Origin of the sequence: Microbacterium kyungheense, assembly GCF_006783905.1 — a bacterium.
GTDB lineage: Bacteria > Actinomycetota > Actinomycetes > Actinomycetales > Microbacteriaceae > Microbacterium > Microbacterium kyungheense.
In genome coordinates this window covers 1-455,142 of record NZ_VFPE01000002.1, presented here as the reverse complement: position 1 = coordinate 455,142, position 455,142 = coordinate 1, and the positions used below count along the sequence as shown (strand labels likewise).

At 70.2% G+C, this 455,142-nt stretch carries 429 protein-coding genes, 8 tRNA genes, 1 other RNA gene and 4 pseudogenes (1 of these 442 only partly in view); 196 read left to right on the top strand and 246 right to left on the bottom strand.

What is annotated here, in order from left to right:
- Together ilvA and FB391_RS08795 are read right to left on the bottom strand one after the other, a co-directional pair.
- Window positions 1-674, bottom strand: partial view of a threonine ammonia-lyase gene (gene ilvA / locus FB391_RS08800; RefSeq protein ID WP_141894061.1) — the 5' portion only. It extends 577 nt beyond the left edge of the window; only the first 674 of its 1,251 coding nucleotides appear in the window; the start codon lies at window positions 672-674; its stop codon lies beyond the left edge, outside the window.
- A complete protein-coding gene (locus tag FB391_RS08795; protein ID WP_141894060.1) occupies window positions 671-1,861 on the bottom strand; it encodes an AI-2E family transporter in 1,191 nt (396 codons plus the stop codon). Before FB391_RS08795 ends, ilvA begins: the two co-directional genes overlap by 4 nt.
- A 120-nt stretch (window positions 1,862-1,981) precedes the next feature.
- Between FB391_RS08795 and FB391_RS08790 the strand changes: the two genes are divergently transcribed.
- Together FB391_RS08790 and FB391_RS08785 are read left to right on the top strand one after the other, a co-directional pair.
- Window positions 1,982-3,289: a winged helix-turn-helix domain-containing protein gene (locus FB391_RS08790; RefSeq protein WP_246093429.1), complete on the top strand. Its 1,308-nt coding sequence runs from the start codon at window positions 1,982-1,984 to the stop codon at window positions 3,287-3,289.
- A gap of 9 nt (window positions 3,290-3,298) precedes the next feature.
- Entirely contained in the window at window positions 3,299-3,790 is a 492-nt protein-coding gene (locus FB391_RS08785) for a hypothetical protein (RefSeq protein ID WP_141894059.1), read from the top strand.
- 6 nt (window positions 3,791-3,796) lie between these two features.
- Here FB391_RS08785 and FB391_RS08780 read toward each other — a convergent pair whose 3' ends face one another.
- The 5 genes from FB391_RS08780 to FB391_RS19665 form a co-directional block, all read right to left on the bottom strand.
- Entirely contained in the window at window positions 3,797-4,894 is a 1,098-nt protein-coding gene (locus FB391_RS08780; protein ID WP_141894058.1) for a DNA glycosylase AlkZ-like family protein, read from the bottom strand.
- A 9-nt stretch (window positions 4,895-4,903) separates the two neighbouring features.
- Window positions 4,904-5,470: a LemA family protein gene (locus tag FB391_RS08775; RefSeq protein WP_141894057.1), complete on the bottom strand. Its 567-nt coding sequence runs from the start codon at window positions 5,468-5,470 to the stop codon at window positions 4,904-4,906.
- A gap of 82 nt (window positions 5,471-5,552) precedes the next feature.
- Window positions 5,553-6,866, bottom strand: coding sequence for a D-arabinono-1,4-lactone oxidase (locus FB391_RS08770; RefSeq protein ID WP_141894056.1), 1,314 nt, complete (start codon window positions 6,864-6,866; stop codon window positions 5,553-5,555).
- Window positions 6,863-8,110: an alanine racemase gene (locus FB391_RS08765; RefSeq protein ID WP_141894055.1), complete on the bottom strand. Its 1,248-nt coding sequence runs from the start codon at window positions 8,108-8,110 to the stop codon at window positions 6,863-6,865. Before FB391_RS08765 ends, FB391_RS08770 begins: the two co-directional genes overlap by 4 nt.
- A 108-nt stretch (window positions 8,111-8,218) precedes the next feature.
- Window positions 8,219-8,368, bottom strand: coding sequence for a hypothetical protein (locus FB391_RS19665; protein ID WP_185843010.1), 150 nt, complete (start codon window positions 8,366-8,368; stop codon window positions 8,219-8,221).
- A 115-nt stretch (window positions 8,369-8,483) separates the two neighbouring features.
- Between FB391_RS19665 and FB391_RS08760 the strand changes: the two genes are divergently transcribed.
- The 5 genes from FB391_RS08760 (at window position 8,484) to arfA (ending at window position 14,356) form a co-directional block, all read left to right on the top strand.
- Complete coding sequence (locus FB391_RS08760; RefSeq protein ID WP_141894054.1) at window positions 8,484-9,530, top strand: LacI family DNA-binding transcriptional regulator; 1,047 nt, start codon at window positions 8,484-8,486, stop codon at window positions 9,528-9,530.
- 92 nt (window positions 9,531-9,622) lie between these two features.
- The gene (locus FB391_RS08755) at window positions 9,623-10,960 is read left to right on the top strand and encodes an extracellular solute-binding protein (protein WP_141894053.1); all 1,338 of its coding nucleotides are present in this window, start codon (window positions 9,623-9,625) and stop codon (window positions 10,958-10,960) included.
- Entirely contained in the window at window positions 10,957-11,904 is a 948-nt protein-coding gene (locus FB391_RS08750; RefSeq protein ID WP_141894052.1) for a carbohydrate ABC transporter permease, read from the top strand. The genes FB391_RS08755 and FB391_RS08750 overlap by 4 nt, the downstream gene beginning before the upstream one ends.
- The gene (locus FB391_RS08745) at window positions 11,904-12,809 is read left to right on the top strand and encodes a carbohydrate ABC transporter permease (RefSeq protein WP_141894051.1); all 906 of its coding nucleotides are present in this window, start codon (window positions 11,904-11,906) and stop codon (window positions 12,807-12,809) included. The genes FB391_RS08750 and FB391_RS08745 overlap by 1 nt, the downstream gene beginning before the upstream one ends.
- 23 nt (window positions 12,810-12,832) lie before the next feature.
- Window positions 12,833-14,356, top strand: a complete 1,524-nt coding sequence (gene arfA / locus FB391_RS08740) for an arabinosylfuranosidase ArfA (RefSeq protein WP_141894050.1) — start codon at window positions 12,833-12,835, stop codon at window positions 14,354-14,356.
- A gap of 35 nt (window positions 14,357-14,391) precedes the next feature.
- Here the strand turns inward: arfA and FB391_RS08735 are convergent.
- The 9 genes from FB391_RS08735 to FB391_RS08695 all read right to left on the bottom strand — a co-directional run bounded on the left by FB391_RS08735 (window position 14,392) and on the right by FB391_RS08695 (window position 21,912).
- Window positions 14,392-14,464 (bottom strand) — tRNA-Leu (locus FB391_RS08735).
- A 72-nt stretch (window positions 14,465-14,536) separates the two neighbouring features.
- On the bottom strand, window positions 14,537-15,967 hold the full coding sequence (locus FB391_RS08730; RefSeq protein ID WP_141894049.1) for an NAD(P)/FAD-dependent oxidoreductase: 1,431 nt from the start codon (window positions 15,965-15,967) through the stop codon (window positions 14,537-14,539).
- A 33-nt stretch (window positions 15,968-16,000) separates the two neighbouring features.
- Window positions 16,001-17,299: a S8 family peptidase gene (locus tag FB391_RS08725; RefSeq protein WP_185843009.1), complete on the bottom strand. Its 1,299-nt coding sequence runs from the start codon at window positions 17,297-17,299 to the stop codon at window positions 16,001-16,003.
- On the bottom strand, window positions 17,296-17,811 hold the full coding sequence (locus tag FB391_RS08720; protein ID WP_141894047.1) for a DUF501 domain-containing protein: 516 nt from the start codon (window positions 17,809-17,811) through the stop codon (window positions 17,296-17,298). Before FB391_RS08720 ends, FB391_RS08725 begins: the two co-directional genes overlap by 4 nt.
- A 58-nt stretch (window positions 17,812-17,869) precedes the next feature.
- Complete coding sequence (locus FB391_RS08715) at window positions 17,870-18,424, bottom strand: FtsB family cell division protein (RefSeq protein ID WP_246093428.1); 555 nt, start codon at window positions 18,422-18,424, stop codon at window positions 17,870-17,872.
- 31 nt (window positions 18,425-18,455) lie between these two features.
- Window positions 18,456-19,736, bottom strand: coding sequence for a phosphopyruvate hydratase (eno, locus tag FB391_RS08710; protein WP_141894046.1), 1,281 nt, complete (start codon window positions 19,734-19,736; stop codon window positions 18,456-18,458).
- Window positions 19,737-19,839: 103 nt separating this feature from the next.
- Window positions 19,840-20,508, bottom strand: coding sequence for an O-methyltransferase (locus tag FB391_RS08705; RefSeq protein ID WP_141894045.1), 669 nt, complete (start codon window positions 20,506-20,508; stop codon window positions 19,840-19,842).
- Window positions 20,509-20,539: 31 nt separating this feature from the next.
- Window positions 20,540-21,544, bottom strand: coding sequence for a DUF1648 domain-containing protein (locus FB391_RS08700; protein ID WP_141894044.1), 1,005 nt, complete (start codon window positions 21,542-21,544; stop codon window positions 20,540-20,542).
- On the bottom strand, window positions 21,541-21,912 hold the full coding sequence (locus FB391_RS08695) for a GntR family transcriptional regulator (RefSeq protein ID WP_141894043.1): 372 nt from the start codon (window positions 21,910-21,912) through the stop codon (window positions 21,541-21,543). Before FB391_RS08695 ends, FB391_RS08700 begins: the two co-directional genes overlap by 4 nt.
- 84 nt (window positions 21,913-21,996) lie before the next feature.
- Between FB391_RS08695 and FB391_RS08690 the strand changes: the two genes are divergently transcribed.
- Window positions 21,997-22,467, top strand: coding sequence for a PaaI family thioesterase (locus FB391_RS08690; protein ID WP_141894042.1), 471 nt, complete (start codon window positions 21,997-21,999; stop codon window positions 22,465-22,467).
- Between the two features lie 18 nt (window positions 22,468-22,485).
- Here FB391_RS08690 and FB391_RS08685 read toward each other — a convergent pair whose 3' ends face one another.
- A complete protein-coding gene (locus FB391_RS08685) occupies window positions 22,486-23,247 on the bottom strand; it encodes a helix-turn-helix domain-containing protein (protein WP_141894041.1) in 762 nt (253 codons plus the stop codon).
- Window positions 23,248-23,354: 107 nt separating this feature from the next.
- Here FB391_RS08685 and FB391_RS08680 point away from each other — a divergent pair, with 107 nt between their 5' ends.
- Window positions 23,355-23,858 carry a VOC family protein gene (locus tag FB391_RS08680; protein ID WP_141894040.1) on the top strand — a complete coding sequence of 168 codons (504 nt, stop codon included), beginning with the start codon at window positions 23,355-23,357 and terminating at the stop codon, window positions 23,856-23,858.
- Between the two features lie 18 nt (window positions 23,859-23,876).
- On the opposite strand, the gene FB391_RS08675 is transcribed toward FB391_RS08680, so the two are convergent.
- Together FB391_RS08675 and FB391_RS08670 are read right to left on the bottom strand one after the other, a co-directional pair.
- Entirely contained in the window at window positions 23,877-24,686 is an 810-nt protein-coding gene (locus tag FB391_RS08675) for an SGNH/GDSL hydrolase family protein (protein WP_141894039.1), read from the bottom strand.
- Window positions 24,687-24,757: 71 nt separating this feature from the next.
- Window positions 24,758-25,201 (bottom strand): YdeI/OmpD-associated family protein, encoded by a 444-nt coding sequence (locus FB391_RS08670; protein WP_141894038.1) that lies wholly within the window; start codon window positions 25,199-25,201, stop codon window positions 24,758-24,760.
- 79 nt (window positions 25,202-25,280) lie between these two features.
- Here FB391_RS08670 and FB391_RS08665 point away from each other — a divergent pair, with 79 nt between their 5' ends.
- Window positions 25,281-26,534 (top strand): APC family permease, encoded by a 1,254-nt coding sequence (locus FB391_RS08665; RefSeq protein ID WP_246093427.1) that lies wholly within the window; start codon window positions 25,281-25,283, stop codon window positions 26,532-26,534.
- Here the strand turns inward: FB391_RS08665 and FB391_RS08660 are convergent.
- From FB391_RS08660 to nhaA, 5 genes are read right to left on the bottom strand one after another with little or no spacing between them, the layout of a single operon-like run.
- Complete coding sequence (locus FB391_RS08660; protein WP_141894036.1) at window positions 26,521-27,060, bottom strand: hypothetical protein; 540 nt, start codon at window positions 27,058-27,060, stop codon at window positions 26,521-26,523. The genes FB391_RS08665 and FB391_RS08660 overlap by 14 nt on opposite strands.
- Window positions 27,057-27,338: a hypothetical protein gene (locus tag FB391_RS08655; protein ID WP_141894035.1), complete on the bottom strand. Its 282-nt coding sequence runs from the start codon at window positions 27,336-27,338 to the stop codon at window positions 27,057-27,059. The genes FB391_RS08660 and FB391_RS08655 overlap by 4 nt, the downstream gene beginning before the upstream one ends.
- A gap of 49 nt (window positions 27,339-27,387) precedes the next feature.
- A complete protein-coding gene (gene hisS, locus FB391_RS08650; protein ID WP_221886302.1) occupies window positions 27,388-28,656 on the bottom strand; it encodes a histidine--tRNA ligase in 1,269 nt (422 codons plus the stop codon).
- Between the two features lie 31 nt (window positions 28,657-28,687).
- Window positions 28,688-29,395 (bottom strand): nucleoside triphosphate pyrophosphohydrolase, encoded by a 708-nt coding sequence (locus FB391_RS08645; protein ID WP_141894033.1) that lies wholly within the window; start codon window positions 29,393-29,395, stop codon window positions 28,688-28,690.
- Complete coding sequence (gene nhaA, locus FB391_RS08640) at window positions 29,350-30,510, bottom strand: Na+/H+ antiporter NhaA (protein ID WP_141894032.1); 1,161 nt, start codon at window positions 30,508-30,510, stop codon at window positions 29,350-29,352. Before nhaA ends, FB391_RS08645 begins: the two co-directional genes overlap by 46 nt.
- Window positions 30,511-30,677: 167 nt before the next feature.
- On the opposite strand from nhaA, the gene FB391_RS08635 reads away from it, so the two are divergent.
- The gene (locus FB391_RS08635; protein ID WP_141894031.1) at window positions 30,678-33,350 is read left to right on the top strand and encodes a phosphoenolpyruvate carboxylase; all 2,673 of its coding nucleotides are present in this window, start codon (window positions 30,678-30,680) and stop codon (window positions 33,348-33,350) included.
- A gap of 4 nt (window positions 33,351-33,354) precedes the next feature.
- The gene (locus tag FB391_RS08630) at window positions 33,355-34,572 is read left to right on the top strand and encodes an aminoglycoside phosphotransferase family protein (RefSeq protein ID WP_141894030.1); all 1,218 of its coding nucleotides are present in this window, start codon (window positions 33,355-33,357) and stop codon (window positions 34,570-34,572) included.
- A gap of 18 nt (window positions 34,573-34,590) precedes the next feature.
- On the opposite strand, the gene FB391_RS08625 is transcribed toward FB391_RS08630, so the two are convergent.
- Entirely contained in the window at window positions 34,591-35,190 is a 600-nt protein-coding gene (locus tag FB391_RS08625) for a gamma carbonic anhydrase family protein (protein WP_141894029.1), read from the bottom strand.
- 161 nt (window positions 35,191-35,351) lie between these two features.
- Between FB391_RS08625 and gdhA the strand changes: the two genes are divergently transcribed.
- Both gdhA and FB391_RS08615 read left to right on the top strand, forming a co-directional pair.
- Complete coding sequence (gene gdhA / locus FB391_RS08620) at window positions 35,352-36,704, top strand: NADP-specific glutamate dehydrogenase (RefSeq protein WP_246093426.1); 1,353 nt, start codon at window positions 35,352-35,354, stop codon at window positions 36,702-36,704.
- A 210-nt stretch (window positions 36,705-36,914) separates the two neighbouring features.
- Window positions 36,915-37,112 (top strand): hypothetical protein, encoded by a 198-nt coding sequence (locus FB391_RS08615; protein ID WP_141894027.1) that lies wholly within the window; start codon window positions 36,915-36,917, stop codon window positions 37,110-37,112.
- Between the two features lie 44 nt (window positions 37,113-37,156).
- On the opposite strand, the gene mfd is transcribed toward FB391_RS08615, so the two are convergent.
- Window positions 37,157-40,801, bottom strand: coding sequence for a transcription-repair coupling factor (gene mfd, locus FB391_RS08610; RefSeq protein ID WP_185843008.1), 3,645 nt, complete (start codon window positions 40,799-40,801; stop codon window positions 37,157-37,159).
- Between the two features lie 80 nt (window positions 40,802-40,881).
- On the opposite strand from mfd, the gene FB391_RS08605 reads away from it, so the two are divergent.
- Both FB391_RS08605 and FB391_RS08600 read left to right on the top strand, forming a co-directional pair.
- Window positions 40,882-41,475 (top strand): hypothetical protein, encoded by a 594-nt coding sequence (locus tag FB391_RS08605; protein WP_141894026.1) that lies wholly within the window; start codon window positions 40,882-40,884, stop codon window positions 41,473-41,475.
- 94 nt (window positions 41,476-41,569) lie between these two features.
- The gene (locus FB391_RS08600) at window positions 41,570-42,541 is read left to right on the top strand and encodes an IS481 family transposase (RefSeq protein WP_141892304.1); all 972 of its coding nucleotides are present in this window, start codon (window positions 41,570-41,572) and stop codon (window positions 42,539-42,541) included.
- A 38-nt stretch (window positions 42,542-42,579) separates the two neighbouring features.
- Here the strand turns inward: FB391_RS08600 and pth are convergent, their stop codons facing one another.
- The 4 genes from pth to FB391_RS08580 all read right to left on the bottom strand — a co-directional run bounded on the left by pth (window position 42,580) and on the right by FB391_RS08580 (window position 45,107).
- A complete protein-coding gene (gene pth / locus FB391_RS08595; RefSeq protein WP_141894025.1) occupies window positions 42,580-43,167 on the bottom strand; it encodes an aminoacyl-tRNA hydrolase in 588 nt (195 codons plus the stop codon).
- Between the two features lie 58 nt (window positions 43,168-43,225).
- Window positions 43,226-43,987, bottom strand: a complete 762-nt coding sequence (locus FB391_RS08590; protein WP_141894024.1) for a hypothetical protein — start codon at window positions 43,985-43,987, stop codon at window positions 43,226-43,228.
- Complete coding sequence (locus tag FB391_RS08585) at window positions 43,984-44,430, bottom strand: DUF6114 domain-containing protein (RefSeq protein WP_141894023.1); 447 nt, start codon at window positions 44,428-44,430, stop codon at window positions 43,984-43,986. The genes FB391_RS08590 and FB391_RS08585 overlap by 4 nt, the downstream gene beginning before the upstream one ends.
- A gap of 83 nt (window positions 44,431-44,513) precedes the next feature.
- Window positions 44,514-45,107, bottom strand: coding sequence for a DUF6230 family protein (locus FB391_RS08580; RefSeq protein ID WP_141894022.1), 594 nt, complete (start codon window positions 45,105-45,107; stop codon window positions 44,514-44,516).
- Between the two features lie 157 nt (window positions 45,108-45,264).
- On the opposite strand from FB391_RS08580, the gene FB391_RS08575 reads away from it, so the two are divergent.
- The gene (locus FB391_RS08575; RefSeq protein WP_141894021.1) at window positions 45,265-45,903 is read left to right on the top strand and encodes a TetR/AcrR family transcriptional regulator; all 639 of its coding nucleotides are present in this window, start codon (window positions 45,265-45,267) and stop codon (window positions 45,901-45,903) included.
- A gap of 68 nt (window positions 45,904-45,971) precedes the next feature.
- Here the strand turns inward: FB391_RS08575 and FB391_RS08570 are convergent, their stop codons facing one another.
- Window positions 45,972-46,607, bottom strand: a complete 636-nt coding sequence (locus FB391_RS08570) for a 50S ribosomal protein L25/general stress protein Ctc (protein ID WP_141894020.1) — start codon at window positions 46,605-46,607, stop codon at window positions 45,972-45,974.
- 266 nt (window positions 46,608-46,873) lie between these two features.
- Here FB391_RS08570 and FB391_RS20080 point away from each other — a divergent pair, with 266 nt between their 5' ends.
- Entirely contained in the window at window positions 46,874-46,996 is a 123-nt protein-coding gene (locus tag FB391_RS20080; protein WP_281286420.1) for a hypothetical protein, read from the top strand.
- Here the strand turns inward: FB391_RS20080 and FB391_RS08565 are convergent.
- The gene (locus FB391_RS08565) at window positions 46,981-47,490 is read right to left on the bottom strand and encodes a gluconokinase (RefSeq protein WP_246093425.1); all 510 of its coding nucleotides are present in this window, start codon (window positions 47,488-47,490) and stop codon (window positions 46,981-46,983) included. The two genes, FB391_RS20080 and FB391_RS08565, sit on opposite strands and share 16 nt — an antisense overlap.
- Window positions 47,491-47,735: 245 nt before the next feature.
- Between FB391_RS08565 and gndA the strand changes: the two genes are divergently transcribed.
- Window positions 47,736-49,226 (top strand): NADP-dependent phosphogluconate dehydrogenase, encoded by a 1,491-nt coding sequence (gene gndA / locus FB391_RS08560; RefSeq protein ID WP_281286429.1) that lies wholly within the window; start codon window positions 47,736-47,738, stop codon window positions 49,224-49,226.
- Window positions 49,227-49,293: 67 nt separating this feature from the next.
- On the opposite strand, the gene FB391_RS08555 is transcribed toward gndA, so the two are convergent.
- Entirely contained in the window at window positions 49,294-50,610 is a 1,317-nt protein-coding gene (locus FB391_RS08555; protein WP_141894019.1) for an FAD-binding oxidoreductase, read from the bottom strand.
- 110 nt (window positions 50,611-50,720) lie between these two features.
- On the opposite strand from FB391_RS08555, the gene FB391_RS08550 reads away from it, so the two are divergent.
- Window positions 50,721-51,710 carry an SDR family oxidoreductase gene (locus FB391_RS08550; protein ID WP_141894018.1) on the top strand — a complete coding sequence of 330 codons (990 nt, stop codon included), beginning with the start codon at window positions 50,721-50,723 and terminating at the stop codon, window positions 51,708-51,710.
- Between the two features lie 21 nt (window positions 51,711-51,731).
- Here FB391_RS08550 and FB391_RS08545 read toward each other — a convergent pair whose 3' ends face one another.
- Together FB391_RS08545 and FB391_RS08540 are read right to left on the bottom strand one after the other, a co-directional pair.
- Complete coding sequence (locus FB391_RS08545; RefSeq protein WP_141894692.1) at window positions 51,732-52,457, bottom strand: ABC transporter ATP-binding protein; 726 nt, start codon at window positions 52,455-52,457, stop codon at window positions 51,732-51,734.
- Between the two features lie 72 nt (window positions 52,458-52,529).
- Window positions 52,530-54,005 (bottom strand): ABC transporter permease, encoded by a 1,476-nt coding sequence (locus FB391_RS08540; protein WP_141894017.1) that lies wholly within the window; start codon window positions 54,003-54,005, stop codon window positions 52,530-52,532.
- Between the two features lie 200 nt (window positions 54,006-54,205).
- On the opposite strand from FB391_RS08540, the gene FB391_RS08535 reads away from it, so the two are divergent.
- Window positions 54,206-54,934 carry a response regulator transcription factor gene (locus tag FB391_RS08535; protein WP_141894016.1) on the top strand — a complete coding sequence of 243 codons (729 nt, stop codon included), beginning with the start codon at window positions 54,206-54,208 and terminating at the stop codon, window positions 54,932-54,934.
- Window positions 54,931-56,472 (top strand): sensor histidine kinase, encoded by a 1,542-nt coding sequence (locus FB391_RS08530; protein ID WP_246093424.1) that lies wholly within the window; start codon window positions 54,931-54,933, stop codon window positions 56,470-56,472. The genes FB391_RS08535 and FB391_RS08530 overlap by 4 nt, the downstream gene beginning before the upstream one ends.
- Here the strand turns inward: FB391_RS08530 and FB391_RS08525 are convergent.
- The 8 genes from FB391_RS08525 to FB391_RS08490 all read right to left on the bottom strand — a co-directional run bounded on the left by FB391_RS08525 (window position 56,459) and on the right by FB391_RS08490 (window position 65,372).
- Window positions 56,459-58,021, bottom strand: a complete 1,563-nt coding sequence (locus FB391_RS08525) for an FAD-dependent oxidoreductase (RefSeq protein ID WP_141894015.1) — start codon at window positions 58,019-58,021, stop codon at window positions 56,459-56,461. The genes FB391_RS08530 and FB391_RS08525 overlap by 14 nt on opposite strands.
- A gap of 4 nt (window positions 58,022-58,025) precedes the next feature.
- Window positions 58,026-58,580 (bottom strand): MOSC domain-containing protein, encoded by a 555-nt coding sequence (locus tag FB391_RS08520; RefSeq protein ID WP_246093423.1) that lies wholly within the window; start codon window positions 58,578-58,580, stop codon window positions 58,026-58,028.
- Window positions 58,577-59,476 (bottom strand): FAD:protein FMN transferase, encoded by a 900-nt coding sequence (locus tag FB391_RS08515; RefSeq protein WP_141894013.1) that lies wholly within the window; start codon window positions 59,474-59,476, stop codon window positions 58,577-58,579. Before FB391_RS08515 ends, FB391_RS08520 begins: the two co-directional genes overlap by 4 nt.
- A 2-nt stretch (window positions 59,477-59,478) precedes the next feature.
- Window positions 59,479-59,955, bottom strand: coding sequence for an FMN-binding protein (locus FB391_RS08510; protein WP_141894012.1), 477 nt, complete (start codon window positions 59,953-59,955; stop codon window positions 59,479-59,481).
- A 68-nt stretch (window positions 59,956-60,023) separates the two neighbouring features.
- Window positions 60,024-62,780, bottom strand: a complete 2,757-nt coding sequence (locus tag FB391_RS08505) for an HAD-IC family P-type ATPase (RefSeq protein WP_141894011.1) — start codon at window positions 62,778-62,780, stop codon at window positions 60,024-60,026.
- 49 nt (window positions 62,781-62,829) lie between these two features.
- On the bottom strand, window positions 62,830-63,864 hold the full coding sequence (locus FB391_RS08500; protein ID WP_141894010.1) for a ribose-phosphate diphosphokinase: 1,035 nt from the start codon (window positions 63,862-63,864) through the stop codon (window positions 62,830-62,832).
- Window positions 63,839-65,299: a bifunctional UDP-N-acetylglucosamine diphosphorylase/glucosamine-1-phosphate N-acetyltransferase GlmU gene (gene glmU, locus FB391_RS08495; protein WP_141894009.1), complete on the bottom strand. Its 1,461-nt coding sequence runs from the start codon at window positions 65,297-65,299 to the stop codon at window positions 63,839-63,841. The genes FB391_RS08500 and glmU overlap by 26 nt, the downstream gene beginning before the upstream one ends.
- Before the next feature lies 1 nt (window position 65,300).
- Window positions 65,301-65,372, bottom strand: a tRNA-Gln gene (locus FB391_RS08490).
- Between the two features lie 79 nt (window positions 65,373-65,451).
- Here FB391_RS08490 and FB391_RS08485 point away from each other — a divergent pair.
- Window positions 65,452-65,958 carry a MarR family winged helix-turn-helix transcriptional regulator gene (locus FB391_RS08485; RefSeq protein ID WP_141894008.1) on the top strand — a complete coding sequence of 169 codons (507 nt, stop codon included), beginning with the start codon at window positions 65,452-65,454 and terminating at the stop codon, window positions 65,956-65,958.
- An 8-nt stretch (window positions 65,959-65,966) separates the two neighbouring features.
- Here FB391_RS08485 and FB391_RS08480 read toward each other — a convergent pair whose 3' ends face one another.
- The 9 genes from FB391_RS08480 to FB391_RS08440 form a co-directional block, all read right to left on the bottom strand.
- Window positions 65,967-66,449: an SRPBCC domain-containing protein gene (locus FB391_RS08480; RefSeq protein ID WP_141894007.1), complete on the bottom strand. Its 483-nt coding sequence runs from the start codon at window positions 66,447-66,449 to the stop codon at window positions 65,967-65,969.
- Window positions 66,446-66,814, bottom strand: coding sequence for an ArsR/SmtB family transcription factor (locus FB391_RS08475; RefSeq protein ID WP_141894006.1), 369 nt, complete (start codon window positions 66,812-66,814; stop codon window positions 66,446-66,448). Before FB391_RS08475 ends, FB391_RS08480 begins: the two co-directional genes overlap by 4 nt.
- A gap of 127 nt (window positions 66,815-66,941) precedes the next feature.
- Window positions 66,942-67,412, bottom strand: coding sequence for an NUDIX hydrolase (locus FB391_RS08470; RefSeq protein WP_246093422.1), 471 nt, complete (start codon window positions 67,410-67,412; stop codon window positions 66,942-66,944).
- Window positions 67,405-68,034: an HAD family hydrolase gene (locus FB391_RS08465; protein WP_141894005.1), complete on the bottom strand. Its 630-nt coding sequence runs from the start codon at window positions 68,032-68,034 to the stop codon at window positions 67,405-67,407. The genes FB391_RS08470 and FB391_RS08465 overlap by 8 nt, the downstream gene beginning before the upstream one ends.
- A gap of 19 nt (window positions 68,035-68,053) precedes the next feature.
- Window positions 68,054-68,890: a phosphotransferase gene (locus FB391_RS08460; RefSeq protein ID WP_185843006.1), complete on the bottom strand. Its 837-nt coding sequence runs from the start codon at window positions 68,888-68,890 to the stop codon at window positions 68,054-68,056.
- A gap of 1 nt (window position 68,891) precedes the next feature.
- Window positions 68,892-70,709 (bottom strand): ABC-F family ATP-binding cassette domain-containing protein, encoded by a 1,818-nt coding sequence (locus tag FB391_RS08455; protein ID WP_141894003.1) that lies wholly within the window; start codon window positions 70,707-70,709, stop codon window positions 68,892-68,894.
- A gap of 74 nt (window positions 70,710-70,783) precedes the next feature.
- Window positions 70,784-72,163, bottom strand: a complete 1,380-nt coding sequence (locus FB391_RS08450) for a GNAT family N-acetyltransferase (RefSeq protein ID WP_141894002.1) — start codon at window positions 72,161-72,163, stop codon at window positions 70,784-70,786.
- Window positions 72,164-72,207: 44 nt separating this feature from the next.
- A complete protein-coding gene (locus FB391_RS08445; protein ID WP_141894001.1) occupies window positions 72,208-73,137 on the bottom strand; it encodes a 4-(cytidine 5'-diphospho)-2-C-methyl-D-erythritol kinase in 930 nt (309 codons plus the stop codon).
- On the bottom strand, window positions 73,134-74,201 hold the full coding sequence (locus tag FB391_RS08440) for an aldo/keto reductase (RefSeq protein WP_141894000.1): 1,068 nt from the start codon (window positions 74,199-74,201) through the stop codon (window positions 73,134-73,136). Before FB391_RS08440 ends, FB391_RS08445 begins: the two co-directional genes overlap by 4 nt.
- 184 nt (window positions 74,202-74,385) lie before the next feature.
- Between FB391_RS08440 and FB391_RS08435 the strand changes: the two genes are divergently transcribed.
- Window positions 74,386-75,996 (top strand): stealth family protein, encoded by a 1,611-nt coding sequence (locus FB391_RS08435; RefSeq protein ID WP_141893999.1) that lies wholly within the window; start codon window positions 74,386-74,388, stop codon window positions 75,994-75,996.
- Here the strand turns inward: FB391_RS08435 and FB391_RS08430 are convergent.
- Complete coding sequence (locus tag FB391_RS08430; protein WP_141893998.1) at window positions 75,920-76,855, bottom strand: phosphodiesterase; 936 nt, start codon at window positions 76,853-76,855, stop codon at window positions 75,920-75,922. The two genes, FB391_RS08435 and FB391_RS08430, sit on opposite strands and share 77 nt — an antisense overlap.
- Window positions 76,856-76,986: 131 nt before the next feature.
- Entirely contained in the window at window positions 76,987-77,847 is an 861-nt protein-coding gene (gene rsmA / locus FB391_RS08425) for a 16S rRNA (adenine(1518)-N(6)/adenine(1519)-N(6))-dimethyltransferase RsmA (protein ID WP_141893997.1), read from the bottom strand.
- Between the two features lie 127 nt (window positions 77,848-77,974).
- On the opposite strand from rsmA, the gene FB391_RS08420 reads away from it, so the two are divergent.
- Together FB391_RS08420 and FB391_RS08415 are read left to right on the top strand one after the other, a co-directional pair.
- Entirely contained in the window at window positions 77,975-79,438 is a 1,464-nt protein-coding gene (locus FB391_RS08420) for a sugar porter family MFS transporter (protein WP_141893996.1), read from the top strand.
- A 44-nt stretch (window positions 79,439-79,482) separates the two neighbouring features.
- Window positions 79,483-80,817, top strand: coding sequence for an MFS transporter (locus FB391_RS08415; RefSeq protein WP_141893995.1), 1,335 nt, complete (start codon window positions 79,483-79,485; stop codon window positions 80,815-80,817).
- A 24-nt stretch (window positions 80,818-80,841) separates the two neighbouring features.
- Here the strand turns inward: FB391_RS08415 and FB391_RS08410 are convergent, their stop codons facing one another.
- The 5 genes from FB391_RS08410 to FB391_RS08390 form a co-directional block, all read right to left on the bottom strand.
- Window positions 80,842-81,399, bottom strand: a complete 558-nt coding sequence (locus FB391_RS08410; RefSeq protein WP_246093421.1) for a GNAT family N-acetyltransferase — start codon at window positions 81,397-81,399, stop codon at window positions 80,842-80,844.
- Entirely contained in the window at window positions 81,396-81,920 is a 525-nt protein-coding gene (locus FB391_RS08405; protein ID WP_141893994.1) for an NUDIX hydrolase, read from the bottom strand. The genes FB391_RS08410 and FB391_RS08405 overlap by 4 nt, the downstream gene beginning before the upstream one ends.
- A 9-nt stretch (window positions 81,921-81,929) precedes the next feature.
- Window positions 81,930-82,841 carry a TatD family hydrolase gene (locus FB391_RS08400; protein WP_141893993.1) on the bottom strand — a complete coding sequence of 304 codons (912 nt, stop codon included), beginning with the start codon at window positions 82,839-82,841 and terminating at the stop codon, window positions 81,930-81,932.
- Window positions 82,841-84,421 (bottom strand): methionine--tRNA ligase, encoded by a 1,581-nt coding sequence (gene metG / locus FB391_RS08395; RefSeq protein WP_141893992.1) that lies wholly within the window; start codon window positions 84,419-84,421, stop codon window positions 82,841-82,843. Before metG ends, FB391_RS08400 begins: the two co-directional genes overlap by 1 nt.
- Window positions 84,422-84,509: 88 nt before the next feature.
- Window positions 84,510-85,523 carry a LacI family DNA-binding transcriptional regulator gene (locus tag FB391_RS08390; protein WP_141893991.1) on the bottom strand — a complete coding sequence of 338 codons (1,014 nt, stop codon included), beginning with the start codon at window positions 85,521-85,523 and terminating at the stop codon, window positions 84,510-84,512.
- 207 nt (window positions 85,524-85,730) lie between these two features.
- Between FB391_RS08390 and FB391_RS08385 the strand changes: the two genes are divergently transcribed.
- The 5 genes from FB391_RS08385 to FB391_RS08365 all read left to right on the top strand — a co-directional run bounded on the left by FB391_RS08385 (window position 85,731) and on the right by FB391_RS08365 (window position 93,854).
- A complete protein-coding gene (locus FB391_RS08385) occupies window positions 85,731-87,743 on the top strand; it encodes a beta-galactosidase (protein ID WP_141893990.1) in 2,013 nt (670 codons plus the stop codon).
- Window positions 87,744-87,780: 37 nt separating this feature from the next.
- Window positions 87,781-89,013 (top strand): sugar ABC transporter substrate-binding protein, encoded by a 1,233-nt coding sequence (locus FB391_RS08380; RefSeq protein WP_141893989.1) that lies wholly within the window; start codon window positions 87,781-87,783, stop codon window positions 89,011-89,013.
- Window positions 89,014-89,166: 153 nt separating this feature from the next.
- On the top strand, window positions 89,167-90,783 hold the full coding sequence (locus FB391_RS08375) for an ABC transporter permease subunit (protein WP_141893988.1): 1,617 nt from the start codon (window positions 89,167-89,169) through the stop codon (window positions 90,781-90,783).
- On the top strand, window positions 90,783-91,706 hold the full coding sequence (locus tag FB391_RS08370; protein ID WP_141893987.1) for a sugar ABC transporter permease: 924 nt from the start codon (window positions 90,783-90,785) through the stop codon (window positions 91,704-91,706). Before FB391_RS08375 ends, FB391_RS08370 begins: the two co-directional genes overlap by 1 nt.
- 45 nt (window positions 91,707-91,751) lie before the next feature.
- Window positions 91,752-93,854 (top strand): glycosyl hydrolase 53 family protein, encoded by a 2,103-nt coding sequence (locus FB391_RS08365; protein WP_141893986.1) that lies wholly within the window; start codon window positions 91,752-91,754, stop codon window positions 93,852-93,854.
- 18 nt (window positions 93,855-93,872) lie between these two features.
- Here FB391_RS08365 and rsmI read toward each other — a convergent pair whose 3' ends face one another.
- Window positions 93,873-94,691 (bottom strand): 16S rRNA (cytidine(1402)-2'-O)-methyltransferase, encoded by an 819-nt coding sequence (rsmI, locus tag FB391_RS08360; protein WP_141893985.1) that lies wholly within the window; start codon window positions 94,689-94,691, stop codon window positions 93,873-93,875.
- Window positions 94,692-94,750: 59 nt separating this feature from the next.
- Here rsmI and FB391_RS08355 point away from each other — a divergent pair, with 59 nt between their 5' ends.
- Entirely contained in the window at window positions 94,751-96,349 is a 1,599-nt protein-coding gene (locus tag FB391_RS08355) for a dolichyl-phosphate-mannose--protein mannosyltransferase (protein ID WP_246093419.1), read from the top strand.
- Between the two features lie 15 nt (window positions 96,350-96,364).
- On the opposite strand, the gene FB391_RS08350 is transcribed toward FB391_RS08355, so the two are convergent.
- The 3 genes from FB391_RS08350 to FB391_RS08340 are packed head-to-tail and all read right to left on the bottom strand — an operon-like array spanning window position 96,365 to window position 99,612.
- Window positions 96,365-98,215, bottom strand: a complete 1,851-nt coding sequence (locus FB391_RS08350; protein ID WP_141893984.1) for a thioredoxin domain-containing protein — start codon at window positions 98,213-98,215, stop codon at window positions 96,365-96,367.
- Window positions 98,216-98,242: 27 nt separating this feature from the next.
- On the bottom strand, window positions 98,243-99,079 hold the full coding sequence (locus FB391_RS08345; RefSeq protein WP_141893983.1) for an aldo/keto reductase: 837 nt from the start codon (window positions 99,077-99,079) through the stop codon (window positions 98,243-98,245).
- Between the two features lie 56 nt (window positions 99,080-99,135).
- The gene (locus tag FB391_RS08340) at window positions 99,136-99,612 is read right to left on the bottom strand and encodes an ArsR/SmtB family transcription factor (protein WP_141893982.1); all 477 of its coding nucleotides are present in this window, start codon (window positions 99,610-99,612) and stop codon (window positions 99,136-99,138) included.
- 567 nt (window positions 99,613-100,179) lie between these two features.
- On the opposite strand from FB391_RS08340, the gene hrpA reads away from it, so the two are divergent.
- The gene (gene hrpA / locus FB391_RS08335; protein WP_141893981.1) at window positions 100,180-104,097 is read left to right on the top strand and encodes an ATP-dependent RNA helicase HrpA; all 3,918 of its coding nucleotides are present in this window, start codon (window positions 100,180-100,182) and stop codon (window positions 104,095-104,097) included.
- A 48-nt stretch (window positions 104,098-104,145) separates the two neighbouring features.
- On the top strand, window positions 104,146-105,087 hold the full coding sequence (locus FB391_RS08330; RefSeq protein ID WP_141893980.1) for an NADP-dependent oxidoreductase: 942 nt from the start codon (window positions 104,146-104,148) through the stop codon (window positions 105,085-105,087).
- A gap of 22 nt (window positions 105,088-105,109) precedes the next feature.
- On the opposite strand, the gene FB391_RS08325 is transcribed toward FB391_RS08330, so the two are convergent.
- Window positions 105,110-105,964 carry a sulfurtransferase gene (locus tag FB391_RS08325; protein ID WP_141893979.1) on the bottom strand — a complete coding sequence of 285 codons (855 nt, stop codon included), beginning with the start codon at window positions 105,962-105,964 and terminating at the stop codon, window positions 105,110-105,112.
- Between the two features lie 115 nt (window positions 105,965-106,079).
- Between FB391_RS08325 and FB391_RS08320 the strand changes: the two genes are divergently transcribed.
- Entirely contained in the window at window positions 106,080-107,468 is a 1,389-nt protein-coding gene (locus tag FB391_RS08320) for an O-acetylhomoserine aminocarboxypropyltransferase/cysteine synthase family protein (protein ID WP_246093418.1), read from the top strand.
- Here the strand turns inward: FB391_RS08320 and FB391_RS08315 are convergent.
- Window positions 107,441-108,769 carry a M20/M25/M40 family metallo-hydrolase gene (locus FB391_RS08315; protein ID WP_141893977.1) on the bottom strand — a complete coding sequence of 443 codons (1,329 nt, stop codon included), beginning with the start codon at window positions 108,767-108,769 and terminating at the stop codon, window positions 107,441-107,443. The genes FB391_RS08320 and FB391_RS08315 overlap by 28 nt on opposite strands.
- A 35-nt stretch (window positions 108,770-108,804) precedes the next feature.
- On the opposite strand from FB391_RS08315, the gene FB391_RS08310 reads away from it, so the two are divergent.
- Both FB391_RS08310 and FB391_RS08305 read left to right on the top strand, forming a co-directional pair.
- A complete protein-coding gene (locus FB391_RS08310; RefSeq protein WP_141893976.1) occupies window positions 108,805-109,797 on the top strand; it encodes a Gfo/Idh/MocA family protein in 993 nt (330 codons plus the stop codon).
- Between the two features lies 1 nt (window position 109,798).
- Window positions 109,799-110,677: an NYN domain-containing protein gene (locus FB391_RS08305; protein ID WP_141893975.1), complete on the top strand. Its 879-nt coding sequence runs from the start codon at window positions 109,799-109,801 to the stop codon at window positions 110,675-110,677.
- Between the two features lie 33 nt (window positions 110,678-110,710).
- Here FB391_RS08305 and FB391_RS08300 read toward each other — a convergent pair whose 3' ends face one another.
- Both FB391_RS08300 and FB391_RS08295 read right to left on the bottom strand, forming a co-directional pair.
- On the bottom strand, window positions 110,711-111,538 hold the full coding sequence (locus FB391_RS08300) for an alpha/beta fold hydrolase (protein ID WP_141893974.1): 828 nt from the start codon (window positions 111,536-111,538) through the stop codon (window positions 110,711-110,713).
- A gap of 1 nt (window position 111,539) precedes the next feature.
- Entirely contained in the window at window positions 111,540-112,925 is a 1,386-nt protein-coding gene (locus FB391_RS08295; RefSeq protein WP_141893973.1) for an FAD-binding oxidoreductase, read from the bottom strand.
- 88 nt (window positions 112,926-113,013) lie between these two features.
- Between FB391_RS08295 and FB391_RS08290 the strand changes: the two genes are divergently transcribed.
- From FB391_RS08290 to FB391_RS08260, 7 genes are all read left to right on the top strand, one after another.
- A complete protein-coding gene (locus tag FB391_RS08290) occupies window positions 113,014-114,252 on the top strand; it encodes an ROK family transcriptional regulator (RefSeq protein WP_185843005.1) in 1,239 nt (412 codons plus the stop codon).
- Between the two features lie 9 nt (window positions 114,253-114,261).
- Window positions 114,262-115,374 (top strand): sugar ABC transporter substrate-binding protein, encoded by a 1,113-nt coding sequence (locus tag FB391_RS08285; protein WP_141893972.1) that lies wholly within the window; start codon window positions 114,262-114,264, stop codon window positions 115,372-115,374.
- 16 nt (window positions 115,375-115,390) lie between these two features.
- The gene (locus FB391_RS08280; RefSeq protein WP_141893971.1) at window positions 115,391-116,353 is read left to right on the top strand and encodes an ATP-binding cassette domain-containing protein; all 963 of its coding nucleotides are present in this window, start codon (window positions 115,391-115,393) and stop codon (window positions 116,351-116,353) included.
- Window positions 116,350-117,597, top strand: a complete 1,248-nt coding sequence (locus tag FB391_RS08275) for a sugar ABC transporter permease (RefSeq protein ID WP_185843004.1) — start codon at window positions 116,350-116,352, stop codon at window positions 117,595-117,597. The genes FB391_RS08280 and FB391_RS08275 overlap by 4 nt, the downstream gene beginning before the upstream one ends.
- A gap of 296 nt (window positions 117,598-117,893) precedes the next feature.
- Window positions 117,894-118,973 (top strand): sugar ABC transporter substrate-binding protein, encoded by a 1,080-nt coding sequence (locus FB391_RS08270; RefSeq protein WP_141893970.1) that lies wholly within the window; start codon window positions 117,894-117,896, stop codon window positions 118,971-118,973.
- A gap of 105 nt (window positions 118,974-119,078) precedes the next feature.
- The gene (locus FB391_RS08265; RefSeq protein WP_141893969.1) at window positions 119,079-119,921 is read left to right on the top strand and encodes an ATP-binding cassette domain-containing protein; all 843 of its coding nucleotides are present in this window, start codon (window positions 119,079-119,081) and stop codon (window positions 119,919-119,921) included.
- Window positions 119,918-121,189, top strand: a complete 1,272-nt coding sequence (locus tag FB391_RS08260; protein WP_141893968.1) for a sugar ABC transporter permease — start codon at window positions 119,918-119,920, stop codon at window positions 121,187-121,189. Before FB391_RS08265 ends, FB391_RS08260 begins: the two co-directional genes overlap by 4 nt.
- Window positions 121,190-121,254: 65 nt before the next feature.
- Here FB391_RS08260 and FB391_RS08255 read toward each other — a convergent pair whose 3' ends face one another.
- Window positions 121,255-121,947, bottom strand: coding sequence for an NAD-dependent deacylase (locus tag FB391_RS08255; protein WP_141893967.1), 693 nt, complete (start codon window positions 121,945-121,947; stop codon window positions 121,255-121,257).
- A 37-nt stretch (window positions 121,948-121,984) separates the two neighbouring features.
- A complete protein-coding gene (locus FB391_RS08250; RefSeq protein ID WP_141893966.1) occupies window positions 121,985-123,520 on the bottom strand; it encodes a CitMHS family transporter in 1,536 nt (511 codons plus the stop codon).
- 148 nt (window positions 123,521-123,668) lie between these two features.
- Between FB391_RS08250 and FB391_RS08245 the strand changes: the two genes are divergently transcribed.
- Together FB391_RS08245 and FB391_RS08240 are read left to right on the top strand one after the other, a co-directional pair.
- Window positions 123,669-125,354, top strand: a complete 1,686-nt coding sequence (locus tag FB391_RS08245; protein WP_141893965.1) for a sensor histidine kinase — start codon at window positions 123,669-123,671, stop codon at window positions 125,352-125,354.
- Window positions 125,351-126,007, top strand: a complete 657-nt coding sequence (locus FB391_RS08240) for a response regulator (protein ID WP_141893964.1) — start codon at window positions 125,351-125,353, stop codon at window positions 126,005-126,007. The genes FB391_RS08245 and FB391_RS08240 overlap by 4 nt, the downstream gene beginning before the upstream one ends.
- A 22-nt stretch (window positions 126,008-126,029) precedes the next feature.
- Here the strand turns inward: FB391_RS08240 and FB391_RS08235 are convergent, their stop codons facing one another.
- The 4 genes from FB391_RS08235 to FB391_RS08220 form a co-directional block, all read right to left on the bottom strand.
- Entirely contained in the window at window positions 126,030-127,571 is a 1,542-nt protein-coding gene (locus tag FB391_RS08235) for an ATP-dependent DNA ligase (RefSeq protein WP_141893963.1), read from the bottom strand.
- A gap of 31 nt (window positions 127,572-127,602) precedes the next feature.
- Window positions 127,603-128,370: an LLM class flavin-dependent oxidoreductase gene (locus FB391_RS08230; RefSeq protein WP_141893962.1), complete on the bottom strand. Its 768-nt coding sequence runs from the start codon at window positions 128,368-128,370 to the stop codon at window positions 127,603-127,605.
- Window positions 128,367-129,236 (bottom strand): LLM class flavin-dependent oxidoreductase, encoded by an 870-nt coding sequence (locus FB391_RS08225; protein ID WP_141893961.1) that lies wholly within the window; start codon window positions 129,234-129,236, stop codon window positions 128,367-128,369. Before FB391_RS08225 ends, FB391_RS08230 begins: the two co-directional genes overlap by 4 nt.
- A 63-nt stretch (window positions 129,237-129,299) precedes the next feature.
- Complete coding sequence (locus FB391_RS08220; RefSeq protein ID WP_141893960.1) at window positions 129,300-131,855, bottom strand: ATP-dependent Clp protease ATP-binding subunit; 2,556 nt, start codon at window positions 131,853-131,855, stop codon at window positions 129,300-129,302.
- Between the two features lie 186 nt (window positions 131,856-132,041).
- Here FB391_RS08220 and FB391_RS08215 point away from each other — a divergent pair, with 186 nt between their 5' ends.
- Window positions 132,042-132,410: a VOC family protein gene (locus FB391_RS08215; RefSeq protein WP_141893959.1), complete on the top strand. Its 369-nt coding sequence runs from the start codon at window positions 132,042-132,044 to the stop codon at window positions 132,408-132,410.
- A 9-nt stretch (window positions 132,411-132,419) separates the two neighbouring features.
- Here FB391_RS08215 and FB391_RS08210 read toward each other — a convergent pair whose 3' ends face one another.
- Together FB391_RS08210 and FB391_RS08205 are read right to left on the bottom strand one after the other, a co-directional pair.
- Complete coding sequence (locus tag FB391_RS08210) at window positions 132,420-132,884, bottom strand: DUF3817 domain-containing protein (protein WP_141893958.1); 465 nt, start codon at window positions 132,882-132,884, stop codon at window positions 132,420-132,422.
- 57 nt (window positions 132,885-132,941) lie between these two features.
- Window positions 132,942-133,373 (bottom strand): MarR family winged helix-turn-helix transcriptional regulator, encoded by a 432-nt coding sequence (locus FB391_RS08205; RefSeq protein WP_141893957.1) that lies wholly within the window; start codon window positions 133,371-133,373, stop codon window positions 132,942-132,944.
- Between the two features lie 23 nt (window positions 133,374-133,396).
- Here FB391_RS08205 and FB391_RS08200 point away from each other — a divergent pair, with 23 nt between their 5' ends.
- Window positions 133,397-134,506, top strand: coding sequence for a class I SAM-dependent methyltransferase (locus FB391_RS08200; RefSeq protein ID WP_141893956.1), 1,110 nt, complete (start codon window positions 133,397-133,399; stop codon window positions 134,504-134,506).
- 202 nt (window positions 134,507-134,708) lie between these two features.
- On the opposite strand, the gene FB391_RS08195 is transcribed toward FB391_RS08200, so the two are convergent.
- From FB391_RS08195 to FB391_RS08180, 4 genes are read right to left on the bottom strand one after another with little or no spacing between them, the layout of a single operon-like run.
- Entirely contained in the window at window positions 134,709-135,902 is a 1,194-nt protein-coding gene (locus tag FB391_RS08195) for a glycoside hydrolase family 1 protein (RefSeq protein WP_141893955.1), read from the bottom strand.
- 46 nt (window positions 135,903-135,948) lie between these two features.
- Window positions 135,949-136,842 carry a carbohydrate ABC transporter permease gene (locus FB391_RS08190; RefSeq protein WP_141893954.1) on the bottom strand — a complete coding sequence of 298 codons (894 nt, stop codon included), beginning with the start codon at window positions 136,840-136,842 and terminating at the stop codon, window positions 135,949-135,951.
- Window position 136,843: 1 nt separating this feature from the next.
- Window positions 136,844-137,764 carry a carbohydrate ABC transporter permease gene (locus FB391_RS08185; RefSeq protein WP_342778184.1) on the bottom strand — a complete coding sequence of 307 codons (921 nt, stop codon included), beginning with the start codon at window positions 137,762-137,764 and terminating at the stop codon, window positions 136,844-136,846.
- A complete protein-coding gene (locus FB391_RS08180) occupies window positions 137,761-139,035 on the bottom strand; it encodes an extracellular solute-binding protein (protein ID WP_185843002.1) in 1,275 nt (424 codons plus the stop codon). The genes FB391_RS08185 and FB391_RS08180 overlap by 4 nt, the downstream gene beginning before the upstream one ends.
- A gap of 172 nt (window positions 139,036-139,207) precedes the next feature.
- Between FB391_RS08180 and FB391_RS08175 the strand changes: the two genes are divergently transcribed.
- The gene (locus FB391_RS08175; protein WP_141893951.1) at window positions 139,208-140,200 is read left to right on the top strand and encodes a LacI family DNA-binding transcriptional regulator; all 993 of its coding nucleotides are present in this window, start codon (window positions 139,208-139,210) and stop codon (window positions 140,198-140,200) included.
- Window positions 140,201-140,277: 77 nt separating this feature from the next.
- Here FB391_RS08175 and nrdF read toward each other — a convergent pair whose 3' ends face one another.
- From nrdF to nrdH, 4 genes are read right to left on the bottom strand one after another with little or no spacing between them, the layout of a single operon-like run.
- A complete protein-coding gene (gene nrdF, locus FB391_RS08170; protein WP_141893950.1) occupies window positions 140,278-141,252 on the bottom strand; it encodes a class 1b ribonucleoside-diphosphate reductase subunit beta in 975 nt (324 codons plus the stop codon).
- 30 nt (window positions 141,253-141,282) lie between these two features.
- On the bottom strand, window positions 141,283-143,415 hold the full coding sequence (gene nrdE / locus FB391_RS08165) for a class 1b ribonucleoside-diphosphate reductase subunit alpha (RefSeq protein WP_141893949.1): 2,133 nt from the start codon (window positions 143,413-143,415) through the stop codon (window positions 141,283-141,285).
- 5 nt (window positions 143,416-143,420) lie between these two features.
- A complete protein-coding gene (gene nrdI, locus FB391_RS08160) occupies window positions 143,421-143,867 on the bottom strand; it encodes a class Ib ribonucleoside-diphosphate reductase assembly flavoprotein NrdI (RefSeq protein ID WP_141893948.1) in 447 nt (148 codons plus the stop codon).
- 4 nt (window positions 143,868-143,871) lie between these two features.
- Window positions 143,872-144,105, bottom strand: coding sequence for a glutaredoxin-like protein NrdH (gene nrdH, locus FB391_RS08155; RefSeq protein WP_141893947.1), 234 nt, complete (start codon window positions 144,103-144,105; stop codon window positions 143,872-143,874).
- Between the two features lie 349 nt (window positions 144,106-144,454).
- Here nrdH and FB391_RS08150 point away from each other — a divergent pair, with 349 nt between their 5' ends.
- Entirely contained in the window at window positions 144,455-145,663 is a 1,209-nt protein-coding gene (locus FB391_RS08150; protein ID WP_141893946.1) for an MFS transporter, read from the top strand.
- A gap of 12 nt (window positions 145,664-145,675) precedes the next feature.
- Here the strand turns inward: FB391_RS08150 and FB391_RS08145 are convergent, their stop codons facing one another.
- Window positions 145,676-146,080 (bottom strand): pilus assembly protein CpaE, encoded by a 405-nt coding sequence (locus tag FB391_RS08145; RefSeq protein WP_141893945.1) that lies wholly within the window; start codon window positions 146,078-146,080, stop codon window positions 145,676-145,678.
- Between the two features lie 66 nt (window positions 146,081-146,146).
- On the opposite strand from FB391_RS08145, the gene FB391_RS08140 reads away from it, so the two are divergent.
- The 6 genes from FB391_RS08140 (at window position 146,147) to FB391_RS08115 (ending at window position 153,299) form a co-directional block, all read left to right on the top strand.
- Window positions 146,147-146,902, top strand: coding sequence for an alpha/beta fold hydrolase (locus FB391_RS08140; protein WP_141893944.1), 756 nt, complete (start codon window positions 146,147-146,149; stop codon window positions 146,900-146,902).
- A gap of 43 nt (window positions 146,903-146,945) precedes the next feature.
- Window positions 146,946-148,118, top strand: a complete 1,173-nt coding sequence (locus FB391_RS08135; RefSeq protein WP_141893943.1) for an acyl-CoA dehydrogenase family protein — start codon at window positions 146,946-146,948, stop codon at window positions 148,116-148,118.
- Window positions 148,119-148,132: 14 nt separating this feature from the next.
- A complete protein-coding gene (locus FB391_RS08130) occupies window positions 148,133-149,404 on the top strand; it encodes a DUF445 domain-containing protein (protein WP_141893942.1) in 1,272 nt (423 codons plus the stop codon).
- Window positions 149,405-149,413: 9 nt separating this feature from the next.
- A complete protein-coding gene (locus FB391_RS08125) occupies window positions 149,414-150,319 on the top strand; it encodes an agmatinase family protein (protein ID WP_141893941.1) in 906 nt (301 codons plus the stop codon).
- On the top strand, window positions 150,316-150,786 hold the full coding sequence (locus tag FB391_RS08120; RefSeq protein WP_141893940.1) for a SixA phosphatase family protein: 471 nt from the start codon (window positions 150,316-150,318) through the stop codon (window positions 150,784-150,786). Before FB391_RS08125 ends, FB391_RS08120 begins: the two co-directional genes overlap by 4 nt.
- 113 nt (window positions 150,787-150,899) lie before the next feature.
- On the top strand, window positions 150,900-153,299 hold the full coding sequence (locus tag FB391_RS08115; protein ID WP_141893939.1) for a LamG-like jellyroll fold domain-containing protein: 2,400 nt from the start codon (window positions 150,900-150,902) through the stop codon (window positions 153,297-153,299).
- A gap of 541 nt (window positions 153,300-153,840) precedes the next feature.
- Here the strand turns inward: FB391_RS08115 and hutI are convergent.
- From hutI to hutH, 3 genes are read right to left on the bottom strand one after another with little or no spacing between them, the layout of a single operon-like run.
- Complete coding sequence (gene hutI, locus FB391_RS08110) at window positions 153,841-155,010, bottom strand: imidazolonepropionase (RefSeq protein ID WP_141894685.1); 1,170 nt, start codon at window positions 155,008-155,010, stop codon at window positions 153,841-153,843.
- Window positions 155,011-155,015: 5 nt separating this feature from the next.
- Window positions 155,016-156,719, bottom strand: coding sequence for a urocanate hydratase (gene hutU, locus FB391_RS08105; protein ID WP_141893938.1), 1,704 nt, complete (start codon window positions 156,717-156,719; stop codon window positions 155,016-155,018).
- Window positions 156,720-156,721: 2 nt separating this feature from the next.
- Entirely contained in the window at window positions 156,722-158,308 is a 1,587-nt protein-coding gene (hutH, locus tag FB391_RS08100; protein WP_141893937.1) for a histidine ammonia-lyase, read from the bottom strand.
- 52 nt (window positions 158,309-158,360) lie between these two features.
- Between hutH and FB391_RS08095 the strand changes: the two genes are divergently transcribed.
- Entirely contained in the window at window positions 158,361-159,161 is an 801-nt protein-coding gene (locus FB391_RS08095) for an IclR family transcriptional regulator (RefSeq protein WP_246093416.1), read from the top strand.
- Window positions 159,162-159,164: 3 nt separating this feature from the next.
- Here FB391_RS08095 and FB391_RS08090 read toward each other — a convergent pair whose 3' ends face one another.
- Window positions 159,165-159,638, bottom strand: coding sequence for a YbaK/EbsC family protein (locus FB391_RS08090; RefSeq protein WP_141893936.1), 474 nt, complete (start codon window positions 159,636-159,638; stop codon window positions 159,165-159,167).
- A 218-nt stretch (window positions 159,639-159,856) separates the two neighbouring features.
- Between FB391_RS08090 and FB391_RS08085 the strand changes: the two genes are divergently transcribed.
- The 4 genes from FB391_RS08085 to FB391_RS08070 all read left to right on the top strand — a co-directional run bounded on the left by FB391_RS08085 (window position 159,857) and on the right by FB391_RS08070 (window position 165,383).
- Complete coding sequence (locus FB391_RS08085) at window positions 159,857-160,933, top strand: Glu/Leu/Phe/Val dehydrogenase family protein (RefSeq protein WP_141893935.1); 1,077 nt, start codon at window positions 159,857-159,859, stop codon at window positions 160,931-160,933.
- A 105-nt stretch (window positions 160,934-161,038) separates the two neighbouring features.
- Window positions 161,039-162,631 carry an AMP-binding protein gene (locus tag FB391_RS08080; RefSeq protein ID WP_141893934.1) on the top strand — a complete coding sequence of 531 codons (1,593 nt, stop codon included), beginning with the start codon at window positions 161,039-161,041 and terminating at the stop codon, window positions 162,629-162,631.
- A gap of 37 nt (window positions 162,632-162,668) precedes the next feature.
- Window positions 162,669-163,451 (top strand): ZIP family metal transporter, encoded by a 783-nt coding sequence (locus FB391_RS08075; RefSeq protein ID WP_141893933.1) that lies wholly within the window; start codon window positions 162,669-162,671, stop codon window positions 163,449-163,451.
- A 33-nt stretch (window positions 163,452-163,484) separates the two neighbouring features.
- A complete protein-coding gene (locus tag FB391_RS08070; RefSeq protein ID WP_141893932.1) occupies window positions 163,485-165,383 on the top strand; it encodes a heavy metal translocating P-type ATPase in 1,899 nt (632 codons plus the stop codon).
- Window positions 165,384-165,448: 65 nt separating this feature from the next.
- Here FB391_RS08070 and FB391_RS08065 read toward each other — a convergent pair whose 3' ends face one another.
- Window positions 165,449-166,744: an HNH endonuclease signature motif containing protein gene (locus tag FB391_RS08065; protein ID WP_246093415.1), complete on the bottom strand. Its 1,296-nt coding sequence runs from the start codon at window positions 166,742-166,744 to the stop codon at window positions 165,449-165,451.
- A 395-nt stretch (window positions 166,745-167,139) separates the two neighbouring features.
- Between FB391_RS08065 and FB391_RS08060 the strand changes: the two genes are divergently transcribed.
- Window positions 167,140-168,087 carry a TM2 domain-containing protein gene (locus FB391_RS08060; RefSeq protein ID WP_221886300.1) on the top strand — a complete coding sequence of 316 codons (948 nt, stop codon included), beginning with the start codon at window positions 167,140-167,142 and terminating at the stop codon, window positions 168,085-168,087.
- Between the two features lie 72 nt (window positions 168,088-168,159).
- Here FB391_RS08060 and FB391_RS08055 read toward each other — a convergent pair whose 3' ends face one another.
- The 4 genes from FB391_RS08055 to FB391_RS08040 all read right to left on the bottom strand — a co-directional run bounded on the left by FB391_RS08055 (window position 168,160) and on the right by FB391_RS08040 (window position 173,613).
- Complete coding sequence (locus tag FB391_RS08055) at window positions 168,160-169,389, bottom strand: MFS transporter (RefSeq protein WP_141893930.1); 1,230 nt, start codon at window positions 169,387-169,389, stop codon at window positions 168,160-168,162.
- Window positions 169,386-169,997, bottom strand: a complete 612-nt coding sequence (locus FB391_RS08050; RefSeq protein ID WP_141893929.1) for an ArsR/SmtB family transcription factor — start codon at window positions 169,995-169,997, stop codon at window positions 169,386-169,388. Before FB391_RS08050 ends, FB391_RS08055 begins: the two co-directional genes overlap by 4 nt.
- A gap of 115 nt (window positions 169,998-170,112) precedes the next feature.
- Window positions 170,113-172,143: a glycosyl hydrolase family 28-related protein gene (locus FB391_RS08045; protein ID WP_141893928.1), complete on the bottom strand. Its 2,031-nt coding sequence runs from the start codon at window positions 172,141-172,143 to the stop codon at window positions 170,113-170,115.
- Window positions 172,144-172,362: 219 nt separating this feature from the next.
- Entirely contained in the window at window positions 172,363-173,613 is a 1,251-nt protein-coding gene (locus tag FB391_RS08040; RefSeq protein WP_141893927.1) for a glutamyl-tRNA reductase, read from the bottom strand.
- Window positions 173,614-173,633: 20 nt separating this feature from the next.
- On the opposite strand from FB391_RS08040, the gene hemE reads away from it, so the two are divergent.
- The 9 genes from hemE (at window position 173,634) to FB391_RS07995 (ending at window position 183,018) form a co-directional block, all read left to right on the top strand.
- The gene (gene hemE / locus FB391_RS08035; RefSeq protein ID WP_141894682.1) at window positions 173,634-174,689 is read left to right on the top strand and encodes a uroporphyrinogen decarboxylase; all 1,056 of its coding nucleotides are present in this window, start codon (window positions 173,634-173,636) and stop codon (window positions 174,687-174,689) included.
- Window positions 174,682-175,896: a protoporphyrinogen/coproporphyrinogen oxidase gene (locus FB391_RS08030; RefSeq protein ID WP_141893926.1), complete on the top strand. Its 1,215-nt coding sequence runs from the start codon at window positions 174,682-174,684 to the stop codon at window positions 175,894-175,896. The genes hemE and FB391_RS08030 overlap by 8 nt, the downstream gene beginning before the upstream one ends.
- A 59-nt stretch (window positions 175,897-175,955) precedes the next feature.
- A complete protein-coding gene (hemQ, locus tag FB391_RS08025; protein WP_141893925.1) occupies window positions 175,956-176,654 on the top strand; it encodes a hydrogen peroxide-dependent heme synthase in 699 nt (232 codons plus the stop codon).
- Window positions 176,651-177,577, top strand: a complete 927-nt coding sequence (gene hemC, locus FB391_RS08020; RefSeq protein ID WP_141893924.1) for a hydroxymethylbilane synthase — start codon at window positions 176,651-176,653, stop codon at window positions 177,575-177,577. Before hemQ ends, hemC begins: the two co-directional genes overlap by 4 nt.
- The gene (gene hemB, locus FB391_RS08015) at window positions 177,574-178,545 is read left to right on the top strand and encodes a porphobilinogen synthase (RefSeq protein WP_425462942.1); all 972 of its coding nucleotides are present in this window, start codon (window positions 177,574-177,576) and stop codon (window positions 178,543-178,545) included. The genes hemC and hemB overlap by 4 nt, the downstream gene beginning before the upstream one ends.
- Window positions 178,542-179,855, top strand: coding sequence for a glutamate-1-semialdehyde 2,1-aminomutase (gene hemL / locus FB391_RS08010; RefSeq protein WP_141893923.1), 1,314 nt, complete (start codon window positions 178,542-178,544; stop codon window positions 179,853-179,855). Before hemB ends, hemL begins: the two co-directional genes overlap by 4 nt.
- 112 nt (window positions 179,856-179,967) lie before the next feature.
- Entirely contained in the window at window positions 179,968-180,681 is a 714-nt protein-coding gene (locus tag FB391_RS08005; protein WP_141893922.1) for an ABC transporter ATP-binding protein, read from the top strand.
- Window positions 180,678-182,003, top strand: a complete 1,326-nt coding sequence (locus FB391_RS08000; protein ID WP_141893921.1) for an FtsX-like permease family protein — start codon at window positions 180,678-180,680, stop codon at window positions 182,001-182,003. The genes FB391_RS08005 and FB391_RS08000 overlap by 4 nt, the downstream gene beginning before the upstream one ends.
- Window positions 182,004-182,058: 55 nt before the next feature.
- On the top strand, window positions 182,059-183,018 hold the full coding sequence (locus FB391_RS07995; protein WP_141893920.1) for a magnesium transporter CorA family protein: 960 nt from the start codon (window positions 182,059-182,061) through the stop codon (window positions 183,016-183,018).
- 30 nt (window positions 183,019-183,048) lie between these two features.
- Here the strand turns inward: FB391_RS07995 and FB391_RS07990 are convergent, their stop codons facing one another.
- Window positions 183,049-184,275, bottom strand: a complete 1,227-nt coding sequence (locus FB391_RS07990) for an MFS transporter (RefSeq protein ID WP_141893919.1) — start codon at window positions 184,273-184,275, stop codon at window positions 183,049-183,051.
- Window positions 184,276-184,345: 70 nt separating this feature from the next.
- On the opposite strand from FB391_RS07990, the gene FB391_RS07985 reads away from it, so the two are divergent.
- Together FB391_RS07985 and FB391_RS07980 are read left to right on the top strand one after the other, a co-directional pair.
- The gene (locus FB391_RS07985; RefSeq protein ID WP_141893918.1) at window positions 184,346-185,047 is read left to right on the top strand and encodes a GntR family transcriptional regulator; all 702 of its coding nucleotides are present in this window, start codon (window positions 184,346-184,348) and stop codon (window positions 185,045-185,047) included.
- Between the two features lie 84 nt (window positions 185,048-185,131).
- Window positions 185,132-185,722, top strand: coding sequence for a hypothetical protein (locus tag FB391_RS07980; RefSeq protein ID WP_185843001.1), 591 nt, complete (start codon window positions 185,132-185,134; stop codon window positions 185,720-185,722).
- An 81-nt stretch (window positions 185,723-185,803) separates the two neighbouring features.
- Here the strand turns inward: FB391_RS07980 and FB391_RS07975 are convergent.
- From FB391_RS07975 to galU, 4 genes are all read right to left on the bottom strand, one after another.
- Window positions 185,804-185,876 (bottom strand) — tRNA-Ala (locus FB391_RS07975).
- Window positions 185,877-185,943: 67 nt separating this feature from the next.
- The gene (locus FB391_RS07970; RefSeq protein ID WP_141893917.1) at window positions 185,944-186,915 is read right to left on the bottom strand and encodes a large exoprotein; all 972 of its coding nucleotides are present in this window, start codon (window positions 186,913-186,915) and stop codon (window positions 185,944-185,946) included.
- Window positions 186,916-187,000: 85 nt separating this feature from the next.
- Window positions 187,001-187,630, bottom strand: a complete 630-nt coding sequence (locus FB391_RS07965) for a GNAT family N-acetyltransferase (RefSeq protein ID WP_141893916.1) — start codon at window positions 187,628-187,630, stop codon at window positions 187,001-187,003.
- A 23-nt stretch (window positions 187,631-187,653) separates the two neighbouring features.
- A complete protein-coding gene (galU, locus tag FB391_RS07960) occupies window positions 187,654-188,541 on the bottom strand; it encodes a UTP--glucose-1-phosphate uridylyltransferase GalU (RefSeq protein ID WP_141893915.1) in 888 nt (295 codons plus the stop codon).
- An 80-nt stretch (window positions 188,542-188,621) separates the two neighbouring features.
- Here galU and FB391_RS07955 point away from each other — a divergent pair, with 80 nt between their 5' ends.
- Genes FB391_RS07955 through mscL form a run of 3 tightly spaced genes read left to right on the top strand, consistent with a single transcriptional unit; the run spans window position 188,622 to window position 189,973 of the window.
- The gene (locus FB391_RS07955) at window positions 188,622-189,218 is read left to right on the top strand and encodes a 5-formyltetrahydrofolate cyclo-ligase (protein ID WP_141893914.1); all 597 of its coding nucleotides are present in this window, start codon (window positions 188,622-188,624) and stop codon (window positions 189,216-189,218) included.
- Between the two features lie 21 nt (window positions 189,219-189,239).
- On the top strand, window positions 189,240-189,512 hold the full coding sequence (locus FB391_RS07950) for an FmdB family zinc ribbon protein (RefSeq protein WP_141893913.1): 273 nt from the start codon (window positions 189,240-189,242) through the stop codon (window positions 189,510-189,512).
- Between the two features lie 47 nt (window positions 189,513-189,559).
- Window positions 189,560-189,973: a large conductance mechanosensitive channel protein MscL gene (gene mscL, locus FB391_RS07945; protein ID WP_141893912.1), complete on the top strand. Its 414-nt coding sequence runs from the start codon at window positions 189,560-189,562 to the stop codon at window positions 189,971-189,973.
- 13 nt (window positions 189,974-189,986) lie between these two features.
- Here mscL and FB391_RS07940 read toward each other — a convergent pair whose 3' ends face one another.
- A complete protein-coding gene (locus FB391_RS07940; RefSeq protein ID WP_141893911.1) occupies window positions 189,987-190,187 on the bottom strand; it encodes a hypothetical protein in 201 nt (66 codons plus the stop codon).
- Window positions 190,174-193,902, bottom strand: coding sequence for an AAA family ATPase (locus FB391_RS07935; protein ID WP_141894680.1), 3,729 nt, complete (start codon window positions 193,900-193,902; stop codon window positions 190,174-190,176). Before FB391_RS07935 ends, FB391_RS07940 begins: the two co-directional genes overlap by 14 nt.
- A gap of 209 nt (window positions 193,903-194,111) precedes the next feature.
- On the opposite strand from FB391_RS07935, the gene FB391_RS07930 reads away from it, so the two are divergent.
- The 3 genes from FB391_RS07930 to FB391_RS07920 all read left to right on the top strand — a co-directional run bounded on the left by FB391_RS07930 (window position 194,112) and on the right by FB391_RS07920 (window position 196,204).
- Entirely contained in the window at window positions 194,112-194,717 is a 606-nt protein-coding gene (locus FB391_RS07930) for a methylated-DNA--[protein]-cysteine S-methyltransferase (RefSeq protein WP_141893910.1), read from the top strand.
- Between the two features lie 131 nt (window positions 194,718-194,848).
- Entirely contained in the window at window positions 194,849-195,772 is a 924-nt protein-coding gene (locus tag FB391_RS07925; protein WP_141893909.1) for a helix-turn-helix transcriptional regulator, read from the top strand.
- A gap of 81 nt (window positions 195,773-195,853) precedes the next feature.
- Window positions 195,854-196,204, top strand: coding sequence for a histone-like nucleoid-structuring protein Lsr2 (locus tag FB391_RS07920; protein WP_141893908.1), 351 nt, complete (start codon window positions 195,854-195,856; stop codon window positions 196,202-196,204).
- A gap of 64 nt (window positions 196,205-196,268) precedes the next feature.
- Here FB391_RS07920 and pntB read toward each other — a convergent pair whose 3' ends face one another.
- Both pntB and FB391_RS07910 read right to left on the bottom strand, forming a co-directional pair.
- A complete protein-coding gene (gene pntB / locus FB391_RS07915) occupies window positions 196,269-197,690 on the bottom strand; it encodes a Re/Si-specific NAD(P)(+) transhydrogenase subunit beta (RefSeq protein ID WP_141893907.1) in 1,422 nt (473 codons plus the stop codon).
- Window positions 197,687-199,240 (bottom strand): Re/Si-specific NAD(P)(+) transhydrogenase subunit alpha, encoded by a 1,554-nt coding sequence (locus FB391_RS07910; protein ID WP_141893906.1) that lies wholly within the window; start codon window positions 199,238-199,240, stop codon window positions 197,687-197,689. The genes pntB and FB391_RS07910 overlap by 4 nt, the downstream gene beginning before the upstream one ends.
- Window positions 199,241-199,399: 159 nt before the next feature.
- On the opposite strand from FB391_RS07910, the gene FB391_RS07905 reads away from it, so the two are divergent.
- The 3 genes from FB391_RS07905 (at window position 199,400) to FB391_RS07895 (ending at window position 200,188) form a co-directional block, all read left to right on the top strand.
- Entirely contained in the window at window positions 199,400-199,600 is a 201-nt protein-coding gene (locus tag FB391_RS07905) for a hypothetical protein (protein ID WP_141893905.1), read from the top strand.
- Between the two features lie 133 nt (window positions 199,601-199,733).
- The gene (locus tag FB391_RS07900; RefSeq protein WP_141893904.1) at window positions 199,734-200,015 is read left to right on the top strand and encodes a Fe-S cluster assembly protein HesB; all 282 of its coding nucleotides are present in this window, start codon (window positions 199,734-199,736) and stop codon (window positions 200,013-200,015) included.
- A 101-nt stretch (window positions 200,016-200,116) separates the two neighbouring features.
- Window positions 200,117-200,188, top strand: a tRNA-Arg gene (locus FB391_RS07895).
- Window positions 200,189-200,396: 208 nt separating this feature from the next.
- Here FB391_RS07895 and FB391_RS07890 read toward each other — a convergent pair.
- The 3 genes from FB391_RS07890 to FB391_RS07880 all read right to left on the bottom strand — a co-directional run bounded on the left by FB391_RS07890 (window position 200,397) and on the right by FB391_RS07880 (window position 203,140).
- On the bottom strand, window positions 200,397-201,527 hold the full coding sequence (locus FB391_RS07890; protein ID WP_141894679.1) for a tyrosine-type recombinase/integrase: 1,131 nt from the start codon (window positions 201,525-201,527) through the stop codon (window positions 200,397-200,399).
- Window positions 201,528-201,789: 262 nt separating this feature from the next.
- The gene (locus tag FB391_RS07885; protein WP_141893903.1) at window positions 201,790-202,089 is read right to left on the bottom strand and encodes a hypothetical protein; all 300 of its coding nucleotides are present in this window, start codon (window positions 202,087-202,089) and stop codon (window positions 201,790-201,792) included.
- A 187-nt stretch (window positions 202,090-202,276) separates the two neighbouring features.
- Window positions 202,277-203,140 carry a hypothetical protein gene (locus tag FB391_RS07880; RefSeq protein ID WP_141893902.1) on the bottom strand — a complete coding sequence of 288 codons (864 nt, stop codon included), beginning with the start codon at window positions 203,138-203,140 and terminating at the stop codon, window positions 202,277-202,279.
- Between the two features lie 540 nt (window positions 203,141-203,680).
- On the opposite strand from FB391_RS07880, the gene FB391_RS07875 reads away from it, so the two are divergent.
- Window positions 203,681-204,517 (top strand): restriction system modified-DNA reader domain-containing protein, encoded by an 837-nt coding sequence (locus FB391_RS07875; protein ID WP_141893901.1) that lies wholly within the window; start codon window positions 203,681-203,683, stop codon window positions 204,515-204,517.
- 39 nt (window positions 204,518-204,556) lie between these two features.
- Entirely contained in the window at window positions 204,557-205,138 is a 582-nt protein-coding gene (locus FB391_RS07870; RefSeq protein WP_141893900.1) for a hypothetical protein, read from the top strand.
- Window position 205,139: 1 nt separating this feature from the next.
- Here the strand turns inward: FB391_RS07870 and FB391_RS07865 are convergent, their stop codons facing one another.
- Window positions 205,140-205,376 (bottom strand): hypothetical protein, encoded by a 237-nt coding sequence (locus FB391_RS07865; protein ID WP_221886291.1) that lies wholly within the window; start codon window positions 205,374-205,376, stop codon window positions 205,140-205,142.
- 242 nt (window positions 205,377-205,618) lie between these two features.
- Between FB391_RS07865 and FB391_RS07860 the strand changes: the two genes are divergently transcribed.
- On the top strand, window positions 205,619-206,710 hold the full coding sequence (locus tag FB391_RS07860; protein ID WP_141893899.1) for an SRA domain-containing endonuclease: 1,092 nt from the start codon (window positions 205,619-205,621) through the stop codon (window positions 206,708-206,710).
- Here FB391_RS07860 and FB391_RS07855 read toward each other — a convergent pair.
- The 3 genes from FB391_RS07855 to FB391_RS07845 all read right to left on the bottom strand — a co-directional run bounded on the left by FB391_RS07855 (window position 206,707) and on the right by FB391_RS07845 (window position 209,463).
- Window positions 206,707-207,111, bottom strand: coding sequence for a (deoxy)nucleoside triphosphate pyrophosphohydrolase (locus FB391_RS07855; protein WP_141893898.1), 405 nt, complete (start codon window positions 207,109-207,111; stop codon window positions 206,707-206,709). The two genes, FB391_RS07860 and FB391_RS07855, sit on opposite strands and share 4 nt — an antisense overlap.
- A gap of 219 nt (window positions 207,112-207,330) precedes the next feature.
- The gene (locus FB391_RS07850; RefSeq protein ID WP_246093413.1) at window positions 207,331-208,902 is read right to left on the bottom strand and encodes a DNA recombination protein RmuC; all 1,572 of its coding nucleotides are present in this window, start codon (window positions 208,900-208,902) and stop codon (window positions 207,331-207,333) included.
- 90 nt (window positions 208,903-208,992) lie between these two features.
- Window positions 208,993-209,463, bottom strand: coding sequence for a hypothetical protein (locus FB391_RS07845; RefSeq protein WP_141893897.1), 471 nt, complete (start codon window positions 209,461-209,463; stop codon window positions 208,993-208,995).
- 155 nt (window positions 209,464-209,618) lie between these two features.
- On the opposite strand from FB391_RS07845, the gene FB391_RS07840 reads away from it, so the two are divergent.
- The 8 genes and pseudogenes from FB391_RS07840 (at window position 209,619) to FB391_RS20175 (ending at window position 223,986) form a co-directional block, all read left to right on the top strand.
- Window positions 209,619-209,969 (top strand): helix-turn-helix domain-containing protein, encoded by a 351-nt coding sequence (locus FB391_RS07840; RefSeq protein WP_185843000.1) that lies wholly within the window; start codon window positions 209,619-209,621, stop codon window positions 209,967-209,969.
- A complete protein-coding gene (locus FB391_RS07835) occupies window positions 209,966-211,984 on the top strand; it encodes a DEAD/DEAH box helicase (protein WP_141893895.1) in 2,019 nt (672 codons plus the stop codon). Before FB391_RS07840 ends, FB391_RS07835 begins: the two co-directional genes overlap by 4 nt.
- Window positions 211,985-211,997: 13 nt before the next feature.
- Window positions 211,998-212,672 carry a hypothetical protein gene (locus FB391_RS07830; RefSeq protein WP_141893894.1) on the top strand — a complete coding sequence of 225 codons (675 nt, stop codon included), beginning with the start codon at window positions 211,998-212,000 and terminating at the stop codon, window positions 212,670-212,672.
- Window positions 212,672-213,304 carry a hypothetical protein gene (locus FB391_RS07825; protein WP_141893893.1) on the top strand — a complete coding sequence of 211 codons (633 nt, stop codon included), beginning with the start codon at window positions 212,672-212,674 and terminating at the stop codon, window positions 213,302-213,304. Before FB391_RS07830 ends, FB391_RS07825 begins: the two co-directional genes overlap by 1 nt.
- An 11-nt stretch (window positions 213,305-213,315) precedes the next feature.
- Window positions 213,316-214,422, top strand: a complete 1,107-nt coding sequence (locus FB391_RS07820; RefSeq protein WP_185842999.1) for a hypothetical protein — start codon at window positions 213,316-213,318, stop codon at window positions 214,420-214,422.
- 14 nt (window positions 214,423-214,436) lie between these two features.
- On the top strand, window positions 214,437-217,523 hold the full coding sequence (locus FB391_RS07815; protein ID WP_141893891.1) for a helicase-related protein: 3,087 nt from the start codon (window positions 214,437-214,439) through the stop codon (window positions 217,521-217,523).
- A 2-nt stretch (window positions 217,524-217,525) separates the two neighbouring features.
- Window positions 217,526-220,855, top strand: a complete 3,330-nt coding sequence (locus FB391_RS07810) for a type ISP restriction/modification enzyme (RefSeq protein WP_141893890.1) — start codon at window positions 217,526-217,528, stop codon at window positions 220,853-220,855.
- Window positions 220,856-221,245: 390 nt separating this feature from the next.
- Window positions 221,246-223,986 (top strand): annotated as a pseudogene (locus tag FB391_RS20175) (AAA family ATPase).
- Window positions 223,987-224,497: 511 nt separating this feature from the next.
- Here FB391_RS20175 and FB391_RS07800 read toward each other — a convergent pair.
- Together FB391_RS07800 and FB391_RS07795 are read right to left on the bottom strand one after the other, a co-directional pair.
- Entirely contained in the window at window positions 224,498-225,652 is a 1,155-nt protein-coding gene (locus FB391_RS07800) for a hypothetical protein (protein ID WP_141893889.1), read from the bottom strand.
- A gap of 18 nt (window positions 225,653-225,670) precedes the next feature.
- Window positions 225,671-226,324 carry an SHOCT domain-containing protein gene (locus FB391_RS07795; RefSeq protein WP_141893888.1) on the bottom strand — a complete coding sequence of 218 codons (654 nt, stop codon included), beginning with the start codon at window positions 226,322-226,324 and terminating at the stop codon, window positions 225,671-225,673.
- Between the two features lie 634 nt (window positions 226,325-226,958).
- Here FB391_RS07795 and FB391_RS07790 point away from each other — a divergent pair.
- From FB391_RS07790 to FB391_RS07785, 3 genes and pseudogenes are all read left to right on the top strand, one after another.
- Window positions 226,959-228,158, top strand: a complete 1,200-nt coding sequence (locus FB391_RS07790) for a Fic family protein (protein WP_246093411.1) — start codon at window positions 226,959-226,961, stop codon at window positions 228,156-228,158.
- A gap of 56 nt (window positions 228,159-228,214) precedes the next feature.
- Window positions 228,215-228,394, top strand: a pseudogene (locus FB391_RS20155) (AAA family ATPase); the annotation flags it as partial.
- 31 nt (window positions 228,395-228,425) lie between these two features.
- A complete protein-coding gene (locus FB391_RS07785) occupies window positions 228,426-229,028 on the top strand; it encodes a hypothetical protein (protein ID WP_246093495.1) in 603 nt (200 codons plus the stop codon).
- A 220-nt stretch (window positions 229,029-229,248) separates the two neighbouring features.
- Here FB391_RS07785 and FB391_RS07780 read toward each other — a convergent pair whose 3' ends face one another.
- Window positions 229,249-229,488, bottom strand: coding sequence for a hypothetical protein (locus FB391_RS07780; protein ID WP_141893886.1), 240 nt, complete (start codon window positions 229,486-229,488; stop codon window positions 229,249-229,251).
- A 346-nt stretch (window positions 229,489-229,834) separates the two neighbouring features.
- On the opposite strand from FB391_RS07780, the gene FB391_RS07775 reads away from it, so the two are divergent.
- The 3 genes from FB391_RS07775 to FB391_RS07765 all read left to right on the top strand — a co-directional run bounded on the left by FB391_RS07775 (window position 229,835) and on the right by FB391_RS07765 (window position 233,383).
- Window positions 229,835-230,608 carry a hypothetical protein gene (locus FB391_RS07775; RefSeq protein ID WP_141893885.1) on the top strand — a complete coding sequence of 258 codons (774 nt, stop codon included), beginning with the start codon at window positions 229,835-229,837 and terminating at the stop codon, window positions 230,606-230,608.
- Window positions 230,609-230,741: 133 nt separating this feature from the next.
- The gene (locus tag FB391_RS07770; protein WP_141893884.1) at window positions 230,742-232,910 is read left to right on the top strand and encodes a GNAT family N-acetyltransferase; all 2,169 of its coding nucleotides are present in this window, start codon (window positions 230,742-230,744) and stop codon (window positions 232,908-232,910) included.
- Window positions 232,907-233,383: an ASCH domain-containing protein gene (locus tag FB391_RS07765; protein WP_141893883.1), complete on the top strand. Its 477-nt coding sequence runs from the start codon at window positions 232,907-232,909 to the stop codon at window positions 233,381-233,383. The genes FB391_RS07770 and FB391_RS07765 overlap by 4 nt, the downstream gene beginning before the upstream one ends.
- Window positions 233,384-233,449: 66 nt before the next feature.
- Here the strand turns inward: FB391_RS07765 and FB391_RS07760 are convergent, their stop codons facing one another.
- Complete coding sequence (locus tag FB391_RS07760; RefSeq protein ID WP_141893882.1) at window positions 233,450-233,764, bottom strand: hypothetical protein; 315 nt, start codon at window positions 233,762-233,764, stop codon at window positions 233,450-233,452.
- Window positions 233,765-233,804: 40 nt separating this feature from the next.
- On the opposite strand from FB391_RS07760, the pseudogene FB391_RS07755 reads away from it, so the two are divergent.
- The 3 genes and pseudogenes from FB391_RS07755 (at window position 233,805) to FB391_RS07745 (ending at window position 236,571) form a co-directional block, all read left to right on the top strand.
- Window positions 233,805-234,991, top strand: a pseudogene (locus FB391_RS07755) (IS3 family transposase).
- A 458-nt stretch (window positions 234,992-235,449) separates the two neighbouring features.
- Window positions 235,450-235,887 carry an alternative ribosome rescue aminoacyl-tRNA hydrolase ArfB gene (gene arfB, locus FB391_RS07750; protein ID WP_141893881.1) on the top strand — a complete coding sequence of 146 codons (438 nt, stop codon included), beginning with the start codon at window positions 235,450-235,452 and terminating at the stop codon, window positions 235,885-235,887.
- Window positions 235,888-236,172: 285 nt separating this feature from the next.
- Entirely contained in the window at window positions 236,173-236,571 is a 399-nt protein-coding gene (locus FB391_RS07745; RefSeq protein WP_141893880.1) for a hypothetical protein, read from the top strand.
- Window positions 236,572-236,631: 60 nt separating this feature from the next.
- On the opposite strand, the gene bsh is transcribed toward FB391_RS07745, so the two are convergent.
- Together bsh and FB391_RS07735 are read right to left on the bottom strand one after the other, a co-directional pair.
- Window positions 236,632-237,513: a choloylglycine hydrolase gene (bsh, locus tag FB391_RS07740; protein ID WP_281286419.1), complete on the bottom strand. Its 882-nt coding sequence runs from the start codon at window positions 237,511-237,513 to the stop codon at window positions 236,632-236,634.
- Between the two features lie 106 nt (window positions 237,514-237,619).
- A complete protein-coding gene (locus tag FB391_RS07735) occupies window positions 237,620-238,006 on the bottom strand; it encodes a DUF7882 family protein (RefSeq protein ID WP_246093410.1) in 387 nt (128 codons plus the stop codon).
- Window positions 238,007-238,185: 179 nt separating this feature from the next.
- On the opposite strand from FB391_RS07735, the gene gadC reads away from it, so the two are divergent.
- The gene (gadC, locus tag FB391_RS07730; RefSeq protein ID WP_221886289.1) at window positions 238,186-239,676 is read left to right on the top strand and encodes a glutamate/gamma-aminobutyrate antiporter GadC; all 1,491 of its coding nucleotides are present in this window, start codon (window positions 238,186-238,188) and stop codon (window positions 239,674-239,676) included.
- Between the two features lie 40 nt (window positions 239,677-239,716).
- Window positions 239,717-241,111: a glutamate decarboxylase gene (gene gad, locus FB391_RS07725; protein WP_141893879.1), complete on the top strand. Its 1,395-nt coding sequence runs from the start codon at window positions 239,717-239,719 to the stop codon at window positions 241,109-241,111.
- Between the two features lie 326 nt (window positions 241,112-241,437).
- Here the strand turns inward: gad and FB391_RS07720 are convergent, their stop codons facing one another.
- The 3 genes from FB391_RS07720 to FB391_RS07710 are packed head-to-tail and all read right to left on the bottom strand — an operon-like array spanning window position 241,438 to window position 245,466.
- Window positions 241,438-243,504: an iron ABC transporter permease gene (locus tag FB391_RS07720; RefSeq protein WP_141893878.1), complete on the bottom strand. Its 2,067-nt coding sequence runs from the start codon at window positions 243,502-243,504 to the stop codon at window positions 241,438-241,440.
- 32 nt (window positions 243,505-243,536) lie between these two features.
- The gene (locus FB391_RS07715) at window positions 243,537-244,571 is read right to left on the bottom strand and encodes an iron-siderophore ABC transporter substrate-binding protein (RefSeq protein ID WP_141893877.1); all 1,035 of its coding nucleotides are present in this window, start codon (window positions 244,569-244,571) and stop codon (window positions 243,537-243,539) included.
- Between the two features lie 37 nt (window positions 244,572-244,608).
- Window positions 244,609-245,466 (bottom strand): ABC transporter ATP-binding protein, encoded by an 858-nt coding sequence (locus FB391_RS07710; protein WP_141893876.1) that lies wholly within the window; start codon window positions 245,464-245,466, stop codon window positions 244,609-244,611.
- Between the two features lie 102 nt (window positions 245,467-245,568).
- Between FB391_RS07710 and FB391_RS07705 the strand changes: the two genes are divergently transcribed.
- Entirely contained in the window at window positions 245,569-246,630 is a 1,062-nt protein-coding gene (locus FB391_RS07705; RefSeq protein ID WP_141893875.1) for an epimerase, read from the top strand.
- Here the strand turns inward: FB391_RS07705 and FB391_RS07700 are convergent.
- Window positions 246,564-247,088, bottom strand: a complete 525-nt coding sequence (locus FB391_RS07700; RefSeq protein ID WP_141893874.1) for a pyridoxamine 5'-phosphate oxidase family protein — start codon at window positions 247,086-247,088, stop codon at window positions 246,564-246,566. The genes FB391_RS07705 and FB391_RS07700 overlap by 67 nt on opposite strands.
- Window positions 247,042-247,539 carry a GNAT family N-acetyltransferase gene (locus tag FB391_RS07695; RefSeq protein WP_141893873.1) on the bottom strand — a complete coding sequence of 166 codons (498 nt, stop codon included), beginning with the start codon at window positions 247,537-247,539 and terminating at the stop codon, window positions 247,042-247,044. Before FB391_RS07695 ends, FB391_RS07700 begins: the two co-directional genes overlap by 47 nt.
- Before the next feature lie 17 nt (window positions 247,540-247,556).
- On the opposite strand from FB391_RS07695, the gene FB391_RS07690 reads away from it, so the two are divergent.
- The 3 genes from FB391_RS07690 to FB391_RS07680 all read left to right on the top strand — a co-directional run bounded on the left by FB391_RS07690 (window position 247,557) and on the right by FB391_RS07680 (window position 248,832).
- Window positions 247,557-248,120, top strand: coding sequence for a helix-turn-helix domain-containing protein (locus tag FB391_RS07690; RefSeq protein ID WP_141893872.1), 564 nt, complete (start codon window positions 247,557-247,559; stop codon window positions 248,118-248,120).
- Window positions 248,121-248,250: 130 nt separating this feature from the next.
- Window positions 248,251-248,580 carry a hypothetical protein gene (locus FB391_RS07685; RefSeq protein WP_141893871.1) on the top strand — a complete coding sequence of 110 codons (330 nt, stop codon included), beginning with the start codon at window positions 248,251-248,253 and terminating at the stop codon, window positions 248,578-248,580.
- A 33-nt stretch (window positions 248,581-248,613) separates the two neighbouring features.
- A complete protein-coding gene (locus tag FB391_RS07680; RefSeq protein ID WP_141893870.1) occupies window positions 248,614-248,832 on the top strand; it encodes a DUF2188 domain-containing protein in 219 nt (72 codons plus the stop codon).
- Window positions 248,833-248,841: 9 nt separating this feature from the next.
- Here FB391_RS07680 and FB391_RS07675 read toward each other — a convergent pair whose 3' ends face one another.
- The 4 genes from FB391_RS07675 to FB391_RS07660 form a co-directional block, all read right to left on the bottom strand.
- Entirely contained in the window at window positions 248,842-252,282 is a 3,441-nt protein-coding gene (locus FB391_RS07675; RefSeq protein WP_141893869.1) for an error-prone DNA polymerase, read from the bottom strand.
- A gap of 12 nt (window positions 252,283-252,294) precedes the next feature.
- Window positions 252,295-253,983: a Y-family DNA polymerase gene (locus tag FB391_RS07670; protein ID WP_141893868.1), complete on the bottom strand. Its 1,689-nt coding sequence runs from the start codon at window positions 253,981-253,983 to the stop codon at window positions 252,295-252,297.
- Window positions 253,980-254,750 (bottom strand): hypothetical protein, encoded by a 771-nt coding sequence (locus FB391_RS07665; protein WP_246093408.1) that lies wholly within the window; start codon window positions 254,748-254,750, stop codon window positions 253,980-253,982. Before FB391_RS07665 ends, FB391_RS07670 begins: the two co-directional genes overlap by 4 nt.
- A 70-nt stretch (window positions 254,751-254,820) precedes the next feature.
- Entirely contained in the window at window positions 254,821-255,720 is a 900-nt protein-coding gene (locus FB391_RS07660; protein WP_141893867.1) for an EamA family transporter, read from the bottom strand.
- 39 nt (window positions 255,721-255,759) lie between these two features.
- Here FB391_RS07660 and FB391_RS07655 point away from each other — a divergent pair, with 39 nt between their 5' ends.
- Window positions 255,760-256,281, top strand: a complete 522-nt coding sequence (locus tag FB391_RS07655) for a MarR family winged helix-turn-helix transcriptional regulator (RefSeq protein WP_141893866.1) — start codon at window positions 255,760-255,762, stop codon at window positions 256,279-256,281.
- Window positions 256,282-256,302: 21 nt separating this feature from the next.
- Here the strand turns inward: FB391_RS07655 and FB391_RS07650 are convergent, their stop codons facing one another.
- The 4 genes from FB391_RS07650 to FB391_RS07635 form a co-directional block, all read right to left on the bottom strand.
- On the bottom strand, window positions 256,303-256,800 hold the full coding sequence (locus FB391_RS07650) for an HNH endonuclease (protein WP_141893865.1): 498 nt from the start codon (window positions 256,798-256,800) through the stop codon (window positions 256,303-256,305).
- A 362-nt stretch (window positions 256,801-257,162) separates the two neighbouring features.
- The gene (locus FB391_RS07645; protein WP_141893864.1) at window positions 257,163-258,068 is read right to left on the bottom strand and encodes a M23 family metallopeptidase; all 906 of its coding nucleotides are present in this window, start codon (window positions 258,066-258,068) and stop codon (window positions 257,163-257,165) included.
- A gap of 248 nt (window positions 258,069-258,316) precedes the next feature.
- On the bottom strand, window positions 258,317-259,018 hold the full coding sequence (locus FB391_RS07640) for an iron-dependent transcriptional repressor DtxR (protein WP_018172527.1): 702 nt from the start codon (window positions 259,016-259,018) through the stop codon (window positions 258,317-258,319).
- A gap of 205 nt (window positions 259,019-259,223) precedes the next feature.
- Window positions 259,224-260,057, bottom strand: a complete 834-nt coding sequence (locus tag FB391_RS07635) for an endonuclease domain-containing protein (protein WP_246093407.1) — start codon at window positions 260,055-260,057, stop codon at window positions 259,224-259,226.
- Window positions 260,058-260,359: 302 nt separating this feature from the next.
- Between FB391_RS07635 and serC the strand changes: the two genes are divergently transcribed.
- Window positions 260,360-261,475 (top strand): phosphoserine transaminase, encoded by a 1,116-nt coding sequence (serC, locus tag FB391_RS07630; protein WP_141893862.1) that lies wholly within the window; start codon window positions 260,360-260,362, stop codon window positions 261,473-261,475.
- A gap of 112 nt (window positions 261,476-261,587) precedes the next feature.
- Here serC and FB391_RS07625 read toward each other — a convergent pair whose 3' ends face one another.
- The gene (locus FB391_RS07625) at window positions 261,588-262,244 is read right to left on the bottom strand and encodes a TetR/AcrR family transcriptional regulator (RefSeq protein WP_141893861.1); all 657 of its coding nucleotides are present in this window, start codon (window positions 262,242-262,244) and stop codon (window positions 261,588-261,590) included.
- Window positions 262,245-262,438: 194 nt separating this feature from the next.
- On the opposite strand from FB391_RS07625, the gene FB391_RS07620 reads away from it, so the two are divergent.
- The 6 genes from FB391_RS07620 to FB391_RS07595 all read left to right on the top strand — a co-directional run bounded on the left by FB391_RS07620 (window position 262,439) and on the right by FB391_RS07595 (window position 270,242).
- Window positions 262,439-264,094 (top strand): ABC transporter substrate-binding protein, encoded by a 1,656-nt coding sequence (locus tag FB391_RS07620; RefSeq protein WP_141893860.1) that lies wholly within the window; start codon window positions 262,439-262,441, stop codon window positions 264,092-264,094.
- 74 nt (window positions 264,095-264,168) lie between these two features.
- Entirely contained in the window at window positions 264,169-264,993 is an 825-nt protein-coding gene (locus FB391_RS07615) for an ABC transporter ATP-binding protein (RefSeq protein ID WP_141893859.1), read from the top strand.
- Complete coding sequence (locus FB391_RS07610) at window positions 264,990-265,799, top strand: ABC transporter ATP-binding protein (protein WP_141893858.1); 810 nt, start codon at window positions 264,990-264,992, stop codon at window positions 265,797-265,799. The genes FB391_RS07615 and FB391_RS07610 overlap by 4 nt, the downstream gene beginning before the upstream one ends.
- Window positions 265,796-266,875 (top strand): ABC transporter permease, encoded by a 1,080-nt coding sequence (locus FB391_RS07605; protein ID WP_141893857.1) that lies wholly within the window; start codon window positions 265,796-265,798, stop codon window positions 266,873-266,875. The genes FB391_RS07610 and FB391_RS07605 overlap by 4 nt, the downstream gene beginning before the upstream one ends.
- A gap of 2 nt (window positions 266,876-266,877) precedes the next feature.
- Window positions 266,878-267,927, top strand: coding sequence for an ABC transporter permease (locus FB391_RS07600; RefSeq protein WP_246093406.1), 1,050 nt, complete (start codon window positions 266,878-266,880; stop codon window positions 267,925-267,927).
- Window positions 267,924-270,242: an exo-beta-d-1,3/1,6-glucosidase gene (locus FB391_RS07595; protein WP_141893856.1), complete on the top strand. Its 2,319-nt coding sequence runs from the start codon at window positions 267,924-267,926 to the stop codon at window positions 270,240-270,242. The genes FB391_RS07600 and FB391_RS07595 overlap by 4 nt, the downstream gene beginning before the upstream one ends.
- A 115-nt stretch (window positions 270,243-270,357) precedes the next feature.
- Here the strand turns inward: FB391_RS07595 and FB391_RS07590 are convergent, their stop codons facing one another.
- Together FB391_RS07590 and FB391_RS07585 are read right to left on the bottom strand one after the other, a co-directional pair.
- The gene (locus FB391_RS07590) at window positions 270,358-271,212 is read right to left on the bottom strand and encodes a DUF3027 domain-containing protein (RefSeq protein ID WP_342778180.1); all 855 of its coding nucleotides are present in this window, start codon (window positions 271,210-271,212) and stop codon (window positions 270,358-270,360) included.
- Entirely contained in the window at window positions 271,196-271,579 is a 384-nt protein-coding gene (locus tag FB391_RS07585; RefSeq protein ID WP_018172537.1) for a cold-shock protein, read from the bottom strand. The genes FB391_RS07590 and FB391_RS07585 overlap by 17 nt, the downstream gene beginning before the upstream one ends.
- Before the next feature lie 188 nt (window positions 271,580-271,767).
- On the opposite strand from FB391_RS07585, the gene FB391_RS07580 reads away from it, so the two are divergent.
- From FB391_RS07580 to FB391_RS07570, 3 genes are read left to right on the top strand one after another with little or no spacing between them, the layout of a single operon-like run.
- The gene (locus FB391_RS07580; protein ID WP_141893855.1) at window positions 271,768-272,031 is read left to right on the top strand and encodes a multidrug ABC transporter ATPase; all 264 of its coding nucleotides are present in this window, start codon (window positions 271,768-271,770) and stop codon (window positions 272,029-272,031) included.
- A 4-nt stretch (window positions 272,032-272,035) separates the two neighbouring features.
- Window positions 272,036-273,760 (top strand): helicase-associated domain-containing protein, encoded by a 1,725-nt coding sequence (locus FB391_RS07575; RefSeq protein ID WP_141893854.1) that lies wholly within the window; start codon window positions 272,036-272,038, stop codon window positions 273,758-273,760.
- Window positions 273,761-273,812: 52 nt separating this feature from the next.
- Window positions 273,813-275,471, top strand: coding sequence for a DNA repair helicase XPB (locus FB391_RS07570; RefSeq protein WP_141893853.1), 1,659 nt, complete (start codon window positions 273,813-273,815; stop codon window positions 275,469-275,471).
- Window positions 275,472-275,525: 54 nt separating this feature from the next.
- On the opposite strand, the gene FB391_RS07565 is transcribed toward FB391_RS07570, so the two are convergent.
- Both FB391_RS07565 and FB391_RS07560 read right to left on the bottom strand, forming a co-directional pair.
- The gene (locus tag FB391_RS07565; RefSeq protein ID WP_141893852.1) at window positions 275,526-276,410 is read right to left on the bottom strand and encodes an alpha/beta fold hydrolase; all 885 of its coding nucleotides are present in this window, start codon (window positions 276,408-276,410) and stop codon (window positions 275,526-275,528) included.
- The gene (locus FB391_RS07560) at window positions 276,407-277,345 is read right to left on the bottom strand and encodes an alpha/beta fold hydrolase (protein ID WP_141893851.1); all 939 of its coding nucleotides are present in this window, start codon (window positions 277,343-277,345) and stop codon (window positions 276,407-276,409) included. Before FB391_RS07560 ends, FB391_RS07565 begins: the two co-directional genes overlap by 4 nt.
- A gap of 103 nt (window positions 277,346-277,448) precedes the next feature.
- Here FB391_RS07560 and FB391_RS07555 point away from each other — a divergent pair, with 103 nt between their 5' ends.
- Entirely contained in the window at window positions 277,449-278,000 is a 552-nt protein-coding gene (locus FB391_RS07555; protein ID WP_141893850.1) for a TetR/AcrR family transcriptional regulator, read from the top strand.
- A gap of 30 nt (window positions 278,001-278,030) precedes the next feature.
- Here FB391_RS07555 and FB391_RS07550 read toward each other — a convergent pair whose 3' ends face one another.
- From FB391_RS07550 to folE, 4 genes are read right to left on the bottom strand one after another with little or no spacing between them, the layout of a single operon-like run.
- Window positions 278,031-278,738 carry a pyrimidine reductase family protein gene (locus tag FB391_RS07550; RefSeq protein WP_141893849.1) on the bottom strand — a complete coding sequence of 236 codons (708 nt, stop codon included), beginning with the start codon at window positions 278,736-278,738 and terminating at the stop codon, window positions 278,031-278,033.
- A gap of 1 nt (window position 278,739) precedes the next feature.
- On the bottom strand, window positions 278,740-279,633 hold the full coding sequence (gene folP, locus FB391_RS07545) for a dihydropteroate synthase (protein WP_141894672.1): 894 nt from the start codon (window positions 279,631-279,633) through the stop codon (window positions 278,740-278,742).
- 5 nt (window positions 279,634-279,638) lie between these two features.
- On the bottom strand, window positions 279,639-280,877 hold the full coding sequence (locus FB391_RS07540) for an NAD(P)/FAD-dependent oxidoreductase (RefSeq protein WP_141893848.1): 1,239 nt from the start codon (window positions 280,875-280,877) through the stop codon (window positions 279,639-279,641).
- A 34-nt stretch (window positions 280,878-280,911) separates the two neighbouring features.
- The gene (gene folE, locus FB391_RS07535; RefSeq protein WP_141893847.1) at window positions 280,912-281,502 is read right to left on the bottom strand and encodes a GTP cyclohydrolase I; all 591 of its coding nucleotides are present in this window, start codon (window positions 281,500-281,502) and stop codon (window positions 280,912-280,914) included.
- Between the two features lie 98 nt (window positions 281,503-281,600).
- On the opposite strand from folE, the gene FB391_RS07530 reads away from it, so the two are divergent.
- The 4 genes from FB391_RS07530 to FB391_RS07515 all read left to right on the top strand — a co-directional run bounded on the left by FB391_RS07530 (window position 281,601) and on the right by FB391_RS07515 (window position 285,275).
- Window positions 281,601-282,287 (top strand): helix-turn-helix transcriptional regulator, encoded by a 687-nt coding sequence (locus tag FB391_RS07530; RefSeq protein ID WP_141893846.1) that lies wholly within the window; start codon window positions 281,601-281,603, stop codon window positions 282,285-282,287.
- A 64-nt stretch (window positions 282,288-282,351) separates the two neighbouring features.
- Window positions 282,352-283,044: a response regulator transcription factor gene (locus FB391_RS07525; protein ID WP_018172550.1), complete on the top strand. Its 693-nt coding sequence runs from the start codon at window positions 282,352-282,354 to the stop codon at window positions 283,042-283,044.
- 153 nt (window positions 283,045-283,197) lie between these two features.
- Window positions 283,198-284,832 carry a sensor histidine kinase gene (locus FB391_RS07520; protein WP_185842998.1) on the top strand — a complete coding sequence of 545 codons (1,635 nt, stop codon included), beginning with the start codon at window positions 283,198-283,200 and terminating at the stop codon, window positions 284,830-284,832.
- 155 nt (window positions 284,833-284,987) lie between these two features.
- Window positions 284,988-285,275 (top strand): WXG100 family type VII secretion target, encoded by a 288-nt coding sequence (locus FB391_RS07515; protein WP_141893844.1) that lies wholly within the window; start codon window positions 284,988-284,990, stop codon window positions 285,273-285,275.
- An 85-nt stretch (window positions 285,276-285,360) separates the two neighbouring features.
- Here FB391_RS07515 and groL read toward each other — a convergent pair whose 3' ends face one another.
- From groL to FB391_RS07490, 5 genes are all read right to left on the bottom strand, one after another.
- Entirely contained in the window at window positions 285,361-286,980 is a 1,620-nt protein-coding gene (groL, locus tag FB391_RS07510) for a chaperonin GroEL (RefSeq protein ID WP_141893843.1), read from the bottom strand.
- A gap of 216 nt (window positions 286,981-287,196) precedes the next feature.
- Complete coding sequence (locus FB391_RS07505) at window positions 287,197-287,397, bottom strand: cold-shock protein (protein WP_045298154.1); 201 nt, start codon at window positions 287,395-287,397, stop codon at window positions 287,197-287,199.
- Between the two features lie 131 nt (window positions 287,398-287,528).
- A complete protein-coding gene (locus FB391_RS07500) occupies window positions 287,529-288,098 on the bottom strand; it encodes a LytR C-terminal domain-containing protein (protein WP_141893842.1) in 570 nt (189 codons plus the stop codon).
- Between the two features lie 73 nt (window positions 288,099-288,171).
- Entirely contained in the window at window positions 288,172-288,414 is a 243-nt protein-coding gene (locus tag FB391_RS07495) for a DUF3263 domain-containing protein (protein ID WP_141893841.1), read from the bottom strand.
- 9 nt (window positions 288,415-288,423) lie between these two features.
- A complete protein-coding gene (locus FB391_RS07490) occupies window positions 288,424-289,473 on the bottom strand; it encodes a DUF2332 domain-containing protein (protein ID WP_141893840.1) in 1,050 nt (349 codons plus the stop codon).
- 90 nt (window positions 289,474-289,563) lie between these two features.
- On the opposite strand from FB391_RS07490, the gene msrB reads away from it, so the two are divergent.
- Together msrB and FB391_RS07480 are read left to right on the top strand one after the other, a co-directional pair.
- A complete protein-coding gene (msrB, locus tag FB391_RS07485) occupies window positions 289,564-289,968 on the top strand; it encodes a peptide-methionine (R)-S-oxide reductase MsrB (RefSeq protein WP_141893839.1) in 405 nt (134 codons plus the stop codon).
- Window positions 289,968-290,504 carry a nitroreductase family protein gene (locus FB391_RS07480; protein ID WP_141893838.1) on the top strand — a complete coding sequence of 179 codons (537 nt, stop codon included), beginning with the start codon at window positions 289,968-289,970 and terminating at the stop codon, window positions 290,502-290,504. Before msrB ends, FB391_RS07480 begins: the two co-directional genes overlap by 1 nt.
- 12 nt (window positions 290,505-290,516) lie before the next feature.
- Here the strand turns inward: FB391_RS07480 and bcp are convergent, their stop codons facing one another.
- The 3 genes from bcp to FB391_RS07465 form a co-directional block, all read right to left on the bottom strand.
- Entirely contained in the window at window positions 290,517-290,990 is a 474-nt protein-coding gene (bcp, locus tag FB391_RS07475) for a thioredoxin-dependent thiol peroxidase (RefSeq protein WP_141893837.1), read from the bottom strand.
- A gap of 41 nt (window positions 290,991-291,031) precedes the next feature.
- Window positions 291,032-291,892, bottom strand: a complete 861-nt coding sequence (locus FB391_RS07470; protein WP_425462952.1) for an HpcH/HpaI aldolase/citrate lyase family protein — start codon at window positions 291,890-291,892, stop codon at window positions 291,032-291,034.
- 168 nt (window positions 291,893-292,060) lie between these two features.
- Window positions 292,061-293,026 carry a DMT family transporter gene (locus FB391_RS07465; RefSeq protein WP_246093405.1) on the bottom strand — a complete coding sequence of 322 codons (966 nt, stop codon included), beginning with the start codon at window positions 293,024-293,026 and terminating at the stop codon, window positions 292,061-292,063.
- 73 nt (window positions 293,027-293,099) lie between these two features.
- On the opposite strand from FB391_RS07465, the gene FB391_RS07460 reads away from it, so the two are divergent.
- Both FB391_RS07460 and FB391_RS07455 read left to right on the top strand, forming a co-directional pair.
- Window positions 293,100-293,762: a hypothetical protein gene (locus FB391_RS07460; RefSeq protein ID WP_141893836.1), complete on the top strand. Its 663-nt coding sequence runs from the start codon at window positions 293,100-293,102 to the stop codon at window positions 293,760-293,762.
- Window positions 293,763-293,809: 47 nt separating this feature from the next.
- Window positions 293,810-294,085 (top strand): hypothetical protein, encoded by a 276-nt coding sequence (locus FB391_RS07455; protein ID WP_141893835.1) that lies wholly within the window; start codon window positions 293,810-293,812, stop codon window positions 294,083-294,085.
- Window positions 294,086-294,110: 25 nt separating this feature from the next.
- On the opposite strand, the gene FB391_RS07450 is transcribed toward FB391_RS07455, so the two are convergent.
- Both FB391_RS07450 and FB391_RS07445 read right to left on the bottom strand, forming a co-directional pair.
- Window positions 294,111-294,183 (bottom strand) — tRNA-Thr (locus FB391_RS07450).
- Between the two features lie 56 nt (window positions 294,184-294,239).
- A complete protein-coding gene (locus FB391_RS07445; RefSeq protein WP_141893834.1) occupies window positions 294,240-295,190 on the bottom strand; it encodes a thioredoxin domain-containing protein in 951 nt (316 codons plus the stop codon).
- A gap of 252 nt (window positions 295,191-295,442) precedes the next feature.
- Between FB391_RS07445 and FB391_RS07440 the strand changes: the two genes are divergently transcribed.
- Window positions 295,443-296,546 (top strand): ABC transporter ATP-binding protein, encoded by a 1,104-nt coding sequence (locus tag FB391_RS07440; protein ID WP_141893833.1) that lies wholly within the window; start codon window positions 295,443-295,445, stop codon window positions 296,544-296,546.
- Between the two features lie 89 nt (window positions 296,547-296,635).
- Entirely contained in the window at window positions 296,636-297,946 is a 1,311-nt protein-coding gene (locus tag FB391_RS07435; protein WP_141893832.1) for a DUF4032 domain-containing protein, read from the top strand.
- Between the two features lie 14 nt (window positions 297,947-297,960).
- Here FB391_RS07435 and FB391_RS07430 read toward each other — a convergent pair whose 3' ends face one another.
- Genes FB391_RS07430 through cysS form a run of 3 tightly spaced genes read right to left on the bottom strand, consistent with a single transcriptional unit; the run spans window position 297,961 to window position 301,055 of the window.
- Window positions 297,961-298,605: an NAD(P)-dependent oxidoreductase gene (locus FB391_RS07430; RefSeq protein ID WP_141893831.1), complete on the bottom strand. Its 645-nt coding sequence runs from the start codon at window positions 298,603-298,605 to the stop codon at window positions 297,961-297,963.
- A 25-nt stretch (window positions 298,606-298,630) separates the two neighbouring features.
- Entirely contained in the window at window positions 298,631-299,635 is a 1,005-nt protein-coding gene (gene rlmB / locus FB391_RS07425) for a 23S rRNA (guanosine(2251)-2'-O)-methyltransferase RlmB (protein WP_141893830.1), read from the bottom strand.
- Window positions 299,628-301,055, bottom strand: coding sequence for a cysteine--tRNA ligase (cysS, locus tag FB391_RS07420; RefSeq protein ID WP_141893829.1), 1,428 nt, complete (start codon window positions 301,053-301,055; stop codon window positions 299,628-299,630). The genes rlmB and cysS overlap by 8 nt, the downstream gene beginning before the upstream one ends.
- 73 nt (window positions 301,056-301,128) lie before the next feature.
- Between cysS and FB391_RS07415 the strand changes: the two genes are divergently transcribed.
- Window positions 301,129-302,055: a DMT family transporter gene (locus FB391_RS07415; protein WP_141893828.1), complete on the top strand. Its 927-nt coding sequence runs from the start codon at window positions 301,129-301,131 to the stop codon at window positions 302,053-302,055.
- A 46-nt stretch (window positions 302,056-302,101) separates the two neighbouring features.
- Window positions 302,102-302,569 carry a GNAT family N-acetyltransferase gene (locus FB391_RS07410; protein ID WP_141893827.1) on the top strand — a complete coding sequence of 156 codons (468 nt, stop codon included), beginning with the start codon at window positions 302,102-302,104 and terminating at the stop codon, window positions 302,567-302,569.
- 4 nt (window positions 302,570-302,573) lie between these two features.
- Here FB391_RS07410 and ispD read toward each other — a convergent pair whose 3' ends face one another.
- Together ispD and FB391_RS07400 are read right to left on the bottom strand one after the other, a co-directional pair.
- Window positions 302,574-303,755: a 2-C-methyl-D-erythritol 4-phosphate cytidylyltransferase gene (ispD, locus tag FB391_RS07405; protein WP_141893826.1), complete on the bottom strand. Its 1,182-nt coding sequence runs from the start codon at window positions 303,753-303,755 to the stop codon at window positions 302,574-302,576.
- 89 nt (window positions 303,756-303,844) lie between these two features.
- Window positions 303,845-304,327 carry a CarD family transcriptional regulator gene (locus tag FB391_RS07400; protein WP_018172589.1) on the bottom strand — a complete coding sequence of 161 codons (483 nt, stop codon included), beginning with the start codon at window positions 304,325-304,327 and terminating at the stop codon, window positions 303,845-303,847.
- Window positions 304,328-304,489: 162 nt separating this feature from the next.
- On the opposite strand from FB391_RS07400, the gene FB391_RS07395 reads away from it, so the two are divergent.
- Entirely contained in the window at window positions 304,490-304,957 is a 468-nt protein-coding gene (locus FB391_RS07395; protein ID WP_141893825.1) for a DNA modification methylase, read from the top strand.
- A 100-nt stretch (window positions 304,958-305,057) separates the two neighbouring features.
- On the opposite strand, the gene FB391_RS07390 is transcribed toward FB391_RS07395, so the two are convergent.
- Both FB391_RS07390 and FB391_RS07385 read right to left on the bottom strand, forming a co-directional pair.
- Complete coding sequence (locus FB391_RS07390; protein WP_141893824.1) at window positions 305,058-305,741, bottom strand: response regulator transcription factor; 684 nt, start codon at window positions 305,739-305,741, stop codon at window positions 305,058-305,060.
- Window positions 305,738-307,000, bottom strand: a complete 1,263-nt coding sequence (locus tag FB391_RS07385; RefSeq protein ID WP_141893823.1) for a sensor histidine kinase — start codon at window positions 306,998-307,000, stop codon at window positions 305,738-305,740. Before FB391_RS07385 ends, FB391_RS07390 begins: the two co-directional genes overlap by 4 nt.
- 169 nt (window positions 307,001-307,169) lie before the next feature.
- Between FB391_RS07385 and phoU the strand changes: the two genes are divergently transcribed.
- Window positions 307,170-307,853: a phosphate signaling complex protein PhoU gene (phoU, locus tag FB391_RS07380; protein ID WP_141893822.1), complete on the top strand. Its 684-nt coding sequence runs from the start codon at window positions 307,170-307,172 to the stop codon at window positions 307,851-307,853.
- Window positions 307,854-307,935: 82 nt separating this feature from the next.
- Here phoU and FB391_RS07375 read toward each other — a convergent pair whose 3' ends face one another.
- Window positions 307,936-308,685 (bottom strand): phosphoglyceromutase, encoded by a 750-nt coding sequence (locus tag FB391_RS07375; RefSeq protein WP_141893821.1) that lies wholly within the window; start codon window positions 308,683-308,685, stop codon window positions 307,936-307,938.
- Window positions 308,686-308,756: 71 nt separating this feature from the next.
- Between FB391_RS07375 and FB391_RS07370 the strand changes: the two genes are divergently transcribed.
- Window positions 308,757-309,575, top strand: coding sequence for a class I SAM-dependent methyltransferase (locus tag FB391_RS07370; protein WP_141893820.1), 819 nt, complete (start codon window positions 308,757-308,759; stop codon window positions 309,573-309,575).
- An 8-nt stretch (window positions 309,576-309,583) separates the two neighbouring features.
- Here FB391_RS07370 and FB391_RS07365 read toward each other — a convergent pair whose 3' ends face one another.
- The 4 genes from FB391_RS07365 to FB391_RS07350 all read right to left on the bottom strand — a co-directional run bounded on the left by FB391_RS07365 (window position 309,584) and on the right by FB391_RS07350 (window position 312,852).
- On the bottom strand, window positions 309,584-310,696 hold the full coding sequence (locus tag FB391_RS07365; protein ID WP_185842997.1) for an FUSC family protein: 1,113 nt from the start codon (window positions 310,694-310,696) through the stop codon (window positions 309,584-309,586).
- A gap of 7 nt (window positions 310,697-310,703) precedes the next feature.
- On the bottom strand, window positions 310,704-311,807 hold the full coding sequence (gene ygfZ / locus FB391_RS07360) for a CAF17-like 4Fe-4S cluster assembly/insertion protein YgfZ (protein WP_141893819.1): 1,104 nt from the start codon (window positions 311,805-311,807) through the stop codon (window positions 310,704-310,706).
- Window positions 311,807-312,409 (bottom strand): nitrobindin family protein, encoded by a 603-nt coding sequence (locus FB391_RS07355; RefSeq protein WP_141893818.1) that lies wholly within the window; start codon window positions 312,407-312,409, stop codon window positions 311,807-311,809. Before FB391_RS07355 ends, ygfZ begins: the two co-directional genes overlap by 1 nt.
- A 152-nt stretch (window positions 312,410-312,561) precedes the next feature.
- Entirely contained in the window at window positions 312,562-312,852 is a 291-nt protein-coding gene (locus FB391_RS07350) for a hypothetical protein (protein ID WP_141893817.1), read from the bottom strand.
- A gap of 154 nt (window positions 312,853-313,006) precedes the next feature.
- Between FB391_RS07350 and FB391_RS07345 the strand changes: the two genes are divergently transcribed.
- From FB391_RS07345 to pstB, 7 genes are all read left to right on the top strand, one after another.
- Window positions 313,007-313,705, top strand: coding sequence for a response regulator transcription factor (locus FB391_RS07345; protein WP_141893816.1), 699 nt, complete (start codon window positions 313,007-313,009; stop codon window positions 313,703-313,705).
- Between the two features lie 46 nt (window positions 313,706-313,751).
- Window positions 313,752-315,917: an RNA degradosome polyphosphate kinase gene (locus tag FB391_RS07340; protein ID WP_141893815.1), complete on the top strand. Its 2,166-nt coding sequence runs from the start codon at window positions 313,752-313,754 to the stop codon at window positions 315,915-315,917.
- A complete protein-coding gene (locus tag FB391_RS07335) occupies window positions 315,914-316,852 on the top strand; it encodes an NUDIX hydrolase (RefSeq protein ID WP_141893814.1) in 939 nt (312 codons plus the stop codon). The genes FB391_RS07340 and FB391_RS07335 overlap by 4 nt, the downstream gene beginning before the upstream one ends.
- A gap of 162 nt (window positions 316,853-317,014) precedes the next feature.
- Window positions 317,015-318,145, top strand: a complete 1,131-nt coding sequence (locus FB391_RS07330) for a phosphate ABC transporter substrate-binding protein PstS (RefSeq protein ID WP_141893813.1) — start codon at window positions 317,015-317,017, stop codon at window positions 318,143-318,145.
- A gap of 152 nt (window positions 318,146-318,297) precedes the next feature.
- Window positions 318,298-319,317 (top strand): phosphate ABC transporter permease subunit PstC, encoded by a 1,020-nt coding sequence (gene pstC / locus FB391_RS07325; RefSeq protein ID WP_141893812.1) that lies wholly within the window; start codon window positions 318,298-318,300, stop codon window positions 319,315-319,317.
- Window positions 319,314-320,417, top strand: coding sequence for a phosphate ABC transporter permease PstA (gene pstA, locus FB391_RS07320; protein ID WP_141893811.1), 1,104 nt, complete (start codon window positions 319,314-319,316; stop codon window positions 320,415-320,417). The genes pstC and pstA overlap by 4 nt, the downstream gene beginning before the upstream one ends.
- 18 nt (window positions 320,418-320,435) lie before the next feature.
- Window positions 320,436-321,215, top strand: coding sequence for a phosphate ABC transporter ATP-binding protein PstB (gene pstB, locus FB391_RS07315; RefSeq protein WP_141893810.1), 780 nt, complete (start codon window positions 320,436-320,438; stop codon window positions 321,213-321,215).
- Between the two features lie 12 nt (window positions 321,216-321,227).
- Here pstB and FB391_RS07310 read toward each other — a convergent pair whose 3' ends face one another.
- From FB391_RS07310 to FB391_RS07285, 6 genes are all read right to left on the bottom strand, one after another.
- On the bottom strand, window positions 321,228-322,115 hold the full coding sequence (locus FB391_RS07310; RefSeq protein WP_141893809.1) for an aminodeoxychorismate lyase: 888 nt from the start codon (window positions 322,113-322,115) through the stop codon (window positions 321,228-321,230).
- 372 nt (window positions 322,116-322,487) lie between these two features.
- Complete coding sequence (locus FB391_RS07305) at window positions 322,488-323,318, bottom strand: type IV toxin-antitoxin system AbiEi family antitoxin domain-containing protein (protein WP_141893808.1); 831 nt, start codon at window positions 323,316-323,318, stop codon at window positions 322,488-322,490.
- Between the two features lie 267 nt (window positions 323,319-323,585).
- Entirely contained in the window at window positions 323,586-324,224 is a 639-nt protein-coding gene (locus tag FB391_RS07300) for a DNA-directed RNA polymerase subunit beta (RefSeq protein ID WP_141894668.1), read from the bottom strand.
- Between the two features lie 100 nt (window positions 324,225-324,324).
- Window positions 324,325-324,732: a VOC family protein gene (locus FB391_RS07295; RefSeq protein WP_141893807.1), complete on the bottom strand. Its 408-nt coding sequence runs from the start codon at window positions 324,730-324,732 to the stop codon at window positions 324,325-324,327.
- Between the two features lie 53 nt (window positions 324,733-324,785).
- Complete coding sequence (locus tag FB391_RS07290; RefSeq protein ID WP_141894667.1) at window positions 324,786-325,133, bottom strand: helix-turn-helix transcriptional regulator; 348 nt, start codon at window positions 325,131-325,133, stop codon at window positions 324,786-324,788.
- Between the two features lie 98 nt (window positions 325,134-325,231).
- Window positions 325,232-325,849, bottom strand: coding sequence for an anti-sigma factor domain-containing protein (locus tag FB391_RS07285; RefSeq protein ID WP_141893806.1), 618 nt, complete (start codon window positions 325,847-325,849; stop codon window positions 325,232-325,234).
- Between the two features lie 193 nt (window positions 325,850-326,042).
- On the opposite strand from FB391_RS07285, the gene FB391_RS07280 reads away from it, so the two are divergent.
- Entirely contained in the window at window positions 326,043-327,515 is a 1,473-nt protein-coding gene (locus FB391_RS07280) for a serine/threonine-protein kinase (RefSeq protein ID WP_141893805.1), read from the top strand.
- Window positions 327,516-327,528: 13 nt separating this feature from the next.
- Here the strand turns inward: FB391_RS07280 and FB391_RS07275 are convergent, their stop codons facing one another.
- Genes FB391_RS07275 through FB391_RS07265 form a run of 3 tightly spaced genes read right to left on the bottom strand, consistent with a single transcriptional unit; the run spans window position 327,529 to window position 330,667 of the window.
- On the bottom strand, window positions 327,529-328,305 hold the full coding sequence (locus FB391_RS07275) for an anti-sigma factor (protein WP_141893804.1): 777 nt from the start codon (window positions 328,303-328,305) through the stop codon (window positions 327,529-327,531).
- Window positions 328,305-328,907, bottom strand: coding sequence for an ECF RNA polymerase sigma factor SigK (gene sigK, locus FB391_RS07270; protein WP_185842996.1), 603 nt, complete (start codon window positions 328,905-328,907; stop codon window positions 328,305-328,307). The genes FB391_RS07275 and sigK overlap by 1 nt, the downstream gene beginning before the upstream one ends.
- A 32-nt stretch (window positions 328,908-328,939) precedes the next feature.
- Complete coding sequence (locus FB391_RS07265; RefSeq protein ID WP_141893803.1) at window positions 328,940-330,667, bottom strand: cytochrome c biogenesis protein DipZ; 1,728 nt, start codon at window positions 330,665-330,667, stop codon at window positions 328,940-328,942.
- Window positions 330,668-330,868: 201 nt separating this feature from the next.
- Here FB391_RS07265 and FB391_RS07260 point away from each other — a divergent pair, with 201 nt between their 5' ends.
- The gene (locus FB391_RS07260; RefSeq protein WP_141893802.1) at window positions 330,869-331,531 is read left to right on the top strand and encodes a fasciclin domain-containing protein; all 663 of its coding nucleotides are present in this window, start codon (window positions 330,869-330,871) and stop codon (window positions 331,529-331,531) included.
- Between the two features lie 70 nt (window positions 331,532-331,601).
- Here the strand turns inward: FB391_RS07260 and FB391_RS07255 are convergent, their stop codons facing one another.
- The gene (locus FB391_RS07255; protein WP_141893801.1) at window positions 331,602-331,865 is read right to left on the bottom strand and encodes a hypothetical protein; all 264 of its coding nucleotides are present in this window, start codon (window positions 331,863-331,865) and stop codon (window positions 331,602-331,604) included.
- A gap of 595 nt (window positions 331,866-332,460) precedes the next feature.
- Here FB391_RS07255 and FB391_RS07250 point away from each other — a divergent pair.
- The 4 genes from FB391_RS07250 to narI are packed head-to-tail and all read left to right on the top strand — an operon-like array spanning window position 332,461 to window position 339,270.
- Window positions 332,461-336,165, top strand: a complete 3,705-nt coding sequence (locus tag FB391_RS07250; protein ID WP_141893800.1) for a nitrate reductase subunit alpha — start codon at window positions 332,461-332,463, stop codon at window positions 336,163-336,165.
- Entirely contained in the window at window positions 336,165-337,856 is a 1,692-nt protein-coding gene (gene narH / locus FB391_RS07245; protein ID WP_141893799.1) for a nitrate reductase subunit beta, read from the top strand. Before FB391_RS07250 ends, narH begins: the two co-directional genes overlap by 1 nt.
- On the top strand, window positions 337,853-338,476 hold the full coding sequence (gene narJ, locus FB391_RS07240) for a nitrate reductase molybdenum cofactor assembly chaperone (RefSeq protein WP_141893798.1): 624 nt from the start codon (window positions 337,853-337,855) through the stop codon (window positions 338,474-338,476). The genes narH and narJ overlap by 4 nt, the downstream gene beginning before the upstream one ends.
- Window positions 338,476-339,270, top strand: coding sequence for a respiratory nitrate reductase subunit gamma (gene narI, locus FB391_RS07235; RefSeq protein ID WP_141893797.1), 795 nt, complete (start codon window positions 338,476-338,478; stop codon window positions 339,268-339,270). Before narJ ends, narI begins: the two co-directional genes overlap by 1 nt.
- 3 nt (window positions 339,271-339,273) lie before the next feature.
- Here the strand turns inward: narI and FB391_RS07230 are convergent, their stop codons facing one another.
- From FB391_RS07230 to FB391_RS07200, 7 genes are all read right to left on the bottom strand, one after another.
- Window positions 339,274-339,660 carry a PRC-barrel domain-containing protein gene (locus FB391_RS07230; protein WP_141893796.1) on the bottom strand — a complete coding sequence of 129 codons (387 nt, stop codon included), beginning with the start codon at window positions 339,658-339,660 and terminating at the stop codon, window positions 339,274-339,276.
- Window positions 339,647-340,063, bottom strand: coding sequence for a hypothetical protein (locus tag FB391_RS07225; protein ID WP_141893795.1), 417 nt, complete (start codon window positions 340,061-340,063; stop codon window positions 339,647-339,649). Before FB391_RS07225 ends, FB391_RS07230 begins: the two co-directional genes overlap by 14 nt.
- Complete coding sequence (locus FB391_RS07220; protein ID WP_141893794.1) at window positions 340,060-341,289, bottom strand: NRAMP family divalent metal transporter; 1,230 nt, start codon at window positions 341,287-341,289, stop codon at window positions 340,060-340,062. The genes FB391_RS07225 and FB391_RS07220 overlap by 4 nt, the downstream gene beginning before the upstream one ends.
- The gene (locus FB391_RS07215; RefSeq protein ID WP_141893793.1) at window positions 341,286-341,687 is read right to left on the bottom strand and encodes a translin family protein; all 402 of its coding nucleotides are present in this window, start codon (window positions 341,685-341,687) and stop codon (window positions 341,286-341,288) included. Before FB391_RS07215 ends, FB391_RS07220 begins: the two co-directional genes overlap by 4 nt.
- Window positions 341,688-341,804: 117 nt before the next feature.
- Window positions 341,805-342,254, bottom strand: coding sequence for a GNAT family N-acetyltransferase (locus tag FB391_RS07210; RefSeq protein ID WP_141893792.1), 450 nt, complete (start codon window positions 342,252-342,254; stop codon window positions 341,805-341,807).
- A 33-nt stretch (window positions 342,255-342,287) separates the two neighbouring features.
- Window positions 342,288-342,875 (bottom strand): isochorismatase family protein, encoded by a 588-nt coding sequence (locus FB391_RS07205; RefSeq protein ID WP_141893791.1) that lies wholly within the window; start codon window positions 342,873-342,875, stop codon window positions 342,288-342,290.
- Entirely contained in the window at window positions 342,872-345,154 is a 2,283-nt protein-coding gene (locus FB391_RS07200; RefSeq protein ID WP_141893790.1) for an MMPL family transporter, read from the bottom strand. The genes FB391_RS07205 and FB391_RS07200 overlap by 4 nt, the downstream gene beginning before the upstream one ends.
- 94 nt (window positions 345,155-345,248) lie before the next feature.
- On the opposite strand from FB391_RS07200, the gene FB391_RS07195 reads away from it, so the two are divergent.
- Window positions 345,249-346,205 carry an EamA family transporter gene (locus tag FB391_RS07195; protein WP_141893789.1) on the top strand — a complete coding sequence of 319 codons (957 nt, stop codon included), beginning with the start codon at window positions 345,249-345,251 and terminating at the stop codon, window positions 346,203-346,205.
- Between the two features lie 30 nt (window positions 346,206-346,235).
- Here FB391_RS07195 and FB391_RS07190 read toward each other — a convergent pair whose 3' ends face one another.
- Both FB391_RS07190 and FB391_RS07185 read right to left on the bottom strand, forming a co-directional pair.
- Complete coding sequence (locus tag FB391_RS07190; RefSeq protein ID WP_141893788.1) at window positions 346,236-346,634, bottom strand: hypothetical protein; 399 nt, start codon at window positions 346,632-346,634, stop codon at window positions 346,236-346,238.
- A gap of 60 nt (window positions 346,635-346,694) precedes the next feature.
- Window positions 346,695-346,766, bottom strand: a tRNA-Thr gene (locus FB391_RS07185).
- Between the two features lie 226 nt (window positions 346,767-346,992).
- On the opposite strand from FB391_RS07185, the gene FB391_RS07180 reads away from it, so the two are divergent.
- The 3 genes from FB391_RS07180 (at window position 346,993) to FB391_RS07170 (ending at window position 349,698) form a co-directional block, all read left to right on the top strand.
- Window positions 346,993-347,895, top strand: a complete 903-nt coding sequence (locus FB391_RS07180; RefSeq protein ID WP_141893787.1) for a MetQ/NlpA family ABC transporter substrate-binding protein — start codon at window positions 346,993-346,995, stop codon at window positions 347,893-347,895.
- A gap of 77 nt (window positions 347,896-347,972) precedes the next feature.
- Window positions 347,973-349,046, top strand: a complete 1,074-nt coding sequence (locus tag FB391_RS07175) for a methionine ABC transporter ATP-binding protein (protein ID WP_141893786.1) — start codon at window positions 347,973-347,975, stop codon at window positions 349,044-349,046.
- Window positions 349,039-349,698: a methionine ABC transporter permease gene (locus FB391_RS07170; protein WP_141893785.1), complete on the top strand. Its 660-nt coding sequence runs from the start codon at window positions 349,039-349,041 to the stop codon at window positions 349,696-349,698. The genes FB391_RS07175 and FB391_RS07170 overlap by 8 nt, the downstream gene beginning before the upstream one ends.
- 15 nt (window positions 349,699-349,713) lie before the next feature.
- Here the strand turns inward: FB391_RS07170 and FB391_RS07165 are convergent, their stop codons facing one another.
- From FB391_RS07165 to FB391_RS07125, 9 genes are all read right to left on the bottom strand, one after another.
- Window positions 349,714-351,288 (bottom strand): alpha/beta hydrolase, encoded by a 1,575-nt coding sequence (locus tag FB391_RS07165; RefSeq protein ID WP_141893784.1) that lies wholly within the window; start codon window positions 351,286-351,288, stop codon window positions 349,714-349,716.
- On the bottom strand, window positions 351,285-352,460 hold the full coding sequence (locus tag FB391_RS07160; RefSeq protein WP_141893783.1) for a DNA polymerase III subunit delta': 1,176 nt from the start codon (window positions 352,458-352,460) through the stop codon (window positions 351,285-351,287). The genes FB391_RS07165 and FB391_RS07160 overlap by 4 nt, the downstream gene beginning before the upstream one ends.
- Window positions 352,461-352,835: 375 nt before the next feature.
- A complete protein-coding gene (gene tmk, locus FB391_RS07155) occupies window positions 352,836-353,480 on the bottom strand; it encodes a dTMP kinase (protein WP_141893782.1) in 645 nt (214 codons plus the stop codon).
- The gene (gene topA / locus FB391_RS07150) at window positions 353,477-356,194 is read right to left on the bottom strand and encodes a type I DNA topoisomerase (RefSeq protein WP_141893781.1); all 2,718 of its coding nucleotides are present in this window, start codon (window positions 356,192-356,194) and stop codon (window positions 353,477-353,479) included. The genes tmk and topA overlap by 4 nt, the downstream gene beginning before the upstream one ends.
- Window positions 356,195-356,262: 68 nt before the next feature.
- Window positions 356,263-356,568, bottom strand: a complete 306-nt coding sequence (locus FB391_RS07145; RefSeq protein WP_246093404.1) for an Rv3654c family TadE-like protein — start codon at window positions 356,566-356,568, stop codon at window positions 356,263-356,265.
- Between the two features lie 52 nt (window positions 356,569-356,620).
- Window positions 356,621-356,977 (bottom strand): TadE family type IV pilus minor pilin, encoded by a 357-nt coding sequence (locus FB391_RS07140; RefSeq protein ID WP_246093403.1) that lies wholly within the window; start codon window positions 356,975-356,977, stop codon window positions 356,621-356,623.
- The gene (locus FB391_RS07135) at window positions 356,977-357,216 is read right to left on the bottom strand and encodes a DUF4244 domain-containing protein (protein WP_185842995.1); all 240 of its coding nucleotides are present in this window, start codon (window positions 357,214-357,216) and stop codon (window positions 356,977-356,979) included. The genes FB391_RS07140 and FB391_RS07135 overlap by 1 nt, the downstream gene beginning before the upstream one ends.
- Window positions 357,217-357,256: 40 nt before the next feature.
- Window positions 357,257-358,213: a type II secretion system F family protein gene (locus tag FB391_RS07130; protein ID WP_246093402.1), complete on the bottom strand. Its 957-nt coding sequence runs from the start codon at window positions 358,211-358,213 to the stop codon at window positions 357,257-357,259.
- Complete coding sequence (locus FB391_RS07125; protein WP_246093400.1) at window positions 358,210-359,349, bottom strand: TadA family conjugal transfer-associated ATPase; 1,140 nt, start codon at window positions 359,347-359,349, stop codon at window positions 358,210-358,212. Before FB391_RS07125 ends, FB391_RS07130 begins: the two co-directional genes overlap by 4 nt.
- Window positions 359,350-359,769: 420 nt before the next feature.
- Between FB391_RS07125 and acs the strand changes: the two genes are divergently transcribed.
- Window positions 359,770-361,764 carry an acetate--CoA ligase gene (acs, locus tag FB391_RS07120; RefSeq protein ID WP_141893779.1) on the top strand — a complete coding sequence of 665 codons (1,995 nt, stop codon included), beginning with the start codon at window positions 359,770-359,772 and terminating at the stop codon, window positions 361,762-361,764.
- A 72-nt stretch (window positions 361,765-361,836) separates the two neighbouring features.
- Here the strand turns inward: acs and FB391_RS07115 are convergent, their stop codons facing one another.
- Both FB391_RS07115 and sp36 read right to left on the bottom strand, forming a co-directional pair.
- Window positions 361,837-362,304, bottom strand: coding sequence for a RidA family protein (locus FB391_RS07115; protein ID WP_141893778.1), 468 nt, complete (start codon window positions 362,302-362,304; stop codon window positions 361,837-361,839).
- A 2-nt stretch (window positions 362,305-362,306) separates the two neighbouring features.
- Complete coding sequence (sp36, locus tag FB391_RS07110) at window positions 362,307-362,522, bottom strand: Sp36 family protein (protein WP_141893777.1); 216 nt, start codon at window positions 362,520-362,522, stop codon at window positions 362,307-362,309.
- 110 nt (window positions 362,523-362,632) lie between these two features.
- Here sp36 and FB391_RS07105 point away from each other — a divergent pair, with 110 nt between their 5' ends.
- The 4 genes from FB391_RS07105 (at window position 362,633) to FB391_RS07090 (ending at window position 367,318) form a co-directional block, all read left to right on the top strand.
- On the top strand, window positions 362,633-365,446 hold the full coding sequence (locus FB391_RS07105; RefSeq protein ID WP_141893776.1) for a transglycosylase domain-containing protein: 2,814 nt from the start codon (window positions 362,633-362,635) through the stop codon (window positions 365,444-365,446).
- Window positions 365,446-366,384, top strand: coding sequence for a metallophosphoesterase (locus FB391_RS07100; protein ID WP_141893775.1), 939 nt, complete (start codon window positions 365,446-365,448; stop codon window positions 366,382-366,384). Before FB391_RS07105 ends, FB391_RS07100 begins: the two co-directional genes overlap by 1 nt.
- A 29-nt stretch (window positions 366,385-366,413) precedes the next feature.
- A tRNA-Pro gene (locus FB391_RS07095) sits at window positions 366,414-366,490 on the top strand.
- A gap of 51 nt (window positions 366,491-366,541) precedes the next feature.
- The gene (locus FB391_RS07090) at window positions 366,542-367,318 is read left to right on the top strand and encodes an HAD-IIB family hydrolase (RefSeq protein ID WP_141893774.1); all 777 of its coding nucleotides are present in this window, start codon (window positions 366,542-366,544) and stop codon (window positions 367,316-367,318) included.
- Between the two features lie 82 nt (window positions 367,319-367,400).
- On the opposite strand, the gene FB391_RS07085 is transcribed toward FB391_RS07090, so the two are convergent.
- Together FB391_RS07085 and FB391_RS07080 are read right to left on the bottom strand one after the other, a co-directional pair.
- Window positions 367,401-368,786 carry an alpha-hydroxy acid oxidase gene (locus FB391_RS07085; protein WP_141893773.1) on the bottom strand — a complete coding sequence of 462 codons (1,386 nt, stop codon included), beginning with the start codon at window positions 368,784-368,786 and terminating at the stop codon, window positions 367,401-367,403.
- 17 nt (window positions 368,787-368,803) lie between these two features.
- Window positions 368,804-369,583, bottom strand: coding sequence for a FadR/GntR family transcriptional regulator (locus FB391_RS07080; protein ID WP_425462941.1), 780 nt, complete (start codon window positions 369,581-369,583; stop codon window positions 368,804-368,806).
- Window positions 369,584-369,708: 125 nt separating this feature from the next.
- On the opposite strand from FB391_RS07080, the gene FB391_RS07075 reads away from it, so the two are divergent.
- Complete coding sequence (locus FB391_RS07075; protein ID WP_141893772.1) at window positions 369,709-370,539, top strand: DUF1295 domain-containing protein; 831 nt, start codon at window positions 369,709-369,711, stop codon at window positions 370,537-370,539.
- A gap of 18 nt (window positions 370,540-370,557) precedes the next feature.
- Here the strand turns inward: FB391_RS07075 and FB391_RS07070 are convergent, their stop codons facing one another.
- The 6 genes from FB391_RS07070 to FB391_RS07045 form a co-directional block, all read right to left on the bottom strand.
- Window positions 370,558-371,205, bottom strand: a complete 648-nt coding sequence (locus FB391_RS07070) for a thymidine kinase (protein ID WP_141893771.1) — start codon at window positions 371,203-371,205, stop codon at window positions 370,558-370,560.
- Between the two features lie 54 nt (window positions 371,206-371,259).
- Entirely contained in the window at window positions 371,260-373,296 is a 2,037-nt protein-coding gene (locus FB391_RS07065; protein WP_141893770.1) for a DUF2207 domain-containing protein, read from the bottom strand.
- A gap of 31 nt (window positions 373,297-373,327) precedes the next feature.
- The gene (locus tag FB391_RS07060; protein ID WP_141893769.1) at window positions 373,328-374,842 is read right to left on the bottom strand and encodes a malate:quinone oxidoreductase; all 1,515 of its coding nucleotides are present in this window, start codon (window positions 374,840-374,842) and stop codon (window positions 373,328-373,330) included.
- Window positions 374,843-374,969: 127 nt separating this feature from the next.
- Window positions 374,970-376,040, bottom strand: coding sequence for an aspartate-semialdehyde dehydrogenase (locus tag FB391_RS07055; protein ID WP_141893768.1), 1,071 nt, complete (start codon window positions 376,038-376,040; stop codon window positions 374,970-374,972).
- Window positions 376,041-376,418: 378 nt separating this feature from the next.
- Window positions 376,419-376,934, bottom strand: coding sequence for a GNAT family N-acetyltransferase (locus FB391_RS07050; RefSeq protein ID WP_141893767.1), 516 nt, complete (start codon window positions 376,932-376,934; stop codon window positions 376,419-376,421).
- A gap of 5 nt (window positions 376,935-376,939) precedes the next feature.
- A complete protein-coding gene (locus FB391_RS07045) occupies window positions 376,940-378,226 on the bottom strand; it encodes an aspartate kinase (protein WP_141893766.1) in 1,287 nt (428 codons plus the stop codon).
- 163 nt (window positions 378,227-378,389) lie between these two features.
- On the opposite strand from FB391_RS07045, the gene FB391_RS07040 reads away from it, so the two are divergent.
- A complete protein-coding gene (locus FB391_RS07040) occupies window positions 378,390-378,878 on the top strand; it encodes a hypothetical protein (protein WP_141893765.1) in 489 nt (162 codons plus the stop codon).
- Window positions 378,879-378,884: 6 nt separating this feature from the next.
- Here FB391_RS07040 and FB391_RS07035 read toward each other — a convergent pair whose 3' ends face one another.
- The 3 genes from FB391_RS07035 to FB391_RS07025 form a co-directional block, all read right to left on the bottom strand.
- Window positions 378,885-379,814 (bottom strand): DMT family transporter, encoded by a 930-nt coding sequence (locus FB391_RS07035; RefSeq protein ID WP_141893764.1) that lies wholly within the window; start codon window positions 379,812-379,814, stop codon window positions 378,885-378,887.
- A 117-nt stretch (window positions 379,815-379,931) separates the two neighbouring features.
- Complete coding sequence (recR, locus tag FB391_RS07030) at window positions 379,932-380,525, bottom strand: recombination mediator RecR (protein WP_141893763.1); 594 nt, start codon at window positions 380,523-380,525, stop codon at window positions 379,932-379,934.
- Between the two features lie 3 nt (window positions 380,526-380,528).
- Window positions 380,529-382,829: a DNA polymerase III subunit gamma and tau gene (locus tag FB391_RS07025; RefSeq protein ID WP_141893762.1), complete on the bottom strand. Its 2,301-nt coding sequence runs from the start codon at window positions 382,827-382,829 to the stop codon at window positions 380,529-380,531.
- 71 nt (window positions 382,830-382,900) lie between these two features.
- Between FB391_RS07025 and FB391_RS07020 the strand changes: the two genes are divergently transcribed.
- A complete protein-coding gene (locus FB391_RS07020) occupies window positions 382,901-383,572 on the top strand; it encodes a YdeI/OmpD-associated family protein (RefSeq protein ID WP_141893761.1) in 672 nt (223 codons plus the stop codon).
- Between the two features lie 24 nt (window positions 383,573-383,596).
- On the opposite strand, the gene FB391_RS07015 is transcribed toward FB391_RS07020, so the two are convergent.
- From FB391_RS07015 to ffs, 5 genes are all read right to left on the bottom strand, one after another.
- Complete coding sequence (locus FB391_RS07015) at window positions 383,597-386,119, bottom strand: glycoside hydrolase family 65 protein (protein WP_141893760.1); 2,523 nt, start codon at window positions 386,117-386,119, stop codon at window positions 383,597-383,599.
- Complete coding sequence (locus FB391_RS07010; RefSeq protein WP_141893759.1) at window positions 386,116-386,841, bottom strand: HAD family hydrolase; 726 nt, start codon at window positions 386,839-386,841, stop codon at window positions 386,116-386,118. The genes FB391_RS07015 and FB391_RS07010 overlap by 4 nt, the downstream gene beginning before the upstream one ends.
- A gap of 24 nt (window positions 386,842-386,865) precedes the next feature.
- Window positions 386,866-388,092: an acetate/propionate family kinase gene (locus tag FB391_RS07005; protein WP_141893758.1), complete on the bottom strand. Its 1,227-nt coding sequence runs from the start codon at window positions 388,090-388,092 to the stop codon at window positions 386,866-386,868.
- Window positions 388,093-388,097: 5 nt separating this feature from the next.
- Window positions 388,098-390,242, bottom strand: coding sequence for a phosphate acetyltransferase (gene pta / locus FB391_RS07000; RefSeq protein WP_141893757.1), 2,145 nt, complete (start codon window positions 390,240-390,242; stop codon window positions 388,098-388,100).
- 52 nt (window positions 390,243-390,294) lie between these two features.
- Window positions 390,295-390,391: signal recognition particle sRNA small type (gene ffs / locus FB391_RS06995), an RNA gene on the bottom strand.
- Between the two features lie 208 nt (window positions 390,392-390,599).
- Here ffs and FB391_RS06990 point away from each other — a divergent pair.
- From FB391_RS06990 to FB391_RS06975, 4 genes are all read left to right on the top strand, one after another.
- Window positions 390,600-391,607 carry an AAA family ATPase gene (locus FB391_RS06990; protein ID WP_141894660.1) on the top strand — a complete coding sequence of 336 codons (1,008 nt, stop codon included), beginning with the start codon at window positions 390,600-390,602 and terminating at the stop codon, window positions 391,605-391,607.
- A 34-nt stretch (window positions 391,608-391,641) separates the two neighbouring features.
- The gene (locus FB391_RS06985; RefSeq protein ID WP_141893756.1) at window positions 391,642-392,901 is read left to right on the top strand and encodes a DUF58 domain-containing protein; all 1,260 of its coding nucleotides are present in this window, start codon (window positions 391,642-391,644) and stop codon (window positions 392,899-392,901) included.
- Window positions 392,888-395,161 carry a transglutaminase TgpA family protein gene (locus FB391_RS06980; RefSeq protein WP_141893755.1) on the top strand — a complete coding sequence of 758 codons (2,274 nt, stop codon included), beginning with the start codon at window positions 392,888-392,890 and terminating at the stop codon, window positions 395,159-395,161. Before FB391_RS06985 ends, FB391_RS06980 begins: the two co-directional genes overlap by 14 nt.
- 42 nt (window positions 395,162-395,203) lie before the next feature.
- Window positions 395,204-395,290 (top strand) — tRNA-Ser (locus tag FB391_RS06975).
- A 286-nt stretch (window positions 395,291-395,576) separates the two neighbouring features.
- Here the strand turns inward: FB391_RS06975 and FB391_RS06970 are convergent.
- Together FB391_RS06970 and FB391_RS06965 are read right to left on the bottom strand one after the other, a co-directional pair.
- Window positions 395,577-396,815: a tyrosine-type recombinase/integrase gene (locus tag FB391_RS06970; protein WP_141893754.1), complete on the bottom strand. Its 1,239-nt coding sequence runs from the start codon at window positions 396,813-396,815 to the stop codon at window positions 395,577-395,579.
- A 13-nt stretch (window positions 396,816-396,828) separates the two neighbouring features.
- Complete coding sequence (locus tag FB391_RS06965; RefSeq protein WP_141893753.1) at window positions 396,829-397,407, bottom strand: helix-turn-helix domain-containing protein; 579 nt, start codon at window positions 397,405-397,407, stop codon at window positions 396,829-396,831.
- A 129-nt stretch (window positions 397,408-397,536) separates the two neighbouring features.
- On the opposite strand from FB391_RS06965, the gene FB391_RS06960 reads away from it, so the two are divergent.
- The 7 genes from FB391_RS06960 (at window position 397,537) to FB391_RS06930 (ending at window position 403,110) form a co-directional block, all read left to right on the top strand.
- On the top strand, window positions 397,537-397,716 hold the full coding sequence (locus FB391_RS06960) for an excisionase family DNA-binding protein (RefSeq protein ID WP_141893752.1): 180 nt from the start codon (window positions 397,537-397,539) through the stop codon (window positions 397,714-397,716).
- A gap of 22 nt (window positions 397,717-397,738) precedes the next feature.
- A complete protein-coding gene (locus FB391_RS06955; protein ID WP_141893751.1) occupies window positions 397,739-398,449 on the top strand; it encodes a hypothetical protein in 711 nt (236 codons plus the stop codon).
- A gap of 256 nt (window positions 398,450-398,705) precedes the next feature.
- A complete protein-coding gene (locus tag FB391_RS06950) occupies window positions 398,706-399,104 on the top strand; it encodes a DUF6855 family protein (RefSeq protein ID WP_141893750.1) in 399 nt (132 codons plus the stop codon).
- Between the two features lie 210 nt (window positions 399,105-399,314).
- Window positions 399,315-400,580 carry a COG4705 family protein gene (locus FB391_RS06945; RefSeq protein ID WP_246093399.1) on the top strand — a complete coding sequence of 422 codons (1,266 nt, stop codon included), beginning with the start codon at window positions 399,315-399,317 and terminating at the stop codon, window positions 400,578-400,580.
- On the top strand, window positions 400,577-401,323 hold the full coding sequence (locus FB391_RS06940) for a phosphatase PAP2 family protein (RefSeq protein ID WP_141893749.1): 747 nt from the start codon (window positions 400,577-400,579) through the stop codon (window positions 401,321-401,323). The genes FB391_RS06945 and FB391_RS06940 overlap by 4 nt, the downstream gene beginning before the upstream one ends.
- 126 nt (window positions 401,324-401,449) lie before the next feature.
- Window positions 401,450-402,115, top strand: coding sequence for a response regulator transcription factor (locus FB391_RS06935; protein WP_141893748.1), 666 nt, complete (start codon window positions 401,450-401,452; stop codon window positions 402,113-402,115).
- Window positions 402,112-403,110, top strand: coding sequence for a sensor histidine kinase (locus FB391_RS06930; RefSeq protein ID WP_246093398.1), 999 nt, complete (start codon window positions 402,112-402,114; stop codon window positions 403,108-403,110). Before FB391_RS06935 ends, FB391_RS06930 begins: the two co-directional genes overlap by 4 nt.
- A gap of 71 nt (window positions 403,111-403,181) precedes the next feature.
- On the opposite strand, the gene FB391_RS06925 is transcribed toward FB391_RS06930, so the two are convergent.
- The 12 genes from FB391_RS06925 to FB391_RS06865 all read right to left on the bottom strand — a co-directional run bounded on the left by FB391_RS06925 (window position 403,182) and on the right by FB391_RS06865 (window position 413,707).
- A complete protein-coding gene (locus tag FB391_RS06925) occupies window positions 403,182-403,595 on the bottom strand; it encodes a PepSY domain-containing protein (protein WP_141893747.1) in 414 nt (137 codons plus the stop codon).
- 101 nt (window positions 403,596-403,696) lie between these two features.
- Entirely contained in the window at window positions 403,697-405,034 is a 1,338-nt protein-coding gene (locus tag FB391_RS06920; protein WP_141893746.1) for a sensor histidine kinase, read from the bottom strand.
- On the bottom strand, window positions 405,024-405,701 hold the full coding sequence (locus tag FB391_RS06915; protein ID WP_141893745.1) for a response regulator transcription factor: 678 nt from the start codon (window positions 405,699-405,701) through the stop codon (window positions 405,024-405,026). Before FB391_RS06915 ends, FB391_RS06920 begins: the two co-directional genes overlap by 11 nt.
- Window positions 405,702-406,599: 898 nt before the next feature.
- Entirely contained in the window at window positions 406,600-407,052 is a 453-nt protein-coding gene (locus FB391_RS06905; RefSeq protein ID WP_141893744.1) for an HTH domain-containing protein, read from the bottom strand.
- A 78-nt stretch (window positions 407,053-407,130) separates the two neighbouring features.
- A complete protein-coding gene (locus FB391_RS06900) occupies window positions 407,131-407,685 on the bottom strand; it encodes a hypothetical protein (RefSeq protein ID WP_141893743.1) in 555 nt (184 codons plus the stop codon).
- A gap of 419 nt (window positions 407,686-408,104) precedes the next feature.
- Window positions 408,105-408,647: a hypothetical protein gene (locus FB391_RS06895; RefSeq protein WP_141893742.1), complete on the bottom strand. Its 543-nt coding sequence runs from the start codon at window positions 408,645-408,647 to the stop codon at window positions 408,105-408,107.
- Window positions 408,648-408,667: 20 nt separating this feature from the next.
- A complete protein-coding gene (locus FB391_RS06890; protein WP_185842994.1) occupies window positions 408,668-409,204 on the bottom strand; it encodes a matrixin family metalloprotease in 537 nt (178 codons plus the stop codon).
- 994 nt (window positions 409,205-410,198) lie between these two features.
- Window positions 410,199-410,615 carry an arsenate reductase ArsC gene (locus tag FB391_RS06885; RefSeq protein WP_141893740.1) on the bottom strand — a complete coding sequence of 139 codons (417 nt, stop codon included), beginning with the start codon at window positions 410,613-410,615 and terminating at the stop codon, window positions 410,199-410,201.
- 39 nt (window positions 410,616-410,654) lie between these two features.
- Window positions 410,655-411,554, bottom strand: a complete 900-nt coding sequence (locus tag FB391_RS06880) for a metalloregulator ArsR/SmtB family transcription factor (protein WP_141893739.1) — start codon at window positions 411,552-411,554, stop codon at window positions 410,655-410,657.
- A gap of 46 nt (window positions 411,555-411,600) precedes the next feature.
- Window positions 411,601-411,879 carry a hypothetical protein gene (locus FB391_RS06875; RefSeq protein WP_141893738.1) on the bottom strand — a complete coding sequence of 93 codons (279 nt, stop codon included), beginning with the start codon at window positions 411,877-411,879 and terminating at the stop codon, window positions 411,601-411,603.
- A 2-nt stretch (window positions 411,880-411,881) separates the two neighbouring features.
- Window positions 411,882-412,394 (bottom strand): GNAT family N-acetyltransferase, encoded by a 513-nt coding sequence (locus FB391_RS06870; RefSeq protein ID WP_141893737.1) that lies wholly within the window; start codon window positions 412,392-412,394, stop codon window positions 411,882-411,884.
- Window positions 412,391-413,707 carry an NAD(P)-binding domain-containing protein gene (locus FB391_RS06865; RefSeq protein ID WP_141893736.1) on the bottom strand — a complete coding sequence of 439 codons (1,317 nt, stop codon included), beginning with the start codon at window positions 413,705-413,707 and terminating at the stop codon, window positions 412,391-412,393. The genes FB391_RS06870 and FB391_RS06865 overlap by 4 nt, the downstream gene beginning before the upstream one ends.
- Before the next feature lie 86 nt (window positions 413,708-413,793).
- Here FB391_RS06865 and FB391_RS06860 point away from each other — a divergent pair, with 86 nt between their 5' ends.
- On the top strand, window positions 413,794-414,144 hold the full coding sequence (locus FB391_RS06860) for an ArsR/SmtB family transcription factor (protein WP_141893735.1): 351 nt from the start codon (window positions 413,794-413,796) through the stop codon (window positions 414,142-414,144).
- The gene (locus FB391_RS06855; RefSeq protein WP_141893734.1) at window positions 414,141-414,818 is read left to right on the top strand and encodes an aquaporin; all 678 of its coding nucleotides are present in this window, start codon (window positions 414,141-414,143) and stop codon (window positions 414,816-414,818) included. Before FB391_RS06860 ends, FB391_RS06855 begins: the two co-directional genes overlap by 4 nt.
- A 504-nt stretch (window positions 414,819-415,322) precedes the next feature.
- Here the strand turns inward: FB391_RS06855 and FB391_RS06850 are convergent.
- Complete coding sequence (locus FB391_RS06850) at window positions 415,323-415,595, bottom strand: DUF6458 family protein (RefSeq protein WP_221886288.1); 273 nt, start codon at window positions 415,593-415,595, stop codon at window positions 415,323-415,325.
- 322 nt (window positions 415,596-415,917) lie between these two features.
- Between FB391_RS06850 and FB391_RS19900 the strand changes: the two are divergent.
- Window positions 415,918-416,285: pseudogene (locus tag FB391_RS19900) on the top strand (DUF6855 family protein).
- Window positions 416,286-416,322: 37 nt separating this feature from the next.
- Here the strand turns inward: FB391_RS19900 and FB391_RS06840 are convergent.
- The 4 genes from FB391_RS06840 to FB391_RS06825 all read right to left on the bottom strand — a co-directional run bounded on the left by FB391_RS06840 (window position 416,323) and on the right by FB391_RS06825 (window position 418,866).
- Complete coding sequence (locus FB391_RS06840; RefSeq protein ID WP_141893733.1) at window positions 416,323-416,766, bottom strand: cupin domain-containing protein; 444 nt, start codon at window positions 416,764-416,766, stop codon at window positions 416,323-416,325.
- A gap of 16 nt (window positions 416,767-416,782) precedes the next feature.
- Window positions 416,783-417,121 (bottom strand): carboxymuconolactone decarboxylase family protein, encoded by a 339-nt coding sequence (locus tag FB391_RS06835; RefSeq protein ID WP_141893732.1) that lies wholly within the window; start codon window positions 417,119-417,121, stop codon window positions 416,783-416,785.
- Window positions 417,122-417,271: 150 nt separating this feature from the next.
- Window positions 417,272-418,255, bottom strand: a complete 984-nt coding sequence (locus FB391_RS06830; protein ID WP_141893731.1) for a TIGR03557 family F420-dependent LLM class oxidoreductase — start codon at window positions 418,253-418,255, stop codon at window positions 417,272-417,274.
- A gap of 212 nt (window positions 418,256-418,467) precedes the next feature.
- Window positions 418,468-418,866, bottom strand: coding sequence for a hypothetical protein (locus FB391_RS06825; protein WP_141893730.1), 399 nt, complete (start codon window positions 418,864-418,866; stop codon window positions 418,468-418,470).
- 82 nt (window positions 418,867-418,948) lie between these two features.
- Here FB391_RS06825 and FB391_RS06820 point away from each other — a divergent pair, with 82 nt between their 5' ends.
- Entirely contained in the window at window positions 418,949-419,383 is a 435-nt protein-coding gene (locus FB391_RS06820; protein WP_141893729.1) for a VOC family protein, read from the top strand.
- Window positions 419,384-419,454: 71 nt separating this feature from the next.
- Window positions 419,455-419,811: a DUF6804 family protein gene (locus tag FB391_RS06815; RefSeq protein ID WP_141893728.1), complete on the top strand. Its 357-nt coding sequence runs from the start codon at window positions 419,455-419,457 to the stop codon at window positions 419,809-419,811.
- Between the two features lie 11 nt (window positions 419,812-419,822).
- Here FB391_RS06815 and FB391_RS06810 read toward each other — a convergent pair whose 3' ends face one another.
- The gene (locus FB391_RS06810; RefSeq protein WP_141893727.1) at window positions 419,823-420,206 is read right to left on the bottom strand and encodes a nuclear transport factor 2 family protein; all 384 of its coding nucleotides are present in this window, start codon (window positions 420,204-420,206) and stop codon (window positions 419,823-419,825) included.
- A 94-nt stretch (window positions 420,207-420,300) separates the two neighbouring features.
- On the opposite strand from FB391_RS06810, the gene FB391_RS06805 reads away from it, so the two are divergent.
- From FB391_RS06805 to FB391_RS06790, 4 genes are all read left to right on the top strand, one after another.
- Window positions 420,301-420,969: a winged helix-turn-helix transcriptional regulator gene (locus FB391_RS06805; protein WP_185842993.1), complete on the top strand. Its 669-nt coding sequence runs from the start codon at window positions 420,301-420,303 to the stop codon at window positions 420,967-420,969.
- The gene (locus FB391_RS06800; protein WP_141893725.1) at window positions 420,966-421,331 is read left to right on the top strand and encodes a hypothetical protein; all 366 of its coding nucleotides are present in this window, start codon (window positions 420,966-420,968) and stop codon (window positions 421,329-421,331) included. Before FB391_RS06805 ends, FB391_RS06800 begins: the two co-directional genes overlap by 4 nt.
- 9 nt (window positions 421,332-421,340) lie before the next feature.
- Entirely contained in the window at window positions 421,341-422,276 is a 936-nt protein-coding gene (locus tag FB391_RS06795; RefSeq protein WP_141893724.1) for an RNA polymerase subunit sigma-70, read from the top strand.
- A gap of 66 nt (window positions 422,277-422,342) precedes the next feature.
- On the top strand, window positions 422,343-422,906 hold the full coding sequence (locus FB391_RS06790; RefSeq protein WP_141893723.1) for a dihydrofolate reductase family protein: 564 nt from the start codon (window positions 422,343-422,345) through the stop codon (window positions 422,904-422,906).
- Between the two features lie 79 nt (window positions 422,907-422,985).
- Here the strand turns inward: FB391_RS06790 and FB391_RS06785 are convergent, their stop codons facing one another.
- Entirely contained in the window at window positions 422,986-423,510 is a 525-nt protein-coding gene (locus FB391_RS06785) for a TetR/AcrR family transcriptional regulator (protein ID WP_141893722.1), read from the bottom strand.
- Between the two features lie 96 nt (window positions 423,511-423,606).
- Between FB391_RS06785 and FB391_RS06780 the strand changes: the two genes are divergently transcribed.
- A complete protein-coding gene (locus tag FB391_RS06780) occupies window positions 423,607-424,320 on the top strand; it encodes an MBL fold metallo-hydrolase (protein ID WP_141893721.1) in 714 nt (237 codons plus the stop codon).
- A gap of 88 nt (window positions 424,321-424,408) precedes the next feature.
- Here FB391_RS06780 and FB391_RS06775 read toward each other — a convergent pair whose 3' ends face one another.
- The 3 genes from FB391_RS06775 to FB391_RS06765 all read right to left on the bottom strand — a co-directional run bounded on the left by FB391_RS06775 (window position 424,409) and on the right by FB391_RS06765 (window position 427,664).
- Window positions 424,409-425,800 carry an FAD-binding oxidoreductase gene (locus FB391_RS06775; RefSeq protein WP_141893720.1) on the bottom strand — a complete coding sequence of 464 codons (1,392 nt, stop codon included), beginning with the start codon at window positions 425,798-425,800 and terminating at the stop codon, window positions 424,409-424,411.
- 84 nt (window positions 425,801-425,884) lie between these two features.
- Window positions 425,885-426,376 carry a bifunctional nuclease family protein gene (locus FB391_RS06770; RefSeq protein ID WP_141893719.1) on the bottom strand — a complete coding sequence of 164 codons (492 nt, stop codon included), beginning with the start codon at window positions 426,374-426,376 and terminating at the stop codon, window positions 425,885-425,887.
- Between the two features lie 70 nt (window positions 426,377-426,446).
- Window positions 426,447-427,664, bottom strand: coding sequence for an MFS transporter (locus FB391_RS06765; protein WP_141893718.1), 1,218 nt, complete (start codon window positions 427,662-427,664; stop codon window positions 426,447-426,449).
- Window positions 427,665-427,788: 124 nt separating this feature from the next.
- Here FB391_RS06765 and FB391_RS06760 point away from each other — a divergent pair, with 124 nt between their 5' ends.
- From FB391_RS06760 to FB391_RS06745, 4 genes are all read left to right on the top strand, one after another.
- Entirely contained in the window at window positions 427,789-428,241 is a 453-nt protein-coding gene (locus FB391_RS06760; RefSeq protein WP_141893717.1) for a MarR family winged helix-turn-helix transcriptional regulator, read from the top strand.
- 60 nt (window positions 428,242-428,301) lie between these two features.
- On the top strand, window positions 428,302-429,330 hold the full coding sequence (locus FB391_RS06755) for an LLM class flavin-dependent oxidoreductase (RefSeq protein WP_141893716.1): 1,029 nt from the start codon (window positions 428,302-428,304) through the stop codon (window positions 429,328-429,330).
- A gap of 120 nt (window positions 429,331-429,450) precedes the next feature.
- The gene (locus tag FB391_RS06750; protein WP_141893715.1) at window positions 429,451-429,807 is read left to right on the top strand and encodes an SPW repeat domain-containing protein; all 357 of its coding nucleotides are present in this window, start codon (window positions 429,451-429,453) and stop codon (window positions 429,805-429,807) included.
- Between the two features lie 67 nt (window positions 429,808-429,874).
- The gene (locus FB391_RS06745; RefSeq protein WP_141893714.1) at window positions 429,875-430,492 is read left to right on the top strand and encodes a TetR/AcrR family transcriptional regulator; all 618 of its coding nucleotides are present in this window, start codon (window positions 429,875-429,877) and stop codon (window positions 430,490-430,492) included.
- A gap of 39 nt (window positions 430,493-430,531) precedes the next feature.
- Here FB391_RS06745 and FB391_RS06740 read toward each other — a convergent pair whose 3' ends face one another.
- Window positions 430,532-430,996, bottom strand: coding sequence for an ASCH domain-containing protein (locus tag FB391_RS06740; RefSeq protein ID WP_141893713.1), 465 nt, complete (start codon window positions 430,994-430,996; stop codon window positions 430,532-430,534).
- A 32-nt stretch (window positions 430,997-431,028) separates the two neighbouring features.
- On the bottom strand, window positions 431,029-432,726 hold the full coding sequence (locus FB391_RS06735; RefSeq protein WP_141893712.1) for a Na+/H+ antiporter: 1,698 nt from the start codon (window positions 432,724-432,726) through the stop codon (window positions 431,029-431,031).
- Window positions 432,727-432,888: 162 nt separating this feature from the next.
- Here FB391_RS06735 and FB391_RS06730 point away from each other — a divergent pair, with 162 nt between their 5' ends.
- Window positions 432,889-433,224, top strand: a complete 336-nt coding sequence (locus FB391_RS06730) for a cupin domain-containing protein (RefSeq protein ID WP_141893711.1) — start codon at window positions 432,889-432,891, stop codon at window positions 433,222-433,224.
- A gap of 7 nt (window positions 433,225-433,231) precedes the next feature.
- On the opposite strand, the gene FB391_RS06725 is transcribed toward FB391_RS06730, so the two are convergent.
- The 5 genes from FB391_RS06725 to FB391_RS06705 all read right to left on the bottom strand — a co-directional run bounded on the left by FB391_RS06725 (window position 433,232) and on the right by FB391_RS06705 (window position 437,160).
- Complete coding sequence (locus tag FB391_RS06725; RefSeq protein ID WP_246093397.1) at window positions 433,232-433,738, bottom strand: GNAT family N-acetyltransferase; 507 nt, start codon at window positions 433,736-433,738, stop codon at window positions 433,232-433,234.
- A gap of 209 nt (window positions 433,739-433,947) precedes the next feature.
- Complete coding sequence (locus FB391_RS06720; protein WP_141893710.1) at window positions 433,948-435,027, bottom strand: DNA glycosylase AlkZ-like family protein; 1,080 nt, start codon at window positions 435,025-435,027, stop codon at window positions 433,948-433,950.
- Window positions 435,024-435,647, bottom strand: coding sequence for a dihydrofolate reductase family protein (locus FB391_RS06715; protein ID WP_141893709.1), 624 nt, complete (start codon window positions 435,645-435,647; stop codon window positions 435,024-435,026). The genes FB391_RS06720 and FB391_RS06715 overlap by 4 nt, the downstream gene beginning before the upstream one ends.
- A 131-nt stretch (window positions 435,648-435,778) precedes the next feature.
- Window positions 435,779-436,564 (bottom strand): 23S ribosomal RNA methyltransferase Erm, encoded by a 786-nt coding sequence (gene erm / locus FB391_RS06710; protein WP_141893708.1) that lies wholly within the window; start codon window positions 436,562-436,564, stop codon window positions 435,779-435,781.
- Between the two features lie 233 nt (window positions 436,565-436,797).
- Window positions 436,798-437,160 carry a winged helix-turn-helix transcriptional regulator gene (locus FB391_RS06705; protein ID WP_185842992.1) on the bottom strand — a complete coding sequence of 121 codons (363 nt, stop codon included), beginning with the start codon at window positions 437,158-437,160 and terminating at the stop codon, window positions 436,798-436,800.
- A 109-nt stretch (window positions 437,161-437,269) separates the two neighbouring features.
- Between FB391_RS06705 and FB391_RS06700 the strand changes: the two genes are divergently transcribed.
- Window positions 437,270-438,145, top strand: coding sequence for an SDR family oxidoreductase (locus tag FB391_RS06700; protein ID WP_141893707.1), 876 nt, complete (start codon window positions 437,270-437,272; stop codon window positions 438,143-438,145).
- A 79-nt stretch (window positions 438,146-438,224) separates the two neighbouring features.
- Here the strand turns inward: FB391_RS06700 and FB391_RS06695 are convergent, their stop codons facing one another.
- Window positions 438,225-438,626, bottom strand: coding sequence for a PPOX class F420-dependent oxidoreductase (locus tag FB391_RS06695; protein ID WP_141893706.1), 402 nt, complete (start codon window positions 438,624-438,626; stop codon window positions 438,225-438,227).
- Between the two features lie 74 nt (window positions 438,627-438,700).
- Here FB391_RS06695 and FB391_RS19895 point away from each other — a divergent pair, with 74 nt between their 5' ends.
- Window positions 438,701-439,279, top strand: a complete 579-nt coding sequence (locus tag FB391_RS19895; RefSeq protein WP_246093396.1) for a DUF2510 domain-containing protein — start codon at window positions 438,701-438,703, stop codon at window positions 439,277-439,279.
- A 5-nt stretch (window positions 439,280-439,284) separates the two neighbouring features.
- On the opposite strand, the gene FB391_RS06685 is transcribed toward FB391_RS19895, so the two are convergent.
- Window positions 439,285-440,016: an NUDIX hydrolase gene (locus FB391_RS06685; protein ID WP_141893705.1), complete on the bottom strand. Its 732-nt coding sequence runs from the start codon at window positions 440,014-440,016 to the stop codon at window positions 439,285-439,287.
- A 37-nt stretch (window positions 440,017-440,053) separates the two neighbouring features.
- Window positions 440,054-441,349 (bottom strand): M18 family aminopeptidase, encoded by a 1,296-nt coding sequence (locus FB391_RS06680; RefSeq protein ID WP_425462951.1) that lies wholly within the window; start codon window positions 441,347-441,349, stop codon window positions 440,054-440,056.
- A 255-nt stretch (window positions 441,350-441,604) separates the two neighbouring features.
- Here FB391_RS06680 and FB391_RS06675 point away from each other — a divergent pair, with 255 nt between their 5' ends.
- The 7 genes from FB391_RS06675 (at window position 441,605) to FB391_RS06645 (ending at window position 447,774) form a co-directional block, all read left to right on the top strand.
- A complete protein-coding gene (locus FB391_RS06675) occupies window positions 441,605-442,573 on the top strand; it encodes an aggregation-promoting factor C-terminal-like domain-containing protein (protein WP_141893703.1) in 969 nt (322 codons plus the stop codon).
- Window positions 442,574-442,644: 71 nt separating this feature from the next.
- On the top strand, window positions 442,645-443,322 hold the full coding sequence (locus tag FB391_RS06670; RefSeq protein ID WP_141893702.1) for a response regulator transcription factor: 678 nt from the start codon (window positions 442,645-442,647) through the stop codon (window positions 443,320-443,322).
- A gap of 5 nt (window positions 443,323-443,327) precedes the next feature.
- Complete coding sequence (locus tag FB391_RS06665) at window positions 443,328-444,329, top strand: sensor histidine kinase (RefSeq protein ID WP_246093395.1); 1,002 nt, start codon at window positions 443,328-443,330, stop codon at window positions 444,327-444,329.
- Window positions 444,330-444,429: 100 nt separating this feature from the next.
- Window positions 444,430-444,963, top strand: coding sequence for a hypothetical protein (locus FB391_RS06660; protein ID WP_141893700.1), 534 nt, complete (start codon window positions 444,430-444,432; stop codon window positions 444,961-444,963).
- A 30-nt stretch (window positions 444,964-444,993) separates the two neighbouring features.
- Window positions 444,994-446,400, top strand: a complete 1,407-nt coding sequence (locus FB391_RS06655) for a ferredoxin reductase family protein (protein ID WP_141893699.1) — start codon at window positions 444,994-444,996, stop codon at window positions 446,398-446,400.
- A 19-nt stretch (window positions 446,401-446,419) separates the two neighbouring features.
- Window positions 446,420-446,983 (top strand): FMN-binding protein, encoded by a 564-nt coding sequence (locus tag FB391_RS06650; RefSeq protein WP_141893698.1) that lies wholly within the window; start codon window positions 446,420-446,422, stop codon window positions 446,981-446,983.
- A complete protein-coding gene (locus FB391_RS06645; RefSeq protein WP_141893697.1) occupies window positions 446,980-447,774 on the top strand; it encodes an FAD:protein FMN transferase in 795 nt (264 codons plus the stop codon). Before FB391_RS06650 ends, FB391_RS06645 begins: the two co-directional genes overlap by 4 nt.
- A 1-nt stretch (window position 447,775) precedes the next feature.
- Here the strand turns inward: FB391_RS06645 and FB391_RS06640 are convergent, their stop codons facing one another.
- Genes FB391_RS06640 through FB391_RS06610 form a run of 7 tightly spaced genes read right to left on the bottom strand, consistent with a single transcriptional unit; the run spans window position 447,776 to window position 454,134 of the window.
- Window positions 447,776-448,120 (bottom strand): DUF2200 domain-containing protein, encoded by a 345-nt coding sequence (locus FB391_RS06640; RefSeq protein WP_141893696.1) that lies wholly within the window; start codon window positions 448,118-448,120, stop codon window positions 447,776-447,778.
- A 42-nt stretch (window positions 448,121-448,162) separates the two neighbouring features.
- Window positions 448,163-448,963: an amidohydrolase family protein gene (locus FB391_RS06635; protein ID WP_141893695.1), complete on the bottom strand. Its 801-nt coding sequence runs from the start codon at window positions 448,961-448,963 to the stop codon at window positions 448,163-448,165.
- Window positions 448,960-449,709, bottom strand: a complete 750-nt coding sequence (locus FB391_RS06630; protein WP_141893694.1) for an amidohydrolase family protein — start codon at window positions 449,707-449,709, stop codon at window positions 448,960-448,962. The genes FB391_RS06635 and FB391_RS06630 overlap by 4 nt, the downstream gene beginning before the upstream one ends.
- Window positions 449,706-450,923, bottom strand: coding sequence for an aminotransferase class III-fold pyridoxal phosphate-dependent enzyme (locus tag FB391_RS06625; protein ID WP_141893693.1), 1,218 nt, complete (start codon window positions 450,921-450,923; stop codon window positions 449,706-449,708). The genes FB391_RS06630 and FB391_RS06625 overlap by 4 nt, the downstream gene beginning before the upstream one ends.
- 15 nt (window positions 450,924-450,938) lie before the next feature.
- On the bottom strand, window positions 450,939-451,964 hold the full coding sequence (locus tag FB391_RS06620; RefSeq protein ID WP_141893692.1) for a Gfo/Idh/MocA family protein: 1,026 nt from the start codon (window positions 451,962-451,964) through the stop codon (window positions 450,939-450,941).
- Window positions 451,961-452,956 carry a Gfo/Idh/MocA family protein gene (locus FB391_RS06615; protein ID WP_141893691.1) on the bottom strand — a complete coding sequence of 332 codons (996 nt, stop codon included), beginning with the start codon at window positions 452,954-452,956 and terminating at the stop codon, window positions 451,961-451,963. Before FB391_RS06615 ends, FB391_RS06620 begins: the two co-directional genes overlap by 4 nt.
- On the bottom strand, window positions 452,953-454,134 hold the full coding sequence (locus FB391_RS06610) for an ROK family transcriptional regulator (RefSeq protein ID WP_141893690.1): 1,182 nt from the start codon (window positions 454,132-454,134) through the stop codon (window positions 452,953-452,955). The genes FB391_RS06615 and FB391_RS06610 overlap by 4 nt, the downstream gene beginning before the upstream one ends.
- 203 nt (window positions 454,135-454,337) lie before the next feature.
- Here FB391_RS06610 and FB391_RS06605 point away from each other — a divergent pair.
- Window positions 454,338-455,142, top strand: an 805-nt coding sequence (locus FB391_RS06605) for an ABC transporter substrate-binding protein (RefSeq protein ID WP_141893689.1), incomplete at its 3' end; no start/stop codon positions are given.

The window sequence follows — 455,142 nt, the reverse complement described above, 5'->3', positions numbered from 1 at the left end:
GGCGGGTAGGCCGCGGAGTTCTCGGCCTGGACGCCGATGATCCGGATGCTGCGTCCCTCGGCGGCGGCGCGGGCCTTCGCCGCGGCGGCCACGCCGGCGATGAGGCCGCCGCCGCCGATGCCGAGCACGATGGTGTCGAGGCCGGGCACCTCATCCATCAGCTCGAGCCCCAGCGTCCCCTGGCCCGCGATCACATCGGGGTGGTCGAACGGGTGGATGAAGACCGCGCCGGTGCGCTCGGCGAACTCCGCCGCCAGCCGCAGCGGCGTCTCGACGGTCGCGCCTTCCAGCACGACGTCTGCGCCGTAGCCGCGCGTCGCGAGCAGCTTGGGCACGGGCACGCCCAACGGCATGAAGATCGTCGCGGGGATGCCGAGCGCCTTCGCGGCCAGCGCGACGCCCTGCGCGTGGTTTCCGGCCGAGGCGGCGACGACGCCGCGGGCGCGCTCCTCGGGCGTCAGCCTCGACAGTCGGTACGTCGCGCCGCGGATCTTGAACGATCCCGTGCGCTGGAGGTTCTCGAGCTTGAGGTGCACCGGCACGCCCAGCAGGTCAGACAGATGCTGCGACTCGTCCAGCGGCGTGTGCGAGATCACGCCTTCGAGGGTGGCGGCGGCATCCTCGAAGTCCGCCAGGGTCGGTCGATGGACGGCGGACGAGGGGGTCGTGCTCACGAACGGGCTCTCCTGGTTCGGGGGACGGTGCTCCAGATGAGGTCGCCGGTGGGTCTCGCGCCGGTCTGCCAGGACCGCTCGCCGATGTACACCGCGACGACGTTGACGAAGGCGGCGAGCGGGACGGCGAACAGCGCGCCCGGGATGCCGGCGATCATCGCTCCGCCTGCCACCACGAGCACGACGGCCAGCGGGTGGACCTTGACCGCCGAGCCCATGAGGAGGGGCTGCAGCACGTGTCCTTCGAGCTGCTGCACGCCGAGCACGACCACCAGCATCCACAGCGCGATCCACGGGCCGTTGTAGACCAGGGCGAGGAACACCGCCACCGCTCCGGTGACCACCGCGCCGACGATCGGCACGAAGGCGCCGAGGAACACCAGCACCGCGACCGGGATCGCCAGGGGGACGCCCAGCAGGGCCGCACCGAGGCCGATGCCGATGGCGTCGATCGTGGCGACCAGCAGCTGCGTGCGCGCGTAGTTGACGACGGTGATCCAGCCTGCACGGCCGGCTCCGTCCGCGGCGGGCCGCGCCTTCTTCGGGAAGAGGCGCAGCGTCCACCGCCAGATGCCGGCGCCGTCGGCCAGGAGGCACAGCAGAATGAAGAAGGCGAGCACCGCCCCGGTCGCGACATGGCCGAGGGTCGAGCCGATCGCGAGCGCGCCGCTCCACAGCAGCTCGGCCTGCTCCTGCAGGAACCCACCGGCCGTGGCCAGCCAGCCGTCGATGTCCGTCTCGGAGATGTCGAAGGGGCCGCTCAGCAGGTACTGCCGGAACTGCTCGACGGCTGCCGCGGTGCTCGCCTGAACCGAAGGCCACTGCGCCATGATCTGCCACACCACGAGCCAGAGGAGTCCGGTCACGATGGCCAGCGTGCCGACGACCGAGATGACGATCGCGAGCCAGCGCGGCACCCGGTGCCGCAGCATCCAGGCGAATGCGGGCCACAGCAGCGCCGTGATGAGGATGGCGATGAGCAGCGGGATCACCAGCAGCTTCAGCTGGATGACGAGCCACACCGCCACGCCGATGGCCGCGGCCACGACGAGGAACCGCCAGGAGTAGGCCGTCGCGACCTTGAGCCCGTGCGGCACCGAGGCGGACGTCTCGGTGGAGACGATCCTGCCGCGATCGCGGATCGCATCGAACAGCGAGCCTCGGGACTTGTCATCGGAGCCGGTCATCGCGCCATCTCCTCGTTCGCCCGTTCCGCACCATTGACACAGTCTAGGCGCGTCGCATTCCGTGGCGGTCATGAACCGGGGCGGGTCCGGGTGTCGGAGGCCGCGGCTAGTCTGGCGCGCGTGAAGTCCACGCTGAGCGCCGCAGAGGCGCGCCGGGTCGCCCTCGCCGCACAGGGGTTCGCGCGCGCGCGTCCCGAGGCCGCCGGCACACGGCAGCTGAACGCGGCGCTGGCGCGCATGGCGACGCTGCAGATCGACTCCGTCAACGTGTTCGCCCGCTCGCACTACATGCCGCTGTTCGCGCGCGTCGGGTCGTACGACACGGCCGCGCTCGACCGTCTGCTGTTCGCCCGCCGCGCGCCGTACGTGGAGTACTGGGCGCACGTCGCCGCGTTCATCCCGGCATCGGACTGGGGCCTGTTCCGGTTCCGCATGGACGCGCTGCGCGACAAGTACGGCAGCGAGCCCGGCGGCTGGTTCGACACCCACCGCGACATCGTGGACTGGGTGCGCGCCGAGCTCGCCCATCGCGGACCACTGCGCCCTGCGCAGATCGAGCACGACGCGAAGAAGGGGGCACGAGGACCCTGGTGGGACTGGGACGTGGTCAAGCGCACGCTGGAGCACCTCTGGCTCTTCGGCGATGTGGCGATCGCGGGGCGTCGCGGCTTCGAGCGGCGCTACGCGCTCGCCGAGCACGTGATCCCACCCGCTGCCCTGGAGGCCGACATCCCGCGCGAGGACGCCGTGCGCGAGCTCGTCGGCCGCGCGGCGAAGGCGTACGGCGTCGCGACGGCCGCCGACCTGGCCGACTACTGGCGCATCGCCGACCGCAGAGCCGTGCTCGCAGCCGTCGGCGATCTCGTCGATGCAGGCGAGCTGCACCCCGTCACCGTGCAGGGCTGGACGACGGCGGGCCGCCCCGCACCGGCGTGGCTGCATCGCGACGCGACGGTGCCGCGCCGGATCGACGCGGCCGCCATCCTCACGCCGTTCGACCCTGTCGTGTGGTTCCGCGATCGCGCCGAGCGCCTGTTCGACTTCGAGTACCGCATCGAGATCTACACCCCCGCACCCAAGCGGCGGTACGGGTACTACTCGCTGCCGGTGCTCATCGGCGACGACATCGTCGGCCGAGTCGACCTGAAGGCGGACCGCGCCGCGTCCACCCTGCGCGTGCAGTCGGCGTGGTGGGAGCACGGCAGCCCCGCGGATGCCGCACCCCTCCTCGCCGAGCAGCTGCGGCTCGCGGCATCCTGGCAGGGTCTCGACAGCATCTCGGTGTCGCGCTGGGGCGATGCGACCGATGATCTCGCCCGCGTGCTGCCCGAGGCCTCGCGCCACGAGGCCGGACCGTCGGCTGCCGTCCCCCTGGCAGAGGACGAGCCCGCGGTCGACGAACTCGCCGACGAGGAGCTCGCGGGTTAGCGTGGAACGGTGAAGCGCAGCGCGATCGTCGGGCTCGTCGCCGGCGGCGCCGCACTCCTCGTCGCCGGTGCCGGAGTCGCGTGGTGGCTGACGCTGGGCACCGGCCCCACCGGCAGCACACCGACGCCCTCCACGCCGGCGTCGGCCTCCCCCACTCCCCCGTCCGACCCGCTGGTCGCGATGCAGGAGCAGCTGGATGCCTACGCGGACGCGTGCGCCGAGCCGGCCGCGTCCGTGCCGGAGCACTGCGGAATCGTCGTGCCCTGGGCGGCAGACCTCGCGGAGCTGTCGGGGGTCGCGTTCCGCATCGAGCAGTACCCCGTCGTCGCGCTCTCAGCCGACGGGCGGTCGTTCGACGCGACCGGCGGCGTCCTGGTGGCGACGGCCACCGGCACGACGCGCGACGGCACCCCGGGCGCCTTCACCTATCGGACCGACGAGTGGGCGTTGCGGGGCGAGGTCAGCGCCCGGGACGACCAGACGATCCTGTCGGTGCGCTGACGCGCGTCATCCGAACCCCGCACCCACCGGCGCGAGTCCGAGCCACCGCGCGAGGTCACGGATCTCGGCCTCCACCGCTCCCCGGGTTCCATCGTCGAACGGCTCGTCCTCGTGGAGGGCGTGGATGCGCAGCACACCGGCCTTGCGATCCGCCTTGGCGTCGAGCTTGCCCACGAACCGGTCGCCGTGCAGGACGGGCAGCGCGAAGTACCCCCACCGCCGCTTCGCGGCGGGCTTGTACATCTCCAGCACGTACTCGTACGCGAACAGCTCTTCCAGGCGGCGCCGGTCGAACACCGCGCGGTCCAGCGGCGAGAGGAGCGCCGTGCGGGGCACGAAGTCGTCGGCGGCCGCCAGCGCCTCGGGATCGACCCGCCACACGCCGTCGACGCCGTCGACAACCGCTTCCTCGCCCAGTTCGCCCACCGAGATCGGCTCGATGGGCTGCGCCAGTCCCTTCGCGCGCGCGATCCCGAACGCCGCGAGCCGGCGCTCGGCGCGCTCGCGGGCGGCATCCTCGTCCGACACCTCCGGCACCTCGCGGGGATAGACCCGGTCCGCCACGTCGAACAGGCGGCCCGCGGCGTCACGCGACGCCACGGCCACATCACCGCACAGCACGAGCAGCTCCAGCAGCTGCTGGCTGTTGCGGTTGTTCGTCCAGCCCGACGACCGCCACGAGACCTGCGCCGTGTCGGGGACCTCGCTCGCGTGCAGGGGCCCCTCGGCGCGCAGCCGGGCCAGGGTCTCGCGTCGGAAGGCGTCGTTGGCGGCCAGCCACTCGCGTGCCTGGGCGGACTCCGGTCGCCGCCGCATCTCGGGCAGCAGCAGCGGCAGATCCGTCATGGCGCGGTAGAACCCGCCCCACTCGAACACGGCCCGGTCCTCTTCGAACAGTCGCACCAGATCGGCTGGCTGGTACGGCCAGCCGAGCCTGCTCCACAGGATGAGGTCGACGCTCGGCGCGATCGCCGAGGTCGGGTCGATCGGCAGGATCGTCAGCGCGTCGATCGTCTCGACGACGCCCGCCGGGCGTTCGGCCGTGAGCAGCTGCCCGTGCAGGGCGATGCGACGGGCCTGCTCACGCGTCAGCCGATGGACCATGCCTCGACGTCAGAACTGCACGCGCGGGGGCTCCGAGATGGCGGCGCCGTCGATGACCTCGAAGAACTCGCGCTCGTGGAAGCCCAGATTGCGGGCGAACATGTTGTTCGGGAACACCTTGATCTTGGTGTTCAGCTCGCGCACACCACCGTTGTAGAAACGGCGCGAGGCCTGGATCTTGTCTTCGGTGTCGACGATCGACTGCTGCAGCTGGAGGAAGTTCTGGCTCGCCTGCAGCTGCGGGTAGGCCTCGGCGACGGCGAAGAGCGACTTCAGCGCCTGCTGCATGTGCCCCTCGGCGACGCCCGCGTCCGCGGGGCCGGCGACCGACAGCGTCTCGGCGCGGGCGCGCGTCACGTTCTCGAACACGGCCTTCTCGTGCGCGGCATACCCCTTGACGGCTTCGATGAGGTTCGGCAGCAGATCGGCACGACGCTTCAGCTGCACCGTGATGTCACTCCACGCCTCATCGACGCGCACATTCAGCTGGACGAGGGAGTTGTACGTCGCCCAGAGGTAGATGCCGGCGATGACGACCAGCGCCACCACGATGAGGACTGGAATCAGCCATTCCATTGCCGAGTCTCCGTTCGATAGTGCCCTCATCCTATCGACGCACGCACGCGCGGCATGAGCGCGGGCTGTGGACTCTCAGCCGTTACCCACCGAGCACCCGGTCGAGGTACGCGTTGCGGAACAGCCGCTCGGGGTCCAGTCGATCGCGCAGTGCGACGAAGTCGTCGAAACGCGGATACCGCTCCCGCAGCACGTCGGCGCCGAGGGTGTGCATCTTGCCCCAGTGCGGACGCCCGCCGTACCCCAGCATGATCTGCTCGACGGCCTCGAAGTACTCCGTCGGATCGTCACGCCAGTACCGGTGCACGGCGATGTACCCGGACGCGCGGCCGTGCGCGGTCGACAGCCAGCGATCGTCGGCGGCCGCGAAGCGCACTTCGACCGGGAAGCCGATGCGCCAGCCGCGCTCGTCGATCAGGGAGCGCAGCGCGTCGAACGCCGGACGGACGTTCTCGACCGGCAGGGCGTACTCCATCTCGCGGAAGCGCACCGACCGGCTCGTCGCGAACACCCGCGCCGAGCCGTCGGTGAACTCGCGGTCGCCCCAGACCTTCGCCGACAGCCGGTTGATCGGCGGCACGAGCCCTGGGATCAGCTTTCCCGTGGTGCAGGCCACCTGGTGAAGACCGCTGCCGACGAACGCGTCGTCGATCCACTTGCCGACCGGCGACAGCGGATGCCGCGGCGCCGACTCGGGCAGTCGCGTGTTGGTCTTCGTCATCGCGCGGTCGGTGTGCGGGAACCAGTAGAACTCGAAGTGATCGGCGGCGGCGACCCGGTCGTCGAGCCCTGCCAGCACGACCTCCAGCGTCTCGGGCTGCTCGAGCGCATGCAGCACGAACGCCGGGACGCACTGCAGCGTCACTTCGACGAGGATGCCGAGCGCGCCGAGGCCGAGGGCCACCGCCGGGAGCAGTTCGGCGTTCTCGCTCTCGTCGATCCGCAGCAGCTCGCCGGATGCCGTCACGAGCGTCGCGCCGACGACCTGGGTGGCGATGCCGCCGAAGCGGGCACCGGTGCCGTGCGTCCCGGTCGAGATCGCGCCGGCGACCGACTGCCTGTCGATGTCGCCGAGGTTCTCCATCGCGAGACCGTACGGTGCCAGTAGTGCGGGGATCTGGTGAAGCCGTGTGCCCGCGAGCACCGTCACGCGCTTGCGCTCCGCGTCGACCGAGACCAGCCCGCTGAGGTCACGCAGCTCCAGCAGCACCCCGGGGGCCACCGCGATGCCGGTGAAGCTGTGTCCGGCGCCGACGGCCTTGATCGGCAGACCCCGCACCGAGGCGGCCACCACGGCGCGCTGCACCGCCTCGACGGTGCGCGGGAACTCGATCCGCTGCGGTCTGACCGACTCCGAGCGCCCCCAGTTGCGCCACACTCCTCCTGGACGTGTCACAGGAACGCCTTCCCCTCGCCGCGATACGTCGCGATCGTCCCCCTGAGACGGCTGCCGTCGACCACGTGATAGCGGTCGACGCGTTCGGCCAGCTCTCCGCTCTTCGAGTGGCGCAGCCACACCCGGTCGCCCACGCGCAGACCTCGGGCGGCGTCGCCGCGCAGCGGCGTCTGCACCTCGCCAGCGCCTTCGCGTGGCACGGTGCGCAGCCCCTCCGGCCAGACGGCACGCGGCTGGCGGGACTCCAGCGCGGGGCCCGACGCGATCCAGCCGCCGCCGAGGACGGTGGCGATGTCGGGCGCGGGCTTGCGGACCACCTCGAGGGCGAAGGCCGCGGCCGGGGCGGGATCGAACGCGCGGTAGCCGTCGAACAGGTGCCCCGCCAGCAGCCCGCTGCCGGCGGTGACCTCGGTGACGGCCTGATCGGATGCCGTCATCTCCAGCGATCCGGTGCCGCCGCCGTTGACGAACTCGAGCGGGGCGATGTCGCGCAGGGCGGCGACGATGGCGGCACGGCGTTCGAGCAGCTCGGACCCGGAGCGTCGCTGCATCCACCGGATGACGGCATCCCCCGATCCGGTCGCATCGCCCTGCCCGGCGATCTGCGCCTCGTACATCATCAGGCCGACGAGGCGGAAGCCCTCGCGCGCCGCGATCGAGCGGGCGAGCGCGGCGACCTCGGGGGCATCGTGCACCGGCGAGCGGAACACGCCGATGTGACCGAGCGCGGGCGCGCGCCACGACGCGTCGGCGTCGATGGCCACCCGGATCTCGGGCCGCGAGCCCGGCGCGGCGATCGCGTCGACGAGATCGAGCTGAGCGAGGTCGTCGACCATCAGCGTGATGCGGGATGCAGCGACCTCATCGGCCGCGAGCGCGGCGAGCGCCGCGCGATCCACAGTCGGGTACCCGAGCACGATGTCGTCGTGTCCGGGGGCGCCGTCGCGATCCTGCGCCAGCCAGAGCGCCTCGGGGAGCGTGAACGCGAGGATGCCCTGGTAGCCGGGAAGGGCGAGGACGGCGTCGATGACCTCGCGGACGCGCACGGACTTGCTCGCGACGCGGATGGGCACGCCGCCGGCGCGCACCACGAGGTCGAGGGCGTTGTAACGGAGCGCTTCGACGTTGATCGCGGCGACGGGGCCGCTCACATCGGCGAGAGCGTGACTCATGGCGCCCCAGTAGGACGCGGAGTGGCTCCACGGCTTCGTCGCCGTGGGGGTGGACAGCAGATCGAGACTCATACGGCTCGCTTCGGGTGCGCGCGCATCGCTCCAGGATAGGGCCCCGTCCGACCGTCCGATGACGGGCGAGCACCCCGATGACCCCGCGCGTCCCGCGGGAGAAGGGGATCAGCCGGCGCGGCGCTCCGCGCGCTCCTGCTCGACCTCTTCTTCAGCCCCGTAGACGGCGATGGGCGGCGCGCCGAAGATGAGGGCGACGAACTTCCACAGCCAGCCGCTCCTCGGAGCGTCCTGCGGGGTGCCCTTCTGCTCTTCCATCTCGGCCTCCTTGCGTTTTCCCCCAGGCTAGCGCTCCATTCAGACATACTCGAGGGGCCTCGCGACTCCACCGCGGCGCGGGCGCACTCCGCCAAGCCGCCGCTAGGCTGGCGCGATGACCGGAGCGCCGTCCGCTCGGGCGACCATGAGGGATGTGGCCGCCCTCGCGGGGGTGTCGCCCAAGACCGTGTCGAATGTCGTCACCGGCACGATCCCGGTGCGTGAGAAGACGAGGGCCAGAGTCGAGGCGGCGATGGCCGAACTCGACTTCGTGCCGAACCTGAATGCGCGAGGGTTGCGCAACGGCCGCTCCGGCGTGATCGCGGTGGCCCTTCCCGATCTCGCCACGGCGTACTCGGCAGAGCTCGTCCACCTCATCGTCGCCGCGGCACATGCGCGGGGACTGGCCGTGCAGATCGAAGAGACCGCCGTCGAGCCCCAGCGCGAGGATGAGCTCCTCCGCCGCGCGAGAGCGCACCTCGTCGACGGACTGATCCTGAACCCCATTCGCTTCGAAGACAGTGTGCTGCGCTCGGCGGGCCGCCTGCCGCCCGTCGTCGTGATCGGCGAAGTGGAGCAGACCAGGGCCGATCAGGTCCGCATCGACAGCCGTCGGGCGGCCGCCGACGCGACGAGGCACCTGCTCGCGCACGGGGCGCGGCGGATCGCCGTGATCGGCGCCGACGACGATGCGTCCATCGCGACGGCCACCAGCCGGCTTCGTCGCGAGGGCGTGCACGATGCCCTGCGTGAGGCCGGACTCACGAGCGATCCGGCGCTCGAGGTCAATCAGCTCCCCTGGTCGATGGTGGCCGGAGCGCGGGCCACGCGCATCCTGCTGGAACGCGGGGTCGGCTTCGACGGCGTGGTCGCGCTCACCGACTCGCTCGCCCTCGGTACCCTGCATGCGCTGCATGACGCCGGCATCCGCGTCCCCGACGACGTGATCATGACCGGCTTCGACGACGTGGAGTTCTCGAAGTTCACGGCACCCTCGCTCACGACGATCGCCTTCGATCGGCGTGCCTTCGCCGAGGCCGCCATCGGCCTGCTCGAGTCCCGCATCGACGACGGCACCGCCGCCCCGCGCGCGGTGACGCTGTCGCACGCCCTGATCGAGCGCGCGAGCACGGCGGGCAGGCCTGCGGGCTATCGCCCGTGATGCGCCGGGTCGCGTGCGGAACCGGCTCTTGCATCCTGAATTACCACGATGTAAACATGTAGCCACCCCCGCCCGGTCACGAAGGAGTGACGATGACGCCCCCGCTCGATCTGTCTCGAAGGCAGTTCCTCAGCGCAGCCTCCGCTGCCGCCGGAGCCGCCCTGCTCGCCGGCTGCGCCGCAGGCGCACCGACGGGTCCCACACCACAGACGCTCCAGTTCTGGCATCTGCTGTCCGGTGGCGACGGTGTCACCATGTCGCAGCTCCTCCAGAACGTCAACGATGCGCAGAACGACTTCCGCATCCGCCCGACGGTGCTCGCCTGGGGCACCCCGTACTACACCAAGCTCGCCATGGCGGCCGCCGGCGGGCGCGCCCCTGACGTCGCGATCATGCACGCGACCCGCACGGTCGGGTGGGCCCCGGGCGGGCTGCTGGACCCGTGGGATCTCGACCAGCTGGCCGAGCTCGGCGTCGACAGCTCCACCTTCCCCCAGCCGATCTGGGACAAGGGGGCCGTCGACGGCAAGCACTACAGCATCGCCCTCGACGCGCATCCGTTCATCGCGATGTTCAACACCGACATCTGCGACACCGCGGGAGTGCTCGACAGCGACGGGAAGCTCACCGAGACCTCGAGCCCCGAGGAGTTCCTGGACCAGCTGCGCGAGATCGGCGGCGCCGCCGACGGCCACGCTCTCTCGTACGGCTACCTCGGCGACGGCGCGCAGATGTGGCGCCTCTTCTACACCCTGTACTGCCAGCACGGGATCGCGATGGAACTGCCCGAGGGCGGCAAGGCCGTCATGGACAAGGATGCCGCGATCGAGTCGCTCAGCTACATGCGCACCCTGCTCGACGGCGAGATCGCCGCGACCCAGGCCGACTACGGCACCGCCGTGGCCGAGTTCGCCACCGGCAAGAGCGGGATGCTGTTCACCGGCGTGTGGGAGCTGCGCACGATGCAGAACGCCGAGCTGCCCTTTGATGCGACGATGATCCCGACGCTCTACGGCACCGCCGCCGCGTACGCCGACTCGCACTCGTTCGTCCTGCCGCGCCAGGCCAGTGCGGACGCACATCGACGCGATCTGACGTACCAGTTCGTTGCCGACATGCTCAAGGGCTCGTTCGGGTGGGCCGAGGCCGGCCACATCCCCGCGTTCCTGCCGGTGACCGAGTCGGCGGAGTACGCCGAACTGGTTCCGCAGGCCCACTACGCCGACGCGGCGCAGCACGTGGTGTACGACCCGACCGCGTGGTTCACCGGCTCGGGCTCGAACTTCCAGGGCGAGTTCGGCGCCGCCGTCCAGAACGTGCTGCTCAGCGGCGACGACCCCGCTGCGGCGATCGACCGGTTCGAGTCCCGCGTGAACACCTTCCTGAAGCAGCCGAACCCGGCAGATCCCGAAGGGACGTCCCGGTCATGACGACTTCCGTCACCTCCACGCGCACCATCGTCACCGGCCGGTCATCCGTCCGCACCCAGCGGGCGGGCTCCCGCCACCACCGCGACCAGCTGGTCAGCTGGGCGTTCGTCGCACCGTTCCTCGTCGCGTTCCTCCTCTTCCTCGTGTGGCCGATCGTCCACGGCATCTTCCTCAGCTTCACGAACCAGTCCCTGACCGGGGCCGGCGGTGATCTCGTCGGCTTCGCCAACTACGCCGAGGCGCTCACCGACCCGGTGATGTGGCGGTCGATGTGGAACACCGTGTGGTTCACCGTCCTCTCGACGGTGCCGCTCGTCCTCATCGCGCTCGTCATGGCCGCGCTGGTGGATCGCGGCCTGCCGGGTCAGTGGCTGTGGCGCCTGTCGTTCTTCATGCCCTACCTGCTGGCATCCACCGTCATCTCGCAGATCTGGGTGTGGATCTTCAACCCGCAGATCGGCGCGGCGAACAACATCCTGAAGTTCTTCGGGCTGCAGCCCATCGCCTGGCTGCAGAACCCCGACACGAACATGCTCGCGATCGTGATCGCGACGGTGTGGTGGACGGTCGGGTTCAACTTCCTCCTGTACCTGGCGTCGATGCAGAACATCCCCGCCCAGCAGTACGAGGCGGCATCCCTCGACGGCGCCGGCGCGTGGCGGCAGTTCTGGTCCATCACGCTGCCGCAGCTCGGACCGGCGACCGTCCTGATCGTGCTGCTGCAGGTCCTCGCGTCGCTGAAGCTCTTCGACCAGGCGTACCAGATGCTGGGCGGGGTCGCGAGCGACACCACACGCTCCATCGTCCAGTACATCTACGAGACGGGCTTCGTCGGCTACCGGTTCGGGTACTCGGCGGCCATCTCGTACATCTTCTTCACCCTCATCGTCATCCTGGGCGTCGCGCAGGCGCTGATCACGCGTCGCCGGAAGGAGCAGTTCTGATGTCCACCGCCACCCTCACGCCCACCGAGACGATCGTCTCGGCCAAGCCGCGCGGGCGCGGCCACCTGCCGGGCCAGAACCCGTTCGGGCCGCTGCGCATCGCCGCGTTCGTGGTGCTGCTGCTGATGGCGATCGGCTGGCTGCTCCCGTTCCTCTGGGCCGTGGCGACCGCCTTCAAGACCGAGCCGGACGCGGCATCGGGCGACCCGTCGTGGATCGGTGCGTCGGGTCCGACGCTGGATGCCTTCACGGCGATCCTGTCGCAGGGCAACGTGTACATCTGGGCGTTCAACAGCCTCCTGACATCCGTGCTGATCACCGCCATCACACTGGCGATCTCGGCGCTGGCCGCCTACGCGTTCTCTCGCCTCGACTTCGCCGGCCGCCGGTGGCTGTTCGTCGTGATCGTGGCCTCGATCGTGGTGCCGCCCCAGGTGCTGATCATCCCGCTCTTCTATCAGATGCTGACCTTCAACCTGGTGGACACGTACTGGGGGCTCATCCTCCCCCAGATCGTCGCGCCGGTGATGGTGTTCATCCTGAAGCGGTTCTTCGACGCGATCCCCATCGAGCTCGAGGATGCGGCCCGCGTCGACGGCGCAGGACGGTTCCGGATCTTCTGGTCGATCGTGCTGCCCCTGTCTCGCCCGATCCTCGCGTCGGTGGCGATCTTCGTGTTCATCGGCGCGTGGAACAACTTCCTGTGGCCGTTCCTCGTCATCAACGACACCACGCTGATGACGCTCCCCGTCGGGCTCCAGACCGTGATCAGCGCGTACGGCGTGCAGTACGCGCAGATCATGGCCCAGGCGGTCCTGGCGGCACTCCCGCTCATCATCGTGTTCATGATCTTCCAGAAGCAGATCGTCAAGGGCGTGGTCACCAGCGGCTTCGGCGGCCAGTGACCCCCCTTTCCCAGAGGAGAGCAATGCCTCAGTCCCGCATCACCATCGACCGCGACTTCACGATCGGAGACGTGCCGCGCCGCCTCTTCGGCTCTTTCGTGGAGCACATGGGAAGGTGCGTGTACACCGGCATCTTCGAGCCCGGGCATCCCCGCGCCGACGAGCGCGGCTTCCGCACCGATGTGCTCGAGCTGGTGCGCGAGATGGGTCCGACCGTGATCCGGTACCCCGGCGGCAATTTCGTGTCGGGGTACCAGTGGGAGGACGGCGTGGGCCCGGTCGCCGAGCGTCCCGTCCGCATGGACGGCGCGTGGCACACGATCGAGACCAACGCGTTCGGGCTGCACGAGTTCGTCGACTGGGCGCGCGCGGCCGATGTCGAGATCATGGAGGCGATCAACCTCGGCACCCGCGGGGTCGAGGAGGCGCGCTCCCTCGTCGAGTACGCGAACCACCCGGGCGGGACCTACTGGTCGGACCTGCGCCGTCGCAACGGCGCGGAGCAGCCGTTCGACATCAAGCTGTGGTGCCTGGGCAACGAGCTGGACGGCCCGTGGCAGATCGGCCACAAGACGGCGGCCGAATACGGGCGCCTCGCGCAAGAGACCGCCAAGGCCATGAAGCTCGTCGACGACTCGATCGAACTGGTGGCCGTGGGCTCGTCCAACCGCGGCATGCCCACGTTCGGCACCTGGGAGCACACGGTGCTCACGCACGCGTACGACGAGGTCGACTACATCTCGATGCACGCGTACTATCGCGAAGCCGACGGCGACGCCGCCTCGTTCCTGGCCGAAGCGGTCGACGTGGATGCCTTCATCGACGGCGTCATCGCCACGATCGACGCGGTCAAGGCCGCCGGCAAGCACACCAAGCAGGTCAACATCTCGTTCGACGAGTGGAACGTGTGGGACTTCGACCGCTACAACGACGCAGAGGCGGCCGAGATCGCCGCATCCGGATGGCGGGAGCATCCGCGGCTCATCGAGGACACGTACAACGTGACGGATGCCGTCGTCGTGGGCACGTTCCTGAACAGCCTGCTGCGGCACGGCGACCGCGTGCGCATCGCCAACCAGGCTCAGCTCGTGAACGTGATCGGGCCCATCCGCTCCGAGCCGGGCGGTGCGGCATGGCGGCAGACGACCTTCTGGCCCTTCGAACGGATGGCGCGGCTCGCCAGGGGCCGCATCCTGCAGCTCGCGGTGTCGTCGTCGCAGATCGCCACGAACCGCTACGGCGATGTCGACTCGGTCGACGCCGCGGCGACCTATGACGAGAGCACCGGCCGGGTCGTCGTCTTCGTGGCCAACCGTGCGATCGACGAGTCCAACGACCTGACGATCGAGCTGCACGGGATGGGGTCGCTGCGGGTGGTCAACGCCGAGACGCTCACGATCCCCGAGGGGGGCGACCGCCTGACGACGAACCTCGAGGGCTCGCCGGACGCCGTCCACATGGTGCCCCTGGCCGCCGCGGAAGTGGTCGACGGTGCGGTGCGGGCCACACTCCCGCCGCTGTCGTGGACGGTCCTCGAGCTCGCGTGAGCGGGCGCGACCGCCCAGGACGGCGACCGCTGCCGTACCCCCGGTGGGACTCGAACCCACACTGAAGCGATTTTAAGTCGCCTGCCTCTGCCATTGGGCTACGGGGGCGGGAGGCCGTCCGCGAAGACGCGAATGCCGCAGGCTCATCTTGTCAGACGAGACTGCGGCATTCGCGGTTGCTCAGTTGGCGGCGACCTTCTCGGCGTCGGCGGCCTTCTTCGCGGGAGCCTTGCGCGCGGGCGCCTTCGCGGCCGGTGCGGCCGGCTCGGCGGGCGCCTCGACGGGCTGCGGCGGACGCGGGCGCGCGGCGAACTCTTCGAAGACGTACCGCGGGTTCTGCACCGTCGACAGGTTGACCAGGTCGCGACCGAGCCAGAAGTTGTTCCACCAGCCCCACAGGACGCGCCACTTGCGCTCCCACGAAGGCATGGCGAGGCCGTGGTAGCCGCGATGCGCGAGCCAGGCGATCCAGCCCTTGAGGGCGAGGTTGCCCGACTGGAAGACGCCGACCCACAGGCCGAGGCCCGCGACGGCGCCGAGGTTCTTGTGGAAGTACTGACGGGGCAGCTCACCGCGGAGCACCGCGACCAGGTTCTTGGCGAGGAGCTTCGCCTGGCGGACCGCGTGCTGCGCGTTGGGCACGCAGTAACCGCCCACACCGCCGCCGGACAGGTCGGGAACGGCCGACACGTCACCGGCGGCCCAAGCGCCCTCGACGAACTCGTCCTCGGTGCCCACGCGCAGGTCGGCGCGGGTGCGGATGCGGCCGCGTTCCTCGACGGGGAGGTCGCCGCCGCGGACGACGGTCGGGTTGGCCATGACGCCCGCGGTCCAGATGATCAGGTCGGTCGGGATGACCTCGCCCGTCGACAGCTGGACGTTGCCGTCCACGGCGCCCTGCACCTGCGTGTCGAGGTGAACCGACGCCCCGCGCTTGGCGAGGTTCTTCAGCACCCATTCGCTCGTCTTGAGCGACACCTCGGGCATGATGCGCCCCATCGCCTCGATGAGGTGGAAGTGCGTGTCGTCGAAGGTCAGCTGCGGATAGCTCTTGACGAGCGAGGATGCCAGCGAGCGCAGCTCGGCGAACACCTCGATGCCTGCGAAGCCGCCGCCGACGACGACGACCGTGAGCAGGCGATCGCGCTCGGGGCCGGCAGGAAGCGTCGAAGCCTTGTCGAAGTTCGACATCAGCCGGTCACGGATCGCGACAGCCTCTTCGATCGTCTTGAGGCCGATCGCGTTGTCGGCGATGCCCGGGATCGGGAACGTGCGCGACACGGCACCGGCCGTGACGACGATCTGGTCGTACTCGAACTCGTACGGCGCGCCGGCGATGGGCGTGATCGTCGCCGTCTTGTGCGCGTGGTCGATGCCCGTGACCTTGGCGGCCACGACGTTCGTGCGCTTGAGGTGGCGGCGCAGCGCCACGACCGCGTGGCGCGCCTCGATCGAACCGGCGGCGACCTCGGGGAGGAACGGCTGGTAGGTCATGTAGGGCAGCGGGTCGACGATCGTGACCTCTGCCTCACCCTTGCGAAGATGCTTCTCGAGCTTCCACGCGGTGTAGAAGCCTGCGTATCCGCCGCCGACGATAAGGATCTTTGGCACGGTGTTGCTCACGGTGGGGACTACTCCTGGATGTCAGCGGCTCGGCGTGCGGGACGCCAATCGGATGCGTCGGACAGCAGCGGTGACGCCGAGCGCCACCAGTATAGCGGCCGCCGTGAGCAACGTGAGCGGCAGCGTCCCGTACAGGACGGTGTCGCGGTCGGGCAGCAGCGGTGACGACGCGCGCGTCATCGCGTCGGCCTTCGGCAGCGGGGGGATCTCGGCAGACGGTGCCGATTCTGTCGGCAGCGGCGCCGACTGCGCCCGGCGGTACAGCCGCACCCAGTCCTTGAGGCTGCCCATGGGATTCGCGTCGACGCGCGCGACGTTCGCCGACACCGCGGCGGCGGCATCGACCAGTCCGAAGCCGTACAGCAGCTTGTCCGCCGGGTCCGTGCCGACCGGGTGCGCGGTCTTGACGATGCGGTTGATGACGTTGTCGGCGTCGAGCTCGGGATGCGCAGCCCGCACCAGAGCGGCGATGCCGGCGACGATGGGCGCCGCGCCGCTCGTCCCGTCCCACGAGACCACGGTGCCGTCGGCCGAGACGCCGACCAGTTCCTCGCTCGGCGCCGAGACCCCGATCGTGATGCCCTGGGTCGACGCGTCCACGCTCGCCTTGCCGGCACGGTCCACGCCGCCGACGGTCAGCACGCCCGGGATCGTGGCGGGCGCGCCCACCTTGGTGGTGCCGCTCCCCCGGTTGCCGGCAGCCACCACGACCACGACGTCATGATCGAACGCGTACTGGAACGCCTCGTCCCAGCTCTCCGGCCAGTCGGGCACGTTCGTCGTCAGCGACATGTTGATGACGTCCGCGCCGTTGTCGACCGACCAGTGGATCGCGTCGACGATCTGGTCGGCGAAGGAGCGTGTCGCCGACGACCCGAAACCCACCGACACCGCCAGCAGCTGCGCCTCGGGCGCGACCCCGATCACACCGGTGTCGGGCCCCGTGCCCCGGCCTGCGGCCAGCGAGGCGACCCAGCTGCCGTGATCGGCGTCGACCGCGCCGACCGGCGTACGGCCGTCGGGCGAGCCGGCACCCGACACGTCCGTCCCAGCGCTGACGGCGCCGTCGAACTCGCTCGTGCCACGGCCGATGCCGGTGTCGACGATCGCGATCTTGACGCCGGCGCCCCGCGTGGTCTGCCACGCTTCGGCGATGCCGTAGTCGTTCAGCCAGTACTGCGCCGCACGGACCGCGTCCTGGCCGGCTGCGCCGGGCGGGGAGGCCTCGGGGGTCGCCGCCTGAGCCGTCGCCGGTGCGCCCGCGACGAGCGTCGTCGCGACGGCGGCAGCGGCGATCGCGCCCAGGAGGCGACGGATCATCCGGCCGATCCCGGCTGGGCGCACACGCAGCGGTCGGGCGACCACGACGAGAGCTGCAGCGCGCGATCCCCGATCGGGTTGACGCCCGGCCCCGCGGCGAGCGCGTGGCCGGCCAGGGCGTGCAGGCATTTGACGCGTGTCGGCATGCCGCCCGCCGAGATGCCGGCGATCTCTTCGGGTTCGCCGTACACGGCGCGGTCGCGCAGATACGCCTCGTGGGCGCCCTGGTACGCCGCCGCGACCTCGTCGTCGGCCAGCTCCTCCGAGAGCTCGCGCATCACATGGTCGGCTTCGAGCGTCGACATCGCCGCCGTCGCGGCGGGGTGCGTCAGGTAGTAGAACGTCGGGAAGGGCGAACCGTCGGGCAGCCGGGGCGAGGTCGCCACGACGGTCGGGTTGCCGCACACGCAGCGCGCGGCGATGCCGATGACCCCGCGGGCGGGACGCCCGAGCTGCTCGCGAAGCACGGCGAGGTCGGCGTCGCGGACAGGGGGGAACGGCGGGGTCGTCACGATTCCAGGCTACCCAAGGCGCCTGGGACGCGGCTGGACCGTGACCGTGTGCGACGGCTCAGGGGATCGGCGTGCCGCCGGTGGGTGCGGGATCGGTCGGCGTGACATCGGGGACGCCGAACGTGACGGGGGCGACGGTCTGGGCGAGGCCCGCCTCGGTGACCGAGCGCACCAGCTGCGACATCCAGTCCGTCTGCGCCGCCTGGACCTCGTCGCTCACGGGCGCCTGCTCCTGGGGTGCGAGCTCCGGCGGCAGATCGTTGTCGACGAGGTACACGACCTCGCCCGGCTTGACGTAGTACAGACGCTCACGCGCCTGCGTGGTGATGTAGGCCGGGTCCTGCCACCGCTCGCGCTGTGCTTTGAGGTCGGCGACCTCGTCGCGGCTGAGCTGGACCGCCGCCTCGAGCGCGGCGATCTGCTGGCGCTGGTCGACATACGTCCCGATCGTCGGCACCAGCACGAACGCCGCGAGCACGACGAGGCCCAGCATGATGGCCATGAAACCCGAGAGCCGGATGCCGCCGAGCCAGCCCCGTACGTCTACGGGGCGCCGACCGGCCACCGGGCGCCGGCGGGAGGGACGAGAAGGGGGAGCCGTCGTCTTGGCCACGGCTCCCCCCTCTCGTACGTCGTTCTGCGCGTCAGCCCTTGAAACGGGGGAACGCTCCGCGACCCGCGAAGACCGCGGCGTCGCCGAGCTCTTCTTCGATGCGCAGAAGCTGATTGTATTTCGCGACACGCTCGCTGCGAGCGGGCGCGCCGGTCTTGATCTGACCGCAGTTCACGGCGACCGCCAGGTCGGCGATGGTGGTGTCCTCGGTCTCGCCGGAACGGTGCGACAGCATCGAGCGGTAGCCGTTCTGCGTCGCCAGGGCCACCGCGTCGAGCGTCTCGGTGAGCGTGCCGATCTGGTTGACCTTGACCAGCAGCGCGTTCGCGACACCGAGGTCGATGCCGCGCTGCAGGCGCTCGGGGTTGGTGACGAACAGGTCGTCGCCGACGAGCTGCACCTTGGTGCCGAGCTCATCGGTGAGGGCCTTCCAGGCGTCCCAGTCGTCCTCGGCGAGGGCGTCCTCGATCGTGACGATCGGGTAGTTCTCGACCAGGTCGGCGAAGTAGCCGGTCAGCTTCTCGGCCGACCACGCCTGACCCTCGACGGTGTAGACGCCGTCCTTGAAGAACTCGGTGGCGGCGACGTCGAGACCGACGGCGACGTCCTTGCCGGGCGTGAAGCCGGCCTTCTCGATCGCCTTCATGAGGAAGTCGAGGCCCTCGCGGTTGCTGGGCAGGTCGGGCGCGAAGCCGCCCTCGTCGCCGAGGCCGGTGGCGTAGCCGGCGGCCTTCAGCTCGCCCTTGAGCACGTGGTACACCTCGGTGCCCCAGCGCAGCGACTCGCGGTAGGTCTCGGCGCCGATCGGCGCGAGGAAGAACTCCTGGAAGTCGATGCCGTTGTCGGCGTGCTCGCCGCCGTTGATGACGTTGAACAGCGGCACGGGCAGGACGTGCGCGTTGGGGCCGCCCAGGTAGCGGAACAGCGGCAGGTCGGCCGAGTCGGCCGCGGCCTTGGCGACGGCGAGCGAGATGCCGAGGATCGCGTTGGCGCCCGTGCGCTCCTTGTTGGAGGTGCCGTCGGTCTCGTTCAGGATCTCGTCGATGACGCGCTGCTCGCTCGCCTCGACGCCCTCGATGGCCGGGCCGAGCTCGTCGATGACGGCGTCGATCGCCTTCAGGACGCCCTTGCCGCCATAGCGGCCCTTGTCGCCGTCGCGCAGCTCGTACGCCTCGAAAGCGCCGGTCGACGCGCCGGAGGGGACGGCCGCCCGCTGGACGATCCCGTCGTCGAGCAGCACCTCCACCTCGACGGTCGGGTTTCCGCGCGAGTCGAGGATCTCGCGCGCGCCTACAGCCTCGATCTGTGCCACAGGGGGTCTCCTTGTTCGTGGAGTGGGTGGTTCTCGGAGCGTCGTCGGTCCGCGGCCAGTCTAGTGAGGTGGGGTGCCGCGCCTCAGGTCGGATGACGTGCGGTCACACGACCAGCGCCACCGCGATCCCGTCGTAGCCCTTCGCATCGAGTGTCTGCAGGGCCGTGGCGTCGAAGCGAGGGTCGCGGCCCAGCATCTCCAGACCCCGCTGGACGCCGATGATCTGGGGGTTCTCAGTGGCGGGATTGGCCACCTCTCCGCCGCGCACGGCGTTGTCGACCATGACGACGGTGCCGGGGCGCCCGAGTCGCGCCGCCCAGTCGAGGTAGATCGTGTTGGACTCCTTGTCGGCGTCGATGAAGACGAGGTCGAAGGGCTCGCCGCCTTCGAGCGTCGGCAGCACGTCGGCGCCGCGCCCGACGCGGATCTCTACCCGATCGCCGACGCCGGCCCGCTCGAGGTTCGCGCGCGCGATGTCGGCGTTGCGTGGTTCGGCCTCGATCGTCACGACGCGGCCGCCCTCGGGAACGGCACGCGCGAGCCAGATCGTCGAGTACGCGCCGAGCGTGCCGATCTCGAGCACGCGTCGTGCTCCGGCCATGCGGGCGAGCAGATGCAGCAGCTTGCCGTTGACCGGCGCGACCTCGATCGCCGGCAGCCCGGCGTCGTTCTGCTCCTCGACCGCGCGCTCCAGGCCGGGGTCGTGGCCCACGAGCAGTTCGGTCAGGTAGGTGTCGACGCGGCGCCAGGTGTCAGGGGTGGGGTCAGCCATGCCCCCAGCAAAACCGGCGCCGCGCCGGGCGTCAAGGCCTGGCCGCCGTCCGCTGGACCAGAGCCTCCAGCAGTGCGGCGGCGGTCTCGGCGTCGTCGACGGTGACGACCAGCCGTCGCCCGCTGCCACGCGTGACCTCCAGGGCCTCGCCGGTGCGCAGCACGATCCCGAAGCGGCGACCCTGCGGCGCGATGCGAAGTCCCCAGCCGCCGAACTCCCCCATCGGGTTCACGTGCACGCGGGCGGCGCCGACGACGTCCGAGAGGGGCACACGGAAGCGAGGGATGCCGAGCACGGAATCGACGGCGAGACCGGTGTCGTCCACGCGGACGTGGAACGCGAGCGTGGTCGCGGCGAAGAACACCAGGAGCACGGCGGCAGCGGTGAGCAGCCACGCGAGGGCGGGGCTCGCGCCCGTGACCCACGCCACGACGGCGGCCACCGCGACGAGCACGACGGCTGCGACGATGGCGACCGCCGCGGCCGTCGACATCGAGATCGTCCGCATCCACAGGACGCGTTCGTTCGGCCCGAGTGCGAGCGGCGCGGCTGACGGCGACGGCAGGGCCGCCTGCGCCGTCTTCGGCTGCAGGAACCACGCGGCGACGCCCACCACGGCGGCGGCGATCAGCGACGCGGCGAGGGCCGCCCATACCGTCGGCGCCTGCGCGGCGTCGAGCCCCACCTGCATCACCAGCGACCAGGTGAGTGCGACGCTGACGAGCAGCGACACCGCCGCGGCGCTCGCGCCCATGAGCCGGTATGTCGGCCCGCGGTCGCCGCGACGCAGGCCGCCCAGCGAGGTGAGCGCCATCAGCAGCGGGAGCCCGAGACCGAACAACGCGGTCATGAGAGGCTGCGTCCACGCCGGTGCGAAGCCGTCCGCCTCGCCCGCGGCGTTCCAGTGCACCGCGATGGTCGACGGCGACTGCGCAAGAGCGATCAGCTGGATCGCCACGGCCGCGGCGACGACGACGACCGGCAGCCAGACGGCGACCAGGACGAAGCGGCGGACGGCGACGTCGGGGCGGGTCATCGGTGCTCCTTGGGTTCGGCACGACCGGCCTCTTTCACGAGGGCGGCCAGAGCGTCGGGGGCGAGTCCCGCCGCGCGCGCCCGCGCGACGAGGTCGAGGATGTCGTGGTGGAGGTCCTGCAGCGCTGCCGCCTGGGCGGTCACGGCCGCGCCACGCCCTCTGCGCAGCTCGACCAGACCCTCGTCGCGGAGGTCCTGATAGGCGTGCAGCACGGTGTGCACGTTCACTCCGAGCGCCGACGCGATGTCGCGGGCGGCCGGAAGCCGGTCGCCGGCGCGAAGGCGGCCGGCGGCGGCATCCGCCCGCACGGAGGCGGCGATCTGCGCGAACAGCGGCGCATCGCTCTCGGGATCGATCCTCACCAACACAGACTTATTCTATGACAACTAGAACAATTGTGTGCAAGCGCCAATCGACGGCGCGCGCAGCGGCGCCTCCGCCATGCTGGGCGCATGCGCGTGACTCCCCGCCGGCTCGCTGTCGGCATGAGCCTGTGGATCCCCAACCTGTTCAGCGGCATCCGCGTGCGACGCTTCTCGGACGACTGGACCAGCGCCACCGTCGAGCTGCACGTCAACGTCTTCACCCGCAATTACGTGAAGACGGCCTTCGGGGGCTCGATGTCGGCGATGACGGACCCGTACTACTTCATGCTCGTGATGCACCAGCTCGGGCGCGACTACGTGGTGTGGGACACGCGCGGCGAGATCGAGTTCGTCAAGCCGGGCCGCGGCGTGCTCACGGCACGCTTCGAGGTGCCGCGCGAGAAGGCCGAAGAGCTGCGCGAGCGCGCCCGCGGCGGTGCGAAGGTGCTGGAGTGGTTCGCGACCGACATCACCGACGCATCGGGGGACGTCGTCGCCCGTGTGCGCCGCGAGGTGTACGTCCGCGAGAAGAAGCGCGTGACGGCCGCGCAGTCGTAGCGGTCGCCGTCGCAGCGGTCATCGTGCGTCGCGGTAGTCCGAGGCGGTGAAGCCGAGCACGGCGCGGAAGTCGTTCGCGAGGTGCGCCTGATCGGCGTAGCCGAGGTCTGCGGCGATCGCGGAGAGCGACGCGGCCGGGTCGTCGCGCACGCGCTGTGCGGCCTCCTGCAGGCGGCGGCGGCGGATCATCGCCGCCGGAGGAAGCCCGACCGTGCGATGCGCGAGGCGCTGCAGCGTACGTGCCGACACGTGCAGCCGCTCGGCCGCATCGTCCAGGCGCAGGATCGCCGGATCGTTCATCAGCAGGCCTGCCATCGCGTTGGCCAGTCGCGCCTCGGGCGTGAGCCGGCCCACGCGGGCGACCAGCCAGGTCTCGACGGCGTCGGCCGCCGCCTGCACGTCGGGCATCGCCGCGGCCACCGCCGCCTGCAGGGCCGGCTCGGCGAGCACGACATGGGCGTCGGCGAGATCGGCCGGGGACGCGATGAGCTGCGCCAGCGCGGCGGGCCGCAGCAGCACGCCCACCGCCCAGCCGCGCCCGCGCAGGACGCGCTCGCCCGCCCGCGTCGTGACGCCCCACAGCGTGACGCCGTCCGGTTCGATCGCGAGATTGGCGGCGGGATACGGCAGCACGGCCTGGCACGACTCGACGCCGTCGGGCAGGTCCCACTGCGGGATCCAGTACCACTCGACGAGATCGGATGCCGCCTCCCCCGGCGCCAGGCGCGTGAAGCGCGGCAGCCGATCGGGGTAGAGCACGCCGCGGTGGGGGTCTGTCACGCCGCCACGTTAGCGGCGGGCGCCGACAGTGCGCGGCGCGCCGTCGCCGCGCAGGTTGTCGCGAATCTGCAAGCCGTGGCATCCACCCCTCCGCGACCATCGGATGCATGACCACAGAGAACACCACCGGCGTGACCGGTGTGCACACGACCGACGGCCGTCCGAACTCGGCGACCAGCCTCACCCCCTTCCTCGCGATCCGGGGCGCCAAGGAGGCCATCGACTTCTACCGCGACGTCTTCGGCGCGCGCGTCACCGACGTCACCGAATTCGACGGGCTCGTCGTGCACGCGGGGCTCGACTTCGGGATCGGCCTGCTGCAGGTGGGCGAGCCGTCGCCCGAGTACGGCCTCGTGCCGGCCCCGGAGGGCGACGCGGACTGCTACTCGCTGGGGATCTACGTCACCGACGTCGACGCGGTGACCGCACGCGCGGTCGCCGCGGGAGCGACGGTGCGCGAAGAGCCGTCGACGTTCGTCTCGGGCGACCGGTTCTCGAGCGTGCGTGACCCGTTCGGCGTGCGCTGGTCGATCATGACGCGCGTCGAGGACCTGTCCGAGGACGAGAGCGCCGCCCGCGTCGCGGAGTGGGCGGCCTCATACGCGGGCTGATCCGGACAGGACGGCGGCTCACCCGTCGCCGTCCCCGAGCGCCGCGATCACCGCGGGCAGCAGCGCCTCGGCGGTGCGGCGGTAGCCCAGGGCGCTCGGATGGAACCGATCGAGGCTGAACATCTCGTCGGGCTGCGTGACGAAGAACGGGCCGACCGCACGTCGCAGCGACACAGCACGCGCGCCGAGTCGCGTGGCGGCATCCGCCTGGGCATCCGCGAGCTGGCGCGACAGTCGCGACCCCAGCGCGCGCAGCGGCTGCGGCACGGGGCGCAGCGCGCCGAGGTCGGGGCAGGTCCCCACCACGACGGCCGCGCCCCGTGCCTGCAGTCTCGCGATCGCCTCTTCGAGCTGCCCGATCGACACCGGCACCGGGATGCGGTGCGTGACGTCGTTGCCGCCGACGACGATCACCGCGGCCTCGGGCCGGTAGCCGGCGGGGAGGCTGTCGACCTGGGACGCGAGCATCGAGGTCTCGGCGCCGACGACGGCGGCCGTCCGCAGTCTCACCGGACGCCGTTCAGCGCGGGCGAGCCCCTTCGCCAGGCGCGCCCCCAGCGTGTCTTTGCGCCGTTGCGCGCCCAGTCCCGCCGCGATCGAGTCGCCCAGCACCACCAGCTCCCGCGGCGGACCGTCGAACCGCCGGCCCCACACCCGGTCGGCGTCGAGGGCGTCTTCGCCGAGCGGCTTGCCGATGCGGCGTCGGGCGACGGCGGCCTGACGCGTCAGCACCGCGCGCCCGCCCAGCGCCACCAGCCCGGCGCCGACCGCGATCCCGGCGACGCCGAACACGACGGACCGGGGCACGACGTCGCGCGGGCGAGACATGCCACCATGCCACCCCACGCGCGTGAACGGATGCCGTCACGCCGGTGACCGTCCGGTGGCCCGGGCGGCGGTCAGGAGGCGGTGAGCTCCTCGACGGCCGCAGCGACACGGCGTTCGCGGGTCTCGGGGCGCTTGGCCTCGGCGACCCCGCGCGCGAGCTCCTTGCGGCGGCTGAACGACAGCGCGTCGAAGGCGGCCCGCGCCCTCGGGTCTGCGGCGAGCGCCGCGGCGAGGTCATCGGGAACCTCCACCTCGCGCTCCGCGGTGTCCAGGGCCACCGTGGCGTCGACCTCGTCGCCGATGTCGACGCCCAGCTGTCCGCGCACCGCCTTGGACAGTCCGATGACGTTCTTGCCGTCCATGACGGCCAATCGCACCCGCGCGGTGTTCCCGCCGATGCCGACGACGACGGCGGCGCGCTTGCCGCCGCCGAGCGCGTCGACCTGGGCGTCGGTCAGCTCGATCGCCGTCGCGGGGCCGAACGGCACGAGCACCGTGTGGATCTGCAGCGTCATGCGACCATCCTGTCCGACCGGGCGCCTCCGGCGCGAGAGGTGCGGGACCCGTTCGCCGCGGGGCGCTAATGTTCCGCCCGTGACCATCCCCTCCCTGCAGCGCCGCCTGGGCCTCGGCGACGCGGTGTTCATCGGTCTCGGGTCGATGATCGGCGCCGGCGTGTTCGCCGTGTGGGCGCCGGCCGCGGATGCCGCCGGCACGGGCCTGCTCGTCGGCCTCGCGATCGCGGCCCTCGTCGCCTTCGGCAACGCGACCTCGTCGGCGCAGCTCGCCGCGGCGCACCCGACGTCCGGCGGCACGTACGCCTACGGCCGCGCCGAGCTCGGTCCGTGGTGGGGGTTCATCGCCGGCTGGGGGTTCGTCGTCGGCAAGATCGCCAGCTGTGCGGCGATGGCGCTGACGTTCGCCGCCTATGCGGCGCCCGCCGGCTGGGAGCGTCCCGTCGCCGTCACGGCCGTCGCGGCGCTGACGGCGGTGAACGCGTTCGGCGTCACCCGCACGGCGGGCGCAGCACGCGTGATCGTCGTGATCACCCTGGGCGCCCTGGCCGCGGCTGTCACCGCCGCGTTCGCCGGCGGCGCTGCCGCCGACCCGGTCACCGTCGCGTCGCTGTGGACGGGCGGCGCCTACGGCATCCTGCAGTCGGCGGGACTGCTATTCTTCGCCTTCGCCGGGTATGCGCGCATCGCCACGATGGGCGAGGAGGTGCGGGATCCGCGCCGCGTGATCCCCCGCGCGATCGTGGTGGCGTTCCTCATCGCCCTGGCCGTGTACGCCGTCGTCGCCGTGGCGGTGCTCACCGCCCTCGGACCCGCGGGGGTCGCGGCATCGACGGAGCCGGTCGCCGAGGCCGCCGCGCGCTCCGGCTGGGCGTGGATCGGGGTGGTCGTGCGGGTCGGCGCGGCCGCCGGGTCGCTGGGGGCCCTGCTCGCCCTCATCGCCGGCGTGAGCCGCACGGCGTTCGCGATGGCCCGCGAGCGCGACCTGCCGACGTTCCTCGACCGCGTGCATCCCGGACGACAGGTCCCGCTGCGCGCAGAGCTCGCCGTCGGCGCGATCGTCGTCGCACTGGTCGCAACGGTCGATCTGCGGGGGGCGATCGGCTTCTCGTCGTTCGGCGTGCTGCTGTACTACTTCGTCGCGAACGTCGCCGCGTTCCGGCAGCGGGGCGCCGCGCGGCGGTACCCGCCGGCCCTGCAGGTGATCGGAGGGATCGGATGCCTCGTCCTGGCAGCCACCCTCCCCTGGCCTGCTGTCGTGGCGGGTGTGGCCGTCGTCGCCATCGGGGTCTGCTACCGGCTCGTGCGCCTGCGGAGCATCAGCCGGCGGTGACGGGAGGGATGCCGCGGTCGCGCACCAGGTAGATCCACGGGAATGCGCGACACCCCACCTCCCAGCCGTCGGCGGTCTCCGCCGCGAGCGAGGACCGCCACAGGATGCGGCGATGCTCCCATTGGGTGTCGGTGCGGACCATGCGGTGCGAGAGCACGTCGGCCTCCACGGTGTGCCACCCCGCCTGACCAGCCAGCTCCAGCTCGGCCATCTCGTCGAAGGCGGTCACCGGTCCGAGCCATCGCTCGTCGTCCGGCGCGGCATCGCGTGCCGGCGGCGCACCCGATCCGAAGCGCTGCTGCGCGGCCTGGCGCGTCATGCCGAGTTCGCCGCCGATGCGGGCCCAGCTGACGCCGCCGGCGCGGGCGGCTGTCACGGCACGCTGGAGCAGCTCGCGCACCTCGCCCTCGGCGCGAGCTCCGGCGGCGATGAGCGCGAGGTGGTCGGCGTCGGTCAGCCGATCCTCGGCGGAGATGCCGGCGTCGGCCAGCACCGCCCGCCCGACCACGTCGGAGAGGTCGCTCACTCCTGACCGTCGCGGCTCGGAAGCCACGCGCCCCCGGGCGCGGTGGCGCCGCGCCCGGCCTTGCGCAGGCCGTTCGCGTAGCCCCAGACGTACATGCCGATGGCGACCAGGCCCACGCCGACGCCCATCGCCGCCCCACCCCCGACGCCGCCCCAGTCGAGCCCGACGCCGAGGACGAGGACGACGAGGCCGGCGACGATCACGCCGACGGCGCCGCCGATGACGCCGCCGAAGACGCGCGCTGAGGAACTGGCATGAAGGGTGCGTGGGGTGCTCATGCTGTCAACGTAGCATTGACATCTCTGGACTGTCAACCAATGCTTGACATCAGGCGAGCGGCTTGACCTCGAGCCCCTCCGCCGCGGTTCCGGCACTCACGGTGGCGAACGAGGTGTAGCCGTCGGCCGCCGCGCGCTCCAGCAGCGCCTTGAGGTTCTTGGTGCGGTGCTCCAGGCGCACCCGCGAACCCTGGCGCACCAGAGCGGCCTTGACCGCCAGCAGTTCGGACTCGGGCACGTCGCGGTCGTGGACCAGCACGATCGCGTGAGCGGCCGCGTCCGCACGCTCGGAGACGAGATCGACGATGCGCTCGAAGCCGATGGAGAAGCCCACAGCCGGGACGTCCTGCCCGAGGAAGCGCCCGATCATGCCGTCGTACCGGCCGCCGCCGCCCAGGGAGTAGTCGACCGACGGGTGGGCGAGCTCGAAGATCGTGCCGGTGTAGTAGCCCATTCCGCGCACGAGGAACGGGTCGAACACGAGCGGGATGTCGCCGAGCGGGCCGTCCGTGCCGCGCGCTGCGGCCACTGCCTCGCCGATGCCGATGAGGTGGCCGACGATGTCGTCGGGTGCGCCCGACGGAAGGGCCTTGCGGATCTGACGCTCGCCGTAGGGGTTGTACTCCATCGTCATCGGCCGCCGCACGAAGGCCGCGAACGCGTCCACCGCCGCGGTCGTCGCGCCCCGCTCCCGCAGTTCGGCGACGATGCCGTCCGGACCGATCTTGTCGAGCTTGTCGATCGTGATGAGCACACCCGGGCGCTCGGCGGCCGCGAATCCGAAGCTGTCGAGCATCCAGTCCAGCACGCGCCGGTCGTTGATGCGGATGCGGCCCCCCTCGAGCCCGAGCGCGTCGAGGGTGTCGAGCGTCGCGACGGCGAGCTCGGCCTCGGCGCGCGCCGAGGCGTCGCCGATGATGTCGATGTCGCACTGCACGAACTGGCGGTAGCGGCCCTTCTGCGGCCGCTCGGCACGCCAGACCGGGGCGATCTGGATCGAGCGGAAGACCGACGGCAGCTGCCCGCGGTTGCTCGCGTAGAAGCGCGCCAGCGGCACGGTGAGGTCGTAGCGCAGACCGAGGTCGGTCAGCTCGGCGGGCTCGTCGGCGGCCGCGCGGATCGCTTCGGCGTCGAGGCCGCGCTTGAGCACGTTGTACGCGAGCTTCTCGTTGTCGCCGCCGATGCCGGCGTGCAGCCGGGAGTACTCCTCCATGACCGGCGTCTCGATCTCGTCGAAGCCGTGCGCGCGGTAGCGCTCGCGGATGACGGCGAGGACGCCCTCGCGGCGGGCCTTGTCAGCGGGGAGGAAGTCGCGCATGCCGCGCGGCGGGTTCACGGATGCCACGGGTCTATCTTTCCAGAGCCTCCGGTGCTGCTTCGGCGGCGCGGATCCCGCTCTCCAGGCGCCGCAGCCGCTCGCGGAGCGCGCGCTCCGCGTCCCAGCCGTTCGCGCGGGCGGTGGCGACCAGCGCGAGCAGCGCGTCGCCGAGCCCGGCTTCGTCCACCGGCGCACCGCCGTGCGCGCTCGGCGCCGGAGCGAGGCCGACCTGGGACGCCTTCGACAGCAGCTTCTGGGCGAGCGCGAGGCTCGGCATCCGTTCGCTCACGCCGTCGAGGACGCTCGTGCGCGCGCTCTTCTCCGCGGCTTTGGCGGCGTTCCAGTGCACGAGAACCTCTTCGGGCGTGGTCGCCACGGCATCGCCGAACACGTGGGGATGCCGCCGCACCATCTTGTCGGTGAGCCCGCGCGCGACGTCGTCGATGTCGAACGGCTCGTCGGGGTCGCGCGAGGCGATCTCGGCGTGGAACAGCACCTGCCACAGCAGGTCTCCGAGCTCTTCGCGCAGCTCGCCGCGCGATCCCTCCTCGACCGCGTCGATGAGCTCGGCGCTCTCTTCGACGAGGTAGGGGACGAGCGCGCGGTGGTCGATCTGCTGCGTCCACACGCAGCGGTCGCGCACCGCGCGCATCACGAGCGCGGCCTCCCGCAGCGCATCCGGGTCGGTCGGGACTACGCGGTCTTCGGGGCGCTCGCCGTCAGGCGTCGATGGTGCCATGCCCGCCACGATACGAGCACCGCGGCCAGGATGAGCGAAACGACCGACCCGGCGAGCACGCCGAGCGTGGCCTGATCGCGCAGCGGGGGTTCCCCGGCGAAGGCCAGCTCCGACAGCAGCAGCGACACCGTGAACCCGATGCCGCCGAGCGCACCGGCCGCCAGCAGGTCCGCGAAGCTGAGGGGCGGCGGTCCGCCGCGGTGCCCGATGCGCAGCGACAGCCAGCCGAGCAGCGAGATGCCGATGACCTTGCCGACGGGGAGTGCCACCAGCACGCCCCAGAACGCCGGCGACAGCTGCGACATCGGCACGGCGGGAATCGCCACCAGCGCCGCTGAGAACGCGAACACCGGAAGCACGACGACGTTCACCCACGGCTCCAGCTCGTGACGCACGCGCAGCGCCGGCCGCTGGGCCATCGCCAGTCCGAGCACGACGCCCGCGATCGTGGCGTGCACCCCCGAGAGCACGAAGAGCACCCACGTCGCGACGGCGAGCAGTGCGAGCACGATCGCGATCAGCACGCGGGCGCGGCTGTCGAGCTGGCGGCTCAGGATGCCGAACGCCACGACCGCGACGGCGGCACCGGCGAGCGCCGCGATGTTCACGCCGGAGGTGAAGAGCACCGCGATGAAGACGATGCCGACGATGTCGTCGAGGATCGCGAGGGCGAGCAGGAACACGCGCAGCCCCGAAGGCAGCCCCTTGCCGAACACCGCGAGCACGCCGAGCGCGAAGGCGATGTCGGTGGCGGTGGGGATGGGCCAGCCCGCTGCGGCATCCGATCCCCACGCGATCACGGCGTACAGGACGATGGGCAGCACGACACCCCCCGCGGCGGCGATCGCCGGCTGCAGGGCCTTGCGCGCCGAGTTCAGCTGGCCGCTGGTGAGCTCGTACTGCAGCTCGACCGCGACCACGAAGAAGAAGACCGCCAGCAGGCCGTCCTTGATCCAGTGCGAGACGCTGAGCTCGAACACCCCGGGGATGCCGAGCTCGGCGTGCATGACGGCATCCACCGACCCGGCGGCGGGCGAGTTCGCCACGATGAGGCCGAGAGCGGCCGCGGCGAGCAGGACGATGGCGGGAAAGCGGGCAGAGCGAAGAAGAGACATCTGGCCTCCGTGAGGGCGTTCGCGGGTCGGCGCGTGCGGTCGACAAGGACGTGCCGACCAGACTTCCCGGCTCTCCGCGGGCCAGTCTACCGAGGCCGCTCCCCCTCCCGTCGTCACACAGCGTCCGCCGTGACGGCGAGCCGACGAGGCGGCGTTAGCCTGGACTGATGCGCGAACTCACCAACACCGAAGCGATCGACCTCGTCGGGCGATTCGAGGCGGAACAGGGCATTCCCGAGAGCATGCGCGGCGACGTGCGCCTGCTGGGGACGCTCCTCGGCCAGGTGCTCCGCGAGAGCGGCTCCGAGGGCCTGTACGAGGACGTCGAGCGTCTGCGCACCGCGACGATCCAGGCGTACACCGACGAGACGCCCGAGGCGTTCGCGCGTGCCGCCGCGATCGCGGACTCGTTCACCGTCGCGCGGGCGGACGAGGTCGCCCGCGCGTTCACCGCCTACTTCCACCTCGTCAATCTCGCGGAGGAGCACCAGCGCGTGCGGGTGCTCCGTGAGCGCAACGGCCGCCCCGAGCGCGGCGAGGCAGCCGACACCGTCGCCTCGGCGTACGCGCGCCTGGCCGCCGAGGTGGGCGACGAGGCCGCGCTGCAGCACCTGCAGAACATGCGGTTCCACCCCGTCTTCACGGCGCACCCCACCGAGGCGCGCCGCCGCGCGGTGTCCACCAGCATCCGGCGCCTCGCCGCCCTGCTCGGCGAGCACGACCTCGCCCAGAGCGGCGGCGCCGACGAGCGCCGCGCGGAGCGGCGCATGCTCGAAGAGATCGACACACTGTGGCGCACCGCGCCGCTGCGCCCCGAGAAGCCGTCGCCGACGGACGAGGTGCGCGCGGTCATGGCCGTCTTCGACGACACGCTCTACACCGCCGTCCCGCACGTCTACCGCCGCATCGACGACGCCCTGCAGGGGCTGGATGCCGGCGGCAAGGCCCCCATCGTGCGCCCCTTCGTGCGCGTGGGCTCGTGGGTCGGCGGCGACCGCGACGGCAACCCGTTCGTGACGGCATCCGTCACCCGCAAGGCGTCGGCCATCGCCAGCGAGCACGTCCTGCTCGGTCTCGAGCACACCGCCAGCCGCATCGGCCGCACCCTCACCCTCGATGCGGCGACGACGCCCCCGAGCGAGGCCGTCGTCGCGCTGTGGCAGCGCCTGCGCGCGGCCGACGAGGACGCCGCGAAAGACATCGCCAAGCGCTCGCCCGACGAGCCGCACCGTCGCATCATGCTGCTCATCGCGCGCAAGATCGATGCGACCCGCAAGCGCAACGCCGACCTCGCGTACCGCGACCCCGAGCACCTGCTCGCCGACCTGCGGACGGTGCAGGACTCGCTCGTGCAGGCGCGGGCGCCCCGGCAGGCGTACGGGCACCTGCAGCAGCTGCTGTGGCAGGTCGAGACGTACGGCTTCCATCTGACCGAGCTGGAGGTCCGTCAGCACTCCGCGGTGCACGCCAAGGTGCTCGCCGAGCTGGAGTCGGGCGCACCGCGCAGCGAGCTGGCCGAAGAGGTGCTCGACGTCATCCGCACGATCGCCTTCCTGCAGGAGCGCTACGGGCCGCGTGCCGCCGGCCGGTACATCGTCTCGTTCACACAGTCCGCGGACGACCTCGCCAACGTGCACAAGCTCGCCCGCTTCGCGGTCGGGCCCGAGGGCACGCCGCCCGTGCTCGACGTCATCCCGCTGTTCGAGACCTTCGCAGACCTGCAGGCCGCCCCGCGCATCCTCGCCGAGATCGTCGACCATCCCGAGTTCGCCGCGCGCCTGGACGCGACCGGGCGCCGGCTGGAGGTCATGCTCGGCTACTCGGACTCGTCGAAGGACGTGGGCCCGGTCGCCGCGAACCTCGCGCTGTACCAGGCTCAGGCCGAGATCGCCGCGTGGGCCGACGAGAACCGCATCGAGCTGACGCTCTTCCACGGCCGTGGCGGCGCCCTGGGGCGCGGCGGCGGTCCCGCCAACTCGGCGATCCTCGCGCAGCCGCCGCACTCGGTCGACGGCCGTTTCAAGCTCACCGAGCAGGGCGAGGTCATCTTCGCCCGCTACGGCGATCCCGCCATCGCGATCCGTCACATCGACCAGGTCGCCGCGGCGATCCTGCTCGCCTCGGCGCCCTCCAACGAGGAGCGCAACCGCGCTGCCGCCGAGAGGTACGCCGACGTCGCCGCGACGATGGACACCGCCTCGCGCGAGCGCTTCTTCTCGCTCGTGAAGGCGCCCGGCTTCGCGCCGTGGTTCGCCCGCGTCACGCCGATGGAAGAGATCGGGCTGCTCGCGCTCGGCTCGCGCCCGGCCCGGCGCGGCCTGTCGGTCGAGTCGCTCGAAGACCTGCGGGCGATCCCGTGGGTGTTCGCGTGGACACAGGCACGCATCAACCTGGCCGGCTGGTTCGGCCTGGGCACGGCGCTGGAGACCGTCGGCGACGAGGCGCTGCTGCAGCGGGCCTACCAGGAGTGGCCGCTGCTGCGCACGCTCATCGACAACGTCGCCATGAGCCTCGCCAAGACCGACGACCGCATCGCACGCCACTACCTCGAGCTGGGCGACCGCGACGACCTCGCCGCCCTGGTGCGCGACGAGATGCAGCTCACCCGCGACTGGGTGATCCGCGTCACCGGCGGCACCGAGCTGCTCGGCAACAAGCCGGTGCTGCAGCGCGCCGTCAAGATGCGCAGCCCGTACGTCGACGCGCTGTCGCTGCTGCAGCTGCGCGCCCTCCGCGCCCTGCGCGAGGCGCCGCAGGACGCGCCCGTCGATCCGGAGCTGCAGCGCCTGCTGCTGCTGTCGGTGTCGGGCGTCGCGGCCGGCCTGCAGAACACCGGGTGAGCCGGTGAGCACAGCCGCCGGGCTCTCGGTCCGGCTGGTGCTGGTGCTCCCCGGCGGCACGCCGCTCGGGGTGACGGCGCCGTTCACCCTCTCGCCCGACGCGGACGCGGGGTCCGACCAGGACGGGGACTGGCGCGAGGCGCCCGCGGTCATCACCGCGGCCCGCGGCGCGCTCGGGATCACGCCGACGCTGCTGCGGCTCGCGCGCGTGACGCCGCGCGACGGCGGGCGGCCGGAAGAGGTCGTGTACGTCGCCGAGGTCCCCGAGCGGCCGAACCTCGCGCTGTACGACGGTGATGCCGCGCTCATCGCCGATGCGCGCCTGCGCATGGCGTGGGCGAAGCCCGGCGGCCCGAGCCGGTACCTGGTGTGGGCGCAGGCCGCGCTCGCCGCCGAGGGCATCGCCGTCACCGGCGAGCCCGAGCAGACGCGGACGTGGAACCTCTCGGCACTGTGGCGGCTGCCCACCGACATCGGGATCGTCTGGCTCAAGGCCGTCCCGCCGTTCTTCGCGCACGAGGGTGCGGTGCTCGAGCGGCTCCAGGCGTTCGCGGTGCCGCGTCTCCTCGCCCGGACGGACGACGCCGTCCTGCTGGCCGACGTGCCCGGCGACGACCGCTACGGCGCGGCGGCCGACACCGCACGCCGGATGATCGACCTGCTCGTCGGCATCCAGTCGTCCGTCGACCCGTCGACGCTGCCGCCGATGCCGCACTGGACCCCCACGTCGCTCACGCCGGCGGCCGAGCGCACCCTCGCTCTCGCCGACGACGTCGACGCGGGCGATCGGGCTTCCGTCGCCGGCCTCATCGCCCGGCTGCCGCGTCTGCACGCCGACCTCGCGGCCTGCGGGCTGCCCGACACTCTCGTGCACGGCGACTTCCACCCGGGCAATCTGCGCGGCGACGACGACCGCCTGATCCTGCTGGACTGGGGCGACAGCGGCATCGGACACCCCCTGCTGGATCACGCGGCCTTCATGGAGCGGATGCCGGCGGCCGCGGCATCCCGGCTCACGACACACTGGGCCTCCGCGTGGCGCACGGCCGTCCCGGGGTCCGACCCCGAGCGGGCGCTGGAGCTGCTCGCACCCTACGGCGCGCTGCGCCAGGCGACCCTCTACCGCGGCTTCCTCGACCGCATCGAGGCGTCCGAGCAGATCTACCACGCGGCCGATCCGACCACCTGGCTGCGACGCACCGCGGCGCTCGAACGCGGCTGAGGCCAGGCGTCGAGAGGCTCAGTCCACGCGGCGGTCGTCGGCGTGGCGGGCGAGACTGCGGCCGTAGCGCTCGGTGAGCTGGACCATGAGGTCGGGCGTCTCGCGGTCGAGGCCGAACACGTAGCCCGGAAAATCGAGCTCGCGCTGCGCAGCCCAGATCTCGTCGTGGCGGTCCGGCGGCAGGATCTGCAGCGGGTCGCCGACCGCGACCCACGCGATGGGCACCGTCGTGTCGGCCGGCAGCGTCGTCCGCAGGTGCACGACCGCGTTGATGCGCACCTCGCTGCGCGCTCCGATGCGGGCCCCGTTGAACACCCGCGTGCCGGTGGCGAGGAACACCTCCTCCTCGATCACCGCGCCCGACACACTCGCCATCGGACCGACCAGCACGTGATCGGCGATGTGCACCGGATTGGTCGAGGTCGCCCGGATGAGCGCGTTCTCCATGACGATGACGTTCGACCCCAGAGTGATCGCGCCGCCCTCGGCGGTGATCACCGCGCCGTGAAGGATCTGACAGTCAGGCCCGATCTCGACGTCGCCGCTGATGACGGCGGTCGCCGCCACCACCGCGGTCGGATGGATGCGGGGGCCTGCCCCGAGGTGTTCGAAACGCATCGTCGCCCGTCTCCTGCTCTCGTGGACCGGATGCCGCCAGCGTAGCCGTCGCACAGGACGTCACACGTGCGAGCACGGTCCGCACGGTATGTAGGGTGAAAAGGCGCCGACGACGTCGCCCTCTCTGCTGGCCTTCCGAAAGCACCACCCCCATGTCCTCAGTGACCACTCTGACCTCCAACGACACCGTCCGGCTCGTCCTGGACACGGTCGAAGCCCGCAACCCGCACGAGCCCGAGTTCCTCCAGGCCGTCCACGAAGTGCTCGAGTCGATCGCACCGGTGCTCGACACGCATCCCGAGTTCGTCGACGGCGGCATCCTCGAGCGCATCGTCGAGCCCGAGCGCCAGATCATGTTCCGCGTCCCGTGGATCGACGACGCCGGCCGCCTTCAGGTCAACCGCGGCTACCGCATCCAGTTCTCGTCGGTGCTCGGCCCGTACAAGGGCGGTCTTCGCTTCCACCCGTCGGTCAACCTGTCGATCATCAAGTTCCTCGGCTTCGAGCAGATCTTCAAGAACGCGCTCACCGGCCAGGGCATCGGCGGCGCCAAGGGCGGCAGCGACTTCGACCCGCACGGCCGCTCCGATGCCGAGATCATGCGCTTCTGCCAGTCGTTCATGAGCGAGCTGTACCGCCACCTCGGCGAGCACACCGACGTGCCCGCCGGAGACATCGGCGTCGGCGCATGCGAGATCGGCTACCTCTTCGGGCAGTACCGCAAGATCACCAACCGCCACGAGTCGGGCATGTTCACCGGCAAGGGCGTGCAGTGGGGCGGCGCCGAGGTGCGCACCGAGGCCACCGGCTACGGCGCGGTCTTCTTCGTCGAAGAGATGCTGGCCGTGCACGGCGAGACCCTCAACGGCAAGCGCGTCGGCGTCTCGGGCTCGGGCAACGTCGCGATCTACGCCATCGAGAAGGCGCACCAGCTCGGCGGCACCGCCGTCACCGCCTCGGACTCCTCGGGCTACGTCCTGGACGAGGCGGGCATCGACGTCGACCTGCTGCGCCAGATCAAGGAGGTCGAGCGCGGCCGCATCTCGGACTACGCCGCTCGTCGCCCGGGCGCCACCTATGTCGAGGGCGAGCGCCCCTGGCGCGTGCCGGTCGACGTCGCGATCCCCTCCGCCACGCAGAACGAGCTCGACGGCGACGACGCGCGCGCACTCGTCGCCAACGGCGTGCGCGCGGTCGCCGAGGGCGCCAACATGCCCTCGACCCCCGACGCCGTCGAGGTGCTGCAGGCGGCCGGCGTGCTGTTCGCGCCCGGCAAGGCGGCCAACGCCGGCGGTGTGGCCACTTCTGCGCTCGAGATGAGCCAGAACGCCGCACGCCAGCGCTGGAACTTCGACGACAGCGAGGCGAAGCTGCGCGCGATCATGGGCAACGTGCACCACGCCGCCTTCACCGCGGCCGAGAAGTACGGCCGCCCGGGCGACTACGTCGCGGGCGCCAACTGCGCCGGGTTCGAGCGGGTCGCGCACGCGATGCTCGCTCAGGGCGTCATCTGACGCGGAACGCTCACAGACGGAGGACCGGATGCCGCGGCATCCGGTCCTCCGTCGTTTGTGCGCCGCTGCGCCGGGACCGTCTGGTAGCGTCGCCGCCGTGAAGATCGGGATGGTGCCGGACGCGCAGCGCGGCACGACAAGGGAAGGCGACCCGACCGGTTCGTGATCCGTCCATCCCTCTTCGCCCCGACAGCGAGAGGGGGTGGATGCATGAGCGAGCAGACCCTCGCGGCCGGTGACGTGATCACCGCGACCGTGACCAAGGCCGTCCCGTTCGGCGTTCTCGTGGAGTGCGCCGGCGTGCCGGGACTCGTGCGCGGCATGGCGGCCGATCCGGGCGTCGAGCTGCGCGTGCGCGTCGTCGAGTACGACGCCGCGCAGCAGCGGTTCTCGGCGACGCGGGAGTGACGCGATGCGGGGCGCCCGTCGGGGGCGCCCCGCATCGTCCGTGCTCAGGCGCCGGCGACCGTCGCGGTGTCGGGCTTCTGCTCGGGCCACAGCTGATCGAGCAGCTGCGCGACCCACGCGATCAGCTCGGCGTCCCCGAGCGGCTCCCCACCCGCGCTCGGCAGCGGCACGACCATCGCCTCGCCGTTCGCCACGAGCTTCGCCTTCGGGTGCAGGCGCTGCAGGCGCACGCGCATCGAGTCCGGCAGGTTCGCGGGGGCCACGCGCAGGTTCGGCCCCATCGCGACGACGTCGGCCAGCCCGGCCTGCGCCGCCCGGCGCCGCAGGCGCGCGATCGCCAGCAGGCCCTCGACCTCCGCGGGGGGTTCGCCGTAGCGGTCCGTGAGCTCTTCGACGACCAGGTCGATCGCATCGGCGCCGTCGGCGGACGGCGCGGTCGCGGATGCCGCCGCAGAGAGCTTCTGGTACGCCTCCAGCCGCAGCCGCTCGCTGTCGATGTACGACTCGGGGATGCGCGCCTGCACGGGCAGCTCGAGGCGCAGCTCGGTCGGCCCCTCGGCCTCTTCGCCGCGGAAGGTGGCGACGGCTTCGCCGATCATGCGCAGATACAGGTCGAAGCCGACGCCGGCGATGTGGCCGGCCTGCTCCGCACCCAGCAGGTTGCCGGCACCGCGGATCTCGAGGTCCTTGAGCGCGACCTGCATGCCCGAGCCGAGGTCGTTGTTGACCGCGATCGTCTCGAGCCGGTCTGCCGCCGTCTCGCTGAGGGGCTTCATGTCGTCGTACAGGAAGTACGCGTACGCCCGCTCACGGGCACGGCCCACCCGGCCGCGCAGCTGGTGCAGCTGGCTGAGGCCGTACTTGTCGGCACGGTCGATGATGATCGTGTTCGCGTTGGAGATGTCGAGGCCGGTCTCGATGATGGTCGTCGAGACGAGGACATCCGCCTTGCGCTCCCAGAAGTCGTCGACGACCTGCTCGAGCTGGTGCTCCCCCATCTGCCCGTGAGCGACGGCGATCCGCGCCTCGGGCACGAGCTCGGCGAGCTCGGACGCGACACGCTGGATCGACTGCACACGGTTGTGGACGTAGAACACCTGCCCCTCGCGCAGCAGCTCGCGGCGGATGGCGGCGGCGATCTGCTTGTCGTTGCGGGGACCGACGTACGACAGGATCGGGTGGCGGTCCTCGGGCGGGGTCTGCAGCGTCGACATCTCGCGGATGCCGGTGACCGCCATCTCGAGCGTGCGCGGGATGGGCGTCGCACTCATCGCCAGGATGTCGACGTTCGTCTTGAGCTTCTTGAGGGCGTCCTTGTGCTCGACGCCGAACCGCTGCTCCTCATCGACGATCAGCAGCCCGAGATCCTTGAAGACGACCTTCTCGGTGAGGATGCGGTGGGTGCCGATCACCATGTCGACGGTGCCGTCGGTGAGTCCCGCCAGGGTCTCGCGCGCGTGCTTGTCGGACTGGAATCGCGAGAGCGGTCGCACCTTCACCGGGAACCCGGCAAACCGCTCGGCGAAGGTCTCGAGGTGCTGCTTGACGAGGAGCGTCGTCGGCACCAGCATCGCCACCTGCTTGCCGTCCTGGATCGCCTTGAACGCGGCGCGCACCGCCACCTCGGTCTTGCCGAAGCCGACGTCGCCCGACAGCAGCCGGTCCATCGGGATCGGCTTCTCCATGTCGGCCTTGATCTCGTCGATCGTCTGCAGCTGATCGGGCGTCTCGGCGAACGGGAACGCCTCTTCGAGCTCGCGCTGCCAGGGCGTGTCGGGACCGAACGCGTGCCCCTTGGACGCCATGCGCGCCGAATAGAGCTTCACGAGCTCGACGGCGATGTCGCGCACCGCCTTGCGCGCCTTGCTCTTGGCCTGCGCCCAGTCGCTCCCGCCCATCTTCGACAGCGTCGGCGCCTCGCCGCCCACGTAGCGCGACAGCAGGTCGAGCTGGTCGGTGGGGACGAAGAGCTTGTCGCCCGGGTAGCCGCGCTTGGACGGCGCGTACTCGAGCACGAGGTACTCGCGCACGCTCTTGACCGCGTTGCGCCCGCCGCTGGACACCTCGCGCTGCGTGAGCTCGACGAACTTGCCGATGCCGTGGGTGGCGTGCACGACGAAATCGCCCGCCTTGAGCTGGAGCGGGTCGACGACGGCCTTGCGGCGCGACGCGAGCTTCTTGACCACACGGGTGTCGCCGCCGATCGTGCGGCCGTAGAACTCGGATTCGGTGATGACCGCGAGCTTCGCGCCGGGCGCCTCGAAACCCCGCTCGAGCACGCTGACGACGACGTGGGCCACCCCGGGCTCCGGCGCGTGCAGCACCTCGTCGACCTTGCGCGCGGCGATCCCGCGCTCGGCGAGCACGTCGCGTGCGCGCTCCACGAGGCCGGTCCCGGAGGCCGCGATCACGACCCGCCAGCCGTCCGACAGCAGCGCGCCCACGTGGTCGGTCGCGCCCTCGACGTTCCCCTGGAACGACGGCACCGCCGTGCCCGGCACCCGGATGGCGGCCGCGGCCTCCAGCGCCACGTCGATGTCGGTGCTGATCGGGGCGTCGAGCAGGCCCTCGGCGACGGCATCGGCCGCACCGGAGTCGAAGGCGCTGAGGGTCCACCATACGCCGCCGCGGCCATGTGCCGCCTCGCGCAGCTCGGGCAGCGACAGGAAGTCGCCCGCACCGAGGTCGACGGGCGTCGACGCGCCGGCGGTCGCCGCGCTCCAGGCGGCGTCGAGGAACTCGCGGTTCGTCTCGCCCAGCGTGATCGCGCGGGTGACGGCGCGTTCCGGGTCGAGGAGAGCGACCGAGGCACCCTCCGGCAGATAGTCGACGAGCGTCACCAGCTGGTCGACCACGGCGGGCAGCAGCGACTCCATGCCCTCGACGGGGATGCCCTCGGACATCTTCTCGAGCATGCCGGCGAGCCCGGGGAATTCGTCCTTCAGCTGGCGGGCACGCCCGCGCACGGCATCCGTGAGGAGCAGCTCGCGGCTGGGCATCAGGGTGACGTCGCTCACCTCGCCGGGCAGCGAACGCTGGTCGGCCACCGAGAACGCGCGCATCTCGTCGACCTCGTCGCCGAAGAACTCGACGCGGTACGGGTGCGGCGCGGTGGGCGGGAACACGTCGAGGATGCCGCCGCGGACGGCGAACTCGCCGCGCCGCGAGACCATGTCCACCCGGTGGTAGGCGAGCTCGACGAGGCGCGCGACCACGTCTGCGAGCTCCTGCCCGCGGCCGCCCCGGACGAGTTCGACGGGGTCGACGTCCGCGAGCCCGGCCGCGAGCGGCTGCAGCGCTCCGCGCACGGACGCCGTGACCACGAGCGGCGTGGTGGCGTCCCAGCGGGCGATCCGCGCGATGATGTCGAGCCGGGCTCCCACCGTCTCGGTGCTGGGGCTCAGCCGCTCGTGCGGCAGCGTCTCCCACGCCGGGAAGTGCAGTACCTCCGAGCCCGGCAGCAGCGCTCCCAGCGCCGGTCCGAGGGACTCGGCGCGGCGCCCGGTCGGCGCGATGAGCAGCACGACGGGCGGCTTGCCGCCGGCGCGGCGCTTCTCGAGCAGCGCGGCGAGCAGCGGCGCATCGAGTCCTTCGACGAGTGAGAAATCGGCATCGACGGATGCCGCGGCCACCGCGTCCCGGAAGGCTTCCGCCTGTTCGAGGGCGCGCACGATCCCGGGAACTGTCACCGCACGAGTCTACGGCGCCGCGCCGACATCGCGGCCCGCCCGCCCCGGCCGGACGGCGGGGCGCTCCTATGATGAGTCGCGTGACCACCCCTGACGCCCCGCAGAACCCGCCCGCTCCCCCGGGAGCCTGGGTCCCGCCGGCCGCCCCGCCGTTCGGGCCGCCGCAGGGCGCATCCGTGCCGCAGCATCCCGGTGCGCCGGTCGCTCCGGCGGGTGCGTACGCACCGCCCCAGGGCTATGCCCCGCCGCAGGGATACGGGATGCCGGCGGCCCCGGCACCTGTCCCGCGCAGCGGCGCGCTCGGTCTCGTCGCCCTCGTGCTGTCGCTGGTCGCGACCATCGGTGCCGGTCTGTTCGGCGCGATCGCGAGCTTCAACATCGGACTCGGAGCGGGAAAGGGCCTCGCCGGCCTGCCCATGGACGGAAGCTGGGACTGGTCGATCCTCACGCCCGTGCGCGACTGGGTGCTGCTCGGAGAGGTCTCGTTCTGGGTGGGCACCGTCATCGGCATCTGGGCCCTGGTGCAGGGCATCGTCGCCACCGTCACCAGACGGGGGCGTGGCGCCGGCATCGCCGCCATCGCGATCGCGGCCGTCGGTCCGCTCGTGTTCGGCGGTCTCGTGCAGGGGTTCCTCACCGCCGGCCTGGCCGCGGGCACCGGCATCGGCGGCTAGCTGTACCCGGCTGGGACGTTGGTGACGTTCTTGTGGGGTGAGGAGACCTCCTGGCTTAGTGGAGCTGTCTAGTTCTTCGCTGCCAGGAGGTCTCGTGTCTCACGCTAATGCCCGGCTCAATGTCCGGGGCAGAGTTCTGCTCGTCGAGCGGGTGCTGATGCAGCATCGCCCAGTCGCTCACGTCGCCAAAGAGCTCGGAGTGTCGCGTCAATGCGCGCACCGCTGGGTCAACCGGTTCCGGGCTGAGGGTGTCGCCGGTCTCAGCGACCGCTCCTCGCGTCCGCATTCCATGCCGCGACGAACACCACTGGAGGTAGAACTGCGGGTGGTCGCGGTGCGCCGTCAGCTGCGGCAAGGCCCCGACCGCCTCGCCATGGTGACCGGTGTCCCCGCACGCACTGTCACCGCGATCTTGCGCCGACATCACGTGCCACGTCTGGTCGAGTGCGACCCGCTGACCGGGGCCGTCATCCGGGCGTCGAAGACCACCGCCGTCCGCTACGAACGCGCCCGAGCGGGCGAGCTGGTCCACATGGACGTGAAGAAGCTGGGCCGCATCCCCGACGGCGGCGGTTGGCGGGCGCACGGCAGATCAGCCGGCGACACCGCCGCGCACAAGAAAGCGCGGATCGGGTTCGACTACGTCCACTCGCTCGTCGACGATCACTCCCGACTGGCGTACTCCGAGATCCACCCGGACGAGAAGGGCGCCACCTGCGCCGCGTTCCTCGCACGGGCCGCCGCCTACTTCCGCGACCACGGCATCGCTCGCATCGAGCGGGTGATGACCGACAACCACTTCAGCTACCGGCTCTCCACCGACGTCCGCGATGTGCTCACCTCGCTGGGCGCCAAACATGTCCTCATCCGCCCGCACTGTCCGTGGCAGAACGGCAAGGTCGAACGACTCAACCGCACCCTGCAGACCGAATGGGCCTACCGGCAGGTCTTCACCTCGAACGACCAACGCGCGGCCGCCCTTGCGCCCTGGATCGAGCAGTACAACACTCAGCGATACCACTCAGCCATCGGCGGCACCCCACTCAGCAGGGTGTCACCAACCTGACTGCCGGGTACAGCTAGCCGCGCGCTCTGCGCCCCGGGTCAGGCCCGGGGAGCGTGGTGCTTCTGCTGGGCGGCGAGGAGCCCCTCCTCGACGAGCTGCTCGACGGCGTCGGCCGCGTCGCCGACGAGGATCGGGAGGTTCTTGCGCTCGGTCGCACCGAACGGGTCGAGCACCCAGTCTGCCGGGTCCTGCCGGCCGGACGGGCGGCCGATCCCCACGCGCACGCGCGGGAACTCCGGGGTGTCGAGAGCCTTCGCGATGTCGCGCACGCCGTTGTGACCACCGTGTCCGCCACCGACCTTGAGCTTGATCGTGTCGAACGGGATGTCGAGCTCATCGTGCACCACGACCACGTGGGACGGGTCGATGCCGTAGAACTTGGCGAGCCCCGCGACGGGGCCGCCCGAGACGTTCATGAAGGTGTTGGCCTTGGCGAGGATGATCTTCGGGCCGCCGGGTCGCAGCCATGTCTCGACCACGCGCGCGTTCGCCTTGTGCGCCTTGAACGTCTCGCCGCGTCGCCCCGCGAGCTCGTCGACGACGAGCTGGCCGACGTTGTGGCGGGTCAGCTCGTAACGGGGCCCCGGGTTGCCCAGCCCGACGACGAGCCAGGTGTTCTCGGCCATCCCGACGTCCTCTCCGGCGCGCGCCGGAGTGGCCGCGAGCCCCCACGAGCGTACCCGCTCAGAACGTGGCCTGATGCGAGTCGTCGTAGGCGATGCCGTCGGCGAGCATGCCGCGCAGGGGCAGGGTCAGGCGCGTCAGCGAGGCGAGCTCGTCGGCGGTCGGGGTCGTCAGCGTGTCGATCAGTCGTTCCGTCCCGTCGGCGAGGATGCCGCGGATCGACGGCGTGTAGACGACCACGTGTCCCTCGATCGTGAGCGTCGTCGCGGTGTTGCGCAGGCCCCCGTCGCCGGCGGGCACGTCGAGCCGGAAGCCCTGGACGACGATGCGGTCGGCGCTCAGCCGGATCGCCCGCTCCATGGTGCCGTCCGCCAGCCGCACGCTCACGATCGCGATCCCGCTGAGCCCTTCGATCGACAGCCCGTCGCCCGAGAGCGTGGCAGGGTCTCCGGTGAACACCGGCGCGCCCTCGTCGAGCGGCGCCAGCGGCAGCCCCTCCGGCTCGGCCGGCGCTTCGTCGCCCTCCGGCGGGGTCGATGCCTCTCCCCCGGGGTCTTCACGGGGCTCTTGGGTGGGGGACGTCTCGGTGCCCGGCGTGAGCGTCGGCGTCGGCGTCGGGGTGTCCACCGGATCCGCGCCAGGCGCCGGGACCGCGCAGTCGCTCAGGCCGAAGAGCGGCCCGAGCGGGTTCGGGATGAGGCATCCCGCCTCCGCCCCCGCGCGCGTCACCGGAACGGCGGACGCTGCCTGACCCGTGCCCGCCACCAGCAGCAGCACCAGGACTGCCGCGGCGGCAGACCGCACCGTGGTCGCCCGCCTCACGCGTGCCCCTCCGCGGCGGGTGCGGCATCCACGTCCTCGGCCGCCGCGGCGCGGCGGGGCGCCCACGAGACGACCATGACACCGCCGACGCAGCCGAGGACGAAGCCCACGAAGAAGCCGCCGAGGTTGACCGCGACGAGCGAGTAGACGGAGCCGACGAGGACGATCACGCCGTAGAAGATGCGGTGCGCGGGCATCACGACGGCGAGGATGCCCGCCAGCGCGATGACGATCGGCAGGATCGTGGCCTGCATGCCCTCGATGCCGACGTGCACGCGGATGTTGCCGAGGTCGAGCTGTGTCGACAGCAGCATCGCGAGGGCGCCGAGGACGGCGATGCCGCCGCCGATGACCGGTCGAGACCGGAACCAGGTCGCCGCTCGACCGGGAGCCGCTTCGTCGCGGTCCGGACTGTCGGGGGTGTGCGGATCGGTGGGGTGCATCCGGGACTCCTTCGTCGTCGTGCGGGGTGCGGGGCGGGCAGCCGGTGCCCGCCCCGCGGGTCAACGCCCTCGCGGGCGCCGGGTCAGAAGCACTCCTGGCCGTTGGTGAGCTGCAGGTGCAGGCCGTTGAGCGTGAAGACGCCGGCCTGCGTGCTCCAGGCCGTCTGCTTGAGGCCCGTGATCTTGATGGTGTCGGCGTCCTGGGCGAACCCGCCGGCCTCGCCCTTGGCCGGCGTGTTGACGGTGGACGCGTCGACGCCGATGCGGATCTTGCCGAACGTGGCGTCGCCTTGAAGGTCTGTGAGGCCGATCTGCAGGTCGGTCGCCGTGGCCGGGTTGCCGCCGCCGCCCGCCGAGATGAGGAGACCGACCTTGCCGAGCGGCGTGTCGGTCACGACGGACTGGCAGAGGTCGGACAGCGAGGCGGTGCCGATGTTCGAGATCGCGACCGGGTGGGGTGTGCCGTTCTTCTCCGCAGCGACGCCCGCGTACTGCGAGAACGCCGTGCCGTCCAGCGAGGCCGCCGCGATCTTGAACTGACTCCCCGAGACCGCGAACGAGACCGGCACCGCGCCGTTGGCGACGCCGGTCATGACGAGGCTCGCGGCGATGCCGACCGGGACCGCCGCGATGACGACCCGGCCGAGGCGGGTGCCCTTGAGCGAAGGGAACTTCATAGATCCTCCTTGATGCAGTGAAGTCGGCGGCGATGCACCGCCACGGCGACATTACGGACCTTGTTGACTATCCGTCAATAGCTATTCACTCGGAGTCAATAACGATCGCGTCTCCGCGGTGCGACGGGCGCCGGGGGTGCGCAGCTAGTCTCGGAGCATGGCAGCGAGCGTCGAGGAGTCGCCCGCCGTGCGACGCGCACGGCTGTCGCCCGAGGAGCGCCGCGCTCAGCTGATCGCGCTCGGCGTCGCCGCCCTCGCCGAGCACCCTCTCGGCGAGTTGAACATCGAGATCCTCGCCGCGGATGCCGGCGTGTCGCGCGCCCTGCTCTTCCACTACTTCGGGTCTCGCCAGGGATTCCAGCGCGAGGTCGTCCGGACCGCCGGCGACAGCATGCTCCAGGCGACCGAGCCCGACCCGGGCCTTGCCCCTCTCCCCCGGCTGACCGACACGCTGCGCCGCACCGTCGGGTTCGTGCGCGCACACGCGGGGACCTTCTCCTCCCTCGTCCGCGGCCCCGCCAGCGGCGACCCGCAGATCCGCGCCGTCGTCGAGCAGGCCCGCCTGCTGCAGACCGAGCGCGTCGTCTCGCTGTTCCGCGAGCTCGGCGCCGAGCCGTCGCCGCGCCTGCTCATCGGCCTGCGGGGATGGCTGGCCTTCACGGAGCAGGCGCTCGTCGACGCCGCGATCGGCGAGCAGCTCACCGACGACCAGCTCGTCGATCTGCTCCAGGATTCGCTCCACGGCATCGCCGAGCGGCTCGAGCCCGCGGCATCCCGCGTCCTCTTCGGCGCGTGAGCGGCCGCGCCCGGACACGACGAAGGCCCGCCGCGACCGGACGGTCGTGACGGGCCTTCGTGACGGGATTACTCCGCGGCGGGCTCTTCGGCGGCCTCGGACTGCTCGGCGGCAGCCTCCGCGTCGGCCTCGGCGATCTCGTCCTCGGCGGCGATGGTCGCGGCCGGGACCGAGATGGCGACGATCAGCAGCTCGGCGTCCGCCACCAGGGTGGAGCCCTTGGGCAGCTTCAGGTCGCCGGCGGTGATGTGCGCGCCCTCCTCGAGGCCTTCCACGTCGACCTCGATGTGCTCGGGGATGTGCGTGGCCTCGGCCTGGACGGTGACAGTGGCGTTGTCGAGGTTGGCAATGGTGCCGGCGAACGGCTCACCCACGACGACGATCGGGACCTCGATCTCGACCTTCTCGCCCTTCTTCACGACGAGGAGGTCGATGTGCTCGATGATCTGGTGCACCGGGTCCTTCTGGACATCCTTGACCAGCGTCAGCTGCGACTTGCCGTCGAGGTCGAGCTCGAGCACGGCGTTGGCGCGACGGATGAGCAGCGACACCTGGTGGCCGGGAAGAGCGACGTGCACCGGGTCGGTGCCGTGGCCGTAGATGACCGCGGGGATCTTGCCGGCGGCGCGGAGGCGGCGGGCGTAGCCCTTGCCGAAGTTCTCGCGGAACTCGGCCGCGACCTTGTTGTCGGTCTCAGTCGACATGTCTTCTCCTTGCGGGGCGCATGGCCCCTTATCTGCTGGCCTGCGCGGAGCGGGCCCGGGTATGAGGGCGGCAGTTCTGCCTTTTCGACTCGAACGCGCGCGCGTGAGGAAAGCCCCAGGGGCCGGCTCCACCGCGTCGATCACGGATGCCGCATCCCACCGCGAACGGCGGGCGCGAGGCATCCCTCGCCGAAGTTCGACACGAGTCTACCAGCGCCCCCGCTACGATGAAGAACGCACCTGCTTCCCCGCCCACGGAGGACCCCATGGAATACGGCTTCTGGTCTCACGCCCTGCTCTGGCTGATCGGCGCGATGGCCCTGGTCGGCGCCGTCGGGACGGTCCTCGCGTTCTGGGGCCTCGGCCGGGACGCCTACCGCAAGGACTGACGCGCGCTGAGGGCCGCGCGGATCCGGTCCACCACCTCGGCGGGCTCCGCGTCGTTCACCACAGCGGCACCCGCCTCGTCGTCCCCGAGGTGCTCGAGCGCATCCAGCTGCGAGTCCAGCAGCGAGGACGGCATGAAGTGCTCACGCGTCGTCATGCGCCGCGCCAGCTCGCCTCGGTCCACACGCAGCTCGACGAACCACGCATCCGGTGAGATCGCCCGGATCCGGTCGCGGTAGCGGCGGGCCAGCGCGGAACACGCGATCACCGCGCCGTCGGCGTGCCGGCGCAGCTCCGCCGCGACGACATCGAGCCACGGCATCCGATCGTCGTCGTCCAGCGGCGTACCGGCCGCCATCTTCGCGACGTTCTGCGCCGGGTGAAGGTCGTCGGCGTCCACGAACGGCAGGCCGAGCAGCTGTGCAAGCTCCGCGCCGATGACGCTCTTGCCCGACCCTGCGGGGCCCATCACCACGATGCGGGGTGCCGTCTTCACGCGCCCACGCTACCCGAGGCGCGCTCACAACCGTCCGCGTCACGGCGTGACCGGCCGGCCATACGGTGTAACACGCATCAGCAAGACTCTAGGCTGGATGAAGTCCCACGATCTCAGGAGCAAGCGTGTCCTCGAATGACTCCTCGCCCGTCGGCGAGCAGGCCCAGACGAATATCTCGACCGACCAGGACCAGGCGCCGGACGAGGCGACGACAGCCCACGAGTCGGCACCGGCACCCGAGGATGTGCCCCGCCCGGCTCCGGCTGCGGAGGGCCCCGAGGGCACTGCCGCGGCGACGACCGCCAACATCGGCGTCGTGGGTCTCGCGGTGATGGGATCCAACCTCGCGCGCAACCTCGCCTCGCGTGAGGGCAACACGGTCGCGGTGTTCAACCGCAGCCGTGCCAAGACCGACGAACTGGTCGCCGAGCACCCCGAAGCGGGCTTCGTCCCCGCGTTCTCGTACGACGAGTTCGCCGCGTCGCTGCACAAGCCCCGCACCGCCGTCATCATGGTCAAGGCCGGCGCGCCCACCGATGCGGTCATCGACTCGCTGCTCGAGGTGTTCGAGCCGGGCGACATCATCGTCGACGGCGGCAACGCGCTGTTCACCGACACCATCCGCCGCGAGAAGGCCGTCCGCGAGACCGGCGTCAACTTCGTCGGCATGGGCGTCTCGGGCGGCGAGGAGGGCGCGCTGCTCGGCCCGTCCCTCATGCCCGGCGGCTCGGACGAGTCGTGGGTGACCCTCGGCCCGATCCTCCGCTCCATCGCCGCCGTCGCCGAGGGCGAGCCGTGCGTCACGCACGTCGGCCACGACGGAGCCGGCCACTTCGTGAAGATGGTGCACAACGGCATCGAGTACGCCGACATGCAGCTGATCGCCGAGGCGTACGACCTGATCCGCCGCGGCACCGGCAAGACCCCCGCCGAGATCGCCGACGTCTTCGCCGAGTGGAACCGCGGCGAGCTCGAGTCGTACCTCATCGAGATCACCGCCGAGGTGCTGCGCCAGGTGGATGCCGAGACCGGCAAGCCGCTCGTCGACGTGATCCTCGACCAGGCCGGCGCCAAGGGCACCGGCGCGTGGACCGTGCAGACGGCGCTCTCGCTCGGCGTGCCCGTCTCGGGTATCGCCGAGGCGACCTTCGCCCGCTCGCTGTCGTCGCACCTCGAGCAGCGCGAGATCTCGCGCGATCTGCCGGGCCCGAACGAAGGCTTCACCGCCGACGACGCCGACGCCTTCATCGAGCAGGTGCGCCTCGCGCTCTACGCATCGAAGATCGTGGCGTACTCGCAGGGCTTCGACGAGATCCGCGCCGGCGCGGCCGAGTACGGCTGGAACATCGACCTGGGAAAGATCGCGTCGATCTGGCGCGGCGGCTGCATCATCCGCGCGCGCTTCCTCAACCGCATCACCGACGCGTACGCCGAGACGCCCGACCTGCCCGTGCTGCTCACGGCGCCGTTCTTCGTCGACGTGTTCACCCGCGCACAGGACGCCTGGCGCGAGGTCGTCGCGACCTCCGCGAAGGTCGGCATCCCCGCTCCCGCGTTCTCGTCGTCGCTCGCGTACTACGACGGCCTGCGCGCCGAGCGCCTTCCCGCCGCCCTCATCCAGGGGCAGCGCGACTTCTTCGGCGCACACACCTACAAGCGGGTCGACAAGCCGGGCACGTTCCACACGCTGTGGTCGGCCGACCGCACCGAGATCGAGGCGGAAGACACCCACTGACGCCCACGTCGCACGCCTGAGGGCGGGTTCCCCACGGGAACCCGCCCTCAGGCTTTGCGTGTGTCGGTCAGGGCTGCACGTTGTGGTTGCGGCAGAAGATGTTCGCCGGGTCCCACTCGCGCTTGACGGCCGCCAGGCGCGCCATCGTGGCCGGCGGATACATGCGCGCCGCGACGGTCGCATCGGCGGACGCGATGAAGTTGCCGTAGACCCCGGCCCCCTTCGCCTCGATCGCGGCCCACGCCTGCACCGCGGCCTCGCGCGCGTCGGCGTCGAGCATGCCGGGCACGTCGAAGGCACCGGCCATCGCGAACCACGTCGCGTGCCGCGCCGGAAACGGCGTGGCATCCTGCGCCACGTCGCCGTACGCGCCTCCGAGCGAGCGCAGCAGCACGACCGATGCGGGGTTCTGCGCACGGAAGCCGACGAGCCGGTCGATCACGTCGTCGTCGAGCACCGGAAGCAGCGTGTTGCCTCCGACGAAGCCGGGCATCGGGTGTTCGGGATCGAACTCCGGCGCCTCCATGAGCACATCGGGGTAGTCCTGCGCGCCGAACTCGCGCTCGGTCACGCCGGGGGCGCCGGCGAGCGGCGCGAGTGCGGCGCGGGCGGCGGCCCCGTCGGTGCCGGCCCAGACGGCGGTGATCGACGCGCCCGCCGGCGCGTTCGGGTCCATCGCCGGGACGTCCATGTACGTCACGGTGAGCTCGCGCGGCGCGGTGGCGAGCAGGTCGCGCAGCACCCGCAGGATCGGGCGCGCGTCGCCCTGGACGCCGTACACGCCCACCACCACTCCCGCCAGCGCGTGCGCCTCGAAGTCGAACCGCGTGACCACCCCGAAGTTGCCGCCGCCGCCGCGCAGGGCCCACATCAGCTCGGGATGAGACGCCTCGGAGACCTCGACGACCTCGCCGCCGGCGGTCACGAGCTCGGCACCGACGAGCTGGTCGGCCGCCAGGCCCCACGCGCGCACCATCCAGCCGATGCCGCCCCCCAGGGTGAGCCCGCCGACCCCGACCGAGGCGGTGTCTCCGGAGCTCAGGCCGAGGCCGTGCGCGGCGAGCTCATGCGCCACGGCGCCCCATTGCGCGCCGCCCCCGACGTGGACGCGGGTGCCGGCGACGGAGATGTCGTCGAGGGCGGAGATGTCGAGCGTGAGACCGCCCGGCACCCCTCCCCATGCGCTGTGACCGCCGCCGCGGATCATGACCTCGAGCCGCTCGGCGGCGGCGTAGCGCAGGGCGCCGCGCACATCGTCGACGCTGTCGGCGCGGATGACGGCGGCGGGCTCCCCGATGCCGGAGTGGAATCTGCGGGCGGACTCCCAGTCGGGGTCGCCCGGACGGATGACGGCAGTGCTGACGTTCGACTCGTCGATGCTCATGGGGGACACAGTAGGACCGTGCGCCGACATCGCTCCAGCGTGTTCGCTGACCGCGAGCCGGGGAATGCCGCCGTGGCCCGGTGTCGGCCGCGGCGGCTAGGCTCGCCAGCGTGACGAGCATCCTCTACATCGGCGGTACCGGGACCATCAGCGCGGCGTGCGTCCGCCGCTCCGTCGCCCTCGGGCATGAGGTCACGGTCCTCAATCGCGGGAGCGCCCGCCGGCCCCTCCCGCCCGAGGTGCGGGTCGTGCAGGCCGACATCCGCGACGCCGCCGTCGTGCGTGCGGCGCTGGGCGACCGGCGGTTCGACGTGGTCGCCGAGTTCCTGGCGTTCACCCCCGAGCACATCGCGACCGATCTCGACCTGTTCGAGGGCCGCACCGGCCAGTACGTGTTCATCAGCTCGGCGTCGGCGTACGAGAAGCCGCCGCGGCGCCTGCCGGTGACCGAGTCCACGCCGCTGCGCAACCCGTTCTGGCGGTACTCGCGCGACAAGATCGCGTGCGAGGACCTGCTCGTGGCCGCGCACCGCGACCGCGGACTGCCGGTGACGATCATCCGCCCCTCGCACACGTACGACGAGCGGATGCTGCCGACGCTGGGCCACTGGACCGACATCGCCCGGATGCGCGAGGGTCGGCCGGTCATCGTCCACGGCGACGGCACGAGCCTGTGGACCATCACGCACAGCGACGACTTCGCGGTCGCCTTCACGGGGCTGCTCGCCAATCCCGCCGCCATCGGCGAGGCGTTCACCATCACCGGCACGCACGCGCCGACGTGGAACCAGATCTACGGGTGGCTGGCCGACGCGGCGGGTGTGGCATCCCCTGATCTCGTCCACGTGGCCTCCGACACGATCGCGGCGTTCGCGCCCGATCTCGGGCCGACGCTCATCGGCGACAAGGCCCACTCGATGGTGTTCGACGTGTCGAAGGTGCAGCAGCTGGTGCCCGAGTTCCGCACCACGGTTACGTTCGACGAGGGTGCGCGACGCATCCTCGCGTATTACGACGCGCACCCCGAGTCGCAGCACATCGACGAAGACCGCGATGCGCTGTTCGATCGCATCGCGGCCTTCGCCCGCTCGGCCGGCTGAGCGCCCGGCCCGTCCGCCTGCTCAGCGCGTGATGTCGCGCACCGTGCCCTTGTCCAGCCGCAGGCGACGACGGGCGCGGCGGGCGACCGCCGAGTCGTGCGTCACGACGATGAGCGTGAGCCCCTCGTCGTTGAGCTTCTGCAGCACCGAGAGGATCTCGTCGCGCATGCTCTCGTCGAGGTTGCCGGTGGGCTCGTCGGCGAGCAGCACGCGGGGACGCTTGACGATCGCCCGGGCGATGGCGACGCGCTGCTGCTGACCGCCGGAGAGTTCACCGGGACGGTGATCGCCGCGCTCCGCGAGGCCGACGTGCGCGAGAGCCTCGGTGACCCGCGCCGTGCGCTCGGCCTTCGTCAGGCCGAGGGGCTCCAGCGCCATGTCGACGTTCTCGTGCGCGGTCAGGGTGGGAATGAGGTTGAACCCCTGGAACACGAACCCGATCTCGTGGGCGCGGATCCGGCCGAGCTTCCGGTTGTTCGCCGTCGCGATGTCGAGATCGCCCAGGTGGACCGCCCCGGTCGTCGGCCGGTCGAGCGCGCCGAGCAGCTGCAGCAGCGTCGATTTGCCGCCGCCGGTCGGTCCCTGGATGGTGACGAAGTCCCCCGCCTCGATCTCGAGGTCGACGCCGGCGAGCGCCTTCACGACGCGGCCCTTCTGGGTGTACGTGCGGGTGACGCCTTCGAGGCGGTAGAGCGCCTCCGGCGCGGCGTCGGGAGCCGGAGCCGGCTCGGCGTCGATCATGGTCATGGCGTGGTCTCCCGGTTCTGGAGTGGGTGAAGTGGATGCCGCCTCGCGGCGCGTCAGGTCGGTCATGGCCGCTCAGCCGACCGATCGCAGGGCTTCGGCGGGACTGAGCCGGGCGGCGCGCCAGCCGCCGAATGCGCCGGCGACGAGTCCGCCCAGGACCGCGATGCCGACAGCGGCGACGACCACCCAGACCGTGACCGGTGCCTGCAGCACGATGTCGGTGGTGGTCTGCTGGACGGCGCCCATGAAGCCGCCTCCCCCGCCCGGACCGCCCATCTGCGGGCCGCCGTCGCCGAACGACTCGGACGAGGGCGCCGCCGAGATCGTCGGCGAGATGAGGTTGATCGCCAGGATGCCGGCGAAGCCGATCACGAGGCCGACGACGCCGCCGATGAGCCCCTGCACGACGGACTCGCCTGCCACCTGGCCGACGACGCGGCCGTTGGACCAGCCGATGGCCTTGAGCGTGCCGAACTCACGGGTGCGTCGCGAGACGCCCGAGATCGTGAAGAGGACGGCCAGCACGAGCGCGACCGCCAGCACGATGAGCGACAGCCAGGTGCCGAGGTTCGTGATGAGCGAGGTCGCGCTGGAGAGCGAGCCCGAGACGGTCGAGGCGAGGTCGGACTGCGAGCTCACGGTCGCGTCGGGCAGCGCGGCCTGGAGGGCCGTCTGCACCGACGAGATCGCGTCGGCGGATTCCGCCTGCACGTACACCGTCGAGATCACGTCTCCGGCACCCGAGAGCTCCTGGGCGACGTCGAGCGGGATGTAGACGTTCGCGGCGGTGTCGGCCTCGTCCGAGGTCGACCCGACCAGTCCGACGACGGTGAAGTCCTGGCCGCCGATGTTGACGGTGTCGCCGACGGCGAGTTCCGCGGTCGTGGCGTAGGTGGCGTCGAGCACGGCGCTGTACGCTCCCGCGTCGGCGGCCTCCAGGCCGCGCCCGTCCGTGACCTCGACGGCCGACAGCGGGCCCACGGCGTCGGCGGACGGGTCGATGCCCAGCACGGTGAACGAGTCGACGCCGAACGATCCGCCGCCGAAGCCGCCACCACCGCCGTTCTGCTGCTGCGTCGGCGGCTGGACGTCCGTGGACGACCCGTCACCGCCGTCGGCGGGCCGCTGCGGCAGCTCCCCCGAGAAGGTCATGTTGGTGAGGCTGAGCGCAGCGGATGCCGCGGAGACGCCGTCGACCGCTGTGACGGTGTCGAGCGTCGACGCGTCGAGGGTCGCGCGCATCGGCTCGGTCACCAGACGCGACTGGTTCAGTTCGGTGGTGCCGTCGTCCGAGGTCTCGCCGCCGTCCTGTCCGAACTCGAAACGGGGCCCGCCACCCTGCCCCGGCTCGGCCTGGGCACCCGACACCGTGAGGTCGGTGCCGACGCCGTACACGGACTCGAGCGCCTTCGCCTGTGCGGCGCTGACCCCTGCGGCCAGGGAATTCACGATCATCACGAGTGCGATCGCGATCGCGAGGCCGGCGGCCACGATGATCGTCTGCTTCTTGCGGCCGGCGAGCTCCCGCCGCAGATAGGTCATATACATTGCTGTCTTCGGGTCTCCTCCCGGCGGGCAGGATGCCGGCCGTCGTGAGGACGCTACGGAGAGCACTCATGCGCGTCACCAGCGGCAGCTATGAGGAACGTATGAGCTCCGGCATCCCTCGTCGTCCGACGGTGCAGGTTCACAGCAGGCCCATAGCGCGCTCCATAGCAACCGCATAGGAAGGCGTTCACAATGGACGCATGACCAGCCCCGCGCCCACCCTCCTGCGTCCCGACGGCTCCAACCTCCGCGTGCTCGTGGTGGACGACGAGCAGATGCTCACCGACCTGCTGTCGATGGCGCTGCGGATGGAGGGCTGGGACGTGAAGACGGCGGGCTCGGGATTCGAGGCGCTGCAGACCGCGCGCGAGTTCGCCCCCGACGCGATGGTGCTCGACATCATGATGCCGGACCTCGACGGCATGGCGGTGCTGCAGCGTCTGCGGCAGTCGGGCGACGATGTGCCGGTGCTGTTCCTCACCGCGAAGGATGCCGTGACCGACCGCGTGGCGGGGCTCACTGCCGGCGGCGACGACTATGTGACGAAGCCGTTCAGCCTCGAAGAGGTCGTGGCGCGGCTGCGCGGGCTCATGCGCCGTGCCGGCACCGCGCATGCGGCGGGTGCCGAGCCGATCCTGCGTGTCGCCGACCTCAGCCTCAACGAGGACAGCCACGAGGTGGAGCGCGCCGGCACCGAGATCGAGCTCACCGCGACCGAGTTCGAGCTGCTCCGCTACCTCATGCGCAACCAGCGTCGCGTCGTCTCGAAGGCGCAGATCCTCGACCGGGTCTGGAACTACGACTTCGGCGGCCGCTCCAGCGTGGTCGAGCTGTACATCTCGTACCTGCGCAAGAAGATCGACGCGGGGCACGAGCCGCTGATCCACACGGTCCGCGGCGTCGGGTACATGATCAAGGCGCCGCAGTGACGACAGACACCCACGAACAGATCGATGCGAAGCCGGCCGCCCCGGCGAAGCCCGCGAAGAAGGCGCGTGTCCGCAGGCCGTGGACGTTGCAGCGCAAGCTCATCGCGACCGTCGTGTCGATCACGTCGTTCATCCTCGTGCTGGTGGCCGTGGCGACGAGCGCGATCCTCGCGGGTGTGCTCGAGCAGCAGCTGAACGAGAACGTCCAGTCCGCCGCGCGCCGCGCCGCCGTCATGCTCTCGGCGCCGGGGGTCAGCGGCATGACCGCCGAGCAGGTGCTGACCGAGCAGCCGCAGCTGCCGGGCTTCTTCCTCGCGATCGACGTGCCGCCGAACGACGCGAACGCGGCCGTCACGACCTCCGACGGCGTCGTCGCCCTCGACGACGCGCAGATGACGCAGATCAGCAGCAGCCTCCGCGGACAGCACGGGCAGCTCGTCGTGACGATCGACGGTCTGGGGACGTACCGCGTCGAACCGCTCTCGTCCGGCGGGTCGGTCGTCGCCCTCGTCGGCCTCTCGCGCGACGACGTCGCTGCGACCATGACGCGCATGCTCACGACCATCGTGCTGCTGACCGTCGGCGGCCTGATCCTGCTGTCCGTGGCGACCGCGTGGACCATCCGCGCGGGGCTGGCACCGCTGCGCGCCGTCGCCGACACGGCCGCGCGCGTGTCCAACCTCAAGCTCGACCAGGGCGACGTGACCATTGCCGAGCGCGTACCCGATGCGCAGGCCGACCCGCGCACCGAGGTGGGTCGCGTGGGCTCCGCGCTCAACAGCCTGCTCGATCACGTCGACGAATCCCTCACGGCCCGGCAGCGCAACGAGGAGCGGATGCGGGCCTTCGTCGCCGACGCGAGTCACGAGCTGCGCACGCCGCTCGCCTCGATCCGCGGATACTCCGAGCTGTCGCTCAAGGCGCTCGGCCGCGACCACGCCGCCACGACCATCGACACCACCGAGGCGTCGCTGGAGCGCATCCAGGCGCAGTCGCTGCGGATGACCTCGCTCGTGGAGGACCTGCTGCTGCTCGCGCGGCTCGACGAGGGCCAGGAACTCGTCTACGGCAGCGTCGACCTCACCCGCCTGGCGATCGACGCGGTCGGCGACGTCCGCACGACCGGCCCGGACCACGAGTGGGTGCTCGACCTCGGCGATGAGCCGGTGACGATCGCCGGCGACATGGGACGCATGCAGCAGGTCGTCACGAACCTGCTCGCGAACGCCCGCACCCACACGCCCGCAGGCACCGTCGTGACCGTGCGCGTGGCGCGCGACGCGGGCGACGCCGTCCTCACCGTCCACGACGACGGACCGGGCATCGACCCCGCGATCAAGGACGAGCTGTTCGAGCGCTTCGCCCGTGGCGACCGGTCACGCGCGCGCCACACCGGCGGCACCGGTCTCGGGCTCTCGATCGCGCGGGCCATCGTCGACGCGCACGGCGGCAGCATCCAGGTGCGCAGCGCCCCCGGCGACACGACGTTCGAGGTCCGGTTGCCGACGCGGCCCGCCGACGAGGTCAGTAGCCGCTGAAGGCGTCGGTCGTGATCGAGCGGGCGCGCTCCAGCGCGGGCGCGAGATCGGCGATCAGCGCCGCGGGACCCGAGATGTAGGCATGGCGTGACCCGATGTCGGGCACGACGCGCATCAGGCCGTCCGCGTCGAGCCGCACGCCCTGGGCCCACTCCCAGTGCCGCGGAAGGTCTGCCGGCCGATCACGCGTGAATACGACGACCCGAGCCCCCGAGGCCTCGATCTCGTCGCGATAGGCCAGTTCCGAGGCATCCGACGCGACGTACACCAGCACGATGTCACGGTCGGCCGCCGACGCCGTCGCCTGCCGCAGCTGCGACACGAAGGGCGTCACGCCGATGCCCGCCGCGACCATGAGGACCGGGGCCGCATCGCGCTTGGGCAGAAGGAAGTCGCCCCACACGCCGGTGATCGCGAGGGCGTCGCCGGGCTTCACCTGCGCGAGCGCCTGCTTGTACGAGCTCAGCGCCTTCGCGCTCTTGCCCTCCTTGAACGCGACCTTCAGCAGCGGCAGGTCGGCGGGCGCCGAGGCGATGCTGAACTCCCGCCGGGTGCCGCGCGCGTCCGGGTGACGGTGCGGCACCTCCAGTTCGAGGTACTGGCCGGGGAGGAAGGCGAGCCGGTCGTGCACGCGGAACGTGAGCTCCTGCACCGTGGGCGTCGGCTCCGCGCGCGACACCAGGGTGAGACGCACGGCGGTGCGCACGGCGAATGCGAAGGCGACGAGGTTGCCGATCAGCAGGGCGCGCTCCTGGCCGAGCGTGATGTCGCCGACCGGGATGGGCCAGCCGGCGAGCACGCCGACGACCGCGGCCACCGTGAACTGCTGCCACCGGCGCGGCGGAAGCGTCAGCGGCTCGGAGAGCATGAAGGCGCCGAGGAACAGGAACGGCGAACTGAACAGCGCGATCGACAGCAGCTGCCATGTGTCGACGAGGGATCCGGACGCCGTCAGCAGCGCGGCCGTGCGCAGCACGAACACGGCCACGGCGATCACGAGGAACACGGCGATCACGCGCACCTTCTCGGTGCGCACGAGCACCGCGAGGCCGAGGAGGACCACCGGAGCGGCCAGCGCGGGTGTGCCGACCCACCACGACGGCGCGCCCAGCGCGGGCCACGCGAGGCTCAGCAGCGTCAGCACGGTGGCGCCCACGGCCGCCGGGTTGAAGATGTGACGCCCGCGCCACGCCAGCACGTACTTCGAGAGCGACGCGACGGCCGCGGCGATGGCGATGCCGGCCAGGCCCGCGACCTCGAGCGTGGGTCCGAGCACGAACAGCAGGATGTGCGCCGTGATGAGCGAGGACTCCAGGCGCCAGGGAAGGTTCAGGACACGCTGGGCGGCGGCATCCACCGCCACGCAGACGGCCGCCAGCACCACCAGCGTCACGACGAGCTGCAGCGGATCGGGGCCGACCAGGCCGAAGAACGACAGCAGGAGTGCCACCACGGCGAGCGCCGCGAGGGCGAAGTACACGAGCCGGTACATCGAGAGGCGGCCGAGCACCGCGAAGACGCGGTTCCAGAGCGCAGTCAGAGTTCCCATCGCGTCACACCGGCTGCAGAGGCTCGTGGCGGCCCGCCGGCGGGATGACGCGGATGCCGTCGCCCGCGCGCACCGTGCCGCCGGCGAGGACCACCGACATGACGCCCGCGAGGCGCACGGTCTCGCCGGCGTCGTCGACGTACACGAGCTCCTTCATGAGCCCGTCAGAGGCGCCGTTGATCTGCGCGCAGGGGTTGCGCAGGCCGGTGATCTCGATCACCGCCTCGTCGCCGATCTCCAGCCGCGTCCCTCGTGCGAGACCCAGCAGATCCACACCCGCGGTCGTGATGTTCTCGCCGAGCGCACCCGGCGTGACGACGTGGCCGCGTGCGGCCATGTCGTCGAAGAGCTCGGCGTGCATCAGGTGGACCTGCCGCAGATTGGGCGCCCCGGGGTCGCGCTTCACGCGAGACAGGTGCTGGACGGTGACGCCGGCGTGAGCATCGCCTTCGACGCCGAGCCCGGCGATCAGGGTGATGGTGTCACGCGTCGGCTTGCTGAAGCGATGCGCGTCGTCGCGGGAGACCGCGACGACGTGTCCGGAGAGAGACTCGGTCACGATTCCACGGTATCTGCTCCGAGGAAGAGGTCGGCGCGGCACCCGGGAGACCACTCGACGGCGCCGTCGGTCGTCATGCGCACCCATTCGACGCCCCACTCGTGGGCCAGGCGCGGTCCCCCGTCGAAGAACAGCGCGGTCGCGACGGCGTCCGCCGTCATCGCGTCACCCGCGACCGCCCACGTCGCCGCGTAGGCGCGCACCGGCTGACCGGTACGCGCGTCGAGCACGTGGTGCAGGGTGGTGCCCGTCGCCGACGGCCACGCACGCCGGTTGGTCGCGGATGCGCACAGTGCGGCATCCGTCACCTCCCAGACCCCGATCGCGCGGCGCGGGTCGAAGGGGTGCTCCAGGCCGATGCGCCGACCGTGTCCGCGCACCGCGAGGTCGCCGCTCGCGTCGACGACGACATCGCCGGGGACGGAGGCCGCCACGACGGCCAGCACGAGGTCGACGAGGCGTCCCTTGCCGAGCGCGCCGACGTCGATCGTCGCCGGCTCCGTGAGCGCGAGGACGCCGTCCTGCCACGTCAGCCTTGCGCTCCAGTCGGCAGGCGCCGGCTGAGCCCCGCGGTCGCGCAGCGACGAGGCGGCGTCATAGCCGAGGGCATCGAGGGATGCCCCGACCAGCGGGTTCACGGCGCCCCGGGTGGCTGCCGAGAGCGCCGACAGCGCGTCGAGCATCGGCGCGGCGTCAGGCGGCGCGGGAAGCGCCCCGCCCCGGCGGGCGAGCGCGCTGACGGCGGAGTCGGACCGGAAGCGGGACCAGGTGCGGTCGAACTCGTCGACGGTCGCGGTGACGGCCGCGCGGAGCGGGGCCGGCAGCTCCTCGTCGGTGACGATCTCCCACGTCGTGCCGATGGCCTCGAAGCGCCACGATGCGGGCGCCCCGGCCATGCTCAGCCCGCCGCCTCGGACTTGATCGTCTCGATGGCGTCGTTGAACCCGCCGCTGGTGAGCGACGAGCCGGCGACGCGGCTCACCTGGAGGTCGTCGATGTCCTGCCCGACGACCACCGCGGCGATCCCGCCGATGAACTTGCCCTGATACTCCTCGGACTCCCGCTTCTGCGGGTTGCCGGTGACCTCGACGTCGGTGACGATGTCGTCCTTCAATGTGACGGTGACCGAGATGGTCTCCACCGATTCGGGCGTCGGGTACGAGCCTTCTGCCGTGTACGTGCCGTCGGCGTACGTGCCGGTGCCCGTGCTCGCCGAGCTGTCGCCCGTCGAGTCGTCGGTCGAGGAGGAGCCCGTGGACGGCTCCTCCGCCTCCGACGCGGTCGGCGCGCAGCCGGCCAGCAGAGCGATGCCGGCCGCCGCGGTGAGGGCGGCGCCGGCGCGGACGGGACGTGTGGCGAGTGCGGTGCGGATCATGACGGTCCTCCTGGCTCGTAGTCAGCGGGCGCAGATGTATGCGCCCGCAAGCATCCTCCCAACCCGTCCTATGAAGTGCCTTTGAGTGACCGCGTGTGACGCGATGACCGCGTCCGCCGCGCCTTGAGCGCCTCGACCGCGAGGAAGATCGCGATCGACAGGCCGATGGGAAGGATCCAGGATGCCGCCGGCAGTGGCCGCGACTCGAACAGCAGGTTCATGAACGGCACGTACGTGTAGACCACCTGCAGGACGACCAGTGCGAGCGCCGACCACCACACCGCGCGGTTGCCGCGCAGCACGTCGAGCGTGAGGCTCGAACGCGACAGGAACCGGCAGTTGAACAGGTACGCCAGCTGCCCGAACGCGAGCATCAGCACGGCCTCGGTGCGTGCGAACTCCACGTCGACGCCTGTCGCCGCGACACCGTAGAAGACGCCCATCGTCGCGCCGCCGATGAGGAGCGACACGACGATCACGAACCCGAGCTCGCCGCGATCGATGATGGGGCCGCCGCTCGCACGGGGCGGGCGCTGCATGATCCCGCGTTCGGCGGGCTCGTAGGCGAGCGCGAGCGACAGCGTCACCGCCGTCACCATGTTGACCCACAGCACCTGCACGCTGGTCACCGGCAGCGCGAGGCCGAACACCACCGCGATCAGGATCACGAGGGACTGCGCGCCGTTGGTGGGCAGCAGGAAGACGATCGACTTGCGCAGGTTGTCGTAGATGCGGCGGCCCTCGGCGATCGCGCTGCGGATCGTCGCGAAGTTGTCGTCCGCGAGCACGAACTCGGCGGCCTCCTTGGTCGCCTCGGTGCCCTTGATGCCCATGGCGATGCCGACGTCCGCCCGCGTCAGGGCCGGTGCGTCGTTGACGCCGTCGCCGGTCATGGCGACGACCTCTCCGTGCGACTGCAGCGCGCGCACGATGCGGATCTTGTGCTCGGGGCTCGTGCGCGCGTACACGTCAACGTCGCGGACCACCTCCCGCAGCTGCTCCTGGCTGAGCGCCTCGAGCTCCGCGCCCGTGAGCACGTCCGCGTCCGGGCCGGCGAGCCCCATCTCATGCGCGATCGCGAGCGCCGTGCCGGCGTGGTCGCCGGTGATCATCTTGACGCTGATGCCGGCCGCATGGCAGTCGGCGATGGCCTCGATCGCCTCGGGCCGCGGCGGGTCGACGATGCCCCACAGCCCGAGGAACTCCAGGTCGACGAGGTCGTCGAGCGCGAACTCGTCGGTGGTCGCGCGCACCGGCTTGCGGGCGGCCGCGAGCACCCGAAGCCCCTGGGAGCTGAGCTCATCGAGCGCCTTCTCCCAGAACGCGAGGTCGAGCGACTCGGAGCCGTGCGCGCCGCGCTGCGTGAGGGAACGTTCCAGCAGCCGGTCGGGCGCGCCCTTCACGAGGATCGCGCGCGAGACCTCCCCCTCGCCGCCCCCGGTCCGAGCCGCCTCGTTGAGCGTCGCCATGAGCTTGTGCGCCGAGTCGAACGGGATCACCGCGACACGGCGCCCGCCGGCGGAGCCCACGCCGCCCTTCATCGCGGCGACCTTGAGGGCCCCCTCGGTCGGCTCGCCCACGAGCGACCAGGTGCCGTCGTCGCCCTGCACGATGTGCGCGTCGTTGCACAGCGTCGCCACCGACAGGATGGCGGCGAGATCCCCCGAGCCGGCGGCATCGTCCGCGACGCCGACGGCGCGGATGCCGCCCTCGGGCGAGTAGCCCAGACCCGTCACGTCGTACTCGCCGACCGGTGTGACGATCCGCCGCACCGTCATCTCGTTCTTCGTCAGCGTGCCCGTCTTGTCGGAGCACACCGTCGTGACCGAGCCGAGCGCCTCGACCGCCGGGAGTTTGCGCGTGATCGCGTTGTGGCGGGCCATCTGCTGCACGCCGATCGCCAGCGTGATCGTGACGAGCGCCGGCAGCCCCTCGGGGATCGCCGCGACGGCGAAGCCGATGGCCGCCGAGATCAGCTCGTCGAACGGCATCCCGTGCAGGAAGCGGCCGATCATCAGCATGATGGCCGCCATGCCCAGGATGACCACCGTCAGGATGCGGCCGAAGCCGTCGAGCTGACGCGTCAGCGGTGTGGCGAGCGATCCGGCTTCGTCCGAGAGCGCCTGGATGCGGCCGATCTCGGTCGCGACGCCCGTCGCAGTGACCACGCCCTGCCCCTGGCCGGCGCTCACGATCGTGCCCGAGAACGCCATGGAACCGCGATCGCCCACGCCCGCGTCGACCGGCACAGGGTCGGTGGACTTCGACGAGGGCACCGACTCCCCCGTCAGCGCCGCCTCATCGATCCGCAGCCGGAACGCCTGCACGAGCCGCAGGTCGGCGGGCACCTTGTCGCCGGGCATGAGGCGCACCAGGTCACCGGGCACGAGATCGACCGCCGGCACCGTGACCCATCCGCCGTCGCGTTTGACCGTGGCATCGGCCGACAGCATCCCCCGGATCCCGGCGAGTGCCTTCTCAGCGCGTCCCTCCTGGATGAATCCGATGACCGCATTGATGATCGCGACCGCCATGATGACCCAGAAGTCGAGCCAGTCGCCCATGAGCGCCTTGATGACCGCGGCGCCCAGCAGGATGTAGATCAGGGTGTCGTTGAAGTGCACCAGGAACCGCACGACAGCGGGCTTGCGCTCGGGCTCGGGCAGCCGGTTGGGGCCTGCGAGCTGCAGACGCTCCTCGGCCGCCTCGGCGCCCAGTCCCCCGCCGCCGGTCTGCAGGTGGGTCAGTACGTCGGCCGTGGTCAGCGCCCACGGGCGCGGCACAGTCAGGCGGGCCTCTGTGAGCGGTGCGGGGGTCTGCGACATCGATGCTCCATCCGTCTGCCGCCCCCTACGGCCGTGATCCGCTGCGGGGTCAGGCGGCCCCGTCGAACATGCTGGTGACGGAGCCGTCCTCGAACACCTCGTGGATCGCTCGCGCGAGCAAGGGGGCGATAGGCAGAATCGTAAGCGTCGAGAACCGCTTCTCGTCGGGGATCGGCACCGTGTCGGTGACGACGACCTCGTCGATGGCGGGGCTCTGCAGCCGCGTGGCCGCAGGATCGCTGAAGATGGCGTGGGTCGCGGCGACGATGACCTTGACGGCGCCGTTCGCCTTGAGCGCCTCGGCGGCCTTCACGATGGTGCCGCCGGTGTCGATCATGTCGTCGACCAGAAGGCACACGCGGCCGTCGACCGCACCGACGATCTCGTTGACGGTGACCTGGTTGGCGACGTTCGGGTCGCGGCGCTTGTGGATGATCGCCAGCGGGGCGCCCAGGCTGTCCGACCACTGGTCGGCGACGCGCACGCGGCCGGTGTCGGGCGACACGACGGTGAGGCGCTCGCGGTCCTCGGCGCTCAGCGTGTTCTCGAAGTACTCCAGCAGCACGGGCTTCGCGAACAGGTGGTCGACGGGCCCGTCGAAGAAGCCCTGGATCTGCGCGGCGTGCAGGTCGACGCTCATGACGCGGTCGGCGCCGGCCGTCTTGAACAGGTCGGCGACGAGGCGCGCGCTGATCGGCTCGCGGCCGCGGCCCTTCTTGTCCTGCCGGGAGTAGGGGAAGTACGGCGCGACGACGGTGATGCGCTTGGCCGACGCGCGCTTGGCGGCGTCGAGCATGATGAGCGTCTCCATCATCCACTCGTTGACCGGCGGACCGAAGCTCTGGATGAGGAACAGATCGCACCCGCGGATCGAGACCTCGAAGCGCGTCAGGATCTCGCCGGACGCGAACGTGCGGTACTCGGTGGGGACGAGCTCGGTGCTCAGCTGCTCGGCGACCTGCGTCGCGAGCTCGGGGTGCGAGCTGCCGCGTGCGACGACGAGGCGCTTCTTCGTCTTCGCGACGAGTCCGGGGGCGATGTCATTCGCCCGGTCGAGTTCAACGGTCTTCTTCTTGCGCGCCATCGTCCGCCTTCTGTGCGCTGCGGGCCTGGGCTGCGACGTCCGCCGCCCCGGTACCCGGTCTGTTCTTCTCGACCCACCCCTCGACGTTGCGCTGAGGGGCGACGCTGAGAGCGAGGGCGCCGGCGGGAACATCCTTGCGGATGACCGCCCCTGCCCCGGTCTTCGCGCCGTCTCCGATCCTAACGGGCGCCACGAAGACGTTGTGCGACCCGGAGTGCACCTCGTCGCCGATCTCGGTGCGGTGCTTCGTCAGGTCGTCGTAGTTCGCGGTGATCGCACCGGCGCCGAGATTGACGTGACGGCCGATCGTCGTGTCGCCGATGTACGACAGGTGGGGCACCTTGCTGCCCTCGCCGATCGTCGAGTTCTTCGTCTCGACGAAGGTGCCGATCTTGCCCTTCTCGCCGAGCTCCGTCCCCGGACGCAGGTAGGCGAAGGGCCCGACCGTCGCTTTCGCCCCGATGATGGCGAACGTCGCGTCGGTGCGGGTGACGGTGGCGTCCTCGCCGACCTCGCAGCCGACCAGGCTCGTGTCGGGACCGACGATCGCGCCGGCGCCGATCGTCGTGGCGCGCAGGATGTGCGTGTTGGGCAGCACCGTGACGTCGGGAGCGAGCGTCGCATCGACGTCGATCCAGGTCGTGGCCGGGTCGATGACCGTCACGCCTTCGAGCTGCCAGTGGCGCACCGTGCGGGCGTTGAGCAGACGGCCGACCTCGGCGAGCTGAACGCGGTCGTTCACGCCGAAGGTGACGGTGACGTCGTCGACGACGGATGCCGCCACCCGGCCGCCCTCCTGCCGCACCAGTCCCGCGACATCCGTGAGGTACTTCTCGGCCTGCGCGTTGTCGGTGCCGATCGCGGGCAGGTGGGTGCGCAGCGTGTCGGCGCGGAACACGTACATGCCGGCGTTGATCTCGCGGATGGCGCGCTCGGCGTCATCGGCGTCCTTCTGCTCGACGATGCGCGCGACGTCGCCGTCGGCGTCGCGGACGATGCGGCCGTAGCCGTTCGCGTCGTCGACGACGGCCGTCATGAGCGTCACGGCGGCGTCGGCGGCGCGGTGGGCGGCGACGAACGACGCGAGCGTGTCGGCATCCACGAGGGGGCAGTCGCCCGACAGCACCAGGACGTCGCCGTCGAACCCTGCGAGCTGGTCGAGCGCGAGCTCGACGGCGCGGCCGGTGCCGGGGATCTCGTCCTGGTCGACGACGGCGGCATCGGGCGCGAGGTCCGCGATCGCCGTCGCGACCAGCTCGCGCTCGTGGCGCACGACGACGAGCGTGCGCTCGGGCGTCAGCACGGCTGCCGCGCGCAGCACGTGCCCGACGAGCGGCTGACCGCCGATGCGGTGCAGCACCTTCGGGATCGAGGACTTCATGCGTGTCCCCTGCCCGGCGGCGAGGACGATGACGGCGAGTGCGGTGTCGGTCATGCTCCGCCGCCAGGATTCGAACCTGAACCTCACAGCTCCAAAGGCTGTCGTGCTGCCGTTACACCACGGCGGAACGCGGCGTCCGGTCGCCCGGACCCGCCCGTCAAGTCTGCCAGACGCGACGCGGGGCCCTCCGTCGCGATAATGGACGGATGACGGCGCAGAGTGACGAGGTCGACCGCATCGTCGAGGCATGGATCACCCAGCGCCCCGACCTCGACTTCTCGCCGCTCGGCGTGCTGTCGCGCGTGGACCGGCTCTCGCGCCACCTCGACCGCGCACGGCGCGACGCGTTCCGTCGCAGCGACCTCGAACCGTGGGAGTGGGATGTGCTGTCGGCCCTCCGCCGCGCGGGCGATCCCTTCCAGCTGAGCCCCAAGCAGCTGCTGCAGCAGACACTCGTCTCCAGCGGCACGATGACCAACCGCATCGACCGTCTCGTCGGGCGCCGCCTGGTACGGCGCGAGGCCGATCCCGCCGACGGGCGGAGCGTGCTGGTGACCCTGACCGACGAGGGCAGGATCCGGGTGGATGCCGCGATCACGCGTCTCGTGGATGCCGAGGCCGTGCTGCTCGAGTCGCTCTCGCGCGCCGACCGCGACCGCCTCGCCGCGCTGCTGCGCAAGCTGAGCCTCGGGTTCGACGTCGCCGGCGCCTGACGACGCGCTCAGGCCGCGCGCGACTCGGCGAGCGCGGCGAGCGCCTGGGTCACGGCGCCCCAGCCGTCGAAGAAGCCGAGCTGCTCGTGACGATCCCGCGTCGCCGGGTCGGCATGCCGCACCACCACGCGGTACTCGGTGCCGTCCGGGTGCTCGTCGAACACGATCTCGGCCGTCATGGCCACGGGCTCGGGCGATGCGGGGTGCCAGCTGCTGTCGATCGCGTTCGAGAACACGATCCGCGCGCCGTCGTCCACGACCAGGAACACCCCGTCGGTGTGCGGGACGAACGCCGACCCGTCGTCGCTCATGCTGGTGACGAATGCGCCGCCCGGGCGCACGTCGAGCTTCTCGACGCGTGCGACGGTGGGCGCGGGCACCCACCACTGGGCCAGCTGGGCGGGGTCGGTCCAGGCCCGCCACACCACGTCGCGCGGGGCGCGGATCACGCGGTCGAGGGTCAGGTCGAGGCGGGGATCGATGTCGGTCATGACTGCTCCTGGGATTGGCGGTTCGTAGAGGATTCGGGGATCCCGGGGGACCCGGTGACGAAGTCGGCGAGGCGGTCTGTGCGCTCCTCCCACACACGCCGCTGCTCGGCGAGCCAGCCGTCCACGAGCGCGAGCCGTTCGGGGTCGAGCGTGCACATCCGCACACGACCGGACTTGGCGGTCCTCACCAGTCCGGACGCCTCGAGCATCCGCACGTGCTTGAGGAACGACGGCAGCGTGATCGCGAACGGACGAGCCAGTTCGCTCACACTCGCGGGCCCCTCGCCCAGGCGCCGGATCACCGCGCGGCGGGTGGGGTCGGCGAGGGCGACGAACACCTCGTCGAGCGGCGCATACTTAGCCATACGGGTAAGTATGCGCCTGCCGATCACTTAGCGCAACGGCAAAGCTTTGCCGCGCGGTCTCGGCTGCGCCCTCACCGGCCACCCGCATCCGAGCGGTCTCGCAACCGAACGTGTGGTCCCCCGTCCCTCACACCTCGTGGGCCAGCGGGAACCAATGCCTCTCGGCCAAGGGCGACCCGTAGCCCAACGGGAGCCACACGCCGTCGACGACCGGCATCCCGTCGACCCGCCACACACCGAAGTAGGCCGAGGGGACGGGCCAGGGATAGTCGGAGGCTGCTCGCACCACGGTGTTGCGGACGGCGCCCACGAACTGTGCCCGACCGCCGGGCCCGGCGATCTCGTCCACCAGCTCGCCGACCGCTCGACGCCCGCGGGGGTCGGCGGCTCCGACCGCCCGCGTGGGGATGTCCAGCTTTCCGGCGCCGTCGCGCGGCACGCAGAACGCGCGTCCGCCGTCGACGATGAGGACGCGGACCAGGCACATCGGCGCGGGCGGCTCCGTTGCGCAGACGACGTCCGCCCGCCCACCGGGTGGCAGCCAGGGCGCTGACGAGTAGCTGTGGAGCAGCATCTCGTCAGCGCGGGGCTCATCCATCGAGCACCCGCTCCAGCTGCCCGAGCGCACGGATGCTCACGACGTCGCCGTCCGAGAGCGCCTGGTGCCCTCCCTCGAAGTGCACGAACCGCGTGCCGAGCTCGCGGGCGATCTCGAGATCATGATCGGTGTCGCCGATGAGCAGCACGTCGGCCGGCTCGTACCCGGTGCCCTCCAGCCACGCGGCGATCACGTCCCGCTTCGAGGCGCGGTGCGCGTCGGTGATGCTGAGGATCCGGTCGAACGAGCCGGCAAGTCGGTGCGGGCGAAGCTGCGCTTCCAGGAGCGGCGCGAGCGTCGCGGACGCGAGCACCTGCGCGATCCCCCGCGAGCGCACTCGGTCGAGCGCCTCTCGTGCACCTCCGTGCAGCGGCACGTCGGTCGTGTCCGCGGTGAGCAGCTCCAGGTACCGGTCGACCGCTGCCCGGTACTCCCCCGGTTCTATGCCGACGTCGGCATAGAACAGGTCCAGTGGGAAGCGGAACACCGCGCGATAGGCGGCGGCGTCCGCGATCCGTGGCCTGCCGAAGTCGGCGAGCATCAGATTCATCACTCGCAGGCATCGCGCCACATCGTCGAGCAGCGTGCCGTTCCAGTCCCAGCACACCGCCTTCACCGTCATCGCGCCAGCGTAGCCGTGGTCACCGACGTGACTCCCGCCGGACGAAGTTGCCGAGCGCGTGGTCGCGCAGCGGAACGTCTGCCGCGAGTTCTGCGGCCGCTGCCACCTGCAGCGCAAGCACGCGCTTGATCGCCGCTGCCCGACGCATGCGCGCCGGCGAGAAGTCCCGGGCGAGATCCGCCGCCGGGTAGAAGCCGATCAACGGTGCGAGATCGGTCTCGGGCTCACCCACACCGGCGTTGTCGGGGTCGATGAGGGCCGCACCGGCCGTAGCGAGCAGGATGTTGTGCGGCCCGAGATCCCCGTGCACCGCCACCGCCGGCTCCGGAGCATCGTGCACGACGATCTCCACTGCGGTGCGGACCGCCCGCCGCAGCCGAGCGTCCCACCCCGCGGTGATCTCGTCGACGATGGTCGGCCACATGTCGCCGCCGCACCACGCCCGCGGTCCGAGCGACGGCGGCAGCAGCGGCGGGACGACCGACGCGAGCTCTTCCAGCAGCGGCAGCAGCACGCCGCGGTCGACGTGCCAGTCGCCGTGTCGCATGGGCTCGCCGGCCATGAGCTCGCACGAGTAGGCAGACCATCCGTCGCCGTGGACCGCACCGCGCGCGATGCCCGGCGTACGAACCGCGAGAGGCAGCCTCGAGAACCATCGCATCGCGTCGGCCTCCCTCGTCACCGCCTCGCGGTGATCACCGCCCACGCGCACGCGCAGCACGCCCGATCCGCCGCACAGTGCGACGAAGTGGAACGCGCCGTTCACCCACGTCGCCCGTTCGAGGTCGGTGTCGGGGAAGGCCGCCGACAACGCGTCGAGCACCGTGCCAGGCAGGCCCGCGAGCGTGCGGCCCACGTCAGCCGATCTGCTCGGTGAGCTCGAACCAGCGCTCCTCGACGCCGTCGCGCTCCTTCTCGAGATCGGTGATGCGTGCCATCTCGACGCCGAGGCCGACGTAGTCGGACTGATCGTGGTCGGCCAGCGCCGTGCGGGCCGCGCCGATCTGCGACTCCAGCTTCTCCAGGCGGCGCTCCAGCGCAGCGACCTCCTTCTGCGCGGCGCGCAGCTCGGCTCCCGACAGCGAGGGGGACGTGGATGCCGGGGGCCCGGCATCCACGGCCCTTCCGGTTCCTGAGCCTGTCGAAGCGCGTTCGCTCAACGACCGCGCTCTGAGTCGCAGGTACTCGTCGACGCCGCCGGGAAGGTGGCGGAGGTGTCCGTCGAGGATCGCGTACTGCTGGTCGGTGACGCGCTCGATGAAGTACCGGTCGTGCGACACGACCAGGAGGGTGCCGGGCCAGGAGTCCAGGAGGTCCTCGATGGCAGCCAGCATGTCGGTGTCGAGGTCGTTCGTGGGCTCGTCGAGGATGAGCACGTTGGGCTGCTCGAGGAGGATCAGCAGCAGCTGCAGGCGCCGCTTCTGCCCGCCCGACAGGTCCTTGACCGGCGTGGACAGCTGCGCGCTCTGGAAGCCCATGCTCTCCAGCAGCTGTCCAGGGGTCAGCTCCTGCGCCTTCGAGCCGCTGCCGAACGTGTACGTCGTGCGCAGCCGCGAGATGACGACGCGCACCGGGTCGTCGAGGTGCTCCTCGAGCTCGTCGAGGCGCTGCGTGAGCGTCGCGACCTTCACCGTCTTGCCGCGCTTGACCCGGCCCGCCGTGGGCTCGACGTCGCCCGCGACCAGGCCCAGCAGCGTCGACTTGCCGGCGCCGTTGACGCCGAGGATGCCCGTGCGCTCTCCCGGGGCGATGCGCCACTCGACGGGATGCAGCACCTCGCGGCCGTCGTACGACACCGCCGCGTCGAGCAGGTCGACGACATCCTTGCCGAGGCGGGAGACGGCGAGCGAGCGGAGCTCCGTCGCGTCGCGGATCTCGGGCACGTCGGCGATGAGCACGTTGGCCGCGTCGATGCGGAACTTCGGCTTCGACGTGCGGGCGGGGGCGCCGCGGCGCAGCCACGCCAGCTCTTTGCGCGCGAGGTTCTGGCGGCGCTGCTCGATGACCGCGGCCTGGCGGTCGCGCTCGACGCGCTGCAGGATGTACGCCGCGTAGCCGCCTTCGAAGGGCTCGACGATGCGGTCGTGCACCTCCCATGTGGTGTTGCAGACCTCGTCGAGGAACCATCGGTCGTGGGTGACGACGAGCAGGCCGCCCTGACTGGCGGGCCAGCGCCGCTTGATGTGGTCGGCGAGCCACGCGATCGCCTCGACGTCGAGGTGGTTGGTGGGCTCGTCGAGGAAGATCACGTCGTCGTCGCCGACGAGCAGCGCCGCGAGAGACACGCGCCGGCGCTGCCCACCCGACAGACCGGCGATCGGGCCGTCCCACGCGAGGTCGCCGAGCAGCCCCGCGATCACCTCCCGGGTGCGCGCATCACCCGCCCAGTCATGCTCGGGGCGGTCGCCGACGACCGCCTGGCGGACGGTCATCGCGTCGTCGAGCGTGTCGGACTGGTCGAGCACGCCCACGCGGACACCTCCGCGCACCGTCACCCGACCGCTGTCGGGCTGGAGCCTGCCTGCCAGCATCGCGAGCAGCGAGCTCTTGCCGTCGCCGTTGCGGCCGACGACGCCGATGCGATCGCCCTCGTCGATGCCGAGCGACACCCGATCGAAGACGACCTTGGTCGGGAACTCGAGGTGCAGGGCTTCGGCCCCCAGAAGATGTGCCATGTCCCTTCCAGGCTAGGCGAGTGCAGCACCCCCGCGCGCCGCACTCCGGCGCACGCGAGTGCCCGCTCGCGACTTCAGTACCAGATGCTGAGGCGGGGCGCCGTGTGCCAGCCCAGCACCCGGCTCGCGGTCGCGACGGCTTCGGACGAGCGGGATGCCGCGTCGCCGTGCTCCACCCAGACACGGCCTGCGGCTGCCAGGGTCGCGACCGACACCCCGCCGAGGTACGTCGCCGACAGTTCGGCGACGCCGAGGCGCAGGACGACGGCATCCACCGACTCGCCGTCGTCGAGACGACGGACGCGGCCCGTCCCTTCGGCGGAGGTCTCGAGCAGGTAGCGTCCTGCCGCGATGCCGAGCGGATCCGACACGTCCAGCACCAGGCGACCCGCTGCGGCGTAGCGGCGCGTCTCGAGCGCCGCGACGACGTCGAGGATGCGGACGTACTGGTGGTCGCGGATGCTGATCTTCGCCGCACGCTGGTCCGCGATCATCCACAGCAGCGGCTCGTCGACCGCGAGGTTCTCGGCGTTGACCTCGGCGACGAGATCCAGCTCGAGGAGGAAGCGCCACAGCGCCGCGTACGCGTCGTCCGTCTCGGCCACGAGATAGTGGACGCGCACGGTCCCCTTGGTGAAATCGGCCTCGTTCTCGTGGACGGCGTAGACCGCGGCGCCGCGGACCTCGCCCGCCGCATCGGCGTACTGGATCGCGCGCTTCTCACCGGTCCGCTCCGCGGCGGGATTCGTGCCGGCGAAGAGGTCCCAGAAGCTGCCCGCGATGTCGATCTCGCCCGCCGAACCGCGCCGGACGCGGTCGTGCAGCACCGGCATGAGCTCGCGCACGCGATCGCGCGGGATGAAGTCGACGCGGCCGTCCGGTCGCGGGCCGGTCCACGCCGCCCGCCTCGTCTCGATCGTCCACGCCGCCGCCGCGGCGGCGGGCGCGAAACCGTACCGTCCGTACAGGGGGGACTCGCTGACCGTGAGCATCGCCACCGGCACTCCGGCGTCGCGCGTGGCGCGCAGCTCGCCCTCGAGCATCGACCGGGCGACACCCCGGCGGCGGTGGGTCGGCGCCACGGTGACGGACGAGATCGCGCACGACGGGATCACCGCGCCGCCGGGCACGGTGAGCTCGCCGATCCACGACGCGATCGTCGCGACCGGTGCATCGGTCACGGGGGCCTGCGGGTCGTACACGCCGGTCACGCGGCGGTAGCCGCTGCGCTCGCGCGAGGCGGCGACCTGCTCGGGCGACCGCTCCGCGTCCTGGAAGCCTCGCGCTGCGGACTGCAGCCAGCCCGCATAGTCGTCGCCGTCGACGGCGACGCGGCGGTAGTCCAGTCCACCCGCCGCGAGTCGCAGGCGCGACTCCTCGTCGACCGCGCCGGCGCGGAACGCCGCGCGGTCGGACTCCGCCGCGCCCTGCGGTGCGCTCTCGGACGTGCTCATGGATGTTCCTCTCGAAGACGGTGAGTGGATGCCTCGGCCGCCGCTCAGGCCGGCACCACGCGAGCGCCGGCGACGGGCCCGTGCACGTGGAGCGCCTCGTATCCCGCCGCTGACAGTGTGATCTGCAGTTCCAGCGCCGACTCGGGGTCGACGGTCAGGAACGCCAGTGTAGGACCCGACCCCGACACCATGCCCGCGAGCGCTCCGGACTCCTCGCCCAGCTCCAGCGCCTGGCGCAGTTCGGGCCGCAGCGACAGCGCAGCCACCTGCAGGTCGTTGCGGGTGTGCTCCGCGAGCGCGATGGGATCCCCGGCGCGCAGCGCGTGGAGAACACCCGCCGCGACCTCGGGCACCGCGCCGGACGTCCGGATGTCGGGGCGGGTGCGCAGCTCGTCGAGGTGCGCGTACACCTCGGGTGTCGACAGCCCGGCGTCGGAGGGCACCACCACCCAGTCGAAGCGTCCCTTGGCCAGGGCGGGGCTCAGCTGGTCGCCGCGGCCGGTGCCGATCGCCGTCCCGCCCATGAGGGCGAAGGGCACATCGGCCCCCAGGCGTGCCGCGAGCTTGTGCAGCTCGGCCGTGCCGAGCTCCGCACCCCACAGCGCATCGCACGCGACGAGGGCGGCCGCGGCATCCGCGGATCCGCCGCCCATCCCTCCCGCGACCGGGACGTGCTTGACGATGTCGAGGTGCACCCCGCCGGTGTGCCCGATGCGCTGGGCGACCAGGCGAGCGGCGCGCACCGCGAGGTTGCGGTCGTCGGCGGGCACCCCCGAGACGTCGACCGTTCCCGAGATCGAGACCGTGAACTCGTCGGACGGCGAAGCCCACACGTCCTCGAACAGCGAGACCGCCTGGTACGCCGAGGCGACGTCGTGGTATCCGTCGTCCTGCACGCCGCCGACCTCGAAGAAGAGGTTGAGCTTGCCGGGCGCCCGCACGCGGACGCCCTCGGCGGCGAGAGCCTGGCTCACCGGTTCGCCGATTCCGCCCAGAGGTCCACGTCGATGCCGTCCGACAGGGCGTCGATCCGCTCCTGCTCCTCCGTCGTGAAGGCGGGGCCGTCCAGCGCCTTGAGGTTCTCGTCCAGCTGCGCCGGCCGGGACGCGCCGATGAGAGCGGATGCCACCACGGGATCGCGCAGCACCCACTGGATCGCCATCTGGGCGAGCGACTGCCCGCGCTCCTTCGCGATCACATCGAGGCCACGGAGCGTCGCGAGCCCCTTCTCGCTGAGCGGGCCCTTCGGCAGCGATCCGCGCTGCTGCGCGCGCTCGGCCGTCCCGCCCCCGAGGTACTTGTCGGTGAGCAGACCCTGGGCGAGAGGCGTGAACGCGATGGCGCCCATGCCCTCCTGCTTCAGCACACCGGTGAGCCCGTCCTCGACCCAGCGGTTGAGGATCGAGTACGCGGGCTGGTGGATGACCAGGGGCGTGCCCAGCGAGCGGGCCACCGCGGCGGCCTCGGCGGTCCGCTCCGCGCTGTACGACGAGATGCCGACGTAGAGCGCCTTGCCCTGGCGGACGAGCGTGTCGAGGGCGCCGACCGTCTCTTCGATGGGGACGTCGGGGTCGACGCGGTGCGAGTAGAAGATGTCGACGTAGTCGATGCTCATGCGCGTCAGCGACTGCTCCGCGCTCGCGAGGAGGTACTTGCGCGAGCCGCCGTTGCCGTAGGGGCCGTGCCACATGTCGTAGCCGGCCTTCGACGAGATGATCAGCTCGTCGCGGTACGGCGCGAAGTCCTCGCGCATCATGCGCCCGAAGTTCGTCTCGGCGGTGCCGTACGGCGGGCCGTAGTTGTTCGCCAGGTCGAAATGCGTGATGCCGCGGTCGAACGCGTGACGCAGCAGCCCCCGCTGGTTGTCGAACGGGATGTTGTCGCCGAAGTTCCACCACAGGCCGAGCGACACGGGCGGGAGCGTGAGACCCGAGGTGCCGACGCGGCGGAAGTCGGAGCCGGCGTAGCGGTCGTCGGCGGCGGTGTACGGGCGGTGGAGGTCTCCGCCGCGGGACAGATAGCGGTCGTCTTCGGTCACCGGTCCAGGCTATCGGCGTCGGCCGTCGTTCGCAGGGAGCCGCCGACCCGTTCCTCACTGCACATCGGCGACCCGGTTGTCAATGGGCACCCCCGGAAACGTCGTCGTAACGGAGGCTCCTTATCGTTTCCTCACCGGCGCATTCGTCGCCGGCCACCGGCGGGACCGCCAGAAGGAGGTACGCATGACTCTCTTGTCTGCGCTGTCGCACACCGCTGCACCCTCGAGCGTGCTCCTGGACCGGGGTGATGTCGTCGTCGACCGCGGGATCCTGCACCTCGTGCACGACGACGTCGCGCCGCACGAGGCGCGGGAGGCCGACCTGCTGCTGGTCGCCGACACCCTGGAGGCTGCGGGCGTCGACCTGCTCCTCATCCGCCACGACCGCTCCGAACCCGCCCTCGTCGTCGACACCCGGCAGCGCGAGGTCGCCCTGGAAGCCCTCGCCGCCGTGTGCACGCGCGAGCCGCTGTACCTGAAGTCCAAGGGGCGCGCGCCGGCGCTCGCGTGCGATGCCGAGCCGACCGGTGACGGTCCCTCGTTCGTGCGCCTGTACCGGCCGCGCATCACGGCATCCGGATCGCTGCGGTACGGGCCGTCGCTCGGCGTGCCGCTGGAGTTCTGGCGGTTCGGCGCCGACGTCGTCCAGGCGCCGCGCGACAACGCGCTCACCCGGCGGCACACGCCGGTCGAGGACATCGCATATGCCGACGTCGAGCGGCACGGGCGGACCTGGCGCACGATCGCCGGCATGTTCGACCCGCACCCGCTGGATGTCACCGAAGACATCGACATCGTCTTCTCGTGGGTCGACGGGTCCTCCAGCGAGTTCCAGCGTCAGCGTGCCGCGCAGCTGTCGGCGTACCAGGTCGGTCAGGGTGACGACGGCCCCGCGCGCTACCGGCAGGTCGACGAGCTGCGCTACGCGCTGCGCAGCGTCCACATGCACGCGCCGTGGATCCGCCGCATCTTCATCGCCACCGACTCCCCCGCGCCGGCATGGCTGCGGGAGCACCCCAAGGTCACGATCGTGCGCAGCGAGGAGTTCTTCGCCGATCCGGCGGTGCTCCCCACGCACAACTCGCACGCCGTGGAAGCGCAGCTGCACCGCATCCCCGGGCTCGCCGAGCACTTCCTGTACTCCAACGACGACATGTTCTTCGGCCGGGCGGTGGACCCGGGCATGTTCTTCACGCCCGGCGGCGTCACCAAGTTCGTCGAGTGCGAGGTCCGCATCGGCGCCGGCGATCCGGCGCTGCACCGCAGCGGCCACGACAACGGCCTGCGCGTGAACCGCGCCCTCCTGCGCGGGCGGTTCGGACGCACCATCGTGCGCGACCTCGAGCACTGCGCGGCGCCGCTGCGCAAGAGCGTCATGGCCGAGCTCGAGCAGGCCTTCCCGGACGACTTCGCGCGGACAGCGGCATCCCGGTTCCGCTCGGCGACGGACATCTCGGTGACCAACAGCCTCTACCACTACTACGCCCTGCTCACCGGGCGGGCCGTGGCCACGCGGGCGCCGCGCGTGCGCTACGCGCAGACGACCATGGCATCGGGCGTGCGCCTGATGGAGCGACTGGCCGAACGCCGGGACGCCGACATGTTCTGCCTCAACGACGGCGGAGAGGCCGAGGTGCCCGAAGAGATCCGCGTGCAGGCGATCCGCGGCGCGCTGGAGCGCATGTTCCCGGTGCGCGCGCCGTGGGAGCGCGACGAGCTCAGTGAAGCACGGGAATCGGCGCGGTCGGCGCATCCCTCGGTGCGACGATCGGCGCAGTCTCACCCGACGGCATGATGCCCGCGGCGCGCAGGCGCCGCTGCGACTCCTCGGCGTCGATGTGCTCCAGGGTGCGGGGGACGTCGATCGGCACCACCGAGTGCACGACGGTCCGGTCGTACACGTGCACGAGATTGAACGCCCGCGCGCCGTCCTGCGGCCGTGTTCCCCCGACCGGGACGGTCAGGTCCTGCGCGTAGCACGTGGAGGATGCCACCGACACCGGGATCCCCGCGAACGTCGCGAAGGTCGAATAGTGCAGGTGGCCCGCGATGATCCCGCGAACGTCGGTGCCGCGCAGCACCTCGGCCAGACGGTCCTGGTCGCGCAGCTCGACGCTCGCCGCGAGCGGCAGGACGCTGGGCACCGGCGGGTGGTGCATCGCGAGGATGGTCCCGAGCGGCGCGGGCGTGGCGAGCACCCGGCTCAGCCACGCGAGCTGAGCGTCGCGGAGCTCGCCGTGGTGGCGGCCGGGGACCGTCGTGTCGAGCGTGACCACGCGCAGACCGTCCAGCTCGTCCACGCGGTCCACGGGGCGGAGGTCGGCCGCCTCGTCCAGCAGCGCCGGACGGAACGCGGCACGGTCGTCGTGGTTGCCCATGACCCACAGGATGCGCGCGCCGATCCGCGCGGCGAACGGCTCGACGAGGGCACGCAGCCGCTCGTAGGCGAGCGGTTCGCCGAGGTCGACGAGGTCACCGGTGAAGACCACGGCATCGGGCCGCACGCCGCTGGCCTCGATGACGCGGATCGCCGACGCCAGATGCTCCTCGCCGTCGACCGTGCCGAACAGCTGCGGCGTGGACGGCGCGCGGAGGTGGGTGTCGCTCAGGTGGAGAAGGACGCGTTCGGGGGCCGGGTACTCGGCGGTGCGCATGGCTGATGACTCCGGTCCGCCGGGTGGCGAGCTGCCTGTGTAACCGGACCGGCGAACGCTCGCAGGTTACCCGACGCGCCCGAACAGAACCCGACGACGCGGTGGAGATCCGCCGAACGCCCGGTGACGGGTCACGCCGGCGCGCTCACGCCCGCCGCCTGCGCGATGCGCACGTAGTCGTCGACGGTGAGCTCTTCGCCGCGCGCCGTCGGCGCCACCCCGGCGCGCTCCAGGACGACGGATGCCTCGGCCGCCGTCCCTCCGAGCACGCCTGAGAGCGCCTGCCGGAGCATCTTGCGACGCTGCTGGAAGGCGGCGTCGACGATGCGGAACGTGCGCACGCGCAGCTCCTCGTCGCCGCGCGGCTCGGCGTCGCGGTGGAAGCCGACCAGCACGCTGTCGACGTTGGGCACGGGCCAGAAGACTTGGCGCGAGACGGTGCCGGCCAGCCGCCACGGGCCGTACCAGGCGGCCTTGACGCTGGGGGCGCCGTAGGTCTTCGATCCTGGCGCGGCGGCGAGACGCTCGCCGACCTCCGCCTGGACCATGACGACCCCGCGCTGCAGGCCCGGGAAATGCTCCAGGAAGTGCAGCAGCACCGGCACGCTGACGTTGTAGGGGAGGTTCGCGACCAGCACGGCCGGATCGCCCGGCAGCTCGGTGACCCGCAGCGCATCGGCGTCGACGACCGTCAGGGCGCCGTCGGCGACGCCGTGCGAGGCGGCGGTCGCGGGCAGCCGCTCGGCGAGGCGGTGATCGATCTCGACGGCGGTGACCGATGCGCCCGCCTCGAGGATCGCGAGGGTCAACGAGCCGAGGCCGGGCCCCACCTCGACCACGCGGTCGCCCGGCTGCACCTCGGCGACGTGCACGATCTTGCGCACGGTGTTGGCGTCCACGACGAAGTTCTGCCCGAGCTTCTTGGTCGGGGTGACGTCGAGGTCGGCGGCGAGCGCGCGGATCTCGGCCGCGCCGAGCAGTGTCACGGGCATGCCTCCACAGTACCGACGGGATGCCGGCGGCCGCGGCATCCACCCGCCGTCCACGTCGCTCTGGCACATGCCGACTCGCGCGCGCAAGGCCTCGCACCGGTCCCGGGCGACCGCTAGCGTGACCACCATGAACACGACCGGCACGATTCCGGCGGACGCCTTCTCGCTCCGCAGCCCCTACGGCCGTCGCGCGATCGGACTGTCGGTCGCAGCCGCGGTGGGCGGCTTCCTGTTCGGGTTCGACTCGTCGGTGATCAACGGCGCCGTCGACTCGATCTCGAAGGACTTCGCCCTCAACGACGTCATCACCGGCTTCGTCGTCGCGATCGCGCTGCTCGGCTGCGCGGTCGGCGCGATCATCGCGGGCAACCTGTCGGACCGCTGGGGCCGGCTGCGCGTGATGTTCCTCGGCGCCATCATGTTCTTCGTCTCGTCGATCGGGGCCGGTCTCGCGTTCTCGCCGTGGGACCTCGCGCTGTGGCGCGTCATCGGCGGTCTCGGCATCGGCATCGCGTCGGTCGTCGCCCCGGCGTACATCGCCGAGATCGCACCGCGGCAGATCCGCGGCGGCCTCGCCTCGCTGCAGCAGCTCGCGATCACGCTCGGCATCTTCGCGGCGCTGCTGTCGGACGCGCTGCTCGCGAACGCGGCCGGCGGCGCCGACAACGTGCTGTGGTTCGGGCTCGAAGCCTGGCGGTGGATGTTCCTCGTCGGGGTGATCCCGTCGGCCGTGTACGGCATCCTCGCGTTCACCCTCCCCGAGTCGCCGCGCTTCCTGCTCTCCAAGGGCCGTCGCGATGAGGCGCGGGCGATCTTCGCGCGCCTCATGCCGCCCGCGGACCTCGATCAGTCCATCCGCGAACTGCAGAACGCCATCGAGGCCGACCGCAAGAACTCCGGCGTCTCGATTCGCGGCCCGGTGCTGGGCCTGCAGCGGATCGTGTGGGTCGGCATCATCCTGTCGGTGTTCCAGCAGTTCGTCGGCATCAACGTGATCTTCTACTACTCGACGAGTTTGTGGCAGTCCGTCGGCTTCGACGAGAGCGACTCGTTCACCATCAGCGTCGTCACGTCGATCACGAACGTGCTGGTCACGCTCATCGCGATCTTCCTGGTCGACCGCGTCGGCCGTAAGCCGATCCTGCTCACGGGCTCGGTGATGATGACGGTCTCGCTCGGTCTGATGGCCCTGTGCTTCGTGTTCTCCGAGACGAACGCCGACGGCGCCGTGACGCTCCCCGCCCCGTGGGGTCCGATCGCGCTCATCGCGGCGAACGTGTTCGTCGTCGGCTTCGGCGCCTCGTGGGGTCCGCTGGTGTGGGTGCTGCTCGGCGAGATCTTCCCCAGCCGGATCCGCGGCAAGGCGCTGGGTGTGGCAGCGGGCGCCCAGTGGATCGCGAACTTCCTCATCACGATCTCGTTCCCGGCCATGTCGTCGTGGTCGCTGCCCCTCACGTACGGCATGTATGCGCTGTTCGCGGCGCTGTCCTTCATCTACGTCCTCTGGCGCGTACCCGAGACGAAGGGCATGGACATCGAGCAGACCGAGACCCTGTTCGTGCACCGCAAGGACGCGCCCGCGACCAGCTGAGGCCGACGCGCTGGCGTGGGCTCCTGGTCCCATAAGATGCTGGGATGCCCTCGCTCGGCGAACTGATCGCTCCACGCCGCCTGGGCAGGGACTTCCGCTGGCTGCTGGCGTCGTCGTGGACCAGCAACCTCGGCGACGGGATCGCGCTGTCGGCCGCGCCGCTGCTCATCGCGTCGATGACGTCGTCGCCGGTGCTGGTGGCATCCGGTGCCATGATGCAGTTCCTGCCGTGGCTGCTGTTCGGCCTCCTCGCCGGGTCGGTCGCCGACCACCACGACCGGCGCCGGCTCGTGATGCTCGCCAACGGCCTCCGGGCCGTCATCGTCGGAGCGCTGGTGGTGTTCCTCGTGACGGGGCACGCGAGCGTGTGGATCGTGCTCGCGACGGCGTTCCTGTACGGCACCGCCGAGGTCTTCGCCGACTCCGCCGGCAGCACGCTGCTGCCCATGATGGTGCGCCCCGCCGACCTCGGCATCGGCAACGCCCGCATGCAGGCCGGCTACCTGGTCGCCAACCAGCTCGCCGGGCCACCGCTGGGCGCCTTCCTGTTCGCGGTGGGCTCGTTCTGGCCGTTCCTGCTGCAGATCCTGTGCGTGACGCTCGCGGTCGTGCTGATCTCGCGGATCTCGCACACCCCGATCCCCGAGAAGGATGCCGGCGCCACCGGTGCCGCGACGGTGAACGCCGACGGCACCCCGGTGAAGCCGCATCCGATCCGCGAGGGTCTCCGGTGGCTGCGTCACAACGCGCCGGTGCGCACGCTCGTGCTCATCATCCTGGTGTTCAACGTCACGTGGGCCGCGCCCTGGAGCGTCCTGGTGCTGTACGCCACCGAGCACCTGCACATGGGCGCCATCGGCTACGGCGCCCTCACCACCGCGTCGGCCCTCGGCGGCATGGTGGCGGTCTTCTCGTTCGGCTGGCTCGAGAAGCACGTGTCGTTCTCGACGCTCATGCGCGTGTGCCTGTCGCTGGAGGTGCTCATGCACCTGTCGTTCGCGCTCACGACGAACGGCGTCGTCGCCCTGGTCATCATGTTCGGCTTCGGGCTCTACGCGTTCGTGTGGGGCACGATCTCGACGACGGTGCGCCAGCGCCTCGTGCCGATCTCGCTGCAGGGCCGCATCGCGTCGGTCAACATGGTGGGCGTCTTCGGCGGTCTCGTCATCGGACAGCTGCTGGGCGGCCTCATCGCGCAGACCTGGGGTCTGACGGCGCCGTGGTGGTTCGCATTCGCGGGCTCGTTCGTCACCCTGCTGCTGGTGTGGCGGCCGATCCGCAACATCGCCGCGGCCAAGCCTGTGCTGGATGCGGACGAGGCGGACGACGTCGCCGACAAGGATGAGCCCGGGGCAGGCGGGCGCCCGCTGATCGACTGACCGCGCCCGGGGTCTCGGACCGGTTCAGCCCTGGAGCCCGCCTCCGCCGTCCAGGAATGCTCGCAGGAGCAGCCCCACGCCGCCCTCGAACTCCACCCCGGTCAGCCGCGGCGCCCGCAGCACCTCGGTGAAGCCCCACCGTGTGTGCAGCTCGATCGACGCACGGTTCTGCACGTTCACGACGTAGAACGCCTCGTCGCTGCGCGCCCCGATCCACTGCAGGCGGGCATCGGTCAGCGCTGTGGCGATGCCGCGTCGACGCCACGCCGGATCGACCGTGATCCCGGCGAGGTAGTGCCCGGCCGGAGCAGGATCGGCCACGTCGAGGTGATGGTGGGTCTTGGCCCATCCGGCCACGGCCGGCCCCTCCGCGCCCTCCAGGACCGCGACCAGCACGCAGCGGTCGGGATCGGCGATCGCGCGGCGGTAGCCCTCGGCGCTGCCCACCGATCCCGCCGAGCGACCGGCCGCGAGCTCGATCCGCAGGATCGCCTCGACATCGCCCCTCGTCGCCGGTCGCAGCGAGACAGGCGCGGCGGGCCGGCCGCCGGCGTCGGGCTCATACGTCGCGAAGCCGGTCACGGCGCCGCCCGGTCACCCCGCACGGCCGCGACCAGGTCCGGCCACATCGCGTCGAGGCGTGCCACCCACGGCCCGGCGAAATCGGAGCGGTAGCGCGCCCGCACGTCGTCGAGTGTCACCCACTGCGAGGCGGCGACCTCGTCGGGGTCGAGCATCAGCGTCCGCGGGTCGACGTCATGGGCGACGTACAGGTCGAACAGCGCGGAGCGCTCGAGGCAGCGCCCGACGAACACCAGCGACGCGCTCGACGCGCGCAGCCCGGTCTCTTCCCGCAGCTCGCGTGCCGCCGCCTCGCGGCTGGTCTCGCCCGCCAGGGCGCTGCCCGCCGCGAACTCCCACTCCAGCGCGAAGTCCTTCACGGCCGCGCGCTGCGAGATCAGGACCCGTCCGTCCTCGCGCACGGCGCACACCGACGACACGACGTGATACTGCCCCGAGGGAAGACCCGGGTCGCCGCGGCGATGAGTGATGCCGAGAGGGATGCCGGCGGCATCCGTCACGTCCCACAGTTCGTCGTCCACGGACCGAACCTAGTCCTCGAACGCGCCGTACACCTCGAGCGTGTTCGCGGCGACCTGCGCGCACAGCTCGTCGACGTCGACGCCGAGCTCCGCCGCCATGAACCGCACCGTGACCGGGACGAGGTACGGGGCGTTCGGGCGTCCGCGATGCGGCGTCGGCGTGAGGAACGGCGCGTCGGTCTCGACGAGGATGCGATCGCGAGGGATCACCGCGAGCGCGTCGCGCAGGTTCTGCGCGTTCTTGAAGGTGACGTTGCCGGCGAACGACAGCCAGTACCCGCGCTCCCCCGCCACGCGCGCCATGTCGGCGTCGCCCGAGAAGCAGTGGAACACGGTCCGCTCCGGCGCGCCGACGCGCGCGAGGGTCTCGAGCACGGCGTCATGCGCGTCGCGGTCGTGGATCTGCATCGCGATGCCGTGCTTGTTCGCGAGCGCGATGTGCGCCTCGAAGCTCTCGAACTGTGCCGGGCGTCCGTCGTCGTCGGTGCGGAAGAAGTCCAGACCGGTCTCGCCGATCGCCCGCACGCGCGGCTGCGCGGCCAGTTCGTCGATGACGCCGATCGCCTCGTCGAGGCGGCCGGCTGCGGCGTAGGCGGGCGCCTCGTTCGGGTGGATCGCGACGGCCGCGAGGACGCGGGGATGGGATGCCGCGGCCCACGCCGACCAGCGGCTCGACTCGATGTCGCCGCCGGCCTGCACGACGCCGATCACGCCGGCTCCGCCCGCGCGCGTCAGCTGCTCGTCGAGCGACAGACCGACGCCGTCCTCGATCTCGAGGTGCGCGTGGTTGTCGTACACCGGCACCGCGAGGGGCTCGGGCGCGTCGGGGTAGCTGACGTCGCGCGAGCCCTTCTCGCGCGTGCGGACGTACTGCGAGGGGTCCGCCCCCTCCGCCGGGTACGGCACGGGCGCCTCGGTCATCAGGCCGTCTGCTCGACGCGCGGGAACAGCGGCGCGAGGCCGTTGACCGACGTGCCGGGCCTCAGCACACCCCAGCCGCCCGCCTCGCGCAGCGGCTGGTCCTGCAGCCGGCCGAGCGACTCCGCCGCGCCGAGTGCGATCCAGAGCTTCTCGGTGGACTGCGGCATCACCGGCGACAGCAGGACAGCGAGCGCGCGCAGGCCCTCGGCGGCCGTGTACAGCACGGTGCCCAGACGCGCGCGCTGCGCCTCGTCCTTGGCGAGCGCCCACGGCTCGTTCGCCGTGATGTACAGGTTCAGCGCGTCGACGATGGTCCAGATCGACGAGATCGCCTCGTCGATGCGGAAGCGCTCCATCGCCGCGTCGGCGGCGGTCGCGGCATCCGCCACCGTCCGCTGGATCGCCAGGTCACCCTCGAGATAGTCGGCCGCAGGCGGCACGACGCCTTCGAAGTACTTCTCGATCATGGCGGTCGTGCGCGACGCGAGGTTGCCGAAGCCGTTGGCGAGCTCGGCCTGATAGCGGGCAGACAGGTCCTCCCAGGAGAACGAGCCGTCCTGACCGAACGCGATCGCCGACAGGAAGTAGAAGCGGTAGGCGTCCGAGCCGAAGACGTCGGTGATCTCGGTGGGCGCGATGCCGGTGAGCTTCGACTTCGACATCTTCTCGCCGCCGACGAGCAGCCACCCGTGCGCGAAGACGCCGCGCGGCACCTCGAGGCCCGCGGCCATCAGCATCGCGGGCCAGATGACCGCGTGGAAGCGCAGGATGTCCTTGCCGACCACGTGGTACGCGGGCCACCGGCGCGCGAACTCCTCGGGGTCCGTCCCGTAGCCGATGGCGGTGGCGTAGTTCAGCAGCGCGTCGACCCACACGTAGATGACGTGCTGCTCGTCCCACGGCACCGTGATGCCCCAGTCGAACGCCGAGCGCGAGATCGACAGGTCCTTCAGGCCGTTCTTCACGAACGAGACGACCTCGTTGCGGGCCGAGTCGGGGCGCACGAAGTCCGGGACCGTCGCGTACAGCTCCAGCAGCTTGTCCTGGAACTCGCTCAGCTTGAAGAAGTAGTTCTTCTCCTGCAGCAGCTCCAGCGGCTTCGAGTGGATCGCGCAGACCTTGAGGCCCTCGAACGCCCCCGTGCCGTCGACGATCTCGGACTCGGGCTTGAACTCCTCGCAGCCGACGCAGTACAGCGCCTCGTACTCGCCCGCGTAGATGTAGCCGCGGTCGTAGATGGCCTGCACGAACTGCTGCACGCGCTCCTCGTGGCGCTGCTGGGTCGTGCGGATGAAGTCGTCGTTGGCGACGTCGAGCGTCTTCAGCAGCGGGAACCACGACTCGGTGACGAGCTTGTCGACCCACTCCTGCGGCGTCACGCCGTTGGCCGAGGCGGCGCGCATCATCTTCTGGCCGTGCTCGTCGGTGCCCGTGAGCATCCAGGTGTCGTCGCCCGCCTGGCGGTGCCAGCGCGCGAGCGTGTCGACCGCCACGGTCGTGTAGCCGTGGCCGATGTGGGGCACGTCGCTCGGGTAGTAGATCGGCGTCGTGATGTAGAAGGACTGGCGGCCGGAAGTCACCAGGAGAGTCTAGTTCGAGTGGATGCCCCGCCCGGCGCTGTGACCACGGCCCCGGATCCACGCCCGCCCGGCGGGACGAACGTAACAGTCAGGCGCTGCCCCGGACCACCAGCGTCGTGGGCAGCGTGATCGGCTGGGGCTGTGCGCCGGCGATGACCTCCAGCAGGAGCGAGACCATCTCGTCGCTGATGCGCTCCCACGGCTGGCGCATCGTGGTGAGCGGCGGCTCGTGCGTGGCGGCGAGGCCGGAGTCGTCGAAGCCCGCGACCGCGATGTCCTCGGGCACCCGCAGTCCTGCTCTGCGCAGTGCGGCGATCGCGCCGGCGGCCATGAGGTCGCTCGCGGCGAACACCGCGTCGATGTCGGCGGAGCGCTCCAGCAGCGCCGTCATCGCGACCGCCCCGGACTCCTGGCTGTAGTCGCCTTCCTCGACGAGGGCGGCGTCGAAGTCGTCCCCCATCTCCTCCTCGAAGCCGACGAGCCGGTAGCGCCCGCCCGGCGTGTCGTGGGGCCCGGCGATCATGGCGATGCGGCGGTGCCCCCGCGAGCGGAGGTAGCGCGTCATCTCGCGCGCCGAGCCGATCTCGTCCACCGACACGGTCGGGACGTGCGCGCTGTGCCCGAGAGGGATGCCGCAGCAGACGGTGGGCACGCCGGCCTCCAGCAGCTGCTCGAGCAGCGGGTCCGCCTCGTGCGACGAGATGAGCAGCACGCCGTCGACGTGGCCCGCGCTGACGAAGGTCGCGACACCGGCGCGTTCGGCGGGCGTGCCCGCGACCAGCAGCACGAGGGTCATCGACCGCTGGGCGAGCGCCTCGGCCGCGCCGCGCAGCAGCAGGGCGAAAGTCGGGTCCTGGAAGAGCAGGTGCTGCGGCTCGGTGAGCAGGAACGCGAGCGAGCCCGCCCGCCCGGTCGCCAGGCTCCGTGCGGCGTGGTTGGCGGTGTAGCCGGTGCGGCGGATCGCGTCCTCGACGGCCGAGCGCGCGTCCGGCGACACCCAGTGCCCGCCGTTGATGACACGCGAGACAGTTCCGCGCGAGACCCCCGCGGCCGCTGCGACGTCGCGGATCGTCGGCTTGCGCCGTGCGGTCGTCTCTTCCACGACGAGTGACTCTACCGGGCTCCGGGCAGGAATCGCCCGCCGACACGATGACCACCTGTGACCGGTCACAGTTGCGTAACGGTTGCCGACGGGACCGTGCGGTGCGGGATCCGCTCGAGCAACACTGTGACCGGTCACAGTCGCTGTGGCCAGCCGCCCCGGCCACGGCCGGCGCACGAGCCCTGCACCCGACCCGATGGAGCGTCCATGACCTCGCCCGACCCTTGGCCCGAGATCCGGGGAATCGCGTACGGCGGCGACTACACCCCCGAGCAGTGGCCGAAAGAGGTGTGGCGCGAAGACGTCGCCCTCATGCGGGAGGCCGGGGTGAACCTCGTCAGCGTGGGCATCTTCGCGTGGGCGCTCATCGAGACCTCCGAGGGCGTGTTCGACTTCGCGTGGCTGGACGAGCTCCTCGACCTGCTGCACGAGAACGGCATCTCGGTCGATCTCGGCACGCCGACCGCGTCGCCCCCGGCCTGGTTCTTCGCACAGCACCCCGACGCCCGCGTCGTCACGCGCGACGGCGTCACGCTGGGCTTCGGCGCCCGCGGCATGGCCTCTCACTCCTCGCCCGCGTACCGTGCGGCCGCCGTGCGCATCGCGTCCGCGCTGGCCGAGCGCTACGGCGACCATCCGGCCGTCGTGCTGTGGCACGTGCACAACGAGTACGGCGTACCCGTCGGCGAGGACTACTCCGAGCAGTCGGTGCGCGCCTTCCGCGGGTGGCTGCAAGACAGGTACAGCACTCTCGACGGCCTCAACGCCGCGTGGGGCACCGCGTTCTGGGGCCAGCACTACGGCGACTGGGATCACGTCGGCGCGCCCGCCGCCGCGCCCTCCGTCGTGAACCCCGCGCAGCGCCTGGACTTCGCGCGCTTCACCGACCACCAGCTGCGGCAGTGCTTCATCGCCGAGCGCGACGCGATCCGCGTCCACGCGTCGCAGCCGATCACGACGAACTTCATGGCCAACCAGAGCTGGACGACCGACATGTGGGCGTGGGCGCGCGAGGTCGACATCGTCTCGGACGACCACTACCTCGTCGCCGCCGACCCCGAGGGCGAGATCGGCCTCGCGATCGCGGCAGACCTGTCGCGCTCGGTCGGTGGGGGCAAGCCGTGGATCCTCATGGAGCACTCGACGTCGGCCGTCAACTGGCAGCCGCGCAACGTGGCCAAGCGCCCGGGCGAGCTGGCCCGCAACTCGCTCACCCACCTCGCTCGCGGCGCCGACGCCATCCTCTTCTTCCAGTGGCGCGCATCGCGCTCAGGTGCCGAGAAGTTCCACTCCGCGATGATCCCGCACGCCGGGACGACGTCGCGGGTCTGGCGCGAGGTCGTCGAGCTCGGCGACGCGCTCGGGCGCCTGGACGAGGTGCGCGGCTCACGCGTGGCCGCCGACGTCGCCGTGCTGTGGGATTTCGAATCGTTCTGGGCGCAGGATCTGGAGTGGCGTCCGTCGGTGGACGTGTCGCACGCCGAGCGCATCCGCTCCTTCTACGAGCGCCTGTGGCGCGACGGCATCACGGTCGACTTCGCCCTGCCGGGTCAGGACCTCTCGGGCTACAAGCTCGTCGTCGCCCCTGCGCAGTATCTGCTCAGCGCCGCGGATGCCGCCAACCTCACGCGCTACGTCGCGTCGGGCGGGACGCTGGTCGTGTCGTTCTTCTCCGCCGTCGTGGACGAGAACGACGCGGTGCCGCCGGGCGGCTTCGTCGCGCCCCTGCGCGAGGCGCTCGGCGTCGTGGTCGAGGAGTTCCTGCCGCTGCGCGAAGGAGCCCGGCACGCCGTGCAGTGGCGCGGTGCGGCATCCCTCCTCGCCGACGCCTGGCAGGAGGACGTCGTCCTCGAAGGCGCCGAGGCCGTCGGCACGTATCTCGACGGGCCGGGCGCCGGCGGCGCCGCGATCACCCGTCACCCGCACGGCGCCGGTGTCGGCTGGTACCTCAGCACCCGATTGGATGCCGCCGCCCTGCGCACCGTGATGAGCGAGGTCTACGCCGACGCAGGCATCGTTCCGGCCGCGCACCCCGAGGGCCTCGAGGTCGTCGTCCGCCGCGGCGACGGCGCCGACTTCGCCGTCGCGATCAACCACCGCGACGAGCCCGCGGCGTTCGCGGCGACGGGCGTCGAGCTGCTCACCGGTTCCGCCGTGGACGGCACCCTCACCGTGCCGGGCGGCGGCGTGGCCGTCGTCCGCCTGGAACCCACCTCCTGACCCACACCTCCTGCATCACCCAACCGAAAGGAACACCATGCGCAAGCAGATCGCATTCGGAGCGCTGGCGCTCGCGGCAGCGGTCGTCCTCGCCGGCTGCGCCGGCGGATCGGCCGACGACGGCGACGACAGCAACGCCGACGGCAAGGGCGCCGAGCTCGTCATCTGGACCGACGAGGAGCGCCAGGCCGCTGTCAAGGACGCCGCGAAGGCGTTCGAGGACGAGACCGGCGCCACCGTCAAGATCGTCAAGAAGAACTTCGAGGACCTCCGCAACGACTTCATCGCGCAGGTCCCCACCGGCAAGGGCCCCGACATCACCGTCGGCGCCCACGACTGGCTGGGCGCACTCGTGGCCGCCGGCGTCGTGGACACCATCGACCTCGGCGACAAGGCGTCGGAGTTCGAGCCCGTCGCCCTCGAGGCGATGACGTACGACGGGCAGCTGTACGCCCTGCCGTACTCGCTGGAGACGATCGCCCTCGTGCAGAACGCGGACCTCGTCGGCACCGACGCCCCCGCGACGTGGGACGACATGATCCAGAAGGGACTCGCCGCGGGCACCGAGCGCCCGTTCGTCATCAACACCAACGGCGAGACCGGCGACGGCTACACGATGTACGGCTTCCAGACCTCGTTCGGCGCCCCCGTGTTCGTGCAGGATGCGTCGGGCTCGTACACGACCGAGGTCGGCATGGGCGGCGCGGCGGGCGAGGCCTTCGCGCAGTGGCTCGGAGCCAACGGCAAGAACGGCACGGGCTACATCTCCACGACCGTCGACTACGACATCAACAACGAGCTCTTCAACACGGGCAAGGCGCCGTACACGATCCAGGGACCGTGGGCGATCAGCGCGTACCCGGACGTGAAGAACATCGTCGTCAACCCGATCCCGTCCGCGGGCGGCGAGCCGGCGGCGCCGTTCGTCGGTGTGCAGGGCTTCTACCTGAGCGCGCAGTCGAAGAACAAGCTGCTCGCGCAGTCGTTCCTCGTCGACTACCTCGGGACGGAGGAGGCGCAGCGCGCCCTCTACGAGGCCGACCCGCGCATCCCGGCGTGGTCGACGCTGGCCACCGAGGTCGCCTCCGACCCGATCATCGCGGGCTTCCTCGCGTCGGCGCAGAACGGCGTGCCGATGCCGAGCATCCCCGAGATGGGCTCGGTGTGGGACCTGTGGAACGCCGCCCAGTCGCAGATCATCAACGGCGCCGACCCCGTGTCGACGTGGAACCAGATGGTCACCGACGTCGAGACCGCGGTCAAGGGCTGAGCCCGCTGACCATCGGTCGCTGAGCGTGCCGAAGGGCGCTTGAACGAGCTCAGCGACCGGTCCCCGGCTCCGGGAGGCGGGCGAGTGCCTCTCCCCGTCTCCCGGACTCCATTCCCTCCCCTTCGCCAGACATCCTTCGACAGGAGCACCCCCATGACGGTGGACGCACCTCCGGCACCGCCGGCGACCACGGACGCCCCGCACCGCGAATCGCACGCGCGCCGCTGGCGCGGCCCCGGCTGGGGGTTCCTGGTCAAACTCGCCCTGATGGCCCTCGTGAACGCCTTCGGCGTCATGACGCTGCTGAGCGCCTTCCGCGCCGAGTCGTGGGTCGTCTTCGGCGGGATGCTGGTGCTGCTGCTGGCCGCCGACATCGTGTACTTCACGCGCCGGGCGCTGCCGCTGAAGTACCTGGTGCCGGGTCTGGTGTTCCTGCTGGTCTTCCAGGTGTTCATCTTCGGGTACACCGCGTACATCGCGTTCACGAACTACGGCACCGGCCACGCGGGCACGCAGGAGCAGGCCGTCGAGGCGGCCCTCATCCAGGGCGAGCGCCGCGTCGAGGACTCCCCTACCTACCCGCTCTCGGTGCTCCAGCGCGGTGACCAGCTCGGCTTCGCGATCGTGGACGACGGTGACGTGCTCGCGGGAACCGTCGACGAGCCGCTCCGCGAGGCGCGCGGGGCCGAGATCGGCCAGGCGGGCACGCCCACCGAGGTGCCCGGCTGGACCGTCGTGCCGAAAGCCACGGTCATCACCGACGCCGAGCTGCAGGCGCAGATCGCGGCGCTGCGCGTGCCCGTCTCCGACGACCCGAACGACGGCTCGATCCGCACGCGTGACGGCTCGACCGGCGCCGTCTACGAATCGACGCTGGTCTGGGATGCCGACGCCCAGACGATCACCGACACCACGACGGGCACCGTCTACACCGCCGACGACCGGGGGTCGTTCGTCGCCGAGGACGGCTCGGCCCTTCCCGCCGGCTGGTACGTCAACGTCGGGTTCGAGAACTTCCTGCGGATCTTCACCGACCCCGCCCTCGCCGGCACGCTGCTCTCGGTCACGGTCTGGACCTTCGTGTTCGCGACGCTGTCGGTGCTGCTGCCGTTCGCGCTGGGACTGATCCTCGCCATCATCTACAACGACGCGCGCATCAAGGGACGCCGGTTCCTGCGGACGCTGTACATCCTCCCGTACGCGTTCCCCGCATTCATGTCGGCGCTGCTGTTCCGCGGCATGTTCAACGCAGAGTTCGGCGTGATCAACGACCTCTTCTTCTTCGGCGCCCACATCAACTGGCTCGGCGACCCCTGGCTGGCGCGCGCCGCCGTCGTCTGGGTGAACCTGTGGCTCACCTATCCGTACTACTTCCTGGTGTGCACGGGCGCTCTCCAGGCGCTGCCGCAGGACACGCTCGAAGCAGCCGCGATCGACGGCGCCGGGCGCGCCCGGCAGCTGCGCTCGATCATCCTGCCGCTGGTGCTCGTGGCGACCGCGCCGCTGCTGATCTCGTCCTTCGCGTTCAGCTTCAACAACTTCACCGTCATCTACATGTTCAACAACGGCGGGCCGTCGATCCCGGGCGCGCCGTACGCCCTCGGCGCCACCGACATCCTCATCTCGGCGATCTACGACATCTCGGGGGTGTCGGGCGGCGCGGCCGACTACGGCCTCGCGAGCGCGCTGTCGATCCTCGTGTTCGCGGTGGTCGGCGGCATCTCGGCGATCGCGTTCCGTCAGACCCGCAAGCTCGAGGAGTTCCAGTGATGTCCACCGCCACGAGCGTCTCCGCCTCCCCCACGACCGCCGCGCCCGCACCCGCGCGCGACCCGCGTCGCGCCGCGCGCCGTCGGCGCTGGGTGCTGGAGGTCGGCTGGAAGTACCTGCTCGCGATCGTCGTCGTCTTCTACGCGATCTTCCCGCTCGTCTACGTGCTGTCGGCCGCGCTCAATCCGCACGGCACGCTGGCGGCGAGCAACGCCCTGTTCAGCGTCGTCGACCTGTCGAACTTCTTCGCACTGGGTCAGACGCAGTTCTGGACGTGGGCGGGCAACACGCTGCTGATCGGCGGCATCTCGTCGATCGGCGCGGTGCTGATGGGGGCGGCGGCCGCGTACGCGTTCTCGCGCTTCCGCTTCTCGGGCCGCCGCGCCGGCCTCACCGGGCTGCTCATCATCCAGATGTTCCCGCAGGCGCTCGCGTTCGTCGCGATCTTCCTGATGCTGCTGACCCTCGGCGAGGTGGCGCCGGCGCTGGGCCTCAACTCCAAGATCGCGCTCATCTGCGTGTACCTGGGCGGCGCGCTGGGCGTCAACACGTTCCTCATGTACGGCTTCTTCAACACCGTGCCGATCGAGATCGACGAGTCGGCCAAGATCGACGGGGCGACCCACGCCCAGATCTTCTGGCGGCTCATCATGCCGCTCGTGACGCCGATCCTCGCCGTCGTCGCGCTGCTCGCCTTCATCGCCGCGTTCGGCGACTACATCATCGCCAAGATCGTCCTCGTCTCGGAAGAGAACTGGACGCTGGCGGTGGGGATGTACCAGTGGGTCTCCAACCAGCTCGCCTCGAACTGGGGGCTGTTCGCGGCGGGTGCCGTGATCGCCGCGATCCCCGTGCTCGTCCTGTTCCTGTCGCTGCAGCGCTACATCGTCGGCGGCCTCACGGCGGGGTCCGTCAAGGGCTGACCCCGTCACGCCGGTGCGCCCGGCATCCATGCAGTTCAGAGAGGAATGCGAACGTGCAGCGTTGGACTTCGAGAACGCGCAGGGCGGTGCTCGCCGCGGGGATCGCCGCGACACTGGTCGCCGGCGCCGCGGGGGGTCGACGTCTCGACCGTCCTCTCGCTCGAATCGAGCGGCGTGGTGTTCCGGGATGCCGCCGGCCGGCCGGCCGACATCTTCGAGGTGCTGGCCGACAACGGGGTGAACTCGGTGCGCATCCGGGTGTGGAACGACCCGTTCGACGCGTCGGGGCGCGGCTACGGCGGCGGCACCGTCGACGTCGAGCGCGCCGTCCAGATCGGTCAGCGGGCGACCGCGGCGGGCCTGGACGTGCTCGTCGACTTCCACTACTCCGACTTCTGGGCCGACCCGGCGCGCCAGCTCGCCCCGAAGGCGTGGGCGGCCCTCGATGACGCGGTCACCGTCACCGCGCTCCACGACTTCACGGCCGATGCGCTGCAGCGGTTCGCGGACGCCGGCGTGGACGTGCGCATGGTGCAGATCGGCAACGAGACGAACAACGCCATCGCCGGTCACACGCGCGCAGGCCGCGCCATCGATGAGCAGTTCGCGGCGCTGGTGTCGGCCGGCAGCGCCGCCGTGCGGGAGGTGCTCCCCGGTGCGCTGGTGGCCGTCCACTTCACGATTCCCGAGACCTCCGGGCGCTACGCCGAGTACGCGGCGGGCCTCGCCCGGTTCGGCGTCGACTACGACGTCTTCGCGAGCTCGTACTACCCGTACTGGCACGGCACGCTCGCCAATCTGACCGACGTGCTGTCGCAGGTCGCCACGACGTACGGCAAGAAGGTCATGGTCGCCGAGACCAGCTGGGCCCGCACCCTCGAGGACGGCGACGGCTACCCGAACGTGATCGGCGCGAGCGGGACCACCAGCCAGTACCCCGTCAGCGTGCAGGGGCAGGCGTGGGAGCTGCGCGACGTGATCGCGGCGGTCGCGGCCGTCGGCGACGCCGGCGTGGGCGTGTACTACTGGGAGCCGGCCTGGCTCCCGGTCGGGCCCGCCGACCAGGTCGAGGCGAACCGCCTCCTGTGGGAGCAGTTCGGCTCGGGATGGGCGTCGAGCGCTGCGAGCGCGTACGATCCGCTGCACGTCGGCGACTCGTACGGGGGCTCGGCGTGGGACAACCAGTCGCTGTTCGCCTGGGACGGCACGCCGCTGGAGTCGCTGCGCACGTTCTCGTACGTCCGCACCGGTGCGATCGCCCCGCGCGCGGTGGTCTCGGTCGAGGACGTCGCTCTCACCGTCGTCGACGGATCGCCGGTGGAGCTGCCTGCCGCGATCACCGTCGCCTACAACGACAGGACGACCGAGCAGCAGACTGTCACGTGGAGCGCCGCCGCCGACTGGATCCGCGGGCCCGGGAAGTACGAGATCCCCGGCAGGACGGCATCCGGTCTCGCCGTCGTCGCCGACGTCACGGTCGCCGCGGCCGACCACGTGGTCAACGGCGGGTTCGAGGATGCCGACATGGGCACCTGGCGGCTCACCGACCCCGCCGCGCGGCAGGAGACCGCAGATGCGGCGGCCGGCGATCACGCCGTCACATTCTGGAGCGGGTGGGCCTACCATACCTCGGCGTCCCAGACCGTGACGGGCGTGCCGGCAGGGACCTACGTGCTGCAGGCCACCACTCAGGGGACGAACAGCCCCGGGACCGATACGCGCACGCTGACGGCCCGCACCTCCGAGGGCACGTGGAGCGCACCGCTGGAGTTCACGGTCTGGAACGACTTCCACACCGCGTCGGTGCCGGGGATCGTCGTGGGCGCCGACGGGGTGGTCGAGATCTCGGCGGACTTCGCCCTCTCGGCGGGCGCCTGGGGCGTGCTCGACGAGGTGCACCTGATCGACGCGGCCTCGGCGGGTGGCGCGCAGCCGGTCGACAAGACAGCCGTCGAGCGGGCCCTCGCGACCGCGGCGGCCGTCGATCGCGCCCGCTACACGGACGCGTCGCTCGCGCAGCTCGACGAGGCCGCGGCGGTGGGCGAGGTCGTGCTCGCGGCGTCGCGCGCCTCCGATCGCGACGTCAAGGACGCCGCCAAGCTCATCGTCAAGGCCGTCCACCAGCTGAAAGCAGTGAAGAAGCGGTAGCGCCCGCCCTGGTCGTACCTAGCCGCGCACGGCGAGCGCCGCCTGATACAGCTCGCGGCTGGAGTGTCCGGTGAGTCCGGACACTTCGGCCGCGGCATCCTTCAGCCGCACTCCGTCGCGCACGAGCTCGAGCACCTGCGTGACCGCGTCGGGGAACGCCACCCCGCGCGCGGGGGCACCCGCCACGACGATGACGAGCTCGCCGCGGACGCCGCCCTCCGCCCACGAGACCAGTTCGCCGAGCGTGCCGCGCGCGACCTCCTCGTGCAGCTTCGTCAGCTCGCGGCAGACCGCGGCGCGCCGGTCGGCGCCGAACTCCGCCGCCATGTCCGAGAGAGTGGATGCCACACGCGACGGCGCCTCGAAGAACACCATCGTGCGGGGTTCGGCCGCCAGGGCCCGCAGCGCCGTCGTGCGCTCCCCCGCCTTGCGCGGCAGGAAGCCCTCGAAGCTGAAGCGGTCCGTCGGCAGACCCGACACCGCGAGCGCCGTCACGACCGCGCTCGGGCCCGGGATCACGGTGACCACCACGCCTGCCTCGGCCGCGGCGGCCACCACGCCGTAGCCGGGGTCGCTCACCGTCGGCATGCCGGCATCGCTCAGCACGAGGACGTCCTGGTCCCGGGCGAGCTCGACGAGCTCGGGCGCTCGATCCTTCTCGTTGTGGTCGTGCAGCGCGATGAGTCGCGGTCGGTTGGCGACGTCGAGGGCGGCCAGCAGGCGCTGTGTCGTGCGCGTGTCTTCGGCGGCGACCACGGTCGCAGCCTCCAGCGCCTCGACGAGCCGGCGGGACGCGTCCCCGAGGTTGCCGATGGGGGTCGCCGCGAGGATGATCACCGCTTCAGCCTAGACGCGGCTCTCAGCTTCGGCAGGGGCCGCCGCCTAGACTTGGCGGCGTGACGGACGCCCCGCGGCCCGCTGTCGACCAGCACAGTGCCGACCAGCCTGCCGCGCCCCTCCTGCCTCCCTCGCGTCCGAGCATGTATGACCGGTTCGCGGCGCGGGTCACGACGGATCCGCGAGCACAGCGCCTGTACCGCTGGCTCGGCCCCGCCCTGGTCGTGGTGCTGGCCGGCGTGCTGCGGCTGTGGAACCTCGCAGCGGCGCACGACCTCATGAACCAGTTCGACGAGACGTATTACGTCAAGGACGCCTGGTCGATGCTGCATCTCGGCTACGAGGGCTCGTGGCCGTCGGACGGGAACGCGAGCTTCCTCTCGGGCGACCCGAACGTCTTCACCGCCAACCCCGCGTTCGTGGTGCATCCGCCCCTCGGCAAGTGGATCATCGGGCTCGGCATGCTCGTGTTCGGGCCCGACTCGGGCTGGGGCTGGCGCATCACGACCGCCCTGCTCGGCACGGCGTCGGTGCTCGTGCTGATGCTCATCGCCAAGCGCCTCACACGCTCGACGACGTTCGCCGTCGTGGCGGGCCTCCTCATGGCCGTGGACGGCCTCGCGATCTCGATGAGCCGCGTCGCCCTGCTCGACACGTCGCTCACGTTCTTCGTGCTCCTCGCGTTCCTGCTCGTGCTCCGCGACAGAGAGCGGACGATGGCGCGCATCGCGACGACGGTCGCCGCCCGCTATGACGGCGACAGCCCGCCGTCGTGGGGTCCGATCCTGTGGAACCGGCCGTGGATCATCGCCGCCGGGGCGGCGCTGGGCGCTGCGAGCGCCGTCAAGTGGTCGGGTGCCTGGGTGCTGGCAGGCCTCGGCGTCTACCTCGTCGTCACGGACGCGCTCGCGCGGCGCCGCGCCGGCGTCCTGCTCTGGCCGACGGATGCCGTGCGCCAGGGCCTTGCGACGTTCGTGCTCCTGGTCCCCGTCGCCCTCGTCGTCTATCTCGCGTCGTGGACGGGGTGGCTCGTCACCGACGGCGGCTACGACCGCCACGCGGGCAGCAGCGCGCTGGAGAGCCTGTGGCTCTACCACGAGGCGATGTACCGCTCATCGGCGGGGATCACGGGCGGCCACGCGTATGCGAGCCCGGCGTGGCAGTGGCCGCTGCTGATGCGCCCGACGGGCGTGTACTGGCACCTCGACGGGCTCAGCGTGAACGGCTGCGATGCCGCCAACGGCTGCGCGCAGGTCATCTCGACCATCCCGAACCCGCTCATCTGGTATGCGGGAGTCGCGGCGGTGCTGTACCTCGCGTACCGCTTCTTCGTGGTGCGGGACTGGCGCTACGCGCTCGTGCTCACGGGTGTCGCCGTCACGTACGTGCCGTGGCTGTTCCTGCCGACGCGCACCGTGTTCCAGTTCTACACGGTGCTGATCCTCCCGTTCATGCTGCTCGCGCTGACGTTCGCGCTGCGAGACATCGCCGGCCCACCGGACGCGCCGTCCTACCGCCGCCTGACCGGGCAGCGTCTGGTGCTCGTGTTCCTCGGTGTGGCGCTGGCGCTGTCGGTGTTCTGGTACCCCGTGATCTCGGCGATGACCGTGACCTACGACTTCTGGCACCTGCACGCCTGGATGACGGGCTGGATCTGACGCCTGCCCGCCGGCTCAGGGCACGAGCGCTGCGGGGTCGGTGACCGGCAGCCGACACACGAAGTCCCGGCAGTCGTACGCGGTCGGCAGTCCGTCGCGGACACTCTTGTCGGCGAACAGCCCGAATCCCGCGGCGGCCCAGGCGTCCGCCTGCTCCGGCGTCACGACGGCCACGAGGTCGGCCGGGATGCCGCGCGCCACGGCCGCGAGCTCGGCACCGGGATCGGGTGTCACGACCACGAGGTGGCGGGGCGCGACAGCGAGCGTCGCTGCGACCCGCAGCAGCGCGCCGTACGCGAGCGGCTGCGCCAGCGCCGCGGGCGCGTGTTCGGCGACGAGGCCCTCCGCACGCTCTCGGTATGCTCCGTCGGCGCCCAGCAGCCACAGGAGCGCGGACGCGCCGGCGAGCGCCGCGGGGCCGGACGGCTCGTCACCGTCCGACGCAGCGTCCGGGGCGCCGATCCCCTGCTGCGCGAGCACGGGGTCGCCGCCGCCGGGCGGCGCCGGCTCGACGCCGCCGTCGAAGCAGGCGTCGACGAGCTCGCGCGCCCGCACGGCGTACGCGACTTCTCCGGTGGCGACGGCGAGCGCCGCGAGTCCGCCCGCGACCTGGCCGTAGTCGGCGAGCGTGCCGGGCGAGCGCGACGCCACCTCGTCGAGCGACGCGCGCACGAGCCGCCCGTCCGCGGCGACGTTGGCCTCGAGCACCGCATCGGCGGCCCACCGTGCCGCCTCGATCCAGGCGGGCTCGCCGAACGTGGCGCCTGCGCGGGCGAGGGAGGCGATGGCCAGGCCGTTCCAGCCCGTGACGACCTTGCCGTCGACAGCCGGGGGTTCCAGACCGGCACGGCCGGCGGCATCCGTCGCGTAGTAGCCGCCTTCGCTGCGGGCGCCGTCGATCCAGGACTCGGAGTCCTGCGCCGCGCCGAACCCGCCGCCGGGCTGCTGCAGCACGTCGATCAGGAACCCTGCGATGCCGCGGACGACAGCCGGCCGCGGCGGTGTCGCGTCGAGCGCGACGTCGAGCAGCTGCGCGTTGTCGGTGAGCATGCGCTCGTAGTGCGGGACGCTCCAGTCCGGGCGCGTGGCGTACCGGAAGAACCCGCCTTCGACGGCGTCGCGCAGCGGCGAGTCCGCCATCGCGGTCAGGGCGCGATCGGCGACGGCGGATGCCTCGGCCGCACCGTCCCTGACGACCCGGGTCTGCAGGAACCGCAGCGCGGTCGCGATCGGGAACTTGGGCGCCGCGGCCTGGGGATCGCCGAATCCGCCGTACCGTGGATCCTCGCGCGCGGCGAGGGCACGGGCGGCGCTCTGCAGCTCGGCGGCCTCCGGCGTCCGCCTCGGCCGGTCGCCGGCGGCGGTTCGCGCCTCGGCGAGGGCGCCGGCGATCGCGTCGGCCGTCTGGTCGATCTCGTCGCGGCGCTCGCGCCACGCCTCGTCCACGGCGGCCAGCACCTGCCGGAACGCGGGGATGCCCGCTCGCGGCACGGGCGGGAAGTAGGTGCCTGCGTAGAACGGGCGTCCCTCGGGGGTCGCGAAGACGGTGAGCGGCCAGCCGAGGTTCGCAGTGAAGGCGGATGCGGCGGCCATGTAGGCGGCGTCGACCTCGGGATGCTCTTCGCGATCGACCTTCACTGCCACGAACCCCGCATCGAGGTCGGCGGCGGTGGCGGCATCCTCGAACGACTCCCGCGCCATCACGTGGCACCAGTGGCACGTCGAGTAGCCGATCGACACGAGGACGGGCACGTCGCGACGCCGCGCCTCGGCGAATGCCTCCTCACCCCACGGGTACCACGCGACCGGATTGCCCGCATGGGCTCTCAGGTACGGGCTCGTGGCGTGCGCGAGGCGAGGGTTCACGGCATCCGCTCCATCACACGGCGAGGATCAGTTGACCTCGTCGGGATGCGAGCTCACGCGGCCCGAGCCGTCGCCCGCGTCCATGGCGTCGATCGCCGCGATCTCGTCGGTGGTCAGGTCGAAGTCGAACACGTCCAGGTTCTCTTCCAGACGCTCACGGCGCACCGACTTGGGGAAGACGATGAAGCCCTTCTGCAGGTGCCAGCGCAGCACGGCCTGCGCGGGCGTCTTGCCGTGGGCGGCGGCGGCGGCGACGACGGGCTCCGCGGCGAAGAGGTCGTACTTGCCCTGGCCGAGGGGACCCCACGACTCGATGCGGACGTCGTGCGCGGCGGCCCAGTCGGTGATGTCGCGCTGCTGGTACGCGGGGTGCAGCTCGATCTGGTTCACGGCCGGCACCACTCCGGTGGCCGCGACGATGCGCTCGAGGTGCGGCACGAGGTGGTTCGAGACGCCGATGCTGCGGGCGAGGCCCTGGCCGCGCAGTTCGACCAGCTTCTCCCACGCGTGGACGTAGTTGTCGTGCGCCGGCGCCGGCCAGTGCACGAGGTACAGGTCGACCCGGTCGAGGCGGAGCTTGTCGAGGCTCTCGGCGAGCGCGGCGTTCGGCTCGTCGCCGGCCTGGCGGTCGTTCCAGAGCTTGGTCGTGATGAACAGCTCGTCGCGCGCGATGCCGCTGGCGGCGATGGCCGCCCCGACGCCCTCTTCGTTGCCGTAGATGGCCGCCGTGTCGATGTGGCGGTAACCGACCTCGAGCGCCTCGCTCACGGCGCGCTCCGTGTCGGCCGGCGGCACCCGGAACACGCCGTAGCCGAGCTGCGGGATCTGGTTGCCGTCGTTCAGGGTCACGCTGGGGACTGTCATGGTCTCCAGCCTAGGCGCCCCTCGGCGGGGCCGGGCGGCGTCGGCTGACGCCGCAGTCAGGGAGCGTCACGCGAGATCCCGAGCGGATGCTGCCAAGGCGGCGCGTCATCGGGCGAGGGGATCTCAGGGAACACCGAACGTCTGCCGCGATGCCCGCGACGCGACGGTCGCCCGGGACCTTTGAACGGCACCGCGGGCCCTCGTGCCCATGCGGCGAGCGAGTCCCTCAGGCAATTCTCCTCGGCATCCCAGCCGATCGCCGTCTCGTATTTGGCGCGAAGATCGGCCACGGTGTCTTCGAGCGACTCGAGCCCGCTGCGATCGAGTCGGTACCACCGCCACTTCTCCTCGGCACGGACGTCGACGAGGCGGGCATCCCGCAGGAGCCGCAGGTGCTTGGACACCGCCGTCCGGCTGATCCGGAACTCGCGGCCGACCGCGTCCGCCAACTGTCCCGACGTGTGCTCACCGCTCGCAAGCACCTCGACGAGCCGCCTCCGCACGGGATCGGCGAGCGCTTCGAACGGATGCATGCGCCGACGCTATCGATGCATCGCCGCGCCCGCGGCGGCGCAGCTGCCCGTTGTGGACAGCCCGGCCCGGGCGCGCTGCTGGGGAGGAGACCGCCGTCGCGTTTCGGCCAGGGCGTATGTCTGAAAAGACCGATGAACCTCCTGCTCACACGTGCTCCGGCCGCGGTGCAGATCGTCGACGGATTCGAACTCTTCGTCCGTTGGTGGCCCGCCCCGTGCTTCCACGCGCGTCGATGAACTTCCGGTTCACACAGCTACCTGCCACCGCCGCTCGGCGCGCTGCCGGCCCCGCCTTGTCGCCGTGTGAACCGAAGGTTCATTGACCGCCCACCCATGGCGCGCGTGTGAGCGGGAAGTTCACTGACCCGCGATCAGACCACCTGATGCGAACCGAAAGTTCACTCACACTGGCCCACCACCGCGCGTCGTGCCACCCAGAAGTTCAATGCGTTTTTCAGAGGTACCCGCTGCGCCGCGACGAAGACACGCCGGCCGAGCCGGACGATGCATACTGCCGTCCCACCCCACTGGGGAAGAGTGGCCGACGACGCGATACGATCGAAGGCTATGTCTGCGCCCGCACCCGTCATCTCATATCCGCCGGAGCTTCCTGTCAGTGCGGCGCGCGACGAGATCGCGCGGGCGATCCGCGACCACCAGGTCGTCATCATCGCGGGTGCGACCGGCTCAGGCAAGACGACGCAGCTGCCGAAGATCGCGCTCGAACTGGGCCGCACGCGCATCGCCCACACGCAGCCGCGCCGCCTCGCCGCCCGCACGATCGCCGAGCGCGTGGCGGAGGAGCTGCGGGTGCCGCTCGGCACGACCGTCGGCTACAAGGTCCGCTTCACCGACAAGGTGTCCGCCGACACGAGCATCGCGCTCATGACGGACGGCATCCTGCTCAACGAGATTCACCGCGACCGGCTGCTGCGCCGCTACGACACGATCATCGTCGACGAGGCGCACGAGCGCTCGCTCAACGTCGACTTCCTGCTCGGCTATCTGCGCCGCATCCTCACGAAGCGGCCCGACCTCAAGGTCATCATCACGAGCGCCACCATCGACCCCGAGAGCTTCGCGAAGCACTTCGCCGAGCCCGACGGCACGCCGGCGCCCATCATCGAGGTCTCCGGCCGCACGTTTCCCGTCGAGATCCGCTACCGCGCGCCGCAGAAGCCGGCGAAGGGTGAGGACGACTCGGACGACGTCGACGGCATCACGTCGGCGCTGCGCGAGCTCGACCGCGAGCCCTCCGGCGACGTCCTGGTGTTCCTCCCCGGCGAGGCCGAGATCCGCGACGCGGCAGACGCGGTCCGCGGCCTGTACGCCCGCGACGCCGCGCCGACCGAGGTGCTGCCGCTGTACGGCCGGCTGTCCGCGGCCGAGCAGCACCGCGTGTTCGAACCGTCGCAGGTCGCGGGCGTGCGCCGCCGCGTCATCCTGGCGACCAACGTCGCCGAGACGAGCCTCACGGTGCCCGGCATCCGCTACGTCGTCGACACCGGCACGGCGCGGATCTCGCGCTACAGCAACCGCAGCAAGGTGCAGCGGCTGCCGATCGAGCCGGTGTCGCAGGCGTCGGCCCAGCAGCGGTCGGGTCGCGCCGGCCGCACCAGCCCGGGTGTGGCCATCCGCCTGTACGCGGAAGACGACTTCACCGCCCGGCCCGAGTTCACCGAGCCCGAGATCCTCCGCACGAGCCTGGCGTCGGTCATCCTGCAGATGCTGTCGCTGGGGTTCGGCGACATCTCGTCGTTCCCGTTCCTGACGCCGCCCGACTCGCGCGGCGTGAAGGCGGCGTTCGACCTGCTGGTGGAACTCGGCGCGGTGCGCTCCGGTCGCGACCACCACGCGCTCACGGATCTGGGCCGCGAGATCTCGCGACTGCCGATCGATCCGCGGTTCGCGCGCATGCTGATCCAGGCGCGGCGCACCGGAGTGCTCCGCGACGTCCTCGCGATCGTCGCCGGCCTGTCCATCCAGGACGTGCGCGAGCGCCCCGAAGAGCGCCGGGAGGAGGCCGACCGGCTGCACGCGCGGTTCACCGACCCGACGAGCGACTTCCTGAGCCTCCTGAACCTGTGGAACCACCTGCAGGAGAAGCAGGCCGAACTCGGCTCGAGCGCGTTCCGCAGACTCTGCCGCTCCGAGCACCTCAACTACGTGCGTGTGCGCGAGTGGGCGGACGTGCACCGGCAGCTCAGCGCCCTCGTCGGGGTGCCCCGGCGAGGCAGCGACGACAGCGGCGCAGCGGATCCCGATGTCGTGCACAAGGCGATCCTGTCGGGCCTGCTGTCGCAGCTCGGCGTGCTGGACGATCGCTCGACGGCCCGCACCGCCGGCCGTGGCCCGTCCGGTGGCGACGCCAAGCGTCGCACGCCTCCTGCCGAGTACCTGGGTTCGCGCGGCACGCGGTTCGCCATCTTCCCCGGCTCGGGGCTTCGTAAGCAGCGCCCGCAGGCGGTCATGGCCGCGGAGGTCGTCGAGACGAGCAGGCTGTTCGCGCGCACCGTCGCGGCGATCGACCCCGAATGGGCCGAACCGCTGGCGGGCGATCTCGCCAAGCGCTCGCTGAGCGAACCGCACTGGTCGAAGGCGTCGGGTGCGGCATCCGCGTACGAGAAGGTGACGCTGTTCGGCGTCGAGATCATCCCGAAGCGGCGGGTGCAGCTCGCCCGGTTCGACCGGCCGTTCGCCCGCGAGCTGTTCGTGCGCCACGCGCTCGTCGAGGGCGAGTGGGACACCTCGCACCTCGACAAGCGTCTCACCGCGTTCGAGCGCCGCAACCTCGATCTGCGCCGCCGCCTGGAGAAGATCGAGGAGCGCGAGCGCCGCCGCGACATCCTCGTCGGCGATGAGGCGGTGTTCCGGTTCTACGATGCGCGGCTTCCGCAGGACGTCTTCGACGCCCGCTCCTTCGAGGCGTGGTGGAAGGATGCCGCCACCCGCACTCCGCGCCTGCTCGACATGACGGAGGCCGACCTGGTCGACGCGGCGTCGCGCGGCGACGAGCGGGACTTTCCCGCCCGCTGGCGCCAGGGCGACCAGGTGCTCTCGCTCGCCTACCGGTTCGAGCCGGGTGCCCCCGACGACGGCGTGACCGCGGTCGTCCCCCTCGCTCTGCTCGCGCAGCTGCGTCCGGACGGCTTCGACTGGCAGGTGCCGGGCATGCGCGACGAGCTCATCACGGCTCTGCTGCGGTCGCTGCCCAAGTCGATCCGCCGCCACGTGGTGCCGGCAGCCGACTGGGCGGCGACGTTCGCCGCAGATCTGGCCGGCCTCGGTCCGGAGGCGCACGACGGGCTGCCGCCGACGGGCCTGCGCGACGCCCTCGCCGCCCGCATCCAGCGCGTGGCGAACCAGCCTGTCGCGGCGGCGGACTTCGAGCTCGATCGCGTGCCCGGCCACCTTCTGGTGTCGTTCCGGGCCGTCGACGAGCGCGGCCGCACGGTGGGGTCGGACCGCGACCTCGCGACGCTGCAGGCGCGGCTCTCCGACCGCGCCCGCGCCTCGGTGTCGCGATCCCTGAACACTCCCCCGCGGCCGGCGGGCCGTACGGCGGGACCGGCTCACTCCGCACCCGCGGGACCCACTGGCCCCGCCGGCCCCGCGTTCGCCGAGCGCACCGGTCTCACCGAGTGGACGTTCGACGACCTCCCCGAGGTCGTCGACACGAAGGTCGCCGGCGGCGTGGTGCGCGGCTACCCCGCGCTCGTCGACGAGGGCTCGTCGATCGCGCTGCGCATCGAGGCGACGCCCGAGGCCGCGACGCGCGCCACGCGTGCCGGCGTGCGCCGGCTGGTGCTGCTGGCGGTGCCGTCGCCCGTCGCCTACGTGCTCGACCACCTGACGTCGCCCGAGAAGCTCGCGCTGGCGGCATCCCCGTATCCGTCCGCGAAGGCGCTTGTCGAGGACTGCCGCGTCGCGGTGGCGGATGCCGTGATCGCGCGCGTCGCGCCCGACGCGGTCGTCCGCACCCGGGTGGGGTTCGAGGCGGTCCGCGACGCGCTGTCGGCGGTGATCGTCGACGAGCTGTTCCAGACCGTGTCGCTGACCGCTCGCATCCTGACCGCGGCGCGGAACGTGGAACGCGCCATGCGCGACGCGAACTCGCTGACGCTGCTGGGCGCGCTGAACGACGTCAAGGCGCAGCTGGGCGGTCTCGTGCATCCGGGGTTCGTGTCCCGCACCGGCACCGCGCGCCTGGCGCACCTGCCACGGTATCTGCGCGGTGCGCTCGAGCGCGTGAAGACCCTGCCCGACAACCCCGGACGCGACCGCCAGCGCATGACCGAGTTCGAACGCGGCGCAGCGCTGTATGCCGAGGCGGGCGGGACGATCCCCGTCCCCGCCGACGCGCCGACGGGGATCGTGCACACGCGGTGGCTGCTCGAGGAGTATCGGGTGAGCCTGTTCGCGCAGGCGCTCGGCACCGCCGAGCCCGTGTCGCTGCAGCGCATCGGCAAGGCGCTGCGCGAGTGATCGACGGCGCGCGGGAATGACGGGCCGCCCGGGAGGATTTCACACGACATGACCAGAGCCATCGCGTACACCGAGTTCGGGGGCCCCGAGGTCCTGCACGAGATCGAGGCCCCGCCGGTCGACGCCGGACCCGGAGAGGTCGCGATCCGGGTCGAGGCGGCGGGCGTCAACCCGATCGACGCGAAGCTGCGCGCCGGCCTGCGCGCGTCGGCCGCGATCGTCGAGCCGCGTCGCGTCGGCAACGACGGTGCGGGCGTCGTCACCGCGGTCGGGGACGGCGTCGACGGCCTCCGCGTGGGCGAGACGGTCGTGTTCGGCGGCGCGCACGGCGCCTACGCCGACGCGGTCGTCGTGCCCGCGGGCAATGTCTACCCGCGTCCGGCGAACGTGAGCGCGGCCGAGGGCGCCGCGCTGGGGATCCCGGTGGGCACCGCGTACCAGACGCTGCGCTCGCTGGCCGTCGGCCCCGGCGACACGCTGCTCGTGCACGCGGGTTCGGGGGCGGTCGGGCAGGCCGTCATCCAGTTCGCCGTGCTGTGGGGCGCGACCGTCATCGCGACGGCGTCGCCCGCGCGGTTCGAGCGGCTGCGCGCGCTCGGCGCGATCCCGGTCGCGTACGGGGACGGCCTCGCCGGCCGCGTGCGGGAGGCGGCGCCGCAGGGCGTCACGGTCGCGATCGACGCCGCCGGGACCGACGAGGCGCTGCAGACGTCGCTCGAGCTGGTGCCCGACCCTCGTCGCATCGCGACCCTGGTGCGGGGGGCGGATGCCGGCGGCCTCGGCATCCGGGCCTTCTCGGGCGGCTCCCCCGAACCGCTCACCCCTCAGCAGCAGGCCTGGCGCGCGGAGGCCGTGCCGGTGGCCCTCGCGCTGCTCGCGGCGGGCGCCTTCTCGGTCGAGCTCGGACCCGAATTCGCCCTCGCCGACGCGGCAGAGGCGCACCGTGCCGTCGCCGCCGGTGCGCACGGCAAGATCACGCTGGTGCCCTGAGCCGGCATCCCGCCGCGGCCGCTCAGATCGTGCCGGTGACGTCGGCCGGAGCGGCTCCGGTCGCGACCGGGCGTCCCGGGGTGTTCGACCACTGGCTCCACGAGCCCGGGTACAGCGCCAGCTCCCGTCCGGCCAGCTCGGCGGCGAACACCGCCTGCGCCGCGGTGACGCCCGAACCGCAATAGGCAGCCGCCGCCACCCCGGGCACGACTCCCACCGAGGCGAAGAGCTCGGCCAGGGCGGCGGCATCCACGAACCGCTCGCCGTCCATGTACGCGGTCGTCGGCAGATTCACGGCGCCGGGGATGTGACCGGCGACCGGATCGATCGGCTCGACCTCTCCGCGGTAGCGCTCGGCCGCTCGCACGTCGACGAGCACGCCGGCGTCGGGGAAGCCGGCGGCGTCGTCGATGGACAGGACCGGCTCTGCGATGGCGTGTACGGCGGCGTCCCCCGGTTCGGGCTCGACGGCGCCGGATTCCAGCGCGAACCCGGCGTCGATCCAGCCTCGCAGGCCGCCGTCGAGCAGCCGCACATCGGCGATACCCGACCGCGTCAGCACCCACCACGCACGCGACGCGCCGAGGGCGCGCGCATCGTCGTACACGACGACGGTGTCGCCGCTCCGCAGCCCCCAGCGCCGCACGGCCGCCTGCAGATCAGTGAGCGCGGGGAGCGGATGCCGTCCCTCCTGAGGCGCACCGTGACGCGAGAGCTCCGACTCCAGATCGACGTACACCGCGCCCGGCACGTGGCCGGCGGCGTGATCGTCGCGACCGTCCGGCTTGTCGAGCCGGTAGCGCACGTCGAGCACGCGGACGGGCGCGCCGGCGGCGAGGAGGAGGTCGAGTTCTGCGGGGGTGATGAGCTGCGCCACAAGTCCATTGTGTCCCGCGCGCGACTACTCCTCCGCGCGGGCGCCCGGGGCGCGGGTCGCAACAGTACGACACACGAAGGGGTCTCGCGGGCGGCCCGGCCCGACAATGGGTGCCATGCCTGAAGCCACTCGTCCCGCCGTCCCTCGCTCGTTCGCGACGGCGCAGGTGCAGGCCGGGTTCGTCTCGGGCCTGGCCGAGAACACCGCCGTGCCCTCGATCCACCAGTCCAACGGCTTCGAGTTCGCGTCGCTGAGCGAGGCGCGCGACCTGTTCGCCCTCCGCAAGGACGGCAACATCTACAGTCGCGCGGCCAACCCCACCGTGCTCGTCTTCGAGCGCCGCGTCGCGGAGCTCGAAGGCGGCATCGGCGCGGCGGGTGTCGCATCCGGTCAGGCCGCCGTCGCCGTCGCGCTCCTCGCCCTCGCCAAGCAGGGCGAGCACATCGTCGCGGCGCGCCAGCTCTACGGCGGCACCGTCGACCTCCTGCAGGACACGTTCGCCGACTGGGGCATCGAGGCGAGCTTCGTCGACCAGGACGACCTCGCCGCGTGGCAGGCCGCCGTGCGCCCCACCACGCGGGCCCTGTTCGCCGAGTCGATCTCGAACCCGATCGCCCAGGTGCTCGATCTGGGCGCGGTCGCCGCCGTCGCGCGGCGCGCGGGCGTGCCGCTCGTCATCGACAACACCGTCGCCACGCCCTACCTCCAGCGCGCGAAGGACTTCGGCGCCGACATCGTCGTGCACTCCGCGACCAAGTTCATCGGCGGGCACGGCACGTCGCTCGGCGGGGTCGTCGTGGACCTCGGCACCTTCGACTTCACGGCGGAGCCCGAGCGCTGGCCGCAGCTCACGCACACCTACCCGCGCGTGCCCGACGGCAGCCTCGTCGAGCGCTTCGGCGCCACCGCGTCGCCGTACATCGCGCTGGTGAAGACGAAGTACGTGCACGACCTCGGGCCGTCGCTGTCGGCGTTCAACGCGTTCCAGCTGCTGCAGGGCCTGGAGACCCTCGACCTGCGCATGGAGCGGCACACGGCGAGCGCCCTCGCGGTGGCGGAGTTCCTCCAGACGCACCCCGCCGTGGCCCGCGTGCACCACCCGGGGCTGGCATCGAGCCCGTGGCACGCGAACGCTCAGACCTACCTGCCGCGCGGCGCCAGCTCGGTGTTCGCGTTCGACCTGCACGCGACCGGCGACGCCGATGCCGACTTCCGTCTCGTCGAGGACCTCATCTCACGACTGCAGGTCATCCGCCTCGTCGCCAACATCGGCGACGCGCGCAGCCTCGTGGCGCACCCCGCGTCGATGACGCACAGCCACATGTCGCCCGCACAGCTGGCCGAGGCGCACATCTCACCGACGACGATCCGGCTGTCGATCGGGCTGGAGGACGCGCGCGACATCGTGGACGACCTCCGCCGCGCGCTCGACGGCGTCGTCGCCTCCGCTCCCGCCGAGACGGCGGGCGCGGAGCGTCAGCTGGCCGAGAGCAGCTCGCGGTAGAACCCGATCCCCCGCAGCCACACCTCGACGCGGATGCGCTCGTCGTGCGCGTGCAGCGCGTCGCGCTCGGCACGCGTCAGGTGGAACGGCGTGAAGCGGTACACGTGATCCGAGATCGCGGTGAACCATCGGCTGTCGCTCGCGCCCAGCTGCAGGTAGGGCAGCGTGACGACGTCGCCGCCGAGGGATGCCGCCACCGCTGACGCGATGCGCCGCCAGGCGTCTCCGTGCCACGGCGACACGGGCGAAGGGTCCGAGCCGTGGGCGAGGGTCACCTCCACCGCCGGGTCGGCGACGACGCGCCGCACGCGCTCCGTCGCGCCGGCGACGGTGTCGCCCGTCAGCAGCCGGATGTTGACGGTCGCCGTCGCCGAGGTCGCCAGCACGTTGTCGCCCGGGGCGCCGCGCAGCCGCGTCGTCACGGCCGTGGTGCGCACGCTGGCGTTCATCTCGGGACCGAGCCGCGACAGGACGCCCGCCACGAGCGGCCCGGTCACCGCCAGGCTGCGGAAGAGCGCGCGCAGCGGCTGGGGCGCGTGGGGCGCGACGGTCGAGAGCATCGCACGGACCGGCGGTGCGAGACGCGTGGGGAAGGGATGCCGGTGCAGCCGGTCGATGGCGCGTGCGAGGCGTGCGGTCGCAGGGTACGACGGCGGGGTGGATGCGTGCCCGCCGCCCTCGCGGGCGGTGAGATGGAGTGTCATGACGCCGCGCTCGGCGACGCCGACCATCGCGGTCGGCACGACGACTCCGGGGATCGCGCCGTCGACGACCGCGCCGCCCTCGTCGAGCACCAGTCCAGGACGGACGCCGCGCTCGCGCAGCAGCGCCACGATCGCCTGCGCGCCGCCGCCCGCGGTCTCTTCGTTGTGGCCGAACGACAGATACACGTCGCGGGCGGGGGTGAAGCCCTCGGCGACGAGCTGCTCGACCGCCTCGAGGACGGCCACGAGGGACCCCTTGTCGTCGATGGCCCCGCGCGCGTGGAGGACGGCATCCTCCCCGTCGCCGACGATCTCGGCCGCGAACGGGTCGTGCTCCCAGTCGTCGGGCACCACGGGGACGACGTCGAGGTGCGCCATCAGGACGAGCGGATCGTCCGACCGGGCGCCGACCCAGTGGAACAGCAGCGAATGCCCGTCGACGCGCTCGCGGGTGAGTGTCTCGTGCAACGCCGGGTACAGCCGCTCCATCGCCGCGGCGAAGTCGTCGAACACGGCCCAGTCGGTCTCGGACTCGTCGGCGTGCGACACCGTGGGGATGCGCAGCAACTCGCGGAACCGGTCGACGGAGGGATTCACCCCACGAGCATATGCGTCCCGATAGCCTCGGATTCATGACTTCACAGGCATCCCTCCGCTGGGGCATCCTCGGCCCCGGCGGCATCGCCCGCGCCTTCACCAGTGACCTGCGCACGGCCGGGCTCGACGTCGTCGCGGTCGGCTCGCGCCGTCTCGAAGCGGCCCAGGCATTCGCCGCGGACTTCGGCATCCCGCACGCCCACGGCTCGTACGAGGACCTCGTGGCGGATCCCGACGTCGACATCGTCTATGTCGCGACACCGCACCCCATGCACGCCGCGAACGCACTGCTCGCCCTCGAGGCGGGCAAGCACGTCCTCGTCGAGAAGCCGTTCACGCTCACCGCCGACGAAGCGGCCGCCGTGCGCGACGCGGCCGCGGCCCGCGGCCTCCTCGCGATGGAGGCGATGTGGACCCGCTACCTGCCGCACATGATCCGCATCCGCGAGATCGTCGCCTCGGGAGTGCTCGGCGAGCTGCGGGCCGTCACAGCCGACCACACGCAGCTGATCACGAGCGACCCCTCGCATCGCCTCAATGCCCTCGAGCTCGGCGGCGGCGCCCTCCTCGACCTCGGCGTCTATCCCGTGTCGTTCGCGTGGGACATCCTCGGCGAACCGCTCTCCATCGTCGCCTCGGCTCGTCTCGGCGAGACCGGTGCCGACACCGAGGTGGCCACGATCATGGCGCACGCGTCGGGCGCGCTGTCGACCACGCTGTCGGCATCCCGCGCCGCCGGACCCAACGCGGCCTCGATCATCGGCACCGAGGCCCGCATCGACATCGACCGCGTCTGGTACACCCCGACCTCGTTCCGTGTCGTCGCGCCGGACGGGCGCGTGCTCGAGGAGTACCGCTCCGACATCGAGGGCCGCGGAATGCAGTACCAGGCGCTCGCGGCCGAGCGCATCATCGCGGCGGGTGGCACCGATTCCGAGGAGCTGCCCATCGACGAGACCGTCGCGATCATGGCGACGCTCGACGAGATCCGCTCGCTCATCGGCGTCCGCTACCCCGGGGAGGACTGACATGGCCGATCTGCAAGGCGCACGCGTCGCCGTCTACCTCGACTTCGACAACATCGTGATGTCGTGGTACGACCGCGTGCACGGCAAGAACTCGTACTCCCGCGACCGGCAGAAGATCGCGACGGACCCCACCGATCCCGCCATCGCCGAGCGCCTGGCCGCGGCGACCATCGACGTCGGGGCGATCATCGACTACGCGACCTCGTTCGGCACCCTCGTACTCACGCGGGCGTACGCGGACTGGTCGTCGCCCGTGAACGCGGAGTACCGCTCGCAGCTCGTCGCCCGGGCCGTCGACCTCGTGCAGCTCTTCCCCGCCGCGGCGTACGCGAAGAACGGCGCCGACATCCGCCTGGCCGTCGATGCCGTCGAGGACATGTTCCGCCTTCCCGATCTCACGCACGTCGTGATCGTCGCGGGCGACTCGGACTACGTCCCGCTCGCCCAGCGGTGCAAGCGGCTCGGCCGCTTCGTCGTGGGCGTCGGGGTGGCGGGATCCACCGCGAAGTCCCTCGCCGCCGCGTGCGACCAGTTCGACTCGTACGACGCGCTGCCCGGTGTGGCGGCGCCGCCGACGGGGAAGAAGGATGCCGCGCCCGCCGGGTCCTCGCGGGGCGGACGCCGCGCGAAGAAGGCGCCGGCCGACCCGGTCGAGAGCCTCCTCGAGCGCGCGCTCCGCCTGGAGAGCGACAAGGAGGGCGTGGAGTGGCAGCACGCGTCGGCCGTCAAGAGCCTCATCAAGCGGCTCGATCCGTCCTTCAGCGAGAAGGGGCTCGGCCACAAGAGCTTCTCGGAGTTCGTGAAGGCGCACCCCGACGTCGCCGAGGTCGACGAGTCCGGCAACATCGTCCTCATCCGGCTCGCGCCCTCGCGGCGCTGACGTCCGGGCGCCCCACGGGCGCGCCCGCGACCGCTACGACGTCGCGGTGCGCGCCGGGGCGGTCCGGGCGAGGAACTCCAGCACGCCGGCGTTGAAGGCCTTCGGCTGTTCGATGTTCGCCGCGTGACCGTCGCGCGCGATCACCGCCGACTCGCCCCGAGCGGCCAGCGCGGCGGCCGCTGCCGCGTGCGAACTCGGCCAGAACTCGCTGTCGGAGCCCGCGACGAACAGGATCGCGGGCTCCGCCGCGGCGATCACCGGCCGCCAGTCCGCCGTGGCGTGGTCGGCGAGCAGCGCGAGCTCCCCCGGCGACAGTTCGCGCTCGCCGTCCTTCATCGCCCGCAGCAGCCTGATCAGTCGCATGCCACGGCGCAGCAGCGGGGTGCCGTGACCGGTCTCGGGGATGCCCTCGGCGAAGTAGGTGTCGACGTTCGCGGACGTGTAGCCGTAGAACCCGTGCGGCCAGTCGGCGGTGTTGAGCATCTTCGGGGTCTGGTCCACCGACACGATGGCCGCCACGCGTCCGGCGCCCTCGGCATCCAGATACGACCAGACGGTGCTGGCACCCATCGATCCGCCGATGAGCACCGCGTCACGCAGGTCGAGCAACTCCATGACGTCCCGCAGATCGCGTCCTCGACGGGCCATGTCGACCCCGGTCGCCGGGCGCTCGCCCTCGCCGTGCCCTCGCAGGTCGACCGTCAGCACGCGGTAGCCGGCGGCCGCGAGCGCCGGGACCTGATACCTCCAGCTCGTGGCGGGGGCCTTGAAGCCCGCGAGCAGCACGACCGGTCGTCCTGTCGGGTCGCCGGCGTGCGCGTAGTGCAGGCGGACGCCGTCGTCGGCACGGATCTGGGGCATGTCATCCTCCGTTCGGGAAGGCCTTGCCGGGGTTGAGGATCCCGGCGGGGTCGAGCGCGTGCTTGATCGCATGATGCATCCGCTGCACGACGGGGCTCAGTTCCTCAGCGGCGCCCGGGAGCTTCAGCAGGCCCACGCCGTGCTCTCCGGTGACGGTGCCGCCGAGGGCGCGGCAGTCGTCGACGATGCGGTCGAACGCCGCCTTCGCGCGGGCCCGCGCGTCGTCGTCGCCCTCGGGAGCGATGATGAGCGGGTGCAGGTTGCCGTCGCCCGCGTGGGCGATGTTGGCGATCACGACGTCCGCCTCGGCCGCGGTGGCCTCGATGCGCGCCAGCATCTCGGGCACGGCGCCGCGCGGCACGCAGACGTCCTCGGTGAGCACGGGTCCCAGGCGCTCCAGCGCCGGGTACGCGAGCCGCCGCGCCGCGAACAGCCGGTCGACCTCGTCCGGATCGACGGCGCGCTCCACGCGGCTGCCGCCCGCACCCCGGAACAGGGCCTCGACCTCGGCCGCCAGCTCTTCGCCGCGCGCTCCGGGCTCGTCGACCTTGGCCAGCAGCAGCGCCCCCGCCGCCTCGGGCAGCACCCAGCCCTGCCACTCGGCGACGGCATGAAGGCACGTGCGATCGATCAGCTCCAGCGCCGAGGGCACGATGCCCGCGGCGGTCACCGCCGACACGGCCCGTCCGGCGTCCGCGAGCGTCCGGAAGTAGCCGACGACCGCCCGCTCCTCGCGGCCGCCCAGCGGACGCAGCTTGACGGTGACGTCGACGATGATGCCGAGGGTGCCCTCGGATCCGACGAACAGCCCGGTGAGGTCGTACCCCGTCACGCCCTTCGCCGTCGTCCGCCCGAGTCGTGCGACCGTGCCGTCCGCGAGGACGACGGTCATCCCCAGCACGTAGTCGCGCGTCACGCCGTACTTGACGCAGCAGATGCCGCCGGCGTTGGTGGCGACGTTGCCGCCGATGGTCGAGATCGCCTGACTCGCGGGGTCCGGCGGGTACCAGAGCCCGTGCGCGGCGACGTGCCGGCGCAGGTCGTCGTTGAGCACACCGGCTTCGACCACGGCGAAGCGCTCTGCGGCGTCGACGGCGAGGACGCGGTCCATGCGCTCGAGCGAGAGCACGATGCACCCCTCGACCGCATTCGCTCCGCCCGAGAGCCCGGTCCCCGCGCCGCGGGGGACGACCGCGACGCCGTGGGCGGCGGCCACCATGACGGTCGCGACGACGTCGTCGAGGGAGGATGCGAAGACGGCGGCGGCCGGAAGACCGAAGTCGGCCCACTCGGCGTCGTCGTGGCTGAGCAGGTCGAGCGTCTCGCGCTCTGTCGTGACGGCGTCTGGCGGCAGGACGGCGCGGAGCGCCTCGGCGATGGGGGGCATGGCATTTCCGATGCTAAGCCCCCCGGCGCCGTGCACCGTCCCACGGGCTTCCGGGCCCCGAAAACGGCCGTCCGGTACAGTGTGACCCGTGGCACGCCGTCAAGCTCCGCCGGGCTCGCAGACCTCGCTGCGCGAGGCGAATCGCGCGCGCGTCGTCGAGTCGCTGAAGCGTCACGGCCGCCTGACGCAGATCGAGCTCGCCGGCAGCACCGGCCTCTCGCCGGCGACGGTGTCGAACATCGTCAAAGAGCTCACCGCCTCGGGGCTGCTGCACACGTCGTTCACCACCAGCAGCGGCCGTCGCGCGACGCTCGTCTCGCTCGCCCGTAGGCTCGGGCTCGTCGCCGGCGTGCACTACAGCTCGCGGCACCTGCACATCGCCATCGCCGACACGGCTCGAACCATTGTGACGCAGTCCTCGCTGCCGCTGCCGCTCGACCACCGGCACGACTCCGAGCTCGACCGCCTCGCGCTGCTCCTCGGCGACATGATGGAGTCGCTCGGCGGATCGCTCCCCGACCTGCTCGCCGTCGGACTGGCGCTTCCCGCACCCATCGACCCACGCACCGGCATGGTGTCCACCCCGGGTCTGCTGCGCGGGTGGGAGGGCGTCGACGTGGCGGAGTCGCTGTCCGCCCGCATCGGCCGCCCCGTCTACGTCGACAGCGAGGCCAACCTCGGCGGCCTCGCCGAGGCGCGCGAGGGGAACGGCCGTTCGGCGGCATCCACGGTCTTCATCCGCGTCGGGCACACCATCAGCGCGGGTCTGGTGGTCGAGGGCGATCTGTTCCGCGGCGTCAACGGCAAGGCCGGGCAGATCGGGCACGTCACGCTCGACGAGAACGGGCCCATCTGCCGCTGCAGCAACCGCGGCTGCCTCGAGACCTACGCGGGCGGTCCGGCGCTGCTGTCGCTGTTCCCGCCGAGCGAGGGCATGCACCGCCTGGGCGATCTGCTGCAGGCGGCCGAGGCGGGCGACGGGAGCGCACGCCGCGTGATCGCCGACGCCGGCCGGCACATCGGCATCGCTGCCGCGAGCCTGTGCAACCTGTTCGACCCTGAGCTGATCGTCGTCGGCGGCGAGCTCGGCCAGGCCGGCGAGATCCTCATGGCGCCGATGCGGCACTCGCTCGAGCGCACCGCACTGCCGTCGGCCGAGGGACTCCCCGAGATCGTCGGCGCCTCGTTCGGCGAGTGGGCCGAGACCCGCGGCGCCATCGCCATCGCCCTCGACCACGTGACGGTGCTCGAAAGCGGGGCCGGGCTCGACAGCGGAACCGGGCTCGACACCGGGACTGGTACGGCGTCCCTGCCGATCACGGCTTAGGCTCTTCCGATGCTTGTTCCGCGACTGCCCCGGCCGCGACGCCGCCCGGCGCCCGCGCACCGTGGGCTGCGTCGCGCGCTGGCGGCGGCATCCACGATCCTCATCGGCGCGGCCCTGCTGTCGGCGTGCACGGCGACCCCGGGGCCGAAGGGCACGCCCGACGACTCGACCATCGCCCTGCTGCTGCCCGACGCCAAGACCGCGCGCTACGAGACCTTCGACCGGCCGCTGTTCGAGGAGCGCGTCGAAGAGCTCGGCGACTACAAGGTGCTGTACGCCAACGCCGATCAGGACGCCGCGAAGCAGCAGCAGCAGGCGGAGTCCGCGCTGACGGCGGGCGCCGGCGTGCTCGTGCTCGATCCCGTCGATGCCAATGCCGCGGTCAGCATCGTGACGTCGGCGAACTCACGGGGTGTGCCGGTCATCTCGTACGACCGGCTCATCGCCGGCGGCGACCTGGCCTACTACGTGTCGTTCGACAACGAGAAGGTGGGCGTGCTGCAGGCCACCGCGTTCGTCGACGGCGTGCGCGACCGCGGCGAGGGCAGCGGCATCCTCATGGTCAACGGCTCGCCCACCGACAGCAACGCGGCGCTGTTCAAGGACGGCGCGCACAGCATCATCGACGACAGCGGCCTGACCGTGCTCGCGGAGTTCGACACCCCCGGCTGGAACCCCGAGAAGGCGCAGGAGTGGGTGTCGGGCCAGATCGCGCAGCACCGCGACCAGATCGCCGGCGTCTACGCCGCCAACGACGCGACGGCGGGCGGAGCGGTGGCGGCGCTGCGGGTCGCGAACGTCAGCCCGTGGCCGATCGTGACCGGGCAGGATGCCGAGCTGTCGGCGATCCAGCGACTGCTCACCGGCGACCAGTACATGACGGTCTACAAGGCGATCAAGCCGCAGGCGCGCCTGGCGGCCGAGGTCGCCGTCAAGCTGCTGCACGGCGAGACCGTGAGCGCGCCGCTGGAGATCCAGGGCACCCCGTCGACGCTGCTCGACCCTGTGGCCGTCACCGTCGACAACATCATGCAGACCGTCGTCGCGGACGGGTTCTGGACCGTGGACGATATCTGCACGCCGGCCTACGCCGATGCGTGCGAAGCCGCGGGCATCGGATAGGGTCCGGAGGATGTCGATGACGCACCCGCGGGCGGGACGATCGCGCGAACGCGTGCTGACGATGCGCGGCATCGGCAAGCGCTTCGGCGCAGTCAAGGCGCTCACCGACGTCGACTTCTGGGTCAACGAGGGCGAAGTGGTGGCCCTGGTCGGCGACAACGGCGCCGGCAAGTCCACGCTCGTCAAGGTGCTCGCCGGAGTGCATCCGCCCGACGCCGGCACGATCGAGTTCGACGGCGAGCCCGTCGAGATCGACTCGCCCGCCGACGCCCAGGACCTCGGCATCGAGACGATCTTCCAGGACCTCGCACTGTGCGACAACCTCGATGTGGTCGCCAACCTGTGGCTCGGCCGCGAGCTGCGCGACGGTGCCACGCTCGACGAGGTCGACATGGAGCAGCGCACGTGGACGCTGCTGCGCGAGCTCTCGGCCAAGATCCCCTCGGTCCGGGTCCCCGTCGCCTCGCTGTCGGGCGGTCAGCGTCAGACCGTCGCGATCGCTCGTTCGCTCATCGGCGAGCCGCGCGTCGTGATCCTCGACGAGCCGACCGCCGCCCTCGGCGTCGCGCAGACCGCCGAGGTGCTGAACCTCATCGAGAGGCTGCGCGAGCGCGGCCACGGCGTGATCCTCATCAGCCACAACATGGCCGACGTGCTCGCGGTCGCCGATCGCGTGGTCGTGCTGCGCCTCGGTCGCAACAACGGCGTGTACAACGTCGCCGACGTCACGAGCGAGACGCTCATCGCCGCGATCACCGGGGCCGTCGACCACACCGGCGCGCGGTGGACGCCGCCGGCGCCGACGCCCCCGTCCGCGCCCCCGCCGGGCCGCGGACGGCCGGCTGCGACGCCGGAGCCCGCGCCGGCCGAGGAGGCCGCCGCCGACCCGGCGTCCGCGGACGGCGACACCGGCGGAACGGTGATCCGGATGCCGCGCACGGGCTCGCGGCGTCTCCCCCGCGAGGACGGTCCCCGGTGAGCGCGCGCGGCGACGAGCGGCTCGTCGAGCCCAACGCCGACGAACGGCTGCTCAGCGGCAGCGGCATCCGCAGCCTGCTGGAGGCGTTCGTGGCCCGCGTCCGGGGCGGCGACCTCGGCGCCGTGCCGGTGGTGCTCGGCATCATCGTCATCTGGACGGTGTTCCAGGCGCTCAACCCGGTCTTCCTCTCCAGCGAGAACCTCGTCAACCTCACGATGCAGTGCGCGGCGATCGGCACGATCGCCCTCGGCGTGGTGGTGGTGCTGCTGGTCGGCGAGATCGACCTGTCGGTCGGCTCGGTCTCGGGGCTCGCGGCCGCCGTGCTCGCAGTCACCTTCGTGCAGCTGGAGTGGAACCTCGTGCTGTCGCTCGTGGCCGCGCTGGCGATCGGCTGCCTCGTCGGGCTGCTCTACGGCTACCTGTTCACCCGCTTCGGCCTGCCGAGCTTCGTCATCACGCTCGCGGGCCTGCTCGGATTCCTCGGTCTGCAGCTGTGGGTCCTCGGGGAGACGGGATCGATCGCCATCCCGTTCGACTCGTGGATCGTGCAGTTCGCGCAGCAGCTGTTCCTGCCGCCGTGGGCGGCGTACACCCTCGCCGTCGCCACGGTGGGCGTGTACGCCTGGTCGCGCGTGCGACACGCGCAGCGGCGTGCGGCCGCCAATCTCGTGAGCCAGGGCTATGCGTCCATCGCGGTGCGCAGCGGCGCGCTCATGGTGTTCCTCGTCGCGGCGATCTGGTACCTCTCGCTCGATCGCGGCGTCGGCGTCATGTTCCTGTTCTTCCTCGCGCTCGTGGTCGTGATGAACTTCCTCCTGACGCGCACGCGGTGGGGCCGTTCGGTGTACGCCGTCGGCGGGTCGGTCGAGGCCGCGCGTCGCGCCGGGATCCGCGTCGACCGCATCTACCTGTCGGTCTTCGCGCTGTGCTCGACGCTCGCCGCCGCAGGAGGCATCCTGGCCGCCGCGCGTCTGGCCTCGGCCAATCAGAGCTCCGGCACGGGCGACGTCAACCTCAACGCGATCGCCGCGGCCGTCATCGGCGGCACGAGCCTGTTCGGCGGTCGCGGGTCCGCGTTCTCGGCTCTCGTCGGCATCGTCGTGATCCAGTCGATCTCGTCGGGGCTCACGCTCCTCAACCTGGATTCGTCGGTGCAGTTCATGGTCACCGGCGTCGTCCTCGTCCTCGCGGTGATCGTGGACTCCCTGTCACGCCGCACGCGGGCGGCGACGGGACGCGCCTGAACGTCTCGATGGGCGCTGCCTTCACTTGACGAACACGGTGGGGCCCGGCATCCATCACCCCACCCACTTCACTGCGCAGAACTCGCCGAATGGATGCCGCAGCCCGTGCATTCTGCTCGGTAAGCGTTGTCTCTGCGAGACGTCCACGTCGCCGACACGCACGCGGACCTGTGCGTTGCCAAAGCGTTACGTTCAAGACTTGACGATAAGAATCGCAATGATCGATGATCACTTTCAGCGATGAACGCAGGGACGCTCCTGGGTCACCCGCTCGCTTCAATGACGAAAGGCGCAAGATGAAGAAGTCTTCACTCCTGGCTGTGGCCGCCCTCACGGGCGTGGCAGCCATGGCTCTCGCTGGCTGTTCCAGCAGCGGCAACGACGGCAACGGGGGCAGCACCGACGCCGGTGCCGACTCGCAGGGTCGCGCGTGCGTGATCCTGCCCGACGCGGCGTCCTCGCCGCGCTGGGAGAACTTCGACAAGAAGTACCTCCAGGACGGTCTGGAGGCTGCCGGGTTCGAGGCTGACATCCAGAACGCCCAGGGCGACGTCAACAAGTACTCGACGATCGCCGACCAGCAGCTCACCAAGGGCTGCGGCGTGATGCTGCTCGTGGATTACCAGGGCGCTGCCGAGGCCGTCGCCGAGAAGGCCAAGGGCGAAGGGATCCCCGTGATCGCCTACGACCGCCCCTTCACCGGTGCGGACTACTACGTGTCGTTCGACAACGTGAAGGTCGGCGAGCTCGAGGGTCAGACCGTTCTCGACGGCCTCGAGGCCGCCGGCAAGGACCCGGCGACGGCTGTCGTCGTGTACATGGGCGGCGACCCGACCGATGGCAACGCCGCGATGTTCCACGACGGTGCCGCGCAGGTCATGGAGGCCGCGGGCATCAAGCCGGCCGCCGAGCCGACCGGTGTGTGGGACCAGGCCAAGTCGCAGACCAACTTCGAGCAGGCGCTGACCTCGCTCGGCGGCAAGGTCGACGGCGTCTGGGTCGCCAACGACACCAACGCGGCCGGCGTCATCAAGGTCCTGCAGGACAACAACCTGACCGGCGTGGCCGTGTCGGGTCAGGACGCGAACGTCGCGGGCCTGCAGAACATCCTGCTCGGCTGGCAGACCGCCACGGTCTACAAGCCGGTCAAGGACGAGGCGACCGCCGCGGTCGACACCGCCGTGGCCCTGCTGAAGGGCGACAAGCCCTCGGCCACCGCCAAGCTCGACGACGGCACGCCCTACATCCAGGTCACGCCGATCCTCGTCGGCCCTGACAAGGTCAAGGACGTCGTCGCAGCCGGCGACGCGGCGTACGACGACGTCTGCACGCCCGAGGTGCAGGCGGCCTGCGAGCAGTACGGGGTCACCAAGTAAGGTCCCGCTGCACGGCGAGGGCGTCGCGTCGACAGGCGCGGCGCCCTCGTATGCACGAACCCCACAGCACTCCGCAACAATCGCCAGACCCGCAAGGAAGCGAGCATGTCAGACACCATTTCCCCACCCGCGGTGGACGCCCCCGTCGGCGTCGGCGCGGAGCCGATCATCAAACTGGTCGGAGTCAAGAAGTCGTTCGGCCCGGTGAGCGTCCTCAAGGGCGTCGACCTCGTCGTCCGCCCCGGCCGGGTCACCGCTCTCGTCGGCGACAACGGCGCGGGTAAGTCCACCCTCATCAAGGGCCTCGCCGGCGTGCAGCCGTACGACGAGGGAGAGGTGCTCATCGACGGCACCCACCGTGATCTGCACGCGCCGCGGGACGCCGCCGGACTCGGCATCGAAGTCGTCTACCAGGACCTCGCGCTGTGCGACAACCTCGACATCGTCCAGAACATGTTCCTCGGCCGCGAGGAGCTCTCGTTCGGCACGTTCGACGAGGGCCGCATGGAGAAGGAGGCCTCCGACACGCTGCGGTCGCTGTCGGTGCGCACCGTCAAGTCCGTGCGTCAGAAGGTCTCCAGCCTCTCGGGCGGCCAGCGCCAGACCGTCGCGATCGCCCGCGCCGTGCTCAAGAAGGCGCGTGTGGTCATCCTCGACGAGCCGACGGCCGCACTCGGCGTCGCGCAGACCGAACAGGTGCTCAACCTCGTCCAGCGGCTGTCCGAGCAGGGCGTCGCGGTCATCCTCATCAGCCACAACCTCGCCGACGTGTTCGCCGTCGCCGACGACATCGCCGTGCTCTACCTCGGCCAGATGGTCGCGCAGATCCCGACCTCCGAGACCACGCGAGACGACATCGTCGGGTACATCACCGGCACCAAGACCCCGCAGGGTGGCGTCGACATCATCGACACCTCCACCATTCGCACCGAAGGAGGCGCGGAATGACCAGCAGCACGACCCGGACCGAGGCGGCACCCGACCCCGTCTCGAGCGATCTCATCGGAAGCGGCGTCGAGGGCGGGCTCGTCGACCAGCTCTCGGCCTGGTGGCAGCGCGTGCGGGGCGGCGACATGGGCGCCCTCCCCGCGGTCGGCGGCCTCGTCGTGCTCGGCATCCTGTTCTCGATCCTGAGCCCGTACTTCCTCACCGAGCGCAACTTCGCCAACCTCATGAACCAGGCGGCGACGCTCGTCGTGCTCGGCATCGCGCTCGTGTTCGTGCTGCTCCTCGGCGAGATCGACCTGTCGGCCGGTGTCACGGGCGGTGTGGGCATGGCGCTGTTCGTGGTGCTCAACTCGCAGTTCCACGTGCCGTGGCCGCTGGCGCTCCTGATCGGCTTCGGCTTCGGCTTCGCCACCGGCGCGCTCATCGGCTTCTTCGTCGCGCGTGTCGGGATCCCCTCGTTCGTCGTGACGCTCGGTCTGTTCCTCGGGTTCCAGGGGCTCGCGCTCGTCGTCATCGGCGCGGGCGGTCAGTTCCGCCTCGAGGTGCCCGAGCTGATCGCGCTGCAGAACGGCAACCTGCCGGTGTGGGGCGGCTGGGCGATGCTCGTCATCATGCTGCTCATCTCGGGCGGCACCGCGTTCTGGGATCGCTCGCGCCGCTCGCGTGCCGGCGTGCCGAACCGCGCGCTGTCGCTCGTGTTCATCAAGCTCGCGGCCATCGCGGTCGGCGGCGGCATCGTCGTGTACTTCCTCAACCAGAACCGCGGCCAGTCGGTCGTCGAGGTCGCGGGTGTGCCGATCGTCGTGCCGATCGTCCTGACGCTGCTGTGGCTCGGCACCTTCCTGCTCGACCGCACGAAGTTCGGCCGCTACCTGTACGCGATCGGCGGCAACGCCGAGGCCGCCCGCCGATCGGGCGTCAAGGTGCGCTGGATCAAGTGGTGGGCGTTCGTCATCTGCTCGGCCCTGGCCGTGTTCTCGGGTCTGCTGAGCGTCGCGCGCGTCGGCGCGGTCGACGCCACCGTCGGACGCGACATCGTGCTGTCGGGCGTCGCGGCCGCCGTCGTCGGCGGCGTCAGCCTCTTCGGCGGACGCGGCCGGCTCGTCCACGCGGCGATCGGTGCGCTGGTGATCGCGACGATCACCAACGGCCTCGGCCTGCTCAACCTGCCAGCCGGCATCAACCTGCTCGTCACCGGCGGCGTGCTGATCCTCGCGGCGACGGTCGACGCGCTGTCGAGGGTGCGCTCCGGAGGGGTGCGCATGTAGCGCGAGCAACAGACGCGAAGAGCGCCGGGTGGACCGCCTCCACCCGGCGCTCTTCGTCTGCGCGGTCACCGCTGCGCCAGGACCTCTTCGACCCAGGCGGGCACCAGAGCGCCCGCGCGTCCGGCACGCGCGTCGTCGAACGGCACCACGGGATCGCTCGGCTCGAGGTTCAGCTCGACGGTCCGGGCACCGAACGCGGCGGCGAGGGCGACGTATCCCGCCGCCGGGTACACCTCCCCCGAGGTTCCGATCGACACGAACACGTCGCACGCGACGACCGCCTGCTCGATGCGATCGAGGCCGTAGGGCATCTCGCCGAACCAGACGACGTCGGGGCGCAGCATCCGCTCGCCGCACCGCGGGCACCGGGGCCGATCGATCAGGTCGCCCTGCCACTCCGGCCGGGCGTCGCACGCCAGGCAGCGGGCGCGCCGGAGTTCGCCGTGCATGTGGATGAGGTTGCGGCTGCCCGCGCGGTCGTGCAGATCATCGACGTTCTGGGTCACGACGAGCAGCTCGTCGCCGATCGCGCCCTCCAGGCGGGCGAGCGCGCGGTGAGCGGCGTTGGGTGCGACGGATGCCAGGGCCCGGCGTCGTGCGTCGTAGAACGCCAGCACCGCCTCGGGGTCGGCGTCGTAGCCCGCGGGCGTCGCGACGTCCTCGATGCGATGGCCCTCCCACAGCCCGTCGGGCCCCCGGAAGGTGGGCACGCCGCTCTCGGCCGAGATGCCGGCGCCGGTGAGCACGACGATGCGCATGCGCCCAGTCTGGCGCATGCGCATCGTGCGGCCGGAGCTACGCGAACAGCGGGATAGCGCCGACCAGCACGCCGACGGCGAGCATGGCGAGCGACACCACGGTCGCGCGCCACAGCACCTTCTTGTGGTGGTCGCCCAGGTTGACGCTCGCCAGAGACACGAGCAGCAGGATCGCGGGCACGAGCGGGCTCTGCAGGTGCACCGGCTGCCCGGTGATCGATGCGCGGGCCATCTCGACGGGCTCGATGCCGAAGTGCGCGGCGCTCTGCGCCAGCACGGGGAGGATGCCGTAGTAGAAGGCGTCGTTCGACATGAAGAACGTGAACGGGATCGACAGGATGCCGGTGATCACGGCGAGGAACGGCCCCAGTGAGGCCGGGATCACCGACGTGATCCAGGTGGCCATCGCGTCGACCATCCCGGTGCCGTTGAGGACGCCGACCAGCACGCCCGCCGCGAGCACCATCGAGACGACCCCGACGATGCTGGGTGCGTGGGCGACGATCTCGTCGGCCTGGCTCTTCAGCTTGCGGAAGTTGACCATCAGCGCGATCGCCGCGCCGACCATGAACACGTACGCGAGGGGGAACACGTCGAGCACGAGCAGCACCATCACCGCGATCGTCAAGGCGAGGTTGAACCAGATGAGCTTCGGCCGCAGCGTGGCCCGGTTCGGGTCGAGCATCGTGTCGGCCATCGCGGTGTCGTCGCGGTCGAGCACCGCGGTGGCGGCGACGGCCCCGCGGCCGCCTGCGACGGTGACGATGTTGCCGGTGCGCAGGGTGGCGCGCGCGCCGGGCTTCGCGTCGGCCGGGCGGAAGATGCGGGGAGCCGGCGACGCTCCGCCCGCTCCCCCGCCGCTCAGGCGGGCGCTGTCGATCCGGCCGATGCGCTTGCGCTCGCCGAGGCCGAGGAACCAGGCGAAGGTCAGTGCGATCACGAGGCCCGCCGCGAGCGAGGGGAGCATCGGCACGAAGATGTCGGTCGGCTCCAGACCGAGCGCCGTCGCCGCGCGGACGGTCGGCCCGCCCCACGGCACGATGTTGAGCGTGCCGTTGACGAGACCCGCCACGCACGTGAGCACGACGGGGCTCATCCCGAGCCGCAGGTAGATCGGCAGCATCGCGGAGGTCGTGATGATGAACGTCGTCGAACCGTCGCCGTCGAGCGACACGGCGCCCGCGAGGATCGCCGTGCCGAGGACGACCTTCGCGGGGTCGTCGCCGAGCAGGCGCGTGATGACGCGGATCAGCGGGTCGAACAGGCCGACGTCGATCATGATGCCGAAGTACATGATCGCGAACATGAGCAGCGCCGCCGTGGGCGCCATGCTGCCGATGGCGTCGATGATCATGTCGCCGAGGCCCAGTCCGGCGCCCGCGAAGAGCCCGAACGCGGTCGGCACCACGATGAGCGCGACCATGGGGGTGAGGCGCCGCGTCATGATCAGCGCCATGAACACCAGCACCATCGTGAAGCCGAGCGCGACGAGCACTCCTTCCGGTGGCAGGAACGCCGTGTCGTAGCCTTCGGCGTCGTCCGCCGCTTGCAGGATCGGGATGACCGCGTGCATGTGTCGACTCCTTCGTCGTGTCGTGCAATCCCGCGAGGTTAGGCGGAGCGGACCCGGCGGCGCGCGCTAACCCGCATTGCGTCGCGTTCTGCGCGTACCGCGTGTTCTGCGCATTGTGCTCACGATCGACGCGAGGCACAGTGGTCCCATGCGCTTCGCGACCCGCCTGCTGCTCGTCCAGCTGGCCACGGTGACCGCCGTCGTGGCGGTGTGCGTCGCCGTGTTCGGGTGGCTGGGTGTGCGGCAGCTCCGGTCCGAGTCCGAGGCGTCCGCCCTCAACATCGCCCGCACGGTCGCCGAGGACCCCGACGTGCGCGCACTGGTCGCCGGGTACTCTGCAGATCCCGGAACCCCGGATGCCGCCGACCTCCGCGACGGCACGCTGCAGCAGATCGCCACCGCGGTGGCGGCGCGCACCGATGCGCTGTTCGTCGTGATCACCGACGATCACGGCATCCGGCTCGCCCACCCCAACCAGGAGCTGCTGGGTCAGGTCGTCTCGACGCCCTTCGCCGAAGTGCTGAAGGGGCACGAGGTGGTCGACTGGGAGGTGGGCACGCTGGGCGAGTCGGCGCGCGCGAAGGTGCCGATCTTCGGCGCCGACGGTGCGTCCCCGGTTGGTGAGGTGAGCGCCGGATTCGAGCGGGCGAGCGTCTTCGACGATCTGCCCGCGCTCGTGCTCACCATCGCAGTCGCCGCGGGCGGCGCTCTCGCGCTGGCGACCCTGGCGACGCTGCTGCTGCGCCGTCGCTTCGAGCGGCTGACGCTCGGGCTGCAGCCGGAGGAGCTCGTCTCGCTCGTGCAGAACCAGGCCGCGGTGCTCGACGGCGTCGGCGACGGCGTGATCGCGATCGACCCCGACGGTGTCGTGAGGGTCTGCAATCGTGCAGCGGAGCGGATGCTGGCGGTCGACGCGCCGGTCGGCCGCGCCTTCGACGACCTGGGCCTGCCCGACGAGCTGCGGCGCGGCGTCCGCGAGGGCGGGAACGGCGTGGAGGCCGTCGTCGGGGACCGCGTGCTCTATGTCGACACGCGCCCCGTGCGACGTGATGCGCGCGCCCTCGGCCACGTCGTGGTCGTGCGCGACCGTACCGACGTGGAGGCGCTCGCGGGGCGCCTGGAGACGGTGCGCGCGATGACCGACGCCCTCCGGGTCCAGCGGCACGAGTTCGCCAACCGCCTCCACGTCGCCGCGGGTCTGCTCGATGCCGGGCGCGTGGACGACGCCCGCGGGTTCCTCGGCGAGCTGACGGCCCGCGGCGCGGTCGACTTCGCCGTCGACGGCATCGAGCGCGTATCCGACCCGTTCCTGCAGTCGCTCGTGGGCGCGCTGGCCGTGACGGCGCGCGAGCGCGGCGTCACGGTGCGTATAGCGCCCGACACGCTGCTGCTGGGCGAGTTGGCCGAGGCCGAGGACACCGCGGCGATCCTCGGCAACCTCGTCGACAACGCGGTGCGGGCAGCAGTGTCGGCAGGGGGCCCCGCATGGGTCGAGGTCGCGCTGTTCGGAGACGGTGACGACGTGGTGGTGACGGTGACGGATTCGGGGCCGGGGGTGACGCCCGGACGCGATCCGTTCGCTGCCGCCGGAGACCGCCCGCACCCGGATGCGGACAACGCCGCCGACACCGTCCATGGGCACGGGTTCGGACTGCCGCTGTCGCGGGACCTCGCTCGCCGTCATGGCGGCGACGTATGGCTCATCGATCCCGGCGGCGCGGCGCACCGCGCCCCGCGCGGTGCCGTGTTCGCCGCGCGCATCGCCGGCGCGCTGCGCCGGGCAGGCGCTCCGGCGGACGCAGCCGCGTCGGCCGATCCGAAGGAGGACGAATGACCGACCCCATCCGCGTCCTGGTGATCGACGACGACTTCCGTGTCGCGGGTCTGCACCGCGACATCGCCGCGGCGCGGCCGGGCTTCACCGCACTCGACCCGGTGCACTCGCTGGGTGCGGCGCGCCAGGCCATCCGCAGCCATGCGCCGGATCTGCTGCTGGTGGACGTCTTCCTGCCCGACGGCGACGGCGTCGATTTCGTCGCCGGTGCCGCCGTCGACGCGTTCCTGCTGTCGGCGGCGACGGATGCCGCCACCGTGCACCGTGCGCTGCGCGCCGGCGCGCTGGCGTACCTGACGAAGCCCTTCGAGCCGCGCCTGCTCGCGGACCGACTGGATCGCTACGCCCGCATGCGCAACGTGCTCAGCACCGATCGCGCGCTCGGACAGGAGCAGATCGACCGTGCGCTCTCGATCATGCACGGCGGGGCCGAGCCCGCGTCGGTGTCGCGCTCTGCGACCGAGCAGCTCATCCTCGACGGTCTGGGCGACGACGAGGCCTCGGCGGCCGAGATCGCCGACCGCGTGGGGATCTCGCGCGCGACGGCGCAGCGCCACCTCTCCGCACTGGCGACCCGCGGCCAGGTCGAGGTGCGCCTGCGCTACGGCACCACCGGCCGCCCCGAGCACCGCTACCTGGCTGCCCGGCGCTGATGGGCCGGGCGCCGGTTCCGGATCAGGCTCGCAGGAGTCCGCGCAGCGTCTGGATGGTGTCGGCGTCCTCGGGGCGCTTGTCGGGACGGTAGCCCTTGACGCGCGCGAACCGCAGCGCGACGCCGCCGGGGTACCGCGCGGACCGCTGGACGCCGTCGATCGCGATCTCGACCACGGTCACAGGGCGCACGTGCAAGGCGTACGCCGAACGATGGGTCTCGATCGTCGGGAAGTGCTCGGTCTGCCAGCGCAGGGTCGCATCGGTGAGGCCCTTGAACGTCTTGCCCACCATGACGAAGCCGCCGGGCTCCCCGAACTCGCCGGCGGGGTCCAGCGCTCCGAGGTGCAGGTTCGAGAGCTGGCCGGTACGCCGCCCCGACCCCGGCTCGACCGCCAGCACCACGAGGTCGTAGGTGAGGACCGGCTTGACCTTCAGCCAGCTCTTGCCGCGCCGCCCGGCCGCGTAGGGCGCGTCGATAGCCTTGACCATGACGCCCTCGTGGCCCGCGGCGAGCGCCTCGCGCGAGAACTCCTCCGCCCGCACGGGGTCGTCGGTCACGATGCCGGGCATGCGCGCGTCGCCGGCGACGCGCGAGAGCGCCTCCAGCCGCGCAGACAGCGGCTCGTCGATGAGGTCGCGTCCGTCGAGATGGAGGATGTCGAAGAACCACGGGCGCAGCACCGCGGCCGCCTCGGTCTCGGAGCCGAACCGCGCCATGGTGTCCTGGAAGGGCCGGGGGCCGCCGTCCTCGTCGAGCGTGAGCGTCTCGCCGTCCAGGATCACGCGCTCGGCAGGCAGCGCGCGCACGGCCTCGACGATCTCGGGAACGCGGTGGGTGATCTCGGCGAGGCTGCGCGTGTAGACGTGCACATCGTCGCCGTCGCGATGAACCTGGATGCGGGCGCCGTCGAGCTTGTACTCGACGGATGCCGCGACCGGCCGCCCGTCGGCGGCGAAGCCCGTCAGCGCGTCGGTTGCGCTGCCGGCCGTCGCGGCGAGCATCGGCATCACGGGTCGGCCGACCTGGAGGCCCACCGCGTCGAGCTCTTCGGTGGTGCCCGTCAGCGCCAGTCGTGCGGTCTCGCCGACGTCGCCCGAGAGCATGGCCGCGCGGCGGACGGCGGCCGGCGCGCGCTCGGCGGCCTTCGCGACCGCGTCGAGCAGGACCCCCTCGAGCGCGCCCGTCCGCAGCTCCCCCAGGATGATGCGCACCACGAGGTCCCACTCCTCCGACGTCGCCAGGGCGGCGAGCGAGCGCAGCTCTGCGGAGCGCGTCGCGACGGAGCCGGGTCCGTCGGCCCCCGCGAGGCGGTCCAATGCCGCATCGACCTCGAGGATCGTCAGCGACGGATCATCGGCGTGCGGCAGGTCGAGGTTCGCGACGCTGCGCCAGCCCACGCCCAGCCTCCCCTGCCGCGGCGAGGCGAGCAGGAACCCGATCGCGGGCGCGACCTCGTCGGCGTCGAGTCGGCGCAGCACATCGGCGAGCACGGCGACCTTGGCCAGACGCGACGACGTCGCCGCGACGGCATCCGTCGCCGTCACGAGTTCCTGCAGCAGCATGAGGGGATTCTCGCACCGGTCGCCGACACGCCTACAGTGCGGCGGCGGCAGCGGCAATGAAGGACAGGTAGGCGTCCACGGTGTCGTCGGCCACGATCGCACGCAGCACGACCTCGTCGACGACGTCGCGATACGCCGCGAGACCGTCGGCGACCTCATGGGGTCTCAGCACGGTGTCGACGGCGGCGATCCCCAGCCGTTCGAAGTTGGCCGCGTACGCCGGGTAGCCGGCATACCGGTCTGCCTCGGCATCCAATCGCGCGATCGCCGCGGGGTCGGTCGCGGCGCGCACGTACAGTGCGACATGCGCGTCCGGCGCGAGGTCGTGGGCCTCGTGCGCCTGCGACCGGGCGGCCTGCGGCGTGAGCCAGCTCAGCAGCACGCCGTCGGACGCCGTCACCGCGAGCCGCCGCATCCTCGGGCCGAGGGCGCCGACGACGATGCGAGCCTGCGACTGCACCTCCAGCGCGGCCGCCGCTTCTTTCACGCGCGCGAGGGCCCCCGCCGCTCGCGCGCCCGATCCGATGCCCAGCACCAGCCGGTCCTGCGGGAGCCCGTGTTGCGCGACCCGGTCGAGGATCTCGTCGGTGCTGCGCCGATCGACCGGCAGCACCCCGGTGGCGAGCACCAGGCGGTCCGTCACGCGCGCGGCGGCCGCGAGCACGCCCAGCGCGTCCGCGCCCGGGGTGTCGTTGACCCACAGTGCATGAAAGCCCGCCCGCTCCACCTCGGGCGCGAGGCGTGCGGCGACGTCGGCGCCGGCTGCGGCGGCGATGCCGATCGAGACGACGGCGCTCATGCGCCCGCCGTGATCCGCGCGACCTCGCCGGCCGCGGCGTAGAACTCGGCGATGTCGCCCCGCGACGCCGGCAGCAGCACGACGTCGTCGACGCCCGCGTCGAAGAAGCGCCGGGCGCCTGCGGCGACCTGCGCGGGATCCCCCCACAGTGCGCGCTCCGCCGGGTCGGGCTTGTCGCCCACGTCCGCGATGGCGCGCGCTTCGGCGTCCGCGCCGAACGCGGTGACCACATAGGCGACGACATCGTGGTCGTCGCCCCGGCCGGCCTGGGCACGGGCCTCGCGGATCGCGGCGATCGCGCTCCGGTACTCCGCCGCGGTGTGACCGCTGTCGAGCACCGTGCCATCGGCCACCTCGCCGCTCACACGCAGCGTCTTGGGGCCCTCGGCCGCCGCGTACACCCGCGGCGGCGTCGACGGCGGGTAGTCCAGCTGCACCGCGTCGAGCGTGACATAGCGGCCCGCCGTCGTCACCCGCTCACCGGCGACCAGGCCGCGCAGCGCGGGGACGTACTCGCGCATCAGGGTCAGCGGCGAGGCGACGCGCGCCCCGGCCTGCCCCATCCAGTCGAGGACGCCGTGCCCCACGCCCGGTAGGAGGCGACCGGGGAAGAGCCGTTCGATCGTCGCGATCTCCATCGCCGTCGCGGCGACGTTGCGCAGCGGCATCGGCGCGATGCCGACCCCGATGCGCAGCGCCTGCGTCCAGGCGAGAGCGGCACCCACCGTCGCGAACGCCGACTGCCGGAAGCAGTCCTCCCAGATCCACAGCTCGGGCACACCGGCCCGCTCCGCCGCGATCACGGCGTCATGGAACTCGTCCGGCGTATGGGTGTACGGGTTGAAGATCGCACCGATGCGGCTCATGGTCCCACTCTGGCAGGACCCGCCGACACCCGCGATGCGGACATCGCGGGTGCCGGACGCGGATCAGGCCGCGGTCGCGAACGGCGCGGCGGCGAGCACGGTCAGCGCGCCGGCGGCGGCATCCACCGTCACCGTGCCGCCGTCCACCAGCGCACCCGTCACGAACAGGTCCGCGATGCGGTCGTCGACCTCGCGCTGGATCAGGCGGCGCAGCGGCCGGGCGCCGTACTCGGGCTCGTAGCCGTTGTCGGCCAGCCATGCCACGGCCTCGTCGGTGACGACCAGCCCGACGTCCCGCTTGGCGAGCCGGGCATCGGATGCCGCCAGCAGCAGTCGCACGATGCTCTGCAGCTGCGGCTTCTCGAGCTTGCGGAACAGCACGATCTCGTCGATGCGGTTGAGGAACTCCGGCCGCATCGCCTCGCGCAGCTTCGCGAACACGCGGTCGCGCAGGTCCTTCTCCGAGCCGAAGCCGGTCGATCCCCCGCCGTCGGCGAGGAAGCCGATGGCGCCGCCGCGCGAGGCGAGGAACTCCGACCCGAGGTTCGAGGTCATCACGACGACCGTGTTGCGGAAGTCGACCGTGCGACCCTGGCCGTCGGTCAGACGCCCGTCGTCCAGCACCTGCAGCAGCAGGTTGAACACGTCCGGGTGCGCCTTCTCGATCTCGTCGAACAGCACGATCGAGTACGGGTTGCGCCGCACGCGCTCGGTGAGCTGGCCGGCCTCGTCGTAGCCGACGTATCCGGGAGGGGCCCCGACGAGGCGCGACACCGTGTGGCGCTCGCCGAACTCGCTCATGTCGAAGCGGATCACGGCGCCCTCGTCGTCGAACAGCGACGCCGCGAGGGCCTTCGCGAGCTCGGTCTTGCCGACACCGGTGGGTCCGAGGAAGAGGAACGACCCGACGGGACGACGTGCGTCGCCCATTCCGGTGCGGTTGCGGCGCACGGCCTTGGCCACAGCGGTCACCGCGTCGTCCTGGCCGATCACGCGATCGTGCAGCTCGTCCTCCAGCGAGGCGAGGCGCTCGCGCTCCGTCTCGGTGAGCCGGTTGACCGGGATGCCGGTGGCCCGGCTGATCACGGCCGCGATCTCAGGCTCGTCGACGATCGCGGCGGTGGTCGTCGCGGCACCGGAGGCGGTCGCCCGCTCCAGTCGCTCCTGCACCTCGGCGATCTGGTCCCGGATCTGCGAGGCCTCTTCGTAGTGCTCCGCCGAGACGGCGGCGTTCTTGTCGGCCTCGAGGGTCGCCAGACGCTCGACGAGCGCACTCACGTCGACCTTGGCGCCCAGGCGCAGCCGCAGGCGCGCACCGGCCTGGTCGATGAGGTCGATCGCCTTGTCGGGCAGCACGCGCTCGGTGAGGTACCGGTCGCTCAGCTCCACGGCGGCGCGCAGCGCCTCGTCGGTGTAGACGATGCCGTGGTGCTCCTCGTACGCGGGCTTGAGCCCCCGCAGGATGAGGACGGCGTCCTCGATCGAGGGCTCGCCGACGCGCACCGGCTGGAAGCGGCGCTCCAGCGCCGGGTCCTTCTCGATGACGCGGTACTCCTTGAGCGTCGTCGCGCCCACGAGGTGCAGCTCGCCACGCGCGAGGCGCGGCTTGAGGATGTTGCCGGCGTCCATGCCGCCGTCACCCGCACCACCCGCGCCCACCACGGTGTGCACCTCGTCGATGAAGACGATGAGCTCACCCTTGCGGGCCGAGATCTCGTCCATCGTCTTGGTGAGGCGCTCCTCGAAGTCGCCGCGGTACCGGGTGCCCGCCAGCATCGCCGGCAGATCGAGCGCGACGACGCGCTTGCCGATCAGCTGCTCGGGCACGTCGCCGGCGATGATCGCCTGGGCCAGACCCTCGACGATCGCCGTCTTGCCGACGCCGGCCTCGCCCACCAGCACCGGGTTGTTCTTGGTGCGGCGGCTCAGGATCTCGATCGTCTGCTCGATCTCGTCGGCGCGTCCGATCACGGGGTCCAGCTCACCGGATGCCGCGCGAGCGGTCAGGTCGGTGCCGTAGGTGTCGAGCATCGGAGAAGCGGATGCCGCGACATCCCCCTCTTCGTCCCGCGCGGTCGTCCCGGACGGCGCGACCGTCTCGCGGGCGCCCTGCGTGAGCGCCTCGGCGGTCACCCCGGCGCGTGCCAGCACCTGGCCGGCGGGCGTGTCCTGCGCGAGGACGAGGGCGAAGAACAGGTGCTCGGGGTCGACGTAGGTCGAGCCGGACGAGCGCGCGACCTGGAAGGAGTGGAACAGAGCACGCTGCACCGAGGGCGTGATCACCGCGCCGTCGACGTCGGCGGCACCGGATGCCGCAGGCAGGCGCTCCTCGGTGGCGCGGACGATCGCGTCGGGGTCGGCGCCGATGCCGCGGATCGCCTCGCGGGCGGGCTCCTCCGCGGCGAGGATGCGCAGCACGTGCAGCGCGTCGAGCTCGAGCTGACCGCGGTCGAGCGCGTACTTGCCGGCGCGCTGCAGCAGCTCCTGCGTCCGCGCCCCGAGGAACCGGCTGAGGTCGATCGAACGCTCCGCGCGGGCGCGCTCGCCGGCGAGGTAGCGCGCCAGGAAGTCGTCGAACGCGCTGCCGTCACCGGGCTGGGAGTTGAAGTCTTCGGGCATTCCGTCTCTCCTGAAACTTGAGTGGACAGGCATCAAGTTTCGAACTTGACACATGCGATGTCAAGTTCAACAGGAGGAGCTCACAGGTATTCCCCCGCCCGCGAAACAGTCCGTCACGCGCGCATGTCGGCACCGCGGCGTAGCGTCGCAGACGGAGGGGATCCGACAGCGACGAGAGGGACAACCATGGACTGGAAGATCGAGCTCATCTTCGTGCCGGTCAACGATGTCGATCGCGCAAAGGAGTTCTACGAGCGCATCGGCTGGCACGTCGACCACGACCAGAGACCGTTCGAGGGCCTGCGCTTCGTGCAGGTGACGCCGCCTGGGTCCGCCTGCTCGATCGCGTTCGGCACGGGCCTCGGGATCGACCTCGCGCCCGGCCAGCAGAAGACGGTGCAGCTCGTGGTCGGCGACGCCGACGAGGCTCTGGCGCATCTGAAGAGCGTCGATGTCGACGCCCGCGGCGTCGACGAGCAGGCGTGGGGCCGCTTCGTGCAGTTCGACGACCCCGACGGCAACAGCTGGACGCTGCAGCAGCTGCCGCCGCGCTGAGCGTCGGCCTCAGTCGCGCCCGCCGGGCGGGCCGATGAGCAGCAGCACAGCGAACAGGGCGATCACGGCGAGGGCGATGAGCGCCCCGAGCACCCACGGACGACGCAGGAACCACCGCATCAGGCGGTCGTGCCAGCGGCCGTCACGGGGGTCGTCCGTCGCGTCGAGACGCCACGCACCCGCGAGGCGGCCGGTGCGCTGCAGCCACAGCTCGGCGGGGATCGTGGCGTAGGGCACGACGGCACTCACGAGGGCGACGATCGTGGGGACGGCCCGCCAGCGGTTGTTGAGGGCGACGAGGAGCACGGTGGCGCCGTACGACAGGAAGATGAAGCCGTGGATGCCGCCGCCGATGGTGACGCCGAGCGCCCAGTCGGTCGTCGCCCGGATGATCAGGCCGGCGATGAGGAGCGTCCACGAGATCGCCTCGGCGATCGCGAGCGCACGGAAGAGGGTGTGAGGATTGCGGAACACACCTTCAGCCTAACTGAAACAGCTTCAGGCTTTCTGAAGGTCCGCCGAGCGCGGGAGTCAGCCGTGGTCGAGACCGAACGGCTCCTCATGCAGCCCCTTGAGCGCGGCTGCCAGCGCCGGCGCACCCGACGCGAGCCCCTCGTCGAGCGCCGCGAGCCGCTGCTCAGCGGCGCGCAGCATGTCTCCGCCGCGCTCGGTGACGCGCAGGTCGGACGCCGCTCCCGCGTGCGCGGTCGCGTCGGCGACGAGACCGTCGGCGACGAGCGACTGCACCGCCGTGTGCGCGGACTGTACGGTGATCTGCGAGCGCCGCGCGAGCTCGCTGAACGAGATCCCGGGCGTCGAGCGGATGTGCGCGAGCAGCCCGTACTTGCGCGTCGTCAGGCCGAGGTCGCGCAACTGCGCGCCGAGGTGCGCATCCCAGACGCTCGCGACGGTGAGGAGCGAGATGACGGGACTGAAGGGACGCTCGGACGACACGCGCTTCATGCTAGCCCCGCTACCGTGGGACGGTGACGTTCCCGCTCGACGACCTGCGCCGGTGGCCCGACGTCGAGGCGCCCGGTCTCGTCGCGGTGGATGCCGCCGACCGGCTGATCCTCGACGAATCCGCTGCCGCCCGCACGGGCCTTCCCGCGGGGCGCCTCGTCGTGGTCGGCGACGCCTATGGTGCGCTCGCCCTCGGGGCGGCATCCGGCGGCGCCCGCGGCATCCGCGTGCACCAGGATGCGCTCACCGGTGAGCGCGCGCTGCATGCCAACGCCGAACGCCTCGGGCTGGCGGACGCCGTGGCGTCGCTGCCGCTGGACGCGGCGCTCGCGCAGGGTGCCCAGGTGGTGCTGCTGCGGCTCCCCCGCGCGTTGGACGCGCTGCGCGACATCGCGGGACTGATCGCCGCGCACGCGGCGCCGGAGGTCGTCGTCTACGCCGGCGGGCGTCTCAAGCACATGACCGTCGCCATGAACGACGTGCTCGGCGCGCACTTCACGCGCGTGGACGTCAGTCATGCGCGGCAGAAGTCTCGCGTGCTCATCGCCCGAGGCCCGGTCGCCGGGCGCGACCCGGCGCCGGCGCGCGAGAGCCACGGTGACCTCGTGGTGTGCGCGTACGGCGGTGCGTTCGCCGGCGCGGCCGTCGACATCGGCACCCGGTTCCTGCTCGACCACCTGCCCGCCACAGTCCCGTCGGACGGCACCGTCGTCGATCTGGCGTGCGGCACCGGGGTCATCGCGACGACGCTGGCTCTGCGGCATCCCTCGCTCCGGATCGTCGCGTGCGACCAGTCGGCGGCCGCCGTCGCCTCGGCACGCGCGACGACGGAGGCCAACGGCGTCGGCGACCGCGTCGAGGTGCTGCGCGACGACATGCTGGGAACGCAGGCCGACGGCTCGGCCGCCTTCATCGCGCTGAATCCGCCGTTCCACTCCGGCGCCGCGGTGCACGAGGGCATCGCGCCACGCATGTTCGCCGATGCCGCGCGCGCGCTGCGCCCCGGCGGCGAGCTGTGGGTCGTGTGGAATTCGGCGCTGCGCTACCGGCCGGCGTTGGAGCGGATCGTCGGGCCGACCCGCCAGATCGCCCGCAACGCGAAGTTCACGATCACCGCGTCGACGCGCCGCTGACGCGCCAGAACGGGCGTGTCCCCGATGACCGGGGGGCCGACGCGAGATGCCGGCTCCCCCGGTAGCCACAAGCTCGGGACTCGCGGCCGGGGCCGCCGGACCGGGGCTCCGGCATATCCCCGACTGAGAGACGCGCAACCCGCGCAGTTATTACGCGGGATCGCCCGATTCTCACGCGAACCTCACGTGGCGCTCGTCGATCTCAGCCCACGGGGATCACATTGCGCTGCGCGAGGTCGCCGAGCCACCCCAGGCTCGGCTTCGGCGTGCGGGCGAACGTCTCGTGGTCGACGGCGATCAGGCCGAACGTGGGACGGAAGGACCCCCACTCGTAGTTGTCGAGCAGCGACCAGTGCAGGTATCCGCGCACGTCGCAGCCGTCGGCCATCGCCGCGGCCATGCCCGCCAGCGCGCCGGTCGTGTAGTCGATGCGGCGGGAGTCGTCGGAGGTGGCCATGCCGTTCTCGGTGACGAGCATCGGGATGCCGCCGGTGACCTCGCGGGTGTGCCGGAGCGCGTGGCCCAGCGCCTCGGGGTAGTACTCCCACCCGGTCAGCGTGCGCTCGGTGCCCTCGGGCCACGGCTGCGGCCCGTACCCCAGCTCGTCGTCGGTCGGCCCGATGATGGTGCGCAGGTAGGACTGCACGCCGATGAAGTCGTCGTTCCGCGACTGCTCGAGGAAGAAGTCCTCGCGCCAGTACTGCCATTCGTCGCGCTGCTCCTCCCACCCGGGCACGGCCTGGAACACCTGGTTCGCCACGGTCCACCCCGATCGGATGCCGCCCACGCCGCGCAGCACCTCGGTCGAGGCGTGGTGCGCCTCGGCGATCGCCCGCGCCACGAACGGGGACGGGCCGGGGAAGTTGACGCCGTTCTCGGTGTCGATGCGCGCCTCGGTCTGGTTCACCATCATGTTCGGCTCGTTGATCGTGACGACGAGGTCCACGTCGTCGAGGATCGTGGCCGCGATCTCTGTGAAGCGCCGGAACCGGTCCGTGCTCTGCTCGGCGTACCAGCCGCCGGAGTGATCCCACCACCGCGGGAAGGTGAAGTGGTGCAGCGTCACGATCGGCTGCACGCCGTGGTCGCGGCACGTGTCGATCATGCGCCGGTAGTGCGCGAGCTGCGCACGCGAGACCACACCCTCCTCGGGTTCGATGCGCGACCACTCCAGCGAGAACCGGTACGCGGTGAGACCGGCCTCCGCCAGCAGCGCGATGTCTTCGGGGTACCGGTGGTACGAGTCGCACGCGTCACCCGACGGCTCCGGGATCTCGGTGCCGGGGGCGTACTCGTTCTCCCAGTGCCCGGTGTTGACGTTGCCGCCCTCGATCTGGTGACCGGCGGTGGCCGCTCCCCAGATGAACCCCTCGGGTGCGGCGATGACACTGCTCATGAATGCGGATTTCCTTTCGTAGGGACGGATGTCGCGGGATCCCGGGTCACTTGATCCCGGTCAGGGCGATCCCCTGGATGAAGTGGCGCTGCATGGCGATGAAGAGGATGAGCACCGGGACGACGATGAGGAAGGACCCCGCCATCTGGAGCCCGTAGTCGGACCCGTGGCCGCCGGCCTCGGCCGAGAACAGCGCCAGCGACACCGGGAGGGTGTACATCGAGTCGTCCTGCGAGATGATCAGCGGCCACAGGAAGCCGTTCCACGACCCCATGAAGGTGAAGATCGCGAGCGTCGCCAACGGCGCCTTGCACAGGGGCAGCACGATCTGGAAGAACGTGCGGAACTCCCCCGCGCCGTCGATCCGCGCCGCGTCCAGCAGCGAATCGGGGATCTCGAGCATGAACTGCCGCATGAGGAAGACGCCGAACGCGCCCACCATTCCCGGCAGGATCAGCCCCCAGTAGGTGTTGACCATCCCCAGGTTCGCGACGAGCACGAACTGCGGGATCAGGGTGACGATGCCGGGAACGAACAGCGTCGACAGCACGACGACGATGATCACGTTCTTGCCGGGGAAGGTCATCTTCGCCAGCGCCCAGCCCACCATCGACGAGAACAGCAGGGTCGTGGCGACGGTGACCGCCGCCAGGAACACCGAGTTGAAGAACGGGCGTGCGATGTCGAACTCGAACAGCCACGCACGGAAGTTCTCGAGGGTGGGATGCTGCGGCCACCAGGTGACCGGGCGCGCCATGATCTCGGCCTTCGTCTTGAAGGCGCCGAGCACCATCCAGACGAACGGCAGCACGGTGGCCGCGAGGCCGACGGAGAGCACGATCAGCACCGCGAGGTCGCCCCAGCGGACGGGCTTGCGCGGCGGGCGGGGCTGCGGGGGCTCGGTCGCCGCGACGGCGACCGTCTCGAGGGTGGTGGTCATGTCAGGTCCTCTGGCGGAAGAAGCGGAACTGGATGAGCGCGAGGATGCCGACGAGTGCGAACAGCACGTAGGCTCCGGCGGCGCCGACCGAGTAGTTGCCGTACTTGAACTGGTTGTAGACCTGCAGCGCGATCGAGGTGGTCGACTCCAGCGGCCCGCCGTTGGTCATGACGAAGGGCTCGTCGAAGAACTGCATGTAGCCGGTCGTCACGAGGATCGTGTTCAGCAGGATGGTCGGCATCATCATGGGGATCGTGACGCGGAAGAACTTCTGGACGGCGTTCGCACCGTCGATCGAGGCGGCTTCGTTCACGTCCGCGGGGATGCCCTGAAGCCCCGCGAGGAAGATCACCATCGAGGCGCCGATGTTGCGCCACACGGCCATGATCGTGATCGCGAGGAGGGCCGTGTTCGGATCGCTGAGCCAGTTCGGCCCCGCGATGCCGAGCCACCCGAGGATCGTGTTGATGACCCCCGTGTTCTGGTACATGATGCGCCACACGACCGCGACGGCCACGATCGTCGTGATGACGGGCGTGTAGTAGCCCACGCGGAAGAAGGTCGCCACCTTGCGGCTCACGGAGTTGAGGAGCACCGCCAGCACCAGCGCGAGGAACAGCGTGGCCGGCACGCCGACCACGACGAACATCAGCGTGTTGAACAGTGCGCGCTGGAACGACGGGTCCGTCAGGACCGTGACGAAGTTCTCGAACCCGACGAAGTTGACGTTGAACGGGTTGCGGATGTCGCGCGCCCGCAGGTCGGTGAACGACATCGCCAGCGAGCTGACGAGCGGGATCAGACCGAAGACCCCGAACGTGAGGACGAACGGCGCGACGAAGACCCACGCGATGAGGGCCGAACGGCGCCGCTGCGCGGCCAGGGAAGAGACCTTCCCCGGCCGCGCCTGCACGGATGTCACCACCCGAAGCCGATCTTGTCGGCCTCGGCCTGGATCTGCTTCGCCGCATCGGTGCCCGAGATCTCGCCGCGCGCGACCTGCTCCGAGTACTTGCTGATGAGGTCGGAGATCTGCGACCATGCCGGATAGTTGGGCGTCGCGACCGTGTTCTCCAGCTGCTCGGTGAGCGTCTTGGTCACGGGGTTGTCCTGGATCGGCGCGTACTGGCCTGCCGCGACGTTCGCCGGGAGCTCGCCCTGCAGGTCGTACCATGCCTCCTGCTGGTCCTGCTCGCCCAGCCACGACAGCAGCGACCAGGCTGCGGACTTGTTGTCGGATGCGGAGAAGACGCCGAGGTTGCCGCCGCCGATGTACTGGTCGTTGTTGCCGCCGGGACCCGTCGGCGACACGGTGTAGCCGACGGAGTCCATGGTGAAGCCCTCCGGCGCGGTGCCCCCGTCGATCTCGTCCTGGTAGATGTCGAGCATCCAGGGACCCGAGATGAACATCGGCGTGCCGCCGTTCTCGAACGTGGCATCGGTGTCGCCCAGTGGTGCCTCGCCGCGCTGGAAGTAGCCGCCGTAGTAGTCGAGCGCCTCGACGAACTCCGGGGTGTCGATCGTCCATGCGTCGCCGTCGGTCATCTGCCCGCCCGCCTGAGCGTCGAACGGCACGATGACCTGCGCCGGCTGCTCGGTCGGCTTGGGAAGGCTGAGCCCGAACGTTCCGCCCGGGCGCGAGGCGAACGCGGCGGCCATCGCCTCGGTCTCTTCCCACGTGGTCGGCGCCGAGAGCCCGAGCTCGGTCGCGATGTCCTTGCGGTAGAAGAGGAACCGGGTCTCGACGTACCACGGCATCGCGTAGAGGCCGTCCTCGCCCGTCGCCGAGTCGACGGCGGCAGGATAGAAGTCGTCGGCGTCGTACACCCCGTCGGGCACCGGGTCGAAGCCGCCCATGCCGATGACGGTCGCCGTCTGGTCGGCCCCGGTCATGATGATGTCCGGCCCCTTGCCGGCCGCCGTCGCCGTCTGCGCCTTCGTGATGACCTGGTCCCACGGGACGTCGGTGACCTTGATGGTGGCATCCGGGTTCGCCTTCAGCCAGTCCTTCGTGAGCTTCTCCAGGTTGTCGGCGTGCCCGCCCGCCGTCCAGATCTCGACGGTGCCCGAGGCTTCGCCTTCTTCTGCCGGGGCGGCCGATGATCCCTCGGCGGCGCCGTCCGCGCTGCGACCGCAACCGGACAGGACCAGGACGGCGCCGAGCGCCATCGCCGTGATCGCCGTGAATCGCATCCGTTGCATGCTCACTCCCTTGTGTGATTTCGATACGAAAGCTCGAAATTTCGTGCCTCAGGGTGAGACTATAGAGCGAAAGTCCGGCGCGAGTCCAGCAGAAGCCGCGAAATGGTCCAGCGATCGTTACCGATAACCGCTAGCATTTTCCGAAAGTTGATCCGGAGGAACCATGGCAGTGCAGCTCGCCCAGATCGCGACCGAAGCAGGCGTGTCCATCCCGACGGTGTCGAAGGTGCTCAATTCGCGCCCCGACGTGTCGCGCGCGACGCGCGACCGCGTGGCCGCCGTGCTGGAGCGCCACGGCTACGAGATCCGGATGCGGCCGCGCATGGCGACGGGCTTTCTCGACATGCGGGTGGTCAATCTCGACCAGGCGTGGTCCGAAGCTGTCGTGCGGGGCGCCGCCGAGGGCGCCAAGGGCCACGGCAAAGACCTCGTCCTGGCCGTGGAGCCGGACCCTGAGGACTGCGACGACTGGGTCATGCACGCGCTGGAGCGGGGGTCCGACGGCGTCCTGAGCGTGGTCGCAGTCCCCAGCGCCGAGGCGCGGCAGCAGCTCGCGGAGGCCGGCGTCCCGCTCGTCGTCGTCGATCCCCTGCACCGGACGCCCGAGGGCGCCTACTCCATCGCCGCGACGAACTTCCAGGGCGCCTTCGATGCCGCGGAACACCTGCTCCAGCTCGGTCACCGGCGCATCGCGACGATCACCGGCCCCCTCGATCAGGACAACGGGATCGCGCGCCTGGCGGGCTTTCAGGCGGCGATGCAGCAGGCGGGTGTTCCGGTCGACGACGACCTGGTGATCCGCACGACGTACGGGATCGACCAGGGCTACGACGCGACCCGGCTCCTCCTCACGCGCGAAGAGCGGCCGACGGCGATCTTCGCGGCGAGCGACGACAGCGCGCTCGGCGCGATCCGTGCTCTCCGCGAGCACGATCTGCGCATCCCGGACGACATGTCGATCGTCGGCTTCGACGACCTCCCGCACTCGTCGTGGATCGATCCGCCGCTCACGACGATCCGCCAGCCGCTCGCGCAGATGGGCAGCGCGGCGATCGACGTGATCGTCCGCGTCCGTGCCGGCCAGCACCCCGCCGCGCGCACCGAGCTGTCGACGACCCTCGTGGTGCGTTCCTCGACCGCGCCGCTGCACTCCTGACGCCGCTGCGCGTCATAACGGAAGAGGGATGCCGCGAGCGCGGCATCCCTCATCTCAGCGTCGTTCAGGCGGTGGGCTCAGAAGTCCCAGTCCTCGTCCTCGGTGGCTTCGGCCTTGCCGATCACGTACGACGAGCCCGAGCCCGAGAAGAAGTCGTGGTTCTCGTCGGCGTTCGGCGACAGGGCCGAGAGGATCGCAGGGTTCACGTCGGTGACCGTCGCGGGGAACATCGCCTCGTAGCCCAGGTTCATGAGGGCCTTGTTGGCGTTGTAGTGCAGGAACTTCTTGACGTCCTCGGTCAGGCCGACGCCGTCGTAGAGGTCCTGCGTGTACTGCACCTCGTTGTCGTAGAGCTCGTAGAGCAGCGAGAACGTGTAGTCCTTGATCTCGTCGCGCTTGGCCTGACCGATCGTCTCGAGTCCGCGCTGGAACTTGTAGCCGATGTAGTAGCCGTGCACGGCCTCGTCGCGGATGATGAGGCGGATGAGGTCGGCCGTGTTCGTCAGCTTCGCCCGCGACGACCAGTGCATCGGCAGGTAGAAGCCGGAGTAGAACAGGAACGACTCCAGCAGGGTCGAGGCGACCTTGCGCTTGAGGGGCTCGTCGCCGCGGTAGTACTCCATGACGATCTGAGCCTTCTTCTGAAGGTTCGGGTTCTCGACCGACCAGCGGAACGCCTCGTCGATCTCTTTCGTCGAGCACAGCGTCGAGAAGATCGACGAGTACGACTTGGCGTGCACCGACTCCATGAACGCGATGTTCGTGTACACCGCCTCTTCGTGCGGCGTGATCGCATCCGGGATGAGCGACACCGCGCCCACCGTTCCCTGGATCGTGTCGAGCAGGGTGAGGCCCGTGAACACGCGCATCGTCAGAGTCTGCTCTTCGGGGGTCAGCGTGTTCCACGACTGGATGTCGTTCGACAGCGGCACCTTCTCGGGCAGCCAGAAGTTGTTCACGAGGCGGTTCCACACCTCGAGGTCCTTGTCGTCCTGGATGCGGTTCCAGTTGATCGCCTGGACGTGGTCCAGGAGCTGAAGCTTCTCGCTCATCGTTCCTTCTCGGAGAATCCGGTCAGTCCGTCACAGGGTGCAGGAGACGCACTCGGTCATGTCGGTGCCCTCCAGCGCCATCTGACGGAGGCGGATGTAGTAGATCGTCTTGATGCCCTTGCGCCAGGCGTAGATCTGAGCCTTGTTGATGTCGCGCGTGGTGGCGGTGTCCTTGAAGAACAGCGTCAGCGACAGGCCCTGGTCGACGTGCTGGGTGGCGGCGGCGTACGTGTCGATGACCTTCTCGTAGCCGATCTCGTACGCGTCCTGGTAGTACTCCAGGTTGTCGTTCGTCATGAACGCCGCCGGGTAGTAGACGCGACCGAGCTTGCCTTCCTTGCGGATCTCGATCTTCGCCGCGATCGGGTGGATCGACGACGTCGAGTTGTTGATGTACGAGATCGAGCCGGTCGGCGGCACCGCCTGCAGGTTCTGGTTGTAGATGCCGTGCTGCTGGATCGAGGCCTTCAGCGCGCGCCAGTCATCCTGCGTGGGGATGTGGTGGCCAGCAAACATCTCCTTGACCTTCTCGGTCGCGGGCACCCACTCCTGCTCGATGTACTTGTCGAAGAACTCCCCCGACGCGTACGTCGAGTCGGCGAACCCGTCGAAGGTCTCGCCCCGCTCGATCGCGATCTTGTTCGAGGCCGTGAGGGCGTGGAACAGCACCGAGTAGAAGTAGATGTTCGTGAAGTCGACGCCCTCTTCCGAGCCGTAGTACACGTGCTCGCGCGCCAGGTACCCATGCAGGTTCATCTGCCCCAGGCCGATCGCGTGCGACCGGTCGTTGCCGTCCTCGATGGAGCGCACCGAGCGGATGTGGCTCTGGTCGCTCACCGCCGTGAGGGCGCGGATGCTGGTGTCCACGGTGCGGGCGAGGTCGCCGCCGTCCATCGCCAGGGCGATGTTGAGCGAGCCCAGGTTGCACGAGATGTCCTTGCCGATCTGGTTGTACGACAGGTCCTCGTTGAAGGTGGTGGGCGTGTTGACCTGCAGGATCTCGGAGCACAGGTTGGACATGTTGATCCGGCCCTTGATCGGGTTGGCTTTGTTCACCGTGTCCTCGAACATGATGTACGGGTAGCCCGACTCGAACTGGATCTCGGCGAGCGTCTGGAAGAACTCGCGCGCGTTGATCTTCGTCTTCTTGATGCGCGGGTCGTCCACCATCTCGCGGTACTTCTCGGTGACCGAGATGTCGCCGAACGGCACGCCGTAGACGCGCTCGACGTCGTACGGCGAGAAGAGGTACATGTCCTCGCCGTTCTTGGCGAGCTCGAACGTGATGTCGGGCACGACGACGCCGAGCGAGAGCGTCTTGATGCGGATCTTCTCGTCGGCGTTCTCGCGCTTGGTGTCGAGGAACCGCATGATGTCGGGGTGGTGCGCGTTGAGGTACACCGCGCCCGCGCCCTGGCGCGCGCCGAGCTGGTTGGCGTACGAGAAGGAGTCTTCGAGCAGCTTCATCACGGGGATGATGCCGCTGGACTGGTTCTCGATCTGCTTGATCGGCGCACCCGACTCACGGATGTTCGACAGCAGCAGCGCGACGCCGCCGCCGCGCTTGGACAGCTGCAGCGCGGAGTTGATGCCGCGGGCGATCGACTCCATGTTGTCTTCGATGCGCAGCAGGAAGCACGAGACGAGCTCTCCGCGCTGCGCCTTGCCGGCGTTGAGGAACGTCGGGGTCGCGGGCTGGAAACGGCCCGAGATGATCTCTTCGACGAGGGCGGTGGCGAGCTTCTCGTCACCGTCGGCCAGCGCGAGGGCGGTCATCACGACGCGGTCCTCGAAGCGCTCGAGGTAGCGCTTGCCGTCGAAGGTCTTGAGCGTGTAGCTCGTGTAGTACTTGAACGCGCCGAGGAAGGTCTCGAAGCGGAACTTCTTGGAGTACGCGAGGTCGTTGAGCTTCTGGATGTACTCGAACGAGTACTTGTCGAGCACCGCGCCCTCGTAGTACTCCTTCTCGACGAGGTAGTCCAGACGCTCCTTGAGCGAGTGGAAGAACACGGTGTTCTGGTTCACGTGCTGCAGGAAGTACTCCCGCGCCGCGCGCTTGTCGGCGTCGAACTGGATCTGGCCGTTCGCGTCGTACAGGTTGAGCATCGCGTTGAGGGCGTGATAGTCCATGCCCTCGAAGCGTGCCTCCGTCTTGAAGTCCATCTGCGTCAGAGTTCCCACCATCGTTCCAATCCCGCGCTCACGCGTTCCACATCTTCAGGCGTGCCGAATACCTCTAGCCGGTACAAGTGCGGCACGTGGCACTTGCGGCTGATGATGTCGCCGGCGATGCAGAAGTGCTCGCCGAAGTTGGTGTTCCCTGCGGAGATCACTCCGCGGATGAGGCTGCGGTTTCGCTCGTCGTTGAGGAACCGGATGACCTGCTTGGGAACGGCGCCCTTCTCGACACCCCGCCCCTGGCCTCCGCCATAGGTGGGTGTCACGAGGACGTACGGCTCGTCGACCATGAGCGCCGGATCCGTCGAATGCAGCGGAATCCGGACCGCCCGTGCGCCGAGCTTCTCGATGAAACGCGCGGTGTTGCCCGACACGCTCGAGAAGTAGACCAGCAGCGGTGCGCTCGTCGCGACGCGCTGCGCCACGAGAGCAGACATGATGTCAGCTCAGACGCGCGGCGAGCTCGTCGATCTTGTCGGGACGGAAGCCCGACCAGTGGTCCTCATCGGTGATGACGACCGGCGCCTGGAGGTAGCCCAGCGCCTTGACCTGCTCGAGGGCCGTGGGGTCCTCCGAAAGGTCGTGGACTTCGTACTCGATGCCCTTCGAGTCGAGGGCACGGTAAGTCGCCGTGCACTGCACGCACGCGGGCTTGGTGTAGACCGTGATCGCCATGTCGATTCTGCTCCCGTCGTTCCTTCTCCGGCAGTCCCCCCGCCGGGAGACCAATACTACATATGGGTACCGACATCCGTAAGCACCACAAGGGCTAGTAGTTACATCGGTGTGATTTTCCACCGTTCTCCCCATGTACAACACAGGTTCTCCACGGATTCATCCACAGCCCGGAGGCTCTCGAAAAGGCCGTGATCACAGGGGTTTCGGGAGCCCCGGCCGCATCCCTCCACAGCCGCGACGGTAGCCGCGGGGTCCGACATCGGATTCGGCTGTGGAGAACGTCCCCGGCGTGTCGCGCACCCCGTCGGCGTGTCGCCGCCCCACGGCGGTGGCGTAACGTTGTCTGGTGGCCGGCTACGGGGATCTTCTGCGCACTCCCGGCGTCCTGCGCATGATCTCGTCGCAGCTGGTCGCGCGCTTCCCCAACGGGATGATCAGCCTCGTCATCCTCCTGCACATCGAGGGGATCACCGGCTCGTACGGCGCGGCCGGCGTCGTGCTCGCGGCGGTGTCCATCGGGCAGGCGATCGCCGGCCCCGTGACGAGCCGCTGGATGGGCCGCTGGGGCATGCGACGGGTCCTGACGCTCACGACGCTCGTGTCGGCGGCATCCCTCCTCGGCATCGCGTTCCTCGTCGCGCCGGTGCCGATGTACGTCGTACTGGGGTTCATCGCGGGCATGTCGACGCCGCCGATCGTGTCGGCCGTGCGCACCATCTATCCCAAGCTCGTCAACTCGAAGCAGCTGACCGGCCTGTACTCGCTCGACGCCTCGCTGCAGGAGATCATCTGGATCCTGGCGCCCGTGCTCATCACGTTCGTCGCGACCCAGGCGGGGACGGTCGTGGGCCTCGTGCTGGTCGTCGTGATCCTGCTGTCGGGCTGCGCGTGGTTCATCCTCTCGCCCGAGGTCGGGCGCGTGCGCATCCCCCGCAGCAAGCGGTCGCTCGGCAAGGTGCTCGCGCGCCCGCCGATCCTGCTCGCCACGGTCATCGGGTTCCTGCTCATCGGCTCGTTCTCGGCGGTCGAGGCCGCCGTCGTGGCGACGTTCTCGCACGGCGGCGTCGAGGCGGGGGTCGTGCTCGCGGTGTTCTCGGTCGGCAGCCTCGCCGGCGGCCTCGCGTTCGGGCACCTGCCGATGGGGCGGTGGGCGATGGTGCGACGCCTCTCCGTGGTGGCGTTCGGTCTCGCGCTCACGACCCTGTGGGTGAACGTGTGGTGGATCGGCGCGACGCTGTTCGTGGCGGGCATCGGCATCGCGCCGGCTCTCGGCGTGCTCTCGGCCATGACGACGGCCAGCGTGAAGTTCAGCGACACCGCCGAGGCGTTCGGCTGGGTGGGCACCGGACAGCTCATCGGCGCCGCGGTGGGCTCCGCGGTGGCCGGATTCCTCATCGACGGTCCCGGCGGCGTCACCGCGGCATACACCGCAGCGGCCGCCTTCTGCACGCTGGCCCTGGTAGTCGCACTCGTGTTCGTGCGGCACCAGCCCGACCTGCGCGAGCGTGGCGCGAGCCCGATCCCCGACACCGAGCCGGTCCAGACGATCGGGTGACGTGCGGTCGTCTCACGCGAGGCGACGGAGCAGCTCCAGCACGGCGAGGGCGTAGGCGTCGGCGGGCTCGGGATGCTCGAACACCTTGCGGTCGCCGGCCACGACGATCTCGACCTCGTGAGTGTCGGGCAGGCGCCGCAGCGTGCGGAACGCGCCGCGCAGCAGCTCCCGCAGCTGATGCTCGTGCGGCAGCCACAGCGCGTCCTCGAGCGCGACGGAGTCGAGCGCCCACTCCGTGGTGCCGTTGAAGGCGAGGATGCGGCCGGTCGGGTATTCGCGCGGCTCGATGGTCATCTCGCTGACCGTGAAGACGTCGGCCTCGAATTCCGGTTCGTCGAGCTGGAAGCGGTCTCCCGAGCTCGGGTGCCACACCAGTCCCGCGTCGCGCAGGGCCATCGCCAGTTCCGTCGAGATCACGCCAACCTCCGCTTCCATCCTGCCGTGCGCACGGGGTGGGCGGGGCCGCGCTCCTAGGCTGATCGCATGCCTACGCCTCTCACCCTCCCCCGGCTGTCGTGGGGCTCAGCCGCCTCCGAGCGTCGTGCGCTCCTCGTTCACGGCCTCGGCTCGACCGGGGCGCTGATGTGGCGCTACGGGGTCGCCCTCGCCGACGCCGGGTGGCACGCCGACGCGGTCGACCTGCGCGGTCACGGCGCGGCGCCCCGCGCGCTGGATTACACGCTCGCGGCGTACGCCGCCGACGTGGCGGACGCCCGGCCCGCGGGCGGCGGGCCGTGGGACCTCGTGATCGCCCACTCGCTCGGCGGCGCCGCGGCCATCGCGGCCGCCGCCGACGATCCCACGTGGACGCGGCGGCTGGTGCTCGTCGACCCGGCGATCGCGCTGCAGGCGGACGACCGCGCGAGCATCGGCGCCGGGCTCATGGCGGCGTTCGCCGACCCGACGCAGGACGCGGTGCGCCGCGCGCATCCGCACTGGCACGAACAGGACGTCGAACTCAAGGCCCGCGCGTCGCAGGTGAGCAGCCGCTGGGCGGTCGAGCAGACGACGGTGCAGAACCCGCAATGGGATGTGACGGATGCCGCACTGCGCGTGTCGGTCCCGGTCGATGTCATCGCCGCGGGCGTCGGGTCGATCTTCCGCGGCACGCCGGCCGAGTCCGCGGTGGCCGGCAACCCCAGCTTCCGCCGCACGGTCGTCGTCGAGGGAGCCGGGCACTCCCCGCATCGCGACGACCCGGAGGCGACGATCGCGGCGCTGCACGCCGTGCTCGGGTGACCTCCTCCTCGCCTGAGCCGCCGGGCGGGGGAAGAATGGCGGGGTGACGTCCTTCGATCCGACACAGCTCCTTCCCGACGACCTGCTCGAGCGGCTCCGCGCGCGGGCGGCCGTGCACGACCGCGAGAACACGTTCCCCGACGACGACCTCGCCGACCTGAAGGCGGCCGGGTATCTCGCGATCCTCGTGCCGGAGGAGCTCGGCGGTGCGGGACTGGGCCTGGCCGAGGCATCCCGCCTGCAGCAGCGCCTCGCGGGTGCCGCGCCCGCGACCGCGCTCGCGATCAACATGCATCTGGTGTGGACCGGCGTGGCCAAGGTGCTGGCCGATCGCGGCAGCGACGCGCTGCGCTTCGTGCAGGAGGGGGCGGCCGCGGGAGAGGTGTTCGCGTTCGGCATCAGCGAAGCGGGCAACGACCTCGTGCTGTTCGGCAGCGGGACCGATGCCACACCGCTTCCCGACGGCGGGTACTCGTTCACTGGCACGAAGATCTTCACGTCGCTCTCGCCGGTGTGGACGCAGCTGGGCCTGCACGGACTCGACACGTCCTCGGACGACGCGCCGCGCATGGTCTATGCGTTCGTGCCGCGGTCGGAGGTCCAGACCGGCCGTGTGGTCGTGCGGGACGACTGGGACACCCTCGGCATGCGCGCCACGCAGTCGCGCACCACTGTGCTGCGCGACGCGGTCGCGCCCGCCGACCGGGTCGTGCGGCGTCTCGCGCCCGGACCCAATCCCGATCCGCTCGTGTTCGGGATCTTCAGCGTGTTCGAGCTGCTGCTGGCCTCGGTGTACACCGGCATCGCCCGACGGGCGCTCGAGCTCGCCGTGGCGACAGCCGCCAAGCGCACGTCCAAGCGCACCGGCAAGGCCTACAGCCAGGACCCCGACATCCGGTGGCGCATCGCCGACATGGCGCTCGCGTACGACGCGCTGCCGCCGCAGCTCGAGGCGCTCTCGCGCGACGTCGACGACATCGCCGACCACGGTTCGCAGTGGTTCGCGCTGCTCGCGGGCGTCAAGCACCGTGCCGTCACGGCGGCGAAGGCGATCGTCGACGACGCGGTCCTCGTCGCCGGCGGCTCGTCGTACTTCTCGGGCAACGAGCTCGGCCGCCTCTACCGCGACGTGCTCGCCGGCCTGTTCCACCCGTCCGACCCCGAGTCCGCGCACTCGACGGTCGCGACGGCCTGGCTCGGACCGGTCGAGGACTGAACCGGGGGCCCGACATGACCCGCACGCCGACGCAGTTGCTGAGCCCCGCGGACCAGGAGCGCCGGCGAGCGCTCCGGAGCATGAAGGGCGTCGCGCTCGGCGCGCTGATGTTCATGGCGGCGCTCTTCGCGTTCTCGTTCGCGTTCCAGCAGGAGGTGCCGGCGCTCGCCTACCTGCGTGCGGCGGGCGAGGGCGGGATGGTCGGAGCGCTCGCCGACTGGTTCGCGGTGACGGCGCTGTTCCGGCATCCGCTCGGGATCCCCATCCCGCACACCGCCATCATCCCGAGCCGCAAGGACGAGATCGGCCGGACGCTCGGCGAGTTCGTCGAGACGGAGTTCCTGCGGGGCGACGTGGTGCGCACGAAGCTGGTCGAGACGCCGATCGCGGCACGGCTCGGCGAGTGGCTGCGCACCCCCGCACACGCCGAGCGCGTCGCCGCCGAGGCGTCCGTCATGGCGTCGAGCGTCCTTCAGGCGCTCAGCGACGACGACGTCCGCGACGTCATCGAAGAGCTCGCGCGCGAGCACCTCATCGCTCCGGAATGGGGGCCGCCGCTCGGCGAATGGCTGCAGCGCATCGTCGACGCCGGCGCGCACCGCGGTGCCGTCGACCTCGCCGCCGACAGCATCGCCGCCTGGCTCGCGGCCAACCACCGTGCCTTCACCGGGCTCGTGTCGCGCCGCCTGCCGTCCTGGGTGCCCTCGGTGGCGCACCGGTTCGTCGACGACACGGTCTACAACGAGGCGGTCAAGTTCGTCGGCGCGGTGCAGCGCGACCCGCGGCATCCTGCCCGCATCGCGATCGACGGCTACCTCGAGCGGCTCGCGGCGAACCTCCAGAACGACCCGGCGACGATCGGCCGGTTCGAGGACGCGAAGCTCGCGGTGTTCGACAGCCCGCGCGTGCGCGAGCTCGCCGCCGAGGCCTGGACGACGGCGAAGACGGGCCTGCTGCGCTCGCTCGCCGACTCCGAGAGCGGGCTCCGCCGCCGCGCCGTGACGGCCCTCGCCGAGATCGGCGAGCGGATGACGACGGATGCCGCCCTGCAGCGCCGCGTGGACGAGTGGGTGACCGACGCCGCCGTCTTCCTCGTCGACCGGTACCGGCACGACATCGCGTCGATCATCACCGACACCGTGGAGCGGTGGGACCCCGCCGAGACGACCGAGAAGATCGAGCTCATGGTCGGCCGCGACCTGCAGTACATCCGTCTCAACGGCACGATCGTCGGCGCGCTGGCGGGCGTCGCGATCTTCACCGTGGCCCACGCCCTGCTCGGGTAGCGTTCAGTCGTGGCGCTTCCTCACGATGACCTCTGGCCGCGCGCCGGCGCGTGGCCGCCCGCTGATCCCCTCGCCGACGCGTTGTGGGATGCCGTCCTCCTGGGCGTCCCGGCCCACCGGACCTCGCTGTCGCCGACGGGGGCGCACGCGACGCCCGCGGCGATCCGCGAGGCCCTGCGGCGCTACAGTCCCACGCTGCTCGGACCGCCACCGGTCGACCTCGACGCGGTGCTGCGGATCGCCGACGCGGGCGATGTCGCCGATCCGGACGGACCGGAGGGCGAGGCATCCGTCCGCTCCGCCGTCGCGGCGCTGCGCGAGCGCGCCGACCTCGTGGTCGCACTCGGCGGCGACAACTCGCTGACGTACGGCGTCGCACAGGGCGCGGAGGCCGACGGCCTCATCACGATCGATGCCCACTTCGACCTGCGCGACGGCGTCTCGAACGGCTCCCCGGTGCGGCGCCTGGTCGAAGACGGCCTCGACGGCCGGCGCATCGTGCAGCTGGGCATCGCCGACTTCGCGAACTCGGCGGCCTACGCGCAGCGCGCCGCCGACCTCGGGATCACGGTCGTGACGATGGACGAGGTGCGCCGCCGAGGCGCCACCGAGATCGTCGCCGACGCGCTGGAGATCGCGGGGGCCGGAGGCGGCGCGATCCACCTCGACATCGACGTCGACGTCTGCGACCGCGCGGTGGCGCCCGGATGCCCCGCATCGGTGCCCGGCGGGCTCCAGGCGTGGGAGCTGCGGGCGCTCGTCCGTGCCGCGGCCTCCGACCCGCGTCTGCACAGCGCCGACATCGCCGAAGTGGATGCCACGGCCGACGCCCCGGACGGACGCACGGTGCGCCTCGCGGCGCTGTGCGTGCTGGAGCTGCTCGCGGGGCTCGCCTCCCGCCGGAGCGCGTCGTGATCCGCCTGGCGCTGGTGCGCCACGCCAAGTCCGACTGGGGCGACGCCGCGCTCTCGGACCACGACCGGCCCCTCAACGACCGCGGCATGCGGGACGCGCCCGTGATGGCCGCCCGGCTGGCGGCGACCGGGTTCCGCCCCGACGTGATCCTCGCGAGCACGGCGGTGCGCGCCCGTACGACCGCCGAGGCGTTCGCGGCGGAGCTCGGCGTCGCGGTCTCGCTCGACCCGGAGCTGTACGGCGCGCCGGCAGGCGCACTGCTCGCCGCGGCGGCGGCGACCGGAGCCGCGTCGGTGATGGTCGTCGCCCACGATCCCGGGATGAGCGTCCTGGCGGGGCGGCTCTCGGGCGACGGCATCGGCCACATGCCCACGTGCGCCGTCGCGACCTTCACGTGGACGCAGGACGACTGGGACGTCGCGGCCGCGCTCGACCCGGACGACTGGACCTTCGACACCCCCCGCTGATCCGGTCCCGTCCGTCCGGTCGGGAGGCGGTCTGCTCGCTTTACATCGTTGTACTTTGGCTCTACATCGTTGTAGATTGCCGTCATCCCGTCCAACGCCGAACAGGAGATCCCATGCCGAGTCCCTCCCGACCCCGCATCCGTCCGTCCACCGTGCCCCGCACCGTCGTCGCGCTGGCGACCGCCGGCCTGATCGTCGGAGGCGCCGTCGCGAGTCCCGCGTGGGCGAAGACGCCGACCGACCCGCCCGCTCCCGTGTTCGAGGACGTCACCGTCCACGACCCCTCGATCGTCACGTCGGGCGACGACATCTGGGTGTTCGGGTCCCACGGCGCTTCGGCGCACACGCAGGACCTGATGTCGTGGACGCAGAACACCGTCGACCTCTCGCAGAATCCCGACAACACGCTGTTCGACGACATCTACGCCGACCTCGCGGAGACCTTCGAGTGGGCGCAGACCTCGACGCTGTGGGCGGCCGACGTCATCCAGCTGCCCGACGGCCGGTTCGCGATGTACTACAACGCGTGCGAGGGCTCGTCGCCGCGCTCGGCGCTGGGCCTCGCGACGGCCGACGCCGTCGACGGCCCGTACGAGAACCAGGGCATCCTGCTCAAGAGCGGCATGCAGGGCGAATCCGAGAACCCCGGCGAGACGTACGACGCCCGCGTGCATCCCAACACCGTCGATCCCGACGCGTTCTACGACGCCGACGGGCAGCTGTGGATGGTCTACGGCTCGTACTCGGGCGGGATCTTCCTGCTGAAGATGGATGCCGCCACCGGCGAGCCGCTGCCCGGTCAGGGCTACGGCACCCATCTCGTGGGCGGCAACCACAGCCGCGTCGAGGCCCCCACGATCCAGTACGACGCCGAGACCGGCTACTACTACCTGTACCTGTCGTTCGGCGGTCTCGGCGTGACCGGCGGGTACGACGTCCGCGTCGCACGCTCGAAGGACGTCGCCGGCCCGTACCTCGACGCGCAGGGCAACGACATGCGCGACGTCAAGGCCGACCCGACGCTGCCGCTCTTCGACGACGTGTCGATCCAGCCGTACGGCGTCAAGCTCATGGGCGGGCATCTGTTCGGGCGCGAACTCGGTGACCCCGGCACGGGCGTCGGCACCGGCTACGTCTCTCCCGGTCACACGTCCTGGTATCAGGACCCGGCCACCGGCCGCATGTTCATGGTCTTCCACGCCCGCTTCCCCGGCACGGGCGACCTTCACGAGGTACGCGTGCACCAGATGTGGATGAACGAGGACGGCTGGCCGGTCGTCTCGCCGATGCGCTATGCGGGAGAGACGGCGGGCAAGGTGAAGCGCGACGACGTCGTCGGCACCTGGCAGCTGGTCGACATGGGCAAGGACATCACCGCGACGGCGGCCACGGCATCCGACATCTCCCTCGGCAAGACGGGGCGGATCACGGGCGCCGTCGACGGGACCTGGCGGCTCACCGGTCAGCACACGGCCACCCTCACGGTGGGCGGCGACGTCTACCGGGGCGTCTTCGCGCCGGTGTGGGACCCGGACCTGCAGTCGTGGTCGACGGGGTTCACCGCGGTGTCCGAGAAGGGTGTGACGCTGTGGGGCCGGAAGACCATCGAGGTCACCGGCGAGGACGCCGTGGACGCCGTCGTCGCGGACCTGTCGCTCGGCGACACGTCCGGGGTCACCGTCGACCTCGACCTGCCGACGAGCGGCACCGGCGGCACCACGATCGCCTGGACCTCGTCGGACCCCGCGGTCGTCGGGTCCGACGGGACCGTGACCCGGCCCGGGATCGGCGAGCCCGACGCGCACGTCACCCTGACCGCGACTGTCACCAACGGCGCGTCGGCGGCATCCGTCCCGTTCGCGATCACCGTGCTGGCACGCACCCCGGGTGTGCTGGCAGGCGCCTGGTCGTTCGACGGCACGCTCGCCGACGCGGCCGGCGCCTTCGCCGACGCGGCACCGACCGGCGCGCGCATCGATACCGCGGCGACCGCGCCCGCCGCGTTCGTGGCCGACGGCGTCGACGGCCAGGCGCTGCACCTCGACGGCACCGCCGGGGTGCGCCTGCCCGATGCGCTCGTGCAGGGACCGTCGTACTCGGTGAGCATGTGGCTGCGGCCGTCGGCGCTCACCGCCTACACGACGGCGTTCTTCGCGGCCGCGAACCCCGACTCGTGGGTCAGCCTCGTGCCCCGCGGGCATGACGGGGTCGGCGGCTCGACCATGCTGTGGTCGGGCACCCGCTGGTACGACGCCGGCACCGGTCGCAGCCTGCCGATCGGCGAGTGGTCGCACGTCGCGTTCGTCGTCGACGGCGGCGCGGCGTCGGTGTACGTGGATGGCGAGCTGCGGTTCCAGGGCACCGGGTTCCCCGACGTGCTGTCAGGCGGCGGCAACGTCTTCGCTCTCGGCGTCAACTGGTGGGACGCCCCGTTCCAGGGCGACGTCGACGAGCTGACGGTGTGGCGTTCCGCGCTCTCGCCGGACGACGTGGCCGAGCTCGCGATGCGCTGATGCGACCCGGGATGCCGCCGCACGAGGCGCCGGCGGCATCCCGTGGCTCACTGGTTCACGGCGGTCCGTCGCGTGACCGCCGGAGACCACTACTCGGAAATCGCCATTGAACTTCCGGCTCGCGCGTATCGAGTCCCATCTGGGACCACTGAACCTGCGGTTCACACGCGTCGGACCGCCCGCGCTCATCGTTGAACCTCGGGTTCGGACGCGTCGTCGGCATCACGCCCGCGCACATCGCTGAACCTCCGGTTCACATGCGTCGGACCGCCCGCGCGCATCGTTGAACCTCTGGTTCGCACGCATCACAGAACTTCCGGCTTCACACGTGGCCTCGACTATCGACATGTGACCCGGAAGTTCAGCATCCACAGCATGTGACCCGGAAGTTCAGCATCCACAGCATGTGACCCGGAAGTTCAGCATCCACAGCATGTGACCCGGAAGTTCAGCATCCACAACGTGTGAACCGGAAGTTCAACGCGTTCTCAGAGTGACCCCGCTGCTGCGCCCGGATGCGGATGAACAAGGGGCGCCGGGGTCACAGCCGGTCGCCGCCGAGCCACACCCCGTGTACGAGGGGCACGCCGGGGCGGTACGCGAGATGCACGCGCGTGGGCGCGTCGAGCATCACGAGATCGGCGCGCGTGCCGGGGGCGAGCGCGCCCACGTCGGTGCGGCGCAGCGCGCGTGCTCCTCCGGCGGTCGCCGCCCACACCGCCTCTGCCGGGGTCAAGCCCATCTCGCGCACGGCGAGAGCGATCATGAGCGGCATCGAGCTGGTGAAGCTCGACCCGGGGTTGCAGTCGCTGGCCAGCGCCACCGTCACCCCTGCGTCGAGAAGGCGCCGGGCGTCGGGGTAGGGCTGCCGCGTCGAGAACTCGACTCCGGGCAGCAGCGTTGCGACGGTGTCGCCGGCGGCGAGCGCTGCGACGTCCTCATCCGACAGGTAGGTGCAGTGGTCGACGGATGCGGCGCCCATGGCGACCGCGAGCTGCACTCCACCGCCGGGTCCGAGCTGGTTGCCGTGCACGCGCGGCAGCAGCCCGTGAGCGACGCCCGCCGCGAGGATGCGGCGGGACTCTTCAGGAGTGAACGCCCCGCGCTCGCAGAACACGTCGATCCAGCGGACGTGCGGCGCGCATGCCCGCAGCATCTCGTCGCACACCAGGTCGACGTACTCCTCTCGGCGATCGGCGTACTCGGCGGGCACGACGTGCGCGCCGAGATACGTCACCTCGGACGTGGCCTCGGCCGCGATCCGCGCCAGCCGCGCCTCGTCGGCGACTGTCAGCCCGTAACCGGTCTTGACCTCGAACGTCGTCGTCCCCTGCGCGTGCAGCTCACGGGTGAACCCCTTCAGTCGCGCCCGGAGCTCTTCGTCGCTCGCTGCCCGGGTCGCGGCGACGGTCCGTCGTATGCCGCCGGCCGCATACGGCGTCCCCATCATGCGGGCCTCGAACTCGTCCGTGCGGTCGCCCCCGAACACGAGGTGCGTGTGGCTGTCGACGAAGCCGGGGATGACGGCCCGGCCGCCGGCATCCACGGTTCTCACCCCGCCGGCGAGCGGCGCATCCGACGCGGGTCCGACCCACGCGATGCGGTCGCCCTCGAGGAGCACCGCGGCGTCGCGCAACGTGCCGAGCGCGTCGCCGTCACGGGCGACGTTGGTGGTCAGCTCGCCGATGCCGGTGATGAGCGTCGCAGTCACGGGGCTCACTCCCCCAGCATCGGCACGGTGAGGCCGCGCTCGCGGGCGACCTCCTTCGCCCGGTCGTACCCGGCGTCGACGTGCCGCATGACGCCGGTGCCGGGATCGTTGGTGAGCACGCGCTCCAGCTTCTCGGCCGCCAGCGGCGTGCCGTCGGCGACGGTGACCTGGCCGGCGTGGATGCTGCGCCCGATGCCGACGCCGCCGCCGTGGTGGATCGAGACCCACGACGCGCCGGACGCGGTGTTGAGCAGCGCGTTGAGCAGCGGCCAGTCGGCGATCGCATCGGAGCCGTCCGCCATGGCTTCCGTCTCGCGGTAGGGCGAGGCGACCGAGCCGGCATCCAGGTGGTCGCGGCCGATCACGATCGGGCCCGCGAGCTCGCCCGAGGCGACCATCTCGTTGAACTTCAGCCCGGCGAGGTGGCGCTCCTTGTACCCCAGCCAGCAGATGCGGGCCGGGAGCCCCTCGAAGTGCACGGCGTCGCCGGCCTTGTCGAGCCAGCGCACGAGCCCCGCGTTGTCGGGGAACAGCGCCTTGACGGCCTCGTCGGTCTTGCGGATGTCTTCGGGGTCGCCCGACAGCGCCACCCAGCGGAACGGGCCGCGGCCCTCCGCGAACTGCGGGCGGATGTACGCGGGCACGAAGCCGGGAAACTCGAACGCCCGCTCGAAGCCGCCCAGCTTCGCCTCGGCGCGGATCGAGTTGCCGTAGTCGAAGACCTCGGCCCCGGCATCCTGGAAGCCGACCATGGCGGCGACGTGCTTGGCCATGCTGCCCCGCGCCCGGGCGGTGAAGCCCTCGGGATCGCGGGATGCCTCGGCCTTCCAATCCGCGAAGGCGATGCCGACGGGCAGGTAAGCGAGCGGGTCGTGCGCGCTCGTCTGGTCGGTGACGATGTCGACGGCGAGCTCACCGGCCCGCTGACGGAGCAGGACGTCGCCGAAGACCTCGGCGGCGTTCCCGACGACGCCGACGCTGCGAGCCTCGCCGGCCTCCTTCGCGGCGACCACCCGGGCCAGCGCGGCATCGAGGTCGGTCGTGTACTCGTCGAGGTACCCGTGCTGGACGCGGCGGGCCAGGCGGGACTCGTCGACGTCGACGATGAGCACCGCCCCGCCGTTGAGGGTCACCGCGAGAGGCTGCGCTCCGCCCATCCCCCCGGCACCGCCGGTGAGGGTGAGCGTGCCCGACAGGTCGTCGCGCCCGAGCGAGCGGGCGACGGCTGCGAAGGTCTCATAGGTGCCCTGCAGGATCCCCTGCGTGCCGATGTAGATCCACGACCCGGCGGTCATCTGGCCGTACATCGTGAGCCCCAGCGCCTCGAGGCGGCGGAACTCGGGCCACGTGGCCCAGTCGCCCACGAGGTTCGAGTTGGCGATGAGCACGCGCGGCGCCCACTCGTGCGTGCGGAACACGCCGACCGGCTTGCCCGACTGCACGAGCAGCGTCTCGTCGGGCTCGAGCTCGTCGAGGGTGCGCACGATCGCGTCGTACGCCTCCCACGAGCGCGCGGCACGGCCGGTGCCGCCGTACACGACGAGGTCTTCGGGGTGCTCGGCGACCTCGGGGTCGAGGTTGTTCATGAGCATGCGCTTGGCGGCCTCGGCGCCCCAGCTCTTGGCGGTGCGCTCGGGTCCGCGCGGGGCGCGGACGGCGTGCTCGCCGAGGCCCCGCGGGCTCTCGGTGGTGGTGTCGGCGGTGGTCATCGTCACTCCTTCGTGGTGGTTTGCAGGGCCGCCCGCGCGACGGCGCCCGACGCGACGAGCGCGGTCACGGCCTCCATCTCGACGGACAGGAACCGGTCGGGTCCGGGGCCGCCGGCGACCGTGCGTACGAGGTCGCGCACGGCGCCGGTGGCGGCGCCCGGCTGCAGCGGCGCGCGCAGGTCGAGGGCGCGTGCCCCGGTGAGCACCTCGATCGCGAGCACGCGGGCGAGCCCGTCGAGCGCGCGTCGGAGCTTGCGGGCGGCCGCCCAGCCCATCGAGACGTGGTCCTCCTGCATCGCGGACGACGGGATCGAGTCGACGGATGCCGGCACCGCCAGACGCTTGAGCTCGGACACGATCCCGGCTGCCGCGTACTGGGCGATCATGAGGCCCGAGTCGACGCCGACCTCGTCTGCCAGGAACGGCGGCAGCCCGTTGCTGCGGGTGCGGTCGAGCGCGCGATCCGTGCGGCGCTCCGAGATGCTCGCGACGTCGGCGACCGCGATCGCGAGGAAGTCCAGCACATAGGCGACCGGGGCGCCGTGGAAGTTGCCGTTGGACTCGACGCGTCCGTCGTCGGTGATGACGGGGTTGTCGATGGCCGCGGCCAGCTCGCGCGATGCGATCAGCGCCGCGTGATCGGCGGTGTCGCGCGCGGCGCCGTGCACCTGCGGCGAGCAGCGCAGCGAGTAGGCATCCTGCACGCGCGTGCACACGGCGGGGTCGCGGTGCGACGCGACGATCGGCGACCCGGCGAGCACCGCCCGCAGGTTGGCGGCCGACACGGCCTGGCCGATCTGCGGTCGCAGCGCCTGCAGGTCGGCGGCGAACACGGCGTCCGTTCCGAGCTGCGACTCGACCGACATGGCGGCTGCGACGTCGGCGGTGTCCAGCAGCACCGACAGGTCGTGCAGTCCGAGCAGCAGCATCCCGAGCATGCCGTCGGTGCCGTTGATGAGGGCGAGCCCCTCTTTCTCGCGCAGCACGAGCGGAGCGATGGATGCCGCACCCAGCGCATCGGCGGCATCCATCTCGACCGCCTCATCCGGTTGCTGAGCCTGTCGAAGCACCCGCACGCGCCCCTCGCCCATCGCGGCGAGCGCCACATGCGCGAGCGGCGCGAGGTCCCCCGAGCAGCCGAGTGAGCCGTACTCGCGGACGATCGGCGTGATACCGGCGTCGAGCATCGCCGCGTACGTCTCGACGACGACAGGCCGCACGCCGGTGTGCCCGGTGGCGAGCGTCTGCAGCCGCAGCAGCATGAGGGCGCGGACGACCTCGCGCTCCACCTCGGGTCCGGTGCCGGCGGCGTGCGAGCGGATGAGGCTCGCCTGCAGCTGCAGTCGGCGCTCCGGGGCGATGAACGTCGTGGCGAGCGCGCCGAAGCCGGTCGAGATGCCGTAGTGCGGTTCCGGGTCGTCGGCGAGCCCTTCGACGAGGGCGCGGGTGGCGGCGACACGCGCCAGCGCCTCGGGCGCGATCTGGACGCGCGCTCCGTGGCGGGCGACGGCGACGACGTCTGCGGGGCGCAGGGGTGCGGCGCCGACCGTGACGGGGAGCCCCACCGTTTCGACAAGCTCAGTGGTCATGCTCTGATTCCACACCGGGCGCGTGGCGGAGGACAGCGGCTCGTGCCATCCTGTGTCTGTGATCCCAGACAACGCGTCGACGGTGCACCGGCCGCAAGTGCCGGCGGCCGATCAGACGCTGCGGATCCTGTCGTTCCTCGCCCGTCAGCGCGGGCCCGCACCCGCGCGCACGATCGCCACGGCGCTCGGCCTTCCCCGCTCGACCGTCTATCACCTGCTCGCGACGCTGCAGCAGCACCAGTTCGTCGTGCACCTGCCCGAGGATCGGCGGTGGGCCCTCGGCATCGCGGCGTTCGAGCTCGCCGGGGGCTACTCGCGTCAGGAGCCTCTCGCGCGGCTCGGGCGCCCGGTGCTCGCCGAACTCGCGGATCGCACGGGCGAGAGCGCGCACCTCGCCGTCATGCACGGTCGCGATGTGCTGTACATCGTCGAGGAGCGCGCGCCGCGCCGGCCCGCGCTCGTGACGGACGTGGGCGTGCGCCTGCCCGCGCACCTGACCGCGACCGGCCGGGCGATGCTCGCAGCGCTCCCCCGCGAGCAGGTGCGCGCCCTGTTCCCCGACGCGGCGGCCTTCGCCGATCGCACGGGCCGCGGTCCGCGCAGCCCTCGCGAGCTGCGCGACCTGCTGCGCGAGGTGCGCACGCGCGGCTTCGCGCACGAAGACGGCGAGGTCACCCTGGGCATGCGCTCGGTCGGTGTCGCCGTGCGCGAGACGTCGGACTGGCCCGTCGCGGCGATCGCGCTGACCTGGCCCGCGGACGACGCCGACGCCCGCGCCGACGAGCTCGCGGCGCGTGCCGCAGCTGCCGCGGTCGAGCTCGAGCGCCGCATCGGGCGAGCCAGGCCGGCGTAGGCGTCAGTCGACTTTCGACACCGTGCCGCCGGTGAGGCGCACGAGCTCGTCGTAGGTCAGCGGGAAGACGGTGTGTGGCGTGCCGCCCGCAGCCCAGATCTCGGGGTACCGCGCGAGCTCCTCGTCGACGACCGTCGTGAGCGGCGCGGGGTGGCCCGCCGGCGCGACGCCGCCGATCGCCTGCCCGGTGGCCTCGCGGACCTGTTCGGGGTTCGCGCGCTGGATCCTGCCGCGTCCGAGGCGCTCGGCAAGCGCCGCCGTGTCGACGCGGTGCGCACCGCTGGTCATCACGAGCAGCGGCTCGCCGTCGCACATGAAGACGAGGCTGTTGGCGATGGCGCCGACCTCGACCCCGAGCGCCTCGGCAGCGAGGACGGCCGTGGCGGCGGCATCCGGAAGGACGACGATGTCGCCCGGGATCCCGGCGGCGCGGAGGGCGTCGTGGACGAGCTGACTGCGTGCGGGGAGGACGGTCACGGCGACAGCCTAACGAGCGGCGCACTCTGCGGCGGCCTGCGCATCGCCTGCCCGCGAGACCGCGCGATCTGCCCAATCGCCGGACGCACGGTTGAACAATCCGCAGCATCGGTGTGAAATGAAAGTGGATGCCGCGACGCAGCGTCATCCGCTGCGACGCGCCACCCGCGCTCTCAGCACACCCCGCGGCCCACGAAGCCCGCCGAAGGAAGCACGCAATGACGCACACCACCCTGCCCCTGCCCGATTTCGCGCACGAACGGGTGGAGGTGATCACGGGACGACGCAGCGGCCTGTTCATCACCGTCGCGCTGCACTCCTCGGTGCTCGGCTCCGCACTCGGCGGGGCGCGGCTGTGGACGTACCCCCACTGGAGCGACGCTCTCGGCGACGCCCTGCGGCTGTCCGCCGCGATGACGCTCAAGAACGCGGCCGCCGGACTCGACGCGGGCGGCGGCAAGTCCGTGATCGCGCTGCCGCCGGGCACGGTGCTGGACGACGACCGCCGTCGTGACGCGTTCCTCGACCTGGGCGACGCCGTCGAGTCGCTGCACGGGCTGTACCGCACGGCCGAGGACGTGGGCTCGACGACGGACGACATGCTCGTCGTCCGCGAGCGCACCGAGCACGTCGTCGGCCTGCCCGATGCGGTGGGCGGGTCGGGCGAGCCCGCCGGTCCCACGAGCCTCGGCGTGTACGAGTCGCTGCGGGCCACGCTGGAGCGTGTCGCGGGCACCGCCGACGTCGCCGGGCGGCGCATCACGATCTCCGGTCTCGGGCAGGTGGGCAGCCGCCTGGCCGTGCGCCTGTCGGCCGAGGGGGCGCAGCTCACCGTGACCGACGTCAACCCTGCCAAGCGCGACCTCGCCGTCGAGCTCGGCGCGGCGTGGGCGGAGCCGGGGTCGGAGCACCTGGTCCCCGCCGACGTGTTCGTTCCTGCGGGCATCGGCGGCCTCCTCACCGACGAGGTCATCGATGCGCTCGACGCGAAGGCGGTGTGCGGGCCGGCGAACAACCCGCTGGCCGACCACAGCGGAGCCTCGCGCCTCGCCGGGCGCGGCATCCTCTACGCCCCCGACTTCGTCGTGAACGCCGGCGGCGTGATCTACCTCGACCTCGAGGCGAAGCAGCGCGGCACGCGCGCCGAGATCATGGGCCGCGTCGCGCAGATCGGCGACACCGTGCGCCGCATCTTCGACGAGGCCGAGGCGCGGGGCGTGACGCCGCTGGAGGCCGCCGAGGGTCTGGCGGCCGAACGGCTCGCTGCGGGCGGACGGCAGGCTGTGCTCGCCTGACACCGCGTCCCACCCGATACGGGATCGCGTTCCACAGTCGCCGCGCGAAGTGGCATGATGGGCGGAACCCGCGCCGCGCGACCCGTACCGATCAAAGGAGATCCGGTGTTCACCAGTACCCATCCCGATGTCGAGATCCCCGAACTCAGCGTCTACGACTACCTGTTCGCGACGCTGACCGACGAGGACCTCGGCCGCGTCGCCCTCGTCGATCCGGCGACGGGCGCCGAGACGACGTACGGTGCGCTGCGGATGCAGATCGACCTGTTCGCCGGAGCGCTCGCCGCGCGCGGCGTCGGGCTCGACACCGTCGTGGGGCTGCTGTGCCCGAACGTGCCCGCGTTCGCGACGGTGTTCCACGGCATCCTGCGCGCCGGAGCGACGGTGACGACGATCAATTCGCTGTACACGGCGGGCGAGATCGAGAAGCAGCTGAAGGATGCCGGCGCCACCTGGCTCGTGACGGTCAGCCCCCTTCTCCCCCAGGCCGTCGCGGCGGCCGAGGCCGTCGGCATCCCCCACGAGCGGGTCATCGTGCTGGACGGCGCGGCCGGCCACCCGAATCTGCGCGAACTGCTCACCGAGGGATCCCCCGCGCCCGAGGTGTCATTCGACCCGGCGACGCACGTCGCGGTGCTGCCGTACTCGTCGGGCACGACCGGCATCCCCAAGGGGGTCATGCTGTCGCACCGCAACCTGGTGGCGAACGTCGCGCAGTGCGTGCCCAACATGAACCTGGATGCCTCGGACCGCGTGCTGGCGGTGCTGCCGTTCTTCCACATCTACGGCATGACGGTGCTGCTGAACCTCGCGCTGCGCAAACGGGCGAGCCTGGTCACGATGGCGAAGTTCGACCTCGTCGAGTTCCTCACCAACATCCAGAAGTACCAGTGCACGTACCTGTACATCGCGCCGCCCATCGCGGTGGCCCTCGCCAAGCACCCGATCGTGGACCAGTTCGACATCTCGAGCGTGCACACCGTCTTCTCGGGCGCCGCGCCGCTGGACGGCGAGACCGCCGAGGTCGCCGGACGCCGCATCCACGCCCGGTTCCTGCAGGGCTATGGCATGAGCGAGCTGAGCCCGGTGTCGCACGCGATGTACTACGGACGTGACGACGAGCCGGTCAGCTCGGTGGGCGGGATGCTGCCGAACACGGTCAACAAGCTCGTCGACACCGAGACCGGCGAAGAGATCACCGAGATCGGGCCCGACGGCGTGACGAAGCCGGGCGAACTGTGGGTCAAGGGACCGAACGTCATGCTCGGCTACCTCAACAAGCCCGATGCGACGGCCGAGACGCTCGACGCGGACGGGTTCCTCCACACCGGCGACGTCGCGGTCTACCACGAGGGCGGCTACTTCTCGATCGTGGACCGGGTGAAGGAGCTCATCAAGTACAAGGGCTACCAGATCGCTCCCGCCGAGCTCGAGGCGCTGCTGCTCAGCCATCCGAAGGTGATGGATGCCGCCGTCATCGGCGTCCTCGACGACGACAAGCAGGAGATCCCGAAGGCGTTCATCGTCGCCGCTCCCGAGTCCGGACTGACCGAGGACGAGGTGATGGCGTTCGTGGCCGAGCAGGTCGCGCCGCACAAGAAGGTGCGTCGCGTCGAGTTCATCGACGCGATCCCGAAGTCCACCGCCGGCAAGATCCTCCGCAAGGATCTGCGCGCCCGCGAGACCGCGGCGGTGTGATCCCGGCGCGGCGACCAGGGCCCGCTAGGTTGACGCCATGGAGGGTCTCTGGCTCGCCGCGCTGAGCGGCCTCATCGGCGGCGGGACGCTGCTCGTCGGGGCGGGGGTGGCGTGGTTCGTCGACATCCCGCAGCGCGTCGTCGCCGGCATCATGGCGCTGGGCGCCGGCGTGCTGATCTCGACGCTGGCGTTCGAGCTCGTCGAGGAGGCCGCCGACGACGGCGGACTGGTTCCGACCACCGTGGGCTTCCTGGGCGGGGCGATCCTGTACATCGTCGCGGATCAGCTCATCTCCCGGCCGAGGAAGCGCAAGCCCGTCGCCGGCGTCGACGGCGACGGCAGCGCGAACATCGTCGCCCGGCGTGCCGGCGGCGCCGGGGTGGCGGGCGGCGCGGGCCTCGTGATCGCGGTGGGGGCGCTCATCGACGGCATCCCGGAATCCATCGTGATGGGCCTGTCGGTGCTGCAGGGCGGCATCAGCATCCCGATCGTTGCGGCGATCGCGATCAGCAACTTCCCCGAGGGCCTCGGGTCCACCGCCGCACTGAAGCGCGGCGGCAGCTCCGGACGCTACGTGGCGCTGCTGTGGTGCGGCATCGCGCTCGTGACCGTCGTCGCGTCGGTGCTGGGGTTCGTGGCGTTCCAGTCGGCCTCGCCGAGCCTCATCGCTCTCATCACGACGATCGCCGCGGGCGGCCTGCTCGCGATGGTGTGCAACACGATGATCCCCGAGGCGTTCGACGAGCAGCACGCCCTCACCGGCCTGTGGGCGACGATCGGCTTCCTCGGCGCGTTCCTGCTCCACGAACTCGCCGGCTGATCCCGGCGCACTCCCTGTGCCAGGGTGTGAGGCATGAGGTTCCTGCGCTGGTTCGTGCGATTCCCCGTGGTGTGGCTCACGATCATCGTCCTCATCGTCGTGCTGACCCTGGGCGCCGCCGGATACGAGCAGACGACGAAGTGGATCGCGATCGTCTACGTGAGCCTGGTCATCGCGTGGACGCTCCTCGGGATGGTGCGCGACGTGCTGCGCGGCCATGTCGGCCTGGATGTGCTGGCGGTCGTCGCAATGGTCGCCACCCTCGCGGTCGGCGAGTACGTGGCCTCCCTCGTGATCGTGCTGATGCTGTCAGGCGGCGAGGCCCTGGAGGATTACGCGAGCCGCCGCGCGAAGCGCGAACTGACCTCGCTGCTGGACCGCTCGCCGCAGGTGGCGCACGTGCTCGTGCACCCGCAGTCCGACAGCGACGAGGTGCAGGACGCGGATGCCGCCGACGTGCGTGTCGGCGATGTGCTGCTGGTGCGGCCCGCCGAGATCGTCCCGGTCGACGGCACGCTGCTGAGCGAGGACGGCTCGTTCGACGAGTCATCGCTCACGGGCGAGAGTCTTCCGGTGAGCCGGTCGGCCGGCGACGAGGTGCTGTCAGGCTCGGTCAACGGGTCGCGAGCGGTGCGCATCCGGGCGCTGCGACGCAGTGCCGACAGCCAGTACCAGCAGATCGTCGAACTGGTGAAGCAGGCGCAGGAGGATCGCGCTCCGACGGTGCGGCTGGCCGACCGTTTCGCGATCCCGTTCACGGCGGTGTCGTTGGTGATCGCCGGAGCGGCGTGGGCGATCTCGGGCGATCCGACGCGCTTCGCGGAGGTGCTGGTGCTGGCGACGCCGTGCCCACTGCTGATCGCCGCGCCGGTCGCGTTCCTCGGCGGCCTGTCGCGGGCGGCCAAGGCGGGCATCATCGTCAAGGGCGGTGCCGTCATCGAGCAGCTCGCGCGGGTGCGCTCGGCGGCCTTCGACAAGACCGGCACGCTCACCGAGGGCCGCCCCGACCTCGTGGCGGTCGAGCCGGCGGCCGGCTTCGGCGAGGACGAGCTGCTGACGCTCGCGGCGTCGGCCGAGCAGTACTCCAGCCATGTGCTGGCCGACGGGATCCGACGCGCGGCGGCGGGGCGCGGCATCCACCTGCTGTCTGCCGTCGAGGCTCACGAGGTCGCGACGAACGGCGTGACGGCGCAGATCGACGGACGCACGGTCGTCGTCGGCAAGCCCGCGTACGTCGCGTCGCTGGCACCCGACACGGTGCGCCGGGGAATCCGCGAGGGCGAGGCCGCGGCCTACGTCGCCGTGGATGGACGCTTCGCCGGCACCCTCGTGCTCGCCGACGACCCGCGTCCCGAGTCGCGCGCGGTCGTGACGTGGCTGCGCGACACCGGCGTCGAGCGGATCGCGATGCTCACCGGCGATGCGCAGGCGACCGCGGATGCCGTGGCGCGCGAGGTCGGGATCACCGATGTGCACGCCGAACTGCTGCCGCCCGAGAAGGTGCATCTGGCCGCGCAGCTGCGGCCGCGCCCGGTGATGATGGTCGGCGACGGGGTGAACGACGCACCGGTGCTGGCCGCGGCCGACATCGGCGTCGCGATGGGGGCGAAGGGTTCGACTGCGGCGGGCGAGGCCGCGGACGCCGTCGTGCTGAAGGACTCGCTCGTCGGCATCGCCGACGCCGTCTCGATCGGTCGCCACACGCTGCGCGTGGCCTACACGGCCATCTGGATCGGCATCGCGCTCAGCATCGGGCTGATGCTCGTGGCGACGACGGGGGTGATCCCCGCTGTGGCCGGTGCCCTCATCCAGGAAGGCGTCGATCTCGCGACGATCCTCTACGCCCTGCGCGCGCTCACGGGGCCCGCGACGGGGCTTGTCGTTCCGGCGCCCGCAGCACAGGAGCGCGCAAGCGTCGGCGAGGCCGCGTAGCCACAGTTCTCGTGGGCCGCGTCGGCGTAGGCGCGCCTGACGTCCTCACCGCGCGAGGATCTCGTTCAGAAGGGCGGGGCGGGTTCTGCTGCGGTCGCGGTGAAGACGGGGACGGGTCGTTCGGGTTTCACCAGATACCGGCGGCCGGTCGGTGACGTCCACTCGATCACCCCGCCCGAGCCGGGGATCTGTCTGACCTGCCAGGCGGTGTTTTCTTTCACCAGATGGTGGCCCTTGCACAACGGGGTCGTATTCTCCACGCTCGTCTGCCCGCCGTCGGTCCAGCGCACCTGGTGGTCGACCTCGCACCGCGAGGCGGGCATCACACACCCCGGCGCCATGCACCGCCCCGCCCGCCACGTCACCAACCGACGCAACGCCGCCGGCGGTGCGTACCGGTCCCGCCCGACGGACAGCACGATGCCGGTCTCGGGGTGGGTGAGCACCCGCATCCACTTCCCGTCCCCACCACACAGCTCCCGCGCCCGCGACACCGGCACCGGCCCCACCCCCTCCACCACCGGAAGATCCGATGCCGTGCCACCGTCCTCGTCCAGCAGCGTCAGCACGGGAACGGTCACCACCACCTGCGCGCGGATCCCCGACACCGCCGCCGGAACATGCTCGGTGGACCCGTCTATGAGCAGATCACACACCACATCGGTGCGGATCTGCTCCAGTGTCCGCTCGTCCCCGGCCGCCTTGATCGCCTTGGCCATCGCGGTCGCCCGATGCTCGATCGCGTACAACTCCACCAACGGGGCATGCACCCACAGATCCCCCATGCCATCCGCCCCCGGCTGCACCGCGATCCGCCGCCCCGCCGACGCCCGGGCGTACCGGTCCTCGAACGAGCCGGCCTGCATGGCGGCGACCCGGTCCCGCAGTCGCCGGCGGAACACGTTCACCGGCTCCGTCTCCGCCCACGCCACAGCCTCGACCGCGAGCGCCTCGCCGGCGTCCGCGGGCAACTCCCCCAGCAGATCCACCAGCACCTCGGCATGCTTCTCGGTGATCCGGCCACCGGCCAGCGCATCCCACGCCGCCGGGTACGACCGCACCAACGCCTCGGCCACCACGATCAACCGACCCGCCGCATACTCCGAGACCCGCATCGCCGCCGCCAGCTCCAACCGGATCGACCGCTCCACCAACTCCACCTCACCCGCCCCGAACCGCCGCGCCCGCCCAACCAGCTCCCGCCGCATCGCATCCACCCGCGCATACCGCTGCGCCACGAACACCGACACCATCGTCGACGCCTCCACCACCAGATCCACCGCATCCGGAACCGGCGGCACGAACCCCTCCAGGTCCGGATCATCGCCCCCACGAGGGAACGTCTCAGCAGTATCGATCATACAGACATTTTAGAACATAGTTTCGAGTCAGACAAGACGAGAACCGAAGAAAGGCGCAGGCCAGCAGCCTATTCCCGCCCATCGTCGCTATGTTGATGCCGAAGAGCACACACGACACGGACCTCTGACTCCCCGCGGCCCGTGCCCGCCTGGCACGGAACAACACACGAGAATGCGAGCATTCGATGTCGAACGACACTCCGGTCGGCCCAGAACAACCCACCCCTCCTCCTTCACCCACGCCGCCGCCTGCGTATGCACCGTCGGCACCTTCGCCGTCGGCACCTCCGCCCTACGCAGCGCCCGCGCCCGCGGCTTCCCCGCCCGGAGCACCCGCCGCAGCACCTCCGCCTCCCGCCCCCGGCCAGCCCGCCGTCGAAGGGTCGAAGCAATTCATCGCGACGTGGCTCTTCGCCTGGCTGCTCGGCGTGCTCGGCGTCGACCGCTTCTATCTGGGGAAGGTCGGTACCGGCATTCTCAAGCTCATCACCCTGGGTGGATTCGGGATCTGGTGGCTGATCGACCTGATCCTGGTGCTGGCCGGCGCACAGCGCGACAAGGCCGGATACGCGCTGGCGGGCTACCAGCAGTACAAGAGGATCGCGTGGATCGTCACCGGCGCCCTGGTGCTGCTCGGTATCATCACGGGGTCGATCAGCGGGGCCCTCAACGGCAATCGTGCCGACGATCCTCCCGCCTCTCAGGTACAGCCGAGCGAGCAACCCGCCGGCGACGAGACTCCGGCCGCCGACGAGCCCGCGGAGGAGCCGGCCGATGAGCCGGCCACCGCGGCGACGTGGGCGAACGACACGTGGGGCGAGTTCAGCCCGGTTCACCAGGAGGGCGCCGGTGACAGCGTCGTGGCCCTGCCGGCCGGCGTCACCGGTGGCATCGTCGTGGCCACGCACAACGGTCAGAGCAACTTCGCGATCAGCGTGCTGGACGCCAACAACGGCTCCACCGGGGAACTACTCGTCAACACGATCGGTCCCTACCAGGGCACAACGGCGTGGGGTATCACGGCGCTCGGCGAAGGCGTGAATCTCCAGGTCACCGCCGACGGTGCGTGGACGATCGACATCCAGCCGATGGGGTCGGCCCCCACACTCGCGCCGAGCGGTGCCGGCGACGCAGTGATGCTGTACGACGGCGGTGTCGGCACACTCACGGCGACCCATGACGGGTCCAGCAACTTCGTCATCACCGAAGACAACGGCGACATGTTCCACATGGGTCTGCTCGTCAACGAGATCGGCGCCTACTCGGGCACCGTACCCCTTGCGAAGGGACCATCCGTCATCGTCGTGCACGCCGATGGAAACTGGACGTTGACCGTCGGCTGACGCCGAAGACAGAAGACCGAAGACACCGAGTGGATGCCGCCACCCGGCCGGGTGGCGGCATCCACTCGTCGTTCACGCCGCCGCGGGCTGAACCAGCGCGACGCGGCGGGCCAGGAGCGCTGTGGCCGCTCCGAGCACGACGGCGACGACCGACACCCAGATCAGCACACGGAAGTCGACGACCGCGAGGAGCGCCGCACCGACGACCGAGGCGAGCGTCTGCGGCACGTTGATCACGACGTTGGCCGCCGCGCCGGTGCGTCCCTGCAGCGCATCCGGTGTGAGCCGCTGCCGCAGCGTCGCGAAGGCCACCACCGTCAGCGGGATGCCGAGCCCCAGCACGAACATTCCGGCAGCGCCGGCGACCACCGAGCCGAACGCCCACGGGATGCTTCCCGCCGCGACCAGCAGCAGTCCGAGCGCCGCCGTGCGCCCTTCGCCCCAGCGCGTGACGAGCGTCGCCGAGAGCACACCGCCGAGGACGGCGCCCGCACCCTGGATGGGAACGAGCACGCCGATCGCGGCGGGGTCGGCGTGCATCGCGTCCAGGGCGGGGAACACGACGATGTTGAGCAGGCCCGTCGCCCCGAAGCCGATCGCCACGGCGATCGTGACGACCCGCAGGCTCTGCGGCGAGAAGAGCTGCACGAACCCGGCGGCGAGCTCGTGGAAGTATCCGCGCCGGGCCTCGCGCACCGGCGCGGCGGCGCCGACGGGGAGCCCCGCGACGACCACGGCCGCCACGCCGAAGCACGCCGCGGTGGCCACGATGACGGCGGGGGCGCCCAGCCAGACGTACAGTGCGGTGCCGATGAGCGGCGACACGAGCCGCAGCGCGTTGTCGATCGTCGAGAGCACGCCGTTGCCCGAGGCGAGCTGATCGTCGCGCAGCATCGCGCGGATGATGCCGGACTGCGCGGATCCCGTCACATAGCCCGCGGCGCTGTAGACCACCATCACCGCGTACACGAGCCACAGCTGCTCCGCGCCCGACACCAGCAGGAGCGACAGCAGCACGGGGACGAGGACGGCGTTGTTGATGACGAGCAGCCGGCGGCGCGGCATCCTGTCGGCCATCATGCCGATGAAGGGCGCGAGGATCGCGGGGACACCGAGGGCGACGAACACGAATCCCGCGGCGATGTCGGAGCCCGTGAGCTCCTTCACCCACACCGCGATCATGAGGTACAGCGCACTGTCGCCGAGGTTCGTCGCCACCCAGGCGCCGGCCAGCCGCGGGAATCCGGGCGCCGACCACGCGAGAGGAAGACGGAGGCCGCGCCGTGCGGTCGTGCCGGTCATCGCTGCGCCTCCGGCTCGGTCCCGGCGGCGGAGGCAGGGTCCACGGGGTCGGGGTTCACGACCGCGAAGAAGCGCGAGAAGCGCGCGCCGTCGGGGCGCTTCGAGGGATCCGCGTGGCGCCCGGCGAACCGGTCGGTGATGTCCTGCACGTCGCGGCTCAGCTGCGCCAGCTCTTCTGCCGTCGCCCAGAACGACGTGCGCGTGAACGTGGTCGCCTGCACCCACTCGTCACTCTCGCGATCGACCTTCGAGAACCAGTCCATCGCCCGCAGGAACTCGGACTCCAGCCCCATCGACGCGACGGCCTGCACCGCGAGCAGCGACCCCGGCACGTCGGGGTCGGGGCGCATGTCGAAGTCCGCGACCCGAACTCGCCACGGCTTCTCGCGTCCTCGGCGCTCGGCACGCTCGATGTAGCCGTACTTCTCGAGCATGCGCAGGTGGAACGAGCAGCTGGCAGGCGACTCCCCCAGCGCCTCCGCGCATTCGGTGGCGGTGGCCTCGCCGACATCGCCCAGGTGGTCGAGGAGCGCGATGCGCACGGGATGCGCCAGCGCGCGGATGCGCTCGGGATCGGTGATCCGCTCGCGTCGGTGTTCGGTGGTCATACCGGAAGACTAGATTCTAAAGATATCTTTCGCAAGAGTTCTTTAGAATGATTCGCGAGCAGATGGATGCCGCACCCGGCCGGGTGCGGCATCCGCTCGTCTCAGCGTCCCGGAGTCACGGCCAGGGCGTCGGCGCCGGCGGAGCGACCACCGGCGGACGATCGTGGCACGTGATGGTGTTCGGCAGCTCCCACGCGGCCATCCAGGGCCCCGTGGTGCCCCCTCCGTCGTTCCCGCCGAGGTCGGCGACCGAGAACTCCGAGCCCGTCGGCGGGAAGCCGAACGACCCGCAGTTGTTGATGCCCACAGCTCCGACGTTGCGTGCATCGACGTTCTGGAACGAGGCTTCGCCCTTCACCCGTGCGCTCAGCACCGAGGTGCCGGTGCCGTCGACCCTGACATCGGCGAACGAGACGTCGGTCATCGAGTAGAGGTCCTTCACGCCCCACTCGGACACCAGCATGATGGCGTTGTACGTGCTGTCGAGGTAGTGGTCACCCGTGACGTGGACGCCCGAGATCGAGCCCTCCAGCGCGTACACCCACAGCGAACCGAGGCCGATGTTCCAGTTGAGCTCCCGCGTCCCCGCTCGCACGGTGGTGTTCTCGCGGAAGATCAGCGTCCCGGCGAACGGATGAGCGCCGAATCGCGACCCCGCATGCAGCGCACTCCCCTCGCGGATCGTGTCGGCGACGAGGTTGCCCGCGACGGTGTTGTCGGTGCCGCCGTAGATCGCGATGCCGTTGGCGAGGTTCGGCGTCTGCACCGTGTTGCGCTCGAACGTGTTCCGCGCGTTGGTGAGCGTCGTCCCGCCCTGTGACTCCGCCCACATGGCCAGTCCGTCGTCACCGGAGTTGCGCACGAAGTTGTGGCGCGCGACCGAATCAGTCACACCGATGTGGAAGTTCAGCGCATCGGCGATCTGGTCGACGATGATGTTGCGCTCCACCGTGACGTCCGACATGGGGCCGTCGAACCACATGCCCACCTTGGTGTGCTGGATGTACAGGTCCGAGAAGGACGAGTCATGGAACGCGCCGCCGATCGCGTTCACCTGGTCGGTGTCGATGCGCTCGCGCACGTCGCCGATGATCGAGAACCCCGACAGGTGCACGTCGGTGCTGCCACCGTCGGCGGCATCCTTCCCGTAGAAGCCGACCCCGGTGTGGGTCGAACCGTCCGCGGCGGGCTCGGCGAGCGCGACCTCCGAACCGAACACCTTCGTGTGCCAGGTGCCCGCTCCCCGGATGGTGACGTCGTCGACGACGATGTGGCGCTCCACGCGGAACTCGCCCTGCGGCACGTACACGACCTGACCGCGCTGCTTCGCGGCGGCGATCGCCGCGTCGAACGCGTCGGCGGAATCGCGGCGGCCGGACGGGTCCGCACCGAAGTCCACGACATTCGCCGCCTTCTTCACCACGACGGGCTTGCCGACCAGCTCTGTGTCGACGAGGTCGATGACCGTCCACGGCACGTCGGCCGACGCCGTCAGACGCACCTTGTCGCCCGCCTTGTACGTCTTGTGCAGCAGCAGCCGCTGCTCGTCGTAGAACTTCATCGGACGGAACGGCGCGGCCGGCTCGAACGACGGCGTGGTCGCCGCCGGCACACACCCGCACTCGGCGACCCACCAGTCCGGATGCAGCAGGCCCGCATCGGGGTCGTTCGTGAACGGGTACTGGTTGTAGAGGTACGCGTACTGCGATGTCAGCTGCATCGTGGCCGTGTGCGGTCCAGCCTGCACGGTGAGCGGTGCGGTCAATCCACCGCCGCCGGGCGCGTCGGGGATGCTGTAGCGCACCGTCAGCGCGTTGGCCGCCGCCGGCAGCGTGAACTCCACGTACTGTCCGGGCGTCAGGCGCACCGCCGAGCGACCCGATGCCTCTGCCTCGATCGTGTACGCCTCGCGTCCGGGGCCGATCACGGTGCCGTCGGTGACGGCGTTCTCGGCCTCCTGCTCGAGGAAGGCCACGTCGGCGCCGCGTCCGGCCACGAGCGCCGGGTCGAGCCCCGCGCGCGTCACCACGGGCGCGGGCGTGTTCCAGCCGGGCGGCGCCGCGAAGGCCGCCGGTGCCGTCGCCGCCGCTCCGAGGGCGAGGGATGCCGCGGCCACAGCCGCGACGAGGGTTCGGGGTCGTGTCATCGTCGACTCGCTTCATCCGGGGTGGGACGGGCCACGATGCCCGCTCGCGCTCAATCTAGAGCGGTCGCGCGCGAGTTCTCAAGGGATTGTCTGCTTCTTGCGCAGATACGCCCATTTCTTGCATGACTTGCAAAGACTTGCCGCCCCCGCGAGCAAGCGTCGGCCGCACACCACGAAGCGCTCGGTCGGCACGAGCCGCCGGCATCCCTGTGCGAACCCCTACGCCGTGGCCCAGAGGTCGTCGTCGTCGTCGACGGCGCCCGGGGTGTCGACCGACAGGCCGTGCAGCAGCTCGAGGGCGCTGCGGACATCGCCGACGCGTCCTTCGACGGCGAGCTCGCGCATGCGCACGGACGGCTTGTGCAGCAGCACACCGGCGAGGTGGCGCAGCGCGGCCTCGACGTCGTCGCCGGCGCCGCGGGCGCGCGCCCGGGCGATCTCGTCGTCGACCACCTTGAGCACCTCGCCGCGCAGCGCGGCGATCGCGGGGCCCACCTCGCGGTCGGCGTGGAACTCGGTCGCGGCGTCGCCGACGATGGCGCGGGCGTCGGCGTGCGCGCTGAACTCCTCCAGCGGCGCGTGCAGGCGGATCGTCTCGAGGTCCAGCAGCTCGACGCCGTCAACCTCGCCGACAGCCGGGTCGACGTTGCGCGGCAGGCCCAGGTCGATCACCAGCACGCGGCGTCCGGATGCGAAGGCGTCGGCGTGGACGACGGCGTCGGCGGTGCACGTGATCACCACGTCCGCCTGCGCGGCCGCCGCGGCGAAATCGGTCACCGGCAGCAGCCCGCGCTGCACGGCGAAGCCCTCGGCGCGACCCGAGGGCGAGAACACGTGGATGTCGCCGGCGCCGCGAGCGCGCAGCGCGTCGACGGTGCGCGCGGCGTAGCGGCCGGTGCCGACGAGCACGATGCGTGCGGCAGACCAGTCGGCGACGCGGCTGGATGCCAGTTCGAGGGCGAGGCGCACGAGCGAGCGGTGCGCTCCCCGCAGCTGGGTGCGGTTGCGCACGCCGCGGCTGGTGTGGGTGGCCCGCTGGAACAGGCGCTCCAGCTCGCCGCTGGTGAGGCCGTCGGCGCGCGCGGCATCGAGCGCACGACGCACCTGTCCCGAGATCTCGTCCTCACCGACGACGACCGACTCCAGACCGCTGGTGACGGCGAACAGGTGGGCGGCGGCATCCGCGCCCTGATGGACGGCGACCGACGAGCGCAGCAGATCCGGCGAGACATCGGATGCCGCGGCCATGGCCTCGACGACCGACTCGACGGCGACGGCCTCGCCACCGGTGAGCGGCTCGTCGATGTCGAGGTACGCCTCGAACCTGCTGCAGGTCGCGAGGACGACGGCACCCGAGACGAAGATCTCATCGCGCACGAGGGCACGCGTCGCGTCGGGCGCCCCGACCGAGAGACGCTCCAGGGTGTCGAGGCTCGCGTTCCGATGGTTCGCGGTCAGACAGAGGAGCACGACTCTAATCTTAACGTGTGATGTTGCATGACTCTCACCCTTCCGTCCTCCAGAGAAACGAACCCCCCGCGCTGATACGCGCGTACCGGGGCGAACGGCCTGCGGTGACGCCGGTGTGGTTCATGCGGCAGGCCGGGCGCTCGCTGCCGGAGTACCGCGAGCTGCGCGTCGGCACCGACATGCTCGACGCGTGCCTGAACCCCGAGCTGGCCAGCGAGATCACGCTGCAGCCGGTGCGCCGTCACGGCGTCGATGCGGGCATCTTCTTCAGCGACATCGTGATCCCCGTGCGCCTGTCAGGCGTCGACGTGCGCATCGTCGCCGGCCGCGGGCCCGTGCTGGAGAATCCCGTGCGCACCGCCGCCGACGTCGCGGCGCTGCCGCCCTTGGACCCCGCAGCGCTCGCGCCGATCCGCGAGGCCGTCGCGCTCACCGTGGCCGAGCTCGGCACGACGCCCCTCATCGGCTTCGCGGGTGCGCCCTACACGCTCGCGTCGTACCTCGTCGAGGGCGGCCCGTCCAAGGAGCAGCTCAAGACCCGCGCCCTGATGCACTCCGACCCCGAGACGTGGGCCGCACTGCTCACCTGGTGCGCCGGCATCACGGGGGCGTTCCTGCGCGCGCAGCTCGAGGCGGGCGCATCGGCCGGACAGCTGTTCGATTCGTGGGCGGGCTCGCTCAGCCTCGCCGACTACACGCAGCACGTCGCACCGTTCTCGTCCCTCGCGCTCGACGCCGTGCGCGACCTCGACGTGCCGCTGGTGCACTTCGGCGTCGGCACCGGCGAGCTGCTCGCCGCGATGCGCGACATCGGCGTCGACGCGGTGGGCGTGGACTGGCGCCTGCCGCTGGACGAGGCCGCGCGCCGGGTGGGTCAGGGCGTCAGCGTGCAGGGCAACATCGACCCCGCGCTGCTGCGCGCGCCGTGGCCGGTGCTCGAGGCGCACATCGTCGACGTGCTCGAGCGCGGCAAGGCCGCCCGCGCGCACGTGCTCAACCTGGGCCACGGCGTGCCGCCCGACACCGATCCCGCCGTCCTCACGCGCATCGTGGAGTTCGTGCACGCGCATGCCTGACCGCTCCGGCTTCTCGATCGTCGGGGGCGGCGTCGGCGGGCTCGTCGTGGCCCGCCGGCTCGCCGCCTCGGGCGCCCGGGTGACGGTGTTCGAGGCATCCGATCATCTCGGCGGCACCGTCGCCCGCCACGAGGTCGCCGGGATCGGATTGGATGCCGCCGCCGAGAGCTTCGCGGTGCGTGGCGGCGTCGTGGCAGCCCTGCTCGCCGAGCTCGGCCTGCAGGACGACATCGTGGCGCCCGCTCCCGGCCCCGCGTGGCTGCAGCCGGTGTCGGGCGAGGCCGTGCCGCTGCCGGCGACGGCGCTGCTGGGCATCCCCGCGGAGCCGCTGGCAGAGGACGTCGTGCGGGTCATCGGCCGCCCGGCCGCCGAGCGTGCGGTCGAGCGGGACGCCGTGCCCGTCGGCGACGTGCCGGCGACGCTCGGGGCGCTCGTCCGGTCGCGATACGGAGACGCGATGGTCGACCTGCTCGTCGCGCCGGTCGTGCACGGCGTGCACTCGCAGCACCCCGACGACCTCCCCGTCGCCCGCGCGCATCCCGGCCTCGCCGACGCCGTGCGCGAGGCCGGCTCGCTGGGCGGTGCCGTCGCGCGGCTGCGTGCCGCCGCCCCGCCGGGAGCAGCCGTGGCCGGCATCCGCGGCGGCATCAACCGCATCGTCCCGGCGCTGGCCGCCGACGTCGGACGGCTCGGCGGGGAGGTGCGCCTGAACACGCGGGTCGACGACCCGTCCCGCCTCGCCGGCACCGTCATCGTCGCGGCGCCCGGCGTCGCCGCCCCTCCGCCCCCGGGCCGCCGCATCGACCTCGTCACCCTCGTGGTCGAGCAGGACGAACTGGATGCCGCCCCCCGCGGCACCGGGCTGCTCGTGGCCGCGGGCGCCCCGGCGCGCGCCCGCGCGCTCACGCACGCGACGGCGAAGTGGGCCTGGCTGCGCGAGGAGGCCGCGGGCCGGCACGTCGTCCGGCTGTCGTACGACCAGACCCCCGCGGACCCGGTCGCCGATGCCCGAGCCGACGCCGAGACGCTGCTCGGAGTCCGCCTGCCGACGGTGGTCGGCGCCGCGCACGTGTCCTGGATCCGGCCGGGTGCGGCATCCGTTCCGCCCGAAGGGGTGACGATCGTCGGCGAGACGGTGGCAGGGTCGGGCCTGGCCGGCATCGTCGCGCACGCCGAACGCACGGCGGCCGGCCTGCTGGCCCGCTGACCGGTCGCGCGGCGCGTTCTCACGGCGAACCGCTCAGGCGGGAGTGAAAGGATAGAGGTATGACGGACTCCCCGGCCCAGACCTCCCCTGACACTCTCGGCTACACCCTGTGGGCCGTGTTCCGGCGAGACTCCGCCGGCAACCGCGGGGCGGGTCCGGCTCCGGCGGGCGACCTGGCCGCCGCCGTCGCCGAGGTCGAGGCCGCCGGCGTCGTCGTCCGCGGCTTCTACGACGTCTCCGGCCTGCGTGCCGACGCCGACCTCATGATCTGGCTCACGGGCGTCGGGATCGCTCCCGAGGTGCTGCAGTCGGCGCTGCGGACGCTGCGCCGCGCCGAGCCGCTCGCGGGCCTGCTGCCGGTGTGGAACGTCATGGGCGTGCACCGCGACGCCGAGTTCTCGGCCAGCCACCTGCCGGCGTTCATGCGCGACAAGGACCCTGAGGCGTGGCTCACCGTCTACCCGTTCGTGCGCTCGTACGACTGGTACATCCTTCCCGACGACGAGCGCCGTCAGATGCTCGCCGACCACGGCCGCAAGGGCGCCGCCCACCGCAGCGTGCTGAGCAACACCGTCGCGTCGTTCGCGCTCGGCGACTACGAGTGGATCCTCGCCCTCGAGGCCCCCGAGCTCGTCGACCTGGTCGACCTCATGCGGGACCTGCGCCAGACCGAGGCGCGTCGCCACGTGCGCGAAGAGGTGCCGTTCTTCACCGGGCGCCGCATCGGCCTCGACGAGATCGCCGAGGTGCTGGCATGAGCAGCGCGTCCGGGAGCACGCTGCGGATCGGGACGCGCGGCAGCACGCTGGCTCTCGCCCAGACCGGGATGTTCGCGGACGACCTGGCCGACGCGACCGGAGTCGCCACCGAGATCGTCACCATCACCACCGACGGCGACCGCTCCAACGAGCCGCTGTCGCGCGCGGGCGGCACGGGCCTGTTCACCGGAGCGCTGCGCGACGCCCTCGAGGCCGACGAGTGCGACATCATCGTCCACTCCCTGAAGGACCTGCCCACGGCGCCGCACGAACGCCTCGTGGTCGCCGCGATCCCGGCCCGGGAGGACCCCCGCGACGCGCTCATCGCCCGCGACGGCCTGACGCTCGACGAGCTGCCCGCCGGCGCGCGCATCGGCACCGGCTCCCCGCGCCGCATGGCACAGCTGCGCGCGCGGCGACCCGACCTGCAGGTCGTCGACATCCGCGGGAACGTCGACACGCGGCTGGGCAAGGTCACGAGCGGAGAGCTGGATGCCGTCATCCTGGCCGCCGCCGGCCTCCGGCGCATCGGGCGCGCGGACGTCGTGACCGAATTCCTCGACGCCGATGCGTGGCCGACGGCCCCGGGCCAGGGGGCCCTGGCGGTCGAGGTCCGCCGTGGCGAGGAAGACCTCGTCAGCGCCCTCGATCACGCCGAGACCCGCGCGGCCGTCGAGGCCGAGCGCGGCGTGCTCGCGCTGCTCGAAGCAGGATGCTCCGCTCCCGTCGGCGCGCGGGCCGTCGTCGACGCCGGGCTCCTGCTGCTGTCGGCGAGTGTGTACAGCCTCGACGGCACCACGATCCTCACCTCGTCGCACGCGACGGTCTGGCCCGAGCCCGAAGCCGCCCGCGACATCGCGTCCGCCGTCGCCCGGGAGCTGCTCGACGCCGGCGCCGCCGACCTGACCGGAGAACGCCCGTGATCGACACCCCCCGTCCCCGCCGCCTGCGCGCGACGCCCGCCCTGCGCCGGCTCGTCGCCGAGACCCGCCTGCACCCCGCCGAGCTGATCCTCCCCGTCTTCGTGCGCGAGGGGGCCGGCGCACCCGTGCCGATCTCGTCGATGCCCGGTGTCCTCCAGCACACGACGGACTCCCTCAAGCGCGTCGTGGCCGATGCCGCCGCCGCCGGCATCGGCGGCCTGATGCTGTTCGGCGTGCCCGAGCACAAGGACGCCGTGGGCTCCGGAGCCACCGACCCCGACGGCATCCTCAACGTCGCGACACGCGTGGCCGTCGCCGAGGCCGGCGACGCGCTCGTGGTGCAGACGGATCTGTGCCTGGACGAGTTCACCGACCACGGCCACTGCGGCGTGCTCGACGCGGACGGCTACGTCGACAACGACGCGACCCTCGACCGGTACCGCGAGATGGGGGTCGCCCAGGCAGCGGCCGGATCGCAGCTGCTCGGGCTGTCGGGCATGATGGACGGCCAGGTGGCCGCCGTGCGCGACGCGCTCGACGACGCGGGCTACGCGAACACGCCGATCCTCGCGTACGCCGCCAAGTACGCGTCGGCGTTCTACGGGCCATTCCGCGAGGCCGTGCAGTCCTCGCTGCAGGGCGACCGCCGCACCTACCAGCAGGACCCCGCGAACCGCCGCGAAGGCGCCCGTGAGCTCGACCTCGACATCGCCGAGGGCGCCGACATCGTCATGGTCAAGCCGGCGATGAGCTATCTGGACGTCCTGGCCGACGCCGCGGCATCCAGTCCGGTCCCGGTGTGGGCCTACCAGGTGTCGGGCGAGTACGCCATGATCGAGGCGGCCGCCGCCCACGGCTGGATCGACCGCCGCCGCGCGATCGAGGAGTCGGTGGTGAGCATCCGCCGCGCCGGCGCCGACGCCGTGCTGACCTATTGGGCACTGGAGCTTGCGGAGTGGATCCGATGACGACCAACGCACAGGAGTTCGATCGCGCGCGCGGAGCCATGCCCGGCGGCGTGAACTCGCCCGTACGCGCCTTCGGCTCGGTGGCCGAGACGCCGCGCTTCTTCGTGTCGGCATCCGGCCCGTACGTCACCGACGTCGAGGGCCGCGAATACGTCGACCTCGTCGGCTCGTGGGGCCCGGCGATCCTCGGTCACGCGCATCCCGCCGTCGTGAAGGCGGTGCAGGATGCCGCGGCCCACGGTCTCGGGTTCGGTGCGAGCACGCCGGGCGAGACCGAGCTCGCCGAGCTCATCGCCGCACGCGTCACCCGCGACGGCGCACACCCGGTGGAGCGCGTTCGGCTCGTGTCGACGGGCACCGAGGCGACGATGACCGCCATCCGTCTCGCGCGGGGCGCGACCGGCCGGGACCTCGTCGTCAAGTTCGCCGGGCACTACCACGGGCACTCCGACGGACTGCTGGCCGAGGCGGGATCGGGCGTCGCCACGCTCGCGATGCCGGGTTCGGCGGGCGTTCCCGCCGCCATCGCCGCGCAGACGCTCGTCATCCCCTACAACGATCTCGGCGCGGTGCGCGAGGTGTTCGCGGCGCGCGGCGACGAGATCGCCGCGGTGATCGTCGAGGCCGCGCCCGCCAACATGGGCATCGTTCCGCCCGCGCACGGCTTCAACGCCGCGCTGGCCGACATCGTGCACGCGCACGGTGCGCTGCTGATCCTCGACGAGGTGCTCACCGGCTTCCGCGTCGGGCCGGCCGGCTGGTACGGCATCGATCCGGTGCCCTTCGCGCCCGATCTCATCACGTTCGGCAAGGTGGTCGGCGGCGGGCTCCCCCTCGCTGCCATCGGCGGCCCGGCGGCCCTCATGGAGCTGCTGGCGCCGCTGGGTCCCGTCTACCAGGCGGGCACGCTGAGCGGCAATCCGCTCGCGGTCGCGGCCGGGCGTGCGACGCTCGACCACCTCGACGCGGACGCCTACGCCCGCATCGACGCCGCCGCGACGACGATCGCGGAGGCCGCGACATCCGCCCTCGACGAGGCCGGTGTCACGCATGTGCTGCAGCGCTCGGGCAACCTGTTCTCGATCCAGTTCGCCGCCGAGGCGCCGACCGACTACGACACCGTGAAGGCGCAGGAGGCGTTCCGCTACCCGCCGTTCTTCCGGGCCATGCTCGCGCAGGGCGTGTCGCTGCCGCCGTCGGTCTTCGAGGCATGGTTCGTATCGGCATCCCATGACGACGCCGCCGTCTCGCGCATCGTCGACGCACTCCCCGCGGCGGCGCGCGCGGCGGCCGAGGCCATGCCGGACTGAGGCCGCGGCACCGCGGTGCCGGCCACGGATCATCCGCGAGGATGACGAGGACGGCGCCGGATCACTCTCCCGCCCGACGCGCCGCGGCGCCCGCGCACGGCACGGTGGGAGCATGAGTTCATTCGTGATCGAGGCCGCCGGCCTCGAGAAGTCCTTCGGCACGACACGCGCGCTGGCGGGGGTGTCGCTCGCGGTGCGCGCCGGAGAGTCGCTCGCCATCATGGGCGCTTCGGGTTCGGGCAAGACGACGCTGCTGCACTGTCTCGCCGGCATCACCCTCCCCGACGCCGGGGTCGTCGCGTTCCACGGCCGCGCAGGTCGTGTGCAGGTCGACGCGATGAACGAACGCGACCGCTCGCAGCTGCGCCGGGAGGAGTTCGGGTTCGTGTTCCAGCAGGGCCTGCTGATCCCCGAGCTCACCGCCGTCGAGAACGTCGCCCTCGCGCTCATGCTCAACGGCATGCCGCGGCGGGAGGCGACCTCGCACGCCGTCGGCTGGCTCGCGGCGCTGGGCCTCGCCGGAATGGAGGACCGTCGGATCGGCCAGCTGTCGGGCGGCCAGGCGCAGCGCGTCGCCATCGCCCGGGCGCAGGTCACCGGCGCGGCCGTCGTGTACGCCGACGAGCCCACCGGCGCGCTGGACTCCACCACGTCCGCCGAGGTCATCGGCGCGCTCCTGCACTCGACGACCGGCCAGGGCCGCACCCTCGTGATGGTCACGCACGATGCCGATGTCGCCTCCCGCTGCTCGCGCGTCGTCGAGGTGCGAGACGGGCGCATCGTCGGCGAGCGCGTCGGAGCGCACGCCACCGGAGCGTCCGCGTGATCGCGCGTGTCGCGTGGCTCCTGGCCCGGCCGGGGACCACCGGGGTCGCGACGCTCGCGCTGCCGGTCACCGCGTTCGCCATCGTGACGGCGCTGCTGCTCACCGTCCTCGGCGGTGCCCAGTCCTTCTGGACCTGGACGGACGACGTCGCGTTCACCTATCAGCTGCTCGCCGTGGTCGCCCTCGTGCTGCTGGTGGTGCCGCTGGCGTCCCTCGGCGGCGCGGCCGCGCGGCTCTCGGCGCGCCGCCGCGACGACCGTCTCGCGACGCTGCGCCTGCTCGGCGCGACGCCGGCGACGGTCTCGGCCCTCGCCGTGCTCGAATCGACAGTGCTCGCCCTCGCCGGTGCGCTCGCGGGCGTGGTCGTGTACTTCGCGATCGTGCCCGCCCTCGCCCTCGTGCCGTTCCGCGGCGAACCGCTGGGCCTGGGCGGCGTCGTGCTCCCGGCGCCGCTGATCGCGGGGACGGTGCTCGCAATCGCCGTGCTCGCCGCCGTCAGCGCGGTGCTCGGACTGCGCCAGGTCGTCATCTCGCCCCTCGGGGTGCGCACCCGTCAGGACGCGCCCACGCTGTCGTGGGTGCGCGCGGGGATCGCCGTCGCCGTGATCGTCGTGTCGTTCGGGCTCATGAGCATCCTGCAGGTCGCCGGCAGTGCGCTGGTGATCATCGCATTCCTCGCCGCCGCGTTCGGCGGGACCCTCGCCGTCCTCAACCTCGTCGGGCCGTGGGTCATCCGCGTCGTCGCTCAGCGGCAGGCGCGCCGGGCCTCCCGTCCGGCGAAGCTGCTCGCCGCGCGCACCGTCCTGGAATCGCCGAAGGCCGCGTGGCGCCAGGTGTCGGGGGTCGCCATGACGAGCTTCATGGCCGTCTTCGCCGGGGTCGGCATCGCCGTCGCCGACCTCGCCGGCGGCGGCAAGGGCCTCGACGCGGAGTCGGCGCAGCTGTTCGCCGACGTCCGCACCGGCATCCTCATCACGGTCATCGGCTCGTTCCTCATGGTCGCCTGCTCCGTCGGCGTCAACCAGGCCGCCGGCATCCTCGATCGCCGCGACCTCTATCGCTCGCTCGACATGCTCGGGATGCCGCAGCGCACGATGGATGCCGCACGCCGGCGCGCGGTGATGTCGCCGCTGCGTCTCACGGCGATCGGCTCGGCCGTGATCGCGGCCGTGGTGATGCTGCCGCTGACCGGCGTCACGCTCCTCGTCCAGCCGCTTGCCCTGATCGTCATCGCCGCCGTGCTGGCGGCGGGGATCGGCGTGGTGGCGCTCGGGCTCGTCGTGACCAAGCCCCTGCTGCGCCGGGCCGCGACGGACGCGTGAGCTCACACCCCGGCGGCGTCCGCGCATGGCTTCACCCGCGAATTAGGGTGAAGCCATGCGCATCCTCGATTCCATCGACGACGACCTCATCGCGCAGCTGCGTCGCGATCACGAGTTCTTCTGGCTGGATGCCACCGATCTGCCCGCCGACGACATCAAGCGCCTCGGGACGCTGCTCGACCTGCATCCCCTGGCCGTCGAAGACAGTGTCCTGTTCGGCCAGCGGCCCAAGCTCGACACCTACGGCGACACGGCGCTGCTCGTGCTGCGCGGCGCGGTGCGCTCGCAGCCCGAGGACCGCAACGAGCACCCCCTCGAAGAGATCCACTGCCATCTGAGCGGCGACTTCATCGTCACGCTGCACCGGCACCCCTACTCCGAGCTGCTGCGCCTCAGGCCGCTGTTCTCACAGGCCAAGACAGCCAAGAGCGAGCAGTACCACGTGTACAAGATCATCGACGCGATCGTCGACAGCTACTTCCCGATGCTCGCCGACCTCGACGAGCAGATCAACGACCTCGAAGACGCGATCGCGTCCGGCGGCGGCAGACGCGAGCTCGAAGAGACGTTCCGCCTCAAGCGGCTGCTGCTGCGGCTGCGCAAGGCCGTCGTCCCGATGCGCGACGTGTTCGCCCGCGAGATCGAGGTGATCGCCGACCTCGCCGGGCTCGAGGCCGACAGCCATGACTACTTCCGCGACATCTACGACCACCTGATCCGCATCACCGACGAGCTCGACTCGTACCACGAGCTCGTCAGCGGCTGCACCGATCTGTATCTGTCCACCGTCGCCAATCGGCAGGGCGAGACGTCGAAGCAGCTCGCCATCATCGCGTCGATCTTCCTGCCGTTGAGCTTCCTCACCGGCTTCTTCGGCATGAACTTCGGGTGGGCCGTCACCCACGTGTTCGACGGACCGTGGGCCTTCGCGGTCGGGTGCGCGGTGATGGCCGCCGCGGCGGGCGGCATGTGGGTGTTCTTCCGCCGCAAGGGCTGGACCGGCTCCGACGGCTGACCCGTGGCCCGGGCCTCCCCCGCGTCCTCGTTACCGCGGGCCGGCCGGCTCGTCCCAGTGCTGGTCGCGCGCCGGAAGGATGCCGAGAGCCAGCAGCGGCGTGACGGCGACGAGCCCGAAGGCGAGCGGGAACCCGACCGCCGTGATGAGGGCGCCGACGACGGGTCCGACCACGGAGGCGCTCACGAACTGCCCGGTGTTCTGGATCCCCAGCGCACGGCCCGACCAGCGCCGGCCGGCAGCCTCCGCGACCGATGTGAAGGCCAGGCCGTTGTCGGCGACGCTGATCGTCGCCGCGATCACGAAGAGCGCTGCGGCGACGATGTCCCAGTGCGCCCAGCCCGCGGCTCCGAGGAGGACCATCGCGACGACACCGGCGATGGCGACCCAGCGCAGAACCCCGACACGCGTGCCCAGGCGGTCGCTGAGGTGGCCGATCACGATGCGCCCCAGGGCTCCGACGAACTGGGATGCCGCCACGACGAGTCCCGCCGCCGTCGCGTTCCATCCCATCCCCGCCGTCAGCCACACCAGACCGAACGTCGACAGCGTGAACTGCGGGAAGACGAGCAGCGCCGAGACGACGTGGATGCGCAGCAGGAAGCGGTCGCGGGTGTACGGATTCGCGGTGCCGGCAGCTGCCGCACCGACGGGGGTGCTCGGGCGCGGCGGGTTGCGGATGCCCCACGCGCACAGCACTGCCAGCACGAGAGCGGCGGCGCCCGAGAGCACGAACGGCGCGGCGAGCCCGTACCCCGAGGCCAGGGCGGGGACGGTCAGCGCGGCGACGGCGACACCGAGCGGCTGCGACATCTGGCGGATGCCCATCGCGAGCCCGCGGCGCTCGCGCGGGAACCAGCCGACCACGATGCGGCCGCTGGCGGAGTTGGTGCTCGCCGACGCCGCTCCGCCCAGCACCAGGACGATGGTGAGCCACGCGTACCCGTCGGCGGGCACGGCCGCGAACGCGAACAGCGCGGTCAGCGCGAGGCCGCCGGCGATGACCCACCGCTCTCCGAAGCGGTCGGCTGCCGCTCCCCACAGCACGAGCGTGAGCACCATGCCGAAGGTCGGCGCCGCGGCGAGCAGGCCGGCCTGTGCGAGCGGCATCCCCTGGTCGGAGTGCAGCAGCGGGATGAGGTAGGCAGGTGTCGAGACGAGCAGCGTTCCGGTCGCCTGCGCGGCGACGCCGAGGCCGAGCATGACCCACGCCTTCGCCGGCGTCCGCACCTGCTGTGTCGCCACCTGATTCGACATGGTCCTTCTTCCGCTGCGGGCAATCGAGTACCATCACGGTATACCACTTCGGTGCACCAGAATGGATGCCATGAGCGCAGCGAACGACAGCGGTCTCGCCGACAGGCTCCGCACAGCGGTCCTCTCCCTTGAGCTGATGCCCGGGGAGCGGCTGAGCGAACGCGGCCTGGAATCCCTGCTGGGAGCATCGCGAACGCCCATCCGTGCCGCGCTGATGAGGCTCGAGAACGAGGGCCTCACGCAGCGCGAGGGGCGCGGCTGGCAGGTGACGCCCATCGATCTGACCGAGATCAGAGCCGTGATGGAGTACCGCGAGGCGGTCGAAGCGGCGATCGTCGAGCATGCCGTCGAACGCGCCGACGACACCGAGCTCGCAGCCCTCACCGCGCTCGCCCACGCACACCACGATCACGACGACGAAGAGGTCGGCCTCCGCGACGGCAGCGACTTCCACCTCGGCCTGGCGCGCTTGTCGCGCAACCCGTTCCTCGTCGACGCGATGGCAGGCGCGCTGACGCGACTGAGCCGCACCCGCTGGCTGGAAGTGCGCACGCCGGAGGCGCGGGCGCAGGCGCGTGCCGAGCACCTGCAGATCGCTGCGGCCGTGGCCGGCCGCGACGTCACCGAGGCCCGACGCCTGGTCGCCGCGCACAGTCGGGGCACGCGCGACCGGCTGCTGGCCTCTCTCGAAGCGGAGCGCCGCCGGCTGCGCGGTCGCGGCGTCTCGATCATCGAGTCCTCGACCGCGACGCCGCCGCTGAAAGCCGTGTGAACGGGCGCCAGGCACTTCCCTTAACTTGAACACCAGCGTACAGTTTCGCTATCTCATACACCAGTGTTCAAGAAAGGCATCGCCATGCACGCGAACACCATCGGAGACCGCACGCAGCATCGCCCGGCGCCGGCCAGGACGCATCCCCGGTGGAGTGCGTTCTGGCCGGCGTCGCTCGGCGTCCTCGTCGCCGCCGGTACGGCCTACGGTCTCACGGATCCGCGTGAGGTGGCTCCGATGGTTGCCGCCTCGGGGTTCGTGTACCTCGCCGCGGCGGCGACCGGACGCCGCTCCGCAGCGTGGATCGCGTTCGGCGCGACGTTCGTGCTGATCGCGCTGCACAAGCTCGCAGGTCTCGATGCGACGTTCTGGATGCTCGTCATGGCAGCAGTCCTTGTCGCCGTCGGATTGGCGGCCGGCCATACCCGGCCGTGGTGGGCATTGACCCTTCAGACCATCGCGATGTTCGTCCTCGGCGCGGCATCGCTCATCGCCATCCGCCTGGACCCGGTCGCCGGAGGCCTTGTCGTCGCCGGAGCCCTGCTCGCGCATGCGGCATGGGACGTCCACCATCACCGCACCGGACGCGTCGTCGACCGCTCGCTCGCCGAGTTCTGCGCCGTGCTCGACGTCATCGTCGGGATCGTCGTCGCCGTGGTGGCGCTCACAACCTGATCAGCGGGGGCGCAGCGGCCACACCGGGCCCCCGCCGAAGCGAAAAGCCCGCCGTGACCGGCGGGCTTTTCTTGATTCCAGTGGACCTGAGGGGAATCGAACCCCTGACCTCCTCGATGCGAACGAGGCGCGCTACCAACTGCGCTACAGGCCCGTGAACCTCGAAAACACTATCACGGCTCGAAGCGTGCTCCGAATCGGTCGAGGAGCCCGGGCGCGCCTCACGCACCCGCGGCGCGACGGGTCAGCAGGTCGCGCACGTGGGCCTCGATCTCGGCGTCGTCGACGTAGCCCATGCGCGCGTAGTCGGTGTCCGGCGCCGACGCGCGCGCGGTCCGCGCGAGGTCGATCGACGGTGGACGCTGCTGCTCCGCACGCGCCCGCATCGCCTCTTCCAGCGCCGCCTGCCGCAACGCCGCACGGGCGGCCTGCGCGTCCAGCACGGCGGCTGCCCGCGAGCCTGCCGACGCCGTGAGCGGCTGCGGCAGCGTCCGCGGCTCCCACGCGCGCTCCTCGGCCTCGAGCTCGACATCCTGCACCGCGGCGGCGCGCCGCGGCACGGCATCCACCGAGGCGGCGACAGCGCGCGCGGCGACACGTGAGAGCCGGTGAAGGACGAGGAGGGATGCCGCGGCCAGTCCCACGCCCGTCCACAGAAGCGTCTGCACGCCGGCGGTGATCGTCTCGTACGCGCCCCAGGCGGCCAGCCCGAGCCCGAGCACGCCGATGAAGGTGGCGGTGAGACGGAATCGACGTCGTGCGCGGGCGCGGCGGGCGGCCGGAAGCGCGCGTGCGGCCGCGACCTCGGAGCGGGCGGCGGCCTCTGCCGACGCCCGGGCGGCGCGCGACCGCTCCTGGTCGACGCGGGCGGCGGCCTCGGCGGCGACCCTCTCGGTGCGTGCCCGCTCGAGGTCGGCCTTCGCGTCTTCGAGCGCCGCCTGCTCGCGCTCGGCGAGCGCGCGCTTGGCGAGACGCTGCTGTGCCGCAGCGGTGCGCGCGTTGAGCTCCAGCCGCACCTCTTCGGGCGTCTCACTGGTCTCGGCCAGCACCCGGAGGGCCTGGTTGAGCCGTACGGCGTTGCGTTCAGCGGCGTCGTACTGACGCCTGCTGTGCCACGACGGCAACAGGTAGACCAGCCACAACGCCGCAGCGACGAGGACGATCACTCCCCCGCCCAGTACCTGCCCGCCCATGCAGACCACGGTAACGCGACCGGATCCCCCGGACACTCGCATCCGCTCGCGTGTCGCGCGATGCGCGCCGTCGGCGTCGCCGGCCCTACGCGTGCAGGCGGTCGGCGGGCGGGACGGTCGCCGCGTGCTGCGGTGCCCGACCGGACACCCAGCGCTGCAGCACGCCCTCGGGCACGTCCTCGCGCACGAGGGCGAACGCGTAGTGGTCCCGCCAGTCGCCATCGATGTGAATGAAACGCCGCCGCAGACCCTCGTAGCGGAAGCCCAGCTTCTCGACCACCCTCAGGCTCGCCCGGTTCTCAGGCCGGATGCAGATCTCCATACGGTGCAGCCGCATCTCCGTGAAGCAGATGTCGGTGGCGAGCGCCACCGCCGTGGGCGTGATGCCGCGGCCGGCGAACCTCTCGCTGACCCAGTACCCGATCGTGGCCGACGCGAGCGAGCCGCGCGCGACGCCCCACACGTTGAGCTGTCCGGCGATCTCGCCGTCATACTCCATGACGAACGGCACGCCGACGCCGTCGCGGTACTGCTGCAGCAGTCTGCGCACGCCCACGCGCATGTCGAACGACACGGGGCCGTCGGGGCTCGTCGCCTCCCACGGACGCAGCCAGCCGCGATTGGCGAGCAACTCGCTCTGCAGCACGCGCGCGTCGCGCTGCTTCACGAGCCGGATCGCCACCGATCCATGACCGCGGGGAGCCGTCAGATCCACGAGACTCCCTCGAACGGGCGGCGTCAGAGGTTCGCCGCGAAATCCTTGAACCAGGGACGCAGATCGGGACCGAGGTCTTCGCGATCGACCGCGAGCTGCACGATGGCCTTGATGTAGTCCACCCTATCGCCGGTGTCGTAGCGACGGCCACGGAAGACCACGCCGTACACGCCGGGCCCGTCGGGGTCGGCCGCCAGCTCCTGCAGTGCGTCCGTGAGCTGGATCTCGCCGCCCTTGCCCGGCTCCGTGCGCTCGAGGATGTCGAACACGGCGGGACTCAGCACGTAGCGGCCGATGATGGCGAGGTTCGACGGGGCGTCCTCGGCGCTCGGCTTCTCGACGAGGCCGTTCACCTTCACGATGCCGTCATGCTCGGTCGGCTCGGCGGATGCGACGCCGTACAGGTGGATGTGCGTCTGGGGCACCTCCATGAGCGCGATCACCGCGGCGCCGGTGCGCCGGTGCTCCTCGATCATCGTGGTGAGCAGCTCGTCGCGCTCGTCGATGAGGTCGTCGCCCAGCATGACCGCGAACGAGGAGTCGCCCACGTGCGCCTTCGCGCGCAGCACAGCGTGGCCGAGGCCCTTCGGCTCGCCCTGGCGGACGAAGTGGATGTCGGCGAGGTCGCTGGATTCGAGGACGCGGCGCAGGCGATCCGTGTCGCCCTTGTCCTTCAGCTTCTCTTCGAGCTCGGGCACCGAGTCGAAGTGATTCGAGATCGCGTTCTTGTTGCGCCCGATGATCACCAGGATGTCGTCGATGCCGGCCTGCGCGGCCTCTTCGACGACGTACTGGATCGCCGGCTTGTCGACGACGGGGAGCATCTCTTTGGGCATCGCCTTCGTTGCCGGGAGGAAGCGGGTGCCGAGGCCGGCGGCCGGGATCACGGCCTTGATCGGGGGATGTGGCATTGTCCGAGTCTATGCCGCCCGGGTGCTCGCCCCGGGAGGTGGCGGGCGCGGTCTACAATTCGCCCCGTAGAATCGAGGGCATGTCCGACGCGATCGCCGACGCCAAGCGCGCCCTGCGCGCCGAGCTGCGGGAGCGACGCCAGATGCTCTCCGACGCCGCCCGCGAGAACGCCGAGGACGGCATCCGCGCCCAGCTCGACGCCCTCATCGACGAGCACGGCGCCCGGTCGATCTCGTGCTTCCTGTCGACCATGGCCGAACCCGGCACCCGCTCGTTCGTGGCCGAGGCCGCGGCTCGCGGCATCCGCGTCCTCCTTCCGGTCACCCGCACCGATGGTCTGCTGGATTGGGCGGTCGCCACGCCGGACGGCGACATCGCCGAGGGGCTCTTCGGGCTTCCCGAGCCCGTCGGCGAGCTGCTCGGACCCATCGCGCTGAACGATGTCGACCTGCTCGTCGTGCCGGCGGCAGCCGTCGACCGGACGGGCATGCGGCTCGGCTGGGGGCGCGGCTTCTACGACAAGACCCTCGGCTCGATGGAGCGCTGCCCGCCCGTGTACGCCGTCGTGTACGACTCCGAGCTCGTCGACGAAGTGCCCAGCGACGTCCACGACCAGCGCGTCACCGGGGTCGTCACCCCGACGCAGACCATCACCCTCGCGCCCACGCGGCGCTGAACCCGAACCGCGAGAGAACCCATGCCCACCTACGCCTACGCCTGCAAGCAGTGCGGTCACCGCTTCGACGCCGTGCAGTCCTTCGCCGACCCCACCCTCACCGAGTGCCCCGAATGCGGCGGCCCGCTGCGCAAGGAGTACGGCTCGATCGGCGTGACCTTCAACGGCTCGGGCTTCTACCGGACCGACTCCCGCGCCGGTGCCAAGAGCTCGGGATCGGATGCCTCGGGTGGCGCCACCTCGTCGACTTCGACATCATCGAAGACCGAGGCGAAGGCCTCGCCCGCGTCCTAGCCTGATCCGCCCGATCCGACGCGGGAACGACACCCAGGGGGGTACACGTGATCAAGGGCTTCAAGGAATTCATCCTGCGCGGCAACGTCATCGACCTGGCGGTCGCGGTCGTCATCGGCGCCGCGTTCACGGCGATCGTCAACGCCATCGTCAACGGCCTCATCAACCCGCTCATCGCGCTGGTCTTCAATGCGAGCAGCCTTGACGCGGTCGGCTGGACCGTCGTCAACATCAACGGCGAGAAGGTCTTCTTCGGCTTCGGCATGATCCTCGGCGCGATCATCAACTTCCTCGCGGTCGCCGTCGTGGTCTACTTCGTGTTCGTCTACCCGATGAACCGCATCAAGGAGCGCGCTGCCGCACGCGCCGGAGTCACCCCCGCCGACGAGGAGCCCAAGCTCCCGACCGAGCAGGAGCTGCTCGTCCAGATCCGCGACCTGCTCGAGAAGCCGCACTCCTGACGGGCGTCGCGCGTCAGTAGTGGGGCGGGACGTCGCGGCGCATGCGCTCGTCGTTCGGCCCCGAGGAATCGGTGGATGCCGCGCCGCCTGCGGTCGCGGCATCCACCGACTCATCGGCTGGCGTCGGCTCGGCGGTCGTACCGGGAGCAGGGGTCAGCTTCGCCCGACGTGACCCTGCGACCCGCTCGACGCGCTGACGGTCATTCGACGACATCGATGGGCTGCGTCTCATTGTCGACGCGCGGGGCATCCGGCGGCACGCCGAGCATCGCGGCGATCCGCTGCGCCACCTCGGCGGGGTCGCGATACAGGTCGAACGAGTGCACGCGCACGTAGTGCCAGCCGAGGCGCCGCAGCACCTGCGGTCGCAGGCGCAGCGATTCACGCAGTGACTCGCCCACGGTCTCGGGGTCGCTCTCGACGACGACGGCCTTGCCGTCGTACTGCGCCACCAGCGGCAGCAGGCCGCGGTAATGGACGTCGACCGACAGGCCGGCACGGCGCAGCTCACGGGCGAGCGCACGCGTCAGCGGATCGGCCAGGTCCTCGAGCCGCGCCTCGCGGGACCGCGCCGCGATGCCCCCGAGGATCGACATCAGCGTCGCCGCGCCGTACTCCAGCCGCCCGTCGTCGAACGCCGACGGGCGGATCGACGAGACGATGACCATCGACCGGCGGGCACGCGTCATGCCGACCGTGAGCAGCCGCTCGCCGTCGGGCGTGGACAGGTCGCCGAAGTCGCTCAGCACGCGGCCGTGCTTGGTGAGCCCGAAGCCCAGTGAGAAGATCACACGATCGCGGCTCTCGGCCACCGATTCCTCGAGCGTCAGCACGGCGAAGGGCTCCGCCGTGTCGCGCGAGACGAAGTCGGCGACGTCGGAGCGCCCCACGAACGCGGCCTCGACGGCGCCGCGGATGCGTTCGGCATGCCGCGCGCTCGCGGTGACGACCATGAGCGACTCGGTGCCGCGGTTCACGGCATGCTCGACCACGAGCGTCACGACGCGCGCGACCTCGGAGTCGGGACTCTCGACGGCGCCCGTCACGGGATCGGGGGCGCCGTGGCCACCCTCGACGTAGTCCACCGCGAGGCTGCCGCGCCCGAGGTACGACCCCGCCCAGGGCAGCGACACGAGCTCGCCGCCGTAGAACGCGTCGTTCACCAGGGCCGCCAGGTCCTCGCCGCCCGCACGGTAGCTGCGGGTCAGCGTCTCGACGGGGAACAGCTCGGCCAGCCGCTCGAACACGCTGGTGTGATCGAACGGCGCCTCGTCGTCGGCGGCGCCCTCTCCCGCCGGCGCGGCGGGCACGGACGGCGCCGAGACGCCGGCGCCGACCACGAAGGGCGTCGGCTTCTGCGTCACGGGATCACCGAACGCCACCACCTGCGTCGCCCGGCGCAGCGCGGGTGCGGCCTCCGCGAGGCACAGGGCCGCGGCATCCGCCAGCACGACGACGTCGAAGGCCGCCGCCTCGGGGATCCGCGGGACCTCGTAGGGCGACGCCAGCCACACCGGAGCGAGCGTCCGCGACAGGGTCGGTGCGACGGCGACGAGCTCGGCCGGTGTCACCGCCCCCCGCTTGAGCGCCTGCTTGAGCGCAGCGGCCTCGTCGGCGTGGTCGACGATGCCGATCCGCCACTGCGTGGCCAGCTGTGCGGCGAGGAGCGGTCCGGATGCCGCCGCGTGCGCCTCGTCCACGAGGCGGAAGTCCCGCTCCAGACGGTCGACCACCGCGGTGTTGGCGCCGAGCACGGCGCGGTCGGTGCGCAGCACCAGTTCGAGCGCGGACTGCCACCACGCGAACTCCAGTTCGGCGGCGACCTGCTCCTCGGGCACATGCCGCACCGACAGCTCCAGCAGCAGCGGCTCGAGGCCGAGGGCTGCCAGCTCGGTGCGCAGCGTGGCGCGCTCCTTGAGGTTGTCGAACACGTCGGAGTCGGCGGCGAGTCCCGCGAGGGTGCGCACGAGCTGCTTCACGGGGAGCGCCCCGAGCCGATCAGGTCCGCTGCGGCCGAGGACGCCGTCGAGCTCGCCCAGCTCGGACTCGACGCGGTGCCACGCGACCTGCACGTCGCCGAGGCCGAGCGGAACCTCGGGGGTCACCCCGGACTCGACGTAGCGCTGCCACTCGGTGCGCTGCTGCTGGATGCGCACCAGCGCCTCATACATGTCGGGCACATGGACGCCGGGACGCAGGTACTCCCGCGACAGGCGCCGCAGCCTGCGGCGGTTCGCCCCCGTCATGTCGGGCGCGTCCCGGCGGGCGGCATGCGCCTGGATCAGCTCACCCAGGGGGCGCTCGAACACCGTCATGCTGAACTTGTCGAGGGAGTCGCGGATCCCCTGCATCAGGCGCAGGTACGCGCCCAGCTCGTCGACGGTCTGGAAGGGGCGCATGCGCGTCTGGCCGACCAGTTCGTAGCCGCGCTCGAGCAGCGTGGGCAGGTCGCTGCGCTGCAGCTTCCCCGCCAGGGCGTGCGCGGCACGCGCCTCTTCGACGGTCGAGAACGTCACGCCGTACCAGGGAGAGTCGTCGGGGCCGAAGCGGAACTCCCCCAGTCGCGCGGCCGCCGCGAGCTTCGCCGCGGCCTCGGGGCGCGTCGTCGCGAGGCTCTCGAGGGCGTCCTCGTCGAAGCGCGCCTCCGTCGCCGGCGCGACGCCGGACTCGGCGAGCGTCGCGAGGGCGCGCAGGATGTCGAGCACCGAGACGCCGAGCGAGGGATGCCGGTCGGTCACCGCGGCGCGGTAGTCGCCGAGCACGCCGCGCAGCCGCACGAGGGCGTCGTCGATGTCGGCGACCTTGGGACTCTCTGCCTTCTCGTTGCGGCCGATCGCGCGGATGAGGTCGCGCTGCAACCTGTCGGGCGACACCGCGAGCCCCGGCAGCCCGATGCCGGCGAGGCGATGCCGCACGCCGTCGAGCGTGGAGCGCCGCGCACTGACCACGAGCACGTTCTTGCCCGCGCGGACCAGCTGGCCGATCGTGTTGATGACCGTCTGGGTGCCGCCGGTGCCCGGGAGGGTGTGGACGACGAGGGACTGGCCGTCGGCGATGCGCGCCAAGACCCGCTCCTGCTCGGAGTCGGCGTCCAGGAGCAGGGTGTCCGCCGCCGGGGGGCGGTGGTCGGGGCTGGTCGGGACGGGTCCGTCACGGCGGATGGTGAGAGACTCACGGTCCGAGACGTGGCCCGCCAGCGCGTTGAGCACGGGATGGTCGAGGTTCGCGGCATCCGCCGCCATGCGCCCGCCCACGTCGGCGAAGCTCGACACCAGCAGACGCGGTTTGACCACGTAGCTGTCGATGGACGCCGTGAGCGCTCGGAGGTGGTCGATGACCGGCTGCGGCTTGAACACGCCGCCCTCGTACGCGAGGGCGGCGAGGCCGCCCGCGTCGATCGCGATGCCGAAGTGACGCCGCATCGCGCGGACCAGCTCGGGGTTGACCGAGAACGTGCCGTGCAGCTTGAGCTCGAAGTCCCCGTGGTGGCGGCGGATCGCCAGGGGGCGCAGCAGCACCGGGGCGCTGCACACCAGTCCGCCCAGCCGCCAGTGGGCGAGTCCGACCGCGAGACGGACGGTGTCGAGCCCCCGCGTCGTGCGCAGCTCGAGGTCCTTGGCGGTGATGCGCTCGGCGGCCAGCCGCGCGCCGCGCAGCGCGACCTCGTCGCGGAACAGGTTCGACAGCAGCGTCGACCTGCCGGTGATGAACTGCGGCAGACTGCCGGGGTGCGCCTTGGTGATCTCGATCGCCGCATCCTGGCCGTCGATGAAGTGCTGCAGCGTGGAGCGGCCGCCGAGCGCCGCCGACTGCAGTCGCAGGCGGTCGCGCTCCGGTTCGGCGACGTGGACGACCGTCACGTCGGGTTCGGCGAGGCCGAGATCGCCGGGGGTCACGACCGACCCGCGTTCGGCGTCTTCTGCGCCCAACACGGCGCTCCGCTCTGCTCGCCACACACGAGCCACCCTAAGCGGAGCACGCACAGGGCACTTGCAATGGACCTGAGTTTCGCGGTATTGGGCGGCCGGCGGGGCCTCCCCTCCTCCCCCGTATGCAGCTTCTCCGCGACAGCCGCCGGTTTCCCACAGTCCGCGATCCCGCCGGCTGTGAGCGGGTCCCCGAGCGCAAGGATGGTCGCATGACCACGACGGATCCGCCCCGCTACCGCGTCCACCCGTCGCCCATCGGCGACATCCTCATCGTCGTCACCGACGACGGCATCGTGACGCTGCATCCCTTCGACGGCCCGCTCGACAACGAGATCGAGCGCGTCTCGCTGCAGCTGCGCGCCGTCCCTGTCCCCGATATCGGAGAGGATGCCGAAGACAGCCGTGCGACCGATGTCGAGCCCGACCCGTTCGACGCGGCCGAGACGCAGCTCGACGAGTACTTCGACGGCACCCGCACGCACTTCGACCTCCCGCTGGACTGGCGCCTCGTGCGCGGGTTCACGCGCGCCGCGCTCGAGGCCGTCTGCGACATCCCCTACGGCGAGACCGCGGGCTACGGCGAAGTGGCCATCGCCGCCGGAGTGGCCCGGGCCGCACGTGCGGTGGGCACCGCGTGCGCCACCACACCGTTCTCGATCGTCGTCCCCGTGCATCGCGTGGTGCGCGCCGACGGGTCGCTCGGCGAGTACGGGGGGCGGCCCGACATCAAGCGCTTCCTCATCGAGCTCGAAAGCAGACCGAGCATCCCCAGCGCCCCGCCGGGTGCGCAGGATGCGCAGACCGCGGGCGTGTAGGCCGCCCGCGTCGCGGGGCCGAGGCAGCGCCTGGGCCCCGCCCTTCCCCCGCCCCCGTGGGAGCGCCCGGTGATAGGGTCGACGCTACGAAAACCGGCGGCGAGGACGCCGTCACCCGGAAGTAGGTAGTCGTGGGCGCGTCCCTCCCACACCAGGCACCGGGCCCCGAGAGCGCTCGAGCGGGGGTCCGTGCTGCCTTCGGCGCACCCGACGACGACCTGAGCGACGCACAGGCCCTCGACCATGCTGTGGCCGAGCTCGTGCGACGCACACGATTCCCCGTCGCGTTCGGCGGCCTCGTCCTCGACGGCGCGATCCATGTCACGTCGATCCATGGCGCACGCACCCACAGCCTCGACGGCCTCGTCGTCGAGGCCGCCCGCGGTCTGGGCGGCCGTGCGCTCATCGAGCAGCGACCGCGCCTCGCCATCGACTACCGCTCGGCCCGCAGCATCACCCACGACTACGACCGTGCCGTGCTCGGCGAGGGCATCGCGACGCTGTTCGCCGTCCCGATCATGGTGACGGGCCGCGCCCGCGGCGTCATCTACTGCGGGTCGTGGGCCGAAGCGCCCGTGGGCGACGTCGTCGCGCGGCCCGCGTTCGCGGTGGCCGACGAGCTGTCGAGCGAGCTGCGCATCCGTGACGAGGTGCAGCGCCGGCTGACGCGCAACCGTGGCGCTGCGGCACCTGCGACCCTTCCGGCCGCGACGCGGGAAGGGCTGCGCGAGACGTATGCCGAGCTGCGCAGCATCTCGGCGATCGTGGCCGATCCGGCCGTCCGCGCGCGACTCGATCGCCTCGAGCATCGCCTGGCCGCCCTTTCGCAGGATCCCGCCGAGCAGTCGGTGGAGCTCGATGTGCGGCTGTCCCCCCGAGAGCTCGACGTCCTGGCCTGCGCCGCGCTGGGCTCGACCAACGCCGAGATCGCCACAGCGCTGGACCTCAAAGAAGGAACGGTCAAGTCGTACCTGCAGTCCGCGATGGCGAAACTCGATGCGTCGACCCGGCATGCCGCCGTCGTCATGGCGCGCCGGGCCGGAATCCTTCCCTGACACCATTGCGCGCGCCTATTGTCGGCGCGTCCCGGCGAATTGTTTGCCACCATGCAATTGCCCTGCGTAATGTGATTGCTTATGGCCCGTAAAATCATCCATCAGCTCGTCGACGACATCGACGGCACCGTCCTCGAAGTCGGCGACGGCGAGACCATCCTTTTCTCGCTGGACGGCATCGCATATGAGATCGACCTCTCGGCTGAGAATGCCGCCGCACTGCGAGACGCCCTCTCGGCCTACACCTCCGCCGGCCGGCGCGTGAGCTCCGGGCGCTCCACCGCTCCCGCCCCCGCTGCCGCAGGCCGCCGCCGCGCGGGTCAGCGCGACCTCGGCGTCGTCCGGGAGTGGGCCAAGGCGAACGGCTTCAAGGTGTCGGAGCGGGGCAGGGTTCCGGCATCCATTCTCGACGCTTACGACGCAGCGCACTGACCGATATCCGACGAAAGGCCCTCACGGCGATCAGCATCGCCGTGAGGGCCTTTTGTTCTCCGTCTCAGACGGAAATCCGTGAGAGCTGCATGAGAATCTCGTCGACTTTGTCTTTCGCGTCGCCGAAGAGCATCTGCGTGTTGTCACGGAAGAAGAGCGGATTCGCGACGCCCGCATATCCCGAGGCCATCGAGCGCTTGAAGACGATCACATTCGACGCCTCCCACACCCGCAGCACGGGCATTCCGGCGATCGGGCTCGACGGGTCTTCGGCGGCCGCCGGATTGACCGTGTCGTTCGCACCGATGACCAACACGACGTCCGTCCGGGCGAGGTCGTCGTTGATCTCGTCCATCTCGAGCACGATGTCGTACGGCACCTTCGCCTCGGCCAGCAGCACGTTCATGTGTCCCGGCAGACGACCGGCGACGGGATGGATGCCGAACCGCACGTCGACGCCGCGCTCGCGCAGCTTCTGCACGAGGTCGGCGACACCGTGCTGCGCCTGTGCGACGGCCATGCCGTACCCCGGCGTGATGACGACGGTGCCGGCTGCCGCGAGCAGATCGGCGGCGCTCGCCGCGTCGATCTCGCGGTGCTCGCCCTGCTGCTCGTCGCCGCCCTTCGGCGCCTCGATGCCGAAGCCGCCCGCGATGACCGACAGGAACGAGCGGTTCATGGCCTTGCACATGATGTAGCTCAGGTAGGCGCCTGACGAGCCCACCAGCGCTCCCGTGACGATCAGCAGGTCGTTGTTCAGCAGGAAGCCGGCCGCCGCCGCGGCCCACCCGGAGTAGCTGTTGAGCATCGAGACGACGACGGGCATGTCGCCGCCGCCGATGGAGGCGACCAGATGCCAGCCGAGCGCCAGCGCCAGGACGGTCACGAGCACGAGCAGCCACAGCTCGGGCGTGAGGACGTACCAGACGGTCAGGGCGACGAACACGACGAGCGCACCGACATTGAGCACGTTCTTGCCGGGAAGCATGAGCGGTCGCGACGAAATGCGGGCCGACAGCTTCAGGAACGCCACGATCGAGCCCGTGAAGGTCACGCCGCCGATGAAGACCCCGATGAACACCTCCGCATGGTGGATGTCGGCGAGGGCACCGTCGAGTCCGGCGTCGTACAGAGCGCCGTTCCAGCCGACCAGCACCGCGGCGAGTCCGACGAACGAGTGCAGCAGGGCGATGAGCTCCGGCATCCCGGTCATCTCGACGACGCGCGCACGCCACAGTCCGATCGCACCGCCCACGACGACGGCCACCACGAGCAGGACGAGCCCCGTCGCGCCCTGCGGGGTGCCCCACGCGCCGGCGGCGGTGAGCCACACCGTCGCCACGAGCGCGACGATCATTCCGACGATGCCGAAGGTCACCCCGCGGCGGCTGGTCTCGTGCTTGCTGAGTCCGGCGAGGCTCAGGATGAACAGCAGGGCCGCGACGACGTAGGCCGCCGCGGCGACGGCACCCGCGACCGCGATCATCGGGCCTCACCCTTCCGGAACATGGCGAGCATGCGACGCGTGACGGCGAAGCCGCCGAAGATGTTGATGCTCGCCAGCAGCACCGCGACGGCCGCGAGGATCTGCACCGTGAGGTCGGGCGCCGTGATCTGCACCATGGCGCCGACCACGATGATCCCCGAGATGGCGTTGGTGACGCTCATCAGCGGGGTGTGCAGGGCGTGCGCGACGTGCCCGATGACGTAGAAGCCGACGACGACGGCAAGCGTGAGCACCAGGAAGTGCTGCGGCAGGGGTGGTGGCGCGAACGCGCATACGGCGAAGAGCGCGGCGATCCCCGCGGCGATGAGCGCCGTGCGCGCACCCGCCGACATCGGGGCGCGTGCGGCGGGGACAGACGACGCCTGCACGGGCGCGGATGCCGCGGCGGGGGCGGCCGACACCTGGACGGGCGGCGGCGGCCACGTCACCTCGCCGTCGCGGACGACGGTGGCCGTGCGCTGCACGACGTCGTCGAAGTCGAGCGTGAGCACACCGTCCTTGCGGGGTGTCAGCAGCTTCAGCAGGTTGACGAGGTTCGTCGCGAACAGCTGGGACGCCTGCTGCGGGAGTCGTCCGGCCAGATCGGTGTACCCGAGGATCACGACGCCGTTGTCGGTCACGACCCGCTCCCCCGCGATCGAGCCCGCGACGTTGCCGCCCTGACCGGCCGCCATGTCGACGATGACGCTCCCCGGCTTCATGCGCGCCACGTCTGCGGCGGTGATGAGGCGAGGTGCGGGACGCCCGGGGATGAGCGCCGTCGTGATGATGATGTCGACGTCGGCCGCCTGCTCCGAGTAGATCTCGGCCGCCCGCCGGTCGTACGCCTCGCTCGTGGCCTTCGCATAGCCGTCGGCCGACACCTGCTTATTCTCGTCGGGGACGACCACCTCCAGGTACTGGCCGCCGATCGACGCCACCTGGTCGGCGACCTCCGGGCGCGGGTCGGTCGCGCGGACGATCGCGCCCAGGCTCGACGCGGCGCCGATCGCCGCCAGGCCCGCCACGCCGGCGCCCGCCACGAGCACCTTGGCCGGCGGCACCTTGCCGGCGGCCGTGACCTGCCCGGTGAAGAACCGCCCGAATTCGTGCGCGGCTTCGACGACCGCGCGGTAGCCGGCGATGTTGGCCATCGAGCTCAGCACGTCCATCGACTGCGCGCGCGAGATGCGCGGCACCGCGTCGAGCGCCACGGCGGTGATGCCTCGTGTCGCGAGCGCGTCGACGAGGTCCGGTCGCAGTGCGGGGCTCAGCATCGCGACGACGGTCGCCCCGTCGGCGAGACGGTCGATCTCGGCCGGCGTCGGCGCGTTCACCTTGAGCACCACCGGTGACGCCCAGGCCGTGGCCGCATCCACCACGACGGCTCCGGATGCTGCGTAGGCGGCATCCGGGAACGACGACGCCGCCCCCGCCCCGGCTTCGACGACGACGTCATAGCCCAGGGCGATGAGTTTGGGAACGGTGGTGGGGGTCGCGGCCACCCGGTTCTCTCCGGGCGCTTCGGCGACGATGCCAATGCGGGTCATGCGTGCCACGATGTCAGACCGTCGCGTCGGTACGCCACGTAAGTCACCCGACACGGCTCAGAAAACCACGGAACTTTCTGATCCGATAAGGATTCTTCGCCGGGCTGCCTCATAGAAGGCGGCAAGACCCGTCGTAAGTGCGGCCCGTACCCATGAAGCATGGACACGACGTTCGAGGCCGGGCGCGACTTCCGCGCGGTGTTCTACAGCGGGCCGGCGCTGACCGACGGCGGCTCGTACAGCGTGGCCGTCAACGGCACGACAGCTGCCACCGTCACCGAGGGCTCCAACGTGGCCGGCGGTGGCATGGGAGGCGGCATGGGCGCCGGACCCGGTGGAGGCGGCGGACAGCGCCCCTGACCGGCCGGGATGCGGCATCCACCGAAAACATGGGAGCTCCCTCCGAATCGGCACCGGACGGCGCGTAGGGGTTGCGGACCGGCGCGGATCTCGGAATCGTGGCCGGTTCACAGCCCCAACGGAAAGGAAACGCATGCTCACGCTGACCCAGACCGCCGCCGAGGCCGTCAAAGAGATCGTCTCGCGAGTGCCCGCCGTCCAGGACGGCGGCGTCCGCATCCGAGACACGGGAGGCACCGGCGGATTCGAGCTGAGCGTCGCCCCCGACCCGCAGCCGGCCGACACGATCGTCGTCACGGACGGCGCCCGCGTCTTCCTCGACGAGACTGCCGCGATCGCACTCGAGGACCGCGTCCTCGACGCGGAACTGTCGGACGACGGCGCCGTGCGCTTCGCCCTCGCGACCCAGGGCTGACGCCCCGCGGCTTGCGGCCCCGGCATCCACTTGTCCCTTCGCGGATGGATGCCGGGGCCTTCGTCGTGGGACGGCCGTGCCCAGGTAGACTCGTTCGGCCAGCCTCTGTAGCTCAATGGAAGAGCAGTTCCGTCCTAAGGAAACGGTTGGGGGTTCGAGTCCCTCCAGGGGCACAGTCTCTTTTTGCCCTTGACCAGGTGTTTCTTCTGTGGTCAGACCACGCGAAACGCGTTTTTGCCCGCTTTTTGCCCGCATTCTTAAATTTTGGAGCGCCGACAACGGCCGTCTGCAACGGCCTTCGCGGGACGTCTGAGAGCGTCAAATCGAGCGTTTCGGGCGAGATCTGCCTCGTCGAAATACTGAGCAATCTGCTCTCTGGGGTCACTGAGGTCGGGCGTAGCGAGTCTGCGGCCCTGACGGCAGCGCCACCAACGGCATCTGGTCGTTCAGACGGGTCGCGACGGCATCCAGATCGTCGTCGAAGAGGTCGGCATAGGTGTCCAGCGTCATCGCCGCGGACGCGTGCCCGAGCATCCGCTGTACGGCCTTCACGTTCGCACCCGAGCTGATCGCGAGTGACGCGGCGGTATGGCGGAGGTCGTGAGGGGTGAGCCGAGGGATCGATGGATCGAACTCCTGCGCGCGCCGGACCGCATTCGCGAACCATCCCTTGCTGCCCGAGTTGCGCATGTGATTGACCTCGTCGCCGAAGAGCAGCCCTTCGGGACCCTTCCCGGCGCACGCCTGGTCGATCATCGGAGCGAGACGCTCGGGGTACGGGACCGAGCGCTTCTCGTGCGTCTTCGGCGTGCCGACATGGATCTCGTACGCGATCATCACCGCGTTCTCCTCGATGACGAAGCGCCGTCGGAGGCGGTTCACGCTGCGCACGCGCAGTCCCGTCGCCTCGCCCCAGCGGAGGCCGGTGTACGCCAACGTCAGGACAAGCGTCGGATACGCCGAGCACGCCGCCAGCGTCGCGACCTGGTCATGCGAGAGGTAGACGCGACGCTTGCCCGGCCCGTGCCGGGGAAGGTTGCGCACATGGCGGGCTGGATTGCTCGCGAGGCGGCGATCGTCCATGGCGACGTCGAGGATGCCGGCGAGGACTCCCAGTGCTCGAAGAACGACCGTGCGCGACTTCTGCGTCGCAAGGTCGGACACCCAATCCTGGACTTCCGAGCGCCGGATCGACGAGATCTCCCTGTCGGCCCATACCGGCGCGACATGGTTCTTCCACGCCCGCTCGAGCGTCATGTAGTACGAGGGCTTCGACATCGGCGGCTGCTTGGATCGCAGCCAGCTGTCGGCGAACATCCGGACAGGAACCCGCGACGAGGACGGGTCGATGTACTCGCCCTTCGACTTCGACACCGTGACCATCGAGAGGTACAGCTTCGCTTCGCGCATCGTCGTGAAGCCGCGCTTTTCCGCCTCGGTGCGATCCGGCTTGCGATAGCGCACGCGGTAGCGGCGGCCCTTCGCCGACTCGTAGGGGGTGATGCTGCCCATCTCGACCTCCCGTGCCGGCTCGATCGTCAGTATTGGGCCAGTGTCGAACACTGGTCGGAGGCCGTCAATGCGGCCGACGACAGATGTGGATAGATGGCGGAAGACGTCGTCAAATGGTGTTGGAGTCGAGGGGCGCCTCCTCCGACGCCGAGAGTGAAGCGATCGAGCACGGCTCCATTCTCGCCGCACTCATCGCAGAGGCTCACCCTAACGGTGCACGGTTCTGTTGCTGCAGCGCAACAGTTCAGACACGCGGCCGCAGCTACTCCGCGAGGTCCGACGTCGGGCCGTGCGGCTTCGCGAAGTCCACGTTGACCGGATGCACCATGCCGTCCGTCAGGCGCACCGGGTTGCGCTTGGATGCCTTCGTAGTGCCGTACTGGACGAGGATCTTCTCGCCCTTCGCATTCGTCCTCTCCGCGGTGCGGTGCCTGGGCGGTTCCTTGTGCTGAGGCTGCCTCCCGCGCTTCTTCGCCGCGGCAGCCTGCCTGCGCTTCCTCGCCTCCTGCGCCTCCGGCTGTTGATGGGGGTATAGCCCGTTCTCTCTGCGCCACTTGTCCACGAGCTGCGCTCTTTCCTGCCTCGCACTGGGTTTCTGGTCCTTCCCCATCGGCACCACCTGCCTCTCTTCTGGCCACCGTAACCGATGCGGCGGACAGTATTTTGGGCCATGTGGGGTTTCTTATCATCACGACACAAATGCTGGTCATATGTCGCGAAATTCGTCCACGGAGCAGCCCTCGGTTAGCTCAGCCGGCGTGCTCGCACCCCACGCCCGTGAAAAACCCGCTCGGCGTCATCGGACTGAAGCACTCCGGGCACTGACCGTAGTCGCGCGGTGAAGTTCGGCTGCTCGTCGGCCCGGACTCGCGCCCGCCGGGATCCTCAGGATGGACGACCCGCCACAGTCCCGTCTGATCGCTCGGCTCCCGGCGCGGTCCTTCGCCGGCAACAGCGATGACCTCTTCCTTGGAGACGAACCCGTTGGTGGCGCCCCGATAGGTGTTGAGGTCAGGGCCCACCCCGGCACGTACGACGACGATGTACCCGGTCGTCTGGTAGGCGCCTTCCACACCGACAGCGTGCAGCATGTCCTTGATGAACCGGTCGTTCGCCACCGGGACGTGCTTGTTGCGCAGCGCGGTATCCAGCGACGCATATTGAGGGGCGCTGGCGAGGCATCGCACGGTCCTCCATCGGCGAGCCTGCTCCTCGGTGATGCCGACGTACAGTTGGTCGCGCTCGCCGAGGGTGCGGCCGGACATGTCCACCAGCGGCCACTCCGGGTTGCCGGCGTCGGTCCGCGGGATCTCGGGGTGGTGCTTCTCGAGGTGAAGCCGGATCTTCCGGCAGGCGGAGCGCCACTCGTTGACGTTCATCCCGGTCTTCTCTGCGAGCTCCTCCGTGGAGTAGCGGTGGTCCTCCCCGGGCGTTGCCGCGCACAGGTCTACCACCTGCGCGAAGCGCTGCGTCGTGATCGCGGAGCCCTCAGCCAGACGAGCAAGCGCATGCTCCGGCCACGGCTCGTGCTTGGCGAAAGCGGCACGGACGACGGCGTCTTTCGCAAGCTGGCTGTCCCGCACTTGTTCCGCGGTGGGGGGCTGGTGCTTCACCGCGCTGCTTCTGCCGGAAGTCGACCATGTGCTTGAGCTCGTCGTAGTCCTGCTTCGGGACTGCGAGCAGCAGCCATTCCGTCCCCATCGCGTCTCCCCGGACTCTTGTTGCCCGCTTGGGCTGCTGCACAGCAGCAGTAACCCATTACCCGAAATGTGTGCAATACATGCGCCGCACACGCTGCCGCCACGGCGCCAGGACTAGATGGACCACTGACCCCGCTGGTGCCGCCACATTCGGTGCTACTCGCTGGCGACTGTCTGGGAGAATCCGGCTAGGCCGTTCAGGGTCGAGCGAGGTGAGGGCGTGGGTCGTCGCATCGCGCTCGCCTCCTAGGCGGACTACGACCCGGTCGCTTGAGAAAGGGTGCACTACCACGCCGGGACAGCAGCGGTCAGTGCCTCCGACACCCGCCGGTCCTGCCGCACCGCGATCGTCCGCCACGCACATGTACAGGTCACCTCAGTCCAAAAGCGGTCGCGCACCGCGGCGATCACCGGCACATGCTCACGGTCGGCGGCCGACGGCATGATGGAGGAATGAGCTCAGCCGCTGTCCTCGCTACAGTCCAGATTCCCTCATCGGCGAATGCACCCATCGTGGCGGACTTCACGGAGCATGCGATTCGGGTTGCCTACGTGGCTCGCGAAGAGATTCTGCGTCTTGCCGAGGCGGAGTGGAGCAGCCCAGGCATCTATGTCCTGCTCGTTGACGACGGCTCCCGGCAGATATACGTCGGGCAGTCCACCAAGCTCCGCGATCGGCTCGCGGTGCACAGGCGGTCGAACGCGCAGGTGCCAGCTTGGACGCGTGCCGTGCTCATAAAGCGCGACACCTCCCATGGATTTAGCTCCGCTGATATCGGCTACCTCGAAGGGCGTCTTGCTGCAGAACTCGACGCGATTCCTGGATTGACTGTGGTCAAGGGGAAGGTCGACGAGGACACCACGCTGTCGGCGCCGGCGATGATGCCGCTGGACGCGATCATGCCCTCGATCTTTGCCGCCATTCGCCTCACCGGTCTGCGAATGGATCGGCTCGACGACGTCCCAGCGCAGTCGGCACCGACGACGACCTTCACCCGCACAGCCATTCCCGGCACGGTCGCCGACCTCCTCGCTGAGGGGCTCCTTCAGGCCGGGTCGGAGCTGTATTGCACTCGCCACGGCCTCGAAGGGCGGGGAACGATAGCTCCGGACGGGAACATCCTTGTGAATGGTGCCGGGTACAGCAACCCGTCACGGGCTGCTGCCGCGGCGTTTGACGGTACAAGCTCCGGAGGATTCGGAGGCTGGGAGATGTGGCGGGTCGGCAGCCTCTCGGGGCCATCGCTGTCTTCGCTGCGCGCACAGCTCCCAACCCGCTCAGAGGACTGAGACGACTGCGGCCCGGGCCAGGCGGATACGCTCGGCGTCGTGGAAGCTTTCGAACAGTTCGTCGCGTTGGCGATGGAATCAGAGGGCCTCGTCGTCTCCGAGGCGCTAAAGTTCCCGGTCACGATCCGAACGTCGAAGACAGCGTATCCCGAGTACCAGACGCACGGGTTCGAGGTCGACCTCGTCGGCGCCCGTGCGGACCGGCTGGTGCTTGCGACGGTCAAGTCGTTCTTTGGCTCCCGCGGTGTGGTCGCCGCGCATGTGCGCGGTGACAGCGCTGACAAGGTGTGGAATGCGAAGTACGCGGTGATCAATAACCCGGTCGTCCGCGACGGCGTCGTCTCCGGCGCCGCATCTCGCTTCGGGTACCCGATCGAGCTCGTCGAGTTGCGCCTGTACGTCGGGAAGTTCGCGGGCGCCGCGCACGAGGCTGCGGTGCGCGAGTGGTGCGCCCAGCAGATCTTGGGCGTCGGCCCGGTCGCTGTTATCGGGTCACGTGAGGTCGTGGAGGCTGTTCGCGCGGTTGCAAGCTCGAAAACGTACCGCGACAACGCCGTCCTGGCGTCGCTGAAGCTGCTGGACGCGGCCGGAGCTCTGCGGCCTATCGAGCCTCCCACGTGACTCAGCACCGCCGCCGGTCGACCCACCCTGCGACCCCCATACAGGCCTTGCCCGCCGCTGGGACCGAGTCGGTGTCGTCTTCCGTGCGACCGTCGCCGGCGGCAAGGACAATCGTGTAGTCCTTGAAGACCTCGTGCTGCTTCAGAAGCCGCTCAAGAGCCTTCGCCGAGGCGGCCCGTTTGAGCAGCCAGAAGGAATGCCGTATCTCGTCCCGCAGCTCGGAGGTGGAAAGGCGCATCTGGACCAAGAAGGTACGCGCCTCCGAATTCTCGCGCTGAAAGGCGGGGTTCGATCCCGAGAGCGCGGTGCCTTCTGCGAATCAGAAGCTCATAGGTGAGAACCGGCGGGTTCTCCCGGCCGAGCGTTTGCAGCGCCGTGTCGTGGTCACGACACAAGAAGGCGACCGCGCGCCGCTTCCGACACGCGTGCGGTCCGACAAGCTCCAACAACCGACCCGCCACGACCGATACGCTGCCGGCTATGGATCCGACCACTCCGGCGCTGCTCGCGCTGGAGGCCGGCGTGAGTCAAAAGCGGGTCCGTCAGATACTCCGCGACCTATACGGAACGTTGCCCGCGGACACGACTCGTTGGGTCCTCGACGACCTGCAGTCCGAGGAGGTGCGGTCGAGGCTGCCTGCTGCAGACGGCGCGCCGCGCGAATGGGCACTCGAAGTCGGAGACACCGTGCGCCGCCGGCAGCTTCATCGTCAGTATGGTGGCGGTCAGCAAGGCGGAATTTCTTCATCCAGCCGCACTCCCGACATTTTCATCTTCACTAATCCGGCGCGGGGGTCGCGATATGGCTACGACCTTCACGAAGGGCTGCAGGCTGACGGAAGCTTCGCGTACACCGGCGAGGGGCAGTCCGGGCACCAGGAGTTCACGCGCGGGAACAAGGCGCTACTGAATGCTGCGGACGAGGCGCGCACGATTCGTGTCTTTAACGCTCAGCCGCCCTACGCAACCTATGTAGGTGCGTTCACCACGGGAGATCCGCTCTGTTCCTTCCACGAGATTCCTGGCGCTGACGGTAACCCTCGGCGGGCTATCATCTTCAACCTCGTGCCGCTGGATGCCAACCCCGCGCTGCTCGCTCCGAACCCCGGCCAGCTTCGGCTCCTCAAGCCACAGGTCGGCCGCTGGGACCCGCCCGACGCCTCTGATATCAACGCGATTGTTGATGCCACTCAGCTCCCGCCAGGCGATCGTGTCGTGTCGCGTCAGGAGTTTCAGCTTCAGGCGGACTTCGGACGGTGGCTCACCGATCGGGGCACGCCGCCCAGCCGACTGCGGCTTCCCGTCGCCGGAGCGATCATCGAGCCAGACATGTACGTGGAGGCCGAGGGTTGGGTGGTTGAGGCGAAGAAGTCAACGGGCCGCGAATACGTCCGAATGGCTATCGGTCAGGTGTTGGACTACACCCACAACGCCCGTGCGCTCGATGCGCAGGTGACGCCGATGATCCTGCTGCCCGGACGCGCAGAGCCCGACCTGCAGGAACTTACGGCTGACCTGGGAATCACCCTCGCCTCCCGCGATGGAGACTCATTTGAGTTGGTGCAGCCCTAGCGGCTACACCTGGCGCCCTCGACGATCATCCGCATCGCCGGAACGTCGGCCGGCGCCCAGTCGAGACTTTCGAGCTCGCTCGGCGGACACCACCGGACCTCGGCGTGCTCCACCAACTGCGGCGTACCCTCGATCAGCCGACACCAGAACGTCGTAAGCGTCACGACACCGAAGTCATACTCATGGATCGTCGTCGTCAGGTTGGCTCCCACATCGATGCTGCAGGCGAGTTCCTCAGCGATCTCCCGCTCGAGAGCGCTCCGTGCGGTCTCGCCTGGCTCAACCTTGCCGCCCGGAAACTCCCAGTGCCCGGCGAGGCTGCCCCACGGGCCGCGCTTCGCGCACAGTACGTTGCCGTCGCGAACGATCACTGCACCGACAACGCTGATCTGCTTACGCACTGTCGCGCCCTTCGGAGTGGCTGCTCGTCGGCCCGCATTTGTTCACGCGCCGATTGTCGTGCGAGTTAGCCTACGGCGCGTTTGGGGACACGTTCGATAGCCGATGATGCCGCGGGACCGAGTGGTCATCTGCCCGGCGCCGCAGGACTGGCCCGTGATGCTCCCACCACGAGTCGTGGGATCAGATCGGCCCGACCCCACGACTCATCTCCGCCGGCCTTACACGCTGGCGGTGAGACCTTCGTTCAAGAGGTCGAGATCCGCGCCAGCGTCGATCGGCAACATGACCGTGGGATCGGTTGACACAGCCGTGGCGTCGACCTCGGAGGTTTCGACGTCGCGCAGCCTGCGCTCGACAGCGCGAGTGCGCCGGCCTGCCTCCTGGACGGTGTTCTGCGCTGTCTGGAGCTGCTTTCCGAGCTTGTCCCAAACCTGGCCGTACTTCTGAAACTCCGACTTCGCCGCGCTCAGCACCTGCCACACCTCGGAGCTTCGCTTCTCGATTGCGAGCGACCGAAAGCCCACCTGCAGGCTGTTGAGCAACGACATCAGAGTGGTGGGGCCGGTGATCAGAATACGCAACTCGCTCTGAAGCTTGCTCGCCAACCCAGGCTGACGAACTACCTCCGCGAACAGACCCTCCGTAGGGAGGTACATAATCGCGAAGTCAGTGCTGCGGGGCGGGTCGATGTACTTCGATGCGATCGTCTTCGCCTGCGCAAGAACTGCCCGTTCGAGGCTCTTACTCGCAGCGTCGATCTCGGACTTCTCGCCGCGTTCCTGGGCTTCGAGCAGCCGCTCGTAATCTTCCTGCGGGAACTTCGAGTCGATCGGAAGGTAGACCGGGGCATCGTCCTCGCCGCGTCCAGGGAGCTTGACTGCGAACTCGACGCTCTCCTGCGTGCCTGCCTTGATAACGACGTTCTGCTCGAACTGACCCGCGGTGAGGATGTCCTCGAGCTGTCGAGACAGCTGCACTTCACCCCAACTACCGCGGTTCTTCACGTTCGTGAGTACGCGCTTGAGGCCACCCACGTCCGAGGCGAGAGTCTGCATCTCGCCGAGGCCCTTCTGGACCAGCTCCAGTCGCTCGCTCACCAGCGCAAACGAGGCACCGAGCCGCTTCTCGAGGGTTCCCTGCAACTTCTCGTCGACGGTCTCGCGCATCCTCTCGAGTTTGGCCTCGTTGCCAGTGCGGAGCTTCTCGAGCTCATCCCGGAGCAGCGTCTGCATCTCGACGTGCTTGGCCGCGTTAGCCGACGTGAGGTCCTGGATCTTGGTGGCGTTCTCACGTAGAGCCTCCGCAAGCGTCCCCTGGAGCTTTTCGTCGACAGTGGCGCGGATCAGCTCAAGCTTGCCGTCTGAGTCCTTGCGGAGAACGTCGAAGCGACCCTCCAGCGCCCCTCGGAACTCAACGTGACCCGCCTGAGTCGCCCGGCCCTGCGAGTCCACACGGTCCGCGATAGTCGCGAGACCCATAGTCAGGGCGGCGTCCAGCCGACTCTGCGCGTCGGCCCGCGCCTCCCGGTCACGGGCGAGATCATCTGCCTGCGCACTCGCAGCCGCAGAAAGCCGCTGTTCGAGCTGCTGCTGCCCGGCGCTGAAGTTGTCACGCAACTCCTGTCGCTGAGTCGACAGGTCCGCACGGAGCTCGCCCCTGATCGCCTGAAGATCTTGCTGAACCGGGCCGAGATCAAGAGCGGTCTGCCGACGAGGACGGAACGAGATCACGAGTGTCGCCACTGCAATGAGGAGCAGGGCGTTGAGGATGGTGAAGACAGTGACGAGCAACTGCAATTGAGACTCCAGGTGTTGTTGGCGGCGCCCGGTGCTAGGGCATGTACTCGTTGGGATTGAACGGCTTGGGGGCCGAGCCGCGTGTCAGGCTCGATGGAGGGTGCTAAAGATGCGCGCGGCGTCCTCTGCGCCGAGATAGCCGAGTACCTCGATGCAGTCGACTCGGTCGATCAGAAGGGTTCGACCCGTGCGGGCGGTCGTTCCAGTCGTCAGGCCGGCGCAGTCGAGCTGAGCGATCGGGATGTCGCCCGAAGTCGTTGCTCGCGGCGAGCTCGAGCACGGCACCACGGTGACGACCCGCCCACGGCGGCCGACAACGATCGCAGGTCGGACCTTGTAGTCATCGCAGTCCGCAAACGCAATCCGAGCCCGGACTACGGTGCCCTTCGTAAGCACGCCCAGCGACAGCAGATCGGCGCGCATAATCTGGTGGACGCGTTCGCCACCCGGTTTGGTGGCATTGCGACGGTGCCGGCGAAACCCGCAGTCGCGATCGTGCTCATGCTGCACCGATTCCCGGGTCCGACGCTTCAGCACGATGCTTCCGTTAGACACGGTGACTCCTCCGGCGTAGTATCTCTGCATAGCCCTCTGCTGTGCGTATGCAGAAGATTATGCAGAAACCTACGCAACTGTCAAGAGGCAGACTTGTTGCTTTTCGATCGACGGAGAGACCAGTGGCAGAGCTACCAAAGCAAGGGCTTGGAGTCGTGCTGCGGGTCACCCGCGAAGCGCGGGGAATGAGCCGCCGCGACCTTGCTGAAGCCTCCGGCCTCAGCTACCCCTATGTCTCCGAGCTCGAGACGGGCGCGAAATACCCGTCAGACCGAGCGCTGCACAACCTCGCGTCGGCGCTGGACATGGACTTCGTGGAGCTCGAGGCGCGCGCGCGGAGTTCAGAGTCTGAGGCCGCGGTTGGTTCGGCCGTCGACTCGCTCCAAGCCGCGGCCACCGCAGCGGCCGACCGCGATCTCGAGGACGCAATCGTGAACCAGGTGATCGATCAGCTAGAGCCGATCATCCGCGCAGCAGTCCGCGCGGCGCTCGAGAGGCAGAAGTGACGTTCTCCACGAAAGGCTTCGAGCTGGCCGACTGGCAGCGACAAGCCGTCACCGCGTGGCTCAACGGCGTCGATGGCCGGCGCGGTCGTGGAACGGTCGAAGTGGTGACCGGCGGAGGGAAGACACTGATCGCCCTGACCTGCGCAGCCCGACTCTCGGAGGAGACCCCAAACCTCAAGGTTGTTGTCGTTGTGCCGACCCAGGCGCTTGCCCGGCAGTGGGTCGAGTCCATCGTTCGCTATACAACAATCACTCGCGATCAGGTCGGCATCCTCGGAGCGGGCAAGCGGGACTCGCTCGATGGCAGAAGGGTGCTCGTTGCCGTCCTCAACACTGCTGCGAGAGCACTCCCTGAGATCACTCGCGATCATGACCCGGTGATGCTGATCGTCGACGAAGCGCACCGCGCGGGTGCCCCGAAGTACAGCAGAGTGCTGGACTCGCCGGCGAGGTTTCGCCTCGGACTTTCCGCGACGCCGGACCGCGAAGAGATCGGAGAGGACGGTGAACCTCTCTCGTACGACGAGCAGGTGGTCGGACAGAAGCTCGGCCGAGTGGTGTTCAGCTTCGGTCTACGCAATGCGCGCCTCTCGGGCTGGCTGCCGAACTACACACTCAGTCATCACGCGGTGTCGCTCATGCCGGAAGAACGCGTACGTTACGACACGCTGAGCCGCCAGGTCGACGATGCGCGCGATGGGATCCGGGGGCTGGGCGGCGACCCGCTCAGGGCGCGGTCGTTGGCTCGCCGCAATGATGACCTCGGCGAAGCCGCACGGCGATGGGTATCGGTGACCGGCCAACGGAAAGACCTCCTCTACCGTGCTGCAGAGCGCCACCGCGTCGCTGCTGAACTCGTGGCTGACGCGTTCGATCGCGCGCCGAACTCAACCCCGCCCCGGGTGATCCTCTTTCATGAACGAGTGGGCGAGGCCGAGTCGCTCCGTGACGAACTCGCGCGAAAGTTGCCCGGCGTAGATGTGGCACTAGAACATTCAGGACTGCCGGACCGCGCGCGCCGCGAGGCACTGTCCAAGTTCGCCTCCGGCGCGTCACCAGTACTGGTGTCAGTGAAGTCCCTCATCGAAGGCATCGACGTGCCGGAGGCTGACACGGGGATCTCCGTTGCATCTGCCGCATCCGTCAGACAGAGAATCCAATCGCTCGGGCGGGTGCTTCGTCGTAGCTCCGAGAATCCAGACAAGGTAGCTCGGATGCATCTGCTTTACGTGGATGACTCCGTCGATGACCTCATTTACGGCAAGGCCGACTGGTCGGACATCACGGGTGAGGCATCCAATGTCTACTGGAAATGGGAAGTCGACCGCGAAGTCCCAGAGCCGCTGCCTGGCCCGCCGAGGCAGCCGCTGCCCGTTGAGGACGAGGCGTGGTCAGCTGTGAGCAATTCGACGCTGCCCGCGATCTGGCCCGGTGAGGTGACTGGTCAGGAATACAGCGTCGATTCGACTGGCGTCGTCCACAACGCATTCAAGCGGCTCATCGTGAACCCTCAGGGCGTAGGCGAGATGGTGCATGCGCTGAGGGCCGACAGAGGCGGCCGCTTCCGTGTGACACCACTCCACCGCCTGGTGATCGTATGGGACGTCCGGGGCGAATCGCCCACGCCTTGGGTCGTGGGCAAGTTGGACGAGCCATTCCTCGTTGCCGATGAGGTAGAAGCCGATACCGACACCACACCGCAACCGGACGCAGCCGCATTGCTTCCCGGGGCCGAGTATCTCGGCCCCTCAGACAAGCTGGGAGGTACGTTCCGCTTGTCGAAACGGGGCCAGGGCGCGATTGAGCGAGCAGTAAAGGGCGGTAGGGAAATCGCCGACACGGGAGGCGAGTCCGAGCAGGCCGAAAATGCGCGTCGCCTCATCGACGCCTGGCAGCAGCTCGGCACCCCGATCAGTAGGTTCTACGTGAACTCATTTGAACATGCATGGTTCGAAGCGGGGGGTAGTCGTCGCTTCCTGGCGAACGTAGTTGGTGGATTCAAGTGGCCGGAATAGGCGGAGGAGCATCATGAGCTTTCGGCGTTACACAGGCTTGTCGCCCCTGCGGGTGAGCAAGGACGCGAAGTACTCGGTCACGGCAGGCGGAGCCATTCGACTCGAGTACCGCGAGTCCGCACGCGTGCGATACCTACTCACGACGGAACTGCACCCGCGGCTTGCGGAGATGGTCAACGACGTAAAGCGCGAAGTCAATGGTGCCGAAGGCGGCGCGTTCTACATCAACGAGTTTCGCTATGTCCTCGTCCCGGACGGCGAAGGTGGGCCGTGCTTCTGGGCCGGGCAATTCGACGAGACGCTTGTATTCGAGGACCAAAGCAATGACATCCTCGTTAGTCCCGAGGCCACGTCGGGGCTCCTCCCTGGTGATGAGTGGCTCGGTCCGCATGTCGGCATCCCGTACGTTCTTGTCGCAGGTGGCACCGACGTCCGGTGGGAAAAAGTCGATGGGCGCCGCCGAGAGATCGTCCTGCTCTCCGACTTCCACGGCGCATCGGCGGCTCGCCAACTAGGTATGCGGCTCGCGCGCCACAAGGGAACGTCCGGCGGCCGGGTATTCATCAACGAACGAGCGGAGTTCTTCTCCCGCATCGACGAGGGTCAGGACTCTCGGTACATCTACTTGGGCGCACTCGATGAGGACCCGTGGTTCCTACCACCAGAGGGGTTCGAGAACGAAGACTGATGACTGAACCATCTCCAAGGGAGCGCGCCAAAGCGATGTCTGACGATGTCGAGTTCAATGTCGGCCTGGTCGCGATCACGATGCGCGTGGGGGATGTCGACTTCCGCGGCACCCCTGTTTCGGCAGGGCGGAGTGGTGCCGAGCAGGAGGGCAAGCTTCGCGAAGCGGTGATTGAGTCGAGCGATGGGCTGCGAATGACCGTCGGGTGCACGGTGTGGGAGGACGGGTCGGCTGACGTTCAGCCCCTCGACTTTCTCGCAGGCCCCGATGCGTATCGTCGCCTCGAAGCCGCCGGCCGCATGACGCTCAACGATAACGGTGACGGGGCGCGGGTGGCGCTGCTGCGCGCACTCAAATACGGCGATCGCGGATACCCGTCGCTCGCGTCGGTTACGTGGGAAGAGCTGAGTGAGCTGGCGGGAACGGATGCTGCAGACCTACTGACCTCGCACGGCGCTCGAGTCGCGGCGTACGAAGATCTCAGGACGCAACCCAGGCAGTACCGCGAGCATCCAGCCTTCGCAGTATCTGAGGACGGCCTGGAGGCGGTCTTCGCCGCGTTCGCCATCACGCGTGTCATCCCTATCATGAAGGGCTTCGGCCGAAGCGGTGGAGTCGAGGCGTTCCACTGATGGTCGGATACGTGGTCGAGTTCCCCGAGCGGGACACATACGGCGAAGTCATGAAAGGCTACTTCTCCCTCATGCGCGGATTCGGGTCCGAGTTCGCCAATCGGAGCCACGCGACGCTCGCCCCGACGTACGGCGCACGTTGGTTCGAAGAGTATGTTGCGCGCCGCAAAGCCGAGGACCCGATGCATGTCCGGGGTCGGTTATCGCCCGCTGACCCGAGCTTCTTTCTAAAGGAGTTCCGCTACGCCCCAGAGACTGTCTATCGAGATGTCATTCCGAACACGCCGGATCTGCGGGTGTTGTCGAAGAAGATCATGGACATTCGCAACACCTGGATGCACTTCGGCGACGAGCCGACGGTGATGCGTCTCCGAGAGGCAGCGGAGTACCTCCGCGATTTCGGGATGAAGGCGTCCATGGGCGTCGCCGGTCCGGCGACGCGCATGATCAAGCGGGTCGATCGCATCCGTACGGGACAGCACCAGCCGGCATCCGCCAACACTTCAGCGCCGACCGCAGCCGCCATGGGTGCTGAAAGCGCGGAACCGCCGTCCGAGATCCCGCTTGCACCGTTGACTGATGAGCCTCGCCCGCCGATCGGATCGAGATGGCGGGGGGACCTCCCCGACCGGCGCGTCCGTGTGACCAAGACCCGCGATGTGGTCGACATCTCGACCGGCGAATCGCTTCGCAATGAGATCGCCGGCGACATCGGCGAGAAGGTCCGCCAGTGGACGTCCGCTCGCCCGTTGGGAGATCTGTGGGTCGACCGCGACGGCGCGGTAGGTGGTTTCGTCGAGGGCCAAGAGCGTCTACTCGGCTACACCGGTGAAGATCCCGCGGGCGAGACCGCCCGCGGATTCCTGGTGAAGAGGTTCTACGACATCCGCGACCGGAAGCTCGTCGACATCGACTCAGGGTCGGCGCTCGGCGATACGGTGGGAGCGGACTGCGCCGAACAGGCGCGCACGATCGAAGATGCAGCGGCCGGAGTGATGGAGCCTGGGGGCACCATTCGCGTGACGAACTACGGCGACGTGTTGTATATCGACGACAGGGGAACGTCGCGCATTGCAGTAGCGACCCCGAAGACGTGGTTCCCAGGGCACCTGGGCTGAAACAGAAAGCGGACATGGCGACACCTGAGAGCTTTATCGTCGACAACACCTCGGAGGAGTGGAAAGCCCTCGACTACGTCCGCGAGTGGTGCGATATCAGTGATGCGGTCGATATCGCGACCGGGCACTTCGAAATCGGCGCGTTCCTAGCGCTCGACGGCGCGTGGCAGAAGGTGGACAAGATCCGGCTGCTCATCGGTGGCGAGACCAGCCGCTCGACCGCCGATGCGATCGCAGCCGCGCTGGACCGCTCGATCGTCGCCGAGCGCCAAACCGGCGACGCCTTCCTCACTGGTGTGGAAGCAGTCGTCGACGGCATCCGTTCGGGAAAGATTGAGATCCGCGTTTACAAGTCGAAGAAGTTCCACGCGAAGGCGTACATCACCCACAGCAAGCTCAAGGTCGTCGGATCCGCAGCGCTCGTCGGCTCCTCCAACTTCACCCGGCCCGGACTCACTCAGAACGTCGAACTGAACGTGAAGTTCCAGGGGCCCGAGGTCGTCGACCTTCAGACCTGGTATGAGGAGCACTGGGCTCAGGCTGTGCCCGTAAGCCCTGAAGTGCTCTCGGTGCTGACTCACAACGTGCGAGAGTTCACGCCCTTCGAGGTGTACGCGAAGGCGCTTCACGCGCTCACGGCGGATGCAGACCCTACCGACAAGACGTGGGAGGAGTCCGAGTCGACGATCTACCCACTCCTGGCTCCCTATCAGCGCGAGGCGTTTCACTCGCTCGTCGAGATGGCGAAGCAGTGGGGCGGTGGCTTCCTCACCGACGGCGTCGGTCTCGGCAAGACGTTTGTGGGCCTCATGCTCACCGAATACTTCGCCGTTCGGCAGCGAAAGAACGTACTGATCATGGCCACCAAGACGGGACAGGACGCGGTGTGGAATCCCGAGATCAAAGACCGCCTGCCCGAACTGTACGGCGGCCAGTTCTCTAACGTCATCGTTAAGGCTCACACCGACCTGACCACAAAGGCGGGCGCACAGGAGATCGAACATCTCGCGAAGCGCGCGGATATCGTCATCATCGATGAGGCGCACAACTTCCGGAACCACGGGAAGTCGCCGAGCGAGGAAAACCCATGGGGCTCTCGGTGGTGGCGCATGCACGAGATCTGTACGGACAAGACGGTGTTCTTGCTGACCGCAACGCCGATCAACAACAGCTTCTTCGACCTCGTGCACCAAGCAGAGCTCTTCACGGGCGAGGCCGTAGATGATCACTTCGCCAGCATCGGTGTGAACAGCCTGCGCAAGTACATCGTGAACCTCGAGAAGCCGTTCAAGAGCGCCGTGCCCGATCATGCCGCAATCGACGCGATCATGTCGCAGGACAAGCTGTTCCAGTCGATCATTCACCAGAACAGCCGCCGCTACGCGGTTGACAGCGCAAAGGTGGTCGGGGGTGCTGAGGTGGTGTTTCCCGAGACGCAAATTCCCCGGGTTGTCCCGTACGAGTTCGGCATGCTCTACGCACCGCTGTTCGAGGAGATCACGGCGGCGTTCCACAGGCAGACGCCGCTGTTTGTCCTGCCGATGTACTATCCGTTGGCTTTCTCAACAGATCCCGACGTAGACCCCCGTCTGGAAAATCGGCAGAAGCAGGTCGTCGCACTCATCCGCACGATCTTCCTCAAACGCTTCGAGTCAAGCCTCGCGGCATTCGCGGGCTCATGCCTTGACCTGTCTGCCAAGGTCCTCAGATGGCTCGACGTCAATGTGCACGGTGACCAGGCCGCCACAAATCGACTTGACACTTGGCGCGCGGCAAATGAGGTGACGCTACAAGCGATCCATGAAACGTACCGCTCGACTCTCGACGAAGGCTGGCACGAAGAGGATCTCACGGAGGAGGAGCTGGAGGAGCTCGAGTACAACCTGGTGGGCGGCAAGTACAAGCTCGACGAGATGCTCGACGCCGCATTCGACGATCTTCAGCAGCTCACCCGATTCATGGAGCTCGTGCTGGCCGGCGCTGGCGTGGACGACAAGTTTCTCAAACTCCGTACGCTCCTCATGGGACCGGCCGGATCAGAAAAGGCGAGCACTGATCCCAAGGTCTTCACCAAAGAGTTCCAGACTCAGCAAGTCATCGTCTTTACTGAGTTCGCCGACACCGCGCGGTACCTTCATGAGAAGTTGATCGACGCGGGCCTCGCGGACGTTGACCGGATTGATGGCGGACGCAAGGGCAACCGATACGCGATGATCCGGCGATTCGCTCCTTTCTACAACAAGGTGGACGCGGAAGAGCGCGCCGCTCAGGCTCCGCTCCGAGTGCTGATCTCAACCGACGTCCTCAGCGAGGGAGTAAACCTCCAAGACGGCACCTTGCTGGTCAACTACGACATCCACTGGAACCCGGTCCGGCTCATGCAGCGAATCGGGCGAGTCGATCGACGGATGAATCCCTCGATCGAGGCTGCGTTGATCAAGGAGCGCAAGTCCGCGAAGGCCACACGTGGCAAGATTCAGATTCGCAACTTCCTGCCACCCGACGAGATCAACAACCTGATCGAGCTCGTCGGCCGCGTCGAGGGCAAGACCCTCATGATCTCAAAGACGCTCGGAATCCCGGGCGGGAAGCTGCTCGACGAGTCCGACATGTTCGACGACGTGAAGGTCTTCCAGGCCTTCAAGGACGATTACGTTGGCGACATCACCCCGCTGGAGCAGTTGAGGCTGAAGTGGCTCGAACTCGCAAAGCAGAACCCCGGCCTCGAATCGCTCGTCGCACGTTTGCCTGACGGCATCTCGGTCGGCAAGGACGGCAAGCCGATTGGAGTCTTTGTCTGTCGCCGCGTGCCCACTCTCACCAAGGAGACTGATGACGGTGAGGCGGAGTGGAGCCTCGCCCCAGGGCGCATCGAGTGGGCGCTGAAGAACGCCGAAGGAGTCGAGCGCGGCGTACTCACCATCAATGGCGCGATCGAGGCGACCGCCGATACGCCCAATCGGCCGTTCTCCGACCGCGTAAGTTTGCAGTCCTCACTTCGCGAATTTGAGCGTGCCGAGACGAAACAGCTGCGCAAGGACGTGCAGCTCCCGCTGGACGCCCCGACACCTGTGACCTTGTGCTGGATGGAGATCGCATGACAATGGCAGACGACCAGCTGAAGAGGCTCATTCGGCATGCCCCGGCTTCCTTCGAGAATCTGCTGGACCTACTGCACGTGGGACTTGACTGGCCCATACCCCCCGGGGAGCTGCGGGAGGAGGATCTCCTGGACTGGCAGCCTGAGGAGCTCCAGCTCGATCCGGAGCAGGTGGCAAAGCTCACCGGCATATACCAGATTCCGCGACTGACGACGAAGCAGACGTTTGGTGCCTTCTACCTCCAATTTGAGGGTGGTCAGCTCCCGATCGGCGCCGTGCGGAGACTGCTCAACAAGCTCGTCAGCTCGAAGCGCGCAAAGGGGAGCGGGAAACACCCCACGTGGGATCTAAACGACCTGCTGTTCTTCTGCCTGTCGGGTGGCGAGCAAAGCGTGATCCACGTCGTCAGTTTCCAAGAGTCAGGGACCAAGCGCGTCCTCCGAGTGATGTCGTGGACTGCGCATGCGACAGGATCGCGTTTCGACCTTCTCGCCCGGCGGGCTCTCCATGAGCTTGCTTGGGTGGACGAGTCCGGCCCGAGGGTGGTTGGCGACTCGGGAGATGCTCTCGCTGTCGTTGGTTACCGTGAGGGCATCCGGGGGGCGAGGGCTCTATCCAAGCGCATGGCCGATGTCGCCCAGGACGTCCGGGACGAAGTCAGGGCCCTCTTGATGGTCGAGATGGAGTCTGGCCCCATGCGATCGCTCTTCGTCGACATCCGCGACCGTCTCTTAGGGGATCTCACTCCTGATCGGTTCGCCGACGTCTACGCCCAGACGATGGTCTACGGGCTTCTCACCGCTCGCATCGTCCATCCAGAGCACTTCCAGGCGACTCGGTCGCTGGCCGTGATGCAGTTCGACAACCCGTTCCTCGACGCCATCTACTCGCGCTTCCGCGATGATACCGATGGTGTAATCGACGTCGACGAACTCGGGCTGGGTGAGCTTGCCGCGGTCCTCGCCGCCACAAACATCGACGAGATCCTTGCGGACTTCGGTAGCGAAGACCGCCGAGAGGATCCCGTGGTCTACTTCTACGAGCAGTTCCTCGCTCAGTACGATCCGCGTCAACGCATCGACGCCGGGGCGTTCTACACGCCGGTGCCTGTTGTGAAGTTCATGACGCGAGCGGTCGACCATCTTCTGAAAAGCAGGTTCGGTCTTCCGCTCGGCACCGCGGATGACAGCGACTGGGCGACCGTGTGTGAGCACCTGGGAATTGATGTACCCGACGGAGTAGACGCAGGCTCGCCGTTCGTCGCGATGGCGGATCCCGCTACGGGAACGGGAACGTTCCTCATGGAGTGGATCAGGTCAGCGAGAGAGTCCTTCCTCGCTCACCGCGCCGCCGACCAATGGCCAGACTGGTTCGCCTGGCATGTCGGGCCGATGATGCACGCATTCGAGATCATGCTCGCCCCCTACGCCATTGCGAATCTCAAAGTTGCCATCGAGAGCAAAGCGGAGGGCGTAAAGGAGCCCGAAGCAACGATTCTGCTAACAGACACTCTCCAGCATCCCGCTGCTCAAGCGTCATGGGACTTTGAAGAGGATCCGATCTCACTCGAAGCAGCGAGAGCAAATGGTCTCAAGCTGTCAAAGCGATTCACGGTTGTGATTGGAAACCCGCCCTACAATCGCGAACAGGGGACCTCTGAAGGCGACCAGCGTCACGGCGGCATCGTGCGGTTCGGGGTACCGGGTGTAGCGCCGCTAATCGAGGCGCTCACCAAGCCGATGAGTGACGCCGGGCAAGGCGTGCACATCAAGAATCTCTACAACGACTACGTCTACTTTTGGCGGTGGGCGACGTGGCGGGCGACGGAGCATATCGGGCACGGCCCGGGCATCGTCGCAATGATCACCCCCTTGTCATACCTCAGTGGCAAGTCGATGAGTGGCCTTCGGGCACACCTGCGCACCGTCTTTGACGACTTCTACGTCATCGATCTGGGGGGCGAGGGTCGAGGGGCAAACGCTGAGGAGAACGTGTTTGACATCCGAACGCCGGTCGCTATCGGGATAGGCGTGCGTCGCACGGCGAGGTCGAGAACATGTGATGTGCGCTATGTGCGGGTGCGCGGGACTCGCTCAGAGAAGCTTGACTGGCTCGAGCGCGAATTCGCAGACGTGGAATTCGAGGAAATCCCCGGTGCGGGGCTTGACTCATTCGCGCCCGCGGCCGGGGGCGACTATGGCTCCTGGCCCCGCCTGGACGAGTTGATGCCCTGGTCGCACAGTGGGTCACAAGTGAAGCGGAGCTGGCCGATTAACGCTGACCCTGAGGTGCTTCAAAAACGATGGGACTCGATGCTGGCGAGTGCTGACCGTGCGGCCGCATTCAAGGTATCCCGCGACAGAACTCTCGCTTCGACGCCCTTGGGCTTGACAACCCGAGACCGCCTCGCCGCGCTCAGCACACTGCAACTGGGGGCCAGCCACGAACCTGTCGTGCGATACGGATACCGAAGCTTCGATCGGCAATTTCTGCTGGCTGACGCGAGACTAGCTGACTATCCTCGACCAGAGCTGTGGGCGGTGCGAGGTGAGGACCAGATCTATCTCACCACGCTGACCTCGACATCGTTCGGTCGCGGCCCCGTGATGTCGGCTACGCCTTACGTGCCCGACCTTCACCACTTCAACAACCGCGGTGCCAAGGACGTCTTTCCTATGTGGCGCGACGCCGCTGCAACCGATGCCAATCTTGGTGCCGGCCTCCTCAACGCATTGCGCGTTGTCCTCGGCGAGAATGTCGACCCCCATCGCGTTTTCCAGTATCTATACGGGATCGGCGGTACGGCGGCCTTCAGCGACCGTTTTTCGTCCGAGCTTGCCGTCGCTGCCGGACCAGTGCACATCCCGCTCACCAAGGATCGCGTGGTGTTCGATGAGGTCGCCGCTTTGGGCGAGGAACTACTTGCGTGGCACACCTGGGGTGAGCGATACATGGATGGCGCTATGCCCTCGGGGCCGGCATCCGAAGTTGTGCCGGTCACCGGTCGACCCGACTCGTTCAGCTACGACAGCGCCACCATGAGCCTCACCGTAGGCAATGGGCGAATCGCGCCGGTATCGCCTGAGGTCTGGAACTTCGAGGTATCTGGGTTCAACCCGCTGCAGAAATGGCTCGGCTACCGGAAGGCGCAACGAGCTGGAAGGACGTCAAGCCCGCTCGACATGATCACCTACGACGAGTGGGCGTTCACTGACGAGTTGCTCCTCGTCATCAATGTGCTCCAGCACACGATCGATCTGACTCCGCGCGCAGCGGCTCTCCTGGATCGGGTGGTGAGCGGCGGCCTCTTTACCGCAGGGGAGCTGAGCTGATGTCCAAGGACTGGAAAGCAAGGCCAGCGTGTCGTGCACGCCAGCGTGACGGGACCGAGTGATTCGCTTCGGCTACCATCCATTCATCCATTCCCTGCCGACCTCGATGTGGCCCAGTCAAGGCTGACGCGCCACTGATCTTGCTTAGAACGAGCATCAGCAGCCGAGCCGCAAAACTACCGACCACCCCTACTTCAAAGCCAAACCCGCCCGCCCTGAGACTCTCTCCACCCCAACCCCGACCCCGCTCTAACCCAGCACACACCAACAACACGACAATGCACGCAGGCACCCAGGGTGGGTGACAGCCTTTAAGCGCACTCCCCTACACATACCTGCACGCCATAAAAATGCCTGGATAATAGGCAAAACGCGCCCTACCCTTGCGACATGCGCGGAGGCCTCGAGCGATGGAAGCGAGGTGTCGAATCCAGAGGGGTTCGACAGGCGATCGCCTACGCGCTCGAGGGCACCTGCGATGCTCACCTGCAGCACTCCCCCGGCGTTGACGCGCTCGAAGCGTACAGTGCCGCCTCCGATGCGACCGTCTCACGATTCATCGTCGCGAACGGCGTCATCACCTCCGACGAACTCACCGCCGGCGGCCTTCGTGTCTGGCTCACCGGCCACGACCCGGTCACCGGGGAAGAGCGCGGCCATCAGCGACTGAGCCCCGATGCCGATCTGCTGCTCGACGGAACGCTCAACCATCCGAAGTCGTACAGCATCGCCGCGCTGCTGCATCCCGAGCTCGCCGCCGAGTTCGAAGCGCTCCAGGGCCGGCTGCGTGAACGCATCCTCCTCATATGGCAGACGGAGCTCAACGCGCGGCGCGGGCACGGAGGGCTCCTCCGCGAGGAGATCACCCGCATCGAGGTCGTCGAGCTGCAGCATCGGCGCTCGCGCGCTCTCGACCCGCACATCCACCGTCACCTCTGGCTGAACATCGAGGTGCTCGGCGCGGACGGTAATTGGTCGAACCTTGACTCGCGCGTCGCGATGAAACTGCACACCGTCGTCAACGCCGAGGGCGAACTTGCCGCCCGGACCGATCCCGCCTGGATCGCTGCGCTCGCCCGGCACGGCTACACGCTCGACGACACCGGGGAGATCGCCGAGCTCGCCCACGCCGTACGACCCGTCTCCCGTCGGTCGGCACAGATCGAGGGCAACCGCGCGCGCCTGATCGCGGAGTGGTCAGCGGCGCACGGAGGATCTGCTCCGAGCGTGGAGGTGCTGCAGCAGATCGATCGCCGCGCCTGGGCGGTGTCGCGTCCAAACAAGCCGACCGATCTCGATGAGGCGGCTTGGGAGGCCCGCGTCCGCCACGAGATCACAGCGATCGATCCGAGTCTGACCACCGCGCGCGCACCCATTCAAGTCGCTGCAACCGATCCGCATGCCGTTGACCTGGATCTGCTCGCTGCACAGGCGGTCGTCGACGCGGACGAACGGTCCACCTCATGCGGCGGAAGGTTCAGCATCTTCGACATCCGCGCAGGCGCAATACGCGCGCTCTCTCGCACGGGCGTCGTTGCAGAGCGCGGCCGACTCGACGGCGTGATCGCCGAGATAACGGAGCGTGCAACGGCGGCCGTCTTCCGTCTCGTCGCAGATGATCCACCGGCGCACGTGAAGGCGTTCATGGCAACCGAGACCGTGCGCGCGAAGGTTCGTCTCGCCGGCCGCTTGGACGTGCTCGCCCGACCCGGGCGCTCCCTGCTGCCGGGCGAGTTGAAGCGGCTCGCACCGAACGCGGACCTGTCGGCGCTGGACGCTTCGCAAAGCGTTGCCGCGTGCGCCATCGCCGGCACGGACGGGCTCGTGACGGTTGCCGGCCCCGCCGGCACGGGCAAGACGACGATGCTGCGCGCTGCGTTCGCGGCGCTAACCCCGCAGCGGCGGCGGATGCTCGTTATTGCCCCACGCGGAAGGCGGCATCGGTGGCTTCTCGCGAGGTCGGGGCCGCGGCATCCAGTATTCATGCCCTGCTTTTGGACCACGGCTACCGTTGGGGCACCGACGAGGCGGGCACGAAGGTGTGGGCCAGGCTTCGAGTGGGAGAAGTCGATCTCAGCACGGGCGCCGTGTACGGCGGACCAACCCAGTACGTGTTGCGTTCTCGCGATCGGATCGTCGTCGACGAAGCCGGCATAGTCGACCTGCAGACGGCGAACGTCCTCGTCGAGCTCGCGATCGAGCAGGGTGTCGGGCTCGCCTTCGTGGGCGACACACATCAGGCTCTACCGGTCGGGCATGCGGGCGCGATGGGTTCTGCGATCCGGCACGCGAACGCTGCGGTCGAGCTCGACACGGTGCACCGGTTCCGCGATCCCGACTACGCGGCGCTCACACTGCGGCTCCGGGATGCGGGTGATCGCGAGCGCGCGCTGGTGGTTGCGGGCGAGCTTGCCGAACACGGTCACGTCGCCCGGGTCGAACATCACGACGACGCGGCGCGTGAGCGAATGATCGACGCGTACTTCAACTGGCACGCACGCGGCAAGCGGGTGACGCTGGTATCTGGCACGAATGCTGAGGCGGATGCGATCAATGACGCCATCCAGCAGCGGCGAGTCGATCAGGGCGAGCTCGACGTCCGCGTCACCGCGTGGGGAATCGGGCAGCAGCGCATCCTCGTCGGCGACACCGTCCAGACCCGTCGCAACGACCGGTTCACGGGAGTGGAGAACCGCGCGCAGTGGATCGTGCGCGGCATCCGCGACGAGTACCTGTCTCTTGTCTCCGTGAGCGACAGCGGCGAGGTGGCGCGTGTGTCAACCGAGTACGCGCGCGAGCACCTGCAGCTCGCCTACGCGTCCACCGTGCACGGTGTGCAGGGCGACACCGCCGACGCGTCGGTGGTCGGGCCGGATGTGGATGCCGCGGGACTCTACGTAGGTCTCACGCGCGGGCGGGTCCACAACGTCGCGATCGTCGTCGCGAGGACCGATGCCGCCGCCCGCGAGTGCCTCACCCAGTCGATGCAGCGCGGCACTCCGGAGTTGACGATGCAGGATGCTGTGCGCGCGGCTGAGGCAGAGATGCGTCGCGCGGCGAGGAACCGGGAGGCGATGGCTACGGGGCCGGTGGGGAATGCGCCAAGTTCGGTTCGCGGAATCGGGATGTAGAGCCCACCTACTGCGGTGACGAGTGGCTGGGGATGACGCATCTTGTGTACGAAGTCGGTGAGGCGGAAGTTCGTCGGCTCTGGGGAAGTGAGGGAGGCGTGTGCGACGGTCTGCTGCTCCCCGGGGACACGGTGAACAGTTCGTCTTCGCGGTGCCGCATGATGAAGCACCTGCGCCCGAGCCCCGCAACGGTGGAGGTGGTGGCGGGGTCGATGTGGACGTGCCCGATGTCGATAATCCGGTCTGGTGTTCGTGGTCTGCTCGGGGCGGGCTCAGCTGCGGCATCCACGGGTGACGCGCGGGCGCGTTTCGTCGCTTCGGCCGCTGAGCGACTGCACGCCCGGCACGGGGGCAACACCTCGGAGCGTTCGCGCTATCCGGTGACGAAGCACTACGGCCCGGCGCGATACTACGCGGAAAGCGGACGAGCGACGGCGCGCGGGACGGCAGAGACCGGTATCGGTGACGTGGTCACGACAGAACAACGTCATCGAGCGGGAACAATGTCGCCTCAGGATTCACGCCCCAACAGGTTCGCGAACCACCGAGCGACCTTGCGAGGTGGCTGTACTCCGGCGGCCGATTCAGGAGACGCGTCCACCGCGGCAGCATCACTCACCTCGCGAAGCCGATCGCGGCGGGACTCGAGCACGTCGACTCGCCGCGAAGTCGCAACCTGGCCGAGCCAGCCCCACTTCGGCAACGGGAGGAGGAGCGGAAGCAGGGTGCTAGCCACAAGCACTAGATACCAACTGAGGGCGACAAGTCCCATCACCATCGTGGCTTCGCTCAACCGAGCAACGGGCGCAATGACCGCGATGAACACAACGCCTATTCCGATGGTGAAGAGAATCCAGGTCACCGCCCAGAGGACCCTCTCATCGCGAACCCCAGAGAGCTCCAGCCAGAAGCGGCACCCTATGGTCAGTCCAACAAACGCTGTGAGCATGGCTGCACCGAACGCCGCGGTCAGTGCCCACAGAGCGGGAATGTAGTCAATCGGCCCCCACACGCCGACCAGCCCTAGGAGCACCGGCGTGAGCGCCACCAGCACCGTCGCGCTGAACCACGCGAACATTACGAGCGTTGCGACCCCATGCGGATAGCGCAAACGCAGCCGGCCCGTCGCGCGAGCCAGGAGGGACTCTGCGCGTTCGAGATTCGCGTGAAGCTGCTTCTCTCGGAGCTCAGCGGAGAGCGGCAGGACTTCAGTCAAGACAACCGTCACGGCGATGACCACGACGCCCAGTCCGATTCCCGTGACGAGACTGTCCAGCACTGCGTCAGAGTTGTGCGGCGCGAGAAGAGCGAGGGCACTCAGCACTGCCCAGGTGCTCCCAAGAAAGCCGCAGAGGAGTGCCGTGCCCACCACAAAGCCCGGCGCGAACCTGCTCGCCTTCACGACTGCAAGGGCGAGCAACGCAGTTATCAACGTCGGCAGGACCGGGTCCACCGTGTGAGAGAAGGGAAGAGCCGCCTCAAATAGCCCAGGCAGAGATATGTTGGGCGCTTCAGTGAGCAGCCGCACCCAGTTCGATGCCGATAGGACAGCAAGGGCGCCCAGGACTCCTGAGAACGCGACCTTCACGGACCGCACGATTACGCGACGCAGCACGTCGAACTCAAGGACGGCCCGCGCCCGCTCCCTACTCATCGCGTCGGTCATCGAGTGCCCGGACGCTATTTACAACCGAGCCAGAAGTTCGGCCTTCTTGGTTGCGAACTCGTCCTCGGTGAGGATGCCGGCGTCCCGCAGCGATGCCAGCCTGTGCAGCTGCTCGACGACATCTACCTGCAGTGTCGGCGCTACCTCAGCAACCGCGGTCACCTCGGGCACCGCCGCGGTCTGTGACTTCGCGGGGAAACGGTCCTTGACGATGCCCGAGACCAGATCGAACGCTTTATCGGTGATAGTGGGCTTGTCCTCCACCACTGGCGCGGCCTCGACCGGCACTGGCTCGGAGAAGACGCGCTGGGCATTGAGCACCATGGCGAAATGCCTGAACATCGAGTCCGGCAGCTTGAGAAGTGACCTCTTCCCATCGGCCCAATCGACCCGAATGGTATGCGACGGACCCATCGCGTCTACGGTCGCACCGAACGCCGCGGAAGCCGCCTTGCCGAGCTGGCCAGGAAGCACAGCGCCCACGACAGCCTGGCCGACGGCGCCTACCGGATTCCCCTTGCTGTCGGTCGGCAGTTCTTCCCACTCGGAGACATTGTCCGGAAGCAGTCGCCGCATCTTCAGACCTGCTTGTACGACCAGCGTGCTGCCCACCGGGGTCGAGATCGCCGCGCCCTTGTAGTCCCCGCCGATAACGCGGCCATATCCCACCATGAGAGCACTCTAATAGAACGCATCGACACGGATCGCGCCACTCAGCAGTATCGGCTGAGGCCCGGGGTTCACGGTGGTGGAACACCTCGCACTCGTACCGAGATGGTGCGGCGTCACTGCGCATCGCATCTGGCGCAGCCACGATGGAACTCGCCGCCCACAACCCCCGCGCCGCCCGCAGCGCCAGCACCCGCATTCGGGCCGAGCTCGACGCCGGCGAGATCGACTTCGCCCGTTGGGCGCATCGCCCGATTGAGCACCGCCTCGCGTCCGACGGCCGCCCGCAAGATGTGAATCGGGAGGTGCGGCGTGCGGCGAGGAACCGCGAGGCGGCCACGGTGACGGGCCCGTGGCGGGGGCGCCGAGTGCGAGGCGCGGGATCGGGATGTAGAGAGCCCACCTACGGGGCGGGGGTGCTTCAACCGTTCGACCGCACGGTGCCGGTCTGGCACTCGCCACTGCCGCATGTTCAAACACCTATCAACAGAAGTGTTGGCGTCATGCTCCCCGCCCTCGCCTCTTCCGTCAGCTGCAACCGTGAGCAGAAATCAATTCTGCCAACAGTTGCGACCGTATGTGTTGGTAGACTAGATCAATGGTCACACCTACTGGCGGTCTTGTCCCCATTGACGCGGTGACCTACGAGACCTTCGACTGGCGGCCGCGCGCGCCCGAGATCCACTCGCGAGCCGAGGTGGAAAGGCAGACCGGACCATATGACGCCGCGGTTACGCCTCTCATCGCCACCTGGTCGCCGATCATCTCAAGCGAGGACGCGGCAGACGTCGAAGACGCGACTCGCCAGCTGGTCGAGTTCGACCATCACGCGCAGCGGAAACTGGGTAGCGGCAACCCCGCACTGGGGCCGATGACCGCGATCCTGCTGCGCACCGAGTCCGCTTCGAGCTCACAGATCGAGCAGCTGACGACGTCAGCTAGGCAGCTCGCACTCGCCGAAATCGACGAGAGCGACAAGGCTAACGTGCTCACCGTCGTCGGCAACGTCCGCGCCATGGAGGCCGCTCTACAGCTGGCCGATGACATCAGCGAGGACTCCATCCTTGCCATGCACAAGGCACTGATGCTCCATCAGACAGGCTTCCCACCCGCGGTCGCGGGCCGCTTCCGCGCCGAGCAGGTCTGGATCGGATCGGGCGAAGCAGGCCCCCGCCTGGCCGACTTCGTCGCACCGCATCATGACCGCGTTTCCGACGCTATCGGGGATCTTGTCCACTTCGTGAAACGCCAGGACGTCGTCGTTCTCGTGCAGGTAGCAGTAGCGCACGCCCAGTTCGAGACGATCCACCCGTTCCCGGATGGCAACGGCCGAACGGGCCGTGCGCTCGCGCAGTCGATTCTGCGAAACAAGCGCCTCGTCGGCTCGACGGCGGTGCCGATCTCGGCCGGTCTCCTCGTCGATGTAAGCCGCTACTTCGATGCCCTCAGCTCGTTCCGTGATGGTGACGCCGGTCCGATCATCCGCGGCTTCGCCAGCGCGAGCAGGATCGCGGCGACAACGGGCACCCGTCTCGTCGACGATCTCGTGGAGCAGCTCGAGGAGTCCCGCGCGAAGATTGCGGGCATCCGTGCGGATGCCGCGGCGTGGAAGATTCTGCCCACCTTGGTCGGCCAGCCCGCGGTGAATGTCAAGTACCTCAAGAACACGCTGGGCCTCGGGGAGATGGCCGCACTCCGCGCGCTCGATTCGCTCACGGAGCGAGAGGTGCTCATCGAGACCACGGGGAAGAGTCGCGGCCGCGTCTGGCAGCACCGAGGCATCTTCGATGCTCTCGACTCGTATGCATCGGTGATTCGCCGGATGTCGGCACGCTGATCAGTGTGCATTGTTGCCGCTCTCGCTGACCCCAGCTCCCGACGCAATGGCCTGCCATGCCGGCTGTCGGGCTGGCGTTCGTGGGTGACACGCATCAGGCGTTGCCGGTGGGACATGCGGGTGCGATGGGTTCTGCGATCCGGCACGCGAACGCGGCGGTCGAGCTCGACACGGTGCACCGGTTCCGCGATGCCGACTACGCGGCGCTCACACTGCGGCTCCGGGATGCGGGTGATCGCGAGCGCGCGCTGGTCGTTGCGGGCGAGCTTGCCGCACACGGTCACGTCGACCGAGTCGAACATCACGACGCGAGTCGATCAGGGCGAGCTCGACGTTCGCGTCGCCGCGTGGGGAATCGGGCAGCAGCGCATCCTCGTCGGCGACACCGTCCAGACCCGTCGCAACGACCGGCTCACGGGAGTCGAGAATCGGGCGCAGTGGATCGTGCGGGGCATCCGCGACGAGCACCTGTCTCTTGTCTCCGTGAGCGACAGCGGGGAGGTGGCGCGAGTGTCCACCGACTACGCGTTCGAGCACGTGCAGCTCGCCTACGCGTCCACCGTGCACGGCGTGCAGGGCGACACCGCCGACGCGTCGGTGGTCGGGCCGGATGTCGATGCCGCAGGGCTCTACGTTGGCCTCACGCGAGGGCGCGTCCATAACGTCGCGATCGTCGTGGCGCGGACGGATGCCGCGGCCCGCGAGTGCCTCGCCGAGTCGATGCAACGCGGCACTCCGGAGTTGACGATGCAGGATGCTGTGCGCGCTGCCCAGGCCGAGGTGCGGCGCGCGGCGCGGAACCGCGAGGCGGCGATGGCTACGGGGCCGGTGGTTGCGGCGCCGAGTGGGGGACGCGGCATCGGGATGTAGCGGCGTCCCATCCGCAGGGCGCCATGAAAGGCGCTTGCGACATCCCCTCGCCTGTCTTGGTGAAGGACCGAGTTGCGTGCGGAAATCGACAGTCGAGCGGCGTCGCCTTCGCTGTCCTCGGACCGCCGCGCGGGAGCGACAGAATCTGACTGGCATTGCCCGTCTCGAAACGCAGAAGAAGTCCTGCGTGTGCACGCAGGACTTCTTCGTGTTCGCAACCTCAAGGAAGGGGGCGTGCTGCCATTACACCAGCGCCGTAAGCCCACATCGATTCCAGTACGTACTGCCAGAACTTTCGTCCTGACCAGCGTGACCGCCAGGCGGTCCACTTGTCGTAGAACTTCTTCAGCATGTGTGCATTCATGGCGGACTTCCTTTCCTTGTTGTCGTTGTCAATATGGGATGCGGTCGAAGACCAGTCACTCATAAGGCGAACGACGCCGAGAATCAGCAGTGCCACCACAACCTCTAGGGCGCCCCAGTTTTGAAGTGGGTCCACCCCCAGCTTTCAGGCTGCGAACACGCTCAACCTATCAGTCAACCCTTCCCTCTGGGTGACGCTGTCGGGAAGGCGACGCGTCTTGGGCCGCGCACAATGGTGGTCGGCCATGCGGCCGAACACGCCTCGGGTACAGGTCCCGCTACTCGCCCCACCTCGGAGCGCTGGACCACATTATTCGCACGCGTCCCACCGGATTCCGCGCGGGACTCGCAGCGACGCAGGCGAGATTGAGTGCAGCGCTCGGACGCCACGTCTTGTTCCCTATTCTTCAGGTGTGCAAGGTGACGAATTCGGCTGGCCCCTGATGACCGACGGCGACGAGGCCGAGGAGTGGCTGACGCGCTTGGAGACCCTTTGGCGTGGCTACTACGCCGAGCATGGTCCGAACATGGCATACGGCGAAGAGGAGTCGCCTGCAGATGTCTTGGAGGTCGGCCTGTTCGCCTTTGGGATCATGGCCAGCATCATGCGCACGGTACGCGCGTTGAGCATCATGGTTGACCACGGCTACACGGTCGAGTCCCGCGCAATGTTCCGCTCTGCAATAGACCAAGCGCTTGCGCTTACGGCGATCGAGCGAACTGGCGTTCACGGTGTGCACGCCTTCGGCATAATTCACGCCTACAACCTGAAGCAACTACTGGAGTCGTCTTCGAGCGGGTTTCCGCTGGGAGACGTCAACGACGAGTACATCTCGAAGTTCCTCTCCCTGCGAGACAAGTTGCCCACCAGCGACGACCTAAATCGTGCACAGAACCTGATAAAAACGTCCACGGCGGGAAGAAACTCGGGCCACTTCGAAGCGCTGCTCTACCAAATCTGGCTGGAGGCGACGCCGCTATCGAAACCGAGCATGCGCCTCGCGGATGCATACGTTCAGCCAGAGCGGGTAGGTGGCGGCATTCGGATGCATACCTTCCTCGACAGCGACCCGGACTCGGTTGCCGATCCGCGAGTGGTGCTCGGGATCGTCCTTCCGGCCGTAATGACGGTCTACGGACGTGTGATGCGCGACGACAACCTCATTGTTGCGGTCAAGGCGCTTGCCGAGGAGTGGGAACTGACGCGGTCGGGCTAAGGCTGCCCAGCGGGCATACGAACACGCGTCCCTGACGACGCGCGATCTGCTCGCGCGCGTGCGCGGATTTGCCCAGCAGAGGCGGCTTTTCTCACTCGGTTCCCGTCGCGCGGTAGGTGAGCGGCGAGGGAGCGTGAGCGACCAGGACCGCGCGCCGTTCGGCGGGAAAGTTTCTGCACATCGCGGGCGCTGGATGAGTGCCGTGCGGCATGCCTGGCAAACGCTGCGCGGTCCCTCTGGTAAAACCGTGACAGTGATTCGGCGAAGGGGGCCAACGTTGGAGGTCAACGTTGTCGTCTGGGATCCGGACCGGCCGGGTGCCCAAGCCGAGTTCGACGCGGTGCTCGCCGTGCACAAAGCCAATCGAGGTCGGCTCGGGCCGATGCCGGACGCAGGATTCCGAGACCGAGCTAAACACAACGGACTCCTGCTCGGCGTGCTCAACGGCGCGACCGTGGGCTACGTCCTCTACGACGTTCCGCGGAGAAACCTGATCAAGCTTGTGCACGTCTGCGTTGATGAGCGGGCGCGCGGCAGTGGCCTCGCCCGAAAGATGGTCGACGCAGCGGTCAGGTTGCATCCGCGTCGCTCGTTGATCACCGCTTCGTGCCGTACGGATTACGGAATCGACGAATTCTGGCGATCGCTCGGAATGCATGTCGCCTCGGAACGCCCAGGTCGCGCCCTCAACGGCTCGATACTCCTGAACTGGGTCAAGCGGATCAATGTCGAGGAGGGGCTGGATCTTCTTGAGGCAGCGTCGCTTGCTTCCAACCTTCCGCTCGCCGTCCTCGACACCAACATCATCGGCGATCTGTTCCTGCCCTCAGAAATCAAACGTGACCACCGCGAAGAGACAGCGGAGCTCCGCGCAGACTGGCTTCAGCCGTTGGTAACGTTCGCCGTATCAGGCGAAGTGGACAACGAAATCAGCCAGAACCAGGACCAGTCCGCGCGCCGACGTGTCCGGGAGGCGAGTCAGCACCTGACGCGGCTGAGTACGCTGCGCCCAGGCGACCGCAGCCTCGAGGAAAGTCTGCTGGCCGCGACAGACCCACGGCTCCTCGCGAAGGATCGGAGTCTCCGCACAGATGTGCTGCACGTCGCTGACGCCATTCACGCGGGTGCCGACTACTTCGTGACCAATGACAGCAACGTGTGTCTCGCTTCGGAGGGGTGGAGTCGTAGCGAGCACCCCATTCGGGTTGTGCGTCCACATCAGCTCGTTGCTGCGCTCAGCCCTGAGTCATTCATGAGCGACTTCCGGTCGAACCTGATTGATGATGGCGACCTTGAGTGGCGCGGCGTCGAAGAAGTGGAATCCGAGTTGGAGCCCGCCTTTCGTGTCTACGACGTCGAGACAAAGCCGAGCGCGTTCGCTCAACGCCTCCGTGACACGCTGGCGAAACGAAGATCGACAACGGTGCAGAAGCTGGTCGACGCGCAGGGCAACTTGTGGGCTCTGGCCGCCTGGGAGCTCGATGGAGCGGTCCTGAGATTGTCGCTGATCCGTTCGGTCCGCGGCGAACGAGGCAGTACGGTCGCATTCCAGTTGCTTAGGCATTTCCGCCGCGCGGCGTGGGAGCACGGCGCAACACGACTCGAGATCATGGACCCCGCCATCTCTCCAACGCTTGAGGCCGCACTCACCGCGGACGGATTCAGTGGCACGGAGCCCCGAGCGACAGTCCTTGGTCCAGCGACCGCCACTGCCAAGGACCTGGGCCTCGCTTCGTCGGCCGAGGTCGGCCTCGCCGAGAGGTATCGATGGCCACTCGTGGTCCAGGCGTCTGGCATGGCGACGTACGTGATCCCCATCCAACCGAGATGGGCGACCAATCTCCTCGGTCTGAGCGATGGTCTGATCTCATTGCGGCGACGAGGCCTCGGACTCTCCCGCGAGCTGGTCTATTTCTCGGGCTCGCGGATCGTGCCGAGTGACCTTCCGGCGCGCATCCTTTGGTATGCCACCGCCGACGACGGGAGACGACACCCCATTCAGAGGATCGTGGCGAGATCGCTTCTCGTCGACTCCGTCCGCCTGCCTGCAGGCGAGGCCCTTGCCCGATTCGGCAAGGTAGGGGTTCTACGCAAGTCGGAGATTGAAGCTGCCGCCGACAAGGCTGGCAACATCAATGTCATACGCTTCGAGGACACTGAACTTCTCCGGCGACCGATCTCGCGTCACGACGAGATTTTCAAGCGCTATGTGAAGGGCAACGTGCAAAGTATGCGAGAAGTCGACCCTCAAATGTTCGATGACGTGATGGTTCGGCAACTCTCTGAAGGGCGTCCCGAATGAGCCGCGCCCTCCTGCTATCGGTCCGACCACGGTTCGCGCGGGCCCTGCTCGACGGAACAAAGACCGCGGAGATTCGGCGGCGCTTCCCGAACGTCCCCGAGGGAATGACCGTGATTATTTACGCGTCGTCACCGGAGAAGGCAGTCCTCGGCACCATGCGTGCGCGGCGGCTGATTCGAAGCAACACCGAGAAGATCTGGCGCGACTACTCCGACGTGATCGGTATTGAGAACTCGGAGCTGACCGAGTATCTTGAGGGCGCGAGCGAGTGCTCGGTCCTTGAGCTCGACGCGCCAGAGCGGTGGTCCCGATCGGTTGGACTCGCCGAGCTTCGGCATCTACTACATGTCGAGCCTGCCCAGAGCTTCCGATACCTGAGCGAAAAGCAACTCGCCCATCTACGCGACGTGTCCGCGAATGGCCCTGACCAGTCGCTCGTCAGCAGTGCAGGTGCCGTCCTGGCGCTCGGCTAAGGCTACCCGCGATCCCAACAGGACTGACTCCCCGACCGCAAACGTACCCGCCCAAGCCGCACGAACTCATGGCAACGACGGTTCGGCCAACACACTGACCTCGATAGGCTCGCCATCGAAGTCGGGCACATTCTGCTCTGTGTGCCAACTGCAGCGTGCGCTGAGCCGCACGCTACGCGAGAAGCCCACTGTGACGGTGCCCGCATTCGGCTCGGTAAGCCAGAGCGAGAGCGTCTCATCGTCGATCCCTCGCCACTCACTCACAGGAACGCGTGCCTCGAAGTCGAGGCGCGCCTCGAGCGACACAATCGAAGGGTTCGCGCCGACGACATTGCGACGTCCGAGATCGACGATGGGGTCTGCCCCGAGTTTGGTTGACATCTGAACTGTGAGGATTCGTCCTCGCTGGAAGGATGTTCTTGTGGCAAAGCCCTACCCGAAAGAGTTCCGCGACGATGTTGTGGCCGTGGCCCGCAAGGGCCAGGCGTCGTTGGCGCAGATCGCGAAAGACTTCGGTATCTCCGAAGGCTCGCTGACCAACTGGATGAAGCAGGCTGACGTTGAGGACGGCAAGCGGTCCGGTTTGACCGACGACGAGCGCAAGCAGCTGCGTGAGGCGAACAAGCGGATCCGGCTGCTGGAGCAGGAGAACGAGGTGCTGCGGCGGGCCGCGGCGTATCTGTCGCAGGCGAACCTGCCGGGAAAATAGTCTTTCCGCTCGTCCAAGAGATGGCTGCTGCCGGCACCCGGATCAGGGTGCCGGTCGCGGTGGCGTTGCGGGTCCTCGGCCTGTCCCGGCAGGGGTACTATCAGTGGCTCAAAGACCCCCGTCTCCCGGCGGGACTGGGACGATGCGCACCTCGTTGATGTGCTCTACGACCTGCATGCGGACGATGTCACTCTCGGCTACAGGTTCCTCACCGACGAGCTCGACACCGAGCACGGCATCACCGCGAGCGAGAACCGGCACCGACTCTGCCGGATCGCCGGGATTCACGCGTCGCACCACCGCAAGCGGAGCAAGCCCGGCAGCAGCGGGCCGGCGCCGCACGACGACCTCCTCGCGGTCGTCGACGAGCACGGCGTGGTCCGGCACAAGTTCGTCGCCGACGGGCCGAACAAGGTGTGGCTCTGGGATATCTCGGAACACCCGACCAGGGAAGGCAAGCTCTACATCTGCGCGATCAAGGACGTCTGGTCGAACAAGATCGTCGGCTACTCCATCGACACCCGGATGAAGTCATCTCTTGCGCGGGCGGCGATGAGGAACGCGATCGCGTTGCGCTCACCGAACGGCACGATCTGCCACTCGGACAGAGGCGGTCAGTTCCGCGCGAAGCGTACCCAGAACCTGCTCCAGAACAACGGCCTCGTCGGCTCCATGGGCCGGTCTTACGGGGCCGGGGACAACGCGAGCATGGAGAGCTTCTTCAGCCTGCTCCAGAAGAACGTGTTGAACACCCGACGTTGGGATAGTCGCGGGAACTCCGCCTCGCGATGGTCATCTGGATCGAGACGAAGTACAACCGTCGACGCCGTCAGCGCGGCCTCGGCAGACTCACCCCCATCGAGTTTGAGATGATCTACACGGACGCAGAAGCGGCCTGATCACCCCAAACCCCGACTGTCAACAAGACTCGGGGCAGACCCTTGGGATGCGTTAGCCCGCATTGAGCACTCTGCCAAACAGGGTCAGTCGCTGAGAGCAGACCGCCCAAAATCGCGCGGTTCCAGTTATGGCCGACACCGACCTGGCCGCATCCATTTCTGGCATGAGCCTCAAAGTGTGCTCCAGGACTGGCAACTCTTGCCCGCATTTTGGCCGCATTCCATTCGCTGCTGGCTGTTTGCGGGCGTCGCTGGATGTCGCAGTCGTCTCGAAAACCCGCGTAATTCCGCGGAAGTTGTCGTTCGACGTCACTATGCAAAGTGCTCAAAACGTGTTCGAGTCCCTCCAGGGGTATCGTTCTTCTCGGCTATGTCCTGCCCCTCGTCGGGTCTAGGCGTGCTCTACTCACCTGCAGCATCCGCCTGAGAGCGTTCGCCCGCCGAGGGATGATGGACTCATGCCGGCTGCCAACCGTCCCGGACTTCGCGTCACCGCCGGGGTCACGATCCCCGAGTCCGAACTGTCCTGGCGGTTTTCGCGTTCCTCGGGTCCGGGCGGGCAGGGTGTGAACACGGCGGACTCCCGCGTCGAACTCGTGTGGGATGCGGCAAGATCGGCTGCCCTCTCCCCCCATCAACGAGAGCGGCTCGTCACGCAGCTGAGCGGCCGACTGGTCGGCGGAGTGCTGACGATCGCGGCATCCGAACATCGCGAGCAGCGACGCAACCGAGATGCCGCACGCGCGCGACTTGCCGCGATGGTGGCTGACGCACTGCGGCCGCCACCGCCCGCGCGACGACCCACCAAACCCAGTCGCGGCGCGAAGGAACGACGCCTGGCGGCAAAGAAGCATCGCACTGACGTGAAGCGGCTCCGTCGGCCACCCAACGACTGACCTCTGGCTCCCGCCTGGAGCGACAGGCACCTGCCGACCATGTGGCGGCGCAAGGTCGACCCCGAAGCCATGAATCGCGACCAATGGACGACCAGTTCCAGAAACCCGAGCAATCACGTGGCAACCATACGAGCCACCACCGACGACGCCACCGAACGGGGTTAGGGCCTTCGGCGCGCAAGCCGTGAACCCCGATGGCTACGGCTTTGCGGGATCAGTCCTACGACGGAGCGGATACCTCCGCAGGCTGACGCATCCGGCGGTCGCTCAGAGCATCGTGGAGCAATGACACGACGCACCGACCTCCTGTTCGCGACCGCCCTCCTCGTCCTCGGAGGAATGGCGGGGCTGAGCGGATGCTCCGCCGTCGACGGCATCCTGCACAACGAGTCCACACATACCTCCGAGGATGTGGACGCGTTCGCTGCCGGCGGAGCGGTGGACGCCGACTGGGTCCCGGACGACGCCACACAGATCACGGTTCGAACGTCGACGCTCAAGGACGCCGAGGATGCGGTCATACTGCTGCACAGCAGCACGGGGTCGCTCCCCGGCGACTGCCTGGAGGTGCCGCGGACCTCCGCACCGACGTGGGCGTTCGACGGCGCCCCGTCCGCCTCGCCGTCGATCCCGCACAGTGCTGTACCGGCCGTCAGTTCTCCAGGCGGATCTGCTGCTCCTTGACGAGCGGGTAGTCGACGAGCGCGGTGCCGTCGAGGTCTTCCTTGTGCATGTCGATCCCGGTCACCTGGCTGTTCTCGTAGGTCGTGTAGTAGTAGATCCCTTATCGGTGTTGCAGCAGGACGAGTAGATGGTGATCTCGAACTTGCCCGGCGAGACCTCGACACATCCCCGCTGCTGCGCGACAGAACCGAGGATCTGGAAGAACTGACTGATCGACTCGGACTCAGAATCCCCCGACACGGAGTTCATCTTCGTGAAGGCGACCTTCACGAAGCGGGACGCGGAAGACAGGTCCCCGGGCAGGCCGATCGCACCCATCCCGCGACTGTAGACATCGAAGTCCAGTTCGTCGGAGAAGTGCTTCTCCGGCGGATTCTTGGACAGGTGCATGAAGTTGTTCAGGTTGAACGACTGGATATCGAAGGTGGGATTGTTCGTGAGGACTCCGATGGGGTTGTCATATACCCTCAGCCCCTCCTTCACGCTCTCCACGGTGATCGATGTCGTCCGATCAGAGATGATCCAATGCAGCGGCGACAACGGGAAAGCGGCGCTGAAAGAGATGTCTACGAGGTTCATCGTCTGCAGCGCGGCCTTCACCTCGCCCACGGTCTCGAACTGTCCGAGGAGCCAGGGGATGAACTCGAAGGGAGTGATGTTCGTCTTGCCGGCCGCTTCCGGCTTGTAGTCCGCGTTCTCCGGAAAGTTCAGCCCCGCCATGCTGAGGCCCTTCTCGTTCGCCGCGTCGTAATACAGGGGGTATCCGTCCGCGATGGTCGCCATCCCGATGATGGCGTGATGACTTTCCAGCGGAGCCGCCTTGCGGAATTCGAACGGAAAGTTCCGAGGGGTCACGGTGACCGTCTCGTTGTACGAGAATTCCAGGTCGAGATTCCGCCCGAAGTAGTGATCCCGCGTGGTGTAGTTGGCGCCTGTGCACATGTCGACCTCCGGCTGAGATCCTCCCCGTGATGGGTCACCCTACGTCGAGGAGGACCGCTCCGCTACAGTGGTGGGCTGTGCAGTGCCTGCCGGGGCGAAGGCGCCGTCAGGGGCGCTCGGGCTCGGGGACGAGGCGCAATCCCCTGTTGCTGTTCGCCTCCTCCATGAGCGCCATGATCCAGTGCGGATTCAGCGCCGCGGTGGGCGCGCTGTCGAAGCTGAAGTAGAGCGAAGACGCCTTCGAGATCCACACGGTGCCGTGCAGACCGGGCGCGTTGATCGCGTCATCGCCGGAGACGTCGGGCTCGTTGTCCCAGTTGAAACTGAAGCTCTCGTCGCGCCGGAGCTTCGTCACGATGACGACCCGAAGATGCTCCAGCGCACGATCCTCGATGTCGATCGCCGGTGCCACACCGTAGATCAGATGCCCCATGGTGACCTCCTGCGTCTCGACCGCGGCGTCGATGAACCGGTGCCCCCACCGTACGCGCATCTGCGAGGCCGGCGCATGGCGCCGCCCTCGACGCGGCAGGACCGGGCCGGCCTTTTCACCTAATGTGCGCGATGTCCCTCGCCACGCGACGGAGTTGAGTACCCACGTACTGTCGCCGAAGCACCGGGGGGTGCGCCGACGACTTGGCGGCCGACAGGCCCTCGAGTGGAGGTGTGGACGTGAGTCAAGACAGCAAGTCCCGCGCGACGGCTGTGGCACAGAGAGCCGCAGCCGGCATGTCGTGGACGACGATGGCGATCCTCATCGCCACCGCCGTCGCGAGCGTCCGCGGTCTGCCTGCCATGGCGGAGTACGGCTGGGCGTCGATCTTCCTGTACATCCTGCCGGCCCTCGTCTTCATGGTGCCGGTCGCGCTTGTCGCGGCCGAGCTCGCGAGCGGGTGGAAGGGCGGTGTGTTCGTCTGGGTGAAAGAGGCGTTCGGCGAACGCATGGGCTTCAGCGCCATCTGGCAGCAGTGGATCCAGAACGTCGTCTGGTATCCCGCACAGCTGGCCTTCTTCGCATCCGCCCTGGCGTACGTGTTCAACCCGGCGCTGGCCTCGAACGGCCTGTTCACCGGAGCCGTCATCCTCATCGTCTACTGGTTCTCGACGCTCATCGCGTTCCGCGGAGTCAAAGCCTTCGCCGGCGTCAGCAAGTGGGGCTTCATCGCCGGCACGATCGTCCCGTCTCTCGGGCTCGTGCTGTTCGCCATCCTGTTCCTCACCTCGGGCGGGAAGTCCGAGCTCCCGCCCGTCACCGAGGCGCAGTGGTTCCCGACGTGGACGGGCCTCGCGAGCATCGTGCTGATCGTGAGCAACTTCCTCTCGTACGCCGGCATGGAGATGAACGCCGTGCACGTCAACGAGATGGACAAGCCGAGCCGCAACTTCCCGCGTGCGATCGTCCTGGCATCCATCGTGATCCTGATCATCTTCATCTTCCCGACGCTCGCCCTGTCCGTGGGAGTCGCACCCAGCGACGTCAATCTGACTCAGGGGGTGCTGCAGGCGTTCGACGTGTTCTTCAAGCAGCTCGGCATGCCCTGGGCGACCACGGTGATGGCCCTGCTCATCGTGTTCGGCATCCTCGCCTCGGTCGTCACGTGGATCCCTGGTCCTAGCAAGGGCCTCCTGCTGGTCGGCCGTCAGGGATACCTGCCCCCGAAGCTGCAGGGCACCAACAAGTACGACATGCAGGTGCCGATCATGGTGGTGCAGGGCATCATCGTCACGGTCCTCGCCGTCCTGTTCGCCATCGTGCCCTCCGTGCAGAGCGTGTTCTGGATCTTCTCGGCGATGGCCGTGCAGCTCTACCTGATCATGTACATGATGATGTTCCTCGCGGCGATGAAGCTGCGGCGCACCCACCCCGACGTCCAGCGCGGATTCCGCACGCCGGCCATGGGCTTCATCGGGTGGCTCGGCTTCCTCGCGAGCCTGCTCGCCTTCCTCATCGGATTCGTCGAGCCCGAGGGCAGCTCGATGGGCCAGCTCGGCTACACCCTGTTGCTCATCGGTGGCATCGTGGGCCTCGGCATCTGGCCGTTCATCATCATGATGTTCCGCAAAGACAGCTGGAAGATCCATCCGGACGTCTCGCATGCACACCAGGACAACGACGTCGATGCGACCAAGACGGAGGCGACGACGACCCCGACTGCCAGCTGACACCCCGACGTACTGAATCGCTGAGAAGAAGGAAGAGAAGATGCTGCATCAACGTGACAACATCCGTGACGAGGTCCTGGACGAGGTCTTCGCGTCCACTGACATGTCGGTGTCGATGCCGAAGTACCGGATGCCGGACAAGGAGCACCTCGCACGTCACGCGTATCAGGTCGTGTCGGACGAGTTGATGCTCGACGGCAACTCGCGGCAGAACCTGGCGACGTTCTGTCAGACCTGGTTGGAGCCCGAGGTGCGGCTGCTGATGGCCGAGACCCTCGACAAGAACATGATCGACAAGGACGAGTACCCGCAGACGGCCGAGATCGAGGCCCGCTGCGTGCACATCCTGGCCGACCTGTGGAACTCGCCCGATGCGGCCAACACGGCGGGCACGTCGACGACCGGGTCGAGCGAGGCGGCGATGCTGGGCGGGATGGCGCTGCTGTGGAAGTGGCGGGCCCGGCAGCGTGCGGCGGGCAAGCCGACCGACACTCCCAACCTCATCACCGGGCCGGTGCAGGTGTGCTGGCACAAGTTCGCCCGCTACTGGGACGTGGAGCTGCGCGAGATCCCCATGGAAGGGGACCGGTTCCTGATGACCCCCGAAGAGGTGATCAGCCGGGTCGATGAGAACACCATCGGCGTGGTCCCCACCCTCGGGGTCACCTTTACCGGCGGGTTCGAACCCGTCCAGGCCGTCAGCGACGCGTTGGACGCACTGCAGGAGGAGAAGGGGCTGGACATCCCGATCCATGTGGACGGTGCGAGCGGCGGCTTCCTCGCCCCCTTCACCGCGCCCCACATCGTGTGGGACTTCCGCCTCCCCCGTGTGAAGTCGATCAACGCGTCCGGCCACAAGTTCGGACTCGCGCCTCTGGGTGTGGGCTGGGTCGTGTGGCGCGATACCGAGGACCTCCCGGAGGAGCTGATCTTCAACGTCAACTACCTGGGCGGCAACATGCCCACCTTCGCGTTGAACTTCTCACGCCCCGGCGGGCAGATCGTCGCCCAGTACTACAACTTCCTCCGCCTGGGACGTGAGGGATATCGCCGGATCCAGCAGTCCTGCTACGACACCGCCATGTTCCTCGCCGCCGAGATCGACAAGCTCGGTCATTTCGACATCATCAACGGCGGCACTCCGCAAGAAGGCATCCCGGCCGTCTCGTGGAAGCTCAAGGACGGCATGGAGCACTCCTTCACCCTGTTCGACCTCGCCGACCGGCTGCGTACCCGGGGCTGGCAGGTGCCCGCCTACACGATGCCGCCGAATCGGGAGGACCTCCCGATCCAGCGCATCCTCGTGCGCGTCGGATTCAGCCGCGACGAGGCCAACCTCCTCATGGACGACTACCGGGCCGCCATCGAGCACTTCGACAAGCACCCCATCACCGTCCCCATGACCGAAGAGGAAGCCGGCTCCTTCCACCACTAACCTGCACGAGCGCGGGGATTGCGCAAGCCCCGTGCCATGCACCGCGGCCTCGCGAAGGGTGGAGACTCGATCAGCCAGATCGAGTCCCCACTTCGACGGAGGCCGGGCGGATCTTCCAGGGTGCTTCGCCGTCGAACGACGGCACGACCCTTGGACACGAGCGAGCAGGCGCCCCTCAGCACTGTCCTGGGACGTTGGTTGAGGTGTGACGCGAGAGACGGGTGAGGACTTTCCGACGAGGTCATCGTGGTCGATGACGGATCGGTGGATGCCTCGGCCGCCGTCGTCGCCGCGTTCGGGGCGTCCGTCGTGGCGGGCCCGCCGGCCTACGTGTCGCGGGATCGCCAGAGCAGCCACACGAAGTACGGTGCACCCACGAGCGCGACGACGAGGCCCGCGGGCAGCTGCGCGGGGGCGATCACGGTGCGCCCCAGCACGTCGGCGATACCCACGAGCACCGCACCGAGCAGCACCGCGACCGGGATCACGCGGCTGTGCCGCGCGCCCACGAGAGCCCGCGCCGCATGGGGTGCCACCAGTCCGACGAACCCGACCACTCCCACGGCGACGACGCTGAGCGCCGCGAGCACGGCCGCCGCGACGAGCAGCAGCAGGCGCGTGCGCTCCAGGCGGATGCCCACCAGGCGCGGCGTGTCCTCGTCCATCGCGAGGATGTCGAGATCACGGCGGTGCACGAGCACGAACGGGAGGGCGATGGCCAGCACGATCGCCAGCGGGATCACCTGCTCCCAGATGCGCCCGTAGGTGGTGCCCGACAGCCAGGTGTAGATCTTCGGAGTGTCCCACGGGTTGGCCCGCAGCAGCACGAAGGTCGTGAGCGCGACGGTCCCGTACGAGACGCCGATGCCGATCAGGATGAACCGGTCGGCGCTGAGCCCGCCGCGCCAGGCCAGGCCGTAGACGAGCACGAACGCCAGCAGTCCGCCGACGACAGCGGCCACCAGCATCCCGAACGTCGTCGCCGTGGCGCTGGTGACCACGAGCACGGCACCGAGGCCCGCGCCGCCGGTGATCCCGAGAAGGCTCGGGTCGGCCAGCGGGTTCCGGCTCACCGCCTGGGTGACGCTGCCCGACAGGCCCAGCGCGGCGCCGGCCACGACTGCCGCGATCACGCGCGGGGCACGCTCGTCCAGGGCGAACGCGATCCGCGGGGGTGCGGCATCCTGAAGCCACAGCAGGATGTCGCCGGTGAGCAGGCGGGTGCTGCCGAGCAGCATGCCGGCGACCACGACCGCGCACAGGGCGACCGCAGCGACGATCAGGACGATGACGAACCGGCGGCCGCTGCGCACGCCGATCCGGATGGTGGGCGGGCGGCGGGTCGGTCCGGAGTCGCGCAGTCGACGTGCCATGACCACGAGCACGACCGCGCCGAAGACAGTGGTGGCGACGCCCGTCGGCACGGCGATCGCACCCTCGGGCCCGATGATCGCCCGCAGCAGCGCGTCGGCGAGGATCACGACGATCGCGCCGATCAACCCCGAGAGCGGGATGAGCAGCAGGTGCCGGCCGAGCGCCGGCACGATGCGCGCGAGCAGTCGTGCGAGCACCGGCGCGCACAGGCCGACGAAGCCGATGGGCCCGGCGAGCGTCACGGCGGTGGCCGTCAGCAGGACCGACAGCAGGATGCCGAACACCCGCGTCGACCGGATCGGCACGCCGAGCGACGATGCGGTGTCGTCCCCCAGGGCGAGGACGTCGAAGCGGCGCGCCAGCACCAGGGTGAGGACGATGCAGACCACGACGACGGGGGCCGCCCGCAGGAAGCTCTCGAGGCCGAGCTGCGAGAGGCTTCCGCTCCCCCACGCGAGCAGCCCCTTCGTCTCTTCGGAGAAGAGCACGAGCAGCGCGGACGTGCCCGCCTGGAACGCGAGCGCGAGCGCCGAGCCGGCGAGCACTAGGCGTGTGGTCGAGGTGCCCGCACCGCCGGCGAGGCCCAGCACGAGCGCGGCGGCGGCCAGACCGCCGGCGAAGGCGACGAACCCGGACGCCCAGATCGGGACCGCGACGCCGAAGGCGGCCACCGCGGTGACAGCGAGGTATGAGCCGGCCGTGACGCCGAGCGTGTCAGGCGACGCGAGCGCGTTGCGCGACAGGGACTGCATCACGAGACCCGCCACGCCCAGGGCGATTCCCACCGCGACGCCCGCCGCGAGCCTCGGGACCCGCGAGCCCCACAGCACGTCGGCATTCGGGAACGCCGCGCCGCTCGTGCCTTGCGTCAGGTGCCAGGCCGCCACGAGCACCAGCACCACGAGCAGCGCGAGCAGCACGCCGACGCCCACGGCGGTCGTTGAGCGAGCGGCCGGAGCTCCTCCCCCGGGTGCCGAGTGGGGTGTCTCCGCACCGGTTCCGGGGTCCTCTCCCGACAAGCGAGAGACCCGCTCGCTCAACGACCGCGTGCTCACTGGGTGATCGCGGCGACGTAGGCGTCGATGATCTGCTCGGCCGAGCGCGGCCCGCCGAACGTCCAGATGCCGCCGGGGAAGGCAGCGAGACGGTTCTCGGCGACAGCCGGGATCGAGGCCCACGCGGGGTTCTCGGCCGCGGCGTCGACGAAGCTCTCGGAGTCGGGGTCGACCGTGCCGGTGTAGAACAGGTTGGCGTCGCCGATCGTGGTCATGCCCTCGATGTCGGTCTGGCCCAGGCCATAGGCCGGGTCGACCTCGCCGGTCCACGCGTTGGTGAGACCGAGCTCCTCGCCGAGCTCGCCGATGAGCGAGCCCTGACCGAAGGGACGCAGCGACACGTTGCCGCCGTCGACCCATCCGTCGAAGTACACGAAGTCGGTCACCGCGGGGGCGGCTCCTTCGACCTCGGCCTTGGCGTCGGCGAGGTGCTGCTCGAACTCGTCCTTCACCACGTCCGCGCGCTCGGTGCGACCGGTCGCCTGCGCGATGAGGTCGAACGTGTCGAGCATCTGCCCGATCGGGTCCGCGGCGTCGGCGCCGAGCGTCGCGAGCACGGGCACGCCGTACTTCTCGAGCTGCGCGATGATCTCGTCGTCACGCGTGTAGGCCTCGACGATGACGAGGTCGGGCTCGGTGGCGAACAGCGCGTCGAGGTTCGGCTCCTGACGCGTGCCGACGCTCTCGACGCTCTCGGGCAGCTCCTCGGCCGTGTCCCACGTGCGGTAGCCCTCCGCGTCCGCGACCGCCACCGGCGTGAGGCACAGCGAGAGGACGTCCTCGATCTGCTGCCATTCGAGCACCGCGACCTTCGTGGCCGGCTGGTCGAGCGAGACGGTGCGGCCGAAGGCGTCGGTGACCTCCACGGCGTCCGTCGAGGTCGCGGTCGTGTCGTCCGCGCAGCCGACCCCCGTCGACGTCACGGTGTCGGCATCGGCATCGGCCGACGCGGGCACCGAGGTCGTGCCGCACGCGGTGAGCGCGAGGGCGAGGGCGCCGAGAACGGCGAGGGCAGCGAAGGACTTGGTCATCGGGAGGACTCCAGAGGGGTGTGCGGACAGGAACGGATCAGACGTGAAGGGCTTCGGACCGGCGGACGCGCTCGTGGTGACGGCCGCGTGGGATCACACGCACGCGTCCGGTGGCGTCGTCGACGTCGGTGTCGATGCGGAACCCGTACACGTCGGTGAGGTTGTCGGCGGTCAGCACCTCGGCGGGTGTGCCGGAGGCGTGCACGCGGCCGCCGCGCATCAGCACGACCTCGTCGGCGACGGCAGCCGCGTGGTCGAGGTCGTGCAGCACCACGCCGACGGCGGTGCCGCGGTCGGCGAGGTCGCACACCAGGTCGAGGGTCTCGATCTGGTACCGCAGGTCGAGGTGGTTGGTCGGCTCGTCGAGCAGCAGGATGCCCGTACTCTGCGCGAGCGCGGTCGCGAGCCACACGCGCTGCAGCTCGCCGCCGGACAGCTCGTCGACCGGCCGGTGGGCCATCGCGGTGAGCCCGGTGAGCGCCAGCGCGCGGTCGATGGCGGCGCGGTCGGCATCGGTGAGCCCCGAGAAGCGGCCTCGGTGCGGGTGGCGGCCGTAGGCGACGACGTCGCGCACCTCGAGGCCCGACGGATGCGGGCGCGACTGCGACAGCATCGCCACGGTGCGCGCGAATTCCTTCGCCGACAGGGATGCCGCGTCACGGCGCCCGGCCGCACCCTCGATGTGCACCGAGCCGGCATCGACCCGGTGCAGCCGCGCGAGGGCGCGCAGCGCCGTCGACTTGCCGCTGCCGTTCGGCCCGATGAGCGCGGTGACGACGCCGGGGCGGAGGTGGAGCGAGACCTCGTGGACGACGCGCGTGCGTCCGTAGCTGAGCGCCAGGGCTTCCCCGCGCAGCTCGTCGGCGGGACGCACGGAGTTCGTGTCGGTGGTCACGTTAGGGAAGCCTAACCTATACCTCCAGTCGCATCAAAAGAGCGCCGTTACAGACGTGCCGTCTATTTACTGAACATGTTCAGAAACGTGTACGGTCGAACCATGGACGCAGAAGGACGACCGATCGCGGTGATCGCCGGCGCGAGCGGCTTCGTGGGACGCGCGGTCGCCGACGCCTGCCGGGCGGACGGATACGAGGTCCGCACCGTCGGGCGCAGCGGCGGGATCGGCTGGACGGACGCCGACGCGCTCCTCGCAGCTGTCGACGGCGCCGATGCCGTGCTCAACTTCGCCGGCCGATCCGTGAACTGCCGCTATACCGACCGCAACCGGCTCGAGATCCTCGAGTCCCGCGTGCGCACGACGCGCGCGCTGCGGACCGCGATCGCAGCGGCGGCGCAGCCTCCGCGGGTCTGGATCAACGCGTCGACGGCGACGATCTACCGCCACGCGATGGACCACCCTCAGACGGAGTCCGCCGGCGACATCGGCTCGGGATTCTCGGTCGACGTCGCCGCCGCGTGGGAACGCGAGTTCTTCGAGGGCTCGCTGCCGGGCACGCGACGAGCCGCGCTGCGCATGGCGATCGTCCTCGGCGACGGACCTGCCACCCGCGTGCTTTTGGCGCTCGCCCGGGCCGGGCTGGGCGGCACTCAGTACGACGGCTGGTGCCCGCCACACCGACGGTACCGCGGCATCGGCGACCACCCGACGGGCCCGCAGTGCGCACGGTGGCACCGGACGCACGGCCGCCAGCGGTTGAGCTGGATCCACGTCGACGACGCCGTCCGGGCGATCGGATTCATCCGCGACGACGAGACCCTGGCGGGCCCGATCAACCTCGCGTCGCCGCATCCGTCCGACAATCGCACGCTCATGCGCACACTCCGCCATGCCGTCGGCACGCCGATCGGCGTTCCCTCGACCCGGCTCCTGCTCGAGGCGGGGATGTGGGTGGCGCGCACCGAACCCGAACTGGTGCTCAAGAGCCGGTGGGTGCTGCCCGAGAAGCTCCTCGACGCGGGTTTTGTCTTCACCCACCCCGACCTCGCGTCCGCCGTCGCCGACGTGCGCGACCGCACCGCGATGGCGCGACGTCAGCGCACGCGTACCCGCTCGTCGTGGTCGTCGAGGACGAACACCTCATCGGCGACGGCGGTGTAGAGACGGTGGCGGGCGGGAGCGCGCAGGTCGACGGCATCCCACTCGCTCAGACCGCGCTCGCGCGACCGTGCGTTGTAGATCTGCAGTGCCTCGTCGAACCCCGCGTCATCGACGAGGCCGGCCGCAGCGGACGCGTACAGCGCGCTTCCGGCCCCGGGCGACTGGCGCGAATCGAAGATCACGAGAGAGACGCGCGGGTTCTCCGCGATGTGGCGGGAATGTCGCGCCCCGGGCTTCGACGCCCAGACGAAGAGCTCGAGCCCCCGCGCAGCAAACCACACCGGCGATGCCCACGGCCCATCGTCGCTCCCGACCGTCGCGAGCGTGAGGTAGGAGTTCTCGCTGGTCAGGGCGTGAGCGACCCCGGCCGGATCGTCAGCATCGAACAGCACGGTCTCACCGTAGGCGGCGTCAGCTGTCGAGCGGAAGCTCCAGGATGGCCAGGTCGAGTCGCTCATCGAACTTCGTGCCGATCCCCCGCAGCAGTCCCGCGTGAGTGAAGCCGAAGCGCTCGTGCAGCCGGATCGACGCGGTGTTGCCCGCCTCGATGTCTGCGATCATCACGCGCAGGCCTCTTTCGCGGGCGATCCGGATGATCTCGCCCAGCAGCAGGCCGCCGATCCCCTGCCCGCGGAACGCGCGGTCGAGATAGATCGAATCCTCGACGGTGTAGCGGTAACCCGATTTCAGACGCCACGGCCCGTAGGTCGCGTACCCCGCGACGACGCCATCGACCTCCGCGACGACGACAGGATGCCCCACCTCGCGGCGGGCCGCCAGCCACTGCTCGCGCTCCCGGCGATCCACGAGCGCATCGGTCCAGATCGCGCGTGAGTGTGCGATGGCGTCGTTGTGGATGGCGAGGATGGCGTCGAGGTCACGGTCGTCGGCGGCGCGCAGAGAGGTCATCGCAATATAGTAGACGGATGTCGCAGATATTAGACGACACCTTCGACGTCGGCTCCGCCGTCCGCGACGCACGCGAACGCCGGGGATGGTCGGGCAGTGACCTCGCCACCGCCTCCGGAGTCTCTCGCGCCATGATCGACCGCATCGAACGCGGCGCGAGCAGCCCCACCGCGGCGCTCCTCGGAAAGCTGGCCGGCGCGCTCGGGCTGAGCATCTCGAGCCTTCTGAGCCGGGCGACGACGCCCGAAAGCGGTCTGCTGCGCGAGGGTGACCGCGCCGGCTGGACGGACCCGGCGACCGGGTACCGCCGCCGCCAGGTCGCTGCTGCGCCCGCCTTCCCCGTCGATGTGACCGAAGTGACACTGCCGCCGCGTGCACGGGTCACCTACCCGGCGGCCACCTACGCGTTCAGCCGCCATCTGATCTGGGTCGCGGACGGAGTTCTGACATTCCACGAGGGCGACCGTGTGCACCGACTCTCGGCGGGCGACCGCCTCATTCTCGGCCGGCCCGCCGAGTGCACCTACGAGAACGCCGATGACGAGGAGTGCACCTACGTCGTGGTCGTCGCGCCTGCCTGAGTCGCCTCTGCCGCGATCCTTTACAGATCGCGGCCGAGCGCTGGGGCTTCGTGACGGTGCGCTGTACCCGCTTCATCCGGATGCCGCAACCCCGGAGCCCCATCGCGAGATCGTGGGTAGAAAGGGCACTGTGAAGAAGGTCATCTACGCAGGAAGCGAGTTCGTCACGGGGGACGACATCGCCGCAGCATTGCTGGCCACATGCCAGGCGCTCGCCGATGTCGGCGAGGCCGAGACGGTGTCCATCCCCACCCTGAACGACGACGGTTCGGTCGGTGGAGTGCTTCTGCTGATCGGTCCGGCAAGTCAGATGCTCGCCCATCACGTCACGACCGACGCCGACGAAGTGATCGACGACGCCACCGTGACGCGGCTGAACGGGATCCAGCGCCGGCTGCATCCGACGGCCGCGTTCGACGTCGAACCCACCAACCCGTCCCCGTGGGACGGGGACCTCTGAGCCTGGCAGCTTGTCCGTGAACAAGGAGGACACATGACGACCGAGGCGGCCCCTGTCGTGACCCGCTCCAACCGCGGGCAGTGGGAGAACCATGTCGAGGGGCATCCCGAACTCTCGCAGAGCTTCGCCAGCAAGGAGGAGGCCGTGGAGGCCGGGCGCCTCGTCGCCGACGATCTCGGCGTCCACCACGTCGTGCAGGATGCGGAGCCGACCGGCGCCATCACCGACGAGCAGGATCCGCCGACGCGCTGAACGGCGGGCTCACCGGAAGTCTCGCGCCCGGTGCTGCACCTCGACGCGGAGATCCTCGAAGGCGTCGGCAACGAGGTTGGTCACTCCTTCGACCGATCGCTCGAGCAGGCCGCGGACGATGAGCGCGGGCGAATCCCGCACGACACGGCGGTAGCGGTTCCAGACCCCGATCGAGCACACGATGTTGACGAGACCGTGCTCGTCCTCAAGATTGATGAAGGTGATCCCGGATGCCGTCGCCGGACGCTGCCGGTGCGTCACGAGTCCCGCCACCTCGACCCGGCGACCGGTCTCGTACGTGCGCAGCTCGCGCGAGGTCAGCACTCCCCTGGCGTCCAGGCCGGAACGGTAGTGGGTCAGCGGATGGTCGTCGGTCGAGATGCCCGTCGCCCACAGGTCCGCGGCGAGCCGCTCGTAGCTCGTCGGGTCGGGGAACAACGGCGGCTGCACCGCGATGAGCGAATCGGGCAGGAACTCGGGACGATCCTGCGCCGCCGAGCCCGCCAGCCAGATCGCCTCGCGCCGGCTGATGCCGAGGCACTCGAACACCCCCGCGGTCGCGAGCGCCTCGACCTGCGCGGCGGTGATGCTGGTGCGACGCACCAGGTCGCGCAGATCGCGGAACTCTCCCGCGGCGTCCCGTGCATCGACGATGCGCTGCGCGACCGCCGCGCCGATCCCCTTCACGCCTGCCAGCCCCAGCCGCACCGCGAATCCGCCGTCGCGGCGATGCGCCGCCGACTCGTCGGGGGCGTCCAGGTCGAACTTCCCCACCGGCGGCTGTTCGCGCTGCAGGCATGAGTCGAGGCCGGCCGGAGCCTCGGCGTTTCGACTCGCAAGCTCGCTCGACGACCGGATGCCGGCCACCGGTTCCAGCACCGCCTCGACGCCCGACGCGTGCAGGTCGGGGCGGCGCACGTCGACCCCGTGGCGGCGGGCGTCGGCGACCAGGGTGGCGGGCGAGTAGAAGCCCATCGGCTGCGCCCGCAGCAGACCGGCGAGGAAGGCGCCCGGGTAGTGCAGCTTGATCCACGAGCTCGCGTACACGAGCAGCGCGAACGACAGCGAATGCGACTCGGCGAACCCGAAGTTCGCGAACGCCTGGATCTTGGCGTAGATCGCGTCGGCGGCATCCCCCACCAGGCCGTTCTCTTCCATGCCGTCGTAGAGCTTCTCGCGCAGCGACTCGATCTTCTCGACCCCGCGCTTGGAACCCATCGCGCGGCGCAGCAGGTCGGCGTCCTCGCCGTTCAGCCCGCCGATGACCATGCCCATCTGCATGAGCTGCTCCTGGAACACCGGGATCCCGAGCGTGCGCTCCAGCACCGGCTTGAGCTTCTCGTGCGGATACGTGACGGGATCCTGGCCGAGCTTTCGCCGCACGAACGGGTGCACCGCGCCGCCCTGGATCGGCCCGGGACGGATGAGCGCGATCTCGATCGCGAGGTCGTAGAACTCCCGCGGCTGCAGCCGCGGGAGCAGCCCCATCTGCGCGCGCGACTCCACCTGGAACACGCCCACCGCATCCGCGCGGCACAGCATGTCGTAGACCGCCTTCTCTTCTTTCGGGATGGTCGACAGCTCCCAGTCCTCGCCCGTCGAGGCGCGGATCATGTCGAAGCAGTACTGCAGGGCCGCCAGCATCCCGAGTCCCAGCAGGTCGAACTTGACCAGCCCCATCCAGGCGGCGTCGTCCTTGTCCCACTGGATCACGGTGCGGTTCTCCATGCGGGCATGCTCGATCGGCACGACTTCTCCCACCGGCCGGTCGGTCAGCACCATCCCTCCGGAGTGGATGCCGAGATGCCGAGGAGCCTTCAGCAGCTCGCCGGCGAACTCCAGCACCTGATCCGGGATGTCGTGACCCGCACCGGTCTCGAGCAGCGCGCCCCAGCCCTCGATCTGCTTGGACCACGCGTCCTGCTGTCCCGGCGAATGGCCGAGCGCCTTCGCCATGTCGCGCACGGCGTTCTTGGGCCGGTACTGGATGACGTTCGCGACCTGCGCCGCACGGTCGCGCCCGTACTCCCGGTAGACCCACTGGATCACCTCTTCACGACGGTCGGAGTCGAAGTCGACGTCGATGTCGGGCTCCTCCTCGCGCAGGCTCGAGAGGAACCGCTCGAACGGCAGGTCGTACCCGATCGCGTCGACCGCGGTGATGTCCAGCAGGTAGCAGACGGCGCTGTTGGCGGCGGACCCCCGGCCCTGGCAGAGGATGCCCCGGCTCCGGGCGAACTGGACGATGCCGTGGACGATCAGGAAGTAGCCCGGGAAGTCCTTCATCTCGATGACGCCGAGCTCCTTCTCGATGCGCGCTCGGTTCTCGTCGGTCAGGTTCGGGTACTTGCGCGGCACCGCGTCCCACACGAGCTTGCGCAGCCACGACATCGGAGTGTGCCCCTCGGGCACCTTCTGCTTCGGCAGTGCCGGCTTCGCCTTGCGCAGCGAGAAGGCGAGCTCGTCGGCCAGCGTCACCGTACGCGCCACGGCGTCGGGGAACCGCACGAACCGCTCCGCCATCTCGGCCCCCGACCGCAGGTGCGCGCCGGCGTGGGCGGGCAGCCAGCCGTCGAGCTCGTCGAGCCCGCGGTTCGCGCGCACCGCCGCGACCGCCGCGGCCAGCAGCTGCCGCTTCGGCATCGCGTAGTGCACGTTGTTGGTGGCCAGCAGCGGCAGTCCCCGCTCCCGCGCGAGCCCGGCCAGCACGTCGTTGTCACGGGAGTCGAGCGGATTGCCGTGGTCGATGAGCTCGACGTGCACGGCGTCGCGGCCGAACAGCGTCACGAGCCGGTCGAGCTCGACGGCTGCGGCATCCGCCCCCGCCGTTCCGGACGCCGACGCGAGCGCACGCCGCACCGTCCCCTTGCGGCAGCCGGTGAGCACGGCCCAGTGGCCGTCCGCCTGCGCGGCCAGCTCGTCGAGGTCGTAGACCGGGCGCCCCTTCTCGGCTCCCTGCAGCTGGGCGTGCGTGATCGCGCCGGCCAGCCGGTGGTACCCCTCTTCGCCGCGCGCGAGCACCAGCAGGTGCGCGCCGACCGGATCGGCCTCGCCGTTCTGCGGCTTCGGCAGCTCGAGCGACAGCTCTGCGCCGAACACGGTGTTCAGCTGCAGCGCCTCGGCCGCCTCGGCGAACCGCACGATGCCGTAGAAGCCGTCGTGGTCGGTCACCGCCAGGGCGTGCAGCCCCAGACGCTCTGCTTCTTCTGCCAGCTCTTCGGGCGACGACGCCCCGTCGAGGAACGAGTACGACGAATGCGCGTGCAGCTCGGCGTACGGGATGGCATCGGCCGGACGCTCGATCTCGGGGGCGACGTAAGGACCGCGCTTGTGCGACCACGCCGGGCTGTCGCCGCCGTCCGCGCCCACCGGCGGACCGCCGGGCCGGCGACGGCCCGACAGCACGCGCTCCATCTCGGACCACGACACCCCGGGGTTGTTGAAGCCCATCAGCCCGGCCCGCTAGTCATACGTCGCCTCCGCGGTCCAGGCGTCGCCGTCGCACACGAGCAGCCAGGCTCCCCCGTCAGCGTCGACGACCTGGAACCGGTGCGCACGTCGCGCACGGACGGCATCCCATCCCCGCTCGACCACCGGCCACGGCCCTGCCCACGCTTCGATCGCCCGGCGCCGCCCGCTCTCGATGAGGAACGCGGGCACCGCCGACACCGTGCCGCGCTCGTCGACGTCGACCAGTTCGCCGCCGAGCGCGCGCACATCGACCGGGACGGGGTCGGCGAACACCGTCGTCGGCAGCGGATCGGGCAGGCTCCCTGGCCACGGCCGGGCGCGCTGCGCCGCAAGGCCTCCCGCACCGTCGGTGGCGCGCACGCCGGGTCGCCGGTCGCGTGCATCCTTGTCGCCCCACGGCACGAGCACCTGCCGCTCGGCCAGCCAGCGCCCGCCGCCGATCGCGGGCGTGAGCACGCCACGGTGCCCCAGCATCGCCTGCACCCGCGACAGCGCGTGGTGCACGCGCTGCTCGGGACCACCGCCGAACAGCGCCGGAGCGTGGTGGGATGCCGCATCCACCGCCTCGGGCGAGATCCGCACCAGCGCCACGCCGCTGCGCAGTCCGCCGCGCGCGGAGTCGCCGGGGCCGCCGGCATCCCCCGTCCCCACGTCTTCGGCCAGCTGCCAGCGCACGCGGTCGACGATCGCCGGCGCATCGAACGATCCGGGATGCAGCCACACCCGCTCGCTGCGCTCGCCCCGGTCGCCGACGAGCTCGACCCGCAGCTCGGTGCACACGAGGTCGACCGCGCCGAGACCGGCGACGAAGTCATCGGCGGTGACGCGCATCGCGAACGCCACCTGGTCGGCGATCTCGAGCGGCGGCTCGAACGCGACCTCGCGCTGCAGCTCGGGCGGCGGCGTCCGCGGCTCGACGGGCCGCGAGTCCTGGCCGGCGGCGAGCGCATGGAGCCGCACCCCTCGCTCGCCGAACCGCTCGCGCACACGGTCGGGAGGCATCTCGGCGAATCCGCCCAGCGTCTGCACGCCCAGCCGCGCGAGCAGCCCCACGAGATCGGCCGCCCCCTGCGTGCCCGGCGTCCCGCCGGCCGGTCCTCCGACCGCCGCGTCGAGCACCGCGACCGACAGCGGCGCAAGGAATCCGGCCGCTCCCCCGGCAGGCACCACGAACACCGGCTCGTGGGCGCGCGTGCCGGCACGCGCCGCCTGCTCCGCCGTGAACGGGCCGTCGGCGATCCCCGCCCGCACCCCCTCGAGCCCCTGGTCGCGCAGCGCCGCCAGGAGCATGCGCGCCGCCTCGGTCTCGCCGCCGTAGTACCGCGCCGGGCCACGCGCACGCAGCGCGCACAGCCCGGGTCTCACCAGCTGCACCCCCGGTGCGCGCTCTTCGATCAGCGCCACCACCGGGGCGAAGGCCCGCTGGTCGCGGGCCGCATCGGCGGCGACCACCGTGAGCCCCGGGCAGCGCGCCTGGGCGTCGCGCCGTCGCTGCCCGCGGCGCACCCCCTCGGCACGCGCCGACGCCGAGCACGCGACGACGAGGTTGCGTTCGACGACGGCGATGGGATGCCGCATCCCCGCCTCGTCCTGCGCCGAGCCGGCCTCTCGGGCGATCGCCGTGACGGGCCAGTCGGGGAACCACAGCACGAGGCTCCGGACGGGCGCCGAGGGTGTCATGTCCCCACCGCCCTGGCGAGCGCGGCATCGTCCGAGACGCGGCGCAGGGGCTCGACCACCCGCATCCGCTCCGGGACGGCGGACACGTGCCCCGAGGCGTCCGGAAGCATCACCCGCGTCCGTCGAGACCGCGGCCAGCGCCGGCTCGACGAGGTGATCGTCACCTCGCGGCCGGAGAGATACCCATGGCCGCGGCCCACGCCCTCCCACGTCGGCTCACCGACCTCGAGCACCGCCTCGGCCTGCGGCCACGGCCCCTGCACGAGGAGCACGGCTCCGCGATCGCGCAGCCGGGCGGCCAGACGCGCGATCTCGCCGTCGGCGGCGCGCCCCGACGGCCGCACGGCGACCACCGGCAGCACCTCGGCGACCGTCGAGGTGACCGCGAGCCATCGGGCGCCGGGATCGGGGATGAGCACGAGGTGCGACAGATCGACCCCGAGTCCTTCGGCCGCCTCGGCGCCGAGCCTCGGCACACCGATCACCCCGCACCACGAACCGGACTGGGACGGCTGGGCGAGCAGCGCCAGGAGCACCGAGGTCGAACGCGGCAAGGAGTATGCGGCACCGGGACGCAGCCCGCCGCCGGGAAGCAGCGAGGCCAGCGCCGGGAGCACCGGCAGCACCGGGGCGTCCATCCGGCGGCCCTGCACACGTTCGAGCTGGGCGCGCAGCGTCGCGACGGCTCCGGCGGGATCCCTCTCGGAATCCGCCTCTTGCACGTCCTGGACGGAACGCTGAGCAGTGAGCTGCACGATCGCCCCCATCTCTCAATGTTAGAACAGATGTTCTAGCACTTCAATCGATGGGAACGACCATACCTCCCGCTTCCGACAGTTATGTTCGAGACTGTGCCGGCTCGGGCGAGACCTCCACGGACTCTGCACGCCGGGGCGGCGCAGCGCCCAGCACGATCCCCGTGAGCACGAGCAGGATCCCCACGAATCCGGCCGCCCCGAAAGCCTCTCCGGCGATGACGACGCCGAGCACCACGCCCGCGACCGGATTGAGCAGGCCGACCACGCCCACCACACCCGGCGAAAGGCGCCGCAACCCTGAGAACCACGCGACATACGCCAGCGCCGTGGCCACGAGGGTGAGATATGCGAACCCCAGCGCCGACGGAGCCGTGAGCGCCGGAGGCGCACCCTCGACGAGCACGGCGACCGGCAGCAGGACGATCGACCCGCCGATCAGCTGCCATGCCGTCATCGGCAGCGCCGGCACATCCGCGCCCCATCGCGACGTGAGCACGAAGCCGATCGATGACGCCACCATCGCACCGAGCGACGCGGCGACGCCCCACACGTCCGCACCGCCGGCGTCGAACCCCAGCATCACGACCACGCCCGCGAGCCCCACCGCCGCCCCCACCACCGCGGCGATCCTCGGCCTGCGGTGCAGCAGCAGCCATGCGAACAGCAGCATGCACGCGGCGGACGCCGACATCAGCGTGGCCGCAAGGCTCGACGGCAGGCGCTGCCCTGCGACGTACACGAGCACGAAGAAGCCGCCGACGTTCAGCGTCCCGAGCACGAGCGAGCGCCACCACCACGACCCGCTCGGCAGCCGGCGCGCGAGCAGCAGCACGATCAGCCCGGCGGGCAGCGCGCGCAGCACACCGCCCCACAGCGGCGCCTCCGCGGGCAGCAGCTGCCTCGTCACGACGTAGCCGCTCCCCCACGCGATCGGTGCGATCGCCGTCACGATCACCCACAGCCAACGCTTATCTTCCATGGAAGATACTTTACCTTACCGGGAAGGTATCCTGGTCCCATGGCCGCCCAGACGCCCTCACCCGACCTGCCCGTGGACAGGGTCGCCGAGATCCAGCAGGAGTGGCGCCGCGAACGCCCCGACCTCGACCCCACCCCCCAGGGAGTCATCGGCCGTCTGCACCGCATCGCCCTGATCCTCACCGACCGGCTGGTCGCCGTCTACGCGGACTTCGGGCTCAGCGAAGGAGAGTTCGACGTGCTCGCCACCCTGAGGCGCGCGGGAGCCCCCTACGAGAGCGCCGCCGGGGAGCTCGCCGACCACACGCTCGTGACGACCGGCGGTCTCACCAAGCGCGTCGACCGCCTCGAAGCACGAGGGCTGGTCGAACGCCGGGCCGAGGCATCCGATGCCCGCAAGCGCCTGGTGCGCCTCACGCCGATCGGCCGAGAGCTCATCGACCGCGCGATCGCCGCGCACCTGGCCAACGAGCACCGGATCCTCGCTGAGCTCGGGGAGGCAGACACCCGCACCCTCGAACCTCTCCTCACCCGCTGGCTCCGCATCCTCGACGCCGACTGACCGGGCGAGAGGAACGACGTCTCACGCAGCGAGCGTCAGATACGGCTCCCACCGCGGGTCCGTGCGCTCGGTGCCGCGCACCGTCCACTGCGCGCCGCGCGGCGGACGAGGCGTGAACCGCAGCTCCCAGTCCATCTCCTGCGGGGTGCGGTCGCCCTTGACGTTGTTGCACCGCAGGCAGCACGCCACGAGGTTCTCCCACGAGTCCGCACCGCCGCGCGAACGCGGCAGCACGTGATCGATGGTCGAGGCGGACTTGCCGCAGTAGGCGCAGTGGTGATTGTCGCGCCGCAGCACCCCTCGCCGGGTCACCGGCACATGGCGTCCGCCCGGCACACGCACGTACCGGGTCAGGATGATCACTGCCGGGCGTTCATACGAGCGTCTGGTGCCCCACACCGGATCCATCTCGGTGTGCTCGATCACCGTGGCCTTCTCGTTCATGACGAGCACGAGGGCTCTCTTGAACGACACGACCGCGAGCGGCTCGTAACCTGCATTCAGCACCAGTGTGCGCATTGATCATCCTCTCGAACGGCCGGAACGGCTTTCCGGTGATTCGAATCACATGACGATCAAGGGCTCAGGGGCATGAAAAAAGGCGCTGTCTCACAGACAGCGCCCACGCGCCACGGCAGTGCCGCGGCATCCACTCATGCAATGCCGGAGGACGAGCAGTCCGAGCGCATCCATGGTTCGGATGCGTGGTGTGCAGCCCATCGGCTCCCTCCGCTCTCTCAGCGTCGGATTCAGGGTAACGCACCCTGCAGACACCGGGGCGATGCAGATCGTGAACGCCGCGTGGCGTGTCGACGAACGAAGCCCCGCGCCATCGGCGCGGGGCTTCGCTGCTGTGTTGCAGATCGTGAGGCGGCTCAGGCTCAGCCGGCGTTGGCCTGCAGCCAGGCCCACGGGTCGACGACGGAACCGTTGATGTGGACCTCGAAGTGGAGGTGGCACGCGGTCGAGCTGCCGGTGCTGCCGACCAGGCCGATGAGCTGCCCGGCCTCGACCGACTGGCCCACCGCGACCTGGCGCGAACCGTAGGTCATGTGACCGTACAGCGAGTTGACGCGCTGCCCGCCCAGGACATGGTCGATCGAGACGGCGACGCCGTAGCCGCCGTAGCTCTCCTGCGAGACCTTCACGACACCGGCTGCGGTCGCGTAGATGGGCGTGCCGCACGACGTCAGCAGATCGACGCCCTGGTGGTATCCCGAATCCCACAGGCCGCGGCCCTTGGTGAAGTTGGTGAGCGGCCAGCGCACCTCGCCGGTTCCGGGCGAGATGAGCGCGATGTTGGTGCCGACGGATGCCGCCGACGCCCGCTTCGCGGCCTCGCGCGCCCGCTCGGCAGCCGCCTCGGCCGCCTTCTTCTTCTCGATCTCTTCGGACGTGGTCGCGGAGTAGCTGTCACGGGAGAGCTCCGCACTCGTCGAATCGGATGCCGCCACGAACGTCTGGGCGTCGTCCATCGCCATCTGCTGCAGCGTCATCGATTCTTCGCCACCCTTGGCGGCGCCGGCGGCGAACGCAGGCAGCGCCACGGTCGCGACGAGGCCGCCGACCATGCTCAGGATGACGAGGCTGCGCAGCGGCTTCGTGATGCGGCCCTTCTTCGCAGCGGGTCGCGTGGACGCGGACGCTGTCGCAGGAGCGGACTTCGCAGGTGCGGTCGCGACGCGCGAACGTCGCGCAGGAGCGGCCTGGCGCGTGCGCGCACGACGGCTCTGATGGGTCGCGTCGTGCTCGGGTTCGTTCGCGGGCGACTCGATCTCTTCAGCCAAACTGTCCTCCGGCGCCTCTGCGCCGGGGCGCCTGGCTCGTCGGGTTGCGTGAGGGCGCACGTGTCGGGACACGGAACGCGGCTATGCACCGCGTGGACGACGAGCCGGTGAGGCGATCCACACGGGGTCCGGTCGGCGGGCTTCTCGCCTGGTGGACTGTTCGAGGCTACCCGAAGGTCACGATTCTGTCACGCTACGCGCCTGGCAAACCTCTGGATGCCTGTCACCGGGGTGGCGGCATCCACCGATCAGCGGGCCTCGTCGACCAGGAAGATGTGCGATGCGAGCTCGACCGGGAGCTCGAGACCCTCGTCGCTGCCCTGCATCTGGACCAGCACGTAGCCCTCGTTGAAGCGGTAGTCGCCGACGGCGCCCGGCACGACACCGGCGCCCTTCAGCTGCTGCAGCAGCTCGGGGTCGACCTGCGCAGGCTCGGCGAGGCGGCGGACCGTGCCGGTGATCGGCTCGCCGGCGTCGTTGAGACGGCGGACCAGGCCCACCACTCCCTGCTCGAACTGCGTCGCCGGCACGTCGCCCAGCTGGTCCAGGCCCGGGATCGGGTTGCCGTACGGCGACTCCGTCGGGTGGCCGAGCAGCTCGACGAGGCGGCGCTCGACCTGCTCGCTCATGACGTGCTCCCACCGGCACGCCTCTTCATGCACGTACGCCCAGTCCAGGCCGATGACATCCGACAGCAGGCGTTCGGCGAGACGGTGCTTGCGCATGACGTCCACGGCCTTCTGGCGGCCCGCGTCGGTGAGCTCCAGCGAACGGTCCTCCGACACGACCACCAGACCGTCGCGCTCCATCCGGCCGATCGTCTGCGACACCGTCGGCCCCGAGTGCCCGAGGCGCTCCGAGATGCGCGCACGCAGCGGAACGATGTTCTCCTCTTCGAGCTCGAGGATCGTACGGAGGTACATCTCGGTCGTGTCGATCAGGTCTGTCATCGCGGTGTCCTCAGTTCTCAAGGGGCAAAGGACAGCCTATCCTCCGCACCCGGCACCCAGGCCGTGCGCCCGCGGCGTCACGCGGTGGGCGCCGCTTCCCGTGTTGAACAGGTCAACCGCGCTTCTTCAGGAGAACCTGCGTCGCGTCGTCCTGAACAACCCCGGTTGACCTGTTGAGCGGGTGGGCAGCACCGTGCCACGACGGTCAGCGGACCTTGTGCAGACCCTGCGCCACCGCTCGCATGATGAGGTCCTGCACCTGGTGCCAACCGTCCACGATCTGCGAGTAGGTGACGCGGATGACGTGATACCCCAGCAGCATGAGCGCCGCATCATGGGCGATGTCCTCGGCACGCTGCGCACCCACATGGTGACCGCCATCGATCTGCACGACAAGACGGTCGCCCACCAACGCGTCCGCCCGATGACCGTGGATCCAGATCTGTACGCGGATCGGCAGCCGCAGCCACTTCAACCGCGTGACGAAGTATGTCTCCAGCCCTGAGTCCGCAAACGGCGTCGCCTCCTCGAGCAGTCGCCTCGCCGCGGGGCGCAGCGGCAATCGTGAAAGCTCTTGCCTGTCGACCAGCCCGGCGTTGAGAGCCGAGTTCCACACGGCCAGGGCATCCTCGTGAGGTTGACACTCAGCCACGATGGCGAGGGTGTTGAGGATGCCATCCTCCAAAGCACCGGGCTCGCGCTGCTGGACCGGGTTGGCCCAGTGAACGACCGTCGTGTCGTTCTGGAGGTCGAGTCGCGATGCGTTCGGAGCGACGCCGACATGAGGTCCATCCTGGCTACGCACCCACAGTCCCAGCCGCTTGGCTCGGGTGATGCAGGTGAGCACGACGCCCGCGCGAGCGGCTGCAACGAGATACGGGTCGGCGTCGGGGAGGGCCACCCACCCTCGGCGCGGCGAGATGAGCCTTCTCGACTCCACCGCAGCGCCGATCGCGTATGTGCTGAAGCCGGCGTCGGCGATGGCGCGCTTCGGCGAGACGCCGCCGCGCTTGGCGAGTTCCTCGATGATGTCTCCCACCCCCAGCACGCTCACGCACGCGGCGCGATACGGCACCCCGTTCAGGCCGAACGTCGCACAACTGGTGGAGGAGGCGTCCCCTCCCTGTCCTGTGGAGGAGGCGCAGCACCACCCTTCTCGCTGCGTCTTCGGCATCCCGGCTCTGTCCTACAACAGGTCAACCGGGCTTCGCCAGGAGGATCTGAGCCGTCGACTCCTGAAGAACCGCGGTTGACCTGTTGAACGGGTGCACCCGACCCCAGGCCGTGCGCCCGCGGCGTCACGCGGTGGGCGCCGACGCGGCGCGTCTCTAGAATCGACGCATGGCGCACATCGAGCTTCCCCGAGAGATCCTGCCCGCCGACGGACGCTTCGGGTGCGGCCCGTCGAAGATCATCCCCGCCCACCTCGACGCCCTCGCCGGGCGCGGTGCGGCGCTGATGGGCACCTCGCACCGTCAGGCGCCCGTCAAGGATCTCGTCGGCAGCGTCCGCGCGGGCATGCGCGAGCTGTTCCGCGTGCCGAACGGCTACGAGGTCATCCTGGGCAACGGCGGCTCGACCGCATTCTGGGACGCCGCATCGTTCGCCCTCATCGACAAGCGCGCGCAGAACCTCGTGTTCGGCGAGTTCGGCGGCAAGTTCGCGAAGGCCGCGGGCGCCCCCTGGCTCGAGGCGCCCGACGTGCGCGAAGTGCCCGCCGGCACACGTACGACCCCCGAGGCCGTCGACGGGGTCGACGTCTACGCGTGGCCTCACAACGAGACCTCGACCGGTGTCGCGGCGCCGGTGCAGCGCGTGCACGGCGACGAGGGCGCCCTCACCGTGATCGACGCCACGAGCGCCGCCGGCGGCATCGACTTCTCGGTGCACGAGGCGGACGTCTACTACTTCGCGCCGCAGAAGAACCTCGGCTCGGACGGCGGCCTGTGGTTCGCGATCGTCTCTCCGGCCGCGATCGAGCGCATCGAGCGCATCGCCGCCTCGGGCCGGTACATCCCCGAGTTCCTCAGCCTCAAGCAGGCCGTCGACAACTCGCGCCTGAACCAGACCCTCAACACCCCGGCGCTCGCGACGCTGTTCCTGCTGAACGAGCAGGTGTCATGGATCAACCGCAGCGGCGGGCTCCAGTGGGCCGACGCCCGCACCCGCGAGTCCTCGCAGGCGCTGTACGACTGGGCCGAGGCGTCCTCGTTCGCGACGCCGTTCGTCGCCGACGCGGCCGACCGCTCGCCCGTCGTCGTCACGATCGACTTCGACGAGTCGATCGACGCCGCCGCCGTGGCCAAGAGCCTGCGCGCGAACGGCATCGTCGACACCGAGCCGTACCGCAAGCTGGGCCGCAACCAGCTGCGCATCGCGACCTTCGTCTCGGTCGAGCCCGACGACGTGCGTCAGCTGATCCGCTGCATCGACTACACGGTCGAGCGCCTGGGCTGACCCGCAGAACGACGGAGAGAGTGGATGCCTCGGCCCGAGGCTGGGCCCACGCGGCCAGAGGCTCCGCGCGACGCGCCAGCGGCGCGTGGAGGAGCCGTCGGGACCACGCTTCTCATGTGTGCGCGCTCGACGCCGGTTCGACCAGGGGTGAGGCCTGCGGGGCCAGCACAGCCGACACGATCGCCTCGATGGCGAATTCGGAGGCGCGCCCGAGATCGACCGCCTCGGGGTTGAGCAGCCACTGCACCTGCAGGCCGTCCATGACGGCGAGGATGCTGGCCGCGGCGACGCCGATCGTCGCCGGCTCGGTGACGCCGCGCTCGGTGCACACCACCTGGAAGGCGTGCGCCACCTCTGAGCGCAGCGTCTGGTAGCGCTTCTCGAAGAACTCGCGGCCGGGGTGGCCGTCGGTCACCGACTCGGCCGACAGCACGGCGTACGCCTGGACGATGCCCGCGCGGTGGGCGTTGACGAACGCCGTGCGCACGAGGTGGCGGAACAGCGACATGCCGTCCGGAATGTGCTGACCCTCCAGATCGGCGACGTCGGTGTCGTCGCGGTGCTGGAGGACCTCGATGAGCAGCTGGTCCTTCGAGCCGAAGTGATGCAGGATCCCGGCGTGCGTCATGCCCACCTGGTCGGCGATGTCCTGGAGGGTGCCGGCGGCGAAGCCCTTGCTGCCGAAGGTCTCCACCGCGGCGTCGAGGATGTCGCGACGGCGCGCGAGGGTCTCGGGCCGCGAGCGCGGCTGTCGTCGCTGACCAGCCATCGGTGCCCCCTTCTCATCCGCGTGTCCGGGCGCATGAACCGGCGTGTGCGAGTCTATCCGCGGCCGTCCACAGCCGCGGATGAACTCTACTTGCAAAGATTACTTACTTGATTGTAAGTTGATGCGGCAATCACTCGGACACCGTCGTCTACCCTCCCGGAGACACGATGTCGTGCACACACCAAGGAGAAGCAATGAGGCTCAGAACAACCCTCGCCGCCGTGGGCGTGGCCGCCGCGCTGGTGCTCACCGGCTGCGCCGGTGGCAGCGGTGACAACAACGCCGATTCGTCGGGCGCGGCGCTCACCATCGCCAAGCCGGACGGTGCCATCACCACCGAGTCGAACAACCCCTATCTGGGCGACTCGTCCGCCTCCAAGTACGGCTACGGCAAGGTCATCTTCGAGTCCCTCGCGCTCGTCAATCCGACCGGCGACCTGGGGACGACGCCCTGGCTCGCAGAGTCCGTGACGTGGAACGACGATTACACGCAGCTGACCGCCGTCGCGCGCAGCGGCGTCAAGTGGAGCGACGGCGAGGACTTCACGGCCGACGACATCGCGTTCTCGTTCAACCAGGTCCTCGACGGCAAGCTCAACGACACCAATGCGCTCGACCTCAAGAGCGTCTCCGTCGACGGCGACACCGTCACCATCGACTTCAACAGCTCGAAGTACACCCAGCAGGCGCGTGTGCTCCACTTCCAGATCGTGCCCGAGCACATCTGGAAGGACATCGACGACCCGAACACCGACCCGGTGACCGGCGAGGGCCAGGCCGTCGGCACCGGCCCGTACGTGCTCGACTCGTGGACGACCGAATCGGTCACCCTCACCGCGAACCCCGACTACTGGGGCGGCGAGCTGTCGGTTCCCGAGCTGCACTACGTCTCGTACGGCGACAACGCGGCGCTGACGACCGCGCTGGCGACGGGCGAGGCCGACTGGGCGCAGGCATTCATCCCCCAGATCCAGGACAGCTACCTGTCGGCTGACCCCGACAACAAGTTCCTCGCCTCCCCCACGGCGGGCGCGGGCACGCTGTTCATGAACCTGCAGACCAAGCCGTTCAACGACCCGGCGCTGCGCCAGGCGCTCGCGTGGACGATCGACCGCCAGGCGTACGTCGACATCGCGCGCGAAGGCGCGAGCGAGGCGATCTGGAGCGTGACCGGTCTCGGCACGCTGCTCGAAGACGAGATCGTCCCCGAGTACGCGGACCAGAACTACGAGGTCGACATCGACAAGGCTCGCCAGATCCTGACCGATGCCGGCTACACCTGGGACGGCGAGACGCTCGTCGATCCCGACGGTGAGGACGTCACGTTCTCGATCTCGGTGCCTGCCGGCTGGAGCGACTGGAACACCGAGCAGGCGCTTCTCGCCGAAGAGCTCAAGGAGGGCCTCGGCATCGAGGTCAAGGTCGACCAGCCGGACTGGGGCGGCTGGGATGCCGCACGCCAGGAGGGCACGTTCCAGGCCATCATCCACTGGCTCGAGGACACCGGCAACGCGTACGGCCTCTACACGTCGGCAATGGACCCGAAGTGGATCGTCGACGGCAAGGCGGCGTTCAACTTCGGCCGCTTCGATGACCCCGCCGTCACCGAGGCGCTGAACACCTACGCGAACGCGTCGTCCGACGCCGACCGCGATGCGGCCCTCGCCGTGATCGAGAAGGCGTTCGTCGACAACGTCCCCGTCATCCCGCTGGGTGCCCACCCGCTGCTGGGCGAGTTCAACACCCGCAACTACGTCGGATGGCCGTCGGAAGACGACCAGTACGCTTCGGCGGACCCGACGCAGCCGGCGATCGTGCAGATCCTGACCAAGCTGCAGCCCGCCGAATGACATACCGCGGCGGGGCGGATGCGTGCGCATCCGCCCCGCCGCCACGTCACCCTCACGAAAGCGACCCAGCATCCATGAGAGATTCGCTGCTCTCCGTCCACGATTTCTCGATCGTCTACGACGTCGATCCCCCCGTCAGGGCTGTCAAGAACGTCACCCTCGAACTCCAGCGCGGAGAGATCCTCGGGCTCGCCGGCGAGAGCGGGTGCGGCAAGACCACACTCGCGTACGGCGTCCAACGCCTCCTCAAGCCGCCCGCCGTCATCACCAGCGGGTCGGTCGTCTTCCACGATTCGAACGGCGAGGACATCGACATCAACGGCCTCGAGGCCGAGGAGATGCGCCGCTTCCGATGGGACAAGATCTCGATGGTCTTCCAGGGGGCGATGAACTCGCTCAACCCGGTCGCCACCATCGGCTCCCAACTCGAGGATGTCTTCGAGGTCCACCGCCCCGCTCTCACGAGGTCGCAGCGACGCGCCGAAGTCATCGACCTGCTCGAGATCGTCAAGGTCGGCGCGCAGCGCTACCGCTCGTACCCGCATGAACTGTCGGGCGGCATGCGCCAGCGCGTCATGATCGCCATGGCCCTCGCGCTGCGCCCGCAGCTCATGGTGATGGACGAGCCGACGACCGCTCTCGACGTGCTCGTCCAGCGCGAGATCCTCCGTCAGATCTCCCATCTACGTCACGAGTTCGGCTTCTCGGTGATCTTCATCACCCACGACCTGCCTCTTCTGCTCGAGATCAGCGACCGCATCGCGATCATGCGCGAGGGCGAGATCGTCGAGCTCGACTCCGCCGAGCGCGTGTGGACCGATCCGCAGGACGAGTACACGCGGACGCTGCTGGCATCCTTCCCCAGACTCACCGGAGAGAGAGGGGTGGTCCACCGATGACCGTCCTCGAATTCGACGCCGTCACCAAGGTGTACTCCGTGCGCGGCGCCGGCCAGATGAAGGCCCTCGACGACGTGAGCTTCACGCTCCGCTCGGGCCAGACCATCGGCCTCGTCGGCCAGTCCGGCAGCGGCAAGTCGACGATCGCCAAGATCCTCACCCAGCTCGAGTCGCCCACGAGCGGCGAGGTGCGTATGGACGGCCAGCCGATCCCTCGGCGCGGCAAGGGGCTGCGCGCGTACCGCCAACAGCTGCGCATGGTGTTCCAGGACCCCTTCGCGTCGCTGAACCCGTACCACACCATCCGCTACGCCATCCAGCGTCCGCTCGAACTCGACGACGTCGTGCCCAAGGACCAGCTCGACGACGAGGTCCGCCGTCTGCTCGGCCGCGTACGCCTCGACGCCGACGCCGTCATCGACCGCCGCCCGCACGAGCTCTCGGGAGGCCAGCGCCAGAGGGTCGCCATCGCGCGCGCTCTCGCCTCGCGTCCGAAGCTGCTCGTCGCCGACGAGCCGGTATCGATGCTCGACGTATCGATCCGGCTGGGCGTGCTCAATCTCCTCGCGGACCTGCAGCGCGAGCACGGCCTGGGTGTGCTGTACATCACGCACGATCTCGCCACCGCGCGCCACTTCAGCGACGAGATCCTGGTGCTCAACCAGGGGCGGGTCGTCGAACGCGGCCCCGCCGACGACGTGATCCTGAACCCCCAGAACCCGTACACCCAAGAGCTGCGAGCGGCATCCCCCGATCCCGACACCTACTTCGCGCACGCAGCCGGCATCCTCGGAGGTGACAGATGAGCGCCGTCGCTCCCCAGCTCCCGGCCCCCGATTTCGACGCGATCGAGGCGGGCACGACCGCAACGGGCGCCGTCAGGGGTCGCGCACGCATCCCGTGGCGCTTCCTCGGCAACCGCGCCCTGTTCTATCTGTTCACGCTGTGGGCGGCCATCACGATCAACTTCTTCCTGCCGCGTCTGATGAAGGGCGACGCGGTGAGCGCATACCTCGCCCGCAACCGCAACGTCACGCCCGAGGCGGCCGAGGCGCTGCGTGCGCTGCTCGGCCTCGACACCGACTCCTCGCTCTGGCAGCAGTACATCGACTACTGGGCGCACCTGCTGCGCGGCGACCTCGGCATCTCGCTGCTGCACGGAATGCGGCCCGTGACCGAGGTCGTCGGACAGTCCCTCGTCTGGACCGTCGCCCTCGTGGGCTTCGCGACCCTCATCGCCTTCGCGATCGGCACCATCGGCGGTGCGATCGTCGGCTGGCGCCGAGGCAGCCGGCTCGATGTGCTCATCCCGATCACCACGTTCTTCAGCACCATCCCTTACTTCTGGCTTGGCCTGCTCGCGATCTCGGTCTTCTCGGTCGCCCTCGGGTGGTTCCCCATCGGCAAGGCGTACGGCGTGGGCGTGGCGCCGGAGTGGTCGTGGGAGTTCATCGGCGACGTGCTCCGCCATGGCTTCCTGCCCGCCGCGACGATCGTCGTCGCGTCGCTCGGCGGCTGGATGCTGGGCATGCGCAACATGATGCTCACAGTCCTCGACGAGGACTACGTCACCGTCGCGCAAGCCAAGGGCATGCCGAACGACCGGGTGCTCTGGCGGTACGCCGCGCGCAACGCCGTGCTTCCCCAGATCCAGAGCTTCGCGCTCGCGCTCGGCTTCATCGTCGGCGGCACGATCGTGATGGAGGTGGTGTTCAGCTACCCCGGCGTCGGCAAGCTCCTGCTCGACGCCACCAACGCGAAGGACTACGCGCTCATGCAGGGGGTGTTCCTCGTGATCACGATCTCGGTGCTCCTGGCGAACCTCCTCGCCGACGTCGCCTACGCGTTCCTCGACCCGCGCACGCGCCAGACGGAGGCCTGAGCATGAACACGATCGTCAACGACACGGCGGACCGCGCGGCGAACTCGCCGGCGACCGCGACCGTGCGCAACCCCGCCACCGCCGGCAACGCGCCGAAGAAGCCGGGCTTCTGGTCGAAGCTCGGTGCCGCGTTCGCGATGTTCCGCAACAAGAAGTCGATCACGGGCCTGTCGATCCTCGGGTTCTTCGTGCTCGTCGCCATCTTCGCCGACGTGCTCGCCCCGTACTCGCCCACGAAGGTCGACAACACGGCACGATTCCAGCCGCCGTCGGCGCAGCACTGGCTCGGCACGACGCACATCGGCGAGGACGTGCTGAGCCAGGTCATCCACGGAACGCGCGGCGTGATCGTGGTGGGCTTCCTGGCGGCGTTCATCGCCACGATCATCGCGATCATCGTCGGCGTGCTGTCCGGCTACCTGCGCGGGTGGCGCAGCGAGGGCCTGTCCGCCCTCACAAACGTGTTCCTCGTGATCCCCGGCATCCCGCTGATCATCATCGTGGCCTCGATGTTCGAGGATCCGCCGCTCATCCTCATCGCCGGCGTGCTCGGCCTCATCGGCTGGGCGTGGGGCGCGCGCGTGCTGCGCGCCCAGACGATGTCGCTGCGCAGCCGTGACTTCGTCCAAGCGGCCCGGGCCAACGGCGAGCCGCTGCGGCGGATCATCACGGTCGAGATGCTCCCGAACCTCATGGCGCTCATCGCCGCCAGCTTCGTGGGCACCGTGACGGCGGCGATCATCGGGCTCACGACGCTCTCGTACATCGGCATCATCCCGGTGACGACCTACAACTGGGGCACGATCCTCAACTGGGCGAGCGCGCAGGGTGCGTTCCGCCAAGGCCAGTGGTGGTGGTTCCTGCCCCCGGGGCTGTGCATCGCCGCGATCGGTGTGGCGCTCTCGCTCATCAACTTCGGCATCGACGAATACGTCAACCCGCGCCTGCGGTCCGCCGGTGAGCGCGCCCGCGCCATGAAGAAGAAGGGCATGAACGTGAACGACACCGTTACGGTCGTGCGCACGAACACGAAGACCCAGGAGAACGCGTGAGCATCGCGACCATCCCGAAGTACCTCGACGAGTCGCTGCCGATCGCGGATCGCATCGCCGACCTGCTCGGCCACATGACGGTCGAAGAGAAGGTCGGGCAGATGATGCAGCTCGACGCGCGGGACGACCTCGACGACCACGTGCTGCGCAAGCACGTCGGCTCGATCCTGCACACGTCACCCGAGCGGGTGCTCCGTGCCCGCGAGCTGACACTGCAGACGCGGCTGCAGATCCCGCTGCTGGTCGGCGAGGACTGCATCCATGGCCACTCGTTCTGGGAGGGCGCGACGATCTTCCCGACTCAGCTCGGCATGGCCGCGTCGTGGGACGTCGGCCTGGCCGAGAAGGTCGCACGCGCGACCGCCGTCGAGGTCGCCGCCACCGGCATCCACTGGACGTTCTCGCCCGTGCTCTGCATCGCGCGCGACCTGCGCTGGGGCCGTGTCGACGAGACCTTCGGCGAGGATCCGCTCCTCATCGGCGAGCTCGCCTCGGCGATGGTGCGCGGCTACCAGGGCGACGGCCTCTCGGACAGCACCGCGATCCTCGCGACGGCCAAGCACTTCGCCGGGTACTCCGAGACGCAGGGCGGCCGCGATGCGAGCGAGGCCGACCTGTCGCGCCGCAAGCTGCGCTCGTGGTTCCTGCCGCCGTTCGAGCGCGTGGCGAAGGAAGGCTGCCGCACCTTCATGATCGGCTACCAGACCACCGACGGCGTGCCGATCACCATCAACGACTGGCTGCTCAACGATGTGCTGCGCGGCGAATGGGGCTACACCGGCACCCTCATCACCGACTGGGACAACGTCGGCCGCATGGTGTGGGAGCAGCAGGTGCAGCCCGACTACGCGCATGCCGCGGCCGCCGCGGTGAACGCAGGCAACGACATGATCATGACCACGCCGGGCTTCTTCCAGGGCGCCCTCGACGCGATCGCGCAGGGGCTGCTGACCGAGGATGCGCTCGACCGCGCGGTCGAGCGCATCCTGCGGCTGAAGTTCGAGTTCGGCTTGTTCGCCGACCCGCGTCTGCCCGATGCGGCGCGGATAGCGAGCGACATCGCGACGGCCGGGCACCGCGCCCTGAACCTCGAGGTCACGCGCCGCTCGCTCGTGCTGCTGCGCAACGACGGCCTGCTGCCGCTGGAGGGCGGATTCACGGCGGATGCCGCCGGCCGGGCGCTCGCCGGTGACGCGGGCGCGCGACGGGTCGCGGTGATCGGCCCGCTCGCCGACGACGCCCAGACGCAGCTCGGCGACTGGGCAGGCGGCTCGGGCCAGGCGGGATGGCTCGACGGCCAGCCTCGCGACATGATCACGACGGTGCTCGACGGGTTCCGCTCGTTCGCGCCGGCCGACTGGACGGTCACGCATGCGCGCGGCGCCGACGTGCTGACTCTCGAAGAGGACCCGGCCGGAGCGTTCTTCCCCGACGGCCAGCCCCGCCCGCAGGTCGTGGTGCCCTCACCGCCGGACGAGGCGCTGATCGCCGAGGCCGTCGAGGCCGCGCAGACGGCCGACGTCGCCATCGTGGTCGTGGGCGACGTGATCGAACTCGTCGGCGAAGGCCGTTCGACGGCGACCCTCGACCTCATCGGCGGGCAGATCGCCCTCATCGACGCGCTCGCGGATGCCGGCACGCCGTTCGTCATCGTCCTGATGGCGTCGAAGCCCCTCGTGCTGCCGCCGTCGGCGGATCGTGCCGCGGCGGTGATCTGGGCCGCTTCCCCCGGCATGGAGGGCGGCCGGGCGATCGCCGAGCTGGCTCTCGGTCTCATCGAGCCCGCTGGGCGCCTGCCCATCTCGTTCGCCCGTCACGTCGGGCAGCTGCCGATCTACTACAACCAGATCCGCGGCCAGCACGGCGACCGCTACGCGGACCTCACCCAGGCGCCGGCCTGGGCGTTCGGCGAGGGCCTGTCGTACACGACCGTCGAGTACGACCGCCTCCGCATCGTCGACGCCGAGCTCGCGCCGGACGACACCGTGCGCGCGACGATCGAGCTGCGCAACACCGGCACCCGGCCCGCGCACGAGATCGTGCAGGTGTACGTGCGCGACACCGTCACGTCCGTCAGCTGGGCCGACAAGGAGCTCAAGGCGTTCCGCCACGTCGACATCGACCCCGGGCAGATCATGACGGTCGAGCTCTCGGTCCCCGTCGCGGAATGCTCGATCGTGGATGCCGCCGGCCGGCGCATCGTGGAACCCGGCGAGTTCGACTTGCTCGTCGGTCCGTCGTCACGCGAGGACGCGCTGCGGAACGCCCGATTCCGCGTGACCTCCGCTGCCCCGAAGGCGGCCGCGGACTTCTGACGGACGGTGGAAGGGCGGTCCTCCGTGCGCTGCGGGCGCGGAGGACCGCCCTTTCGGCATGTGCGGCGGGCGCGTCCGAACGCGAGACGACACGCTCAGCCGCGCAGTCGAATGGTCAGCGCCGGGAGTCGTCGTCCGACTCGTCGTCCTCGTCGTCGTAGTCCTCGTCGGAGTCATCGGACTCGTCGTCCGAGTCCTCTTCGTCGGATTCGTCGTCGTCGGAGTCGTCGTCCTCGTCCTCTTCGTCCGAGTCGTCACCGGAAGGGTCGAGCACATCGATGTCCACGCCGTCGACGTCGCCGGCGTGAAGGATCGGGGACCCGTCATCGTCGAAGTCCGCGGCATCCAGGTCGTCGACGTCGTCGAGGTCCTCGTCCGAATCGTCCTCGTCCTCGTCCTCGTCCTCGTCGGCGTGGGCGGCCTCGGCGAGAGCGGCCTGCGCTGCGTGGTACTCGGCGAGCCGCACGGCCCACGGCACCCAGTCCGGTGCGAGCAGCGCTCCGTCTCCCGGGAGCAGCTCGACTTCGAGCACCGTCGGCTCGGAGCCCTCGACACGCGCGAGGCTCACCGTCCAGAACCACCCGGGGTAACCGGGGAGCCGGTTGGCGAAGCGCAGCGACACGACCCCGTCGGGCTCGACGCGGTAGTCGACGGGCTCGCCGATGGACGCCTCGGTCGTGATCTCACGGAGCGCCGCGAGTGCGAGGTCGTGCGCCTCGAACAGCGACGGGTCCGGCTCGACCGCGACGATCTCGGCCTCGGCATCGGCCTCGACTTCTGCCTCCGCCTCGACGGCATCCTCCACGAGGTCGACCAGCAGCGCGTCCAGGACGCCCACCTCGACCTCGACGACCTCGACCTCTACGACCTCGGGGGTCGCGTCGACGGCATCCACGGTCTCTTCGGGCGCGACGGACGACCCGTCGTCGTCCGAGACGGCGTCGGCGGCCGGATCAGGCGTCGAGCTCATCGGCCACCTTGCGCAGGACGGCCGCGACCTTGCTCGCGTGCGCGCCGCTGGGGTATCGGCCGCGACGGAGGTCGCCGCCGATGCCGTCGAGGAGCTTGACGAGGTCCTCGATGATGATCGCCATGTCGTCGGCGGGCTTGCGGGAGCGCTTGGCGAGGCTCACCGGGGCGTCGAGCACCCGCACCGAGAGCGCCTGCGGGCCGCGCTTGCCGTCGGCGACGCCGAACTCCAGCCGCGTGCCCGTCTTGGGCGCGGGCGTGCCGGCGGGCAGGGCGGTGGCGTGCAGGAAGACGTCCTGGCCGTCGTCGGAGGAGATGAAGCCGAACCCCTTCTCCTCGTCGTAGAACCTGACCTTGCCGGTGGGCATCGAGAACCTCGCTGAATCGGGCGCCGCGCGCAATCCCGCGGCGAAACAGTGCATGACGAACGCGAGGGTCGTGCAACCCCCACGCCTGACAGCCTAGTCGCACCGGCGCCCGCGCAGCCGCGTCGAACCGCGGTCCGGACGCGACCGGGCGACCGCGACTCCTGACCTCGGCGGGTAGGCTGGAGCGGATGAGCACGAAACCCGACGGCGACGTCCCCGTCCGCCGCATCGATCGCATCCTGGCCTTCATGTCGCTGGGCCTGCTGGCGCTGTCGATCGTGTGCTTCTTCGCGATCATGATCGCCTCGTCCTCGGGCGCGAAGATGGACACCGGCGTCTGGCCCGTCGTCGGCGTCCTGGTCTACTTCGCCCCCATCGTCGCCTTCGCGATGCTGCTCGCCGTGCTCATCATGAGCTTCGTGCGGAGGGCTCGGGCGAACCGGGGAGGCTGACCGGGTGGGCTCCGACGCGCGCGCACTCGCGACGCGGCTCGCCGACTTGGACGATGCCGCGCTCGCCGGGACGCTCGCGGCCCGGGGCGTCTCGCCGCACATCGGCTGGCACGACTTCTTCGACGCCGCCGAGTTCCTGCTCGATCCGGTGCAGGTCGACCGCGCGCTGACGCGGCTGGATCGTTCCGAGCTCATCGCGCTGGCCTCCGGCTCCGCTCCCGAGGGCGGGGATGCCGACCTGCTGGCGCTGACGGACGCCTCCCAGGCGCCGTACGACGCCGTCGCCGACCGGATCGCGGTGGCCGCGGCATCCCACCCCGACGCCTTCACCGCCGCCGTACGGCCCCCGGCGTCCACGCCGGCCGAGCCGCGCTCCGCCGCCGCGGCGGCCGAGCGCGCGTTCACGGCCGCCGGATCGCTCGCCGACGTGCTCCTCGCATGCCTGCACGCGCCGCTCGCCCGCACCGGCGCGGGCGCCGTGAGCGCCGTGGACCGCCGACGACTGACGGACGCCGGCGCCATCGCGGCCCCCGACGACCTCGAAGACCTGCTGGCCTCCGCCGCCGACGCGGGACTGGCCGCGGCGCGCGACCGCGAGTGGGTCGTCACCGACGCCGGGGTGGCGTGGCTGCAGACGCCCACGCCGGAGCGCTGGGAGGCGATCGCCGAAGGCTTCCGGGCGAGCCTCCCCCGCGGCATCCGCACACCCGCCGGCGGGTTCACGGCGCCCTCGTCGTGGCCGGACGCGTACCCGCTCGACGAGGACTGGCCGGCACGGGCTGCCCGCCAGCGCCGCATCGGCACACGATGGGGCCTGTTCGATCCCGACACGTCGTCGACCGCCGAGTACCCGTGGACCACGCAGCTGCGCGAAGGCGGGCGGGCGGATGCCGCCACCATGGCCCCGCACCTTCCGGCAGAGATCGACCGCGTCTATCTGCAGGCCGACCTCACCGCGATCGCACCCGGCCCGCTGGCACCGGCCCTCGACCTGCGGCTGCGGTCGCTCGCGCTGCGCGAGTCCCGCGCGCAGGCCTCGACGTACCGCTTCACCGCGGAATCGCTCGGGGCCGGTATGGGCGAGGGCGAGACCGCGGCGTCGATGCGGGAGTTCCTCGCCGAGCTGTCGCTCACCGGCATCCCGCAGCCCCTCGACTACCTCATCGAGAGCACGGCCTCTCGGCACGGGCTCGTGCGCGTGCGTGCCGACGATGCGTCCGGCCGGACGCGTGTCGACAGCGCCGACGCCGCCCTGCTCGACACGATCGCAGTCGACCAGGCGCTGCGCCCCCTCGGGCTCGTCGGCGACGGCGACGGTCTCTCATCGAGGGTCGCACGCGACGCCGTGTACTGGACGCTCGCCGATGCGCGGTACCCCGTGATCGCGATCGACGGGGCCGGACGGCCCGAGCCCATCCACCGACGCGCACCCGCAGCCCCGTCCGAGCCCGCACCCACGCCCGTGCAGACCTACGAACGGCTGCTGACGACGCTGCGGCTTAGCCACACCGCAGGCGGCGAGGCGGGATGGCTCGAGCGCGAGCTGGAGCAGGCCGTGCGCGCGCGCGCCGAGATCGTGGTCGTCGTGCGCATGCCCGACGGCACCGAGAGAGCCCTCACCCTGGAAGCCTCGGGGCTCGGCGGCGGGCGGCTGCGCGGACGTGACCGCGCTGCCGACATCGAGCGCACGCTGCCCGTGTCGAGCATCGTGAGCGTCCGCGCGGCATGAAGCCGCGGCATCCTGATCCCGCTCCCCGACTCCGCCGGTAGACTGGCTGGTTATGGCTGACGGACCCCTCATCGTCCAGAGCGACCGCACGGTGCTGCTGGAGGTCGCGCATCCGGATGCCGAGAGCGCGCGCCACGAGCTCGCCATCTTCGCTGAGCTGGAGCGCGCTCCCGAGCACATCCACACGTACCGCATCACACGGCTCGGGCTGTGGAACGCGCGCGCTGCCGGCCACGACGCCGAAGACATGCTGGCGACGCTCGACAGGTGGTCGCGCTTCCCGGTGCCGCCGTCGGTGTCGATCGACATCGCCGAGACCGTCGGGCGCTACGGGCGCCTCGTCATCGAGCGCGCCCCGGTCGCCGAGGACGGCTCGGGCGGCGAGCTCATCCTGCGGTCGACCGACGCCGCGGTCCTCGCCGAGGTCTCCAAGAACAAGCGCATCCAGCCCCTGCTGATCGGACGCCCCTCCCCCGACGCGTTCGTGATCGACGCGTGGGCCCGCGGGCACATCAAGCAGGAGCTGCTCAAGATCGGATGGCCGGCCGAGGACCTCGCCGGCTACACCCCGGGCACGCCGCATCCCATCGACCTGGACGAGGACGGCTGGAACCTCCGCCCCTACCAGCGCAAGGCGGTCGACATCTTCACCGAGGGCGGCTCGGGCGTCGTGGTGCTCCCCTGCGGCGCGGGCAAGACGCTCGTCGGCGCGGCGGCGATGGCCGACACCAAGACGACGACGCTCATCCTGGTGACCAACACCGTGAGCGCCCGGCAGTGGCGCGACGAACTCCTCAAGCGCACCTCGCTGACGCCGGAAGAGATCGGCGAGTACTCGGGTCAGACGAAGGAGATCAAGCCCGTCACGATCGCGACCTACCAGATCCTGACGGCGAAGCGGAAGGGTCAGTACGCCCACCTCGCCCTCCTGGACGCGCTGGACTGGGGACTCATCGTGTACGACGAGGTGCACCTTCTTCCGGCCCCGGTGTTCAAGCTCACCGCCGATCTGCAGGCGCGCCGCCGCCTCGGCCTCACCGCGACACTCGTGCGCGAGGACGGCCGCGAAGGCGACGTGTTCAGCCTCATCGGGCCCAAGCGGTTCGATGCGCCCTGGAAGGAGATCGAGGCGCAGGGCTTCATCTCCCCGGCCGTCTGCTACGAGGTGCGCGTCGACCTCCCGGCGTACGACCGTCTGGAGTACGCGGCGGCCGCCGACGACGAGCGCTACCGGCTGGCGGCGACCGCGCCCGCCAAGATCGGCGTCGTCAAGCAGCTCGTCGAGCGTCACGAGGGTGAGCGCATCCTCATCATCGGCCAGTACCTCGACCAGATCGACGTGCTGTCCGAGGCGCTCAACGCGCCGAAGATCACCGGGCAGACGCCCGTCGACGAGCGCGAAGAGCTCTACCAGGCGTTCCGCGTGGGCGAGATCTCGGTGCTCGTGGTGTCGAAGGTCGCGAACTTCTCGATCGATCTGCCCGAGGCATCCGTCGCGATCCAGGTGTCGGGCTCGTTCGGGTCGCGCCAGGAGGAGGCCCAGCGCCTCGGACGCCTGCTGCGCCCCAAGCAGTCGAACCACACCGCGAGCTTCTACACGCTCATCGCGCGCGACACCGTCGACCAGGACTTCGCGCAGAACCGTCAGCGGTTCCTCGCCGAGCAGGGCTACGCCTACACGATCCTCGACGCCCACTCGCTCGCCGCCTGACGTCGCTGGGTCAGGGATGCCGCACCCGGCCCCGTCGGCCGGCCGAGGCACCCGTCACCGAGCAGGCAGCCCGGCGAACTCCCGGATCAGCCGCGCGACCTCGTCGGGATTGTCGTCGACGACGAAGTGCGCACCGGCCGGCACGAACCGGATCGACAGATCCGGTGCGTCGTCGGCCGAGACCGTGAGGGCGTCATGCGGGATGAGATGGTCCTCGGCTCCGAACAGCACGAGCGTCGGCACGCGGAGGACCCGCCCACGGTACGCGCCGCGCATCATGTTCATGAACCCGGGCAGGATCAGCTTCCGGTACAGCCGAGAGCCGGCACGGGCGCGCGCCGGCTCTCGCAGCGCCGCGACGTAGGCCGCGACGTCGTCATCGTCGATGTGGGCCACTTCGAACGATCGCAGGAGCCGATGCGCGAGCCGCTGCCGGCCGCCTGCGAGCAGTCGGGGTCCGAGACCCGGGGTCGCGATCGCCCACTGGAACCACAGGTGCGGCATCGCGCGCGCCATGGCCCCGGCGAGCTTCGGCGTCATGCGGATGTAAGGCGCCGGCACGGCGATCGCCGCAAAGCGTTCGAACCGCTCGGGCGCGCGCAGGCACAGCTCGAATCCGACCAGTGCGCTCCAGTCGTGGGCGACGAGCGTCACGCGAGGCATCTCCATCGCATCCAGCAGCGCGAGCACGTCGGCGCACACCGAGTCGAGATCATACCCGCCGGCCGGCGCGTCGGTCAGACCCGCGCCCCTCAGATCAGGCACGAGGGCACGGACATCGGGCGCGAGCGCGCTCGCGAGCCGGCGGTACTCCCGTGAGCTCTGCGGGAAGCCATGAAGCATGAGAACGGGCGGCCCGTCACCGCCGTACTCGACGACGTGCATGCCGAGGCCGTTCGCCTCGATCCGCCGCGTGCGCGGCACGGTGTCGGCATTCATGTCTCCCCCTGTCCTCGCCGAGGGTCGGCGACGGTCGTCGATCTGACGAAGTGGTCGGCGATGAGGCGGACGGTCGCAGCCGGCTGCTCGTCGACGACGAAATGCGCGGCGCCCTCGAGGATCTCGACGCGGACGTCGCGGCCGATGGTCGCGGGATCCGAGAACATGCGCCGGGCGACCGCCGGCGGGAAGGCGAGGTCGCCGCCGCCGAACACATAGAGCGTCGGCATCTCGAACCGAGCCGACCGATAGTCGCCGCGGATGATCCGCACCAGCTCGGGCAGCACCATCCGCCGGCAGAGCAGGCTGCCCGCCCGGGCGCGCGACGGCTCGCTCAGCAGCGCGGCGTACGTGTCCATGACCTCTGGCGGAAGCGGCCGGGTGGTGAAATGCGCCAGCAGCCACCGCGAGAACCGGTCACTGCGCAGCAGCGCAGGACCGAGCGCCGGCACGGCGAGTGCTTCTTCGAACCACAGCTGGCGCATGCCGGGCAGCATGTCGGGCGTGAACCGCATCTGCGGCGGTGGCACCGCCAGCACCACCTGCGATGTCACGCGCCGGGCGTGCCCGAGCGTGAGCTGCAGCGCGGTGACAGCCCCCAGGTCGTGGCTGACGAGTCGCACCGGCGGAAGCTCCCACACGTCGAAGAGCTCGAGCAGGTCGCTGAGCCGGCGCGTGCGGGTGATCGCCGCTTCCGGCAGGTCGGTCCACCCATCGCCGCGCAGGTCGGGTGCGATCACGCGATACCGCCCGGCGAGCACGGGAATGACGTCCCGCCACTCCCACCAGGACTGTCCCAGTCCGGCGAGCAGCACGACCGGTTCACCCTCGCCCGCCACGGCCACGTGCATGCGTCCGTCCGACAGGTCGACGAGCTCATGCTCGACGCCGGGGACCACGGGCATCCTCGGCAGCGTCGCCGTGCGAGTCGACATCGTCCACCCCCTCTGGACCACCCTCTTCGGACACCGAGGCTACTACGTTTATAGTGCCATGTCACTATGAATGTAGTAAACGTGACCGAATAGGCTCAGACTGATGAGCAGCACCCGCGAACGCGCCCTCAACGCCGCCGTCGACCTGGTGGGCAGCCACGGCATCCGCGCGCTCACGCACGCCCGCGTGGACGCCCATGCGGGGCTTCCCCCGGGATCCACCTCGAACCACTTCCGCACGCGAGCCGCGCTGCTCGGCGGGGTTGCCTCGTGGATCGCCGAGGAAGAGACGCGCGACCTCGGGGCCGTCCTGGCCCAGCCCTTCGACGACGTCGACGGGTTCATCGACCTCTTCAGCACCGGGATCGAGCTGCTCACGGGTCGCTTCGCGGTGCGCACACGCGCGCGCTACGCGCTGTTCCTCGAAGCGGCGGCCGACCCTGCGCTGTTCGCACCGCTGCGCGCGCAGCGCGAAGGTTTCGAGGCCTGGTCGCGGAGCCTGCTCGTCAGCCTCGGTGCTCGTGATCCCGATACCGCGCTGCATGCGTTCATGGCCTTCGGTGACGGCATCCTGCTGCATCGGCTCACCATCGATCCCGAGGCACCCGTCCGGCCGAGCGTCGACGCCGCCGTGCGGGGACTGCTCGGCGGGTAGCACCGCCTCGGGGCGCCACGTCCCCGGCGTTCACCCGGCGCTGTACCGCAGGAACGCGAACCCCTCGTCGTCCGTGACCACGCCGGCCAGCGCGAACCTGCGGTCGGCTTCGGCGACGCCCTGCACGATGCGGCGCGCCTCGCCCCCGACGAATCGGGGAGCGATCGTGACGCACACCTCGTCGACGAGGTCGTCCGCCAGCAGCGCGCCGAACAGATGCGGGCCGCCCTCGCAGAGCACCTGGGTCCAGCCGCGCCGCGCGAACACGTCGAGCGTCTCACGCAGGTCGACCGTGTCGACCCCGCACGCCAGCACGGTGGCCACGGGATCGAACAGCGCACCGCGCGCCGCGGCCGTGGCATCCGTCGTCACCAGCACCGGACGCCGGACAGCCTCGGCGAAAACGGGATCGCCCGGGTCCAGCTGCAGTCCGCCCGAGACGACGGCGAGCGCCGGCTGGTCGTCGAGGCCGCGCGCGCGACGCCACGCGACGCCGTCGGGGCCCACGCGCACACCGCCGTAGCCCTCTGCCCGGACCGTGCCCGCGCCGACCAGCACCACGTCGGCCATCGTCCTCAGCACCTGCATCAGCGCACGGTCCGTCTTCCCGCCGAGGGCACCGCTGCGACCGCCGAGCGTCACCGCGCCGTCGGCCGACGACACGAAGTTCATGCGGACGCGGGTGCCGTCACGGCCCTGCAGGGCGTAGGCGTCGAACAGCTCAGAGACGGTGGGCATGTCAGTCGTTCCCCTCGGGGCGGGTGTTGTGCCGCTCGTACGCCGGGTCGCGCCACCCCAGGATCGCCTCGACCATGCGCATCGCGTCGACGGTCTCGCGCACGTTGTGGGCGCGGATGATCCGCGCACCGTGCAGCGCGCAGTACACCGCCGCGGCGAGCGAACCGGACAGCCGATCGCCGCGCTCGCGGTCGAGCGTCTCGCCCACGAAGTCCTTGTTCGACAGCGCGACCAGCAGCGGTGATCCGAGCCCCGCCAGCTCGCCCAGGCGCCGCGTGAGCTCGAGGGTGTGTCGCGTGTTCTTGTTCAGGTCGTGCCCCGGATCGAGCACGATGCGCTCGGCGGGCACGCCGCGCTCGAGCGCCAGGTCGCGGCGCGCCGAGAGGAACGCCGCGATGTCGCCGATGACGTCGCCGTAGTGCGGGAGAGGATGCTGCGTGCGCGGCGCCGCCAGGCTGTGGGCGATCACGACACCGGCCCCGCCCGCCGCGATCACCTCTGCCATCGCCGGGTCGTGCAGGCCCGTCGTGTCGTTCACGATCGCAGCGCCCGCATCGATCGCCGCAACGGCGACCTCGGGGTGGAACGTGTCGACGCTCACGCGCGTCAGCGGAGCGAGCTCACGCACCACCGGCACGACCCGGGCGATCTCGTCCTCGACGGGCACCGGCGGCCCTGGCGCGAACTTCACGCCCCCGACGTCGACGATCTCGGCGCCCGCCTCGATGGCGGCGACACCGGCCGCCACCGCCGCGTCCAGCGCGAACGTCGCGCCCCGGTCGTAGAAGGAGTCGGGCGTGCGGTTCACTATCGCCATCACCGCGATGTGCTGCGACAGGTCGAGAGCACCGCCGGGCACCTCCAGCAGGCAGCCCTGGAGCAGGCGGTCGGTCATCAGCGTCACGGCAGCAGGTCCTCCAGCGGCACAGCCGGGTCGCGCAGGCGATCGGGATCGACGCGCTCCCCCGCGCGGATCAGCGCCTGCACCTGCTCGTTGACGTCCCACACGTTCACGTTCATGCCGGCGACGACCCGGCCCGCCTCGCCCGGCGAGACGGCATCCGTCCAGAACGCGATGAACTCGCGGGCCTCCAGGTCACCGCGCACGACGATCGCGGCATCCGCCATGAGAGGCGCGTAGCCCGACAGCTCCATGCCGAGGTCGTACTGGTCGGTGTAGAAGTACGGGATGTCGTCGAACGACACCGACTGCCCGAGCATGGACCGGGCCGCGACCTTCCCCGCGTTCAGCGCGTTGGCCCAGTGCTCGCTGCGCAGGTGCCGCTGGATCACCGGGTGGAACGCGTTGGCGACGTCACCCGCCGCGAAGACGTCCGGCGCGCTGGTGCGCAGGGCCGCGTCGACGAGGACGCCGTTCTGCAGTTCGAGCCCCGCCGCCTCTGCGAGCGCTGTGTTCGGGATCGCGCCGACGCCGACGAGCACGAGATCGGCGGGGATCGTCTCGCCGTCCACGACGACGCCCTCGGCCCGGTCGGCGCCCACGATGCGGTCGATGCCGACCGACGTGCGCAGGTCGACGCCGTGCTCCAGGTGGAGGCGGCGGAACACCTCGCCCATCTCGGCGCCGAGCGCCGCGGCCAACGGCACCGCGTCGCGTTCGAGGATCGTCACGTCGTTGCCGAACCCCCGCGCGGTGGCCGCGACCTCCATGCCGATCCAGCCGGCGCCGATCACGGCGAGCCTCCGGCCGCCGTCGCGCAGCTGCGCGGCGAGGGCATCGGAGTCATCGAGCCGGCGGAGGGTCGCCACACCCGCGAGATCGTGCCCGGCGAGCGGGATCATGCGCGGCGTCGCCCCGGTCGCGAGCAGGACCGAGTCGTACTCCAGGCGCTCACCGCTGTCGAGCTCGACCACGTGCGCGGAGGGATCGAGGGACGTCGCGGCCACGCCCGTCACGAGACGGATGCCGCGATCGGCGTACCACGCGGCAGGATGCAGGATGACGGCATCCAGCCCCTCGTCTCCGGCGAGGTAGCCCTTCGAGAGGGGCGGCCGCTGGTACGGCGGATGCGCCTCCGCCGCGACGACGGTGATCTCGCCGTCGAACCCCTCATCGCGCAGCGCTTCGGCGGCGGTGCCGCCGGCGAGTCCTCCGCCGATGATCAGCATGCGGGTCATGTCGATTCCTCTCGTCCGTGCACGAGCGCGCCGCTCATGCGTCCCGGAAGCGCGTCTGCAGAGCCGTGTCGCCCGCCAGCTCCCCGCGGAAGCATGTCGTGGTCGTGACCGCGGAGTCCGCGCGCACGCCGCGTACCGACATGCACAGGTGCTCGGCCTCGATCACGACTCCGACGCCGCGTGGGGCGAGCGCGTCGTCCAGCGTGCGCGCGATCTGCATCGTGAGCGACTCCTGCACCTGCAGGGCGCGCGCGTGGTGGCCGACGACGCGGGCGAGCTTCGACAGCCCCACGAGGCGGTCGCCGGGCAGATAACCCACGGTGGCGGTGCCGCGGAACGGCAGCAGATGATGTCGGCACAGCGAGACGAACGGGATGCCGCGCACGACGACGGGCTCGTCGTACCCCTCTTCGTTCGCGAACGTCGTCATCTCGAACGGCTCCGGCGTCAGCAACTCGAGGAAGGCGTCGGCCACGCGGCGCGGCGTCTCCGCGAGATCGCCGGCGTCGGGATCGTGCCCGAGGGCGACCAGCAGGTCGGCGACCGCCGCGATCGCACGCTCGCGGTCGGGCTCCTCTTCGTCAGGGAGCGCATGGAGGGCGGCCACCTGAGCCGTGGTCGACATCTCGTGCTCCTTCGCTCCACCGGACTGCCTCTGAGCCCGACGTTAGAACCGGTCATTTCTTTTGTCAAGGTTCATGTTTTTAGAGGTAGACTCCGCGTGTGAGCACTTCATCGCCGCTCTCACCGACGCCGAACCGGGCCGACGCGGTCGCCGCGCTCGTCGACCCGCAGCGGCGCGATCTCTACCGACTGGCGGCGGATCACGCCGTCACGCGTGACGACGCCGCCGCGACCCTCGGCCTCCCCCGCAGCACGGCCGCCCTCAACCTGGACAGACTCGTGGATGCCGGCCTGCTCACGGTGTCGTACGAGCGGCGCTCCGGGCGCACCGGCCCTGGCGCGGGTCGTCCTGCGAAGCTCTATCGCGCGACGGCCGACGAGCTCTCCGCCACCATCCCCGAGCGCCACTACGAGCTGGTCGGCGACCTGCTGGCCGCCGCCGTCGAGCACGCCGACGAGACCGGCACGCCGGTCCGCGAAGCCCTCGCGGCCGCGGCGTTCGCCGCGGGCGCATCGATCGGCGCCGGCGCCGAGGCGCTCGAAGGCGCCCTCACCGCCTGCGGATACGCGCCGAACCCGCCGCGGCGCCAGGACGCGGCATCCCCGGATCTGGTCCTCGAGAACTGCCCGTTCCATGTGCTGGCGAGCCGCCACACCGCGCTCATCTGCGGGGCGAACCTGGAGTTCGTGCGGGGGCTCGCCGCCGCCACCGACGACGAGCGCACCCCCGTCCTGGCTCCGGCCGACGGCCGCTGCTGCGTCGAGATCCGCGCGTGCGCCCCCTGATCGATTTCGCGGCCGTGTCGCCGATATCCAGGCACGACATGGCATACGCCGACATAATGGGCCCATGACCGCACCGCGCATCCTCGTCGTGGACGACGAACCGAACATCCGCGATCTGCTGATCACCAGCCTCCGATTCGCCGGGTTCCAGGTCCGGGCCGTCTCGAACGGCGCCCAGACCATCTCGGCGGTCCTCGAAGAGGAGCCCGACCTCATCATCCTCGACGTGATGCTGCCCGACATGAACGGCTTCAGCGTCACCAAGCGGCTCCGCGGCGCCGGGTACACCGCTCCGATCCTCTTCCTCACCGCGAAGGACGAGACCGAAGACAAGATCACCGGTCTCAACGCGGGCGGCGACGACTATGTCACCAAGCCCTTCAGCCTCGACGAGATCGTGGCCCGCATCCAGGCGATCCTGCGTCGCACGATGCAGGCCGACGAGGAGTCGGTCATCCGCGCCGGCGAGCTCACGATGGACCAGGACACGCACGACGTGCAGGTCGGCGACGTCTCGATCGACCTGAGCCCCACCGAGTTCAAGCTGCTGCGCTACCTCATGCTCAACCCGAACCGCGTGCTGTCGAAGGCGCAGATCCTCGACCACGTGTGGGAGTACGACTTCAACGGCGACGCGGGCATCGTCGAGAGCTACATCTCGTACCTGCGCCGCAAGATCGACCCGCACTCGACCGAGCCGCTCATCCAGACCAAGCGGGGCTTCGGGTACATGCTGAAGGCGGGCAAGACCGCCTAGTCGCGGGATGCCGGCAGAGGGGGACGAGACCTGGCGCAGAAGCCTGACGCGGTCACCCGGTGGTGGCGCGGAACCAGTCTGCGCGCGAAGGTCACCGGGGTCACTGTCGCGCTCCTGGCCGTCGGCCTCATCGCGGCCGGCGTCGGCACCGCGGTGTTCCTGCGCAACTCGCTGATCGACGGCGTCGACACACAGCTGCAGTCCCTCGCGGGCACGGAGGCCGCTGCCCCGCTGCTCGACTTCTCGTCCGTCAACGGGCATCTGGTCGTCACCATGAAGGAGAGCCCGTACAGCGTCGACTACTTCGTCGCGGTGTACGACCCCAACCAGGGCGACAAGATGCTGGCGCTCGTCGGCGGCCGCGGCGGCCCCACGCCCGTCGTGCCCGAGACGCTGTCCCTGACCGAGGCGCAGACGCAGTCCGGGCAGATCCGTGAGCTGACCTCGGCGGACGGCGAAGCCACCTTCCGCGCCACCGTGTCGGTGCAGCAGTACGAAGACGGCGGGCTGCTGTACCCGCAGCTGGTCGCCTCCCCGCTCGCGGGCGTCAACCGCACGATCGCGAACTACCTCGGCATCTACTCGATCCTCGCGCTCGTGATCCTCATCGCCGGCGCGTTCGCCACCCGCCTCCTCGTCACGCTGACCTTCCGCAGCCTCGGGCAGGTCGAGGCGACCGCCGACCTCATCGCCGCCGGCGACCTGACGCAGCGCATGACCGACATCGAGCCCAAGACGACGGAGGTCGGCCGTCTCAAGACCGCGATCAACGCGATGCTCGACCGCGTGGACGGCGCGATCTCGCAGCGGGACGCGACCGTGCGTCAGATGCGGCGCTTCATCGGCGACGCGAGTCACGAGCTGCGCACACCGCTCGTGACGGTCCGCGGCTACGCGGAGCTGTACCGCATGGGCGCCGTGCGCGGCGACGAGCAGGTCGCGCAGTCCATGGACCGCATCGAGAAGGAGGCGATCCGCATGGGCGTGCTGGTCGAGGACCTCCTCGCCCTCGCGCGCCTGGATGAGCGCCGCGACGTCGTGATCGTGCCGGTCGACCTGCGCCCGGTGGCGAGGGATGCCGCGCTCGATGTGCGCGCGGCCGCCCCGATGCGTCCCGTCACCGTGCTCGACACCACCCTCTTCGACCCCGAGCCCGCACGCGCGTCCGAGACGATGACGGCGCCCGAGTCGAAGCGCCGCGGAACGCCGCCGTCGGCGATCTCGCGCGCCGGCGCGACGCTGTCGATGCTGCGCCGCCGCCCCAAGCCGCTGCCCGCGACGCAGGCGAACGGCAGCGCGGCCGAGCTGCCGCCCCTCGTCCCCGAGCACGAGCCGGCGGCGCCCGCCGACGCCGTGGTGCCCGTCGTGCTGGGTGACGAGAACAGGATCCGCCAGGTGGTGACGAACCTGCTGGGCAACGCCCGTCGCTACTCCGCCGAGGATTCCCCCATCGATCTGCGCGTCGGCGTCGACGGGACGAGCCGCATGGGCTGGATCGAGGTCGTCGACCACGGCGAGGGCGTCCCCGACCAGATCAAGGAGAAGATCTTCCAGCGCTTCTGGCGTGCCGATACGTCGCGCACGCGTGAGACCGGCGGCTCGGGCCTCGGCCTGTCCATCGTCGCGTCCATCGTCGAGGCGCTGCACGGCACCGTCGAGGTCACCGACACCCCGGGCGGCGGAGCGACGTTCCGCGTCTCGTTCCCTCTCGCCGACGCGCGCGAGGCGGCCGACCACGCGTCGATCCCGACGCAGCCGCTGCAGCGGCTGACGGACGCTCCGGACTGACGCCGCAGCTCTCCTCCCCAGCGTCCCGCCGGCGCGCGTTGTGCACAGAACCGGCCGACGTCGAGGGATGCCGCCACCCGCCGGCGCGGCAGCGCCTAGCGTGGCGGCACAGCGGAATCGGCATCCGGCCACCGCACGAACCGTCAGGAGCCCTCATGGCCGTCTTCACCGTCGACAGCGACTCGATCCTCACCTCCACCACGACCGTGCGCGCCACGATCGACCGGCTGCAGGCCGAGTCGAACGCGATGCTCGCCCAGCTGACGCAGCTGCAGGCGTCCTGGACCGGTTCGGCGTCGGCGGCCTTCGCGGGTGTCGTCGACCAGTGGCGCGGCACGCAGCGGCAGGTGGAGGAGTCGCTTGCGAACATCAACGCGGCCCTCGCCGCGGCCGGGCGTCAGTACGCCGACACCGAGCTCGCCGCCGCGAGCCTCTTCCGCTGAGGCGTCGAGGGCACGCCGAGAACGGCGGATGCCCCGACCCAGAAGGGCCGGGGCATCCGCGGATCGCGTCAGCGAGCGGGCTGGATCAGAAGTCCATGCCACCCGTCGGGTCGCCGGCAGGAGCCGCGACCTTCTCGGGCTTGTCGGCGACGACGGCCTCGGTCGTGAGGAACAGGCCGGCGATCGACGCGGCGTTCTGCAGCGCCGAACGGGTCACCTTGGCGGGGTCGATGATGCCCTGCGCGAAGAGGTCGCCGTACTCGCCCGAAGCGGCGTTGAGGCCGTGGCCCGCCGGCAGCTCCGAGACCTTGTTCGCCACGACGCCCGGCTCGAGACCGGCGTTGAGGGCGATCTGCTTCAGCGGGGCCTCGATCGCGACGCGCACGATGTTGGCGCCGGTCGCCTCGTCGCCCGACAGCTCGAGGGCGTCGAGCGCCTTCTTGCCGGACTGGATGAGCGCGACGCCACCACCGGGGACGATGCCCTCCTCGACGGCTGCCTTCGCGTTGCGGACGGCGTCCTCGATGCGGTGCTTGCGCTCCTTGAGCTCGACCTCGGTGGCCGCGCCCGCCTTGATGACGGCGACGCCGCCGGCGAGCTTGGCGAGGCGCTCCTGCAGCTTCTCGCGGTCGTAGTCGCTGTCGGTGTTGTCGATCTCGCGGCGGATCTGGGTCACGCGACCCTCGATCTGCGCGGCCTCACCGGCACCCTCGACGATCGTGGTCTCGTCCTTGGTGACGATGACCTTGCGCGCACGGCCGAGCAGGTCGAGGGTGGCGTTCTCGAGCTTGAGACCGACCTCCTCGGTGATGACCTGGCCACCCGTGAGGATCGCGATGTCCTGCAGCTGAGCCTTGCGGCGGTCGCCGAAGCCGGGGGCCTTGACGGCGACCGACTTGAAGATGCCGCGGATCTTGTTGAGCACGAGCGTCGCGAGAGCCTCGCCCTCGACGTCCTCGGCGATGATGACGAGCTCCTTGCCGTCCTGGATCACCTTGTCGACGACGGGCAGAAGGTCCTTGATGTTCGAGATCTTCTGGTTCGCGATGAGGATGTACGGGTCCTCGAACACGGCCTCCTGGCGGTCGGGGTCCGTGACGAAGTAGGGGTTGATGTAACCCTTGTCGAAGCGCATGCCCTCGGTGAGCTCGAGCTCGGTGCCGAACGTCTGCGACTCCTCGACGGTGACGACGCCCTCCTTGCCCACCTTGTCGATGGCCTCGGCGATGAGCGCGCCGATCTCGGGGTCGGCGGCCGAGATCGAGGCGGTCGCAGCGATCTGCTCCTTGGACTCGACCTCCTTGGCGGACTCGAGCAGCTCGGCGGTGATGGCGGCGACGGCCTTCTCGATGCCCTTCTTGAGCGAGATCGGGTCGGCGCCGGCCGCGACGTTGCGCAGGCCCTCGCGCACGAGCGCCTGGGCGAGGACGGTCGCGGTGGTGGTGCCGTCACCGGCGACGTCGTCGGTCTTCTTGGCGACCTCCTTGACGAGCTCCGCGCCGATCTTCTCGTACGGGTCGTCCAGCTCGATCTCCTTGGCGATGGAGACACCGTCGTTCGTGATCGTGGGGGCGCCCCACTTCTTCTCGAGCACGACGTTGCGACCGCGCGGGCCGAGCGTCACCTTGACGGCGTCGGCCAGGGTGTTCAGGCCGCGCTCGAGGCCACGACGGGCCTCCTCGTCGAAAGCGATGATCTTTGCCATGTGTGTGTCGTCCCTCCGGAACGTTGGCTTTGGGTATTAGCACTCAACAAACGTGAGTGCTAAATCATTCTGGCACTCGACCCTATCGAGTGCAAGCCGTCGCGAGGGACACTTCGTCTCGCTGCGCTCGCTCAGCACAGGCGCCGAAACGCACGGAAACGGGATGCCGTGGCACCCGTTTCCGGATCGATCAGCGCGACGGGCGCGCGGCGGGCGTCAGACGACGCGCACCGACTCCGCCTGCGGGCCCTTCTGGCCGGAGCCGACCGTGAACTCCACGGTCTGCCCTTCTTCGAGCACGCGGAAGCCCGACATGTCGATGTTCGAGTAGTGGACGAAGACGTCCTGGCCGTCGGCGACGGTGATGAAGCCGAATCCCTTCTCGGCGTTGAACCATTTGACGGTGCCCTGGGTCATGCGTATCTCCTGTTGCCGGCGGTGCAGGGCTTCATCGTATGCAGGAGCGCACAGACGTCCGCGGCGTTTTCGTCACTTGTTGACATGCAGGCACACAAGTGTTTACCCGCGCGAAACACGGGGCCCGGGCGTCAGGGCGTGGGTGCGGGCGACTGCCCTGCCGCGGTGCGGTCGAGACCCACCACGATGGTGAGCTGCTTGACGTCCGGCGACGACGCCGGGTAGGCGTCGCTCTGCTCGGTCGCGGCACCGCCGATGGCCTCGGCGAGGCCCTTCGCGGCCGCCTCGTCCTCGGGGACGCTGTAGAAGACAGTGGTGGTCGGGAAGTCCTGCGACCCCGCCTCGCCCGCCGTCACGGCATCCTCGGCCCACCCCGCCTGCACGACGACGTCCTTCAGCTGGGTGGCGAGTCCCTGCTCCGGGGTGGCGTTGAGGATCATCACCTCGTAGGTCGTGTCCTTCACGGGCGAGACCTCGGGAACAGGCGTCGCGGTGGGGGTCGGCGTCGGCGCGAGCTCGATGCGGCCCGAGGCGATCAGCGTGCCGAAGATGCCGACGGCGATGAGGACGACCGTCGCGAGCGCGGCCCACAGCAGCACGACCCACCCCCGCATGCGGGGGTTCTCGGCGCGGTGGGCTCCGACGCGTTCCGTGTCCGGCAGGTCGTCGAAGCGATCCTGGGGGTAGCGGGAGGTCGGCACCCGTCGATGTTACCCGGCTGAGCCTGTGCGTCCGATCCGACAGCCCGGCGGGCGCGAGCACCGCATGACGACGTCAGCGGGCGGCGCGCGCGCTGCGCTCGTGCACGCGCGCGTCGCGCAGCCGGCGCAGGCGCTTGACCAGCATCGGATCGTGCTCCTGCGCGTCGGTGGTGTCGATGAGGCGGGCGAGCAGCTGGTAGTACCGTGCCGGCGACAGCCCGAGCTCGGCGCGGATCGCCTCCTCCTTCGCCCCCGCGTGACGCTGCCACTGCGCCTCGAAGTCGAGGAGGGCGCGGTCGCGGTCGGTCAGAGGCACACCGCAAAGCTAGCCCGGGGCGCCGCCCGATCCGTCGTCCGACGCGCGCCAGTGCACGAATCCGCCGAGCGGATCGACCGCGGCGAGCGCCGAGCCGTCGCGCGCGAGCACGAACCCCTCCCACGACGCCGGATCGACATGGTCGTCCCGCCACTCGTGAAGCGCGGGCGGGTCGATCGTGATCCACACCGCGTCGAGTCCGCGGATCGTCGCGATGAGACGCTCACGGCCGTCGCGCGGGATGTGCGGAAGCACCCCCGGCGTCGTGACGACGAGCGTCGCCCCCCGCGGGGCGCGCGCCGCGAGTGCACGAAGCACGCCGGGCTCGGTGGCGTCGCCCGCGACAAGGAGCGGCGGGTCCGCGCCCGCGATGTCGAGCGCCGCGGCGATGCGGTCGGCACGCCCCTCCTCTCCCGGCCACACGAGGCTGGTGAGGAACCGGCGATCCCCCGGGTCGGCCGCATCCAGCGGATGCACGTCGATGCCGGCGCGCCACACCACCTGCGGGAGCCGCAGCGGCGCAGCGCCGAGCACCTCGCACTCGAGCACGACGGGCGACGATCCTGCCTCCGGCTCCAGCGCGACCACGCCGCCGCCACGCCAGTAGCGGTACGCGTACCGGTCGGGGTACAGGCACAGGCCGGCGCTCGCGCCGACCTCCAGCAGCGCGATCGGCCCGTCGACTCCGGCGAGCGCAGGCAGCAGTGCCGCGCAGCGCTGCGGTTCGTTGGTCTGCAGGCGACGGATGGATGCCTCGGCCACGAGCTCGTCGGCGTGCCCGCGCACCCACGCGGCCCAGGCGGGGTACGCCGCCTCGGGCGCACCGAGCATGCGGGCGACCGCGAACACGAGCGGCGGCTGGCGGCGCGTGGCGGGGATGCGCGCGAGGATGCCGGCGACCTCGGGGTCGCCCGCCACACCGCCGGCCCACTGCGCGTACAGCGCCGAGCGCCCCGGCGCCTCGTCGCGCGCGAACCGCGCGTACCGCTCGATCGTGCGCTCGTGTTCACCGGCCGCCCGTTCCCGGGCCATCGGGTCGTCGGCGGTTGCAGCATCCATTCCGCCATCCTCCCGCAGCCCGACACCCCCGGCACTGAGGTTGAATGGAACCTGCAGCGCACGTGCCCGACGCCGTGCCGAGGAGGACCCATGACGTACGCCGTTGACAAGAGCGACGAGCAGTGGCGCGCAGAGCTCACGCCCGATCAGTACGCGGTGCTGCGCGAGGCCGGCACCGAGCGGCCGTGGACCGGCGAGCTGCTCGACGAGAGCCGCGCCGGGCTGTACACGTGCGCCGCATGCGGGGCGGAGCTGTTCCAGAGCGGGACGAAGTTCGACTCGCACTGCGGCTGGCCGAGCTTCTACGAATCGGTGCGCCCCGAGGCCGTGCAGCTGATCGAAGACAACAGCCACGGCATGGTGCGCACCGAAGTGCGCTGCGCGAACTGCGGCTCGCACCTGGGCCATGTCTTCCCGGACGGCTTCGGCACGCCCACCGGAGACCGCTACTGCATGAACTCGCTGTCGCTGCAGTTCACGCCCGACGAGGCGTGATGGCGGGGGCGATGGAGGCGGCGCTCGCGCGCCGCTCGTGGTCGAAGGTCACCGACGAGGCGCCGACGCACGACGAACTGCTGCGCATCGTCGCGGCGGCCGGTCGCGTCGCCGACCACTCGTCGCTGCGTCCGTGGCGGCTGATCGAGCTGCGCGGAGACGACCGCGAGCGCCTGGGCCGGGCGATCAACAAGGCGAACGGCGACAAGGGCTCGTCCTCCAAGCCGCTGCGCGCACCGCTGCTGATCGCGGTGGTCGCCAGCTACCGCAAGAGCCACAAGGTGCCGCGCTGGGAGCAGGAGGCGGTGGCCTCGGGCGTCGCGCACCTGCTGAGCCTGCTGCTGGACGAGGCCGGGTGGGGCGTCATCTGGCGCACCGGCCACTACACGCGGTCCAAGGCGGTCGCCAAGCTCCACGGGCTCGGCAAGAACGAGGAGCTCCTCGGCTGGCTGTACGTCGGCGGCAAGCCCGCGAACTCCCGCCCCGAGCGGCGCAAGACCGTCGACGCGCGCGAGTTCCTCAGCCCGCTGCCCTGACGCCGCGGCGGTTCAGGCGGCGAGCTGCGCGCGGAGCCGCGCGACGTGCCCGTTCGGGTCGACGCCGTACTCGGCCGACTCGACCGTGCCGTCGGCGGCGAGCACGAACGTCGAGCGGATGAGCCCGACCCGCTCCTGGCCGTTCACGACCTTCGTTCCCCACGCGCCCCAGGCCTCGGCGACCGCGTGGTCCTCGTCGGACAGCAGCGGGAACGACAGCTGCTCCGCCTCGGCCCACTCGGCGAGGCGCTCGACGCTGTCGGGCGAGATGCCGACCACGGCGGTTCCGGCCGCCTGCAGCGATGCCAGGTTGTCGCGGAAGTCGCACGCCTCGGTGGTGCAGCCGGGCGTGAACGCCGCCGGGTAGAAGTACACGATGAGTCGTCGGCCCGCGAAGTCGTCGGGACGCACGAGTGCGCCGCCGGCGTCGGGCAGCGCGAAGCCCGGGTTCGCGTCGCCTGCCGAGAGGTGGATGCCGTCAGCCATGGTGGTGTCCTTTCCAGCGGTGTCGTGGGGCCGGTGCGAGATCACGACGTGGGGTGCACCCCGAACGCGAGCGCCAGCTTCTCGATCTTCTGCGCACGGCCGAGGCGCGGCAAGTCGCTGCCGTCGCGGACGACGCGACCGCGGCCCTCGAAGTCGGCGAGGAAGTCCATCGCCCACAGCACCTCGCTGGGGGTGGGGCAGATGACCTCGTTGATGACAGGCGCCTGTTCGGCCGCCAGGCACAGCTTGCCGGTCATGCCCATCGACACCGTGATGCCGGACTGCTCGCGCAGCGTGGGCATGCTGTTGCCCACCGTCGGGCCGTCGATGGGACCGGGGAGGTTGCCGACGCGGCTCGCGACGACGAGGCGGGCACGCGGATAGGCCATCGCCTCGGCATCGGCGCTCATGCCGGTGTCGCGGCGGAAGTCGCCGCTCCCGAACGCGAGGCGGAACGCGCCGCGGGCGCGGGCGATGTGGGCGGCATCCTCCATGCCGAGAGCCGACTCCACGAGCGCGACCACGGGCACGCTGCCGCCCAGACGGTCGAACGTGCTCGTCACCTGGTCCGCGGATTCGGTCTTGGCGAGCATGACCCCCAGCAGCGTCGGGATTCCGGCGAGCGTCGCGAGATCGTCCGACCAGTACGGGCTCGCCGCGTCGTTCACGCGCACCCAGGCACGGCCAGCGGCCCGCAGCCAGTCGGCGACGTCCTGCCGTGCCTGCGGCTTGTTGCTCGGGTCGACGGCGTCCTCGATGTCGAGCACGACGGCGTCGGCGCGCGAGGCGGCCATGTCGTCGAAGGCATCGGTGCGGGTACCCGGCACGAGCAGCCAGGAGCGGGCGATCGACGGGTCGACAGGGCGGTGCCGGACCGGGCGCGTGGCGATCATGCTGCGCAGGTCGTCCTCGGGATCGAGGACCTCGGGGCCGCTGCTGTACGGATCTGCAGACATCTCACTCTTCCTCCGTCCACTCGTGGCGCGGTCTGGGTACCAGCGGGACGGGCCTCTCCATTCCATCACGCTCCCGAGCGAGGCGGCGTCGGGCCGCCGGGCGGTGCTGCGGCCTCAGCGCGCGGGCCGCGCCCAGCGCCACGGCACGGCCGCGACCACGACCGAGAGGATCGCGAGCGACGACATCAGCAGCGACTGCCACAGTCCGGGTGCGGCGGCCGTGGGCCACAGCGCGTCGATGACGACCGACGTCACGACCTGGCCGACGACGGTGCCCAGACCGAGCAGTAGCACCCCGGTGTACGAGACGAGGGCGGCCGCCAAGAAGATGTAGGTCACGCCGATGATCCCGCCGATGTAGAGCCACGGCGCGGCCGGGTAGACGGTCGGCGGCGGCGTCACGGTGAGCGAGTGCACGAGCTCGGCGATGCCGAGCACCAGCGTTCCGCCGATGAAGTTGACGAGCGTCGCGGTCAGCGGTGTGCCGACGCGCTGTCGCAGGCGCCCGTTGACCGCCGACTGCCAGGCGATCCCCGCCCCGACGAGGAACGGCAGCACGATGAGCACCGGCGGGGCGTGCACACCGCCGGCGAGCGATACCGCGGCGGCGAGCATCGCCAGCGCTCCCCCGACCAGGCGCGCCGGCGTCACGGCCACGACTCCGGCGGGTCCGATGCCGGAGCGATCGAGCAGCAGGCCGCTCACGGTCTGACCCGCCACGACGCCTACCGTGAACAGCGCGACGCCGATGATGCCGACCGCGAGCGACTGCGTCGCGACCGAGAGCGCTCCGGCGACGCCGCCGCACAGCATCCAGACAGGGATGCCGCGCCTGCCGTCCTGCTCGCGCCGTCGCAGTCCGCCGACCAGCGCGGCGAAACCGCGACGGCCCTGCGGGATGACCAGTGAGAGCACGATCAGCACCACGAGCCCGGAGCCGAACGAGATGACGGCGGCGGTGAAGCCGTCGCCCAGCCGCGCGCCGAGCTGCCCGTTGATGCGAGCCTGGATCGCCGTGAGGACGCCGATGACGGCCGCCGCGCCCAGGCCCATCCAGGCGGGCAGGCGGCGTTCGGTCACCGATCAATCATGCCCTGCGTCCGCGCGGCTTCCGGCCACCCGTCGGCCGGACGTGCGGGAGTTACCCTGGAACGTGCCCGTCTCGTCGCGAACCAGAACACTCCTCACGTGGCTTCCGGCCACGGTGCTGGTGCTGATCATCGCCGGCGTCGTCGTCGCCTCCCTCGCGATCCAGGGGTCCTGGTGGGCGCAGGACCGGCCCGCGGCATCCGACGACCAGCGCGCATCGGACGGGTCGAGCATGCTCACCGACACCGGGTTCGACTACGTCAACGTCTCGGGGACGTTCAAGGTGCGCATCGGCGAGGGCGCACTCTCCGCCGCGGAACTCGGGCTGCCCGAAAACGGCGAGAAGTCCGCCGAGTTCCGCCGCCCGGTGCGTGCCGTGGTCGCCGCAGGCGAGGAGCTGTACGTCCTCGACGACATCGCGGGCCTGACCGCCACCAGCGTCGACGGCGAGCTCGCGTCGGTCACCTTCGTCCCGGACGTGACGAGCAACTGGACGGGCGCGCTGGACTACCTGCGTGCGCTCGCCCCCGATCTGGGATGGGATGCCGCACAGCTCGACCCGCTGACGGAACAGCTCGGCGAGTTCAACCGGACCGGCGAAGGCGACACGTTCACCGCGCAGATCGGTCCCTCGCAGGGCGGGCCTGCCGAGATCACCGGCAACATCCTGTTCGACCGCGCGAGCGGCGCGACGCCCGTGACGGTCACGTTCGAGCCCGGCGACTGAGCGCGCGGCCACCGGGCGTCACCGTCCCCGGTCCGTAGAGTGGACGCATGCTGATCGGCCGCATCCGTCCCGTCGAGACCCGTACGTTCGAGGTGCAGGGCGAATCGCTCGCGGCGCTGCGCGCCGCCGTGGACGCGCAGCTGCCCGCCGGGTGGGTGGTCACGGACGTGCCCGCAGCCATGCCGAAGGGCTCGCAGCTGCTCACCTCGACCGCGAAGATCGCCCGCCGCGACGGTGTCGAGCAGATCGAGGCCGACGACCAGGCTGCGCTCGAGGCGAAGGTGCCCGAAGGCTGGCAGCTGCTGAGCGTGCACAAGGTCTGAGCACGCCACGGGCGACGCCCGACGGTGCCGGCTACAGGACTTGAACCTGCAACCCCCGTATTACAAGTACGGTGCGCTACCAATTGCGCCAAGCCGGCAGAGCGCCCAGTCTAGCGGGGCGTGTTCGCGCGCCCGTCATCGCGGGCGCCGGGCGTCACGGCGTCGGGGTGACCGTGGGGGTCGGCGTCGCCTTGTAGTACGAGTCGCTCGCGACGGTGAGCACGAACTGCGCGAACTCCTTGGGGTCGTCGATCTTGCCGACGTACTGCGTGCCGTTGACGAGGATCATCGGGGTCGCCGTGAGGGCGACGCCGCCGGAATCCGGCAGCTCCTTGAGCGCCTGCTCGGTCGCCGTCTTGACCCAGGGCGTGTACGACTGCGACTCGATGCAGCTGCGCACGACCTTCGGGCCGTCAACGCCGACCGCCTGTGCCAGATCGGCGAGCTCGGGGTCGCTCAGTCCGTCCGAGTCGACGCCGGGCTGCTGGGTGAGGAGCGCGTTGTTGAACGCGAAGAAGTAGTCCGGCGAGTTCTGTGCGACGCACGCGGCGGCGCCCGCGGCGCGCAGCGAGTACTTGGTGCCGTTGGACTTGGCCGTGAGCATCGCGACCGGGTAGTAGGTCAGGGTCGCCGCGCCGGAGTCCACCCACTGCGAGAGCTGCTTCACGTTCGCGACCTGGAAGTCGCGCGAGCCGCTGGAGAGGTAGTCCACATAGACGCGGATGTCGACGGCCGGGGCCTCGGTGGGTGTCGCGGCGGGAGTCGGCTCCGCCTCTGTCGCCGCCGCGTCGCCGGTGGGGGCGGGCGTCGCTTCGGCCGAGCCGGCGCCGTTGTCGGCCGAGGGCACTCCGGTGCCCGTCACGCCGGTGACCACGAAGCCGCCCGACACGTTCGAGGGATCGGCCATCGGCTTGGACGCGCTCGACGAGACCGTCCAGGTCACGACGACCGCGATCGCGGCGATGACGGCGAGCCCGAAGGTGACGAGCGTCGTGCGCCGGATGGCCCGGGCACGCGACTGGCGCGCCTTCACCTGCTGCGCCTTCTCGCGCACGGCGTCGCGGCGCTCGCTGGACGCGGCGTTCGTTGACTCGTCGCTCGACATGAAACCTCTCGGGGCGAAGGCCGTCTCGCGGGCTGCGGGGCGGAAAACTGCGCGGGGCCACACGGGAAAGCGGCCGTCCACGATGCTAGCCAGCCACCCTGGGAAATGCCCAGACGCAACCTCCGTGCGCGGTGTGTCATCGCGCGTGGCATACTGATGCGAGCGCCCGACGACGGGCGTGCGGGAAAGCCCCCGCTCATTCCATCACTACGGATCGTCCGGCACGTACCTGCCGGTGAAGGAGAAGAGAACATGGCGTCCGTCACGTTTGACAACGCAACCCGCCTGTACCCCGGGGGCACGCGCCCCGCGGTCGACAAGCTGAACCTCGAGGTCGCCGACGGCGAGTTCCTGGTCCTGGTCGGCCCCTCGGGCTGTGGCAAGTCCACCTCGCTGCGCATGCTGGCCGGCCTCGAAGAGGTCAACTCGGGCCGCATCCTCATCGGCGACCGCGACGTCACCGACGTCCCGCCGAAGGACCGCGACATCGCGATGGTGTTCCAGAACTACGCGCTGTACCCGCACATGACCGTCGCCGAGAACATGGGCTTCGCGCTGAAGATCGCCGGTGTCGGCAAGGAGGAGCGCGCCGCGCGCGTCCTCGAGGCCGCCAAGCTCCTCGACCTCGAGGAGTACCTGACCCGCAAGCCGAAGGCCCTCTCGGGTGGTCAGCGTCAGCGTGTCGCCATGGGCCGCGCGATCGTCCGCCAGCCGCAGGTGTTCCTCATGGACGAGCCGCTGTCGAACCTCGACGCCAAGCTCCGCGTCCAGACCCGCACGCAGATCGCGTCGCTGCAGCGCCGCCTCGGCGTCACGACGGTCTACGTCACGCACGACCAGACCGAGGCCCTCACCATGGGTGACCGCATCGCGGTCCTCAAGGACGGCCTCCTGCAGCAGGTCGGCACCCCGCGCGACCTGTACGAGAAGCCGAACAACGTGTTCGTCGCCGGCTTCATCGGCTCGCCCGCCATGAACCTGTTCCCGGCGAGCATCGCCGAGGGCGGCGTCCAGTTCGGCGACAAGGTCGTCGGCGTCGAGGCCGACGTGCTCGGCAAGGCGCACGGCTCGGACGTCACCATCGGTGTGCGCCCCGAGGACATCCAGGTCGCCCCCGAGGATGGCAAGGGCCTCACGGTCACGGTCGACCTCGTCGAGGAGCTCGGCGCGGACGGCTACCTGTACGGCCACGCCGATGTCGACGGCAAGCGCACCGACATCGTCGCGCGCGTCGACGGCCGTCGTCACCCGAACGCGGGCGACAAGGTCACGCTGGCTCCGGTCCCCGGTCACGTGCACGTCTTCGACGTCGAGTCGGGCGAGCGCCTCACCGACAAGGCCATCGCCTCGGCGTAAGCAGTTCCTTCGCGACGGCGCGGGCGGGAGTCACTCCCCCCGCGCCGTCGCGCTGTTCCCCCCGAACCCGACGAACGAGGGAGGGCGCGTTGTCCGACGCGTTGAGCATCACCGCGAGCAGCGTCGACCCCGGCCTGCTCACCCTGCCGTGGTCCACACCGCTCGGCGAGTGGCCGTCGAACCACATCGTCTTCCTCCCCAAGGGCATCTCGCGCCATCTGGTCCGTTTCGCGAACCTCTCGGGACGCGTCGTCGCCATCAAAGAGACGACCGAGGCGATGGCGCGGCGCGAGTACGACATGCTCGGCAACCTGGCCCGCCTCGATGTGCCGTGCGTGGAGCGGGTCGCGGTCATCGCGGGACGGACGGATGCCGCCGGCGATCCGCTCCCGGCGGCCCTCGTCACCGCGCACCTGAAGTTCTCCCTCCCCTACCGCGCCCTGTTCACCCAGGTGCTGCGGCCCGACACCGCGACGAGGCTCGTCGACGCGCTCGCGCTGCTGCTCGTGCGCCTGCACAACGTGGGCTTCTTCTGGGGCGACGTGTCGCTGTCGAACACGCTGTTCCGCCGCGATGCGGGCGCCTTCGCCGCGTACCTCGTCGACGCCGAGACCGGTGAGCTGCACGAGAGCGGACTCACGCCCGGGCAGCGCGCGCACGACCTCGACGTTGCGCGCACGAACATCGCCGGCGAGATCATGGACCTCGAGGCCGGCGGCCGTCTCGAAGGCGGCGTCGACGCCATCGCGATCGCCGACGGCATCGTCTCGGCGTACCACTCGCTGTGGGCCGCCCTCACCGACGAGGAGTCCTTCCGCGCCGACGAGGCATGGCGTCTCACGCAGCGCGTGCAGCGCCTCAACGACCTCGGCTTCGACATCGGCGAGATGTCCATCCAGACGACCGCGGACGGCACGAGGGTGTCGATCCAGCCGAAGGTGGTGGATGCCGGGCATCACCAGCGCCGGCTGCTGCGCCTGACCGGTCTCGATGTCGAAGAGAACCAGGCGCGCCGCCTGCTCAATGACCTGGACGAGTTCCGCGTGCGGGTGTCGCGGCTGGGCGACGACGAGGAGATGGCCGCGCACGAGTGGCTGACCCGTGTCTTCGAGCCCGTCGTCAAGGCGATCCCGTGGGACCTGCGCGCGAAGCTGGAGCCGGCCGAGGTCTTCCACCAGCTCCTGGAGCACCGCTGGTACCTGTCGCAGGCGAAAGGCAAGTCCGTACCGCTCGCCGAGGCGCTGTCGAGCTACATCGACAACGTGCTGCGGCACCGCCGCGACGAGGCGACCCTCATGGGCCCGCCCACCGAGACGGTGTCGCTGCCCGTCATCACCTCATCGAGTCCCGTCCTCGACGACGACGAGGACGACGACATCGACTGGCGCGACCTCGTCTGACCGGGGCTCGCCCGTCAGTAGCCGACGGTGAACCGACGGCGCGGATGCTGCGGGTGCTCGATCTCGTCGACGATCGCGACGGCCAGATCGGGACCCGAGATGTACGACTCGCCTTCGGGGTCCGTGACGACGACGTCGCCCCCCGTGCGGTACTCGCCGGTGCGCTCCCCCGGGTTCCAGGCGCCGAAGCCCCCGGCCGGGTGGATGTAGAACCAGTCCGCCGCGTCGGGCGAGAGCGCCTGCAGGTCTTCGAGCACGCCGAGCGCTTCGAGCGCCTCGGGCTTGTAGTCCTCCGAGAACGTGGGGAGGTCGACCAGGCGCTCGCCGCCCTCGGTGACGAGGCTGCCGCCGGCGCCGCCGATCACGCCGATGCGCACCCCCTCGGGGAGCGCCGAGACCAGGGCGGCGATGTTCGGGCGCACGAGCCCCGCCATGTCGCCGCGCGGCGCCACCGCCGAGACGACGACGTCGACGCCCTGCAGCTGTGCGAGCAGCGCCGGGACGTCGGTCAGCGACCCCTCGATGTACATCGCACCGGGCTGTCGTTCGCTCGGGATGCGCCGTGCGATCGACAGCACGCTGTGACCTCGGCTCACCGCCTCGGCGACAATGTGCCGGCCGGCGTAGCCGGAGCCTCCGATGACGGCGATGCGTGCCATGTGCGTCCCTTTCGAGTGGGGTGTTTCAGACGAGGTCGGCGCTGCGCAGGGACGACACCTGGTACAGCGCGACGGAGGCCGCGATGCCGGCGTTCAAGGACTCCGTCGCCGACGAGATCGGGATCGACACGATCTGGTCGCACGTCTCGGTGACCAGCCTCGAGAGCCCCTTGCCCTCGGAGCCGACGACGATCACGACGGGACGGTCGGCGAGCTCGAGGGCGGGGAGCGACACATCGCCGCCGCCGTCCAGGCCGAGCACGAACACGCCCTGCTTCTTGAACTCCTTGAGCGTCGTCGTGAGGTTCGGGGCGACGGCGACCGGGATGCGCGCGGCGGCACCGGCACTCGTCTTCCAGGCGGCCGAGTTGACGCCCGCCGATCGGCGCTGCGGCACGATCACGCCGTGCCCGCCGAACGCGGCAGTCGATCGGATGATGGCGCCCAGGTTGCGCGGGTCGGTGATGCCGTCCAGGGCGATCAGCAGCGGCACCTGGTCGCGGTCGATGATCTCTTCCAGCAGGTCCTGCGGGTGCGCGTACTCGTACGGCGGCACCTTCAGTGCGACGCCCTGGTGCACGCCGTCGAAGCCGGCCATGCGATCGAGCTCCGGACGCGTGACCTCCAGCACCGGGATCCCCCGGTGGCTCGCGATCGACAGCATCTCTTTCACGCGGTCGTCCATCTCGACGCGCTGCGCGATGTAGAACGCCGTTGCGGGGATCTTCGCGCGCAGCGCCTCGAGCACCGAGTTGCGCCCGGTGACGGTCTCGGTGTCGTCGCCCGCCTTCGACTTGCCCGACCGGTTCGGGTTCGAGCCCTGCGGCTTCTGTCCGGGCTTGCCCTTGCCGCCCGCGGCGGCGTACCGCTCAGCGGCCGCCTTGCGCTTGCCGGCGACGTGCCAGGCACGGTCCTCGGCCTTGGGGGTCGGTCCGCGCCCTTCGAGGGACTTGCGACCGTGGCCGCCGGTGCCCTTCAGGGCACCCTTCTTCTTGCTGTTGCCCGCGCCGGGGCGTCCTGGCTTAGCCATCGCTGTAACTCCAGTGTGTTCCGTCTGCTGAATCTTCGAGGGCGATGCCGGCCGCCGCGATCGCGTCGCGGATGCGGTCGGCCGCCGCCCAGTCCTTCGCCGCACGCGCATCGGCGCGCTGGGCGATCATGGTCTTCACGAGGGTGTCGAGGGCGGACGCGGCCGCCGACGCGTCCGCGGTCCGCCACTGCGGGTCGAGCGGGTCGATCCCGAGGATGCCCGTCATGACCGCGACGTCCGCGAACGCGCGGAGTGCGGCATCCCGGTCGCCGGCATCCAGCGCCGTGTTGCCGTCGCGCACCGTCTCGTGCAGCACGGCGAGCGCCTGCGGCACACCCAGGTCGTCGTCGAGGGCGGCGGCGAAGCGGGCCGGGACGACGGCATCGACGATCACGTCGTCGGCCTCGTCGCGCAGCGCGCGCACGGCACGCTCGAGGAAGGTGCGGATGCGCTCGATCGCGGCCTCGGCCTCGTCGAAGGTCGACGTGGTGATGTCGAGGCTCGAGCGGTAGTGGGCTGCGGCGAGCGCGTAGCGCACGACGAGCGGATCGCGCTCGCGCAGCACGTCCTCGGCGAGGATGAAGTTGAAGAGCGATTTCGACATCTTCTGCCCCGCGATGGTCACGAGGCCGTTGTGCACCCAGTAGCGGGCGAAGGGGTCGCCGGCAGCCGTGGACTGGGCCAGCTCGTTCTCGTGGTGGGGAAAGCGCAGGTCGAGGCCTCCGCCGTGGATGTCGAACTCTGTGCCGAGGTAGCGGCGCGACATCGCCGAGCACTCGATGTGCCAGCCCGGGCGACCGGGCCCCCACGGGGACTCCCAGGTCGCCGACGCGGGCTCGTCGGCCTTGCCACCCTTCCACAGGGCGAAGTCGCGGGGGTCGCGCTTGCCGCGCGGATCGGCGTCGGCGGCCGGCTCCATCGCGTCGAGCGACTGGTTGGTGAGCGAGCCATAGGAGGGCCACGAGCGCACGTCGAAGTACACGTCGCCGGCCGCATCGGATCCGGCGTCGGCCGGGTACGCGTGCCCGGCGTCGATCAGCCGCTGGATCAGCTCCTGCATCTGCGGGACGGATGCCGTCGCGCGCGGCTCGTAGGTCGGTGCGAGGATCCCGATCGCGGTGTACGCGCGGGTGAACTCCTGCTCCATGCGGTAGGCGAGCGCCCACCACGGCTCGCCGTCGGTGGCGTTGGCCAGCACCTTGTCGTCGATGTCGGTGACGTTGCGCACGAACGTGACGCGGCCGTACCGGTGGGCGAGCCACCGGCGCAGGATGTCGAAGCTCAGCGCCCCCCGCAGGTGCCCGATGTGGGGTCCGGACTGGACGGTCGGCCCGCACACGTAGATCGTGACGTTCCGGGGGTCGAGCGGCACGAAGTCGCGCAGAGCCTGCGCCTTGGTGTCATAGAGCTGAACCGTCACTGCACCAGCCTACCGGCGCGCCCCTGGGAACCCGCGGGTCACGGCGGCCGCGCGCCTGGTAGAACTTGAAGCGATGTACGCCCTCGCCGTCCTCGCCGCCGCGCTGCTGTTCGGCACCACCGGCAGCTCGCAGGCCCTCGGCCCGGACGGCACGACGCCGCTGTCGATCGGCGTCATGCGCATGGTCATCGGCGGGACGGGCCTGGCGCTCATCGCGTTCACACTCGCCGCACGCCACGCGCGGCGCCACAGCGGCGCGCCGCGGCCACGGCTGAGCGCGCGCCCGCTCTCGCTCATGGTCCTGACCGGCGCGTGCCTGGCCCTGTACCAGCCGCTGTTCTTCCTCGGCACCGAACGCAACGGCGTCGCCGTGGGCACGGTGGTCGCCCTGGGCTCGGCGCCGATCCTCGCCGGACTGCTCGAATGGGCGCTGACCAGGAGGATGCCGAGCCTGGTCTGGATGGGAGCGACCGCCCTCGCCACGCTCGGCGTCGGGCTTCTGGGCACCGGCGGCGAGGCCGGCGGCAGCGGCGGCACCGATGCCCTGGGCCTGCTCGGCTCGATCGGCGCGGGCGCGTCGTTCGCGGTCATCGCCAACGCTCAGCGCCGCCTGCTGGACGACGGGTGGGATCCCTTCACGGTCGTCGGGGCGATGGGCGCGAGCTCGGCGGTGCTGTGCGCGTTCGCCGTGCCGTTCGTCGACCTGACCTGGCTCGGCGCGACGAGCGGGCTCACGATGGCGCTGTGGCTGGGGATCGGCACCATCGCGATCGCGTACGTGCTGTTCACGTGGGGACTCAGCGGCCTGACTGCGGCGACCGCCGCGACCCTGACGCTCGGCGAGCCGCTGACCGCAGCCATCCTCGGGATCGTGGTGCTGGGCGAACGGCTGTCCCCGCTCGCGATCGCGGGTCTCGTCGTGCTCGCCGCGGGGCTGGCCCTGCTGGCGTGGGGGTCGCGCGCGCCGCGCGACCCCGAGCCGTTCGCCGTCGAGGCCTGAGCCGCGAAACACCCCTGCAACGTGCGCGTGGCACACTGGGCGCGTCATGCTGAGCACCATCGAGATCCGCCCCGACGACCTGAGCGGCGACGACACCCGCCGTCTCGTCGCCTTCCACCTCGCCGCGCTGGTGGGCACGGCGCCGCCCGAGAGCGTGCACGCGCTCGACGTCGACGCGCTCCGCCGCCCCGGCATCACGGTGTGGTCGGCGTGGATCGACGACCGGATCGCCGGCATCGCGGCGCTGCGCGACCTGGCAGCGGATCGCGGCGAGATCAAGTCGATGCGCGTGGGCGACGGCTTCCGCGGCACCGGCGTGGGCCGCGCCCTGCTGGAGCACGTCGTCCACTCGGCCCGCGAGCGCGGCATGACCGGCCTGTGGCTGGAGACCGGGATCACCGAGGACTTCGCACCGGCGCACCGCCTGTACGAGAGTGCGGGGTTCGTGGACTGCGGGCCCTTCGACGGCTACCTTCCCGACCCGCACTCCCGCTTCATGACGCTCGCGCTCTGACGCCTCAGACCGGGACGACGAGGGCCACCGCGGAGGCCGAGACGCCCTCGGTGCGGCCGGCGAAGCCCAGCCCGTCGGTCGTCGTCGCCGAGACCGACACCGGCACTCCCCCGAGCGCGTCCGACAGCACCCGCTCGGCCTCGACGCGCCGCGCCGCGAAGCGGGGACGGTTCGCCTGGACCTGCACCGACACGTTGCCCGCGCGCCATCCCTCCTCGCGAAGGATCTCTGCCGTGCGTGCGAGGAACGCCTCGGCGTGCGCCCCCGCGTACTGGGGCTGATCGGTGCCGAAGTGCGTGCCGATGTCGCCCAGCCCGGCCGCGGCCAGCAGGGCGTCGACGATCGCGTGGGCGACGGCATCCCCGTCCGAGTGACCCGACAGCGCGCGCTCGCCCGGCCACTCCAGCCCCGCGAGCCACAGCACGCCGTCGCCGCCGAACGCGTGCACGTCCGTGCCGATGCCGACGCGGGGCAGCACGGGGGTCGCGACGGGGGCGGCGCCGACGAGCTGCCGTGCCCGGTCCAGGTCCGCCGCGGTCGTGATCTTGAACGAGAGAGGATGCCCCGGCACCGCCGACACGGTGTGCCCGGCCTCAGCGACCAGCGCCGCGTCGTCGGTGAAGTCGTCGCTCGCGGCGGCGTATGCCGCGTCGAGCACATCACGACGGAAGCCCTGCGGCGTCTGCGCCGCCGCGAGCTCGGAGCGGTCCACGACGCCCACGATCTCGTCGCCGGTCACGCGTTTGATGGTGTCGATGACCGGCAGAACCGGGATCGCCCCTGCCGCCCCTGCGTCGATCGCAGCGATCACGCGCGAGAACACCTCCGGCGGCGTCAGCGCCCGAGCGGCATCGTGCACCAGCACGACCTCGACGTCGCCCCACAGCGCCGCCAGTCCCGCCGCCACCGACTGCTGGCGCGTGGCGCCGCCGGTGACGACCGTCACGAGATCCGCGCGGTCGCCTGCGGCCTGGAGCGCCTCTGTCCGGGCGTCACCGTCGCGGCCCTCCGGGACGACGATCACGACCTGGGCGGCGGGCGCCGCGAAGACGCCGTCCAGCGCGTGACGCAGGATGCTGTGCCGCCCGATCCCGACGAAGGCCTTGGGGCCTCCTGCGCCGAGGCGGGTGCCGGAACCGGCGGCCACGACGACGATGCCGACTCGCGGGACGGGGAGGATGCTCACCCGTTCACGCTACCGCGAGCCGCCGCCTGCCCCTGCGCCCGGACACAGTGAAACGGCGCCCCCCTGCCGGGAGCGCCGTTCCAGAAGTCTCAGCTTGCGAGAACCTCGTCGAGGATCACGCTGGCCTGCTCCTCGTCGGTCTTCTCAGCGAGCGCCAGCTCGGAGATGAGGATCTGCTTGGCCTTGGCCAGCATGCGCTTCTCACCGGCCGAGAGGCCGCGATCCTGATCGCGGCGCCACAGGTCGCGCACGACCTCGCTGACCTTGATGACGTCACCGGAGGCGAGCTTCTCCAGGTTGGCCTTGTACCGGCGGGACCAGTTCGTAGGCTCTTCCGTGAAGGGCGCGCGCAGCACCTCGAAGACCCTGTCGAGGCCTTCCTTGCCGATGACGTCGCGAACCCCGACCAGGTCGACGTTCTCTGCGGGTACTTCGATGATGAGATCACCCTGCGTGACGTTGAGCTTCAGGTACTTCTTCGTCTCGCCCTTGATGATCCGGTCTTTGACCTCGATGATCGTTGCCGCCCCGTGGTGGGGGTAGACGACCGTCTCGCCAACCTCAAAAAGCATGGAGTTATGTCCTTTCGGCAACCTCCAGGATACCACAGGAGAAATACGCTAAGGTTCTCCGCCCTCGGCCTGGGCGAGGGCCACCGAGGGGGTCGGCGTGCTCAGCACGCGCGGGCGCGAACCCCTAGACTGGCGGGGTACCGACACGTCCTGGGAGGATCTGTGAACCGCCGCCTCATCGCGTCGCTGGCCGTCGGGGCCGCGCTCGTGCTCTCGACCACCGGCTGCAGCATGATCTCGCCGCAGGCGACCACGATCCCCTACTCGGCGGCCGAGGGCGTCAACGTCCACGACTCCGGCCCGCTCGAGGTGCGAAACGCGTTCATCGTCGCCAACGAGGACGGCACGGCCGGCAACTTCGTCGCCGCGATCGTCAACCAGACCGAGGACACGCACACGCTGAACGTCGAGATCGGCGAGGGCGGCCCGACGCTCACGGTGCGGGTGCCCGCCAACACGACGGTCAGCCTCGGCTCCGACGAGGACGAAGCGCTCGAGATCGAGGACTTCGAAGGTCTCCCCGGCACGGACGTCGACGCCTACTTCCAGTCCGGCGACAGTGACGGCGCCCTGGTCTCGCTGCCCATCCTCGACGGCTCGCTCGACTACCTGTCGGCTGTAGCCCCCTGATCCCTTCGGGGTGGCGGGCCGGCCGGGTGCCGGCATCCACACCTCGCGAACGGCGGAGCGGGGCGCGTCTGATGACGCGCCCCGCTCCGTCGTTCGGCGTTCAGCCCTCGAAGCGGTACCCGAGTCCGCGGACCGTGACGAGCATCTCGGGCGAGCCGGGGTTCTGCTCGATGCGGGAGCGGATGCGCTTGATGTGGACGTCGAGCGTCTTGGTGTCGCCGAAGTAGTCGCTCCCCCACACCCGGTCGATGAGCTGTCCGCGCGTGAGCACACGCCCCGCGTTGCGCATCAGCACCTCGAGCAGCTCGAATTCCTTCAGCGGCATGTTGATCTCGTCGCCGTCGACCGCGACCGTGTGGCGATCGATGTCAAGCACGACCCGCCCGCCCTCGAGGACGCGGTCCTCGAGGTCCGCGTCGATCTGCGAGAAGCGCCGCAGCACCGCGCGCATGCGGGCCAGCAGCTCACGCGCCGAGTAGGGCTTCGTGACGTAGTCGTCGGCGCCGAGCTCGAGTCCGACCACGATGTCGACCTCGGAGTCCTTCGCGGTGAGCATGATGATCGGCACCGCAGACGTCGTGCGGATCTGACGGCAGACCTCGGTGCCCGGCATCCCGGGCAGCATGAGGTCGAGCAGCACGATGTCGGCTCCCCGGTCGCGGAAGGCGGTGAGAGCAGCAGGGCCGTCCTCGGCGATCTCGACCTCGTACCCCTCGCGGCGCAGGAGGTAGGCGAGCGGGTCGGCGAGATCCGGCTCATCCTCGACGATCAGGACGCGGGTCATGCGGGTTCTCCATTCGCAGCGGGTTCGGCAGCCGGCGTGGGAGCCGGGGCCGCGGGCTTGGCAGATGCCGGGGTGGCGGGGCGCTTCTTCTTGCGTCCGCGCTTGGGCACGGGCTCGGCCGCGGGCGCCTCGGACTCGGGCAGGCGGATCGTGAAGGTGGAGCCGCGCCCGGGACGCGACCATAGCCGCACTTCGCCGCCGTGGCGCTGCACCGCGTGCTTCACGATCGACAGCCCGAGCCCGCTGCCGCCCGTACGGCGGGCCCGTGCGGGATCTGCCCGGTAGAAGCGCTCGAACACGCGATCCTGCTCGCCCTCGGCGATGCCGATCCCCCGGTCGGTCACGGCGATCTCGACGACGCCCTCGACCGCCTTGACGCCCACGCCCACGCTCGAGCCCCGGGGCGAGTACGCGATCGCGTTGGCGACGAGGTTGCCGACCGCCTCGCTCAGCACCTGCGCGTCGCCGCGCACATACAGGCCGCGGCTGCCGCCGCGCACCACTTCCACGCCGGCGGAGTCGGCCTGGATCGCGTGCGCGTCCAGCGCCGAGGCGACGACCTCGTCGATCGACACATCGCGCTGCGGCAGCTCATCGGACGCCTGCAGGCGTGAGAGGTTCATGATGCGCGACGTGAGCAGGGCGAGGCGGGACGCCTCGGCCTGGAGCCGCGCTGCGAAGATGCGCACCTGCGGCGGGTCGTCGGCGGCGGACTCGACCGCCTCGGCGAGCAGGCTCACAGCCCCGACCGGCGTCTTCAGCTCGTGGCTCGTGTTGGCGACGAAGTCGCGACGCATCTCTTCCACCCGCTCGCGCTCGGTGATGTCACGCAGCACGAGGAGGGTGAGCCGCGGCGAGATGCGCGTCGCGCGCACGGCCACGAGACGGGGTTCGGCGGGCAGCGCGCCGCGACGCAGCCGCATGGTCTCGGTCGCGGTCGTCTGACCTGCCGCCGAGCCGCTCGCTCGCACGCGGCGCGCGAGCGCACGCAGCTCCTCGGTCGGGAACGTCCCGCCCTCGATCAGCTCGAACGGCGCAGCGGCGGCCGAGGCGGCGAGCACGGTGAACGACGAGTCGACGACGACGACGGCGTCGTCCATGCCGTGGAGCACTTCGCGGACGCCGTCGGGAACGTCCGCGGACATCTCGACGCGTGCGCGGTCACGCGCGCGGAAAGCGGCGAAGATGACGGCGGCGATCGATCCGCCGACGATGACCCCCACGAGAAGGGCGAGCAGCGCGAGCTGCGTGGAGTCCATGATTCCCAGCGTAGGGGCACGTCCGGGTGCCCATCCGCCGCGAGCGGCCACGGTGCGCGGAGCGCCCAGCAGTGTTCACCGACGCGGCACCGTCCGTTAACCTTCTCTGGCGAGAATCGCCGGGGCCGCGGGCGGACGCCTGCCCGAAAACCACGAAAGGTGCATCGGAATGCGCGAAGTCTTCCATCAGTCCCTCGAGGACGTGCAGGGGCGTCTCGTCGAGATCGCCGAACTCGTCACGGTGGCGATCGACAAGGCGACGCGGGCCTTCGGCACGAGCGACGTGGCGCTGGCCGAGGAGGTCATCGAGGACGACGCGGTCATCGACGAGCGGGCCGTCGAGCTGGACGAGCTGGCGATCGAGATCCTCGCCCGCCAGCAGCCGGTCGCCCGCGATCTGCGCATCGTCGTGAGCGCACTGCGGATGAGCGCGTCGCTGGAGCGCATGGGCGACATCGCCGAGCACATCGCACAGCTGACCCGCATGCGCTTTCCCGAGCGCGCCATCCCGAAGGGCCTGAAGTCCACCTTCCTCAAGATGGGCGAACTGGACGTCGAGGTCGCTCGTCAGCTCACCGAGCTGCTGCGCACGCAGGACGAGGCGCTCATCGAGGCGATCCGCAACGCCGACGACCGGCTCGACGAGCTGCACCTGTCGGTGTTCGAGAAGGTGCTCAGCGACAGCTGGCAGGGCGAGGCGGCCGCGACCGTCGACGCGACGCTCGCCAGCCGCTACCACGAGCGCTTCGCCGACCACGCCGTCTCCGTCGCCAAGAAGGTGCTCTACCTCTCCACCGGCGACTGGACCACGACCACCGACACGATCACGATCGTGTCGCCCGATCAGCTGTAGGACGCGCGGCGCCGTCGGCGCCACGACGAAGAGAAGAGTGGATGCCTCGCACGAGGCATCCACTCTTCTCTTGTGTCTCGGATCAGGCCTTGCCCTGGTTCGCGACCGCGGCGGCGCCGGCGGCGGCGGCCTCGGGGTCGAGGTACTCGCCGGGGCCGAGGGGCTTCAGGTCCTCGTCGAGGCGGTACACGAGCGGGATGCCGGTCGGGATGTTGAGCTCGGCGATGTCGGCGTCGCTGATGCCGTCGAGGTGCTTCACGAGTCCGCGCAGCGAGTTGCCGTGGGCGGTCACGAGCACCGTCTTGCCGGCTTTCAGATCGGGGACGATGTCGCTGTGCCAGTACGGCAGCATGCGGTCGATGACGATCTTGAGCGACTCGGTGTCGGGCACCTCGCCGTCGATGCCCACGTAGCGCGGGTCGCCGACCTGGCTGTACTGGTCGTCGGCCGGAAGCGGGGGCGGCGGGACGTCGAACGACCGGCGCCACAGCATGAACTGCTCGTTGCCGAACTCCTCGAGCGTCTGCGCCTTGTCTTTGCCCTGGAGGGCGCCGTAGTGACGCTCGTTCAGGCGCCACGAGCGCTTGACCGGGATCCAGAGGCGGTCGGCGGCATCGAGGGCGATGTCCGCCGTCTGGATGGCACGGCTGAGCACGGAGGTGTGCAGGACGTCGGGCAGGATGCCGGACTCGGCCAGCAGCTCGCCGCCGCGCTGAGCCTCGGCCTTGCCCTGCTCGGTGAGGCGGACGTCGACCCAGCCGGTGAACTGGTTGGTCTTGTTCCACTCGCTCTGGCCGTGTCGAAGGAGGATGAGCGTATAGGGCGCGGTCATGGGTTCCATGTTATCGGCGCCTCCGTCCGGCCGCCGGAGCTGTGACGGCGCCCGCCTGGCATCATGGAGGGATGGCGCGCGGACCCGTCGGGCAGATCACGCGCGGCACCACCGGCACCAACCGGCTGCGCCGCATCGACCGGTGGATCGCACGGCACCCGGCGCTGCGACGGGCGGTAGACCCGCTCGTGGTCGACCTGGGGTACGGCGCGAGCGGTGTCACCGCGTTCGAGCTCTTCGCGCGTTTGTCGCGGGCGCGCCCCGACGTCGAAGTGCTGGGCCTGGAGATCGACCCGGCGCGTGTGGACCGGGCGCGCGCCCAGCTGGAGCAGGTGCGGGCAGGGACGACGCCGTTCGCCGCGGGTTCGCGGGTGTCGTTCGCGCGCGGCGGCTTCGAGGTGCCCGTCCCCGGCGGCCGGCGCCCGGCGATCGTGCGGGCGATGAACGTGCTGCGCCAGTACGACGAGTCGGACGTTGCGCGGGCGTGGGCGACGGTGGCGGCGAGGCTCGCCGCGGACGGGCTGCTCGTCGAGGGCACGTGCGACGAGATCGGCCGCATCGCCACGTGGGTCGCGATCGCGCCCGACGCCGCGCCGCAGTCCCTCACGGTGTCGCTGCGCCTCGCCGGGCTGGAGCATCCGTCGATCGCCGCGGAGCGGCTGCCCAAGGCGCTGATCCACCGCAACGTGCCCGGTGAGCGCGTGCATGCGTTTCTCGCCGCGCTCGACACGGAATGGGACCGCGCGGCGAGCGTGTCTCCGTTCGGACCGGTGCACCGGTGGCGCACGACCCTGGCCGCCGTGCAGGCCGCGGGCTGGCCGCTCCAGGAGCGCTCACGCTGGCGCCTGGGCGAGGTCACGGTGCCGTGGAGCGCCGTCGCTCCGCTCTGACGCCCCCTTCACACCCGGGGCAGGACCGCACGCGCCTCGTCCGCGGCCATACCGGTCGCTGTCAGCAGGTCGACGGCCAGAGGACGCAGTGCCGTCACGAGGTTCTGCTCGCTCTGCGTGCCGTCGGGCAGGATGGCCGCCGGATCGAGCCGCGCCGCCACCGCCCTGACCGCCTCACGGGCGACGGGCTGCATCGCGATGTCGTCCAGGCTGTCGCCGACGAGCCCCGCAGCCCGCATGAGCTCGGCAAGCAGCTCCGCGGGCACGGGGCGGCGCCGGCCGTCGTCGCACAGGTAGACGGCACGACGCGCGACCACGCGCAGATTGCGCGTTGCGAAGTCCATCGCGGTCAGGACGGCGTGATGCCGTCGCAGCTCGGCGCGCTGGGGGCGCAGCCATGGCGAGAAGCCCGCCACGGCGAGACCGGAGTCCAGCGACGCCCGCCATTCGTCGATGCGGGGCGCGATCGCCCTGGCCTTCTCGAGCCCCCGCGTCGCACGCAGGGCGTCACCGCGTCGCAGCGCCTGCACGACGGTGCGCGCGGCGTCATCGGCCGCCGCGAACACGGCGTGCCCGTCACGCGCCTCTTCGCGACGCGGGTTGCGTGGGATGAGGGCGGTCACGACGAGCGCGGCGACACCGCCGATGATGCCGTCGATGAGACGCGAGAACGGCTGCGAGGCCGGGAGCGACATGACGATCGACGCCTGGACCCCCGCCATGATCGCGAACGGCGGGTAGGGCGAGAGGAAGCGTGCGACGAACAGCGTCGCCGCGAGCGCCAGGGCGAGCTGCCACCACCCCGGTCCGACGACGACGACGAACCCCTCGGCGACGAGGATGCCGACGAGCATGCCGACGACCGTCTCGAGCACCCGGCGGGGCCGCGCATCGCGTACGAGCCCGAGGCTCGAGATGGTGACGGTGGCCGCCAGCAGCGGCGCGGGATGCCCGACCACGTAGTGCGCGAAGGCCCAGGCCGCCGTCGCCGCGACGACGATCTGCACGATCGCGATCGCCGACCCGCGCACGCGGGCGAGCTGCGGACGCAGGTCGAGGCGTGCGCGCCACCCGGTCGGCAGCGCCTGGGTGATCGGGGCCGTCGCGCCGTCGCCGCTCACGGCGTTCCTACTGCGACGCCTGGCGGCGCCCCAGCCGCGGGATGCGCGGCACGTTCGCCGTGCGTCCGGCGTCAGGCGGCACGACGACCTCCTGGGCTGCGGCGACCGGTCCGTCTGCCGTTTCGACGGTGAGCGCCGCGTCGATCGGCGTCGAGCGGCGCACGATCGCGAGCGCGATGGGTCCTTCTTCGTAGTGCAGGGCCGCCGAGGTGACGGCCCCGACCTCGTCGTCGCCGACACGGACGGCGGCGCCGTGATCGGGCAGCACGCTCCCCGAGCCGTCGAGCTGCAGCGCCACGAGACGGCGAGGCGGGTGACCCAGGTTGTGCACCTTGGCGATGGTCTCCTGACCGCGGTAGCACCCCTTGTCGAGGTGCACCGCGGTGCGCAGCCAGTCCAGCTCGTGCGGCAGCGCGCGCTCGTCGACATCGGCCGACCAGCGCGGTCGCCATGCCGCCACCCGGAGCGCGTCGACCGCCGCGAGCCCCGCGAGCTGCAGGTCGCCGCGGGCGGCGGCATCCGCGATCCTGGCCTCTTCGTCGCGCGTCACGATCGCCTCGGACCAGTCGCGGTCGGCGCCGGGATGCGGGTCGACCGGCGCATACGCCCAGCCTCCGGGCGAGACGTCCGGCCACGGGTCCGTCCACACGAGCGGCAGGCCCGCGGGCGACGCGGGCGCCACGCCCGCGAGCGCACCGGCGGTGCCGCCGATCACGGCGAACTCGTCGGCGATGCGGGGATCCACGCGCAGGCGGAACCGCATCTTGCGCAGCCAGTCGTACAGCCCCTCGACATCGGCGCGGTCGGCGATCAGCCACGTCGTCTCACCGTCGTCGAGGACGGATGCCGCATGCTCGACGTGCCCCTGCGGATCGAGGATCAGCAGCTCGGTGCCGACGCCGGGCTGCAAGCGGGCCAGGGCCTGCGACGACAGCGAGTCGAGCCAGGTGAGGCGGTCCTCCCCCGGCACCGCGATGACGGCCCGGTCGGCGCGCGGCGCCAGAGCGGTGCCGGCGGCCAGGCGCCGCTGCTCTGCCAGCGGGTTGCCGAGGTGCTGCAGACCCGTCTCGTCGACGACGGCGCCCGGCACGGCCGCGAACACGTCGCCCATCAGTCGGCCTTGGCCAGACGGGCCGACGCGTGGGCGCCGAGCTCGAAGCCCATCGCGGCGATGTCCCACGCCCACAGCAGGTGGTTGTCGACGAGGCCGTACATGCGCGTGGCCGCGGCGTACGCCTTGGCGCCCGCCGGCCGCACGACGGCGTCGGTGGCGATGTCGATGCGCGGACCCTTGATCTGGCCGAGGTAGAGCTCGCTCACGCCGTCGGCGTGCACGAGCACGACCTCGAGGTCGAATCCGCCGTCGGCGTTGCGCAACGCCTCGATGTCGTCCGCGGTGCGCGCGACCACCGGGGCGAGCGGCGGAAGCAGGCCCGGCCCCGCGTCGGCGTCGGTCGCGGTGCGCGCCAGACGCCAGAAGCCGAGTTCGGCGACGAGGCGCGTGCGCTTGTCGGGGTCGGCGGGATCGTCGATCCACGCCTCCGCCGAGTAGTTCAGGTAGTCGCCGCCGTCATGGCTGAAGCTCACCCGGTGCGTGAACTCGCCGGTGTAGGCGTGGTCGCCGTAGTCGATGACGCCGGTGCCCTCCCACACGCCGAGGAGCCACGACAGCGGAACGATCTCCGCAGGCAGGTCGGTCGGGATCTCGAGCACGACGCGACCCGTCAGCGCTGGCCGCGGTACAGGTTCTTGACGACCACCACGGAGACGAACACGATCGACAGCGATGCGAGTCCGAGCAGGCCCACGAAGAACAGTTCGAGCGCGACGGTATCCATGACGTGAAGTCTAACCGCGACGCGCGCTCATCCGGGCACGAGCGCGGCCAGGCCGAAGCCGAGACTGATGACGCCCATCACGAGCGCGGCGCCGAGGACGCTCGCCGCGACGCGCTCGGTGAAGCCTGCGGCACGCCCCGACCAGAGCTGCACGGCGAACCCCGCGATGAGGCATCCACCCAGTCCGACGCCCAGCCAGGCGGCACGCCAGTCAGGCGTCGAGAAGATGCCCACGGCGATCGCGATCAGCGCGGCGAGGACCCACACGGCGACGATGCCGCCGAAGGTGCGGCGAGGAGCGAGTTCTGGCACAGCCACCAGGCCATCATCCCTCATCGCCCCTGGCGGCGCATCAGGACCGCTCGAGGCGCCGCCCGGCAGCGGGCTCCGACGACGCTCGGCGAAACGAGGCACCCTGCGCGCTCTACACTGGGGTTCGCGGCGTGCCCCCGCACGCCGGGAAGGCGTTCCTTTGGCTCAGCTCCTGGTTCTCAGTTCCACACACGGCGGCGGTCCCGTCCTGCCCTCGCTCGAACTGCTGAGTCACCGCGTGCGCCAGATCCCCGCGGAGCCCGCGCAGCTGGTCAATGCCCCGAGCGCCGACATCATCATGGTCGACGCCCGCGTCGACCTCGTCGGCGCGAAGTCGCTGTGCAAGATCCTGAACACGACGGGCCTGGACGCCCCGCTGCTGCTCGTCGTCACCGAAGGCGGACTGACCGCCGTGTCGCCGGACTGGGGCGTCGACGACGTCATCCTCATGACCGCGGGCCCCGCCGAGGTCGACGCGCGCATCCGCCTCGCCGTCGGGCGCCAGTCCGCCGAGCAGGTGTCGACGCGCGTGCAGACCTCGGGCATCACGATCGACGAGTCGTCGTACTCCGCGAAGGTGCACGGCAAGCCGCTGGACCTCACGTACAAGGAGTTCCAGCTCCTGCACTTCTTCGCCACGCACCCCTCGCGCGTCTTCACCCGGGAGCAGCTGCTCAGCGAGGTGTGGGGCTACGACTACTTCGGGGGCACGCGCACCGTGGACGTGCACGTCCGCCGCCTGCGCGCCAAGCTCGGCGACCTCGAGCAGCTGATCGGCACGGTGCGCAACGTCGGGTATCGCTTCAACGTCTACGAGGACGAGCCCGAGCCAGCCCCGCGCGAGAAGACCGACGCATAGCGGTCGCGTTCACACTCCGGTCACACGACCCTGCAATGATGAGGGGATGATCGAACCCGAGGTGCTCGACACCGGCCTGGGAGATGCGGACGACGACGACTTCGACCTGTCGGAGGAGTTCGACTCGCAGCTGCCGGACCACCGCTACCTGGATCGCGAGCTGAGCTGGCTCGCCTTCAACCAGCGCGTCCTCGAGCTCGCCGAAGACCCGAACCTGCCCGTGCTGGAGCGCGCGAACTTCCTGGCGATCTTCGCCAGCAACCTCGACGAGTTCTTCATGGTGCGCGTCGCGGGACTCAAACGCCGCATCATGACCGGACTCGCCGTCCCCACGAACGTCGGCACCTCCCCCGGCGACGTGCTGGCCGAGATCTCGGACGAGGCGCACCGGCTGCAGCTGCGCCACGCGAACGCGTGGATGACGCTCGTGATGCCGGCGCTCGCGGACGCCGGCATCGAGGTGGTGTCGTACGACTCCCTCGACGAGGCGGAACGCGCGCAGCTGTACGACTACTTCCAGGCGCAGGTGTTCCCGGTCCTGATGCCGCTCGCCGTCGACCCGGCGCACCCGTTCCCGTATATCTCGGGCCTCTCGCTCAACCTGGCGATCCGCATCCGCAACGCGCGCACCGGGCGCCAGGAGTTCGCACGCCTCAAGGTGCCTCCCATGCTCCCCCGCGTGGTCGCGCTGCCGCCGGCCGGAGGCACGGTGCGCTACCTGCCGCTCGAGGACCTCATCTCGAACCACCTCGACGATCTCTTCCCGGGCATGGAGGTGCTCGACCACCACGCGTTCCGCCTCACCCGCAACGAAGACATGGTGATCGAAGAGGACGAGACAGAGAATCTCATCCAGGCGCTCGAGGCCGAGCTGCTGCGGCGCCGCTTCGGCCCGCCGATCCGCCTCGAGATCACCGACGACATGGACGGCGTCACGCTCGACCTGCTCATCAAAGAGCTCGACATCACCGAGCAGGAGGTCTACCGCCTCCCCGGCCCGCTGGACCTGCGAGGTCTGTTCGACCTGTCGCGCATCGACCGTCCCGACCTGCACTTCAAGCCGCACCTGCCCACGACGGCACTCGCGTTCCAGCCGGGCGACAACAACGAGCGCGCCGACATCTTCGCCGCGATCCGCAAGGGCGACGTGCTCGTGCATCACCCGTACGAGTCGTTCGCGACGAGCGTGCAGGCGTTCCTCGAGCAGGCGGCCAAGGACCCGCACGTGCTCGCCATCAAGCAGACGCTGTACCGCACGTCCGGCGACAGCCCCATCGTGGAGGCGCTCATCAACGCCGCCGAGGCGGGCAAGCAGGTGCTGGCTCTGGTCGAGATCAAGGCCCGCTTCGACGAGGCGAACAACATCGTGTGGGCGCGCAAGCTCGAGAAGGCCGGCGTGCACGTGGTGTACGGCCTCGTGGGCCTGAAGACCCACTGCAAGCTGGCCCTCGTCATCCGCGAAGAGGGCGGCGTGCTGCGCAGCTACAGCCACGTGGGCACCGGCAACTACAACCCCAAGACCAGCCGCATCTACGAGGACTTCGGCCTGTTCACCGCCGACGACCAGGTGGGCCGCGACCTCACGCGCCTGTTCAACGAGCTGAGCGGGTACGCGATCGAGAAGAAGTTCAAGCGCCTCCTCGTCGCACCGCTGCACCTGCGCAAGGGGCTGCTGCGGCTCATCGAGAAGGAGCGCCGCAACGCCCTCGCCGGAAAGCCGGCGAGCGTGCGCATCAAGGTCAACTCCATGGTCGACGAGCAGATCATCGACGCCCTGTACCGCGCCAGCCAGGCCGGCGTGAAGGTCGAGGTGTGGGTCCGCGGCATCTGCGCGCTCAAGCCGGGCGTCGAGGGCATGAGCGAGAACATCACGGTGCGCTCGATCCTCGGCCGTTACCTGGAGCACTCGCGCATCTTCGCGTTCGGCGGCGACGGCGAGCCGGTGGTCTACATCGGCAGCGCCGACATGATGCACCGCAACCTCGACCGCCGCGTCGAGGCGCTGGTGCGCGTGTCGTCGCCCGCGCACGTGAAGGAGCTGGAGGACCTCTTCACCCTCGCCATGAGCGACACCACGAGCTCGTGGCACCTCGGCCCCGACGGCGAGTGGGTCCGCCACCACCAGGACGCCGAGGGCAGGCCGCTCCTGGACATCCAGGACCGCACCATGACCAACGTGCAGCGCCGCCGGCGGGCACGGGCGGTGCGATGACCGAGACCGCGGTGTACGCGGCGGGGGGTGTGGTCTGGCGCATCGTCGACGACAAGCTGCGCGTGCTCCTCATCCACCGCACGAAGTACCGCGACATCACGCTGCCCAAGGGCAAGGTCGACCCGGGTGAGATGCTCGCCGAGACGGCCGTTCGCGAGATCCACGAAGAGACCGGCATCCGCGTCGCCCTCGGCGTGCCCGTCGGCGTCTCGCGCTACCGACTGCCCAGCAAGCGCACCAAGATCGTGCACTACTGGGCCGCCGAGGCCACCGAGGACGCGATCCGCGTGAGCGAGTTCGTGCCGAACAAAGAGATCGCGGCGATCGAGTGGGTCACGCCCAAGAAGGCGATCTCGCGCCTGAGCTACCCCGTCGACGTCGAGATCATCGAGAACTTCCTGCACCTCGTCGACGAGCGCGTGCTGCGCACCTTCCCGATCGTCGCCCTGCGCCATGCGAAGGCCCTCGCCCGCGACGAGTGGGAGGGGAAGGATGCCGCCCGCCCGCTGACACCGCGAGGCCGCAGGCAGGCGCGCGCCATCGTCGGTCCGCTGCGGGCGTTCGGCGTGCGGCGGATCGTGTCCAGTCCGGCAGTGCGCTGCACCAAGACTGTCGCTCCCCTCGCGCAGGCGCTCGGTCGCAAGGTCGACACGACCAAGCTCATCAGCCAGGACGCGTGGGAGGAGGGCCGCTCCGACGCGCGCACCATCGTCGGCGAGCGCGTGCGCTCCCGCAAGCCTGCGGTGCTGTGCAGCCACGGACCGGTGCTGCCCGACATCCTCAACGAGCTGGCGCTCGCGACGGGCACGCTGCGCGGCTCGTACTTGGGCAGCGCCTCCGCGCTGGAACCGGGGGCGTTCTCGGTGGTGCACCTGTCGGTCGACAACCCGGGCTCGGGCATCGTCACGATCGAGACGCACGAGCCGAAGGTCTGAGCGCGTACCCGGCGCACCCCTTCCCGTTCACCTTCCGTTCACCCGCGCAGCGCAGTCTCTTAAGAGTCCGAGCCTACGTTTCAGAGCGAACCCCGCACCGGGCTTCGTACCCGCAGGCCTGCACCAGGCCTCACTTTCCCTGACACGTGAAGGATTCACACAGTGAAGATCTCTCGCATCGCCCAGGTGGGCGCTGTCGCCGCTATCGCGGCCCTCGCTCTCGCCGGCTGCTCGTCGACGCCGTCCGACAGCGGTTCGGACGCGGGCAGCACGCCGACTCCCACCGAGTCCGGCGTCACCGTCGAGCTCGACTCCAGCCTCACCGGCACCATCACGTCGGGCGGCTCCAGCGCCCAGGCCAACGCCCAGGCGGCGTGGACCACCGCGTACAACGCCACGGTGAGCGGCGTGACCATCAACTACGACAAGTCGCAGGGCTCCGGCGGCGGCGTGACGAACTTCCTGAGCGGCGCGTACGACTTCGCCGGCTCGGACTCGCCCCTCTCCGACGACGAGACGGCGAGCTCTGAGGCGCTGTGCACCGAGGGCGGCGTGAACATCCCCGTCTACCTCGACGGCGTCGCGATCATCTTCAACATCGACGGTGTCGACAGCCTCAAGCTGAGCGGCGAGACCATCGCGAAGATCTTCAACCTGCAGATCACCGACTGGTCCGACGCGGCGATCACCGCCGACAACGGCACCGCCCTGCCGGCGGGCCCGATCACCACGGTCGCCCGCTCGGACGGCTCAGGCACCACCGCCAACTTCACCAACTACCTCTCGGCCACCCAGGCCGAGGCGTGGCCGTACGAGGCCGGCAAGAACTGGCCCGTCGCCGGCAACGTGTCGCTCCAGAAGGGCGGCTCGGGCGTCGTCGACACCGTGAAGGCGGGCACCGGCACGATCGGCTACGCCGACCACTCCGCGATCGGCGACCTGAACGCGGCGGACATCGTCGTCGACGACACCGCCATCCCCTTCAGCCCGGAGGCCGTCGCAAAGACGTTCGAGGTCGCGGCCACCGACGCCTCGAACGGCGTCGCCGGTGACCTCTCCAAGCAGTTCGACTACTCGAAGCTCACCACCGAGACCTACCCGATCCCGCTTGTCTCGTACGCCATCACGTGCACGACGTTCGCGGATGAGGCGCAGGCGACCCTGGTGAAGTCGTACCTCGGCTTCGTCGCCTCGACGCTCGGCCAGCAGGTCGCGGCGAAGAACGCCGGTTCGGCCCCGCTGCCGGACTCGATCCTCGAAGAGGCGCAGAAGACCATCGACGCCATCAAGTGATCCACGTCGGTCCGTCCGCCCGGGTTCTCCCGGGCGGACGGGCTGAATTCCGTCTCCGGCACGACCGGCGGCGGAGTTGAGCCGAACACCGACTGCTCGAAGCACCCGGAACCCGACAGGAGCTCCTCCCATGCGACACCGACGGACCCGTCATGGCTGACGCGATCAGCCCTCCCGCGCCCGCCGCGTCCCGCAGCAGATCCACCCGCCGCGCCGCCGACACCGTCTTCCTCGGCCTCTCGGCCACCTCCGCGGTCTCGATCATGGTGATCCTGGCGGGCGTCGCCATCTTCCTCATCATCCAGGGACTGCCTGCCATCACGGCGAACTGGGGTGAGAACAAGGACCTCAGCTCGATCCAGAACCCGGCCCAGGTGCCGTGGTCGAGCTTCTGGGAGTACGTGGGCCCGCTCCTGTGGGGCAGCGTCTTCTCGGCGCTCATCGCCATGGTGCTCGGCGCTCCGGTCGCGATCGGCATCGCGCTGTTCATCTCGCACTATGCCCCGCGCCGCATCGCGGGTGCGCTGGGCTACATCGTGGACCTGCTGGCGGCCGTCCCCTCGATCGTGTTCGGCCTGTGGGGCATCGCGGTGATGCGCCCCTTCCTGCTGCCGCTCTCAGACTTCCTCAACCAGTACTTCGGCTGGATCCCGTTCTTCGCCGGGCCGGTGTCGACCACCGGCTCGACGATGCTCGCCGGTGGCGTCGTCCTCGCCGTCATGATCCTGCCGATCGTGACCTCCATCACCCGCGAGATCTTCCTGCAGACCCCGCGACTGAACGAAGAGGCGGCGCTCGCACTGGGCGCCACGCGGTGGGAGATGATCCGCCTCGCGGTGCTGCCGTACGCGCGCAGCGGCATGATCTCGGCGACGCTGCTCGGCCTCGGCCGCGCGCTCGGCGAGACGATGGCCATCGCCCTGATCATCTCGCCCTCGCTGCTGTACTCGGTCCGCATCCTCACCGACGGCTACAACTCGCAGACCATCGCGGCGAACATCGCCCTGAACTTCCCCGTCGCCACCGAGATCCAGCGGTCCGCCCTCATCGGCACCGGCCTCATGCTCTTCGTGATCTCGTTCGCGGTGAACATGGTCGCGCGCTACATCATCGGCGCGCAGGGCCCGAAGCCGGGCAAGAAGCGCCGTCGCAAGGAAGGAAAGGGCGCATGACCTCGACCATGACCCCCTCGACGCCTCAGGTGCGCCCGGCTGTCCGGCTCACCGCCGGGCACCTTCCGCGATTCATCGAGCCGATCCTGCTGGCCGGCGTGGCGGTCCTCGTCGCCCTCGTGATGTTCGTCCTCACCCAGACGCTCAACATCGCGGTCTGGCTGGTCCTCTCGGCCGTCCTGTACCTGATCGCGATCGCGATCGCGGCGTCGATCGTCGAGAGCCGGCGCAAGGCCATGGACCGGGTCGTGCGCGGTGTCGTCACGGCGTTCTTCGTCCTGGCGGTCGCACCCCTCATCTCGACGCTGTGGACCGTCATCACCAAGGGCGCCGAGATGGTGAACTGGCAGTTCATCACCTCGGTGTCGCAGTCGGCGTTCAACCCCGAGACGCTCGAGGTCACGAGCACGCCCGGCGCGCTGCAGGCCATCGTCGGCACGCTGATCATCACCGGTATCGCCGCGCTGATCTCCGTCCCGATCGGCATCCTCACCGCCGTCTACCTCACCGAGTACGCCCTGCCCACCAATCCGCTGCGCCGCACCATCACGTTCCTGGTCGACGTGATGACGGGCATCCCCTCGATCGTCGCCGGTCTGTTCGCGTTCTCGCTGTTCAGCCTGATCGTCGGTCCGAAGGCCTTCAGCGGGTTCTCGGCGTCGATCGCGCTGTGCGTGCTGATGATCCCGATCGTCGTGCGCTCCACCGAGGAGATGATCCGCCTCGTCCCGCAGGACCTGCGCGAGGCGTCGCTGGCGCTCGGCGTCCCCAAGTCGGCCACGATCATCAAGATCGTGCTGCGCACCGCCGCGAGCGGGATCGTCACGGGCGTCGTGCTCGCCATCGCCCGCGTCGTCGGCGAGACGGCCCCCATCTTCATCGCGGCGAGCTTCACCGACAACTTCAACGCGAACCCGTTCTCGGGTCCCATGCAGACCCTGCCGGTGATGGCGTACACGTCGTACAGCTTCCCTTCCAAAGACATCGACGCCTCGCAGGCCCAGGCGTGGGGCGCGGCCCTGCTGCTGGTGATCCTCGTCGTCATCTTCAACCTCATCGCCCGCCTCGTCGCGAAGCTGTTCGCGCCGAAGACCCGCTAGCCCGAAAGGCCACCCCAGGTGTCCAAAAGCATCGAAGTCAACGACCTGAACGTCTACTACGGCGACTTCCTCGCCGTGGAAGGCGTCTCGCTCTACGTCGAGCCGCGCAGCGTCACCGCGTTCATCGGCCCTTCGGGCTGCGGCAAGTCCACCTTCCTCCGCACGCTCAACCGCATGCACGAGGTCATCCCGGGCGGCCGCGTCGAGGGTGAGGTCCTCATCGACGGCACCGACCTCTACGGCGCGAACATCGACCCCGTGCTCGTGCGCCGGCAGGTGGGCATGGTCTTCCAGCGGCCCAACCCGTTCCCGACGATGTCGATCAAAGAGAACGTGCTCGCGGGCGTCCGGCTCAACAACAAGCGCATCTCGAAGTCGGACGCCGATGCGCTCGTCGAGCAGTCGCTGCGCGGCGCGAACCTCTGGAACGAGGTCAAGGACCGCCTCGACAAGCCCGGCGCCGGCCTGTCGGGCGGTCAGCAGCAGCGTCTGTGCATCGCGCGCGCGATCGCGGTCTCGCCCGAGGTCATCCTCATGGACGAGCCCTGCTCGGCCCTGGACCCGATCTCGACGTACGCGATCGAGGAGCTGATCGGCGAGCTGAAGAACGACTACACGGTCGTCATCGTCACCCACAACATGCAGCAGGCATCGCGCGTGAGCGACCGGACGGCGTTCTTCAACATCGCCGGCACCGGCAAGCCCGGCAAGCTCATCGAGTACGACGACACCAGCACGATCTTCACGACGCCGTCGGTGCAGGCGACCGAGGACTACGTCTCGGGCCGCTTCGGGTGATCCTCGCCGCGGTCAGTCGCGGGGACTGAGCAGGTATCGATTCATGGATGCCGTCAGCCCCGCGTCGACCCGGAACACGACGTCGTCGATCGCGGTGATCGGAGCGGCCAGGCGCACGCTCGACACCAGCCAAGCGGCATCCGCGTCTCGCAGCGCCGTCGTCGGGAGCGTCGCGTACCCCGTCTCGAAGCCCTCGGACTCCAGGTGCGAGAACAGGCTCAGCTGCGTGGTGCCGTGGAGGATGCCGCCGTTCGGCGCCGGCGTCACGAACCGCCCGTCGATGCGCACGATGAGCGACGCCGTGGGCGCCTCGAGCACGAAGCCATCGGAGGTCACGAAGATCGCGTCGTCGGCTCCTCTCCGCCGGGCCTCGCGGAGAGCGGCCATGTTGACCGCGTACGACAGGGTCTTGGCGCCGAGCAGCAGCCACGGCGCCGACGCGGGCGTGTCGATGCCGTAGCCGCGATCCAGCGTGACCACGCGGACGCCTTGCTCGCGCACGGCCGTGTTGTCGGCCGCGCCGGCCGCCGTGACCCAGGCCGTCGGGGCGGGCCCGTGCTCGACGCCGCGGCTCAGGATGAGCTTGATGACGCCCTCCCCCTGCTGCGGCGCGTGGCCTGCCGCGATGGTCACCGCCTGACGCCACTGCTCCAGGTTCGGTGCCGGGAGGTCGCAGATCTCGGCCGAGTGAGCCAGCCGCTCCAGGTGCGCCTGCGTCTCCTGCGGATGCCCGTCGACGACCCCGATCGACTCGAAGATCCCGTCGCCGCGCTGCGTGCTGAGCTCCCCCACGCTGAGCGCGGGGGCGGAGGGGTCGATCGTGCGGAACGTGTCGGCGAAGTCCGACCGGGAATCGTCGGAGCCCACGGGCTCGATCACGAGCGCGAAACGCAATGCCATGCCCCGAGCCTAGGCGGTCGGGAATGCGAGGCCCTCGGACTCGGTTACACTGGATCGGCCGGGCCGCAGTAACCCCGGGCTCCATCTTCTGCCGCTGCGAGCGGCCTTGCGCCGAGAGGCGTTCTGCGGCCCGGCACTTTCATGCCTGGTGGCGTGCAGCTTCGGTATCCCGCGCCTCCGCGCTCGCGGCATCCCCGGCCGCGCATCCACCGGCTCGCGGCATCCCCCGCTCTTCCCTCCGCCGCTTCACGCGGATCCGCTTGTGCGGACCGTCGCCGCGACACGCCGCGGGGGATGCCGGCGATCCGGCGTGTCGGCACGCGCGTCCGCTCAGGCGGATCCGATTCTGTGAACCGGCGCCGACGGGAGCGATTATCGGGCGAGGTGGAGGCCGCGGTCGATGTACGCGAGAACTGCCCCCTCGACGGTGGCCCAGTCGTGGACGACGAGAGCGTAGTCGAACCGCAGCGTGAGGTAGCCCCACGCCGCCGCGTTCGCGTCGCGAACCAGATCCTTGTGACGATGCGACTCGTCATCGTGGTTGGGCACCCCGTCCACCTCGACGATCAGACGCTCCCCGATCAGAAAGTCGACGCGGCCTACCGACGTCACCTTGATCTGCGTGCGCACCGAGAGCCCGTAGCGCCGCAGTCGCCACCGAAAGAGCGACTCCAAGCCGCTGTCGGCGTCATGGCGCGAGAAGTCGACGGCCTCGCGAGCCGCCGGCCCCACGGCTTGGCGCAGCCAGGTCAGTCCGGCCGCGTCGATGAGACCCATGCGACGCGCCGATTCGAGGGTCACGAAGAACGCCTCGAGGCCGCGGCACAGGGCGATCTGGCGCAGTATCCGCGGAACACTCGGCATCCCGAATACGTCGGTGGTCGAGCCGTCGTCCCAGTGAGGTGTGCAGTGGCAGTCGCCGTGCGGATACGAACGCCCGTGCGCCCGGACCCACACGTGCACCGAGTCGTCCTGGCGAAGCACCCAGAGTCCGAGGTGCGCCGCAGCCGAGACGCACGCCAGGGATCCGCCGTGCGCGCCGGCGCTGGCAACGGGTGGACACGCTCCGGCACGGAGGTAGACCCCGCGGCGGACCCTGACCAGCTTCCCTGACGCCACGTCCTGTTTCACCAGACGCGCGGTGCTGCCGGCCGCGGCCAGCTCGCGGAACGCGACGACCGCAGGTTGATCGACAGTGCACATGGCTTCAGACTGCGGCCGCCGGCATCCCCTCTCCGCTCCGGGATAACGATCCGTGCACAAGTCGCGCCCGGCGTTGCCTGGGGAGGAAGCGGCGTCGTTCGCTCGGATCCGCTCACGCGGACGGCGTGCGCGACACGCCGGTGCGGGATGCCGCAAGCCGGCGTGTCGCGCTGAGCCTCCGCGTGAGCGGATCCGATTCTGCGATCAGGGGCCACGCAGACCCGCCGGTCGGCCACGGGCGAATGGGCGTCGAGGTGGAGCGATCCCTCAGGTGAGGGCGTCGCGGCGCCACAGCGCGGCGCACGCGGACAGGTCGGCACCGTAGTCCGAGAGACGGAGAGCCCGCGTCGTGAACGCCGAGGCGCGCTCGGGCTCGGTGTTCTCGTAGTCGTCGGCCACGTGCGTGGCACCGGATGCCTGCACGCGGCAGAACGCGGCGGCACGGTCCAGCGCGACGGCGAAGTCCCCCTCGAACAGGCCGCGCAGGATCGTGTCGACGAGCGCGACCAGCTCCTCGGGCCCGGCAGGTGACGGCGCGCCGGCCACGACGTCGTCCGCCGAGGCGAGCTCGGCACGGCCGCGCTCGTACAGGAGCGCGGCCGTGCGCGGGTCGTCGTGGATCATGAGCTGCACGAGGTACAGTCGCCACAGCGCGCCCGGCAGGCTGCGCGACGGCGAGCGCGACCACAGCTCGGCGAGGTCGTCGATGCCGTGCTCGTCGGTGAACGACACCAGCCGGTCGACCGTCTCCGCATCGGGGTCGGCCCGCACCCGCGCCAGGAGAGCGTGCGCGGTGGTGTGGGCGACACGCGAGACCTCGGCCGGGTCCTCGGCCGAGAACGTCCGGTCGAAGAGTTCAGCCGGCCGGCGGACGGGTTTGTGGAACTCACGGGACGAATCGCTCATCTCGTCCAGGCTACCCGCCGGGACGAGCACCCGCTCCGCTTCGGCGGCCTGCTCGAGCTGCATCGCGGCGATCCACGGCAGACACATGTCGGACTCCGGGTCAGACCTGGTTGAGGCGGATGTGGTTGCCCGACGGGTCGCGGAACGCCGCGTCGCGCGGCCCCCAGCCCTGCTCCTTCGGCTCCTGCAGCACCTCGGCGCCGAACTCCCGCAGCTTCTCGAACGTGGCGTCGAGGTCCGTGGTGGTGAAGACGTACGGTCCCGGGCCGGAGCCCTTCACGACGAGCCGCTGCAGCGCTTCGCCGTCCTCGGGCGAACGGCCGGCGGTGGGGTCGGACACGACCAGCGAGAGGCCGGGCTGCCCGGGAAAGCCGAAGCTGACCCAGCGGTGGCCGTCGTAGGCGACGTCGTTGACGACCTCGAGGCCGAGGCCGTCTCGATAGAACGGGATGGCGGCGTCGACGTCGTCGACGGTGATGGGGCTGTATGCCAGTGCGATGTTCGTCATGGCTGCCACGCTACGGACCCGTGACGGCCCGTGCTTCTCCGATCCTGCTCGGTTCAGACGTACCGGGTGGGGCGTGTGAGGATCTTCGCGACGCACAGCGGCATCGCCTCGGCGGCGTCGTGGGGCCGCGCACGGTACGACGACGGGGTCTCTCCGACGATCTCGGCGAAGGTCGAGCTGAACGACCCCAGCGAGGTCGCCCCGACGGCGGTGCACGCGTCGGTCACCGACGCACCGTCGCGCAGCAGCGCCATGGCCCGTTCGATGCGCCGGGTCATGAGATACGCGTACGGGGTCTCACCGTAGGCCGCCTTGAACTCGCGCGAGAAATGGGCCGGCGACATCAGGGCCTTCGCGGCCATCGTGGGCACGTCGAGGGGCTCCGCGTAGTCGCGGTCCATGAGGTCGCGCGCGCGGCGCAGGTGCGCGAGCGTCTGCGTCGTCTGCGGGGGTGCGGTCTTCTGCGGGGCGGATGCCACCGCCCCAGGCTACCGAAACGTCACTCGGTGGGGATGCGCGCGATGGTGTCGCCGAGCGGGCGGGTGATCATGTCGTCGGCGCGCTCCACCGTGATGATGAGCGCTTCCGCGGGCTTCCAGTCGTCGATCACGAGAGTGGCCGATCCGGCGGCGTCGGGGTCGAACGTTCCTGCGTCGAAGGGATCGCCGTCGCGCATGACCCAGGCGGCGAGCGTCTGCCCGGCACCCAGCGCGGCGACCCGCTGGGTGGTCAGCACGAGCAGTCCGGCATCCGCAGACCATCGCGCCGTCGCGATGCCGCCGCCGATCACCTTGACCGTCGCCGATGCAGCGTCCCCCGCGTCGTCCACCTCCGCGAGCGCGGCAGCCTGGGGCGAGAGATGGAAGCGCTCGTTGATGGTCGCGACCGCGAATCCCACCCCGGTGAGGACGACGAGGGATGCCGCGAACCCGCCGATCACACGGTTCCAGTTGCGGCGGCTCTGCGCCTGCACGGTCACCGTGTCGGTGGTCGGTCCGTGCGCCGGCACGGGAGCGGCGGCTGCCGCCTCGGAGGCGGGGACGTCGGGGACCGGTGGAATCAGCGGTTCGGCGCCCTGACCTGCGGCATCCGTCTCGCGCTCCCCGTCCCCCGTCATGCTTCCAGCATGCCGCAGAGGGCGTGCGTGAGGCTGGGAGGACGCCTTGCCCGCGCGGAGTGTAGCGGCGGCGACGGCGGCATGCACGTCGACGGCGACTCGTCAAGCCCCTGTGGACAGGTTCCCCTCTCCGTAACGTGGATGAAGGCACGGTGCGGCGCCGGAGGGGTGCGCGCATCGGGTGGGAGGACACGTGACTGACTTGCTCGCGTCTGGAGAGCTCTCCACCGGCGAGCTGCTCGATGACCGGTATCTGCTGCGGGAGCGGATCGGCGAGGGCGGCATGGCGAGGGTGTACCGCGCCGACGACACCCATTTGCGGCGGTCGGTGGCCGTGAAGGTGTTCCGTGAGCCCACGGACGGAATCGACTCCGTCGAACGGGCACTGTCCGAGACGACACTGCTGGCCTCGCTCAGCCACCATTCGCTCGTCACCGTGTTCGACGCCCGCATCGGCAGGGATGCCGTCAGCTACCTCGTGATGGAGCACGTCAAGGGCATCACCCTGCGGGACCTGATCGCCCGCGGCCCGGTCGAGCCGCGGGTCGTGGCGTCCATCGCGATCGACATCGCGGAAGGGCTGCACGTCGCACACGACCACGGCGTCATCCACCGTGACATCAAACCCTCGAACGTGATGCTCTCGCCGTCGCCGCGGCCCGGATGGGAGTGGCGCGCGAAGCTGGGCGACTTCGGCATCGCGTACCTGATGGATTCCGCGCGCGTGACGACCCCCGGAATCATCGTCGGCACGATGGCGTACGTGGCTCCCGAGCAAGCGCGCGGCGTCGTGCCGGCGCCGGCAGCCGACATCTACGCCTTCGGTCTGCTGCTGATCGAGGCGCTGACGGGCGAACGGCCGTTCGGCGACGTCGAGGGCATCGGCACCGTGATGGCGCGGCTGTCGGCGGCGCCCGAGATCCCCGCCTCTCTCCACCCGTCCTGGCAGGGGCTGCTGCGCGGGATGACGGCGATCCGGCCCGACGACCGTCCGACCGCGCTCGAAGTGGTCGAGGCGGCGTCGCGCCTCGCGGCGATGGAGAACGCGCTCGCCCGCGAGAACGCCGACCCGTCGACGGCGCCCGTCGCCACGCCGATCGCCGCGCCCGCCACGGGACCGACGCAGATCTTTCCGCAGCCGGCACCGGCACCGCCCCTCGATGGCTCCGGTGCTCTCCGCCGCGACGCCCGCGTGTCCGTCGTCGGAACGGGGATGTCCGCGGACGCCGAGCCCGTCGCCGACCCTGAGCCCGACCCCCGATCGGGTGCGTCCCGCCTCATGCTCCTCCCGGACGAGGCGCGCCGGCCTTCCCGTCGCGCGCTGGTGATCGGAGTGGTGCTGGCCGCGATCCTCGCCGTCGGCCTGGCGCTGGGAACGCTCTGGCTGGCGGACACCTGGGCTGTGATCCCCGACCCGACACCCACGTCGCCCGTCGAGAAGCTCTCACCGGCGCCGACGGAGGACGCTCCTGCCGAGGAGGCACCCGTCAACGCCCCGGCTGAGGACACCCCCTCCGACCAGGCCCCGCCGGCAGACACCGGCGCAGACACCGGCGCAGGCGCGGGTGGCGGCGGCAACAGCGGCCCCGGCAACAACAACGGCAACGGCAACGGCAACGGGCCCGGCAGCAACAGCGGCAACGGCAACGGCAAGGGGCGCGGCTGACCGACGCCCGCGCTCACGCCGTCGGGATGGCCAGGATCGGTTCCGTCGAGGGCTGCCCGGTCGGCGAACCGCCCTGCGGCTCGACGGTGACCGCGATCACATCGCCCGGCTCCATGGCGCCCTCCAGGAGCGCTGCCGTGGTGCCCGACGCCGATTCGAAGGTGCCGGCCGGGAGCGGTGCACCGTCGCGGACGAACCAGAGCTCGAAGGTCTGGTCGTCGGCGATCTGAGGCAGGTCGTCGGTCACGACGACGGCCTTGCCGACCGACTCCGACCAGTGGGCCGTCGCGCTGCCGCCGTCGGCGATCTCGCCGGTCGCCGACTGCGCGTCCGGCGCATCCTCGATCTGCTGGAGCGCGACCACGGCGGGCGGGCGGTTGACGTAGTCGCTGATCAGGGCGGCGCCGACACCCAGGGCGACGAGGAGCGCGACGGATGCCGCCAGCGCCAGGATCCCGCGCGTCCAGCGCCGCGGCGCCCGGTGAGCGTCCTCTGCGGCCGCAGCCGGGTCTTCCCCGCGAACCGCCTCGGATGGGGCGGACGAATCGACGTTCTGACCGCCCTGGGGCGACGACGCCAGACGAGCCAGCAGCGCCGCGCGGACGGCCGGCGGAGGCACGACCGCGGGCACGGCCCCGGAGAGCGCCGCCGCCGTGGCCGCATCCACGTCCACCCGCTGCTCCCACTCCGGGTGCTCGAGGCGAGCGGCCTCGAAGGCTCTGAGGTCGGCCGGCGACAGCGAGTGAAGGGCCGCGCCGGCGGCCAGCTCAGCGAATTCCTGCTCGTCCATCACGCGTTCACCCCCATCTCTGCTCTCAGTCGCGTGAGCCCGTCCCGCATCCTCGTCTTGATCGTGCCCAGCGGTGCGCCCACGAGCGCCGCGATCTCGCTCTGACTGTAACCGCCGTAGTAGGCGAGGGTCAGCGCCTCCCGCTGGGCGGAGGGAAGAGCAGACAGCGCCGCCGCAACCCGACTCCCCTCGATGCTCAGCTCGACCTGTTCCGCGACGCCGTCGAAGGGCACCTCGAGGTCCCGGAACCCGGCGCGTACATCCCGGTCGGCGCTCGCCTGCGACGACCGCACGCGATCGACCGCCTTGCGGTGGGCGATCGTCAGCACCCAGGATCGTCCCTGTCCTCTGTTCGGAGCGAACCGCGAAGCGGATTGCCACACCTCCAGGAACACCTCCTGCAGCACCTCCTCGCTCTGCGCACGGTTGACGAGGACCCGCAGGATCAGACCGAACACCCGGGGCGACAGCAGGTCGTACAGCCGGGCGAACGCGGTCTCGTCTCCGCCGGCGACGCGTTCCAGTAGCTCGGCGACATGGTCGACCGGCGCCGCGCCGTCCTCCGGCACGTCGATCCCGTCGATGACCATGTCCACCAGCATGCCCCACCCGCCTCGGCTCGAACGGCTCTTGCTCACCCGAAGGTGAACGAGTAGGCCTCGACCCCGCCTGACACCTCGACGTCCAGGACGTGGGGGGCGGCATCCTCCACCACGGCGACGCGGTACGAGCGCGGCGTCCCCGACACCTGCACCGTCTGCTCATCGCCGCCATCGAGGCGCACGCGCACCTCACCCGTCCCGGCGAGGACCATGCGCACCTCCTGAGCCTGGAACCGCAGACGGATGCCGCCGGCTGCGGTGCTCGACGGCGTCGCGAACTGCGACTCGATCCGCCACGCCCCCTCCAGGGCGAACGAGTCCTCCGGCTGTGCCGCGCCCACCGTGTAGACCCCGTCGCCCGCGCGATAGTCGCCGCTGCCCCCGTAGTTCACGTCCTTCGCGAAGCCGAGGAACGTCTCGCGCGTCCGCGTGTCGCCGGGCGTCTCGTCGGCCACCTCCGTCGGGTCCGGCAGCGCGGCGCCGGGGTCGGCATCGCTGAGAAGCTCGCGGATGAGCTTCTCTGTCACGTCGTAGTCGCCTTCTCCGAAGGAGATGTGACGCACGGTCCCCTCAGCATCGATCAGGTAGTGCGCCGGCCAGTAGCGGTTGCGGTAGTTCGTCCAGGTGGCCAGGTCGTTGTCGAGCGCGACGGGGTACGTGATGCCGAAGTCGCGTGCCCCGGCGGCGACGTTCGCGGCATCCTTCTCGAAGGCGTACTCAGGAGAATGCACGCCGATGACACGCAGGCCGGCGGCGCGGTACGCGGCGTCCCAGGCCACCACATGAGGGATGCTGCGCTGGCAGTTGATGCACGAGTAGGCCCAGAAATCGACGAGCACGACGTGTCCCCGCAGCTCAGCGAGGTCGACGGGCGCGCCGCCGGCGGTGTTGAGCCACCCGTCGATGCCGCGGATGCTCGGCGCCTGTCCGCACGACTCCAGTTCGGTGGCGTCGGCGGTGCACCGGTCGAGGTCCCGGTTCTCGTCCGTGACCAGACCCCCGAGATCGAGGGCACGTCGCGCGTCGGGGCTGTCGGCGAGCTGCCGCTGGATGCTCGCGGTGTAGTCGGGCACGAGGCGCTGCAGCGCCTGCGGCACGTCGAACACGAGGCCGACCGCGAGCGCGAGCATCGCCACCCCGGCAGCGATCCGCAGACCGCGCTCGCGCCGGCGGAAGGCCCGGATGCGCTCGACCAGGCCGCGCCCGGCGAGTGCGAAGAACAGCAGCGGCACGGCGACGCCCACGGCGAAGGAAAGGGTCAGGACGATCGTCCCGGCATCGACGCGGCCGGTCGACCCCGCGACGATGATGGCCGCGAGGACCGGCCCGGCGCACGGGACGAAGACCGTGCCCAGCGCCAGGCCCACTCCGAACCCGTTGCGCCGGTTGTCGACCTCCGAACGCCGCGCAAGGCGTTGGAACGGCCGCTCGAGCACCCGCTCGAACCGCGGAACGAGCAGTCCGATGCCGATCAGCACCAGGACGGCGATGCCCGCCCAGCGCAGTGCGTCCGCCGGCAGTCCGAGGGCGCCCAGCAGCAGGGAGCCCAGCAGCGTGACCAGCGTGAAGCTCGTCACGAGGCCCGCGATCACCAGGTACGGCCGCCAGCGCGAGGCCGGCACGACGTCGGCGGACGCATCGGTCTCGAAGCGCGCCGACTGCGCACCGCCGGTGAGGAAGATGACCGGCAGCACCGGCAGGATGCACGGCGAGATCCCCGTGATGAGTCCGCCGAGCAGACCGATGATGACGAGTTCCATGCGAGCTCCCCTTGCGTGTCGAGCTCTGTTCGCACCGGAGCGCGCTTCGGATTGGGGATGCTGCGAGCCCCCACCGAACTCCGCGCAGGAATGTCCCATCCGATCCCGCCGCGTCTCCGAACAGCTGATGTCGCCGCTCCCGCGGCACGCTCCCCACGGAGCTCCACAGGCGGTCGCACCGGCCGCGAAGAGGAGGAAGACATGTCTCGCATCACTGGCACGCGTATCTCGGCAGGACTCGCCCTCGCCGTCGCGGCGACGTTCGCACTCTCGGCCTGCGCCATGGGCGGATCCACCGCCGAGCCCACGACGGAGGCGTCGACGCCGGCCATGGAGCCGACGGAAGAGGCGATGGCGACCGACCCCGCCGCGGACCTGGTCGGCCCGGGCTGCACCGACTACGCCGAGGCCGTGCCCGACGGCGACGGGTCGATCGAGGGGATGTCGGCGGATCCCGTCGCGGTCGCGGCATCCAACAACCCGCTGCTGACCACCCTCACCACCGCGGTGAGCGGACAGCTCAACCCCGATGTGAACCTGGTCGACACGCTCAACGGCGACGAGTTCACGGTGTTCGCGCCCGTCGACGACGCGTTCGCCAAGATCGACCCGGCGACGATCGAATCGCTGAAGACCGACTCGGCCACCCTGACGTCGATCCTGACGTACCACGTGGTCCCGGGTCGCATCGAACCGGCCGACATCGCCGGTTCGCACACCACGGTGCAGGGCGCTGACCTCGAGGTGACCGGAAGCGGCGACGCGTGGATGGTCAACGACGCGAATGTCATCTGCGGCGGCGTGCAGACCGCCAACGCGACCGTCTACCTCATCGACTCGGTCCTGATGCCGCCGGCGCAGTGACCGGTCCCGGCATCTGCCGGGGCTCCCAGGCCGGGCCGTCGACGCGGGGGTGTCGGCGGCCCGTTCGCGTTCATCTGTCGTTCTTCGTCTGCCGCCGCATGGCGTCCGATCGCCAGTTGCGCCCCGCCCGCTCGAGGGTGACGATCGCATGGCAGTTCCGGCAGCGGACATCGCACTTTGCGATCTCCTCCGCCAGCTTCTTCAGGCTGAAGCCCTCCTTGACCATGGCCATGACATCCTTGCGCTTGCCTGATCCCGGGCGGTGATCGAAGTCCAGCACCCTCAGGTCGGAATTGCCGCAGTCGATGCACGGGTGCTCGCGAAGATACGTCACGAGGAACGCCTTGGATTCGACGTCCGTCGGGCCTCGACGACTTCCGGTTGAAGTCGTCGAGTGGCTTCGACTGTCGGCACGTGCCGCAGATCTTCATCGTGGCGCCTCGATTCGGCTGGTCCTGCGCGGGTCCTCACCGCCACGACGGTACGAGCCGGTTCCGACGCTCTGAACACGCGCCGACGCTTGCTAGGGTGGACAGGCCCCTATAGCTCAGTTGGTTAGAGCAACGGACTTCAACAGAACAAGATGGAGCGCCGGCGCAGAAATGCGTCGGATGACCGCCGCTATATGCTGGAACACCCTGAGAGCCCGAGGTACTCGCCGCAAGGCAGTGACAATCCGAGGGATTGGGCAATCAGCAGGTAACCGCAAGGGAACCTCAGAGACTACACGCGGCGCACCTGACCGGCCCGGCCGAAGGTGAAGATATAGTCCAGACTGCAAGCCGGCGACGGTGGCTGAGGAGACTCAGTGCAGCAGGTTAATCCGTGGGTCCAGGGTTCGAGTCCCTGTGGGGGCACCACATCCGTCGTGACGATGCCAGCGGCACGCCTCTGGCGCGTCCGCCCGGCGGTTCGCTAAGGTCCGAGGCATGACCCCCCAGATCGGTGTGGACGGTCCGGCTTCCGACGCGTTGCTCGCGGCGGGGAGATTCTTCACGAGGTGGGACGAGACCGCCGATCACCGCGCGGCGTTCCTGAAGGGCGGTCGCGAGGGCGACGTGTTCTACCGTGACCGGTGGAGCCACGACAAAGTCGTCCGGTCCACCCACGGCGTCAACTGCACCGGCTCGTGTTCCTGGAAGGTGTACGTCAAGGACGGCATCATCACGTGGGAGGCGCAAGAGACCGACTACCCCAGCGTCGGCCCCGACCGTCCCGAATACGAGCCCCGCGGGTGCCCCCGCGGGGCTGCGTTCTCTTGGTACACCTACTCCCCCACGCGCGTGCGCTACCCGTACGTGCGCGGCGTGCTGCTGGACGCCTACCGGTCCGCGAAGGCGCGCGGCAAGGACCCGGTCGAGGCGTTCCACGAGGTCACGACCGATCCCGGCGTGCGCAGCCGCTACCAGCTCGCCCGCGGCAAGGGCGGCCTGGTGCGGGCGAGCTGGCAGGAGGCGGTCGAGCTCGTCGCCGCCGGCTACGTCCACACCATCAAGGAGTACGGCCCCGACCGCGTCGCCGGCTTCTCGCCCATCCCGGCGATGTCGATGGTCTCGCACTGCATCGGCACGCGCTTCACGCAGTTGGTCGGCGGCGTCATGACGAGCTTCTACGACTGGTACGCCGACCTGCCCGTCGCGAGCCCGCAGGTCTTCGGCGATCAGACCGACGTGCCCGAGTCCGGGGACTGGTGGGACGCCACGTACCTCATGATGTGGGGCTCCAACGTCCCGGTCACGCGCACGCCCGACGCGCACTGGATGGCCGAGGTCCGCTACCGCGGCACGAAGGTCGTCACCGTCAGCCCCGACTACGCCGACAACACCAAGTTCGCCGACGAGTGGCTGCCCTGCCAGGCCGGCACCGACGCCGCACTCGCCATGGCGATGGGCCACGTCGTGCTGAAGGAGAACTACGTCGACCGGCGCGTGCCGTTCTTCGCGGACTTCTCGCGCCAGTACACCGACCTGCCCCATCTGGTGCGGCTCGTCGAGCGCGACGGCGCCTACGTCCCGGGCACGTTCCTCACGTCCAAGGACCTCGGCGGCGACACGCCTGAGGATGAGTGGAAGACGGTCGTGCTGGATGCCGCCGGCGGAACCCCGCGCGTGCCGAACGGCTCGATGGGCTTCCGGTATGCGCCGTCGGGCGAGGGCCGCTGGAACCTCGACCTCGAAGGCGTGGAGCCCGCGCTGTCGGTGCGCGACCTGCCCGCCGGCACCGCGACCGAGGACGCCGAGGTGCTGCTCCCCAGGTTCGACGCGGCGGACGGCGAAGGCGCGGTGCTGCGCCGGGGCGTCCCGGCGACCCGGGTGGGCGGCATCCTCGTCACGACCGTGCTGGACCTGATGCTCGCGCAGTACGGCGTCGCGCGCGAAGGGCTCCCCGGGGACTGGCCCACCGACTACGACGACGCCGATTCGCCCTACACCCCGGCATGGCAGGAGGAGATCACCGGCGTGCCGGCGCAGGCGGCGATCCGCATCGCGCGCGAGTTCGCGGCCAACGCCGCCGAGTCGCAGGGCCGGTCGATGATCATCATGGGCGCCGGCATCTGCCAGTGGTTCCATGGGGATGCCACCTACCGGGCGATCCTCGCGCTCTTGATCCTCACGGGGTCGATGGGGCGCAACGGCGGCGGCTGGGCGCACTACGTGGGGCAGGAGAAGTGCCGCCCGATCACGGGCTGGCTGTCGCTGGCGAACGCCCTCGACTGGAGTCGGCCGCCGCGCACGATGATCGGCACGGCGTACTGGTATATGCACACCGATCAGTGGCGCTTCGACGGGTACTCCGCCGACGCGCTGGCCTCGCCGCTGGCCGAGGGCAACCTCGCGGGCATGCACACGGCCGACACGATCGCGCAGTCGGCTCGCCTGGGCTGGATGCCGTTCTACCCGCAGTTCGACGTGAATCCGCTGGACCTGGCCGACCGGGCCGATGAGGCGGTAGCTCGCGGCGACGCGGCGGATGCGGCATCCTTCGTCGTCTCTCAACTCGAATCCGGGGAGCTGCAGCCGGCCATCGCCGACGTCGACGCCCCCGAGAACTGGCCGCGCCTGCTGACGCTGTGGCGGTCGAACCTGATGGGCTCCAGCGCGAAGGGCAACGAGTACTTCCTCAAGTACCTGCTCGGCACGCACAGCAACGTCATGGCGACCGACGAGGCGAGCGTGCGGCCCAACGACGTGAAATGGCGCGACCGGATCCCCGAGGGCAAGCTCGACCTGCTGGTGTCGGCCGACTTCCGCATGACGTCGACCACCCTGCTGTCGGACGTCGTGTTCCCCGCCGCCACCTGGTACGAGAAGCACGACCTGTCGTCGACCGACATGCACCCGTTCGTGCACGCGTTCACGCCGGCGATCGACCCGCCGTGGGAGGCACGCAGCGACTTCGACCTGTTCCACGCCATCGCGACGGAGTTCTCGGCCCAGGCGCGCACCCACCTCGGCACGCGCCGCGATCTGGTGTCGGTGCCGATGCAGCACGACACGCCGGGCGAAACGGCGCAGCCGGGTGGCGAGGTGCGGGACTGGACGCGCGGCGACGGGCGCGGCATCCCGGGCAGGACGATGCCGCAGTACACGGTCGTCGAACGCGACTACACGGCGATCGCCGACAAGCTGGCCGCGGTGGGGCCGCTCGCCGACACCCTGGGGTTCACCACCAAGGCGGTGACCTACGACCTGACACACGAGGTCGAGGTGCTCGCGCAGAAGACCGGCGTCATGCTGGGGGGTGCTGCCGACGGGCGTCCGGCGATGGACACCGACGTCAAGATGGCCGAGGCGATCCTCGCCTTCTCGGGCACCACGAACGGCGAGCTGGCCGCGCAGGGCTTCCGGACGCTCGAGAAGCGCGTCGGCAGACCGCTGGCCGACCTCGCCGAGGGCTCGGAAGAGAAGCGCATCACCTTCGCGATGACGCAGGCCGCCCCCGTCCCCGTGATCACCTCGCCAGAATGGTCGGGCTCCGAGACCGGCGGCCGCCGGTACGCCCCGTTCACCGTGAACATCGAGCGGCTGAAGCCGTTCCACACCCTGACCGGCCGCATGCACTTCTACCTCGACCATGCGTGGATGCGCGACCTCGGCGAGGGGCTGCCGATCTACCGGCCGCCGCTGGACATGCACCGCCTGTTCGGCGAGCCCCGGCTCGGCCCGAACGGCGAGCAGCAGGTCGTCGTGCGCTATCTCACGCCGCACTCGAAGTGGTCCATCCACTCCGAGTACCAGGACAACCTGTTCATGCTGTCGCTCTCGCGCGGCGGCCCCACCGTCTGGATGAGCCCGGACGATGCCGCCGCCATCGGTGCGGCCGACAACGACTGGGTCGAGTGCGTCAACTCCAACGGTGTGCTGGTGGCACGAGCCATCGTGTCGCACCGCATGCCGACCGGCGTGGTCTACGTGCACCACGCCCAGGAGCGCACGATCGACGTGCCCAAGTCCGAGGCGACCGGCCGGCGCGGCGGCATCCACAACTCCGTCACCCGCCTGCTCGTCAAACCCACGCACCTCATCGGCGGGTACGCGCAGCTGTCGTACGCGTTCAACTACCTGGGGCCGACCGGGAACCAGCGCGACATGGTGGCCACGGTGCGCCGCCGCAGCCAGGAGGTGGTGTTCTGATGCGCGTGATGGCCCAGATGGGCATGGTCATGAACCTCGACAAGTGCATCGGATGCCACACCTGCTCGGTCACGTGCAAGCAGGCGTGGACCAACCGGGCGGGCACCGAGTACGTATGGTTCAACAACGTCGAGACCCGTCCGGGCCAGGGCTACCCGCGCCGCTACGAGGACCAGGAGCAGTGGCGCGGCGGCTGGACGCTCAACCGCCGCGGCCGGCTCTCGCTGCGCACCGGCAGTCGTGCGAAGCGGCTGTTCTCGATCTTCTCGTCGCCCGTGCAGCCCAAGCTCGAGGACTACTACGAGCCGTGGACCTACGACTACGAGACCCTGATCGACGCTCCGCTGGGCGACGACTTCCCGGTCGCACGGCCGAAGTCGCTGATCACCGGCGAGGACACGCAGATCACGTGGTCGGCCAACTGGGACGACGACCTCGGCGGCGCCTCCGAGATGGGCCACCTCGACCCGATCGTCGAGAAGGTGCGGCGGGAGTCCGAGGACGCCATCAAGCTGCAGTTCGAGCAGACCTTCATGTTCTACCTGCCCCGCATCTGCGAGCACTGCCTCAACCCGTCGTGCATGGCGTCCTGCCCGTCGGGCGCGATCTACAAGCGCGCCGAGGACGGCATCGTGCTCGTCGACCAGGACCGCTGCCGCGGCTGGCGCCAGTGCATCACCGGCTGCCCGTACAAGAAGATCTACTTCAACCACAAGACCGGCAAGGCCGAGAAGTGCACGCTGTGCTACCCGCGCCTGGAGGTCGGCATCCCCACGGTGTGCTCCGAGACGTGCGTGGGGCGCCTGCGCTACCTCGGGCTGTTCCTCTACGACGCCGACCGCGTCACCGAGGCCGCGTCGACCGCCGACGAGAAGGACCTGTACGAGGCCCAGCTCGACCTCATCCTCGATCCGGACGACCCCGAGGTGATCGCGGCGGCCCGCGCGCAGGGCGACATCCCCGAGGACTGGATGGATGCCGCACGCCGGTCGCCCGTGTACGCCCTGGCCAAGAAGTACCGGGTCGCGCTGCCGCTGCATCCCGAGTACCGCACGATGCCGATGGTCTGGTACATCCCGCCGCTGTCGCCCATCGTCGACCTGCTGCGCGATCAGGGCCACGATGCCGAGTCGGCGGGCACCCTGTTCGGCGCGATCGAGGCGCTGCGCATCCCGGTCGAGTACCTCGCCGAGCTGTTCACCGCGGGCGACACCGACATCATCACGGCGGTGCTGTGGCGGCTGGCGGCCATGCGCTCGTACCTGCGCGACATCACGCTCGACCGTGAGCGGGACGAGTCGATCCCTGAAGCGGTCGGCATGACGGGCGAATCGATCTACGCCATGTACCGGCTGCTCGCGATCGCCAAGTACGAGGACCGCTACGTCATCCCCACCGCTCACTACGAGCGCGCGCACGAGCTCGAGGAGCTCGGCTGCTCGCTGGACTTCGACGGCGGCGCGTACGGCTCGGAGTCCGGGCCCTTCGGCGAGGCGAGCGGCCGGCCCGTGCCGGTCGCCGTCGAGACCTTCCAGGCGCTCAAGGATCGGCAGACAGCCGATGTCGCCGCCAGCAGCGAATCGCTGCGCGGACGCGTCAACCTGCTGAACTGGGACGGCAACGGCGCCCCGTCGGGCCTGTTCCCGCCCAAGTCCGCGGATCGGGATGCCTCGTCCGGAGGCTCGCCGTGAGCGCCCGGGTCATCCACCAGGCGGCGTCGCTGTGCCTGAGCTACCCCGACGACGCGGTGCTGGGGTCGTCGCAGCTGGTCGCGGCGGCGCTCAGGGAGTCCGCACCGCGGGCGGCGGCATCCTTCGCTCCCCTCTTCGAGTGGTGGGCGGCCACGCCGGCCTCCGAGGTGCAGGCCGTGTATGTCGACACGTTCGACATGTCGCGGCGTCACGCGCTCTACCTGAGCTACTGGACCGACGGCGACACGCGCCGCCGCGGCGCCGTGCTCGCCGATCTCAAGAGCCGGTACCGCGAGGCGGGGCTCGAGCTGGACGGCACCGGCGAGCTGCCGGACTATCTGCCGCTCGTGCTGGAGTTCGCACGGCATGCACCGCGCGAGGGCGCGGAGCTGCTGCAGGAGTACCGGCCGAGCCTGGAGCTGATCCGCATCGCGCTGACCGAACGCGGGTCGCGCTACTCCGGCGTCGTGGCCGCGGTGTGCGGCACGCTCCCCGGCCGCTCCCCTGCCGACCGCCAGCAGGCGATGGCGATGGCGGCGGCCGGTCCGCCGCGCGAGTCCGTCGGGCTCGACGCGCACGACCCGCGGCTGCTGCCGCTGCACCCGGCCGGAGGACGCTGATGGACCTGTTCCTGTGGGGGATCCTGCCCTACATCATGGTGGCCGTGCTGGTGGGCGGCACGATCTGGCGGTACCGGTACGACCAGTTCGGCTGGACCACCCGCTCGTCGCAGCTGTACGAGTCGCGGCTGCTGCGGATCGGGTCGCCGCTGTTCCACTTCGGCATCCTCGTCGTGGTCATCGGGCACATCGCGGGCCTGGTGATCCCCAAGGCGTGGACCGACTTCTTCGGCATCTCGGACGAGATGTACCATCTGGCAGCCCTCGGTCTCGGCTCGATCGCGGGGTTCGCGACGCTCGTCGGCGTCGGCATCCTGATCTATCGCCGCCGGACGACCGGGCCGGTGTTCATGGCGACCACCAAGAACGACAAGACCATGTACGTCGTGCTCGTCGCCGCCATCGTGGCCGGGCTCGCGACGACCGTGCTCGGCGTCATCGGGCCCCACCAGGAGCTCACGTATCGCGACACCGTGGCGCCGTGGTTCCGGTCGCTCTTCGTGTTCCAGCCCGACATCGCCGCGATGAGTCAAGCCTCGCTCGACTTCCAGCTGCACACGCTCATCGGCATGGTGCTGTTCATGCTGTGGCCGTTCACGCGGCTCGTGCACGCGTTCACGGCGCCCGTGCACTACCTCTTCCGGCCGTACATCGTGTACCGCTCCCGCGACGGGCGGCCTACCACGGCTCGTGGCATCCGGCGGGGGTGGGCACCCGTCGGCACCCGGGACCGGACGTCCGACAAGTCCGCGCGCAGCGTCACGAGCGGCTCCCCCACCACCAAGAAGCGCTGACCCTCACGCGGTGCGGCCGCGGCCCCCGGTGCTGGTGCCGGTGGAGCCCGGGATGCCGCGCCGCACGTCCAGCGGGATCTGAGGCGCCGCGACACCGAGGTGCACGGCGTCGCGCTCGACCACGCGCACGCACTCCCACGGGATCAGGCGGGAGCCGCGGTGGAGCCACTCGATCAGGCGCGCCACGACGACGGGCCGGTCCACCCGGCCGCGTTCGTAGCCGTACATCGACATGCGGCTGTGCGGACTCACGATCAGCGCGATGAGCTCGAGGTCGCCCTCATGATCCCGGCGGCGTGCACCGCGCCGGAACCGCACGTCCACCACGACGCCGAGATGCTTCCCGTCGACGTCGATGACCGGCATGTCGAGCAGTTCACTCAGGATCATGGCGACCTCCGGGGATGCGGGCGATCACACGGTCGCGAATCCACCTCTCCAGCCACGTGGCATCGAGGTCGTCCGCCTCGGCGTCGATGCGGATGACGGTGTCGAGCCGGCGGACCAGGCGCCAGTCGATCCGGTCCCACCGCGAGCGGGGCATGGTGCCCCCGAACACGCGCGGCAGCACGGCAGCTCCTACGAGGACCGCCGACACCGTCGGAGGGCTTTCGTGGTCGACCGGCTCGCCCACCTCCAGCCCGTCGATCTCGATGTCGTCGACGGTGCTGATGGGCACGTCGTGCGGGTCCAGCATCTGACGATCCAGCAGGTGCAGCCGGGCATCGACCGCCCGGCCGTCAGGGTCGCGGTACCAGTCGAGTGGATGCTGCGGCGCGCGTGCTCGCCTCATGAGCCCATCCCCGTGATGATCAGGAGCGGGATCGCGGCGATCGCCGCGATCAGGATGACGACGAGGAACACCACAGCCAGCGCGTTGCGCACCCGCCCGTTCACCTCGTCGCCCATGTACTCCGGATCGTTCGCGACGACGAGGATCGGGAAGTAGGTCAACGGCAGCGCGACGGCCGAGAACACCACCGAGATCTCGGTCACGGCCACCGGATCGACGCCCGTCGCCAGGATGCCGCCGCCGACGAGGAGGCAGATGATCATCGACAGGTGGAACCGTGCCGCCTGCGCCGGGCGACGGAACTTGCCCCAGCTCCACCCGAAGAACTGCGCCAGGGTGTAACCGCTGGACAGCGTCGTCTCCAGGGCGGCCCCGAACGTCGCGGCCAGGATGCCGACGATGACGAAGGCGAGCGCGAGCTGTCCGCCCGCCTGAGCGACGGGCAGCACGAGCTGCGACAGCGAGGTGACCTCGATCGCCTTCGGCAGCAGCACGACCGACGCGCACGCGGCGATGGCGAGCGAGAGGATGCCTCCGAGCGGGAAGCCGATGAACACGTTGGCGCGCTCGGTCGAGAGGTCCTTCTTGCTCCACCCCTCCTCGACGGCGCCCGACGAGAAGAAGAAGACCTCGTACGGCGTCATCGCGGCGCCGAACAGCGCGACTGCGAAGTACCAGTACGACAGTGGGTGGCCGGAGGTCTCGGTCCAGGGCTCCACCGCCTGCGTCGCGAGCGTCCCCCAGTCGGGCTTCAGCAGGAACAGCGCCACCACGAACACGATGAGGCAGAGTCCGAGGAGCCCGGCGACGTTCTCCATGATCGAGAACTTCGTACGCCAGACGACGATCCATACGGCGAACAGCGCCACCGGGATCCACATGCCCGGTCCCACGCCTGCCGCCAGCTGCAGGGCGAGCGCGATACCGCCGATCTCGGCCGTGAGCGTCAGCAGATTGATCAGGAACGACGCCGTCAGATTGGCCAGCCCGGCGCGGGGCCCCAGCCGTTCACGGATGACCTCGAACGTGGCGCGTCCGCTCACCGCGGCGACGCGACCCGACATGTCGGCGTACACGCAGATGCCGACGATGCCGATGAGCACGACCCAGGCCAGCCCCATCCCGAAGCGGGACCCGACGACCGCGTTGGTGACGAGGTCGCCGATGTCGACGAACCCGCCGATGGCGGTCAGGATGCCGAGCGCGACGGCGAACAGCTTCTTCATTGCCCGCCCGCCAGGTCCTGGAGCACGTCGATCGCAGAGCTCAGGGCGCGCTGCGCGGCGGCGTCATCGCCTCGCTGGGCGGTGTGGATGGCGTCGATCGCGTCGCGAGAGGCCGCGAGCGCCTGCCGGCGGTCATGCTCCGCCGCCTCGTCGGCCGTCTGCGTCTCTTCCAGCTGCGTGATGACGTCGCTGAGCTGCGTGGCCATGTCTTCCAGGAGGACGCCGGCCGTCGTCGGGAAGGTCCGTCCCGCCTCGTCGAGGTCGATGCCGAGATCCGCGGAGCGCGCCGCCGAGAGCGCGTCGGCGGCCATGGGCTGGATGTCGGCCGCAGAGGCCGCGCACCCCGTCGCCAGAGCGCCGACGATGACCAGGCCGACCACCGATCGCATGACCTTCACTCACCGGCCCCCTTCCTGTGCACCACACACGATGGCACTGCGGGAGCCGACGCGGACCGGTCTTGACGCGCGTCCGCCGGATGGTCTAATCCGCGCGGGCCGCCACCGGCGAGACGCTCACGAACCGAGTCCGATCTGGTAGTGGACGTAGCCGGTGTGCGTGGCGACGCGGTCGTACAGCGCCCGCGCCGTCGTGTTCGTCTCCTGCGTGAGCCAGTAGACCTTCGGCGAGCCGTGCGCGTCAGCCCACTCGGCGACATGCGCGATGAGCGCGCGGCCCGCGCCTGCTCCGCGCACGCCCGGTGCGACGAACAGATCCTCCAGGTAGCAGTACGGCTGCGCCGACCACGTCGCGGCGTGGGTGAGCCAGTGGACGATCCCCACGGCGGCGCCGTCGTCGTCGACGGCGAGCGCACCGTGGATCGGGAACTGCGGGTCGATGAGCCGATTCCACGTGAGCGTCGTCTGCTCGTCCGAGAGCTCGGCCTCGTAGAACTCGAGATAGCCGCGCCACAGCGGCAGCCAGGCGTCGTGGTCGGTGCGAAGAAGTGTGCGGATCGTGGTCACGATCCCGAGGCTAGCGGTCGGATCCGCTCGCCCTCAGTCCGTCGATGCCGCCGACGCGAGCTCGGCACCGGCGTGCGCGAGCTCCGCCAGCGCGGCATCGCTCGTCTGCGCGGCGACGCCTGCCACGAGATCGGTGAGCACGCGCACGTGGCGGCCGTGCTCGATCGCATCGAGCGCCGAGGCCCGCACGCAGTAGTCGGTGGCGATGCCGGCCACGTCGACGTCGACCACGCCGTGGGCGTCGAGCAACTGCGAGACGGTCTCGCCCTGATCGGTCGTGCCCTCGTACAGCGAGTACGCCGGCCTGCCCTGCCCCTTCTTGACGTGATGCGTGACGGCCGCGGTGTCGAGCCCGGGGTCGTACTCGGCGCCCTCGGTGCCGGCGACGCAGTGCGCCGGCCACGTGTCGACGAAGTCCGGCTCGCCGGCAGCGAAATGGCCGCCGTTGTCGTTGTCGCCGTCATGCCAGTCGCGGGAGGCGATGATCACGGCGTAGTCCTCGGCGTGGGTCACGAGGAACTGCGAGATCCCCCGGGCGACGGCGTCGCCGCCCACCACACCCAGGGCGCCGCCCTCGGTGAAATCGTTCTGTACGTCGACGATGAACAGTGCCTTGCTCATGGTTCGAGCGTACGCCGGTACTCCTCGCGGGTGAGAGGATGACCGTCCTCGGCGATCGCGGACGGCGTGTCGCGCGGCGCGGCCGGTGCGGACGCGGCGTCGCGGCGCCACAGCTTCGACGGCCACCAGATCGCCCGGCCGATGTCGTACGAGAGGGCCGGAACGAGGAGCGAGCGCACCACGAACGTGTCGAGCAGCACGCCGAACGCCACGATGAACGCGATCTGCGCGAGGAACAGGATCGGGATGACGCCGAGCGCGGCGAACGTCGCGGCGAGCACGAGACCGGCCGACGTGATGACACCGCCGGTGGCGACGAGGCCCCGGAGGATGCCGGGTCTCGTGCCGTGGAGGAGCGACTCCTCGCGCACGCGCGACATCAGGAAGATGTTGTAGTCCACGCCGAGCGCCACCAGGAAGACGAACCCGTACAGCGGCACGGCGGGATCGACTCCGGGGAAGTGGAACACGCCGTCGAAGACGAGGGCGCTGACGCCGAGCGCTGTGGCGAACGAGAGGATGACCGTCGCGATGAGCAGCACCGGGGCGAGGATCGACCTCAGCAGCAGCATGAGGATCACCAGGATCACCGCCAGGATGACGGGGATGATGAGCGTGCGGTCGCGCGTGGACGTGTCGTTGGTGTCGATGTCGGTCGCCGTCTCGCCGCCGACGAGCGCGGTGCCCGCACCGAGCGACTCGTCGAGGTCGGCGCGGAGCGCGCGGACCGTGTCCTCGGCGGCGACGGAGTCGGCGGCATCCGTCAGTGTTCCGATGACGAGCACGTCGCCGTCCGAGACGGTCGGCTCCGGTGCGGGGGTGCCCGGAGGCCCGACGGCGGTGAACACCGGCTCGCCGTCCTCGAGCTCGACCTCGGCCTGCCCCGTCGGCGAATCCTCCGACGCCACCGAGACCGACTCGATGCCGTCCGACGCGTCGAGCACCTCGACCGTCTCGGCGAGGTCGTCCTCGGACACCACGACGTAGACGGGCGACCCCGATCCGGCGGGGAAGTGCTCGGCGAGCACCTCCTGGCCGTCGCGCGCCTCGGAGGCACCCAGCACGAGGTCGCTCGTCGGCACGCCGTCGGCCTTCAGCTGCGTGATGCCGAGCGCGCCCGCCAGCAGCACGACGGTGCAGACGATCCACACGACGCGCGCGTGGCGCGCGACGAACCGGGCCTGGCGCGGCCACAGACCCTTCACCGGCTGCGTGAGGTCGTCGGGGATCGCGGCGACGGCGTGCTTGGGGATGAACGGCCAGAAGGCAGCGCGTCCGCACAGCGCCATGAGCGCGGGCAGGAAGGTGAGCGCCGACAGCACCGAGAACGCGATGCCGATCGAGGCGATGGGCCCCAGCGCGCGGTTGGTGGCGAGGTCCGACAGCAGCAGGCACAGCAGGCCGGCGATCACCGTGCCGCCGGACGCGAGGATCGGCTCGAATGCGCCGCGCCACGCCGTGAGGGTGGCATCCCATCTGCGCTCTCCTGAGGCGATCGCCTCCCGGAACCGTGCGACGTACAGCAGCGCGTAGTCGGTCGCCGCCCCGATCACGAGGATGAACAGGATGCCCTGCACCTGCCCGTTCAGCACGAAGATGCCCGCGTACGCGAGCCACCACACCGTCAGCAGCGCCGCGCACAGCGCGAAGATCGAGGTGGCGAGCACGAGGATCGGCAGCAGCGGCGACCGGTAGACGATGACGAGGATGACGAAGACGGCGAGCAGGGCCACCCCGAGCAGCAGCCCGTCAATGCCGAGGAAGCCCTCGACGAGGTCGGCGGTGAACCCGGCGGGGCCGGTGACCCACGCGGTGAGGTCGTCGGGCAGCTCGTCCGCGGCCATCCCCCGGATCTCGGCGACGGTGTCGCCCACCTCGCCCGACGCGTCGATCGGCACGAACAGCTGTACTGCTTCACCGTCCTCGGACGGGATCGGCGGCGAGATGTCGCCGGCGACGTCATCGAGGTCGGCGATGTCGTCGGCCAGTGCCTGCACGTCGGCGATCTGGTCGTCGGTGAGCTCGCCGTCGCCGGTCACCACGACGACCGCGGGGATGCTCTCCTCGCCCAGGAAGTCGCCGAGCCGCTCGTTCACCTGCGTGGCGTCCGCGCTCTCGGGCAGGAACGTCGAGCGGTCGTTCGACGAGACCTCGTCGACCTTGCCGAAGTACGGGCCCCCGATCGAGCCGGCGGTGAGCCAGATCAGCACGAGAAGGACCGGGATGCCGATTCGCAGCCATCGCGTGGGTACTCGTCTCGCGTGATGAGGCTGCGTCATATCGCTAGCTTATCTAGCAAGTTGCGTGTGCGCGCAAATCACGTCGTCCTCTTGACAGCCACCGCGGACACCGTCTTCGCTAGGCTCCCTGACGATGCTCTCCGCCGCTCTCGCACTGGTCGGCGCCCTCGTGTACGGCTCGGCCGACTTCCTCGGCGGACTCGCCGCCAAGCGCCTGCGCTCCCTCGTCGTCACCGCCGTCGCCGCCCTTTCGGGCCTCATCGCCCTCGCCGTCGCGCAACCCCTGCTGGGCGGCAGCGCCAGCGGCGCAGACCTCGCGTGGGGCGTGCTCGGAGGCGTCGTCAGCGTCGTCGCGATCGGGCTGCTGTATGCGTGCCTCGCGCTCGGGCCGATGAGCATCCTCTCGCCGCTCACCGCCGTGGTCTCGGCCATCGCGCCCATGCTGTGGGGTCTCCTCGTCGACGGCGAGGCACTCGCTCCCATCGGATATGCCGGGCTCGGCCTGGCACTCGTGGCAGTGGTGCTGGTGGGCTTCATCCCCGGCGAGCGGATCGTCCGCCCGAGCGCCCGCGGGCTCGCGATGGCGGTCGGCGCGGGACTCGCGATCGGCGCGTTCCTCATCATCGTCGACCAGACCTCCGCCGACAGCGGCCTCGCGCCGCTGGTCGCCAGCCGCGCCACGAGCGGCGCGCTGACATGCGCGGTGGTGGCCGTGCTGGTGCTGGGTGCACTGCGCCGCGGCTCTCCTGCCCGCTCCGTGCTGCACGTGTCGGAGCGGCCGCTCGGCGCGACCCCGAGCGGCCGCTCCGACCTCGAGCACGCCGTGAGCGGCACCGTGGCGGTCGTGCCCTCGGCCGCGCGCGCGTGGTGGCTGGCGATCGTGTGCGGAGTCGCGGATGCCGCCGCCAACGCCCTCATGCTGCTCGCGCTGCGAGAGGGCGACCTGGCCGTCGTGTCGGCGCTCACCGCCCTCTACCCCGCGGGTACGATCCTCCTCGCCGCGATCGTGCTGCGCGAGCGTGTGGCCGCCGTCCAGTGGATCGGGCTGGCCCTGGCCCTCGTCGCCGGGGGGATGCTCGCCCTGGCGTGAGGCCTGCGGCGGAGGATCAGCCGCGCAGGATCAGCCGCGGACGAACAGCAGCACGAGCGAGGTCGCCAGGGCGATCACGCCGAGGGCCAGCAGTCCGGCGGCCAGCAGCCCGACCGCCCGCACCGCGGGCGAGCCGAGGGTGAGCCGAACCCGGTCGTGGCGTCCCGGCCTCACATACACCTCGGCGGTCTCGGCCGTCCCGATCCGTCGCTCCTGCTCGTGCGACAGGTAGGCGACGCCGACTCCCCCGGCGTGGTCGTCGAACCAGCGGATGAGGCGGCCGTGCGGCCCGTCGTCGACGACGCCCTGCGTGCGCACCCACGTGCCGTCGGCGAGGCGCATGATCAGCGCGATGACGGCGAGCACCAGCCCCAGCCCGAACCCGATCCAGGTGAAGATCTCAGCGATGGCATCGATCGCGTCGGACACCGGGCCTCCGTCTTCGGGATACGGAAAACGGCCGCAGATCTGCGGCCGTCTTCACATCGGAGCCACCTGTCAGGATTGAACTGACGGCCTTCCCATTACGAGTGGGATGCTCTACCACTGAGCTAAGGTGGCGCGCTTCGCTTGCGCGTTGCACAAGCATCGATCTTACAGGGTTTGCGGAGTGCTCGCGAACCACGCCGGCAGAGCGCTCACGGTGTCCACGTGTTACGCCCCGGTTCGGAGATCGGCGCCCGCCCTCGTACGGTCGAATCGGCCCGCGACGAAGCGTGCGCGGTCCGGTGGATCGCGTGCGCGGTCACAAGCCCCGACGGGCCTCGATCCACAGGAGCACGCACACATGTCCACGCCCAAGAAGCTCATCGCCGCCGCGGCACTCGCCCTGCCGGTCGCCCTCCTCCTGGCCGGATGCGCCGGAACCGGCGCCGACTCCGCCTCGGGCAGCACCGAGGAGCAGAAGACCGTCCGCATCGGTGTCGTCAACTCCGGCGACCCGTACTGGGAGACCTTCACCGATGCCGCCGCCGATGAGGGCATCGACGTCGAGCTGGTCAACTTCACCGAGTACACGCAGCCCAATCCCGCGCTGTCGGCGGGCGAGCTGGACCTCAACGAGTTCCAGCACGTCATCTACCTCGCGACCTACAACGTCAACAGCGACGACGACCTGCAGCCGATCGGCTCGACGGCGATCTACCCGCTGGGCCTGTACTCGTCGCAGTACGACTCGGTCGACGACATCCCGGACGGCGCCACCGTCGCCGTTCCCAACGACGAGTCGAACCAGGCGCGCGGGCTCCTCGTGCTGCAGTCGGCCGGTCTCATCGAGCTCGAAGACGGTGGCTCGCCGTTCTCGACCGTCGCCGACGTGCTGCCGGACTCGAAGGTGAAGGTCGAGGCGCTGGATGCCTCGTTCACCGCGACCTCGCTGCCCGACGTCGCTGCGGCCATCGTCAACAACGACTTCCTCGAGGACGCCGGCCTGACGGCGGACGACGCGATCGCGCAGGACGACCCGGCCGACCCGGCGGCGATCCCGTACATCAACATCTTCGCGGCCAAGGCCGCGGACGCCGACAACCCGACCTACCTGAAGCTCGTCGAGATCTACCAGAACACGCAGAAGGTGCTCGACGGTGTCGTGGAGGCGTCCGGCGGGACTGCCGTCCTCGTCAAGACGCCGGTCGACGACCTCGTCGCGTCGCTCACCGACGTCGAGGACGACATCCGCGCGAACTCGTAACACCGGCACCACCGACGTGTGCGGCCCGATCGCCTCTGCGCGAACGGGCCGCATGCGCGTTCCTCCGAGGAGCACACATGACCCTCATCCGCCTCACCGGCGTGACAAAGACCTTTCCGCGACCCTCGAAGGACGCCGCATCCGTCGTCGCCGTCGACGATGTCTCGCTGACCGTCGCCGCGGGCGAGGTGTGCGGCATCATCGGCTACTCCGGCGCCGGCAAGAGCACCGTGCTCCGCCTGGTGAACGCCCTCGAGACGCCGACGTCGGGGACCGTCGAGATCGACGGCCGCGACATCACGCACCTGCGCGAGCGCGAGCTGCGCGCATTGCGGGGCGACATCGGCATGATCTTCCAGCAGTTCAACCTCTTCGACTCGCGCACCGTCGCGAAGAACGTCGCGTACCCGCTCGAGGTCGCCCGGCGCCCTCGGACCGAGATCACGGCGCGTGTGGAAGAGCTGCTGCGCTTCGTCGGCCTCGCCGACAAGGCGGGCAGCTACCCCGAGCAGCTCTCGGGCGGGCAGAAGCAGCGGGTCGGCATCGCCCGGGCGCTCGCGACGAGCCCCCGCATCCTGCTCGCCGACGAGGCCACCAGCGCACTCGACCCCGACACGACGCAGGAGGTGCTCGCCCTGCTCAAGCGCGTCAACGCCGAGCTCGGCGTCACCATCCTCGTCATCACGCACGAGATGGACGTGATCCGCACGCTCGCCGACCGCGTCGTCGTCATGGAGCACGGCCGCATCATCGAGAGCGGCGACGTGTTCGACGTGCTCTCGTCGCCGCAGCACGCGGCGACGCGCCGGTTCGTCGCGAGCATCATCGAGGACGTCCCCGCCGGACCCCAGCTGCGCACGCTGCGTGAACGGCACCCCGGGCGCATCGTCACCCTGCAGATCGGCGACGGCGGACGTATCGGCGATCTCGAGCCCGGCGGTCAGGTCGCCGCGACGCAGGCTGACGTGTTCGCGGCCCTCGCGGCGCACGACGTGCGGTTCGAGCTCGTCCACGGCGGCATCAACGACATCCGCGGTCGCGTGTTCGGACACCTCACGCTGGCTCTGAGCGGCGATGCGGATGCCGTCCAGCGCGCGATCGACACGGTCTCGGCCTTCGCGCCGCTCATCGAGGAGGACTCCCGTGGATAGGCTCATCGACCTGCTCCCCGACCTGTGGGAGGCCACCGCCGAGACGCTGTACGTGGTGTCGCTCAGCCTCGTGTTCGGCGGCATCGCGGGACTGTTCGTCGGCCTCGCGCTGTATGCCACGCGTCCGGGGAACCTGTTCCCGAATCGGTTCCTGTTCGGCACGCTCAACGTCGTCGTCAACTTCTTCCGGCCGATCCCGTTCGTGATCCTGCTCGCGGCGGTCCAGCCGCTCGCGCGCGCCCTCGGCATCCCCGGCATCGGGCCGGTGTTCGGCATCTTCGCGATCACGATCGCCTCGCTGTTCGCGATCAGCCGCATCGTCGAGCAGAACCTGCTGACGGTGCGCCCCGGTGTGATCGAGGCGGCCCGCGCGACGGGCGCGAGCCGTTCGCGCATCCTGCTGCGGCTGCTGCCGCGCGAGGCGCTCGGCCCGCTCATCCTCGGCTACACGTTCATCGTGGTCGCGCTCGTCGACATGACCGCGATCGCCGGTGCCGTCGCCGCCGGCGGCCTCGGCGAGTTCGCCATCGTCTACGGGTTCAAGCAGTTCAACCCGTGGGTCACGTGGGCGGCCGTCCTGGTGATCATCGTGATCGTGCAGCTCGTGCAGTTCCTCGGCAACACCCTCGCACGGCGCGTGCTGCGCCGCTGAGGGCTCCGTCGCCGCTCACTCGCAGCGCAGGCCGTCCTGGGGCGCGGTGCCGTCGATGAGGTAGGTGTTCACCGCGTCGTCGACGCACGAGTTGCCCTTGTTGTAGCCGGTGTGGCCCTCACCCACGCGCGTCACGAGCACGCCCGACGACAGCTGGTCGGCCAGCGACACCGCCCACTGGTACGGGGTGGCGGGGTCGTTCGTGGTGCCGACCACGACGATCGGCGCCGCACCGTCGGCCGTGATGCGCTCGCGCACCCCAGTGGCCGGGTACGGCCAGACCTCGCAGGGGTCGGGTCCGTCCCAGTAAGGCGCGATCGTCGGCGCCTCTGCGGCCAGGAGCGCATCGGCGTCCGCCTGCTGCTGGTCGGTGGCATCCACCGGGTAGTCCATGCAGTTGTACGCACGGAACGCCTCGGTCTGGTTGTCGAGGTACACGCCGTCCTGGCGGTTGTAGTAGAAGTCGGCGAGCTGGAACGCCACGCTCGCATCGCCGCCGAGCACGTCGCTCAGCGCCTGCGTGAGGTAGCCCCAGCTGTCCTGCGAGTACAGGGCGGCGACGATCGCCGTCATGAGCGAATCGGCGCCGAGCTGACGACCGTCCGCGTTCGCGATCGGATCGCGGTCGACGCTGGCCAGCAGCGTGCCGAGATCGTCCATCGCGTCGTCGACGGTGCCGCGGAACGGGCAGTCCTTGTCGGTCAGGCAGTCGGCCATGTACGCACGCAGGGCCGACTCGAAGCCGACCGCCTGCGAGACGCCGACGTCCAGGCCCGGGATCGACGGGTCGATCGCGCCGTCGAGCACGAGCCGACCGACCTTGTCGGGGAACAGCTTCGCGTAGGTCGCGCCGAGGAACGTGCCGTACGAGTAGCCCAGGTAGTAGAGCTCCTTGTCGCCGAGCACGGCGCGCATCAGATCCATGTCGCGCGCGGAGTTGTCGGTCGTGATGTACGGGAGGATGCCGTCGCTGTTCGCGTCGCACGCCTCGCCGAACGCCTTGTGGTTCGCGAGCAGCTCGTCGTTCCAGGCATCCGTGCCGCGCTTGTTCGCCGGGATGTCGAACAGATACGCGTCCATGTCGGCGGCGTCGTAGCACGTCACCGCCGTCGACTCCCCCACGCCCCGAGGGTCAAAGCCGATCACGTCGAACTTCTCGCGCACGGGGGCGGCGACGGCGTAGTCCACCGAATCGCGCACCAGGCCGATGCCGCTCGCGCCGGGCCCGCCGGGGTTCGTCAGCAGCGATCCGATCGGCTCGCCGCCACCCTCGGCCCGGTGACGGATGAGCGCGAGGTCGATGTCGCCCTTGGAGGGATCGGACCAGTCCAGCGGCGCCGTGATGGTCGCGCAGTCGAACGTGCCGTTGCACGTCGACCAGTCGACGGTCTGCTCGTAGTACGGCAGCAGATCGTCGGCGACCCCTTCGGAGTCGGGCGCCTTGCTGGTGGTCGGCCGCGGCGTGTTCTCGGGGATCATCGAGTAGAGGCATCCACTGAGGGCGAGGGATGCCGCGACCACCCCGGCGAGCACCGCTCCGGCGCGGGCGATCAGGCGGGGGCGGCGACGACGCGGCTGGGTCGTGTTCACGGGGTCCTTCCGCTCGCGACGGTCACGAGCATGCTCTCGAGGGCGAGCGCGGGGGCGGCGTTGAGTTCGAGGTTCTCACGGGTGACGCCGATCCGGTCGACGACGGTGAGGGTGCGGTCGGGAGTCCAGGCCGTCGCGAGGGCCCGCAGCTCCGGTTCGAGCTCGCGGTTGATGAGCCCGGCACCGTCGCGGCCGAACTGCAGCATCAGCACGTCGCGGAACATCGACTCCAGATCCGTCAGCACGCGATCGATTCCGTCGCGCAGACTCCGCGTGGCACGGCGCTTCTGCTCGTCCTCCAGCGCCGACAGCTGCGAACGCACGGCCGGCGGGATCGCGGCGCCTTCGACGATGCCGACCGTCCGCAGCAGGGTGGCGCGCTCTGCCTCGTCGCGTTCCGCGGTCAGTGCCTTGGCGTCGTCGGTGGCCGCTGCGACGATGGCACCGGCGACCTCCACGGCATCGCCGACGCCCCGCACGCCGAGGACGCCCCGCAGCGTGGCATCCCGGCGGGCGCGGGCCGCGGCATCCGTCGCCAGCCGCTGCGCCATTCCGATGTGGCGCTGCGCGTGGCGTGCGGACTGCTCGGCGATGACCGGGTCGACGTCGCTGCGCCGCACGATGAGCTCGGCGACATCGGCCACGTCCGGCTCGCGCAGACGCAGTGTGCGCACGCGCGATCGGATCGTCGGGAGCAGGTCGGCGTCGCTCGGCGCGCACAGCACCCACACGGTGCGCTCGGGCGGCTCCTCGAGGGCCTTCAGCAGCACGTTGGAGGTGCGCTCCGCCATCCGGTCGGCGTCCTCCATCACGATGACGCGATACCGGCCGAGCGACGGCGCGAAGTAGGACCGCTCGACGAGTGCGCGCGCGTCCTTGATCGAGATGATGACGCCCTCGGTGCGCAGCGCGGTGAGGTCGGGATGGGTGCCGCCCAGCACCTGATGCATCGTCCTCTCGTCGCCGGGCTCGGCGATCAGCGCCGCCGCGAAGGCGTGCGCGAGCGTCGAGCGTCCGGATCCGGGAGGGCCGGTGATGAGCCACGCGTGCGTCATGGCCGCGGGGTCGGATGCCGCCTCACGCAGCGTCTCGACGGCGGCGTCCTGCCCCCACACGTCGCCCCACGGCGCCTCGGCCGAGGCGGCGGGCACGGGTGAGGTCGCGGCATCCATCCCGCTCAGCCTAACCGCCGGTGCCGACGTCCTTCCTGCGAACATGCCCGGCCCGGTTCCGGTGTGCCCGCGCGACGGCGAGCATGCCCCTTCGTCGCCGAGCATGCCCCCTCGTCGTCGAGCGTGCCCCTTTGTCGTCGAGCATGCCCCCTCGTCGCCTGGGCATGTTCGCTGCGAAGAGGGCATGGTCGACAGAAGGGGGGCATGGTCGACATGACAGGGGCATGGTCGATCTCGCAAGAGCAGGGTCGGCGAGACGAGGGCGGGGTCGGCAAGGCGAGAGCGGGATCGACCATGCGAGTGCGGGTCGGCATGCCGACGGCGGCGCCGACGTCGCACCGGGGCACCCGACGCCCACGGCGGCGCGGGTGCCGGTCAGGGAACGAGAGCGGCGACGCGTTCGCGCACCGCGGCGGCGAGCTCGGCGGCGGGACGGGACGCGTCCAGCACGAGGAACCGCTCGGGCTCTGCGGCGGCGAGCGCCAGGAACTCCTCGCGCACCCGCGCGTGGAAGTGCTCCTTCTCGGCTTCGAGGCGGTCGAAGGGCTTGTCGTCGGCGTCGAGGCGGGCGCGCGCGGCGGCCGGATCGAGGTCGAGCAGCACTGTGAGGTCGGGGAGGAGCCCTTCGACGGCCCACAGCGACAGGTCGCGGACCTCGTCGCGCCCCAGCACGCGGCCCGCGCCCTGGTAGGCGACGGAGGAGTCGAGGTAGCGGTCCTGGATCACGACATCGCCTCGTGCGAGCGCCGGGCGGACGAGCGTCTCGATGTGGTGCGCGCGGTCGGCGGCGTAGAGCAGCGCCTCGGCCCGCGGCGACACCTCACCACGGTGGTGCAGGACGATGTCGCGGATCAGCACCCCCACCTCGGTGCCGCCGGGCTCGCGTGTGCGCACGACGGTGCGCCCGGCATCCTTCAGCCACTCCTCCAGGAGTCCGGCCTGCGTCGTCTTGCCGACGCCGTCGCCGCCTTCGAAGGTGATGAACAACCCTTCGGAAGGCTCGGGGACCGCTGCGCTCACTTCTTCGCCGCAGGCTTGCGGGTCGTCGTGCGCCGCGCGGCGGGACGCTTGGCGGGTCCCTTCGCACGCTTGTCGGCGAGCAGCTGCACGGCCCGTTCGAAGGTGACCTCCATCGCGTCCTCGCCGCGCGGGATCGTCGCATTCGTCTCGCCGTCCGTGACGTACGGGCCGAAGCGGCCGTCCTTCAGCTTGATCGGCTTGCCGCTGGTGGGGTCGGCCTCGAACTCCTTGAGCGCCGAGCTCGCGCCACGCGCGCCGTACTTCGGCTGCGCGTACACGGCGAGGGCCTCTTCGAGGGTGATGTCGAAGATCTGCTGCTCGCTCTGCAGCGTGCGCGAGTCGGTCCCCTTCTTCAGGTACGGGCCGTAGCGGCCGTTCTGCGCCGTGATCGGAGCCTCGGTCTCGGGGTCGATTCCGACCGTGCGCGGCAGGTCGAGGAGCTTGAGCGCCGTCTCGAGGTCGATCGTGTCGACCGACATCGACTTGAACAGGGACGCCGTACGGGGCTTGGGCGCCGCATCCTTCTTGGCACCGCGCTTCTTCGGGGCGGGCTCGGGCTCGACCGCGACGACTTCGCCCGTCGCCTCGTCGACCTCCTCCGCGGCCGGCGGGTCGGTCTCCTGCACGTACGGGCCGAACCGGCCGTCCTTCACCACCACGAGCTTCCCGTTGGCCGGGTTCTCTCCCAGCACGCGGTCTCCGGCGACGGGGGCGTCGATGAGCTCCTGCGCCTTGGCGGGCGTGAGCTCGTCGGGGGCGAGATCCTCGGGGATGTTCACCCGGCGGGGCTCGCCGTCGGGGTTCGCCGCGTCGGGGACCTCGAGGTACGGCCCGTACTTTCCGAACCGGAGCGTCGCGACGTCGCCGATCGGCGTGGAGTTGAGGGCGCGCGCGTCGATCTCGCCGAGATTGTCGACGATGTTGCGCAGCCCGACGTGGTCGGTCGAGCCGAAGTAGAACTCCTGCAGCCAGTCCTGGCGCTTCTGCTCGCCGCGCGCGATGGCGTCGAGGTCGTCCTCGAGCGCTGCGGTGAAGTCGTAGTCGACGAGGTCGGCGAAATGCTCTTCGAGCAGGCGCACGACGCTGAAGGCGAGCCAGCTCGGGATCAGCGCCTGGCCACGCTTGGTCACGTAGCCGCGGTTCAGGATCACGTCGATGATGCTCGCGAACGTCGACGGACGGCCGATGCCCTTCTCTTCGAGCGCCTTGACGAGCGATGCTTCGGTGTACCGCGGCTTCGGGCTGGTCGCGTGGCCCTTGGGCTCCACGTCGCGCAGTCGCAGGACATCGCCCACCGCCATCGCGGGCAGCGCCTGGTCGTCGGACTTGTCGGCGTCGCTGCGCTTCTCGTCGCGGCCCTCTTCGTAAGCCTCGAGGAAGCCCTTGAACGTGTAGACCGTGCCCGAGGCGGTGAACTCCGCGCGGCGGCCCCCCGCGGTCACCTCGAGGGTCACGGTGGTGGTCTCGTACTTCGCGTCGGACATCTGGCTCGCCATGGTGCGCTTCCAGATCAGGTCGTACAGGCGCAGCTCGTCGCGGTCGAGCTCACTCGAGACCGACGCCGGCGTGCGGAACTGCTCGCCCGACGGGCGGATGGCCTCGTGCGCCTCCTGCGCGTTCTTGCTGTTGTTGCGGTAGCTGCGCGGGTTCAGCGGCACCGATGCGGCGCCGTACATCGCGACCGCCTGCTCGCGCGCGGCCTGCACGGCCTGCGTCGACAGCGCGGTCGAGTCGGTGCGCATATAAGTGATGAACCCCTTCTCGTACAGTCGCTGCGCGACGCCCATGGCATGCTTGGCGCTCATCGAGAGCTTGCGTCCGGCCTCCTGCTGCAGGGTCGAGGTGGTGAACGGGGGCTTGGGGCTGCGGGTGCCGGGCTTGGACTCGAGCGCGGTGACGGATGCTTCGGCCGCCGCCTCGATGGCGGTCGCGAGCTCACGCACCTGTGCCTCGTCGAGGACCAGCACGGCCTTCTTCAGCTCGCCGCGGTCGTCGAAGTCGGTGCCACGGGCGAGGACGGCGCCGTCCACGCGCGCCAGACGGGTCGAGAACGACTCGTCGAGGCCTTGCGGGCGATTCGGCGCAGCGAGCGCCTCGATGTCCCAGTACGACGCCGAGACGAACGCCATGCGCTCGCGCTCGCGGTCGACGACCAGTCGCGTCGCGGCGGACTGCACGCGACCGGCGGACGTGCCCTGCTGCACCTTGTACCAGAGCACGGGGCTGACGTCCCACCCGTAGAGGCGGTCGAGGATGCGGCGGGTCTCCTGCGCGTCGACCAGTGCGAGGTCGAGTTCGCGCGTGTTGCCGACGGCGGCCTGGATGGCGTCCTTCGTGATCTCGTGGAACACCATGCGCTTGACCGGCACCTTGGGCTTCAAGGTCTGCAGCAGGTGCCACGCGATGGCTTCGCCCTCGCGGTCTTCATCGGTGGCGAGCAGGAGCTCGTCCGCCCCCTTCAGCGCGCGCTTGAGCTCGGCCACGGTCTTCTTGCCGCGCTCGCTCTCGACGTAGTACGGGTCGAAGCCGTTGTCGATGTCGATGGAGTACTTCCCGTAGGCCTGCTTCTTGTCGGCCGGGATGTCCCTCTTGTCTGCGAGATCGCGGATGTGGCCGACCGAGCTGAGCACCTCGTAGCCGTCGCCGAGATACCCCTGGATCGACTTCATCTTCGTCGGAGACTCGACGATGACGAGCTTCTTGCCTTCTGCCAACGGGGGCGTCCTTTCTTCGACGCAAACCATACACGCCAGTTAACGGTGTGCGGGCTGTGAGCCGCGGATCACGGTGGGGGTCCTGCCCGTGCCGAGGCACGCGCGACGACGGGTCCGACGCGCATCTCGACGGTCACGGTGGCGATCAGGCCGTCCAGGTCGCACGCGTCGATGCGTGCGCCGAATTCCGCTGCGACCTCGCCCGCGAGGTCGCACGGGACGCCGGTCACCGCCCCGGACGCCGCGTCGGCCGCGGCGAGCGCTCCGGCGTCTGCCGCGGACGCGAGCCGCTGGCCGATCACCGCCGCCGAGCCGACGGCGGCGAGCCCGCCGGTGAGGACCACGGCGGCGGCGATGACACCGACGGCAGCCATCGACCCTGCCATCAGCGGTCCCCGCGCAGACACGGCTCGGGGCTCAGCCGCCTCACAGGCCGCCCGCCAGAGCGCAGCCCGACGCGCTGACCCGCAGCCCGAGCAGTGCGGGCGCCGTGGCGGTGACGCAGACGAGCTCACCGCGGGCCGAGATCTCGACGGATGCCTCGGCCACCGCCGCGACGACGGCCCCCGTCACGCGCGCGACCGGCTCGCCGCGCGCGCTCAGGCGTGCGGCATCCGCCACCGCGTCCTGCAGGCGCACCTGCCGTGACGCGCCCGCGAGCGCCGCGACGCCGAGCGCGAGCACGATCGCGACGGCGGGCAGGGCGATCGCGAACTCGGCGACGACCGAGCCGAGCTCGTCGGGACGCCGTCGGCGCCGATCGTCTCCGGTTCGCGTCCGCATCAGGCGACCGTGAGCGCCCGGCGGATGAGATCGGTCAGGATGCCCCGCACCTCGTCCGACCGCATGATGACGACCAGGAGGCCGGCGAAGGCGACGGCCGCCATGGTCGCGATGGCGTACTCGGCGGTGGCGGCACCGGCGTCGTCGGGTCCGCGGCCGTCGGCGGCCCGCGGGCGGAACAGCCGCTCCGCACGTCGGCGGGTGAGGAGAGGAAGGGGCTGGGTGGGTCGAGAGGACATCGGTTCTCCGTTCGTTTCTTGTCGTGGGCACGGTCAGGGGTCAGAGCGACAGCGACATGGTCGACATGACGCTCAGCAGCATCGGGGCGACGCCGAGCAGCAGGAAAGCGGGGAGCGTGCACACGCCGAGCGGGACGAGCAGCCGCGAGGCGAGCTTCGCGGCGCGCAGGCGTCCCTCGACGCGGGCACGGTGCCGTGCGTGCGCGGCGGACGCGCGCAGGAGCTCGACAGCCGGGACACCGGCCGATCGCGACAGCGCGAGCACCGCATCGATGTCGTGGTCCGGAGCCGGTGCGGGTGAGGCCGCGGCCGAGTCGTCCGCGCGGCGGAGCGCCCCCGCATCCGTCACCACGGCACGTGCCCGTTCGATCGAGACACCGCCGCTCAGGGCGATCGCGACCAGCTCGGCATCCAGACCCGGCACTCCTCCGGCCCGCTCGGCCGCGCGGACGAGCCGCCCGGTCCAGCGCTGCGCGACGGCGATGAGCACGACGCCGCTCGCGAGGCACGCGATGCCGAGGGGCGTCGCGACGAGCGTGCCGAGGGTGTCGAACCCGAGCGCCGCCCCGAGGCCGACGGCCAGCAGCGGAAGCCAGCCCATCATCCGGGCCGTGCCCGCGGGTTCGGCAAGGGCGACGCGCACGTCGTCGGCCGCCTGCTGCGCATCGCTCAGTGCGCCGGCGAGACTGCGCAGGCAGGCCGCGAGCGGCGCGCCGACGGTCGTCGCGACCTGGTACGCGACGGCCACCTCGCGCCAGGCGCCGCCCCCGGTGCGCGCGATCGCCGTCGCGGGGGGAGTGTCGGGCGTGAGGGCGGCGACCACCCGCGCCGCGGCCGCGTCACCGGACTGCGCAAGGTGCGTCCAGGCGCGGGCCGGTGCCACCCCCGCCTGCAGCAGCACGGCCAGCCGCAGCACTGTCGCCGCCACGGCCTCGGTCTCGGGGTCGCCGGCTGCGCCGCGCCGCCGGCCGGACCGCCGGCGCGCTCCCACGATCACGGCCCTCCTCCACCGGCGGAGTCCATGACGAGGCGCCCTTCCGCGTCGATCGCCGGACGGCCGATCGCGGCGATCCGGCGGACGCCGTCCGTCGCGCGCTCCACGTGCAGCACCAGATCGATGGCGCTGGCGACCTGGCGCGCGAGCGCGATGTCGTCAAGGCCGGCCAGGGCGCCCAGGGCCTCCAGACGCGCGGGCACATCGTGAAGCCCGTTCGCGTGCACGGTGCCCGCCCCTCCGTCGTGGCCGGTGTTGAGCGCCGACAGGAGCTCGCGGACCTCGTCACCGCGGCACTCCCCGACGACCAGCCGGTCGGGTCGCATGCGCAGTGCCTCGCGGACGAGCCGGGCGAGACCGATGCCGCCCGCGCCCTCGAGGTTCGGCTGGCGGGCTTCGAGCCGCACGTGGTGGGGGTGCGCGATGCGCAGTTCGGCCACGTCTTCGACCGTGACGATGCGCTCGTGGTCGGGCGCCTCGCCGAGCAGCGCCGCGAGCAGCGTGGTCTTGCCGGCACCCGCGGCCCCCGTCACCAAGACGTTCGACCGTCGCGCGACGGCCTCGTCGAGCCGGCGGCGGACGGTGTCGTCGAACATGCCCGACCGGCCCAGGTCGTCGAGGCTGGGTTCGGTCATGCGTGGCACGCGGATGGAGATCGCGGTGCCCTCCGGCGCGATGGGCGGCAGCACCGCATGGACGCGGATGCCGCCGTCCAGCCGCACATCCACGCACGGCGACGCGTCGTCGATGTGCCGGCCCCCGTACCCGATCAGGGCTACCGCGAGTCCGCGCACCTCTTCTTCTGATGCCCGCCACTCTCGCGCCGGCACCACGCCGGCACCGCGATCGACGAACAGCCCGGCCGCGCCGTTCACGAACAGGTCGGTGACGGCCGGATCGTCGAGGTACGCCGCGAACGGCTGGAGCGAGGGGTGCCGCTCCCCCACCGCGCGGGGCTCCCGGGCCGCCGGAGGGGGCGCAGTCTGCTGCGGCACCCACACCGGCACCGGACGCCCGGACTCCCGGCGCGCGGACCCCAGGCGAGCTGTGCGCCCGGTGCCATCGGCATCCCCACCCGTCGGCACAGCCCGCACGACCGCAGCGCCGGGGCGGGGCCGGACGGTGAAGGGCGTGGACATGTTCCGACGCTAAGAGCGGCCACAGCGGCGCGACGCGCGAACCGGCCGATCCGTGGATGACCGGGAGAGACAGCCGGCTGTGGAGGAAGGTCCAGGCGCTGGGCGGAACCGCTCCCAGACGAATAAAGGCGGCATCCCATGGGGGGAATGGGATGCCGCCGTGCGCGGACCCGAATTCGGGGGGTGACGTCGGGTGCCGCAATGCCAGAATCGAATGTTCGGCCAACGGTCAGCATAGGGGAGGCAAGGGTCCGAACAAAACGAAAAGGAGAGGATTCTCACTGATATATCGGTCGGGTCGCGTGTCGGCACCGCCACCTACTATCGGGGGTAGTCGCCGCGCGGCGTCGTGAGTACATTTCCTGGCAGACTCGCCGACATCCCTCGGCCTCCCTCAAGCCCGCAAAGGAGCGCGCTCACATGAGCGATCAGAACCCGATCACGCACGCCGGCAGCAGCCAGATCGACCACCTGCTCACCGAGGATCGGCGCTTCGCGCCCTCGCCCGAGTTCGCGGCGAGCGCCGTGGCGACGGCCGAGCTCTATGACCGCGCGAAGGCGGACCGCGAGGGGTTCTGGGCCGAGCAGGCACGTGAGCTGCACTGGCACAAGCCGTTCACCGAGGTGCTGGACTGGTCGAACCCGCCGTTCGCCCAGTGGTTCGCCGACGGCGAGCTCAACGTCGCGTACAACTGCCTGGACCGTCACGTCGCCGCAGGCAACGGCGACCGCGTCGCGCTGCTGTGGGAGGGCGAGCCCGGCGACGAGCGCCGCGTCACGTACGCGGAACTCACGGACGAGGTCAAGCGACTCGCTAACGTGCTCGAAGGCCTCGGTGTCGGGCAGGGCGACCGCGTCGCGATCTACCTGCCGATGATCCCCGAAGCCGTGGCCTCGATGCTCGCGGTCGCCCGGATCGGCGCGATCCACTCGGTCGTGTTCGGCGGCTTCTCCGCCGACAGCCTGCGGGCCCGCATCGACGACGCGGGCGCGAAGCTCGTCATCACCGCCGACGGCGGCTACCGCAAGGGCAAGGTCTCGGCGCTCAAGCCCGCCGTGGACCTCGCGCTGGGCGATCGCGGCGCGGGCGCCCAGGAGACCGTGGAGCACGTGCTCGTCGTCAAGCGCGGCGGCAACGAGGTCGACTGGGCCGAGGGCCGCGACCTGTGGTGGCACGACGTCGTCCCCGCCGCGTCGGGCGAGCACGAGGCGCAGGCGTTCCCGGCCGAGAACCCGCTGTTCATCCTCTACACGTCGGGCACCACCGGAAAGCCCAAGGGCATCCTGCACACGTCGGGCGGCTACCTCACGCAGTCGGCGTTCACCAACAAGGTCGTGCACGACATCCACCCCGAGACCGACGTGTACTGGTGCACGGCCGACATCGGATGGGTGACCGGCCACACCTACGTCACGTACGGCCCGCTCGCCAACGGCGCGACGCAGGTCCTGTACGAAGGCACGCCCGACGCCCCGCACCCGGGCCGCTGGTGGGAGATCGTGCAGAAGTACGGCGTCACGGTGCTCTACACCGCACCGACCGCGATCCGCTCGTTCATGAAGCTCGGGCGCGCGATCCCGAAGCAGTTCGACCTGTCGTCGCTGCGGCTGCTCGGCTCGGTGGGCGAGCCCATCAACCCCGAGGCGTGGATGTGGTACCGCAAGATCATCGGCGGCAAGACCGCGCCGATCGTCGACACGTGGTGGCAGACCGAGACCGGCTCGATCATGGTGTCGGCCCTGCCCGGCGTCACCGAGACCAAGCCCGGCTCGGCGCAGGTGCCGCTGCCCGGCATCTCGATCGACGTCGTGGACGAGGACGGGACGCACGTCGGCAACGGCAACGGCGGCCTCCTCGTCGTGACCGAGCCGTGGCCGTCGATGCTGCGCGGCATCTGGGGAGACCCGGAGCGCTTCGTCGAGACCTACTGGGAGAAGTTCCAGAAGCAGGGCTACTACTTCGCCGGTGACGGCGCCCGTCTCGACGACGACGGCGACGTCTGGCTGCTCGGCCGCGTCGACGACGTCATGAACGTGTCGGGGCACCGCCTGTCGACGACCGAGATCGAGTCGGCCCTCGTCGGCAACGAGGCCGTCGCCGAGGCCGCGGTCGTCGGCGCCTCCGACGAGACCACCGGCCAGGCGGTCGTCGCCTTCGTGATCATCAAGCAGTCGTACCTCGACGAGAACCCCGTCGAGGGACTCGGCCAGATCCTGCGGCAGTGGGTCGGCGAGCAGATCGGCCCGATCGCGCGCCCCCGCGACGTCTACATCGTCGGCGAGCTCCCCAAGACGCGCTCCGGCAAGATCATGCGCCGCCTCCTGCGCGACGTCGCCGAGGGCCGCGAGGTCGGCGACACGACGACGCTCGCCGACACCGCCGTGATGTCGGTGATCTCAGCCCAGGTCAAGTAAGGACGAGAAGAGGGGATGCCGCAGCCCAGGGCTGCGGCATCCCCTCTGTCGTTCCTGACGAGCGAGTAGGGCTCAGGCGAACGAGAAGACGACCTCGACCTCGACCGGCGCGTCCAGCGGCAGCACGGGCACGCCGACGGCGGACCGGGCGTGACGGCCGGCATCGCCGAAGATCTCGCCGAGCACCTCGCTCGCGCCGTTGATGACCCCCGGCTGACCGGTGAACTCGGGCACCGACGCGACGAAGCCGGTGACCTTCAGCACACCGGTGAGGCGGTCGACCCCGCCCACGGCGGCGGCCGCCGCCGCGATCGCGTTGAGGGCGCTCTGGCGCGCATAGGTCTTCGCGTCACCGGCGGGCACGAGGCCGTGCCCCTCGCCGACCTTACCGGTCGCCGGCAGCGCGCCGGCCACCATGGGCAGCTGGCCGGCGGTGTAGACGAGGTCGCCGTGCGCCTTGGCGGGCACATAGGCGGCCACCGGCGGCACGACGGAGGGCAGCTCGATGCCGAGCTCGGCGAGACGTTCGCTGACGGCCACGGTCACTCTCCCTCGAACTGACGGGCTGCCTGCGCCGCGGCATCCAGTCCGGCGTTCTGCTGCCCGCCACCCGACGGACGCTTGAAGTACGCGACCAGTCCGCCCTCGGGCCCGGGGACGATCTGGACGAGCTCCCAGCCCTGCTTGCCCCAGTTGTTGAGGATCGCGGCGGTGTTGTGGATCAGAAGGGGCGTGGTGAGGTACTCCCACGTCGTCATCGCGACTCCTCGAGTGTGCGGAAAGTGACGGCTGATGAAGGCTGGGAAACACCTTTGTCGGCTGAGAGTCCTTGATGGATCGCCCAGGTATCTCCCCTACGATCAAGCCTATGCCTGATACCAAACGCACGGCCACCGGCGTGCTCGGCGGTCTCGCCGGACTCGTCGGCCTCAGTGCCGCAGCCGGTGTCCTCATCGCCGCGACCGTCACCCCCGCGGTCGCGATCACGAGCACCGCGGCAGAGCGCGCGATCACGATGTTCGACAACCTCCCGAGCGTCCTCGAACTCGACAAGCTCATGCTCCCCAGCAACTTCTACGCGACGGATCCCGCCACCGGGCAGCCGACGCTCCTGACCCAGTTCCTGGAGCAGGACCGCACGCCGGTCAACTTCGACCAGATCAGCCCCGTCATGTACGACGCGCTGCTGTCGAGCGAGGATCCGCGGTACTACCAGCACGGCGGCATCGACCTCATCGGCACCGCGCGCGCCCTGCTGTCCAACGCCAAGGGCGCCAGCGAGACCCAAGGCGCTTCATCGATCAGCCAGCAGTACGTCAAGAACGTGCTGATCCAGAAGTGCGAGCAGGATGCCAAGACGGTCTACAAGACCGACGACAAGGGCGAGACCGTCGTCGACGAGACCGGTGCCGCTGTCGTCGAGCTCAGCCGCGATGCCGTGCTCGCGAAGTGCTGGAGCGACGCGACGACGGCCGATGGCGCGGAGGGCTACACGCGCAAGCTCCAGGAGATGCGCTACGCGATCTCGCTCGAGCAGAAGTACTCGAAGAACGACATCCTCCTCGGCTACATGAACATCGCCAACTGGGGCGGCGTGACCTACGGCATCGAGTCGGCTGCCCGCGAGTACTTCAGCACGACGGCGGCGAACCTCACGGTGGCACAGGCCGCGACCCTCGCCGGCATGGTGCAGAACCCCAACAACTTCCGCATCGACAAGCCCGACGGCTCGATCTGGAGCTCCGACGGCACCACCAGCTTCAACAAGGCGCCGGACGGCGTGATCGACGAGGGAGCCAACCTCGTCGCCCTCGACAACCTCGTGAAGTCCGGCGAGATCACCGAGGAGCAGAAGTTCGCTGCCGCCGACGGCTACACCTCGACCAAGGTCCGTCAGCTGTACGTGCTCAGCCGCATGCTCGACGACGGCAAGATCACGCGCGAGCAGTATGTCGAGGCGGCCGTCTGGCCCATCACCCCGGCGGTCACACCGCCCAAGACGGGCTGCGTCAACTCCGTCGGCTCGGAGTACTTCTGCCAGTACGTGAAGGACGTCATCCTCAACGACCCCGCCTTCGGTGAGACGCGCGAGGACCGTCAGGCGCTCCTCGCCCGCGGTGGCCTCAACGTCTACACGACGCTCGACCCCCGCGTGCAGGCGACAGCCCAGAGCGCGATGACGCAGTACGCACCCTCGGCCGCCGACATGCCCATCGGACGCACGGTGCCCTCGCCCGGCCGTTTCGGCGCGACCTCGGTCAGCATCGAGGCCACGACCGGCCGCATCCTCGCGATCGCTCAGAACACGAAGTTCAGTGAGGATGCCGCGGTCTCCAGCGATCCCAACTACTCGTCACTCGTCTTCGCGGGAGACCTGACGTACGGCAACTCCCGCGGCTTCCCCGCGGGCTCGACGTTCAAGCTCTTCACGCTGGTCGACTGGCTCGAGAAGGGCCACTCCGTCAACGAGACGCTCAACGGAACGCTGCACGTGTTCAAGAAGATGAAGAACTCGTGCGAGGGCGACTGGTACAACACCGCGAACGACCTCATCAAGAACTTCGGCGGCAACAAGGGCTACATGGGCACGCCCATGCGGTTCACGAAGGACTCGCTGAACACCGGCTTCTTCGCCATGGCCGAGAAGCTCGACCTGTGCGACATCAAGAACGTCGCGACGCGCATGGGCGTGACCCAGGGCAACGGCAAGGAGGTGTCGATGACCAACCTCAACTCGATCATCGGCACCAACTTCGTGTCGCCGATGGCGATGGCCGAGGCGTACGCCACGATCGCCAACAACGGCGTGTACTGCCAGCCGCAGGCGATCGACCGCATCACCGACGCGGACGGCAACGAGCTGCCCAAGCCGGAGCGGACGTGCTCCCAGGTGATCGCTCCCAACGTCGCGGCGACCGCGGCCTACGCGCTTCAGGGCGTGCTGGCCAGTGGCGGCAGCGGCGCCGGAGCCAACCCGGGCGACCGGACGCCGGTCCTCGGCAAGACAGGTACGCACGAAGAGATCACGACCTGGATGGTTCAGTCGAGCAGCCGCGTCTCGACGGCGACCTGGGTCGGCAATGTCGACGGCGGTGGCGACATCACCAAGACGCGCTACAACGGCAACATGCTCAATCAGATCCGCTTCCCGATCTCGAAGGCGATCCAGCGCACGGTGGACGAGGCCTATCCTGGCGACGCGTTCGCGAAGCCCGATGACGCGCTGACCAAGGTGCAGATGGTCCAGCTCCCCAACGTGCTCGGCATGACGATGGATGCGGCCAAGGCGCAGCTCGAAGAGGCCGGGTTCACGGTCGAGATCGGGCCCGAGGTCGACTCCAACCAGCCGGCGGGCTCGGTGGGCGCGCAGAACCCCGGCGCGGGCGAGGTCGCGGGCGGCACGACCGTCACGATCAACCCCAGCAATGGGCAGGGCATCTCGATCCCCGACGTCTCCGGACGCTCGCTGGACGACGCGAAGCGGGCGCTCCGCCAGGCAGGTTTCGGCAACGTCAGCGACGGCACGTGCACGCCGGCGAACGACAACTCGAACCAGTCCAAAGCGACCGGCACCAACCCGGCGTCCGGCACGGTCGTGAACCGCAACACGTCGATCGCCGTCGACTACACCGCTTCCGACTGCGGTGGCGGCGGGGGCGGCCGCGGCAGCGGTAACGGCTAGTGCCCTCGGCATCCACGCGCACCGCCCTCACCCTGCTCGGCACGGTGGGGGCGGTCGGTGTCGGCACCGCTGTGTGGGGCATCGGCATCGAGCGCTACCTGTTCACCCTCCGCGTCCACGAGGTGCCGGTGCTGCCCGAGGACTCGGCTCCGATCCGCGTGCTGCACCTGTCGGACGCGCACATGGCGCCGTGGCAGCACCGCAAGCAGCGGTGGATCGCGGCCCTCGCGGACCTGCAGCCGGATCTGATCGTCAACACCGGCGACAACATGGGCCATGAGGACGGCCTGCGGGGCCTCCGCAGCGCGTTCGACGCGCTGCGCGGCATCCCCGGCTTCTTCGTGCACGGGTCGAACGATCACACCGCTCCCTCACCCCGCAACCCGCTCAAGTACTTCACGGGTCCGTCGAAGGTGACGCACACGGCCGAGCCGCTCGACACCGAAGCGCTCGACCGCTATTTCACCGATGAACTCGGCTGGCTCGACCTCAACAACCGGATCGGATCGGTTCAGGCAGGCGGTCTGCGCATCGGCGCGTTCGGCGTGAGCGACGCCCACCGGGGGTGGGACCGGCTCGAGGTGCTGCCGGATCTCGTTTCCGCGATGGATGCCCGCGACCTCACGCTCGGCGTGACCCACGCCCCGTACCGCCGCGTGCTGGACGATTTCGTCGACCTCGGCGCCGATGCGATCTTCGCCGGGCACACCCACGGCGGCCAGGTGCGCGTACCGGGATTCGGGGCGCTCGTCGCGAACTGCGACATCCCCCTGAAGCAGGCGCGCGGGCTGAGCGAATGGACGCACCTCGGACGTACCGTGCCGCTCAACGTGAGCGCCGGCCTGGGGCACTCGATCTACGCCCCGGTCCGCTTCGCGTGCCGCCCCGAGGCCTCGCTCCTCACGCTGATTCCCCGGCGTGGTCAACAGCACCCCTGACGATCGGTTAGACTCGGAGGGTTGCAAAACGGGGTGTGGCGCAGCTTGGTAGCGCGCTTCGTTCGGGACGAAGAGGCCGCAGGTTCAAATCCTGTCACCCCGACCACAGAGAGGCTCCGCCGGAAGGCGGGGCCTCTTTCATGAAAGGACCGACATCGTGGCCGACCGCAGCGCTCCCCGCCTCGTCGCCTTCGATCTCGACGACACGCTGGCGCCGTCCAAGAGCCCGATCGACGGCCGCATCGGCGAGCTGCTGGTCGCCCTTGCCGAGCGCGTCGAGGTGGCGGTCATCTCGGGCGGGCAGCTCGCGCAGTTCACGACGCAAGTCGTGGACCGGCTCCCCGCCGACGCCGCCGACGCCCGTGCCCGCCTGCACCTGCTGCCCACCTGCGGCACCCAGTACTACCGGCTGTCGGCCGATGCCGTCGTCACGATCTACCAGCGATCGCTGAGCGACGACCAGAAGTCGCGCGCCCTCGCGGCCGTCGAGGGCGAGGCGCGCCGCCTGGGCCTGTGGGAGTCCGAGACGTGGGGCGAGATCCTCGAGGATCGCGGCTCGCAGATCACGTTCTCGGCACTCGGCCAGCAGGCCCCCGTCGCCGCGAAGACGGCGTGGGACCCGACAGGCGAGAAGAAGAACACGCTCCGCGCGGCGGTGGCCGCGCTCCTCCCCGATCTGGAGGTGCGCTCTGGCGGCTCGACGTCGGTCGACATCACCGAGCGCGGCATCGACAAGGCTTACGGCATGCGCCGGCTCGCCGAGCAGACCGGCATCAGCCTCGACGACATGCTGTTCGTGGGCGACCGCCTCGACCCCGACGGCAACGACTACCCCGTGCTCGCGATGGGCGTGCGCTGCCACGCGGTCGACGGCTGGGAAGACACGGTGACGTACCTCGAGGCGCTGATCCCGACCCTTCCCGTCCGCGTCTGACGACGGCAGCAGCCGGCCCATCCCGCTCGCCTGTCACGGATGGCGCGGATGACGCACCGTTCGTGACAGGCGAGCCGAGGGGTCAGGCCTTGGCGCGCGACGCGGCGGGCTTCGCCGCGCGGGGCGCCGCGGCATCCGCCTTCCCGGCGCTCGAGGCGGCGGTCTTCGCAGCCGTACCGCCCGCGGAACGCGCGGCACGCGGGGCCGATGCAGCCGAAGCCGCGGCGGCGACGGGCGCCGAGACCGGAACGAGGCGCTGCAGCTGCGTGACGTGGCGGGGCTCAAGCTCGGCGATCGACGAGACGCCGAGCAGCTTCATGGTGCGCTCGATCTCGCTGCGGAGGATCGCGATCGTGCGGTCGACGCCCTGGCGACCGCCGGCCATCAGGCCGTAGAGGTACGCGCGCCCGATGAGCGTGAACTTCGCGCCCAGGGCGATCGAGGCGACGATGTCGGCGCCATTCATGATGCCGGTGTCGACCATCACGGTGGCATCGCGACCCACTTCGCGGACGACATCGGGCAGGAGCCGGAACGGGATGGGCGCGCGATCGAGCTGGCGTCCGCCGTGGTTGGAGAGGATGATGCCGTCGACACCGGCGTCGATGAGCCGCTTCGAGTCGGCGACGTTCTGCACGCCCTTGACGACGATCTTGCCGGGCCAGATGTCGCGGATGATCGCGAGGTCGTCGTAGCTGATGGTCGGGTCCATGGCCGCGTCGAGCAGCTCTCCGACGGTGCCGCCGGTGGTCGACAGCGACGCGAACTCGAGCTTCGGCGTGGTGAGGAAGTCGTACCACCACCACGGCCGCGGGATGGCGTTGATGATCGTGCCGAGGGTCAGCTGCGGCGGGATCGAGAAGCCGTTGCGCTTGTCGCGCAGCCGTGCGCCGGCGACTGGCGTGTCCACCGTGAACTGGAGCGTGTCGAAGCCCGCCGCGGCAGCGCGGCGGGCGAGGCCGTACGAGATCTCGCGGTCGCGCATGACGTACAGCTGGAACCAGTTGCGCCCGTTCGGGTTCGCGGCCTTGACGCCCTCGATCGACGTGGTGCCGAGGGTCGACAGCGTGAACGGGATGCCGGCGGCCCCGGCGGCACCCGCGCCCGCGGTCTCGCCCTCGGTCTGCATGAGGCGCGTGAAACCCGTCGGCGCGATGCCGAAGGGCATCGCCGAAGGCCCGCCCAGGATCTCGGTGGAGAGGTCGACGCTCTCGGCCGGGCGCAGCACGTCGGGGTGGAACTCGACGTCCTCGAACGCCTGGCGGGCGCGCGCGAGCGACAGCTCGCCCTCGGCGGCGCCGTCGGTGTAGTCGAACGCGGCCTTGGGCGTGCGGCGCTTGGCGATGGTGCGCAGGTCGTAGATGGTGAGCGCGGCGTCCAGCCGGCGCTTGCGGGCGTCGAGCTCGGGCTTCTTGAACTGCATGAGCTCGAGGAGCTCTGCGGGCTTGGGGAACTGGCGGGTGACCATGGGGGTACCTCCGGGGGTCAGGGGCGGGTGAGATCCGGGATGCCGGCGGCCGCGGGCGCGAGTCCCGCAGCCTCGTAGTAGCCGGCGATGTGATCGTGGACGAGCGTGCGCGCGCGGGCGCCGTCACCGGCGTCCACGGCGTCGAGGATGGCGTGGTGCTCGCGGCGCAGGCGTGCGGCAGCAGGCTCCCACTCCGCGATCCCGGCGGCGCCGGCCTGCACGTACGACTCGATGGCGGTGCGCAGGCCCGCCATCATCGCCGCGATCACGACGTTGCCCGATGCTTCCGCCAATGCGAGGTGCAGCTGCGCATCGAGGGCGAGGAACTCGGGCACGGTCAGGTCGTCGGCGTCCATCGCGACCAGGATGTCGCGGGCGTCGGCGGTGGAGCGGCCGGGGTCGGCGGCGAGGGCCTCGACGACGGCCGATTCGAGGACGAGGCGGGTCGCGACGACGTCGTCGAACGGGAACCCCTGCGCCGCGACCTGCAGCCGCAGCAGCGCCGACATCCCGCCCTGGGGCGTGGCGATGATGATGGCGCCGGACGTGGGGCCTGAGCCGGTGCCCGTGCGGATGAGGCCCATGACCTCCAGGACGCGCAGCGCCTCGCGCACGCTGGACCGGCCGACGCCGAGCGTCGCCGACAGCTCGCGCTCGGGCGGAAGCCGATCGCCGGGGCGCAGCGTGCCGTCGAGCAGATCCGTCTCGATCCGCTCGAGCACGACGCGCCACGCGCGCGCTGCGGGCGCGGCCGCCGCAGTCGGCGACGCGCTGGATCGCGTGGGGATTCCAGTCACGGATCTCCTCATCCATGTCGGGACACGGCATCCGCGCCGTGTGGTCAGACCACGATAACGTGTGGTCGGACCACAGGCAACCCGCGTGACGCCGCATGTCGTCCGCGGAGCGGTAGCCTGACCTCATGGATCCCCTCCTCCTCGTCCTCATCGTCGCGGGTGTCGCAGCGGCCTTCTGCTGGATCACCTCCCTCGTGACGAACGAGACCTCGTGGATCGATCGCATCTGGTCGATCGTGCCCGTGATCTACGTGTGGATCTTCGCCGCGGCCGCGCTCATCGCGGGTGCCGACGCGACCCGCCTGGTCGTGATGGCGGTGCTCGTGACGGCGTGGGGCGCGCGACTGACGTACAACTTCGCGCGCAAGGGCGGCTACACCGGCATGGAGGACTACCGCTGGGCGATCCTGCGCGGCCGCATGACGCGCTGGCAGTTCCAGCTGTTCAACCTCTTCTTCATCGTGCTCTTCCAGAGCGCGCTGCTGGTGCTCATCAGCCTGCCCGCGTACATCGCGTGGCAGCATCCCTCGCCCTTCACCGGATGGGATGCCGTCTTCTCGGCGCTGTTCATCGCATTCCTCATCGGCGAGACCGTCGCCGACCAGCAGCAGTGGCGCTTCCACCAGGCCAAGAAGGCGGCCGGCGGAGCGCTGGAGCCGGGCTTCCTCACGACGGGACTGTTCGCGTACAGCCGCCACCCCAACTTCTTCTTCGAGCAGGCGCAGTGGTGGGCGTTCTACGCCATCGGAGCCGTCGCGCTCGTCACCGACGGCGGCAGCTGGCTCAACTGGACCATCGTCGGCGCCGCGCTCCTGACGGTGCTGTTCATCGGTTCGACGGTGTTCACCGAATCGATCTCGTCGGCGAAGTACCCGGCCTACCGGGAGTACCAGCGTTCGACGTCCATGCTCGTCCCGCTCCCCCACCGGCGGCGTCCGGCCGCCGAGACGGCCTGAGACCGGCGGAGCCCGCCGTCACTCCAGTCGTCCGCCCGAAGCGCGGAGGTAGTCCTCTGCGCACAGCGACTCGTAGGTGACGCGGTCGGCGGTCAGCTCGTCGATCGCGACCTGATCGCCGTCGAAGACGAACCGGCCGCCGATCAGTCGGGCGTTGAACAGCGCCTTGCGGCCGCAACGGCAGATGGTCTTCAGCTCCTCCAGGCTGTGCGCGAGCTCCAGCAGGCGCGCCGAGCCCGGGAACGCCTGGGTCTGGAAGTCGGTGCGGATCCCGTACGCGAGCACCGGCACGCCGTCGAACACGACGATCCGCAGCAGGTCGTCGACCTGCTCGCGGGTGAGGAACTGCGCCTCGTCGATGAGCAGGCACGCGACGTCCACCTCGTGCTCGAGCACCTCGGGGACGAGGGTGTCGGCCGCCTCGGCCTTCACCCGTGCGCGGTGCTCGGCGAACAGCGCGCGGATGTCGTCCTCGGGGCGCACCAGGAAGTCGACCGTGCGCTTGACGCCCAGGCGGCTGTCGATCTGATCCGCCCCCTTGGTGTCGATGGCGGGCTTGGCGAGCAGCACATGCTGCCCGCGCTCCTCGTAGTTGTACGCGGCCTGCAGCAGCGACGTCGACTTGCCCGAGTTCATCGCGCCGTAACGGAAGTAGAGCTTGGCCACGGATCGAGCGTAGTGCGTGGTCTGAGCGAGGAGCGCAGCGACGGGACGAAGCGCTCAGCGGCCGCCGAAGCCTCCGCCTCCTCCGCCGCCGCCCGAGAAGCCGCCGCCGAACGACCCTCCTGACGACGACCAGCTGCTGGAGAACGACGATCCGGACGAGCTGGACGAGCTTCCGCTCGACACCGGCGTCGCGGCGAGGCGGCCGATGGACGAAGATGCGTCCGACAGCGAGTTCGACGTCACCGAGTCGAACAGCGCGATCCTCGTCGCCACGACCTCGGGCGGGGCCGCCGCCTGGATCACGCGCACCCACTCGCGCTGCATCCCGAACAGCACCGCGTACGGCAGCAGACGCTCGTAGAGGTTGACCACATCGGCACCGGGCGCGTTCGGCGCCTCGCCGAAGGTCCGACGGCCGGCCGACACCAGGTCCGCGGTCTGCGGCGTCTGCGCGGCGCGCAGACGGTCCTCCTCGGCCAGGCGCAGGTACGCGCGGATGCCCTCGAGGTACGTCTTGTGACGACCGCCGGCGAGCGTGAGCGTCGTCTTGGGCAGCCCGAACCAGGGCAGCACGATGAAGGCGCCGAACGCACTCGCGATCGAGAAGAAGTTGATCCACCCGCCCAGCGCCCCGAGATCGGTGAGCACCGACGGCACCGCATCGAGGAAGAACGTCATCACGACGGCGACCGCGAGGCCACCGAACTGCAGAAGGCCGCGCACCGCCCCCACCCATCCCGGCGTCCGGCTGCGGTAACCGCGGTCCACGGTGGAGTCCTCGATGCGCCGCACGTAGGTCACCGCACGCACCGGCGGCTTCGCGGCGAACACGCCGAGGTCGACGCGGTCGCCGGGCGCGGCATCCTTTCCGAACAGCGTCGTGACGATGCGGCGGTCGTCGTGCTCGAGACCAGCGGCATCGCGCAGGACGACGTGGAAGTCATCGGCGTCGGATCGATCGCCGGATGCGGTGATCTCGACCTTGTCGCGCACCGCCAGGTCGACCACGTGCGCCGCGAGCGCCTTGGCGGGCACTCCCAGCACGCCCGCCGACAGTGTCGGCGACTCGTCGACAGGCGGCGTGTACTGGACGATGACGGGCGAGCGATCGGGATTTCGGCGCAGGAACCGCTTCATCACCAGCACGAACACCAGCCCGCCGATTCCCGCGAGCAGCCCCAGCGCGGGCAGGATCCACTCCCACCACGGGTAGGGCGGCGGCGGGGGCGGGGTGGGCGCCACGAAGGTGCCGAGCTCGAAGCCGATCGCCACGGTCACGTTCTCGTCAGCGCCGAGGCCCGTGTCGCCCGCGGTGAAGGCCGCCTGGGTGTCGACCGCCCCGACGATGCCGTGCCCGAGTGCCCACACCGCGACGGGGTCGGGCGGGGCGACGGCCTCGGTCTGCCGGATCTCGCAACGATCGGTCGACTGGGCGGCACCGGTGTAGCAGAACGCCCGCTCGGGCAGCAGGCCATCCGCGGCATCGCCGAGGATGTGGACGTCGGCGCGCACGTCATCGAAGGCCTGCGCGTGAGCGGTGCCGACGGTGTCCCAGTAGAACTCGTCGGCTGACGTGTCCTCATATCGGAGCACGACGTCCCGCATCGTGTACGAGATGACATAGGTCTGCGCGCCGTGGACGTAGGTGTCGTCGCCCGTGAGCACGTAGACGAAGTCCTCGTCCTCCTCGGTCCACCAGGGGATCGCCTGACCGCCGACACCGGTGACGCTCACCACCTCGGGGTCGTGCGCGATGCCGGAGTCGGCCTTCGGGATCCACCGCACGATGCCCTTGTTCTGGTCGACGTCCGGGAAGTGCGCGACGATCCGCTCGGTCGTGTACAGCTCGCTCTGGCCGCCGGCATCCCGCCCCAGCCAGTAGTCGGCCTCGAACGCGTCGTACGAGAAATCGTCGACGCCGCCCATGACGCGCAGCGCCGCCGCCCCCGACGAGCCCGTGCGCGCGGCGACGCCGGCACTCGCCGGCGGCGTGGCGGTGCTGTGGACGATCGCGACGGTACCGGCGACCGCCACCGCCACGAGCAGGGCGATGGCGACGCCCCAGAAGCGCCAGGTGAGCCGTGCACGCATGCCCCCACCCTAGGGGTCGAGCGGGCCGGGGTCAGGCCGTGAGCGCGAGCGTCTCGGCCGTCTCGCCGAGGGATTCGCGCGCGATCTCGGGGCGCGGGTTGAGCGTGTCGCCGTAGCTCGGGATCAGCTCGCGCAGCCGCGGCTCCCACTCGCCGATGCGGTCGGGGAAGCAGGTCTTCAGCAGGCCGAGCATGATCGAGACCGCCGTGGAGGCGCCCGGCGAAGCGCCGAGGAGTCCCGCGATCGTGCCGTCGGCCCCCGTGACGACCTCGGTGCCGAACTGCAGCACGCCGCCCTTCTCGGGGTCCTTCTTCATGACCTGGGCGCGCTGACCGGCCTGGATGAGGGTCCAGTCCTCGTCCTTCGCGGTGGGCATGAACACGCGCAGGCTGTCGACCTTCTTCTTGTGGTTCTTGACGAGCTCACCGACGAGGTACGTGATGAGGCTCGGGTTGTCCCACGCGACCTTGAGCATCGGGCCGAGGTTGCCCCACCGCACCTGGCCGACGATGTCGAACCACGAGCCGGTCTTGAGGAACTTCGGGCTGAAGGTCGCGAACGGACCGAACAGCAGGGATGCCTCGCCGTCGACCATGCGGGTGTCGAGGTGCGGCACCGACATGGGCGGAGCGCCCACCGACGCCTGCGAGTACACCTTCGCCTGGTGCTGCGCGACGATCGCGGGGTTCGAGGTCTTGAGGAACTGCCCGCCGATGGGGAACACGCCGTACCCCGAGATCTCGGGGATGCCCGAGCGCTGCAGCAGCTTGAGCGCCCAGCCGCCGGCACCGACGAACACGAACTTCGCGCGGATCTCGCCCGGCGTGCGGCCGATCGTGCGGCGGTAGGTCACCTTCCAGGTGCCGTCGGCCAGGCGCTTGAGCCGGCGCACCTCGGTGTTGGTGCGCACGTCGGCACCCGACTCGGCGAGCCGGTCGAACAGCTGGTGCGTGAGCGCTCCGAAGTCGACGTCGGTGCCGGCGGGCATGCGCGTCGCGGCGAAGGGCTCGCCCTTGCGACGCTTCTGCATGAGCAGCGGCGCCCACTGGTTGATGACCCGGGAGTCCTCGCTGTACTCGATGCCCTGGAACAGCGGCTGGTCCTTGAGCGCCTCGTAGCGCTTCTTGAGGTAGGCGACATCCTTCTCGCCGCGTACGAAGGTCATGTGCGGGGTGGAGTTGATGAAGGTGGTGGGGGCGTCGAGCACTCCCGCGTCGACGAGCGACGACCAGAGCTGACGGCTCTGCTGGAACTGCTCGTTGATCGAGATGGCCTTCGTGGGGTCGACCGAGCCGTCCTTGCCTTCGGGCATGTAGTTCAGCTCGCAGAGCGCCGCGTGACCGGTGCCGGCGTTGTTCCACGCGTTCGAGCTCTCGAGGGCCACATCGCTCAGCCGCTCGAACACCGCGATCTTGAGGTCGGGCTGCAGCTCGTGCAGCAGCGTCCCCAGCGTCGCACTCATGATCCCGCCGCCGATCAGGAGCACGTCGACCGTCTCGACGTGAGGGGCGGGGGCGTGGACGGACTCAGCGGGCGTATCGGTCACCCGTCAATCCTAGTTCGCCCGCACAGCGTCGACGTCGCCGCGACGGCCAGCCGCGGACCGTGCGCTGTCCACGGTGTACGAAGGGGATGCCGCGGCTCGCGGCATCCCCTCGTCACCGGCGTGCGGGTCAGGCGTTCGCGCCCACCTCGGCCGCGATCAGCTCCGCGATCTGCACGGCGTTCAGCGCCGCGCCCTTGCGCAGGTTGTCGTTCGAGATGAACAGCACGAGGCCCTTGCCCTCGGGCGCCGACTGGTCGGCGCGGATGCGGCCCACGTAGCTGGGGTCGGTCCCGGCGGCCTGCAGCGGCGTGGGAACCTCTTCGAGCTTGACGCCCGGTGCCGAAGAGAGCACCTCGCGTGCACGATCGGGCGTGATGTCACGTGCGAACTCGACGTTGATCGACAGCGAGTGGCCGGTGAGGACGGGGACGCGCACGCACGTGCCCGCCACCCGGAGGTCGGGCAGCTCGAGGATCTTGCGGCTCTCGTTGCGGAGCTTCTTCTCTTCGTCGGTCTCGTTGAGGCCGTCGTCGACGAGGTTGCCGGCGAACGGGATCACGTCGAACGCGATGGGAGCGATGTACTTCTCGGGCTGCGGGAAGTCGAGGGCGGCGCCGTCGCGGGCGAGGCGCTCGACGTCGCCCTGGGCGAGCACGCCCTCGAGCTGGCCGAGGAGCTCCTGGACACCCGCGAGTCCCGAGCCGCTGACCGCCTGGTACGTGCTGATGATGAGGCGCTCCAGGCCCGCCTCGGCGTCGAGGACCTTCAGGATCGGCATGGCGGCCATCGTGGTGCAGTTGGGGTTCGCGATGATGCCCTTGCGTGCCTCGGCGATCGCGTGCGGGTTGACCTCGCTGACGACCAGCGGCACGTCGGGGTCCATGCGCCAGGCGCTCGAGTTGTCGACGACCGTCGCACCGGCCTCGACGAAGCGCGGGGCGTACGTGCGGCTGCCGGTCGCACCCGCGGAGAAGATCGCGATGTCGATACCCGCGAAGTCGGCGGTCGCGACATCCTCGACGGTGACCGCCTGACCCTGGAACACGACATCGGAACCGGCGGAACGGGCTGTGGCGAAAGCTCGGAACTCGCGCACGGGGAATCCGCGCTGCTCGAGGATGTCGATCATCGCACCGCCGACCTGGCCGGTGGCGCCGACGACGGCGACGGAGAGTCCTGAATCGGAGATGCGGGTCATGGGCGTGTTTCCTCAGCGTGAGCAGGGCGGCGAAGCGATCGCGCGGGCACCGTCGGACGCGCGGGGTTCCGGCGATTCTACCGCCGCCTCGGGATGCCTCGGCCCGCCATTACGCCGCTACGCCGTGACGCCGTTGCGCCGGGCGGACTGCGGCCGCGGCCACCGGCATCCACTCGTCGGATCGTGCGGGATCGTCCGCGCCGTCGAAATCGGCATCCGCGCCCGAATACAACGACAGCGCTTGCCGATTTCGACAGCGCACAGGGAATGGTCGGAACGAGAAGGGCAGCGAGTGCCGATTTGGATAGCGCGAACGGACGACAGCGCGAATCGGTGGATGCCGGCGGCCGCGGCATCCACTCTCCCCAGGAGTGCGCGTCAGGCGCGCGGCACGCGGAGCTTGAAGCCGACGTGCGACGGTGTGAAGCCGAGGCGCTCGTAGAAGCGGTGGGCGTCGACGCGCGCGGCGTCGGACGTGAGCTGGATCAGCGATGTGCCGAGGTCCGGGGCGGCGACCTCCTCGACCCAGTGCATCATGGCGGCCCCGATGCCCGACGAGCGGCGGTCGCTCGCGACACGGACCGTCTCGACCTGCAGGCGGTCGGACCCGGCGCGGGCGAGCCCCGGGATGACGGTCAGCTGCATCGTGCCGATGAGGCGGTCGCCGTCCGTCACCACGAGCTGCGTGTTCGCGGGATCGTCCGCGATGCGCGCGAGCGCACGGGCGTAGGCGGGACGAATCTCGTCGAGCCCGTTGTCGCCGCGCGCGGCGCTGATGGGATCGTCCGAGAGGAGTGCCATCAGCGCGTCGAGATCGTCAGGACGCGCGGCCCGGAGCGTGACGTCGCCGTCGCGCGTCGTGAGCGTGGCCGGCAGGTCGAGCGCGGCGAGCACGCCGGTCAGCGGCCGGTGCCGGCGTGGACGACGGCTTCGACGTCGCCGTCGAGACCGTACGCCGTGTGCACGACGCGGGCGGCCTCGGCGAGGTCGTCGCCGCGCACGACGACCGAGATGCGGATCTCAGAGGTCGAGATCATCTCGATGTTGATGCCGGCGACGCTGAGCGCCTCGAACAGCGTCGCCGAGACACCGGAATGCGTGCGCATGCCGGCGCCGACGACCGACAGCTTGCCGATCTGGTCGTCGTGGACGAGGCTCTCGAACCCGATGTCGGCCTGGTCGCCGGCGAGCGCCTTGAGCGCCGTCGCGGCGTCCGTCTTGGGGAGCGTGAACGAGATGTCGGTGCGGCCGGTGGTCGCCGCCGACACGTTCTGCACGATCATGTCGACGTTGGCGCCGGACTTCGCGATCACCTTGAAGATCTCGGCGGCCTTGCCGGGCACGTCCGGCACGCCGATGACGGTGACCTTGGCCTGGCCGAGGTCGGTGGCGACTCCGGCGACGATGGGCTCTTCCATCTCTTCTCCCTCTTGGCCGTCGGGAGCGGTCATCCCCGGGCCGAGCACGTAGGTTCCCACGCCCGAGCTGAACGTGGAGCGGGCGTGGATCAGCACGCCGTGACGACGTGCGTATTCGACGGCGCGGATGTACAGCACCTTCGCGCCGTTGGCGGCGAGTTCGAGCATCTCCTCGGCCGAGACGACGCCGAGCTTGCGGGCCTTCGGCACGACACGGGGGTCGGCGGTGAAGATCCCGTCGACATCGCTGTAGATCTCGCAGACGTCGGCGTCGAGCGCCGCGGCGAGGGCGACGGCGGTGGTGTCGGATCCGCCGCGGCCGAGCGTCGTGATGTCGCGAGTGTCGCGGTTGAAGCCCTGGAAGCCGGCGACGATGACGATGGCGCCTTCGTCGAGTGCCTCGCGCAGCCGGATCGGCGTGACGTCGACGATGCGCGCCGAACCGTGGTCGGCGGTCGTGATCATGCCCGCCTGGCTTCCGGTGAACGAGCGAGCCTCGAAGCCCATCGAGTGGATCGCCATCGCCAGCAGTGCCATCGAGATGCGCTCACCGCTCGACAGCAGCATGTCGAGTTCGCGCGGCGCGGGGATCGGGGCGACCTGGCCCGCGAGGTCGAGCAGCTCGTCGGTGGTGTCGCCCATCGCGCTCACCGCGACGACCACGTCGTGTCCGGCGCGACGCGTGTCGACGATCCGCTTCGCGACCCGCTTGATGCTCACGGCATCCGCGACCGACGATCCGCCGTACTTCTGGACGATCAGCGCCACGATGAAACTCCACGCGTGTATGAGGGGCCGGATGCCGCACCCGACGTTCCATCTTACGGAGGCGTTCATGCGGCCCCGGCCATGTGACCGCGGACCGACCACGCGCCGGCGCGGCCCACGGCGCGCCGGCACGCGATCGCGCCGAGCCGCTAGCATCCGGAGCATGGACGAGCTTGCCGCGTGGTCCGAGTTCAACGTCGCCATGGCCGGCGCGACGGCAGCCCTCGCCGGTCTCGTGATCGTCGCCGCGAGCGTCAACATCGGCCAGATCATCAAGGAGGCGTCGCTGACGTCCCGCCTGGCGGCCGGCATCGCCGGACTGGTGCTCGCCCTGATCGCGTCGGCCATCGCGCTCATGCCCGACGTCGACCCCGTCGCCGCGGGCGTCGCGGTGCTGGTGATAGCGATCGGTGCCGGGGTCTTCCAGGTGCAGGCGTCGCGGCGGATCTTCGAGAACCGGCATCCCGAGAACCGGATGCGGGGGCTCAAGGCGGCTGTCGGCTTCGTCGCTCCCCTCGCGTACGCGGTCGGCGGTGCGCTCCTGATCGCCGCCGTCCCTGCGGCGCCCCTCTGGCTGGCCGTCGGCTCGCTCATCGCCGTCGTCGCGGCGCTGCTGATCTCGTGGATCGTGCTCGTCGAGGTGCTTCGCTGACGGGGATCAGCCGGGCGCGACCGGCGGAAGATCACTGTCGGACGCCCGCGAGCCGAACGTGCCGCCGGTGGCGGCGAGCCAGCAGCCGACGAGCACCAGCGGGAACCCGAGGAGCAGCCCCGGAGTGAGGGGCTCGCCGAGGATGATCGTTCCCAGCACGATCGCCACCACCGGGTTGACATAGGTGAACAGCGGGGCGCGCACCGGCCCCACGCGCCGGATGAGCGCGAAGAACGTGATGAATGCGATCGCGGTGCACAGCACGGCGAGCGCGACGAGCGAGACGGTGCTCTCGAGCGTGGGAACCTCGTGCTGCGTGAGGAAGGCGATGGGGGTGTAGAAGATCCCGACCGCGAAGAGCGCGAGCGTGATGGATCCCAGCGATGGCACATCGTGCAGCTTCGCCGCGATCACGAACGGTGCGATCGCGTACAGCAGTGCGACCAGCAGGACCTCGCCGACGGCGATGAGGCCGCCCCCGCCCTCGACGGCGAGGCCTGGACCCGCGACGATGACGAACACGCCGGCGAATCCCACGAACAGCCCGATCGCCCGCCACGGGCTCAGCACGGAACGGTCGCCGCCGCCGAACGCGATGATCGCGGCGAACAGCGGCACGGTGGCGACCAGCAGTCCGGTGAGCCCGGATGGCAGCGTCTGCTCGGCATGCCCGAGCAGCAGGAACGGTCCCGCCATCTCGATCGCGCCGAACAGCAGCACCCAGCCGATCTTGGCGAAGGCGGGTCGCAGCGCCTTTGCACGGATCGCGAACGGCAGCAGCAATACGGCGCCGAGGAGGGTGCGGCCCGCCACCACCGCCGCCGGCGAGTACGACTCCACCGCGACGCTGATGAACAGATACGGGATGCCCCACAGCAGCGCCATCGCGGCGAACAGGAGCCACGCACGCGTGTCGAACCGCTGGACGGGATTCATCCGGTGCCTTCCGTGGCCGTCGTCATCGAACCAGGATCACCCGGGCGGACGGTCGGCACGAGGATCGCGAGCGCCACTCTACGACCGATCACGGACATCGTGACGGCGGAGCCTGATTCAGACCGAGCGCCGGCCCTCGAAGGCGCGGCCGAGGGTGACCTCGTCGGCGTACTCGAGGTCGCCGCCGACGGGAAGTCCGGAGGCGAGGCGGGTGACGGAGATCTCGAGCGTGTGCAGCAGGCGGCTGAGGTAGGTCGCCGTCGCCTCGCCCTCGAGGTTGGGGTTGGTCGCGAGGATGACCTCCTGCACGGTGCCGTCCGCGAGGCGCTGCATCAGCTGCGCGATGCGCAGGTCGTCGGGGCCGATCCCGGCGATCGGGCTGATGGCGCCGCCGAGCACGTGGTACAGGCCGCGGAACTCGCGCGTCCGCTCGATGGCGGCGACGTCCTTGGCGTCCTCGACGACGCAGATGAGCGTCTGGTTGCGGCGGGGGTCGCGGCAGATGGAGCAGCGCTCCTGCTCCGAGACGTTGCCGCACACCTCGCAGAAGCGCACCTTCTCACGGACCACTGCCAGGAGCTCGGCGAGGTGCGAGACGTCGAAGTTCGGCGTCTGCAGGATGTGGAACGCGATGCGCTGCGCCGACTTCGGGCCGATCCCGGGCAGGCGGCCGAACTCGTCGATCAGGTCTTGGACGATGCCGTCGTACATGGCCTAACTGAACCTCGTCGGGGGCTCGAAGGGCTCCTCGCGGACGAACGTCGCCCCGAGCACCTGGCGCACGACGGCTTCTCCGTACCGCTGGACGCCGTCGTTGCGCGGACGCACGACCGGCGTGAGCGGCGGCGCGACCGTCGGGGGGACGGGTGCATCGACGGGCGCACCTGATTCGTCGAGGCCGGTGTCGTCGTCGGGCTCCTCGTCGCGTTCGACGCTCGGCGCCAGGTCGGCACGTGCCAGCACGTCGCCGTCGTGCGGCGCTTCCTGCGGCGGCGCGAGCGTCGCCACACGGGCGCGCGCCGCGTCTTCGGGCTCGTCGTCGACGGCGAACTGGCCCATGCTCGGCATGGCGGCCGGGCCGGGATCGGGCGGCGGGGCGTCGTCGTCGGACGGGATCGCCGCGACGGCCCAGTCCGTGACGGGAGCGGCGGCTGCCGGGGCGGTCTTCGCGGCGGGGGCGGATGCCGCACCCCGCGGTGCCGGCGAGGTCGGTGCCGGCGAGGTCGGTGCCGGCGCGCTCGGCGCCGGCGAGCTCGGGGCCTGCGAGCCCGGTGCCGATGTGCGCGGGGCGGCCGCGGCCGTCGCCTGCGGAGCGACCGGCGACTGCGGAGCGGCCTGAGCCCGCTGCGCCGCCGGCGGCGCAGCGGTGGGTGACGCAGCGGGAGGCGTGGCAGAGCTCGCCATCGCGGGTGCCGGTCCGCGATCCGCGCTTGCACCACTCCCTCCGCTCGAACCGCTCGTTCCACCATCGGCGAGCCGGGGCAGGAACTTGACCTGAATGCCGAACACCTGCTCGATGGCACCGCGCACGTCGAGGAACGCCCCCTGGCCCTGCGGCTTGGGCTTGAACTTCGTCAGATCGCCGGCGCTGGTGAACTCGAGCGTCACGACCTGGTCGTCGCCCTTCGCTGTCACCGCGATAGGGCGCGAACCGGTCGCGACCATCCACGACGAACGGCTGATGCCCTCGAGCCGCGCGAGCACGTCGGGCCACGCCGCGACGAGGGTGTCGGTCGTGAGCTCGCGCGGCGCGGGGGGCGCCGGCTCGGGTGCGGGCGCCGGGGCAGGGGCCGGTGCGGGCACCGAGCCGACGGTCGACGCAGGTGTTTCGTCTCGCTTCGCTCGCTCAACGACCGGAACAGAGACGGCGGGGGCTGCGGCACTTGCGCTGAGCGACGAAGGAGACGAAGCGTCCGCTCCCCTCGCCAGCACCCTCGCGACCATCAGCTCGAGCTGCAGCCGGGGTGAGGTGGCGCCTGTCATGTCGTCGAGCGTGGCGATGACGAGATCGGCGATGCGCGACAGCCGGGCCGTGCCGAAGGCGTCTGCCTGGCGCTGCTTGCGCGCGAGATCGTCGGCCGAGATGCCGCGCAGCACGGCGGCGGCGCCCTGCCCTGTCGCCGCCACGACGATGAGGTCGCGCAGACGCTCGAGCAGGTCATCGACGAAGCGGCGAGGATCCTGACCGGTCTGCACGACACGGTCGACGGCCGCGAACGCCGCCCCGGCGTCGGACGAGCCGAATGCGTCGATGACCTCGTCGAGCAGCTCGTCGGGCGTGTATCCGAGCAGGGCGACGGCACGCGCGTAGGTGACCTTGGCGTCATCGGAGCCGGCGATCAGCTGATCGAGCAGCGACAGCGTGTCTCGCGGTGAGCCGCCGCCGGCGCGCACCACGAGCGGCAGCACACCCTGCTCGACCTCGACCCCCTCTTCGGCGCACAGCTTCTCGACGTACTCGAGCATCGCTGCCGGCGGGACGAGCCGGAACGGGTAGTGGTGCGTGCGCGAGCGGATCGTGCCGATGACCTTCTCGGGCTCGGTCGTCGCGAAGATGAACTTGACATGATCCGGCGGCTCTTCGACGAGCTTGAGCAGCGCGTTGAAGCCCTGCGGCGTCACCATGTGCGCCTCGTCGAGGATGAAGATCTTGAACCGGTCGCGGGCCGGGGCGAACACCGCCCGCTCGCGCAGGTCTCGGGCGTCGTCGACGCCGTTGTGGCTCGCGGCGTCGATCTCGACGACGTCGAGCGATCCGCCGCCGCCGCGGCCGAGCTCGATGCAGCTGTCGCATTTCCCGCACGGGACGTCGGTCGGACCCTCGGCGCAGTTGAGGCAGCGCGCCAGGATGCGCGCGGAGGTCGTCTTGCCGCAGCCGCGCGGGCCCGAGAACAGGTACGCGTGCCCGACGCGGTCGCCGCGCAGCGCCGTCATCAGGGGCTCGGTGACCTGCCCCTGACCGATCATCTCGCCGAACGACTCGGGCCGGTAGCGGCGATAGAGGGCTGTGGTCACTCCCCCAGCCTACGGCGTGGGTCCGACACTTCGGCAGGCTCGATGTCGGCCTCGGCTGGCAGACTCGGCGCATGGCGATGATCGGCACCCCCGGCGGAACCCCTGAGCGCCCGGCCGTCTTCTTCTCCGGGCCCGACGAGTTCCGCGCGTGGCTCGAAGCCCACCATGACACCGCGTCGGAACTGTGGATGGGGCTGTACAAGAAGCACGTCGCCGAACGCCCACTCACGTGGGAGCAGGCGGTGCCCGTCGCGCTGTGCTTCGGCTGGATCGATTCGGTCGCACAGCGGATCGACGACGACGCCGTGCGACAGCGCTGGTCGCCGCGCAAGCCGTCGAGCAACTGGTCGAAGGTGAACATCGAGCTCGTCGAGCAGCTCACCGCCCAGGGCCTCATGACCGAGGCCGGACTCGCGGCGTACGCGCGACGCCGTGAGGACCGCACCGGCGTCTACTCGCACGAGAATCCCGACCAGTCCCTTCCGCCCGAGTGGGCGGCGCGCGTCGCGGCCGACGCCGCGGCGACGGCGTTCCTCGACGCCGCGACCCCCACTTACCGCCGGCAGGTGATCCACTGGGTGCTGTCGGCGAAGCAGGAGACCACGCGCGAACGACGGCTCGCGCAGCTCATCGAGGGCAGCGCCGCCGGCGAGATCATGCCCTTCCAGCGCTACGGCGAGCTGCCCAAGTGGGTCGCGCGCGCGGCCGAGGCCGCCCGCGCGGCGGCCTGCGCCGACGCGTGAGCCGCGGCCGGGCCCACGTCGGCGTCAGTCGTGCGCGGCCGCCTCGGTCTCGGCGACGATGATCGGGATCGTGGAGGTCACCGTGGGCACCGACGCCGACAGCAGCGAGCCGTCTTCGCGCCGCGCCTCGCCCAGCTGCCGCAGCGTCGGGCGTCCGGCGATGACCGGCCCCTGGCCGTCCAGCGCCACGACGACCTCTTCGCCCTCGCCCACGACGTAGCCGACGCCTCGCACGCTGAAGCCGACGGGGTCGCCCTCGCCTGCCTTCACGCGCAGCTCGTCGCGCGTGACGGTGACGTCCAGCGCCGTGCCGTGCCAGTGCAGCGTGAACTCCAGCGACGGCCATGCCGCCGGCAGCCGCGGATCGAACGACAGCTCGCCGAAGTGGTCGCGCATCCCGCCGAAGCCCGACACCAGCGCCGTCCACACGCCTCCCGCCGACGCGACGTGCACGCCGTCGGACGCGTTGTGGTGCAGGTCGGCGAGGTCGACGAAGATCGACTGCCGGAAGTAGTCGAGCGCGAGGTCCTGGTACCCCACCTCGGCGGCCAGGATGGACTGCACGACCGCCGACAGCGTCGAGTCGCCCGTCGTCAGCGGGTCGTAGTACTCGAAGTCGGCGAGCTTGTCCTCGGGCGAGAAGTGGTTGCCCTGCAGGAAGAGCGCGAGCACGACGTCGGCCTGCTTGAGCACCTGGTACCGGTAGATCACCAGCGGGTGGAAGTGCAGCAGCAGCGGGCGCTTGTCGGCAGGCGTGTTCTCGAGGTCCCACACCTCGCGCTCGAGGAACACATGATCCTGCGGATGGATGCCGAGACTCGGGCTGAACGGGATGTGCATGGCCTCGGCGGCCCGGTCCCACGCCTCGGGCTCGCCCGGCTCGAGGGCGAGCCGGTCGACCATCTGCCGGTACACCTCGCCGTCGAGCTCCGCCATCTCGCGGACGGTGCGTGCCGCGAAGCGCAGGTTGAAGCGGGCCATGACGTTCGTGAACAGGTTGTCGTTCACGACGGTCGTGTACTCGTCGGGACCGGTGACGCCGTGGATGTGGAACACCTCGCCGTCGCCGTCCTCGGCACCGTCGCTCGAGCGCCAGAAGCCGAGGGTCGCCCACAGGCGCGCCGTCTCGACGGCGATGTCCACGCCCTCGCGGTGGAGGAACTCGTCATCGCCGGTCGCGCGCACGTAGGTCGCCAGCGCGAAGCTCACGTCGGCGTTGATGTGGTACTGCGCGGTGCCGGCGGCGTAGTACGCCGACGCCTCCTCGCCGTTGATGGTGCGCCACGGGAACAGCGCCCCGGCCTCGTTGAGCTGGAAGGCGCGTCGACGGGCGGCCGGCAGCATCAGGTACCGCATGCGCAGCGCGTTGCGCGCCCACAGCGGCGTCGTGTACGCGAGGAACGGGAGCACGTAGATCTCGGTGTCCCAGAAGTAGTGGCCCGAGTATCCCGAGCCGGTCATGCCCTTGGCGGGCACGCCCAGGCCGTCGGCGCGCGCTGCGGCCTGCGCGAGCTGGAACAGGCACCAGCGGGTGGCCTGCTGCAGGTCGTCGTGGCCGCCGATGCGCACGTCCGAGCGCTCCCAGAAGCCGTCGAGCCAGGCGCGCTGCCGCTCGCGGACGACGTCGACGCCCTCGCTCAGGGCGCGGTCGAGCGTGCGGCGGCACCGGTCGACGAGCTCCCGGGCCGGCACGCCGCGGGACGTGTGGTAGCTGACGAGCTTGGTGACCCGCACCGGCACGCCCGCCTTCGCCTGCACGCGGAACACGTTCTTGGCGATGTCGGGCTCGATGAGCGAGCGTGCGCTGTACTCGTTCTCGGTCTCGACGATGTGGTCGGCGATGACGGCGAGCGACATGCCCGACTCGGTGACGCGGTATGACAGCGCCGCACGGGTGCCGTCCTGCCAGTACTCCTGCGGCTGCAGCACCCGCTCATGGATGCGCTCCGCCTTGCGCGGGTCGAACGCCGCCTTCGCGCGGCGGGTCGGCGGCGTGCCGCCGTAGACGTCCTCGCCGTCCTGGCGGTTGATCATCTGGCAGCTGACGGTGACCGGCGCGTCGGCGTTGAGGACGGTGACGTCGACCGACATGAGCGCGAGGTGCTTCTCTTCGAACGACACGAGGCGCTCGAAGTCGATGCGCACCTCTTTGCCCGACGGCGTCACCCACAGGATGTGGCGGCGCAGCACGCCGTCGCGCATGTCGAGCACGCGCTCGTACTCCCGCACATCCGCGACGTCCAGCGAGAGCGGCTCGTCGTCGACGTACACGCGCATGACCTTCGCGTCGGGCGCGTTGACGATGGTCTGCCCGACCTCGGCGAATCCGTACGCCTGCTCGGCGTGGCGGATCGGGAAGGTCTCGTGGAACCCGTTGATGAACGTGCCGTGCTCGTGCGCGAACCGCCCCTCGGGGTGATTGCCGCGCAACCCCAGGTAGCCGTTGCCGACGGCGAACAGCGTCTCTGTGACGCCGGCGTCGTCCTCGTCGAACGACGTCTCGACGAGCCGCCACGGGTCGACGGGGAACCGATCGCGATCGATCATCGTACGAACTCCTCCAGATCCTTCACCACCACATGGGCCCCGGCATCCACCAGGTCCTGCTGTCCGACGCCGCGGTCCACGCCCACCACCAGGCCGAAGCCGCCCGCTGCCGCGGAGCGCACCCCGCTGATGGCGTCTTCGACCGCGGCGCTGCGCGCGGGCTCGACCCCCAGCATCCGCGCCGCCTCGACGAACACGTCGGGAGCGGGCTTGGAGGCGAGGTGGTCGCGCTCGGCGATCACGCCGTCCATCACGACCGCGAAGCGGTCGCGGATGCCGGCCACGGCCAGCACCTCTTCGGCGTTCTTCGAGCTCGACACCACGGCGACCGGGGTGCCGGCCGCTGCGAGGACGTCGAGCAGGCGCAGCGATCCAGGATACGCGGCGATCCCGTCGGCGCGGAGCACACGCTCGAAAACGGCGTTCTTGCGGTTGCCGATCCCGCACACCGTGTCGGCGGTCACGGGGTCCGACGGAGCCCCCCACGGCACCTCGACGTCGCGCGAGCGCAGCAGGCTCGCCACGCCGTCGTAGCGCTTCTTGCCGTCGAGGTGGTCGAAGTAGTCGCGCTCGGTGTACGGCGGCGTGATGTCCCACGCGGCGAAGAGCTCTTCGAACATGGTCTGCCACGCGTGCATGTGCACTTCCGCGGTCGGCGTCAGCACGCCGTCCAGATCGAACAGCACGGCGTCGTAGGCGGTGAGATCGGGGAGCGCATCCATGGGCTTCAGGGTACGTGGGGCAGGTTACGCGCGGGAGACGCCGAGCGTCTGTCGCGCGATCTCGAGCTCTTCGTCGGTCGGGACGACCAGCACCGTCACGGGCGACGCGTCGGTCGAGATGACGCGGATGCCGCGGTCCGGGCTCTCGTTGCGCTCGTGGTCGATCTCGACGCCCGCGAAGCCCAGGGTCTCGAGTGCGCCGGAGCGCACGAGCGGGGCGTTCTCGCCGACGCCGGCGGTGAACGAGATGACGTCGGCCCCGCCGAGCTGCGCCAGGTAGGCGCCGGCGTATGCGCGCAGGCGGTGGACGTAGACCTGGAACGCGAGGATGGCGCGCTCGTCGCCGCGCTCGATGCCCGCCCTGATGTCGCGCAGGTCGTTGGAACCGGCGAGACCGAGCAGCCCGCTGCGCTTGTTGAGGAGGTCGTCGAGGTCGTCCACGTCCATCCCCGCGCGCCGTTGGAGCTGGAACAGCACCGCGGGGTCGATGTCGCCCGAGCGCGTGCCCATCACGAGGCCCTCCAGGGGCGTGAAGCCCATCGACGTGTCGATGGAGCGTCCGCCGTCGATCGCCGTGACCGATGCGCCGTTGCCCAGGTGGAACACGATCTGCTTCAGCTCGCCGAGCGGGCGGCCGAGGAACGCGGCCGCCGCCTCGCTCACGAACTTGTGCGACGTGCCGTGGAACCCGTACCGCCGGATGCGATGGGATGCCGCCACCTCGGCGTTGATCGCGTACGTGTAGGCCGCGGGCGCCAGGGTCTGGTGGAACGCCGTGTCGAACACGGCGACGTGCGGCACATCCGGGAACGCCCGTCGGGCGGCGTGGATCCCCGCGAGGTTGGCAGGGTTGTGCAGCGGCGCGAGCACCGACAGCTCGTCGATGTTGATCTCGACGAGCGGCGTGATCAGCGTCGGCTCGAAGAAGCGCGCACCGCCGTGCACCACGCGGTGGCCCACGGCGACCGGCGGCTGCTCGTCGAGCGACGGGCCGTCCGCGGCGAAGGCGTCGAGCATCACCGCGAAGCCCGCCGTGTGGTCGGGGATCGGCAGCTCGCGCGTCCGCGTCGCGTCTAGGAAGGCCGGGGCCGGCCCGTCCGTCGGTGTCGCGTACACGGTGTGCCGGGCGACCCCCACCGGCTCGCCGATCCGCTCGACGAGACCCGAGGCGAGCGTGCGCTCGGTCGCCATGTCGAGCAGCTGGTACTTGAACGACGACGAGCCGCTGTTGATGACCAGGACGGGGATCATGGGCGTCACTCCCCCTGCGCCTGGATGGCGGTGATGGCGATGGTGTTCACGATGTCGTCGACGAGGGCGCCGCGCGACAGGTCGTTGATGGGCTTGTTGAGGCCTTGCAGCACAGGCCCGATCGCGACGGCGCCCGCGGAGCGCTGGACGGCCTTGTAGGTGTTGTTGCCGGTGTTCAGGTCGGGGAACACGAACACCGTGGCACGCCCGGCCACCTGTGATCCGGGCATCTTCGCCGCGGCCACCGCGGCGTCGGCGGCGGCGTCGTACTGGATCGGGCCTTCGACGAGCAACTCGGGCGCTCTGGTGCGGACGAGAGCCGTGGCATCCCTCACCTTCTCGACGTCGGCGCCCGAACCGGACTCGCCCGTCGAGTACGACAGCATCGCCACACGCGGGTCGATGCCGAACTGCGCCGCCGTCGCCGCGGACGAGATGGCGATGTCGGCCAGCTGCTCGCTCGTGGGATCGGGGATCACCGCGCAGTCGCCGTAGACGAGCACACGGTCGGCGAGCGCCATGAGGAACACGCTGGAGACGACCGAGACGCCAGGCCTGGTCTTGATGATCTCGAACGCGGGCCGGATCGTGTGCGCGGTGGTGTGGGCGGCGCCCGACACCATGCCGTCGGCCAGGCCCAGGTGCACCATCATCGTGCCGAAGTACGAGACGTCGGTGACGGTGTCGGACGCCTGCGCCACCGTCACGCCCTTGTGGGCGCGCAGCCGCGCGTACTCCTCGGCGAACTTGTGGACGTGCACGGCGTCCATCGGCGAGAGCACCTCGGCGCCCTGCAGGTCGATGCCGAGCTCGATCGCGCGCGAGCGCACCTCGAACGGCTCGCCCAGGATCACGAGGTCGGCGATCCCGCGCTTGAGCACGGTCGCGGCGGCGCGGAGCACACGGTCGTCGTCGCCCTCGGGCAGCACGATCCGCTTGCGCTGCGCCCGGGCGCGCTCGATGAGCTGGAACTCGAACATGAGCGGCGTCACCACGGTCGCGCGTGCGACGCCGAACGCCGTCAGCAGCTCGTCGATGTCGACACTCTGCTCGAACAGCGACAGCGCGGTGTCGTAGCGGCGCTGCGAATCGGCGGCGAGGCGCCCCCGCGTGGTCATGATGCGCACCGCCGTCTCGTACGTGCCGAGCTCGGTGGTGATGATCGGCACCTTGGACCCCAGCCCGTCGAGCAGGCGGGTGACCGGCTCGGGCAGCTCGAACCCGCCGTTGAGGACGATGCCCGAGATCGACGGGAAGGTGCCCGACGCGTTCGCGAGAAGCGTGGCCAGCAGCACTTCGGACCGGTCGGCCGGGATGATCACCACGCCGCCCTCGAGCAGCCGCGGCAGCACGTTGACCATCGACATGCCCGCCACGACGACGGCGAGCGCCTCGCGGGTGAGCCGGTCGGGATCGCCCGAGAGCAGCTCCCCCTCGACGGCGCGCATGATGCCGCGAATAGACGGGGCGACGAGGAAGCGATCCTCGGGGATCGCCCAGACCGGCACGGGTGCGGCGCCGGCGGCGGGAGCGGAGGTGGATGCCGCGACCGCACGCCGGATCTCGGCGATGGTCTCGGCGGTCAGGCCCGGGTCGGCGCGGTTGGCGATCACCGCGAACAGCTTCGCCCGCCCGTGCGCGAGCTCGGCGAGCGCCAGGTCGGCGATCTGCCCCACCTCGGCGGGCGTGCGCGCGAGCGACGAGCCGAGCTGCTCGGGCTGGGTCTGGTTCTGCGCCGACCGTCCGCCGAGCACCAGCAGCACGGGCGCGCCCAGGTTGGCGGCGATTCGGGCGTTGTAGGCGAGCTCGGCCGGACTGCCGACGTCGGTGTAGTCGCTGCCGACGATCACGACCGCGTCGCACTGCGCTTCCACGGCCTTGTACCGCTCGACGATCGTCGCCAGTGCGGCATCGGGATCGTGGCGCACGTCGTCGTAGGTGACGCCGATGCACTCGTCGTACGGCAGGTCGACGCCGTCGTGGTCGAGGAGCATCTCGAGCACGTAGTCGCGCTCGACGGTCGACCGCGCGATCGCCCGGAACACCCCCACGCGCGGTGTCGCATGGCTCAGCGCGTCGAGGACGCCGAGTGCGACCGTGGACTTGCCCGAGTGGCCTTCTGCCGACGTGATGTAGATGCTCTGCGCCACGCGTCCAGCCTAGGGTCGGCCGGCGGCGCGGCGACAGGGAGCCCGCCGGGAAAAGTAAGACTCTCCGCGAACCCGGCAGAGCCTGGTTACCCTTGCTACGTTTCCGTCCTGGGGGAGTTGGCCTGGATGCCGCCTCGCGGAGAGCTGACACCAGTCTAACCCGATCCGCAGGCGCCCCCGCGCGCGGGCCGGCCGCGCGACCGCGGCCGCCGGCATCCAGCGATCTCCCAGTGCCGCGCCCGTCGCGCCGTGGTTAGGATCGAGCCGTGGGCGAGGACGCCCGCGTCCACCCGCCGAACCGCCTGATGGGAGGCGGAACAGGAGGCCTCGATGGTCGATACCGCCACGGATGCGCAGATGACGGGGACGGATGCCGCCGCGCGGGGGTCCGGAACGCTCACGGCCGAGGGGTTCGCGCGGGTCACCGACGCGATCCTCGACGCCGTCGGCAGCGTCATCGACGGCAAGCCCGACGCGGTGCGCAGCGCCCTGGTCTGCCTGCTGGCGGAAGGGCACCTGCTGATCGAGGATGTGCCAGGCGTCGGCAAGACGATGCTCGCGCGCGCCCTCGCGACCTCGGTCGACGCCACCGTGCGGCGCATCCAGTTCACGCCCGACCTGCTTCCCGGCGATGTGACGGGTGTGAGCGTCTTCAACCCGGTCGAGCGCGAGTTCGAGTTCAAGCCGGGTGCGATCTTCGCGCACATCGTCATCGCCGACGAGATCAACCGCTCCTCCCCCAAGACCCAGTCGGCGCTGCTGGAGGCCATGGAGGAGCGGCAGGTCACCGTCGACGGCCGCACGCACTACGTGCCCGAGCCGTTCCTCGTCGTCGCGACGCAGAACCCGCTCGAGATGGAGGGCACCTACGCCCTGCCCGAGGCGCAGCGCGACCGCTTCATGATGCGCATCTCGATGGGCTACCCGGACGCACGGTCCGAAGCGCTGATGCTGCGCCAGCGCGACACGGTCAACCCGCTCGATCAGCTCAAGGCCGTCGTCTCGGCGGACCAGGTGACGAGCCTCATCGCGTGGGCCCGAGCGGTCCACGTGGCACCGGCGATCGAGGACTACGCGGTGGCGCTGTCGCAGGCGACGCGCACGCACGCCGACCTGCGCCTGGGCGCGAGCCCGCGCGCGACGCTGCAGCTGGTGCGCGCCGCCAAGGTGTGGGCCGCGCTCGACGGGCGCGCGTTCGTCATCCCCGACGACATCACGGCGCTGCTGCTGCCGGTGTTCTCGCACCGGCTCATCCCGACCCGTTCCGCGGGCGGCGCGCGCGCGGGGACGGCCGCGGACGCGATCACGACGATCCTCGAGCGCGTCGCCGCCAGCGTGCGCGTGCCCATCGCCGCAAGGCAGTGAGAACGGGGAGACAGGGGATTCTGGGGAGGATGCGATGAGACGGGCATGGCCGCTCACCGTGCGGGGCACAGGCGCCGTCGTGCTTGCCGTCGCGTGCTTCATCGTGGCGAACGAGGCCGGCATCGTCGAGCTCACCTACTTCGGCATCCTGCTGCTGGCGGCGGTCGGCGCGAGCGTCGCCTCGCTGTACCTCGGGCGCCGCACCGACGTGGTGACCCGGTCGCTCGTGCCCGATGTCGCCGCCGTCGGCCGCGAGACGATGGTCTCGGTGCGGGTCGGCGTGCGCACCGCGCTGCCGACGCCGCCCGGCACCTGGCGCGACGCCCTCCCGAAGGGCCTGCGGGGCGCCACCGAAGGACCGTTCCCCGCACTCGGGTCCGGTCTGCGCGGCGGGGCGGGCGGCGGCGAGCGCGTCGTCAACCTGACGTACACGATCACCGGGGCCCGGCGCGGAGTCCACTCCATCGGCCCCCTGACGGTCACGTCATCCGACCCGTTCGGACTCGCCCGGCGCACCATCGCCTTCTCGGGCCGCACGCCGGTCACCGTCGCCCCCGCGGTGGTCGACCTGTCGCCGCTCATCGACTACGCCGGGGCGACCGGCGGCACGCTCCACACCACCACCAACCAGATCGGCCAGGGCGCCGACAACCTCGTCGCGCGGCCGTATGCGCCCGGCGACTCGATGCGTCGCATCCACTGGCGCGCGACCGCGCACCGCGACGAGCTGATGGTGCGCCAGGAGGAGCAGGAGTCCACGCCGGAGGCGACCGTCGTGCTCGATCGGTCCGCTGAGCGGTGGTCGATGGACGCGGTGCGCGAGCCCGGCGCCGACCCCGCCTTCGAGGCCGGGGTGTCGGCATGCGTCTCGGTGGTCGCCCGGCTGGTGCACGACGGGTATGCCGTCGAGGTGATCGACAGCGAGGGCCACGTCCTCGCCGAGCGCATCGACGGCGGCGACATGACCGAGGTCGACCGCATGCTGGCCCAGTTCGCGACGGTCACCGCGCAGCGCGATGATCTGCTGGGACGCCTGCCGCGCCTGTTCACGGGTATCTCGACGGGTCCGGTCGTGGTCATCGTCGGGCGCCTCGATCCGGTCGACGCCGACGCGCTCGGGCCCGTCGCGCACCACAGCACGATGCCGCTCGTGCTGGCCACGAGTCCCACCGGGGACGCGCTGGACCGCGCCGCCGACCACGGCTGGCACATCGCCCGGATCGACCCCGACCGCGACCTCGCGGTGGCCTGGGGCAACGCGGTCGGACGAGGGGTGAGCCATGTCCTCGGATGACGCCGACAGGGGTGCGCGCCGCGGCGGCCAGCGCCTTCTCGCGTTCGCGATCCTCGCCGCCCTGCTGGCGGCGCTGCTGCCGGTCGCGCGCGTCGTGCAGTCGGGTGCCTGGCTCATCGGCGCACTGGCACTCGCGGCGCTCGTCCTCGCCGCCGGCTACAACGCCCGCAAGTTCCGCCTTCCCGCCGTCGCGGTGACCCTCATCGAGCTGGCCGTCTGGGTCGTGTTCATGACGCTCGTGTTCCTGCGCGAGACGGCGCTGCTGTGGGTGATCCCGACGCTGGACACCTTCCGCGCGGTGCCGATCCTCATCGGCAACGCGAGCGAGGAGATCACCCTCGGCGCGGCTCCCCTCGAGCCCACCCTCTCCCTCGCCTTCGTGGTGGTCGGCGCGATGGGGCTCCTCACGATCATCGTCGACCATGTCGTGGTGACCGCGCGGATGCCGCTGCTCGGCTCGGTGGGCATCATCGCGGTGTCGCTCATCCCGGCGATCGCCGTGCCCGGCGACGTCGACGTCATGGGATTCGTCTTCCTGGCCATCACGATCCTCTTCCTCCTGCGCTCCGAGACGCGCTCACGCGAGAAGCCCCTGGAGCGGGAGGCCGAGCGCACCGCCGGAGTGCCCGCGACGGCGGTGGGGATCGGCGCGATCGCGATCGTGGTCGCCGTCATCGCGACCCCTGCCCTTCCGGCGCCCGCCCGTGCGGGTGGGGGCGGATTCGGTCCCGGCGCCGGGATCGACGCGACGCTGCAGCTCGGCGACGACCTGCGCCGGCCCCAGGACACCGTCGTCATCAAGCTGCGCACCGACTCCCCCGTCGTGCCGTACCTGCGTGCCACGACGCTCAGCACCTTCGAGGGCGACGTGTGGGAGCCCGACCGCTCCCAGACCGTGGCGCTCACGAGCGACCGCGCGTTCGGCGAGATCGACCTGGCGGACGACATCGATACCACCGAGTACACGACCAAGGTCGACATCGTGAACCTCGACACGGTGTGGGCGCCGGTGCCCTACCCGGCCGAGGCGGTCACCGGCCTCGACGGGCTGTGGGGGGCGGTCCCGTACAACCGCACGGTGGCGACCGCCAACGGGACGACGCAGGGCCAGTCGTACGAGGTCGTGTACGACCCGCCACGCCCGTCGCTGGAGCAGATGCGGGCGCTCGTCTCGGGCGGCGACCAGGTGCGCGACGACACGACCGAGCTGCCCCAGGACCTGCCGCCGATCATCGCCGAGACGGCGGCGCAGGTCACCGCCGACGCGACGAGCGACTACGACAAGCTGATCGCGCTGCAGCGCTGGTTCCGCGGCGGCGAGTTCACCTACTCCCTCGAAGCTCCCGTCGAGGACGGCTTCGACGGCAGCGGAGCGGACGCCGTGGCACAGTTCCTCGACGTCAAGAAGGGCTATTGCGTGCACTTCGCGTCGGCCTTCGCGCTCATGGCGCGCACGCTCCACATCCCGTCGCGGATCGTGGTCGGCTACCTCCCCGGCGAGGCGACCTCCGAGACGCTCGACGGGGAGGTCGTGTACGCCGTGAAGAGCTCGCAGCTGCACGCCTGGCCGGAGGTGTACTTCGAAGGCGTCGGCTGGATCTCGTTCGAGCCGACGGTGAGCCTCGGCGTGCCGACGACGTTCTCGCCCGCGGCGGCGCTCCCCGGTCAGGGGCAGGGCGCCGACACCCCCGCACCCGGCGTGACCCCTGCCCCCTCCCGGTCGGTCGATCCCAGCCGCCTCGGTCCCGACGAGCAGCGCAACGCCTCGCAGACCGGTGCGACGCGGTCCGCCATCGACCCCGTCCCGCTGTTCGGGGTCGTCATGCTCGTCGTGTTCGTGCTCGCTCTGCCGTTCCTGGCCCGCGAGCTGCGGCGCCGCCAGCAGGACGCGTCCGCTCGTCGCGGAGACGCGGCGGCCGCGTGGCAGTCCGTCCAGGACGCCGCGATCGACATCGGCGTCGAAGTGCCCTCGAGCGAGACGCCGCGTGCCTTCGCGCAGCGGCTCATCTCGCAGCACGGGGTCCCGGCATCCGAGATGAACACCGTCCTCATCGCCATCGAACGCGTCAGCTACTCGCGTGCCGGCACCCGCTCGTACTGGATGGGGGATGCCGCGGCCGACGCCGCGACAGCGGTCCGCGCCGCGCTGCTGGCCTCGGTGCCGCCGTCACGGCGCATCGTCGCGATCCTCGCGCCGCGGTCGCTGGTCATCCGCCCCGGCAGCGTCTACGCCGGCACGGCGCCGGTGCGAGGACGGTAGCCGCGTCAGGGTAGGATGTTCTCTGGTCCTCCGGGACCGCCCGGAGGATTCGCCTAGTGGCCTATGGCGCACGCTTGGAAAGCGTGTTGGGGATGAAACCCCTCGGGGGTTCGAATCCCCCATCCTCCGCACCTGCGATCCCAGTGTTTTCAAGGGATCGCGACTCGATTTGGATCCCGTGGCACAGTTGGTGGCACAGTTGAGGGTCGGGATTGACATAATTCGTGGTCCGCGACGGAGGTTTCGACCGCCCTCCGACCGCGAGATCGTAGCGAACAGACGATGCTCCGTGCCGGGCTTTCGCGGCATAGCCTCGTCGCTGCGCTCCTCGTTATTCCACGGTCCCGGCACTGCGCACCGCCTGCCCGCTGAGTTCGCTGATGTCGGCGTTGGCCGAGGTGTGAGTACGAACGAATTAGGTGACGGGATCGAGCTCGGGCAGCTCCGTCGACACCGGCGCGAGCAATTCCCCCACGAGATCCGCGGCGCCACGCTGTAGCGTCCGAACGGCATGCGAGTACGTGTTCAGCGTCGTCTGGATGTCGGCATGGCCGAGCCGTTCCGAGACGATCTTCGGGTGCACGCCGGCGCGCAGAAGCAGTGTCGCATGCGTGTGGCGCAGCTCGTGCAGGTGTAGAACATCGAGATCCGGATGCTCCGCGACGGCCCTCGCTACCCGTTCACGCCACTGGCGCGAGAACTGCGTGGGGTTGTGCGGCGCCCCGTAGCGATTGCAGAAGATGAGCTGCTCGCCACGCGCCAGTTCCGGAGAGACCGCGCGGAGCACGTCATGGCGCGCGCGGAACGCATCGGTGAGCCGGCGATCGATGTCGACGTTGCGAACGCGACCACTCTTCGTGGCGCGGAAATCGATCACCGGACGCCTGCCGGCTTCCTTCACGTACGACATTGCGCGAGCGACAGTGACCACCTGATTGTCGAGATCGACGTCCTTCCAGCGAAGGCCAAGGAGCTCGCCACGTCGCATGCCAGTGCCGAGCAGCGTGAGCCACGCCAGCCACAGGTAGTCGCCTGACGACTCCGACCACTCCAGAAACAGGCGCGCGTCCTCGGCGGACCACGTCGTCATCTCGGGCGGCGCGGCTTCGAGCTTCGTCGGGGGCGAGGCTCGCTTGGCAGGGTTGAAGCGGATCAGCCCATCCTCCAGAGCGTGCTGGAGCACCTGCGAGACCAGTACGTGCACGTGCCGCACCGTCGCCGCGCCCAGCGGCTCGCCGATGTGACCTCGATCCTTCCTGCCGGTAAGTTCCAGCTGTCGGTAGAAGCGATTGAGTTGGTCCTTGGTGATGTCGGCGATCGGCGCGCGCCCGATCGACGAAGGCAGGACGTGAACGCGGAAATGCTTGCGATAGCCGGCAAGGGTCGACGGCCGCACGCGCAGCGAGTCGAAGTACTTCTCCGCGTAGGCGTTGAACGTCTCGCGAGTCTCGTCGACGTGCACGCCCCGGCGGATGTCGACCTGCACCTCGCCGAGCGCGGCGAGGGCCTCGCGCTCGGATGCGAAGCCCCGTCGGAATCTGCGGACAGCGTCACCGTCGGGGCGGTCGACCCAGTACGCGACTCGGTACCGCATCTCGCCCGACTTTGTGGTGTACGGCGAGACGGTGCCGTCCTGATTCGATCGTCTGGGCATGCCATCGCTCCTCTCAGTTGAGAGTCGGACCGCCCGTAGTCGGAGCGATCACCGGCCCAGAGAGTTCCTGCTCGGGGCCCGTAAGTCTCGGCGCGAGCCCCTCCGACCGCGCGCGGTTCATCAGCCGGGTCGCGGTGCTCTGGCTGATGCCCAGGCTGTCGGCCACCGCCTTCAGCGGCGGCAGGTTGATCGCGCCTGCGAGCGCGTACGTCCGCGATGCATCCACGACACTCGCCGTGAGATCACGATCCTTCCGGCTCTGCATGCGGCGAATGTAGTCCCCACCCGAGCACGTTGTCTCGCCGGGCTCCGAAACTGTGGATAGTTTCAGGCCGCTCACCTGGAGCGCAGCCTGCACGCGGACCTCGCGCAGCGTGAGGCTGGTCACCTCATCGCCGACCCCGCTGCGCGCGACGCTCACCTCGGTTGCGACCACACGACCCAGGCTTCGGTCGTACGCCGCATGCACACGGATGTCGCCGGGCACACCTGGCTCCCCCCGCACCACCACCGTCCAGGCCGCGGGAACGCTCACCCCACCGCCGACAGTCACCCGTTCGTCACTGATGTCGACGGCCTCGAGTTGCACCATGCCGCCAGTATTACAGGCCGGAATCCTCTGAACAACGTACGACATGACGCATTCATGACATAACTGGCTCTGAATCGTGCTACGGTGTGCATGCGTGATGACAATGGTGGCTCACGAAGGAGATGCAGGATGAACCGCTCGCCGAACTCACTCGCTCTCACCTACAAGGACGCGGCCGTGCTGGTCGGTGTCGAGTACCGCACCATCAGGCTCGGCGTCGAACGCGGCACGATCCCTACCGTCCAGCTCGGACCGCGCCGGATGATCCCCCGCGCCGCCCTGCTGCGGGTGTTCGGGGTCGAATCCTAAGTCGCGGCTGCACCTGAGCGTCATGCTCGACGCACGCCTTCCTGCCGAATGGCTCGGGAGCATTCGCATCGACAATCTCAGTGACCGCGCCTTCCGAGTCCTCGTCAGCGCCCTCATGTGGTGCAGCAGTCAGGGCACGGACGGGTCGGTGCCGACCCGCTACACGAAATACCTGCACCCGGAGGGCGACGACCCTGCGGCGTTTGACGAACTGGAACGCGCCGGCCTCTGGAAGCGCGTCGACGACGGCTACCGCCTCGTGGGTTGGACGAGCACTTTGCGGCAGTCGACGGCTGAGGAGGTCGAACGCTACCGCGAGGGCGCGAGACCACGCCAGAAGGAGTACCGCGACCGGCAGCGAGCCGCTATTGCGGACCACCCCGGGCCGCGCGTGATGCACAGGCAAGCCATCAGTGACGGGACGCCTGACAGCACGCGTGACATGACAGCGAACGTAGGGCCAGGCTCCTCTGATCAATCGAAGAGCGGAGCCAACGCGACGCGTGAGAAGACGGCCCACGTCACGCATAACGCGGACTCACCCTTCTGCACGAAACACCCGACCGGCACTCCGAAGCCCTGCAGCGCCTGCGCACGCGCCAGAGCGGTGCTGGAAGCCCGGCAGGGCCGTCTCACGATCCCCGGCTGGGACTGCACGGTAGATGGGCACAAGCCCTCTACCGATGGCACGTGCGCAGTCTGCGCAAATCGGCCCGGTCGATCCGTTGCGTAGCGCGCACAAGCCGACTCTGGCTGACGCCGCGGCTCGCTTCCAGTCCTCGTTTGTCAGACGAGCGCCTCCGGACTCCGACAATCCCTCTCGCGGTGCGCCGCAGGCGCTGTCCGTCGCGCCCGCATGCCGGGGACGCTCGACCGAGCTGGAGCAACCAGCCAAGAGGTCGCCCGCTATCCGCTCACGCCAATAGTCTGCGTCTTGCCGGAGGCAGCCCGTGCGACCACACTGAGGGCAGGGACTGGGAGGCAGAGAGATGGCGGCAGGGACCGACTCCGATCCATGGGTGCTGCGCACGGCGCCGGGCACCTCGGAGTACACGATGTACCGGGACGGCGAGCAGCTCGTGTGCCAGGTGGGCAGCACACGCCTGACTTACCAGGCACGCGCGATCAATGACCTCCACGAATGGCTTCTCGAACAAGCCGACTGGGTGCCACTCGGCGCAGCCGACGAGCAGAAGCCTGCGAGCGAGGGCACGGTGGAAGCGTGGGGTCGTGCGGGGAACAACCCGGTCGGAGGCTGGTACGGCACGCGAAAAGGCTATCGAGGCCGGTTCGGGATGTACCTTCCACCCCTCCTGGAGGAACTCGGTCTGGTCGAACTGGAGCACAACGCACGTAACAACCGCGTGAGAGCACTTGCACCGAGCTGACGCATCGTCACCCGGGATGGGATGTGTGACCTGTGGCGACTGTGCGCGTCTGAGGCCCGCGGGAGCCCCAGAACGGGCTCGCGATCCGGAGCCGAACGGGCGGTGACGGGCACCCAACTTGGCGCCGAAGGGACCTGCGTCGCCTGAAAGACCGCTTCCGGTCGCTTCTTAGAGTCGCCTTAGACGGCGGTGCGTACCGTCCGCTGTGTGATGGAGACAGTCGACCTGACGCCCGTGGCACGCCGCCGGCGCGAGATGCTCAGCAAGGTGCCCGAGGTCACCCTCTGGTTCTGGATCATCAAGATCCTCTGCACGACCGTCGGCGAGAGCTTCGCGGACTGGATCAACATGACCCTCGGCGTGGGGCTGGAGATGACGGCCGTCATCTTCACCGTGGTCCTCGCCCTGGTGCTGACATGGCAGCTCGCGCTCCGACGATACGTGCCGTTCGTGTACTGGCTCACCGTCGTCGTCGTCAGCGTGACTGGCACCCTGTACACCGACATCCTCACCGACAGCCTCGGGGTTCCCCTCGCGCTGAGCACGACGGTGTTCGCGGCCCTGCTCGCGGGGGTGTTCGGCGTGTGGTGGAGCACGCAACGCACGCTCTCGATCCACAGCATCACCACGACGCCGAGGGAGCTGTTCTACTGGCTCGCCATCCTGGTCACCTTCGCGCTGGGTACCGCCGCGGGCGACTGGATCCTCGAGCTCACCGGGTGGGCGCCGGGAATCTCCGTGCTCCTGCCGGCCGGACTCATCGTGGGCGTCGTGATCGGGTGGCGCCTGGGCGCCAACTCGGTGCTCGCCTTCTGGCTCGCCTACATCCTCACCCGCCCGCTGGGCGCGAACCTCGGCGACTGGCTCGGGCTGCCGGCCGACCAGGGCGGTATCGGCCTCGGGGTGGGCTGGACGAGCGTCCTGTTCCTCGGCGCGATCCTCGCCACCGTGATCTTCCTGACGGTGTCGCGCTCCGACGTCATCCATGCGGACCAGGGCGGTCCGAAGCAGCAGCGGCACGCCGTCCGCAGCAACCCGCGGCGGGAGCGACTGGTCCTGGCGGGGTACGGCGTGCTGGCCCTCGCCACCGCGGGGCTGCTCATCGGTGCGGCCGCGCAGCCGCACGGGACCGCCCCGGCGAGTGAAGAGGAGGGCCCGGTGGTCGCGGCCACGCTCGCGCCGGGGCAGTCGGCCACCGAGCACTTGCCTGCGGCGAAGGTCGCCGCGTTCCGCGCGATCGTGCAGGATGCTTCGGATGCCGTCGCCGCAGGCGATCAGGGCGCCGCGACAGCGAAGGCCAAAGAGCTGGAGAGGGCATGGGACGATGCCCAGTCCACGCTGGAGCCTCTGGACGAGACCGGGTGGACTGTGCTCGACGGCCAGATCGACGACGTGCTCTCGGCCATCCGCGCCAGCACCCCCGACGCCGCGCAGGAGAAGGCCGCACTAGCGACGCTGCAGGAGACGCTCGGATGACGGATCCGCTTCGTCGCGCCGCGTCCGCGCACGACGACGCGAACGGCACTGTGGGCGCGGTCCGCGCCCGCCCTGGAAGCATGTGGCCGATTCTGGCGATCGCCGCCGTCACGATCGCCGCGGTCATCGGCGCAGGGCTGGCGATCGTGGCTTCGCCGACGTGGTCGGCTGACGAGATGCGCATGGTCGAGGCTGTCCACGGTGCGCACAACGCGGTCTTCGACCTCGTCGCGTTGACGATCAACACGGTGTTCGGGCCCGCCGGGGCGGTGCTGGTCGTGGCGATCAGCCTGGCATGGGCGCTCCTCCTGACCAGATCCTGGCGTCCTCCGCTGCGGATCTTCGTCGTGCTGGGGGTCCCCTGGGTGCTCGCCGAAGCCATCAAGCCGGTCGTGGAGCGACCTCGCCCCGACCCCGCGCTGCTCTCGCCGGCGGTCATCCCCGATCCCGCGACCTTCAGCTACCCCAGCGGTCACACCGCGTTCGCTGCGGCTCTGGTCTGCGCGCTGATCGTCGTCCTCGCGCCGGCAGGTTCTCGGGGCGGTCCCATCGCCGCCGGGGCGGTGATCGTGCTGATCACCGCGTGGTCACGGATATACCTCGGAGTGCACTATCCCACCGACGTCGCAGCATCCATGCTGCTCGTTCCCGTGGCCGCCCTCGCGGTCGACCGTGTCGTCAGCATGTGGAGCTGGTTCGCCGCCCCCAGGGATCAGGGCGGTGCGGCGGCAGCGACGGACTGACGGCGACCGACTGGCCGGCGAGCCGGTCTGCGAGCAGACTCGGCTCGGGATACCGCGAGTCGGTCGCCGTCGAGGGTCCCCGCCGTACCCTTGGGCATCGAGGGCGGATGCGGGAAGGAGAGCGTGATGTCGGATGATCGGCCGAGGCTGCTGCTCGCTGAGGATGACCCCCAGCTCGGTCCGCTGATGGTGCGGGTGCTCAGCGAGGTCTACGACGCCGAGCTGATCGTCGACGGGAACGCCGCTCTCGAGAAGGCTCTCGAGAGCAGGTTCGACGTGCTCGTCGTCGACCGCCGACTGCCGGGGATCGACGGGGTGTCGATCGTCGAGACCCTGCGCCGAAGCGGGACGACGACGCCGATGCTCATGCTCACGGCGCTGGGCACCGTGCAAGACAAGGTGCGGGGCCTGGATGCGGGTGCGAACGACTACCTGGTGAAGCCGTTCGACTTCGACGAGCTGTTCGCACGCCTTCGCGCGATCCGGCGTGTCGCCGACGGCGAGGGCCCGTTCGTGCGCATCGGGCCCTGGGAGTTCTACCCGGACTCGCGCTCCGTCTATTCGCCGTACGACGGGCGCACGATCCTCACGGAGCGTGAATCCGCTCTGCTGAAGCTGCTCGCCGGGCATCCGCAGAAGACCTTCGGGCGGGATGAGATCCTCCGCAGCGTCTTCGACGCGACGGACTCTCCCGGCACGGTCGACACGTACGTGCACTATCTTCGCCGCAAGACGGAACCCGACATCGTCACGACTGTGCGCGGCCTCGGATATCGGCTGGGGATGCTGTGACCCGTCGGTCGCAGGCGATGGACGCGGACGCGCTGCTCGTGCGGCGTACGGCGGTCCGCGTCGGGGTGTGGCTCACCATAGCCGTGTCGCTCCTGGTGCTCGCGGTGCTCGCAGCCGGGCTGACGTTCGTGCTCACCCAGGTGCCGCTGAGGGAGGTGTTCGACCCGAGCCGCCATGAAGAGATGGTCGACGTCGGGGGACTCGACATCATCGTCGGCGGTGTCTCCATCGGAGTGCTCGCGGTCGCGTCGGCAGGGCTGCTCGGGCTGCTCGCCACTCGCCGTGCGGTGGCTCCGCTCGTCGACGCACTGAGCAGGCAGCGCCGCTTCGTGGCCGACGCCTCGCACGAGCTGCGCACACCACTGGCCGTGCTCGACACCCGGCTGCAGGTGCTGGAGCGGTCGCTCGCCGCGGACGACCCGCATCGTGCACTGGTGGGCGAACTGCGCGACGACTCGCGCAACATCATCAACGTGGTCAACGACCTCCTCGACTCGGTCGACACCACGGCCACCGGCGACGCGAAGCCCATCGCGATCCGGCCGGTGATCGACGGCGCCGTGGCGGCCATGCGGCTCCTCGCGCAAGAGAAGCAGGTGACCCTCGAGACGGTCGCCGTACCCGACGACCTCGCCGCCGCGATCCCCGACACCAGCCTGCACCGCGCGCTCGTGGCGCTGCTCGACAACGCCGTGAAGCACTCGCCGGCAGGCTCCGTGGTGAGGGTGACCGCGGCCGGCGATCGCCGTTGGACGCTCATCTCTGTCTCGGATCAGGGCGGCGGCATCAGCGGGATCGATCCCGGCCGCATCTTCGACAGGTTCGCCCGCTCCTCGTCGACTGTGGACGGCGGCGGCAGCAGCAGCGTCGGGTTCGGGATCGGGCTGAACCTCGTGCAGGACACGGTCGGCAGGTTCGGGGGGAGTGTCGAGGTCACCGCCACCTCGGGCGACGGGACTACCCTCACGCTGCGACTGCCACGGCCCCGACGCTGAGCGCGTCGTTCGCCGCGCGAGAGGGGCCGCCGCAGATCGGCAAGCCCCTCTCGGAGCAGTCGTGGCCGGATTCAGTCGTCAGCGGTCTCGCCATCGCCGTCTCCCTGCGGGCCTTCATTGTGGTTGCTGCTGTCGTCGGCGCCCTTGCCGTGGTCGTCGCCCTGCTCGTCGTTGGACGAGACCCCCGTGACCGTGAACGAGCTGTCCAGCCGCACGTCGACGGAACCGCCCGCGTCGAGCTTCAGCTCGATCTCATACGCCGCTTCGTCTCCGCCCGCCTCCGACTCGGTGACAGTCCCAGGTCCTGCCGCCGCGATGGCCGCAGCCGTTGCTCTATCGAGTGCCGGGCCGGTGATCGCCGTGGAGGAGTCGTCGTTACCCCCTCCCGACAGGCCGCCGGTGGCGGCGATCGCGGTGACTGTGCCCCCCGCGACGAGGGTGAGCGCTGCGGCGGTGCTGACGATGCCGATCATTCGCTTACGCATGAGTTCGGCTCCTTTCCTTCGAGACCCCTTCAGTGTCGATCCGCGGGGCTGAACCGCCGCTGAACCGTTCCTCAGAGCTGTCCCCGCCCGGCCGCGGCGGGTCAGGACGCAGCGGCGGGCAGCTCCACGATCACCCGCGCGCCGCCGAGCTCCGGGTCCGCGTCGATCCGCACACGGCCGTGGTGGGCCCTCGCGATCTCGTCGACGATCGACAGCCCCAGTCCGCTGCCGCCCTCTCCGCGAGCTCGTCCAGAGTCGAGACGCACGAACCGCTCGAGCACCTGCAGCCGGTCGGCCTCGGGGATGCCGGGACCGTCGTCGCTGACCGTGATGACGGCCAGATCCCCCTCATCCCTGGCCGCGAGCGCGACCCGCGACCGGGCGTGACGCGCGGCGTTGTCGATCAGGTTGCGGACGAGCTGCCGCAGGAGTGCGGGATCGCCGATGACCCGCGTGGCACCGACACGGGTGGCATCCGTCGTCACGGATCCGAGCGTCTTCAGCCGTGCTGCCTCTCCGAGCAGGATGTCGTCCAGGTCGACCTCTCGGGCTTGCAGGCTGAGGGCGGCCTCATCGGCCTTGGCGAGCAGCAGTAGACCCTGCACCAGCTCCTCCATGCGCGCGCCTTCACTCAGCACGGCTGCCGACAGCTCCGCATGGTCGACACGATCCGGGTGATCTCGGGCGAGCTCCGCATACTGGCGCAACGTGGTCAACGGGGATCTCAACTCGTGCGACGCGTCGGAGATGAAGCGCCGCTGAGACGCCGACGCCACGTCCAGCCGGGCGAGCATGTCGTTCAGCGTCGACGCCAGCCTGTCGATCTCGTCGCGCGTGCCCGGCTCATCCACCCGGCGACCGAGGGTCCGGGAGGTCACCTCCCCCACCTGACGACGCAGCCGCTCCACCGGCGCCAGGGATCGGCCGACGCCTGCCCACGTCACCACCGCGACAAGGGCGACGAGGACCGGAACACCGACGGCCAGGGCCACTGCCACCGTGGCGAGCGTCGTGTCGGCCGTGGAAGTGGGGCGACCGGCTATGACTGCGCGGTCGCTCGTCGCCTGCTCCACCGCCACCACGTACGTCGTCCCGCCGACCTGCACCGTCTGCGCGGGTCGTGTCACCGACGTCACCGGGCTCAGCGGCGCCCCCTCGCTGCGCACGACCACGATGCCGTTCGCATCGAGCACCTGCAGCAGGCGGTCATCGTCCAGCTCCCCGAATCCGGTGCCGGCGCCCTCCTCCATCTGGGAGGAGATCGCCGACGCGTCCTGTGCAGCCCCTTCGCGGAGTCCGCCGTAGAGCGAGAATCGGACCAGGAACCACAGTGCGAGCGCACCGACCACCAGTGCGATCGCGACGACGCCCGTGGCGACCGCAGTGACCCGGACCCGCACGCCGACGGGGCGGCCAGCCGTTTGCCCGTCAACCGGCATCGTCCACCATCCGATAGCCCGCACCCCTGAGCGTCTCGATGCTCTCTCGCCCGAACGGACGATCCACCTTGTTGCGCAGGTGGCGGATGTAGACCTCGACGATGTTTGGATCGCCGTCGAACCCGAAGTCCCAGACGCCGTCGAGGATGGCGCGCTTGCCGACGACCTGTCCCGGACGTCGACACAGGAACTCGAGCACCGCGAACTCCCGCGCGGTGAGCTCTATCACCTGCCCGGCGCGATCGACCCGCCGGGTGAAGGGGTCCACCGTGAGATCGCCGACCTGCAGGGCGCGCGGTCGTGGTGAGGATCCTCGGCGAATCAGCGCGCGCAGCCGAGCCACGAGGATCGCGAATGTGTACGGCTTGGTGAGATAGTCGTCAGCACCCGACTCCAACGCTTCGACTTCGTCGAACACGCCGTCCTTGGCCGTCACCACAAGCACCGGCGTCCAGATGCTCTGCTGTCGCAGCCGACGGCACACCTCGAAGCCGCTGGCACCGGGAAGCATGAGGTCCAGCACGATCGCGGCATACGGCTGCTGTTCGGCCAGCCACAGTCCATCCGTGCCCGTCGCGGCGATGTCGACGGCGAAGCCCTCGGCCTCCAGGCCGCGCTTCATCCCCTCCGCCAGCCGTCGCTCGTCTTCGACGATCAGAACCCTCACGCGCCCCTCCTCCTCACAGCGTGCCCACGCGTGCTGAATCCCCGCTGAACACAGCAAGTGCGCGATGAGAAGAACATGAACCGCTCGTCGAACTCACTCGCTCTCACATACAAGGATGCGGCCGTCCTCGTCGGCGTCGAGTACCGCACGATCCGGTTGGGTATCGAGTGAGGAACGACCCCGACCGTTCAGCTAAGGCCGCACAGGAGGAAAGGCGAGCGGAAAGGCGAGAGCGGAAAGACGAGAGAGGAAAGGCGAGAGAAGAGAGACGACAGGCGAGAGACAAGAGGCGAGAGACAAGAGGAATGAGCAATGCACGCAGGCACTCTTGAGTGGCACGCTCAGATCCCTTGAGAACACTGGGATCGCGTGTCAACCTGGTTACATGGCCCGCGGACGTCGGAGTGCCAAGCGTGAATCTGCGATCGCACGCGCAATCGAAGCTGAGGAACGGGCAGCGGTTGAACTCGCCGCCGCTCAGCAACGGGCAGCAGTCGGGAAGCAACTGCTCAAGCGGTGGGGCGGCGCACGTGGCGCGCTCGACAGGCTCGGAGCCGTGTCTCGCGACCTCGAGGAAATCCATCGCGAGGAGTCGAAGCTCCTGCGTGAGCGGGATGATCTGGTCACTCTGCTTCGAAGGGAGGGCCAGAGTTGGAACGCGCTCAGCGCGCGGACAAGACTCAGTCGTCAAGCGCTCATGAAGCGACCCCCCAGGATGTAGTCGACCACTCGCCTGCTCCGCCCTCAGGTGCGCAAGGGCGCATTGAGGCGCTTGCGAGCGAGTCCATGCACGGCGATCGAATAGACGAAGCCGACCACGCCAACCCGACTGCGTCGCTCGCCCGTGTTTCGCGTGGTTGCGGCGAGCACTGCTCGTCTTGCGGTACAGATACGATTCCTATCGCGCACGCGCCAGGTTGGCGGCGTTGACGAGGTAGGACCCTCGGATGGCGAGCATGTACTTTGCCTCACTCGGGAGGTCTGCGGGATCACTCAGCGCCTTCTTCAGGTCACCAAGATCCAGCTGAGTCAACCGGGAGATGTTCTCGAGGGTTAGTCCCACGACGCTCGTCAGAGACTCCAGGATCCCCTGAAGACGCTCGTCATCGTCGATGTCCAGCCCGTATGTCAGCTGCGCCACAAGGGTCGATACGCGAGCACTCTCCTCGGGAGAAAGCACCGCCCCGTGCACAGTCACGCCTGTCGAGGCTGATGAATCGTCGGCGAGAAGAGCCGCCAATTTTCCGAACTCAATTCCGGTAACTGCATGTAGAGCACTTTCTGAGATACGGCCCCCTGCGATCAGTCGTTTCAAATCAGCCGCGACGCTCTGCCCGTGTGTCATCATCATCAGTCCATTCTGGCTCGCCGCCGGTTCGACAAGGAAGGGCGGTGGCCGAAACCACTCGCCCTCCCCCGGCACCAGGAATCAGCCTTTGTACGTGTACAGCGTGTTGTTCGGCATGGTGTACGCGCATGGGCCCCAGAAGTTGGACACGGTGGCGTTCAACGTTCCCGAGTATCTGTGATTCATAAGCTTGCTCGTCGTAGCTGAGCCCGAGAAGTCGTTCGCCAGGGCGAATCCGCCGCTCAACCCACTGGTGAGGTCGGTGATGGAAAAGGACCCGAGAACGTTGCCCACACATGGTGTGGCGATGGTCCAGTAGTAGACACCGTGGCTGGCCGTAACCACGAGCGTTCCTCCGTTCCCGGGGTACACCACATTGGGAGAGACAATGCCCGCGGCGGCTGTCGGTTGGGCGAGCTGCATGGGGATCGTGATCGACTGCCCCTCACCCAGGGTTGTTGTCTCGCCGTTAACGACGAGGTCGTACGCGTCTTCTCCGGCTCCGCCCGGCTCAGCGGCCGTTGCGGCAGGCGCGATCACTCCGACCGACACCAGCATCGCCAACGTCGCCACCACCGCGCCGAGACTGCGCTTCGAACGGATCGCCGGTCGGATTCTCTTCACACTGATTTCCATGCCTGATTCACCCTTCTAGAACACGAGCGCGCAACGTGGCGCATCGCACTCGTGAGGCTAACCAGCCGTCTTTGCGGGCACCAGAAACCAAAGTTGCTTGCGCGCAGTCGCAACAAGAGTTGCTACTCCGTCTGGCTGTTGGAGTCGCTACGTCAGCCTGGGCGGCTCTACTCCCAGAGCGATTAGCACGCGCAGAAGAATGGAACTCGATGAACAGGAAGTACTCGCCGGAGATGCGTGAGCGGGCGTTGCGGATGCTCGCGGAGGCGCGGCCGGAGCACGCGACGATGATGCCCAGCGGTCGAGCTGTCCGAAAAGTACAGCCCGACCGCTGAGCAGTGCGGCGATATCAGAACGCATCGCCCATTAGTGGTTATTCTCGCTCGGAACCGCGGGTTCTACGAGTTCACGAGCTCGCACTAATTCTGGAGATCGTTGGCAGTCAATTTGCCCGGCAAGGTGTCGCCCTCGGTGAATGGGCCGTGCACGAAGGCATTGCCCTCGATTGAGTAGATGCCGGCGGAGCCTCCCGTGATGTAGAGCTGGGTCGCCTTCTCACCCTCCAGCATCGAGGGCGAAAGGAAGAGCAAGTACCGCTGGCCCGGCTCGAGAATCGGGTAAGGAAGCTCCGTACCCGCCGCGCCCATTTGACGAACCACCACCTCGCTCCCCTCGATCTTCGGCGCGCCAGCTGGTACATCGCGTCCCAAAACAGCCGGAGAGAACTCACGCTCAATGGCGAAGGTTGAGAGCGTGTAGGGAATGTCTTCCTGTACCACCTCTTGTTCCGTGACCTCGCCGACCGCGATCAGCGAAGCATCGGCCGCGATGCCTCGAACGGAGTCATACAGTTCGACGCGGGAGCCATCCATGTGTCCGGTTGGATCTCCACCAGCGCACCCCGCTAGGCCGAGAGCCAGAGCGATGAGCGCCGTCGCGGCGAAGACTGATTTATGCTTCATGATTTCTCCTCCTCGCTCACTCAGTACAACGAGTTGATGCCACTGATATCGTCGGGCTGCGGCTGCGTGAATCCTGTGCTCTGGACGGGGGTGTACATGATCGCGTAGGACCCCGAGTGGTTCAGGCCGAGCCCATGACCGAGTTCGTGGAGCCAGACTTTCTTCTTGTTGGCGTAACTGTAGCCGTTTGTGTAATACGGGTTCAGAGTCGCGTTGGCGTAGACCGTCTTGTTTCCGTTGCACTGCCAGTCGGTCCACCCGGAGTACATGTTGGCACCTTTGTTGTCGAGGTACCCGACCAGGAGGCCATTGTTGGGTGACATCCCGTTGATGTCGGTGGTCGCGGCCCAGGAATATCCGGCTGCGAGTCCGGTGTCGTAGTAGTCACCCGCCGGGGCATTAAGTTGCCACGTGACGGTGGTGCCATACGGCCCCCAGGAGCAGCCGGTGAGTGTGTAGGCGGATGCAGAACTGGCCGAGAACAGAACACTTCCACTGATCAGAGCGAATCCCGCCGCCGCCGCGATTGCCTTGCGACGCCATCTACGTATGTGCATGCGTATCCCCATCTCTCGAAAAGCGATTCGGGAATAAACGCAGCGGTGCGTCTCGCTGAGGAATTTCTACAGCACAGCGCCCGATTGACACAAGGAAATGTTGCGCTTCGCCAGTGATATACCAGTCGCGACCACACGTAGGCGGAGGCCTGCAGTCGGTTATTGTGAATGGCCGTTCACGACGATCATCACGGCGGCCGCGTCGTCGACGTCGGCCAGGTGTGCGACATGCAGACGAACGGCCCGCCGAAACCACGGCGATCAAGTACTTTCGTGTCGTAATACGCAGCGGCCTGAGGGCGTGCCGCGCGGTCTGGCCTTCGAGCACGTGCACTTGGAGACTTATGTACTTAGTTCTGCAGGCGAGACCGCAACTGGCCCCTTGCGTGCTTATCGCGCTGAGCAGGAACGTCGTTCTTGCCAGCAGGCCACTGCGCCGACCGCGACACCGCTGATGAGCTTCACCCGGCGTCCTCCGCGGTGATCTGCATGGCGTCATCGCTATCCGCCAACTCACCCGCAAATGGGCTGATGGACGTGGAGGACTCGATCGACTGAGTGCGGTGAGCCGCGAACTCGAAAGACTCCACGCGGACGAGGCGTCTTCTATGGGAACGAGACCAAATCGTACCGTGGCTCCGCAGTCGCGGGGCGGGAGCTGGACGACCCTCAGCGCCCGAACTAATCTGAGCCGTCAGGCTCTGATGAAGCACGTTTCAGTTTTGCCCTCGAGCCGCCCGAGCGAGTAGTCCCTCTCCGCGCGGGTTGTGGAGAGAATGGTGAGGGTAACCCCACAGATTGGCAAGTGGCCGTCGTCGGTGGCACAGTTAAGGCACATTAACCGGTGACACGCCGTGTATTTCGATGCAGGAGAACGCCGCCATCCCGACCCGGAGAGTCCCGAAAACCGCGGAATCACGCGGCAAAACAGGTGAGTTGTATTCACGGACATGAGAGTTCGAATCCCCCATCCTCCGCCATATCGATCTTCGAGTCACTCGCCGCCGTGCACCGGCAGCAGCTCGGCCAGCAGGCGCTCGACGCGCGCCCGGATCTCGTCGCGGATCGGGCGCACCGCCTCGATCCCCTGGCCGGCCGGGTCGTCGAGCTCCCAGTCCTCGTAGCGCTTGCCGGGGAAGATGGGGCACGCGTCTCCGCAGCCCATGGTGATGACGACATCCGACTCCTTGACGGCGTCGACCGTCAGCACCTTGGGAGTGTTCCCCGCGATGTCGATGCCCTCTTCGGCCATCGCATCGATGGCCACGGGATTGATGGCATCCTTCGGTGCCGACCCGGCTGAGAGCACCTCGACATCGTCGCCGGCAAGAGCGCGAAGATATCCCGCGGCCATCTGGGATCGACCCGCGTTGTGCACGCAGACGAACAGGACGGTGGGCTTGTCGGTCATGGCGGTCTCGCTTTCCTCACGAGAAGCATAGACCACGATCTATTTATTGCGGAGATCGCTGCCGTGTTCGACGATCAGATCCGCCATCAGCGCGCGCACCCGCGTCTCGATGTCATCCCGGATGGCGCGAATCCGATCCGGGGACTTGCCCACCGGGTCTTCCAGCTCCCAGTCCAGGTATCGCCGGCCCGGGTAGATCGGGCACGCGTCGCCGCATCCCATCGTGATGACGACGTCGGCGGCGCGGACCATGTCGTCGGTCAGCGGCTTCGGGAACTCACCGCCGAGGGGGACGCCGATCTCATCGAGCGTCGCGACGATGCTGCCGCGCACATCACCTGCGGGGGCCGAGCCGGCCGTCCACACCGTCACGCGATCCCCCGCGAGCTGGCGGAGGATACCGGCGGCGATCTGGGAACGACCGGCGTTCTGCACGCACACGAACAGGACCGTCGGCGTGCCGCTCGATCGCGCCTCGGCGCCCTCGAGCGCGTTGAGCCGCGCCGCCGCGAACGCCGCCGTTCGGCTGGCGAGCATCGGCGAATCCGAGCCGCTCGCGAGCAGCTCGTAGCTCTCGACGACCTTCGCGCGGACGGTCTCTGAACTGAACACGCCACGGAACCGCTGGGCGAGAGCGGCCACGATGCGATCCAGATCCGGGGGCGACGCCCTCCGCTCGGCGCCGCCGAGGAGCGCATCGACTCGCTCGGCATGATCGTCGGCGATCGAGTACCAGACGCGACGACCGTCCGGTTCGCGCACCACGACACCGTCCTCGCGAAGCGCCTTCATGTGGTGGCTCACGGTGGGCTGGCGCAGGTCGAGAGCGTTCGCGAGGTGGCCGACCAGCATCCGCCCGTCGTCGGAGTCGCGGATCAGGCGAAGGATGCGGGCCCGCGTCGGATCGCCCAGAGAGGTGAGATCCGTCGCTTGACCCATAGACCGCAGTCTATCCCCGTGGAGAATGGGAGGCCGTGTCGACTGATCAGCCCCGTACCGGGGCGAGATCTCTTGCGTGCCGTCCCAGGGTGGTGGCTGTCCAGAAGCCGTCGGATCGTTCGATCCATCCCAGATTCGCCAGCTGCCAGAGAAGCTGCCGCGCGATTCGGGGCAACCGACGCTCGTGCGCCGGCGTGATCGGTGACATGCTCTCCAGCCACGCGGGCACGACGTCGCCGGCATCGCGGATGCCGCCGGCACTCACGATACCCAGGACGGCCAGGCGCGGTTCGGTGAGATAACGGCGAATCGTCGCGTCATCCATCGTCATGCTCCGTCCACTCGACTACTGCGGCGCTCGATCAGGATCGTGTCTCGCCAGGTCCCGGCATGCGGTCCGACGCCGGCCCGGGCGATCCGCTCCCGCCGCCCCACGACGCGGAATCCAGCAGCTTGGTGAAGTCGCAGGCTCGCGGCGTTCTCCGGGAAGATGCTCGACTGAATCGTCCAGACACCCGCATCCTCGGCCGCCGCGATGAACGCTCCCAGCAGGAGCTGCCCGATGCCACGTCCCCGCGCGGCGCGGTCCACATAGACAGAGTGCTCGACGACCCCACGGTAGGCAGGGCGAGAGGAGACAGGGGATGCCGCCACCCAGCCACACACAGCGCCGTCCTTCGCGACGGCGACGAACCGCAGCGCGGGCAGCTTGCCGGCGTCGAACGCGCTCCAGGTCGGAGTGGCGACCTCGAAGGTCGCCTCTCCGTCCTCGATGCCCTGCGCGTAGATCCGCTCGACCGCGGGCCAATCGGCCCGCTCCATGACGCGGATCCGGGTCATGAGCAGCAGGAACCGCCGCTGCCGGCATCCGTCGAGCAGACGCCCGTCGCGGGAAGCACCAGCTCGACGTTCGCGGCGGACGCGGTGTCGCCGGCGAGCCACGCCGTCACCGATCGGACCTGCTCGTAGCCGGTGGCGAGCAGGAAGGTCGGCGCGCGACCGTACGACTTCATGCCGACGATGAAGAACCCCTGCTCCGGGTGAGTCAGCTCCCGGAAGCCATGCGGCTCCACCGTCCCACACGAGTGGACGTTCGGATCGATGAGCGGGGCGAGGCGCTTGGGCGCTTCGACGATCTCGTCCAGCTCCAGCCGGATCTCCCGCAGCATGTCGAGGTTCGGGCGGAATCCTGTGGCATTCACGACGATGTCGGTCTCGTGAGTCACCACCTCTCCGTGGCGATGCCCGATCAGCTCCACCGCGTCGCCCGCGCGGCGGGCCCGGATGATCTCGAAGCCGTCGACGAGCGCGATGTCACCACGCTCCACGGCACGATCCACGCGGCTGCCGAGATCGGCCCGACCGATGAGCTCGTCATCGGGCGACGAGGACACCCGCACGGCCTTCGCGTTGCGGATCAGCCAGGTCACGGTGGTCCCGGCTTCCTCCCGCGCCAGCTTCACCAGCGCGAGCAGGGTGTTCGCGGCAGAGTGCCCGGCACCGACGACGGTCCCCCGTCTGCCCGCGAACTCGGCACGGTCCCGTCCCAGAACATCTGGCAGCGCCGCGGTCACACGGTCGGCGATCTCGGTCATGCCCAGCAGCTCGAGCCCGCTGGAGGACAGCGAGTTCGGTGAGAGGTAGGTTCCGGACGCATCGATCACGGCGCGCGCTGCGATGTCGTCCACCTGCCCATCGGCGGTCCGCACCCGCACCGAGAACGGCGTCGCGGCGCGACGGGCCGTGCGCGTGCGGTCCATGCCGTCCTTCGTGACGCCGATCACTTCGGCACCCGTCCGGATGTGCGGCGCGATCTCTTCCAGCGCGGCGAGCGGAGCGACGTACTTTTCGACGAGCCCGGCGCCCGACGGCGCACGCTCGGGGTCGGGCAGCACCCACCCCTGCTGCTCGAGCAGACGACGAGACGCCGGGTCGACGAGGTGCTTCCACGGCGAGAACAGGCGCGTGTGACCCCACGAGCGGACACTGGATGCGACCTCGTCGCCAGCCTCGAAGATGATGAAATCAGTGCCGCGCTCCACCAGATTGGCGGCGGCCGCCAGACCGATGGGGCCGGCGCCGATGATCGCGACCGGCAGTGCCGTCATGCGGCTGGTGTCGGCGACGCGGGGAGTCAGGTCGAGCAGGGTCACAACATCCTCCAGTGATATCGATGAACTTCGATGTTTGATTCTGCATCGCTCTATCGACGATTGTCAATATCGACTAGTCTCAATGTATGACCACGATGCTCGACGTGACCGACATCACCGCCGGCGTGTGCTGCACGCCTCTGGTCCGCGAACCGCTGACCGCCGAAGAGGCCGACCAGCTCGCGGGGACGATGAAGGCCCTGGCCGATCCGACGCGCCTGCGCCTGCTGTCGATCGTCGCCGCGTCGGAGGACTCCGAAGCGTGCGTGTGCGACCTGATCGAGCCCGTCGGACTCAGCCAGCCGACCGTGTCGCATCACCTGAAGATCCTCACGAACGCGGGGTTCCTGACCCGAAGCAAGCGTGGCACATGGGCGTACTTCAAACTTGTCCCCGGGGCGCTCGACCGGGTGTCACAGCTGCTCGTCGCTTCATGACCCACGCCATCCGCGCTGCCGCAGGCGAGTTCCTCGGCAGCGCAGGACTCGCTGCCGTCGTCATCGGGTCGGGGATCGCCGCGCAGCAGCTCTCCCCCACGGATGTCGGGCTGCAGCTGTTCGAGAACGCGTTCGCGACAGCTCTGGGTCTCGCCGTGCTGATCCTCGTCTTCGCCACGGTGTCGGGGTCGCACTTCAACCCCGTGGTCACTCTCGTCGACATCGCGCTGCACCGGAAGAAGTGGGACACGGCGGCCGTCTACGTGCCGATGCAGATCCTCGGATGCATCGTCGGCGCGATCCTCGCGAACCTCATGTTCGCGGTGCCGGCCGTCGCCTGGAGCACGACCGACCGGGCCGACGGTCCACGGCTGCTGTCGGAGGTCGTCGCGACGGCAGGCCTCATCTTCTTGATCTTCGCGCTCGTACGCACCGGACGATCGCACCTGGCAGCGCCCGCGGTGGGCGCGTACATCGGGGCTGCGTATTTCTTCACGTCGTCCACGAGCTTCGCGAACCCGGCGATCACCGTGGGCCGCATGTTCACCGACACGTTCGCCGGCATCGCGCCCGCGTCGGCGTTGCCATTCATCGCCGCACAGGCGGTGGGCGCAGCGATCGGCTACGTCGCCATCCGCGGAGTCTTCCCCACGACCACCGCCGCGCCGGCGTAACAAGCGATTGACCCCGAACGCTGCGAGCGGCCGCCGGCTGACGGCGCTCGCACTGGCCCAAGTCGTCGCCTGGGAAGTCCTCTACTACGCGATCCTCGTTGCCGCCCCGATCATCGTGGCCGACACGGGCTGGGACGACGGCTCAGTTTCTTCGCCATCACACTGGGTCTCCTGATGTCGGCTGGGTGCGCGATCCCCGTCGGTCGCTGGCTGGATCGGCCCCCGGGACGGGTCATGGTCGTCTGCGCCGTCGTCGCGACCGGCGCAATCGCCCCTGCGGCCGCGGAGCCGACGATCTGGACCTTCACGGCCGCCTCATTCGCCCTCCTATCGTTCTCGCTATACGCCGTCACGCTGGCAGCTCCCCGCCGCAGTCGAGAAGGGACCCGGCCTTCAGGCATCTGCGCGTCTCGATTCAGATCTCGTGGCCAGTCGACGCCGCGATCCATCAAAGGTCAGAGCGTCGCACCCGGTTTGGCTGCGACGCTCCTGCCTTGAACCCGGTCAGAGGCCGACCGTGTCGTCCGTCTCACGAGTGATGCGGTGGGAGATCCCGGGTTCGGCGCGCGGGGCGACGGGATCCGCCACCGTGCGGGTCACCGTGTCGCTGCGACGACGACGGAACAGCAGCACGATGCCGACGAGGAAGACGACGGCTCCGGCGATCATCAGGATGTAGCCCACCATGTCGAGGCTCACCCATCCGACGTCGACATTGACCGCGAACGCCAGGATGGCGCCGATCGCGAAGAGTGCGATTCCAGTTCCTATGCTCATGGGTTGTTCCCTTTCCGGGCAGGTCGACCCGCCCCTCCCTTGCCGGGCGGCGACACCGCCCGCTGGCGATCATGACGCGCGCGCCGACACCGCGCGGAGGGTTGACACCGCTCGGACGGGTGCTGTAGTCGATCGGAGACACCCGCCACCGACACAGCCCCCGCTCGACGTACGACAGGCCGCGGCGAGCGTAGGGGCAGGGGGCCGACCGTGTCGAGGTCGACCGGAGGCTGCCCTTGCTGGAGGCACTCCGCAGAGCACACTGAGGCTCAGGGACTGCGAGGGGAAGACAATGGCAGCGGGGACCAACTCCGATCCGTAGGTGCTGCGCACAGCACCGGGCACATCGGAGTACACGATGTACCGGGACGGCGAGCAGCTCGTGTGCAAGGTGGGCAGCACCCGTCTGACCTACCAGGCACGTGCAGTCGAAGACCTCCACGGATGGCTCGTCGAACAAGCCGGCTGGGTGCCCCTCGGTTCGGCCGACGAGCAGAAGCCTGCGGCCGAGGGCACCGTAGAAGCGTGGGGACGCTCGGAGGCCAACCCCTTGGAGGCTGGTACGGCACCCGCAAGGGCTACCGGGGCCGATTCGGGATGTATCTTCCGCCCCTCCTCGAGGAGCTCGGCTTGGTGGAGCTGGAGCACAACGCACGCGGCAACCGCGTGCGAGCCCTCGCAACGACCTGACCGACGGCGTCCGCCGGGCGGCGCGTCGGGCGACTGCTCATGCGCTCGCTCCGTCGTCGGTGCTCGCGGGCAGCCTGCGGTACTCGTCGTCGGCGAGCGGTTCGAGCCATTCGTTGCTCACGCCGTCGCCGGGGGTGATGAAGGCGACGTGACTGAACCAGGAGTCCGACTTCGCACCGTGCCAGTGCTTGGTGCCGGCCGGGACACGGATGACGGTGCCCGCCACCATACTGACGGGTTCCTCGCCGTCGGCCTGGTACCAGCCGCTGCCGGCCGTGCACATCAGGATCTGGTCTCCTCCGCCGTTCGTGCCGTGGTGGATGTGCCAGTTGTTGCGGCAGCCGGGCTCGAACGAGATGTTCGCGACCGGCACCGCGCCGTCAGTCAGTGGGGCGTTGTAGCTCTGCCCCGTGAAGTACTGGGCGTAGGCGTCGTTCGTCTCCCCGAGCGGGAAGATCTGCTCGAATCCGTGGTCGTTCATGGTGTCTCCCGGCCTGTCACTCGTCGTCCTCGATGATGTTCTTCAGCACCGCGGTCGCACCCATCCCGTTGGGCCAGCCGGAGTAGAACGCCAACTGCAGCAGGGCTTCTCTCAGCTCCTCGTCGGTGACGCCGTTGCGGCGAGCGAACCCGAGATGGAATCGGAGCTGGTCCATCTTTCCCATCGCGGTCAGCGCTGCGATGGTGACGAGGCTCCGATCCCGTTTGGACAGACCCGGGCGTTCCCACACCTCGTCGAAGAGGACCCTGTCGGTGTAGTGCACCATCCCCGGGGCGAACTCACCGAAGGCGTTCTGCCCGCCGGTCCAGCCCGGGTCATCTGTGGTGTCAGTCATGCGCTTCTCCTCGCGTCCTATCGAGCAACCGGACTCTTCTATGGAACGCGCTTCATATCGCCGGCGGGAGTCTCTCGTCAAGGGTGTACCCGGAGAACACCCCCGTGCACCTCGATGCAGGAGAACGCTGTCGACCTCGACCGGCCTAAGTCAAGCGTGATGCTCAGTGAGCGCGCGCGCCCTCTCCAACAGAGGGCCGGCGGCTTCCGCCAGGAACCGGTCCTGTGCCTGGTCGCCGACCTGCACGAATGCGATGTCGGTGAAACCGGCATCGAGGTAGGGCCCCGCAGCGGCGGCCAGTTCGTCGAGATCCGGGCCGCAGGCGATCGAGCCGGCGACATCGTCCGGGCGTACGAAGCAGCTCGCCGCCTCGAATCCTGCCGTCGTGGGCAGGTCCGCGTTCACGGCCCATCCGCCGCCGAACCACCGGAACTGGTCATGCGCGCGGTCGACCGCCGCCTCTTTGTCGGGGTCCCACGAGATCGGCACCTGACCGATCTTGCGAGCTCCCGCGCCCTGGTGGCTCGCCTCCCATGCCGACACGAGCTTCTCGTCCGGCTCAACGGCGATCATGTGATCGGCCAGCGGCGCGAACCGCTCGATGGAATCGTCGCCCGAAACGGCGATGCCGATGGGCACGCCGTCGTCGGGCAGATCCCAGATCCTCGCGGAGTCCACACGGAAATGGTCGCCCGCGAAGGTCGTCAACTCGCCCCCGTGGAGTGCACGGATGATGTGCACCGCTTCCTCCAGCATCGACTGCCGCACATCCACCGTGGGCCACCCGCGGCCCACGGTGTGCTCATTGAGGTTCTCGCCCGAGCCGAGCCCGAGGGTGAACCTGCCGTCCGCGAGCAGCTGCAGCGTCGCCGCCTTCTGCGCGACCACCGCAGGGTGGTACCGCATCGTGGGGCATGTGACGTAGGTCATCAGCTCGACCCGCTCCGTCGCTTGGGCGACCGCGCCGAGCACCGCCCACGCATACGGGGAGTGTCCCTGACTCACCAGCCACGGCGAGTAGTGGTCGCTGCAGACCTCGAAGTCGAATCCGGCGCGCTCCGCCGCCTGCGCGTACCGGACGAGGTCCTTCGGACCGCTCTGCTCGGTCATCAACGTGTACCCGAAATTCGCCATCGGCTGCTCCTCACGCTCGTGCCCTCACGCTAGGAGGAGGCGACGGCCCGGCGAACGGGGGTTGCTGACCGGCGACCGATCGACTAGGCAGGGCTGCGGACGCCACCTCGGTCACATCCCGCTCATCCTCGTCGTGCAGTCGCACGCGTCGCTCGGGGAACGATGGGCCGTCTCGATGCAGGGCTTCTGTAAGTGACCCGTGCCGCAGCGCCTCAGGGCACGAACGTGTCGTTGCCGATGCCGAGGTCGAAGAGCTCGCCACCGTACGTCAACTGAGCGACGCCGACCCCGATGAGGCTCGCGACGAGCACGGCACCGAGCGCGAGAGCGATGCCTCGGCCGCGATAGCCGAACCAGCCGAGCGTCACGAGGAGTCCCACTCCGACGATGTGGGCGAGCACCAGCGGGATGCCGCCGACGACCTCCGCGAAACCTGCCATCGTGGTCCCTGCTGCGAGTGCCTTCCCCTGCTCGGACTGCGCCTCGGCCTGCGCGAAGCCGTACCAGAACCAGGCGATGGCCGCGCTCAGCGGCCCCAGTGCCGCGACGACCCAGAACGCCGTGCGCGACGTCGACGACGTACGCGGACGTGGCGACTGCGTGGCGGGCACGCTGCGAGCCTAGCTTCCGTGCCCTCCGTTGCGCCTGTCGGAGGCCCCTGCGATGGTGGTGTCCGACGCAAGGAGGCGGACGATGGCGACACTCGGCAACATCACGTTCTACGCGGACGACCCCCGCGCACTGTCGCATTTCTGGTCAGCGGTGTTCGGCTACCCGGCGATGGAGTGGGAGGACCCGCTGCGCCGGCAGCTGCTGGACTCCGGGCTGACAGAGGAGGATCTCGGCAAGCGGGCCCTCGCCGAGGACCCCGAGGGCAAGGGTCCCCGCCTGTTCTTCCATCACGCCGATGGCCCGAAGTCCGAGCGGAACCGCATCCATCTCGATGTCAACGTGGCACGCGATCCGGACGACGCGCGCACGCACGACGAGATCCTCGAAGCTGAGAAGGATCGGCTCGTCGCGCTGGGGGCGACCGTCACCCGGACCATCGACCAGCGGTGGGGACCCTGGGGCGAGCACTACTACCAGCTGCAGGATCCTGAGGGCAACGAGTTCTGCCTCCAGTGAGACCGCGGTCCCGACATCCCGGCCCCGCCACTGCGGCACGGCACCGCGCGGCAAGGTGAAAGGATCGAGGCATGAGTGCACGCACCCCGCAGCCTGTCGCGTACCAGCGCAATGCGCTCGCCCCCGGCGTGCTCGCCGCGATCGCACTCTTTCTCGCGCCGCTGCTGATCGGCAACGACTGGTTCCTGCTGATCCGGTTCGTCGTCGCGATCCTCGCGGTCATCGTCGGATGGTTCGCGGTGCAGGCGAGGCAATGGTGGTGGCTGCCGGTGTTCGCGGCCATCGCCGTGATCTGGAACCCGATCTATCCGTTCGATTTCAGCGGACCGGTCTGGATCGCCGCGCAGCCCGTCGCTGCGGTCGTGTTCCTCGTCGCGGGCGGAATGATCAAGTACCGCCCCACGGAGGGCGACGCGAAGAAGCGCTGAGGGCGCGACCCTCAGCGCCCGCCCTTCGCAAGGTAGTCGGCCGCGTCGTACTGGATCCGCAGCTCGGCGATCCGGTCGCCATCGAAGACGAAGAACTCTGAGAACCGCACCGCCCCGCCCGGCATCTCGGCGTCGTAGAGCACTGCGGCCGCGGCATCCCCGGTCACGACCTGCAGCAGCGTGATCTCGCGCACGTTCTCGACGAACCCGCGGACGCCGTGCGCGAAGCGAGCGCCGCCCGCGACGCGACCCGCGATCGGGCCGTCGAACACGAAGTCGTCGGCCAGCAGGGGCAGCAGGTCGCGCCCGTCCCGATACGCCTCGGCGCCGGCGCGGAGCACGTCGTAGTACCGCGAGAGCGTGGGACTCTCGGCCACAGACGTGTTGATGGTCATGGCGTCCTCCGTTCACGGTGCGCGATTCCAGCGTCACTTGAAATAGTCAAGCGACTGCGTTTCTTTGTCAACCCCCGCGCGCTATGCTCGCTCCGTGAGGTCCTATGGCCAGTACTGCGCTCTCGCCCGCGGGCTCGACGTCGTCGGTGACCGCTGGACGCTCCTGATCGTGCGCGAGCTGCTGTCGCTCGGCCCATCTCGGTACGCCGACCTGCAGCGCGGGCTCCCCGGCATCGCCACCAACCTGCTCGCCACGCGCCTGCGCGAGATGGAGTCGGCGGGCCTGGTCGTGCGGATGCAGCTGCCCCGACCCGCGAACGTGGTCGTGTTCGCGCTCACTCCGCGCGGCGCCGCGCTCGAGGGGGCGCTCCGTGAGCTCGTCAAATGGGGAGCGCCGACGATGAGCCCGCCCTCCGCGCACGAGGAGTTCCGCGCCCACTGGCTGCAGCTGCCGCTGCGCGGACTGTGCCGCGACAACGCGCCCGGCTCGCCGCCGCAGGTCGTCCGTGTCGGCTCACTCGACGACGGCTGCGACATCGCCGTCGACGGCGGCTCGATCGAGGTCGCCGCGAGCACGCCCACCGCCGAGCCGGCGGCCGTCGTCGACGGCGATCCGGGCGCGCTGGTCGCCCTGTTCACCGGACAGCTCCCCATCGACGCCGCGGCGTCGGCGGGGATGATCTCGGGGGACGTCGAAGCCGTTCGCCGCGTGGTCGGCGGATACCCCGCAGGGATGCCGCACCTCAAGGAGGCACTGCCATGACCGTCGACGCACAGCTCCTCGACGAGGTCGCCGCGAGACTCGTGCACGACGAGCCGCTCACGATCGGCACCATGTTCCGCAGTCCCGGCATCCGCGCCAGGGGCAAGATCGTCGCGTTCCTCGGCCACGACGACCGCCTGATCGTGAAGCTGCCGCGCGAACGCGCCGTCGCGCTCGTCGCGCAGGGCGATGCGCAGGAGGTCACGATGGGCACCCGGACGATGCGCGAGTGGATCGCCGTGCCGGCTCGGAGCGACCGCGAGTCGACGCTCGCGCGCTGGACGCCCCTCGCACAGGAAGCGCTGGATCACGTCGTGTCGCTGGTCGGCGACGACGAGACGGACGTCGGCGCGGGCCTCTAGGCTCGCGCTGTGAGCACGTTCGACGCCCACGAGCTGACGGGGCTTCGACCGCGCCTGCTCGCGTTCTGCTACCAGATGCTCGGCTCGCCCTTCGAGGCGGAGGACGCCGCGCAGGACGCGCTGGAACGTGCCTGGAAGGCGCGAGCCACCTTCGATCCCGCGCGCGCCGGCCTCGCCACCTGGGTGTTCCGCATTGCTCGCAACGTGTGCGTCGACCGGCTGCGCGACGCGCCGCGCCGCCCGCTCCCCCGCGACCTGCAGGCGCCGGGGATCGAGATCGGCGCGCCGCTGGTCCCCGCGTTCGACGTGCCGTGGCTGATGCCGGCGCCGACGGGCTGGGTGGCGGCATCCGAGGTCGAAGCGGCCGCCGAGCGGCGCGGCGACGTCCGCCTCGCTGTCACCGCGATGCTCCAGTCGCTGTCTCCGCTGCAACGCGGCGCGTATGTGCTGCGCGATCTCATCGGCCTGTCCGCCGGCGAGACGGCGGCCGTGCTGGACGTGTCGGTCGCATCGGCGAACTCGGCGCTGCAGCGCGCCCGCACCGCGATCGCGGCGGGCACGCACCGTCCCCACGACCTCGCGCCGACCGCCGTCGAGCGCTACGCACGGGCGATCGAACGGGCCGATGTCGATGCGCTCGCGGCCCTCGTCTCGGAGGACGTCGTCTTCGAGATGCCGCCGGTGCCCGCGTGGTCCACGGGCCGCGACACATACCGCGCGTTCATGGCGGAGTTCTTCTCGCGCCGCGGCACGGCCTGGCGCACGGAGCCCGTCTCGGCAAACGGGCAGCCGGGCATTCTGCTGTCCCGCGTGACGGCAGAGGGATTCGAGCCGCACACCGTGCAGCTGTTCGACGGCGACGCCGCCGGCGCCATCAGCCACGTGCTGGTGTACCAGGACGCTCGGCTCTTCGCGCTGCTGCAGGAATCCGTGGCCGAGCGATGAGTTCGCGGCATCCCGACCGTATATCCCTGTGAACCCGCGCGAGCGGGACGACACGAGGAGGACGACATGGGACGACTGATCGTCGTGCAGTACATCACGCTGGATGGCGTGGTCGAGGATCCGGACGGACGCGGTGGCACGCCGTTCGGCGGCTGGGCGATGGCCTACGGGCCGGAGGGGGTGGCGGGCGACAAGTTCCGCCTGGGGAGCATCTTCGACACCGGAGTGCTGCTGTTCGGGCGGCGCACGTGGGACCACTTCTCGACGCTGTGGCCGACGCGCGACAACGCGTTCGCGCAGGCGATGAACCGAGCCGAGAAGGCCGTCGTGACGAGCCGCCCGCTTCCGCACGACGTGTGGCAGAACTCGCATCCGGTGACCGCGTCGCCGGTCGACTGGGTCACCGAGACCCTCGCGACCCGCGATGTCGTCGTGATCGGCAGCCACTCGGTCGTCGACGCGCTGCGCGCGGCGGATCTCGTCGACGAGTACCGGCTGATCACGTTCCCCACCGCCGTCGGCGCGGGCCGCCGCCTATTCGCGGATGCCGTGCAGCTCGAGCTGGTGTCGTCCGATCTCACGGGACCCGCGAGCCTCACCGTGCACCGGGCGCACCGCACCGCGGCGTGAACCCCGCGTCCGCGCCGGGGAGCACCGGCTACCGCTTATCCCCGGCGCGGGCGCGACCGATGCGGACGCGACCCGGCGTTCAGACGCCGATGCCCCGGCGCAGCGCCGCGAGACCGTAGTCGAAGGCAGCGTCGACATCGCCGCCCATCCGGAACGCCCCGGCCAGCTCCATGTGCACGAACCCCGTGACCCACGCGGTGACCAGACGTGCGGCATCCAGCGCGTGCGCCTCGCCCGCGAGCTCTCCCGCGCTCTGGACGATCATGAGTCCCGCGCGGTCGAGCGTCGCCTGCGGCACCGTCCCGCCGAACATCAGGCGGAACCCCTCGGGACGTTCGTGCGCGAACGCGCGGTAGGCGCGTGCGAGCCCTTCGAGGGAGCGATCGGATGCCTCCAGCCTGCCGGTCAGGTCGGCCACGCTCGCGGCGGCCACCTCGTCGACCAGCGCGTCGCGGTCTCGCACGCGCTTGTACAGCGACGGTGCGCGCACTCCGACGCGCTGGGCGACGCTCTGCATCGTCAGGCCGGCGAGCCCCGCGTCTTCGAGCAGGTCGCGTCCGGCGGCGATGATCTCGGCGTTCGTCGTGCGCTCCGGCGTCGGCATGTCGGTCCTTTCGCGATGGCTATTGACAGTAGCCATGATAGCTACGTATCGTAGCCATGCCAACCCCCACACCACCGACACCCTCAGGATCCCGACATGAAGCTCGCACCGCACCTGCACCGCATCGGCAACGACATCGTCGCCGTCTACCTCATCGTGACCGATGACGGGGTCACGGTCGTCGACGCCGGACTGCCCGGCCACTACGGCGACCTCGTCCGCGAGCTGAAGAGCCTCGGCCTCACCCCCGACGACGTCAAGGGCGTCGTGCTCACCCACGGCGACAGCGACCACATCGGGTTCGCCGAGCGCCTGCGCCGCGACCACGGCGTGCCCGTCTACGTGCACGAGGCCGACGCGCAGCGCGCCCGCACCGGCGAGAAGGGCAAGGTCGAGATGCCCCCGATGAAGCTCGGCCCCACCGTCGGATTCTTCACCTACGCGCTGCGCAAGCGCGCGATGCCGACGAAGTACGTGAGCGAGGTCGTCGAGGTGCACGACGGGGACGTGCTGGATCTGCCCGGCTCACCGGTGGTCGTCGGGATGCCGGGGCACTCGGCCGGGAGCATCGCCGTGTACTCCGAGCTCGCCGACGCCGTCTTCGTCGGGGACGCCCTCACGACACGGCACGTGCTGACCGGCCGCACCGGCCTGCAGCCGGCGCCCTTCACCGACGAGCCGGCCGAGGCGCTCGAATCGCTCGAGCACCTCTCCGGCCTGAAGGCGTCGTGGGTGCTTCCCGGGCACGGCACGCCGTGGCGCGGCTCCCCCGACGAGGTGGCCGCCGAGGTCCGAAAGGGCGCGGCCTGAGCCGTCCCGTTGCCGGGTTCGGGGCGCGCCGTAACCGTTCGGGGCGCACGCGGTGCGCCCCGAACGGATGCCGTGCGCCCCGATCCGGTCAGACCGGGCGTGCCGCGGCGAACAGGTTCGCGGGGTCGTAGTCCAGCTTCAGCGCGCGCAGGCGCGCCCGCGCCGCACCGAACCCGAGCGAGCGGTCGGCACCGGGAGCGTCCACGAAGGTGAGCGCCAGCGCGTCGATGTGCCAGGCGGCGAGCGCCGCCACAGCCGCGTGCACGGCGGCCGTCGCAGCCGGTGCCGCCTCGGGAACGGGGACCATCGCGACCGCGTGCAGCGCGTACTCCCCGGCGAGCGATGAGACCGCGCCGCCCTGCGCGGGGCGACGGTTCAGCGCACCGCCCAGGTGCCGCAGCTCGTGCACGAACAGGCCGGGCTCGTCCGCCGCGGCCACGAAGGCGTCCACCGCGTCACCCGGCAGCTCGCCGAGCATCGCGTGCCACGTCGCCGACGGCGACGGCTCGGGCGGGTCCATGTGCACCTGCACGAGAGCAGGCGCAGGGATGCGGGCGAACGTGTCCATCTCGGGCTGCAGCGCGCGCAGCGGCTCGAGCAGAGCGGATGCCGCGGCATCCGTCTCTTCGATCGCGCCGTCGATCACCACGAGCGAGCGACCCGACAGGAACGGTGGCAGCTCCGGCAGCGGAGGCAGGTGCAGGATGCGCAGCGCGGTGGTGGCGGACTCGGGCGCCGTCGCGGTCCACTGCGCCCAGGCGCGCGCCACCTCGCCCGCGTGCACGGCATCCCACAGCAGCATGCCGGCGAAGATGTCGGCGATCGGCAGCAGGTCGATCTCGATCGCGACGACGACGCCGAAGGCTCCCGACCCGCCGCGGAGCGCCCAGAACAGGTCGGTGTGCTCGTCGGCGCTGGCACGGACGACCGTGCCGTCGGCGGTGACGACCTCGACGGCGCGGACCGTGTTCACGGCGAGTCCGTGAGCGCGGCCGTAGAACGAGAGCCCGCCGTTGAGAAGGTAGCCGACCACCGACACATCGCCGGCGCTGCCGTGCGGCGCCGTGAGCCCGTGGGGTGCCGCTGCTTCGAGCACGTCGTTCCACAGCGATCCGCCCAGGACACGGGCGGTGCGTGCCTGCGGATCGACCTCGACGCCGCGCAGGCCCTTCAGCGACACGATGACGGTGTGGGTGAGGTCGGTCTCGCTCAGCGCGGCAGCGGCGTGGCCGGTGGACTGCGGCGCGATGCGCAGCCCCGACAGCACCGCCGCACGCACGACGTCGACGACGTCGGCGGCGGAGCGCGGCACGGCCACGGCGAAGGGGTTCTGCACGACGGCGAGGTTCCACGGGGTCCGGGCGGCGTCGAACCCGGCGTCGCCGGGAAGGAGCACCTTGTCGCCCAGGGCGCGCAGCTCGGCGACGGCAGCGCCGGCGGCCGCGTGCGGAACGTCGATGGCGAGGTCGTTCAACGACATGGGGATGCCTTTCGGTCGGGAGGGGCCGCGTCATCTGCGCAGCACACCCCGTGATGGAGCGGCATCCCCCGCTCCTGATACACGTCAGCCGTCGAAGTCCTCGGGTTCGACGTCGTCGAGGAACTTCTTGAACTCGTCGAGCCGCTCGGCGGCGTCGGTGTCGGTGAGCACGTCGGGCACGCCCGCTTCGGCGATGACCTCGTCGGCGACCCACATCGCCGCGCCCACCCGCGACGCGAGCGCGATCGCGTCGGACGGGCGCGCATCCACCACGCGGTCGCCCAGGGCGGTCGACAGCGTCACCTCGGCGTAGAACGTGCCGTCCTCGACACGCGTGACCTCGACGCGCGTCGCGACGGCGTCCAGCGCCACGAGCATCGAGCGCATGAGATCGTGCGCGAGCGGACGCGGGACGTCGGCGTTCTCCACGGCCACGAGGATGGACGTGGCCTCGAGCTGCCCGATCCAGATCGGCAGCACATAGCCGTCGCCCGGCATCTGGTCGACGGGCTTCAGCAGCAGCACGTGCTGCCCCGAGGCATCGAGCGCGACGCCGGCAACACGGACCTGGACCATGGTGCCATCGTAAGCACGGCGCGCACACCCGGACAGGGGTGCACACGCCGTACCGGTCGATGTCGCGCGATCAGCCGACGCGGACGGGCACCGTGCTCGCCGTGACGGGCACCGCCGCGCGCGGCGAGACCACGGCGGCGCGTACGCGACGCGCGGCAAGCGCCGCCACGACCATCACGACGAACCCGGCGGCCGAGATCACCGCGCCGATCCACACCGGCGCCGTGTAGCCGAGGCCCGCGCTGATGCCCACGCCGCCCGCCCACGCGCCGAGCGCGTTGCCGACGTTGAACGCGCCGATGTTGGCGCCTGACGCGAGCGTCGGCGCGCCGTCGGCGTAGTCCATGATGCGGCTCTGCAGGCCCGGCACGGTGCCGAAGCCGAACGCGCCCATGAGCACCAGCGCGATGATCGTGGCCACGGGCGATCCCGCGAGCAGCGCGAAGGCGACCAGCGCCACCACGAGGGCACCGATGAACACCACGAGCGTCAGGTCCAGACGACGGTCGGCCAGGCGTCCGCCCAGCCAGTTGCCGGCGACGAGACCCGCACCGAAGAGCACGAGCAGCCACGGCACCGTGCTCGCCGCGAAGCCGCTCACCTCGGTGAGGGTGTACGCGATGTAGGTGAACGCGCCGAACATGCCACCGAAGGCGAGCACGGTGACCACCAGCGACAGCCACACCTGCGTCGAGCGGAACGCGCGCAGCTCGCGCCGCAGGCTGATGCGCTCCTGCGGAACCTTGGCCGCCGGCACGAGCGCGGCGATGCCGGCGAGAGCGAGCACGCCGATCGCCGAGATCACCCAGAACGTCGACCGCCATCCGAACTGCTGGCCGATGAAGGTGCCGAACGGCACGCCGAGCACGTTGGCCGCGGTGAGTCCGGTGAACATGATCGCGATCGCGCCCGCGCGCTTCTCGGGCGCGACGAGGCTCGCCGCCACGACGGAGCCGATGCCGAAGAACGCGCCGTGAGACAGTGCCGCGAGCACACGCCCCGTCATCGCGAGGGCGTAGTCCGGCGCGACGGCGGTCAGCAGGTTGCCGGCGATGAAGAGCACCACGAGCCCGAGGAGCACGGGCTTGCGCGGCAGGCGCGTGGTCGCCGCGGTCAGCCCCAGCGCGCCGACCACCACCCCGAGGGCGTAGCCCGAGATGAGCCAGCCTGCCGCAGCATCGGTCACGCCGAAGTCCTGCGCGACCGCGGGAAGCAGGCCCATGATGACGAACTCCGTGAGTCCGATGCCGAATGCGCCGATGGCGAGGGCGATGAGTCCGAGTGGCACGGGGGATCTCCTGTTACACTGTCGAGTAGTTGCACACGCGGGATATTGCGCAAGCGAGATACATAGTTGCATACGCGGTGTATTTGCGCAAGCAACTACCCTTGCGTCGACCGAGGAGGAATCCATGGGCATCGCCGACGACGCCGTCGAAGTGCGCGCACAGGGCTGGCGCACCCTCGCCGCCCTGCACGGACTCATCGACACCGCACTGGAGCGCGCGCTGGCTGCATCCGTCGACCTTTCCGTCGTGGAGTACACCGTGCTCGACGCGCTCAGCCGGCAGGACGGATGGCACATGCGCATGCAGCAGCTCGCCCGCGCGACGGCGCTGAGCCCGAGCGCGACGACGAGGCTGGTCACGCGCCTCGAGGACCGGGCGCTCATCACGCGCGTCCTCTGCGCCGACGACCGCCGCGGCATCTACACCGAGCTCACCCCCGCCGGCCGGGCGCTGTACGAGCGCGCGCATCCGATCCACGACGAGACCCTCGCGCGCGTGCTCGCCGAGGCCTCCCAGCAGCCCGAGCTCGCACCCGTCGTCGAGGCGCTCCAGGCGGGCGTCGCCCAGCCGGCCTGATCCCCACCCCCGGCATCCATTCACCGGAATGGATGCCGCGAGCGTACGGTTGCAGTCGACATGGAACGCTTCGGAACCCTCTCGTTCGGCCACTACGGCCCGCTCGGCGGCGGACGCCAGCTGACCGCCGCAGACTCGATGCACCAGGCGATCGACCTCGCCCAGGGCATGGACGAGCTCGGCGTCAACGGCGCATACTTCCGCGTGCACCACTTCGCACGGCAGCAGGCGTCGCCGATGCCCCTGCTCGCGGCCATCGCCGCGCGCACCGAGCGCATCGAGGTCGGCACCGGTGTGATCGACATGAGATACGAGAACCCGCTCTACCTCGCAGAAGAGGCGGCAGCGGTCGACCTGATCTCGGACGGACGACTGGCCCTGGGCGTGAGCCGCGGGTCACCCGAGTCGGTCGTGCGAGGCTACGAGGCGTTCGGCTACACGGGGTCGGAGGACCCGCGCGGGGCCGACATCGCGCGCGAGCATTTCGACCTGTTCCTGCGCGCGATCGACGGCGAGGGGCTCGCGGAGCGCGACGCGAACTCGCCGTTCGGCGGCGGAAGCGGACTGCAGCGCATCGAGCCGCACTCCCCCGGACTGCGCTCACGCGTGTGGTGGGGCGCCGGCAACCGCGACAGCGCCGAGTGGGCCGGTCGCGTCGGCGTGAACCTCATGTCGTCGACGCTGCTGACCGCGGCCGACGGCCGCCCGTTCGACCTGCTGCAGGCCGAGCAGATCGACGCGTTCCGCGCCGCATGGCGCGACGCGGGTCACCCCGGAACCCCTCGGGTGTCGGTCAGCCGCTCGATCTTCCCCATCACCACCGCCGAAGAGGAGATGTACTTCGGCGGCCGTCAGGACGGCGACCAGATCGGCGTCATCGACGGCATCCGGTCCACGTTCGGCAAGACCTACGCGGCCGCGCCCGACGTCCTCGTCGAGCAGCTCAAGGACGACGCGGCCATCGCCGCCGCCGACACGCTGATGCTCACCATCCCGAGCCAGCTCGGCGTCGAGTTCAACCTGCGGGTCGTCGAGTCGTTCGCGAAGTACGTCGCCCCCGAACTCGGCTGGCGTTCCACGCGCGGCTGAGCCGCTGTCGCCGGACGGGTCACGCGAGGCGCGCACACTCTTGACCGGGTGGTCAGTCAGATCTACCGTGGATACGACCCCCGATCGGGAGCCATCAGGTCTCGGAAGGAGGAGATCCGAATGAAGAAGTGGACTCGCTGGGAGGACTGGGTCGCCGTGGGGGTGGGCCTGGTCGTCGTGCTGTCGGCGTTCCTCATGCCCCAGATGGGCGCATCCATGCCGTGGATGATCGGCGCCGGTGCTCTGCTCATCGCCTCGGGTGTCGTGAACCTGGCGATGCCCGGGATGGTTGCGATGGAGTACGTGCAGCTCGCCCTGGGCGCAGTGCTGTTCCTCGCCCCGTGGCTCGGCGGCTACGCCGACATGCAGTCCGGGATCGCCTGGGTCTGCTGGGTGGGCGGCGCCATCGCGGTGATCGTCGCGGCGCTGGCCGTCAGACCGGCCATGCATACGCACGACCGCACCCTCCCGCACTGAGCTGCGGGCCGAGACGGGGGCGCCGGATGCGACCGACGCCCCCGCCGTTCTCGACGAGGAGCCCGACATGACCCGCAGCAGGCAGAGCCGCACGCTCATCCTGGACGCCGCCGAGCGGCTGTTCGCCGAGCGCGGCTTCGACGCGACGCCGACAGCGGCGATCGCCGAACTGGCCAGCGTGCCCAAGGGTCTGCTCTTCTACTACTTCCCGAGCAAGACGGATCTGCTGCGCGCGCTCGTGGCCGAGCGCCTCGACCTCGACGCCGTCGACACCTCCGCCCTCGTCGCGACCGGCGACCCGGCACGCGCACTGCTGAACGTGACCCGTCGGCTGCACGAGTTGCAGGAGGAGTCGGAGGTGCGGCGCGTCATCGTGTGGCGCGAGCATCGCACGCACCCCGAGGTGCGCGCGAGGCTGCGCGACTACCGCCGTCAGCTCCAGTCGGTCGTGGAACGGGTGCTCGGCGCCAGCATCCTGCACCCCATCGCCGCGCACCGCGTGCGCGTCGCAGCCGCCGCCTGGGTGGCCATCATCACGACGCCTCCGCTGGCCGAGGACGCTCCCGACGAGACGGCGGGCGATGCGGGCGACGGGGCGGTTGCGGTCGCCGATCCGGCCACGATCGGCGATCTGCCCGCCCTTGCCGACCTCATCTCCGCCGGGCTCGGGACGCCGGCGGCCTGACGGCGGATCCGGGTTCCGGCGGCGCCGGCATCCCGTCGGTCAGTTCTGCGGGTGCACCAGCCGGAACCGCTCGCACACGACCGGCATGTCGGGCTCGAAGCCGCGCGGGTTCTCGGAGTGGTCCCGCCAGAAGCGCTCGTGGATGTCGCGCCAGGCGGCGAGCGACCGGTCGCCCTCGCCCTCGGCGTGCGCATGCTCGGCGCCGACCTGGTCGAACGGCACGATCTCGATCGCGGTCGTCTCGATGACGGCGGCCGGCGCGCCTGCGCCGTCGAGGATGATGCTGAAGTCGCCGACTCGCGGCAGCGGTTCGCCGGTCGCATCCAGGTCCCACAGCGACGACGCGGTGCCGGTCTTCACCCCGGCGACGACGAGCGCGAGCAGTCCGTCGGCGTGCGCCGGGGTGGCGCCGAACGCCCACGCCTCGGGCACCTTCTCGGGCAGCCCCGGATTCTCGGCACGTCGATGCGCCCAGTACTCGGCCGGGGTGGGAGGAACGGTCACCGCACCAGCGTACGGCTGCTCCTCCCATCCACTCAGTCGAGGATCTCCACGCCGGTGATCCGCAGCTCCTCCACGTCCAGACGCGTCTGGATCTGTGTCACGACGGCGTCATCGACCACGCCCTCGCGCCGCAGGCGGTAGAGCACCTCGCGCTTGCGGTCGAGGACGGCGATCCGCAGCTTCGAGTACTCCTCGTCGCGCTCTCGCGGCGAAGGGAGCGGGTCGGGCGCCGCCACCAGGACGGTCGTGGCCTCGAGCGAGGCCTCCGCTGAGGCATCCGTCTCTCCGATGCGGCGATCGAGATCCGCGATCTGACGGTCGACCTCAGCCTGCTGACGCGCCTGCACGCGTTCGTTGTTGCGCTCGAGGAACTCGTAGTAGTCGCGCGTCAGGCGGTCGCGGGTCTCTTCGCTGATGCCGTGGTCGTGGGCGAGGTCCTTGACCGCCGTGAGCGCGGCACCCGTGATCGCCCGCTCGGCGAGCTCGAGCTCCTGCTTCATCGCGAGATCCTCGGGGAAGCGCGCCCACCGCACGACGGTCGGTAGGAGCGGCCCCTGCACGAGGAGCGTCAGCACGATGACGCCCGCGGTGATGAACACGATCTCGTCGCGTCCCGGGAGGGCATCGCCCGCCGACGTCGTCAGCGGCACCGACAGCGCGATGGCGAGCGACACGGCGCCGCGGAATCCGGCCACCGCGCTCACGACGCGCGAACGCCACGTGGTGCGCCGCAGGCGCTGCGACGGTCTGCGGTCCAGCATCCGGATCACCATCACCGACGCCGTCTGCACCAGGAAACGCGTGATCAGCAGCCCCAGCCACACCGCGACCGTCACGAGCAGCAGCCAGCCGATCTCGCGACCGGGGATCTCATGCGCGACCGCCTGCACCTCGAACCCGATGATGACGAACAGCGACCCGTTGAGCAGGAACGATCCCAGCGGCCACGTCCACTGCGCCTGCCGCCGCGAGGCGGCCGTGCTGATGCGCGGCATGATGTACGCCACGATGAGGCCCGCGACCACGACCGCCAGCACGCCGGAGGCATGGATGAGCTCGGCCAGCAGGAACGCGGTGAATGGCACGAGCAGCAGCGCGATGTTGAGGTTCAGCGTGTTGCGCACGCGGCGCATCACCAGGTAGGCCACCCCCGCCACGACGAGGCCCGCGACGGCACCGCCGATGTACGACAGCAGCACCAGCCACGTGATGTCGAGCGGGGTGTACTGCCCGCCCACCGCGACGCCGACGGCCACGCCGTACAGGACGAGAGCGGTGCCGTCATTGGTGAGGCTCTCGGCCTTGAGGTTCATGAAGTTGCGGCGCGGCAGCATGCGCCCGAGCGCGGCGACGGCGGTGGCGTCCGTCGGCGCCACCGCGGCGCCCAGGATGAGCGCCGCGTTCCAGGGCAGACCGAGCGCCCAGGCGATGCCCGCGATGGCGAAGGCGGTGGCCACGACGAGCACGGTGCTCGAGAGCACGATGCCGCGGAAGTCCCGCCGGATCGAGCGCAGCGACGTCGTGAGGCTCTCCCAGAACAGCAGCACCGGCAGGAACAGCAGCAGCACCGTCTCGGGAGGCAGCACGATCTCGCGCACCTCGGGGATGAATCCGAGCGCGAGGCCGGCGATCAGTAGCAGCAGCGGCACGGCGATGCGCAGCCTGGGCGCGAGGATGGCGCCCGTGAGCACCGTGATCCCGACCAGGACGGTGACCTCGAGTCCGTTCATGGGGCGGCTCCCTTCGGTGCAATGATCCTCGCAACCGCGGGGCGGGCGCGAGGATTCCCGGATGACGCGCCGCTCTGTCTTCGCGACGGCCCTCGCCGGTAGACTCCGGCCATCCGAACCGACGGCCTCGATCGAGGCGATGGGTGGACGAAGGCGATGCCGATGGACAGCACGGACCTGGCCGATCTGATCGACGAGCTGACCGCGACGGCGCGGGACGCCTCCAGCGGCCGCGCCGCCCGCACCATCCGCGGGGGCCACGAGAACGCCCTGCGCGAGACGGTCATCGCCCTGCGCGCCGGCCATGAGCTGGCCGAGCACGAGAGCCCGCACGAGGCCACGCTGCAGGTGCTGCGCGGCCGGGTGAGGCTGATCGCGGGCGACGAGTCCTGGGACGGGGTCTCGGGCGACCACCTCACGATCCCGCCGCGCCGCCACAGCCTCGCGGCCCTCGACGACGCTGTCGTGCTGCTGACCGTCTCGAATCGCGTGCCCTGACGCGGCCTCAGTCGAGCACCGCCGCGAGCGCCGTGAGCGCGTCGCCGCTCATGCGCTGAGTGGTCCACTCATCCATCGGCTCCGCGCCGATCGAGCGGTAGAAACCGAGCGCGGGCTCGTTCCAGTCCAGGACCGTCCACTCCAGGCGCGAGTAGCCGCGCTCCGCGCACACGGCGGCGAGCGACGCGATCAGCGCCTTGCCGTAGCCGGCGGCTCGGTGCTCGGGCAGCACGATGAGATCCTCGAGCCAGATGCCGTGGCGGCCCGTCCACGTCGAGTAGGTCACGAACCACAGCGCGATGCCGACAACGACGCCCTCGCGCTCGACCACGTGGCCGAACGCCTGCGGCGCCGGCCCGAACAGCGTCTCGCGCAGCGCCTCCACCGTGTTCTCGACCGCGTCGGGTTCGCGCTCGTACTCCGCAAGCGCCCGGATGCAGGCGAGGATGCCGGGTTCGTCACCCGGGCGCGCTTCACGGAGGACGGAGCCGGCGGCCAGGGTGCGGGGGTTCACCCGGTCGAGCGTACCCGGCGGACGGCCCGTTCCGGATGCCGGCATCATGTGCTCTCGCCGAGATCACATGCGGGACGCGCACATGACGTGTGCGCTCGACGAGAGCACATGATCAGCGCACCCCGCGGGACGCGACAGGCGCACCCCGCGGGACGCGACAGGCGCACCCCGCGGGACGCGACAGGCGCACCCCGCGGGGCGCGGCAGGCTCATCGCAGGCCGACGAGCCCCACGCCCAGCCACTCGGCGAGGTCGGCGATCTCGGCGCGCACCATCTCCATCTCTTCGGGCTCGAACGGCAGCAGTTCGTGGATCGCGTTCACCCGCAGCACGTCGTGCGCGCGGTCGACCTCGGCGTCCAGCATCCCGACGAAACGGTCGCCGAGCAGGATCGGGTGGGCGAAGTAGCCGTAGATGCGCTGCGCCTTCGGCTTGAACTGCTCGAACACATACGTGAACTCGAACACCTCCTGCAGACGGCGGCGATCGAACAGCAGGCTGTCGTAGGGGTTGAGGAAGGCGACGCGCCCGCCGGTGTCGTCGTCGAGGGCGGCGAGCGCCTCGGGGTCGACCCGGTATTTCGCACCGTCCACGAGCGCGGGTTCGCCCGCGTCCTTCGAGACGCCGGACCACCACCAGTGCGCGCGGGCGACGCCGCCCGCCTGCAGTCGCCGCTCCGAGAGCAGAAGGGCGGCCTCGTCATCGCCGTACTCGGGCAGATCCTTCGGGTACACGCGCTCGGCGAGGTCCCAACGGCGGTGCCGGCCCTCACGCCCGACGACCGCCACCTCGCCCTGTCGCAGCAGGAAGTCGAGCATATGCGGCACCTGGTTGGTCCCCGACCAGCCGTCCGGCGCCCGGTTCACCTGCGCGGTGTCGGGGATGTCGCTGGTGAGGAGGGGCCCTTCGGCGCGGAGGCGCGCGAGGACGTCCCCACGGAACACCGCGTTGGCCTCGAGCCACTGCCGGCTGCTCTCGCGCTGCGGCCAGCGGCGCATCCCGGGCAGCATGAGCGGCAGCAGGCTGATCGGACGGAACGCGCCGTCGAACTCGAACAGCAGGCGGTCCTGCTCGGCCGCCTTGCGCAGCTGGCCGGGCTCATACGACCAGCCGATGCGCGACCACGGGACGGTCTGCTCGCTGGGCGCGATCGTCGCGGTCGGGTCGATCTTGATGTAGGTGAGCTGCTCGGCGACCTCGATCACATCGCCGGGACGGTCGGCGTCGAGCAGCTGCGCGCGCACGATCAGCCGGCGCGCCTGGTCGCGCGTGAGCGCGTGCGGCGTCACGAGGCGGTCGGCGCCGGGGCGTCCGCGGGCAGCACGCGGTACCGCACGTGGGTGACGAGTGACGCGGCCCGCCCCGACGTCTGCTCCAGCCGCAGGGGCCCGACGCCGTCGAAGAGCCGCAGCCCGTCGCCGAGGATGCTGGGCGAGATCTGCAGCGCGAGCTCGTCGACGAGTCCCGCAGCGAGGTACGCGTTCGTCGTGCTCGGCCCGCCGGCGATGTGCACCGGAAGGTCGCCGGCGGCATCCTTGGCGCGATCCAGGGCTGCGTGGATGCCGTCGGTGACGAAGTGGAACGTCGTGCCGCCCTCCATCACGAGCGGCTCGCGCGCGAAGTGGGTGAGCACGAACACCGGCCGGTGGTACGGCGGGTTCGGTCCCCACCACCCGCGCCAGTCGCGATCCCACTCGCCCCGCACCGGACCGAACATGTTGCGCCCCATGATGAAGGCGCCCGCGGCGACGATGGCGTCGATCTCGGCCCGGTTCTCGTCGGGCGTCTCGAACATCCAGCGATGCAGCGCCCCCTCGGGCACGTCGCCGAACGGGCGTTCCTCGGTCTGGTGCTGGCCGGAGCCGATCCCGTCGAGCGAGATCGACATCGTGGCGACGACAGCTGACATGCACACCTCCGTGCGGTGATCGGTCCGGCCCCCACGCTAGCCCGGGCATCCGACGGCGCGACAGTCCCCCGCGCGGGACAGGGACGGGTGCCGGACGTCTCCGCCGCGCGAGGCCTGCCCGCTGCCGGAGCTCACCCGCGGCGCCGTCCGGTCGCCGCGACCGCGTGATGCCACAGCGCCGCCCACTGTTCGGGGCGCAGATCGCGCGGCAGTCCGCCGTGGGCGGCTCCGGCGCAGCCGACGACCGTGCGCGCCTGACCGGCCGAGAGCCCGGCGCCGTGCTGCAGGAGCGCCGACAGCCCGTTGCCCCTCGCCGTGAACATCGCGCGGACGAACTGCTCGTAGCCGCGGCGGTCGCGCGCGTGGATGAGCGGCGTCTCGCGGCGGACGACGCGCAGCACACCGCCGTCGACGCTCGGCGAGGGCGCGAAGTGCCGAGCCGGCACCCGGCCGTGCAGTGAGAAGGCGAACCACGGGGCGGCCTGCGCGGTCATCATGGTGCCGCCGCCGACCCCGGCGCGCTTGCGCGCGACCTCCCATTGCGTGAGGAGGATCGCCTGCTGCCAGCCGTCGCGCCCGAGCAGCCGGCGGAGGATCGGCGTCGTCACGTGGTACGGGACGTTGCCCACGACGACGGGGCTGTCGAGCGGATGCCGCAGCGCATCGGCGTGCTCCACACGCACCTGCGGCAGGCGCCGCCGCAGGGCGCGCACGCGGTGCTCGTCGATGTCGATGGCGACGAGGTCGCGACCGAGCCGGGCGAGCGGCACTGTCAATGCGCCGTCGCCCGCGCCCATCTCGAGGATGGCGCCGCGCGTCTCGGCGACGAGGTCGACGATCCCCCGGATCGTCGGGCGGTGGATGAGGAAGTTCTGGCCGAGCTCGTGTCGGCCGCCGTGGACTGAACGGTTTCGCATGGGAGCGCTCCGGAGAAGAAGTCGGAGCACCCGGCGCACGCCAGGGACGGTGCGGTCCGCGAACGGACCGTAGGGGCGCGCGACGGATGCCTGGGCATCCGGATGACGGCGCGCTGCCGCGTGTGTCGCGAGGGCGCCGTCAGGCGCGGCGGTCGCGGACGAAGAGCGGGCACGCCATCATCGGCGTGCTCTTGATCATTCCCATGCGGACCACCCTAGCGCGGCGCGAGGGCTCAGCGGCCCACGATCTCACGTGCGTTCACGCCGATCCAGGCCATGAGCGGCATCATCCGCTCCATCAGCTCATCGCCGAGCGGCGTCAGGGCGTACTCGACGCGCGGCGGCACCTCGGGGTACGACGTCCGCGAGACGAAGCCGTCCTTCTCGAGCGTGCGCAGCGTGGACGCGAGCATCTTCTCGCTGATGCCCTCGACCCGCCGGCGCAGCTCGCCCCAGCGGATGGTGCCCTCGGTGAGCGCCATCAGCACCAGCACGCCCCACTTGCTCATCACGTGGTCGAGGACCACGCGAGTCGGGCACGCCTCGTCGAACGCACCGGGAACTTCGGCCCGGATCTGCGCAAAACTCACCACCACGTGGGTACCTTACCCCAAAGTGGGTACCTGCGAGACGGAATGCACGCATCCGACAGCGGCGTTGCCGTGAAGGCACGCGCGACGCGCGACTCCCACCGAAAGGACCCCCATGACCATCCTCGTCACCGCCGCCGGCGGACAGCTCGGCCACCTCGTCATCGACGCGCTCCTGGACCGCGGCGTCGCACCGGGCGACATCGTCGCCGGCGCGCGCACCACATCTAAGGTCGCGGATGTCGAAGCCCGGGGCGTCCGGGTGGCGTCCCTCGACTACACCGAGCCCGAGACGGTCACCGCGGCGCTCGACGGCGTCGACACCGTGCTGCTCATCTCGGGATCGGAGCCCGGCCTGCGGTACGAGGGGCACAAGAACGTGATCGACGCGGCCGCGGCGGCAGGGGTCGCGAAGCTCGTCTACACGAGCCTCGCGCACGCGGACGCCATCGACTTCGTACTCGCGCCCGAGCACAAGGCGACCGAGGAATACCTCGCGGCCAGCGGCGTGGCCGCGGTGGTGCTGCGCAACAACTGGTACACCGAGAACTACACGCCCGACGCGCTCCGCGCCGCCGAGACCGGCGTCATCGCCGCATCGGTGGGCGAGGGGCTCGTCGCCGCCGCGAGCCGGGCCGACTACGCCGAAGCCGCCGCGGTCGTGCTGACCGAGGAGGGCCACCTCGGCCGCACGTACGAGCTCTCGGGCGACACCGCGGTGTCGTACGCCGATCTCGCCTCCGCGGCCGCCGAGGCGCTCGGCCGCGACGTCGCGTACGTGCCGGTCTCGCGCGAGCAGTTCGAAGCGGCTCTCGCCGAGTCGGGCCTCGACGCGGGCACCATCGGGTTCGTCGCCGAGATGGAGGACGGGATCGCACGCGGCGTGCTGGCCGACGCCGACCCGACGCTGGCCCGCCTCATCGGGCGCCCCACGACCCCGGTCGCCGACGGCCTGCGTGCCGCGGTCGAGGCCGCGCGCGTGAAGGCCTGAGCGCAGGCCCGAAGACACCGAGAGGGGAGGGATGCCGCGCTGTGCGGCATCCCTCCCCTCCCGCGTCTCGGGGCCTCGATCACTGCGTCGTCGCGCGCTCGATCGACATCACGAGGATCACGCGGTCGGCCTTGTCGCGCGGCGGCGTCGTGCTGGGGTTGCCGTACCGGTTCTGCAGGCGCACGTAGAACGCGCCCTCGGGGTCGGGGATGACCTCGACCAGCCGTCCCGCGACCTCGAGGTAGTGGAACGGCTGATCCGGGTCGATGATCGACAGCGCCATCGACGGGTTGTGCTGCAGGTTGCGGTACTTCTGCCGGTAGTTGGTGTGCGTGAACCGCACGTGATCGCCGTCGACCTCGAACCACATCGGGTTGACCTGCACGGTGTCGTTCGGGCGGATGGTGCCGAGGTGGCCGTAGACGGGCAGCTCGAGCAGATGGCGGCGGTCGGCAGGGATCAGTTCGTCGATCGAGGGCATCGCCCCAGTCTGCCGTGACGCGCAGGGGGCGGGGGTCATGAGCGGACATCGCGGGCACGAACTACGCTCGGATCATGGCGACGCAGCCCGCACCCGGGTGGTACGACGACGGCACCGGCAAGCAGCGCTGGTGGGACGGCACGCACTGGACCGACCAGTACATCGATCTGCGCGAGACCGACATCGAACTGCGGTCGGATGCCGGCACCGTCGGCGCCGGCCACGCGCAGGCCGGCTGGTACGACGATCAGCGCGGTCGCACGCGCTGGTGGGACGGTCGGCAGTGGACGCACGACGTGCGCTACAGCGGCGAGCAGCAGGGGTTCGCCGGCATCGTCATCGACGGGCGCTGGATCCACCTCGGCGACCTCAGCCAGCCGGTGAGCGAGGTGACGGCGGGTGTCGCCACCGGCGATGCGCTGCTGCGGGATCCCGCCTTCACCCGGACGGCCTCGGAACGGCGCCTGTTCGGCGCGGCGGGGCCGATCACGCCGCGCACGCTCAACCGCGCGATCGTGCGCACGCTGCCGCACCTCGTCATCAGCGGCACGGCTCAGGTGTGGGCCGTGCCGTTCTCACCCGGCCATGAGACCGCGGCAGAGCGCTTCGCGATGTGGGTGCGCTCCAGCGCCGATCACTACCGCTACCGCTGACCGGATCAGGCCTGCTCGGGAAGCACCAGCGGCAGCTCGCGCCGTGCGTCCCACGGCTCGGTCCAGCCGAGGCGATCGAAGAGCCCGTCGAGCAGCATCGCGGTGAACCCCCACACCAGGTGATCGCGCGACGCGTCCGGGAGCAGGAACGCCGGCCCGCGCCACTCCTGACCGTCCCGGCGGATGACGGTGACGCCGCGGTTCGCGGGAGCGAGCAGGTCGGCCACCGGCGCCCGGAACACGTCGGCGGACTCCGCCTCGTCGACGACCCGGACCGGCGAGGGATGCCGCCACCACCCGAGCACCGGCGTCACGAGGTGGCGCGAGAACGCGAGCGGGATCTCGGGCAGGACTCCGAGCACCTCGACACCCACCGGATCGAGACCGGTCTCTTCGCGCGCTTCGCGCAGGGCCGCGGCCACGGCGCCGTCATCGCCGGGGTCGAGCCTGCCGCCGGGGAACGCCACCTGGCCGGGGTGGGCGCGGAGCGTCTCGGCGCGGGACAGCAGCAGCACGTCGAGATCGCGAGAGACCGCGCGCGCCTGCGCGTCATGGTCGCTCGGCAGGCTGTCGAGCACGCCGAAGAGCATGAGCACGGCGGCCGGACGCGTGTCGGCGACCGCCGGGAGCTCGAGCAGCGAGCCGGGCGCTTCAGCCAGCGCGGCCAACTGGGCACGGGCGCCCAGCGCGTGGGGCTGCGGAGCCCCGGGCCTCGGTCCCAGCTCGGTGTGCGGCATCCGCTCAGGCTACGCCCGCCCGCCGACACGTGTGCCCTCAGCCGCGGAACAACGTCTCGGCGACGCGCGTGAGGTCCCACAGGTCGCTGACCCCGGCGAGCTCGCGCGCGGAGTGCATCGACAGGATCGGGATGCCGACGTCCACGGTGCGGATGCCCAGCCGGGTGGCCGTGATCGGGCCGATCGTCGAGCCGCAGGGCACCGCGTTGTTCGAGACGAACTCCTGGCTCGTGACGCCGGCCGCGGCGCACCAGCCGTTCCACGCGGCCGCTCCGGGCGCGTCCGTGGCGTAGCGCTGGTTCGCGTTGATCTTGAGGATCGGCCCCGACCCGAGCACCGGCTGCACGACCGGGTCGTGCTTCTCGGCGTAGTTGGGATGCACCGAGTGCCCGACGTCGCTCGACACGCACCACGACGCGGCGAGCGCGCGGAGCTGCTGCTCGCGATCGGCGCCGAGCGACAGCCACAGGCGCTCCAGCACGTCGGACAGGAAGGGCCCCGCCGCACCGGAACGCGTGCCCGAGCCGACCTCTTCGTGGTCGAACACCGCGAGCATCGCGATGTGCCCGGCGTCGAACCCGTCGGCGGCGCGCTCCAGGGCGACGACGCCGGCGTGCACCGAGGCCAGATCGTCCAGGCGCCCTGAAGCGAAGAACACGTCGTCACGCCCGAAGCGCGCGCCGGGCGCCGCGTCGGCGGTCACGATGTCGTAGCCGCGGATGCGGGCCGCGTCGACGCCGGCCTCGCGTGCGAGCTCGGCCAGCAGGTCGGCCGAGTCCGCTTCGCCGAGGCCCCACACCGGCTGCGTCTGCGACTGCTTGTCGAGGGCGAGGTGGTCGTTCGCCTCGCGATCGAGGTGGATCGCGAGCTGCGGCAGTCGCAGCAGCGGGCCGGTGGCTGCGAGCGTCGTGCTGCCGTCATCGAGCACGAGGCGGCCTGCCAGGCGCAGCTCACGGTCGAGCCACGAGTTGAGCAGCGGACCGCCGTAGACCTCGACGCCGGCCTGCAGCCAGCCCAGGCGTCCCGTCGTCGGACGCGGCTTGAGCTTGAACCCCGGCGAGTCGCTGTGCGCGCCGAAGATGCGCACCGACGTCGAGGCTGTGGCGCCGTCCGGCACGACCCACGCGATCGCCGCGCCGTCGCGCACCACCAGGAACCGGCCCCCGGGGGCCGCGGGCCACCCCGCCTCCTCGTCCAGTCGCGTGAACCCGGCATCCTCGAGGCGTCGGGCGACCTCTGCCGCAGCGTGGAAACTCGACGGCGACGCCGCGACGAACGCGGCCAGATCGTCGGCGTGCACGGCGGCGGATGTGGCTGCGGCGGGAGCGGTCAAAGGCACGGTGGAGCCTCCTCGGTCGGGTGCGGACGGTGTCTCGATCGTAGTTCGGAGGGGCTTCCCAGGCGGCGCGACCAAGCGGGATGCGGCCTCGTGATCTGGCCTTTTCAGAAGAAGCGCTCACATGTAACGTTCAGGTAACGCACCGGAACCGTCCAGAAAGCGGGGCAAGACTCGGGGACTTGTGTCCGCCCGAACGGCCACGACGCGCCTCCCGATGGCGCAGATCGCTGATACGGAACCCGGTTTTTCATGCGCACCCATACGACATTTCTGCCCGCCCGCCGCACGGTCCGCCGTGCCGAACGCCGTCTTCGCCGCCGCCCGGTGCTGATCGTCGCGACCCTCGCACTGGGACTGGTCGCCACGGCCGGCTTCACGACGGCCGCCCCCGCATCGCTGGCCTCGGCCTCCGGCTCCCAGCCGGACTTCGCCCTCGCGTCGTACTCCACCCCCCTCATCGCCGACATCGCGGGCGCAGACGCCCCGACCAGCGCCGACGACGCCGTCACCGCCGCCACGGCGGCGATGACCGCCGCTTCGGCCGTCACCTCGGACATCGCCGCGTCGGGTCTCGACGTCGGCACGCCCGACACCACCGTCGACACGACCGAGCTGCAGACCGCCGTCGAGCAGCTGCAGCGCGCCGAGACCTTCCCGGCGCTGTACGCGGACGACTTCACCGCCACCGTCACGACCCTCACCGCTTCCGTGAGCGAGCAGGCCGCGGGCCTGCGCGGCAAGCTCGACGCCGCCGTGGCCCTCAAGGCGCAGCAGGAGGCGGAGGCGAAGGCCCGCGCCGAGGCGGAGGCGGCTGCAGCAGCTGCCGCGGCCAAGGCTCAGGCAGCCCAGGCCGCCGCCCCGAAAAAGTCGAGCGGCTCATCCGCGCCGACGCCGTCCTACGCCGCCAGCGGCACCAGCGCCGGCGAGGCGCAGGCCACCGCTCGCTCGATGATCGCGGGCTACGGCTGGGGCGACGACCAGTTCGCGTGCCTCGTGTCGCTGTGGAACAAGGAGTCCGGCTGGCGCTACAACGCGTCCAACCCCAGCGGCGCGTACGGCATCCCGCAGGCGCTGCCCGGCAGCAAGATGGGCGCCTACGGCGCCGACTGGCAGACCAATCCCGCGACGCAGATCGCGTGGGGCCTCGGCTACATCTCGGGCCGCTACGGCACGCCGTGCGGCGCGTGGGGCCACTCGCAGTCGACCGGCTGGTACTGACACAGAGATCTCATAGGCGCTCCATAGGAGCGACCCGCCTCGTTCGAAGGGGGCACGTCCACACTGAGGACGTGTCCCCTTCGTCGTCCGCGCCCGCCGCTCCCCGGCTGCTGTACGTCGAGGACGAGACCGAGATCGCGGCAATCGTGGTCGAGCTGCTCGGCGACGAGTACCGCATCGACCACGCGACCAGCGCCGAGGAGGGGCTGCGGCTGGCTCTCGGTCGCCGCTACGACGTCATGGTCGTCGACCGGCGGCTGCCGGGGCTCTCGGGCGTGGAGCTGATCGACGCCGTGCGCACCGCCCGCATCGCGACACCGACGCTCATGCTGACGGCGCTGGGTTCGATCGAGGACCGCGTCAGCGGTCTGGACGCGGGCGCCGATGACTACCTCGTGAAGCCGTTCGACGTCGACGAGCTGCGCGCGCGCCTGCGGGCGCTGCGCCGCGGCCGCGGTGCGGGCGACCGTCGCGAGCTCGGCGACTGGGTGTTCACCCCCGCCTCGCAGGCGCTCTACTCCCCCGCCGACGGCCGCATCGCCCTCACGCAGGCCGAGACCGAGCTGCTCGAGCTGCTGACGTCGAGCCCCGAGCACGTCTTCACGCGCGACGAGATCCTCGACAGCGTCTTCCCCGGCGGCTCCGCCACCACCGTCGACACCTACGTGCACTACATCCGCCGCAAGTCGACGCCCGAGATCATCGAGACCGTCCGCGCCCGCGGCTACCGCAGCGGCGAGCCCCGATGAGAAGGGTGGATGCCGCCACCATCGCCGACCGGAGGCGCGTGCAGCAGGCGGCCGTGCGGACGGGGCTGTGGGTGGGTGCCGCCTCCGCGGGGGTCGTCGCGATCGTGACCATCGTGATCGTCTCGGTCGTGCTGGCGACCGCGCGTCCCGAGCGCAGACCACCCCACGGGTTCGACGGGGACGGACCCGGCGGTCCACAGGTCGTCGACGTCGACGACGTCGTGCCGGTCGCCATCGCCGTGGGACTGCTGGGCGTCGTCCTGCTCGGGCTGATCGCCTGGTACGTCTCCCGGCGCGCGGCTCAGCCGCTCGCCGACGCCCTCGAGGTCCAGCGCCGCTTCGTGGCCGATGCCAGCCACGAGCTGCGCACACCGCTCACCACTCTGACCGCCCGCATCCAGCTCGCCCAGCATCGCGTGGATCGCGGAGGCGACGTGGACGCCGTGCTCGCACAGCTGCGGCACGATGCCGCGGTGATGGATGCCGTCCTCACCGACCTGCTCGTCAGCGCGGAGTCCGCGGGTGCCCGCCCGCAGGACGCCTCGGCGACCGTCTCGGTCGCCGAGGCCGCGCGTGACGCGATCAGGGTCATCGAGCCCCGGGCGTCCGAACGCGGCGTGACCCTCGTGGCCGAGGCCTTACCCGCGCTCCATGCGGGCGCAGAGGCCACGTCGCTGACGCGCGCGCTCGTCGCGCTGCTCGACAACGCGGTGCGGTACTCCCCACCCGGCTCGGTGATCGCCGTACGGGCACGGCGCGCGGGCCGGCGCATCGAGGTCCGCGTCTCGGATCAGGGAACGGGGATCACCGGCATCGACCCCGAGCACCTGTTCGAGCGGTTCGCCCGGTCGGACGCCCCCGAGGCCGACGGGCGTCGTGGGTTCGGTCTCGGGCTCGCGCTCGTGAGCGACATCGCGACCCGGTTCGGCGGCTCGGTCCGCGTGGAGAGCACGTCGGGCGACGGCACGACGTTCCTGCTCGAGCTTCCGGACGCCGCACACGCCTGACACCCGTCAGCCCTGGGTGTTCGGTCGGCCGAACCTATGAGGATGCCCAGATCGGCTGACTCTTTGAACCGTCTTGGAACCGCGGCGGGATGGTGTGTCCATGTCCGACAGCACCCCTGACAACACCCCGGCGGCAGCTGCACCCGCGCCCGCGCCCGTTGCCGCGCCCACACCTGCGTCCGCGGCGGCCGACACCGCGAGCGCGGCGACCGCTCCGCTGCCGCCGCAGCCGCCCGTTCCCTCGGCCACCCAGGCTCCGGCTGCCGGCGCCGTCCCGGCGGCCGCCGCAGCTGTGTCATCCACTCCTGCGCCCACCGCCGCGCAGCCGCCGTTCCTGCGGCGCACGTGGGTCAAGATCACCGGCGCCGCGGTCGCCGCCGTCCTGCTCCTCGGCGGCGGCTTCGGCGCCGGTTGGGCGGCCGCGAGCGCACGCGTGCCCGGCGGCCCGGCCGGCTGGAACCAGAACGGCGACATGCCCGGCTTCCCGGGCGACGACTCCGGCCGGCCGGGCGGTCCCGGCGGCGGCTTCCAGAACGGCGGCCCCGGCGGAGACCGCGACCAGGACGGCGACCCTCGCGGCGACTCCGGCTCCGACTCCGACTCGGGTTCGGGTTCGGGTTCCGACGGCACCTGACCCTGGACCGCCCCGCCCGAAGGAACTGACATGGCGACGATCGCACCCGCACCGGCCTCCTCGGACCGTCCGTCCCTGCCGACGGACATGCGCCGCACCGCGGCGTGGAACGCGGGTGCGATCGTCGTCATCTGGCTCACGAGCCTGTTCGTCGCCGCTCTGTGGGTCTCGGGAGGCGGCATCGACGCCCTGATCGCCGGTGGCGGCGAGGCGCTCAGCGCGGCCGGGCGCCTGTGCGGCCTCGTCGCGGCGAACCTGCTGCTGTACCAGGTTCTCTTGATGGCCCGCGTCCCGCTCTTCGAACGAGGCTTCGGACGCGACGCGCTCACGCGCACGCACCGTCTCGTCGGGTTCTGGTCGTTCTGGCTGATGCTGGCGCACATCGCTCTCCTGGTCGCCGGCTACGCCGTGGCCGCCGGCATCAACCCGATCGTGCAGCTGTGGGAGTTCGTCTGGGACTACCCCGGCATGCTGCTCGCGAGCGCCGGCACGCTGCTGCTCATCGGCGTCACCGTGACCTCCATCCGCCGGGCGCGGCGTCGCCTGCGGTACGAGTCATGGCACCTGCTGCACCTCTACGCCTACGTCGGCGTCGGCCTCGCGCTGCCGCACCAGCTGTGGGCAGGTGCCGACTTCACGGCCACGCCGTGGGCCGCCGTGTACTGGTGGACGCTGTGGGCGCTCGCGGCCGCCGCGGTCATCGTCTACCGGGTCGTCCTCCCCGTTGCCCGCTCCTGGCGCCACGACCTGCGGGTCGTCGCCGTCGAGGGCGACGGCACGCACGGCGTCACGGTGCGTGTGCGCGGCGGTCGGTCGACGCCCGCCGCGCGCGGAGGCCAGTTCTTCGTGTGGCGCTTCCTCGACGGCCCGGGCTGGACGCGCGGTCACCCGTTCTCGCTGTCGGCGAGGCCCGGCGACGAGCTGCAGCTCTCTGCCCGGATCGTGGGCGACGGCAGCGCGCGGCTCGCGGCTCTCCGCCCGGGGACGCGCGTGCTCGTCGAAGGGCCGTACGGCCGCATGACGGGAGCCGAGCGCCGAGGTCGCAAGCTGCTGCTGATCGGCGCCGGCGCAGGGGTGGCCCCGCTCGTGTCGCTGCTGGACTCCGAGCCGTACGCGCCCGGCGACGCGACGCTCGTCACCCGCGACTCAGCTCCTGAGGCGGCGCTGCGCCGCCCCGCGGTCGACGCGCTCGTCGCGGCACGCGGGGTCCGCCACGTCCCGCTCGACGGGCCGCGCTCCTCCACGGACGCCTCGTGGCTGCCGCTCTCGCATGCGGCATGGCGGGGGCCCGACGTGTTCCGGCATCTCGCGCCCGACATCGACGCGTACGACATGTTCGTGTGCGGGCCTCCGGCATGGATGGATGCCGTGGTCCGCGACCTCCGTGCCGCCGGTGTCGCGGCCGCCCGCATCCACACCGAGTCGTTCGCCGTGTGAAATCGATCAGGAGCCCGTGATGAAGAAGATCCTCTACGCCGTCCTGGCCACCCTCAGCGGTCTGGTGCTGCTGTTCAGCTATCGCACGTCACACGTCGACGCGACCGTGCCCGTCGCCGCCGACACCCCGGCGTCCGGCTCCGCGACGTCGGGGACCGGATCGTCGTCCGAAACCGGCTCGTCGTCCGCCGGAACCGGCTCGTCGTCCGCCGGAACCGGCTCGTCGTCCGCCGGAACGGCAGACGCCGGGGCGACCGGCACGGCCGACGCGGCGGCAGGGGCAGCATCCACTTCCTCGGCATTGCGGGACGGCACGTACACGGGCAGCGCGGCGAACACGCGATTCGGACCAGTGCAGGTGCAGATCACCGTGTCGGGAGGCGCCATCACCGACGTGCAGGTGCCCGAGTACCCGTCCACGAACCCGCGCGACCGGCAGATCAACGAGCGGGCGCTGCCGACGCTGATCTCCGAGACCACCGACGCACAGTCCGCCGACGTCGACATGGTGTCGGGCGCCACGTACACCAGCCAGGGCTATCTCACCTCGCTGCAGAGCGCGATCGACCAGGCGAGCTCATGAGCGCGGCGCCGCGCCGCCACGTCGAGGTGGCGCAGATCATGGGCACGGCGGTCAGCCTGCACGTGATGGGCGATCCCGACCGCGCCGCTGTCGAGCGCGCGGCCACGGCCTGCTTCGACGAGCTGCGCGAGGTCGACCGCGTGTTCTCGCCCTACCGCGACGAATCCGACATCCTGCGGATCGCGCGCGGGGAGCTGTCGATGAGGGATGCCTCACCCTGGGTGGCCGAGGTCGCCCAGGCGTGCGCGCGGGCCGAGGCCGACACCGACGGGCTGTTCACGGCGTGGTGGTCGGGCGTCTTCGACCCCACGGGGTACGTGAAGGGCTGGGCCGTGGAACGGGCCGCACGCAGGCATCTCGCCCCGCTCGCCGCACGTCGCGACGTCGTCGCGGCGGGCATCAACGCCGGAGGCGACCTGCAGCTGTTCACCGCGCCGGACGCGGACTGGGCATGGAACGTGGCGGTGGTCGATCCGGCCGACAGGTCGCGCGTGCTCGCGAGGGTGCCGGTGCGCGACGGCGCCGTCGCGACGTCGGGCACGACCGAGCGCGGCACGCACATCGTGGACCCCCGATCGGGAGTCCCCGCGGTGGGGACGGCGTCGGCCACCGTCGTCGCGGCGAGGCTCGCACACGCGGACGTATGGGCGACCGCCGCGGTCGCCGCCGGGTTCGACGAGCTCGGCTGGATCGCCCGAGCGGGCCGGACGACCGGCATCCTCGTCTCCGACGACGGGCGCGTACGCCGGTGGCTCGACGGGGTCGAGGTCGAGGTCGTGCGGGCAGGCTGAGTCAGGGGGTCCGGAGGATCTTGTCCATCGCCTTGCCGCGCGCCAGCTCGTCGACGAGCTTGTCCAGGTACCGGATCCTCTGCATCAGAGGATCCTCGATCTCTTGGACCCGCACGCCGCAGATGACGCCGGTGATGAGCGACGCGTTCGGATTCAGGTCGGCGTCGGCGAAGAAGTCCTCGAGTGTCGTCTGCTCATCGATGTGCTGGGCGAGCTGCGCATCGTCGAAGCCGGTGAGCCACTCGATGACCTCGTCGAGCTCGGCGGTCGTGCGCCCCTTCTTCTCCACCTTCGTGACGTACAGCGGGTACAGCGAGGCGAACGGCAGCGAGAAGATCCGGTGCATGCTCTCAGGCTAAGCCCGGCCGTCCCCGGGGCGGGGGCGGTGTCATGGCACGATCGCCGCGGCGTTGCCCCGGACGATGCGCGCCCGCGCCGCCTCGTCGAGCTCCGCCGCCACGATCTGCAGCATCGTCGCCTCCGGCGTCTGCACCGGGAAGCCGCTGCCGAAGACCCATCGTTCCGGCTCACTCCCCCACGTGTCACCCACGAAGGTCGGACCGTTCACGTGCCACAGGTCCAGCAGCACGTGCGCGGGCACCTCATCACCCAGATGCCGGCTCAGCTCGAGCGCATCCAGGCGGTTGAGACCGCTCAGCACCAGCGGGTGAGCAGGCGCCTCGCGCACCACGTCCGCGAGCTCGTGGATCTGCGGGTCGCGCGCGGGAGATCGGGGATGCCGGACCCGCGGGTCATCGAGGCGGAACAGGATCTGCACCGGAAGGCCGTGCTCGGCCGCCTCGTGCAGCACCGGCCCGAGCGCCGCGGGCGCCGTGCCGTGATCGCCCGGTGCCAGCCTCACGCCCGCGAATCCGGCATCCGCTGCCCATGAGAGCTCGCGGCGCCACGTGGGGGCGGCCGGGTCGACCACCGCGAAGAGGCGGAACAGCGGGTCTTCGCCGCACGCGCGGCGCAGCGCCTCGTTGCCGGTTCGCGTGTCGAACCCCGTGAGCGTGGCGAGATGCGACACCCAGAGTGCCTGCAGTCCGTGGCCGCGGGCGTAGGCGCGCAGCCGGTCGGCGTCCGCCCACGCCGCGAGCCGGTACGGCCACTGCCCCAGATGGCACGTGGTGTCGATCGCGCCGAGCTCGCCGAACCCGGCGAGCAGCGCACGCGCGCGCGAGATCATCGGGCGACCTCCGCGAGCCAGCGCTCGATGTTCTCGCCGAACACGAGTCGTTCGTCCTCGGCGTCGAGGCCCGCCCCGAGGACCTTGCCCACGGTCTCGACCAGGTCGACGTGATGCAGATCAGAGCCGAAGACGACGCGGTCTGCGCCCAGGCGGTCGACGGCGAGCGCCACCTCGCCCGCGCCGATGATCGTGCCCGACGTGTCGACCATGACGTTCGGGTGGGGCTGCACCATGTCGACGGCGGACTCCGGCTGTCCGCCGAGGTGCGCCATGAGGAAGCGGACGTCGGGATGCCGTGCCGCTGCACGCGCGATGTGGTCCGCCGTCGACTCATAAGGGAATCCACCGACGGTCTTGCGCCACGCGTGCGCCAGCACGATCAGCCGGTGCTGTGCGGCGTACTCCAGGATCGGGTCGCACAGCGGGTCGTCGGCGAGCGTCGCGATCCACAGCTTGATGCCGATCATCCCCTCCTCCTCGACGTTGCGGCGCAGGTCGTCCATCGTCGCCCGGCCGTACCGCGGGTTGACGTAGCAGTAGCCGCGAAGCCGCTCGGGGTGGCGCCGGAGCTCGCCGGCGAGCGTGCGGTTCATCTCACGCACCTCGTCGATCGCGGGATGCGCCACGAACGCGCCGATGTCGGTGCACAGGAACTGCTCCACGCCCAGCCGGTCGCCGAGCTCGAACACGCGCGGGTCGAACCTGCCGGCGTCCAGGTGCGTGTGGGCGTCGATGACCGTCATCGGCGGATCGCCTCGCACGCGCGGCCCGCCCGGCGGAGCGCCTCAGCGAGGTCGTCATCGGTGTGGGCGGCGTTCACGTAGACGACACGGTAGAACGACACGCCTTCGGCGAACGAGGCGCGCAGGAACCGCTCGATCACGGCCCCGTCGCCGACGAGCTGCGGGCACGCGGGGTGGCCGGCCAGCCGCAGCGCCACACCTTCGCGGGCGAACAGGTCGTTGAGACCGCCCTGCAGAGCGGCGCCCAGCTGCCGGAGCCTGCCGGGCACGTCCTCGTCGCGCATGATCGTCATGGTCGTCGTCGCGGCGGCCAGCGACAGCGTCTCGCCGCCGTAGGTCGAGGTGACGACGACCTCGCCGCGGTCGAGCACCGCCAGCACATCGCGGCGCCCGGCGTAGACCGACAGCGGCATGCCGTTGGCGACCCCCTTGCCGTACACCGCGAGGTCGGGCACGACGCCAGTCGCCTGAGCCATGCCGCCCAGCGCCACCCGAAACCCGGTGACCATCTCGTCGTAGGCGAGCAAGGCACCGTGTCGGTCGGTCAGCTCGCGCAGGTAGGCGTAGAAGCCCGCCGCCTCGGGGATCGACGGATAGTCCGCGGCGACGAGGATCACGGCGATGTCGGCTCCGTGGTCGGCGAACAGCGCGTCGAGGGTGGCGCGATCGTCCCAATCGACGGCGTGATGCAGCCGCGCGAGAGCGGCCGGCACCCCGGGGACGGATGCGGTCGACGAGCCGGGCAGCACCCGGGCCCCCGCGGCGAGCGAGTTCAGCCACCCGTTGTAGCCGATCTGCACCACCCGGTCGCGGCCCGTGTACGCGCGCGCGATGCGGATCACCGCGGCGAGCGCCTCACCGCCCGTCTTGAGGAAGCGGGCGGCCTCCGCGCCGGGGACGATCGAGCAGAACAGCTCCGCCGTCGTCGTCTCGAGCGGATGCGGGTGGCCGAAGAGGATGCCGTCGTCGAGCTGCGCGCGGATCGCGGCATCCACTCTCGGATCCGCGTAGCCGAGGGTGATCGGCCCGAGCGCGCAGCGAAAGTCGATGAACTCGCGGCCGCGGTCGTCGAACACGCGCCCGCCGCTCCCGCGGACGATGACCTCGGGTTCTTCGGGCAGCAGGGTCGGCGCCTTCGAGTTGGTGCTGGAGCCGACCGGCATCACGGCGAGCGCGCGCGTCCGCCAGCTGTCGGTCCCGGTGGGGTGCGGCATGTCGGGGCCCCGCCGTCAGCTCAGCACGACGACGTCGCCGCCGCTCGCCGCCGAGGCCTGGGCGGCCTTCACGATCTCGACCGTGCGGATGCCGACACCGGCATCGGGCTGCGGCCGGCGCCCGTCGCGCACGGCCGCGACGAACTCGGCGAGCAGCAGGGCGTCGAGGTCTGCGCCGACGGGGTCCCACGTCTCGCCGCGCGCATCGTGACCGGCGACGCCCTGTGCGAACGGGCTCACAGTCACCGTGCCGCGCTCCGCCACGACCTGGAGGGTGAGGCCGCCCCACGTGGGTGAGGACACCGGCCAGCTCCACGAGCAGTCGATCGTCGCGATCACGCCGGACGGGTACTGCAGCGTGACGAGCCCGCCGGTCTCGACCGGCAGGTCCCGATCTGCGTAGAGCGCGCCGTTCGACACGGCGCGCACCGCCCGAGGGCGCTCACCGAGGAGTTCGTCGAGCAGGTCGGCGCAGTGCACCACATGGTCGACGAGCGCCCCGCCGCCGGCGAGCGCAGGGTCGGTGAACCACGCGCGGTCCTGCGGGAGCTTGCCGTTGTTGATGCCCGTCACGCCGAGCACGCGGCCGAGGCGGCCGCTGCGCAGCTGGGCGGAGGCATCCCGGAACGACGGCGCGAACCGCACGGGGTAGGCGACCATGAGGATCACGCCGGCCCGGTCACAGGCATCCCGCATCGCCTCGGCGTCCTCGACAGTGGTCGCAAGCGGCTTCTCGCACAGCACGTGCGCACCCGCGGCCGCAGCACGCTCGACGAGATCACGGTGCCGGGCATTCTCCGCCGCGACGAGGACGGCATCGGGACCCCAGGCGAACGCCTCGTCGTATCCGTCGACGTACGAGACGCCGAGTTCGGCGGCGAGCTCGGCGCCCCGTGGCGCAGCGTCGGGAGCGCTCGCGGCGTCCGGATCGGTGGCGATGAGCTCGACGCCCGGCATAGCCTTGAGCGCCTGCACGTAACTGAGGGCGTGCGTGTGGGCGAACGAGAGCACCGCCACGCGCAGCGGCCGCACCGCGGTCATCGGACGACCTCCATCGCGCCGAGACCGACGGGCGCACCGGACGCGATCGACGCGTACGCGGCCTCGGCGATCGCGACGGCCTCGACGCCTTCGGCCGGCGTCACCCGCGCCTCATCCCCCGATGCGAGCGCCGCGACGAAGTCGGCGATCTCGAGGTAGTACGGGCTCTCCAGCGGCGACATCGGCGGCAGGTAGTCCGTGACCTCGTCGGGCAGCACGGCGTCGGTGCGGCTCACGCGGTCGTCGGCGCTGTCGTAGGCCATGCGCCCGGCAGACCCCGACACCGACACGCTGGTGCGGAACGGCATGCCCGGGGCGGCCCAGCTCGCGTGCAGGTGACTGATGACCCCGCTGCGGTGCGTGAGCACGACGTGCGCGGTGACGGGAGCCGGGACGATGTCGTCGACGGTCGGGGGGTTCTGCACGGCGTACACGGACGCCACCGGCCCGGCGAACCACACCGCCTGGTCGATGTCGTGGATCATGAGGTCGCGGATCAGGCCGCCCCCGGCGCTCTCACGGAAGAACCACGGTGCCGCGGGTGCGGACCCCGCCCTGCTGAAGCGCTGCACGGCGAGCTCGCCGAGTCGGCCCGCGTCGATCGCCTCCTTGATCCGCAGGTACTCGCCGAAGTAGCGCACGACATGCGCAGGGAACAGGCGCACGTCCGCATCGGCCGCGGCGTCGGCGACGCGCATCGCCTCCTCTGCGGTCGGTGCGAGCGGCTTCTCGCAGATGACGTGGCGCCCCGCGGCGATGGCCCGCAGCGCGAGGGCCGCGTGCGAGCTGCTGGGCGTGACGATGTCGACGACCTCGACGAGCTCCAGCAGAGCGTCGACGTCGCCGACGACCTGGAAGCCGTACTCCTCGGCGAGAGCCTCGGCGCCCTGCAACGATGTCACGTATGCGTCCGCGCCGAGCGCCCGCCAGGCGTCCGCATGGACGTGCGAGATCCCGCCGGCGCCGATCATTCCGACGCGCAACCTGGTCACATGGTCTCCTCGAGAAGAAGCGGATCGGTCCGCGTGGCCGATCCGTCGGGGGTGAGCGGCGTCACCGAGGGGATCGGAAGCCCCTCGATGCCGTACACGGAGGTCGAATGACGCGTGAAGGCGTGCACGAGCGCGCCGTGCGCCGCGGCCTCGGCACCCAGCCGCGCCTCGGCGATCGGCACCTGGAACGGCAGTCCGATGAAGCGCTGCAGTCGCTCGCGCAGCGGATCCAGCAACTGCCCGTGCGCGGCCGAGAGCCCGCCGCCGATCACGATCATCGCGGGGTCGACGGTCAGCACGAGTGTCGCGATGCCGTGCGCCAGCTCAGTGACGAACGCGTCGATCTCGGCGACGGAGGCCTCATCTCCGGCCCGCGCCCGCTCGAACACGTCAGCGGCGGTCTGTCCGGTGCGCCACGAGATCTGGCCCGTCTCGGTGTCGAGCCCGCGGAACGCGAGCCTGCCGATGTCGCCGGCCGCGTTGTGGATGCCGCGCCGCGGCTCGCCGCCGAGGATCAGGCCCATCGCGATGCGATTGCCCACCGACAGGTACAGAACGTCGTCGACGAGCTGCGCCACACCCAGATGGTGCTCGGCGACGGCCGCCAGGCGGACGCCGTTGTCGACCGCGACGGGGCAGCCGAACGCCTGCCGCAGATGCGAGCCGATGTCGATCCCCGACCAGTCGGGGATGACGACGGACGCGGTGACCCGCCCGGCGTCGTCGACGATGCCAGGAAGGGCGACGCCGATCGCGCGCACACGCGAGAACGGCAGACCGGCTTCGGAGAGCGCCCGGCGCAGGTCGGCGATCACGGCGGCGAGCTTGGACGCGCCGTCCCGCTCCTCCGAGACGCCGGGGAAGGTCTGGTGGGCGAGCACGCGTCCGCCGAGATCGGCGATCGTCACGCGCACGCTGGCAGCCCCGATGTCGACGCCGACGACGGCGCCGGCGTCCGCGTCGAACGCGTAGCGGCGCGCGGGGCGACCGGCGCCGCGGGCGAAGACCGCGGGCGCCTCCACGATCACGCCGGCCTCGCCGAGAGCGGCGACGGCGTTCTCGACGGAGGTGCGCGACAGGCCCAGCATCACCGCCAGCTCATTGACCGTCGCAGGGCCGCCGTCACGAAGCTGCAGCGCAGCGCGGGCGGCGATCGATGTCTGAACCGGGATCGTCATCGCCCCTCCTCTCGTCGTCCTCGCCGTCGGGTGTCAACAAAATAGCACAGCTCATTCCCGAAATAGGGAACGTGCGGGCACTCGGAATGCGCCGCAGGTAACACATTCGTTGCGAGAACGTCATACTCGGTGCTTGACGGAATATCACACTCGAGTGTCATAATGGCCGACAACCCCCTGCACGGTTCTAGCAAAGGAGCACCATGCGCGTCAGCAAGTTCACGGCCCTCGCCGCAGGCGCCGCCGCAATCGCACTCCTGGCGGGCTGTTCCGCCGGGAGCGGTGGCGGCGGGGAGTCCTCGGGCGAGCAGAAGGTCACCGTCTGGCTGTACCCCGTCATCGCGGACGAGGCGACCCACAAGCAGTTCTGGGACGACACCATCGCGGCGTTCGAGAAGGACCACGACGACATCACGGTCGACTACGAGATCTTCCCGTGGGCCAACCGCGACGAGGCGCTGCAGACCGCCATCGCGGCCGGCAAGGGCCCGGACCTCGTGTACCTGATCCCCGACCAGCTCGCGGCCTACCAGAAGTCGATCCAGCCCCTCAACGACCTGCTCAGCAAGGACCGTCAGGACGAGCTGCTGCCCAACGTGAAGAAGTCCGCGACGATCGACGGCGACCTGCTGGGCGCGCCGATCCTCACCAGCGCCCTCCCGCTGCTGTGCAACGCAGCGGTCTTCGAGCAGGCCGGGGTCACCGATTACCCGAAGACGTGGGACGACGTGCGAGAGATCGCGCCGAAGTTCACCGAGAAGGGGCTGTACGTCCTCAACTATCCGGCCGCGCCCGAGATGACGCTCAACATGACCTACTACCCCCTTCTGTGGCAGGCAGGCGGGCAGGTCTTCACCAAGGACGGCGACGTCGGCTTCGACAGCGACGAGGGCGAAGAGGCACTGTCGTTCATCACCGACCTCGCGAAGGACGGCGCAGTCGATCCCGAGGCGCTCACCACGACGGTGCCGCTGGAGCAGACGGCCGTCGCCCAGGGCAAGGTCGGCT

Excerpts from the sequence above, each read along its gene's own strand:
- pth (WP_141894025.1), bottom strand. The coding sequence starts at position 43,167 with ATGGCCGAGAACACCTGGCTCGTCGTCGGGCTGGGCAACCCGGGGCCC.
- FB391_RS07760 (WP_141893882.1), bottom strand. The coding sequence starts at position 233,764 with ATGTCAACCAAACTCGGGGCAGACCCCATCGTCGATCTCGGACGTCGC.
- FB391_RS07400 (WP_018172589.1), bottom strand. The coding sequence starts at position 304,327 with ATGCTTTTTGAGGTTGGCGAGACGGTCGTCTACCCCCACCACGGGGCG.
- FB391_RS07515 (WP_141893844.1), top strand. The coding sequence starts at position 284,988 with ATGGCCGTCTTCACCGTCGACAGCGACTCGATCCTCACCTCCACCACG.
- nrdI (WP_141893948.1), bottom strand. The coding sequence starts at position 143,867 with ATGTCTGCTCTCGTGGCGCAGCGCGTCGCGACGAGCGCACCGCTGCTG.
- FB391_RS07610 (WP_141893858.1), top strand. The coding sequence starts at position 264,990 with ATGACCGTCCTCGAATTCGACGCCGTCACCAAGGTGTACTCCGTGCGC.
- FB391_RS06760 (WP_141893717.1), top strand. The coding sequence starts at position 427,789 with ATGGGCATCGCCGACGACGCCGTCGAAGTGCGCGCACAGGGCTGGCGC.
- FB391_RS07980 (WP_185843001.1), top strand. The coding sequence starts at position 185,132 with ATGCACGCGAACACCATCGGAGACCGCACGCAGCATCGCCCGGCGCCG.
- FB391_RS07705 (WP_141893875.1), top strand. The coding sequence starts at position 245,569 with ATGGACGCAGAAGGACGACCGATCGCGGTGATCGCCGGCGCGAGCGGC.
- FB391_RS07005 (WP_141893758.1), bottom strand. The coding sequence starts at position 388,092 with ATGATCCCCGTCCTGGTCATCAACAGCGGCTCGTCGTCGTTCAAGTAC.
- FB391_RS07910 (WP_141893906.1), bottom strand. The coding sequence starts at position 199,240 with ATGACCCGCATTGGCATCGTCGCCGAAGCGCCCGGAGAGAACCGGGTG.
- FB391_RS07335 (WP_141893814.1), top strand. The coding sequence starts at position 315,914 with ATGACCGAGACCGCGGTGTACGCGGCGGGGGGTGTGGTCTGGCGCATC.
- FB391_RS08320 (WP_246093418.1), top strand. The coding sequence starts at position 106,080 with ATGCCTGAAGCCACTCGTCCCGCCGTCCCTCGCTCGTTCGCGACGGCG.
- FB391_RS08545 (WP_141894692.1), bottom strand. The coding sequence starts at position 52,457 with ATGACCATGATCGACGCCGAGCCGGCTCCGGCTCCCGACGCCGCGCCG.
- FB391_RS08705 (WP_141894045.1), bottom strand. The coding sequence starts at position 20,508 with ATGGCTGACCCCACCCCTGACACCTGGCGCCGCGTCGACACCTACCTG.
- FB391_RS08580 (WP_141894022.1), bottom strand. The coding sequence starts at position 45,107 with ATGAAGTTCCCTTCGCTCAAGGGCACCCGCCTCGGCCGGGTCGTCATC.
- FB391_RS08255 (WP_141893967.1), bottom strand. The coding sequence starts at position 121,947 with ATGCGCATCGTCGTGCTCACCGGCGCCGGCATCTCGGCCGAGAGCGGC.
- FB391_RS07700 (WP_141893874.1), bottom strand. The coding sequence starts at position 247,088 with ATGAGCGACTCGACCTGGCCATCCTGGAGCTTCCGCTCGACAGCTGAC.
- FB391_RS07655 (WP_141893866.1), top strand. The coding sequence starts at position 255,760 with ATGGCCGCCCAGACGCCCTCACCCGACCTGCCCGTGGACAGGGTCGCC.
- FB391_RS07195 (WP_141893789.1), top strand. The coding sequence starts at position 345,249 with ATGCTCTCCGCCGCTCTCGCACTGGTCGGCGCCCTCGTGTACGGCTCG.
- FB391_RS08760 (WP_141894054.1), top strand. The coding sequence starts at position 8,484 with ATGACCGGAGCGCCGTCCGCTCGGGCGACCATGAGGGATGTGGCCGCC.
- FB391_RS07415 (WP_141893828.1), top strand. The coding sequence starts at position 301,129 with ATGTACGCCCTCGCCGTCCTCGCCGCCGCGCTGCTGTTCGGCACCACC.
- FB391_RS07930 (WP_141893910.1), top strand. The coding sequence starts at position 194,112 with ATGACCACGACGGATCCGCCCCGCTACCGCGTCCACCCGTCGCCCATC.
- FB391_RS07860 (WP_141893899.1), top strand. The coding sequence starts at position 205,619 with ATGGATCCGACCACTCCGGCGCTGCTCGCGCTGGAGGCCGGCGTGAGT.
- FB391_RS06880 (WP_141893739.1), bottom strand. The coding sequence starts at position 411,554 with ATGGGTCAAGCGACGGATCTCACCTCTCTGGGCGATCCGACGCGGGCC.
- arfB (WP_141893881.1), top strand. The coding sequence starts at position 235,450 with ATGCCGGCTGCCAACCGTCCCGGACTTCGCGTCACCGCCGGGGTCACG.
- FB391_RS08435 (WP_141893999.1), top strand. The coding sequence starts at position 74,386 with ATGACTCTCTTGTCTGCGCTGTCGCACACCGCTGCACCCTCGAGCGTG.
- FB391_RS07200 (WP_141893790.1), bottom strand. The coding sequence starts at position 345,154 with ATGACGCAGCCTCATCACGCGAGACGAGTACCCACGCGATGGCTGCGA.
- FB391_RS07830 (WP_141893894.1), top strand. The coding sequence starts at position 211,998 with ATGAGCTTTCGGCGTTACACAGGCTTGTCGCCCCTGCGGGTGAGCAAG.
- FB391_RS07455 (WP_141893835.1), top strand. The coding sequence starts at position 293,810 with ATGCTGATCGGCCGCATCCGTCCCGTCGAGACCCGTACGTTCGAGGTG.
- FB391_RS08280 (WP_141893971.1), top strand. The coding sequence starts at position 115,391 with ATGACGCACCCGCGGGCGGGACGATCGCGCGAACGCGTGCTGACGATG.
- FB391_RS08115 (WP_141893939.1), top strand. The coding sequence starts at position 150,900 with ATGCCGAGTCCCTCCCGACCCCGCATCCGTCCGTCCACCGTGCCCCGC.
- FB391_RS06685 (WP_141893705.1), bottom strand. The coding sequence starts at position 440,016 with ATGCCGCACACCGAGCTGGGACCGAGGCCCGGGGCTCCGCAGCCCCAC.
- FB391_RS08205 (WP_141893957.1), bottom strand. The coding sequence starts at position 133,373 with ATGAAGCGCGTGTCGTCCGAGCGTCCCTTCAGTCCCGTCATCTCGCTC.
- FB391_RS07065 (WP_141893770.1), bottom strand. The coding sequence starts at position 373,296 with ATGCGTGCACGGCTCACCTGGCGCTTCTGGGGCGTCGCCATCGCCCTG.
- folP (WP_141894672.1), bottom strand. The coding sequence starts at position 279,633 with ATGACCGACCGCCTGCTCCAGGGCTGCCTGCTGGAGGTGCCCGGCGGT.
- FB391_RS08750 (WP_141894052.1), top strand. The coding sequence starts at position 10,957 with ATGACGACTTCCGTCACCTCCACGCGCACCATCGTCACCGGCCGGTCA.
- FB391_RS08690 (WP_141894042.1), top strand. The coding sequence starts at position 21,997 with ATGCGCGTGACTCCCCGCCGGCTCGCTGTCGGCATGAGCCTGTGGATC.
- FB391_RS07075 (WP_141893772.1), top strand. The coding sequence starts at position 369,709 with ATGGATCCCCTCCTCCTCGTCCTCATCGTCGCGGGTGTCGCAGCGGCC.
- FB391_RS07650 (WP_141893865.1), bottom strand. The coding sequence starts at position 256,800 with ATGCGCACACTGGTGCTGAATGCAGGTTACGAGCCGCTCGCGGTCGTG.
- FB391_RS06800 (WP_141893725.1), top strand. The coding sequence starts at position 420,966 with ATGACCGTCGACGCACAGCTCCTCGACGAGGTCGCCGCGAGACTCGTG.
- FB391_RS07570 (WP_141893853.1), top strand. The coding sequence starts at position 273,813 with ATGGCTGACGGACCCCTCATCGTCCAGAGCGACCGCACGGTGCTGCTG.
- nhaA (WP_141894032.1), bottom strand. The coding sequence starts at position 30,510 with ATGTCTCTTCTTCGCTCTGCCCGCTTTCCCGCCATCGTCCTGCTCGCC.
- FB391_RS07145 (WP_246093404.1), bottom strand. The coding sequence starts at position 356,568 with ATGGCTGCCGTCGGTGTCATCGCCGCCGCCGTGGTCCTCACCGGCGGG.
- FB391_RS07675 (WP_141893869.1), bottom strand. The coding sequence starts at position 252,282 with ATGGGCTTCAACAACCCCGGGGTGTCGTGGTCCGAGATGGAGCGCGTG.
- FB391_RS06990 (WP_141894660.1), top strand. The coding sequence starts at position 390,600 with ATGACGGGGACGGATGCCGCCGCGCGGGGGTCCGGAACGCTCACGGCC.
- FB391_RS06850 (WP_221886288.1), bottom strand. The coding sequence starts at position 415,595 with ATGAGCATAGGAACTGGAATCGCACTCTTCGCGATCGGCGCCATCCTG.
- FB391_RS08575 (WP_141894021.1), top strand. The coding sequence starts at position 45,265 with ATGGCAGCGAGCGTCGAGGAGTCGCCCGCCGTGCGACGCGCACGGCTG.
- FB391_RS08420 (WP_141893996.1), top strand. The coding sequence starts at position 77,975 with ATGAACACGACCGGCACGATTCCGGCGGACGCCTTCTCGCTCCGCAGC.
- FB391_RS06940 (WP_141893749.1), top strand. The coding sequence starts at position 400,577 with ATGACGGATCCGCTTCGTCGCGCCGCGTCCGCGCACGACGACGCGAAC.
- groL (WP_141893843.1), bottom strand. The coding sequence starts at position 286,980 with ATGGCAAAGATCATCGCTTTCGACGAGGAGGCCCGTCGTGGCCTCGAG.
- FB391_RS06835 (WP_141893732.1), bottom strand. The coding sequence starts at position 417,121 with ATGACTGACACCACAGATGACCCGGGCTGGACCGGCGGGCAGAACGCC.
- FB391_RS08265 (WP_141893969.1), top strand. The coding sequence starts at position 119,079 with ATGTCAGACACCATTTCCCCACCCGCGGTGGACGCCCCCGTCGGCGTC.
- FB391_RS07555 (WP_141893850.1), top strand. The coding sequence starts at position 277,449 with ATGAGCAGCACCCGCGAACGCGCCCTCAACGCCGCCGTCGACCTGGTG.
- recR (WP_141893763.1), bottom strand. The coding sequence starts at position 380,525 with ATGTACGACGGCATCGTCCAAGACCTGATCGACGAGTTCGGCCGCCTG.
- FB391_RS08525 (WP_141894015.1), bottom strand. The coding sequence starts at position 58,021 with ATGGGAACTCTGACTGCGCTCTGGAACCGCGTCTTCGCGGTGCTCGGC.
- FB391_RS07890 (WP_141894679.1), bottom strand. The coding sequence starts at position 201,527 with ATGGGCAGCATCACCCCCTACGAGTCGGCGAAGGGCCGCCGCTACCGC.
- rsmA (WP_141893997.1), bottom strand. The coding sequence starts at position 77,847 with ATGCCCGTGACACTGCTCGGCGCGGCCGAGATCCGCGCGCTCGCCGCC.
- phoU (WP_141893822.1), top strand. The coding sequence starts at position 307,170 with ATGCGCGAAGTCTTCCATCAGTCCCTCGAGGACGTGCAGGGGCGTCTC.
- bsh (WP_281286419.1), bottom strand. The coding sequence starts at position 237,513 with ATGTGCACAGGCGCCAACTACACCACGCGGGATCACTACTTCGGGCGG.
- FB391_RS06935 (WP_141893748.1), top strand. The coding sequence starts at position 401,450 with ATGTCGGATGATCGGCCGAGGCTGCTGCTCGCTGAGGATGACCCCCAG.
- FB391_RS07180 (WP_141893787.1), top strand. The coding sequence starts at position 346,993 with ATGTCCACGCCCAAGAAGCTCATCGCCGCCGCGGCACTCGCCCTGCCG.
- FB391_RS07055 (WP_141893768.1), bottom strand. The coding sequence starts at position 376,040 with ATGACCCGCATCTCCGATTCAGGACTCTCCGTCGCCGTCGTCGGCGCC.
- hutU (WP_141893938.1), bottom strand. The coding sequence starts at position 156,719 with ATGACCACCGCCGACACCACCACCGAGAGCCCGCGGGGCCTCGGCGAG.
- FB391_RS08505 (WP_141894011.1), bottom strand. The coding sequence starts at position 62,780 with ATGTCGCAGACCCCCGCACCGCTCACAGAGGCCCGCCTGACTGTGCCG.
- FB391_RS07430 (WP_141893831.1), bottom strand. The coding sequence starts at position 298,605 with ATGGCACGCATCGCCGTCATCGGAGGCTCCGGCTACGCCGGCCGGCAC.
- FB391_RS07670 (WP_141893868.1), bottom strand. The coding sequence starts at position 253,983 with ATGACACCCTCGGCGCCCGTCCGGAGCCTCGTGCTGTGGTTCCCCGAC.
- FB391_RS08615 (WP_141894027.1), top strand. The coding sequence starts at position 36,915 with ATGAGCGAGCAGACCCTCGCGGCCGGTGACGTGATCACCGCGACCGTG.
- FB391_RS07490 (WP_141893840.1), bottom strand. The coding sequence starts at position 289,473 with ATGGATGCTGCAACCGCCGACGACCCGATGGCCCGGGAACGGGCGGCC.
- FB391_RS08030 (WP_141893926.1), top strand. The coding sequence starts at position 174,682 with ATGCCTGACCGCTCCGGCTTCTCGATCGTCGGGGGCGGCGTCGGCGGG.
- FB391_RS08195 (WP_141893955.1), bottom strand. The coding sequence starts at position 135,902 with ATGAGCAGTGTCATCGCCGCACCCGAGGGGTTCATCTGGGGAGCGGCC.
- FB391_RS06735 (WP_141893712.1), bottom strand. The coding sequence starts at position 432,726 with ATGAACGGACTCGAGGTCACCGTCCTGGTCGGGATCACGGTGCTCACG.
- FB391_RS06630 (WP_141893694.1), bottom strand. The coding sequence starts at position 449,709 with ATGACGGTCATCGACGCCCACACGCACCTGGACGCCGGCAGGTTCGAC.
- FB391_RS06790 (WP_141893723.1), top strand. The coding sequence starts at position 422,343 with ATGGGACGACTGATCGTCGTGCAGTACATCACGCTGGATGGCGTGGTC.
- FB391_RS06980 (WP_141893755.1), top strand. The coding sequence starts at position 392,888 with ATGTCCTCGGATGACGCCGACAGGGGTGCGCGCCGCGGCGGCCAGCGC.
- FB391_RS07625 (WP_141893861.1), bottom strand. The coding sequence starts at position 262,244 with ATGGCTGGTCAGCGACGACAGCCGCGCTCGCGGCCCGAGACCCTCGCG.
- FB391_RS06970 (WP_141893754.1), bottom strand. The coding sequence starts at position 396,815 with ATGCCCAGACGATCGAATCAGGACGGCACCGTCTCGCCGTACACCACA.
- narH (WP_141893799.1), top strand. The coding sequence starts at position 336,165 with ATGCGCGTGATGGCCCAGATGGGCATGGTCATGAACCTCGACAAGTGC.
- FB391_RS07905 (WP_141893905.1), top strand. The coding sequence starts at position 199,400 with ATGGACACGACGTTCGAGGCCGGGCGCGACTTCCGCGCGGTGTTCTAC.
- FB391_RS06885 (WP_141893740.1), bottom strand. The coding sequence starts at position 410,615 with ATGACCGACAAGCCCACCGTCCTGTTCGTCTGCGTGCACAACGCGGGT.
- FB391_RS07250 (WP_141893800.1), top strand. The coding sequence starts at position 332,461 with ATGACCCCCCAGATCGGTGTGGACGGTCCGGCTTCCGACGCGTTGCTC.
- FB391_RS06955 (WP_141893751.1), top strand. The coding sequence starts at position 397,739 with ATGCTCGACGCACGCCTTCCTGCCGAATGGCTCGGGAGCATTCGCATC.
- FB391_RS07690 (WP_141893872.1), top strand. The coding sequence starts at position 247,557 with ATGTCGCAGATATTAGACGACACCTTCGACGTCGGCTCCGCCGTCCGC.
- FB391_RS07765 (WP_141893883.1), top strand. The coding sequence starts at position 232,907 with ATGAGCCGCGCCCTCCTGCTATCGGTCCGACCACGGTTCGCGCGGGCC.
- FB391_RS07615 (WP_141893859.1), top strand. The coding sequence starts at position 264,169 with ATGAGAGATTCGCTGCTCTCCGTCCACGATTTCTCGATCGTCTACGAC.
- folE (WP_141893847.1), bottom strand. The coding sequence starts at position 281,502 with ATGTCGACCACGGCTCAGGTGGCCGCCCTCCATGCGCTCCCTGACGAA.
- FB391_RS06890 (WP_185842994.1), bottom strand. The coding sequence starts at position 409,204 with ATGCACATACGTAGATGGCGTCGCAAGGCAATCGCGGCGGCGGCGGGA.
- FB391_RS07340 (WP_141893815.1), top strand. The coding sequence starts at position 313,752 with ATGATCGAACCCGAGGTGCTCGACACCGGCCTGGGAGATGCGGACGAC.
- FB391_RS07605 (WP_141893857.1), top strand. The coding sequence starts at position 265,796 with ATGAGCGCCGTCGCTCCCCAGCTCCCGGCCCCCGATTTCGACGCGATC.
- FB391_RS06650 (WP_141893698.1), top strand. The coding sequence starts at position 446,420 with ATGAAGAAGATCCTCTACGCCGTCCTGGCCACCCTCAGCGGTCTGGTG.
- FB391_RS08340 (WP_141893982.1), bottom strand. The coding sequence starts at position 99,612 with ATGCATCCGTTCGAAGCGCTCGCCGATCCCGTGCGGAGGCGGCTCGTC.
- FB391_RS08680 (WP_141894040.1), top strand. The coding sequence starts at position 23,355 with ATGACCACAGAGAACACCACCGGCGTGACCGGTGTGCACACGACCGAC.
- narI (WP_141893797.1), top strand. The coding sequence starts at position 338,476 with ATGGACCTGTTCCTGTGGGGGATCCTGCCCTACATCATGGTGGCCGTG.
- FB391_RS07440 (WP_141893833.1), top strand. The coding sequence starts at position 295,443 with ATGGCGTCCGTCACGTTTGACAACGCAACCCGCCTGTACCCCGGGGGC.
- FB391_RS07175 (WP_141893786.1), top strand. The coding sequence starts at position 347,973 with ATGACCCTCATCCGCCTCACCGGCGTGACAAAGACCTTTCCGCGACCC.
- FB391_RS08070 (WP_141893932.1), top strand. The coding sequence starts at position 163,485 with ATGAGGTTCCTGCGCTGGTTCGTGCGATTCCCCGTGGTGTGGCTCACG.
- FB391_RS06985 (WP_141893756.1), top strand. The coding sequence starts at position 391,642 with ATGAGACGGGCATGGCCGCTCACCGTGCGGGGCACAGGCGCCGTCGTG.
- FB391_RS19895 (WP_246093396.1), top strand. The coding sequence starts at position 438,701 with ATGGCGACGCAGCCCGCACCCGGGTGGTACGACGACGGCACCGGCAAG.
- FB391_RS06960 (WP_141893752.1), top strand. The coding sequence starts at position 397,537 with ATGAACCGCTCGCCGAACTCACTCGCTCTCACCTACAAGGACGCGGCC.
- FB391_RS20080 (WP_281286420.1), top strand. The coding sequence starts at position 46,874 with ATGGAATACGGCTTCTGGTCTCACGCCCTGCTCTGGCTGATCGGCGCG.
- FB391_RS08065 (WP_246093415.1), bottom strand. The coding sequence starts at position 166,744 with ATGATCGATACTGCTGAGACGTTCCCTCGTGGGGGCGATGATCCGGAC.
- FB391_RS07540 (WP_141893848.1), bottom strand. The coding sequence starts at position 280,877 with ATGACCCGCATGCTGATCATCGGCGGAGGACTCGCCGGCGGCACCGCC.
- FB391_RS06895 (WP_141893742.1), bottom strand. The coding sequence starts at position 408,647 with ATGAAGCATAAATCAGTCTTCGCCGCGACGGCGCTCATCGCTCTGGCT.
- FB391_RS08555 (WP_141894019.1), bottom strand. The coding sequence starts at position 50,610 with ATGAGCATCGACGAGTCGAACGTCAGCACTGCCGTCATCCGTCCGGGC.
- FB391_RS08515 (WP_141894013.1), bottom strand. The coding sequence starts at position 59,476 with ATGGCCGGGGCGCCCGCATCGTGGCGCTTCGAGGCCATCGGCACGACG.
- FB391_RS08540 (WP_141894017.1), bottom strand. The coding sequence starts at position 54,005 with ATGTATATGACCTATCTGCGGCGGGAGCTCGCCGGCCGCAAGAAGCAG.
- FB391_RS08055 (WP_141893930.1), bottom strand. The coding sequence starts at position 169,389 with ATGACCGGCACGACCGCACGGCGCGGCCTCCGTCTTCCTCTCGCGTGG.
- FB391_RS08745 (WP_141894051.1), top strand. The coding sequence starts at position 11,904 with ATGTCCACCGCCACCCTCACGCCCACCGAGACGATCGTCTCGGCCAAG.
- FB391_RS06860 (WP_141893735.1), top strand. The coding sequence starts at position 413,794 with ATGACCACGATGCTCGACGTGACCGACATCACCGCCGGCGTGTGCTGC.
- FB391_RS08635 (WP_141894031.1), top strand. The coding sequence starts at position 30,678 with ATGCGCGAACTCACCAACACCGAAGCGATCGACCTCGTCGGGCGATTC.
- FB391_RS08240 (WP_141893964.1), top strand. The coding sequence starts at position 125,351 with ATGACCGACCCCATCCGCGTCCTGGTGATCGACGACGACTTCCGTGTC.
- FB391_RS08235 (WP_141893963.1), bottom strand. The coding sequence starts at position 127,571 with ATGCTGCTGCAGGAACTCGTGACGGCGACGGATGCCGTCGCGGCGACG.
- FB391_RS06775 (WP_141893720.1), bottom strand. The coding sequence starts at position 425,800 with ATGTCGTTGAACGACCTCGCCATCGACGTTCCGCACGCGGCCGCCGGC.
- FB391_RS07445 (WP_141893834.1), bottom strand. The coding sequence starts at position 295,190 with ATGTCGAGCGACGAGTCAACGAACGCCGCGTCCAGCGAGCGCCGCGAC.
- FB391_RS06715 (WP_141893709.1), bottom strand. The coding sequence starts at position 435,647 with ATGTCAGCTGTCGTCGCCACGATGTCGATCTCGCTCGACGGGATCGGC.
- FB391_RS06770 (WP_141893719.1), bottom strand. The coding sequence starts at position 426,376 with ATGGTCCAGGTCCGTGTTGCCGGCGTCGCGCTCGATGCCTCGGGGCAG.
- FB391_RS06905 (WP_141893744.1), bottom strand. The coding sequence starts at position 407,052 with ATGATGATGACACACGGGCAGAGCGTCGCGGCTGATTTGAAACGACTG.
- FB391_RS07640 (WP_018172527.1), bottom strand. The coding sequence starts at position 259,018 with ATGACAGACCTGATCGACACGACCGAGATGTACCTCCGTACGATCCTC.
- FB391_RS06610 (WP_141893690.1), bottom strand. The coding sequence starts at position 454,134 with ATGACGATCCCGGTTCAGACATCGATCGCCGCCCGCGCTGCGCTGCAG.
- FB391_RS06855 (WP_141893734.1), top strand. The coding sequence starts at position 414,141 with ATGACCCACGCCATCCGCGCTGCCGCAGGCGAGTTCCTCGGCAGCGCA.
- ygfZ (WP_141893819.1), bottom strand. The coding sequence starts at position 311,807 with ATGGGCGACGTGTTCGCGGCCGTGCCGGGCGCCGTCGTCGACGAGACG.
- FB391_RS08330 (WP_141893980.1), top strand. The coding sequence starts at position 104,146 with ATGACCAGAGCCATCGCGTACACCGAGTTCGGGGGCCCCGAGGTCCTG.
- hisS (WP_221886302.1), bottom strand. The coding sequence starts at position 28,656 with ATGCGCGACTTCCTCCCCGCTGACAAGGCCCGCCGCGAGGGCGTCCTC.
- FB391_RS08050 (WP_141893929.1), bottom strand. The coding sequence starts at position 169,997 with ATGACCACCGAACACCGACGCGAGCGGATCACCGATCCCGAGCGCATC.
- FB391_RS08220 (WP_141893960.1), bottom strand. The coding sequence starts at position 131,855 with ATGCCCGAAGACTTCAACTCCCAGCCCGGTGACGGCAGCGCGTTCGAC.
- FB391_RS06840 (WP_141893733.1), bottom strand. The coding sequence starts at position 416,766 with ATGAACGACCACGGATTCGAGCAGATCTTCCCGCTCGGGGAGACGAAC.
- FB391_RS08450 (WP_141894002.1), bottom strand. The coding sequence starts at position 72,163 with ATGAGCACGTCCGAGAGCGCACCGCAGGGCGCGGCGGAGTCCGACCGC.
- FB391_RS07230 (WP_141893796.1), bottom strand. The coding sequence starts at position 339,660 with ATGATCCTGAGTGAACTGCTCGACATGCCGGTCATCGACGTCGACGGG.
- hutH (WP_141893937.1), bottom strand. The coding sequence starts at position 158,308 with ATGACCACTGAGCTTGTCGAAACGGTGGGGCTCCCCGTCACGGTCGGC.
- FB391_RS08670 (WP_141894038.1), bottom strand. The coding sequence starts at position 25,201 with ATGACGCTGCAGATCCACACGGTGCTCGTGCCGTTCGGCCCCGCGACG.
- FB391_RS07815 (WP_141893891.1), top strand. The coding sequence starts at position 214,437 with ATGGCGACACCTGAGAGCTTTATCGTCGACAACACCTCGGAGGAGTGG.
- FB391_RS07135 (WP_185842995.1), bottom strand. The coding sequence starts at position 357,216 with ATGTCCTCTCGACCCACCCAGCCCCTTCCTCTCCTCACCCGCCGACGT.
- FB391_RS08485 (WP_141894008.1), top strand. The coding sequence starts at position 65,452 with ATGACGGCGCAGAGTGACGAGGTCGACCGCATCGTCGAGGCATGGATC.
- FB391_RS07865 (WP_221886291.1), bottom strand. The coding sequence starts at position 205,376 with ATGCGCCTTTCCACCTCCGAGCTGCGGGACGAGATACGGCATTCCTTC.
- FB391_RS08700 (WP_141894044.1), bottom strand. The coding sequence starts at position 21,544 with ATGACCCGCCCCGACGTCGCCGTCCGCCGCTTCGTCCTGGTCGCCGTC.
- FB391_RS07665 (WP_246093408.1), bottom strand. The coding sequence starts at position 254,750 with ATGGGGGCGATCGTGCAGCTCACTGCTCAGCGTTCCGTCCAGGACGTG.
- FB391_RS08250 (WP_141893966.1), bottom strand. The coding sequence starts at position 123,520 with ATGCACGCGGTCATCCCGATCCTGCAAGCGGCGGACGACGCCGAAGGC.
- FB391_RS08300 (WP_141893974.1), bottom strand. The coding sequence starts at position 111,538 with ATGCCCCAGATCCGTGCCGACGACGGCGTCCGCCTGCACTACGCGCAC.
- msrB (WP_141893839.1), top strand. The coding sequence starts at position 289,564 with ATGACGTACGCCGTTGACAAGAGCGACGAGCAGTGGCGCGCAGAGCTC.
- nrdH (WP_141893947.1), bottom strand. The coding sequence starts at position 144,105 with ATGGCGATCACGGTCTACACCAAGCCCGCGTGCGTGCAGTGCACGGCG.
- FB391_RS06900 (WP_141893743.1), bottom strand. The coding sequence starts at position 407,685 with ATGGAAATCAGTGTGAAGAGAATCCGACCGGCGATCCGTTCGAAGCGC.
- FB391_RS06965 (WP_141893753.1), bottom strand. The coding sequence starts at position 397,407 with ATGGTGCAACTCGAGGCCGTCGACATCAGTGACGAACGGGTGACTGTC.
- acs (WP_141893779.1), top strand. The coding sequence starts at position 359,770 with ATGAGCGATCAGAACCCGATCACGCACGCCGGCAGCAGCCAGATCGAC.
- FB391_RS07680 (WP_141893870.1), top strand. The coding sequence starts at position 248,614 with ATGACGACCGAGGCGGCCCCTGTCGTGACCCGCTCCAACCGCGGGCAG.
- FB391_RS06780 (WP_141893721.1), top strand. The coding sequence starts at position 423,607 with ATGAAGCTCGCACCGCACCTGCACCGCATCGGCAACGACATCGTCGCC.
- FB391_RS08075 (WP_141893933.1), top strand. The coding sequence starts at position 162,669 with ATGGAGGGTCTCTGGCTCGCCGCGCTGAGCGGCCTCATCGGCGGCGGG.
- FB391_RS07370 (WP_141893820.1), top strand. The coding sequence starts at position 308,757 with ATGGCGCGCGGACCCGTCGGGCAGATCACGCGCGGCACCACCGGCACC.
- galU (WP_141893915.1), bottom strand. The coding sequence starts at position 188,541 with ATGCCACATCCCCCGATCAAGGCCGTGATCCCGGCCGCCGGCCTCGGC.
- FB391_RS07580 (WP_141893855.1), top strand. The coding sequence starts at position 271,768 with ATGAGCACGAAACCCGACGGCGACGTCCCCGTCCGCCGCATCGATCGC.
- FB391_RS08655 (WP_141894035.1), bottom strand. The coding sequence starts at position 27,338 with ATGAGCACCCCACGCACCCTTCATGCCAGTTCCTCAGCGCGCGTCTTC.
- FB391_RS08310 (WP_141893976.1), top strand. The coding sequence starts at position 108,805 with ATGACTTCACAGGCATCCCTCCGCTGGGGCATCCTCGGCCCCGGCGGC.
- FB391_RS07800 (WP_141893889.1), bottom strand. The coding sequence starts at position 225,652 with ATGACCGACGCGATGAGTAGGGAGCGGGCGCGGGCCGTCCTTGAGTTC.
- FB391_RS07920 (WP_141893908.1), top strand. The coding sequence starts at position 195,854 with ATGGCCCGTAAAATCATCCATCAGCTCGTCGACGACATCGACGGCACC.
- FB391_RS08140 (WP_141893944.1), top strand. The coding sequence starts at position 146,147 with ATGCCTACGCCTCTCACCCTCCCCCGGCTGTCGTGGGGCTCAGCCGCC.
- FB391_RS06750 (WP_141893715.1), top strand. The coding sequence starts at position 429,451 with ATGAAGAAGTGGACTCGCTGGGAGGACTGGGTCGCCGTGGGGGTGGGC.
- FB391_RS06785 (WP_141893722.1), bottom strand. The coding sequence starts at position 423,510 with ATGCCGACGCCGGAGCGCACGACGAACGCCGAGATCATCGCCGCCGGA.
- FB391_RS07410 (WP_141893827.1), top strand. The coding sequence starts at position 302,102 with ATGCTGAGCACCATCGAGATCCGCCCCGACGACCTGAGCGGCGACGAC.
- FB391_RS07695 (WP_141893873.1), bottom strand. The coding sequence starts at position 247,539 with ATGACCTCTCTGCGCGCCGCCGACGACCGTGACCTCGACGCCATCCTC.
- rlmB (WP_141893830.1), bottom strand. The coding sequence starts at position 299,635 with ATGGCTAAGCCAGGACGCCCCGGCGCGGGCAACAGCAAGAAGAAGGGT.
- FB391_RS06645 (WP_141893697.1), top strand. The coding sequence starts at position 446,980 with ATGAGCGCGGCGCCGCGCCGCCACGTCGAGGTGGCGCAGATCATGGGC.
- FB391_RS08245 (WP_141893965.1), top strand. The coding sequence starts at position 123,669 with ATGCGCTTCGCGACCCGCCTGCTGCTCGTCCAGCTGGCCACGGTGACC.
- FB391_RS08415 (WP_141893995.1), top strand. The coding sequence starts at position 79,483 with ATGCCCTCGCTCGGCGAACTGATCGCTCCACGCCGCCTGGGCAGGGAC.
- FB391_RS06830 (WP_141893731.1), bottom strand. The coding sequence starts at position 418,255 with ATGGCGAATTTCGGGTACACGTTGATGACCGAGCAGAGCGGTCCGAAG.
- FB391_RS07955 (WP_141893914.1), top strand. The coding sequence starts at position 188,622 with ATGTCCGACGCGATCGCCGACGCCAAGCGCGCCCTGCGCGCCGAGCTG.
- FB391_RS07970 (WP_141893917.1), bottom strand. The coding sequence starts at position 186,915 with ATGGGCGGGCAGGTACTGGGCGGGGGAGTGATCGTCCTCGTCGCTGCG.
- FB391_RS08370 (WP_141893987.1), top strand. The coding sequence starts at position 90,783 with ATGTCCACCGCCACGAGCGTCTCCGCCTCCCCCACGACCGCCGCGCCC.
- FB391_RS08230 (WP_141893962.1), bottom strand. The coding sequence starts at position 128,370 with ATGAGCGCCGTCGTCTCGATCGGCATCGCCGCCGCAGCCGGCGCCGAC.
- FB391_RS07275 (WP_141893804.1), bottom strand. The coding sequence starts at position 328,305 with ATGGACGAGCAGGAATTCGCTGAGCTGGCCGCCGGCGCGGCCCTTCAC.
- FB391_RS07290 (WP_141894667.1), bottom strand. The coding sequence starts at position 325,133 with ATGGACCGCGACTACGCGGAGCCCCTCGACGTGCCCACGATGGCCGCG.
- FB391_RS08510 (WP_141894012.1), bottom strand. The coding sequence starts at position 59,955 with ATGATCCGCACCGCACTCGCCACACGTCCCGTCCGCGCCGGCGCCGCC.
- hrpA (WP_141893981.1), top strand. The coding sequence starts at position 100,180 with ATGTCTGCGCCCGCACCCGTCATCTCATATCCGCCGGAGCTTCCTGTC.
- FB391_RS07310 (WP_141893809.1), bottom strand. The coding sequence starts at position 322,115 with ATGGCATTGCGTTTCGCGCTCGTGATCGAGCCCGTGGGCTCCGACGAT.
- FB391_RS06755 (WP_141893716.1), top strand. The coding sequence starts at position 428,302 with ATGGAACGCTTCGGAACCCTCTCGTTCGGCCACTACGGCCCGCTCGGC.
- FB391_RS08190 (WP_141893954.1), bottom strand. The coding sequence starts at position 136,842 with ATGACCACCACCCTCGAGACGGTCGCCGTCGCGGCGACCGAGCCCCCG.
- FB391_RS07010 (WP_141893759.1), bottom strand. The coding sequence starts at position 386,841 with ATGGATGCGCTCCCCGATCTCACCGCCTACGACGCCGTGCTGTTCGAT.
- FB391_RS19665 (WP_185843010.1), bottom strand. The coding sequence starts at position 8,368 with ATGGAAGAGCAGAAGGGCACCCCGCAGGACGCTCCGAGGAGCGGCTGG.
- FB391_RS07480 (WP_141893838.1), top strand. The coding sequence starts at position 289,968 with ATGGCGGGGGCGATGGAGGCGGCGCTCGCGCGCCGCTCGTGGTCGAAG.
- FB391_RS06875 (WP_141893738.1), bottom strand. The coding sequence starts at position 411,879 with ATGGATGACGCGACGATTCGCCGTTATCTCACCGAACCGCGCCTGGCC.
- FB391_RS06815 (WP_141893728.1), top strand. The coding sequence starts at position 419,455 with ATGAGTGCACGCACCCCGCAGCCTGTCGCGTACCAGCGCAATGCGCTC.
- FB391_RS08345 (WP_141893983.1), bottom strand. The coding sequence starts at position 99,079 with ATGACAGTCCCCAGCGTGACCCTGAACGACGGCAACCAGATCCCGCAG.
- FB391_RS07225 (WP_141893795.1), bottom strand. The coding sequence starts at position 340,063 with ATGAGGCGAGCACGCGCGCCGCAGCATCCACTCGACTGGTACCGCGAC.
- FB391_RS08085 (WP_141893935.1), top strand. The coding sequence starts at position 159,857 with ATGACGCACACCACCCTGCCCCTGCCCGATTTCGCGCACGAACGGGTG.
- FB391_RS07305 (WP_141893808.1), bottom strand. The coding sequence starts at position 323,318 with ATGTGCACTGTCGATCAACCTGCGGTCGTCGCGTTCCGCGAGCTGGCC.
- FB391_RS07140 (WP_246093403.1), bottom strand. The coding sequence starts at position 356,977 with ATGCGGACGCGAACCGGAGACGATCGGCGCCGACGGCGTCCCGACGAG.
- FB391_RS06700 (WP_141893707.1), top strand. The coding sequence starts at position 437,270 with ATGACCATCCTCGTCACCGCCGCCGGCGGACAGCTCGGCCACCTCGTC.
- FB391_RS07825 (WP_141893893.1), top strand. The coding sequence starts at position 212,672 with ATGACTGAACCATCTCCAAGGGAGCGCGCCAAAGCGATGTCTGACGAT.
- FB391_RS07220 (WP_141893794.1), bottom strand. The coding sequence starts at position 341,289 with ATGAAGAAGCTGTTCGCCGTCGCGCTCGGCATCCTGACCGCCATCGGC.
- FB391_RS07085 (WP_141893773.1), bottom strand. The coding sequence starts at position 368,786 with ATGGTCACCCGCCAGTTCCCCAAGCCCGCAGAGCTCCTCGAGCTCATG.
- FB391_RS07105 (WP_141893776.1), top strand. The coding sequence starts at position 362,633 with ATGCCTGATACCAAACGCACGGCCACCGGCGTGCTCGGCGGTCTCGCC.
- FB391_RS07715 (WP_141893877.1), bottom strand. The coding sequence starts at position 244,571 with ATGACCAAGTCCTTCGCTGCCCTCGCCGTTCTCGGCGCCCTCGCCCTC.
- FB391_RS08295 (WP_141893973.1), bottom strand. The coding sequence starts at position 112,925 with ATGCCCCCCATCGCCGAGGCGCTCCGCGCCGTCCTGCCGCCAGACGCC.
- FB391_RS07390 (WP_141893824.1), bottom strand. The coding sequence starts at position 305,741 with ATGACCCGCGTCCTGATCGTCGAGGATGAGCCGGATCTCGCCGACCCG.
- FB391_RS07160 (WP_141893783.1), bottom strand. The coding sequence starts at position 352,460 with ATGGATGCCGCGACCTCACCCGTGCCCGCCGCCTCGGCCGAGGCGCCG.
- nrdE (WP_141893949.1), bottom strand. The coding sequence starts at position 143,415 with ATGGACTTCAAGACGGAGGCACGCTTCGAGGGCATGGACTATCACGCC.
- FB391_RS08305 (WP_141893975.1), top strand. The coding sequence starts at position 109,799 with ATGGCCGATCTGCAAGGCGCACGCGTCGCCGTCTACCTCGACTTCGAC.
- FB391_RS07525 (WP_018172550.1), top strand. The coding sequence starts at position 282,352 with ATGACCGCACCGCGCATCCTCGTCGTGGACGACGAACCGAACATCCGC.
- FB391_RS08570 (WP_141894020.1), bottom strand. The coding sequence starts at position 46,607 with ATGTCGACTGAGACCGACAACAAGGTCGCGGCCGAGTTCCGCGAGAAC.
- gad (WP_141893879.1), top strand. The coding sequence starts at position 239,717 with ATGCTGCATCAACGTGACAACATCCGTGACGAGGTCCTGGACGAGGTC.
- FB391_RS08005 (WP_141893922.1), top strand. The coding sequence starts at position 179,968 with ATGAGTTCATTCGTGATCGAGGCCGCCGGCCTCGAGAAGTCCTTCGGC.
- FB391_RS08430 (WP_141893998.1), bottom strand. The coding sequence starts at position 76,855 with ATGCGCACCGCCGAGTACCCGGCCCCCGAACGCGTCCTTCTCCACCTG.
- serC (WP_141893862.1), top strand. The coding sequence starts at position 260,360 with ATGGCGCACATCGAGCTTCCCCGAGAGATCCTGCCCGCCGACGGACGC.
- sigK (WP_185842996.1), bottom strand. The coding sequence starts at position 328,907 with ATGCTGGTGGACATGGTCATCGACGGGATCGACGTGCCGGAGGACGGC.
- FB391_RS08175 (WP_141893951.1), top strand. The coding sequence starts at position 139,208 with ATGGCAGTGCAGCTCGCCCAGATCGCGACCGAAGCAGGCGTGTCCATC.
- FB391_RS07660 (WP_141893867.1), bottom strand. The coding sequence starts at position 255,720 with ATGGAAGATAAGCGTTGGCTGTGGGTGATCGTGACGGCGATCGCACCG.
- FB391_RS08780 (WP_141894058.1), bottom strand. The coding sequence starts at position 4,894 with ATGGTCCATCGGCTGACGCGTGAGCAGGCCCGTCGCATCGCCCTGCAC.
- FB391_RS07265 (WP_141893803.1), bottom strand. The coding sequence starts at position 330,667 with ATGGAACTCGTCATCATCGGTCTGCTCGGCGGACTCATCACGGGGATC.
- FB391_RS07995 (WP_141893920.1), top strand. The coding sequence starts at position 182,059 with ATGCGCATCCTCGATTCCATCGACGACGACCTCATCGCGCAGCTGCGT.
- FB391_RS08180 (WP_185843002.1), bottom strand. The coding sequence starts at position 139,035 with ATGCGATTCACGGCGATCACGGCGATGGCGCTCGGCGCCGTCCTGGTC.
- FB391_RS07505 (WP_045298154.1), bottom strand. The coding sequence starts at position 287,397 with ATGACCCAGGGCACCGTCAAATGGTTCAACGCCGAGAAGGGATTCGGC.
- FB391_RS07990 (WP_141893919.1), bottom strand. The coding sequence starts at position 184,275 with ATGTCGAATCAGGTGGCGACACAGCAGGTGCGGACGCCGGCGAAGGCG.
- FB391_RS08380 (WP_141893989.1), top strand. The coding sequence starts at position 87,781 with ATGCGCAAGCAGATCGCATTCGGAGCGCTGGCGCTCGCGGCAGCGGTC.
- FB391_RS08755 (WP_141894053.1), top strand. The coding sequence starts at position 9,623 with ATGACGCCCCCGCTCGATCTGTCTCGAAGGCAGTTCCTCAGCGCAGCC.
- FB391_RS08585 (WP_141894023.1), bottom strand. The coding sequence starts at position 44,430 with ATGCACCCCACCGATCCGCACACCCCCGACAGTCCGGACCGCGACGAA.
- FB391_RS08130 (WP_141893942.1), top strand. The coding sequence starts at position 148,133 with ATGACCCGCACGCCGACGCAGTTGCTGAGCCCCGCGGACCAGGAGCGC.
- FB391_RS07285 (WP_141893806.1), bottom strand. The coding sequence starts at position 325,849 with ATGACGGGGGACGGGGAGCGCGAGACGGATGCCGCAGGTCAGGGCGCC.
- FB391_RS07745 (WP_141893880.1), top strand. The coding sequence starts at position 236,173 with ATGACACGACGCACCGACCTCCTGTTCGCGACCGCCCTCCTCGTCCTC.
- bcp (WP_141893837.1), bottom strand. The coding sequence starts at position 290,990 with ATGGCTGACGGCATCCACCTCTCGGCAGGCGACGCGAACCCGGGCTTC.
- FB391_RS07020 (WP_141893761.1), top strand. The coding sequence starts at position 382,901 with ATGGCGATGATCGGCACCCCCGGCGGAACCCCTGAGCGCCCGGCCGTC.
- hemL (WP_141893923.1), top strand. The coding sequence starts at position 178,542 with ATGACGACCAACGCACAGGAGTTCGATCGCGCGCGCGGAGCCATGCCC.
- FB391_RS06695 (WP_141893706.1), bottom strand. The coding sequence starts at position 438,626 with ATGCCCTCGATCGACGAACTGATCCCTGCCGACCGCCGCCATCTGCTC.
- FB391_RS07775 (WP_141893885.1), top strand. The coding sequence starts at position 229,835 with ATGACCGACGGCGACGAGGCCGAGGAGTGGCTGACGCGCTTGGAGACC.
- FB391_RS07035 (WP_141893764.1), bottom strand. The coding sequence starts at position 379,814 with ATGAATCCCGTCCAGCGGTTCGACACGCGTGCGTGGCTCCTGTTCGCC.
- FB391_RS08285 (WP_141893972.1), top strand. The coding sequence starts at position 114,262 with ATGCTTGTTCCGCGACTGCCCCGGCCGCGACGCCGCCCGGCGCCCGCG.
- FB391_RS07550 (WP_141893849.1), bottom strand. The coding sequence starts at position 278,738 with ATGCCCACCGTCTCTGAGCTGTTCGACGCCTACGCCCTGCAGGGCCGT.
- FB391_RS06745 (WP_141893714.1), top strand. The coding sequence starts at position 429,875 with ATGACCCGCAGCAGGCAGAGCCGCACGCTCATCCTGGACGCCGCCGAG.
- FB391_RS06730 (WP_141893711.1), top strand. The coding sequence starts at position 432,889 with ATGGACAGCACGGACCTGGCCGATCTGATCGACGAGCTGACCGCGACG.
- FB391_RS08385 (WP_141893990.1), top strand. The coding sequence starts at position 85,731 with ATGACCTCGCCCGACCCTTGGCCCGAGATCCGGGGAATCGCGTACGGC.
- FB391_RS08535 (WP_141894016.1), top strand. The coding sequence starts at position 54,206 with ATGACCAGCCCCGCGCCCACCCTCCTGCGTCCCGACGGCTCCAACCTC.
- FB391_RS06675 (WP_141893703.1), top strand. The coding sequence starts at position 441,605 with ATGCGCACCCATACGACATTTCTGCCCGCCCGCCGCACGGTCCGCCGT.
- hemQ (WP_141893925.1), top strand. The coding sequence starts at position 175,956 with ATGACGGACTCCCCGGCCCAGACCTCCCCTGACACTCTCGGCTACACC.
- FB391_RS06655 (WP_141893699.1), top strand. The coding sequence starts at position 444,994 with ATGGCGACGATCGCACCCGCACCGGCCTCCTCGGACCGTCCGTCCCTG.
- FB391_RS07560 (WP_141893851.1), bottom strand. The coding sequence starts at position 277,345 with ATGTCGACTCGCACGGCGACGCTGCCGAGGATGCCCGTGGTCCCCGGC.
- FB391_RS08775 (WP_141894057.1), bottom strand. The coding sequence starts at position 5,470 with ATGGAATGGCTGATTCCAGTCCTCATCGTGGTGGCGCTGGTCGTCATC.
- FB391_RS07985 (WP_141893918.1), top strand. The coding sequence starts at position 184,346 with ATGAGCGCAGCGAACGACAGCGGTCTCGCCGACAGGCTCCGCACAGCG.
- FB391_RS06635 (WP_141893695.1), bottom strand. The coding sequence starts at position 448,963 with ATGATCTCGCGCGCGCGTGCGCTGCTCGCCGGGTTCGGCGAGCTCGGC.
- FB391_RS07875 (WP_141893901.1), top strand. The coding sequence starts at position 203,681 with ATGAGCTCAGCCGCTGTCCTCGCTACAGTCCAGATTCCCTCATCGGCG.
- FB391_RS07900 (WP_141893904.1), top strand. The coding sequence starts at position 199,734 with ATGCTCACGCTGACCCAGACCGCCGCCGAGGCCGTCAAAGAGATCGTC.
- sp36 (WP_141893777.1), bottom strand. The coding sequence starts at position 362,522 with ATGACGACGTGGGAGTACCTCACCACGCCCCTTCTGATCCACAACACC.
- FB391_RS06950 (WP_141893750.1), top strand. The coding sequence starts at position 398,706 with ATGGCGGCAGGGACCGACTCCGATCCATGGGTGCTGCGCACGGCGCCG.
- FB391_RS07940 (WP_141893911.1), bottom strand. The coding sequence starts at position 190,187 with ATGTCGTCGAATGACCGTCAGCGCGTCGAGCGGGTCGCAGGGTCACGT.
- FB391_RS08500 (WP_141894010.1), bottom strand. The coding sequence starts at position 63,864 with ATGGCGCGCAAGAAGAAGACCGTTGAACTCGACCGGGCGAATGACATC.
- FB391_RS08225 (WP_141893961.1), bottom strand. The coding sequence starts at position 129,236 with ATGAGCCGCATCGGTGCGATCTTCAACCCGTACACCCATACGCCGGAC.
- FB391_RS08455 (WP_141894003.1), bottom strand. The coding sequence starts at position 70,709 with ATGGCACATCTTCTGGGGGCCGAAGCCCTGCACCTCGAGTTCCCGACC.
- FB391_RS08375 (WP_141893988.1), top strand. The coding sequence starts at position 89,167 with ATGACGGTGGACGCACCTCCGGCACCGCCGGCGACCACGGACGCCCCG.
- FB391_RS06620 (WP_141893692.1), bottom strand. The coding sequence starts at position 451,964 with ATGACCGCGGTGCGGCCGCTGCGCGTGGCGGTGCTCTCGTTCGCCCAC.
- FB391_RS07600 (WP_246093406.1), top strand. The coding sequence starts at position 266,878 with ATGAACACGATCGTCAACGACACGGCGGACCGCGCGGCGAACTCGCCG.
- FB391_RS08260 (WP_141893968.1), top strand. The coding sequence starts at position 119,918 with ATGACCAGCAGCACGACCCGGACCGAGGCGGCACCCGACCCCGTCTCG.
- FB391_RS06920 (WP_141893746.1), bottom strand. The coding sequence starts at position 405,034 with ATGCCGGTTGACGGGCAAACGGCTGGCCGCCCCGTCGGCGTGCGGGTC.
- erm (WP_141893708.1), bottom strand. The coding sequence starts at position 436,564 with ATGCGAAACCGTTCAGTCCACGGCGGCCGACACGAGCTCGGCCAGAAC.
- FB391_RS07385 (WP_141893823.1), bottom strand. The coding sequence starts at position 307,000 with ATGGACTCCACGCAGCTCGCGCTGCTCGCCCTTCTCGTGGGGGTCATC.
- FB391_RS07950 (WP_141893913.1), top strand. The coding sequence starts at position 189,240 with ATGCCCACCTACGCCTACGCCTGCAAGCAGTGCGGTCACCGCTTCGAC.
- FB391_RS08045 (WP_141893928.1), bottom strand. The coding sequence starts at position 172,143 with ATGACACGACCCCGAACCCTCGTCGCGGCTGTGGCCGCGGCATCCCTC.
- FB391_RS06820 (WP_141893729.1), top strand. The coding sequence starts at position 418,949 with ATGGCGACACTCGGCAACATCACGTTCTACGCGGACGACCCCCGCGCA.
- FB391_RS07810 (WP_141893890.1), top strand. The coding sequence starts at position 217,526 with ATGGCAGACGACCAGCTGAAGAGGCTCATTCGGCATGCCCCGGCTTCC.
- FB391_RS06640 (WP_141893696.1), bottom strand. The coding sequence starts at position 448,120 with ATGCACCGGATCTTCTCGCTGCCGTTCGCCTCGCTGTACCCGCTGTAC.
- FB391_RS07300 (WP_141894668.1), bottom strand. The coding sequence starts at position 324,224 with ATGAGCGATTCGTCCCGTGAGTTCCACAAACCCGTCCGCCGGCCGGCT.
- FB391_RS07260 (WP_141893802.1), top strand. The coding sequence starts at position 330,869 with ATGTCTCGCATCACTGGCACGCGTATCTCGGCAGGACTCGCCCTCGCC.
- FB391_RS08675 (WP_141894039.1), bottom strand. The coding sequence starts at position 24,686 with ATGTCTCGCCCGCGCGACGTCGTGCCCCGGTCCGTCGTGTTCGGCGTC.
- FB391_RS06925 (WP_141893747.1), bottom strand. The coding sequence starts at position 403,595 with ATGCGTAAGCGAATGATCGGCATCGTCAGCACCGCCGCAGCGCTCACC.
- FB391_RS08215 (WP_141893959.1), top strand. The coding sequence starts at position 132,042 with ATGGACTGGAAGATCGAGCTCATCTTCGTGCCGGTCAACGATGTCGAT.
- FB391_RS07015 (WP_141893760.1), bottom strand. The coding sequence starts at position 386,119 with ATGATCGATCGCGATCGGTTCCCCGTCGACCCGTGGCGGCTCGTCGAG.
- FB391_RS08480 (WP_141894007.1), bottom strand. The coding sequence starts at position 66,449 with ATGACCGACATCGATCCCCGCCTCGACCTGACCCTCGACCGCGTGATC.
- FB391_RS06810 (WP_141893727.1), bottom strand. The coding sequence starts at position 420,206 with ATGACCATCAACACGTCTGTGGCCGAGAGTCCCACGCTCTCGCGGTAC.
- FB391_RS08365 (WP_141893986.1), top strand. The coding sequence starts at position 91,752 with ATGCGAACGTGCAGCGTTGGACTTCGAGAACGCGCAGGGCGGTGCTCG.
- FB391_RS08270 (WP_141893970.1), top strand. The coding sequence starts at position 117,894 with ATGAAGAAGTCTTCACTCCTGGCTGTGGCCGCCCTCACGGGCGTGGCA.
- FB391_RS08470 (WP_246093422.1), bottom strand. The coding sequence starts at position 67,412 with ATGGATGAGCCCCGCGCTGACGAGATGCTGCTCCACAGCTACTCGTCA.
- FB391_RS07295 (WP_141893807.1), bottom strand. The coding sequence starts at position 324,732 with ATGACGAACATCGCACTGGCATACAGCCCCATCACCGTCGACGACGTC.
- FB391_RS08795 (WP_141894060.1), bottom strand. The coding sequence starts at position 1,861 with ATGACCGGCTCCGATGACAAGTCCCGAGGCTCGCTGTTCGATGCGATC.
- FB391_RS08465 (WP_141894005.1), bottom strand. The coding sequence starts at position 68,034 with ATGACGGTGAAGGCGGTGTGCTGGGACTGGAACGGCACGCTGCTCGAC.
- FB391_RS07375 (WP_141893821.1), bottom strand. The coding sequence starts at position 308,685 with ATGACCGCGCCCTATACGCTCATCCTCCTTCGACACGGCCAGAGCGAG.
- hemE (WP_141894682.1), top strand. The coding sequence starts at position 173,634 with ATGTTGCATGACTCTCACCCTTCCGTCCTCCAGAGAAACGAACCCCCC.
- FB391_RS07205 (WP_141893791.1), bottom strand. The coding sequence starts at position 342,875 with ATGAGCAAGGCACTGTTCATCGTCGACGTACAGAACGATTTCACCGAG.
- glmU (WP_141894009.1), bottom strand. The coding sequence starts at position 65,299 with ATGACCGACACCGCACTCGCCGTCATCGTCCTCGCCGCCGGGCAGGGG.
- hemC (WP_141893924.1), top strand. The coding sequence starts at position 176,651 with ATGAGCAGCGCGTCCGGGAGCACGCTGCGGATCGGGACGCGCGGCAGC.
- FB391_RS06945 (WP_246093399.1), top strand. The coding sequence starts at position 399,315 with ATGGAGACAGTCGACCTGACGCCCGTGGCACGCCGCCGGCGCGAGATG.
- FB391_RS08645 (WP_141894033.1), bottom strand. The coding sequence starts at position 29,395 with ATGGCACCATCGACGCCTGACGGCGAGCGCCCCGAAGACCGCGTAGTC.
- FB391_RS07795 (WP_141893888.1), bottom strand. The coding sequence starts at position 226,324 with ATGGTGGGATATGGCCGCGTTATCGGCGGGGACTACAAGGGCGCGGCG.
- FB391_RS07125 (WP_246093400.1), bottom strand. The coding sequence starts at position 359,349 with ATGTCCACGCCCTTCACCGTCCGGCCCCGCCCCGGCGCTGCGGTCGTG.
- pstA (WP_141893811.1), top strand. The coding sequence starts at position 319,314 with ATGACCTCGACCATGACCCCCTCGACGCCTCAGGTGCGCCCGGCTGTC.
- FB391_RS07590 (WP_342778180.1), bottom strand. The coding sequence starts at position 271,212 with ATGAGCTCGACGCCTGATCCGGCCGCCGACGCCGTCTCGGACGACGAC.
- FB391_RS08765 (WP_141894055.1), bottom strand. The coding sequence starts at position 8,110 with ATGAGTCTCGATCTGCTGTCCACCCCCACGGCGACGAAGCCGTGGAGC.
- FB391_RS06870 (WP_141893737.1), bottom strand. The coding sequence starts at position 412,394 with ATGACCCGGATCCGCGTCATGGAGCGGGCCGATTGGCCCGCGGTCGAG.
- FB391_RS07565 (WP_141893852.1), bottom strand. The coding sequence starts at position 276,410 with ATGAATGCCGACACCGTGCCGCGCACGCGGCGGATCGAGGCGAACGGC.
- FB391_RS07040 (WP_141893765.1), top strand. The coding sequence starts at position 378,390 with ATGGACGAGCTTGCCGCGTGGTCCGAGTTCAACGTCGCCATGGCCGGC.
- arfA (WP_141894050.1), top strand. The coding sequence starts at position 12,833 with ATGCCTCAGTCCCGCATCACCATCGACCGCGACTTCACGATCGGAGAC.
- FB391_RS07735 (WP_246093410.1), bottom strand. The coding sequence starts at position 238,006 with ATGCGCGTACGGTGGGGGCACCGGTTCATCGACGCCGCGGTCGAGACG.
- FB391_RS08475 (WP_141894006.1), bottom strand. The coding sequence starts at position 66,814 with ATGGCTAAGTATGCGCCGCTCGACGAGGTGTTCGTCGCCCTCGCCGAC.
- FB391_RS07585 (WP_018172537.1), bottom strand. The coding sequence starts at position 271,579 with ATGCCCACCGGCAAGGTCAGGTTCTACGACGAGGAGAAGGGGTTCGGC.
- FB391_RS08725 (WP_185843009.1), bottom strand. The coding sequence starts at position 17,299 with ATGATCCGTCGCCTCCTGGGCGCGATCGCCGCTGCCGCCGTCGCGACG.
- FB391_RS08400 (WP_141893993.1), bottom strand. The coding sequence starts at position 82,841 with ATGACCGAGGCGCCCGTGCCGTACCCGGCGGAGGGGGCGGACCCCTCG.
- FB391_RS07620 (WP_141893860.1), top strand. The coding sequence starts at position 262,439 with ATGAGGCTCAGAACAACCCTCGCCGCCGTGGGCGTGGCCGCCGCGCTG.
- pstC (WP_141893812.1), top strand. The coding sequence starts at position 318,298 with ATGGCTGACGCGATCAGCCCTCCCGCGCCCGCCGCGTCCCGCAGCAGA.
- FB391_RS08625 (WP_141894029.1), bottom strand. The coding sequence starts at position 35,190 with ATGCGTTTCGAACACCTCGGGGCAGGCCCCCGCATCCATCCGACCGCG.
- FB391_RS06660 (WP_141893700.1), top strand. The coding sequence starts at position 444,430 with ATGTCCGACAGCACCCCTGACAACACCCCGGCGGCAGCTGCACCCGCG.
- FB391_RS06625 (WP_141893693.1), bottom strand. The coding sequence starts at position 450,923 with ATGCCGCACCCCACCGGGACCGACAGCTGGCGGACGCGCGCGCTCGCC.
- nrdF (WP_141893950.1), bottom strand. The coding sequence starts at position 141,252 with ATGAGCGAGAAGCTTCAGCTCCTGGACCACGTCCAGGCGATCAACTGG.
- pntB (WP_141893907.1), bottom strand. The coding sequence starts at position 197,690 with ATGATCGCGGTCGCGGGTGCCGTCGCCGCGGCGGCCTACGTCGTCGCG.